Origin of the sequence: Streptomyces sp. NPDC005483, from assembly GCF_040606035.1 — a bacterium.
Classification (GTDB): domain Bacteria; phylum Actinomycetota; class Actinomycetes; order Streptomycetales; family Streptomycetaceae; genus Streptomyces.
In genome coordinates this window covers 1-386,580 of record NZ_JBEXEA010000007.1, presented here as the reverse complement: position 1 = coordinate 386,580, position 386,580 = coordinate 1, and the positions used below count along the sequence as shown (strand labels likewise).

Sequence of the window (386,580 nt, the reverse complement as noted above, 5' to 3'; positions counted from 1 at the left end):
GGCACGGGTCGCGCACCAGATCGTCTCGCGGGCCGTGGTGATCGCCACCGGCATCACCGAGGACGGCGGCCGCGAGGTGCTGGGTGTGATGGTCGGCGACAGCGAGACCGAGGTGTTCTGGACCCGGTTCCTGCGCTCCTTGCGCGAACGCGGCCTGGGCGGTGTCCGGCTCGTGCTCGGCGACCATCACTCGGGCCTGGTCAAGGCGATCCGCAAGGTCATGATCGGCGCGGCCTACCAGCGCTGCCGGGTTCATTTCCTGCGCAATGTCTTCGGCGTGATCCCCAAGGACGCCGCGGAAATGGTCGCCGCGACCATCCGCACCATCTTCGCCCAGCCCGGCCAAGACGCCGTCCGCAACCAGCTCGACACGGTCGCCGACATGCTCGGCGCACAGTTTCCCCAGGTCAAACAGATGCTCCTGGACGCCAAGGACGACCTCACCGCCTTCGCAGCCTTCCCGGAACGGCACTGGAAGAAGATCCAGTCCACAAACCCGCTGGAGCGGATCAACCGCGAGATCAAACGCCGCGTCGACGTCGTCCAGGTCTTCCCCAACGACGACGCCCTCCTGCGACTGGTCACCGCCGTGCTCTTTGAGATGCACGACGAGTGGATCGCCTTCCCCCGCCGCTACCTACCCGAAGGCAGCATGGACCAGATCTACCCCACCGAGCCCGGCGAAAGCGCCCCCGCACTCCCCAACACCACCAACACGACCGACGATTGATCGCCTACACCACGTCAAGGGACACGACCCTCGGCAGCATTCTGTCGACTGATCGAAAGGGTCATGGCGAACCTTCCCCGTGCTTCTCCGCGATGTCCTGTGTCCTGTCGGTGCTCGCCCCTCCTCCCCGTGTGCTTACCGCGTTCCCCGCATCCGGCGACCCACGGGCTGGACAGCCGTCGTGTCGGGATGCCCGATGACGAAGCGCGGTCCCCATGGCGGTTTCGTCCGCGCCGTAAAGGTCACTGGTGTCCCAGCAGGGGTGTTTCCGGCACCTGTGGTGCTGGAAAACGGCGGCCGGGAGAGGTGACGAGCATGGACACACCGGAGCGGATCCTGAAGGCGCTGACCGGGATGCTCGGCGAGTCCCACCTGACGGACTTCGGCCACCTGCCGGAGCTGGTCACCCGCCATGCCGAGGCGGCGGGCATGGCCGATGCACAGTTCTTCCTGGCCGACCTGCGTCAGCAGGTTCTCATTGAGGTCACCGGGCGAGGGCTGGACGCTGCTCAGGGCGGTGAGGTCGTCTCGGTGGAGGGCACGCTGCCCGGCCGCGTCTTCACCGGCAGTCGTCCTCAGCGCGGTGGGGGCGCCGAGCGCGGCCGCTGGTGGGTGCCGGTGCTCGACGGGACCGAGCGCCTCGGAGTCCTGCGGGCCGACCTGCCCGACGGTGTGGGACCTGAGCGGCTTGAGATGCTGGCCTCGCTGGTCGGCATGCTGGTGGTCAGCAAGCGCCCTCCGAGCGATGCCGCCGCTCGTCTCGAGCGCACGGAGACGATGAACGTGGCCGCGGAGATGCAGTGGAATCTGATGCCACCGCGCTCGTTCGCCAACCGCGACGTCGTGATCGCGGCCGCGCTGGAGCCGGCCTACGAGATCGGCGGTGACGCCTTCGACTACGCGATCGCCGGCGACCAGGTACACCTCGCCGTCTTCGACGCGATGGGACACAGCAGCAACGCCGGGCTCGCCGCCAACCTCGCCGTGTCGGCCTGCCGCAACCAGCGCCGGCAGGGCACGGATCTGGTGACCACCGGCGAGCGCGTCGAGCAGATCCTGGTCGACCACTTCGGCCACGACACCTACGTCACCGCCATTCTGGCCGACCTCGACGCGACCACCGGACTGCTCAGCTGGATCAACCGCGGGCACCACCCGCCGGTGCTGATCCGAGGCGGACGATGGACCACCGCACTGTCATGCCCGCCGGCACACCCGTTCGGCACCGAGCTGGGGATCACCGCCACACTCTGCCGCGAACAGTTGGAACCCGGCGACCGCGTCCTGCTGTACACCGACGGCATCACGGAAGCCCGCGACGCACGCGGCCGGGAATTCGGCCTGCACCAGTTCACCGACTTCATCATCCGCCACCATGCCGACGGCCTGCCGGTACCCGAGACCCTGCGCCGCCTCATGGGTGCCGTCCTGGACCATCACGCGGGCCGGCTGGGTGATGACGCCACCGTCGTCTGCCTGGAATGGCACGGCCCCAGCCGCAACACCCAACTCAGTCCCGCCCACGGCTCGACCACGGACACCGACAACGCCGACTCGGACGCCGACGCCGGGTGACAACGCAAGAAGCAGCGTTGAAGAGGTGATGACGGCCAACGTGAAGGCCGGCCCGTCAGGTGGAGATGGCGCTCTCGCAGACGTCGGAGAGTTCGAGGTCGCGGTCGACCAAGGTCTGGGCGGTGGCGGCGAGACTGACCTGATGGCGGTCGGCGTAGCCGGCCAGGAGGCGCCCTGCCTCGTTCACGGGCAGCCCCTGGTAGGCGGCGATCATTCCCTTGGCGATCTCGAGGACGTTCTTGGCGGCGATGGCGCTCTGGACACGGGTCACGACGTCGTCACTGCGGGGTTCGGCGGACCAGTGCATCAGTGCCAGGGCGGCGGAGTCCGCCAGGGCCTGTGCCAGGTGCGGGTCGCCGCCGGGGAGCTCGCCGGTACCGGCGTTGAGCAGGGTGAGCGCCCCCAGGGTGCGGTCGTGGAGGCGTACCGGAACGGTGTGCAGGGACCGGTATCCGGCTTCGACCATGGCCGCGACCAGTTCGGGCCAGTGTTCCTCTTCGGCAGCGATGTCGGGGACGCTGCGGCCCTCGCCGCTGCGACAGCAGTCCATGCAGGGGCCGCGCCCGGTCTGCATCTGCATCAGCTCGATGAACGCGGCCTCGTCCTCGGTGGCGGCCATCGTCTTCAACGTGCCCCGGGCATCGGCAATCATCACCGCCACCGCGTCCACGTCCAGCAGTCGGCGGCAGGTGTGCACCAGCCGGTCGAACAGGCGCAGGGGGTCGAAGTCCGGTGCGTAGGTGTCCGCCAGGCCGACGAACGCCGTCGCCAGCTCCCGCTCGCGGTTCATGCCCGCCTCCCCGGCGCTGTCGTCGTGCCTGCTCAGGTCTTCACTCATGGCCGATGTCCGTGCTGCCGTCGATGATGGCCCGTGCGATGGCGAGTGAGGTGCTGCCCTGCGCGAAGGCCCGGGCTCGGAGCCTCAGCAGGGCTTCCTGGGCACTCACTCCGAGATGCACCATGATCATGCCGGTGGCCTGGTGGACTTCCACCCGGTCCGATTCTGCTCCTTGCAGCCACGCTACGACTCCATCGGAGTCGGATGAAGTCTCGTCGAGGGCCGTGACGGCCAGGCTGAGAGCATCGGCGACCAGCAGCGCGGTGCGCACCTGACCGTCGTCGAGCGTCCCTGCCCTCTCCTGGTACAGGTCCAGGGTTCCCAACGCACCCGCCGCGGCCGTCAACGGCAGCGAGAAGACGGCCTCCGCTCCCGTCTTGGCCGCCTGAAGGGCGAACAGCGGCCAGCGCCGGGCATCCGGCGCCCAGGTCAGATCCGGTGCGAACACCGGGGCCAGCAGGCGGGTGGCCTCCGTGCACGGTCCCTCACCGAGGGTGTACTGAATCTCCGCGAGCTGACCGGCCACATCGTCACTGGCGAACAGCACGACACCGGTGCCCGGCTCCCGTCCGAGGACCGACAGCGACAACCCCGAAACACCCGGCAGGAGAGACACACACGCCCGGCACAGTGCCTTCGGCACCGAGAGGGGAGGAACTCCGCGGACCGCGTCGATCAGCACGCCTGCGACCCGCCTCCGCAAAATACGCGACGCGCGCTCCGCGTCCTCGCCATCCGGTTCCGGCCCGGACATCATCCTCACCTCCCCGCGCAGCAACGCATCGGCCTATCCGATCTTGCTCATCCGCGGGATCCGAAGCACCGGTTCACCGGCGCCCTGGTCACGGGCATACGTGCGTGTCCGATCACCACCAGTTCTGCGACCCGGGCGTGTCGACGGCGACCTCACTCCTCCGTCCTGCCCACCGTGACCAAGTCCCCTTGGACCACCGGGAGAAACACGGAAGTGGACCATCCCAAGAAGCGACTCGCTGCGCGCGTCCCCGATCGCCATCCCGTGTCGACGACGAGGTGGCGCTGCTCAGTGGTGGCGACGGTCGGTCCGATGGCCCGATCTGCCATCATGGCCGAAACGGAACCTCGTTCCAGGAACAGTACGGAGCCGGATCCACTTCGCGATCCGACGAGAGGAGCCTCACGGTGAGCGACAGCCGCCAGGGCACGGAGAAGGCCACCGCGACCCAGCGCAAGGACGTCCGGCGCAACAAGCAGATCCTGCTGGACGCGGCCGCCGCCGCCTTCGTCACCTCGGGCGTGGAAGCGCCGGTACGCGACATCGCGGCCAGGGCGGGCGTCGGAATCGGCACGATCTACCGCCACTTCCCCACCCGGGCGGACCTGATCGTCGCGGTCTTCCGCCATCAGGTCGAGACCTGCGCCGAGGCCGGCCCCGCCCTGCTGGCGAGCTGCCCCACCGCATACGACGCGCTGGAACAGTGGATCGACCTGTTCGTCGACTTCCTGGTGACCAAACACGGACTCGCCGCCGCCCTGCAGCACGACAACGTCGGCTTCGAGACCCTGCACGCCTACTTCATCGACCACCTCGTTCCGGTGTGCACGCAGCTCCTCGACGCCGCCGCGGCCGCCGGCAAGATCCACTCCGACATCGGGGGGTTCGAGCTGATGCGCGGCGTGGGGAACCTGTGCGTCGGTGCGGAGAGCGATCCCCGCTACGACCCGCGCACCTTGGTCGCGCTCCTCGTCGCGGGGCTGCGTCAACCACGGCGGCCCGAGTCCGGGGCGGGTCGCGGCGAGTCCTGAGCGGCCCACCCGCCCGGCCGCGCGCGCACGAACCGGCCCTCGCCCCACCCCTCTCGGTACCCCTGAGCGCCGGACCCGACCGCCTCACACGTCGACGCCGCCGTCAGCCCTCGGCCGCATCCGCGCGCGGTTGCCGGTAGGGCCGTACCGCGCGCCGCGCTATGGCGAAACGGTGGGTCTCCGAGGGTCCGTCGTATATCCGGAACGGCCGTACTTCCCGGAAGAGACGGGCCAGCGGCGCGTCGGCGGCCGAGATGCCGAGGGCTCCGCAGATCTGCACCGCCCGGTCGACCACCCGGTTCACCGCCTCCGCGACGAAGGTCTTGGACACCGACGTCAGCTGGGAGGCGGCCGCGGAACCGGTGTCCAACTCCCAGGCGGTACGCAGGATCAGGGCGCGGCTCGCCTCGATGTCGATCTCCGAGTCCGCCAGCATCTGCTGGACCATGCCGAGGTCTCCGAGCACCGAGCCGAAGGCCATACGGCTCCCCGCCCGCTCCAGCGCCACGTCCTGGGCGCGGCGGGCCGCACCGAGCCAGCGCATGCAGTGGGTCATCCGGGCGGGACCGAGCCGGACCTGGGCGCCTTCGAAGCCGTGGTCCACCTCGCCGAGCACCTGCCCCTCCCCCACCACGCACTCCTCGAAGACGATCTCCGCGTGCCCGGCGAAGAGGGACTCGTCCAGGGTCTCGATGCTGCGGACCAGGCGCATGCCGGGAGTGTCGGCGTCCACCAGGAACATGGTGGCGCCACCCGGGTTGCCCGGGCCGCCCGAGGTGCGGGCCATGACGATGGCGAAGCCGGCTCCGTGGGCGCCGGTGATGAACCACTTGTGCCCGTCGAGGCGCCAGCCACCTGGAACCCGAGTGGCGGTGGTCCGCAGGGAGCGGGGGTCGGCGCCGGCGCCCGGAGCCGGTTCGGTCATGGCGAAGCAGGACCGGGTCTCGCCCGCGGCGAGCGGACGCAGATACCTCTGCTTCTGTTCTTCGGTGGCCACCTTCTCCAGCAGGTGCATGTTGCCTTCGTCGGGGGCCGCGCAGTTCAGCGCCAGGGGCCCGAGCAGCGAGTAGCCCGCCGCTTCGAACACCGCCGCCTGGCCGCGCAGGTCGAGCCCGTGCCCGCCCCACCGCTCGGGCACGTGGGGAGCGAAGACGCCCGCGTCGCGGGCGGCCTTCTGCAGGGTTTCGCGCAGGGCCTCGGGGGCGTCGTGCACGGACCCGCCGCACTCGCGCTCGGCCGGGATGACCACCTCGCGCACGAACTCCGTGGTCGAGGCGACGAGTTGAGCGACTGCCGGATCGACATCGAACTGGATGGGCACGGGACCTCCCGCCGACGGGCGTACGGGCGTCCGACCCGTCGCGTTCTAGAAACTGTATAGCGTCTTCAGTATCTTGCCGGGAAGCAGCCGTCGACGGGAAGCACCTGACGACGGAAAGACGCGAGGAGCACCGCCCATGAGCCTGACTGCCAGCACCGAGCCGGTCCGGATCGTCCGCCATCCCGATCGGGTCGTCGAACTGCGACTGGACGATCCAGCCCGCGGCAACGCCCTGGACCTGAGGACGGCCGAGGCACTGCGGGACACGGCCCGCGAAGTGGCCGCCGACCCGGGAGGCGCGGTGCTGCTGCGGGCGACCGGCGGCAGCTTCTGCGTGGGGGGTGACCTGCGCGCATTCGCCGGTCGGGGCGCGGAGACCGGCGCTTATGTACGCGCCGTGGCGAGCGCCGCGCACGCCGCGATACAGGCCTTGTACGACCTTCCGGTGCCGTTGGTGACCGCGGTGCGCGGCGCGGCCGCGGGTGGCGGGATCGGCCTCGCCCTGGTGGGCGACATCGTCCTGGCGACCCGGTCCGCTCGGTTCCGGCTGGCGTACACGGCGATCGGACTCACGCCCGACTGCGGGGCCTCCTGGTTCCTGCCCCGCCTGGTGGGCCCCCGCAGGGCGGCGGAACTGATCCTGACCGATCGGGTCCTGACCGGCGACGACGCCGAACAGTGGGGCCTGGTCTCGCGGTCCGTGGACGACGAGCGACTGGACGACGCGGCGCACTCGGCCGCGGCCGCTCTGGCCGTCGGCTCCGGTGACGCACTGCGGGCCTCGAAGGCCCTGCTGCGCGCCGGTGACGGTGACGGGCTGCGTCACCACCTCGCCGAGGAAGCGCGGTCGATCGCAGCCCTGGCGGACAGCCGGCGCGCGCAGGAGCTCATGGCGGGGTTCCTCGCCGCGCGGGGCCGTCCGAAGGCGGACGGGGGCCGCGCACCCGCCCGCGCGTCGGAAAGTGTTTCTTGAGTCACTCTTCACTAACCCGCCCGTCAAGGCGTAACCTCCGGGCAACACAGAACCGAGGAACCGGTCACCAGAGAACCGGGGAAATGGTGTGGCGATGCAATCTGCAGCCGTGGACCTTCCGGACGCGTCCGACGAGCCCCTCACCGAGGCTGTCGTCGATCTCGTTCTGCGCGGTATGTGGCGCGGCCGGCTGGAGTCCGAGCACCGTCCACTGGTCGACGCCGGACTGGCGATGGTCAAGGGGCCGGTGGTGCTGCCGACCGAGCAGGCCAAGGCGATCGCGGCGCGGGTCCTGCGGGTCCCCGCCGGTTCCGAGCGGGAACAGCGCATCACCGCGGCGTACGAAGCGTTCCTGCCGGTCAACCGGAAGATCCGCGATGTGTGCACCGCGTGGCAGTGCCGCCCCGACGGCACCGCCAACGACCACTCGGACGACGTCTACGACGCCGGGGTGCGCGAGTCGCTGGAGGACGTGCACGAGGCCATCCAGCCCGTGCTGCGCAGGCTGAACCAGGTGCTCGCGGGCAGCGGACGGTATCTGACGGACCTGGAGGCCGCCCTCGACCGCTTCGACGACGGCGCATCCCAGTGGCTGGCCTCCCCGCTGTGCGACTCGTACCACACCGTGTGGATGCGGTTGCACCAGGAGCTGCTGCTCGTCCTGGGGATCAGCCGGGCCGAGGACGAGGCCCGTGAAGAGGAACTGGTCACCAGGAGCCGGGGGTGAGCGTCACCGACCGCGAGACGGGTCCGCTCACACCGTCCGAGGCGGCCCCCGGCAGTCCCGGCCGGAGCCTGGTCCCCTACGGCCAGGGACGGATCCGGGGCCTCGGCGCCGACGAGCTGGGCGCGCACGGAGCCGCGATGGACCGGCTGCTGGCCCTCGGTCTGCCGGTCGTACCCGGACTCACCGTGCCCGCCGGCGCCGCCGCCTCGCTGTGCGAACCCGACACCGCCCGAGCCGCCGTGGAACTGGTCGAGCAGCTCTCGGGGCGGCGCATCGGCGATCCGGCCCGGCCGCTGCTGCTGCGCCTGTCGGCGAGCGCGCCGACCGAGGTCGCCGGACTGCCACCCGACCTGGCCTGTCTCGGCGTCTCCCCCGCCGGTGCCGACGACCTGTGCGCCGTCATCGGAAACGCGGAAGCCCTGTACGAGGTGTGGGCCGGCACCATACGCATGATCGCGGAGTACGCCCTCGACGTGTCCGCCGCGGTGCTCGACGACGCCCTGCTGGACACGTCCGGGCCGCGGGCACGGGTGGAGGTGCTGCTGTCCCTGGCGGCAAAGCACGGCTCCGGTCCCTTCCCCGACGACCCGGCACAGCAGCTCGCGCTGGCCGCCCGCGCCCTTCTCGGCCGGTGGGACTCACCCCGTGCGCGACGGTCCCGGCGTGCCCAGAAGCTCCCCGCCGACCTGGCCGTCGCCCTGCACGTGCAGGCCCTGCGCATCGGCCCTGCGGATCACTCGGGCTACGGCACGGCGGTCAGCCGCGATCCCGGCACCGGGAGCTTCTCTCCCCAGGGCTCCTTCTTCCGCGGAGTCCGCCGCAGCGCCCCACCGCCGCACACCGGTGAACCGCTGGACCGGCTCGCGGGCGGCACCGCGCTGCTCGAACACTCGCTGCTCACCCTGGAACGCCATCTGCGCACGCCGGTGTCGGTCGACTTCGAGGTGCGCGACGACGAGATCTCCCTGCTCGCCGCCGCACCGCAACCTCGCCCACCGCTGCGGGCCTCGGTCTGCCTGGCCGCGGACCTGGCCCGCGACGGGGCACTCGGCCGCGAGGACGCCGTCCGACGGATCAGCCCCGCTCAGGTGCAGGAACTGCTGCACCCCCAGCTCCGGCTGACCGGCGAGGAAGAGCTGCTGGCGAAAGGACTGCCCGCCTCCCCAGGGGCAGCGACCGGAGCGATCGTGCTGTCCAGTGAACGCGCCCTCGAACTGGCCGCGGACGGCACACGGGTCGTGCTCGTGGCCGCCGAGACCAACCCGGCGGACGTCCCCGGGATGCTGGCCTCCGCCGCAGTACTGACCGGCAGCGGGGGCATCGCCTCCCACGCCGCCGTGGTGGCGCGGGGCGCCGGAAAGCCCGCGGTGTGCGGCGCGGAGGGGCTGCGCGTGGACCGGGCCGCCGGAACGGTGCGTTTCGGCGAACGTGTGCTGCGCGAGGGCGACCCGGTCTCGCTGGACGGCCGTACCGGCGCCGTCTACGCGGGGACGCTGAGCGTCAGTGTCGCCGGACCGCCGCCCGAACTGTCCACCCTGCTGGCATGGGCGGACGACGTGCGCCGGCTGGGGGTGCGGGTCAACGCCGACACGGCGGCCGAGGTGGAGACCTCCCTCGCCCTGGGCGCGGAGGGGGTAGGGCTGTGCCGTACGGAGCACCAGTTCCTCGGCGAGCGGCTGCCGCTCATCCGCCGGGTACTCCTGGCCGCCGACCCGGCCGCCCGCGACGAGGCGCTGGTGGCTCTGGAGCACGCCCAGCACGAGGACTTCCGCGCGCTCCTGACCGCCGTAGGGAACCGCCCGGTGACCGTGCGGCTGCTGGACGCCCCGCTGCACGAGTTCCTGCCCGCCCACGGACAGTCCCTGGACGCGGCAGAGGAGCAGCGGGCCGCCGCGCTGCGGGAGGCGAACCCGATGCTCGGGCTGCGCGGAGTGCGGCTGGCGCTGCGGCACGAGCGGCTCTACCCGGCGCAGGCCGAGGCTCTTTTCACCGCCTGGGCCGATGTCGCCGCCACCGGGATCCGGCCGCAGCTGGAGGTGATGATCCCGCTCGTCAGCCTGCCCGAGGAGCTGGCCGCCGCGGCCGCCTACGTACGCGGTGCCGCCGACGCGGTCGCCGCCCGCACCGGGGTGGAGGTCCCGTACCGGCTCGGCACGATGATCGAGACCCCGCGGGCCGCGCTGCTGGCCGGCGAACTCGCCGAGCACGCCGAGTTCTTCTCCTTCGGCACCAACGACCTCACCCAGCTCACCTACGGCTTCTCCCGGGACGACGTCGAACGCCAGGTGCTGGCCTCCTACCAGGAGCGCGGGTTCCTGACCGCCAGCCCGTTCGCCCGGCTCGACCCGCACGGGGTGGGCGCCCTGGTCCGCCTCGCGGCCGAACGGGCACGGGAGGTGCGGCCCGGCATCAAGCTCGGCGTGTGCGGTGAACACGGCGGCGACCCCGAGTCGATCGCGTTCTGCGACGACCTCGGTCTCGACTACGTGTCCTGTTCCGCGCACCGCGTCCCGGTGGCCCGGATGGCGGCCGCCCACAGTGCCCTGCGGGAACCGGGCGAACAGAGCGGGAGTGCACGATGACGACCACCGTGACCGACGGCACGGCCCTGTCGGACACCGAGCTGGAGGACCTGCGCGAGACCGTGCGGTCGGTGTGCGCGGACGCTGGCGGCACCGCCGCGGTACGCCGGCTCTCCGAGGAGGCCCCCGGCATCGACGCCGGGCTGTGGGATGTCCTGGGCCGGCAGGTCGGCCTCGCGGCCCTCGGGCTGCCCGAGTCGGCGGGAGGCATCGGCGGCCTCGCCGGGATCGCCGCCGTCTGCGAGGAACTAGGCAGGTCCCTGGCGCCGGTCCCGTTGCTGTCCTCCACCGTGCTGGCCGGTCAGGTGCTGGCCGGCTGCGGTACGGCCGACAAGGCTCTGGCGGAGCTGGCCGAGGGCGCCGTACACGCCTTGGCGGTGGCGGCGCCCGACGGAACATGGCGGGCGGACGCCGTGCCGGTGGCCGTCTCCTGGCAGGGCAGCGTCCCGCTGCTGGACGGCACCGCCCCGTTCGTCCTGGACGGCGCCGACGCCCAAGCGCTGGTCGTGGCCGCGGCCGGCACGGACGGCGTGGACCTCTTCCTGGTCGACCCGAGCGAGCCGGGGGTCACGGTGCGCCGGGTGCCCACCCTGGATCTCAGCCGGGGTCAGGCCGTCGTCGCCTTCTCCTCTTGCCGGGCACGGGCACTGACCGCCGGCGGCGAAGGGTCGGACGTCGTCTCCCGCGCCCTGGACGTGGCCCTGGTGGCGCTGGCCGCCGAGCAACTCGGCGGAGCGCAGGCCGCGTTGGACATGACGGTGGCCCATGTGCGCGACCGCACCCAGTTCGGGCGCGCGATCGGCGGCTTCCAGGCGGTCAAGCACGCCTGCGCCGACATGCTGCTCCAGGTCGAGGCCGCACGGTCGGCGGTGGTGCGTGCCGTTCTGTCGGACGGCTCACCCGAGGCGCTGGCCGAGGCGGCGGCGGTGGCACAGGCCTGGTGCGGCGAGGCGTTCGTCGCGGTCACCGCGCAGTGCGTGCAACTGCACGGCGGGATGGGCTTCACCTGGGAGCACGACGCACACCTGTACTTCCGGCGCGCCCAGTCCGACGCGGTCCTGCTCGGCGGCGCCGCACACCATCGGGAACGGCTGGCCGGTCTGCTGGGCTGGTGACGTGGAAGGCGGAACGGCATGACCACCAGACTCATCGACGAGTCGCTGTTCGAGAACCCGGAGAACCGGGACAAGCGCGAGAAACCGGAGTACGACTCCGGGGATGCACCGCGGCTCGTGGGCGCCCGCTGCTCCGGGTGCAGCACCGTCGTCTTCCCCCGGCAGGACTCGTGCCCCCGGTGTGCGCACGGGACGATGTCCGCGCACGTGCTGCCGGTGAGCGGGCGGGTGTGGTCGTGGACGCTCCAGGCGTTCCCGCCCAAACCGCCGTACCGGCCGCCGGCCGGCGGTCATCGGCCGTACCACCTGGGCTATGTGGACCTCGGTGAGGTGCTGGTCGAGGCGCGCCTGGCGGTGCCCCGCGAGGAGATCCGGATCGGTCTGCCGGTCCGGCTCACCACGGTGACCGCGTACGAGGACGAGGACGGGACCGAGGTCATCACCTTCGCGTTCCGTCCGGAACGGGACGACGAGCGATGAGCCGGCGCGACGACGTGTACGTGGTCGGATGCGGGATGACTCCCTTCGGGCGCGACGAGAGCGTCAGCGGGATGGACATGGCCGAGCGCGCGGTACGCGAGGCGCTCGCCGATGCCGGTGTCGCCTGGGAGGACGTCGGTTTCGCGGCCGGCGGCTCCGACGTGTCCGGCAAGCCCGACACGCTGGTGGGCCGGCTGGGCCTGACCGGAGTGCCGTTCGTCAACGTGCAGAACGGCTGCGCGACCGGCGCATCCACGGTACTCACGGCGGCCAACGCGCTGCGCGCCGGCGAGGCCTCGCTCGCACTGGCGGTGGGTTTCGACAAGCACGAGCGCGGCGCGTTCCACGTCTCCGCCGCCCGCTACGGCCTGGGCGACTGGTACGCCGAGACCGGCATGATGCTCACCACCCAGTTCTTCGCACTCAAGACCCAGCGGTACCTGCACGAGCACGGAATCCCGGAGCAGGCGCTGGCGATGGTCGCCGCGCGGGCCTTCCGCAACGGCTCGCACCATCCCCTGGCCTGGCGGCGCAAACCGCTCACGGAACAGGAGATCCTCGACTCCGCCGAGGTCAGCCCCCCGCTCACCCAGTACATGTTCTGCTCGCCCGGACAGGGCGCGGCGGCGCTGGTGCTGGCGCTCGGCGACCGCGCGTTCGACCTGTGCGAACAACCGGTCAGGCTGGCGTCGCTGGCCTTCCGGACCCGGCGCTTCGGCTCGTTCGAGGTGTTCTCACCGTGGCTGCCGCCGGGACCGCACCGCAGCCCCAGCGTCGACGCCGCGGAGGCGGCCTTCCGCACGGCGGGGGTGCGGCCCGCGGACGTGCAGGTCGCTCAGTTGCAGGACACCGACAGCGGCTCGGAGCTGATCCACCTGGCGGAAACCGGTCTGTGCGGCCATGGCGAGCAGGAGGAGCTGCTGGCCGGCGGCGCCACCGATCCCACCGGCCGGATACCGGTCAACACCGACGGCGGCTGCCTGGCCGGCGGGGAGCCCGTCGGCGCCTCGGGGCTCCGCCAGTTCCACGAGGTCGTACGGCAGTTGCAGGGCCGCGCGCCCGGTGTTCAGGTGCCGGGGGCTCCCCGGGTGGGCTTCACCCATGTGTACGGGGCGCCCGGGATCAGCGCGTGCGCGGTTCTGACGGTCTGAGGGGCGGGGCACATCCTGGGGCGCGGCTGCGTCAGCGCACAGGTGGGCGGTCGCCCGCGGCACGCCGGTCAGCAGCGTGACGCCGCGCCGGCCCGGTGTGGTCGGCGGCAGCCGACCGGGCGGCGGCTCTGGACCGGCGGCTGCGGGGTATGCGGGGCCCGGCGACCGGAGCCCTGGGGTAGACGGCTGTTCGGCGAGAGCCCACCACGGGCCTGGTGCCTCAGGTCCCTGACGTCGCCGACTTCGTCGTGGTCTGTTCGGCGGCGACGATGCGCAGGGCCAGTGACCTGACCGGCGTCCGCCTGGCGCCGGTCAGCAGCCTGCCGCCGCGGCGGCCCGGCGACCGGAGCCACCGGGAAGACGGCTGTTCGGCGTGAACAGACCACGCGCCCGGCGTACCGCCTCAGGTCTCTGACGTCGCCGGCTTCGCCGGTGTCTGTTCGGCGGCGACGATGCGCAGGGCCAGTGACCTGACCGCCTCCAGCACGGACCGGGACGGCAGCTGGGACAGTGGTCCGCCCTCCGCACGCAGCGCGGTGACGAGCATGGTCGTACTGATCAGTGTGCGGACCGCGAGGGCCTGTGCCGCGTGCCGGGCCTTCGCCGCGCGCGGGCTGCGTGTGGTGCCCTCGGGCAGATAGTCGTAACCACGCTGGATGTGCCGCTGTTCGAACTCGTCGCGCAGCACCTTGACGCTGCCGTTGGCGGAGGCCACCTGGACCTGGTAGAGGCGGGCCTCGGCCGGGTTCTTCTCCACCCACTCCCACACGGCGTCGATGACCCGGACCAGGCCCTCCGCGTCACCCGGCTCGGACTCCGGCCGGGCCGCCTCCACGACCGCGTTCAGCTGGTCGAAGACCCGGCGCATGGAGAGTTCGAGCAGCTCCTCCTTGCCGTCGAAGTGGTAGTAGACGGCGGTGGGGACGACCTGGGCCTCGTCGGCGATGTCCTGGACGCTGGTCTCCGCGAACCCGTTGCGGCCGAACACCCGCACGGCGGCGGTGATGATGTGCTGTCGCCGCGAGGGCCGGTGGGCGGGTTGCTTGCCGTTCTTCGTGGTGGCCATCGTTGCTCCCCGCCTCGCCGCTGTGAACCCACGTCCGTGGTTCCTCGCACTGACCAGTGTATCCAGTAACTGTGATCGCTCGTCGGTACGATTCCTGCTGCACACTGGCCTCCGGGATGCCGACGTCCCGGCATACTTGACACCATGACGACATCCGGAACCCGCGCCGCTCACCGTCCCTCGCGCAAACAGTGGGTGATCGAGGCGGCCACGGAGTTGTTCGCCACCCAGCCGCCGGACGAGGTGACGGTGGCCGACATCGCCGCTCGTGCCGAGATGACCTCGGCGGCGGTGTACTACCACTTCTCCTCCAAGGACCAGGTCCTGGCGGAGACCATGCGGGCGTTCGCCGCCGCGCTGCGCGAGCAGTTGCAGGCGATCGCCGATGCCCATGAGCCCGGCTCGGACATCGGCGCGTCGGTCACCGCACTGCTGGCCTGGATGGGCGAACACCGGTCCGCGGCCACCGTCTTCTTCGTGTCGTCGGCCGGTATGAGCCAGGACGCGGAGGCGCTGCGCCAGGAGAGCCGTACCGAGGTGCTGGACGAGCTGGTTCGGTTGATCCGCAAGGCCCGCGTGTCCGCGTCCGACGCCGAGGCGGCGGTGATCGGCCTGGGCCTGCTGGCGCTGCTGGAGACCGCGGCGATCTCGCAGGTCCGGGGTGACGACGTCTACCGGTCGCTGGGTCACCGCTCGTTCGTCCGCGAGGTCGGCGAACTCGCTGAGCGGATCGCCGACCCGGCCCTCTAGACCGCGACTCACACCAGCAGACGAAGGGGTTTGCTCAGCAGCTCCCCGAGCGTGCGCAGGTATTCGGCGGCCGGAGCCCCGTCGACGGCACGGTGGTCGAAGGTGAGGCTCAGGGTCAGCACCCGCGTCCTCAGCGGCTTGTCTCCCGCCCACTCGACGCCGTCCCTGAGCCTGCCCACCCCGAGGATCGCGACATTGCCGGGGTTGATCACGGGGGTGAAGAAGTCGACCCCGTACCCGCCGAGCGAGGTCACCGTGAATGTGGCCCCCTCCAGCTGTGCCGGGGAGATCCGCCCTTCACGCGCGGCTTGCGCCAGGGCCCTCGACCGGTCGGCGATCCCGGTCAGCGGCAGCGCCACCGCGTCCTCGATGACGGGGACCATGAGGCCGCCCGGGACGGCCACCGCGAAGCCGAGGTGGATGTCGTCGAGCAGATGGATGCCGTCCTCGCGGACCGTCGCGTTGAGCAGCGGGTGCTCGCGCAGGGCCAGGGCCGCGGCCTTCAGGAGGAAGTCGTTGATGCTGGGCACCGGCAGGTCGCTGTCGGCCCACTCCTCCTTCAGCCGCTCCCGCAGGGAGACCACGGCGTCCATCCGCACCTCGTAGCCGTGCGTCAGCTGGGCCATCTCCTGGAGGCTGGCGTGCATCCGGCGGGCGATGGTGCCGCGCATCCCGGTGAGCGGGATGACCTCGCCGGAGCGGGCGGGGACGGGTTCGGCCGCCGGGGTGACTCCGTCCAGATCGGACCTGCGGATCCGGCCGCCCGGTCCGGTGCCGTTCACCTCGGAGAGGTCGATGCCCCGTTCCTTCGCCAGCTTGCGGACCAGCGGCGAGAAGGAGGCGCCGGCCGGTGGGAGGGGCACGGCGAGGGTCGCGACGTGCTCTTCCACGTCCTCGGAGACGATCCGGCCGCCCGGCCCCGTGCCGCGTACGACCGTGAGGTCGACGTCGGCGGCCGCGGCGACCCGGCGGGCGTTCGGGGAGGAGAGCAGGCGGTCGGCAACGCCCTCCGACGCGGCGGCCTCGATGCCCATGAGGTCAGGGGCACCCGGCGGTTGCTCCCCCTCGTCCAGCAGCCAGCCGATGAGGGCACCCGCGGGCACGGTGGTTCCCGCCGGGACCACCGGATGGAACAGTCCCCCGGCCTCCGCCTCGACGTCCACGTCGACCTTGTCGGTGGCCAGCCGCAGCAGCGCGTCGCCCTCCGCGACGGTGCCGCCGGTGGGCACCAGCCATTCGTCGATCGTGCCTTCCTGCATGGTCAGGCCGATCTTCGGCAGCAGAACCTCGACCGCCACGTCGGTCACGACCTTTCGAGCAGGCGCCGGCAGCCCTGGGCGATGCGGGCGCGATCGGGCACGTACGCCTTCTCCAGTACGGGCGAGAAGGGAACCGGGGAGAAGGGGGCACCGATCCGCAGGACCGGCGCGTCGAGGTAGTCGAAGACCACGTCCTGGATCTGGGCGGCGATCTCCGCCCCGAGTCCGCCGAAGGTGACGGCCTCGTGCACCACGAGCACCCGGTTGGTACGGCGGACGGAGGCGAACATCGTCTCGGTGTCCAGCGGCTGCACGGTCCGCGGGTCGATCACCTCGATCTCCACGCCCTCGGCGGCGAGTTCGTCGGCCGCCGCGAGCGCCTCCCCCACCATGCGGCCGAGCGCGATCACGGTGACGTCGGAGCCCTGGCGGGCGGTGTGCGCCTGGCCCAGCGGGATGCCGTAGATCTCCTCGGGCACCTCGCCGGTGCTGCCGAGGAGGACCTTGTTGAGCATGACGACGACCGGGTTGTCGTCCCGGATGGCCGAGACGGTCAGGCCCTTGGCGGTGTACGCGTCGCACGGCATGACGACCTTGAGGCCGGGCACGTGCGCCAGCCAGGCCTCCAGGCTCTGGCTGTGCTGGGCCGCGGCGCCGAGGCCCGCGCCGGACGCGGTGGTGATGGTGAGCGGCACGGACAGCGCGCCGCCGAACATGTACTTCATCTTCGCCGCCTGGTTGACGATCTGGTCGAGGCAGACGCCGATGAAGTCCATGAACATCAGGTCGACGACGGGGCGCAGGCCCCGGGCGGCGGCTCCCACGCCGAGGCCGACGAGGGCGGCCTCGGAGATCGGGGTGTCGATCATGCGGCGGGGGCCGAACTCGTCGAGCAGGTTGTCGAACATGCGGAACACGCCGCCGTATCCGGCCACGTCCTCGCCGGCGACGAAGACGTTCTCGTCCTCGCGCATGGCCTGGGCGAGCCCTTCGTTGAAGGCCTTGACGTAGCTCAGCTTGCGGGCCCCCGCGTTCGGGGCGACGGCCGGGGCTTCGGTGATCGTGGTCATGGCGGTCATCCCGAGTAGACGTTGAGCAGCAGGTCGGCGGGGTCGGGCAGCGGGCTCGACTCGGCGTACGCGATGGCGTCGGCGATCTCCTCGCGGGTGCGCTGCCATACGTCGTCCAGTTCGGCGCGGGTCGCGGTGCCGTCGGCGACCGCGCGGGCCTCGATCAGGTCGATGGGGTCGCGGGTCTTCCACTCGGCGACCTCCTCGTCCGAGCGGTAGGGGTGCCGCAGGCCCTTGACGCCCTGGTGGTCGAAGAAGCGGTAGGTCTTGGCCTCGATCATCATCGGGCCCGCGCCGGCCCGGGCCCGTGCGACGGCGTCGGCGGCGGCTCGGTGGACGGCGACCGCGTCCATACCGTCGACGATCACGCTGGGCATGCCGTAGGCGGCGGCCCGGTCGGCGACGTCGGTGAGCAGCATGTGTCCGGACTGCGGGGTGAACTCGGCGTAGCCGTTGTTCTCGCAGACGAAGACGACGGGCAGGCCGAGGATGGCGGCCATGTTGGCGCCCTCGTGGAAGGCGCCGATGTTGGTGGCGCCGTCGCCGAAGAAGGTCACGGCGACACTGTCCTCACCCTTGTAGCGGGCGGCGAAGGCGGCGCCCACGGCGATCGGGACGCCGGCCCCGACGATGCCGTTGGCGCCGAGCATGCCGCGGGTGAGGTCGTTGATGTGCATGCTGCCGCCGCGGCCGAGGCAGGCGCCGGTGACCCGGCCGTACAGCTCGGCGTACATCTCGCGGAAGCCGACCCCTTTGGCGACGGCGTGGCCGTGGCCGCGGTGGGTGGAGGTGATCTGGTCGTCGTCGCGCAGGGCCGCCATGACGCCGGCGGCGACGGCTTCCTGGCCGACGTACAGGTGGAGGAAGCCGGGCAGCTTGCCCGCCTCCATGAGCTTTCCCGCCTCGGTCTCGAACAGCCGAATGCGCACCATGCGTTCGTGCAGGTCCCTGATGACCTGCGTGCTGACCTGTGCGGTTTTCTTCGACGCCGTCGACGCTCGTTGAGCCATCGTCCGCCCCTTCGTCCGAGGGAGGTTGCCAAGCAATCGGACTTACTTGTGCTGGTCTACAGTAACCAGCTGGGGGCACCTTACTGAACAGCGTCTCTAATTACTATGCCCTGGTCCCAGGTGGCCGCCCCGCCCGTCGACCAACTCGACGACGTTGCCCTCCGGATCCACCCAGAAGCTGATCCGCCGACCGTGCGCCCGGACCACGAGCGGGTCCGACAGGGGCCGGGCACCCGCGGCCGGCAGCTCGGCCACCACCGCGTCCAAGTCGTCGACGTGGAAGGTGAGATACGACAGCCCCGGGCGCCCGGCCGACCAGGGCGCCGCAGGGGCCGACACCGGGGCCGACCGGGGAAGGATCAACTTCACGCACCCTCCGGACGGCACCCGCAGCCAGACCACCACCAGCTCGCCGCCGAGCCCGGCCGGACCCCCGACGGACCCCGGAACACGTGAGCGGCGCTCGACTCGACAACCGATCACGTCGCAGTAGAAGCGCTCCATCAGCGCCAGGTCGCGCACCACCACACCCACCTCGAACGGCAGGGTCATGACCATCGCACCCACCCCCACGGGACGCCGAGCGGCAACTTCGACACTTTCTATTGACAGAGCACACTAAGTCCTGTTGCAGTTTCGGACACAACCCAGCTGTCGCGTTACGAAGCCGGTCACCGGCTCGCGGCTGGGAGGATTGTGAGGACATCGTGGTCCAGACCAGTTCCCCGGAGATTCGGGAAGCAGCCGGCGGGCGTGGGTCACCGGCCCCGGCCCCGTCAGCTCCCTCGACCCCCGACTACTCGTCGTGGATCAGCCAGGACCGGTCCACCGACGCAGCGGCCGTGACCATGCGCCGGGAGGCGGCCGAACTCGTGGAGCGCGTGATGGCGCACCACCGCGCCAACACCACGCACGAGGCGGACGGCCAGTGGACGGAACCCGTCGCCAACTACCTCGACGCCGACCGCTGGCAGCGCGAGACGGACGCCGTCCACCGCAGCGTCCCGCTGCCGCTCGCCATGTCCAGCGAGCTTCCCGGCCCGAACACCTACAAGGCGATCGACGTGCTCGGCATCCCGGTGCTGATCACCCGCGACCGGCAGGGCGCCGTCCACGCGATGATCAACGCGTGCCGACACCGGGGCGCCAGGCTCCTCGAGGCCGGCTGCGGGGTGTCGAAGCGGCTCACCTGCCCGTACCACTCCTGGTCGTACGACCTGGCCGGGGAGTTGCGGGGCGTGTACGCGGAGAAGACCTTCGGCGACGTTCCACGCGAGGGCCGCAGCCTCGTCAGGCTCCCCGCCGGGGAGCGCGCGGGGATCGTCTTCGTGTCCCTCGACCCGGCGGCCGAACCCGACCTGGACGCCTGGCTCGGGGATCTGCAGCCGCTGCTGGAGGGCCTGCGCCTCGCGGACTGCCACCACTACTCCACCAGCGAGCTGACCAGCCCCAACTGGAAGGTCACCCTCGACGGGTACCTGGAGACGTACCACTTCGCCTCGCTGCACCCCAAAACGGTGTTCGAGACGAATCTGTCGAACATGATGGCCCACGACACCTGGGGCCCCCACCAGCGCATCGCACCGGCCCTGCGCCCCATCGCGCGGGCGGCCGCACTGCCGCCGGAGCAGCGCGACCCCGGGGACTGCGTCGGGCCCATCTACTGGCTCTTCCCGGGCCTCGCGATCGCCGGCGGCTGGCGCCAGAAGATCGCGGTCTCCCTGGTACTGCCCCGCACGGCGACCGAGTCGGTGACCCAGCAGATCATCCTGCTGCGCGAACCGGCGGTCACCGACGAGGAGCGCCAGGCCGCCGACCGGTTCGGCGAATGGTTCCACGAGGTGGTCCGCGACGAGGACTACGCGACCACCTACGGAGTCCAGCAGGGCCTCAAGGCCCTCGACGGGACCGACTTCGTCTTCGGACGCAACGAGCCCGGACTCCAGCACTTCCACCGCACCATTCACCAGCACCTGGACAAAGGCGCCTCAGCAGCCGCCAGAGCCACCAGGTGACCTACCAACAAGACTCGCGGGAGAACACCATGGTGGCTACGGGCAGCCTCGACGGACGTGTCGCGGTGATCACGGGCAGCACACGCAGCATCGGCCGCGCCATCGCCGAGGCCTTCCTCGCCGACGGCGCCACGGTCGTCGTCAGCGGCCGCAGCGAGGTCAAGGGCAAGCAGGCCCTGGAGGAGATGGACGCCGGGGACCGGGCCGTCTTCCACCCCTGCGACGCGGGCCGCCAGGAGGACATCGAGGCCCTCGCCGACTTCGCCGCCGAGCGCTTCGGCAGGCTCGACATCTGGGTCAACAACGCCGGCGGCAGCTCCGGCTTCGCCCCCATCCACCAGCTCAGCGACGAGGCCTGGCACGCGGCCCTCGACCTGAACATCAACAACTACTTCTACGGCACCCGCCGGGCGCTGCCGAAGATGCTCGAAGGCGGCTGGGGCCGCATCATCAACATCTCGTCGGTGGAGGGCAAGCAGGCCAACAAGCCCGCGATCAGCCACTACATCACCAACAAGCACGCCATCCACGGCCTGACCAAGGCGACCGCCTTCGAGTACGGCACCCAGGGCATCACCTGCAACGCCATCTGCCCCGGCGCCGTCGACACCGACCTGATGCGGGCCGCGGGTCCCGCCGCGGCGGAGGCCGAGGGCATCAGTTACGAGGAGTGGCTGGGCCGGTTCGCCGAGCATGCCGCCACCAAGGAGATCACCACCGTGGAGCAGATCGCGGCCGTGGCCTCGCTGCTCGCGAGCGACGCCGGGGCGGGTATCACCGGCACGCTGATCAGCGTCGACGGCGGAACAGCGCAGTGGTAGGCGCGGTACGGGCAGGGGCAGGCGCGGATACGGACAGCGGGAGATCTCGGTCATGAAGAGCTGGATCACGGACTGGCAGCGCAGTGAGCGGCTGCCGCACTACACCCGGGCCAACGCGGGCGAGACCCTGCCGGACCCCGCGAGCCCCCTGGGCTGGACCCTGGTCTGGGGGCGGGGCCTGCAGGGCTGGCGCAACGGCTTCGTCGGGTTCGGCATCTACCGCGAGGAGGAAGTGGCCGGTTCCCGGCCGCCGTTCGTCGGCATGTTCGGCGGACACTTCTATCTCAACCTGTCCCACATGCGGCTCTTCGGCATCCGCATGGGCCAGACCGCGGACCAGATCGACGCGGCGTTCGTCGGTCAGCGCTCCGACACACCGGTGTACGTGGCGCACCCGGACGACCAGGACGAGGAGCTGACCGCCAAGGCGGGCGCGACACTCCAGCGGATGCTCGGCCAGGCCGGCTTCCCGGAGGCCGACGCCGACCGCGGCCGGCTGCGCGCCCTGCGCCGCTCGCGCCCGGACCTCGGTGAGCTGTCCGCCGCCGAACTGGTGGCGCACGCACGGTCGTTGCTGGACGAGGTGGAGACGACCTTCCAACGGCACGTCGAGTCGTCACTGCCCGCGTCGGTCGGACCGGCGATCCTCGGCCCGCTGTGCGCGAGCGTGGACCGGCCGGGCGCCATGCTCGACCTGATCGGCGGTCTGGGCGACGTCGACTCCGCCTCCCCGTCGACCGGGCTGTGGACGCTGTCCCGGCAGGTGGCGGCCTCGGCCGAGCTGACCGCGCTGTTCGACCGGGGCCCGGCCGCGGTGGAGCAGGCGCTCGACGCCGCGACCGGGGACGTGAAGGCGTTCCGGGACTCCTTCGAGGAGTTCCTCGCGGAGTCCGGCGACCGCGGCCCCAACGAGTGGGACATCCACGCGCTGTCCTGGGAGGCGGCGCCCGTCCAGGCGCTGGCCCTGGTGGACCGGATCCGCCACAGCCCCGACGACGACTCCCCCGCCGCCCGCCGCGAGCGCCTGACCGAGGGGCGCGAGCGGACGGCCCGGGAGGTCCGGGCCCTGCTGCCCGAGGAGACGCAGCCCCTGTTCGACGCCGGCATGCACGCCTCCCAGGTGTGGATCCCGGCCCGCGAGCGCACCAAGGCGAACTGCGTCACCGTCGTCAACGAGATCCGCATGGCGGTACGGGAACTCGGCCGGCGCGGCGTCGAGGCGGGGCTGTTCGCCCGGCCCGAGGACGTGATGATGCTGCTGGACACCGAACTCGACGACTATGTCGCCGCCCCGGAGTCCTTCGGCCCCGTGATCGCGCAACGGCTCGAGGAGTATGCGGGCCTGTTCGAGCTGGAGCCGCCGTTCTTCGTCGCCGCCGACGCGCAGACCGAGATCGACGGCTGGCCGCGACGCGCCGAGGAGCGCACTCCGGCCGCCGTCGAGGGTGATGTGCTCGGCGGGGTGGGCGGCAGTCACGGCACGTACACCGGCAAGGTGCGGGTGGTCACCGACCCGGCCTCCTGCGAGGCGCTGGAGCCGGGCGAGGTGCTGGTCGCGCCGATCACCGACGCGGCCTGGACCCCGCTGTTCCTGGTCGCCGGGGCGGCCGTCGTGGACGTGGGCGCGCTCAACAGCCACGCCGTGGTGGTCTGCCGCGAGCTGGGCATCCCGGCGGTGATCTCCGTCGAGGGCGGGACACGACGGCTGCGGGACGGCATGGTCATCACCGTCGACGGTGAGCGTGGCACGGTCACCGTGGACAGCGTCCCGGTGCCGCTCGGCAGTTGAGTACGCCGCGGGCCCGCCACTGAATCCCCATCAGTGGCGGGCCCGCGGTCATGACCGTGAAAGGAACGGGTGACTGGCATGGCTGAGGCAATCATCGTCGCCGGCTGGATGGACTACGAGCCCGGTGACCGCGACACGATGCTGGGGCATCTCGTCGCACTGGGACACCGGACCCGCGAGGAGGAGCCGGGCTGTCTCGACTACGCCATGACGGCGGACCCCGGCGACGAGCGGCGCATCCGGGTCTACGAGCGGTGGGTCTCGCAACCGGCCCTCGACGAGCACTTCAGGACCGCGCACATGAAGGACTTCAGGTCGGCGTCGGCCGGGCTGACCCGGGTGGGCGTCTCGCTGGACGTCCACACGGTCGCGGAGTCCCGGCCCATGCGCTGAAGACGGCGCCCCCGGTGGGGGCGCCGTCTTCGTTTCAGTCACCCAGCCGCACCAGCATCTTGCCGACATTGCCGCCCCCGAGCAGCGACAGCAGTGCCCCCGCTGCGTTCTCCAGGCCGTCCACGACCGTCTCGCGTGCGGTGATCCGGCCCTCGGCGAGCCAGGTCGCGACCCGTTGCTCGAACTCCGGCCGCAGGTCGTCGTGGTCGCGGACGATGAAACCGCACAGGGTCAGCCGCTTGAGGACCGCCTGGATCAGATGGTTGATGTCCACGGTCCGCCGGTCGCCGCCGAACTGCGACATCATGCCGCACAGGGCGATCCGGCCACCGGTGCGCAGCGCGTGCAGCGCGGCGGCCAGCTGCTCGCCGCCGACGTTGTCGAAGTAGACGTCGATGCCGTCGGGCGCGAGCCGGGCCAGCGCGTCACGGACCGGCTCGGCGCGGTAGTCGGCGGCGGCGTCGTAGCCGAACTCCTTGACCAGCAGGGCGCACTTGTCCGGGCCTCCGGCGGTCCCGACGACGCGCTCCGCGCCCAGCAGACGCGCGAACTGGCCGGCGGCGGTGCCGACTGCCCCGGCCGCCGCCGAGACGAACACGGTGTCGCCGGGACGCAGCGCCGCGATGCGGGTCAGGCCCACGTAGGCGGTGAACCCGGTCTGGCCGAGCAGGCCCAGCCAGGTGGGCAGCGGGGCGAGCCGCGGGTCGATGCGGCCGGCGCCGTCGGTGTCCGCCGCGTCCAGCACGGCCCGCTCCCGCCAGCCGAGCTGATGGCGCACGTACGTCCCCGGCGGCACCGAGACGCAGCGGCTCTCCTCCACGACGCCGAGGGCGCGGCCGTCGAGCGGCGAGCCCGGCGTGAAGTTGTGCGTGTAGTGCTTCTCGGTGCTCTCCAGGCGCCCGCGCATGGCCGGGTCGACGCTCATGTAGAGGTTGCGGACGAGTAGTTGCCCGTCCGCCAGGGGCGGCAGCGGGCGTTCCTCGACGGCGAAGTCACCGGGGTGCGGTTCTCCGTCGGGCCGGCGCACCAGACAGACCACGCGGGTGGTGCGGGGCGTCACGGGATCACTGCTCCGGCTGCGGGGGCGTACGGCGCTGGGCGAGGCGGCCGACCCAGCCGGCCATCTGCAGGTCGGCGTGGCGCAGTCGGCCCGACTGCCACCGCGCCTGGAAGTCGAAGAGGCCCTGGGCCCCGGTCGCGGGGTCGGTCACCTCGACGAGTCCGTCCTCGGTGAGCCGGTACACATGCCCGGTCAGGGGGTGGATCACTTGCTTGGACATGGGGCCTCACTCCTGCACTCGGCGGCGTACGCCGCGCTTGGTCACGGTCACCGGGCCCTGGACCCGGAGCCGGCAGGCGAGCCGGGTCAGGCCGTCCACCGGTCTGCGCAGGGCCTCGATGCCCTCGCGTTCCAGCGGGCCCACGGGGAGACAGTTCTCGGCGCCCTCCTCGACCTGGACGAAGCAGGTGCGGCAGGTGCCCTTGCCGCCGCAGAGGGTGGGCCAGCGGTAGCCGAGGCGCTGAGCGGCGGTGAACACGTCCTCGTCGTCGAGGACGTCGAGCTCGACTCCCGAGGGCCTGACCGCCACCCGGTGGCTCACTTCTCCATCCACTGGTCGAGGGTCTGGTTGAAGTGGCGGATGCGGCTCTCCTGGTAGTTGGCCAGGGTGATGCCGGGCTTGCGCATCGCCTTCAGTCCCTGCTGGACGTAGGGCAGGTTCTCGCAGTCCTGGTCGAAGACGGGTCCGAGCACGCCCAGTTCGGGGATGTCGGCGAAGAGCATGTCCTCGGGCACCCAGCGGATCTTCGCGGGGGGCGGCACCTCGCCGGGCTGCTTCGGGGAGGACATGAAGATGATCTCGGCGGTGCAGGAGTCCGGGTCGAGGCCGTTGGGCCGGAACCGGTAGATGATGTTCGACTTGGCGCCGCCCCAGGGGTTGAAGTTGGGGAACAGCAGGTAGTTGATGGCGTCCAGCAGCTCGGTGTCGGGCGTCTTCGAGAAGTCCTGCTGCGAGGTGGTCGCCAGCTGGGCGCGCATCCGCTCGGCGAGGACCTGGCGGGCGGTGCCGCCGGGCGGGATCGCCGGCAGTTCGTCCCCCTCCTGCATCACCAGGTCGCGGCCCTGGGCCGCGGCGTAGAAGGCGCGCGAGTCGTAGAACGTCTCGAGAACGTCCTCCTCGGTGACGGAATCCGCCACGTGCGGGCTGGGCGCACCCTGGATGTTGATCATCCGGTTCCAGTTCGGCTGGTCCGCCATGACGTCGTACTGGGAGTTGGCATCCGCGAGCCACGGCAGCATCTGCGGGTGGGTCGCGATCACATGGAAGGACTCGATGAACGCGTCCTGGGCGACCTTCCAGTTGCAGGGCAGCACCTTGGCGATGTGCAGCGACTTGTAGCGGTTCTCCAGCGGCCAGATGTAGTACTCGTCGAAGGTGCCGCGATAGCTGTCGAAGGATTCGGCGTACGGGTCCATGTTGATGAAGACGAAGCCGCGCCAGGTGGCCACCCGGGCCTCGGGAAGGGCGAACTTCTCCGGGGTGACGTGCGGGAAGTCCCAGGCGCAGGGCGGGGTCTGCATGGTGCCGTCGAGGTTCCAGGCGAAGCCGTGGAAGGAGCAGCGGAACTCGCTGACGTTGCCGCCGCCGGTGCGCAGCTTGCGTCCGCGGTGCAGGCAGACGTTGACGTAGGCGCGGATCTCGTCCGGGGTGGTGCGCACGACGATGAGGGAGTCGTCACCGATCTCGTAGACCTCGTGGTCGCCGACCTCGGGAATCTCGCTCTCCAGGCAGGCGAACTGCCACACGCGCCGCCAGACCTGCCGCATCTCGCGTTCGGCCCACTCGCGGGAGGTGAAGCGGGCGGTGTCGATGTCCTCGCTGCCGAGGTGGTCGTTGTGCTCGTACCTCAGGGCGGGGGGCACGGGGCGGCTGTCCTGGTCGAGGTAGTCCTGGACGCTGGGCCCCGGGCATCGAGCAGTAGCCGGCTCCGATGTTTCGTCCATCATCTCTCCTCCGGCAGAAACTTTAGAAGGAGTGTAGTTACCACTTACGGCCGGGAGCAACAGTCGAGCCGGTGAACGAGCTGCACACCTGCCGAGGTCACGCCCTTCTCGCGCCGTGAGACCGCAACTTTTTGCGACGACCCTCTCCCCAAGGCTGCTGCCGCATGTCACACTCCGACCCACTTGAGGCTGTAGTGCCTCAAAAGTTTCTCCATCCCGGGACGATCTCTGCCGCGTCCCGGGACCGGTGCCGCGGCGTTCCCGCCCGGCACGACACACAGTCCGTCCGCCTGACCGGAGCCGACCGCAGCGCAACGCGCGGGCGCCCCGGGCCGCGACAGCACAGGCGACACACCACGGGAGTACTCAACGATGAGTTCCAGACCCCGTCGCGCGGCCCGCCGCGCGCTGACCGCGATCCTCCCCGTCACCGCCCTGCTCGCCCTGGCGGGATGCGGCAACGGGACGACGCCGGCCGCCGACTCCGCCAAGGCGGTGGCCTCGGACTCCCCCGGCCTGATCGCCGCCCGCAAGGCCCTCGCGAAGTACTCCGAGCAGCCGGACAAGATCCCGGTCACCCAGCCGGTGGGCAAGCCGATCCCCGCGGGCAAGAACATCGACTTCATCCTGTGCGGCGTGCAGTCCTGCCAGGACCTGGCCAACTTCTTCACCGCCGCCGCCAACGAACTCGGCTGGCACGTCCGCCAGATCGCCACCCAGGGCACGCCGGAATCCGTCCAGTCCGCCTACGAACAGGTGCTGCGCGACAAGCCCGACGCCGTCGTCTCCTCCGGATTCCCCCGCGCGGTCTACGCGAAGCAGCTCGCCCAGCTGAAGGCGGCGGACATCCCCGTCATCCAGTCGAACGCCGACGACGTCGTGGGCGACGGAGTCTCCCTGCTCAAGAACGGGCCCGACGACGTCGCCGTCCAGGGCGAGATGCTCGCCTCCTGGGTGGTGTCCGACAGCAACGCGCAGGCCGACACCGTCTACTTCGACCTGCCCGCCTACACCATCCTCAAGCCGGTCAAGGACACCTTCGCGGCCAAGTACAAGGAGTGGTGCGCGGGTTGTGGACTGGACACCGTGGACGTGCCCATCACCGCGATCGGCAAGGACATGCCGGACCGGGTGGTGTCGTATCTGCGCTCGCACCCCAAGGTGAACCACGTCGTGTTCTCACTGGGCCTGCTCAACGTGGGCGTCCCGGCCGCGTTGAAGACCGCCGGCATCACCGGCAAGCACCTCGCCGTGAACGTCGGGGACGGACAGAACTACCAGTACATCCAGAGCGGCCTCAGTGACGCCGCGATGGCCCTGAACTCGCACGAGGCCTCCTGGCTGCAGGTCGACGCGCTGGCCCGGCACTTCACCGGCCAGTCCATGGACGTGGACCAGAAGGCGGTGCTGCCCAACATGCTGATCACCAAGGACAACCTCCCCAAGACCCTCGGCGACTTCCCGATCGTCGAGAACTACCAGGCCCAGTTCAAGGCGCTGTGGGGCGTGAGTTGAGCGGGCCGGTGTTGCGGGTGGCCGCCCTGTCGAAGAGATTCGGCGGCACCCGGGCCCTGACGGACGTCGATCTCGAGGTGGCGCCCGGTGAGATCCACGCCCTGATCGGGCCCAACGGCTCGGGCAAGTCCACCCTCATCAAGATCCTCGCCGGGTACCACCACGCGGAGCCGGGTGCGGTGGCCGAACTCGACGGCGAGCCCTTCGACCTGAGCCAGGTCACGGCCTCCCGCCACGACCGGCTCCGTTTCGTCCACCAGGAGTTGGGTCTGGTGGACGAGTTGAGCGCCGTCGACAACCTCGCCCTCAGCCACGGCTTCGCCCGCACGGCCTTCGGCAACATCCGCTGGCCGGAGATGGAGCGGCGCACTCGCGCCCTGGTCGAACGGTTCGGCCTCGGCATCGACGTACGCCGGCCGCTGTCGACGGCGACCCCGGTCCAGCGCACGGTGGTGGCCATCGCCGCCGCGCTGCAGGGCTGGGAGGGCCGCCGCGGGGTCCTGGTGCTCGACGAGCCCACCGCGGTGCTGCCGCCCGGCGAGGTGGCCCGCCTGTTCGACATCGTGCGCGAGGTCCGTGACGCCGGTGCCGGCGTGCTGTACGTCTCGCACCGCATGGACGAGATCTTCGCGCTCGCCGACCGGGTCACCGTGATCCGCGGCGGGCGCCGGATCGCCACCCGAGCGGTCGCCGACCTCACCCCGCGTTCGCTGGCGGAGTTGATGGCGGGCGAGGAGATGGAGACCACCCACCGTCCCCCGCCCCCGCCGGTTGCCGGCCGACCCGTGCTGGAGGTGCGCGACCTGTGGGCCGGGCCGCTGCGCGGGGTGGGCTTCGACCTGGCCAGGGGCGAGCGCCTGGGCGTCACCGGTCTGGTCGGCTCCGGCCACGAGCTCGTGCCGTATGCGGTGTGCGGCGCCCATGGCGGACGGGTGAGCGGCAGGCTACGGCTGCCGGAACGCTCCGTGCGGTGGACCGAGGTGCGTGACGCCCGCGCCCTGGGTCTTCCCCTGGTCCCGGCGGACCGGGCGCGCGAGGGGGTGATCGGCGACTTCTCGGTCGGCGAGAACCTCACCCTGCCGCTCCTGCACCGGCTGCGCACCCGTTCCGGACGGCTGCGCCGACGCCGGGAGGCCACCCTGACGGAGGACTGGATCAGGCGGGTCGACGTCCGTACGGCCGGCCGCGCGGCCAGGATCACCACGCTGAGCGGCGGCAACCAGCAGAAGGTCGTCATGGCCCGCTGCCTGGCCCAGCGCCCGCCCGTGCTGACGCTGTGCGAACCCACGGCGGGCGTGGACATCGCCACCCGCCTTCAGCTGTACGACCTGATAGAGCGGCAGGCCGACGAGGGCATGGGCGTCATCGTGTCCTCCACCGACACCCAGGACCTGCTCGCGCTGTGCACCCGCGTCCTGGTGGTACGGGATGGCCGGATCGCACGGGAGATCAGCGGGCGGGACATCACCGAGTCCGCGCTCGTGCACGCCATGGAAGGAACAGAGTGACATGACATCCGTCCCGACCCGGGTGGCAGCCACCCTGTCGTTCCGCAACATCGGCGCCGTGTATGTGTGGCTGGCCATCGTCGTGCTCTTCTCCGTGTGGGCACCGGACACGTTCCCGACCGTCATCACGGTCAAGCAGGTGCTCAACGGCAACGCGGTCGCCGGCCTGGTGGCGCTCAGCGTCGTACCGCCGCTGGCCGCCCGCGTCTTCGACCTGTCGGTCGCCTACACCATGTCCCTGACCAGCGTGCTCACCGCCCACTTCCTGGTCTCCACCGGCCTCGGTCCCTTCGGCGCCATCACCCTGGCGATGGCCGCGGCCCTGCTGGTCGGGGTGGTCAACGCCCTCGTGGTGGTGGTCCTGCGGGTCGACTCGTTCATCGCCACGCTCGCCACCGGCGCGCTCATACAGTCCTTGATCACCATGGTCACCAACGACAGCTCGATCACCGGGGTGCAGCTGCTCGCCAAGCCGTTCGCGAACCTCGCCCAGCTGGACGCGGGCGGCATCACCCTGCCGGTGCTGTATCTGCTGCTGGCCGCCCTCGCCATCTGGTTCGTGCTGGAACACACCGCCAGTGGGCGGCGGTTGTACGCGACCGGGTTCAACGCCGACGCGGCCCGGTTGCAAGGGGTGCGCACCGACCGGCTGCGTGCTCTGACCCTGGTGGCCTCCGCCCTGCTCTCCGGTTTCGCCGGCGTCGTCTTCGCGTCGTCGGTCGGCTCCGGGTCACCGACCGCGGGCACCCCGTACCTGCTGTCGGCGTACGCGGCCGCGTTCGTCGGGGCGACCCAGCTGCGCGCGGGACGCTTCAACGCCTGGGGCACGGTCCTCGCGGTGCTGCTGCTCGGCACCGGCATCACCGGGCTCGGGCTCGCCACCAGCGCGCAGTGGGCCGCGAGCCTGTTCACCGGCTCGGTCCTCATCGTGGCACTGGTCCTCACGGGCGGGCGGATCGCCCTGCCCACGGTGCTGCGCCGCCGGACCGCGACGCCGCCCGGCCCTGAACACCCCACAAGGAGAGCCGATGATGAAAGCCGTTCAGTACCTGCGGGTGGGACACGCACCTGAGCTGGTGGAGGTGCCGGTACCCGAACCCGGCCCGGGCCAGGTGCTGTTGAAGGTGACGGCCGCGGGCCTGTGCCACTCCGATCTGGCGGTGATGGGCTGGCCCGAGGAGGTGTTCCCCTACGCCCTCCCGATGACCCTCGGCCACGAGGGGGTCGGGACGGTGGCGGCGGTGGGCGCCGGTGTGACCGCCGTGACGGAGGGCGAGGCGGTGGCGGTGTACGGCCCGTGGGGCTGCGGACGCTGCCACCAGTGCGCCGAGGGCAAGGAGAACTGCTGTCCGCACGCCGCGGGACTCGGCATCCTGCCGCCCGGACTCGGGTGGCCCGGAGCCCTCGCGGAGTACATGCTGGTGGACTCGCCGCGCCACCTGGTCCCGCTGCACGACGTCGACCCCGTGCAGGGTGCGCCCCTCACCGACGCCGGGCTGACCCCGTACCACGCGATCCGCAGGTCACTGCCGAAGCTGCGGCCCGGCAGCACGGCCGTGGTGATCGGCGTCGGCGGCCTGGGCCATCTCGCCGTGCAGTTGCTGCGCGCGCTCACCCCCGCCCGCGTCGTCGCCCTCGACATGAGCGAGGACAAGCTTCAGCTGGCAGGCAAGGTCGGCGCCCACGAGACACTGCTCTCGGACGGCGAGGCGGCCGCACGGATCCGGGAGCTCACCGGCGGTACGGGGGCGGAGGTGGTCCTGGACTTCGTCGGGGTCGAGGCGACCCTGGCGGTCGCGGCCGCGTCGGTCGCGGTGGAGGGCGATGTCACCGTCGTCGGCCTCGGCGGGGGCACGGTCGCCGTCGGCTTCGGCGGCGGGCTGCCGTTCGAGGTGTCGGCCGCGTTCCCCTACTGGGGCAGCCGGACCGAGCTCATGGAGGTCCTCGAACTCGCGCGGCAGGGGCTCGTGTCCGCCCATGTCGAGACGTTCACGCTGGAGCAGGCGCCCGAGGCGTACGAGCGTCTGCACGCAGGGGACATCAACGGCCGCGCGGTGGTGCTGCCGCACGGCTGAGCTCCGGCAGAACGAGGGCCGGCGCCTTCCCGGCGCCGGCCCTCTACGGCGTGTCCACCATCCGCCGCACACACCGCCGCAGCACGGTCAGGAACTCCGGTGTCCGCCACGGGCCCACGTCCACCCGCCCGGTGTCGTCCACCCCGAGGTCCTGTATGTCGTAGCGGCCCCGGCAATGGCCGAGGGTGAAGTAGCAGACCTCGCCGGAACCGTGCCGCTTGAGGTACAGCACCGGTCGGGGCGCACTGTCGAGGGCCGCCGTGCCGCCCTCGGCGAAGCCGCGGCACGGCCCCGTGTACTCGGCGTGCAGCAGCACCTCCAGCTCGCCGTGCAGTTCGCACACGTACAGCTCGTCGGTGACCGTGAACGGATCGATCCCGGCGACCAACGGATGGCCGGGTTGGGTCACCCGCACCTCGTACGGCTCGATCGGCGGGTGGGCCAGGAACTGGCTGCCGAGCACCTTCGCCAGGTCCCCCAGAAGCCGTGGGGTCGTGAACTCCCGCGGTCCGTCACCCTTCGACGGCTCGATCACCGCATTGGTGCCGTGCAGGGCCAGCCAGCGCCCGCCCCGCTCGACGAACCGGGTCAGCGCGGCCCGCTGCGCCGGGCGGGGCCGGACGTCGCAGGTGTAGGTGACCAGCAGATCCGCCTGCTCCAGAGCGGGGAGGCAGTCGTAGTCCTCGTAGACCCTGGTGCGGACCCGGGGATGGTCTCCCAGCATCTCCAGCAGCCCGAGTCGCGCGTGGTCGAAGTCGTGCCAGCGGCCGCCGCAGACCAGTACGGCGTCCAGGCGGCCGGCCGGGCCCGCCACGGCTCAGTACTGGACGCGGGTCAGCAGCCCGCCGTCCACCACGAGGTTGACCCCGACGCAGAAGGAGCCGGTCCGCCCGAGCAGGAACGCCACCGCCGCGGCCACGTCCTCGGCGGTGCCGTAGCGGCCGATCGGCAGCTTGCCGAGGACCTCCTCGTACACCTCGGGGCGGCTGGTGCGGATGGTCTCCCAGGCGCCGCCGGGGAAGTCGATCGGGCCGGGCGAGACGGTGTTGACGCGGATGCCCTTGGGGGCGAGGGAGTGGGCGAGGGCCGAGGCGTGCTGGACCACGGCCGCCTTGAGCGCGGAGTACGAGTTCGCTCCGGCCGGACGCGCGGTGTCGGAGGCGTTGGTGGTGCCGATGGCGACGACGGCGGCCCGGTCGGAGGCCTCCAGGTGGGGAAGGGCCGCCTCGACGAGGCCCGCGAAGGGGATCAGGTCGCCGCGCAGGCTGGCCTCCCAGGACTCCGGGCCCTTCACGTTGCCGGCCGACACGTTGGACACCAGCAGGTCGAGGCCGCCGAGTTCACCGGCCGCCCGCTCGACGAAGCCCGCGAGGGCGGCCGGGTCGGTGACGTCGACCGGTTCCGCGAACACGGTGGCGCCTTCGGCCCGCAGTTCGGCGGCCGCCTTGGCCAGCCCTTCCTCGCCCCGGGCGCACAGGGCCAGTGCGCAGCCCTCGGCGGCCAGGGTCTCGGCGATCGCCCGGCCGATGCCCCGGCTCGCACCGGTCACCAGTGCCTTCGCGCCTGTCAGTCCCAGATCCATCGATGTCACTCCTTTGTGAGAAAGCCCCGTGGAAACCAGTCAGTTGCCGGGAAGCTGTGAGAACGGCGCCCGGTCCGTCCGCGGCTCCGGCGGCAGTTTCAGGACGCGTTCGCCGATCAGGTTGCGCTGGATCTGGTCGGTGCCACCGGCCAGCCGGTAGCCGGGGGCGCCGAGCAGATGCTGGGTCCAGGCGAAAGTGCCCGGCTCCCCGGTGTCGGCGCTGATCCGCGCCCCCATCAGTTCGGCGGCCACCTGACCGGTGCGGGTGAGCAGCTCGGAGGCCATGAGTTTGGTCAGCGAGGCCTCCGGGCCCGGCCGGCCGCCGGCGGCGCTCGTCCGGGCGACGCGGTCGACGGTGGCGGCGCGCAGTGCGGCGCGGACGTACAGGTCGGCGAGGAGCTGGCGGACCAGGGGGTCACCGGTCCGGCCGAGGGAGCGGGCGAGCGCGAGGACGTCCGGGAAGGTGCCGCCCTTGCGGCGGTTGCCGCTGCCGGAGGCGGTCCGCTCGAAGGCGAGGGTGGTGGTGGCGACCTCCCAGCCCTGGCCCGGCCGTCCGATGCGCAGCCCGTCGGCGACGCGTACGCCGCTGAGGAAGACCTCGTTGAAGGAGGTGCCGCCGCTCATCTGGCGGATGGGGCGCACCTCCACTCCAGGGGCGTCCATGGGGACCAGGAAGGCGGTGATGCCGGCCTGTTTGACGACGTCCCGGTCGGTGCGGGCGAGCAGCAGACCGTAGTCGGCGAACTGGGCGCCCGAGGTCCACACCTTCTGCCCGTCGATCACCCACGTGTCGCCGTCCTGCCGGGCGCGGGTGCGCAGGGCCGCGAGGTCGGATCCGGCACCGGGTTCGCTGAAGAGCTGGCAGGCGAGACGGTCGGTGCGCAGGAACGCGCGGGCGTGGTCGCCGCGTTGCTCGTCCGTCCCGAACAGGGAGACGGCCATCGCGACCAGGCGCACGGTGACGCTGATCAGCTCCGTGGACGGCGGCACCTCGAACGCGGCCTCCTCCTCGGCGAAGACCGCCACGTGTGCGGCGGTCAGACCCGCGCCGCCCTTGTCGGCGGGGAGCGTCAGCGCCTGGTAGCCGGCGTCGAAGCGGGCCCGCTGGTAGGCACGGCAGCGCTCCAGCAGCAGGCGTTCCTCGTCCTGCGGGAGGTTGTGGAACACGGCGAGGTCGGCCTCTGCGGCGGACTCCGGCGACCGCGCCGGTTCCAGCACGGTGGCCAGCCACTGCCGGACCTGCCGGCGCCATGTGTCCGGATCGGGCTGGGACATGGCTCCTCCTTGAGTACTTACCAGACGACAGATTGAGTAAGGGCGAGAGAGCCGCATGCCTCTTTCACGGCTGAAACGTGCGGGAACTGCTTCGTCCGGGGTCAGAGTGTTCCGTACTTTCTTGATAAACGCTACAGTCTCCGCATTCCCTCTCTCCCGCCGGCATCGGGAGAGGACCGAGGAGCCGCCGGAGGAGCCATGTCGCTGCTGCCACTCGACCGCCGTGCCCAGGAGACACCCGACGAGCCCGCCCTGGCGGACGACTTGGGCGTGCTGTCCTGGTCCGGCCTAGCCGACCAGGTGGCGCGGGCGGCGGCCCGGCTGCTGGAGTTCGCGCCCGGGCCCGACGACCGGATCGCCGTCCTCGGAGACAACGCGATCCCGACGCTGGTGACCCATCTGGCGGGACTGCGAGCCGGAGTGGGGACCGTGGCCACCTCCCGGAACCTCACCTCGGGCGAGCTCGTCGACCAGATCATCGACGCGGGCGTGACCGGCATCGTCGCCGGACCGGCCGGAGCGGGCGCCGCCCTCGACGCGGCCAGGGAACTGGGACTGCCGATCGTGGTCCACGGCACCCCGGCGGCCGGGCACGCCTTCGACTGGGACCTGTGGCTGGCCGCCGCGCCCGGCGACCGCACCCTCCCGACCGACCGGCCCGCCCGGCCCCCACTCGTCTACACCTCGGGGACCACCGGACGGGCCCGTGGCACCGAGGTGCGCTGGGTCAGCGGCCCGGTCGCCGACAGCACCGCCTACCTCGCCGCGATGTCCGCCCGCCCCGGATTCCCGCCGGGACCCCACCTGGTGTGCGGGCCCCTGCAGCACAACGCGCCGCTGACCTCCCTGCGCCACCTGGCGGCCGGTCAGCCGGTGGTCGTCCTCGGCCGATACGACGCGGAGTCGTTCCTCAGCCGGGTCCAGAAGTGGCGGGTCTCCTCGACGGTGATGGTCCCCACCCACTTCCAACGGCTGCTCGCCCTGCCGGACGACGTCCGCTCCCGCTACGACGTCTCCAGCCTGCGGCAGGTCTCCCACACCGGCTCCGCGTGCCCGCCGGACGTCAAGCGAGCCATGATCGACTGGTTCGGCCCGGTGCTGACCGAGTCGTACGGCGCCAGCGAAGCGGGAACCGTGGCCCGCATCAGCAGCACCGAGTGGCTGGCCCACCCGGGCTCGGTCGGGCGCGTGCGGCCCCCGTTCGAGGTGCTGGTCACCGACGACGACGGCCGGTGCCTGCCGCCCGGCGAACGCGGGCTGCTGGCCTTCCGGGCGCCCGAGGACCAGGGCGTCCGCTACCACGCCGACCCGGACAAGACCAGGTCCGCCTACCTCTCCCCCGGCGTCTTCACCCTCGGCGACATCGGGTACGTCGACGCCGACGGCTACATCTTCATCACCGACCGGGCCGCGGACGTCGTGGTCTCCGGCGGCGTGAACCTGTACCCGGCCGAGAGCGAGGCGGTCCTGCGCCGGCACCCGTCGGTCGCCGAACTCGCGGTGATCGGCGTGCCCGACCCGGACTTCGGCGAGTCGCTGCGGGCACTGGTCGTGGTCACCGGGGACGAGCCGCCGGCCGAGGAACTGGACCGCTTCTGCCGAGAGCACCTGGCCGCCTACAAGTGCCCCAAGTCGTACGAGATCGTGCCCGAGCTGCTGCGCAACGCCATGGGCAAGCTCGACAAGCGCGCGATGCGCCGCCCCTACTGGAGCTCGGAACGGACCATCGCCGGCTGAGCCGCTCCCCTCTGTACCTGTCTTCACCTAAGGATCACCATGACCGAACTCCTCCTCGTCCGGCACGGCCTCCCCCTGGCGGGCGTGTTCGACCCGGGGCTGTCGCCGGAGGGCACCGCGCAGGCCGAACGCCTCGCCGCGTGGCTCGGACACGAGGACCTCGACGCCCTGTACGTCAGCCCGTTCCGACGGGCTCGCGAAACCGTGGCACCTCTGGAACGGCTCACCGGCATGACCGCGACCGTCCTCGACGACCTGCGCGAATGGGACACCGACGTGTCCCAGCCCTACACCCCTCCCGAGCAGATCGGCACAGGTGACCCCCGGGCCGCTGCACTCGCCGAGGGGCGCTTCGAGGACTTCGTACCCGACCTCGACTGGGACGCCTTCCGCGGCCGGGCCGTGCGCGCCATGGACACCATCCTCGACGCCCACCCCGGCGGGCGGGTCGCGGCCGTGTGCCACGGCGGCATCACCAACACCTACCTGGCGACGGTGCTCCGCCTGCCGACGATGTTCTGGTTCCACCCCGGCTACACCTCCGTCAGCAGGGTGCGGCGCATGCCCGGCGGGCGGGTCGTCCTGCACTCGGTGAACGAGACGGCCCACATGATCGCCGAACGCGCCGTCGACCCGGTCGCCTGATCCCGCTCCCACCCCAGGAGGTCCCGGCCATGCCCGGATCCGTCATCGTCGCCGGAGCAAGGACGCCCATCGGCAAGCTGATGGGCGCCCTGAGCACCCTGTCCGCGGTCGAGCTCGGCGCCCACGCCATCCGCGCGGCACTGTCCGCCGCCCACCTGGACCCGCAGGCCGTGCAGGCCGTCGTCATGGGCCATGTGGTGCAGGCGGGAGCCGGCCCCAACTCGGCCCGGCAGGCCGCGGTCGGCGCCGGCATTCCCTTCTCCGTCCCGGCGAGCACCGTCAACAAGCTGTGCCTGTCCGGTCTGCACGCCATCGCCCTGGCCGACCTCATGATCGCCTCCGGCCGTCACGAGGTGGTCGTCGCGGGCGGCATGGAGTCCATGTCCGGCGCCCCGCACCTGCTGCGCGGATCACGCGCCGGCTGGAAGTACGGCGCGGCCGCGATGGAGGACGCCCTGGACCGCGACGCCCTCGTGTGCGCCTTCGACGGCGTCTCCATGGGAGCGGCCACCGAGCGCTACCAGCAGCCGTTCGCCCTGACCCGCCAGGAACAGGACGACTACAGCGCGCTCTCCCACCGAAGGGCGGCCCACGCCCAGCAGTCGGGCGCGTTCTCCGAGGAGATCGCCCCCGTCACGGTGACCGGACGTCGCGGCGAGACGGTGGTGGACACCGACGAGGGCGTACGGCCGGACAGCACCGCCGAGACCCTCGGGCGCCTCCGGCCGGCCTTCTCCGGCGCGGGCACCATCACCGCCGGCAACTCCTCGCAGCTCTCCGACGGCGCGGCGGCCGTCGTCGTGATGAGCGCGGAGCGCGCCCGGCGCGAGGGCCTGACACCGCTCGCGGAGATCGGCGCCTACGGCACGGTCGCGGGCCCCGACCCCTCACTGCTCGTCCAGCCGGCCGGCGCGATCCGCGACGCACTCGACCGTGACGGCCGGCTGAAGGCCGCCGACCTGGACCTGTTCGAGATCAACGAGGCGTTCGCCGGAGTCGCCCTGGCTTCCGTACGCGAGTTGGACATCCCTGTGGACAGGGTGAACGTCAACGGCGGGGCCATCGCGCTCGGACACCCGGTCGGCATGACCGGAGCCCGGCTGGTGCTGGCCCTCGCGACGGAACTGCGGCGGCGCGGAGGCGGCAGCGGAGCGGCGGCCCTGTGCGGGGGCGGCGGCCAGGGTGACGCGCTGTTGCTGCATGTACCGACGCAGGCTTGAACCCCGGAGCTGAATCACCATGAACGACCAACTCCCCCCGACCACCCTCACGGTGGCCGCCCGCACCGTCGCCGCCGACGGCGTGGTCTCCCTCACCCTTCGCCGCCCTGACGGCGGGAGCCTGCCCGCCTGGACGCCGGGCGCCCATATCGACGTACTCCTGGACTCGGACGCCGGCGATCTGGTCCGTCAGTACTCCCTGTGCGGAGACCCGGCCGAACGCGGGGCCTGGCAGATCGCGGTGCTGCGCGAGCCACAGGGCCGCGGCGGGTCCGCGTACGTCCACGAGCGTCTGCACGAAGGCGTCACGGTGCGTGTCCGGGGCCCTCGGAACAACTTCCCCCTACGCCCCGCCGCCCGCCATCTGTTCATCGCCGGCGGTGTCGGGATCACGCCCATCCTTCCCATGGTCGAGGCGGCCGAGGCCGCGGGGGCCGACTGGAGTCTGCTGTACGGCGGCCGCACCCGGAGCTCCATGGCCTTCCTGGACCGCCTCGCCCCGCACGGGGACCGGGTCCTGATCCGTCCGCAGGACGAGTACGGCCTGCTTGACCTCGCCGCCCACCTCGGTGTGCCCAAGGAGGGCACGCTGGTGCACGCCTGCGGTCCCGAACCGCTGCTGCGGGCGGTGCAGGAGCAGTGCGCGAGCTGGCCGACCGGAACGCTGGGCGTCGAACGGTTCGCCCCGGTGCCGGCGGCCGACACCGGCGCGGCCGTGGCCTTCGAGGTGGAGCTCGCCCGATCCGGGCTCACCCTCACCGTGCCACCGGACCGTTCGGTGCTCGAGACCGTGGAGGAGGCCGGCGTCGAGGTCGACTTCTCCTGCCGGGAAGGCACGTGCGGTACCTGCGAGACCGACGTCCTGGACGGCACACCCGACCATCGCGACTCGCTGCTGACCGAGGACGAACGGGCCGCCGGCGACACCATGTTCATCTGTGTCTCCCGCTCGCGCGGACCGCGCCTCGTCCTCGATCTCTGACGCCGCCCCCTCCCGCTCACCTCCCGCTCACGTCCGGCTCACGTCCGGCTCATCAGAAAGGACGGACCCTGATGGATCCCGTCACCCGTCTCGGCGTCGTCGGCTGCGGCCTCATGGGCTCCGGCATCGCCGAAGTCGCCGCCCGCCGCGGCATACACGTACGTGTCGCCGAGTCCACGCCGGAGGCGGCCGAGGCAGGCCGTCTCCGCATCACCGCCTCCCTCGACCGAGGCGTACGACACGGCAAGCTCAGCGAGGAGCAACGCGACCAGGCCCTCGCCGCGCTGTCCTTCACCACTGACCTCGGCGACATGGCCGACCGTCAGTTCGTCATCGAGGCGGTCGCCGAGAACCGCGACATCAAGACCGGTGTCCTGGGCCTCCTGGACAAGGCGGTCGAAGACCCCGCGGCAGTCCTGGCCACCAACACCTCCTCGATTCCCGTCGTCGATCTCGCCGTCGTCACCGAGCGACCCGAACGGGTCATCGGCCTGCACTTCTTCAACCCCGTCCCCGTGCAGCGGTTGGTCGAGGTCATCCCCGCCCTCGTCACCGGCGCCGACACGCTGCGGCGCACCCGCGACTTCGCCGAGCAGTTGGGCAAGCAGGCGATCCAGGCACCCGACCGCTCCGGCTTCGTCGTCAACGCCCTCCTCGTGCCCTACCTGCTCAGCGCGGTACGGATGGTGGAGTCGGGCTCCGCGCGGCCGGACGACATCGACAAAGGCATGGAACTCGGCTGCGCGCACCCCATGGGGCCGCTGCGCCTGCTCGACCTCATCGGCCTCGACACCGCCCAGGCCGTGGCCGAGTCGATGTACGAGGAGTACAAGGAGCCGCTGTACGCCCCGCCCGCGCTGCTGCGCCGGATGGTTGCCGCGGGTCACCTCGGCCGAAAGAGCGGCCGCGGGTTCCACACCTACGAGGGCTGAAGCACACCCGGCCGTTCCGGGCAGTCCTACAGCTGAGGCCAGTTGCGCAGGGCGGCGTCCGCCAGCTCCTGGAGTTCGTCGCGGCCGACGCCGCTCGCGGCCTGTACGGCGAGGCCGTAGGCGAAGGTGGTGACGTAGCGGGCCAGGAGTCCCGGATCGGTCCGCGCAGGCAGATCCCCGTCGTCGACGGCCCGCTGGAACCGCTCCCGGACGCGGGAGTAGCCATCGGTGCGCCAGGCGACGAGCAGGTCGCGGACCTCCTGCCCGGAGTCGCTGGTACACAGGGCACCCTGGACGCCCAGGCACCCGTGGGGCTGGGCCGGGCGGGTGGTGGTACGGACGGTTCCGGCCAGGATCGCGGTGGCGACCCCGAGGGCGGTCGGCTCTTCCAGGGCGCGGGCCAGGTATGCGCTGGGGCCTTCGGAGTAGCGCTTCAGCGCCTTGCGGAAGAGCTCCTCCTTGTTGCCGAAGGCCGCGTACATGCTGGTGGTGGAGATGCCCATCGCCTTGGTCAGGCTCGCGGTGCTGGCCCCCTCGTAGCCGTGCTGCCAGAAGACCAGCATGGCGCGCTCGAGAGCTTCGTCGGTGTCGAATCCTCGGGGTCGGCCGATGGGGCCGCTCTGTTTCGTCTCCACTGCCGCAGTCTACTTCTTCTGCAATGACCGCTGCAGAAGTGTTACGGTCGACTTCCGCATCGATCATTGCGGAAGTCGAAGGGGCTTTGGCATGGGATTACTTGAAGGCAGGACCGCTCTCGTCACCGGGGGCGGCACCGGCATCGGACTGGCCAGTGCCGTCCGGCTGGCGGCCGAAGGTGCGCGCGTGTTCATCACCGGCCGGCGCAAGTCCGAACTCGACGCGGCCGTCGAAGCAATCGGTTCAGCTGCCACCGCGGTGCCCGGCGACATCTCGAACCTGGCCGACCTGGACCGGCGCTGCCCGTGCTGAGCGACGGCGCTTCGGTCATTCTCAACGGCTCCACCAACGTGGATGTCGGCGATGCGGGACTCGGCGTGTACGCGGCGACCAAGGCGGCCACCCGATCGTTCTCCCGGACCTGGGCCAACGAACTCAAGGGACACGGCATCCGCGTCAACACCGTCCGCCCGGACCGACCGACACCCCTGCCCTGAGAGGCCTCACCCCCGGCCCGGCACGGTTCCAGGAGCAACTGTCGACGCGCCTATTCGACGGCGGCCTGAACCAGATCTGAGAGCTCGCGCACCTCATCACCCGGAACTGACCCGAAGGGTTCCCCATGTCCGACAGCGATCTGCGCGCCTTCTACCTTCGTTATCTCGAGGCCCTCAACGCCCACGAGTTCGACGGTATGGACGAGTTCATCAACGACCTGACCACGCTGAACGGTGAGCCCGCCACCCGGGACGACCTCATGGCCGTCCAAAAGCATGACGTGGATGCCGTTCCCGACCTCCACTGGGAGCTCAAGGAACTCCTCTTCGACGGCGACCGTCTCGCCGCGCGCCTCGTCAACACCGGTACCCCCGTGAAGGAGTGGCTCGCCGTGCCTCCCACCGGCGCCTCGTTCGAGATCGCCGAATACGCCATCTACCAGGTCCGCAACGGTCGGTTCGTCCACATGACCGCCTTGCACGACGCCGGCGAACTACTGCGGCAACTGACCGGCTGACCCCCTGAAATCACCGGCAGCACCTCGGACGGCAGTCCGCACCTCACCGACGGCCCACTCGGGCCACCATGACTCGCGAGGACACACATGCCCATCACACTGATCACCGGGGCCAACAAGGGCATCGGCTACGAGACAGCCAGACAACTGCTGGCGCTGGGACACGTCGTCTACATCGGCGCACGGCACGCCGAGCGGGGCGAGAAGGCCGCAGCCGCACTCGGCGCACGGTTCGTACAACTCGACGTGACCGACGACGCGTCGGTGAGCAGCGCGCTGGCGACGATCGACTCGGCCGAGGGCCGGCTCGACGTCCTGGTGAACAACGCGGGCATCCTGGGGCACGGAGTCACCGACGGCCCCACTGCTCTGCGGGCCTTCGACACGAACGCGGTGGGAGTCGTGCGCGTCACCGAGGCGGCCCTTCCCCTGCTGCGCAGGTCCGCGAACCCCACCGTCGTCACCGTTTCCAGCAGCGCAGGGTCCTTCTGGGCGGTGACCAACCCGGACCGGCCGGAGTTCAACCTGCCGTTGACGCTTTACTCGGCGTCCAAGGCCGCGGCCACCATGCTCACGGTCCAGTACGCCAAATCCCATCCGGGCGTGAAGTTCAACGCGGTCGAGCCCGGCACCACCGCGACCGACCTGACCGCAGCATTCGGAGTGGGACGGTCGCCGGAGGAGAGCGCCAAGGTCGTGGTACGGCTGGCAACCCTCGACCCGGACGGTCCGACAGGAACCTTCCAGGACGAGAACGGGGTGGTGCCCTGGTAGCCATTGAGCCTACGGAGATGAGGAGGAGTGACGGCTACCTTCAACCACGGCAGTGATCAGGGCCAATCCCTGACGGACGAGTTGGCTGCGAGTGGGCGGCAGCCATCGCACGTACGACGGCATCCGGCTGGTCGAAGACAGCCTGGACATCGAGACCTGCGAGGGCGCGGCGACCATCGGCCTGGAACTGGTGGAACCGTACCGTCGTTCGACACCGTCCTGATTGCTCTCGGCGGTGGGGCGCTGGCCACCAGCGTGGGTCATGTGGAGAAGCCATTGGCACCCGAAGTCGAGGTGATCTGCGTCCAACCGCTGGGCGCTCCGGCGCTGACGCTCTCGTGGCGCCAGCGACGTGTCGTCACCACCGATTCGACCGACACCATCGCTGACGGCGTCGCCGGCCGGCGTCCCATCCCCGCTGTCCTGGACGACCTCCTCCTGGTCGCTGATAACGCCGTCCTCGTCCAGGAGGCGTCGATCATCGCCAGTGTGCGAATGCTCCTTGACCACGCCGGCCTCGTCGTCGAACCTTCGGCCGCGCTCGGCATCGCGGCGATCCTCGAAGACCGTGACCGCTTCGCCGACCGACACGTCGTCACCATCGTGTGCGGCAGCAACGTCGACGTGGACGCCTACCACCGCTGGGTCGGCGCGGCTCCCATTCACACATCTTGACAGTCAATGGTAGCCCCGCTGCCTGGCAGGACCACCTGGCAGTTCAGCCGTCACCCGCTGTCTGCCGAGGTCCTAGCCATGTGAGGCCTCGGCCACGTCGGCCACCTCGTGGCCTTCGCGACGCGTCCGCTCAGCTCCCCAGGCGCCGAGCGGCTTGAGCGCTTGATTGAGCGTGCGCCCGTGCTCGGTGAGGGAGTACTCCACACGCGGCGGAACCTCGGCGTACACCTCCCGGTGCACGAGACCGTCCTCCTCCATCTCCCGCAGGTGCTGCGTCAGCATCTTCTCGCTCACTCCCGGCAGGCCGCGACGAAGCTCAGCGAATCGGCGTATGCGATGGGCGTCGAGTTCCCAGAGGATCAGTCCCTTCCACTTGCCGCTCACCACGTCGAGCGCGGCGTCGATGCCACAGATATAAGGTCCGCGTCTCGGCGCCTTGGCCATCACTGATCCCCTTACTGAAAGGTAAGTACCGCAGAAAATAGTGGGTACTTCCGACAGTAGTGGCGCTCTCGGAGCATGGAGCGGTGAACGAACAACAAAACGCCACCAGCAGCCGAAGCAGCGCCGTCACCGTGATCGGACTCGGTCCGATGGGACAGGCGATGACCCGTACCCTCCTCGCCGCCGGCCATCCGGTCACCGTCTGGAACCGCACCGCCAGTCGGGCCGCGGACGTCATCGCCGACGGAGCCACCCTCGCGGCAACACCCGGCGAGGCGGTCGAGGCGAGTGACCTCGTGATCCTCAGCCTCACCGACTACCAGGCGATGTACGACATCCTCGACAGCGCCACGGCGTCGCTCGCCGGGCGCACACTGGTCAACCTGAGTTCTGACACTCCCGACCGCACACGCGAGGCAGCAACCTGGGCGGTGGGCCATGGCGCCCACTTCCTCACCGGAGGTGTGATGGTTCCCGCGCCGATGGTCGGCACAGAGGCGGCCCATGTCTACTACAGCGGCCGTGACCAGGTGCTGGAGAACCATCGGGCGGCATTGACGCCGCTGGGAACACCCAGGTATCTGGGCAGTGACCCGGGCCTCGCCCAGATGATGTACCAGGCCCAACTCACGGTGTTCCTGACCACCTTGTCGGCCTTGATGCACGCCACGGCGATGCTGGGGACCGCGGGACTGAATGCGTCGGAAGCGCTGCCGGAGTTGCTTTCCGCCGCGGACTCGATCGGCGGCATCCTGAGGGCTGGTGAGGACAGGCCCGGCACCGCGCTTGACGCGGGAAAGCACCCCGGTGACCTCAGCACCGTCACCATGATGGGTGCGACCTCCGACCACATCGTCGAGACCAGTACGTCACTCGGTCTCGACCTCGCGCTCCCCTTGGCCGTGCAGGCCCACTACCGGCGCGCGATCGAGAACGGACACGGCAGCGACAACTGGACCCGCATCATCGACAGCATCCGACGACCGCGCTGACCGACCGCGCGAGCGATGAACACACACCCGGCCGCCACCACTCCGCGGCACTCCCCTCCGCGGTGACCCGCACCTCCGGCCCGACATGCTCAGGCCTGCGGTGCCCCTCCGCCGAGCGAGGTACGTTGCCAGCGGGGAGCGCGGTCCTTGTCGACCAGGGCGGCACGGACGCCCTCCAGGAAGTCCGGCGTGCGGATGGTCGTACGGGCGAGGGCGAGTTCGGCGTCGAGGCACTCGCGCAACGTGCGCTGTCTGCCCCGGGCCAGCAGTGCGTGGGTGATCTCCAGGCTCTGCGGTGAGGCGGACTCCTGGGCGGCCGACGCGGCTGCCGCCCAGGGGGTGTCGAAGTGGCGCAGGCGTTTCTCGATCTCGCCGAGGGTCGGCGCCCCGAACGCCCGGTCCACGTCACCGCGTACCTCCGCCAGCCCGCTCTCCGCCACCGGGGAGCGGCCGGCGAGCCGGTTCAGGACGACGTCCACCGGGTCGTCGGGATGGTCGGCCAGGGCGTCCGCGACCGCACCGAGCCCGTCCGCGGGGACGAAGTGCGTGGCCAGCCCCGTGTACAAAGCGTCGGCCGCATCGAGGCGGTGCCCGGTCAGTCCCACGTACATGCCGATCGCGCCGGGCAGCCTCGGCAGGAAGTAGCTGGCCCCGATGTCCGGGAAGAACCCGATCCCGGTCTCGGGCATCGCCAGCACCGCGCGCTCCGTGACGACGCGGAAGCCGCCGTGGACGGACAGGCCGAGACCGCCGCCCATGCACAGACCGTCGATGAGCGACACGACTGGCACGGGATACTCGGCGATCCGGGCGTTGAGCCGGTACTCGGTGGCGAAGAACCGCTCACTGGCCTCGGCATCCCCCGCGAGGCTGTACTCGCGGATCGTACGGATGTCCCCACCGGCGCAGAACGCCTTCGTGCTGGTACTGGCGAGCACGACGGCGGACAGCGGTGTGCCCTCCCATGAGGCGAGCACACGGTCGATGGCGGCGACCATGTCTGTGGTCAGGGCGTTGAGGGCCTTGGGCCGGTTCAACTGGATCCGGCCGACGCCCCGGTGGACTTCGGCGAGAATCTCGACCGTGGTGCTGTCAGGCATGGCTCGTCATTTCGTCGTTCCCGCGGACCTGGCTGTCGTGGCCATCACATTCCTCGAAGATCCTCGCACAGGGCGCTGAGCGCCTTGACGAGCCCGTCGGCGGCCGCGGAGAGAGCGGTCATAGCCAGCGCCGTCTTCATGAGCACACCAACACAGCCCCGCGGCACAAGAGTGACGAGACTCCGGGGCGGCCGATCGCGCGCCGGGGCACATGCACGCGGCGCGATACTCGGCGGGCATATGCCAGCAGTACCACCCCCTTCATGGACGGCACGCCTCTGCAGCATTCGACGTACCGCCCATCGCCCTGCCGACCGGTCCCCGTCCGTCAGAGCAGCCATTGGCAGTGGGGACTGACGTACGACGTACAGACGACCGAATCGAAAGGAAGGGGACCACAGGAAACGCCTGTGCACCTCCCGCCACAGCCGCACCACAGGCACCCACCCAGGCCGGCTCACGTTCGGCGCTTCCGCCGGAAAGTTCAACGGAACACCCATCCACCGCCCGGACACCCGCATAGCGTGCGGTGACCCGAACCGCCTCCGCCTCCCCCACCTTCTTGCGGTCCGTGACTTCCGGGCCCACCGCGCTAGGAGTTTTGGGATGTCCTACGACCGCTCGGAATTATCCCTGCCGCACCGGCACGACGGACGGGTCCCCTCCCCCACCGCTCTCCGGCCACCGTCCCCCGCGGCGGTCGCAGGGCGCACGGGCAGCGGGACCCGTCAGCGTTCGTGGTCCAGCTACCACCGCGCCCTGCGGGTCCTGCGCCGTGCCTGCCGGTGGCAGCGCCGCGTGGCCACACTCGTCGCCCTCGGCTACTTCGCCGTCTTCCTCACCCTCACCGTCAGAGCCCCCGCCCTCATGGCCCGCCCGTCCCTCGGCGGGCTTCCGACCGGCCTGTTGCTCGCCGTCGTACAGATCCCCGTCACCTGGCTGGCCGTCCTGCTGTTCGAGTACTCGGCACGGCGGTTCGTCGACCCCCTGGCCCGCAGGGTCAGCCGGTACGCACGCCCGGCCGACGGTGACGGGCGGACCCAGGCATGACCGACCTCGGCGGCTCCGCGCAGTCCTGGTCCCTCGTCGCCTTCTGCAGCGTCGTCACCCTCACGCTCCTGCTGTGCGTGCTGACCGGCCCCGACCGCGACGACCTGGAGGAGTTCTACACCGGGTATCGCACACTGTCCCCCCTGCGCAACGGCCTGGCGGTCGCCGGCGACTACATCTCCGCCGCGACCGTCCTCACCATCGGCGGGGTCATCGCGCTGTGTGGGTACGACGGTGTCGTCCTGGCCCTGAGCACGCTGCTGTCGCTGCTCCTGCTGATGTTCCTGCTCGCCGAACCCCTGCACAACACCGGCCGGTTCACCATGGGTGACGCGCTGAGCCGGCGTGTCCCCGGGCGGGCCGTGCGCATCACGGCGTGCGTGGTGACCCTGCTGTCGCTGATCCCGATGATGATCGTGCAACTGGCGGGCGTGGGGCAGCTGTTGGCGTTCATCCTGGGCTTCTCCGACCGTGCCATGCAGACCGGCTGCGTCCTTGGCGCCGGCATCCTGATGATCAGTTACGCCGCCCTGGGCGGGATGAAGGGCACCGCGCTGATCCAGATCATCAAGACGGTGATGCTCCTCGGGTCCGGCCTCGTGGTCGCCGTGCTCATCCTCGCCTCCTTCGGCTGGCACCCGGGGACGATGGTCGACACCGCCGCGCGGCGCAGCGGGACCGGCGAGGCCTTCCTCCAGTACGGCCTGCAGTTCGCGGACGGGCCGCACCCCGGACTGGACATGATCAGCACACAGGTCGCCATCGTGCTCGGCGGCGCCTGCCTGCCGCACGTCACCATGCGGATGTACACCGCGGGCAACGCCCGCCAGGTACGGCGCACGATGTCCTGGGCGGTGTCCTCGGTCGCCCTGTTCATGCTGGTGATCACCGTCATCGGCCTCGGCGCCACGGCACTGGTCGGCCGCGAGAAGATCACCGCTGCGGATCCGCACGGCAGCACCGCCTACCTGCTGGGCGCTCGCGCGGTGTTCGGCCCCGACGTCTCCCGCACCGAGGGCCTGTTGTTCAGCACCGTCACCACCGCGATCTTCCTGACCCTCCTGGCTTCCGTCGCCGGGATGACGCTCGCCTGCGCCAACTCCCTGGCGCACGACGTCATCGCCTCCCGGAACAGCCGCATGCCCCCGCTGCGGGAGATGACCCTCGCACGGGCCTGCGCGCTGATCGTCGGCATTCCGGTGGTGCTGCTGGCCGCGCTCGCCCAGCACCGCAGCCTCCAGCCCCTGGCCACCCTGTCCTTCTGCATGGGCGCCTCCGCCATCGCGCCCGCGCTGGTCTACTCGCTGTTCTGGCGGCGCTACGGCAAGGCCGGGCTGCTCGGCACGCTCATCGGCGGCTCGGTCGCCGTCCTGGTCCTGATGTCGGGCACCCGGCTGGTCTCCGGGTCCCCGACAGCGGCCTTCCCTGAGGCCGACCTGAACTGGTTCCCCTTCACCACGACCGCCCTGGTCTCCGTACCCGTGGGCTTCGCCTGCGGCTGGCTGGGGACCTTCCTCAGCGGACGCCGCAGCGCCCGTCGCGCACGTGAGCGGTACGCCGGCATCGAGCAACTGATCCTCGCCGGACCTCCCCGACGACGCCCGAGCTGGAGCCCGGACGGACCATGAAGGGTGTCGAGAAAGCGGCACCGGCTCCGTCCCGAGTACAGCAGTCGCCACCACGGGAGGAACGACCATGCGGACGAACGAGATCACCGACATCCTGAACCAGCCGATCAGCCAGGAACTGCTGGCTCGCGACCTGACCCGCCTGGCCTACGTCGCCAAGGACGGCACACCCCGCAACGTCCCGATCGCGTTCGCCTGGAACGGCTCGGAGATCGTCATGTGCACTTCGAAGAACGCCCCGAAGCTCGCGGCCTTGCGCGAGAACCCGGCGGTCGCCCTGACGATCGACACCGAGGTGCACCCGCCCCACATCCTGCTCATCCGGGGCCGGGCCGAGCTGGACTTCGTCGACGGCATCCCGGACGAGTACCTCCAGCCGACCAGCAGCTACCAGATGAGCCCCGAGCAACGGGTCGAATGGGAGGCGGAGGTGCGTTCGCTGTATCACGACGGCATGGTCCGGATCGTCGTGACGCCTACCTGGGCGAAGCTCATCGACTTCGAGACGACGCTGCCGAGCGCGGTCGAGGAACTGGTCCGGCAGCGGGAGGAACGGCAGCGGGCCTGAGCGCCAGGCTTCTGGTCCCCTTGCCTTTCGGGGCATGGGGACCAGAAGCCGGAACCCACTGTCCTGCTACGGCCGTCAGCCGCAGGTCAGGGTCGGCACCGCCCAGTCACCGTGGTCGTTGCCGTTGCCGTCGCCCGCGTCGCCGACCTTGAGGTCGACCACCTGGGCGCCGCTGACGTCGACGTCGACGGGCACGGCGGCCTGTTTGCCGCCGATCGTCGGCGTGGTCACCAGGGTCCTGCCGTCGGCGATCACGGAGAACGTCACCGTGCCCGCACCCTTCGTCTCGTCGTCGACGCCCACCTGTGCCGTCAACCGCGAACAGTTCCCGCCCAGGTAGAGCTGGACGTCGCTGAGCGCGTTGGTGCCGAGGCCCTTGGCGTAGCCCACGCCGGCGATGGTGATCGTACGGCCGTCCCCGGCGGCCTGCTCGCCGACGCTGCTGTCACGCTCCACCGGGCCCCATCCGTTGGTGGAGGACAGGAACGGCAGGTCGCTGACAGCGCTCTTCCCGGCGGGCGGAGTCGGCGGTATCCCGCCGATGACGCGCTCGTCGGTACCGGTGGCCTGCCGTCCGTTCTGTAGGTAGTGGACCGTGGTGGTGAGTGCCGAGGCGGACGGCAGGTCCCCGGTCGGCGGCTGGACCTTCCAGGTGAAGGCGGCCGATCCGCCCGGCCTGAGGCTCTTGAGCGACAGCGGGCTCGTGGCGCTCACGCTCCAGCCGTCGGGGGCGGAGAGCGCGGCCGTCAGCCGGGACGCGGACGCCCCGTTCTTGGGCACTCGTACGGTCGTCCGGGCCGTGAAGGCCTCCCCCGGCTGAGCGGTGTCCGGTACGTCCAGGGTGACTTCGGCTCCCGGACGCTTGGGCATCGCGTACTTGCGGGAGTCGTAGCGGGGGCTGTCGTTCTGCGCGACACGCAGGGACGAGGCGTAGCTGCCGTAGTCGGTCAGCGAGACCTTGCCGAGGCCGCCGGTGCTGCCGTCCAGGTTCCACACGGCGATGGCGATGCTGTTGCGGCCGTTCGGGTCGAGGATGCCGTTGGGGACGGGGAAGGTGTGCTGCGGGCCGAGGTAGTTGACGTAGTTGCCGACCTGCCAGCCGTTCACGAAGATCGTGGCCCGGTACTTGCGGGACGGGTCGTCGGTGAACGTCAGGCCGAGTGAGGTGTCCTGGCCGTGCGGCAGGTCCAGGGCGACATCGGTCCGGTACCAGGAGACCCCGGGGCGGGTGTCGGTCGTCGGCAGGGACACCCGGCTCCACTTGGCGTCCGGGTAGCCCGGCAGGGACCAGCCCGCGCGCTCGCCGTACAGGCCGCCCGTCGACAGCGGGCCGCGCACGGTGTCCTGGAGGTCCTCGCCACCGCGTACGCCCTGCACGCGCCAAGTGACGGAGGTCAGCGGGGCTCCGACGAGGGAGGCGCCGGTCAGGCCGCGCGCGGTCTTGTTGCCGTTGGTGGAGTTGTAGTCCTCCTCGTGTCCCATGTTCACGGTGAGCACGGAGAGGACGTTGTCGCCCTGGGACTTGACCGAACCCGCTGGGAAGGTGAAGTCGGCGCCGCCGGTGGTGGAGCTGCCCAGGAAGGTGCCGTTGAGCCAGGCGGAGAAGGCCTGTGCGCCTCCGCCGGAGTCAGAGACCAGGTGGATGCCGGTCTCCTTGCCGGTGGCGCGGAAGCGGCCTCGGTACCAGGTGTTGCCGGTGTGGAAGCCGTAGTCGTCCGCGTAGAGGACCGGCAGCTTGTTGATGCCGGAGACGCTGTTGGTCGTGGTCTTGTCGGCCACCTGCCAGCTGGTGTCGTCGAAACCGGTGGCGGCTTCGGGGGATTCCTCGGCATGCTTCCAGTTCGTCAGGGCCGGCAGGTGTACCGCGGCGGCCACCGCGATCTTCCCGGTGACGCTTCCCGGGTCGGTGGCCCGGGTCTTCAGTGCCTTCCCGTTCCAGGTGACGTGGTCGGCGGAGGTGAACACCTCGATGTTCTTGTCGTCGGCGTTGTCGCCGGTGAGCGCCACGGTACGGCCGCCGTTCAGGCTGGTCGCGGTCCGCAGCAGGTGGGTGCCGCGTACCAGGACCGGGCCGGTCGCGGTGTCCTGGCGCCAGAAGGTCTTCGCCGTGGCCTTGTCGCCCACGAGGAGCAGCAGCGGGCGCTGTCCGCCGCCGCTGACGCTGATCCGGATCAGGCCCTTGTGGGTGTAGTTCAGCCGCAGGTCGCCGGTGGCCGGGTCCCAGGTGGTCGTGACCGTACCGCCGGTGGCGGCCACCGTCGGCTTCGAGGAGTAGCGCAAGACGGTTTCGCCGTCGCTGTCCGGGTCGCCGTAGAGGACGGCGACGTCCCGGTCGCCGATGGTCGCGGCGGTCATGAGCTCGGAGGTCGAGTACTGCAACTGCGCGTCGCCGAGAGGGTAGTTCGCCACGATCACGTGGGAGTCGCGGCCGTCGAGCGTGATCGCGGTGCCCGGCTGCTGGGGCACGACGGGGTAGGTCGGCTGGGCAGCGGCGTCACCCGTGGGCACGTCGATGGCGTCGATGGCCACGTAGTTGTCGGTGGATCCCGAGCTGTGGTTCCCCGCGACGACGACCTTCAGGGTGTGTGACCCGGGTGTCAGGCCGGTCTTCTGGAAGACGACCGCCTGGTTCTCGGCGCCGGAGTCGTCGACCGTGGCCACCTTGGTGCCGTCGAGGTAGACGTCGGCGTTGCCGTGGTTGTTCGTCTTCGAGCCGATCCAGCGGATCGCGGTGCCGTCGAAGGGGACGGTGAGCGAGTCACCGGCCTTGTTGGAGAACGACTCGGTGTGCTTGTAGTCGCCGCCGGTGTAGCTCTGGTTGGCCACGTGCGACCACGAACCGGCGTACTGGAGCGCGGAGTCGGGGTCGTCCCACGTGTAGGTGGTGTCGGCGGCCGGCTGGGCGTTGAAGTCCAGTGAGATGTGGGTCTTGTCGACCGCCGTGGACGTGGAGTTCCCGTGCCGCAGCACGTGGAACTGCGTCTTGGTGTCGGGGTTCATCCGGGCGGTGTCGACGACCGCGGAGTCGTCCGGTGGGGTGGTCCTGATCGCGTCGGTCTTGGTGAGCGGGGCCACCGCCTGGGTGAAGTACCCGATCAGCTTGTCCTCGTCGTACTTCGGATCGAGCTGTCGGGTCTCGCGGATCGCGGCTCCGTAGTCGTACGACGTGTAGTTCTGCGGCATGCTCAGCCAGCCCCAGTTGGTGCCGCCGTACGTCATGTAGAAGCTCTGGGCCGTCGCGCCGACCGCGATGTTCTGCTTGTAGAACACGTTGGCGAACTGGTCGTTGATCAGCTCGGCGCACTTGTCGTAGCCCGGGCCGCCCCACGGGTCGAAGGCGCCGCCCTGGAACTCCGGGGAGTACAGCGGCTTGCCGGCCGGGTGGTCGTAGCTGATGTCGGGGACGCCGTTCCACTTCGAGGGGTTCGAGCAGTCGAAGCCCTGCGGGTAGGAGTCCGGGCCGTCCACGTCCAGGGCGCCTGCACCGGAGTTGAAGGTGCCGTTGTTGTTGCCGGTCAGCGGCACGGTGATGCCGTCGGCGCGGGCCTTGTCCTCCAGGTGCTGCATGTACGAGCGGGCGGCCGCGGAGCCGTTGTAGTACTCGTTCTCGACCTGGTAGGCGATCACCGAGCCGGTGCCGTCGGTGAGTTGGTGCCGGGCGATGATCCGGTCGATCTGCGTCAGCCACTCGTCGGCGTACTTCAGGAAGCGCGGGTCGTCGCTGCGGTTGTTCTCCGCCTTGGTCGTGAGCCAGCCGGGCAGACCGCCGCTGTCGACCTCCGCGTTGATGTAGGGCGCGGGCCGTGCGATGACGTAGAGGCCGGCTTCCTCGGCCATGTCGAGAACCTTGTCGGCGTCGCGCACCCCGGTGAAGTCGTACACACCCGGCTTGGGCGAGTGGTATCCCCAGTCGAAGTACAGCGAGGTCGAGTTGAAGCCGGCCGCCTTCATCTTCTGGAAGATGTCCCGCCACAGGTCCGGGCTGGGGAGCCGGAAGTAGTGGAACTCGCCGGACCAGAGGTAGGTCCGCTTTCCGTCGACAAGAAACGAGTAGCCGTCGAGACTCACGGTGTGCGCCTGTGTGGTGGCCGCCGGCGCGGCGGCGGATGTCTGCCCGCCCGCCTCTCGCGCCGTGGCGGGCGCGATCATGCCCACGGCCAGGGCGACGGTCGCGGCTGTCGCGAGGACCGCCCTCCACCACCCACGGCGACCGGGTCTCGCGGTCTCTGAATCGGTCCGGTTTCCTCGCACTGCGGCCTCCCTCTCGCCTGAACGATCAGCATCAAACAGACTCAGGCAAAGTCGAACAGTAGGGGGGCAGTTGACTCAACACAATGGGGCTGCAGAAGGCAGATGTGGCGGTGGGGGCAGCTGAACGCCGGGCGGCTGTCCGGGCGCGAGCCGCCTGCGGGTCCTTCGAGATCTTTGCGGCTGTGTCATGAGGAAGCGCAGGAACCGCTTGGTCATGTCCGGAAAGGCCCGCGGCATGCTCGAAGCGCTTCGACAGCGCCCCGCACTAGTCCATGTCAGGCAATCGCCTCTCAGGGAAAGCTTTTCAGCGGATAGCCCTCTTGTTCCCAGGGAAATCAGTCCGTTACCTTTGCGCGCAAGTGAAGCGCTTCGACACGGTACCCACAGGAAGTCAGGGGTCGCTTCAGCACTGCTTACCAGGACTCCACGAGAGGACCCACCGGTGTCCCACCAGCATCAGGCGGACGGCACCCCCGCCAACCCCGTGATCCCCGGCTTCCACCCCGACCCCAGCATCTGCCGCGTAGGCGACGACTACTATCTCGCCTGCTCCAGCTTCGAGTACTTCCCCGGCATCCCCCTCTTCCACAGCCGCGACCTGGTGCACTGGACGCAGATCGGCAACGCCCTGGACCGGCCGGGCCAGTTGCGACTTCCGGCCGACATGCCGTCCTCCGGCGGGATCTACGCCCCGACGCTGCGCCACCACGACGGGCGCTTCTGGCTGATCGTCACCAACTGCAGCGAGGGCGGCGGGAACCTGATCGTCACGGCCACCGACCCGGCCGGACCGTGGTCGGATCCCGTCTGGGCGCCAGGTGTACCCGGCATCGATCCCGACCTCGCCTGGGACGAGGACGGCACCTGCTGGTGCACGGTCGCCGGGGTCGCTCAGGTCCGTATCGACCCGTCCACCGGGCAGACGTACGGGACTCCGCACAGCCTCTGGTCGGGCGGTCCCGGCGCCAAGGCGCCGGAGGCACCGCACCTGTACCGGATCGGCGAGTACTGGTACCTGCTCATCGCCGAGGGCGGCACCGAGCGCTGCCATGGTGTGTCGATCGCCCGCAGCCGCAAGCCGACCGGGCCGTTCGAACCGTGCCCGGCCAACCCGGTCCTCACCCATCGCGGCACCGACCACCCGGTGCAGAACACCGGGCACGCGGACCTGGTCCAGGGCCCCGACGGCTCCTGGTGGATGGTGCTGCTCGGCGTACGACCGCGCGGCGGCACGCCAGGCTGGCACGTGCTCGGCAGGGAGACCTACCTGGCGCCCGTGACCTGGGTGGACGGCTGGCCGGTCGTCGGTGAAGTCGCTCTGGAACTACCAGAGTTGCCATGGCCCCTCTCCCCCACCCCCCTCGAGGAGCAGCGGGACGACTTCGACCTCGCGGAGCTGCGCCCGTCCTGGATCTCCCTGCGCGACCGGCCCGCCGAGCACTGCACCACCAAGGAGCGGCCCGGATGGCTGACGCTCCGCGCACGGGGCGACTCCCTCGACGAGCCCGACGTGGTCTTCACCGGCCGGCGCCAGCAGCATCTGTCGTGCCGGGCACGCACGTTGGTCGATGCGGCGGAGGGAAGCGGTGGCCTCGCCGTCCGGCTCGACGAACGGCATCACTACGCGATCGAGGTGTCGGGCACGCGGGTGGAGGTGATCGCGCGCGTCGGCTCCCTGCGCACGGTCGTGGCTGAGCGATCGGTGCCCGCCGGTCCGGTGGTCCTCGCGGTCACCATGACGGAACCGCCCTCGCCGCACGGGCCGTGCACCGGACCCGATGTCGTCTCCCTCGGCGTCGAGCAGCCCGACGGCACGTTCACCGAGCTCGCGACCCTCGACGGCCGCTACCTGTCGACCGAGGTGGCCGGCGGCTTCACCGGCCGGGTCATCGGCATGTACGCCACGGCGGCCACCGTCCACTTCGACTGGTTCGACTACGAGCCCCTCGACGGCTGAACCCCCGGTACGGCATCCCGAACCACCGTTGCCCCGGTCGCCCCTCCCGGCGACCGGGGCAACGCGCTTCTCGCGCGGCGTTCCGCGGCAGACACCGGATGACGATCGCACAGGGCGGGTCCACGGCTCGCGCAATGACCCTGACCGACAGTTCGAAATTTCGATCTACTTTTCGGATCGCGGACCGTACGGATGCTAGAGAGAGTCCCGGAGATGTCAACACCTGATGGCGTCCGACCGTTCCATTCGGACACCTCGGGAGCGCTCGATTTCAGCGAAACATTCGACGGCAACAGCGAATCGTGCGAGAGGCATTGACGGGATGCGTCAGCCTCCTATGATCCTGGATGCTCGACACGTCAGTCGGCGTTCGCACTCTCGAACGAGCAGGATCACCCCGCCCCCACCGCGCTCCCTCGCAGAGAGAACGACACATGGATATGTCATGTTCGCGTCAACGCCCGGACCGTCGTCGGGTGCTGACCGCCGCCGGCGGCCTGGTCACCGGTGCCTTCGTGCCGCTGACGGGGCCCTCCCCGACCGCTGCTTCCGCCCCTTCAAGCAGGACGCCGGAGTGACACGGGCGGTGATGGTCAACGGGCTGTCGGTGAACGGCAGTTGGTACGCCACCGGTACGGGCGCCGAGGTCGTGAGCGTGCCCCTCTCGGGAGACGGCCTCAGGTTGCGCGCGGCCGCGGACATCCGGCCCGGCGCGGCCCGCCCCGGGACCTTCTCCTACAGCACCCTCTTCCATTAGGCCACCCGTCCGCTCGGCGGCGCGGTCCGCGTCCTGCGGTTCGCGTTGTCGACGCCCTGATCCCATCCCGTCGATCGCACAGCGCAACCCCCCACCCCGACCGGACGAGGAGAACCATGAACCCGCTGAAACGGCTCGGCCGTCGCCGAGCCTCGGTGTTGCCACTGCTGGCCGTGGCCGCCCTGGTCACGCCCGGCGCCGCGAACGCCGCACCCGACGCCATCCGCGCTTCCACACTGGGCGCCCAAGCGGCCCAGTCCGGACGGTACTTCGGCACCGCCGTGGCCGCCGGACGGCTCGGCGACGGCACGTACACCGGGATTCTGGACCGCGAGTTCAACGCGGTCACGCCCGAGAACGAGATGAAGTGGGACACCATCGAGCGCTCTCGCGGCTCGTTCAACTTCGGCCCCGGCGATCAGATCGCGAACCGGGCGCAGGCGCGCGGGCAGCGCCTGCGCGGACACACCCTGGTCTGGCACCAGCAACTGCCCAGCTGGGTCAGCTCCCTCAGGGACGCCACCACCCTGCGCAGCGTGATGAACAACCACATCACCCAGGTGATGAACCACTACAAGGGCCGCGTCTACGCCTGGGACGTCGTCAACGAGGCCTTCGCCGACGGAGGCAGCGGCCAGATGCGCAGCTCGGTCTTCCGGGACGTGCTGGGCACCGGCTTCATCGAGGAGGCGTTCCGCACCGCGCGGGCGGCCGACCCGTCGGCCAAGCTCTGCTACAACGACTACAACATCGAGAACTGGAGCGACGCCAAGACCCAGGGCGTCTACCGCATGGTGCGCGACTTCAAGGCGCGCGGCGTGCCCATCGACTGCGTCGGCCTCCAGTCCCACTTCGGGGCGGGCGGACCGCCGGCCGGCTTCCAGACGACCCTGTCGAACTTCGCCGCACTGGGCGTGGACGTACAGATCACCGAGCTGGACATCGCGCAGGCGCCGACAGCCGCGTACGCCAACACGGTTCGGGCCTGCATGAACGTGGCGCGCTGTACCGGCATCACCGTCTGGGGCATCCGGGACAGCGACTCCTGGCGCAGCGGTGAGAACCCACTGCTGTTCGACCGCAACGGCACCAAGAAGCCCGCCTACCAGTCGACGCTCACCGCTCTGGGAGGCAGTGCCGCGGCACAGCGGACAGGCGCCCTCTCGACCCGGTCCGCCGCAGCGCTCCCCACTTCCTTCCGCTGGAGTTCGAGCGGCGCCCTGATCGCGCCGAAGCCGGACGCGACGCACAACATCGCGGGGATCAAGGACCCGTCGGTCGTCTACTACAACGGCAAGTACCACGTGTTCGCCAGCACCGCGAGCTCCGCCGGGTACAACCTGGTGTACCTGAGCTTCTCCGACTGGTCGCAGGCGGGTTCGGCCACTCACCACTATCTGGACCGCACCGCCATCGGCTCCGGGTACAGGGCCGCGCCCCAGGTCTTCTACAACACCCAGCAACGCCTGTGGTACCTCGTCTACCAGACCGGCAACGCCTCGTACTCGACGAACCCCGACATCAGCAACCCCAACGGGTGGAGCGCCCCGAAGAACTTCTACGCCTCGATGCCGGACGTCATCAAACAGAACATCGGCAACGGCTACTGGGTCGACATGTGGGTGATCTGCGACAGCGCCAACTGCTACCTGTTCTCCTCTGACGACAACGGCCATCTCTACCGCTCCCAGACGACTGTCGGCCAGTTCCCCAACGGTTTCACCAACACCGTCATCGCGGCCCAGGACTCCAAGTACGCCCTGTTCGAAGCGAGCAACGTCTACAAGGTGCAGGGCAGCAATCAGTACCTGCTACTCGTCGAGGCCATCGGCTCGGACGGCCGGCGCTACTTCCGCTCCTGGACGTCGAGCAGCCTCGCCGGCTCGTGGTCGCCCCTGGCCGCGTCCGAGAGCAACCCGTTCGCCAAGTCGAGCAACGTGACGTTCCCGGCCGGGACATGGAGCCGGGACATCAGTCACGGCGAGATGATCCGCGCGGGATACGACCAGACACTCACGATCCCGGCGTGCAAGCTGCAGTACCTGTACCAGGGCAAGGATCCCAACGCCGGCGGTGACTACAACAGCCTGCCCTGGCGGCTGGGCCTGCTCACCCAGACCAACTCGCCCTGCTGACCGCCGTATGGGCCCCGCGCCGGGGGCGGGGCCCATACCGCGCCGGTGGAACAAGCGAGCCTCATTCCAGCCGCGATCGCGCCCCCGGCGTCATGGCCCAGCGGATGGTCTGCGTCAGCAGCAGACCCGCGGGCCTGACCGTGAGCCCCTCCACGACGGGAAGCCGGGGCAGCCGGAGCACGGTGCGCGCCCACGAGGGCAGCAGCGCGACCGCGTTCGCCGCCAGGACGCCGTAGAACGGCCGCACGGCAAGCGGTACGGGTGGGTGCAGCAGCAGGAACCGGGCGGCGGCCCGTGCTTCGGGAGTGGCCCGCAGTTCCGGCTGGTACAGGGCCAGCAGTCCGGCCAGGGCCCGGCGATCTCGGGGTGGATCGATCACACCCAGTGCTTCGGCCACCCGCGCGGTGTCGGCCACGTAGGCGTCATAGCCCGCCGCGTCGAGCGGCCGGGCCCCGTAGCGTTCGTGCGCGCGCAGGAAGCTGTCGGTCTCGGCGGCGTGCACCCAGCCGAGCAGATGCGGGTCCGCGGCGTGGTAGGCAAGTCCCTCAGGAGTCGTTCCACGCACCCTGAGGTGGATGCCCCGCACCCGCGCGACGGCGTCCTCGGCGTCGGAAGCGGTGCCGTAGGTCGTGACGGCCAGGAAGGTGCTGGTGCGCTGCAACCGTCCCCAGGGATCACCGCGGAACCCGGAGTGCGCGGACACGGCGGCCATGGCCAGCGGATGCAGGGACTGCAGGAGCAGAGCGCTCAGTCCGCCGATGAACATAGACGCGTCGCCGTGGACGGTGCGGATGGGACGCTCCGGACCGAACCACCGGGGTCCGGGTGTGTCGTGGATGCGGGCACGGTTGGCCGGCCCGTCCGGGCCGGCGACTCGCAGGAACACGGCCCTGCCCAGCCGATCACGAAGGTCGGTCATCACCGCCGCACCTCCTTCCCGCCCAGGACGAGCACACCCGCTCATGCTTCTTCCCCGGCGGCCGTACGTCCGGATGCGGGTGGCGCCTCGCTTCTGGTGTCCCCTACGGCCCGCACAGAGGTCGCACGGGCCGTAGGGGACGTGGAGGCGTATTCAGTGGCCCCGTCCCCGGAGCTTGCCGAGCAGTTGCCGAGCCTGGGCGCGGCGACGCGGATCGGCCGAGGCACGACGCACCTGCTCGGCGGCACGCCGCCCCTGCGGACTCTTGCTGAACTGCTTGATCTTCTCCAACATGCCAGGCACGACTGTCCTCCTGAGTAGGTCGACGACGACTCCTGTACGACAAAGCCTTCGTACAGACGCGGCTACCCCGGGCCCGCCGTCCCACCCCTGCGCGTAAGAGACCTCGGTGCTGACAGCGGCGGTACCGGGCAGCACTACCGTATGAAGCCCTCACCGCGTTTCATGCTGGCCGCGACCACTCTTGACGCACCGGACGCCCGTGAGCTCGCGCAGTTCTACCAGGGCCTGCTGGGGTGGCGGCTACGGAAGGAAGAACCGGGCTGGGTCGAGATCGCGTCGCCCGACGGCACTGCCGGGCTGTCCTTCCAGACAGAGCCGCTCTTCGAACGCCCGCAGTGGCCTTCTCGCCGGTCCGAGCAGCAGATGATGATGCATCTGGACATCGAGGTGAGCGACCTGTCCTCGGCCGTCGATCACGCCCTTGCGCTGGGCGCGGCCTTGGCGGACGTCCAGCCTCAGGCCGATGTATGTGTCCTGTACGACCCGGCGGCCCACCCGTTCTGCCTCTTCGCGCGCACTGACCCGACGGCCTGACACTTCAGGCGCCCGAGCACGAACATCGTGCTCGGGCCGGCCGAGGCGGTCGGCGAGCCCGTCACGGTCACGTTCGTACGGGAGGGGCGTGACGAGGCGGAGCGTGCCGTGCTCGTGCCCGCGGTCACGCCGGCGCTCTGGGAGCACTGGGCTCCCGCCGCCTACCCGGCGCGTCGCCGGGGACGCGAACCGGGCGGAAGGAGAAGGGAAAGGGGCGGATCTGGCTGGCCCTGCGGAGTTCGGCCCGTTCACGCTCTTCCGTCGTCGCGGAGAAGGCCCGCGATGTCCGTCAAGGTTTCATGGATCCGAAGCAGAAGGCGGCGTTCGAGGTCGCTCGGCAGGAATCCCTTGATGAGCAGTGACACGCGCGCCCCTCTCCTCGGCCGACTCCGGCGGAGACCAAGATTGCTCAGGGCTGACCGACAGGGCTGCTCGTCCGGCGCAGGTGCTCGTCGATGAGAGCGAAGGTGGCCTCCGGCTGTTCGATCTGCGGAAGGTGGCCGGCCTTGGGGATGACCTCGAGTCGGCCGTCGCCGAACGCGTCGGCGTACGCGGCGCCGTAGGCCGGGGTGACGATGCGGTCGCTCTCCCCCCAGAGCAGGAGGGTGGGCACCTGGATCTGTCCGAGCCGGGACAGCAGCGTGGGGTCATGCATGTAGGGGTCGCCGGCGAGGATGCGCATCGTGGCCATGTTGGCCTGCCTGCGCGCGAGTTCTTCGGCCGGGACGTCGGCCGGATCGAGGTGGTAGCGGTCGGGATCGTGCCAGGAGTGCTCCGCGACGCCGCGGGCGTCCAGGGCGAACAGGTCAGTGATCGGTTCCGTCTCGACCTGTACGCCTACGGCATCGATCAGGACCAGGCCGGTGATGATTCCCGCGGTGTCGCGCAGGGCCATCTCCGCGGCTGTCCAGCCGCCGAGGGAGGAGCCGACGACGAGAACGTCACGCAGTCGGCGTTCACGCAGGACATGCAGGTAGGTGAGGGCGAGGTCGTCGATGCCGGTGAGCCGCGCGGGGCGGCTGGTGCCGTCCCAGCCGGGGTGCACGGGCGTGATCGTGTGGGCGGTGCGGGAGAGGTGCAGGGCCAGGCCGGCGACGGTGGCGGGGCCTCCGCCACCGTGCAGGACGAGGACCGGCCTGCCCGCTCCGGCTTCGGACAGGGTGAGGGACAGGTCGGGATACACGGCTGATGCGTCGGTGGACATGCGCACCACTCTAACTAAACATCTTTATATAAGCTAGCTTGGTCATGACGTAGACTCGATCCATGCACGGTGAGCTGCAAGAACTCGGCAGAGCGGTCAAGCAGGCCCAGTACCGACAGCACAGGGCCCTCGACAGCGCCCTCCAGGCCGTCGGCACGACACTGGCCCAATGGGACGCGCTGCGTGCGATCAGCCGCTGCCCGGGAGCATCCGCGCGCGAGTTGGCGGCGGCGACCTTTCAGACCGAGCAAGCCTTCGGAACACTCGCCGGCCGCCTCACGGCCCAGGACCTGGTGGAACGCCGGCCAGGGCACGGCCGGCGCATCGAACACCACCTCACCGGCGCCGGCGAACGCGTCCTGGCGGCCGGCCACAAGGTGGCCGACGAGGTGCTCGCCGACTGCTTCTCCGCCCTGCCCGACACGGACCGCGCCACCCTGCTCGAGCTGCTCCGGCGCCTCACTACCCAATGAGACATCCGCCCTCCCTCCCCACGCTTGCTAAACCTATCGATATTCGATAGATTTCCATCGCAACTCGATGGAAGGGTGGGTCTGGGTCATGGGAAAGCTGGCTGTCGGTGCGCTGCGGGCCGTGCTCGTGATGGTGCTGGTCGGCACCGTGTTCGTGCAGGCGCTGATGGTGTGGGCGCTGGTCAGTGGGAAAGACCCGGAGGACGGATCGCTCCCGCTGACCGCGCTGCGCGTGATCACGATCCTGGGCATGGTGTCCGTGCAGGTCGCCGTGGTGTGCGTGGGGCGGCTGGTGACGATGGTGCGACGCGGAACCGTGTTCTCCCACGCCGCCTTCCGGTACGTGGACGGAGTGATCGGCGCGATCGTGGCGGCCGCACTCGTGTGGTTCGCGGTCACCGCCGTCAATGCGCCGGGCCAACGGGACGACCCTGGTGTCACCGTCATCATGGGCGGGATCGGCGTGGCCATCCTGGGGGTCGCGCTCATCGTGCTCGTGCTGCGGATGCTGCTCGCCCAGGCCGTCGCGCGCGACGCCGAGGCGTCGCAGCTGCAGGCCGAGTTGGCCGAGGTGATCTGATGCCGATCACCGTCGACATCGACGTGATGCTGGCCAAGCGGAAGATGTCCGTGGGAGAGCTCGCGGACCGTGTCGGAATCACCCCCGCCAACCTGGCGGTCCTCAAGAACGGCCGCGCCAAGGCGGTCCGCTTCGCGACGCTCGCCGCGCTCTGCGAGGTACTCGAATGCCAGCCGGGCGACCTGCTGCGCTGGGAGGTCGAGGGCGCCGCGGACGGATGACGCGCCCCGGGCCGGCGGGAGACGCCCGGTACCGCTGCACCGATCGTTGATGTGGGACAGCGCGAGGGCGCCCGCGCCCATCGCCGGCGTGACCACACCGCCCCCCCACCGCCACCGGCGGACGGGGAGGGACCGGAGGAGGGGGCGCCTCCAGTCGGGGGTGTTCCGGTTCCCGTGACGCCGCCGATCCCGGTGCCTCCGAGCGAGTCCCGCAGATGTCTGGCTGACTCCAGCAACCTGGGCAGCGGGCCTGTCGCACCACTGTGAGTTCCATTAGTTGTTGACAATATTGTTGATTAACTCTTCCTGGGCGGCCTAGGGTCCCTGACGCCAGTCGTCCTCCGAAGGGATCAAGACCTGTGAAGCGCCGGAGCCTCCTCACCGGGATCGTCGCCACAGCCGGCCGCCCCAGCCGTTGCCGGGCGCGGCGCCGGGGCGGCACGCACCAGCCTGTCCGGGACCCAACTCGCCGCGAGCACAGGGCACATCGTCGCGGCCACGGCCATCACCGAGGTGTTCGGGGACGGGCAGAAGCTCATCGCCGCAGCGGCGGCACGACCGCGACGCGCCCGGCGTATGCCTTCCCGTACGTCGCCGAGAACACCACCGGCGGACCGGCCGATCAGGCGAGCAGCTACACCCCTGTCCTGTCCAAGGCGGAGGCGAACCTGACGCTGAACCGGCTCGGCTCCTTCCGCTCCGGATACGAGACGGTCCGCCTGCGGGTCGGCACAGCCACCCGTCGGCGGCCGGGCCCCGTAGGATGACGCAGCATGCGCGACCTGGCCCGGCTGCCGAAGGCCCATCTGCATCTCCACCTCGAAGGCGCGATGCGCCCCACCACGTTCAGGGAACTCGCGGGTGAGGACGGCCGACAGCTGCAGGTCCCGGGCAACTTGTCGTCGTTCGAGGACTTCACGCCCATGTACAGCCTCGCCGCCCGGCTGGTGCGCGAAGGCCCGCGGGAGAACCTTCTGCGGCTGGTGCGCGAGGTGGTCGAGGACGCCGCCGCGGACGGGGCGGTCTGGGTGGAGCCGCACGTCAACCCCCTGACGTACGTGGCCGATCCGGCCGGTGCGCTCGAACTGCTGGACGTGGTGATCGACGAGGGCCGCCGCACCGCGGCCCGGCTGGGGATCGGCTTCGGCGTCCTGATGTTCGCCCGGCGCAACGCGGATCCCGCGCAGGCTGTCGAGACGGCCCGCCTCGCAGCCCGTCGGGCAGGCAACGGCGTGGTCTCCTTCGGTCTGGCCGGCAACGAGGCCGACCATCCCGCCGGCCCGTTCGCCGAGGCGTTCGCCATCGCCCGTGACGCCGGGCTGATATCCGCCCCGCACGCTGGTGAACTCGCCGGTCCGGCGAGTGTGCGGGCCGCACTCGATGTGCTCGGCGCGCGGCGAATAGCCCACGGCGTACGAGCGGTTGAGGACCCGGCTCTCGTCGCCCGCCTGGCCGCGGAAGGCGTCGTCCTGGACGTCTGCCCCACCTCCAACATCGCCCTCGGCGTGGTGAAGTCCCTAGCTGTCCACCCGCTGCCGGTTCTGCTGCGGGCCGGTGTGCGGTGCACGCTCAACGCCGACGACCCGCTGCTGTTCGGCGCCGGCCTTTTGGAGGAGTACGAGACGGCCCGCACAGCCTTGGCGCTCACCGACCGCCAACTCGCCGCGATCGCCCGCGTCTCGGTCCAGTCCTCCGGTGCCCCGCGCGTACTGGTGGAGGATGCGGTCACACGCATCGGCAACTGGCTGGCCACCCCTGACCGAGCAACGGGGCCCCGGATCCCCTGTGACTCGCAACTGCCGCATCTGTGATCAGTTTCCGGGAGGGCGGTCCGAGATTGCGACCCGGCCCTGGATGATCGGCCGGTGCTGTCCCGTTGAGGTGAGACCAGGGGTGCAGACAGGCGTACCCCCATGGGGTCATGGCGATCACCGGGGTGCGCCGGGCGGGGGAGCAATACGTCAGCTCGGCGGGCGATGTGAGGCTCCGTCAGCTCGCGGGACTCTGGGGAGGCGCCCGCAGAGCACGGGCGTCATCCACGAGAAAGGACCAGCGATGAGCCGCAATGCGTCAGCCTCCACCCGCATTCGTGTCGCCGCGGGCGCCGTCGTCCTGATCACCGTCGCGTGTACCGCCTCCGCCGCGGCCTTCGGCGGTTCGCCCGGGGCCGATTCCTCCGGCGGCCGAAGGGAAGCCGCAGCCCTTACCGGGTCCGCCAAGCTGTCCCGGACACTCGGGGACGACATCACCTTCACCTTCGACGCGCATCTCGCCGCCAAGCACCGGATGGACCCGGGGAAGGCCACCGGGACGTTCCGCTTCAGCCACTACCTCGACGGCGAGGGCGCCTGGGCCAGGGGGAGGATCGACTGCCTGGTGACGGGCGGGAAGGTCGCGGTCGCCACCGGTGTCATGACCAGCAGCGACCTGCCGGGAGCGAAGGGCAAGCGGGTCGGCTTCACCGTGCACGACGTGGGCCGGCACGACCGGCTGGGCTACAGCTGGGCGTCCGTGGGCAACCCGGTGGAGACCAAAAACCTCCCGAAGTGCGTGAGTTCAGCGCCGTTCGAGCGCGTGAAGAGCGGCACGGGTGACTTCCGGGTCCTGCCCTGGCAGCCGGACTTCGTCGGGTAGGGAGCGTGCCGTGTCCCATGTGGCCGGGCCGACGACTGAAGACGGACACCGTGTCCGCCGCCCGGCTACGTCCGGCGTCGTGGTGGACGCTTCAGGGCTTCGGCGTGGCGCGGCGCGGCGGTCAGCAGCGCAGCAGGCTGCGGCCGCCGGGCTCAGCGCACCGGAAAGCCGTAGGAGTACCCCTGTTCCTTGAGCCGGGGCAGGATCTGGCGCAGGGCCTCGACAGTCTGGGAACGGTCGCCGCCGGCGTCGTGGAAGAGGACAGTCGGACCACCCGGCAGTTCCTGTTCGACGGTGGCGACGATGGCGTCCGTGCCCGGTCGCTCGAAGTCCTTGGAGTCCACGTTCCAGCCCAGCGGACGCATGCCCCGGGACGCGGCGAGCTTACGGCTGTAGGGGGTGAAGGCGCCGCCGGGGGCCCGGTAGTACATCGGCCGTACGCCGCCGGACGCCTCGGTGATCATGCGTTCGGCGTCGAGTATCTGCTGCGACTGGTAGGCCTCGGACTTCTTGTCCATGGTGGTGTCGTGGGACACCGAGTGGTCGCACAGCCGGTGCCCGGCGGCGACCACCTGCTTCACCAGGTCCGGGTGGGCCTGGGCCTGCGTCCCGACCATGCAGAACGTGGCCTTGACGCCGTACTCCCGCAGCACGTCCAGCACTTGGGGGGTCCATACGGGGTCGGGGCCGTCGTCGATCGTGATGTTGACGCCACGCGCCCCCTTGTCCGAGGCATGCACGATGGTCACCGCGACCGGCTTCACCGCACTGCCCGGCGTGGCCGACGTGCTCGCCTTGGGCGACCTGCCTCCTACTGCGTCGGCCTGCGCGGTCCACACCGATGCACCGGCGGCGAGCAACGTCACCCCGAGCGCCGCCCCGAGCACCTTGCCGTTCCAGCCCCGCCCGCCGTGCCGTGCCATGTCCGCCCCGCTTTCACGCAGTTCCTCGTCGAATCCCTGGTCACTCCATGACCACCTGACAAGACGAGGGACTGGGGCTGCGGGATGCGTCCGTTACCGATCAAGGACAATTCCGGGGGAGTTCGCGGACAACCCCTGACCTTGCCGGGGGGTGCGGCCATGCGCCCCTGCCATCAACCGGTTGTAGAACACCTCCAGGTGATCCGTGCCGACGCCTGGCGTGCCCGCGGGAAAGAGCGGTGTCACACCCACGTGGGACCGTGAGGTATGGACAACGGCGTGCGGTCGCCGCCCGCTTCCGGGCGCATGGCAGTGCCGCCCGGCCGCGGGGCGGCAAGAGCCAGCCGCGACCGCCACCGCGCGCCCCGAGCCGAGAAAGGCCGCGTCATGACGGACATCGACACGCAGTTCCTGCGCAGCCTGTTCGACGAGGAAGGCAGCCTGCACACCGCCGGGCGCACCGCCCTGTACCGGCTCTACGGCCTCGAAGGCCTGCTGTACGTCGGCATCTCCACCTGCCCGCTCACCCGCATCCGCACCCACCTGCAACAACAGTCCTGGGGCCCCCGCGTCATCGGCATACAGATCGACTACCCCGACGACGCACACGCGGCCGAACGCGAAGCCGTCCACGCCGAACGGCCCCTGCACAACGTCATCTTCAACGGCGAGGCCGCTCCCCCACCACCCGACCGCGCCGCCCGCCTCAGGGCCGAACTCGCCGCGCAGCAACGGCGACTGGAAGAACTCCGGGCCGCCGTACCCGAGTCCACCACCCACCTACGCCTCATCCTCCGCGGCATCACCGCAGCACAGACGAAAATCGCGAAACTCGCCAGAGACGCAGAGGGGGCCGAGGCCGCACAGCTCCCGCCGGGACGGCGGCCCAAACGGACCAAGCCGTGATCGCCGTCATGAGCGTCCTTGACGACTCCCCCACACCGGAGGTCATCGTGATCGAGTCGAACCGGCGCCGGCGTGCGACGCCTCCTCCGACCCACCGCCTGAGCAGTGTCCACGCCGTCGGCGATCCACCACTCCGACGCCGGCGGCCTTGATTCGCGCCACCGTTGCACCCCGCTCCGGTCGGGGATGCCTCAGTCGAGACAGAACTCGTTGCCCTCGATGTCCCGCATCACGATGCACGACTCGTTGTCGTCATCGGCGGGCAGGAGTCGCTCGCGTACCGCCCCGAGCGCGACCAGCCGAGCGCATTCGGCCTCCAGGGTGGCCAGGCGCTCCTCACCCACGAGCCCGGTCGCGACCCGCACATCGAGATGCAGCCGGTTCTTGACGACCTTGCCCTCGGGAACGCGCTGAAAGAACAGTCGCGGGCCGACACCCGAGGGATCGACGCACGCGAACCACGCCCCCTGATCTTCGGGAGCCAGGGAGCGGTCGAAATCTTCCCAAGTGGTGAACCCTGCCGGGGGCGGCGGCACGACGTACCCCAGCACCTCGCACCAGAAGCGAGCGACGCGCTCGGGTTCCGCGCAGTCGAAGGTGACCTGGAACTGCTTGATCGTTGACATCGGCGCACCTTAACAGGGCGCCCCTGTCGGGCCACCGGTGTGGCGAGGTCTTGCTCTACGGCGACACGAAGCAGGGTTGCGCACTCACTTGACGCGAACTCGTCTGACGGGGTGGTGCTGCGTGCGGGTGGTGGACCGAAGTGGTGCCTGCGGTACCCGCAGGTGGGCAGCGCACGGGTTGGTGACGTGCCCCGTGCGCACGGAAATCTGTAGCCATGACGCGACACAAGGCAGTAGCCATCTCCTCGGTCCTCCTTTCCCTCAGCGCGGTGGCGGTGGCCACTCCGGCCATCGGCGACACTGGGCCGAAGCCGCCCGCCGCGGTCTCGGTGGCGAAGGCATCTGCCTCCGCGCAGCACACGGAGCGAGTGGTCACCGCCATCGAGCGCAGTGCCCACACGCTGAAGAGCACCGACCCCGAGGGCGGTCTGCGGGACCTGGAGGCGCTGGGCCGTATGGTCGGGAGCGCCAAGGTGGTGGGGCTGGGCGAGGCCACCCATGGTTCGCGGGACTTCTTCCGCATGAAGCACCGGGTCTTCCGCTATCTGGTCGAGGAGAAGGGCTTTCGGTCCTTCTCCCTGGAGCTTCCGTGGAGCAGCGGGGTGCGGCTCAACGAGTACGTACTGGACGGGAAGGGTGACCTCGACGACATCGCGCGCGAGGAGTTCCAGGGCTCCTACCGGATCTGGAACAACCGGGACTACCTCGACCTCATCGCGTGGATGCGCGACTACAACCTTCGCCATCCCGACGACCCGGTGCAGTTCATCGGCGACGACATGGGCTATGCGGGACCGGAGCTGTACGAGCGAGTGACCGACTATGTGTCGCGCAGGTACCCGCAGTTGCTGGAACGCGTCACCGACCTGTACCGCGGTCTGGCACCGGTCACCGACGCCGGCACCTACGGCGAGGAGTACTTCAAGCTGCCGCTCGCCGAGCGCCGGGAGCGGGCGGAGCGGACCAGGCAGGTGTACGAGCTCCTGCGGCAGCAGCGCGCTGTCACCGGTGCCGACCAGCAGGAGCACGTGTGGATGGTGCAGCATGCCAGGGCCATTCATCAGATGGCCAGGGGCATGGCCTTCGACTTCGACGACGAGGAGCAGGTGGCGGAGATGATGAGACTCCGTGACCAGGTCATGGCCGAGAACGTGGCATGGTGGCGCAAGCACACCGGCGACCGGATCCTGCTGTCGGCCCACAACACCCACGTGTCCTACGACTCGTTCGACGCGCGGTATCCCAAGACGCAGGGTGCCTTCCTGCGCGATGCCCTGGGCAATGACTACGTCAGCATCGGCTTCAGCTTCTACAGGGGTGCCTTCAAGGCATTCGGCACCGCCGACAACGTGATGCGCACCTACCGGGTGGGGGCGGCCGAGCCTGGCTCCAACGAAGACACCCTGGACAAGGCCCGCCAGGACGACTACATCCTCGACCTGCGCACGGCCCCCGAACCCGCGCGTGCCTGGCTGGACAAGGAGCGCGTCACCTGGAACATCGGCGCCGGATGGCCCGACCCCGTCAAGTACACGACCGCCCTCGGCCGGGCCCACGACATCCTCATTCACCTGCACGACGTCGAGGCGACCACGTATCTCGGCGCCCCCTGATCCGCGGACTACCCGCACACCGCCGCCCGGGCCCTGTGACTCGACGCCGATCCCGGGCCGGCGCGCACCATCGACTACAGGGTGTCGTCGACCGCGGTGCGGATCACGCCCCGCGTACGGCACCGGCCTGACGGGGGCGGAGTTCACAGCGGTGGAGGTCGTCGACTTACGCGAGCCCGTCCACTGCGGTCCGGACGCCGAGCGCGCTTGCCGCGGTGCCCCAGCTGCGCATGACCAAGGATGGGGTCACCGATCGAGATGCCGTGTCCGTCGAGCGCCGCGCCCTCGATCGGTTGCGCGTGACTCTCGACGCGCACGACACCGGCGACGGTGCGTGGTTCCACTCCCGTGTGGCCGCTCTCGGTGAGAACGGCGGTCACCTCGGCGGGTGTGGTGGCCCGGTAGATGCGGGCGCATCGTCGTACGGGTGGGTGTCGTCGCCGCGGCAGACACCACCGTTGTTCATGATCACGGGGACGAAGGGCAGCCACTCCCTGCCTCTGAGAGTGGTCAGGCCTTGCCGGCGCGGTCGGTGCGGACCCGCTGGGCGACGTCGCGCAGCTTGATGTTGTGTTGCTGTGAGATGCGGCGCAGCACGCTGAACGCGTCGTCCTCGCTCAGTTTGTGGCGTTCCATCAGGATGCCCATGGCCTCACCGATGGCATGCCGGGTCTTCATGGCGTCCTCGAGCTGGTCGATGGTGCGGGCGTCGGCCAGGGCGACGGCGGCGTGCGAGGCCAGCATCCAGCCGGCGGTCTCGATGTCCTTGCCGAAGGCGCCGGGCCGGCGGGCGTAGAGGTTCAGCGCGCCGAAGTCGTCGTCGTGGGTGTAGAGCAGTACCCCGGTCATGCTGCCGATACCCAGATCGCGGGCCGCCGCGGCGAACCGCGGCCAGTCCGGCTGCGGCTCGGTGATGTCCGCGATCCGGAACACGCGCTCTCCGTTCCCGCTGTCGGCGCGGGCGGCGAGATCGAAACAGGGGCCCTCGGCCAGCTCACCCTGGAGCCGGTCGGACGCCTCCACCACGTCGCCGCACGAGGACAACGTGACCGCCCGGCCCTTGCGGACCGCCAGGATCCCGGCCGCGTCGCAGCCCTCCACCAGGCGCACCGCCGACGCCGAGATCTCGTCCAGCGTGCCCTGCACCGACTCCTGCGCCAGCAAATTCCGCGCGAGCTGGGCCATCGCCTCGGCGAATTCCCGCCACTCCACCGCCACCACCCACCTCCACCGGTGCGGCCACCCTACCGCCGACCCGTTCACCGCCGTCGCGCCGTACCGCCTCAGCACGGGCCCGCCCCTCGCGCCGTACGGCCCCCTCGGCACCCCACCAGGTCACCCGGCGCGGCAACGACGTCGGGTTCGCGGCCTCGCCGTGAGGTTCGGGGAAGGCGGGGTAGGACTGTCCGGTAGAAGCTAGTGGAGGGTGTGACGTGGACTGGAGTCGTTTCGCCCAGCAGATGGCTGCCATGGCCCGGGATCTGCTGGCACAGGATTCGGTGAGGAGCACGCTCGACCGGATCACCGCTTCGGCCACCGAGCTGGTGGAAGGCTGTACGGCCGCCGGGATCCTCGTGCTGCACGACCGGAAGGTGGAGACGCTCGCCGCCACGGACGAGCTGGTGATCGAGAGCGACCGGCTTCAGGAGCAGCTGGCGGAAGGCCCCTGCTTCGATGCCGCCCGCAGCTCGGTGGGCGAGCGGGTGTTCCGTATCGCCGATCTCACCGTTGAGCAGCAGCGGTGGCCCGTCTTCGCCCCGCAGGCCCGCGCGCTCGGCGTGGGCAGCATGATGGGCTTCCTCCTGTTCACGGAGGACGACGACCTCGGAGCGCTGAATCTCTACTCGCGCGAGCCGGGTGCGTTCACCGAGGCCGGCGAGCTGGCCGGCTGGCTGCTCGCCTCCCACGCGGCGGTCGCCCTCTCCGCCGCTCGTACCCACTCCCACATGGAGCAGGCCGTCGCCACCCGCCATGTGATCGGCGAGGCGATGGGCATCATCATGGGCAGCCACGACCTCGGCGAGGACCAGGCATTCGACGTGCTGCGCCGCTACTCGCAGGAGAACAACGTCAAGCTCCGTGAGGTCGCCCGCCAGGTCTGCGAAAAGGGCGGCCTCACCTGAAACACGGCCTCCCCGGCTCGTTGGCTGAACCGGAGAAGCCTGGCCGGTGCGGCCCCCATGGGTACGCCGCCACGCCCGGCCTGCCCTTCAAGTCCCCACGTCGGCGCTTGCTACTCCTGCGCAGCCAGTGCCGGCAGAGTCGAACCCAGGGAACTTTCAGACCCTTCGCAACTTTCACACTTTTCAACGGTCCTCGTGCCGGACGCGGACGACGAGCTTGCCGGTGGCCCGGTCGTGTTCCATGTCGTCGTGGGCCTGCGGCACCTGGTCCAGGCCGTCGTAGACACGGTCCACGGGGAAGGCGAGCCGGCCGGCGGCCACGGCGTCCAGAATCTCCTGGAATGCCTCCCGGGGCAGGTCGGCCGCGTCACCGAAGTAGCCGGCGAGGCGCACGCCCTTCGGCAGGTACTCGTTCGGGGAGAACTCCCGGACCGTCCACTGGTTGGAGAGGCTGCCGCCGAAGCAGGCCGTGCCGTGTACGCGGACCGCGCGCAGGGTGTCGGGCAGGGTCGGCGTGCCGACGAGGTCGAGGGCCGCGTCGACGCCGTGCGGGTACAGCTCGCGTACGGCGGGCGCGATCTCGCCGGTGTCGAGCAGGGGGTGGTCGACGCCGCGCTCCTTCAGCAGGGCGAGGCGGTCGGGCCGCCGGGTGGTGGCCAGCACCGTGGCACCGCGCCAGGCCGCCAGCGCGGCGGCTGCCAGGCCGACCGAGGAGGTGCCGCCGCGGATCAGCAGGGACTGGCCGGGCCTGAGGTCCAGGCCGACGGTGAGGGAGCCGTAGGCGGTCTGCACCATCTCCGGCAGGGCGCCCAGCACCTCCCAGGGCAGGTCCGTGTCGACGGGGATGACCTGGGACAGCGGCACCGAGGTGTACTCGGCGTAGCCGCCGTCGTAGGTGCGCCCCATGTCGCCCATCATCGCGACGACCTTCTGCCCGGGAAGCAGCCCGCTGCCGGCCGGAGCCGCGTCGACGGTGCCGGCGGCCTCGATGCCGGGTACCCGGGGAAAGCTGACGCCCACGCTCAGGCCGAGCCGAAGCTTCAGCTCCGAGCGGTTGAGGCCGAACGCCTCGACACGGATGCGCACCCAACCGTCCCTCTCGGGTGGGAGCGGGAGTGTGGTCACCCGCAGGTTGTCCACGGGGCCGGGGGCGGAGAGCCGGACGGCGCGCATCGTGCTCGGGGAGGACGTCATGAGCCTGCTTTCTACCCGGGGGCAGGAGAGTCGGTCGGCGGTGGACAACGTGCGGCCGCGGCGGGTTCATTCCCGACTCGGCCCGGATTTCCGCCTGTTGGGTCGCGCTGCACCTGGCCATGAGGTCGTCGTGCCGGGGTGGTCAGCGCGGCACGTCCGGCGTCCGGTCGGTGCCCGGTTGCCGGGTGGTCCAGGAGGTGAGGATGCGCAGGGCGTCGTGGGAGGGAGTGCCGGGTTCGGCGGTCAGGATCATCAGGCGTTGTCCGGAGCCGTCGGAGCCGGCCCAGGTGTCGCAGTCGAGGGTGAGGTCGCCCACCAGGTGGTGGCGGTAGTGCTTGGTGCCGTAGGTGGCGCTGTTGACGCGGTGTTCCGCCCACCATGTGCGGAAGTCGGGGTCCTGGAGGGACAGTTCGCCGACGAGCTGGGCCAGGTCGGGGTCGTCGGGGTCGGCCGCGGCCTCCATGCGCAGCGCGGCGACGGCCTCCCTGGCGTCGTGCCTCCAGTCCTGGTGCAGCTGCCGGACCACCGGGTGAGTGAAGAGCAGCCGCAGATAGTTGCGCCGGTGGGCCGGGAGGGCGGCGAAGTCGGTGTAGAGGGCTGCGGCGGCGGGGTTCCAGGCCAGGATGTCCAGGCGCTTGCCGAGGACGAGCGCGGGGGTCTCGGTGAGCTGGTCGAGCAGACGCCGCATGGCGGGACGCAGCCGTTGGACGGGTCTGCGGCGGCGTGGGCGGGCGTCGCTCCGGCCGGCGAGTTCGTAGAGGTACCGCTGCTGGTCGTCGTCCAGGCGCAGAGCGCGGGCCAGGGTGGTCAGCACGGGTACGGACGCCCGGACGCGGCCCTGTTCCAGTCGGGTGTAGTAGTCCACGCTGATGGCCGCGAGCTGGGCGGCCTCCTCGCGGCGCAGTCCCTTGACCTTGCGGGCGGAGTCCGCCTCCGGAAGGCCGCACTCCCCCGGAGTCAGCTGGGCCCGGCGAGCCTTGAGGAAGGCGCCCAGCGCCCGGGAGTCGGAATCGGAGTCGGAAGTCATGCTCACCAGTGTCGGTGGGCCGCTCCGATCACGGCACACGGGTGAGGGGGCACGTTCTTTCCCAGGCAGAAACCTGGCTCTCCCGCTGGTGCCCCGGCTGACCGAACGTGGACGTGTGCCCGGCGGGGTGCGGGCCCCGGGTCCGCCGCGCGGGGTGCGTCACGACACGTCATCACCGAATCCCGGAGAGTGCCCCATGGCCCGGACCACCGTCAGTTTCGACAGCGCCGGCATCCCCCTCGCCGCCCACCTCTACACCCCCGAGACACCGGCGGCGGCACCGCGTCCGGCGCTCGTGGTCGGTCACCCCGGTACCGGGGTGAAGGAACAGACCTCTGGCACCTACGCGCGGCTGATGGCCGAGCGCGGATTCGTGACCCTCGCCTTCGACGCCGCCCACCAGGGCGAGTCGGGCGGGCTGCCCCGGGGGCTGGAGGACCCCGCCCAGCGGGTGGAGGACTTCAAGGCCGCCGTCTCCTACCTCACGAGCCGTGACGATGTCGACGCCGACCGCATCGGTCTGCTGGGCATCTGCGCCTCCGGCGGCTACTCGCTTGCGGCCACCGGCGGTGACCGTCGGGTCAGGGCCGTGGCCACCGTGTCCACCGCCGAGCCCGCCCGCCAGTTCCGCCTCGGGGCCGACGGCACCCAGGATCCGGCCGTCTTCCGGTCCCTGCTGGACGCCGCCGCGGCCGCCCGCAGCGCCGCGGCACGCGGTGCGGACCCCGGCACGATGACCATGTTCCCGCAGACGGTGGAGCAGGCCCGCGCGCTCGGCGGCGAGCACGGCGTCGAAGGCTTCGAGTACTACTGCACCGCGCGCGGGCACCACGAGCGCTCGGCGAAGACCCTCGCCTGGGAGAGCATCGACAGGATGGCCTTCCACGACGCCTTCACCGCGGTACCGCTGATCGGCCCCCGCCCCATCCTGCAGATCATCGGCGAACGCGCGGTCACCGCGTGGATGGCCGTCGAGGCCCACCAGCGGGCCACCGGCCCCAGGGAGATCCACTGGATCGAGGGCGCCAGTCACGTCGACCTCTACGACAAGAAGCAGTACATCGATCCCGCCGTCGACAAGCTCACGGAGTTCTTCACCACCCACCTCACCGGCTGATCCGCCGCGCGGGGTCTGACAGCGCGCCAACTGGGTCCTGCCTGTGCTGGTCTGACGCCTGAACACCTCAGGTCGGTGACAAGCATGCCCACTCTGTCCTGGGCTGCCACCCCGTCGTACTGCCTGTAAGACTCGCTGAGCTTCTGCGGCAACTTGCCAGACAGCCCCAACTGCGGCCGCAGTAAGTTGATCTCGACACACGGCACGGCCCAGAAAACGCAACCGGCACGGCGTCCTGCCACGTAAGGCTCCCGCTCCTCAGCGGGCGCCGAGCTCATCGCCGCAGTGGCCCTTGCTTTCCCCCTCGCCCTTGCGGGGAGCTCCAGCCATGGCGGCATCGGTCGGTACTTCCGCGACCGCCGCGGTGACCAGCTCCCAGGACGCAAACCCGTTGAATCGTCCAGCGACCCTCGTGGCCGAGGGACCGGACGACGTGTGCAACTACACCGATCGTCGACCGAGCCTTCACCTGGGGTCGTCCGGGTCAGCGGTCCAACAGGCCCAGTGCTACCTGAATCAGGCCATAGGTGCCGACCTCGACGAGGACGGGGACTTCGGGCGGCTCACGCAATCGGCAACGGAAGACTTCCAGCAATGTGCCGACATCATCGTCGACGGCCGCATCGGAGCCCAGACGTGGTCGTTCCTCTCCTTCTGGGCCAACGCACCGGACACTCCCTTCTGTTGACGAGTGGAGTACGTGAAAGACGCTCGCTCGGCGGCTGCTCCTGGCACCCGGAATCCGCCAACCCCAGGGGCTCGGCGTGACGGAGGTGACCGATTCCCTGAACACCTGCGCGAGCTGAGTTACGCTCTTCTCCCACTGGGGGTGAACTGGCGTGCATCGAACGTGACTTCGGGGGCTTTCTTTGTCGGGACAGCGGCCGGCGTCGGCGGACGACGCGGCTGCCGCACTGCGGCAGACCGGTGCCTCACCCCTGCGGCTCGGCGACCCGAGGCGCGTCGGCCCGTATGCGCCGGTGGCACTGCTCGGCAGTGGCGGCATGGGACGGGTCTATCTGGCGCGCCCCGCGGACGACAGCCCGGGTCTGGTCGCGGTGAAGGTGATCAGGCCGGAGTACGCGGAGGATCCCAGGTTCCGGCGCCGTTTCGAGCGCGAGGCGTCCGTGCACGCCCGCCTTCGGACACCGCACGCCCCCCGACTGTGCGGCACGGGCTTCGAGGACGAGTTGCTGTGGATGGCCACGGAGTATCTCCCGGGCTTCGACCTGGCGGAAGCCGTGAAGGAGTACGGCGCCCTGGAGACAGCCGCGGTGTGGCGGCTGGTGGCGGAGCTGGGGCAGGCACTCGCGGGGCTCGCCGTCGAGGAGATCGTGCACCGGGACCTGAAGCCGTCCAACGTGCTGTTGTCCGTCCGCGGCGCGCATGTGATCGACTTCGGTATTTCCAAGGCCGCGGACGCGAGTGCGATCACGGGCACGGGCAACCGGGTGGGGACTCCGGCCTACATGTCGCCCGAGCATCTGCGAGAGGGCCGGTCCGACACCGCGTCGGACGTGTTCTCGCTGGCCGGGACGCTCGTCTACGCGGCTACGGGACGCGCGCCGTTCGGTGACGGAACCGGGGTCGACGTGATGCACCGCGTGGCGTACGAGGACCCCAACCCCGAGGTCGTCGGTGAGATCTCGGCGGCGGACGAGGAGCTCGGTGCGCTGCTGGCCGCCTGTCTGGACAAGGAGCCCGCGCGGCGGCCCACCCCGCAGGAGCTGATCGACGCCGCCCGGGTACGCCCCGTGGTCTCCGCCTGGCCGGAGCCGCTGGGCAGCGAGGTGCTCGCCCGGCAGCAGGCGTACGAGGCGCTGCACCGTCTGCCCGTCGCGGACATGAGCCGGCTGCGGACTCCGGGCGACCTGCCGCCGTCCCTGTCCGCGCGTCCGCCGCAGCCAGCTGCCCGGCCGGCTCCCCTGCCCGCCTCCCCGGTTGAGCAGCTGCCGTCGGTGAAGGCCGACAGCGCTCCGCCCGTGCCCTCGCCGGGCCCGTCGGGAGCACCCCCCCGGAGCCGGAGGAAGGCGTTACTGGTCGCCGTCGCGGGCATCATGATCGGTGTCGTGGCCGCGGTGGCGTTGCTGCTCATCCGTCAGGATCCCCCCGCCGCCGCCTCCCCGAAAGCCGGTGCCACCAGGGCGGACGGCACCGGCCCCCGTGACGCTTCCAACGGTTCGGTATCCCCGAGTACGAGGGGGCTGAGCCGCCCGGACGTCGACGGCGCCGTGGTGGAGAACCGCGACGCGAAGGCGGGGACCACCTCGGCGGAGCCCCATGCCTCGGGCTCCGCCGGTGACCACGACGACCACGCCTCGCCTCCCGGCGACGCTCCGTCCACCACGCCGCCCGCCACTCCGTCCGCGGACAGCCCGTCCGCCGGGACCGACACCGGTTCCGGCACGGCACCCTGGCTTTCGGAGTGCACGTACTACGACGGCAACGGACGAACCCGCCTCGGCGACAGCGGCAAACGCGTGCAGCAGGTGCAGTGCATGCTGACCGAGCGCGGCTACAGCGTGGGAAGCACCGGTGTGGACGGCGAGTTCGGGTCCGGGACGGAGACCGCGGTCCGTGCCTTCCAGAACCAGCGGGGCCTGAGCGCCGACGGTGTAGTGGCGCACGACACCTGGGTGGCACTGCGCAGCGCCGAGTGACCGCCCCCGGCCCGCGCCGGATGCGCCAGGCTCACTCGTCGATGACCGCGCCGAAGTGGGCGCCGTGGGCGCTGCCTCCGAGAGCGGCGGCGCCGTAGGAACGGGAACCGCCGGAAAGCAGACCGTCGCCGCCCGCGGGCAGCAGCCACACCGCGCCGTCACCGGCGTTCTCCTCGGGCGCGGCGGCCACCAGCTCGGCCCGGCCGTCGCCGTCGGTGTCGATCAGCCGCACCTGAGCGCCCCATCCGTCACCGGCCTCGGCGGCACCGGGGATGCCCGGGGTGTTCTGGTCGAAGTGCTGGAAACCGGTGGCGGTCAGCCCTTCTCGCGAGCCCCGCAGCAGCGACACCGCGCCCGCGCCCTGTTCGCCGTCCGCGTCCTCGCCGGGGCCGCCGACGGCCAGGTCGGCGTATCCGTCACCGTCGACGTCGGCCACGGAGACGTCGTTGCCCCACGAGTCGTCCACGCCCGGCGAGCCCAGCAGGCCCGGGGACTTCTGCGACCACCACTGCGGGGCGGTGCCGGGGCCCTCCGTACCGGCGGGCCCGTCCTCGCCGCCGTAGTAGACGCCGACCAGGCCGCCGGGCGCCTCCGCGTCACCGGCCGCCTCGTCCACGCCGCTGAGCTGACCGACGACGAGGTCGTCGTAGCCGTCGCCGTTGATGTCGCCGGAGGCGGTGCCCAGGCCGCCGTGCAGGTCGTGCCGGTAGCTCAGGCCCTCGGCTCCGCCCGTGTAGTAGGAGGACCAGCCCTTGGTGTAGTCGTCGTCGGGGCTGTAGCCGGAGACGACGAGGTCGGCGAAGCCGTCGTCGTCGTAGTCGCCGGTGGTCAGGTAGGCGGCCTGGAGGGTGTGGCCGGTGGCGTGCGGGGTGCCGACCTGGCGCAGGACGCCGGCGTGGTAGGTGAAGACGTGCAGGCCGACCTTCTGGTCGAGGACGACGAGCTGGTCGCCGTCGATGTCGCCGGTGAACCGGGCGGCGGCCACCGCGTGGCCGAACCGGGCGCCCTCGGCGGGCTGGGCGGCGGTGACGGTCGCGGTGCGCCCGGTGTCGAGGCCGTGCGCGGATCCGTAGACGACGGTCACCCGGCCCGCGTCCTCGACGGTGCCCTCGTCCTCGCCGGGCGTGCCGATGACCGCGTCGTCGTAGCCGTCGCCGTCCAGGTCGCCGGTCGCGACGCCTTGTCCGAAGTGGTCACCCATCTCGGAGGTGCCGGGCACGCCCTTGGTCGACTGACTGACGAGCTGGACCTCGCCCTTGGGCACGGTGTTGTTGGTGCCGATGCCGTTGGGAGCGCCGTACTGCACGGTGACGTATCCGGCGCCCTCCTTGCCGTCGACGGTGCCCTCGGGGACGCCGGTGAGGAGGTCGCTGTAGCCGTCGCCGTCGAAGTCGCTGTTGCGGTCGGCGGCGGAGGTGCCGCCGGGGACGCCCGCGAAAGCGGTCGGTGCGGCCAGGATGCCCGCTCCCGCCAGCAACAGGAAGGAGGCCGCCGCTACGGCGGCCGAGCCTGCGGTACGCCGGGTGGTGCGCGTGGTGATGCTCATGTCTGTTCCCCCCGTGGGATGTTGATGCTCCGTCAGTCGGCTGGTCCGGCCGACCGGTCTCGGTCGCAACGCGATCTCAAGGCCGTCGCAACGCAGGGTTCGACACGACGAGAACGGAACAAGTTGTGGGGGCCACGCGTGCTGTGACACGCCAGTGACATCCGTTGCCGCACCACGACAGCTGGTACGCGTCCGGGCTCGGACGACTCAGCGCACCGGCTCGCCGATACCCAGCAGGTTGCCCTCGCTGTCGCGGAACCAGGCCGCGCGCTCTCCTCGGGCGTTCTTGCTCGGGTAATTGCCGTCGATGTCGGCGATGCCGTTCTTCGTGCGGAGGCCGGGAAGGTCGACCTCCTCGAAGACCACGCCACGCTGCCGGAGCAGGGAGACGACGGTCTCGATGTCGTCGACCTCCCATCCCATCTGGGTGAAAGTACCGGGCGAGGAACCCGTCGACTGGAAGAGGGCGAAGTCCGTGCCCCCGCAGCGGTACAGCAGTCCGCCGGGACGTTCGTCGACGGGTTCGAGACCCAGCTTCTCGGCGTAGAAACGCCGGGCCCGGTCCAGGTCCTGTGCGGGCAGCCTGGTCGCCACGCGTCCGCGGGCCAGAATGTTCCTGTCGTTGTCGGTCATGCCTCCACTGTGCGCCCTGGCATGCCGCCGAGTCCGGATGCCGGCTCCGGCCCGGCGTGGTTCAGGACGGGCGTGCGGGGTCAGTGCCGGGCGAACTGGACCCGGGTCGACTGCACGACGTTCGGCTGCACGCTGATGCCGTCGATTTCCAGTCGCTCGCCGTAGATGTCGGTGATCCTGATCGCGCCACCGCATCCCTTGCCCTGCTCGGAGAGGAAGTAGTTGTAGTCGGTGCGGGGCAACTCGCTCCACCCGGCGGAGGTTTCCACTTCCAGCCGGGCCAGCGGGTTGCGGTGGCCGATCGCCTGGATGCCGCACCAGTAGCGGCTCGATCCGGTCTTGTACCGGATCGAGATCGTGTCGGAGGTGCTGGGGCTCTGCAGGCTCCAGGTGATCGGGATCCGGCCCTGCACGGGTGCGGCGAGTTTCGCGAACGCCTGGGGGCTGAGGTCGAGTTGGCCGGGTGCACAGGGCAGGGGGCACTCGTTGGTGATGCGGACCGTGACGGAGGCACCGCTCGCGGCGCGGACGAGGATGTACGCCCCGCACGCTTTGGAGGTCTCGTAGTCGGTGTGGTTCATCGCCGCGGTCATGACGTCGGCGGTGGGGCCGTACAGGCAGGCGCCGTCGCCGTCACCCGTGTCGTAGAAGGTGGCCACGCCCTCGTAGGAGACGCCCGGCTTGATCCGTCCGGCCGCAGAGGCCGACCCGGGCACCTTCGCCGCCGGACGCGCGGCCGGGGTCTTCGACGGCCGGGGCGGGGTGGTGCTCGCGGTGGCCTTCGGACTGCTGGTACGGGGCGACGGCGAAGGGGACGCCGTGGAGGGCTTCGACTCCTCCGTCGTCGGGGTGGGCGCGCCACTTGTGCCGACGGCGGGCGTGGCCGCGGCCGGGCGGGCGTCGGTCTCGTGGTCGGGACCGAACGCGAGGACCAGCGCTGCCACGAGCGCTACGGCGGCGACGACGGCCGCGGAGACGACGGCCGTGCGCCCCCTGCCCGACGTAGGGGAACGATGCGAACGAGATGCCACTGGTGCGTCCTTGGGTGATCCGTGCGGGCCTCCGGCGGAGGGCGCTTGCACATCGTCAGTCGCCGCCGACGCCGGAAAGGTTGCCGGGGACTTCTTGAGACGCGTCCCCGGTCGGGTCCAGGCCCGTCATCATTTCGGCGAAGGCTTCGGACGCGGCCCGGGAGGTGAAGAGGCGGTCGAGGCGGGCGCGGGCCAGGTTGCGCAGGAAGGGCTCGGCGTCGCCCGCGTCGTGCAAGGTGCGGGTGAGCCAGTGGGAGAACTCCTGGTCGTTCCAGACGCGGCGCAGACAGCGCGCCGAGTAGGCGCTCAGGGCGGAGTCGTCGCCTCGGCCGAAGGCGCGCACCGCCCGGGCGAAGACATCGGCGTCGTACAGGGCGAGGTTCATGCCCTTGCCGCCCATGGGGGACACGATGTGCGCCGCGTCGCCGACCAGGAAGAGCCGGCCGTACTGCATCGGCTCGTGCACGAGGCTGCGGAGCCGGAAGACCTCGCGGTCGGTGATCGGGCCGGAGACGAGTCCGGGGTCACCGAGCCGGGTGCGCAGGGCGTCCCAGACGCGGTCCTCGGACCAGGCGCCGGGGTCGTCGTCGGGCGGGCACTGGAGGTAGTAACGGCTGGAGTGCGGGCCGCGCGGGAAGTGTGCGGCGAAGCCCTGCCGGCTGACGGCCAGCAGGGGGTGGGCCGGGGGCGGGGCGTCGGCCAGGACGGTGAGCCAGCCGATGCCGTGGTCGAAGGCGTACGCGGTCAGCTCGCCTTCCGGGACGGCCGTACGGCTGACGCCGTGATCGCCGTCGCAGCCGGCGACGAAGTCGCAGGTGATCGCGCGGGGCGTGCCGTCGGCGGTGCGGTAGCGGACGGTCGGGCGGTCGCCGCTCAGGTCGTGCAGGGAGACGTCGGCGGCCTCGAAGCGCAGGTCGCCGACGTCCTCGAGATAGGTTCCGGTGAGTTTCTGCACGAGGACCTGCTGCGGGCACAGGCGGGCCGCAGGGCCCTCGGAGCCGTCGCTGTCGGACACCAGCCGGCTGCGGCCGTCCACCCGGAACTCCAGGATGCCGTCGTACGGGACACCGCCGAGGACCCGGTCCGACAGCCCCCAGGAGTCGAACATGCGGACCGCGCGCGTCTCGACGATGCCGGCCCGCTGGCGCTGCGCCACATGGTCGCGCGAGCGGCTTTCCAGCACGACGCAGTCGATGCCGCTGCGCCGCAGCAGCGTCGCGACGGTCAACCCGGCCGGGCCCGCGCCGATCACCACGACGGTCGTGGATTCAGCGGAATCCGGCAACTGGCTTGCCTTTTCGACCACTTGGCACCTCCGGCCGCCAGCCTAGCGAGGCCGTGCCCCCACCGAGCCGGATTCGATCAGCTGTGGCCGCGCTGATCGAATCCGGCCCCGGAACGAGGGTGCGCTCAGCGGTAGCAGGTGGTGATGCCCGGCCGCCAGGGGCAGGCGAGCCCGGCGAAACCGCCGTTCGCCACGACGTCGACGGTGAGCGTGTCGCCGCCTCGCAGCATTTGCCGGTCCTGGACGAGACCGTCGGCCCCGTCCCGGATCGTCTCCACCAGCCACCGGCCCGGAGGGAGGTTCAGCGGCACGGCGGCCGTGCGGGCGGCTCCGGCGTAGACGCCGCCCAGGAACCAGCGCTCCCCGCTGCGGCGGGCCAGCACGGCCTCTTGACCGGGTTCGCCGGCGAGGAGGCGGGTGTCGTCCCAGGCCGCGGGGACCTGGTCGAAGTAGGCCCGGGCGAGCGGCCGGGTTTCGTACGACTCCGGGGTGCCGGCGAACATCTGCAGCCCCGACTCGTAGACGACGGTGAGACCGACCTCGGCCGCGTCGGAGTTGGGCCGCAGGCCCACCCGCTGGAAGGCGCCGGGTGTGAAGTCCATGGAGCCGATGACGTTGCGGGTGAACGGCAGGGTGGTGAGGTGGGCGGCGGTGTTGGTCCGCTTCTCCTCGCCCGCGACGCCCTCCAGGGTCATCACCTGCGGCCAGGTGCGCTGGATGCCCTTGGGGATCGTGGAGCCGTGGAAGTCGACCATGAGGTGGTGGGCGGCCGTCTCCGCGAGGATGGTGTCGTACCACTGGAGCATGGGCTGCGCCTCGGAGTTCATGAAGTCGATCTTGACGCCCTTCACGCCCCACTTCTCCAGGGTCGGCAGCCACTGGGCGCGTTCCTCGGGGGTGTCGAGGTCGCGCTGGTGGATCCAGACGATGATGCCGACGCCCTTGGCGCGGGCGTAGCGGGCGAGTTCCGGCATCCAGCTGTCGGTCTGCCAGTCCGGATCGGTGATGTCCCACTCCCCCGGCCGGTAGTACCAGCCCGCGTCAACTGCCTCGTAGGGCCAGTGGCGTTCGGCCGCGTAGTCGACGTACGCCTTCTGCGCGGCGAGGCTCTGCCCCGCCTCCCTGCCGCCGGCGAGCCAGGTCCACAGGACCGTGCCGGGACGCACCCAGGAGGTGTCGCGGACCTTGGAGGCGGGGGCGAGGTCGTCGGTGAACGTGGAGCGGGTGACGGTGGTGAGGTCGCCGGTGACCATGGCCCGCCAGGAGGTGGCGAGGGGGCCGTCGCGCTTCACCCGCTCGTCGGCGAGCTTGATGCGGTAGGTGCCGGTGCCCTGGGTGTGGGCGAGGCGTGCACCGGAGTAGGCGCCGGTGAGGTCGGACTCGGCGAGCAGGGTGTAGCCGCCGTCGGTCGAGAAGAGCGCCTGGTCGGAGTAGTCCGCCGTGGGCGCGGTCGCCGCCGTGTACTGGGCGAACTGGCCCTCGTTGTCCACCCGGTAGGTGCCGAGCCATGCCTTCGCGTCCGCCGGGAGGTTGAAGGCGGACGCCTCGCCGAGGACGTCACCGGTTCCGGCGGGCAGGACGTAGCGGTAGGCGACGCCGTCGGCCGAGGCGCGGACGACGAGGTCGAGACGGGCGCCCGCGGCGGTGGCGAAGGACAGCCGGGTCTCGTTCATACGGACCCGGCGGTCCAGCCGCTTTCCGGACTTGGTCCGGTAACGCTCCTCCACCGTACGGCTCTTGCGGTGCAGGAAGCGCAAGTCCTTGGACAGGTCCGCCTGTTCGGTGACGATGCCGACGGGTGACGGTTCGATGACCGTACGGCCGCCCCGGGACACGGCGAGGCTCAGCGTGCCCGTGGTCTCGTCGAGGGAGATCTGTGCGCGCGGTGCGTGTACTCCTGCAGACAGGGACCATGACTGGTCGCGCTGTTCGGCTTGTGCGGGTGCTGTGGCGAGGAGAGCGGCCGCCAGCGAGGCGCAGAGTGCGGTGACCGCGGTTCTGATCGGAACTGCCATCGAGATCCTCCGAGTTGTGTGGCCTCTGCCGGCCTTTACGGCAGTCCCCACGCCGGGCCCGGCTCGCTGACGGCGACGGGCGCGATGCTCAGGTCGGGACGGGAGCCGGTGTGGACGAGCACTTCGCGGCCGCGGGGCAGGTCGATGGCGAGGGTGCCGTCGCCGAGGTCGTGGGTGCGGGCCGGGGTGCCGTCGTCCAGTACGGCGGTGAGGTGCCCGGTGAGGCCGTGCCGCAGCTTGAGGGGTTCGCCCGCCAGGCTCTTGACGCGGATGAAGCGGGTGGTCCCCGCTGTGCGGACGGCGCTGACCAGAAAGGCGCCCTGGGTACGGAAGTTGTGCAGGGTGAGGTCCGCCCAGGCGGTCGGGACGGCCGGGAAGACGCGGATCACCCCGCCCCAGCTCTGGCAGAACATGTCGTGCAGGGACTGCGAGGCGGACAGCGGCGTCTCGATGACCGGGCCGGCCTCGGTGTAGTGGGTGTTGGCGCGGCAGGGGTAACGGGTGGCCGGGTCGAAGAACTTGCGGAGGTAGGTGATCGCGGTGTCGCCGTCACCGGTCATGGCGTACATCGACGCGGCACCGGTGTAGCTGTAGCCGCGGTGGGCGCCGGTGAGCGCGTGCCAGTGGACGATCGACTTGGTGATGAGGTCACGGTTCCCCGGCTGGTCCCAGTTGACGAGGTAGAGCGGGTAGACCATCAGCAGGTGGGAGTAGTGGCGGTGGGACTGGGCGTAGGGCGTGTCGCCGCCGATCATGAAGCCGTTGTCGTCGACCGGGTACGGCGTGAGCTTGGCCAGCACCTCCTGCCAGCGCGGCTTCAACTCGTCGTCGACGCCGAGGAGTTCCGCGGAGTCCAGGAGGGTCTGGCAGCCCCAGCGGATCAGGGCGAGGTCGTAGTTGGTGTCCTGCGGCGGTACGACGGGGTATTCGGGCGAAAGGGTGCTGGGCAGGTGGAGCTTGCCGTCGCTGCCCGGGGTGAGGAAGTGCAGGTAGTAGTTGATGGCGCGGCGCAGCACCGGGTAGACGGTGTCGCGCAGCAGGGACTTGTCCATGGAGTGCCGGTAGGACAGCCATACGTTGTGCAGGGCCCAGGTGAGGTCGCCGGTCTCGGCGCCGGTGCCGGGCCGGCCGACGGTGCGGTTGGCGAACATGTCGGAGCTGCGGCCGACGCCCGAGCTGTCGGCGCGGTACGCGGCCGGCACGTTGGCGATGAGCTGTTCCTGGTTCTGGCGCAGCGTGGTGGCCAGGGAGTCGAGCTCCGGGTGGTTGAAGCCGTGGATGAGCCAGTACTCCAGTTGGACGTTGAGGTTCCACCAGACCGCGGGCCAGGGGGTGGGTTCCAGCCAGGGGCCCGAGGTGGCCATGACGGGACCGCCGGCGCGACTGGCGGAGGCGACCTTGTAGAGCTGGATCCAGTGGAAGCTCTGGAGTCGCTGGTCGGGGAACGACACGAAGCTCTTGCGGTAGAACTCGTGCCACCAGCCGGTGTGCCGTTGCCTGAGCGCGCTGTACGACTTCGCGCGACCGAGGTTGCGCAGCGAGTCGGCTTCGGCGGCGGTGTCGGACGGGTGGCTGTGGCCGACACTGAGGAGCAGGTCATTGCCGGTGCGGCGGTAGGCGGTCGCGGTCTGGCCGCCGCCGGTGAGGGGCTGCAGAACCTGTTCGGTGCCGTCGATGGCGGTGCGGGTGGTCCAGGGCGGGTTGGCGGTGTAGTCGGCGGGCGGGGCCTCGCTGATCTTGCGGGGGCTGATGGCTTCCTCGGGGTGGAAGGTCCAGCCGGCCCGTTCGCCGCCGGCGGCTGTGACGCGGACGGCCAGAACCTCGTCGTGGATGAGGGCGGCGAGGGTGAGGGTGCCGGCCGTGGTGGTGACGGTGCCGGTGAGTTCGGCGTTCCACAGGCTCAGCCGCCAGTCGAGGGCGGTGATGGTGCCGGCCGGTTCGAGGGTGAGGTGGCCGACGGGGAGGCGGCAGGTGCCCCAGCCGCTGCCGAACTCGGGGCGGTGGTCCTGGACCCGGCCGTGCTGGACGGTGAAGCGGATCTGGTTGGCGCCGGGTTCCTGGTAGATCATGCTGCCGAGTTGGCCGTCGCCGAGGAACGGGCCCTCGTACCAGAGCGTGGGCAGCCTGGTCCACAGCAGGTCCTGCCCGCGCAGGAACCGGGACCAGGCGCCGTCGGTGTTCATGGTGTCGCGTAGCTTCCAGGGCTTCTGGGCGGGGCCCTGGGCTGACATCGGTGCTTCGGCCTGGGCCTCGGCGTGGGCCGTACCGGGTAACGCGGCCGCCGCGGCTCCGCCCAGCGCGGTGCCGAGTACGGCTCTGCGGGGCAGCTGCGGGCGTCTCTGCGGCTGTGAGGTCATCATCGTCCTCTCTACCTGACGGGTCTTGATACATCGGGTGTATCGGGGAACCTAAGAGGCGCATGTGTACCTGTCAATGACTTCAACGTTCCGCGGACTGCATGACAGTTGGCAGTTTTTGGGAACGCTCGCCTCAGACACCCAGATCAGCTGGTTTGGACCATCCCCTTGACTCCTCCGATGTATTTCCGCAGAGTCGCACTGTGGGTGCCGGCGTTCCCGCGCGCGGCCGTCAGGATGGCTGGACCTCGTCGAAGAGGGCGAGGGCTTCGGCGGGGTCCGGGCTCACGAGGCGTTCCAGACCGGCCGTCGTGATCTTCGCCCACCTGCCGGCCCGTGCCCACATCCGTTCCTCGAAGGCGCGGACGGCCTCGTCCAGGTCTCCGGGGCCGTTGGCGAGCGACTCGGCGAGTTCGGCGCCTTCCAGCATCGCGAGGTTCGCGCCCGCCCCCAAGGGGGGCATCAGATGGGCGGCGTCGCCCAGGAGCGTCACCCCGGGGACGTGGGTCCAGGTGTGGGACACGGGCAGGACGTAGAGGGGGCGATGGATGAACGAGGTGCCGTGGCGGAGGAGGTCGAGGACGGGAGCGGCCCAGCCGTCGAACAGGGCCGCCACGCTCGACCGCACTGCCTCGACGTCCGCCATGTCCAGGTTCGCGTTCCAGTCCAGCGGTGCGCGGAACTTGGCGTACACCTTGACGTGACCACCGCTGTTGCGCTGGGCGGTGAGGGAGCGGTTCACGCCGTAGACAGCCACGGAGCCGTCGCCGATCAACCGGGCGAGGTCGGGGTGGCGGGTGTCGACGTCGTCGAGGGAGGTCTCGAAGGAGGTGACACCGGTGTAGTGCGGTATCACGGGTGAGACCGCGGGGCGGGTCCGGGACCAGGCGCCGTCCGCGCCGATCACGAGGTCGAAGGTCTCCTGCCGCCCGTCCGCGAAACGGACCAGGGCGCCCTCCCGGTCCTTCCCCGGCACCACCTGCGTCACCTCCCGGCCCCACTGGACGTCGAGTGGACCGAGCATCAGGTCGCGCAGGTGCCCGCGGTCGATCTCGGGATTGGCCCGGTCGTCCGGGCGCGGTGACCAGTCGCGCAGAACCGTCCCGTCCGTGTCGAGGATGCGCATGGCCTGCCCCTCGGGCCGGGACAGCGCCTGGAACTCCGTCAGCAGCCCCGCCTTGTCCAGCGCGAGCTGGCCCAGCCCTTCGTGGAGGTCCAGCGTGCCGCCCGGGGGGCGGGCGTCGGGGGCCGGATCGCGCTCGAGGACGGCGACGGGGTATCCGTGGCGGTGCAGCACACGGGCGAAGGTGAGGCCGGCAGGTCCGCCACCGATGACGGCGATATGGTGTCTCATATCGATACACTGTATTGCTCCAATGCGATGCATCGCAGCAGAAACGGTGATGACCAATGACTGTGTGGGACCGGCCGGAGCCGCCGGCTCGCCCCGTGCCGCTCGACCGGGAGCGGATTGTCGCCGCCGCCGTCGCGCTGGCCGACGAGGGCGGCCTGGAGGCGGTGTCGCTGCGCAAGGTCGCCGCCCGACTGGACGCGGGCCCGATGCGGCTGTACGGATACATCTCCACCAAGGAGGAGCTGTTCGACCTCATGGTGGACGAGGTCCAGGCCGAGATCCTCCCCGAGGAGCAGGCCGGTGACTGGCGGGCGGCGCTGTACGTCCTCGCCTGCCGCACCAGGCAGGCCGCGCTCCGTCACGAATGGCTGGGCGACCTGCTCGGCGGCCGTCCGACCCTGGGCCCGAACGGCCTCGCCGTGACCGAGGCCAAGCTGGCCGCCCTCGACGGCCTCGCCGACGTCGACACCGCCATGCGCGCCGTGGAGACCGTCAGCGCCTACGTCATCGGCTCGATCAGGCGCGAGATCGCGAACCTGCGGGCCGAGCGCAGCACGGGCCTGTCCAAGCGCGACTGGCAGCGCGCCTCCGGCCCGCATGTGACGAGGATGCTGGCCACGGGCCGCTTCCCGGCGCTGACCAAGGCCGTGTACGACGGCACGCACGTGGACGCCGAGACATCCTTCGCGACCGGCCTGGACTGGGTCCTCGACGCCGTGGCCGCCAAGCTCACCCGGCCGTCGACGTGACGCTCAGCCAGTCTCCCCCGCTACGGCGCCACAGCAACACCACGGCCTGAAGGGGACGTTGACACCCGGCAGGTTCGGCGTCACGGTGAGGGTTCTCCCGCGCAATCGGGCCCGGAGGTCTCGCCTTGGCCGGTTCATCCGCACCGAACTCGGACGCCGAACTCGTCGAACGTGTACGGAAACTGCAGCCTCTCATCCGTTCGCACGCCCTGCGCACGGAGCAGGAACGCCGGGTGCCGGGCGAGGTCGTCGCGGCCCTGACGGAGGCCGGGGTCCATCGCATGAACGTGCCCCGCCGGTACGGCGGTTACCAGTCCTCGGTGCGCACGCAGGTCGACGTGCTGAGCGAGGTCTCCGCCGCGTGCGGGTCGACCGGGTTCACGGCGCTGATCCAGGCCGGGTGCGCGTTCATCGCGGCGCTCTTCCCGGACGAGGCGCAGGACGAGATCTTCGCCGGCCCCGGTGTACGGGTCAGCGGCACCCTCGTCCCCAAGGCGAAGGCCCGTCCGGTGGACGGCGGTTACGTGGTCGACGGGACCTCTCCGTTCGCCACCGGCTGCCAGGATTCCGACTGGCATCTGCTGACCGCCGTCTCGCACTCCGGGGACGGCCGCCCACCGGATCTGCTGTGGACGGCCATTCCGATGTCAGACCTCGACGTGCTCGAGGACTGGCAGGTCTCCGGTCTGGCCGGGAGCGGCAGCAACAGTGTCGTCGCCCATGACGTCCATGTCCCGGCCCACCGTGTGCTGCCGCTGGGGCCGCTGCTGGGCGGCTCCTTCCCCTCTCGGCGCAACAGCGCCGACCCTTTCTACGGCATGCCCGTCCTCCTGCTGTTCTGCGCCTGGACGGCCGCCGGCGCCCTCGGGCCGGCCCGGGCCGCGCTGGCGGAGTTCGGTGAGCGCATCCATCAGCGAGGCATCACCTACACGTTCTACGAGCGGCAGCACGAGGCCCCGGTGACACATCTGCAGTTCGCCGAGGCCGCGATGAAGATCTCCTGCGCCGAACTGCTGGCCGACGACTTCATCTCGCTGATCGACGCCCGGGTCGCCGACGGCAACCTCTACACGCCCGGGGAACGGGCTCGGATGCGCGCCCAGAGCGGCTACGTGGCGCGGCTGTGCAAGGAGGCCGTGGACCTGATCGGTTCCGCCTCGGGCGCGTCGTCGCTGCACCTGGAAGTGCCGGTCCAACGTGCCGTGCGGGACCTCAACGCCCTGAACCTGCACTCCTTCGTCAACCCTGCCGCCAATCTGGAGCTGTACGGCAGGGTGTTGTCCGGGCTGGATCCCGGTACGCCGTTCCTGTGAACGCCGGTCAGCCGTTGGCCAGGAGTTCCAGCGTGTCGATCACGCGGTTCGAGAAGCCCCACTCGTTGTCGTACCAGGCGACGACCTTCACATGGCGGCCCTCCACGCGGGTCAGGGCCGAGTCGAAGATCGACGAGGCGGGGTTGCCCGTGATGTCCGAGGAGACCAGCGGGTCCTCGGAGTATTCGAGGACGCCGGCGAGGGGCCCCTCGGCCGCGGAGCGGTACGCCGCGAGCACGTCCTCGCGGGTCACGTCGCGGGCGACGGTGGTGTTGAGCTCGACGATGGAACCGACCGGAACCGGGACCCGGATCGAGTCGCCCGACAGCTTCCCGTCCAGGTTCGGCAGCACGAGCCCGATCGCCTTGGCGGCACCGGTCGTCGTGGGCACGATGTTGATGCCGGCGGCGCGGGCGCGGCGGGCGTCGCGGTGCGGGCCGTCCTGGAGGTTCTGCTCCTGGGTGTAGGCGTGCACCGTGGTCATGAAACCGTGCTCGATCCCGGCGAGTTCGTCGAGCACCGAGGCCAGGGGCGCGAGCGCGTTGGTCGTGCAGGAGGCGTTGGAGACGACCGTGTGCACGTCCGGGTCGTAGGCGTCGGTGTTGACCCCGTACGCCAGCGTGACGTCGGCGCCGTCCGAGGGTGCGCTGACCAGGACCTTCTTCGCGCCGGCGTCGAGGTGGGCGCGGGCGGCCTTGGCCGACGTGAACCGCCCGGTGGCCTCCAGCACGATGTCGACGCCGAGCTCGGCCCAGGGCAGCTGCGCCGGTTCGCGCTCGGCGAGCACGGTGATGCGGCGGCCGTCGACGACCAGGGTGTTCCCGTCGACGGTCACCGGGCGGCCGAGGCGGCCGGCCGTGCTGTCGTAGGCGAGCAGCCTCGCGAGGGTGGCGGGCTCGGTGAGGTCGTTGACGGCGACGATCTCCAGGGCGCTGTCGCGCTCGAGGAGCGCGCGCAGCACATTGCGTCCGATGCGGCCGAATCCGTTGATGGCGATGCGAGTCATGAATGGTGTCCCTTCCCTATGCCCACCAGGCTCGCGCGCGGCGTCCGCCGCTGACAGTGGCGCGATCGCCATGGTTCAAAAGGATCGCGCCAAGCGCCTTGCCCGGGGCGGAACTACTCGCCCCGGGTGAACGTGCGCCGGTACTCGCTCGGCGTCGTCCCCAGGATCCGCTGGAAGTGCGTCCGCAGATTCGCGCCCGTGCCGAGCCCCACGTCGGTGGCGATCTGCTCGACACCGCGCTCCGAGAGCTCCAGCAGCTCGCGGGCCATGTCGATGCGGGCGCGCATGACCCACTGCATCGGCGTGTATCCGGTCTCCTCCACGAAGCGGCGCGAGAACGTGCGCGCCGAGACCGCGGCCTGCCGCGCCAGGAGGTCGAGGGTGAGGGGTTCGTCGAGTCGGTGCAGGGCCCACTCCCGGGTGGCGGCGAAGCGCTCACCGAGCGGCTCGGGCACGCTGCGCGGCACGTACTGCGCCTGACCGCCGCTGCGGTAAGGGGCGGCGACCAGGCGCCGGGCCGCGTGATTCGACGCGGCGACCCCGAGGTCACCGCGCAGGATGTGCAGACACAGGTCGATACCGGAGGCGGCGCCGGCCGACGTCAGCACCTTGCCCTCGTCGACGAAGAGCACGTTCTCGTCGACCCGGACGTGCGGATGCCTCGCCGCGAGAGCCCGCGTGTAGTGCCAGTGGGTCGTGGCGCGCCGGCCGTCGAGCAGGCCGGTCGCGGCCAGAGCGAAGGCGCCGGTCGAGATGGCGGCGAGCCGCGCGCCCCTGCTGTGGGCGGCGACCAGCGCCTGGACGACGGCCGGCGGCGGATCCTCGCGGTCCGGGAACCGGTAGCCAGGGATGAAGACGAGCTCCGCCCACGCGAGCGCCTCCAGACCATGGGCCACGTGGTACGACAGTCCGTCCCCGCCGCTCACGAGCCCCGGCGCCGCGCCGCACAGCCGTACCTCGTACGGCATGCTCGCGCGCGTGGTGAACACCTGCGCGGGGATCCCGACGTCCAGGGGCTTCGCGCCTTCGAGGACGAGAACGGCGACGCGGCGAAGGCGGGAGGCGGACACGGGGACAGGCTACGCAGAGGTCAGGCGTCCTCGACGGTCGCGGTGACGGGCGTGCCGATCTCGACCGTGCGGCTGACCGTGCACAGGCGGTCGTGGGAGGTCTTCACCGCCCGGGGCAGGATCGTACGGGCCCGGTCCGCGCCCTCGCCGTCCGCGAAGGTGACGTCGAAGGTGACCGCGAGGTCGGTCAGCCGGTTGCCGAGCTCGTCGTTGATCTTGTTGCCGCTCACCACGACGGAGAAGGCAGCGGGCTCGGCGTGGCGGCTGGTGGCGAGGTCGACGTCGACCGCCGTGCAGCCGCCGAGGGCGGCGAGGAGGAGTTCTACCGGGGTGAACTCACTGTCCGATCCGGTGCCGAAGCTGATCGTGCCGCCTCGGATGTTGGTGGCGACGAAGTGTCCGGTGCTGGTGCGCTCGACGGTGACGGACCGCGCGGAATTTTCGCTCATGCCGAGGACATTAGTGCCAGGTGCTGTCCTTGATGACCGCACCGAAGTCCTCGCGTCACCACTCGCCCTCGAGCGCCTCCGTCAGCCGCGAGACGGCGGCGACGTCAGGCAGGCCGCGCAGCTTGGCCACGGCCTCACGGCCGCCGAACGCGCGCTGCTCGGCGGTCACCGTCGGATCGACCGCGCAATCGGCCTGTGCGTAGACGTAGTTGAGGTCCGTCGCGAAGAGCATCGAGAAGGCGTCCAGACCCTTGATCGCCGCGCGACCTCCGGCGTCCCGGTAGGCACGCGCCAGGCGCCGTGCCGCGTCGGCGTCGAAGCGGTTGCCGCCCGACCACACGTAGACGGCACGGGCCAGTTCACGCTCCGCCGAGACGGGCCCTGCGTTGTCCCAGTCGAGCAGGACCGGTCCGCCTGGTCCGACCAGGACGTTCTGCGGCCGCATGTCGAGATGGGAGGTCACTACGTCACCGGGGCGCGACGGCGAGACGTGCCGGGCCAGCTCGACGGCCGTCGTGGCGACGAACCGGCCCAGCTCCGCCGCCCAGGACAGGCCGGCCCGCTCGACCTTCCCGAGCAGTTCCGCCCAGTCGGAGGCCGGGTTGCAGCGTTCGTACCAGTCGCTCGGAGTCCCGCTCGCGTCCTCTCCCGCCTTGTGCAGGAGGGCGAGCGTACGGCCGCACCAGCTCAGCGTCTCCGGGTCCGAGGGGTCGGCCGCGGTGCCCTCGACCCAGTCGTACAGCTTCACCCAGGAACCTTCCGGGAGCCGTACGACATGGGCGCCGGTGCGGTCGGGCAGGAGACGGGGCGCGGAGATGCCCAGCGCCTCGGCAGCGCCGCGCAGTGCGGACTCGGCGCCGACGTCCGGGACGTCCTTCTCCAAGAGCAGCTCCTTCACCGCCCACGCGGTGCCGTTCCCGGAGAGCTTCCAGATCTGTCCCAGGGCGCCGCGGGTGACGGGCGTCATCGACCAGGTCCCTGCGCCGAGTCCATAGGCATCCGCGATGAACTCGCCCGTACTCCGCATGCAACTCCCCGTCCTTCTCGCCCGGTTGGCGAAGCGTACAAGGCGTACGTCGTGAACGAACACCGGTGCCGGAGAGGGGACCTGTGAAGCCGTCAGTCCTCTCTCCGGCACCGGCCGGGCGGTGCTAAGCCGTCACACACGGAAGATCTCGAGGAAGCTGCTCCAGAAGCCCTTCTTGGCCGGCTTCTGCGCCGCGGGTGCGGGGGCGGGGACGCGCGCCGCCTGCTGGGGCTGCTGGACGACGGTCGGGCGAGGAGCGGTGGGCACGCCGTACGCCGACGCCATCCTGGTCGCCGGGGTGGGGCTGAACTGGACGGGCAGGGTGGCCAGGGCGCGGTGGAACGGGCCCGGGCGCCACTCCAGTTCCTGGGCCGGGACGCTCAGGACCAGGTCGGGAAGCGCGTTGAGGATCAACTCGATGGCGGTGACCGCGATGACCTGGGCCGGGCTCTTGGCCGGGCAGGCGTGCGGGCCCGCACCCCAGGCCAGGTGGGCGCCGCGGCTGTGCGCCTGGCCCGACGAGGCGAGCGCGGGGTCGCTGTTGGCTCCCGCGAAGCTGATGACCAGGGGGGAGTTCGCCTGAACCACCACTCCACCGAGGTCGACGTCCTGGAGCGGGAAGTGCGTCGCGTAGTTGGCGATGGGCGGGTTGTTGAGCAGGACGTGGTCGAGGGCGTCCTCGATCTGCATGCTCGGCCCGTCCTCGCCGTCCCGGTCCAGGAGCAGCAGCAGGGAGTTGGCGATGAGGTTGCGCTCGGGCTCCACGCCGGCGCCGATCAGCATCACCAACTGGTCCTTGAGCTCCTCGTCGCTGAGGCCCGCGGGGTGCTGTACCAGCCAGGAGGTGATGTCGTCACCGGGCTCGCGGCGCTTGAGGGAGACCAGCTCCATGAAACAGGCGGTGAGTTCGTCGCTCGCCTTCAGCGCGTCCTTGCCGTCGAACATGTCCGCCATCGCGCTGGTGACCCGGTCGCCGATGGCGGCGGGGCAGCCGAAGAGCTTGTTCATCATCAGCAGCGGCAGCAGCTTGGCGTAGTCGTTGATCAGATCCGCGCGGCCCCGCTCGCTGAACTGGTCGATGAGGTAGGCGGCGATCGGCTCGACGTCCCGGCGGATGCGGGTGACGTTGAGGCGGTCGAGGCTCTCGGTGACCGCCTTGCGCAGCCTGAGGTGCTGGGCGCCGTCGGTGAACAGGCAGTTGGGCCGGTAGGCCATCATCGGCAGGACGGGGCTGTCGAGGGGGACCCGGCCGTCGTTGAGGGCGGTCCAGCGGCGGCCGTCGCGCGCGAACAGGTTGGGGTTCTGGAGCACGCGCAGGGCCGTCTCATGGCCGACGACGAGCGTCGCGTCCACGCCGGGGGCCAGTTCTACCGGGCCGGCGGGGCCGTGCGCGCGGAGGTAGTCGTAGACCTTCTGCGGGTCGGCGGCGAAGGAGCCGTCGTACATGGGGCATCTGGCCGCACCGGTGGCGGCCGTGTCGTGAACGTCCATGTCTGTGTCCTTTGGTGGCCCGGACCGTTCGGTCCGGGCGGGGGGTGGTGGTTCAGGCGGCGCGGTCGAGCAGGTGACGCACGAGGGCGATCAGGGCGCGGGCGGAGGAGCGCTGGTCGCGGGCGTCGCAGTAGATGACGGGAGTGTCCGGAAGCAGGTCGAGGGCTTCGCGGATCTCGTCCTCCTCGAAGTGGCTGGTCTGCGAGAAGGTGTTGACGGCGATCGCGTACTCGAGGCCGTACTCGTCGATCAGGTCGATGACCGGGAACGTCTCCTCCAGCCGGGAGGGGTCGACGAGGAGCAGGGCGCCGAGCGCGCCGCGGGCCATGTCCTCCCACAGCTGCATGAAGCGCTGCTGTCCGGGGGTGCCGAACAGGTACAGCACCAGCTCGTCGCTCAGGGTCAGCCGGCCGAAGTCCAGCGCCACGGTGGTGGTCGCCTTCTCCGGTGCCCCGCGCAGGTCGTCGACGTGCATCGACGCCTGCGTCATCTTCTCCTCGGTGCGCAGCGGAGTGATCTCCGACAAGGACCCGATGAAGGTCGTCTTGCCCACGGCGAAGTGTCCGACCACCAGGATCTTCGCGGCGGTGGTCACGTCGGCGGAGACGTAGATGGAGCCGTTCGCCCCGGGGTCAGCCGATGTTGAGGGTTTCGAGTCCATGCAGAACCTTCTCGAGTATCGCTCGGGGAACGTGCTGGGCGGGGGCCGGTTCAGCGCGGCGCAGGAGGTGCCCCTGTTCGAATAAATCGGACAGCAGCAGTCGGGCCACGCCGACGGGCAGTCCCAGATGCCCGGCGACCTCGGCGACCGACAGGTAGCCGCCCGAACAGAGCTCCCAGATGGCCCGTACCTCGGGTCCGGCCCCGAGCGGCAGGGTCCGGTCGGGGGCCAGGCACACCAGCGTGTGCAGGGCCAGGTCGTCGTCGGAGGGGAGACGGCGGCCGCCCGTGATGACGTAGGAGCGGACGAAGTCGCTGGTTACCGGAGCGTCCTCGCCTGGCCAGGTCATGCGTCTACGCCGGTGTGCTGGCGGGGCGTGGCGCTCATCGCCTTGGTCAGCGCGCCCACCGTCTTCTGCATCCGGATCGACATGGCCTCCATGTCGACGTCCAGGGCGGTCGAGACGGCGAGGTAGGAGCCGCTGCCCCCGGCGATGAGGAAGATCCATCCGCCGTCGAACTCGATCAGTGTCTGCTTCCAGAGACCCTTGCCGCCGCCCACGAACGGGGCGACGCTGCGGCACAGGGACTGCAGGGAGCTCATCGCGGCGGCGTTCCGCTCGGCGTCGTCACGGACGATGCCGTCGGACCGCTGCATCAGCAGGCCGTCCGCCGAGACGAGGATGGCGTGCCGGGCTCCGCGTACCTCGAGCACGTCGTTCAGCACCCACGACAGGTCGGGATTCACTGGTTCTGAGTTCCTTCCGTGTTGTCCGAGTCCCGCCCGAGCAGGGTTCCGCGAGCGAATGCCTTGAGCCGTGAGGCAGTCTCTTCGCCGGCCGCGTCCAGGTCGGGTGCGTCCGCGCTGGGCGTGGCGACCACGGAGACGGCGCCGTTGCGGCGGCGACGGCGCTTGGGCAGGCCTCCGGCCGTCTGTCCGACGACGAGGGAGGCGACCGGGGTCGGCTTGGCCGCCGCCGGCTCCCCCTCGTGCTCGTCGAGTTCGATGGGTGCGGGTGCGGGCACGTCCGCCGTCAGGAGGTTCTCGGGCACCCGGATCACGGCACGCACACCGCCGTAGGGGGAGACCGCGTCGACGGAGACGTGGAACCCGTAGTGGGCGGCGAGCTTCCCGGACAGGGCGAAGCCGAACTTGGGCGGGTCGCCGAGGCTCGTGATGTCCACGGAACCGCCGCTGGTCAGCAGGGACGCGGCGCGGGCCTTGGTCTCCTGGTCCATGCCGAGACCGGCGTCGTCGACGATCAGGCAGATCCCGGTGGGGACGGCCTGGATGTTGATCTCGACGGGGGTGCCGGGGGCGCTGTACTTGGTGGCGTTGTCCAGCAGTTCGGCCAGGACCATGGCGACCGGTTCTACAGCGCGGCTGGTGATCGCGACGCTGGCCTGGGAGTGGACCTTGACCCGCTCGAAGTCACGGATCCGCCCCTGGGCGCTGCGGGCGACGTCGTACACCGAGGCGTCCCGGTCACGGCGGCCGAGCCAGCCGCCGCAGAGCACCGAGATGCCCTTGGTACGGCGGCTGAACTGGCTTCCGGTGTGGTCGACCAGCATCAGGTCGGCGAGGACCGCGTGGTCGTCGCCGTACTTCTGCTGGAGTCCGTCGAGCAGGGACAGCTGCTCCTCGGCGAGGGTCGCCAGGGTGCCGACGGCCGACTTCAGGGTCGCCTTGGTCGCCGACTCGGCGTCCTTGCGCACCTCTTCCAGGTCCGCGGCGTGCCGTGCGCTCACCGAGGAGTAGGTCGTCTGGAGCTCGGCGAGCTGACCTCGCACACTCGCCATGTCGCCGTGCAGTTTGTTGTTGTTCGCGCGGAGCTGGATGTTGGTTCTCCGTGCGCGCATCACTGCGAAAACCGCAGCGATGAGTATCACGAGCAGGACCCACAGGAGTGGATCTTCGAACAATGACGTCATGAGACTCTCTTCAAGTCGCCTCGCGTCGGGAGACTGACCGTGCATGGGACCCCCGGAGACGCCCGCCGCCGTGCGGCGCGGACCTACCGGCGGACCAACCGTCACTCCTTCACGATGGGGCCGTTTTGGCTGTCCCCCGTACGCGCGTATGACGCGTCATCAGCCTACTGAAAAGTGTAATGATCTTATCAGGAGCCACAGTGTCAACAGGCGTACCAGGGGCCACACTTGACGACTCTCCACAAAGAACCCGCAAAGGACTCATCGGCCCGACGGGGCGATGACGGGTGGCGGACATGTCAGGGCGCTGGTCGCCACGGCGGCGTTCCACGGGCAAGCCCCTGTTCCGGCCACCCTTTCATGATCGTCGCGCAGCCTACCAAGGCCGTGAGAACGCTTTCCCCCCGCTCGGGGAAAACTCGTTTGCGGTCACCGGGCCCGCCCCGGACCCTTGCCCCATGCCCTATCTCCTGCGCGCCGCCGCGCCCACCGACGCGCCGGCCGTCACCGAGTTGCTCAACGCGATCGACCGGATCGAGATCGGGCGGTCCGAGACCGATCTGCACACGGTGGAGTCCGACCTCGGGCACCCCGGGGTCGACCTCGACCGTGACTCCTGGCTCGCCTTCGACGGATCGCGCCTGGTGGCGTACGCCCTGGTGTGGGACGACTCGAAGGGCGAGCGCATCGACGCCGACCACTACGTGCTGCCCGACCACCAGCAGGCCGGCGAACTCCTCCTGGAGGCGGTCGAGACCAGGGCACTGGAGAAGGCCCGGGCGAACGGCGCCCCGAAGGCCGTACTCCATCTGCACCTCAACTCGGCGCCCACGACCGACCTCGCGCTGATACGGGCGCGCGGCTGGTCGGTCGTACGCCGCTATCACGTGCTGGAGCGTGCGCTGCGGGCCGCCGAGGACCTGCCCCCCGAGCCGCCCGCGGGCGTACGGGTGCGGCCCTGCGCCCAGGAGGCGGACCGGAAGCAGGCGTACGCCCTCTACCAGGCCTCCTTCGCCGAGCACTTCGACTTCCAGCCGCGCCCGTACGAGCAGTGGCTGCACGACGTCCACGCCGACCGGCTCGACTGGTCCCTGGTGTGGCTCGTCTCCACCGAGGACCTCGGGGACGTCGGTTTCCTGATCGCCCGCGACGACCGCGAGGCCATGGGATGGATCCGCAGTGTCGGAGTCGTCCGCGAGGCCCGCGGCCGGGGCCTCGGAGGGCTGCTGCTGCGGCATGCCTTCGCGGCGTTCGCGGCCCGGGGCCGGGACACCGTGGGGCTCGGCGTGGACACCGAGAACGCCACCGGGGCCCCCGTGTTGTACGCGCGCCACGGAATGTCGGTGCATTACGCCGTGGACACCTGGGAAATCATCGTGAGTTGAATGCGTATGACCGTCAGAAACCGCCGTCAATTCGTTCCGCGCAGCAATGCGCAGACGAAGTTCTCCTGAACGGCGCGCATTTCCTGAAGCCCTTCCGCATCGGCGGATCGGGTGATCTGGGCGGTAACCGAGAAGGTCAGTGAACGGCGGCCGTCGGGGGTGGCCGCGATCAACTGGGTATAACCGAGCGTGTTGCCCGTATGGCCGAGGACGACGCCGCATCGCGTCTCGTACCGGAAGACGGCAAGGCCCGCGGAGTTGCGGCCCGGTCCGGCGGGCTCGGACGCGCCCTCGACCCACTGCCGCTGCTGCTCGACGGCCGTCCTGCCGTACAACCGCCCGCCGGCGTAGCCCCGGATGAAGCGGGTCATGTCGGCCGGCGTGGACACGATGCCTCCGGAGGCCCAGACACCCGACATGCCGATGACCTCGCTGACGTCCTCCGGACGCGCCGGCGAGCTCACGTCGTAACCGTGCAGGTACGGCTTCGGCATCCGGCTCCCCTGCGGCAGGCTGGTGGAGTGCAGCCGGAGCGGCGCGTAGACGAGTTCACGCAGGAGGTTTTCGTACGGCGTGTGGGTCGCCGCCTCCGCCATGAGCGCTACGGCGATGTTGTCCGAGTTCGAGTAGCGGTACTGCGTGCCCGGCTTGAAGAGCAGGGGTTCGCCGGCGACGTAGTCGAGCAGGCGCCGGGAGTCGAAGTGGTGGTGGGGGTCGGCCCGCAGCTCGTTGATGAACCCCTCGCTCCGAGAGTAGTCCGGCAGACCGCTGGTGTGGTTGAGGAGTTGACGGAGCGTCACTGACCGCCATGCGGCGGGGAGTCGGGGAAGCCGTTTGCCCAGGGTGTCGTCCAGGCGCAGAGCGTGGTGGTCGACCAGGGTGAGGGCCACCGCCCCGCTGAAGGCCTTGGCCGTGCTCGCGATGCGCATGTGGTCGTCGGGGCGGGGCGGCCGGCCCGTACGGATGTCGGCGGCACCGGCGCGCACCACGCGGGTCCCCTTCTCGGTCTGCAGGACGGCGATGGCTCCGGGCGGGCCGCCCGGCCGGTGCACGAAGTCGTCGAGCTGGCGTTGCAGCGTCTGGTCGCCCGACGGGTCGGCGGCGGCACCGGCCGTCGCCGGGGGCAGTGCGGTGAGACCGGCGGTGAGGCAGACCGCGAGGACGGATGCCGCTCGCAGGCGGGATCGGCGGAGGGACATGCGGGCTCCCGAAGGTGGGGACATCGTGGCCCGTCGAGCCTCACCGGGAGCCACGGTCGCCTGCTTCCCGTGCTGCTGCATACGGACCCGTGGCAGGGCCACGCGGTGGTGCCGCGAATTCACCCCCCCTGGATCAGCAGTCGCCGTTGTTCAGCTCGGTTTCCAGGTACAACAGCATCACCCGAGGCGGCCGCCGGGGGTACGGTCCGAATTCGGTTTCCCGGATCCAGAATAACCACGTCGATTTCGAGATGCCATGTCGGCCGGAGTCCCCCACCCGCTCTGCCCCCGCGGGCTGAGCAGGGGTGGCTGTCCGCCGGTGGAGCCGCGCGGCGGACCGTCACCCCTGCTTCTCGCTCGTGCCGGTCGATGTCACATCGAACGGCGGCTGGTGCGTCGTAGCAGAACGAAGCCGGAGATCAGGAGGAGCGCACCGAGTGCCGCCGGCCACAACTGGGTGCCGGTCTCGGCGAGACTGCTCTGGTTGCCCTGAGGTTCGGGCTGTGCGGCGACCGGGGGCTGGGCGACGGCACCGGGGGCGTCGGTGGTGGTGTCGTCCTGGGGAGCGGGCTGGGTCGCCTGGTCGTTGCTGTTGCTGTTCGCGTTCCCGTTCACGGGCGATGGGGCGGTCGTGCTGTGGGCGGTGGGTGAGCTGAAGGTCTTCGGCTCGTTGTCGGCGGGGGCGGTGGTCTGGTCGCCCGCGGGAGCTTCGGCGGTCTGCGTGGGCTGTTGCTGCGGCTCGTCGCCGTTGCCATTGCCGTTGCCGTTCCCGGGGGTTTCCTCGGAGCCGTTCCCGTCGTCGTTCCCGTTAGCCGGGTCCTGACTGGCGCCGGGGTCCGGGGCGGAGCCGTTGCCGTTGTCACCGCCGGCGTTGCCGTTGCCGCCGTTGTTGTCTCCGTTGCCTCCGTTGTTGTTGCCGTTGCCGCCGCCGTTGCCCGGATCGTCCTGGCCCGTGCCCGCGCCGCACTTACGGCCGTCGTTGATGCAGCCGACCATCTCGTTCATCAGGTTCTCGTCGAAGACGTTGATGAAGTCGCCGTGGTCGGTCACGGGCTTGTGGAGCTGCTCCGGGAAGGAGTCGACCGCGAACAGCGGAGTCGTGCGGCCGCCGTCGTTCAGGCTCGGCGCGTCGACGCCGTAGACGATCCGCTGGACCAGCTGCGGGATGGCCTGGAAGCCCTCGGGGCAGGTGCCGTCGTTCTGGGCGAACGCCACGTGGGTGCGGTGGTTGGCGCTGTCGATGTTGCGCCCGTCCCAGCAGCTCTGGAACTTGAAGGTGCGCACCACGTCACTGCCCTGCGGGCACAGCGGGTACTTGTCCTTCAGCTGCCGGTCCTCGAACCCGGTGCAGCTCCAGGACGCGTTGGCGTTGGCGGTGCCGTTGACGAAGGCCTTGGCGTCGCCGGTGATGATGCGCAGCAGCCGCGGCATCGCGGTGACCTTGCTGCGGGGGTTGCCCACGAACGTCAGCGTCACCTCCTTCGGCGTGACGATCTGGCCGGCGTTGCCCTCGATGCCGCCACCGGGCTTGGCGGCATCCTTTTCCTGCGTCCCGTTCTGGAGCCGGATCACGGGCCAGTAGTACGTGGACTTGTCGCCCTGGTCGGCACAGCTCGTCTGGGCGTTCGCCAGGTCCTGGTCGCTCGCGAAGGCGGTGTTGGACTGGTTGCCGACGTAGTCGTGGAAGTGGTGGGCACCGTTGGAGACACCCGGGGCCACGATGACGTTGTCCGAGTTGAACAGCCCGTTCGCGTTCACACCGCAGCTGGTGACGAAGGTACCGCGGGAGGCGTCGCCCTGAGCCGGCGGCGCCTGTGCGGCGGGCGGAGCGCTGTTGATGTCGGCGTAGTCCGCGGCGACGGGGCCGTTGCCGGCCTGGCCGCCGTTGCCCTGCTGACCGCCCTGGTCCTGACCGTTCCCCTGCTGGTCGCCCTGGCCCTGACCGCCCTGGTTCTGACCGTCCTGGTTCTGACCGTCGCCCTGCTGATCGCCCTGGTCCTGGCCATCGCCGTTCTCGTTCTCGGTCTGGCGCAGGGTGCAGTCGGCCATGTCGCCGAGACCGTCCTGCTGTGCCCCGGCACGTTCGAGGGCGGCGGTGATGCGGTCGATCGTGGCGGCGCGGTTCTCCTGGAGCGGGTCGACGATACGGCTCTGCGCGGACTCGCGGTCCGTGACCGACGGGTCCTGGAGCTGCTGGTATGCCTCGGCTATCTGCTGGTCCAGCAGGGCGAGTTCCTTGTCGACGTCCGCCCTCGACGCGTCGGGCACGCTGGTGAGCGTGTCGCCGACGTCCGGGCAGTCGATCGTGACCGCCCCCCACGACGTCTGCTGCGGCGTGCCGCTCTCCGTGGCGGAGGCGTACACGTTCGCCGCGACCAGGCCACCACCCCCCAGCATCAGGGCCACTGCGGCGAAGGTCGCACGTCGTGCGCCTGTCGGTCGTCTGCGATTGCTGCGTCCCACGGAATACTCCTGCGCGTGTCGGCTCTCCGGGCATGCAAATCCCTCGCCCCATACGGACGGCGGGCCCCCCGTGTTCAAGCGACTCGGAAATTCACAGCACTCTCATACGGAACACCGGGTTCCACCACCACCTCCCGAACCTCTGTGCAGGGAAACGAGGTGACTCGCACACATCTGCGCCCCTACGGTTCTCGTCATGAACAGCGCGGGCACCGGGCGCCTCCTGAACGTCGTGGACGTCGAAGCCACTTGCCGGCCCGGCTCCCCTCCGCCGGGCGCGGTCGGCGAGATCATCGAGATCGGGCTGACGGTCGTGAACCTGTCGAGCGCCGAGCGGGTCGCGCGGCACCGGATCCTGGTGCGGCCGGCCCGGTCCGAAATCAGTGACTTCTGCACGGAGTTGACCGGCCTCACCCAGGACGAGGTCGACGGGGGGCTGCCGTTCGGGGAGGCCTGCCGTCTGCTCGCCGCCGAGCACGCCTCCGGTGCGCGCCCGTGGGCGAGTTGGGGCGACTACGACCGTCATCAGTTCGCCCGGCAGTGCGGGGCCACGAGGACGCCGTATCCCTTCGGCCGTCGCCACACCAACGCCAAGGCGGTCTTCACCGAGGCGCACGGCCTGCGCAAGCGCCCCGGTATGGCGCAGGCCCTCGGGAGGGCCGGGCTGCCGCTCGAAGGACGGCATCACCGCGGTGAGGACGACGCGTGGAACATCGCGGCGCTCGTGCTGCATCTGGCGGGGCGGGGCGCGTGGCCCGGGGAGTGAGCGAGCACGTCGCTCCTGCGCGAGCTGCGGGAGGAACCCGATCTCGTCCCCGTGGCCTGGAGCCTTCTTCAGGAGGTCCGTCCGCTCGCGGCGCTGGGAGCGGAACTCAGCCCGATGACGATGACGGTCTGCGACACGACGATCACCGGCCTCCCCCGATCCGCCGCCCACCCCTCCCCCCGACCGAAGGCCGGCCTCCCCCGCCCGCCCCGATCCCGATGTGCCGCCGTGTCGAAGGCGTCCCGCCGGGTACTCGGGGCTCCCGTCACGGCCCCTTGGGTGCGGGCCGGCCAGGAAGGGGGCACTGATGACGCAGCACGCCGACGACGACGTCGACCGCCACGGGGGCGTCGCCGGACTGCGACTGGCGACCGGAGCGACAGGGGGCGCGGCCGACGCGTTCGCCTCGAGTCTGCCCGTCGACCGCAACCAGGCGATCCTGGAGGCGGCCAAGCAGGTCGGCGCGATCCTGAAACGGGAAGGGCATCCGTTCGCGCTCGCGGGCAGTGTCGCCGTGTACGCCCATGGTGGCGCCCAGAATCTGCAGCACGACGTCGACTTCGCCATCCTCCCCGAGGACGCGCAGTCCGTGGCCGAGACGCTCCGCGAGGCGGGTCTGGAGGTGCGGACACCCCCGGAGGACTGGCTGCTGAAGGCAGACTGCATGGGCCAGCAGGTCGACCTGATCTTCGAGCTGGCACACCAGCCGGTCACCACGGAACTGCTGGCGCGGGCCGACGAACTCTCGGTGGACTCGGTCTTCATGCCCGTGCTCTCCCCGACCGACCTGCTGCACAGCCTGCTGTCCGCGTTCTCCGAGCACCACTGCGACTTCGGGGCCGTCCTGCCGATCGCCCGCACGCTGCGGGAGAAGGTGGACTGGGACGCCGTACGCCGCGGCTGCGGGGACGCGCCGATGCCGGACGCGTTCTTCTACTTCCTGGAACGGCTGGAGGTCATCGCGCCGAGGACGAAGGAGGAACGGCCATGAACGGGCCCCTGGAAGAACACGCGGAGCACCCGGAGGAGAACGTCGAGTACCGCGTCGCCCACCTGCGTGACCGGCTCGCCGCGGAGGAGCTCGGCGAGCTGGGAGTCCGCGCCGAGGTGCGGGCCGGAGGGGTGGTCGTCACCGGCACGGTGCCGTCCGCGCAGTGCCGGGAGACCGTACTGCGGACCGTCCGCGAGGAGCTGGCCGGGCTGTCCCTGCACACCGATGTGGTGGTGGCGGAGACCGCCACACCCGATCATGCGGAGGAACTGCCGTGATCCGCGTCGCCGCCGTGGGGGACATCCACATGGGCCCCGAGAGCCAGGGCCTGCTGCGCCCCGCCTTCGACACGCTGCCCGACTGCGCCGACCTGCTCCTGCTGGCCGGGGATCTCACCCGGCACGGCACCCCGGAGGAGGCCCGGGTGGTGGCCCAGGAGGTACGGGACCTCCCGGTGCCGGTCGTGGCGGTCCTCGGCAACCACGACCACCACGACGAGCAGCCCGAGAAGGTCGCCGCCCTGCTGGAGGACGCCGGTGTGCGGGTTCTGGAGGGCGAGGGGACGATCGTCGAGTGCGGTGGCACGCGCGTGGGTGTCGCCGGCACCAAGGGGTTCGGCGGCGGGTTCGTGGGCCGCAGCGCCGGGGAGTTCGGCGAGCCGCTGATGAAGGAGTTCGTACGGTACTCACGGCGCTGTGCGGACGGACTGCGCACCGCGCTGGAGGAACTGGAGCGGCAGGGCTGCGGGACACGCGTCGCGCTCACCCACTTCTCCCCCGTCGCGGACACGCTGGCCGGTGAGCCGCCGGAGATCTATCCGTTCCTCGGCAGCTATCTGCTGGCCGAGGCGATCGACACCGCGGGTGCCGACCTGAGCGTGCACGGGCACGCCCACGCCGGCACCGAGCACGGGATGACGGCCGGCGGCGTGCGGGTGCGGAACGTGGCCCAGCCCGTGATCCGGCGGGCGTTCAACGTGTACCACCTGCACGCCGACTGACGGTTCCTCAGCTGCGGACCGAGGCCCGGTCGTGGTCCTCCCACGCCTCGTCCCGCAGCTCCGGGCGCAGCAGGACCTCCACCGCGGTGCAGGCCAGCGCCTCCGCCGCCGCGAGCATCACCTGCCGTCCGCGCTCGGAGCCGGCCGCGACGGCGAACTCCGGGGTGTGGTCCGAGCCGTCCTCCTCCATGATCGCCACGAAGGGGTGGATGGCGGGCACCCGTCCGCTGACGTTGCCGACGTCGGAGGAGCCCAGGTAGACGCCCGGCGCGGGCGGGGTCATCTCGATGCCCGTTGCCGCCAGGTGCCGGGCGAACCGGGCCGACAGCGCCGTGCTGTCCCGGAAGTGCTCGTAGCGCGGCGTGGCCCGTTCCACCGTGACCGTCGTGCCCGTCGCCCGCGCCACCCCCTGGGCGCAGGTCAGCAGCTCCCCGGCCAGGTCCTCCAGGGCGACCGTGGTCAGCGCGCGCAGCCCGAACAGGCCCTCCGCGTACTCGGGGACGATGTTGGTCGCCCTGCCGCCGTCCGTGACGATGCCCTGCACGTGCGAGCCCTCGGGCAGCCTGCGCCCGACCACGGCCAGCGTGTTGAACAGCTGGATGAGCGCGGCGAGCGCGTCGATGCCCTCGGTGGGGTTCCCGGTCGGGTGGGCGGCGCGCCCGCGGAACCCGACACGGTACTGGGCCTGCGCGGTCAGCGGCGCCCACTGCCAGCTGTGCACCCCGGGGTGAAACATCAGCGCCGCGTCGACGTCGTCGAACACCCCGGCGTCGGTCTCGGCGACCTTGCCGCCACCACCCTCCTCCGCGGGCGTGCCGATGGCCCACACGGTGCCCGCGTCCCGGTCGAGCACCGCTCGGGCGGCCAACGCCGCGCCCAGGCCCGCCGCGGCGATCAGGTTGTGGCCGCAGGCGTGGCCGAGGCCGGGCAGGGCGTCGTACTCCAGCATCAAGGCCACCGCGGGGCGGGTCCTGGTGCCGGAGCGTGCGGTGAAAGCGGTGGGGAGTCCGGCGACGTCCCGACGCACCTCGAACCCCGCCCATTCGAGTTCGCCGCACAGCAGCGCGGCCGCCCGGTGTTCCTCGAAGGCGTACTCCGGGTCGGAGTGCAGCATCCGCGCCATGTCCCACAGCCGATCCGCCCGTGCGGCCACCTCTCCGCGCACTCGCGCGAGCACCTCGTCCACGGCGTCGGTCACATCGGCCTCCCTGGAGCGTCGTACGCCTGTGTTCTGGTGCGGGTTCCTTCGAGCGGCCCGGCTTACACCCGGGCACCGTTACCGGCTCCGTGACACGGGTACTCAGGAGCGACCGGCGGGAGTTGTCAGGGAGGCCTCCATGAAGGCGGACCGGATCGCGGATCCATGGGGCGCCCGAACGCCGTACCGGCGCCACGACCCCTGGCCCTCCAGGGTGGACTCCTATCTCGCGGAGGGGGTGGAGCCCGGCGCGGTGCACCGGTGGGTGCGGGCGGCGTCGCTGCTGCACTCCGGTGGTGACGCCATGGACATCGCCGTGGTCGACGGCCGTATGGCGGGCGTACGGGGGCGGGCGACGGAGCGCGTCAGCCGGGGCAGGCTCGGGCCGAAGGACCTGTTCGGCTGGCAGGCGAACGTCTCCTCGGACCGGCTGACCAGGCCGCTCGTACGGCGTGGCGGGCATCTCGTGGAGACGGACTGGGACACCGCGATGGAGCTGGTGGCCGGCCGTACCCGGGAACTGCTGGCGGAGCGCGGGCCCGGTTCGATCGGCTTCTACACCAGCGGGCAGCTGTTCCTGGAGGAGTACTACACGCTCGCAGTGCTGGCCCGGGCGGGGATCGGCACCAACCATCTCGACGGCAACACCAGGCTGTGCACCGCGACGGCCGCCGAGGCGCTGAAGGAGTCCTTCGGCTGCGACGGCCAGCCGGGCAGCTTCGACGACCTCGACCACGCAGACGTGATCGCGCTGTTCGGCCACAACATGGCCGAGACGCAGAGCGTGCAGTGGGCGCGTGTCCTGGACCGGCTGGCGGGCGGCGATCCACCGCGGCTGCTGTGCGTGGACCCGCGCCCGACCCAGGTGGCCCGGCACGCGACCGTGCACCTGGCACCGCGTGTCGGCACCAACGTGGCGCTGCTGGACGCCCTGCTGCACGAGACGATCCGGCACGACCGGGTCGACCGCGACTTCGTCGAGGCGCACACGGTCGGCTTCGAGGAACTGTCCGAGCGGGTCGCGTCCTGCACGCCCGAGTGGGCCGCGGGCATCTGTGACGTCCCGGCCTCGCGGATCACCGAGGCGGCCGAACTCGTCGGCACCGCGGACGCCCTGCTGTCCACCGTCCTCCAGGGCGTCTACCAGGCCCACCAGGCCACCGCCGCGGCCGTGCAGGTCAACAACCTGCACCTGATCCGCGGGATGCTGGGCCGTCCGGGCGCCGGCGTGCTCCAGATGAACGGGCAGCCCAGCGCGGAGAACACCCGCGAGTGCGGTGCCGACGGCGATCTGCCGGGCTTCCGCAACTGGCAGAACGACAGCCATGTGGCCGACCTGGCGAAGGTGTGGAACGTCGAGCCGGACAGGATCCCGCACTTCGCGCCGCCCACGCACGCGATGCAGATGTTCCGCTACGCCGAGCAGGGCTCGATCGGGATGCTCTGGATCAGCGGCACCAACCCGGCCGTGTCACTGCCGGAACTGGCCCGCATCCGCGCCCTGTTGGCCCAGGAACGGCTCTTCACCGTCGTACAGGACCTGTTCCTGACGGAGACGGCCCGGCTCGCCGACGTCGTGCTGCCGGCCGCCACCTGGGGCGAGAAGACCGGCACGATCACCAACGCCGACCGGACCGTCCACCTGTGCGAGAAGGCGGTCGAGCCGCCCGGCGAGGCCAGGCCCGACCTGGACATCTTCCTCGACTTCGCGCGGCGCATGGACTTCCGCGACAAGGACGGCGGACCGCTGATCGGCTGGCGGGAGGCCGAGGAGGCGTTCGAGGCCTGGGAGCGGTGCAGCGCGGGCCGCCCCTGCGACTACACGGGCCTGTCCTACGACCGGCTGCGCGAGGAGGGCGGCGTCCAGTGGCCGTGCACCGAGGCGAACCCGCGGGGCACCGAACGGCTCTACGCGGACGGCATCACCTGGGCCCACCCCGACGACTGCGAGAGCTACGGCAAGGACCTGGAGACCGGGGCCGCCATGGATCCGGCGGAGTACCGCTCGCTCAATCCGGACGGCAAGGCCGTGCTCAAGGCCGCCGCGTACATCGAGCCGCACGAGATGCCGGACGAGCGGTATCCGTTCCAGCTCTCGACGGGCCGTACGCTCTACCACTTCCACACCCGGACCAAGACCGGCCGCGTGCCGCAGCTCGACGAGGCCGCGCCCGAGGTGTGGGTGGAGGCCTGCGCGGCGGACGCGGTGCGGCTGGGGCTGGGCGAGGGCGATCTCGTCCGGGTGGCCACCCCGCGCGGCGCCCTGGAGGCGCGGCTGCGGGTGACGGACATCCGGCCGGGGCTGCTGTTCGTGCCCTTCCACTACGGCTACTGGGACACCGAGGAGGGCGACGGCCCGGACGGCGGCGGCCCGGGGCGCGCCGCGAACGAGACGACGATCACCGACTGGGACCCCGCCTCCAAGCAGCCCCTGTTCAAGACCGCGGCCGCCGCGCTCTCCCTCGTCACCCCCGCGGACGGACGGCACGCCCCGGCGCCGACCACCACCGCGTCGGCTCCGTCGGACCCCGGCTCCGTGCCGGCCACCACCGGCGGGCGGCAGGCGTACGCGACACAGAGCAGTGAGCCGGGAGGCACGCCATGAAGGACGGCATCGCCCACACCCTGCGCGCCCTGCACCACGGGGAGCAGCGGCTGGCGTGCGACCTGGTGGCCGTGTCGGAACGGCACGCCGAGGAGCACGAGGTCCACCATGTCGCCACCGACCTCGCCGCCTGGTCGCGCGACCATGCCGGACGGCTCGCCGAGTTCGCCGCGGCCGAAGGGCTGCGCCTCGACGACGACACGCCGGAGCCCACCACCGGCGAGGGATCACAGGGACTGCTGCTCCTGCACGACCTGCGCGCCCTGCACCTGGCCGCCACGGAGAACTCGCTGCACTGGGAGATGCTCGCGCAGGCCGCCCGGGCGACCCGGGACGAACGGCTGCTGGAGCTGGTGTCGGCGTGCCACCCGCAGACGCTGCGCCAGCTGCGCTGGACCGACACGTTGATCAAACAACTGTCCCCACAGGTCCTGACAAGCCTGTGACCAGGCATAGGGAGTGCGGCTGAGGGCACCCGAGGGGCGGAGGTGGAAGAACATGGGACACGGAGGAAACGTCGTCGACGAGCTGGTGACCGATCACCACGAGGTCGAGGAGCTGTTCGGGAAGATCGAGGCGCTGGCGCCCGGTGACAAGAACCGGAAGGTCTACGCCGACCAGGCCACCATGGAGCTGATCCGGCACTCGGTCGCGGAGGAGGAGTACCTCTACCCGGCGGTCCGGGAGCACCTGGTCAACGGGAACACCATGGCGGACCGGGAGATCGAGGACCACTCCAAGGCCGAGCAGCTCATGAAGGACCTGGAGAGCTGCGAGGCGGACGATCCCGAGTTCGACCGGCTCATTGGTGAGCTGATGACCGAGGTCCGCTCGCACATCGCCGAGGAGGAGGAGACCCTCTTCCCGCAGCTGCGTGTCGCGTGCTCGGAGAAGGAGCTGAACGAGCTGGGCGACAAGGTGCGCCGTGCCAAGAAGATGGCGCCGACCCGCCCGCACCCGTCGGCCCCGGACACTCCTCCGGCGAACAAGCTGCTCGCCCCGGGGGCCGGCCTGGTCGACCGGCTGCGGGACGCGCTCTCGGGCCGGGGCAAGCACGACTGAGGCCCGGGGACGCGGTCCCCAGCGAGCGTGGGCGCACGACCGACGTCGCTGCGCTCGATCAGAGGGGCGGGGGAAACGCCCGTGCGTTTCCCCCGCCCCTCTGGCATGCCCGTCAGGCGGCGAGCGCCTCGTCCGACCCCAGCCGGTCCAGGAGCTCGCCCCGGTGCAGCCCGGCCACCGGGGCGAGCAGGTCCGGGTGGCGGAGCAGGGCTGCGGCATCGCGGTCGGTGGCGTCCGGGGCGAGCAGCCGGCGGAACGCGGCCGGCGAACCCGTCGTGTGCTCGCTCTCCGCGATGTCCGCCACCGCCCGTTCGGCCAGCCCGGGGTCGCTGAGCAGACAGGCCGCCCAGCTGGCCACGACCTCGTCCACCCAGGTGCGCCAGGCATGCTCCTCGGCGTCCCGGTCGGCAGCGGTGTCCGCGCCGGAGACCCAGTCGAGACGGGCGGAGCCGCCCGGGCCCGCCATGCCGACGAGCGCGGCGTCCATCGCCGTCGGATAGCGCAGCCACGCGGCGACCGTCACGGCCTGGCGTGCCTGCACCTCGCACAGCGCGGCGGCCAGCGCGCCGCCCGTCGGCGGATAGGCGCGGGTCAGCCAGTGGGCGGTCGCCGCGATGACCGGGGAGAGATCTGCTTGCACTGCCGGGCCGCCCGAGGTGCTGGTGGGAGAGGGGACTGCGCGAACCGTAGCCCGCGGGCCCGCCAGGACGACATGGCTCCGGTCGCACCCGGCACGTGGCTTCGGCCACACCGGCCCCCTCCCGCGCCTACGCCTCCAGCCAGAACCGGGTGCGCTTCAGCCACAGATCCAGCAGCTCCGAGTCCCCTCGCGTCTCGACCCCGGGCGCCGGGCGGGCGTAGAGGAACAGGAGCAGGTCCGTCACCGGCCCGCGCACGCTCGCGGAGGCCGGGCCGGCCCCGCGTCGCCACCCCGGCCGCTCGCCGCCGAGGTCCAGCAGCCACTCCCCCGCCGCCCCCGCGTCGAAGCCCAGGGTCCGCCCGGGCCCGAGCAGCTCCGGCACGCCCGGCAGGGGCTCGTAGGCCTCGGGCACGGTGGAGAACTCCAGCCACTCCTCCACGGCGTCCACCGCGAGCGACTCCTCGACCACGAACTCCGCCCCGGTCACCAAGGCCGCGTCGGCCCGGTGCAGCAGGGTCTCGTACGTCATGCGCCGGGCCCAGAACATCGTGGACTGCTGGACCAGTTGCTCGTCGGCGGGGGTCCACACCGGTACGTCGGGTCCGGTTGCGCGCAGTGTGCCGGCCAGCCGCGCGGCGCCTTCCACGAGCCAGTCGCCGAGCGCCCGGTCGTCGAGGCCGGCGTAGGCGGCGGGGTCGTCGACCGGGTCGTCGTCGATCGGCTCGGTGGCCCGGGTCCGTACGATCTCCTCCGCCCACCGGTGGTCGCCGCCCACGTGCCGCAGCAGCCGCCCGAGGTGCCAGCCGGGGCAGGTGGGTACCGGCGCGCTCGAATCGGCGCCCCGGACATGCTGGGCGAGCAGGCCGGTCTGGGCGACGATCGCGTCGCAGTACTCGTCGAAGGCCAACAACGCTTCCCCCATCGCTGCACGATTCGTTGTTCCTGCCACCTAACCTGACTGCTTCGGGTAGCACCAGCGAACAGAGGGAGACACGGCCATGCAGGTCGGGGCGGGGAACAGGTGGCTGCGGATGGCCCATGTGGCGTTGCTGGCAGGGGTGCTGACGGGCTGTTCGGAGGCCGCTGAAGGTGACGACTCCAAAGAGTCCGCGCGCCCGTCGGCGACGGCGGAGGCTTCCGGCCCACAGGACACCGCCGCGAGCAGCGGCGGCACGATCGGCGCGGCCGGCTCGGCGTGCGAACTGCCCGTCACCTTCGACACGGCGAAGAGCTGGAAAGCGGAGGCGGTGAAGGCGCCGCTGAGCCAGGGGCCCGTCACCTTGGCCTGCGAGATCGACGCGAAGCCCGCGGGCAACATCGGGTTCCTCCGCGTGTGGGCCGGGACATCCGGTGCCGCCGACGCCCGGAGCGTGTTGGAGGCCTTCGTCGCGGCCGAGGACGGGGTGAGCAAGGCGAAGTACAGCGCCTTCACGTCCGGCGGCCTCTCGGGGGTGCAGGTCGAGTATTTGTACGCCAGTGAGCTCCTGGAGGAGACGAAGAAGGAGAGCGCCTTCGCCGTCACCACCCCGGACGGGCCGGTGGTGGTGCACCTCGGCGGACTCGACACCGAGGAGCACGAGGGGATGCTCCCGGCGTACGAACTCGCGCGGCGCACCCTGCACACCGTTTGAGACCGGGCGAGCGGATCAGGCGTCGGTTCCCGTGTAGAACGCGATCGTCGCGGCCGCCGTCCTCGTCGCCGTCTCCTGGTCCGCGCCGGAGGCGGCGTACGCCTCGCCCCACCCCTCGCCCGAGCCGGTGATGAACGCGCTGCCGTCGGGCGTGGTGTGCCAGGTCGCGGCCTCGTCCTTGCTGAGGCCGCCGCCGGCGAGGTGCAGGGCGAGTCCGTAGAGCCCCAGGTCCCAGCCGACTCCGACGGCACCGGGCCCGAACTGGTCCCAGAAGTCGTCCGGTACGACGGCCACGTGCTCGAGTTCGAGGACCGTGCGCTCCCCGTCCTCCGGTGTGAGGCGCACCTCGACCTCGCTGAAGCCCGGGTCTGGGCCGTACAGCCAGCTCACCCGCAGCCGCTCGGGTTCCACGCAGTCGAGGATCTCGCCGCCCGCGTTGCCCTCCAGCTGGTAGCGGCCGCCGACCTTGAGCTCGCCGCTGACCGGCAGGAACCAGCGCGCGATCCGCTCGGGGGAGGTCACCGCGTCCCACACGTCGGCGATCTCGGCGTCGTACGTACGGCGCAGCAGGACCGTCCGGGCCTTTCCAGCCTCGACCTGCCGGGTGCCGACCCGGCGGTGCATACGGTTGATCGCGTCGGCGATCTCACTCATGCTCGCTCACCTCTCCTCGCAGCCTGCGCCCGCGCTGTCCTCGCGCGAGCTCCGTTCCGAGCGCGTCGAGCCGCTGGTCCCAGAAACCCCGGAAGCGCTCCAGCCAGGCGTCCACCTCCCTGAGCGGGGCGGCCTCGACGGCGTACAGCCGCCGGTTGCCGTCGGCGCGCACAGCGGCGAAGCCGCTCTCCCGCAGCACTTTCAGATGCTGCGAGACGGCCGGCTGGGAGATCCCGAACTCGTCCCGGATCACGGCACTGACCTCGCCCGACGCCTGCTCCCCTGAGGCGAGCAGTTCCAATATCCGGCGTCTGACCGGATCCCCGAGTACGTCGAACGCGTGCACGCGACCCACTATGCCACCCCTCACTTATATAAGCCAAGGCTTAAGAAGAGGCCGGGGTCGCGGAGCGCTCCGCGACCCCGGCCGTTGCCGGTGACTCAGAACCTGGTGAACACGGTCACGCCGGTACCACCTCGGATCCCAGCATGGGATGGCGCGCGGCGACCTCGTCCGGCACGGCGAAGGCGTCGGTGAGCGTCAGGGCGTGCGGCACCAGCGCGGCGACGGTGGCCTCCAGGACCTCCGGCAGATAACGGACCTGCTCGGGGGTCAACCGCTCATGGGCGAGCAGTTCACCGCTGTGCGCGGCCACGTAACGCAGGGCGAACAGCCGGTGCAGGTGGTCCAGCAGAAGGGCCACCTGCGGCTCGGCGGCCCGCCCTGCCGCCGCGAGGAGTTCCTCCGCGGCCAGCCGGTGGACGTGGGCGTCGACCAGGGACAGCGCCGCGCCAGAGGCGCCGTTCCAGCGGTCGAGGGGGGAGCCGGCCCGTTTCGCGCGCAGTCGCACCCGGGCCCGCTCGTGACGTATTCGCTCCAGATCCCCCATCAGGTCGTGCAGATGGGCCGGATCGTGCAGGCTCCGGGTGGCCGGGGGCACATCGCTGGGCGGCCTCGGGATGAAGCCGCCCAACAGCAGCTCCCCGGCCGCCTTGACCCAGATGACGGTGTTGTCGCCCTCCGCGGTGATCGTGCCCTCGTTGGCCGCGAGCTGTCCCGCGATCCCGTTGGAGAGCAACAGGCCCTGTGCGCCGCAGCGTTCCCGGCACTCGGTCATCACGGCACGGGCCTGCCAGGTGATCCAGCCCTTGGCGACGGCCACCAGCCGCTCGGCGTCCTCGCGCTCGTCCTCCGCGGCCTCCGCCCATCGCCGCACGACCTCACGCTGCAGCAAGGTGGCGGCGTAGGTCGTGGCGAGTGCCTCCACGAGCGGAGCGTGGTGGGTGCGATGGGCGAACAACGGCACCCGCTGCCCGCTGGTCATCCCCGAGGTGACCCGCTGGTGGGCGTGGCGCACGGCGACGGCCAGGGCGTGCCGCGTCACCCCGAGGCTGTAGGCGCTCATGCACAGCTTGCCCATGGTCACGCGGCCGATGGAGCGCAAAAACCGTTTGCGCGGACTCCCCAGGCAGGAGACGAGTTCACCCTCGTCCGTGAGCCGACCGTGGTCTCCCTGGAGCATGGCCGTGCGCGGCAGCCGGACCCCGTGGAAGGAGGTGGCGCAGTGGTCGACCGGGCTGCTGGCCGTCTGGGGCAGCAACTCCACCTCCACGCCCGGCAGATGACGGCCGTTCGTGTCGGTCAGCGAGGTCAGGAAGAGGAAGACGCCCTGGTCCTTGCCGTCGATCACCAGACGGGCCGCGACCAGGGCGTCCTTCGGGCCGCCGGCCACAGAGGTGTTGGGCATCCATTTGCGTGCCCCCCGCGTCGGGGTGGTGAGCACGAAGCCGCCCGTCTCCCGGTCCAGGGTGGCGGTGGTCTCCAGTTGGGGGGCGTCGTTGCCGTGCGCCTGCTCGGTGCACAGGAAGGTGCCGATGCGTTCCATCCGCAGATAGGGGCCCAAGTCCCGCCCCTCGTGGTCGTGTTCGAGCAGGCTGCCGAGGAACAGGTTGTAGTGGATGCTGGCGAGGGTCGTCATGCCGGCGTCCGCCACCCCGGCCCACTCGTGCAGGGCGCTCAGGGCGACGGGGTCCCGCGCCAGGGCCTGGGGGTCGGGCACCGCCGCGTTCACCGTGCGGAGGCGTTGATAGGACAGTTCCGTGCGCTCCTGGTGGGTCAGCCCCTCGTGGTAGGCGAACACGTCGGAGCTGAACAGGCGGCGCCAGGGTTCGTGCATCTCGGCCTGCGCACCGAAGAGGAGGTGCCGGATCGCGGCCGTCTCGGTCAGCGGGGGTGTCGTTACGGGGAGTTGAGAGGTGATCACATCGGCAACGTAGTCCGAGGCACCCCCTGATCACATCATGATCATCACCACGATTGAACCTCCGCGCGTGGTGGTAGTTACCCCTTAAACAGCCTCTCCAATACCACAAGCCACGATCTGCACAAGGGTGATTCCCCACCCACGCGGCACTTTACGCCCGCTCGTCGGAGCGACGTCGTTCACCCTCTCGGCGTGTCGCCATGGCGGGTCGGCCGCCGCGGCCCGCGCCCCCTCACCACCCGCTGACACGGCTCCAGAACGCCTGGACGACCGTCGCGCCCGCCGTCGGCCGCGTGCCGTCGACCACGTGGTAGCCGTGGTGTTGGGCGGCGGTGGCGCAGGCGTGGTTGGGCAGGACGCGCAGGCGGGTGCCGATGGGCAGGTCGGGCAGACGGGTGCCGTCGCGGGCGGTGAGGGTGCCGTGTTCCTGACTGGCGGCCGTCATCACCAGGCCCGGGACCGGGTTGCCGTCGAGGTCGGTGACCAGGCCGTACCCCTGGTCCTGTGCCTGGGCCGCGGTGCCGCGGTCGCGGGACATCGCCATCCAGCCGCCGTCGGTGAGGATCCAGCCGCGCTCGGAGCGGTGGCCGATGACGGTGACGACGACCGACAGGGCGAGGTCCTCCACCCGGCAGACACCGAGGCCGGCCATCACCAGGTCGAAGAACACGTAGGTGCCCGCGCGCAGTTCGGTGACTCCGGTGAGGTCCTCGGCCGCATGGGCGGTGGGGGTGGACCCGACGCTGACGGTGGCCACGGGCAGGCCCGCCGCACGCAGCCGCTCGGCCGCGGCGACGGCACTGTCGCGTTCGTTCCTCGCCGCCAGGCGCTGCTCCTCGGCCGTCCAGGCGAAGTAGGACTCGCCCGCATGGGTCAACACGCCGTCCAGGCAGGCCGCTTCGTGCAGGATGCGGCCGATCTCGGGGAGAGCGGGCGCTTCGGGCCTGAGGCCACCGCGGTGACCGTCGCAGTCGATCTCGATCTGGGCGGGGACGGGAAGTCCGGCCCGGCGGGAGGCCTCGGTGACGAACTGCGCCTGCTCCGCGCTGTCCAGCAGGACGCGCAGGGTGACACCACGCCGCAACAGGGCTACGACACGCGGGAGTTTGTGGGGGTCGACACCTACGGCGTAGGTGATGTCGGTGTAACCGCCCTCGGCGAACGCCTCCGCCTCGGCCAGGGTGGACACCGTGACCGGGCAGGGCGGGCCACCCTCGTGCAGAAGGGCGGCGACATCGAGGCTCTTGGCCGTCTTCACATGGGGCCTCAGGGTGACACCGAGCCGGTCGGCCCTGGCCGCCAACCGCTCGGCGTTGCGCCTGACCTTGTGGACGTCGACGACGGCGAACGGGGTGTCCGGATCGGCCAGGGTCCGCGCGGCGGCGCCGGCCGAACTCTGATCAGCGCCGGCAGGGGGCTCAGGTCTCACAGGGGGATGTCCCTCTTCTCGAGTAGGGCCAGGACCAGCTTCACTTGCTGTAGTTGTAGACGGTCGCCCGGGACACGCCGAGCAGATCCGCGATGGTCTGCGCCGCGTCCCGCGAGTCGAAGTACCCGTCCCGGTGCAGCCGTCGTACGAGGGCCTTCTTGTCCTGTCTGCTCAGCGACCGGGGCGTGGCGGCCCGCTCCGCGGCCAACTCCTCCACCGTCCGGCGCAGTTCGCGCGTCGTGCGGTCCCGCAGGGTCTCCAGGGGCTGCTCGCGGTGCTCGGCGTCCGTGGCCACGAGGTTCGACAGGGCGAGCGTCACGGGTGACAGCACCGACACGTCGAGGTTGAGACACAGGGCCGCGACGTACTCACCGGCTTCGTTCTTGATCCCTATGGACGTGCTCTTGGCCGGGCGGCCGTCCGGGAACCGGTTGGGATAGTTCTGGATGACGCTCGGGTACCCGGGATCGGCGATACGCGCCAGCCCCAGCTCGGTCGCGGAGTCCCCGACCCGGCGCCCGGAGAGGTTGTTCTCGATCGCCCGGATCGCGTGCCGAGGATCCCGCAGGTCGTGCAGCACCACCTCGCACAGACCCGGAAACATCCGGCCGAGCGCGGCAGCGATCTTCTCCGCCTCGCCGATGAGGTGCTCGTCCGCACCGTCGACCACTTCTTTCCCCACCGGCGCTCCGCCCCCGGACTCGAATGGACTGATTGTCCAGATCTGGATATTCAGCCTAAGAGTGTGACCAGCGGTTGTCCAGCAGGGTGAGCGAGGTATACATATGGCCGCCCGGGTGCGGGCCGGTGGACTTGTGACGCATTCTTGCTGTGTCGCCCGCGGGACGGTGCACGGACTAGGTAGGGCCGATGACTGGGAGCGTCGAGGACGCACACCCGACGGCCGGGCGGTTGACGGCGCTGCTGATCGACGCTTCGACGGAGGCGGTCAGTGCGGCCGACGGCCACGCCGGAGGGGTCTATCTGCGCTCCCGCACGCCCGGACTGCTCCGGCTCGCCGTCCTGTCGGGGCTGCCCGGACCGCTGTTCCGCCCCTGGTGGCGGCTGCACGCCGACCGGCCCTTCCCCGTCGCCGACGCCTACCGGCTCGGCGTCCAGGTGGCCCTGCCGAACGCCACCGAGACGATGCGCCGCTACCCGCAGTTCGCCGCCGGACTGCCGTTCCAGTTCGGCTCGCTCTACGTGCCCGTCATCGGCGGGTCCACGACTTTCGGCGTGCTGACCGTGCTGCACCCTGCCGTCACCGACGCCGCCGAGGTGCTGTCCGGCCGCGACCGTGTGGTGCGCCTCGCCCAGGAGCTGGGCGAGGCCCTGCGGGACCTGGAGGACGGTGACCCGGACCAGGTCGCCTGGGAGGGCGAGCCCGTCTGTCTGCGGCCCCCGACCGCCTCCACGTCCGTGGGGCGCGTCGGGCGCTTCTCCTGGGACCCCGAGGCGTCCGACATCACCCTGGACGAGGACCTGCACACCCTCCTGGGCGTACCGCCCAGCGAGTTCGCCGGCACTGTCGAGGCGTTCGCCGAGGCCGTGGCACCCAGCGACGCGCACCGCATCCTGGCCACCCTGCGCGACACCGCCACCGGCCGCCCTCCCGCCCTGCCCCTCTACCTGCGGGACCAGGACGGCGAACTGCGCCTGCTGGACCTGTGGAACGCCTACGACCCGCCCGACGCACCCGCGGTCCGCGGCGTCGTCGTGGCCCCGGGCCCCGCGCCCACTGCGGACTCGGCGGCCGACCTGCTGCCCGACGGCGTGTTCTGCGTGGACCGGCTGGGCCTGGTCGTCTACGCGAATCCGCGCGCCGCCCAGCTCCTGGGCCGCCCTCGCGCCGAACTCGTCGGCCGGGACCTGTGGCAGGCCGTCCCCTGGCTCGCCCGCCCCGAGTTCGAGGACCACCTCCGGGCAGCCCTCCTCACACCGGACCCGGTCCACTTCCATCTCGCCCGGCCGACCACGCAGGAGCCCGAGACCCGGCCGACCGCGCGGGACGCCGGAGCACCGCGGTCCGCGCAGGAGACCGGGTCACCCCCGGCGACTCAGGACGCCGGGCCACTGCAGCCCGCTCGGGACGCCGAGTCACCGCGGTCCGCTCGGGACGCCGAGCCACCACGGTCCGCGCAGGACGCCGGGCCACCACCGCCGACTCAGGACACCGGGCCACCGCGGTCCGCTCAGGACGCCGAGCCACCGCGGTCCGCTCAGGACGCCGAGCCACCACGGTCCGCGCAGGACGCCGGGCCACCACCGCCGACTCAGGACACCGGGCCACCACGGTCCGCGCAGGACGCCGGGCCACCACGGTCCGCGCAGGACGCCGGGCCACCACCGCCGAATCGGGACACCGAGTCACCGCCCTCGGCTCGGCACACCGGGTCACCGCAGCAAGCTCAGGACGTCCCGCCCACCCCGCAGCCCTACGAAGGCGACTGGCTCGCCCTGTCCGTGCATTCCGGGCCGGACCGGCTGACCTGTACGATCCGGCCCGCGAGCCGGGTGACGGCCGGCCCCGCGGGGCAGGCGGCCGCAGAGGCGTCCGAGGCGGACGTGAGCCCGCTGGCACACCTGTACCGGCCGATCGCGCTGGCCATCGCCCTGACCGAGGCGGTCACCGCCCGGCAGGTGTCCGCGGTCGTGGTGCGGGAGCTGCTGCCCGCGTTCGGCGGCCGTCGGCTCGCGATCTACCTGCTCCAGGAACGGCATCTGTACCTGGAGTGGGAGACCGGCTTCCCCAAGGGCTTCCTCGCGCCCTTCGACGGCGTGGACATGGGCACGCGCCTGCCCGGCGTGGAGACCCTCACCACCGGCCGACCGCTCTTCTTCGACTCGATGGAACAGCTGAGCGCCGCCTACCCCGGTATCGCCCTGGACGCCACCGAGGGCGCGCGGGCCTTCCTGCCGCTGATCGCCTCCGGGCGGCCGGTCGGCTCCTGCATCCTCGGCTTCGACCGCCCGCGCAGCTTCAGCACCGAGGAGCGCACGGTGCTCACCGCACTGGCCGGACTCATCGCCCACGCCATGGAGAAGGCACAGCGCTACGAGTCGGAGACCGTGCTCGCCCGAGGCCTCCAGCAGGCACTCCTCCCCCGCCGGCTCTCGGCGCACCCGCAGCTGGAGACCGCCGGGCGCTATCTGCCGGGCACCGCGGGCATGGACGTCGGCGGTGACTGGTACGACGTCGTCGAGTCCGGTGACGGGCTGGCCCTGGTCATCGGGGACGTCCAGGGGCACGGCGTGCAGGCGGCGGCCACCATGGGCCAGCTGCGCAGCGCGGTCAGGGCGTTCGCGCTCGGCGACCGGCCGCCGGACGAGGTCCTGAGCAGCACCAACCATCTCCTCATCGACCTCGATCCCGGCCTGTTCGCCAGCTGCTGCTACATCCGGCTCGACCCCGCCACCGGACGTGCCAGAGCGGCCCGCGCCGGCCATCCACCGCCCCTGTTGCGCAGCCCCGACGGCCGCACCCGGGTCCTGGACCTGCCCGGCGGGGTCGTCCTCGGGGTGGCCCCGCGGGCCGGATATCCCGTGACCGAGCTCCAGATGGAGCCCGGCGCGATCCTGGCGCTCTACACCGACGGGCTGGTGGAACGGCCCGGCAGCGACATCGACGAGGGCATCACCGCACTTCGGGTGGCCCTCGCGAAGGCCGGCGCCCCGGCCTCCCGGCCGGGCGGCCGGTCCCTGGCGGGCGTGGCGGACCGGCTCACGGCGAGCGCCCGGCACGCCCAGGACCGCCCCGACGACATCGCCCTGCTGCTCGCCACCCGGCGCTCGACGCCCTCGGCATCACCGTGAGGAGGATCTGGAGGGTTTGTCACAGCGTGTGACGCCCCTCGCCTCCTGGGGCGCGGCAGTGTAGACATGGGCACATGGTCCGACTCCCGGGCCGCTTCGGGGGCGGGTCGGCCCGTCGCCCCGGCGGTCCCCGCCCACCGCAGACACCCGACCGCGCTCACGACCGGCACGAGGGCCCACTGAAGGCCAGTTCGCCCACGCGGGCGGAGCGCGACGGAGCCCGGAAGCGGCAGCCGGGAGCGCTGCGCGCGGCGGTCGGCGGACGCAGCGTGGCCGGACAGGTGTTCGTACTCCAGGTCGTGATCGTCCTGCTGCTGGTCGTGGCCGCGGTGGTGGCCCTGGTGCTCCAGGTGCGGCACGACAGCAATATCGAGGCCCGCAACCGTTCGGTGGCCGTGGCCCAGGCGTTCGCCAACGCCCCGGGCACCGTCGAGGCCCTCAGCGGTCCCGACCCCTCGGCGGTGCTCCAGCCTCGTGCCGAGGCCGCCCGCCGGGCGACCGACGTGGACTTCATCGTCGTCATGAACACCGACGGCATCCGGTACACGCACCCCAAGCCGAACCGCATCGGCAAGAAGTTCGTCGGGAACATCGCCCCCGCGCTGGCCGGGCACGTGGTGACCGAGGACATCACGGGCACCATCGGACCGCTGGTGCAGGCCGTCGTCCCGGTCAAGGACGACAACGGCAAGGTCGTGGGCCTGGTGTCGGCCGGAATCACCACCGCCAAGGTGGGCGGCACCGCCGACCAGCAGCTGCCGCTGCTCCTGATGGCCGCCGCCGTGGGACTCGCCCTCGCCATGGGGGGCACGGCACTGGTCAGCGGACGGCTGCTGCGCCAGACACACGGCCTGGGCCCGCACGAGATGACCCGCATGTACGAGCATCACGACGCGGTCCTGCACGCCGTGCGCGAGGGCGTGCTGATCGTCAGCGGCGAGGGCCGGCTGCTGCTCGCCAACGACGAGGCCCACCGGCTGCTCGACCTGCCCGCCGACGCCGAGGGCCGGCACGTCCTCGACCTCGCGCTGCCCGCCGACACCGCCGGGCTGCTGGCCTCCGGACGCGTCGCCACCGACGAGGTGCACCGGGTCAAGGACCGCCTCCTGGCGGTCAACCAGCGGCCCACCGACATCCAGGGCGGCCCGCCGGGCAGCGTCGCCACCCTGCGCGACTCGACCGAACTGCGCGCCCTGTCCGGGCGTGCCGAGGTGGCCCGTGAGCGCCTCGACATGCTGTACGACGCCACGGTGGGCATCGGCACGAGCCTGGACGTGACACGTACGGCGGAGGAGCTGGCCGAGCTCGCCGTTCCGAGGTTCGCGGACTTCGCCACCGTCGACCTCTTCGACGCGGTGCTCAGCGGGGGCCAGCCGGAGGCGGCGACCACGCTGCGCCGCACCGCGCTCAGCGGTATCCGTGAGGACGCCCCGCTGTACAAGGTAGGCGAGCGCATCCCGCTGGTCGACTCCGCACCCCAGGCCCGCGGCATCAGCAGCGGCCGGGCCGTCCTGGAGCCGCGGCTCGCCGAGGCCACCGGATGGCACGCGCAGGACAAACAGCGCTCCGCCCATGTCATGGAGTACGGCATCCACTCGCTGATCGCAGTCCCCCTGCGGGCGGGCAACCTCGTCCTCGGCACCGTCAGCTTCTGGCGCTCGGACAAGCCCCAGCCCTTCGACACGGAAGAGGTCGCCCTCGCGGAGGAACTCGTCACCCGGGCCGCGGTCTCCATCGACAACGCCCGCCGCTACACCCGCGAGCACACTATGGCGGTGACGCTCCAGCGCAGTCTGCTGCCGCGCCGGCTGCCCGAGCAGGACCCACTGGACGTCGCCTACAAGTACCTGCCCGCGCAGGCCGGGGTGGGCGGCGACTGGTTCGACGTGCTTCCGCTGTCCGGTGCGCGGGTCGCGCTCGTGGTCGGCGACGTCGTGGGCCACGGGCTGCACGCCGCGGCCACGATGGGCAGGCTGCGCACGGCGGTGCACAACTTCTCCGCCCTGGATCTGCCGCCCGACGAACTGCTCGGCCTGCTCGACGAGTTGGTCGCCCGGATCGACCAGGACGAGGCGGAGGAGAGCGCCAACTCCCCCGTCACGGGCGCGACCTGCCTGTACGCCGTATACGACCCGGTCTCCCGGCTGTGCACCATCGCCCGCGCCGGCCACCCGCCGCCCGCCCTCATCCACCCCGACGGCAGCGTCGAGTACCCCGACGTGCCCGCAGGGCCTCCGCTCGGCCTCGGCGGCCTGCCGTTCGAGACGGCCGACCTGGAACTCCCCGAAGGCAGCCGCCTGGTGCTCTACACGGACGGGCTCGTGGAGGACCGCGAGCGCGACATCGACGTGGGCCTGGAGCTGCTCCGCACCGCCCTGGAGCAGGCGGGGCCCTCGCCCGAGGACACGTGCCGTGCCGTGCTCGACGCGCGGCCGCCGTCCCGGGCCACCGACGACATCGCCCTGATCGTGGCCCGCACCCGGGCGCTGGCCGCCGACCGGATCGCCGAGTGGCAGGTCCCGGCCGACCCGGCGGCCGTCTCCGACGTACGGGCGGCGGTCTCCCGGCAGCTCGCCCGCTGGGACCTGGACGAGCTCGCGTTCACCACGGAGCTGATCCTGAGCGAGCTCGTCACCAACGCGATCCGCTACGGCGGCGACCCCATCCATGTCCGCATGCTCCACGACCGCACCCTGATCTGCGAGGTCTTCGACAGCAGCAGCACCTCACCGCATCTGCGGTACGCGACGATGAACGACGAGGGGGGCCGCGGGCTGTTCCTCGTCGCCCAGCTCAGCGACCGCTGGGGCACCCGGTACACCCCGGCGGGCAAGGTCATCTGGGCGGAACAGCCGCTACCGTGACCCGATTTGGGGGATTTGAGGGGTTTTGCCACCCATAAGGTGATCTTATGAGCTCATAGAGCGGACCCGTGTACCGACTTAGGCTTGCCTTAGCTTAGGCTTCCCCCGAGTTGATCTGTCACCGCTCGAAGGGAACCTGATCATGCCCCGCCCCCTGCGGGTAGCCATCGTCGGAGCCGGCCCCGCCGGGATCTACGCCGCCGACGCGCTGCTCAAGTCAGATGTGGCCGCCGAGCCCGGTGTCTCCATCGACCTCTTCGAGCGGATGCCGGCCCCGTTCGGACTGATCCGTTACGGCGTGGCTCCGGACCACCCCCGGATCAAGGGCATCATCACGGCCCTGCACCAGGTGCTCGACAAGCCGCAGATCAGGCTGTTCGGCAACGTCGACTACCCGACCGACATCAGCCTGGACGACCTGCGCGCGTTCTACGACGCCGTGATCTTCTCCACGGGCGCGACGGCCGACCGCGAGCTGCGCATACCGGGCATCGAGCTCGACGGCTCGTACGGCGCCGCCGACTTCGTCTCCTGGTACGACGGCCACCCGGACGTGCCGCGCACCTGGCCGTTGGAGGCCGAGAAGGTCGCCGTGCTCGGCGTCGGCAACGTCGCCCTCGACGTGGCCCGCGTCCTGGCCAAGACGGCCGACGAACTCCTGCCGACGGAGATCCCGCCGAACGTCTACGAGGGCCTGAAGGCCAACAAGGCGCTGGAGGTCCACGTCTTCGGCCGCCGTGGCCCGGCGCAGGCGAAGTTCTCCCCGATGGAGCTGCGCGAGCTGGACCACTCGCCCAACATCGAGGTCATCGTCGACCCCGAGGACATCGACTACGACGAGGGCTCGATCGAGACCCGGCGCGGCAACAAGCAGGCCGACATGGTCGCCAAGACCCTGGAGAACTGGGCGATCCGCGACGTCGGCGACCGCCCGCACAAGCTGTTCCTGCACTTCTTCGAGTCACCGACCGAGATCCTCGGCGAGGACGGCAAGGTCGTCGGCCTGCGCACCGAGCGCACCGCCCTGGACGGCACCGGCAACGTCAAGGGCACCGGCGAGTTCAAGGACTGGGACGTCACCGCGGTCTACCGCGCGGTCGGCTACCTCTCCGACAAGCTGCCCAAGCTGCCCTGGGACATCGACTCCGGCACGGTCCCCGACCAGGGCGGCCGCGTCATGCAGGAGAGCGGCGAGCACCTCCGGTCGACGTACGTCACCGGCTGGATCCGGCGCGGTCCGGTGGGCCTCATCGGCCACACCAAGGGCGACGCCAACGAGACGGTCTCGAACCTCCTGGACGACTTCGCGAACGACCGCCTCCAGACCCCGGGTTCACCCGAGCCGGAGGCCGTGGACGCTTTCCTCGCCGAGCGCAACGTCCGGTTCACCACCTGGGAGGGCTGGTACAAGCTGGACGCCGCCGAGAAGGCGCTGGGCGAGCCCCAGGGCCGCGAGCGCGTGAAGCTCGTCGAGCGCGAGGACATGCTGCGCGAGAGCGGCGCCTGATCCGCACGTGACGCCGGTCGTGCCGAGACCCCACCGGGGCGGCACGGTCGGCGTCGCGCTGTGCACGGAACCCTCGCAGCCGTCCCGTCGTTCCCTTCGTGTCCGTACCACCGTGCGGGCGGGCGCGGGACGAACGGGGTGGGTGTGGCACGCGTACTGGTCATCGGCGGCGGTGTCGCCGGCACGGCGGCGGCTCTGGCGCTGCACAAGGCGGGCTACGAGGCCGTCGTGCACGAGGCGCACCCCGACTCGGCCGAGGACATCGGCGCGTTCCTCACCCTGGCGAGCAACGGTATGCGTGCCCTGGCCCAGTTGGACGCCTCCGCGGCGGTCACGGCGATCGGCTTCCCGCTGACCTCGCTCCGGGTCCTCGACGACACGGGCAAGGAGATGGCGCACGCCCCCATGGGCGAGGTCACCGACCCGCTCCTGCACTACCGGTGCCTGCGCCGCGGCGACCTCAACACCGCGCTCCAGTGGGAGGCCCGGCGCCGGGGCATCCCCGTCCGGCACGGGGCACGGCTCGCCTCCGTCGAGGACGGCCCCGACGGCGTCACCGCGCACTTCACCGACGGCTCCACCGCGACCGGCGACCTGATGATCGGCGCCGACGGCCTGAACTCCGCCGTACGACGATCGATCGCCCCCGGGACCCGGCCGTTCTACGCCGGCCAGTACGTCTTCTACGGCTACACGCGCGCCGCGGCTCCTCCCGGCACGCCGGCGTGCATCACCATGGTCCGCGACAGCAGGGCCGCCTTCGGCTACGCGGTGTCGCCCGACGGGGAGGCGTACTGGTTCGCCCGGGTGAGCGGCGACCCGCTGCCCGCCGAGCAGTTGGCACAGAGCACGCCGGACCACTGGCGCGACCTGTTGCTGCCACTGCTGCGCGAGGACGCCACCCCGGCCGCGGGCCTCGTCGCGGCCACCGGCGACGACCTCATGGTCACCAACGCCACCGAGATCCCCACCGGCACCCCATGGCGCTCCGGACGGACCCTGCTCATCGGCGACGCCGCCCACGCCGCGTCCCCCGCGACCGGCCAGGGCGCCTCGATGGCACTGGAGGACGCCGTCGTCCTCGCCAAGTCCCTGCGGGACGCTCCCGACACGGAGTCCGCGCTCGCCCTCTACGAGACGCTCCGCCGCCCCCGCGTGGAACACAACATCACCGTCAGCGGCAACATCTCCCGGGGCACCCACGCCCCCTCGGCCACCGCCCGCCCCTCCGAGGAGGACCTCGCCCGGCTCCTGGAGTGGGACGGGGACCTCTGGGCCGAGCGCAACGCGTCCAGGATCTGAGCCCGCCGGACACCGCCCCAAGGCCCGAACCCAACCCCCCTCAGGAGAACAGCGCCTGGACGTCCGGCTTCTTGCCGCCGAAGATGCCGTCCTGCTCTCCCAGCCCGGCGAGTTTCTCCAGTGAGGCCATGTCGACCTGGGCCGGCCAGCCGGGAAGGATGAGCCGGGACAGCACATCGCCGCTGATCTTGGTGTAGGCGGTGAGGATCTGCCGGGCCTCGTCCGGGTGTCCGGTCGCGTACGCCAGCGACTCCGTCATGGCGTCGGTGAAGTTCTTCACCAGCGCCGGATTCTGCTGCGCGATCTTCGTCGAGGTGAACCAGGTCGCGACGGTGAGCTTCGGGTCGGTCTCGGCGAAGGGCGAGGCGATGACCCGGGCGCCCTGCGCCTTGGCGACCGTCTGGGCCGGCTCGCCCATCCACGCGGCGTCCACGCGACCGCCGTCGAGCGCGGCCGGCATCTGGTCGAAGGGGATCTCGACGAACTTCACCTTCGCCGGGTCTCCGCCGTCCTCGCGCACCGACTCACGGACCGTGGTGTCCCCGATGTTCTGAAGGGTGTTCACGGCGACCGAGCGTCCGGCGAGGTCCTTCGCGGACTTCACCGGGCTGTCCTTCTTCACCAGGACACCGGTGACGTCGGCCCCCACCTTGCCGTTGGAAGCAGCCCCGTTGACCACGGACTTCACGGGAACGCCCTTGGTCTGCGCGAGCATCAGCGACGTGGTGTTGCTGAAGCCGAACTGGAACTGGCCGCTCACCACCCCGGGGATGATCGCCGCGCCACCCTGCGCGGTCACCATCTTCAGTTCGATCCCCCGGTCGGCGAAGAACCCCTTCTTCTGCCCGAGGTAGAGCGGCGCCACGTCGACGATGGGGATGACACCGACCGTGACCTGCGTCTTCTTGGCTCCGCCCGCGGACGACGTGCCACCGCTCCCGGAGCTGGACGATCCGCATCCGGCGGCACCCGCGAGGGTCACCACCGCAACGGCAAGTCCGAGCAAGCGCCTTTGCATGGGGCCCTCCTGACGAGGCGGCAGTACGCCTCACGACCCGTCCACTGATGTTGTGCACATCATTGACGCCCGCAATGTACACGCCTACTTTCGCCGGTGTCAGTCCCCCCGACCACAGGAAAAACGGACTGCGCCCTCAAGGAGGTCGAGGAGCTGTACGCGAGAGCCGGCCTCTCCCTGAAGGCCGACCTCAACGCCCTCGACAAGGCCCCACGCACCCGCGCCGACCCGGACGCCGTCCACTGGGTGAGCCCGCACCACCGGCGACGCGCTGATCCCGGTGCAGTCCGAGAGCCCCTACCGCCGCGCCGCCACGGCCGCGGGCTCGGCTCCGCTGCTGCGGCAGCGGTATGTCGACAACGCGGGCCACTGCACCTTCAGCCCCGGCGAGCAGATCGCCGCCCTGCACACGCTGGAGGACCGGATCACGACCGGCCCCTGGTCGGGCAGCGATCCCGCGGCACTCAACTCCCGTGCCACCGAGGCCGATCCGGCATCACCGGCCCGCCATCTCCCCTACTCCCCGACCGGTTACCCCCGCCCCTTACGACCGGGCGCACCCTTCCGACCGGTACCGGCGACAGCCCCGCGCTGTCACGGCTCCGAGGTCTCGGACTCGAGCGAGGCGCGCGTCATCTTGCCGTACACGCCCGACTGGTCCTGAAGGACGAAGCGGGTGACCTGGTAGGTGCGCACGGCACTCTGGACCTGTTCGTCGAAGTCGCCGTCGGCTCCCCCGTCGTACATGCCGACCTGCCGGAGCCGGAGCTGGAGTTCGACGACCTCGGGCCCCCGGTCGCCGAGGCTGAGGACAGGGGGCTGACCGTTCGACACGGTGGGCCCCGGGGCCACCGTGGCGGTGGCGGCGGCGCTCGACGGGGCCGCGCTCGGCGTGGTGGTGCCCGTCGGGGACGCGTCAGCGCTGGACTCCGCGCTCGGCGAGGAGGAGGGCGATGCGGACGACCGCGTCGAGGTCGCCGTAGGAGAAGAAGCCGTGGCGGACGGGCCGCTCGACGACGGGGGCGCCTCCGGCACGCCCGCACGCACGCCGCCGGCCACGGAACCGTCCCGCGCGGGGGCGTCGTAGCTGAAGAGCCCGCCGGCGAATCCGCCCGCGACCAGGACGACGACAGCCGCTCCCGCCCCGGCGACAACCACGGTCCTGCGCCTGCGACCGGCCGGTTCATTGTCGGCCGGGGGCTTGCCGGTCGGCTCGTCGAGGGGTGTCTGTCCGGCGTCCGCCCCGGCTGCGGGGACGTCACTCAAGTCCCCGGTGGGGACCGGCCGTTCGGGCTCCGCGACGGGATCCTCCAGTTCCTCGCCGACCTCCACGAAGGGCCGTATGCGCACGGGGTCGAAGTCCTCCGCGGCGGCCGCCTCGGCCGTGCGGGACTCCAGGTGTGCCTCGGAGGCGCGATGTGCGCAGGTGCAGGAGGGAGTGCCGTCCGCCGCCCTGGGCGCCCCGCACTCCGGGCAGACGAGGACTGGTGGTTCGCTCACGCGCGTTCCCTCTCCGTACGATCTTCATATCGTAGACAGATATGCCGCGCAGAAATTCCACACGTCTTATCGATCTGGAGCCGTGCCGTCCGCAGGGCCGAGATTCAGCCACCGCGCGTGAAGGCGAGATGAACGGTGGCGGGCGCGGGGCCCCAAACCCGGTCGCACACAGGAGACTTGACCATCGCGGGGTGCTCGAGACCGCGACAACATGGGGTAACCGGCGGTAACTTCTGTCCCGCTCGCTCCACTCACCCGCGCACTCCCCCAGGAGACACTCCCCATGCGCAGACTCTTCGCCGCTCTGGCGGCGACCACCGCCGTCCTCGGCGGACTCACCGCGGCCGCTCCGACCGCCACGGCCGCCGACTCGGGCAGCTTCAGCGTCCTCACGTACAACGTGGCCGGCCTGCCCTCGGCGATCAACAGCTCGTCCACACCGCGTGAGTCGAGCACCACGGCGATCGGCCAGCGGATCGCGCCATACGACATCGTCCACGTGGAGGAGGACTTCAACTACCACTCCTACCTCTACACAGGCGACACGAACCACGCCTACCGCACCCCCACCAGCGGCGGCGCCGGCATCGGCAGTGGCCTGAACACACTGTCGAAGATTCCGTACGACGAGGACGACTTCGAGCGGGTGCACTGGAACTCGTGCCAGGTGGACTCGGGCGACTGCCTGACCCCCAAGGGCTTCACCTTCATGCGCGAGCGGCTCGCCGAGGGCGTCTACGTCGACTTCTACAACCTGCACACCAACGCGGGCACCAACGACGGGGACCTCGCCTCCCGTGCGGACAACCTCAACCAGCTCACGGCCTTCATCAAGACCCACTCCGCGGGAAACGCGGTCGTGGTGATGGGGGACACCAACACCCGCTACACCCGATCCGGTGACACCATCGCCGAGTTCGCCGCGGCCAACGGCCTGGCCGACCCCTGGGTCCAGCTGGTCCGCGGCGGTACCCCGCCCGCCAAGGGCAGCGACGCCCTGGTCTGCGACCAGACCGGCACCACCGTCCCCAACACCTGCGAGGTCGTCGACAAGGTCCTCTACCGCAGCAGCAGGCTGGTGTCGCTGAGCGCCACGTCGTACAACAACGAGCACGCCAAGTTCCTCACCAGCGACAACCTGATGCTCTCCGACCACGATCCGATCACCGTCGGCTTCACCTGGTCGCGCAACTCGGCCTACCAGCTCAGCGACCAGTTCGGCGGCCCGCACGGCGACTACTACAACGACATCGCCGGCGTCCCCGCCGGCGCCCGCGCCACCACCGTCGGGCTGCGCAGCGGCTCCCGTGTCGACCAGCTGAGCCTCACCCTGGCGAACGGCACCACGCTCACCCATGGCGGCACCGGAGGCACCGCGTCCTCTCTGACGCTCGGCAGTGGGGAGTACGTGACCACGGCCCAGCTCTGCCAGGGCGAGTACAGCGGCCACACGCGGATCTTCTACGCCAAGTTCACGACCAACCTCGGCCGCACGCTGGCCGGCGGCACCACCACCTCCGACTGCGTGACCCGTACCGCCCCCTCGGGCGGGCAGATCGCCGGATTCCACGGCCGCTCCGGTGACGCGGTCGACAAGGTCGGCTTCATCTACACCCAGCGCTGACCCACCCGCCCCGGGGCGCTCCCGAGCGCCCCGGGTGCACAGGAATCACAAAAGAGTGACAGGACGATTGACGCGCTCATGGCCAGGCCCTACTTTCTGATCGATTTCCCGAACTCGGTTCGAAATACCGGCCAGTTGAGGTGCCCCCACAGCGCCCCGCACGCCACCTTGGAGAACAAGATGAGCGCAAACCCCCACCTGTCCCGTCGTGGCCTCCTGGGCATGACGGCCGCCGTGCCGCTCGCCCTGACGCTCGGCACGGGCACCGCGCAGGCCGCCGACTCGGCGTACGCGATGGTCTACTTCACCGAGTCGACGAACCTCGGCGACGGCACCGACTACGGCCTCCACCTGGCCGTGAGCCCGGACGGCCTCAACTGGACGCCGCTCAACCAGAACAACCCCCTGGTCACCCCCACCGCCGGCGCCCTCGGTCTGCGCGACCCGTTCCTCATGCGCAAGCAGGACGGCACGTTCGTCGTCCTCGCGACCGACCTCAAGGGCACCGACTGGAGCTACAACAGCCAGTACATCCACGTCTGGGACTCCACCGACCTGCGCACCTTCACCGGCTACCGGCGCCTGAAGCTGCACGACATGACGACCCACAGCTGGGCACCCGAGGCGTTCTGGGACGCGGGCCGGGGCCAGTACGCGGTCATCTACTCCTCGGTCAACTCCAGCGGCCACAACGTGATCATGGTCAACTACACCACGGACTTCGTCACCGCCTCGGCCCCACAGGTCTTCTTCGACCCCGGCTACGACGTCATCGACGGCGACATGGCCGTGGGGGTGAGCGGCTACAACTACCTCTTCTTCAAGAAGAACCAGACCCTGGTGAGCGCCAGATCCACCACCCTGAACCCGGGCAGCTTCACCGAGTACAGCGCGGGCGTGGCCCACGGCGGCACCGAAGCCCCCACCGTGGTCAAGTCCCTGACCTCCGGCACCTGGTGGCTGTGGGGGGACACCTACACCCCCAACGGCGTCTTCTACGCCTGGCAGGCCGGCAGCCTCGCCTCCGGCACCTGGACCGCCCTGGACCAGAAGACCTACACCCAGCCGGTCAACTCCAAGCACTGCGGCATCGCCACGATCACCACGGCCGAGTACGACAACCTGCTCGCGAAGTGGGGCGCGCCGGCCTGGAACCGGCTCAAGTCCTACAACTACCCGGCTCGTTACGTGCGCCACTCCAACTACGTGGGCCGCATCGACGAGTACCCCGTCGAGCCGTACAAGGACTCCCTGTGGACCCTCGTGCCGGGTCTCGCCGACAGCTCCGGGGTCTCCTTCCGGTCGGTCAACTACCCCGACCGCTATCTGCGGCACTACAACTACCAGCTCCGACTCGACGTCAACGACGGCACGTCGACCTTCGCGGGTGACGCGACCTTCTACCGCACGGCGGGCCTCGCGGACGCGAGCTGGGCCTCCTTCCGCTCGTACAACAACCCGACCCGCTACATCCGCCACTCCGACTACGTCCTGCGCATCGACCCGGTCTCCACGACCACGGAGAAGCAGGACGCCACGTTCCGAGTCGGTTACTGATTCAACCGAAAAGCCCCCCTGGCGCTCGGCGTTTGTATACGCTCCAGGTCTTCTTCACCAGACCTTCACAGGGGGGCTTTTCCATGCGCAGAGGACACATAGCCGTCGTGGCGGCCGCGGGCGCGCTGACCGTGCTGACCGCCGTTCCGGCCCACGCCACCGAGTACTCGTCCGCACTGAAGATCAAGGGCGTGCAGTACAACGCCCCGGGCCCGGACTCCAACAGCTGCTCCACCGGCAACACCGACGAGGAGTACCTGACGATCAAGAACTACTCGCGGACCGCGACGGTGAACCTCAAGGGGTACGTCGTCAGGGACTCCACCAGCACCAACAAGTTCACGTTCACGAAGAACCACACGCTCCAGCCCGGCGACTACGTCAAGCTCCGGGGCGGCCACGGCACCGACTCCGACGCGAACAACGTCGTCTACCGCAACAACTGCAACTTCATCTGGAACAACGACAAGGACACGATCCGCCTCTACAAGCCCTCGGGCGCGCACGCCGACACCCACGCGTACACCGCGAGCAGCGACGACCGGGACGGCAACGGGTACATCACGTACCACGGCTGAGCAGGTCACGTCCGCTCACGACGACCAACACGGCGGTCAGTGCGACCAGGGCCGCCGCCTGGGTCAGGACACCCACGCGCAGCACCCCGGGCAGGACGGCCAGCCACGGGTAGACCGCGGTGATCCGGACCACCAGGAGCAGCAGACCCAGTGCCGCGAGGGCGGCGGCCTCTCCGGCGGGCACGCGGCCCTCGCCCCGCGCCCGGTACAGCAGCCAGGCGAGGGCCGCCACCAGGTAGCACGTGACGAGCGCCCAGACGGTGTCCACCCCGCCGGGCAGGGCCACGACGGAGCCGCCCATCAGCACACAGCAGGCGGCGAAGACCAGGCCGGGCGCGCCCCCGGGGAGAGCCGCCGGGGGCGCGTCGCGGTGGTGGGCAGCGCACAGTGCCAGCGCCGACGCCCAGGCCAGCACGGCGGCCGCGACGACGTAGGCGGAGTCCGAGGGGGCGAAGTCGCGGGCCCACAGATCGACCAGCGGCCAGAGGGTCGGCAGGGCCGCGACGAGCGCGGAGCCCTGGGCGAGCCGGCGGCGGTCGCGCAGGAGGGCGAAGTAGGCGACCGTCCACAGCAGTGGCAGGAACCACTGGGCGACCGCGCCGACAGCGGCCCACACCCCGTGGCCGGTGAAACCGTCCGTGAACATGTCCCACTGGCTTCCGCCGCGGGTCGACGCCCAGGTCAGCCCCAGGACCCGGTCGACCACGGCGGACGCCGCCTGGAGCAGGACGGCGAAGAGCGCGAAGAGGCGGACGGCCGAGCCGAGCACGACGTACCGGCGAGGCGCGCCGCCCGCGCCGAGCCTGCTGCGCACGGCCAGGGCGACGATGCTCGCCACCTCGCCGAGGGTGGGCCGGCTCTGCTCCTGGGTCTCCTGGTCGACGTCCCAGAGGTAGGTCTCGACCATCTCCTCCTCGCGCTCGCGCCGGTAGTACGCGGGCAGCAGCCGCAGGACAGCGCGATAGCGGGTCTCCAGCAGGGTCGTCATGCCAGACCTCCGGCGAGTCCACGGCCGGTGGCGGGCAGGTCGGTCGCTCCGGGAACAGATCCGCCACCAGGGGTACGCCGCCCCTCGGCGATCCGCTTCTTCGCCGCGCTCGCTCCGGCGGCCAGCCGCTCCGCCTCGGCGTCCAGGGCCGCGGTCCCCGCCTCGGTGAGGCGGTAGTAGCGCCGGAGCCGGCCCTGCTGCACCTCCTCGCGGTCCAGCACGATCAGGGCGTCGGCGGTGAGCCGGTCCAGTACGCCGTAGAGGGTGCCGACGCGCATCTGCACGGCCCCCTCGGACAGTTCCTCGACCTCGCGCAGGATGCCGTAGCCGTGCCGCGGCTGGTCGGCGAGTGCGGTCAGTACGAAGAACGCCGCCTGTGTCATGTTCCTCGGTGCCATGAACACGAATATATCGGCTCCCGATATATTCAGCGAGCCGAAACGCGGGATCGATACGGACGGCGAGCAGGGCCCGCCCCAATGCGGATGGTGGGCGGGCCCTGTTCGAGAGGTCATTTTGGCGCGCCGGGTCGCGAACCGGGCACGAGTGAATGGCGGTTGCTCTGTGCGGTGCGTGTGCGCCCCGTGTGCGCGGGGCAGATCATGGGGAACGTCCCGCACCGGCGGGCGCCGCTCACCGGGCGAGTCCGCCTGCCGGACCCCGCCTGGTCCGCACGGGCCGGCGGCGACGATACTTGGCCCTCGCACGCACCACTCCTTCTCACAGATGGACCCATGTCAAGCACTCCCACGGCAGACCCCACCGCACCTTCCACCGTCTGGCTGGCCCGCGGCCGCCATCTCGGATCCGACGCGGCCGACGTCCTGCGCCGAAACCTGGAGCGACTGAAGGAGAGCGCGGCCCTCGACGACTTCCAGGAGCCCTCCGGCACCGAGGACGCCCCGGAGCGGATCTTCGAGGCCCGCTGGCGCGTCGCCGACGAGGTGACCGTCCGGGCCCGGCTCTCGCTCGCCCCGGTGTCCAGCGGCGGACAGGAGTGGGTGCTGGCGGCCGAGGCGGAGCAGCCGTGGGATCTGCGCTGGCCGTCTCCCGCGACCATGTTCTGGCCCGACAGCGACGACGTCTTCTGGGACCGTGACGCCGCCACGGGGCTGCGGCTCAGGGACCTGAGCGTGCTGCCCGAGGAGGACAAGGACGTACGGCGGGTGCTGCGGCAGGCCGTGCGCGGCAGCTGGGCCGTGCACGTCGTCGTCCACGAGGCGATGACCACCGACCAGCGCGGCCGCCGCCCGCTGGCGGACATGGTGCCGCCCAGCCTGCGCCACCGGATCGTGGAGCACCGGGCGCAGCCGCACCAGCTGCGGGTCCTGAACTGGGCCGTGAAGGAGTTCGGCGTGGAGGTGCCGCGCGGCGGTGCCGTGGTGCTGCCGGGGACGCCGGTGCCGCCCGGATACGACGGCCAGGACTTCTCCGTGCGCAGCGTCTTCCTCGACGGCTCGGAGCCCACCGAGCTGCTCGCGGCCGTGACGCGCTACGCCGCGATGCCCAAGCCACTGCCGGAGGGCGGCGAGGCGGCCGTGACCGCCCTGCGGGAGCAGTGGCAGCTGCTGACGCTGCGGGAGGAGCTCGAGCGCGAGCGCGCTCTCGTGACGATGTACGCCGACGCGCTGGAGGCCATGACCAAGTCCCGGGACCTGTACCGGGAGGCCGCCGAGCGGGCGAACGAGGCGCTGGCGATCTACCGCGAGAACGCCCCGGCACCGGAGCCCCGGACCGATCCGGAGGCCGCCTCGCCGTTGCAGCAGCTGTCGAAGACGTTCGGTCGCTGGAAGGGCACCCTGCGGCCCGCGGGCCGCGACGAGGACCCGGACCGGCAGATCAGCTGAAGAGCGGGAAACGGTCCGCGTCCGCGCCGAGCACGAGGCGTTCGGCGTCGGTGAGCGGCGTGCGTCCGGTGGCGGCGCGGGCGTAGTGCTCGTCGCTCCAGTCCAGCGGCACGGGCCGGCCGAGAAGACCGTCCAGGGTGGCCCGCACCACGACCAGGCCCGCCGGAGACGGCCCTGCGGCCTCCGGCAGGTCGATGACGAGGTCGAGGTGGTGGACGGTGGCCTCGACGGCGAGCGTGAGCATGAGGTCCCCGGCCGTCAGCACATGGCCCTGGGTGGAGACCCGCAGCTCCGGCCGGACGTCCGCGGCGGCGTTCACGGTGGCCGTGGCGGTCTCGAGGTACAGGTCGCGCAGCTGGCGGAAGTCGAGGAACATGCTGGCGCTCACCCGGTTCCAGCGCCGGCCGTTCGCCGCGCCGACGGGGTCCGGCGCCCAGTCCCGCCAGTAGGTCACCGCGTCCCGGTCGGCAGGTCCGGCCGCGGGCGTGTGCAGGGCGACCAGGGCCCGCTGGGCGTCCCCGGCACAGTGGAAGACGAGGTCGCGCACCGCCCAGCCCGCGCAGCCGGTGGGCCGCCAGGACTCCTCGTCCCCCAGCGGGCGGACGACGGCCGCGAAGGCCTCGTAAGCGTCGCGCAGTACATCGGCGTTCATGGCGCCAGCCTAGGCAGGGCTCTTTTCCGGCGTGACGGGAGGTGTCACGGGGCCCGCTGTGGATACGCGGTGGGGACAGCACCTCGGTCCGTCCGGAAGGTCACCGTCACCATGAGCGGCGAGAACAGCGACAGCGCCACCTGCTCGGAGACGAAGCTCACCGTCAACGGCGAACCCCACACCCTCCTCGTCGACCACCGGCGCGTCCTGCTCGACGTGCTGCGTGAGGACCTGGACCTGTGGGGCGCCAGGAAGGGCTGCGACCACGGGCAGTGCGGGGCCTGCACGGTCCTGGTGGACGGGCGCCGGGTCAACAGCTGTCTACTGCTCGCGGTCGCCCTGGACGGCAGCGAGGTCCGCACCGTGGAGGGCCTCGGCGACGGGGAGGAACTGCACCCCCTGCAACAGGCCTTCCTGGACCGCGACGCCTTCCAGTGCGGCTACTGCACCCCCGGCCAGCTCTGCTCTGCGCTCGGCATGATCGACGAGGCGGCGGCGGGCCACCCCTCGCGGGTCACCCGCGACGTCACCGACGACATGTCCGCCGACCCGCCCGTACCCGGCCGTCCCGTGCCGCTGGACCGGGACGAGATCCGCGAGCGGCTCAGCGGCAACCTGTGCCGCTGCGGCGCCTATCCACGCATTGTCGACGCGGTCGAGGACGTGATCCGGTGAAGACCTTCGACTACGTACGGGCCACCAGCCCCGAAGAGGCGGCGGAGCTCTTCGCCGCCCGGCCCGGCGCCCGCTACCTCGGCGGCGGCACCAACCTGGTCGACCTGATGAAGCTCGGCGTCGAACGGCCGGACGTGCTCGTCGACGTCAGCCGGCTGCCCCTCGACGAGGTCCAGGAGCTGCCGGACGGTTCACTGCGCGTCGGCGCCACGGTCCGCAACAGCGACCTGGCGGCCCACCCGGCCGTCCGCGCCCGCTACCCCGCCCTCTCCCAGGCCCTGCTCGCGGGCGCCTCGGGCCAGCTGCGCAACGCGGCCACCACGGGCGGCAACCTGCTCCAGCGCACCCGCTGCCCCTACTTCCAGGACGTCTCCAAACCCTGCAACAAGCGTGCGCCGGGCAGCGGTTGCGGCGCGCGGGAGGGCGTACACCGGGACCACGCGGTGCTCGGGCACTCCCCGCACTGCATCGCCACCCACCCCTCGGACATGGCGGTCGCGCTCGCCGCGCTGGACGCCCGCGTCGAGTTGTACGGCACCGAGGGCGCCCGGAGTGTTCCCGTGGCCGACTTCCACCGGCTGCCGGGGGCCCATCCGGAGCGGGACACCGAGATCCTGCCCGGCGAGCTCGTCATCGGGGTGCTGCTGCCGGCGGCCCCGGCCGGATTGCCCTCCGCCTATCGCAAGGCCAGGGACCGGGCGTCGTACGCCTTCGCCCTCGCCTCGGTGGCCGCCGTGGTGCGGGTGACGGACGGGGTGGTCGACCATGCCGGTATCGCCTTCGGCGCGCTGGCGCACCGGCCGTGGCGGGCCCGGCGGGCCGAGCAGGCGCTGCTGGGTGCCGCGCCCACGGCGGCCGCGTTCGAGCACGCGGTCGACCTGGAGCTCTCGGCCGCCGAGCCCTTGCGGGACAACGCCTACAAAGTGCCCTTGGCGCGCTCGCTCGCCATGGACGTCCTGACCCGGCTCACCACGGCCGCCAGGACCTGAGGAGGACGCATGGACACCCCCGCGCAAGCCGCCGCCCTGGGTGCTCCGGTCGAGCGCCGCGAAGGCCGGGAGAAGGTCACCGGCACCGCCCGCTACGCCGCCGAACAGCCCCGTCCCGGCCGCGCCCACGCATGGCCCGTCCCCGCCTCGATCGCCCGGGGCCGCGTCACCGGCATCGACACCGCGACCGCTCTGGACGTGCCCGGGGTCCTGGCCGTGCTCACCCACGAGAACGCGCCGAGGCTGTCCGAACCGGACGACCCCACGCTCGCCGTGCTGCGCGACTCCCGTGTCCCGCACCGCGGTTGGTTCGTCGCCCTGGTGGTGGGCGAGACCCTGGAGAGCGCCCGCGCCGGTGCCGCCGCCGTCCGCGTCGACTACGCCGTGGAGGACCACGACGTCACCCTCACGGCCACGCACCCGGACGCGTACGCCCCCGACCAGGCCAACGGCGGATACCCCGGGACCCGTGAACACGGCGACCCCGAGGGTGCGTTCGCGTCCGCCCCGGTCCAGGTCGACACCGACTACCGGGTGCCCCCGCTGCACAACCACCCGATGGAACCGCACGCCACGACGGCCGAGTGGGACGACGGCCGGCTCACGGTGCACACCTCCACGCAGGGCTCCACCGTCGTACGCGCCGTCCTGGCAGGTCTGTTCGGCCTCCCGGAGGACCGCGTCACCGTTCACGCCCAGCACGTGGGCGGCGGCTTCGGGTCCAAGGGCACGCCGCGTCCGGACGTGGTGCTCGCCGCGATGGCGGCCCGGTACACCGGGCGGCCGGTCACCCTGGCCCTGCCCCGCCGCTACATGCCCTCCGTCGTCGGACACCGCGCCCCCACCCTGCACCGGCTGCGTCTCGGGGCCCACCCCGACGGACGGCTCGCCTCCCTGATCCACGAGGTGACCACCCACACCTCGCGCGTCAAGGAGTTCGTGGAGCAGGCCGCGGTGCCCGCACGTGTGATGTACGCCGCCCCCGACTCCCGTACGGCACACCGCGTGGCGCCCCTCGACGTGCCCAGCCCGTCCTGGATGCGGGCCCCGGGCGAGGCGCCCGGCATGTACGCGCTGGAGTCGGCCATGGACGAGCTGGCCACCGAACTCGGCATGGATCCGGTGGAGTTGCGGATCGTCAACGAGCCGGAGACCGAGCCCGACAGCGGCAAGCCCTTCAGCAGCAGGCACCTGGTCGAGTGTCTGCGCGAGGGCGCCCGGCGCTTCGGCTGGGCCGGGCGGGACCCGCGACCGCGCTCCCGCGCCGAGGGCCCGCTGCTGGTGGGCTCGGGGGTGGCGGCCGCCATGTATCCCGTGCTGGTTCAGCCGTCCACGGCGGCGGCACGGGCGCTGCCCGACGGGACCTTCCTGGTACGGATCAACGCCACCGACATCGGCACGGGCGCCCGGACCGTCCTCGCGCAGATCGCCGCGGACGCGCTCGGTGTGCCCGTGGACCGGGTGCGGACCGAGGTGGGCAGCAGCGACCTGCCCGCCGCGTCGCTGGCCGGCGGCTCGTCGGGCACCGCGTCCTGGGGCTGGGCGGTGCACGAGGCGTGCGTCCGGCTCGCGCAGCGCCTGGCCGAGGGTCCGCTGCCTGCGGAGGGGATCGAGGTCCGTGCCGACACGGCCGGCCGGGCGGACGCCGACAGCGCCTTCGCCCGGCACGCCTTCGGCGCCCACTTCGCGGAGGTCGTCGTCGACACCGTCACCGGTGAGACCCGGGTCCGGCGGCTGCTGGGGGTGTATGCCGCCGGGCACATCCTCAACTCCCGTACCGCGCGCTCCCAGTTCGTCGGCGGCATGACCATGGGGCTCGGTATGGCACTGACCGAGGGCAGCACGATGGACGCCGCGTTCGGCGACTTCACCGAGTCGGATCTGGCCGCGTACCACGTGCCCACGCACGCCGACGTGCCCGACATCGAGGCGCACTGGATCGACGAGGACGACACCCGCCTCAACCCCATGGGCAGCAAGGGCATCGGCGAGATCGGCATCGTGGGGACGGCTGCCGCGATCGGCAACGCCGTCTTCCACGCCACCGGCGTGCGCCTGCGCGAACTGCCCCTCACCCCGGACCGCGTGCTGAGCGGCCTGCGGGGCAGGGGCGGTTCCTAGGCTCCTGGAGGCTGTCAGGCCCCCGGGGAGTGCGTCGGCTGGGCGGGCATCGGCCGCCGCACGGATGGCCTCCGCCGTCCGCCGTTCCGCCAGGACGCGTTCCAGCGGCGGTGGCGACGCGAGACGCACCACGAGGGCGGTCAGCGCGGCCAGCGACGCGCACACGGCCGCCGTCCCCGCGAGCCAGGCCGGCGCCGGCGGAAGTTCCAGGGCCCGGGCGAGCCCGGCCGAGTTGAACCGTCCGTCGAGCAACTGGCCCGCTGCCACCCCGGCCGGCACGACGACCGCGAGGGCCAGGACCGGCAGGACCGGCCGGATCAACAGCAGAGCGAGCAGGACACACAGGACCGACACCCCGAGCGCGAACCCGTACACCTGCGCGGATGCCCCATCGCGGTGCGCGGGGAAGCACAGGACACCGCAGACCAGCAGGGCCAGGGCGGCGACAATGCTCGGCCAGGCCGGTGCTCTTCGGGTCCGACCCGACGCCGGTGGATGCGGTGGCGGGGCCGGGAAGGCGGCCGGCCCCGGCAGCTCCGGTCCGGGCCGCCACTCCTCGTCGTACGACTGGTGCGCCTCGTACCACGGCTGCGGGGGCGGTTCCGTCGCCAGCCGGCCGATGAGCTCGACCAGTTCCTCCACGGGTCTGCCGGTCGCTGCCGCGCGCACCGCCTTCTGCCCGCAGTGGGGCTGCAGTTCGGACCGGTTCAGCAGGGCCACCAGACGGGTCACGTCCTCTGTCGGACGGGATTCGGCGGCGGCCCGGATCGCCTCGTCGGCGCTGTCCGCGTCCCGCGGCGGCCGGGTCAGCAGGGACACGAGACGGGTGACGTCCTCCACGGAACGGCACGCAGGGCCGCGACGGTGGCCTGCGCGTACTCGGGCGACTGCTCCAGCAGGGTGATGAGGTGGACGACGTCCTCCAGGGGACGATCGGTTACGGCGGCACGCACCAGGTCGCCGACGGGATCGCCGTACGACCGGTCCATCGGTATGGCGGGGTCGTTCAGACAAAGAGTGCGGTCGCTGCTACGCGCCCCCGTCGTGCGACCGCGAGATCGAGATGACCCCATTCGTATGCGGGTGTACGACGGCGTGCCGCTCGGATGAGCCACGGGTGTGAGTGCGGCCCTTCGGCGAGCCATAGCGGAGCCGGATGCGGGAATCCGTCAGACAGCGCGCCGTTCGGCGCCCGGAGGAGGAGGTCGGCCCGTGGATTCGACCACAGCACTGATCGTCGTCGCCGTGGTACTCGCGGCGCTGGCGCTGGCGGTGGCCGTCGCACTGCTGGTACGGCTCGTGAGAACCCGTCGCGGACTGCGGCGGGCGGGACTTCCCACCGGGCCCCGCTGGGTCTTCTGGGGTGCCCTGCTGTACTTCGTGCTGCCGACCGATCTGGTGCCCGACCCGGTGTACCTCGACGACATCGGTGTCCTGCTGCTCGCCCTGCGCACCCTGCGCGGCTCCGCCGCCGACCGGGCTGCGCTGCGCCTCGGCGGACGGGACCGGGAGGCGTCCCCCCGACCGTGATTACGCAGTGTAAGGAAACCAATCACTCGTTCGATTCGTATAAGTCTCTGGAAGCCGAAGGAAGTCGGCTGACCTGACGGCGTCGTGGGGTGACGGCCGTCTGCGAGAGGCAGTACCGGCGAGGGAGAGACGATGCAACCGTTCGCGCTCAACTACGCACGTCCGGCAGCGACGTCGGAGGCGACCACTCCGTATGTCTACGACTCCGGGCTGCAGTTGAACGTGCTCATGGACGGCCGGGTCGCGGCCCGCGACCACGCGCTGATGAGGGAACTGGGGACCACCACTAGCACGGCGGGCTCCAAGACTCACTTCGACGACTGAACGCGGCCGACGACTGATGACCGTGTTGATTCTTACCTGCGAAGAGGACGTGACGGCCGACATGGTCGTCGTGCACCTCAACGCCACGGGGGTTCCGGTGGTCCGGCTCGATCCGGCCGACCTGACCGACGGTGTCGCGCTGTCCGGGGAGTACGTGCACGGCAACTTCCGCGGCCACCTGTCGGTCGGCGGCCGGCTGGTGGGCATCTCCGGGCTGCGCTCGATCTGGGTCCGCCGCCCCGGCACCCCCGCGGCGCGGGCGGCCGCGCCCTCCGAGTGGCTGACCGAGGAGTCCGACCAGGCGCTGTACGGCATGCTCCGGGGCAGCGACGCCCGCTGGATGAACCACCCCGACGCGGCCCGCCGGGCCCGTCACAAGCCCTGGCAGCTGCGGCTCGCCCAGCGCTGCGGCCTGCCCGTCCCGGCGACCATCGTGACAACGTTTCCGCAGGCCGCTCGCGAGTTCGCCGAGCGGTACCCGGACCTGGTGGTCAAACCGGTCTCCGGGGCGCATCCGCAGGATCCGCCCCGGGCGGTGCCGACCAGCCGGGTCGCACCGGACACCGATTTCGCGGCCGTGGCGTTCGGCCCCACCCTGCTGCAACGGCGGGTCGCCAAACGGGCCGACATACGCCTGACCGTCGTCGGCGAGACGATGCTGGCCGCCCGGAAGGTCACCGGGGCGGACGACGAGGTGGACGTCCGTTTCGCCCCGCCCACCTCCTCCTGGCAGCCCACCGATGTCCCGCCGCGGGTGGCCGCGGCCGTCCGGGACTATCTCGGGGCGGCCGAACTGGCCTACGGGGCCTTCGACTTCGCCGAGGACGGGGACGGGACCTGGTGGTTCCTGGAGTGCAACCAGTCAGGGCAGTTCGGCTTCGTGGAGGTGGAGACGGGCCAGCCGATCGCGCGCGGTATCGCCGCATGGCTGGCCCGGCCCGGTCCGGACCCGCGCTCGCGCACCGACGGCGCGAACAGCGCGGTGAACTGAGGCCGGATTCAGTAGGGCCGCGGGGCGGCGGGCGGCAGGGCGGGCACCCATCCCTGGCCCGGCGAGGCCGGGCGCTCGGGGACGGGCGGGGGCATGAGGGACTGCAGCGGCCGCATGACGTACTCCAGTTCCCTGCGTACGCGCTCGGCCTCCCTGCGGGTCAGAGCGGGGACGTCGCCGCGCTCGGCGACGAGTCGGTCGTAGATGGGGGAATCCTGGAACACCCGTCAACGCGCCTTTCGTTTTCTCGGGCCCACGCGCATGGGCACGGCTGACGAGTCTAGGCGCCTCCACGCACCGACGTGCGAATTCCGGCGTCGGGCTTGACTGCTCGCGGGCCCTCATGCACCGGCGGTGGACCCCGGGCGGACGATCATCAGGACGGTCACGGTCGCCCACAGAAGGTTGAAGATGCCCGTGGACATGGCCAGTTGGGCGGTTGCGCGGCGTTCGACGCTCCCCTGTCCGGTCAACTCCTCGAGCAGTTCGCCCTGCCGGGGCAGGACGAAGGCGACCAGGACTCCGGCGGCCGCGGCCGTCAGGGCCATGGACGTGGTCAGCCACCCGTCGCCCAGGACGCCCATCGCGGCTCCGGTGGCGACGCCGAGGACCGGGACCGCGATGCCGATGCCCGCGTAGACCCGGCAGATGCGGTGCAGCAGCCGTAGGGCGCCGACGCCGGCCTCCTCCGCGTGGGCCCGGCGGGCCGCGGGCGGGAACATGCTGGCCGCGACGGTCACCGGCCCCACGGCGACGATGGCGACGAGGACGTGCAGGGCCAGTAGGAACTTGGTCATGGGATGGCGTGTCCTTCTCCGGTGCGGTCGGTGGTGCCCGGCCACCCTAGAAACCCGCCGGATGATCACACAGGGGCTGAAACGACAGCTTCCGACGGATTCCCGCCAACGCCTCCGGCTGGGAGTTCTGCCCGGCCCCGGGGTCATGGCAGTGGCGGGAATCCGCTTATCGTGGCGGTCATGCACTCCGTGGCGATCCTGGTTCTCGACGATGTGGTGCCGTTCGACATGGCGGCACCCATGCAGGTGTTCGACTGGACCCGGCTGCCCGACGGCCGCCCGGGCTACCGGGTCCGGCTGTGCGCCGAGTCACCGGAGGTCCGCGCGGACGGCGGTTTCACCCTGCGGGTCGAGCACGGCCTCGAAGCGCTCACCGAGGCGGACACGATCATCGTGCCGGGGTGCTCCCCCGTGGCCGGACCGCCCTCCCCGACCGTGCTCGCCGCGCTGCGGGAGGCCGCGGCGGCCGGCACCCGGATCGCGTCCGTGTGCGTGGGCGCGTTCGTGCTGGCGGAGGCCGGGCTCCTGGACGGGCTGCGCGCCACCACGCACTGGGTGGTCGCGGACGACCTGGCGCGGCGCTTCCCCGCCGTCGAGGTCCAGCCGGACGTGCTGTACGTGGACAACGGTCAGATCCTGACCTCCGCGGGCGCGGCCGCGGCGCTCGACATGTGTCTGCACATGATCCGCCGGGACCTGGGTTCGGCGGTCGCCGCGCATGCCGCCCGGATGTCGGTGATGCCGCTCGAACGGGAGGGCGGGCAGGCCCAGTTCATCGTGTACGACCACCCGCCCGTACCCCGTGGTTCGACGCTGGAGCCGGTCCTGGAGTGGGTCGAGGACAACCTGGCCCACGAGATCACCCTCGGGACGATGGCGGCCCGTTCAGGGATGAGCGAGCGCACCTTCAGCCGCCGTTTCCGGGAGCAGACGGGCAGCACGCCGCTGCAGTGGCTGCTGCGGGCCCGGGTGCGGCGCGCCCAGTACCTGCTGGAGAACACCGGTCATCCGGTCGAACGGATCGCGCGGCAGGCGGGGTTCGGCTCCCCCACGGCGTTTCGCGAACGCTTCCGCCGGGTCGTCGGCACCACCCCGCAGGGGTACCGCGCGGCCTTCCACGCGAAGGACGCCGTCCCGGCGGCGGCGAGTTCCTGACCGCCCGCCGGGTCCGGCGTGGTGTTCACCCGGCCAGCGGGAGGCTGCTCTCCCCGTCCGGGTCCGCGCATTCGGCGGCCGGCAGCAGGGCGTCGGCCCTGGCGACCGCCTCACGGACATCGGTGGTGCCCATCATCACGCACAGTGTGTAACTGACGTCCGCCAGCTCACGAGCCGTCGCCGGCCTCTCCCTCTCCGCCTGGGCGATCCTCAGTGACGCGTAGCGGGTCAGCAGAGTTCTGACGGCCTTAGGGTCCGGAACGAGCACGAAGCGCCCCTCTCTAGAATTTTTCGCTGCGTATGCCCCCTGTGCGCCGGTCCAATCCCATCCGCCGCTCCCCGGCACGCGATTGGCGCAATACCGTGCGGACGGACCCGCTTCCCGAAGGCCCGCAAACCGTTGAACAAGGGGCATCCCTCGCACCATGAACGGTATACGCCCATGAACCGCTCCGCAGGTCTCCTCAGCGCCCTCCATCTCGCGACGAGCACCGGACTCGCCTGGACAGCGGTCCACGCACTGCGCCACGACCCGCCGTGGGCCGCGTGTCTGTTGGCCGCCGCGAGCCTGGTCCCAGTCATCGCGGTCGTGCGCGAGAGCGTGCTCCGCGACCAGCGGCGCGCCCTGGCCGAAATGCGCGGGCGGGCCGACGGACCCGGTGCGGGGGCCGCCGACGACATCGTCCGCGCCGAACTCGACACCGCGTGCTGTGAACGCTGGTGGACGAGCTGCGGCACCGACCACGACTCGGCGTGCCCCCGCCGGGTACCGCGGAGCAGCGCGGCGTGACGCCCGGCAGGGGCCGGGGCCACCCCTTCGACCGGCCGTACGACCACTCCGGCGAGGTCCATCCCGATCAGTGCAGAACGCGGCAACGCTGACGGACTCGTCGGGTGATGGACGAGATCCGGGGACGCCTGCCCGCGGACGGTTCGGGAGCAGGTGCGCCCGAGCGCGATCGGGCGCGGACGTCGACGCGGTCCTCCGGTCCGCTCCGTCCGCACCCACCGCCTTCAGGCTCGCGCACGGCGGCGCGCCGTACGCGCCGCCGCGACCGGGGCGACGGGAGGCGAGGAGGCGTAGCCGCGCGGCCCGTGCCTCACCCCCCGCCGGACGGACCGGGGCCGGGCTCAGGCGACCTGTCCGGCGTGCAGCGCGGTGTAGGCCCCGCCGCGGCGCAGCAGTTCCTCGTGGGTGCCGGTCTCCAGGATCCGGCCCTCCCCCAGCACCACGATGCGGTCGGCGCCCCGCACGGTCGACAGCCGGTGCGCGACCACGAAGGTCGTCCGTCCGTGCAGCAGCCGGGCGAGCGCCTGTTGGACGAGCGCCTCGGAGCGGGTGTCCAGGGCCGAGGTCGCCTCGTCGAGGACCAGCACGCGCGGGTCGCGGATCAGGGCCCGGGCGATGGCCAGGCGCTGGCGCTGCCCGCCCGACAGCCGGGCACCCCGCTCGCCGACCAGGGTGTCCAGGCCCTGCGGCAGCCGGTCGACGAACTCCAGTGCGTTCGCGTCGCGCAGTGCCGCGCGGACCGTCTGTTCGTCGGCGTCGTCCATGCCGTAGGCGACGTTGTCGCGGATCGTGCCGTCGAACAGGATGGATTCCTGGGGTACGACGGACAGGAAGCGCCGGTAGGTGCGCAGGTCCAGGGCGTTCATGTCGGTGCCGTCGAGCAGCAGCCGCCCCGAGGTGGGACGGATGAAGCCGATCACGAGGTTGAGGACGGTGGACTTGCCCGCGCCGGACGCGCCGACGAGGGCGATGGTCTCGCCGGGGGTCACGGAGAGGGTGAAGTCCCGTACGGCGGGCCGTCCGTTGTCGTACGCGTGGCCCACGCCCTGGAACTCGACGGCTCCGCGCACCGAGTCGACCTCGGTCTTGCCCTCGTTGTCCTCCAGTTCGGGCGCCTGGAGCACCTCGCCGACGGAACGGACGGACTCCAGACCCTTGGTGATGACCGGGGCGAGCCCTGCCAACGTGGTCGTGGAGTTCGTGAGCGTGGTCAGGAACGCGCTGAGCATCACGACGTCGCCGGGGGTGACGCCCCAGACGCCGTAGTACGACACCAGCGCGGCCCCGGCGAGGACCAGCACGCCGACCACGTTGAGCACGACCCAGGCCAGCGAGCCGAAGCGGCCGTTGACGAGGTCGAGGCGCATCCCGGAGGTCAGCAGCCGGCGCAGGGTGCCGTCCATGCGGCGCAGCGCCTTGCCCTCCAGGCCGTGGGCGCGGGTCACCGGGATGAGGCGGGTCATCTCCGTGACCCGGGACGAGAGCGTCTCGACCTCGTGCCGGAAGTGCTCGTTGTGGGTGCGCAGCCGGGCCCGGAGCCGGGCCACGACGAGGGCCGCGGCGGGCACGACGACGAGGAAGACGGGCACGAACTCCGGTGTCCGTACGGCGATGATGACCAGTCCGCCGATCAGCACCGTGGTGGCACCGAGGCCGGTCTCGGCGGTCTGCTGCACCATCTGCTCGACCGTCTCGACGTCCCGCACGACCTTGGCCTGGAGGACACCGGCGCTGACCCGGGAGTGGTAGCCGATGGACAGCTGCTGCATGCGGGTGCACAGGGCGGAGCGCAGGGTGGTGCCCATGCGGCGGACGCTGCCGTACAGGAGGCGGACGTAGAGGAGGTGCAGGGGGTAGTTGATGAGCAGGATGAACAGGATGACGCCGGTGCTCGTCCAGAGCCGGGTGATCGGCAGGTGCTGCACGACGGTGTCGATGATGGACGCGGTGATCAGGGGCAGCAGCCAGATCGGGCTGTGCTTGACGGTGAACACCGCCACGGCCACGGCCAGATTGCGGCGGTCGGCGCGGAACAGGTAGGCGAGTGTGCGGATCGGGTGTTCGCCCCGGTAGCGATGGTCGAGTGGTCTTTCCAGCGACGATGCCATCGTCGCTGGTCCTTCCGGTTGCCGTGTGGAGGGCAAGCGCTTTCTCCCCCTCGTCGGCAAGGAGTACACCAGGTGGCGGTGAGCACTCCTACTCGTCCAGAGTGCGGGCGAGCTCCGTGGTGGCGTGGGCGATCTCGCTGTCGTCGTCGGCCATCAGCCGCCCGAGGACACCGCTCTTGTCCCGGACGGCCTGACGGGCCCGGCGCTCCCACACCACGGGGTTCTCGCGGTGGTTGAGCAGCTTGGGGTAGACGGCCGCGGTGCTCTCCCACTGGCGGGCGCCGGCGATGCTCCTGAGCAGCTGGATGATCTCCGCCCGACAGGTCACCCGGGGCAGTTGGGCGAGCTCCCAGAGGAAGGGGACCGTGGCGGCGGTGGCCTGCTCCACGACGAAGCCGTACTGGCAGATGCGCCTGCGCAGGTCACGGAGGGCCGCGCCGGCGGTCTCGGGGTCCCCCCAGGCCACGCTGTTGAGGAGCAGGGGGATGGCCGCGGCGCAGCCGGTGGAGTCCTGGATGTCGTCCCAGGGCACGCGGCTCAGCGCCGCGAGGGGCGTGGTCCGTGCCACCCCGGTGGTGGGCACGGGGCAGCTGGTGCGCTCGTTGCTCGGCTGGTCCGGAGCGGTGCGCATGGCGTGAAACCTTTCCGCGGCGGTCATGTCAGGGGGGAGGGGTGGTCGACAGCTTGGCCCAGACGGTCTTGCCGGCCGGGGGCCGCGAGGTCCAGCCCCACTCCTCCGCCAAGGCGTCGACGATGTACAGGCCCCGGCCGTGCTCCCGCAGGGCGGTGACGTCGCGGGGCGTGTAGGCGGGTGGCTCGTCGCCGGGGTCGGAGACGGTCACCAGCAGATGCGCGGGGTCGAAGGACAACCCCAGCCACACCTCGGCGGCACCCTTCGCCGCAGGCCGGAGCACCGCGTGGGCCACGGCGTTGGCCGCGAGTTCGGTGATCACGAGGGTGGCGTCGTCGCTGCGGTGATCCAGGGACCAGCAGCTCAGCGTCTCGCGGGTGAAGGCGCGGGCCCGGGCGAACCCCTCCGCGCTGCATCTGACGAGCAGCGCGGCGGAGACGAGGGGGCCGACCTCCGGCGGTCGCCGCTGTCCGCAGGCGGAACCCGGACGCCGCACGGTCGCACCGGCCGGGCCCGCATCACCCACCTCCGGCACAGCCTGGCTGGGCGGCCGGAGCACATGGTTTGCAGGTGACGACACGGCATCTCCTTGATGCGACGTCAAGACGGGGCGCAACCGCGGGGGTTGACGCTGGAGCTATTATCCACGCTGAAGGCGCCCGCGTGCAATTGCACGAGAAATTGCGCGAACGACGGGTGGGGTCACAGAGGTTGCCGTTGCGCACCCCAGTCCCGCCCCGCACGGCCGGGCACGGCGCCCGGCACAGAACGGAACAGCAAGGAGACTGCAGTGCCAGCAGTGCAGAACGGAGTGCGGGCGAGTTCGCTCGACGCCCGCTGGGTCAAGAGCCGTCACAGCAACGCCGAGGGCAACTGCGTCGAAGTGGCCTCACTGGTCGACGGCGGCGTCGCGCTGCGCAACTCCCGTGACCCCGACGGCCCCGCACTGGTCTACACCCCGGCCGAGGTCGCGGCCTTCCTCGCCGGCGCGAAGGACGGTGAGTTCGACCACCTGCTGTGAGGAGCCGGGATCCGAGGCGACACCGCCCCCAACTCCCGTGCCGACACCGGCACCTACGGAATGGTGCGGTACGGCCACGCTGCGTGCGATAGTGTGAGTCGTCTCTGTGCCGGTTTACTGGGAGTCAGGATGTCTGCCGCGTCCCACCGCATCTCCCGCCTGGAACCGTACCTGGACCGGTCCGAACCGGCTCCCACCCTGCTGAAGATGCTGGTAGGCGTCCAGTTGGCGGGATTCCGCGAGGATGCCGGGCTCGCCCAGGACCAGGCGGCGCGGGCCCTTGGATTCAGCCCCGCCAAGCTGTCCCGCATCGAGTCGGGCAAGGGCCGCAAGCCCCCGTCGGAAAGCGACGTGCGCGCTCTCCTGGAGCTGTACGGCACCGAGGACTACGAGTCCTCGGTGCTCCTCAAGCTGCTCCAGCGCGCCGGTGACCCGGGCTGGTGGCAGCGGTACGACAAGCGGCTGATGCCCGAGTGGTTCGACCGGCTGGTCGGCCTTCAGGAGGCGGCCGCGGCCATCCGTACCTTCGAGATCCAGTACGTCCCCGGACTGCTGCAGACCCCGGACTACACACGGGCGGTGGTGGAGCGCGGTCTGCCGGCCGCGGCGGCGAGCGAGGTGGACCGGCGCGTCGAACTGCGCATGCAGCGCGCGAAGTTGCTGCTGCGTGCGGATGCCCCACAGCTGTGGGCGGTGATCGACGAGTCGGTGCTGCTGCGGGTGCTGGGCAGCCGGGACATCATGCGGGCGCAGCTCAAGCACCTCGTCGCGATGGCCCAGCGCTCCAACGTGACGTTGCAGATCATCCCGCTCGACGTGACGAACGCCTCCGCTCCGGCCATCCCGATCACCTACCTGCGCTTCGGCGGGCTCGACCTGCCGGACGTCGTGTATCTGGAGCACATCAAGAGCGCGAACTTCCTGGAGGACCGGGACGAGACGGAGGAGTACCGGCTCGCCCTGGACCGGCTGGCCGACGACGCGCTCGAACCCCGGGACTCGCTGCGGCTGTTGGAGCAGACGATCGAGCAGCGCTACGGCGGCTGAGAGCCCCTGTCAGCCGTCGCGGCCGAACAGGGCCGCCCACAGGAAGGGTTCGCCGAAGCAGGGGGACCCGGGCGGTTCGTCGCGCATGCGCCGTAGCTCGATCTCGGTCAGGTCGCAGAAGATCCGGCGCAGGGACTCGGCCGTGTAGGCGAGACCGCCCGCGAGTCCGCCCTGCCGGTAGAACTCCGCGTCCGGCAGGTCCGATCCCACTCCTCCGTCCGCGAAACAGGCGAGGCCGAAGCGGCCACCGGGTGCCAAGTGGCGTTCGAGGAGCGCCAGATAGCTGACACGGCGGTGCGGCGGCAGATGGTGGAAGCAGCCGGAGTCGTAGATCAGGTCGTAGGTGCCGCTGAGTTCGGTGCCCGACAGGGTGAAGGCATCGCCGCACACGAAGCGGACGTCGGCCGCCGTCTCGTGCGCGCGCTCCCTGGCCCAGGCGATGGCGGCCGGTGAGAGATCGACGGCGTCGACGTCGAAGCCGAGGGAGGCGAGGTACAGCGCGTTGCGGCCCGGCCCGCAGCCCAGATCCAGGGCACGGCCGACGGTGACGAGGCCGCGGTCGAGGTACGACACCAGGTTCTCGTCCGGCTTCGCCACGAAGAAGGGGACCGGCTTGGAGCGGTCCCCGTAGAAGCCGTCCCACCAGGAACCGGCGTCCGCGGTCCAGCGATCGGCCTGGGAATCGAAGAGGGTGTCGAGGAGCTGGAGTACGTCCTCCATCGTGCGTATCGTGCGGTTCATTCGCGCCTTCTCGATGGGGTGAATCGTAGGGCCGACCGGGGCGAGGCCTGCCGACATGCGGCGCCCCCGGAGCGGGAGGGCGCCGGCGCCGCGGGGGACGGTGCCCGCCGAAGCCGCAGCTGTCCCCGCCGCGCCCGTCGACCCGGAACCTGCACGGCCCAACGACGGCTGGGGCTGCGGTGCCTGCGCCGGTACGGCCTGCTCGGCCGCGCCAGGGGCGTTCGTGACGGGGTCAGACGAGTCGGGCGACTCCGCCGAACTCGATCCACTCGTGGGTGAGCTGGCGGGGGGCCACCTCGGTGTCGGGACGCCAGGTGGAGACCTCCACGAGGCCAGGGGGGAGGATTTCCAGGCCCTCGAACCACTCGGCGACGTCCTTCTCCTGGCGGACCCGGCCCCAGTGGCCCTGGGTCGCCTGGTCCATGAAGTTCGTGACGAAGTCGCGGACCTCGGGGTCCTCGCTGACGAGCTGGCACATCACCATGAAGCTGCCGGGCGCGAGACGCTCGCGCACCCGGCGGGCCAGGGCGGCAGGCCCGTCCGTCTCGCTGTCCGGGATGCAGTGCATGACCGAGTTGAACAGCACGGCGACGGGCTGCGAGAAGTCGATCAGCCGCTGGGTGTCCTCGTGGGCGAAGATCGCGTCGGTCTCCCGCATGTCCGCGTGGATGACGGCGGTCCGCTCGTCCTGCTCCAGCAGCGCCCGGCCGTGCACCAGGACCATCGGGTCGTTGTCGACGTAGACGACGTGCGTGGTGGGGTCGATGCGCTGGGCGACCTGATGGACGTTGTCCTGGGTGGGCAGGCCCGAGCCGTGGTCCAGGTACTGCCGGATGCCGTGCTCCGCCGAGAGGGTGCGCACCACCCGCTGGAGGAAGTGCCGGTTGTTCACGGCGAGCCTGCGGGTGCTCGGGACGACCTTGTCGAGCTGTTCGCAGGCGGCCCGGTCGGCCGCGTAGTTGTCCTTGCCGCCGAGGTAGTGGTCGTACATGCGCGCGGCCGTGGGGACCGAGGCGTCGATCGACGTGGACAGGTTCTTACCGGTGCTCATCTTTCCCCCAGCTTGTTCCGCCAACTGGCCTGGCAGGACAGGGAGTCCATCCTAGAGACACCACGAACGCCGGTGCCAGTACGACAACCAGTACGAGGGCTACGGCCGTCACCCGGCCGAGGCCTCCCGTCCGCGCGGCGGCGAACAGCGCCCCGAGCTCGGTGCCTGGCCGCCGGCCGGCGCAGGACGAGTACAGCCTTCGGCAGCAGCGGCTCGGTTTCCCACGGCAGGCCGCAAAGGAGCGGCGCAGCCAGCGCGACAGGCGGCCGAAGAAGGCCCGGATGGCCGTGCGGCACACGGACCGGGTCATCGCCGGCAACGCACCGGGGAAGGTTCAGGCGGCGTCCAGCTCCGTGAGTTCGGTCGCGTCGAGGACGAGATCGGCCGCGGCCAGCGAGTCGCGGATCGTCTCGGGGCGGCTCGCGCCCGGGATCGGCACGACCACCGGCGACTTGGCGAGCATCCAGGCCAGGCAGACCTGCTGCGGGCTCACCCCGTACTTCTCGGCGATCCGCGCGAACGGCCCGTGGGCCGAACCCAGTTCACCCGCCCGGGAGATGCCGCCGAGGGGGCTCCAGGGCAGGAAGGCGATGCCGAGTTCGTCGCACAGGCGCAGTTCCGGCTCGCTGGAGCGGAAGGCCGGGGAGAACTGGTTCTGCACCGAGACCAGTCGGCCGCCGAGGATCTCGTTGGCCAGTCGGATCTGGTCGGGATTCGCGTTGGAGATGCCCGCCTGGAGGATCTTGCCCTCGTCGAGGAGGTCACGCACGGCGCCGACCGACTCCTCGTAGGGGATCCGGGGATCGGGACGGTGGAACTGGTAGAGCCCGATCGCCTCCACCCCCAGTCGCCTCAGCGAGGCCTCGCATGCCTCCCTGAGGTGCCGGGGGCTGCCGTCGAGCGTCCAGCTTCCATCCCCCGGACGCAGATGCCCGCCCTTGGTGGCGACGAGGACGTCACCGCCCCGGTCGTGGGAGGCGAGGGCCTTCGCGATCAGGGACTCGTTGTGACCGACCTCGTCGGCGTCCCGGTGGTAGGCGTCGGCGGTGTCGATCAGGGTCACGCCCGCGTCGAGGGCGGCGTGGATGGTGGCGAGGGAGCGTTCCTCGTCCGGCCGCCCCTCGATGGACATGGGCATGCCGCCCAGACCGATCGAGCTCACTTCGACATCACCGATACGGCGAGTGTGCATGACCTTGGACCTCTTTCGCCTGTCCCGCGGATCTGGGCTCTCCTCAGCCTGGCCGCCGCGCACACCGAGGTCCAATAGAGGAATGAGAACGCATTCAGCGACGGGAGTGCTGAATCGCGGCCGCGCCGCCCCCCGGGTCGACCGGGGGGCGAGACGGGGTTGCGTGTGCGCTGTGTCCGTGTGACACCCTCGCCTCGACCGGCGGATGATCCAGTCCGGTCGTCGTGAGGTTCGGCAGTACGGCCAGAGAGGCAGCGGCATGCGTATCGGACTGCTCGGCACCGGTCCCTGGGCCCGGATGGCCCACGCCCCCGCGCTCGGCGCGCATCCGGAGCTGGACTTCGCCGGGGTGTGGGGCCGTCGTACGGAGGCCGCCGAGGAGCTGGCCGCGGAGCACGGCACGCGCGCGTACGCCGATGTCGACGCGCTCCTCGCCGACGTGGACGCCGTCGCCATCGCCCTGCCGCCGAGCGTGCAGGCCGGCCTCGCGGCGCGGGCCGCGCGGGCGGGGTGCCATCTGCTGCTGGACAAGCCTCTTGCGACGACGGTCGAGCAGGGGCGGGCCGTGGTCGAGGCCGTCCGGGAGACCAAGGTCGCCTCGGTGGTGTTCTTCACCTCGCGCTTCCTCGCCGAGACCGAGGCGTGGATCGCCGAACAGGCGGCCGTGGAGGGCTGGTTCACGGGGCGGGCCGAGTGGCTGGGGTCGGTGTTCACCAGCGAGAGCCCGTTCGCCGAGTCACCGTGGCGGCAGGAGAAGGGCGCCCTGTGGGACGTGGGCCCGCATGCCCTGTCGGTGCTGCTGCCGGTGCTGGGTGAAGTCCGTGAGGTGGCGGCGGCCGCGCACGGTCCCGGGGACACCGTCCATCTGGTGCTGCGGCACACCGGCGGCGCGTCGAGCACCCTGACCCTGAGTCTCACGGCTCCGCCCGCGGCCGCGGGAGCCGGTGTCGAGCTGCGGGGCGCGGGCGGAGTCGCCGTGCTCCCGGAGTCGTCGGAGGCTGTCGTACCCGCCGTGATCCGGGCCGCCGACGGGCTGCTCGCCGCCGCGCGCACCGGGCAGGCCCATCCGTGCGACGCCGTGTTCGCACTGCGGGTCACCGAGATCCTCGTCGAGGCGGAGGCCCTGCTGGACGGCGGAACGGCGACGGCGCAGGCAGGTCCCAGTAGTGCCCGCACCTAGCTGACGATCACCTCGACCACCAGCAGGGCGCCCGGCACCGACAGCTGGAGCGGACCGGCTGTCGGTGCCGGGCGAGGGCTCAGGCGGTGTGCGGCAGCCGGTAGTTCAGCCGTTCCCGTACGACGGGATAGCCCGCCTTGGCGAAGTTCGCGGCCATGGGGAAGTTCCCCCGGTCCGTCGCACCGGAGACGAACTCGGCGCCCTGCTCGACCAGATAGTGGGTGCACTCGGCGAGCAGGTCGTAGGCGTAGCCCTGTCCGCGCTGTTCCGGCACCACCCCGATGAACCCGACGCAGGGCCCCGACGGGTTGTGGGCCGGAATGTGGATCCCGGCGACGTCTCCCTGCGGGGTGTGGGCGATCTGCCACCACTCACGCGGCGAGGGGCACCAGTGGAAGAAGTCGAGTTCCTCCTGGGCGGCCCGGTCGAGTCCGCCCTCCTCGACGGCTGTGAGGGCGTGCGCGTCCAGGGTGGCGGAGTGGATGCGGCGCAGCAGGTCGAAGAAGACCGCGTCGTCCGGTTCGGGCCGGAACTCCAGGCGTCCGGGCCGCTCGGGCAGCCCGTGCTCCGGTGTCCACCGGTACAGGAACCGCTCGACCAGGAGCTCGTATCCGGCCTTCTGTACGGCGGTGAAGCGGGTCTCGGCGGCGGACCGCAGATCGGGGTCCTCGCGCCAGCCCGCGGGCAGGTTCATCTCGAGCTCGACCTGCCAGGGGGCGGTGCGCAGGAGTTCCGCGCCGGCCTCCTCCTCCCCCTCGGCCACGTCGAACCAGTTGACGTTGAGGGGTGCCGTGTCGTCGGGGCCGCCCCACCAGGCGCCGCGTGCCACGACCTTGCCGTCGCGCAGGGCGACGCGCTTCCAGTCGGGGCGGTGGCGGGTGGACCGGTGGGACTCGCGGGCGCCGAGAGGGTCGGGAAGGGCGTCGAAGAGATGGGTTGTGCGCTCGTCGAGCGCACGGATGACCAGTTCGGTCATGGGTGGATTCCTCCGGGATGCGTACTGCGGGGAGCGCTCCCGGTCAGACGAGACACGCCGGGATGACGGAGAGGGAGCGCTGAAGGGCGGTGAACTGCACGGCACTCGCCTCCTTCCGTCGGCCTCGGGCGTGGTGACTGACGTTACGGGATCTTCCGGGGCCGCGTCCATCGCTTTTCGGCACACGCGCGCGTGCCCGCTGCCGACGCTCACGCCGTTCCGGAGACGGCCGGGCGGCGAGCGGTTCGGCGTGCGGGGCCGAGCGGGTCGTAGCAGCGTGGTGGTGTGAGCGGACTGCGCGACCGGGACCGGCGGAGCTGGCTGCGCGGCGCGCCGCCGCCCGGCTGGGTGCGGGTGCTGCCCGCCGTACTGCTGGCGGGGGTGTGCGTGGCGACCCTCGCGAGCCCGGGTCACCTCGACATCGGGTTCCTGCTGGGCGCCATCCCGCCGCTGGCCGTGCTGTCGTACGGGCCGCTGGCGACGGCCGTGCTCGGTGCGCTCGTCCTGGTCGTGCTGAACGTGCCGGTCTTCCGGCTGAACGATCCGGGCAGCACGGATCTGCTGACCGTCGGCTTCGTCGCCGCGCTCAGTGTGTTCGTGTCGTTCGTACGGAGCAGGCGGGACGCCCAGCTGGTGACCGAGCGCGCGGTCGCGGAGGCCGCGCAGCGGGCCGTCGTGCCGCCGCTGCCGAAGCGGGTGGCAGGTGTGCGGTGTGCGGGGCTGTACCGGGCCGCGCAGCACGGGACGCTGGTCGGGGGTGACTTCTTCGACGTGCGGGAGGGGCCCTGCGGGGTGCGGGCGGTGATGGGCGACGTGCAGGGGCACGGACTGTCGGCCGTCGCCACCGTCGCCTCCCTGCTGGGGGCCTTCCGGGAGGCGGTGCTGGACCAGCCCGGTCCCGAGTCGGTGGCCGCGCGGCTGGACCGCAGGCTGGTGGTGGACTCGGCGGCCGTACGGCACTCGGAGCTGTTCGCGACGGCGGTGGTGCTGGAGTTCGGGGCCGGCGCGACGGCCGTACGGATCGTGGCGTGCGGGCAGGCCGGGCCGGTCCTGCTGCGTGAGGGGCGGGCCGTGGAACTCGACGTACCGGTGGGCACCCCGCTCGGTCTGGGCCTGTCCGACGCCTCGCCGCCGACGGGGGTCACCGTTGCGCTGCGGCCCGGCGACCGGCTCTTCCTGGCCTCGGACGGCGTCTGGGAGGCGCGCGACGCCGCCGGGGCCTTCTATCCGCTGCTCGACCGGATCACCGGGTTCGCGGGTGACCTCCCGGATCTCGTAGAGCGGGTCTGGGAGGACCTCGTCCGCTACGCCCCGGCGCTCGACGACGACGTCACGATGCTCGTTCTCGCGCCCGGCGCCCCGGAGTCCCGCTGACCGCCGCGTCCGTCTCCTGCTCCCCCTCGGCGTCGATGTGCGGGAGGATCCGGTCGAGCCAGCGGGGCGTCCACCAGGCGCGCGGTCCCAGCAGGGTCATGACGGCGGGGACCATGAGCAGCCGTACGACGGTCGCGTCGATCAGCACGCTCACCGCGAGGCCCAGTCCCAGCATCTTGACCACGATGTTGTCGCTGACGACGAAGGCGGCGAAGACGCTCACCATGATCAGTGCCGCGCAGGTGATGACCCGGGCGGTGATCTCCAGCGCGTGGGCGACGGAGGCCTTGGCGTCCCCGGTGCGCAGCCAGGCCTCGTGCACCCGGGAGAGCAGGAAGATCTCGTAGTCCATGCTCAGCCCGAAGATGATCGCGAACATCATCATCGGCACATAGCTCTCGATGGGCACCTTGCCGGAGACGCCGAGCGCGGGGCCGCCCCAGCCCCACTGGAAGACGGCGACGACGACGCCGTAGGAGGCGGCGATGGACAGGACGTTGAGGACGGCCGCCTTCACGGCGACGAGCAGCCCGCGGAAGACCGCGAGGATGATCAGGAAGGCCAGGGCGACGACCACGCCGATGATCAGCGGCAGCCTGCTGGCGACGATGTCGCGGAAGTCGACCTGGGCGGCGGTCGTGCCGGTGACGTACCCCTTTGCGTCCGTGCCCTTGACCGCGGTCGGCAGGGTGGTGTCGACCAGGCGGTTGGTGAGATCCGTGGTGGTGGCGCTCTGCGGGGACTGCTTGGAGTAGACCGTGGAGATGAGGACGTCCCCGTCCTTGGTGGGGGTGAGCGAGGTGACCGCCGCTGCGCCGGACACGCCGCTGAGGGTCTTCTGCGCCTGGGAGGACAGGGCAGAGCGCTCGGAGGACGGTACGGACGTCTGGTCGATGACGACGGTGAGGGGGCCGTTGGAGCCGGGGCCGAAGGCGTCGGTCATGAGGTCGTAGGCCCGCCGGTCGGTGAAGGAGGTGGGGTCGGCGCCGTCGCCGATGTGGCCGAGTTGGATGGAGAAGACCGGGATGGCGAGGACGACGACGGCCGTCACGCCCGCGGCCAGGTAGCGCCACGGCCGCCGCTCGACCCGCTGGGCGTACCGGTGCCAGGTCCCGTGCGGCGTCTCGCCCTCGGCGGCGTCGGTCTCGGCGACCGGCCGGCGTACCCGGTAGCGGTCGATCCGGTTGCCGATCAGGCCCAGCAGGGCAGGGACGAGCGTCAGGGCGCCCAGGACGGCGGAGACCACCGTCACGGCGGCGGCGAGCCCGAGCAGCCCGATGAAGGACACCCCGGACGCTGACAGTCCGGCCAGGGCGATGATCACCGTGCAGCCGGAGACCAGGACGGCCCGCCCGCTGGTGGCGGTGGCCCCGCCCGCCGCGCGCACCGGATCCTTCCCGTCCATCAGACTCTGCCGGTGGCGGGTGAGCTGGAAGAGCGCGTAGTCGATGCCGACGCCGAGTCCGATCATCGTGGCCAGGGTGGGTGAAACGGTCGCGAAGGTGAACGCCGAGGCCAGCAGACCCAGGCACGCGAGGCCCCCGATCACACTGATCAATGCGGTGACCAGGGGGATTCCGGCGGCGATCACACTGCCGAAGCCGACGAGCAGGACGACGATCGCCACGCCGAACCCGATCAGTTCGCTCACCCGGTCGTCGGCGGCGGGCCGCGCGAGTTCGCCGAGCGGACCGCCGTACTCGACGTCCGCGCCCGCTGCCCTCAGGGGCTGTACGGCGTGGTCGACCCCGCTGAGGTAGCCGTCGCCGAGGGTCGAGGGCTGGACGTCGAAGCGGACCGTGATGTACGCCGTCTTCCCGTCCGTCGACAGCGGCCCGACCTTCGAGGCGGGCGTGGAGAGCGGGTTCTGCGCCGACAGGACGTGCGGCAGTTTCTGGAGGTCGGTGACCGTCGTGGACATCTGCGAGCCGAGCGAGGAGATCGCCTTGTCACCGTCGTGGAGCACGATCTGGCTGCCGTACCCGCCGGCCGCCGGATCGTGCTTCTTCAGGACGTCCAGGCCCTTCTGCGACTGGACTCCGGGCAGCGAGAAGTTGTCCGAGTAGTCCCCGCCGAAGGAACGGTTCAGGGCCTGGAGGGCGACCAGGGCCACGAGCCAGGCCACCAGGACGATGACGAAGTGCCGGGCGCACCACTCGCCCAGTCTGCGCAGGGCGCCCTTGGGGTGGTTTTGCGTGGTCATGGTGTCGTCTCTCTGCCGGGCCCCCGAGAGATCGATATCCCCATTACACGCCCGTTGGGTCATCGGGGCATCCGGAGGCTCCGGGCGCGCGGGGAACGCTTCCGGATGCAAGGTCGGCCCGGGCGTTGAATGGTGATAGCGGACCCGTTGACAGCACCGGGACCGCACAGCGATCCGGATCCGAGGAGCAGACATCATGCCGACGTCACAGCCCGACGCGTCCCGGTCGTCCGAGGACCGCGCCACCCCGGACGACCTGCTCCACGCCCGTACCGGCACCGAGGTGTCGCCGGAGGACGTTGTCCTCGCCTCGGGCAAGGACATCACCCCGCACAGTCTCGAATGGGCCCGGCGCAAGCTGGCTGCGGAGGGCCCGGCAGCGCTCGACAAGCTGCTGCCCTAGCCGCGAACGGGTGTTCGGCTGTTCCGGGGCAGCCGAACCCGCTCGCTCGGTCCTACGGCGACCAGGTCGTCGTGGAGCTTCCCCTCAGCGCTCCCCCGACTCCTCGTCCAGGCACAGCACTTCGACCCGCTGCACGAGGTTGTTGGCGAAGCCGCCCCGGTTCCAGGGCTGTTCCAGCGGCTGGGTGTGCCCCTCGGCGTCGGTGGCCCGCGCGCTGAGGACGAACTCCCCCGGCTCCACGTGCCAGTTGTAACGCCAGCGCCGCCATGCCCAGCGGTGACCTGTGTCCGGTTCGAGTTCCGCCTCGTGCCAGGAGTGTCCCGCGTCCGTGCTCACCTCGGCCCGGGTCACCGGCGCCCGCCCCGACCAGGCCCGCCCCTCCAGCGTCACCGTGCCGGGCCGGACCACGCGGGCCCGGGACATGAAGTCCGGGAAGCCGGGCGGGACGAGCAGGGCGCGCGGCGCGATCCGGGTGACCGGCTCGCCCTCGTCCCCCGGCTGCTGCCGGAGCCGGTAGGCGACGGTCTGCTGGAACCCGGTGAAGGGGGCGCCGGTGACGGTGATCTCGCGTAGCCACTTCACCTGGGCCATGCCGTACCAGCCGGGCACGACGAGCCGGAGCGGGTAGCCGTGCTGCGGCGGCAGCGGGGCGCCGTTCATCTCGTAGGCGACCAGCACTTCGGGCTCGGTGCCGGTGGCCACGTCGACCGGCAGGGCCCGCTGGTAGTCCTGTTCGACGCCGCGCTCCACCCCGTGGTCGGTGCCGGTGCACACCACGTCGACGGCGTCGGCCTCCACCCCCGCCTCGGCGAGCAGCAGCCGCAGCGGGACGCCGGTCCACTCGGCGGTGCCGACCGCCTCGACCAGCCACGGCTGGCTGACCGGGCGGGGCGTGAGCAGGGCCCGGCCGTTGCCCGCACACTCCAGCGTGACCCGCGTGGTGACCCGGGGAAGCGTCCGCAGCTCGGCCAGGGTCAGGGTGAGCGGACGACGCACCTGGCCTGTGACGCCGAGCCGCCAGGGGGTGTCCTCGGGGACGTACGGGATGTCGTAGTGCGTGAGGACGTAGTGCAGGCCCGGCGGGGTGAGGTCGTGGCGCATCGCTTCGAGCGGCAGGCCGTGGTTGCGGGTGGCGAGCGCCAGTTCGTCCCGGCCGATGCCCTCGTCGGGGGCGGCGAGCCGGGCCGGGGTGCTCGTGTCGGCGAGTCGGCGGCCCATGGCCGTATTGTCGCGCGGTCCGCCGGAACTGTCGCGGTCTGCGGCACATTTCCGGCACCCTCGCGGCAACTTCCCGTAACCTGCGGCGACTCAGGTTCGGCAGGTTCTCACCGCTCACCCTTTCGGAACAGGCCCCGCGGCTGCCAGACTGCCGAGGGTGCCCGACTTCGACATGCTTGTCATCGGTTCAGGTCCGGGTGGCCAGAAGGCCGCCATCGCCGCGGCCAAGCTGGGCCGCCGGGTCGCTGTCGTCGACCGCCCCGACATGGTCGGCGGGGTCTCCATCCACACCGGCACCATCCCGTCCAAGACCCTGCGCGAGGCGGTGCTGTACCTGACCGGCCTCACCCAGCGTGACCTGTACGGCCAGAGCTACCGGCTGAAGGAGGACATCACCGTCGCCGACCTGACCGCGCGCACCCAGCACGTGGTCGGCCGTGAGGTCGATGTGATCCGCAGCCAGCTCTCCCGCAACCACATCTCGCTTTTCGGCGGCACCGGCCGCTTCGTCGACCCGCACACCGTCGCCCTGCGCGAGGTCACCGGCCACGAACGGCTGCTCAGCGCGGAGAACATCATCATCGCCACCGGCACCCGCCCGGCGCGGCCGGACAGTGTCGAGTTCGACGGCCGCACGATCATGGACTCCGACAACGTCCTCGCCCTCGAACGCGTCCCGCGCTCCATGGTCATCGTCGGCGCCGGGGTCATCGGGATGGAGTACGCCTCGATGTTCGCCGCGCTCGGCAGCAAGGTGACGGTCGTCGAGAAGCGGGCCGGGATGCTCGACATCTGCGACGTCGAGGTCATCGAGGCGCTCAAGTACCACCTGCGGGACCTCGCCGTGACGTTCCGGTTCGGTGAGACCGTCGCCGCGGTCGAGCGTCACTCCCGCGGCACGCTGACCATCCTGGAGAGCGGCAAGAAGATCCCTGCCGACGCCGTGATGTACTCGGCGGGCCGACAGGGTCTGACCGACGAACTCGACCTGGACAAGGCCGGGTTGAGCGCCGACCGGCGCGGCCGGATCACGGTCGACGAGCACTACCGCACCGAGGTGCCGCACATCTACGCCGTGGGTGACGTGATCGGCTTCCCGGCGCTGGCGGCGACCTCCATGGAGCAGGGCAGGTCGGCCGCCTACCACGCGTTCGGCGAGCCGGTCGGGCAGATGCACCACCTCCAGCCCATCGGCATCTACACCATCCCGGAGATCAGCTTCGTCGGGCGCACCGAGGACCAACTCACCGAGGACAGCGTGCCCTTCGAGGTCGGCATCTCGCGCTACCGCGAGCTGGCCCGCGGCCAGATCATCGGGGACTCCCACGGCATGCTGAAGCTGCTGGTCTCCCCGCGGGACCGCACCCTGCTGGGCGTGCACTGCTTCGGCACCGGGGCCACCGAACTGATCCACATCGGGCAGACCGTGATGGGCTGCGGCGGCACGGTCGACTACCTGGTCGACGCGGTGTTCAACTACCCGACGCTCGCGGAGTCCTACAAGGTCGCGGCCCTGGACGCCACGAACAAGCTGCGGCAGATCGAGCGGATCGGGGACTGACGCCCGTCAGGGGATGTCGGAGGGGTCCTCGACGATGTGCACGGCGGCCTCCTCGGCGCCGGCCGCGCCCGCGTCGATGCCCACGTCGGTGGCGACCTCGTCCTTCGTGGTGGTGGGGTGGGCGCCCTCGTCGGGGGCGACGAGGCGTCCGGCGCGGTCGGAACCGGCCTGCGGGTCGACCGGTTCGCCCTCGCCGCCGGGCAGGTCGCCGATCTCGTCGCCGAGAGGCGCGGCCGCCTCGGGGACCTCCTGGGCGAGGCGTTCGTCGAGGCTCTCACCGTCGTGCTGTTCGGCTGCCGTGGTGCCGTGCCGGGTGACGCCGAGGGGCTTCTCCGGTGGCGAGTAACCCTCGTCGAGGGTGTCGTCGTAGGTCCGTTCGTCGAGGGCGTCCTGGAGGTCCAGCGGCGCCGCGTCCTCCTGTTCCTCGTTGGTTCCGGTGGGCTGGTAGGCGTCGTCGGCCATCGGCTCGGCAGGTGTCGGTTCGGTGCCCATGGGCTGCCTCCCTCGCGCTCGCGTACGGTTCGATGCGGTGTCCTGATCCGCGTTTCCCCGTATGCGCTCTCCAACCTCGAAAGAGTGCCCGGAGTAAGGCATTCCACAGCCGGAAGGTTACCCCCCAGTTAATCTTGAAGGATCAAGGAATAGGGCTATCATCACTCGCATACACGGAGTGACCGATCATCGACGCAGCGGCCGTACGGTCCTTTGCACCCCCCTTGGTTCCTCCCTTCACCGTCCCTGCCCGAGGCCATCCCTCTCGAGGTCCGGGGCGGGGCCACCCCTCACCCCTTCAGCGCCGTACGGCCCCCTCCGCCGTGCGGCGTGCCCGACGGAAAGCAGCACAACCATGAGCATCAGCAGGGGCAGAGGGCTGCAGGCCAATGCCCTCGGTACCTTCGACACGGTGGTGATGGCCGTCGCGGGCAGCGCGCCGGCGTACTCGATCGCCGCGACCACCGCGGTCCTGGTCGGCTCGGTGGGCCTGGCCAGCCCGGCGGCCCTGCTGTACTGCGCGATACCCATGCTGGGCATCGCGCTCGCGTTCAGCTATCTCAGCCGGATCGACGTGAACGCGGGCGCCAGTTACTCCTGGGTGGGCCGGACGCTCCATCCCTTTCTGGGCTTCGTCAGCGGCTGGGCGCTGGTGATCTCGGCGACCATCTTCATGGTGGCCGGCTCACTGCCCGCCGGCTCGATGACGCTGGCCCTCTTCGACCAGGACCTCGCGGACAACACCGCGCTGTCGACCGTCGTGGGCGCGGCCTGGTTCGTGCTGATGCTGCTCGTGGTGCTCGGCGGCGCCCGGCTCACCGTGCGCGCCCAGCTCGTCATGTCGGGCGTGGAGCTCGCGATACTGGCCCTGTTCTCCGTCCTCGCCCTCTTTCACACGGGCAACGCGCGCACCTTCGAGTGGTCGTGGCTGGGCTTCGGCCACTTCGACGGCATGGCCGGGTTCGCGTCGGGCGCGCTGATCGCCGCGTTCTACTACTGGGGCTGGGACGTCACCAGCAACCTCAGCGAGGAGACCCGCAACAGCCGCCGTACGACGGGACTCGCGGGGCTCATCGGGGTCGGCATCGTCTTCCTGCTCTTCGAGGTGTTCACCATCGCGGTGAACGTCATCCTCACCTCGCAGCAGATCGAGGACAACGACGCCAACGTGCTGGCCGTGCTCGGTGAGGAGATCTGGCCGGGCTGGGGCGGCAAGCTGCTGATCGTCGCGGTGATGCTGTCGACCATCGCCACGCTGGAGACCACGCTGATCCAGGTCACGCGCTCGCTGTTCGCGATGGGCCGGGACCGCACGATGCCGTCGGCGCTGGGCCGGGTGCACCGCCGCTGGAACACCCCATGGGTGGCGATCGTGGTGGTCGGCGCGGTGGCGCTGCTGATGTTCATCGCGTCCAACGCCCTGGGCTCGGTGGGCGACATCCTCTCCGACGCCATCTCGGCGATCGGTCTGCAGATCGCCGTCTACTACGGTCTGAGCGGCCTCGCGGTGGTCGTCGCGTACCGCAAGATGCTGCTGAAGTCCCCGGCCGACTTCCTGCTCGGCGGGCTGTGGCCGCTGCTGGGTGCCCTGTTCATGTTCTGGATCTTCGTGGAGTCGCTGGGCGAGCTGAGCACTGCCGCGCTCACGATCGGTTTGGGCGGGCTGGCCGTGGGGCTGGTACCGATGCTGTGGTACTGGAAGCAGGGCAGCGATTACTACCGGCCCGCGCGGCTTGACGCGAGCCGTACTGTCGAGGCGGACTACGTGCCCGACGGCGGGGAGTCCGGGCCCTCGCTCGTCCACGAAGGTCTCCCCACCGACTTCTGAGGGGTTGTGTGATGGCGAGAGACCGTTTCGCCCCCGAATTCGATCCCGACTGCGGGGACTTCCAGCTCACCAGCGCCCGCCAGGACATCGTCATCGGGCGCTGGCAGGGCCTGCGTGAACTGCTGCGTGACACCGGGCCCGACTGGCTCTCGCGGGGCCACCGGGTGCGGATGCTCGCCCAGGCCTGCGCGGGCAGTTCGACGGTGGAGTCGTGGCTCGCGGCCGAGCCGCACAACGGCGACGCGCTGGTGCTGCGGGCGGCCACGGAGACGGCCAGGGCGTTCAACCTGGCCATCGCCGCGGGCCGGGGGGTGCCGATCGACCAGCGCCGCATCGACGCCGCGGTGATGTCCTGTCTGCAGGCGTCGGAGGCGTTCGTGGACGACCCGACACCGTGGATCTCCCTGATCTCGGTGGCGCGTCTGTACCCGGCCGGGGTGCGGCGGCAGGAACTGGGGCGCTGGTGGGACGAGTTGCACGGCCGGGATCCGTACAGCGTCGAGGGCCACCTCCAGGTGCTGCACTACTACTCGGCCCGCTGGCACGGGTCGAACGGCCTGATGTACGACTTCGCCCGGGACGCGGCCGGTGTGGCGCCGCCGGGTTCCGCGCTGCCGGTGCTGGTGCAGTACGCGCGGGTCGAGGAGTACCGGAACGCGCAGGACGCCGCCGAGGACAGGCGGACGTCCGTCGGGCTCGGGCAGCACTGGAAGAACGACGGGGCGATCAGTGACGTACGGCGCACCTGGCAGCGCTGGATCGTGGGCCGCGCCGACCCCACCGTGGCGCCCGGCGAGCTGCGCGACCTCAACCACCTGGCCCACGCGGCCTGTCACGCGGGCCTCGCGGAGGTCGCCGTCCCGCTCCTGCGCATGCTGGACCGCCAGGGCACCCGCACACCGTGGTCCTACACCGGCGATCCGGACCAGCAGTTCACGAAGTGGCGCAAGGAGTTCCGGGTGCGGGCCTGAACGGGCGCACTGTCCTGGCGGGGCTCAGGGGAGGCCGTCGCGGTTCTCGGAGGTGCTCGGCTGCACGGCCTGCCGGGTGACGCCCGGCGCCGAGCCGATGTCGGCCCCGGGACACTCCGTGCGTCCGGCAGATCGTCAGGGCGTGCTCGCCTCTTCCGTCGGCGCTCCGGCCGCCAGGCCCTGCGTCCACTTCTCCTCGATCCGGCCCACCTTCCACACCACCAGGGCGACGATCCACGTGGCGAAGAACAGACCCACGATGACGAAGCCCAGGAGGTTGAGGTCGAGGCCGCTGATCCAGGTCCAGAAGGGGCCGTGGAGGTGCAGTCGGTCGGCCAGCAGGCCCAGGAGTTCGACCGTGCCGATGAGGAGTGCCACCGCGACCGACAGGCCGGTGATCGTGAGGTTGTAGTAGACCTTGCGGACCGGCTTGGAGAACGCCCAGCCGTAGGCGAAGTTCATGAAGGAGCCGTCGATCGTGTCGAGGAGGGACATGCCGGCGGCGAAGAGGACGGGCAGGGTGAGGATCGCGTACCAGGGCAGTCCGGAGGCCGCGCCCGACCCTGCCAGGACCAGCAGGGCGATCTCCGTCGCCGTGTCGAAGCCCAGGCCGAAGAGGAGCCCGAGCGGGTACATCTGCCAGGGCTTGGTGATCGACGTCATGACCCGGCCGAGCAGGCGGTTCATGAAGCCGCGGTTGTTCAGCTGCTCCTCCAGCGCGGCCTCGTCGTAGCGGCCGGAGCGCATCCGCCGGAACACCTTCCAGATGCCCGCCAGGACGACCAGGTTGACCGCGGCGATCAGATAGAGGAACGCGCCCGAGACGGTCGTACCGATCAACGCCGTCACGTCGTGGAGCCCGGAGTCGTCGTCGCGCACCGGTCCGGCCAGGGCCTTCACACCGAGCGAGAGCAGCAGCGCCAGGACGAAGACGACACTGGAGTGGCCGAGCGAGAACCAGAAGCCCACCGACAGCGGCCGCTGCCCCTCCCCCATCAGCTTGCGGGTGGTGTTGTCGATGGCCGCGATGTGGTCGGCGTCGAAGGCGTGCCGCATCCCGAGGGTGTAGGCGGTCACGCCGATGCCGACACCGAAGGACTTCTCGCCGACGCTGTAGTGGTGCGGGGCGACGATCGCGACGAGGGTGACCCAGCCGATCACGTGCAGCGCCACCACGACCGCGGCCATGCCGCCCGCCCTGACCCACTCCTGCCGCGTCATGGAGCCACGGACGCGGCGCCATACCGAGCCCCTCGCGGGGACGGCGGCGGGGAGGAGGGGCGGAGCGGAGTCAGGGGCGGCCGTCATCGGGCGGAGGATCCTTCTTCAGGGGATACGGCCACGGTCAGCAGCCTTGTGCCATCCTCCGGTACCTGCAAGTCATGTGCAGTAAAGCCCGTGACAGGTCTTTGCCACGACTGGGGAAAGTGCCCTGTCAGGCCGTCGCGTTCGGCCCGTCCGGGCGGTTGCGGCGCTGCTCGACCATCTCGCGGCTGAGGTCCTCGGTCTCCGGCTCGGACAGCCGCTCGAAACCTTCCTCGGTGATCACGGAGACGATGGGGAAGATCCGGCGGTTGAGGTCGGGGCCGCCGGTCGCGGAGTCGTCGTCGGCCGCGTCGTAGAGCGCCTGGAGCGCGGCGAGGGCGGCCTCGCGGCGGTCGAGTCCCTTGCGGAACAGCTTCTTCAGCGCGCCTCTGGCGTACGGCGATCCGGAGCCCTCGGCGTGGAAGCCGGTCTTCTCGTAGAGACCGCCGGCGATGTCGTAGCTGAAGATGCGGCCGCGTTCCCCCTCGGGCGCGGAGAAGTCGTAGCCGGTGAGGAGGGGGACGACGGCGAGGCCCTGCATGGCCTGGCCGAGGTTCTGCCGGATCATGCCGGCTAGCCGTCGCGCCTTGCCGTCGAGGGTCATGGGGACGCCCTCGATCTTCTCGAAGTGCGTCAGTTCCACCTGGTAGAGCTTGACCATGTCGAGGGCGAGTCCGACGGTGCCGGCGAAGGCGACCGCCGTGTGGTCGTCGGCGGGGTGCACCTTCTCCAGGTCGCGCTGGGCGATGAGGTTGCCCATGGTGGCTCTGCGGTCCCCCGCGATGAGCACGCCGTCGCGGTAGGACAGGGCCAGCACGGTGGTGCCGTGCGGCACCTGGTCCGGCGCGGCCCGCACTCCGTCGGGCAGGACGCGGCGCGTGCTGAGCAACTCGGGGCGGTGGGCCGCCAGGAACTCGGTGAAGGACGAGGACCCCGGGGTGAAGAACTCCTCCCCCAACCGCCCGCCGTTCTCGTTCCACGTCATGGCTTTCCCCCTCGTCCTCAGGCCGACATCCGGAGTCCTACCAGCTGCACGGGGGCCGGAAACGCCGCCCGCGCTCCTTCCCGGGCGTCAGGTCGGGCCCTGTCCGCTCACGTTCGGTGCGATGTGGATGTCCATCCCGGCGGCGGGGAAGGTCCGCCAGTCGCGCGCGTAGGCGGGCGGTGCGCCGCCGGACCGGGTGAGGACGGCGAGGGGGAGACGACGGGACGTGCGCACGATCCCGGCCACGCTGCTGTTGGCGTTCGGACCGGCCACCGCCGACGACGAGCACCCGGTGTAGTAGGCGACGGGGATCGCCAGGTGGCCGGTGAGCGCACAGGGCGGGCGCACGCCCAGACGGTGCAGCTCGGCCGCGGTGGTGGCCCAGTCGTGGTGATCGTCCGTCGTGCGGCGCACCGTACGGTCCAGCACCGCGTACTGCACCGCCAGATGTCCCGCCAGACCGAGCGCGATCAGCGTCGCCGCGACCGGGCGCCACCGGCCGGCGCGGGTGGTGGCGAGGTGGAACAGCGCGTCGGCGACCGGGATCGCGAGCAGGGCGTAGAAGGGCAGCAGGAACCGGGGAGCCGCGTATCCGATCAGGAACAGGTAGGGCACGGCCGCGGTCGTGGCGCAGGCCAGGGGGACGAGGGTACGCCGGGTGCGGCCGGCCCGGGCCGCGACGACGAGGCCGGCGCCGGCCAGCAGCGGGAGGACGAACCACCAGGCCATGACCGCGGGGTCCGGCAGGGGGCCGGTACACGGACGGCACAGGCTGCGGCCGCCCAGGCTGCGCAGTTGGTCGTCGACGGCGAACTGCAGGCCCAGTCCGCCCTGGATGCGGGAGCCCTCGTGCAGTCGTTCGGCCAGGCCGCCGTAGCTGGTGTAGGCCTCGATGACCCACTGCACGCCACCGGCCACCAGCCCGGCCACCAGCCCGGCGACGAGCCGCCGATGACGGTCCACGGCGGCCACGACGAGCAGCGGCAGGGCGACGTACACCGCGTCGGTGGGCCGCATCCACGCCATGAGGCAGGCCCCCGCGACGACTCCCCACAGCGCCCTCGGGTTCTCCCGGACCCGCAGGAAGCAGCCGACCGCGCCCAGCGCGCCCACGGCGACCCAGTAGTTGGGCATGGCCTGGGGGCCGTAGAACAGGGTGATCCACAGGGAGGCGAACAGGGCACCGCCGGCGGCGAGGACGCGGGCCGGGAAGAGGCCGCGCCAGGCGCGCAGGGCCAGGTAGAGGCCGAGGCCGGACAGCACGGCGAGGTAGACGCGCAGGAGTTCCGTCGAGGTCGACCAGCTCGCGATCGGCGCGGCCAGCAGGGAGACACCGCGGGCGCGCGGGGCGCTGAAGAAGGCGGCCGGGGCCTGGACAGCGACCTGGCTGACGTAGACCGTCTCGTCCCAGCCGAGGCCCATGCCGGGGCGGACGAGGACGAGTTGGGCCAGGGTGAAGGCGGCGGCCACCGCCGCGAGCTGCCAGGAGCCCCCGGCCCGCCGTAAAGCGTCGAAGGCGACCGACGGTGTATGCCGATCGCCTCCGACGAGCAGGGCTCTGTCGCCGTGCGTCATCGTCCACCCCTCACCCCGTATGCCGCGGGGACTTGGTCACGTCCTCAAAGGCAGGGACAACCTAACCCGAGGCCGGAGGGGTGGAGGGCGCAGTTCGGCCAAGCGGCGCCCGGCCGGATCGCCCGTCCGGGTCAGCGGGCGTGCGGGACGCGGTGCGGGGGCTGGTCCGGGGCCGGGCGGTCCTCCGGCGGCGGGACGGGGCGGACGACCGGGCCGTCGCCGTTGACGGTCAGCGGGGTGCCGTGGTGGCTGATCCTCAGGGGCGCACCCGACATCAGGGTGTACGTCGCCTTGTCCGGGCCGATCTCCACCCGCAGACAGCGGCCCAGGAGCTGGAGGTTGAAGGCGAGGCGGCTGAACCGCTCCGGCAGCCGGGGCGCGAAGCGGAGGGACTCGCCGTCGCGGCGCAGACCGCCGAAACCGGCGACGAGGGCCGTCCAGGTGCCCGCGAGGGAGGCGATGTGGAGTCCGTCGCGGGTGTTGTTCGCCAGGTCGGCGAGGTCCATCAGCGCCGCCTCGGCCGTGTAGGCGTAGGCGAGGGACAGGTGTCCCGCGCGGGCGGCGACGACCGCCTGGACGCAGGCCGACAGAGAGGAGTCCCGTACGGTCAGGGGCTCGTAGTAGGCGAAGTTGCGGGCGATCTGCTCCTCGTCGTGGAACTCCTCGAACCAGCCGCTGCACAGGTACATCGCCAGCACCAGGTCCGCCTGCTTGACGACCTGCTTGCGGTAGATGTCGAAGTAGGGGAAGTGCAGCATCAGCGGGTACTGGTCGGCGCGGGTGCTGTCGAAGTCCCAGCGCTGGTAGCGGGTGAAGCCCGCGTGCTGTTCGTGCACGCCGAGTTCGGCGTTGTAGGGGATGTGCACGGCCTCGGCGGCATCCCGCCAGGCGGCGCTCTCCTCGTCGTCCACGCCGAGCGCGGCGGACTGTTCCGGATGGCGGGCGCAGGCGTCGGCGGCCGCGAGGAGGTTCGCGCGGGCCATGAGGTTGGTGTACGTGTTGTCGTCGGCGACCGCGCTGTACTCGTCGGGGCCCGTGACGCCGTCGATGTGGAAGACGCCGTGGTGGTCGTGGTGGCCGAGCGAGCGCCACAACCGGGCCGTCTCCACCAGCAGTTCGACGCCGGTGTCACGCTCGAAGTCCGTGTCGCCGGTGGCCTCGGTGTAGCGCACCACCGCGTCCGCGACGGCGGCGTTGACGTGGAAGGCGGCGGTGCCGGCGGGCCAGTACGCCGAGCCCTCCGAGCCCTCGATGGTCCGCCAGGGGAACGCGGCGCCGTTCAGGCCGAGTTGCGCGGCCCGCTCGCGGGCGGCGGGCAGCGTGTTCTGCCGCCAGCGCAGCACCTCGGCCACGGCACGTGGCTCGGTGTAGGTGAGCAGGGGCAGCACGAAGGTCTCGGTGTCCCAGAAGGCATGGCCGTCGTAGCCGGAACCGGTCAGTCCCTTGGCCGGGATGGCCCGTTGCTCCGCGCGGGCGCCCGCCTGGAGCACGTGGAAGAGGGCGAAGCGGACGGCCTGCTGGATCTCCTCGTCACCGTCGAGCTCGACGTCGGCGCGGGCCCAGAAGTCGTCCAGGTAGCTTCGCTGTTCGTCCAGGAGTCCGTCCCAGCCGCTGTGGGCCCCGGCCGCCAGGGCCGCGTCGACCTGGTCGCTCATCGCGGGCCGGGACCGGGCGCCGGACCAGCCGTGGGCGACGAGCTTCTCCACCCGCAGCCGCTGCCCGGGCTCCAGGACGGAGGTGACGGTCAACCGGGCCAGGTCCACCGTCTCCTCGCTGCTCGTGGTGGTGCGCTCCGGTCCTTCGATCACGTGGTCGGCGGCCACGGCGACCCGCAGTCCGCTGTGCCGGGTGCGGTGCACCAGCCGCAGCCGGGTGCCGTCGGCGAAGCCCTCTTCGTGCTCCAGCGGCGACTTGAGGACCTTCGACGCGCGCGGGTCGCCGTTCGCCCCGGGCAGGCTCTCGTTGGTGACCAGCTCGGACTGGATCACCACACGGGTGCGGCTGTCGACGGGCTCCACCTCGTAGGCCACCGCGGCGACCGCCCGCTGGGTGAGCGAGACGAGCCGGGTCGAGCGCACCCTTATCCGCGAGCCCGCCGGTGAGATCCACTCGCAGGACCGCTCCAGGACGCCCCGGCGCAGGTCGAGGCAGCGTTCGTGGGCCACGAGACGGCCGTAGCGCAGGTCGAAGGGCTCGTCGTCGACGAGGAGCCGGACGATCTTGCCGTTGGTGACGTTGATGGCGGTCTGACCGGACTCCGGGTAGCCGTAACCGGCCTCGGCGTACGGCAGCGGGTGCAGTTCGTGGACGCCGTTGAGGTAGGAGCCGGGCAGGCCGTGCGGCTCGCCCTCGTCGAGGTTGCCGCGCCAGCCGACATGGCCGTTGGACAGGGCGAACACGGACTCGCTCTGGGCCAGGACGTCGAGCTTGAGGGAGGTCTCGCGGACGGCCCAGGGCTCGACGGTGTAGGAGCGTTGGGTGATCACGCGTGCCCTCCCAGCTCGGCGAGGCCCTTGACGACGATGTCCGCGCCGTGCTCGTACAGGGCGTCGGCCTGCCCGACCCGGTCCAGGCCGACGACGTATCCGAAGCCGCCCGCGCGGCCGGCGTCCATGCCGGCGAGGGCGTCCTCGAACACCGCGGACCGGGGCGCGTCCAGACCCAGGTCGTGGGCGGCGGCGAGGAAGGTGTCGGGGCGCGGCTTGCCGGGCAGTCGGCGCTCGGCCGCGACCACGCCGTCGACGCGTACGTCGAAGAGGTCCTCGGCGTCGATCGCGCGCAGCACGTCACGGCAGTTGGCGCTGGAGGAGACGATCGCGGTGCGCAGACCCTGCGCGCGGGCCGCCCTGATGTAGGTCAGGGTGTCGTCGTAGGCCTCGACGCCGTCGGTGCGGATCTTCTCCAGGACGAGGGCGTTCTTGCGGTTGCCGAGGCCGTGGACCGTCTCCGCGCCCGGTGGGTCGTCGGGATCGCCGTCCGGCAGTTCGATGCCGCGGGAGGCGAGGAAGGTACGCACACCGTCGGCCCGCGGCAGGCCGTCGACGTACTGGTCGTAGTCGTGGTCGTCGAATGGCCGGAAGTGTTCGCCCTCACGTTCACGAAGGAACGCGTCGAACATCTCCTTCCAGGCGGCCGCGTGCACGACTGCCGTCCTGGTGACGACCCCGTCGAGGTCGAACAGGCAGGCCTTGATCTCTGCGGGTAGACCGAGCTCCGTCATACAGGACACGGTTCCCAGCCTTTCGCTTCGTCAACAGGTGGATTCAGTCGTGCGGGAACGAGTGGTGCTCGTGGGCCACCAGCCAGCGGCCGCGTTCCTTGCGCAGGCCGAAGGTGAGTCTGAGCCGGAACCCGGGGTGCGCGGCGAGTTCCTCCGGCGTGGCGCAGCGCACCAGGGCGTGGGCGTACGCGACGTCCGTGCCCGCGGTGACGTGGAGGGACTCGAGGTCGAAGCAGGCGCCCTGGGCCTGCCATGCGAAGAAGGGCGGCCAGGCCGCACGGTAGGCGGCGAGGCCCCGGATGCCGTGGTGGGGCGACGCCACGTCGAACATCACGATGTCCTGGGCGTGGTCGGCGATCACGCCGACGAGGTCACCGCGGTGGACGGCTTCGGCCCACCCGGTGATCAGGGCGCGGATCTGCGCCTCGTCGGAGGCGTTCGCGGCGTAGGAGGCGTTCGAGGCGTCGGACTCGTCGGAGTACTGGGGCACGACTGGGGCTCCTTTCTCCCCCTTCCGCCCTCCAGGGTGCCTGGCCGATCCGAAGTCATCGAATGACACACTCGGCGTGTGCCGCTGACCTTCGACGACCTTGTGACCCGTGCGCGTTCCCTCGCCGAGCCCGGGAGGCGGGCCGTGCTCGGCATCGCCGGGTCCCCCGGCGCGGGCAAGACGACCCTCGCCGAGCATCTGGTGCGGGCGCTGAACGGCTCCGGGGAGCCATGGGTGGCGCACGTCCCCATGGACGGCTTCCACCTCGCCGACGTGGAGCTGGACCGGCTCGGGCTGCGCGACCGCAAGGGGGCGCCCGAGACCTTCGACGCGGCGGGGTACGCGGCGCTGCTGCGGCGGCTGCGCGAGGAGACGGACGGGGACACCGTGTACGCGCCGGGCTTCGAGCGGGTCCTGGAGCAGCCGATCGCCGGGGTGATCCCGGTGCCGCCGACGGCCCGCCTGGTCGTGACCGAGGGGAACTACCTGCTGCTCGGCACCGGCGCGTGGACGCGGGTCCGGCCGGCCCTGGACGAGGTGTGGTTCTGCGCGCTCGACGAGGACGAGCGGGTGCGCCGGCTGGTCGCCCGGCACGAGGAGTTCGGCAAGACCCACGACGAGGCGGTGGCGTGGGTGATGCGCTCGGACCAGCGCAACGCGGAGTTGGTGGCGGCCGGCCGGCAGCGGGCCGACCTCTTGGTGCCGGTCTCGGCACTGCCGCGCGTGGACGTGTGAGGGAAGGGGCCGAGGCCCCCGCGCCTCAGCAGGCGGACAGCGCCAGTTCCGGCTCGCCGTGGGCATCGCCCGCGGGGTCGCCGATCCGTGCCGTGAACGCCTCGGTGCGTACGGTCAGTTCGGCGCCGTCGCGTGCGAAGGCCGCCGTCGGGGCGGCTCCGGGGCCGTAGCGCACGGCGAAGGCGTGCAGGTCGTCCGGGGCGTCCGGGACGGGGTCCGCCTCCAGGGCCGTGGAGCTGATCAGGTGGCGCCAGCCCTCGTCGGGGTTGCCGTAGCCGCGGGGGTCGGCGGCCAGGGCGAAGGCCGCCTGTTCCTGGGTCGCCTCCGAGCGGGCGTCGAAGTGGTCCATGCCCTGGGCCTCGGGGTGTGTCAGCCGCAGGGCGCCCACGGAGGCCACCTCGCCCTCGGCCGTCCGGCGCACGCTGTCGCCGTCGTCCTCGGCGTACGGCAGCCCGGCCAGGAGGTAGGGCGTGCCGGGGAGGCGTTCCACGGTGACCGTGGTCCACAGGCTGGTGCCGTCGGTGACGTACAGGGACTGGATGTGCCGCAGGACGTGGTCGCGGCCGACGACCGGCTTGGTGACCAGCTTGGCCGCGAGGCCGTCGGCGCGCACGTCACGGACCCTGACCTCGCCCATGGGACGGCACAGCAGGAAGCCGTCGACGACCGGGCCGAAGCCGTGCTGGCGGTGGACGGCCGCGGGCAGGTAGTAGGTGCCGCCGACCTCGACGACTGCCGGAGTCATCTTCGTGTCGAAGGCCACCGACACCGTGCCCGCGCGCAGTTGGTGGCGGGCGATCGCCGTGGACGGTTCCCGGTGCCAGCGGGTGGTGTCCTGGATCTGCCAGACCAGCATCCAGGCGAAGTGGCCGTCCACTCCCCCGTCCTCCTTGACCGCGTGCCGGGCCCAGCGGGAGTCGCCCCGGTAGCGGCCCAGGTCGGCGCCGATCCGGGCGCCGAAGTAGCGCAGGCCCAGGACCGACTCGAAGGCGGAGTGCTGCTCGCTGTAGCGCGGGCCGCCGTTGTCGTAGCCGCCGCCCGTCAGGCGGGCGTCGATGTACCGGGCCAGGGTGTCGCCGTCCTCGGCGAAGATCTCCGCGCCGCTGATCCGGTGGGCCTGGGCGAGGAAGGACAGAGAGATCGGCCCGTAGTTGTTGTCGTAGGCGCCGCCGTGCTCGGGCGGCAGCAGCGCGCCCCGGTCGAGGACCCGGTGGGCGCGGATCTCCTCGGTGTACAGCCGGAGCGCCCGCTCGCGGACCGACTCACGTTCCCCGTCCGGCAGATGGTCCGAGAGCATCAGACCGCCGACCACACAGCCGATCGCCTGGTTGCCCGCCTCCTGCGGGTTGAAGAAGGTCGCCTCGGTCAGCCAGCGCCAGTATCCGCGGGCCACGTCGAGGAGTTCGGCGCGCGGTCCGTCCTCGACCAGGCCCTCCGCCGCGTCGAGAAGGTTCACCGCCTGGAGCAGTGCCCACACCGTGCTCGGCCAGTCGCCGATGGGGTGCGCGCCTGCCTCCAGGGTGTAACGGGCGTACGGCAGGCCCGAGTTGCGCACCTTCAGGTTCGGGTAGCCCGGGTTGTCGTCGGTGTAGACCCGCTCGCGCAGATGGAAGGCGAGGCTGCGGCTCACCGCCTCCGGCAGCCTCGGGTCCTTGCCGCGCTGCCAGGCGAACGCGAGCAGGGAGGTGATGCCGAGCGAGGTGTCGCCGATGTCGTCGACGCAGTCGGGGTGTTCGAGGTTGCCCTCGGGCGTCAGCCGGGCGAGGGCCTGCTCGGTGACGTCGGCGAGGACGGCGTCGTAGGCCTGCGGGGTGTCCGGCAGGTCGTGCAGCGGGCCGAGCTGACGAGGGAGGTGCACGGGAATCAGTCCTTCATGCCTGGGACGGTCGTGGCGCGCAGTGTGAGGGTCAGTGTCTGCGGTCCGTGCCCACCGAGGTAGACGCGATGTCCGGTCGTCGCGTCGGTGCCGCCGACCACGGTGTAGTCCTGGCCCGGGTCGTAGCGCAGTACGTCGGTCCGGTCCGGCCCGGCGAGCGGCTCGCCCGTCTCCACGGCGGCCTCGACCCGGATCTCGTCGTCGCCGACGCGGTAGGTCAACGGCTCGGTCGTCAGGCACCAGCTTCCGTCGCCGAGCGGTACGGATCCGTCGACCACGCCACCGGGCCGGAAGGTCAGTTCGAGGCACCAGGGCACCGTCGGGCCGCTGATGTCGATCCGCAGGTCGGCCCCGTCCTCCCGCAGGTCGACCTCGACCCGCGTCGTGTGGGAGACCTCGTCCTGAGGGCGGTCGGGGAAGGCCATCGCCGCGGAGAAGCGGCCCTCGTCCACCAGGCGGTAGGCGCCGTCGTCGCGCCTCCGGTCCTTCGGGAGCGGCTGGTAGTAGGCGGTGGTGAGGGTCTGGGTGAGCCGGTACCGGTTGTCGGCGAGCCGTTCCATGTCGGCGGCACGGAACGGGCCCAGGTCGAAGAACACCCGCGAGAGGCGGACCGCGTCGAGGACGGCGGCACCGGCGAACATGCGCAGGAAAGTGGGATTGCAGGCGAGGCCCGAACGGATGCGCCGGTGCTCGGGCACGTCGGAGCCGCCGTACACCACCGTGTGCGCGGTGGCCGAGACGTGTGCGGCGAGACGTGCGGTGGGGAGGAACCGGTCGCGCGGGAACTTCTCCGCGTCCGGGGCCGACAGGGCGCGGCACAGATCCGGGGTGAGGAGGGTCTGGGCGAGCAGGTCGGGGTCGTCGATGCCGTCGGCGGCCGCCAGCCGGGCCGCGCGGGCGAAGTCGCCCCGGCCGGTGCGGATCGCGAGCAGCCGGTAGTGCGGCAGGTAGGGCCACAGGGCGAACGAGAGTTTCTGGTCCTGGCGGCGCGAGTGGACGGTCTCCACCATGCCGTCCGGCCTGATCAGGTCCAGGGTCGTGGCCAGGTTGCGTTCGACGGCGTCCAGCAGGTCGGTACGGCCGAGCACCTCGGCCAGCAACAGCAGCGCCGGATTGGTCACGATGGACGCGTAGACGGCGCTGCGTTCCGAGTACAGGCCGTCCGTGTCGATGTCGACGCCCTCGGCGAGCCACTCCTCGACGCGGGCGAGCAGCCGGTCGTCGGGGAACGACCGGTGCAGCCGGGCGAGCGCCGCGCTCAGCTCCCAGCGGTGGTTCGGGGTGTGCACGCCACCGGTCAGGAGACTGGCGGTGGCGGCGTCGGCGATCTCGGCGAGCGCGGCCGTCACCTCGCCCAGTTCCGGTCCCGCGCCGGCGGCGAGGACGTAGGCGTCGCACACGTCGTTGACGGTGAACGCGGAGTCGGGCGGTGACTGCACGTTGTCGCCGCCCGCGAAGAGACCGGAGGGTGTCTGCACGGCCCGCAGGGCCCGCAGGTGGGTCATCGCGGCGGCGACCGCCTGTCCGCTGCCGTGCAGTGCCGAGTCCGGGGAACGGTATGCCGCTGTCAGGGTTTTCACCCGCCGCGCCAGACCACGGTGCGGCACGCCGGCGGGTTCCACGTCCGGGTCGGCCGCCAGCGGGACGGCCGACCGGTCGGCGGCACGGGCCACCGACCGGACGAACTCGTGGTCGAGCGGGGTGGGCAAGATCAGTCCTTCAGTCCGGCATTGATGTCGGCGCCCATGACGTAGCGCTGGAAGACCAGGAAGATGACGATCAGCGGGATCATCGAGATGACCGATGCGCCGAGCAGTACCGACCAGTTGATGTTCTGGGCGCCGACGATGCTCTGGATGCCGATCTGCACGGTGAACTTGTTCGGGTCGTTGAGCATCAGGAGCGGCCAGATGTAGTCGTTCCACCGCCACTGGAAGGACAGGATGGCGAGGGTCAGCATGATGGGCCGGGAAAGCGGCACCATGATCCGCAGGAAGATCGACAACTCCTTGGCGCCGTCGATGCGGGCGGCTTCGACCAGTTCGTCGGGAACCGTCAGGAAGAACTGGCGGAACATGAAGCATCCGGTCGCCGTGAGCACGGCCGGGAGGATGATGCCGGCGAAGGAGTTGTAGAGGCCGAGATTGCGGACCACCAGGAACTCGGGGGCGAGCATGACCTCGCCCGGCAGCATCGTGGTGGCCAGGATGCAGAGGAAGAACGCCTTGAGCCATTTGTTGTCGTACTTGGCCAGGGCGTACCCGGTGCAGCAGCTGACACCCACCGTGAGGATCGTCGTGATCACGCACACGAGGGCCGTGTTGATGAAGTACTGGGAGAAGTTGGCGCTGTCCCACGCCGCCCTGAATCCCGACAGCGTGGGGTTGTGCGGGACCAGCGTCAGCGGATAGGAGAACAGGTCGCTGGCCGGCTTGAAGGAGCTGAGGACGAACCACAGCACCGGAAACCCGTACAGGCACGCCATGATCCACAGCAGTGTCGTCGCGGACACCGCCTGCCGGAGCCCTCCGGTGGCCGTCTTGCGGGGCCGCTTCTTGGAGACGCTCCGTCCGGAGCCGACGTCGGCCGGGCGCGGGATGTCTGTGGTTGTCATCGGTTCTCCACCCGCCGGTTGACGATCAGCTGGATGATCGCGACGGCCATCAGGATGAGCATGAGCACGAACGACGCGGCGCTCGCGTAGCCGATCTGGCCGCGTTTGAAGCCGGTCTCGTAGATGTACTGGACGAGCAGGTTGTTCGAGGTGCCGGGTCCGCCGTTGTTGAGGGCGACGAACACCGGGTACTCCTTCATCGAGTTGATCGTGTTGAGCAGGATGACGATGAACGAGGTGGGCGCGATGCTCGGCAGGGTGATGCTGAAGAACTGGCGCCAGGGGCCGGCGCCGTCGAGCGAGGCGGCCTCGTAGTACGACACCGGTACGTTCTTGATCGCCGCGATGAACAGCAGCATGGTGAACCCCGTCCAGGCCCAGGCCGCCGCCATCACCACCACGAGCAGCGAGAGGTCCGCGTTCGACTGCCACGGAACGGCGTCCCCGCCGAACTTCTCGATGACGTAGTTGACCAGGCCGAAGTTCTCACCGAACATCCACCGCCACAGGACGCCCACGACGATGGGCGACAGCAGCCACGGGATGAAGAAGACGACGCGGGCGACCGACCCGCCCTTGGCGTGCTTGCTCACCACCAGGTTGGCGGCGAGCAGCGAGACCACGAAGTTCAGCGGGACGAAGAGGACGGTGTACAGCAGGGTCCGGGTCAGGGCGTCGTAGAACGTGGAGTCCCCGAACAGGTTCTGGTAGTTGTCCAGCCCGACCCACTGGAACACCCCCACGCCCGTGTAGTTCGTGAAGGAGTAGACAAGCCCGATCACCGCCGGCCAGACGAAGAACAGCGCGAAGAGCACGACGTTGGCCGCGATGAGGACGAGCGGCGCAAGGGTGTACTTACTGCGTCTCCTGGGCGAGCTCGGCGGGCTCGCGGTCACGACCGAGGCGCGTTTTGTCATCTTCCTGACTCCGTGCTGGTGGAATGGATTGCGGTGGGCTCACCCCATGAGCCCGGCACCACATGGGCGGCCGGTGCCGGGCGGCGGGGAGGAGACGCCGCCGCCCGGCACCGTGGCCTACGATCAGCCGCCGACCTGCTGGTTGTAGCCGTCCACGATGTTCTGCAGGGCCTTGTCGGCCGACTGCTGGCCGTTGATCGCCTTGCCGAGCTCCGTCTTGGTCGGGTCCTCGGTGAGGCTCTTGCCCTTCAGCACCCAGTTCGTCTGCGCGCCGTTGAAGTAGCCGGAGATCGGGGCGTAGAGCGGGATCTCCTCGTTGTACAGCTTGAACGCCGCCTGCGCCGCCTCGGAGGTGAAGGGGTACTTCGGGCTCAGACCGCTCTCGACCGGCAGGAAGCCGGACGCCTCGCACAGCGCCTGGTAGTGGGCCGGCTCGTACAGCCAGGACAGGAACTTCGTCGCGGCCTTGGCGGCGTCGCCGTTGTTGTTGAAGCCCACCGTCATGCCGCCGCTGTTGACGTCGCTGGCCTGCACCGGCTGGGCGGGGGTCGGGACGCTCGCCCACTCGAACTTCTTGATGCTGTCCGCGAAGGCGGGGACCTGCCACACGCCGGACCAGTAGGCGACCACGTCACCGCTCTGGAACATGGCGGACGGGTCGGCGCCGCTGGTCCACACCGACTTCGGCATGGTCTTGTCGTCGTTCCATCCGACGAAGGTGTTCACGGCCTTCTTGGTCGCCGCGTCCACCGAGAACTTGCCGGAGTCGTCGGCGTGGACGTACTTGCCGCCCATCTCGTACACCATGGCGCGCAGCCGGGACGGCGACTGGTCGAAGGTCAGGGAGTACTTGGCGCCGGTCTTCTCGCGGACCTTGTTGGCCGCGGCGATGAAGTCGGTCCAGGTCCAGGTCTTCGAGGGCGAGGTCGGGAAGGAGACCTTCGCCTTCTCGAACAGCGACTTGTTGATGAACAGACCGGACGCGGTGACGTCCGAGGGGATGGACAGCACCTTCCCGGACGAGTCCTTCGCGAGGAAGTTGGCGTTGATCTTGTTGGTCTTGTTGTTGGCGATGGAGCTGAGGTCGATCAGCTTGCTCGACCAGATCGGGTCCAGCGCCGGGACGGCGGCCACGTCGGGCAGGGAGTTCGCCTGCGCGGCGTTGTGCAGCTTCGTGGTGTAGCCGTCGTAGGGGATGTTGACGAGCTTGACGGCGACGCCGGTTTCCTTCTTGTACTGCGCCACCATCTTCTTCCAGCCCGCGTCCTGCCCCGGAACCGTGGAGATCCAGAACGTCAGGGACTTGGAGGTTCCGCCCGAGTCGCCCCCCGACCCGCAGGCGGAGAGCAGCAGGGCACCCGCCGAGGCGGCGGCAGCGAGGGAAACCAGGCGGCGCATGCCGCCGCGGCCGAGACGGCTAGAGCGCCGCACACCCACAGTGGTCATCTTCGATCCCTTTTTTTCGTCGTAGGGGACGGAGCACGGCGCCGACCTAGGCGGCACGGGTGCAGTTTGCAGGAGGGTTGCTTTCCGAGGGCGCGGCCTCGCCCGGCCGCGTCATCCTGACGGGCAAGGGTCCCCGGCCGCTGTGGCCGTCACCGCACGGGCACGCCCTCGTGCGGTTGCCGTACGTCGAGTACGGGCGGGACGCTCGCCCAAGCCGGCGTCCCGGCCGACTTAGAAAGCGCTTGTCCGGACATTGGCAGACCGAGTCCGAAACCGTCAATCCTTCGTCCGCGCCGCCTGGGTCACGGTTTGGACTCCTCTCGCGACCGCGAGGCGGGCGGCGCCCACGACGGTACCGAGATCACCGACCTGGCTGCTGACCACCTCGGTGGGCCAGCTGAGCCGCTCCAGCTCGGCCCGCACACCGGGCAGGAGCTGCGGATACGCGCCGGTGCTGCCGCCCAGCACGAGCAGTCCCGGGTCCAGTACGGCGGTCACGGCGGCGGCCAGCCGGCCCACGTCCACGGCGTGTCTGGCGACGACCTCGCGGGCCGTGGCACTGCCCTGTCCGGCGAGGGCGAAGAGCCGCTCGGCGGTGCGGGGGCACGTGCCGTCGGACGCGGGCCAGGCCTCGGCGGCCCGGCGCAGCAGGGAGCGGGACCCGATGTACTCCTCCAGGGCCTCGTGGCGGGGCTCCAGGTCGTCGTCCCAGGGGTAGGGCAGCCTGGCGAGCTCTCCGGCGGCGCCGTTGGCCCCGGCCAGCACGTGGCCTCCTACGACGATGCCGAGACCGATACCGACGCCGATGCGCAGGTAGCCGAAGGTGTGCCGGCCGCGGGCCGCGCCCTCGTGCAGTTCGGCGAGGGCGGCGCAGTTGACGTTGTTCTCCAGGTGGACGGGGACTCCGGTCGGCAGCGCGACCGTCACCGCGTCGAAGACGGGTCCGGCCTTGGCCGTGGCGGGGCGCATCTTCTGCGGCGCGGTGACATCACCGACGGCCACGACGATGGTGCGCAGCGGGGCGTCGGCGGGCAGCGCGGACAGGGCGTCGCGCACCACGTCGGCGGCGTCCTCCCGGGGGCCGGTGGCCTCCGCCAGCAGGGTGCCGTCCAGGGCGCAGCCGCGGACCCGGGTGAGGGCGGGACCGAGGTCGACGGCGAGCACGGCGCCCGCGGCCGGGCCGAGCCGGTACACGGCGGCGCTGCGGCCCGTGGCGCCGGAGGAGGTGCCGGAGTGGGCCGCGAGATGGACGCCCTCCAGTTCGGCGACGGCGGAGGAGACCGTCGGTTTGGACAGGCGCGCCAGGCTCGCCAGCTGCGGCCGCGTCGCGGTCCCGGCCTGGGCGAGCACGGCGAATACAGCGCTTGCGCTCTCGGTCAGACGGGGGGCTCTCGCCACGTCGTGTTCCACACTTCCCCCAGGTCACAGGCCGCGCTCCGAGGCCGAGCGGCTCGGCGGGAGGCGGCGATGGGTTGCTCCGGCGTCTCGCCCCCCGTCCCAGGACGGGGGCCCGGGAAGTCGAGTGCGTGACGCCTATTGACACGCACTGTACTTCGTTAGTTAACTTCCTAACGAACGTCACGGTACTCGCCTGCCGTGGTCCGTCAGAGGCCCGTCCCGGGGCTTCCCTAGTTCTCCAACTGCCTTGCCCCACGGCACGGTTCGCCCACCGTCGCAGCACACAGCGCAACGACGAAAGAGGTTCCGTGCAGGACACCGCACCCCTGGTTGTCGGCATCGACGTGGGCGGCACCAAGACACAGCTCCGCGCGTTCGCGGGCGACACCCTTGTCGCTGATCACGTCCGCTCCAGCAGCGGCTGGCGGCCCCACGACCCGGTGGCCGCCGCCGGCTGGCTGGCCGCACTGGCCGCCGACGCGCTTCCCCAGGGCGCCCGCCCCTTTGCCCTCGCCGTCGGCGGGCACGCCTGCGAGACCCCGCGCCAGTGCGCGCAGATCCGCACCGCTCTCCAACTGCACTTCGACGCGCCCGCGCTGGTCGTGGGAGACGCCGAACTCCTCGTCCCCGCGGCGGGGCTGGACAAGGGCGTCGGCCTGGTGGCCGGCACCGGCTCGGTCGCCGTGGGCCGTTTCGCCGACGGCACCCCGGTGCAGGTCGGCGGCTGGGGCGCCCTCCTCGGCGACGAGGGCGGCGCCGCCGGCCTGGTCCGCGAGGCCGTACGTGCCGTCTGGGCGGCGCACGACCGCGGCGAGCAGCCCGACGCGCTGGCGCTCGGTCTGCTGTCCGGGTTCGACGTCCCCGAAGTACCCGCGCTCGGCGCCGCACTGGAACACGCCACCTCGGCCTCCGCCGACTGGGGCCGGCACGCGCCGGCCGTCTTCGCCGCCGCCGAGGCCGGATCCCCGCTCGCCCGCACCGTCATCGCCGAGGCGGGCCGCGCCCTTGCCGCACTCGTCGAACGCCTCGCCGCCCGCGGCGTGGTGGTCGACGACGTCGTGGTCGCGGGCGGCACCGTCCTCGCCCAGCGCTCGCTGTACGACGCCTTCGTGTCGGCACTCGCCGACGGCGTGCCGGCCGCGCGGCCGCAGCCCCTGCGGGCACCGCCGGTGGACGGCGCGGTGGCGATGGCCCGTTCACTTCTGTGACATCCGCCGGACGCCGAGTCTCCTCCGGTCCGACACGACTCGCCCGTAGATCTTCGCTCGTACGACTTCAGAAAGCGCATTCGCCACACAGGCCGTCCAGCGCATCATGAGTCGCATCCGCACCACCTCCCCGGCCGCAGGCCGCAGAACTCCAGAGAGGCAGGCAGACCCATGCCGTCACCCGCCGGGCAGCACTCCCCCGCGCCGCTCACCGAACGCGCCATGAAGCGAAGGGGTTTCCTCAAGACCTCCCTGGGCGCCTCGGCAGGCGTGCTGGCCGCGCCGACCTTCGCCTCCTGGCTGGGCGCCGCGGACGCCAAGGCCGCCACCGCCCCCGTCGCGTTCGTGGACGACTACAAGTCCAACGTCATGGCGAACCTGACGCCCGAGACCAACGCGGTGGTGCGGGCCCTCGGCGGCTTCGCCCGGGTGTGGAAGACCGGCTCCGCCTGGAACACCGGCACCCCGCTGCGGCCCGAGATACTGCGCGCCAACATGCGCTACTGCGCCCGCGTCACCCAGGCGCGCACCGAGGCGCAGGCCAAGGAGGCCTTCCTCTACGACCGCCAGCACCAGAGCTACGCCATGACCGGCGGCCTCGGCCCGCTCGCCGGCCTCTACCGCTCCGGCGCCAAGGCGGTCACCTCGATCACCAGCGCGCCCGACACCACCCCGGCGACGACGATCAGCGACGCCGTCCCGGCCGACGCCCCCGCGGGCTCCGCTCTCGGCGCCGGCTCCTACGACTCCTCGCTCGGCCTGGTGGCCAAGCTGGTCGACACTGTGCGCGGCCCGTACGCCTCCGGCAACCCCGGCAAGTACGCCTTCCAGTACCCGCGCCCGTGGCGCATGAACGAGGACAGCGAGGTCGTCGACACCGGCGCCCAGGACGCGCTCGGCTACCCGGTCTACGACTCCGAGGTGGTCGTAGCCCCCCAGCTGCTGCGCCAGCGCAGCAGCTCCCCGGTCGACGACGGCGGCTTCCCCAGCGGCCACACCAACGCCTTCCACCTGGCGGGCCTGGCCTTCGCGTACGCCGTACCCGAGCGCTTCCAGGAACTGGTGACCCGCGCCTTCGAGCTGAGCCACACCCGGATCATGTCCGGCATGCACTCGACGGTCGACGTCATGGGCGGCCGCATCATGGCCACCGCGCTGGCCGCCGCCACCCTGGCCGACTCCGCGAACGCCGACCTCAAGGCCGCCGCGCGGGCGCAGGCACTGAAGTACTTCACCGAGCAGACCGGCACCACCGCGGACACCCTCTTCGCCTACGCCCACTCGGACGCCGCCGACGTGTACGCGGACCGGGACACCAACGCCCGTTCCGTCAAACCCCGGTTGACCTACGTACTGCACCGGGACGGCGGCAACGAGCCGTTCACCGTGCCCAAGGGCGCGGAGGTGCTGCTGGAGACGCGACTGCCGTACCTCGACGCGGCACAGCGCCGTGAGGTGCTGCGCACCACCGGGCTGCCCTCGGGCTATGTCCTGCTGGACGGCTTCGAGCAGTGGGGGCGGCTCAACCTGTTCGCCGCGGCGGACGGTTACGGCTCCTTCGACTCCGACGTCACCGTCACGCTGGACGCGGCCGCGGGCGGATTCCACGCGGCCGACGCCTGGCGCAACGACATCGACGGCTGTGGCGGTCTGACCAAGCGGGGCAGCGGCACCCTCACCCTGACGGGGCACAACCGGTACACCGGCGGGACCGTGCTCAAGGAGGGCGCCCTGGTCGCGGGTGCGGCGCACGCGCTCGGCCACGGCGACGTGCGGGTGCAGGGCGGGAAGCTGACGCTGGACGGCACCTCGCTCCAGGTCCACGGCACGTACAGCCAGGAGGCCGGCGCGCTGGAGCTGACGCTGCGGTCGGGCCAGGAGCCGGTCCTGGAGGTGACACGGCGCGCGGTGCTCGGCGCGGGCAGCGTCCTGTCGCTCGAGCTCGACGCGCACAAGCCGCCGAAGGCCGGGCAGACGGTCCGTGTCCTCGGCTACCAGGGACTGCGCGGCCAGTTCGACCGCGTCGAACTGAACTCCGGCACCCTGCGGGCCGTACCCGTCTACACGGCGGAAGGTCTGTCGGTACGACTCCTGAAGCGGTGACGCCCGCGGTGCGGGAGCTGATGCGAGAGTGGCCCTCATGAGGTCCCTCCGGATCGCTCCCGCCACCGCCCGGCCGGTCTCACCGCGGGGCGGATGATGGCGAACGAGCAGCAGACGGTCCTGGCCCCGGTCCCCGGGTCCGGGGCCCACGACGACGAGGTGCGGCAGCCGCGACCGGTCCGGCGGTGGCTGGTGCCGCTCCTCGTCGTCGTGCTGCTCGCGCAGATGGCCGCCGTCATGGTGACGACCGCCGTGCAGCAGACGCCCACGATCGACGAGCCGGTCTACGTGGCCACGGCCGCCGAGTACCTGCACGGTCAGGGCATCCGCTACAACCCCGAGCATCCGCCGCTCGGCAAGCTCGTCGTCGCCGTCGGGGTGGCGATCGCCGACCCGCACGTGGACACGGCGTTCGACGGACCCCAGATCGACCTGGGCCCCCATCTGCTGTACGAGTCGGGCAACGACCCCTGGCGGCTGATGTTCTGGGCCCGGCTCCCGGTGATCGTGCTGACGCTGCTGTTCGGGCTGGTCGTGTTCGCCTTCGCCAGGGAGCTCGCCGGAAGGGCGGCGGGCCTCGCGGCACTGGCCCTGTACGCCTTCTCCCCCGACATCGTGGCCCACGGTTCGCTGGCCACGCTCGACGTCCCCATGGCCGGTTTCCTGCTCACCTCGGTGTGGCTGCTGTGGCGGGCCCGAGTACGGCCACGGCTGTACGTCCCGCTCGCCGGTCTGGCGCTGGGCGCGGCCCTGGCTACGAAGATGAGCGCGCTGCCGGCCGTGCCGGTCCTGCTGGGACTGGCCGCCTTCTCGGTGTGGACCGCGCGTCGCGGTGATCAGACGCGGCGGCGACTCCTGCGTGTGCTCGCCGGCGCAGCGGTCCTGACGCTGGCCGCCGTAGCCGTCGTTTGGGCGTCGTACCTGGTGGTCGATCCGCGACTGCGGTGGACGTCCCAGGACCAGGTGCCGGTGGTGCGCGGGCTGCGGGAGACCCTCGTCGATCTGCTGCCGTTCCCCCAGGCATACGCGGACGGGATGCGCCTCCAGTTCCGTTTCGAGAACCACGCCTGGGAGGGCTTCCTGTTCGGGCGGGTGTACACCGGGCACCTCTGGTACTACCTGCCGGTCGCGCTCCTGGTGAAGACCCCGCTGGGGCTGCTCGCGCTGTGGGCCGCCGGTGCCGTCGTGCTCGTGGCGGTACGGCGGTTGCGGCCCGCCGCGCCGTATCTGCTCGTGCCCGCCGGGGTGCTGCTCGCCTCCGCCATGACGGGGTCACGGGACTTCGGGACCCGGTACGCGCTCTTCCTGCCCATGTTCCTGACGGTTGCGGCCGGGTGTGTCCTGGCGTTGCGCCGACGCTGGGCGACGGTCGCGACCGCGGTGCTGGTGCTGTTCGTCGCAGTCAGCTCGGTGCGGACCTTTCCCTACTATCTGCCGTACTCCAACGAGGCGTTCGGCGGACCGGCCCGCACCCATCTGCGGCTGCACGACTCCAACGTCGACTGGGGCCAGGACCTCGGCCGACTCGCCGACCGGCTGCGCGAGCGCTATCCGGACGAACGGATCTGGCTCGTCTACAAGGGCAGCGGGGTGCCGTCCGCCTACGGCATCGAGGCGTCCGATCCGCGCAAGGTGCCCGTGGACGACGTGCGCGGACTGCTCGTCGTGTCGGACTCGTCGGTCGCCAAGGCGAGGGGCCGGCTGGCCGATTTGATCGGCAGCAGCCGCGCGGTGGACGAGGTCGGTCACTCGATCACGATCTATCGCCGATGACCACCGCGGCGGGCGGAACCCGCGTCCGCTCAGCGGACGGCCTGCTGGAACCCCTGGGCGCTCACGTGCTGCATCGCCCCGCTGGTCACGCGGTAACGGCCGTTGGGCACCTGGTCGGACCTGGTGATGTGCACGGTGAGCGGGCCCGCCCATTCGTAGCCCTGCCGCTCGCCGTGCCGCGCCAGGCTGTCGGTGAGCTCCTGGCCCACGTCGCTTCCCCGGCGCACCAGTTCGTCGTAGGCGAAGTCCGCCAGCTCGACGTCGTAGGCGTTCGGGACCACCACCCGGTGCTCACTGCACACGACGACATTGCTGTCGCACTCGCGCCGCAGTGCGTCGAGGAGTTCGACGGGCTCCCGGTCGACGACCCGCGCCCACAGCGCCTCCCACCCGTGCTCCATTGCCTGTTCCAGCGCGCTCAGCGCACCCATGGTGTCTCTCCTGCCGATAGCTCCGGTCTCGCGTGCGGCGTCATTCCTGGGCTAAGTCGTCGGGTTCCATCCCTGCTTCCTCGAACGCCTCGCGCAGGGTGCGCCCGCTGCCGCCGGGGGCCCGGGGTGTGTCCGCCTCGCCGGTCCGCGGCTCGGGCCGGTCCTCGTCGGGGACGGTCATACGGGGCTGCTCCTCGGGTGTCGTCGAAGGGGGGTGCGCAGGAGCGGGTTCCCGTCCGGCGGCCACGTATCCGTCCTTCCGGGTGGTCGCCGGATGCTTTCGTACAAGCCCTGGTCACCGGGGGGTGTGGGCTATGTTGACTCCCCGTGGCAGACAAAGGAGGCGCCCCGGTGTCATCGCCGCAGCAGGCACGCGCACAGGCATCCGCGATCACCTCGGGCAAGACCGCACCGGAGACGGAGGCGGCGCCGGCCTCCCAGCTCAGGACGCTCTTCGACAGGCCCCGGCTCTCCCCCGGGCAGCGGCGCATCGCGCAGTACCTGATCGAGCACATCACCGAGGCGGCGTTCCTCTCCATCACCGATCTCGCCGAGCGCGTGGGGGTGAGCCAGCCCTCGGTGACACGGTTCGCCGCGGCGGTGGGCTTCAGCGGCTACCCCGCCCTGCGGGAGAAGCTCCAGTCCATCGCGCTCGGCACGCTCGCCGGCGGACCGGTCGCCGACGACGAGTCGCGCGGCAACGAACTCCAGGCGGCGGTCGACGCGGAGATCGAGAACCTGGAGAACCTGCGCCGCGACTTCGCCGACCCCGACCAGATGATCGAACTCGGCCGCAAGCTGTCCGAGTCGACCCCGCTGACCGTCCTCGGCCTGCGCATCTCGGCGTCCCTGGCCGAGTACTTCGCCTACGCGGCACGCCGTATCCATCCCGACGTACGGCTGGTCACCCGCGGCGGCAGCGTCGCCTACGACGCCCTCCTGCAGTCACGTGAGGCGGGCGGCACCTGGGTGCTCGCGTTCTCGATGCCGCGGCACGCCCAGGAGACCCTCACCGCGCTTCGGGTCGCCCGCAGCGCCGGCCTGAAGATCGCCCTGGTCACGGACCTGGCGCTGGGGCACGTGGCCGACGAGGCGGACGTCCTCTTCTCCACCGGCACCGGTTCCCGGCTGGTCTTCGACTCCTACGCCGCGCCCGGCGTGATCGCCGCGGCCCTGCTCCAGGCCATGACCGACGCCGACCCGGAGCGGACCCAGGCGCGGCTCGAGGAGTACGAGCAGATCTCCGACCAGCATCAGTTCTTCCTCAGGGACTGACCCCTCCCACCCCCGGTCATACGCCTGCACAACGGGGCCATCCGCAATAAATCGAGCATGAATGTTTTCATACGCCTTGCCAAGTGGACGGCATATATAAATACTGCTCACGGATCACCCCCGGACCACTCCGGGACCGTCCGCACCCCTGTCCCCGTCCCCACCCCCACACCGCCCGAGAGGGCTCCTCTTACGGACATCCCGGGCCGTCGTCACCTACCCGCGTCGGCGCTTCGGGGTGTTCGGTAGGGCCTCGCCTGCACGCGAGCCCGTGGCGGCCCCGGTCATCCCCTAGACCGGGGCCGCCCAACCACGTCGGACCACCCGCACGACGCCGCACACCCGGAAGCGAACACCATGGCCCTGATGACGACCACGCGCACCACCACCCGTCCCGGCCCGGACTGGCCCTGCCAGGTCAAGACGCCCGGCAGCTACGACTGGGAGCGCTCCGCGGCCAAGTGGCTGCGCGAGCTGGTGCCGGCGCGGTACGCGAGCTATCCGGCCCTGATGCGGCACACCGTGCTCCTCGCCCGGCACGCGCAGATCCAGGTCCAGCACGAGATCCGGGTCGCCCGTACCGCGCTGCAGACCGCCCGGGCGGACCTGCCGTCGCTCGGGCTGCCGGAGTCGGTCATCGAGCACACGATCAAGCTGTACGCGGCCGAGGTGCTCCAGCTCCAGCACATCGCCCGCAGCATCCGCGCGGTCACCCAGGCCCTGGTCGACCACCACCACGGACGCTGACCCTTTCCCGAGGGCATGACCCACGCCGTACGTGGGACCCGTGGTGAGCATGAGCACCACAGAAGTACGGCACGGCGATCCGGTCACCACGGTCCTCACGTGGGAGGTGCGTCCCGGCCGGGAGCGGGACTTCGAGCGCTGGACCCACGGGATCACCCGCAGCGCCAGACGCTTCCCCGGCAACGAGGGCGTCTCCTGGCTGCACCCCGAGGAGGGCCACCGCTTCCACGCGGTGCTGCGCTGGTCCGACGCGCACCGGCTCACCGCCTGGCTGGAGTCGGACGAGCGGGCCGCCTGGCACGCGCGGATCGACGACATCGCCACGGAGCTGGGCAGCGAACGGCAGTCGACGACCGGGCTCGAGACCTGGTTCAGTCTGCCCGGCACCACCGTGCGGCCCCCGGTCCGCTGGAAGATGGTGCTGACCACGTTCCTCGGCGCGTTCCCGTGCACGCTGCTGATCCAGTGGCTGGTGACGCCCCGCACGGCCGCCTGGCCCCTGCCACTGCGGGCCGCGGTGTTCCCGGTGATGCTGCTGCCGTTGCTCACGTATCTGGTGATGCCGCTGCTGAGCCGGCTGCTGCGGAGGTGGCTGTACCCGGCGCCCGATCACTGACCCCGCCACGAACCGGGGGCCCGGCCGGTTTCGTCAACCAAAGGGGTCACCGGTGTGTGGGATGCGTGTCGACAAGAGCGCGATCGGCCCATGGCGCATGTGCGATGCTCAACGCGTGACGAGCGAGTCGACCGGCCCTACGCACCCCGGTACCGCGCCCGACATGGCCGCGCTGGCCAAGGTCGTGGCCCGGCAACGTGCCGAGATGGACCGGTTGCGGGACCAGGCCGCCACCTCGGCGGTGCTCGAGCGGGCCAAGGGCGCGATCATGGCGCTGACCGGGTGCACCCCGGACGCGGCCGGCGAGGATCTGCTCCAGCGCGCCAAGGCCGGGAACCGCACGCTGCTGGAGGAGTGCTGGATCGCCCTCGCCTCCCTGCCCCCGCTCGGCGCCGCCACGGAGTCCCCCGTCGGCGACGACGCGTACGGGGCGCCATTGCCCGCGATTCCCAGGCCCACCGGTCCGCGGTCCGTCCGGTCGGGTACCGCCCGAGCCGCCGGGCGGGACACCTGCGACCTGGACGACGGCTTCACGGCGCTCGGCAGCCTCGGCAAGGCCCTCGTCCATGTGGCCACACCCCAGGACCTGGCCGGCTGCCTGCTGGAGGGGCTCACGGCGGACGTCGACGCCGACGCGGTCCTGCTCTTCCGCACCCTGCCGGCCGGAGGGCTCGAACTGATCGGCCACGCCGGCATCGACGCCACCCTGGCCGCCCAGTGGTCGCAGGTTCCCCCGCTGGGCGGCATCGCCGCGCTCGAAGCGCTCCGGACGCGCGAGCCCCGCTGGCTGGAGGATTTCGCGACGGACCGGGAGCGGCACCTGCTCATAGGGGACCCGCCCGAGCGCTGGCTGTCCCGCGCCTGGCTGCCGGTGGCGACCGGCGACGGGGCCGAGGTCTGCATCGGGATCCTGCGCGCGCGGAGCGGGGCGTTCTCGCACAAGGAGAGGCAGCTCCTGCGGGCCGTCGTCCGGCTGTGTGCCGGCTGGCTGCGGTCCGTCCGCGCGCGGACGGAGCACAGCACCGCCGCCTCGGCCGCCGTCCAGCCCGTGTTCGACGCGCTGCCGGGCCCGGCGATGCTGCTCACGCCGCTGCGCGGCCCCTCCGGGGAGATCGAGGACTACCGCATCGACGCCGCCACCGAGCAGGCGGTCGACGTGGCGGGCCGCACCGGCAGGCAGCTGCTCGGCCGGCGGATCCTGGAGTGCTTCCCGAGCATCGCGGGTGACGCGGTGTGGCACGGCTGTCTGCGCGCGCTGACCACCGGCGAGCCGTTCGAGGGCGAGCCGTTCGCCTACCAGGAGGTCGTGGACGGCGCCCCCGTGCTGTGCACGTACGCGGTGCACGCGGCCCGCCTCGGCAACGCCCTGGTCATCACCTGGGTCCGCCACGACTCCTCCGACCGGCAGGAACAGCGCCTGGCGGACGTCCAGCGGCTGGGGAACCTGGGCTGGGCGAACTGGAACCTGGTCACCGGCGAGGGCAGCTGGTCCTCCCAGACCTTCATCGTCATGAACCGGGATCCGGCGCTCGGACCGGTCCGGCTCACCGACCTCGCGCGGCTCGCGCTGCCCGAGGACGCACCGGCGCTGGCTCACGCCGTGCGGGAACTCGTGCGCTCGGGGCTCCAGTTCGACGTCCCGTTCCGGATCCGGGCCGGGGACGAGGTCCGCCATCTGCGGATGGTCGCCGAAGTGGTGACGGACACCGAGGACGAACCCGTCGAGGTGCACGGATTCGTCCAGGACCTCACCGCGCAGCGCAGCGCCGAACTGGCCCTCGTCAAGAGCGAGCAGGCGATCGAGACGCAGCACGGGGTGCTGCACGCCGAGCGCACCCTGGCCGCCCGCCTCCAGCACGCGCTGCTGCCCCTGCCCACCCGGCCGACCCTCCTCGCCGGGCTGCGGGTCGAAGTGGCCTACCTGCCCGCCCAGTCGGGCATCCACGTCGGCGGCGACTGGTTCAGTGCCATCGAACTGCCCGACGGCGACGCCCTGTTCGTGGTCGGTGACGTCGCCGGGCACGGCATCGACGCCGTGGCCACGATGGCCCAACTGCGCTTCACCGCCAAGGGCATGGTCATCACGGGCTCCTCGCTGACCGGGGCGCTGGCCCGCCTCAACACCCTGCTGCTGCACTCGCGCGACTCCCACGGCACCGCGACCATGGTCCTGGCCCGCTACGACCCCGGCGCGCGCTGCCTGGTGTGGGCCCAGGCCGGCCATCCGCCACCGCTGCTGGTGCGCGGCGGGCAGGTGCGCTATCTGGACCGCCCGTTCGGCATGCTGCTGGGGGCGTCCTCCGATCCGGACTTCCAGGAGGCGCACTGCGTTCTGGAGCCGGGTGACCGCGTCCTGCTCTACACCGACGGCCTGGTGGAGAGGCCGCCGGAGGGCATCGACCAGGGTCTGGCCCGGCTCGCCGCGGCCGTCACCGCCCACCACACGGCCGAGCCCGGCTCGCTGGCCCCGCTGCTGGTCTCGCTGCTGGAGGGCGAGCGGCGCGACGACGTCTGCGTCGTGGACATCCGGGTGCCGACCGGGCCCGAGTGAGCCGTGGGGCCATCAGCGGCTCCCCCGCCGGGCTCAGTCCGCCGGGTGGCCGGGCGAGATGGCGGTCGCGTCGGACAGCCGCAGCAGCTTCGCGCCCTCGGTGTCCTCCCGTTCGCCCCACGCCTCCGGTTCCAGGACGAACCCGACGTGGTCACCGCCCTCGGCGCGCAGCACGACCGTGCCGACGAACCAGGCCGCCGCCTCCTCCAGTACGACGGCCCCGCCGGCCTCCTCCCGCCAGCGGACCCGGGCGAACTTGTCCGTCCGGTCCCCCGTCTCCCCGCCGAACAGCTCGGCGAGGCCCTGCTGTTCGCGGGTGAGCAGATGGACGGCGAGCCGGCTCGCGGTGCGGGCCACCCGGTAGGTGCGGTTGGCCTTCGACAGCCACACCACGTACCGCACGGGTTCGATCGAGCACTGGGAGGCGAAACCGACGAGACAGCCCGCGCGGTCGCCGTCCGTGGCGGCGGTCACGACGCACATGTCGGGGTCGAGCCGGTCGATGAAGGCGTCCATGCCCGCCATCCTCCACGATCAGCCGCCGCCCGTGCGGGACTCCAGGTCCCGCCGGGTGTCGTCGCCGTAGACGCCGTCCTCGTCGCCGCGGATGCCGTACCAGAGCTGGAAGCGGGCCACGGCGGCGGTCAGGGTGGGGTCGTAGGTGCCGTCGGTGGAGCCGTTGTCGTAGACGTTCGGGATGCGTCGCAGACGTTCCTGCAGGTCGCTCACCTCGGGGCCGCTGTCTCCCTGGCGGAGGGTGCCGGACCCGTCGGGGTCGGTGGCGCCGGCGGCCGTCGGGGTGGGTGTGGGGGTCGCGGAGGCGGTCGCCGTCGGCTCCGGGGCCGCCACGGCGGTGCTCTCTCCGCGGCCGGCGAGCAGCAGCGCGCAGCCGAAGCCGGTCACCGCGGCCGCGGTCACCACCGCCGCGATCGCCGTGCGGCGCAGTCCCGGCACCCTCCCGCGGGGGATGTCACGGGAACGCCGGGTGCGGTCCTCCGTGACGGGTGGCAGTTCCTCGGTCGCGTCCTCGGTTCCCGACGGCGGGACGGGCAGCGCGAAGGACTCGTACCGGACGGCCGCCCGGGGCGGCATGTCCTTCATCAGCTCCGCGAGCGCGTCGGTGCGGCGCGGACGCAGCACCCGGATGGGTTCGATGGGCGGCCCGCCCCCCGGCATCCCTCGGTCGGACGGTGTCGGCATCCTGGTCTCCTTCCGTCCCGCGCACACGGGTCTGCGCCGTCCCCCGGGGAGTGATACGGCGCCGCGGGCCCGGGAGTTCAGCGCTGCCGCGCCCTTCCCGTCACCGGGCGGGGGAGGCGAGGAACCGGTGCAGTGAGGCCTTCATGGCCGTGACGAAGGCGTCCCTGCCCTCGTCGTCGAGGGCGTCCAGGGAGAGGTACGGGTTGAGGTCCTCCAGCTCGACCAGCAGGAGCTCGCCGCCCGGGGCCCGGCAGGCGTCCACGCGCTGGATGCCGTGGCCGAGGGCGTTCCACTCGATGAAGCGCCGGGCGAACTCCAGGTCGTCGGGGGTGGGCCGGTACGGCTCCAGGGCCCAGCGCCGGTCGGCGTGCGGGGCGTACAGGGCGTACTGGAAGGCGTGGTCGACGAAGTAGAAGGACACCTCGTAGGCGAAGTCCACGCACGGCTGGACGAGGACCTGCCCGTCGATGTGGCCGCGCACCTCGTCGGCGGACACGATCCGCAGGCCTATGGAGTCGGCGCCGAGCCTGGGCTTGACGACGTACCGGTCCGTCGCGGGCAGCCGGCCGAGGTCCTCGGCACGGTCGACGGTCGGGATGACCGGGTACCCCGCGGCCGTGAGGTCGAGCAGGTACTGCTTGCCCGCCATGTCGGCCTTGCCGGACAGGGGGTTGTACACGCGCGTGCCGTTGCCCAGCGCCTGCTCGCGGAACGCGTCGTACGCCTCCTGGTACGCGAGCACCGGCCCGCTGTTGCGGACGACGACGGCGTCGAAGCCGTCCGCCAGCGCGGCGGTGTCCCGTGGGTGGCACAGCGCCAGGTCGAAGTCCTCCCTGAGGCGCGAGGTGAGGAGGATGTCCTCGTCGCAGTAGCGGCGGCCGCGGGCCTGGTAGGCCAGGTCGGTGACGTACAGGAGGGCGGGGCGGCGGGACATGCGGGGCTCCTCGGCGGGCGGGCGTCGAGCGTATGCGGTGGAACACGCACCGGACAACGCACGGCACAGCACTCAGTTCCCTCCGAAAGCTGCACCCAGTGCCACATGAGGGGTTCGGATGCTACGTTCGCGACCATGAGCTCCCCCAAGCCCGCCATGCGGGACGCGCTGGTCGCGGCCGCCTTCCAGCTGTTCCTGGAACGGGGTTACGAGCAGACCACCGTGGACGACATCGTCGCGCTCGCCGGAGTCGGGCGCCGGTCGTTCTTCCGGTACTTCCCGTCCAAGGAGGACGTGGTCTTCCCCGACCACGAGCGGTGCCTGACCGACATGACGGCCTTCCTGGCGGCGAGCGACCCCGGGTGCGACCCGTTGGAACGGGTCTGCGAGGCGGTACGGCTGGTATTGCGCATGTACACCGAGAACCCGACCTTCTCGGTGCAGCGCTACCGGCTCACCAAGCAGGTGCCCGGCCTGCGCGCCTACGAGCTGTCCGTGGTGTGGCGCTACGAGCGCTCCTTCGCGGAGTATCTGCGCGGGCGCCTGAAGGGGCTGCACGACGGGACGCTCCGGGCCGACGTGATCGCGGCCGCCGTGGCCGCGGCGCACAACAACGCCCTGCGCTCCTGGCTGCGCTCGGACGGGCACGGCGACGCCGAGCAGGCGGTGGAGCACGCGCTCAACTATGTGCAGGCCGCCTTCGGGGCGCCCGGCGCGCCGTCCGCCGACGAGCCGCCTGAGGACGTGGTGGTGATCGTCTCCCGCCGCGGGGCCCCGCTGTGGCGGGTGGTCCAGGAGATCGAGTCCACGCTCGAACGGGACTGAGCCGCAGCGGCCGTAGGGCGAGAGCCAGCGGGCGCCCGGCACAAAAAGAGGGTACCCAGTACCTTTACGGCTGACACTCAGTGCCATACGCTGACGGCGTGCACGGCGGCACGAGGAGCCGAGCACGTCCGTGCACGGTTACCCGGGCACGTGGGATTCCGGCCGAGCGCAGGGAGTTGACCAGCGTGTACCACCACTCAGGCATTGCTCGTCAGGCAGTCGGCTCCGGGACGGGCGTACTCGAGCCCGCCGCGCCGGCCACGGACGCGATCCTCTTCCAGCGCTGCAGCTGGTGCGGTACGGCGATGTACCACCGGCTGCTGTGTCCGGTCTGTCAGGGCGGCGACCTGCGCACGGAGCGCAGCCAGGGCGTGGGCACGGTCCGCCACTCCACCGTGGTCCACCGCAACACCCCCGCCGCCCGCAACGTGTCACTGATCGAGCTGGCCGAGGGATTCGTGGTCCGGGGCCGTGTCATGGGCCCGCCCGCCGCGATCCACAGCGGAGACCGGGTGCGGATGTCCACGGCCAAGGACCCGGTGCGCGGCGAGCCGGTCTTCCAGCTGCTCGACGAGCCCTACCGCGCCTGGAGCTGACGCCTCGTCAACCCTGGGAGGTGTCAGGAGCCTTCGGTCTCACCACGCCCCGGGGATCAGATCACGCACCCGCACCGGCCGCCCCGTCTCGAAGCACCGGTTGGCGGCGACGCCCACGCCCAGCGCCAGGGCACCGTCCCGTTCGGTGGCCGTCGGATGCGTCGCGGCACCGGAGTCCTCGTTCACCGGCCCGGCAGCGGGATCCAGGGGCCCGAAGAGGGCGTCGAGCATGCGTGGGTCTCCCCCGCCGTGCGCCTCGTGCGCGGTGACGAGCGGCACGTCGACCGGCGGCTGCCACAGGGGCCGCAGGGTCAGACGCGCACCGCCCGCATGGTCGGCGGCGGTGTCCCCGTGCAGCGCACCGCTCGCCGAGGTGATCCTGGTCCGGGGCGCCTGCCAGCGGCTCTCCTCGACCTCCAGTTCCAGGCGCCCCGCGCTGCCGTTGAACATGACCCGGTAGCCCTCCCACGGGGAGTAGGCGGTGAGGTGGTACGTCATCGTCGCGCCCCGGGAGTACCGGACCAGGAGCGCCATGTCGTCCTCGATGGTGACGGGCCCGTCGAAGACGTTGCGGTCGCGCAGGTATCCGTCGTCCTGCTCGGCGTCCAGATACAGGGCGCGCAGGGTGTCGTCGGCGGCGAGGTCGAGGGCGAAGGGGTCGTCGGCGGCCGGCCCGGCCCCGTGGGCCCGGCTGTAGTCGCGGCGCAGGCCATGGCGTTCGCCCGCCTCACGGCCGTAGAAGCCGAGCCTCCCGTAGCCGAAGACCTCCTGCGGCTCGTCGGCGAGCCACCAGTTGACCAGGTCGAAGTGGTGGCTCGCCTTGTGGACCATCAGACCGCCGCTGTGCCGCTTCTCGCGGTGCCAGCGGCGGAAGTAGTCGGCTCCGTGCCGGGTGTCGAGGAGCCATTCGAAGTGCACGGAGAGGATCTCGCCGATCGCGCCGTCGGCGAGCAGGTCACGGACCTTCTCGTGCACGGGGTTGAAACGGTAGTTGAAGGCGACGGTGAGGGAGTTGCCGGTCTCCCGGACCGTGTCCAGGATGCGGGCGCAGCGGTCCGCGTCGACGGTCATCGGCTTCTCGGTGACCACCCGGCAGCCGGCCTGGAGGGCGGGGACGATGTAGCGGTCGTGTTCGGCGTCGACGGTGGTGACGACGACCTCGTCGATGTCCTCCTTGGCGAGGAGTTCGGGGAACCGTGCGGGCTCCCACTGGGCGGCGGCGGGTTCGCCGGCCGCGGCGAGCAGGCGGTTGTGGAAGGCCATGCGGGTGGGGCTGGGATCGCACAGGGCGGCGACGCGGTGGCCGGGGCGTGCGGCGAGGGCGCGGGTGAACAGGTGGGCGCGGTGGCCGGTTCCGACGACGGCCGCGCGGAGGCGGGGAGTTCGGCTCATGGAAAGCGCTTCCCCCGTGCGGTGATCCGCTAGTCCCCGCGGTCTCTCTGGCTTGATCACGTCGTTCGCCCGCGAACGGGCGCTCCGCACAGACAACCCACAGACGCCTCTCCCCCGTCCTATGTGACGCGAGAGGCGCCCGGGACCGACGGGACGTCTGCGCACGGGGTTTTGAGGAGAGACCATTGAACCCTGCCCGGCGAATATGTGTGACCGCCGTGGCGGTACTGGCGGCCCTGGCGGGATCGCCCGGACTGGCACAGGCTCAACAGCAGTCCCACGCGGGATCGTTGAGCGCGACGAACGACAACGGACTTCCGCCGGGGTGGCGGATCGACGGGGCGCGCGGGTCGCGTGAGCTGGTCTGGCGCGCGCCGAAGACCGTGCCCATGGGGGACGCACGCGTCGAGTTCCGCACCGGGAACCGGCTGCTCGGAGTGCCGAAGCCGGCGAAGGACGGGCGGACCTTCCGACTCGCCCTCGACAAGGCCGCCTCCACCGAACTGACGGACCTTCAGGTGACCGCGGCCGGGCGCCGGTTGGACGCGGCGGCCGACGAGCCGCGCGCATCCGACGCACGAGGAGTGCGGCTCCCCGCGCAGGCACCGGCGAACGGCGTCGACCCCGGCAAGCCCGGCTCGTACCGCACGGTCACGGGCGAGTACGACCTGGACCCCATACGCCTGCCGGGGTTCGCCACCCCGGTCGAGATGCGTGCCCAGGTGGTGGCACCGAAGGGTGCCACCGGCAGCCGGCCGCTCGCGCTGTTCCTGCACGGCCGTCACGCGACCTGCTACAAGCCGGGCAGCGAGGACGACGTGAACATCGACTGGCCCTGCGCGGACGGCTACAAGCCGATCCCCAGTGACAAGGGCTACCTGCGCGACCAGAAACTCCTGGCCTCCCAGGGCTATGTGACGGTGTCGATCTCGGCCAACGGCATCAACGCCCAGGACTGGCAGCCCGAGGACGCCGGCGCGCAGGCGCGTTCCTCGCTGGTGCGGCAGCACCTCGCCCGCTGGGCCGACTGGACCGCCCACCCCTCCACCGCCCCGGCCGTCGTACGTGAGGCGGCCAGGGCCGACCTCTCCCGGGTCCTGCTCGTCGGTCACTCGCGCGGCGGCGAGGGCGTCAACCGGGCCGCCATGGACAGCCTCTACCCGCCGCCCGCCGCCGAGGACGGCTACCGGGGGCCGGTGCGCTGGAAGGTGCGCGGGACCGTGCTCATCGGACCGACGATCTTCGGCCAGAATCCCGTCGCCGACGTGCCGTCCGTGGCCCTGCTGCCGGGCTGCGACGGCGATGTGTCGGACCTGCAGGGCGAGGACTTCGTCGACGGCACCCGCGGTGTCGGCAAGGGCACCGCGCTGCACAGCGCGGTCTACGTGGTCGGCGCCAACCACAACTACTTCAACAGCGAGTGGACCCCGGGCCAGGCCGAGGCACCGGCCGAGGACGACTTCGGGACCGACCCCGAGCAGCGGGACCCGGTGTGCTCGCCGGGTGCCGCCACCCGGCTGACCGCCGCCCAGCAGCACAAGGCGGGCTCCACCTACATCGCCGCGGCGGCCCGGCTCTTCCTCGCCGATGACGACCGGGTGCTTCCGCTGCTGGACGGTTCCGGCAGGCGGGCCCCGTCCGCCGACCCGGCCCGGGTGCTGACCCACGCGGTCGGCGGGCACCGCAGCGGCGGCTTCCTGCCGGACGCCGGGGTGAAGGTGAGCGGCGCCCGGCTGTGCTCGGCGATCGACCCGAACCCGGCCGTGGCCTGTCTGAGTCAGGAGACCTCCGGCTCGTCACCGCACTTCGCGTCGTGGGAGACGGAGAAGGAGACCGGTCGCGGCGCGGTGGCCCTGAAGTGGTCCGCGCCGGGCAGGGCCGCGCGCGTCACTCCGGCCAAGCCGCTCTCGCTCCACAGTTCGCAGAAGCTCGCGCTGCGCGTCTTCGTACCGCCGAACACGACCGGCACGAAGTTCGACGTGGCCGTCACCGACTCCTCGAACCGCCGGGTGACGCTGGGCCAGGTCGCGGTGGCGGGCCTGCCGGGTTCCGAGCGGACCGCGTCCTACTGGGCTCAGGAGCTGCGTGTCCCGCTGACGGCGGCGACCCGGGCCGGGCTCGATCTTCGGCACGTCAAGTCCCTTGATCTGACGCCCCGTTCGCGTTCCGGGCGGGCCTGGCTGATGGACGCCTGGGGCTGGGCGCCGGGCACTCCCGCGGTCAAGGCGGCCGCACTGCCCCGCGTCGACGTGGGCCGCACGATCGTCAAGGAGGGCGACTCCGGCACCCGCACCTACCGCATCCCGGTGAAGATCTCCGGGCACGGCAGCGGTCAGGTCCGCGTGTACGTCCTCGACCCCGCCACCGGGCGGTCCAAGAGCAGTCTGGTGACGGTACGGCCCGGCGGCCACGCGATCGACGTGCCGGTCGTGGTGAAGGGCGACACGAACTACGGCGAGGACGTGGAGCACGACATCGCCGTCAAGGCCGTGCACAACTCCGTCGTCGGCCAGCACCGGGGCGGGGTCACCGTCGAGAACGACGACCCCGAGCCGGTGGTCACCCTGTCGCCGGTCGCGGACCGGGTGACCGAGGGAGAGACGCTGACCTGGCGGCTGTCGATCGACGCGCCCACGGCGGTGGACCTCTGGGAGCCGGTGCGGGTCCTTCCGGTCACCGAGGGCACCGAACTGTCCACCAAGGACGTCGACCCGCAGTGGCTCAAGGACAACTCCGGTGACGTGCCCGACCCCGAGCGGCCGCTGTCCGACGCAAGCCTGTGGGTCTGGATGAACATCCCGCCCGGGAGCACCAGCGTGGACTTCGTCGTGCCGACCGTCCAGGACCAGGTGGCCGAGCCGGCCGAGTCGATGCGCCTCGCGCTGACCGACCGCAACGCCGTGCCGCTGCCCGACCGGCCGGTGCTCACGGGCACGGTGCTCGACCGGCCGTGAGCGTGACGCCGCACGGCGGCGCGTGATCGCCCTTCGAGCGGGGCCCGGAGTGACCGGGCCCCGCTCGTCACAAGGTCACACGGATGCCGACCGTCCCGTCCTGCCCTCTCCGCAGCCTGCTGCCGAGGAGTGTGAGCCGGCCGAGGAGGCCGTACTTGCGGGCCAAAAGCTGCCGGTAGCGGGCGGTGGTCGCCGCGTCGCAGATCTCCGCCGTGGCCGGGATCTGGTCACCGGTCGGGTTGCCCCGCAGGTCGCAGGGACCGACGAGGACGTCCGCGCGGGCCCGGATCCGTTTCACCTTCCAGGCGTCGGCGACCGTCCACACGCCGAGCGTGTCCCCGTCACGGACCACCCACACGGGGGTGGCGACCGGGCTGCCGTTCTTGCGGAAGCTGGTGAGCAGCAGGTACTTGCCCGCGCCCAGCCGCTCCAGCGGCGTGTCATTCATGACCGAAGTCTAGGCGGACACGTGCGACCGGCGCGGGTGCGGTGCGCTTCGGGAGCCGCGGCGACACCGGTCGGTGCCCGTGTGGCTGCGGCGCCCGACGAACCGGCCCGGCCGTCGGACCGGTGACGGCTCTTCGGCCCTCGTGGAGGTGCGGTGTCGTGGGGTCGACATGCTACGGCGCGCGGATGGGCGTACGACCGTGCCGGCGGGCGGCCTGCTGAGGACTGTCAGGCGCCGATCCCGGCCGTGGGCCACCACCGGCGGGCCGGACCCGGTTTTCGTGGCGCTCGGCCGACGGAACATGTGCAGGCCGGACCGCAGGCCATGGGTCGCCGAGTGGGTCCGGCCGGGTGGTGCGGGCCGTGTCCAGGCGTGGCTCGTGGCGGCCAGGTTGGACGTGCCGCTACACGTGGCCCGTGTCCTCGCCGCGGTCGAGGCCCGCATGCGTGGAGATTCGGCCAACGCACCTCCAAGCATGGCTGGTTGAGGTACCTCGGGGAGATCCCGCCGCACTGGATCACCGGCTGTCGTGAACGCGCCCGGCCCGGGCCGCGTATGCAAGGAGGGCACTCAACGACCGGAGGGCCCCGCGGTGCAGACACCGCTTTTTCTGGTTCGGGAGCCATGCATGAGGCACGCACGACGACGGGTCGTCCGGCGAGTGACACGGCTGGCGGCAGTCGGCGGACTCCTCCTGGGAGGTGTGATGGTCACGCGGGCCGTCGCGAGCGAGCCTCCCGCGGCCACCGCCGTGCCGCACACCTACGCCACGAAGGCGGGCCGGACGGGGGCGGAGCTCGTGTCGCGGCTCGGCAGCTCCCGTACGGCCGGCACGTGGATCGGCGCCGACGGCAAGCCGGTCGTCGCGGTCACCGACGAGCAGGCGGCCGCCGAGGTGCAAAAGGCGGGTGCCAAGGCCAAGGTCGTCGGGCACAGCATGGACGAGCTCAAGTCGGCGGCGAAGACGCTGCGTTCCGCGCCCCGGGTCGCCGGGACCGCCTGGTCCATGGACTACCGGACCAACGAGGTGGTGGTGCAGGGCGACAGCACCGTCTCGGCGTCCGACTGGGCCGCGATGACGAAGGTCGCGGACGGCATCGGCGGCTTCGTCCGCATGGAGCGCACCCAGGGCACCTTCACGCCCCGCCTGAACGGGGCGCAGCCGATCCTGTCGACCGGCGGACGCTGTTCGGCCGGGTTCAACGTGACCAACGGCCAGAGCGACTTCATCCTCACGGCCGGGCACTGCGGTCCCACCGGTTCGATCTGGTTCGCGGACACCGGCGGCAACAACCAGCTCGGCAGGACGGTCACCCAGAACTTCCCGGGCAACGACTTCTCGCTGGTGCAGTACGCCGACGGGAAGGCGGGCGACGGCGCCGGGGTCGTGTTCATCGGCAACGGCAAGGGCGTGCAGATCACCGGCGCGGGCGATCCGGCGATCGGGCAGCGGGTGTTCCGCAGCGGCAGCACCAGCGGGCTGCGCGACGGTCAGGTGACGGGGGTCAACTCGACGGTGAACTACCCGGAGGGCACGGTCACCGGGCTGATCGAGACGAACGTGTGCGCCGAACCCGGGGACAGCGGCGGCCCGATGTTCTCCGAGGGGATCGCGCTCGGCATCACCTCGGGCGGCAGCGGTGACTGCACCCAGGGCGGTACGACGTTCTTCCAGCCGGTGACCAAGGCGCTGACCGCGCTCGGCATGCGGTTGATCGTGTCGAACCCGGCCGCCGCCGGCGGGGCCTCTCCCGCACCGTCGGCGACTTCCGCGCAGGGCTCGATCGCACCTGGTGCCGCCTCTCCCGGTTCCTCGGCGGCGGTGGAGGGGGCCCAGGGCACGCCCCTGCTGAGCCGGCTCACCGACACCCGGAACGTCGGGCCCGGACTGCTGGTCGTCGGGGGAAGCCTGATCGCGCTGGTGGCGACGCGGTACATCCGCTCGGAACAGGACCGCAAGGCGTATCAGCGGTACTACTCGGCGACTTGGGGATGAGGCTGGAGGGCTCATCCCCGGCTGAGAAGGACCGTCGCGACTCCGGCCCCCACCAGGCCCACCACCTGTTTCCGGTTCAGCCGTTCATGCAGCAGGGCGAGTCCGAGGATCACGGGGAGGGCCGGGTAGAGGGAGGCCAGGACCACGGCGACGGCCAGCATCTGCCGTTGGGCGGCGAGCAGGTAGAGGATGAGCCCGAGGGCGGCGCCCGCTCCGACCAGCACCGCCTGACCGGCTCGCACGGGCGGCAGGCGCAGGCGCCGAGGGTGTCGCGCCGCCGCGGGCAGCAGGACGAGTACGGCGGCCACCCGCCCCGCGGCCACCGGCCACAGTCCGCTGGAGGCACCGGCCTGGGCGAGGGCGATGTATTGGAGCGCTACACCGGCACTGGCCAGCAGTCCGTCGGGAACGCCTCCGCCGTCGTCCTTGCCGCCGCCGCAGACCATCCAGAGCGCGGGCGCCGAGAGGACGATTCCCAGCCAGGCCACGGCGGTCGGCCGGTCGCCGAGGAGCACTCCGCACACCACGGAGAGGGCGACCCCGGTGACGGCGCTGACGGGCACGACCACGCTCATCGCTCCGTGACTCAGGCCACGGTTGAGGAAGTGCATGGCGGCGCCGCTTCCGAGTCCGGACAGGGCGCCCCACAGGAGGTCGACGGGACGTACGGCGTCGGCGGGGAGGAGAAGCGCGGCGGTGGTCGCGAGGAGCAGACCGCCGATCTGGCCGAGGAAGGTGACGGCGGCGAAGTGGGCGCGGCGGGACAGCAGACCGCCGGAGGTGGGGGCACCTCCCGGTTCGAGCGAAGCCGAGAACTGGGGGACGACGATGCCGTAGCAGACCGCTGAGGCCAGTGCGAGGAGAGGGCCCATCCCGTCAGGGGTGCCCAGGGACGGGGCGGTGATGCCCCGCGGGGTCAGGCCGCCGGGACCGGCTGCGGAGCGGCGGCGGCCCACTCCAGGACGAGGCGCTGGTACTCCTCGCGCTGCTCGCCGCTCAGTGTCCCGCCCGCCCGGCGCCACAGGGCCCGGATCTCCTCGTTGACCTCGTCGGCCGATCGATCGGTCACGGGTTCAACGCTGGTGGACATGGTGTGAAGCATACGGCCCCGAAAGTGAAGGCGCCGTGAGTAATCGCACCAGAAACGGACATATCCGACCGTGTTACTGATCACGTCCATCTGTCAAGGGGGCATCTGTCAAGAGGCGTGACCCGCTTCACACTTCGGCCACACCCAGGACCAGCACCTGGATCGCCAGTGCGGCGGCGCCGCGGGCCCAGTCGTGGAAGTCGGACACCCGGGTCTCCAGGTCGATCGGGGTGGCCAGAGGGTGGCGGTGGGAGCGGATGGTGTCCTCGACGGTCTTGCCGGCCACCTCCATCAGCCCGACCCCCTCTCCGGCGAGCATGATCTTCTGCGGCATGGCGAAGTTGGCAATCTGGGCGACCAGGACACCGAGGGCGCGCCCGGCCTCGTCGACGACGCGGGCGGGCATGGGGTCGCCCGCCGCGGCGAGGGCGAGGATCTCCTCGTAGGTGTGGTCGCGGCCGGTGGCGGCCTGCACCTGGTAGCGGATGCTGGGAATGGTGAGCAGGGAGACGGCGCTGCCGCGGTTGCCGTCGGGGGTGAGGGGCCCGTTGGGGTCGACGATCCAGTGCCGCCCGAAGCCCCGGTCCTCCTCGGCGTAGGGGACGCGCCGGCCGCCGAGGACCAGGCCGTAGCCGATGCCGGCACCGATAGTGAGGACGACGAAGCGGTCGAGGCCGCGTCCGGCGCCGAACCAGGTCTCGGCCTCGACGAGGGCGGCGACGTCGTTCTCGACGACCACCGGCAACCCCGTGCGTTCCTCGACGAGTTCACCGAGGGGGACGTCCCGCCAGTGCAGGAACGGCGATTCGCCGACCACGGCACGCTCCTGGACGAAGCCGCCGACACCGATGCCGATGCCGGCGAGCCGCGGGTACGCGCGGGCCAGTTCGCTCGTCATCTCCGCGAGCAGGTCGGCGACTTCGGCGGGGTCGTGGCTGGTGAGGGGTCGGTCGTGGCGGGCGACGATCGCGCTCCTGAGGGTGGTGACGACGCCGTAGACCATGTCCTCGGTGATCTTGAAGCCGATGAAGGACCGGGACTCGGCGACGACGTCGAGGGGCTGCGAGGGGCGCCCCTGTCGCGCCTCGGCCGGGGTGCCCGCCTCGGGGACCTCGATCAGCAGGCCCGACTCGATGAGGGGTTTGGTCAGCCGGGTGAGGCTGCCCGCGGAGAGGTCGAGGCGGCGGGCGAGTTCGGTGCGCGACAGCGGGCCGTGGACGAGCACCTCGATCGCCACCGAGCGCTCACCGGCGCTCAGCGGTAGCCAGCTGGCGGCAACTGCGGTCATGAAGGCAGACTCCCACATGATTTCTTTCGCAACAAAAGCAATGTGACCACACTAAGGCCGCGGTGGCGGCCCGGAAAAGATGTTCGCAGGCCCCTTGACGCCTGGATTCTTTCGCGACAAAAGTAAGTGGCCGAGGACGAGCCACCGAAGACGAGGGAGTCTCCCGATGACCATCGCCTCCAGCAGCCCTCCGTCGCGTCTGCCGCTCAGCGGCTCCGCGGGGGCACGGACCGAACCAGGCACGGAGCGTGGCTCAGGCGGGTCGAGCGGGGGCGACGGGCGCCTGGCCGCGGTGTTCATCGCCCCGGCCCTGATCGGCTTCGTGGTCTTCCTGCTCTGGCCGACGCTGCGGGGCATCTATCTGAGCTTCACCCGCTTCAACCTGCTGACCCCCGCGGAATGGGTGGGCCTCGCCAACTACGACCGGATGATCCACGACCCCATCTTCTGGGAGTCGCTGAAGGTCACCGTCGAGTACGTGGTCATCAACATCGGCGTCCAGACGGTCTCCGCCCTCGCCATCGCCGTGCTCCTGCAGCGCCTGACGCAGTCCCCGCTGCTGCGCGGGATCGTGCTCACGCCGTATCTGATGTCGAACGTCGTCGCGGGCCTGGTCTGGCTGTGGATCCTCGACAACCAGCTCGGCATCGGCAACGAGATCATCGCCGGGCTCGGCTTCGACCGCGTCCCCTTCCTCGCCGACGAGACCTGGGCGATCCCGACGATCGCCCTGATCAACGTGTGGCGGCACGTCGGCTACACCGCGCTGCTGCTGTTCGCGGGGCTCATGGCCATCCCGAACGACATGTACGAGGCGGCGAAGGTGGACGGCGCGAGCGAGTGGCGGATGTTCTGGCGGATCACCATGCCGCTGCTGAGGCCAGTTCTGGCGGTCGTTCTGATCATGACGGTGATCGGTTCGTTCCAGGTGTTCGACACCGTCGCCGTGACGACGGCGGGCGGCCCGGCGAACGCCACCAACGTGCTCCAGTTCTACATCTACCAATCGGCCTTCGGCCGCTTCCAGTTCGGCTACGCGTCGGCCATGTCGGTCGCCCTCCTGGTCGTGCTGAGCGCGATCACCGTCCTGCAGTACCGGCTCACCCGGGCCGGCCAGACCGACCTCGGCTGACCCGGAAGGAGTCGACATGGCTGCCGTGACCACCACCACGACGACACGCGTACGACCCACCCGGCGCCGTTCCCTCTCCCCCGGCCGGGTCCTGGCCTGGACGGCGATGGGCGCGATCGTGCTCGTGACCCTGCTGCCGTTCTACTGGATCCTGCGCACCGCGCTGTCCACCAACTCGGGGCTGGCCGCCCACGCATCCGACCCGTTGCCGGTGGACCTGACCGGCACCGGATTCGCCCGCGCCCTGGGCCTGGAGTCCACGAAGGACGCGATCGCGCAGGGCGGCGCGGGCGGCGGGCTGAAGTTCTGGCGCTATCTGCTCAACTCGGTGATCGTCTCCACCCTGGTGACCGTCTGCCAGATCTTCTTCTCCGCGATGGCCGCCTACGCCTTCGCACGGCTGCGCTGGCGGGGCCGCGACAAGGTGTTCGCGCTGTTCCTCGCCGGGCTGATGGTGCCGACCATCTTCACCCTGCTGCCGAACTTCGTGCTCATCAAGGAACTCGGCTTGATCGACAACCTGTTGGGCATCGCGTTGCCGACGATGTTCATGACGCCGTTCGCGGTGTTCTTCCTGCGGCAGTTCTTCATGAACGTGCCCCGCGAGGTCGAGGAGGCGGCCCTGCTGGACGGCGCCGGGAAGGTGCGGATCTTCTTCCGGGTGCTGCTGCCGATGGCGTCCGCCCCGGTGCTCACCCTGGCCGTGCTGACGTACATCACGTCCTGGAACGACTACTTCTGGCCCCTGATGGTGTCCTACAGCGACAGTTCACGCGTGCTGCCGGTAGCGCTGGCCATCTTCCGCGCCCAGACCCCGCAAACCGGCGTCGACTGGTCGGGCCTCATGGCGGCGACGCTCATCGCCGCGCTGCCGATGCTGCTCCTGTTCGGGTTCTTCGCCCGCCGCATCGTGTCCACCATCAGCTTCACCGGGATCAAGTGAGGGACTCGTGATGCGACTTCGTACGCTGACCGCACTGGCCGGCGCACTGGCCCTCTGTCTGACGGGGTGTGCGCGCGGCGGCTCCGCCGGGTCCTCCTCGAACACCGTCACGTACTGGCTGTGGGACTCCAACCAGCAGCCCGCCTACCAGGCCTGCGCCAAGGACTTCGAGAAGCAGAACCCCGGCCTGCACGTGAAGATCACCCAGTTGGGCTGGGACGACTACTGGACCAAGCTCACCGCGAGCTTCATCGCGGGCACCGAGCCCGACGTGTTCACCGACCACATCCAGAAGTTCGGCCAGTTCGCCGACCTGAAGGTCCTCGAACCGCTCGACGACCTGGGCATCGACGAGTCCGCCTACCAGCCCGGCCTTGCGGCCAACTGGATGGGCCAGGACGGCCACCGGTACGGTGCCCCGAAGGACTGGGACACCGTCGCCCTCTTCTACAACAGGAAGATGACCGACGCGGCCGGGCTCACCGCGGCACAGCTGAACGACCTGGCCTGGAACCCCGAGGACGGTGGCACCTTCGAGAAGGCCATCGCCCACCTCACCGTCGACAAGAACGGCAAGCGCGGCGACGAGCCCGGCTTCGACAAGAACAACGTCAAGGTGTACGGCCTCGCCACCAACGGCGGCGGCGACGGCGACGGCCAGACCCAGTGGAGCAACTTCACCGCCTCCGCCGGATGGAACTACACGGACAAGAAGCGGTGGGGCACGAAGTACCGGTACGACAGCCCCGCCTTCCAGTCGACCATCAAGTGGTACTTCGGACTGGCGAAGAAGGGCTACATGGCGCCCTTCACCGACTACAACTCCCAGTCCAACCAGGCCAACACCCAGGTCGCGGCCGGCAAGGCGGCGACCGCCTTCGACGGGGCCTGGATGATCTCGACGTACGCCGGCTTCAAGGGCCTCGACATGCGCACCGCCGTCACCCCCGAAGGCCCCACCGGCAAGCGCGCCACCATGATGAACGGCCTCGCCGACTCCATCACCAAGAACGCCCGCAACAAGGAAGGCGCCCGCAAGTGGGTGACGTACCTGTCCTCCGCCGAGTGCCAGAAGACGGTGGGCGGTTACGGCATCGTCTTCCCGGCCACCCCTGACGGCACCGCCGCCGCCGTGGCCGCGTACAAGAAGAAGGGCATCGACGTCACGGCGTTCACGAGGCCGGTCGCCGACAAGAAGGACTTCGCGACCTTCTCCTATCCGATCACCAACTACGCGGCGGACGTGTTCGCGTTGATGCACCCCGCCATGCAGGACATCTTCGGCAACGGCAAGTCCGTGACCGGCCTCGACCGGACCAACGACCAGATCAACCTGATCCTCTCGCAGTGATCACGCGACCAGTGAAGGACACACCCCGCATGACGTTCTCCCTCGGCATCGTCGGCGCCGGCCAGTTCTCCGGCCAGTTCGCCACGCTGTTCCAGGCCCACCCCGGTGTCGGCGACGTCTACGTCACCGATCTGCTGCCCGAACGGGCCGAGCAGCTCGCCTCGGCGCAGGGGCTGGCCGGCACCTTCCCCACCTACGAGGCCATGCTGGAGTCGAGGGAGGTCGACGCGGTCGCGATCTTCACCCAGCGCTGGACGCACGGCCCCCTGGTGCTCCAGGGCCTGAACGCCGGCAAGCACGTGTACTCTGCGGTGCCCATGGCGATCACCGCCGAGGAGATTGCGGCGATCATCGACGCGGTCCGGGCCACCGGGCTGACGTACATGATGGGCGAGACCAGCCAGTACAACCCGGCGACCGTGCACGCCCGCAACCAGATCGCCGAGGGCGCCTTCGGGCGGCTCTTCTACGCCGAGGGCGACTACGTCCACGACATGGATCTGGGGTTCTACGAGGCGTACCAGTACAGCGGCGGCGAGAAGTGGAAGGAGACCGCCAGCTATCCCCCGCTGCTCTACCCCACGCACTCGGTGGGCGGGGTTCTGGGCGCCTGGCAGACGCACGCGGTGAGCGTGTCGGCGATCGGTGTGGTGGACGACCGCGCGGACGGTGTGTTCGACAAGGAGGTCAGCCAGTTCGGCAACGACTTCTCCAACGCGACCGCGCTGTTCGAGGTGGCGGGCGGCGGGTCGTTCCGTACGAACGAGTTCCGGCGGGTCGGCTACCCCTCCCACATCCGGGAGTCGCGTTTCCGGTTCTTCGGGACCGAGGCGAGCATGGAACAGCTGGCCACGGTCGCCTTCTGGCAGGACAAGAAGGGCGTGAAGGACATCAGCGAGCTGCTGGAGCCCAAGCCCACCATGTCTCCTGACGACCCGTCACTTCAGCACATCGCGCCGGAGCTCCGGGCCGCGTTCACCTCGGGCTCGGCGCCCGTGCACGACCGGTCGCGGCTGCCGCGCGAGTTCGACAACCTGCACAACGGCCACGAGGGCAGCCACCACTTCCTGGTGGACGACTTCGTGACCGCGGTGAACACCCGCACCCTGCCGACGGTGAACGCCTGGGTGGCGGCCCGCTACACCCTGCCGGGCATCGTCGCGCACGACTCCGCGCGGCGGGGTGGGGCGAGGCTGGAGATCGCGGACTTCGGGGACGCGCCTGACGCGTGAGCCGTGTCGCCGCGCCGGGCGCCTGGTGTCTCAGGTGCCCGGCTTGCGGCCGTACACGAAGACGTCGTCGCCCTTCTTCAGCAGCGACCAGTACTTCTTGGCGTCCTTCGGGGTCATGTTGGTGCAGCCGTGGGAGCCGGGCGGGTTCCACATGCTGAGGTTCACCGAGTGGAAGGCCTGGCCGCCGTCGAAGAACTGGCTGTAGGGCATCGGCACGTTGTAGATCGACGACACGTGGTCGATGTCACGCCAGTAGATCTTCTTCAGGCCGGTGCGGGTCTCGTAGCCGTCACGGCCGGTGCGGACCGGAACCGGGCCGTACACGAGCCGGTCGCCGTCCTGGATCCAGCTCAGCTGGAGGGTGAGGTTCACACAGGCGATGCGGCCCTTGTTCGTCGGGCACTTGCCGTCCCTGTTCGGGTGGCTGCCGACGGCCTTCTGCTTGTTCATCAGGTCCATCACTCCCCAGGTGACGGATCCCGCGTAGCCGATGTTCGGGGTGATGCCGTGCTTGGTCTGGAAGGCCTTGATCGCCTTGCAGTCGGCGGTGGACTGGCTGCCGTCGACCGGGCGGCCGAGGAACTTCTCCACCTGCTTCTGGTACGGCCCCGCCTGCGTGGTGCAGCTCGCCGCCTGAGCGGGCGCGGCGCCCAGCGCGATCGTCAGCGGTGCGACGAGTCCGGTGATCCCGAGTGCGACGGCACCCCGTCTGCGTATGTCCCCCATGGCCCTGTCCCCTTCATAGGTCCTGCGATCTCAACTCTCCAGACGGGTCCGCGCGCCACTTCGTTGTACGGCGGGCCACCCTGGGACGAAACGGTGACACAGCTCAGGTCGCAGCCCCCCGGCCCGGATGGACCGCCGCGTGGAAACCGGTGTTGACCGCGGTGAGACCTCCGTCGACCACCAGGGTCGTGCCGGTGATCCACGCGGCGTCGCGGGAGGCGAGGAAGGCGACGGCGGCGGCGACGTCCTCGGGTTCTCCCACCCGGCCGAGAGGATACAGCCGCCGCATCTCGGTGAGCTCGCCCTCCCTCCCTTCCCAGGCGGAGGTGCGGACCGTGCCCGGGACGACCAGGTTGACGCGGACCCCGCGGGCGGCCGCGTGGCCGGCGAGGGTACGGGTCAGCGAGCCGAGGCCCGCCTTGGCGGCGCTGTAGGCGTGGTTGCCGAAGTCCTGGAGGCCGTTGACGGAACCGATGGTGACGATCGCTCCCCGGCCGGAGGCGACCAGGTGCGGGAGCGCCGCGCGCGAGCAGCGGTACGGACCACTGAGGGTGATGTCCAGGTCACGCGCCCACTCGTCGTCGGAGTCGTCCTCGAAGAGCGGGGTCTCCGGGGTGCACCGGGCGGCGCAGTTGACCAGGACGTCGAGCGCACCGAACGCCGCCACGGCGTGGGCGACGGCCGCCTCGACGGCCGTACGGTCCGCCACGTCGCACTCCAGCGCCTCCGCGGTCAGCCCCTTCTCGCGCAGGCGCGCGGCCGTCTCCTCGACCACCTGCCCGTCGCGGTCGGTCAGCAGCACCCGCGCCCCCTCCTCGGCGAGCCGACGGGCCGCGGCCGCGCCGATACCGCGGGCGGCGCCGGTGACCAGTGCCGTGTATCCCTCGAAGCGCTCGGAGTGAGTCATGGGCCGAAGATAACGGCAGCGCGAGGGGTACTACCGGGCCGTACGGGAAATCTCACACTGCCGCCGGGGCACTCGGCGCGCGCCGGATCCTGCCGTCGAGCGGCACGCCGCCTCAGCGGTAGCCCGTCACGTCCGCCGGCTTCCCCGCGTCCTGGACCTCGACCAGGTAGCGCCAGGCGTCGGGGCGGCTGCCGTCGAGGTCCGTGAAGCCGTACGTCCGCGCGAGCGAGCCGCTGTCGAGTGACTGCCCGTTCCAGCGGGCCACGTCGGGGTCGGTGGCCAGCGCGGCGACCGCGCGGCCCACGTAGTGCGGGGTCTCCGAGACGGCGAAGTGGGGGACGCGGTCGAGGGCGTCGCGCCAGTTGTCCTCGCGCACCCCGAAGGCGTCGAGCATCATCTCCGAGCGCAGCCAGCCAGGGGTCAGCGCGACGGCGGTGGCACCGCGCGGGCCGAGTTCGTGGCCGAGGGCGAACGCCATACGGATCACGGACGTCTTGGCGAGGTCGTAGAAGAAGGAGTTGCGGTAGTTCTCGCGGTTGTAGGCGTCGGTCCCGTCGGTCATCTCGACGACCAGGCCGCCGGCCCGACGCAGCAGCAGGGGCAGGGCGTGGTGGCTGGTGATCGCGTGGGTGTCGATCGCGAGCCTGAGCAGCCGGAGGCCGTTGTCGAGGTCGTGCTCCCACACCGGGCTGTCCCACTCGAAGAGGTGCTCGCCGCCCCAGATGTCGTTGACGAGGACGTCGAGGCGGCCCTGCTCGTCGGCGATCCGCTCGACGAGGACGCGGACCTGCGCGGGGTCCAGGTGGTCGGTGGGTACGGCGATGCCGTGGCCGCCGGCGGCGGTGACCAGGTCGGCGGTGTCCTCGACGGTCTCCGGGCGGTCGTACTCGGAGCGGCGGGCGCGGGTGCTGCGGCCGGTGACGTAGACGGTGGCGCCCGCCGCCCCGAGCTCCACGGCGATCCCGCGCCCGGCTCCGCGGGTCGCCCCGGCGACCAGCGCGACCTTGTCCTCCAGCGGCTGTGACATGTCCGACCTCCCGTGGTGCCCGATGTGGCTTCGAGCATGGCCGTGAAGCCGGACAACCTCTGTCGTGATTTACGGAAGAGTCATCCGGTCGCGCGCAGTTTCCCGTCCAGGGTGTCCAGGTCCGGCAGGAACCAGATGTGGCCGCCCTGGTTCGTCTCGTGGACGAAGTCCCTGAGGGCCGTGCTGTCGTCGAGGTGACGGGTGACGTCACCGACGACCGCCAGACGGACCCGGTAGGTCACGAACTTCTGCATCACCGCGCCCGCGACACCCGACCGCAGCCGGAAGAACTCCTCCGCGACCCGTGCCACGGGTACGGCCACCACCTGGGCGTCACGGCCCATGGCGTCGCCGATCAGGTCGAGGGCCGCCCGTTCGCCGTCCAGCGGCGGGCCGTCGGGGGCGCAGTGCAGGACGTTCACGCCGTTCAGGTGCACGACGTCGTCAGTGGCCACGGGCGATCCACTCCTGGAGGTGTGGGGCCTCCGCGCCGATGGTGGTGGGGTCGCCGTGGCCGGTGAGGACCTTCGTCTCCGGCGGCAGGGCCAGCAGGCGGTCGCGGATCGAGTCGATGATCGTCGGGAAGTGGGACCAGGAGCGGCCGGTGGCGCCCGGGCCGCCCTGGAAGAGGGTGTCGCCGGTGAAGACGGTGCCGAGGCCGGGGTCGTAGAGGCAGACCGCGCCCGGGGCGTGGCCGGGGGTGTGCAGCACCTGGAGGTCGGCGCCCGCGGCCTCGATGACCTGGCCGTCGCGCAGATGGGCGTCGGGGTCGCGGTCGGGGTGGGTCTGCTTCCACAGCGGCAGGTCGTCGGGGTGCAGCCAGATCGTGGCGCCGGTGCGGTCGGCGAGGGCGGGCGCGGCGTCGATGTGGTCGTTGTGGGCGTGGGTGCAGACGATCGCGGTCAGTCTGCGGTCGCCGACGGCCTCGACGATGGCGTCGGCGTCGTGGGCGGCGTCGATGACGATCACCTCGTGGTCGTCGCCGACGATCCAGACGTTGTTGTCGACGTCCCAGGTGCCGCCGTCGAGGCTGAACTGCCCGGAGGTGACGAGGCGTTCGATGCGGGCGGCCATCAGAGCACCACCACCGAACGCAGGACATCACCGTGGTGCATGCGCTCGAACGCCTTCTCCACCTCGTCGAGCTGGATGGTCTCGGTCACGAACGCCTCCAGGTCCAGGCGGCCCTGCAGATGCAGGTCGATCAGCATGGGGAAGTCGCGGGAGGGCAGACAGTCGCCGTACCAGGACGACTTGAGCGAGCCGCCGCGCCCGAAGACGTCGAGGAGCGGCAGCTCCAGCTTCATCTCGGGGGTGGGCACCCCGACGAGGACGACGGTGCCGGCGAGGTCGCGGGCGTAGAAGGCCTGCTGGTACGTCTCGGGGCGGCCGACCGCCTCGATCACGACGTCGGCGCCGAAGCCGCCGGTCAGTTCACGGATCGCCTCGACGGGGTCGTTCTCGCGCGAGTTGACCGTGTGGGTGGCGCCCATCGTGCGGGCCTTCTCCAGCTTCCGGTCGTCGATGTCGACAGCGATGATCTTCGCCGCGCCCGCGAGGTTCGATCCCGCGATCGCCGCGTCACCGACGCCACCGCAGCCGATGACGGCGACGGTGTCGCCCCGGCCGACGTTCCCCGTGTTGATCGCGGCGCCGATACCGGCCATCACACCGCAGCCCAGGAGCCCCGCGACCGCGGCCGAGACCGACGGGTCGACCTTGGTGCACTGTCCGGCGGCGACCAGCGTCTTCTCGGCGAAGGCACCGATGCCCAGGGCGGGCGAGAGCTCGGTGCCGTCGCTGAGGGTCATCTTCTGTGTCGCGTTGTGCGTGTTGAAGCAGTACCAGGGCCGCCCGCGCAGACAGGCCCGGCAATTACCGCACACGGCACGCCAGTTGAGGATCACGAAGTCCCCGGGCGCGACGTCGGTCACTCCCTCGCCGACCGACTCCACGACACCGGCGGCCTCGTGACCGAGCAGGAAGGGGAAGTCGTCGTTGATCCCGCCCTGCTTGTAGTGCAGGTCGGTGTGGCAGACCCCGCAGGCCTGCACCTGGACGACGGCCTCCCCCGGCCCCGGATCCGGCACCAGGATCGTCTCCACCCGCACCGGCTCGTCCTTGCCGGGTGCGATCACTCCGCGTACCTCCTGCGCCATGATCCTGACCCCTTCCGCCGTTCGGTGCACGTCCCTCCGACCCTACGGGTGACTGATCAGTAACGGCACGATTCCGGGTCAGAAGAATACCCCCTGGGGGTAACTGAGTACGGGTTTCGCGAGCAGAGCAGGGCCGGGCCCGGATCACGGGGGCCGCCTGTTCGGTCCAGGCCGGGGCGCGATCGAGCGGTCGCCGGTCGCCGACGGGGGCGTGGTGGAGATCGAGGGCGGGCGGCAGCCGTCTTCACTGGCGGCTCGCTGCTGATCGGCACGGCGGAGCGGGCCGACCTCGTGGAACCGGCCGCGGACCGCCGATACCGACGTGCCCCTGGGCGCGCCCTCGGGCCGCCGAACCCGTTCACCGCGGGACGTCCGCGTCGGCGGGAACCGGCCGACGCCGCGCGAGAGCGCCGACGTAGCCTGAGGGCTCCGCACGCCGTCGGGCCCGAAGGAGCGCCGTGAGCAGCACCGAGACCGAGACCGGGGCACCGACCTGGCGGTTGCTCCTCGGATACGTACGGCCGCACCGGTGGACCCTGCTCGCGGGTGCCGTGCTCTCGCTCCTGACGGGGGCCACCGGTCTGCTGCTGCCGCTGGTGGCACGGGAGTTGATCGACGACCTGTCCCACGACCGCACCATCACCGGCGCGTTGTTCGTCATGTCGGGGCTGGTGATCGCCAACGCCGCTCTGGGCGGCCTGGGTTCGTACGTGCTGCGCCGTACCGCGGAGTCCGTGGTGCTGGGTGCGCGGCGCGCGCTGTCGTCGTATCTGCTGCGCCTGCGCATCACGGCCGTGGACCGCACCGAACCCGGCGACCTGATGGCCCGGATCACCTCGGACACCACTCTGCTGCGCGAGGTCACCACCGACTCGCTCGTGGGCCTCGGGACCGGCGGGCTCACGCTGGTCGCGACCGTGGTGATGATGGGTCTGGTCGATCCGGTGCTGCTGGGCGTGACGCTGGCGGTGATCCTGGCCGCCGGCACGGTCCTCGGGGTGATCGTGCCGCGCATCAACCGGGCGAGCCGGCAGGCGCAGGACGCGGTGGGTGTGATGGGCGCCTCGCTGGAACGCATCCTCGGCGCGCTGCGCACGGTCAAGGCGTCGGGCGCCGAGCACCGCGAGGAGAAGACGCTGCACGCGGCGGCCGAGGAGTCGTGGCGGCAGAGCGTGCGGGCCGCCAAGTGGTCGGCGGCGGCGGGCAACACGGCGGGGCTCGCGATGCAGATCGCGTTCATCACGGTGCTCGCGGTGGGTGGCGCGCGGGTCGCCACCGGTGCCATCGATGTCGGCACGCTGGTCGCGTTCCTGCTGTACGTCTTCTATCTGATGTCGCCGATCCAGCAGGTCGTCGGGGCGATCACGCAGTACCAGACGGGGGCCGCGGCTCTCGCCCGTATCCAGGAGGCGCTGCGGCTGCCCGCCGAACCGGCCGCGGTGCCCGCGCCGTTGCCCGCCGACGGGGCCGCCCCGGCTTCCGTCGCCTTCACGGACGTCCGGTTCCGGTATGCCGACGACCTGCCGTACGTCCATCACGGGGTGACGTTCGAGGTGCCCGCGCGGGGGATGACGGCGTTCGTCGGGCCGTCCGGCGCGGGAAAGACGACGGTGTTCTCGTTGATCGAGCGGTTCTACGATCCCGAGGCCGGGGTCGTGACGCTGGACGGGCGGGATCTCGCGGAGTGGGATCTGCCTCAACTCCGGTCCGCGATCGGGTACGTGGAGCAGGACGCGCCCGTGCTGTCGGGGTCGCTGCGCGAGAACCTGCTGCTCGGGAATCCGGAGGCGGGCGAGGACGCGGTGGCGCGCGTGCTGAAGACGACCCGGCTCGACGGCCTGGTGGCCAAGCTGCCGAGCGGGCTGGAGACCCTGGTCGGGCATCGGGGGACCAAGCTGTCGGGCGGGGAGCGGCAACGGGTGGCGATCGCCCGTGCGTTGCTGCGGCGGCCCCGGCTGTTGCTGCTGGACGAGGCCACGTCCCAGTTGGACGCGGTGAACGAGGCGGCCCTGCGGGACACGGTGGCGGACGTGGCGCGTACGACCACGGTGCTGGTCGTCGCGCATCGCCTGTCCACGGTGACGATGGCCGACCGGATCGTGGTCATGGACGCGGGGCGCGTGCGCGCGGTGGGGACGCATCGGGAACTGGTCGCGGGAGATCCGTTGTACGCGGAGCTGGCCGCCACGCAGTTCCTGGCGACGGCTGATCTCGGCACGTGAGCGGAGACGCGGCGAGGGCCACCCGGTGATCCGGGCGGCCCTCGGTCTGCGTGCGCGAGGCTCAGTGAACGGCCGGCACGAGCCCGGTGACGGGGGCGACGGGGCCGGTGACCTGGCCCAGCTGGTTCAGGTCGTTGACCCGGTTGAGGCCGGCCGGCTGCCGGGAGACCGGCGGGATCTCGGCCTTGTGCTCCGCGGGGATGTCACTCGTCGCGAGCGAGTCGATCACGGCGATCGGGTTGAGCGCCCCGGCGTCCGGAGCGGCCGCGTCGGCCGCGTTCGCGAGGGGGGCGGTGAGGCCGGTGACGCCGACGGCGAGACCGACGGCGGCAACGGTACGTCGAGTTGAGATCATGTTGTCAGCAACGCGGGCGGGCCCCTCGCGGGCACGGCTGGCCGATGCCCCGCACCCGTCAGGGCGGAGCGCCGGCCTGCGCTTGCCGTGGCCGCCGGGGCGGAGGAGTCTCGAAGAAGCAAGCCCTCCGCGGTCCGCTCCTCGTCGGGCCGCGGTCCTCGAAGGAGGTCACCATGGGCACCGCCTCAAGCTCCGGCTTCACCACCGAAACCCTCCGCAGCGGCATCGAAGGAAGCTCTGCGGCGAATCTTCTGTCGCTCTACGCGGACGACGCCGAGATACGCGTCGTGGACCGCAACACCCAGCCCAGCCACCCCATGATCCTGCACGGCAGGGACGCGATCAGCGCGATGCTCGACGACGTCTACAGCCGCGACATGACGCACAAGCTGGAGCAGTGCGTGGTCGACGGCGACCATGTCGCCTTCAGCGAGTCCTGCCGGTACTCCGACGGGGTACGTGTCCTGTCCGAGTCGATGCTGACGCTCCGGGACGGCAAGATCACCGAACAGACCATGATCCAGGCCTGGGACGAGTAGCGGGAAAGGCGCCGAAGGTCCAGCTCGCGAACCGACCGACCTGGACCTTCCCGGCGCGTCGGTTAATGTGATGTCCGGACCGTGACTGGCGCTGAGGTGGAGCACCACCGTGGAGCGGTCCGCACACTCGATGCCGTGCGCCTGGGCGATTTCTTCGATCGGCCCAGGAGTGGATCATGTCTCAGGCACGGCTCATCGAGGGCACCTCGCTCGCCCGGCGCATCGTCGAGGACGCCGCCGAGCGTGCGGCCGGCCTCACCGCGCACCGGACAGGCGCCCTGTCTCGCGACGGTGCTGGTCGGCGAGGACCCCGCCTCCGTCACCTACGTCCGTATGAAGCGCAACCGCTGCCGCACGGCCGGCATCGAGTCGCGGCACGTGGGGCTGCCCGCGGCGACCACCACGGAGGAACTGGTCGGCACGCTGCGCGCCCTGTCGGACGACCCCACCGTGCACGGCATCCTGCTCCAGCACCCGATGGGCCCGCACATCGACGAGCGGGCCGCGTTCGAGGCGATCGCTCCGCAGAAGGACGTCGACGGAGTCACCTTCGCCTCCTTCGCGACGATGAGTTTCGGGCTGCCGGGCTTCGTGTCGTGCACACCCGGCGGGATCATGCGGCTGCTCGACGAGTACGACGTCGACCCGGCCGGGAAGCGGGCCGTGGTCGTGGGCCGCAGCGCGATCCTCGGCAAGCCGGCCGGCATGCTCCTGCTCGCACGGGACGCCACGGTGACGTACTGCCACTCCCGTACGGCCGATCTTTCGGCGGCCGTACGGGAGGCGGACATCGTGGTCGCCGCGGTGGGCCGGCCCCGGCTGATCCTGGGCCGGGACATCAAGCCCGGCGCGGTCGTGATCGACGCCGGCTACAACGCGGGCAACGTCGGTGACGTCGACTTCGACTCCGCGGTGGAGCGGGCCTCGCTGATCACGCCGGTGCCGGGCGGCGTCGGTCCGATGACCATCGCCACGCTGCTGGAGCAGACCGTCCGGGCAGCGGAGGCGGCCGCCAGGCAGAACTGACGCAACTCGGCGTCCACTGCCGGGCACGGCCCGACCGGGGTGCCGTGCGCGGCGCAGCCGGAGTCGCGAGAGGTTGGAGTCAACGGATGTGACAGGGGTGAACTGGCCGATGTGAACGGGTCGTTCGCGCGGGCCGGCGGGCCTGGCGCCATACTGTCGGTCGTGCGGGTAGCGATCATGACAGCGGGTTCCCGGGGCGATGTGGCCCCGTTCACCGGGCTGGGGTACGGCCTGGCGCGGGCCGGGCACGAGGTCACCCTGGTCACCCATGGCCGCTTCGAGCCGCTCGCGGCGCGGGCCGGCATCGGCTTCCACGCCCTGCCGGTCGATCCCCGCGCCGAGCTGGAGTCCTCGCGCGGGCGGGCCCTGCACCGCAGTACGACCGGCGTGGGCAAGCTGGCGCGGGTGGTCGCGATGGCGCGGGCGCTGGCCGTGGAGATGGCCGACGACCTGGTGGCCGCCGCGCGGGTGAGCGACGCGCTGCTCCTGTCCGGATCGGTGGCCCCGCTGGGCCACGCCGTCGCCGCGGGCCTGGGACTGCCCAGCCTGGGCCTCAATCTCCAACCCCTCGCCCCCACCAGGGAGTTCGCACCGCCCATGCTGGGCACCGGCTCCTGGGGCCGACTGGGCAACCGGGTCGCCGGGCAGGGCCTGAACCTGGCCGTGGAACAGGTCTTCGCCGCGGCGCTCCCCTCGGTCCGGGCCCGGCTGGGCCTGCCCCCGACGGGCCCGGCCGCGGCACTGCGCACCCGTGAGCGAGAGGGCTGGCCGATCCTGCACGGCTTCAGCCCACGGGTGGTCGCCCGGCCCCTCGACTGGCGGTCCGGACTCGACGTGGCGGGCTACTGGTGGCCGTACGACGGCGACGCACCGCTCCCCGACGAACTGCGGAGCTTCCTCGACGCCGGACCGCCGCCGGTCTTCGTGGGCCTGGGCAGCGCGACCGTGCCCGATCCCGCGCGGATCAGCGCCGAGGTCGTGCGGGCGCTGCGCCGGGCCGGGCTGCGCGGAGTGATCCAGCGCGGATGGGCGGATCTGACGGCGTCGGGCGACGACATGCTGACCGTCGGCGAGGTGTCGCACGCAGCGCTCTTCCCGCGGATGGCGGCGGTGGTCCACCATGCGGGCGCGGGCACGACGGCGGCGGGCCTGCGCGCGGGGGTTCCGGCGGTACCGGTGCCGATCCAGTTCGACGAGAGCTTCTGGGCGGCAAGACTGGTGGCGCTGGGCGTGGCGCCGCGTGCCGTGCCGCTGAGGCGCCTGACCGCCGACGCCCTGGGGGCGGCCCTGCTCCGGGTCACGCGGGACGCCGGGTACCGGGAACGGGCGCGGGCCCTGGGGGCGCACATCCGCGAGGAGGACGGTGTGACACCCGTGGTGGAGGCGGTGGGCAGGCTGTGAAGCACCACGCCCGCCGATCCGCTCACGCCCGGACGGGCTCCCAGCCGGGCGGCTGAAGGATGCCCAGCAACTGGCGTACCAGCTCCTCCACCACCTCGTCCAAGGTCGCGTCCACCCACCCGGCGTTCCAGTCGTGCAGCAGGCCGTTCACGCTGCCGATGAACCCGGTCGCCGCCAGCCGGTAGTCCCGCCGGGCCGCTTCCCCCCGCGCGACGGCCCGGTCCGCCTCGGCGCAGACCAGATCGACCCAGTGCGCCCGACGGGCCAGCCGTTGCTCCTCGAGGCGCGCGCTGACGCCGATGATCTCCACGAACGTGATCCGCACCCGGCGGGGATCGGAGGTGACGTTCGCCGCGTACGCGCGGAAGATCGCGGCCGCGCGTTCGGCGAGGGGCAGGTGGTCCGCGTCGGCCACCGCTGCCACCACGGCCGCCGTCGCCCAGTCGTTGACCTCCAGGTGAAGTGCGGCCAGGACGTCCTCGAGGGTGCGGAACTCCTCGTAGAACTGGCGGGTGGAAAGCCCCGCGGCCTCGCTGAGGGCCGCGACGGTCGTGGCGCGGTAGCCGGGAGCGTCCCCGATGAGCTGGAGTGCCGCGTCCAGGAAACGGCGGCGCCGCTCGGCCTGCCGCTCCGCGGCTGTCTTGCCGCCGTAGCGACCGGTCGGGGCCCTGAGCCTGCCCGTCACCGCACCTCCCGCTCGGACCGGAGTGTCCGGCCTTCCGTATGAGCGCCAAGTTTGTCGTGTACGCAGTCTTGTGGAGAAGGGCCCCCCTTCCTTACTTTGCAGTAAGTTAACTCTGAAAGCACGCGTCTTCAGTTTGCCGTCTTGGCATGCCCCCGTCATGAGCCGCCCAGAGGGAGACCCGTCATGCCTGTTCTCAAGCCCAGACACCTGTGTGCCATGGCCGCCGCAGTCGTCCTGACCGTCACCGTCCCCGCCACCGCCGCGTCCGCCGCGGACGCCGCCGCCCTGCGCGAGGTGCTGTTCGTGGGCAACAACTGGGACGGCACCGCCGACGTCATCAAGTCCTCCGGCGACCTGGCGAAGATCGGCCGGATCAACGTCATCCCCGACAAGGCCGCGCGGATGGCGGAGATCAACGCCGACCCGATCAAGTGGATCTACTTCATGGCGATCCGCAACAGCGTCGGCGAGGGCCACGACCAGTTCGCCGACGACATGTACTCCACGCCGGACGGCAAGTCGGTGGTGGTCTCACGGCCGAGCTTCGCGGACGTGGTGTCGATCGACCTGGCCACCGGGAAGATCAACTGGCGCTTCAAGGTCTCGGGCTACCGGGCGGACCACATGGCGGTCTCCCCCGACGGCACCCGGGTCGCGGTGTCCGCCTCCACCGCGAACACCGTGCACGTGCTGAACATCAACACCGGTCAGCAGCTCGGCTCGTTCGGCACCGGCGACAAGCCGCACGAGAACATCTTCACCAAGGACGGCAAGTACATCTGGAACATGGCGATCGGTGACGTGAACACCGACTCCGACGCCCCGTGGCAGGACTTCACGAAGGGCGACCGGCACATCACCGTGGTCGATGCCACGACCTACAAGCAGGTCAAGGTCATCGACATGCGGGACAAGCTGAACGCGATCGGTCTCACCGACTACTCGGACGCGGTGCGCCCCGCCGTGTTCTCGCCGGACGAGTCCAAGCTGTACTTCCAGGTGTCGTTCTTCAACGGCTTCTTCGAGTACGACCTCGCCACCGACAAGATCACCCGCACGAAGACCCTGCCGAAGAACCCGGCGACCAGCGACGACCGCACCACCATGGTCAACGACTCGCGCCACCACGGCATTTCGATGAGCCCTGACGGCAGCAAGCTGTGCGTCGCGGGGACGATGGACGACTACGCGACCGTCGTGAACCGCACCACCCTCCAGGAGGGCCCGCTCGTCCCCGCCTCGAAGCCCTACTGGGCGACCGTCAGCGGCGACGGCAAGAGCTGTGTCATCTCCGAGAGCGGTGCCGACCAGGTCACCGCGATCGACTTCGCGACCGGGCAGAAGACGGTGTCCGTGCCGGTCGGCGACCACCCTCAGCGGGTGCGCCTCGGACATGTGGCCGCCGACTGGACGAGTCCGTCCTCGTAGCGGGGACGCCGGACGCCGCGGCAGGGCCGGTGCCTCCTCCTCCTGGAGGCGGCACCGGCCCTGCCGTCCGATGGGGACGGGGTCAGCCGAACTTCTGTGCCGTCCAGGTGGCGAGCTCGGACCTGGCCGCGTTGAGCACCGACGCGGAGGGCGAGGTGGCCCCGTTGGTCACCAGCGCGTAGTGCAGGACGCCGGAGTCCGGGTCGGTGAGCAGCAGTCGGCGGCTGCCCGTGCCGCCCGGTTCGACAGCCGCCCCGACCGGGGTGGACGAGGTGTACGCGGGCGGGCCGTAGACCGTGCCCAGGTCGGAGACGACGGTGGTGGTCGCGGTCGGGAAGGAGGCGGGCAGGTGGAGTTCGGTGGGCGCCGAGCCGCTTCCCGAGCGCCACACCAGCACCGCGTACTGGCCGGATCCGACCAGTGACGACACGTTGGGCAGGCTGCTCGGCACCGGGTTCCAGGTCAGGGTCGTGGAGCCGTCCCGTGAGCGCTCCTCGTAGGTGAAGGCGGCCGTGCTGCCGGAGGTGGCGCTCGGGTAGATCCGGTCCAGGAGCCGGGCGTCCTGGCGGAGCACCGCCGTGCCCGAGTCGTCGAGCTTCACGGCCGACAGGTCCTCGTCGTTCCAGGCGTCGCCCGACGTCATGACCTTGTCCGGGTTGTCGTTCATCAGCTCGTGGTGGCGGCCGTTGTAGATGTCCCACTGCCACTGCGTGCCGGACAGGACCGGTCCCGAACCGGCGGGTGTGGACCACCAGTTGGCGCCCTTCACCCGGGAGTCGAGGGCCTGGTACATGGCCTTGAGGACGGTCGGCGCCTTGCCGGCGGTGGAGCCGTTCAGCGGGTGCCCGAACTCGCTGACGATCGCCGTGGTCCCGGCCGCAGACGCGCGGTCGCGGACCGTGCCGAAGTCCCCGACGTACTGACCGTCGGAGGCGTTGCCCCACATCAGGATGCCCGAGATGGCCTTCTGGTCGTAGAAGTGGGTGTTGAAGACGTACCGGGAGCCGAGCGTGCCCGCGTCGAGGAGGCCGCCCTCCTCCTTGCTGACGTTGCCGTTCCAGAAGAGGTTCGGCTCGACCATCGCGGGCTTGTCCGTCCAGCCGGCCGCGTCCATCCGGGCCCGGAACTTCACGTAGAAGGGCCACAGCACGTCGCGTTCCCAGGTGCGGCTGTTCTGCCCGGAGTCGTAGCTGCCGGCGTAGGGCTCGTTGTAGGGGTCGAAGCCGACCACGCCGGCGAACTCCTCGGTGCTGAGGTTCGCCTTGAGGTACGTCATGGTCTTCTGGGCGGTGGCCAGGAAGGAGTCCTGGAGGCCGTAGTTGTTGTGCCAGAAGTCGTACTGGCCGGCCTTCACCGCGCCGTTCTGGGTGATGTTCTGGCCCCACATCAGGCAGATGCCGCAGGACTCGGCGGAGTAGTTGCCGAGCGCGACCGCCCACGCGGGGGCACCGTCGCCGGTGTACCAGCTGCCCGAGTTGAACAGCCAGCGGGAGTACAGATCCTGGTGGAAGTCGGGGTAGACCCGGATGCCCGCGTCGAGGAAGGCCCGCATCTGAGCGGTGGCGTTCGCCAGGTACGTGGTGTCGACCTGGCCCTTGACCGGTTCCGCGTAGGCCCAGGAGAGCAGGAAGCGGACGGAGTTGCCGCCGCCGAGAGCCCTCAGCGCGGTCGCCGACTTCCTGGCGTCGGTGACGGAGGCGAAGGGCAGGCCCTTGTTCTCGGCGAGCTTGGTCTCGCCGGAGACGTTGTAGCCACGCAGCACGACCTCACGGCCGTTGCCGTCGACGAACCGTCCGTTCTGGACGGTCAGGGGGGTGTCGTCGAAGGAGAGGGAGCCGGTGAGGGCGTCGGCGGGGGCGGGCCGGGCACCCGCGACCGTCAGGAATCCACAGAGGACAACCAGAACAACGAGCAGACGCGCACGCTTATTCGGCATGTACCTTACAGTCCGACTCATCCGGCACACCGTCAACAGTTATGACTGATGAGTAAGTTTCAGCTTTTCCGGGTAGGCGCCGGGCGAAACGGGACATTGCCGTGGGTGACCCGCTCGTAGTGGTCGAAGGCGCTCTCCAGCTCGCCCTCGCCCCGGGTGAGTCCGGGCAGCCGTTGCTCCAGCGCGTGCAGTCGGGCCGCCGGCACCGTGCCCTCCACCGAACCGGTTTCCCCCCGGGTCTCGGTGGTCTCTGGTACGGCCCGCAGCGCGGTCAGCGCCGGCAACAGGGCCCCGAGGGTGTCGGCCGGGGCCTCCACCCGGAACCGGTGCATGGGCTCGTACACTCCGGTGCCCGCCCGGCGCAGCGCCTCGACCAGGACGGGCGGAGTCACGCCACGGAAGTCGGCGCCCGTGCTGGACATGCTCTTGTTGAAGCGCTGATGGGCATGGCTCTGCCGGGGCGAGTAACCGCAGTGGGTCATGGTGACCGTGCAGTCGGTGACCTGCCAGCCGTACAGGCCGTGGCCGAGGGTCTCGTGCACGGTGTCCTCGACGGCCTTGAAGAAGGCGTAGGGCATGGCACCCAGCTCCACCTCCCGCCGGAACCCGACGCCCGACCCGACGGGTGCCGGGTCGACCCGCAGGCCGACGGTGGCGAGGAACGGGTTGCCGTCCTTCTTGTTGAACCGGACGGCCGCACCCGTGCCGACGGGCCGCTCGACGCACAGCGGCGAGCTCTCCCGGAAGGTGACGTCGAAGCCGAACTCCTCGGCGAGCGTGGCCTGGATGACCTCCTTCTGGACCTCCCCGTAGAGGGAGACGGAGGTCTCCCGGCGCTCCTCGTCGTGTCGCAGGCCGATCAGCGGGTCCTGCTCGGCCAGTTGGGTCAGGGCGAGGTGGAGGGCCGTGCTGTCGGTGTCCGGGCCCGGGACGACGACCGTTTCGAGGGAGGGCGGGGCGAAGAAGTGGCCGTGGGCCTTGCGGGGTTCACCGAGGGCGTCACCGACGCGGATGTCGGCCAGGCCCCAGAGCTTGGCGATCCGTCCCGCCGGGACCGCTTCCCGGCGGGTCTCGGTACCGCCGTCGAAAACGCTGATCGCGGTGACCCGGCCCTCTGTGCGCGCCGCACCGCACGGTACCCGGTCGCGGATGCCGAGCGTGCCGGAGAAGACGCGCGCGTACGCGACCTTCTCCCCCGCCGGGCCCCGCTCGACCTTGAACACCGTGCCGGAGACGGGCCCTTCGGGGTCACCGTCGGCGGCGGGCAGCAACTCCTTGATGCCGGTGATCAGTTCGGGAATCCCCGCGCCCGTGACCGCCGACCCGAAGTACACCGGGTGCACCAGGGCCTGCCGGGTCTGCGCGACCAGTGCCCTGCGCAGCAGATCCGTACCGACCCGACCCTCGACGAAGGCGGACAGCAGGTCGTCGTCATGGTCCGCGAGGACGTCGTAGGCACCGATCCCCGGGCGGAAGCGGGCCTCGCGCGTGCCGGGTGCGTCCACCGTCCCCATCGGCACGATCGCCGGGGTGAGCCGGTCGGCGACAGCCCGCAGGACACGGTCGTACCCCGCTCCCCGCCGGTCGATCTTGTTGACGAAGACGAGGGTCGGGATGCGCAGCCGCTCAAGGGTCCGCATCAGGACCCGGGTCTGCGCCTGGACGCCCTCGACGGCCGAGACCACGAGCACGGCGCCGTCGAGCACGCCGAGCACCCGCTCCACCTCGGCGATGAAATCCGGGTGGCCGGGAGTGTCGATGAGGTTGACGGTGACGTCGTCGACCGCGAAGGAGACGACGGCGGACTTGATGGTGATGCCACGCCTGCGTTCCAGCGCAAGGGTGTCGGTCTGTGTGCTGCCCGCGTCGACGCTGCCGATCTCGTCGATGACTCCGACCGAGTGCAGCAGCCGCTCGGTCAGGCTGGTCTTACCGGCGTCGACGTGGGCGAGGATCCCGAGGTTGAGCAGGTGCACGAAGCGTCATGTCCTTTGGAGAGAGGGAGGTTCCTTCCGGGATGGACATGGACGCAGTGCGCATTACGGCTCCTGGATTGTGCGACGGCAAAGACAGGAGAAGTCCAGCAGGTGCGAGCCCTCGACGGCAACGGAATAACTTTCGTCACGCGTGTGGACGTCAGCGGCTCGCCGGCGGGGGTACCCGGCCCGGTGAGCCGCTGGGGCCGCCTGTCGGACGGCGGGAGCGTGGCGGTCCGGAGCGGCGCGCGGCACGGATGCGACGCTTGTACCGGCCGTCGCACCGGGTGATCCGGGCCGAGCCGTGCCGGAGTGTCCGGCGGCGGTGAAAGGAGCCGACGATGCGTGACCTCCTCCCGGTGCTGAACGGCTGGTACACGGCAGGAGTGCCGTTCGGACTGGCCACGGTCGTCTCCACGAGTCGCAGCGCGCCCCGTGATCCGGGTGCCGCCATGGCCGTGGGCCCGGACGACGAGGTCGTCGGGAGTGTGTCCGGCGGCTGCGTCGAGGGCGCCGTCTTCGAACTGGCCCAGGAGGTCGTGGCGAGCGGTGAGGCCCGCCTGGAGACCTTCGGGTACAGCGACGAGGACGCGCTCGCGGTGGGGCTCACCTGCGGCGGCGAGATCACCCTTCTGGTACGTCCCGTGACGGCCGCGCTCGATCCCGCGTTCGGCGAGATCGCGGAGTCCGTCGCCGCGAGCCGCCCGGTGACCTTGGCGACGGTGACCGACGGCCCCGCTCCCCGCGGTGCCACGCTCGCCGTGTGGCCGGACCGCGTCGCGAGCACCCTGGGCGCCACCGGCCTGGACGTGGCCGTCACCGCCGACGCGCGCGGCGAACTCGCCCTGGGCGCGACCGGGTTGAGGCACTACGGCCCGCACGGTGAGCGCCGCGAGGACGCGGTCGGCGTCTTCCTGCACTCCTTCGCCCCGCCGCCCCGCATGCTGATCTTCGGCGCGATCGACTACGCGGCCGCGGTCGCCCGGATCGGCGTCTTCCTCGGGTACCGGGTCACGGTCTGCGACGCCCGCCCGGTCTTCGCCACGCCGAAGCGCTTCCCGGACGACGTGGAGGTCGTCGTGGACTGGCCGCACCGCTACCTGAGCGGCACGGACACCGACGAGCGCACCGTAATCTGCGTCCTGACCCACGACCCGAAGTTCGACGTGCCCTTGCTGGAGGAGGCGCTGCGCCGGCCCGCGGCGTACATCGGGGCGATGGGCAGCCGCCGTACGCATGACGACCGGATGCAGCGGCTCGCCGAAGCGGGGCTGACCGAGGCCGAATCGGCCCGGCTGCGCTCGCCGGTCGGCCTCGACCTCGGGGCCCGTACGCCGGAGGAGGTCGCCGTGTCGGTGGCCGCCGAGATCGTCGCGCTGCGCTGGGGCGGCAGCGGTGCCCCGCTGACGGCGACGGCGGGGGCGATCCATCCGTCCCCGTGAAACCTGCCTCAAGGAGAATCGAAGGGTGTCAGCCGCACGCGAGCGGGTAGGCGGCAGCTATGGGAAAGGGCGTCCGAGCCCTCCCCCACCTCCGATCGGGAAGGAGGTCCGTGAGTACGCACACTCGCAGTGTCCGGGCCGCCTCCGGTACACGGAGCGGCCCGGATCTATGAGTGCCGGTGCGCCGATGTCACCGCGCCCAGCAGCAGGGCGAACCCCACGACCGGCACGTTGACCAGGAAGACGGCGCGCCAGCCGAGGCCGTCGACGAGGACACCGCCCGGCAGGCAGGGCGAGACTGCCGATGCCCGCCCACACGCCGATCGCCCGGGGCCCTGGCCGCCCCGTCCGGGAAGGCCCGGCCGATGATCGCGAGCGTGCCCGGCAGCAGCAGGGCGGCGCCCACGCCCTGGACCACCCGCGCGGCGACGAGCACGCCGACGCTCGGCGCGAGACCGCAGGCCAGGGAACCGGCGCCGAACACACCGAGGCCCGGCAGCACGACCCGCTTGTGGCCGTACCGGTCCCCGGCCGCACCGCTGGTCAGCATGAGGCAGGCGAGCGCGAGCGCGTCTCCGTCGACGACCCTCCCCCTGAGGGGGTACCCCCGAACCCGCCGACGCCGGTGCCGAGGTCCGAGCCGATCGCGCGCAGGGCGACGTTGACGACCGTGACGTCGAGCAGGACCAGGAAGTATCCGGCGCACGCCGTATCAGGCGACACCGAGAGCCCCAGGTGCCCGTGGGCCCTAGCGCGAAACGGAGCGCGGCGGCAGGCGGTGCAGCGTCACGTCCGTGAGGTGGCCGTCGGCCACGGTCGCCGTCATGTAGGTGCAGTGGGGCTGGCGGCGGCGGTCGGTCGGCGAGCCGGGGTTGAGCAGGCGCAGTCCGCCGGGGGCGGTGGTGTCCCAGGGAATGTGGCTGTGGCCGAAGACCAGGATGTCGGCGTCGGGGTAGCGGGCGGCGCAGCGGGCCTCGCGCCCCTGGGCGGCGCCGGTCTCGTGGACGACGGCGAAGCGCAGGCCGCCCAGGTCGGCGTACGCCACCTCGGGCAGCCGCGCGCGCAGCTCGGGTCCGTCGTTGTTGCCGTAGACCCCGACGAGCCGAGCGCTGCGGCTCTCCAGCAGGTCGAGGGTGGCGGTGTCCACCCAGTCGCCGGCGTGGAACACGACGTCGGCATGCGGGAGTTCGGCGAGCAGCGGGGCGGGGAGCTGCTTGGCGCGCTTGGGAAGGTGGGTGTCGGACATCAGCAGCAGGCGCACGGGATCACCCTAGAGGGGCGCGGGGCCGGCCCCGCGCCACACGGGCGGCGCGCCGGGCCGGACTCGTCCTCGGGGCGCCACTCGGGCGGCTGGACGACGCCGGGGTGGGGGGTGCGGTGCCGCGAAGAAGCGGGTGACGCCGGCGTGAGTGCGGGGTGTGGCGCCAGGCTGTGCGGAGGCTCCTTCGCTCGGCGTCCTGCGTGCCCGTCACCTGCTCGCGGCTTCGGCCCCGGTGACCTTCGAGGGGCCGTCGGTGTCCATCCGCCGCGCCGCCCTTCCGCGGACGGCACGGACGGGCTTCCGGGGCCTACACAGACGACTCGCCCCGGCGTTGCCCGGCCGGAGTCCCGGTGGCAGGGGACTCGGTGTCCCCGGGTCAATCCGCCGAGCATCGCCGCCCGCACCGGTTTCGCCTCGACGGCCCGGAGCGTGCAGCCACTCGCCAAGACGGCCTGCTGACACGGCACTTACCCCTCGGCGTTAACATCGGGCCACAAAGCGTCGATCCGTGACGCAAGCCACAAGCCACCCAAGGAGTCCGGACACCGATGCCGGTCAAGGTCAGCGTCGTCATCCCCGTCTACAACCCGGGGAACTACATCGAGGACTGCATCGCCTCGCTGCGCAGGCAGTCCCTGCCCCCGGACGAGTTCGAGGCGATCTTCGTCGACGACGGTTCGACCGACGACACGCCGGCACGGCTGGACGCGGTGGCCGCCGAGACCGCGAACTTCAAGGTCATCCACCAGGAGGCCTCGGGCTGGTCCGGCAAGCCGCGCAACGTCGGGATCGCCGCCTCCGAGGGCGAGTTCGTCATGTTCGTCGACAACGACGACTACCTCGGCGACGAGGCCCTGGAGCGGATGTACGACTACGCGGTCGCCAACGGCGCCGACGTGGTCGTGGGCAAGATGGCGGGCAAGGGGCGGGGCGTCCCGGTGGAGCTGTTCCGCCGCAACCACCCGCGTGCCACCGTCGACAACGCCCCGCTGATCGACAGCCTGACACCGCACAAGATGTTCCGGCGGGCCTTCCTCGACCGGATCGGCCTGCGCTTCCCCGAGGGCAGGCGCCGGCTGGAGGACCACGTCTTCGTCACGGAGGCGTATCTGCGCGCGGACAACGTCTCCGTGCTCAGCGACTACGTCTGCTACTACCACCTCAAGCGCGACGACGCCTCCAACGCGGGCTTCCAGCGCTTCGACCCGGTGGGCTACTTCGCGAACCTGCGCGAGGCCCTCGACGTCGTCGAGAAGTACACCGAGCCGGGGCCGACCCGCGACCGGTTGTTCCGCCGCTGGCTGCGCAACGAGATGGTCGAGCGGATGCGCGGGAAGCGGCTGCTCACCGCGCCCGAGGACTACCGCAAGCAGCTCTTCACCGAGATCCGCGGGGTGGTCGTCGAGCGCTTCGGGCCCGGTGTGACGGCCGGCCTCCAGCCCACCCAGCAGGTCGTCGCCGCGCTGATCGCCGACGACCGCCTCGACGACCTGGTCGCGTTCGCCGAGTGGGAGGCCTCCGTCACCTCCCGGGTCGAGCCGGACGGCGTCGAGTGGGAGGAGGGTGTGCTGCGGGTCGGCCTGTCCGCCGAGCTCGCGTCCCGCGGCAAGCCGATGACGTTCCCCGCCGAGGGCAGCGCCGCCCCGCTCACCGAGCCGCCGGCCTCCGTCGAGGAGGCCGTGGACTGGGTCGGCGCCCACAGCGCGGCCGGCTTCAAGCGCGCCACGGTCGATCTGCTGCTGCGGGAACGCGCCAGCTCCGCCCAGTACTTCCAGCCCGTGGAGTTCACCCGGGAGACCGTCCCGGGCGAGGACGGCCGGGTGCGGCTGGTGCTGCGGGGCACGGCAGCCCTGGATCCGGCCACCGCGGCCGACGGCGGCCCCCTCGACGCCGGGCTGTGGGACGTGTTCGTCCGCGTCAAGCTCGGCGGCTGGACCAAGCAGTCCCGGCTGGGCCCGGTCTCGCTCAAGGGGCGTACGGCCGCGGACGCCGGCGTGGCGGGTGGCCGGGTCGTGCTGCCGTACTGGACCGCGAAGCAGGGCACCCTCGCCCTGGATGTCGACACCGCGGGCGAGCGCCTGGACCTCGGGCGGGTCACGCCCGGGGAGGTCACGGTCACCGGTGACCGCGTCGAGGTGCCGGTGCCGTTCCACGTGCCCGGTGACACGCCGGTGCTGCTCAGGCTCACCCGTGGTTCCGGTGCCGCGCCCGCGAAGGTGCCCGGCACACTGCGTCCCCAAGGCTCCGCGGCCCTTCTGGAGGCGGTGCTGCCGGTCGGCGACCTGACCGGAGGGGACTGGCGGGTCGCGCTGAGCCCGGCGCCCGGCGCCGAGGAGCCGCGCTTCCATCCGCTGCCGTTCGCGCTGCGGGTCAAGGGGGGCCGGGTCGAGGTCGTGGCCGTGCGCGCGCCCCGGCCCGCGGTCGGTCAGCGGCTGGTCCGCAGGGCGAGGCGGCTGGCCGGGAGGCTGGTCGGCCCGCTCAGGGCACGCGCCAGGTAGAAACAGATCCGGGGAGGACGCCGACGCGTCCTCCCCGGCTCACCGCGCGTCACTCAGCCGGCGTCGCTGAGCTGCTTCAGACTGGTGCGCAGGTGCTCCCAGCTGCGGTCCCGCTTGCTGCCGCGGTTGCGGGCGTTCACCAGCGCCTTCCAGAAGGCGGCGTCGATCAGCGTCTCGGGCTTGATCGCCACGGTCCGCTCAAGCACCGTCTCGGGCACCTTCTGCGGGTCGGGGACCACGTACTCCGCGATGATCTCGTCGTACTTGTCCTTGAGCACCGTGTTGGTCGGGTCCGCGCCGAAGACCACGAGCTGCCCGGTGGGCTCGGTGTCGACCAGAACCGTCACCAGGTCGGGCCGGTAGCGGTTCAGGACCTCGATCACCTTGTAGACGTCACCGGTCCAGGCGTTGGTGTGCCGGTCGCGGGCGGCCTCGTCCACGTTGCGCGGGAGCATGTCGTCGAAGACGATCACGCTGGCCCAGTCCGAGTACTTCTCGACGTTGATGAAGTCGCGCAGCGCGTACTCGAACAGGTGCATGCCGTCGATGAACGCCAGGTCGAGCGTGACGTCCTTCCAGTAGCCGAACGGGCTGCGGTTGCGGACGATGTTGCGCAGCGGGTGGCGGCCGCCCTTGAGGTGCTGCAGCGGGTTGTCGCGCGCGAAGAAGTCGTCGCTGGTGGCCTTCGCCAGATGGACGTCGCAGCGGATCTCGGAGACCACCTTGAACGCCGGGTCGATCGCGATGCTGGGTACCCGGGAGAACGTCAGGCTGCGGCCGTCGTTGACGCCGATCTCCAGGTAGTTGCGGTTCGCGCTGGCTTTGTGGAGCCCCCGCAGGAACTCGTGACGTTTCACTGGGAAATCTCCTTGCGGATGTGTGGCAGTGCTTCGTGCAGGGCGGACCGCCGGTCCCGGCGCGAGGCCGGCGCGGCCCCCGCCCACCGGTCGTGCCCGAGGGCACCGGAGGCGGGGCGTGGTGCGGGCCCGTGGAAGGCCCCGCTGCTGGTGGGGTCGGCCCGGCCAGGGTCGACCGAGGTGCCGGAACACTCCCCGCACCGGTCCGTACCGGCTGCCCGTGCCGGAACCGGTTCCGTGGAACATACCTGCTGTGAGCCCCCTATGACAGGACTTCGCGCCGAGGAGCATGATCCCGAGGGAAAGGGCTTGCAAAGTCCGGTACGACGGAAGGTGGCCCTCCGGGTGAGGGGCGCGGTGCCGGGCTCGCCGGAGTGGGCGTGGCCGGCGGCGAGGTGGCTCGTGAACGCACCCGCGCCGTGCTGCGGTCTCCGCGGACGGGGTGACGGGTCCGGGACGCGCACTGGTGCCGGGGGGCGAGAGTGAATCTCCGACTCGGCCCGCCCACACGGATCGACGGCGCCCACGGCGTCCTGGATCGACGGTACGAACAGGTACGCGCCGACGAGGGTGAGGCCGCTCCCGGGCTGTTCCGGCTTCTCCTCCAGGCCGAATGCCTGGGCGCCGGAACGGCCGCCGACAAAGGCAGGGCCGCTGCGGAAGTCTGCGACGAAGGTGCTCCCCGGGCGGCACTCGGATCGGTCGCCGACGGCTTCCCGGATCTCCGCGGCGGTGTCACCGGTGAGGGATTCCGGGCCGTGGAGCAGCACAGCCTTGTCGGCGACGGGCACCGGTGGTCGTTCGGCCGGGGTGTGCGTGCTCGGCCGCGACCGGGTACCGGCCCCGCCGGACAGCACGAGAGCCTTCATCTGCGTCACCATAGCCCGGCCCCGGAGGAACCGGCCATGGCAGGGGGGGTTGCCCGGGGGTGGTGTGGCGTGGAGGCTCAGTCCTCGCCGCGGAAGATGTTGCCCTCCCCCATGCCTGCCGTGGTGGCTACGACGCGGTCATCGACCGCGGGCAGGCAGGTCCGCAGGTCTCCCTTGCCGTGCAGGCGGCGGGCCCTGGACCAGCCCGTCTCGGGCCGGCGTGCGACGGGTTTCTCAACGGTCTGCGGGGTCACGGCGGTTCACCGTCCTTCCATGCTGCCCTCCGGGTCCCCCGGTGGGCGCGGGGCAAACGGACCGGGTGGCCCGTCAGCCCGTCGCCCCCGCACACACTTTCGCCATGGATCCGAGGCACCGGAACTTGACGGCGCGCCGAACCGGCCTGCCCCGCTCAGGTGTTGGGCCGTGCCACGCTGATGTCGCCCAGGGCCGAACCGGGATCGCGTTCCATGGCCGTGTCGCCGAGGGAGACGATGCCGACGGCGTGGCCGTGGTCGACGACCGGGATCCGGCGCACGGCGCGCTCACGCATGAGCTCGATCGCGTGGTCCAGGTCGTCCTCGGGCGTGACGGTCACCAGGTCGTCGCTGCACGCTCCGGCCACGGTGGTCCGTCCGGGGTCGCCGCCCTCGGCAAGGGAGCGCACAACGAGGTCGCGGTCGGTGACCAGACCGCGCAGTTCGTCGCCGTCGGTGACCAGGACGGCGCCGAGGTCCTGGTCGCGCATGAGCCTGGCGACGTCCGTCACGGAGGTCTGCGGTTCCACGCTGACCGGGGCGCTGGTCATGATGTCGCTGACGTGCTGAGTCATGACGTACCTCTCTGCTGCGGGAATGGTCCGCTCCGGGTACCCCTCCTCAGTCGTCCAGAGCGATCTCGCTCCACACCTGTTTGCCGCCGCTGACCGGCACGCTGCCCCAGGCCGCCGACACGGCCTCGACGAGGAGGATGCCGCGTCCTCCGGTGGCCTCCCAGCCGATGTTGGTGGGCTTGGCAGGGGTGCGGGGCGAGGCGTCGGCGACGGAGACCCGCAGCCGCCTGCCGACGAGGGTGAGGTCGAGGCGGACCTGGCCGCCGGTGTGCACGAGGGCGTTGGTGACGAGTTCGGAGACGACGAGCAGGGCGGTGTCCATGGCGTCCGCGGGGACGCCCCAGACCCGCAGGGTGCGCCGGGTGAAGCGGCGGGCGTGCCGGGCGGCCTCGGGGACCCGCCAGACGGTCCAGGTCTCCCGGAGCGGCTGGGTGGTCATGCCGTCGTAGCGCAGCAGGAGCAGGGCGACGTCGTCGCTGCGGCGGGCACCGCCGAGCAGGACGTCCGCGACGAGGCCGAGGTGGGACGGGTCGGAGAGGGACAGTCCGTGGGCGAAGTGGTCCATGCCCTCGTCGATGTCGGCCTCGGTGGACTCGACGAGACCGTCGGTGGTCAGGGCGACGAGGGTGCCGGGCCGCAGCCGGAGCGGGGTCATCGGGAAGTCGGCCTGGGCGACCACGCCGAGCGGGGGGCCGCCGTCGCTCTCGACGATCTCCGTGGCGCCGTCGGGATGGCGCAGCACCGGCGGCAGATGCCCGGCGCGCACACACCAGGCGGTGCCCTCCTCCATGTCGAGGTCCACATAGGTGCAGGTGACGAAGAGGTCGGTCTCCAGGTCCATGAGGAGCCGGTTGGCGTGGGCGACGACGACGTCCGGGGGGTGGCCCTCGACGGCGTAGGCGCGCAGGGCGGTGCGCATCTGGCCCATGAGGGTCGCGGCGGCGGCGCTGTGGCCCTGGACGTCGCCGATGACCAGGGCGACGTGGTTGTCGGGCAGCGGGATCACGTCGTACCAGTCGCCGCCGAGCTCCAGGCCCGCGGTGCTGGGCAGATAGCGGGCCACGGCGATCGCGCCGGGCAGTTTGGGCAGGCGGCGGGGCAGCAGCTGGCGCTGGAGCATGCCGACGAGTTCGTGCTCGGCGTCGAGGGCGTGGGCGCGCATCAGGGCCTGTCCGGCGAGGCCCGCGGAGGCGGTGAGGAGGGCGCGTTCGTCGGGGTCGAAGTGGTGCGGGGCGTCCCAGCCGATGAGACACGCGCCCGCCATACGGCCGGCGGCGGGCAACGGCAGGACGGCGAGGCCTCCCGGGCCGACGTCGGCGAGAGCGGGTTCGAGGACGGTGCCGGCCGGCCAGATCTGGGCGCGGCCCTCGCGCAGGGCGGTGGCCAGGGTGGGCATGGCCCGTACGGGTGCCTCGGGCCACTCGCTGCGCCACTCCAGGCGCCACAGCTCGGGCCATGACTCCGGTTGGGGCGGGTCGAGGACGGTGACGACGAGCCGGTCGTTCTCCAGCTCGGCGAGGGCGATGCGGTCGGCCCTGAGCGGGGCGCGGAGGGCGGAGACGACGGCCTGGCTGACGTCGCGGACCGTGCCCGCCATGGCGAGGGCGGCGGCCAGGCGCTGGACCCGGGCCACGTCGGTGACGTCGGAGCGCAGGGTGGAGGCGTCGGCGACGGTGCCGACGAGCCGGGCGGGAGTGCCCTCGCCGCCCGCCAGCGTGCGGCCCCGCAGCCTGAGCCACTTGGGCGGCCCCGAGGGCTGGAGGATGCGGAACTCCAGTTCACGGTCGCCGATGGACATGTGACCGGCCTCGAACAGGGACATCAGCGAGGGCAGGTCCTCGGGGACGGTCAGGCCGAGCAGGGTCTCGATCTTGCCGTCGAAGGCGGCCCGGGTCATACCGAACAGCTCCAGGATCCCGTCACCGACCTCGACCCTGCCGGTGTCGATGGCGAGGCTGAACGCGTGGGAGCCCAGTTCCGCGCCGTCCGGGGCGACCACGGCGACGGGGCAGACGATCGCGTCGGCGATCAGTTCGAGGCACTTGCGGTCCTCGTCGCCGAATCCGTGCGGGTCCTCGCCGACGGCGACGAGGCAGGCCCGGCCGTCGTCGCCGTGCGCGGGCAGCACGGCCAGATGGAAGTCCCGCCGGGCCACCCTGCGGGACTCGGCCCAGGCGGCGAGTTCCTCCGGGCCGAGGAAGACCGGCCGACCGGAGCGGTGCGCCTCGGCGGGCGGGGAGCCACCGGAACCCGGATAGCTGTCGCGTAGCCCGTAGACCGTCCGGGGGACGCCCACCGACTCGACGAGACACAGCACGTCCCCGTCCTCGCCGGGCGTGTACACGGCCGCGAGTGTCGCCCCTGCGAAGACGAGCGCCTGTTCGAGGACACGGCGCAGTCTTTCCTGCGATGCGGGACCGTCCGTGAGCGAGGTCAGAGCGCTTTCCGCACGCAGCGTTCTCGCTCCGCGTCCCGCAGCGCCCTCACTCACCACGTTCGCCATTAGAGCGCTAATACGGCACGTGCGCAGCCCCTGAGAGCGTGCGTGGAGCAGCCGAGGCGGCTGTGCTCGAAACCTCTCGAACAATTCTTGACGCATGCGTTTCGCACGGTGATCTCGTGACAGCCGTGACTGTCCGTGACCACCGCCCCGCTGGAAGGCTCTGTGGTGGGCCAAGGAGGGGGACGCATGGACAAGCGCTACGAGGTGTACGCGCTCGCCGACAGACACTTCTACGAGACGCCCGACCGGATCTCGGCCGGTGCGGCACCCGTCTACGAGACGGCGCGCCGCGCGGTGCCGGACGGCTGGGACGCGGCACGCATCGGTGACTGGCTGACACTGACGCCGCTCGGCGCGGACGGGAAGCCGGCGCCGGGCCCGTCGCAGGGCTGGAAGATCCACGCCTCGGCCACCCGGGCGAACGCGGAGCGGATCGCCGCGATCGTGTGGGACTACTGCGTGCCCCGGCGCATCTCGTTCAAGTTCGTGCCCGGCCCGCATCTGCTGCACCTGCGCAACACCAAGTACGCGGCCCGCGACACCAGCGGCAAGTTCGTCACGATCTACCCGGCCGACGAGGAGCAGCTGCACGAGGTGCTCCGTGAGCTGGGCAAGCTCCTGGAGGGCCTCGAGGGGCCGTACATCCTCACCGATCTGCGCTGGTACGAGGGTCCGCTCTACGTCCGCTACGGCGCGTTCGCGCGCACCTTCGTCGTGGACGACCGGGGGTCGCTGGTGCCGGCGGTGCGGGACGGCGAGGGCACGCTGGTGCCGGACCGGCGGGCGCCGTCCTTCCAGGTGCCCGACTGGGTGACGCTGCCGGACTTCCTGGAGCCGCATCTTCAGGCGCGCAACACCACGACGGTCGGTGAGCTGCCGTACAAGATCGAGAAGGCGCTGCACTTCTCCAACGGCGGCGGGGTCTACACGGGCACCGACACCCGGAACGGGCGCAAGGTCGTCCTCAAGGAGGGCCGGCCGCACGCCGGGCTGGCCGCCGACGGGGCGGACGCCATCGCGCGTCTGGAGCGGGAGAAGGACGCCCTGGAGCAGGTCGCGGGGACGGGTGTGGTGCCCGAGGTGCGGGACTGGTTCACCCTCGGTGACCACCGGTTCCTCGTCATGGACTTCCTGGAGGGGCGCCCGCTGAACTCGTTCTTCGCCGAGCGGCATCCGCTGCTCGGCCCGGACCCCGATCCGCAGGCGGTCGCCGACTACACGGCATGGGCCGTGCGTATCCACGGGGCCGTCGAGCGGGCAGTGGAGGCGGTGCACGCGCGCGGGATCGTCTTCAACGACCTGCACGTCTTCAACATCATGGTCGGCCCCGACGAGGAGTCGGTCTCCCTGCTCGACTTCGAGGCGGCCGCGCCGGTCGAGGAGAACGGCCGCCAGGTGGTCGCCCACCCCGGCTTCTTCGCGCCGCCGGACCGCAAGGGCATCGACGTCGACCGCTACGCCCTGGCCTGTCTGCGGATCGCCCTGTTCCTGCCGGTGACCACGCTGTTCGTGGTGGACCGGGGGAAGGCGGCCCACCTCGCCGAGGTGATTCGGCGTCAGTTCCCTGACGTGCCGAAGGAGTTCCTCGACGAGGCGGTCGCGGAGATCACCCGGGACACCGCCACGGCCACCGGTGGCGGGCGTACGGCCCCGAAGGCGGCGCCGTCCTTCGTCGAACCCGGCGACTGGCCCTACAGCCGTGACTCCATGGTCAAGGCGCTCCTCGCCTCGGCCACCCCGGAGCGCGAGGACCGGCTCTTCCCCGGTGACATCACTCAGTTCAACGACGGCGGCGGCCTCGGGCTCGCGCACGGTGCGGCCGGGGTGCTGTACGCGCTGGACGCGGTGGGCGCGGAGCGGTACGAGGAGGGCGAGCGCTGGCTCCTGGCCCGCACCGCACCCCCGCCCGCGGGCACACCCCTCGGCCTCTACGACGGTCTCGCGGGCGTCGCGCACGTCCTGGACCGGCTCGGCCACCGGCAGCGCGCCCTCGACCTGGTCGAGCGGGTCCTCGCGGAACGCTGGCAGAACCTCGCCGCCGACCTGCACGGCGGCCTGGCCGGACTCGGCCTGGTCCTCGGCGAACTGGCCCGCACGACCGGCGAGTCGGAGCTGCGTGAGCGTGCCGCCGAGGCCGCCGACGTCCTCGTACGACGACTCGCGCAGCCCCTCGCGGACACTCCGAAGCGGCGCCGGGCCGGGCTGCTGCGAGGCTGGACCGGGCCCGCGCTGTTCCTGCTGCGGCAGTACGAACACACCGGTGAGCCCCTGCTGTTGAGGGCGGCCGAAGTGGCGTTGCGCAGGGACCTGGAGTGCTGCGTGACGCACCCGGGCGGCTCGCTGGAGGTCGACGAGGGCTGGCGGACGCTGCCCTACCTCGGTGAGGGAAGCGCCGGCATCGGGCTGGTGCTGGACGACTACCTCGCCCAAGGCGTCGACACCGAGGGCGAGTTCGAGCGGGCGCGCGCCGGGGTGCTGACCGCCGCCACCAGCCGCTTCTACGTCCAGCCCGGTCTCTTCCAGGGCCGTGCCGGGATGATCCTGCACCTCGCGCGCACCGACACCCCCGGCGCGACCCGTGAGCGGCTCGCCGAACAGATCGACGGGCTCGGCTGGTTCTCCATGGACTACCAGGGCCAACTGGCCTTCCCCGGCCACCAGATGATGCGGCTGTCGATGGACCTGGGCACCGGAACGGCCGGGTGCCTGCTCGCGCTCGGCGCGGCCCACGCGGCCCCCGGCGACCCGACCACCGCGCACCTGCCGTTCCTGCCGCCGCTTCGGCGGCCCCCGATACGCGGTTCCGCGATGTGACGGAGCCGTGACCCAACCCCGTCCCCACGGGTGGACGACACCGAGGAAAGGAAACCGAGATGGCACTTCTCGACCTGCAGACGATGGAGTCCGACGAGCACACCGGCGGCGGCGGCAACAGCACCCTGAGCCTGCTGTCCTGCGTCAGCGCCGCGAGCGTCACGCTCTGTCTCTGACAGGCACCGTGCGCCCATGACTCCGGGCGGTCCACTCCCCGCGAGGGAGGGACCGCCCAGGGTTCTGCACACCTCGGGAAGGCCGCCGTATGACGACTCGCACCTCGCCGCCGGCCACGCACGGTCTCCTGGGTCCGGCTCCCGCCCGCTGTCTGGCCCTGTGCCTGGTGAGCACGGCGTCGACCGGCGCCGGACTGCTGCTTCCCGCGGCCCTCGGCCGCACCCTGGATCTGCTGCTGGCGCAGGCACCCGCGACCCGCTGGGTCCTCTGCTGCGCCGCACTGGTCCTCCTCATCGCCCTGCTCGACGCCGCGGAGACCGTCCTCGGCGCCACCCTCGACGCCCGTACCACCGCCTGGCTGCGCCGCCGCCTCGCCCGGCACGTCCTGGCCGTGGGCCCGCGCGCCACCGCCCGCTTCGGGCCCGGAGACCTCGTCGCCCGCCTCGTCGGCAACGCCGCACAGGCCGGCACCGCGCCGACCGCCCGCGCCGCCCTGCTCGCCGCGCTCGCCGGACCGGTCGGCGCCGTGGTGGCCCTCGGCCTCATCTCCCCCTGGCTGGCGGCCGTGTTCCTGGCCGGAGCGCCGGTGCTCGCCCTGCTGCTGCGCGCCTTCGCCCGGGACACCCGGGAGTGCGTGACGCGCTACCAGGAGGTCCAGGGGCGGATCGCGCAGGCCCTCTCGGAGGCCGTCGGCGGACACCGCACCATCCGGGCCGCGGGCACCGAGGACCGGGAGACGGCCCGCATCCTGCGCCCGCTGCCCGAACTGTCCGAGGCCGGTCACCGCATGTGGCGGGTTCAGGGCCGGGCCTCGGGGCAGTCCGTCGCCGTGGCACCGCTGCTCCAGCTCGGGGTCGTCGCCGTGGCCGGGGTCCTGCTCGCCCGGCACCGGGTCACGGTGGGCGAGGTCCTCGCCGCCTCCCGTTACGCGGTCCTCGCGACCGGCGTCGGCGTGCTGGTGGGCCAGCTCGGCGGCCTGGCCCGGGCTCGGGCGGCGGCCGGACGCCTGGACGAGGTCCACGCGGAACCCGCCGTCGCCCACGGCGAACGCCGGCTGCCGCCCGGTCCGGGGCGGCTCGAACTGCGCGGCGTCATCGCGCGGCGCGGCGCACGTGCCGTCCTCGACGGGGTCGACCTCGTCGTACCGGGCGGGACGACGCTCGCGGTGGTGGGCCGGTCGGGGGCGGGCAAGTCGCTGCTCGCCGCGGTCGCCGGGCGGCTCGCCGAGCCGGACGCCGGGGAGGTCCTGCTCGACGGGGTGCCGTTGCGCGAGCTGACCCACGACGAACTGCGCCGTTCGATCGGCTACGCCTTCGAACGGCCCGCCCTGCTCGGCGGCACCGTCGAGGAGGAGATCGGCCTCGCCCTCCCGTCCCCCTCCCCCGCCCGCGTGCGGGCGGCCGCCCGCACGGCCCACGCGGACGACTTCGTGCGCCGGCTGCCCGACGGTTACGACACCCTCGTCGACGATGCCCCACGCTCCGGCGGCGAGTCCCAACGGCTGGGCCTCGCGCGGGCGTTCGCCCACGGTGGCCGTCTGCTCGTCCTCGACGACGCCCTCTCCAGCCTCGACACGGTCACCGAGGCGCGCATCGCCGAGGCCCTGGTGAGCGGCGGAGCGGGCGGCACCCGCCTGCTCGTCGCCCACCGCGCCGCGACGGCGGCCCGCGCGGACGCGGTGGCCTGGCTGGACGGGGGGCGGGTGCGGGCGGTGGGACCGCACGAGGAGCTGTGGCGGTCGGCGGAGTACCGGGCGGTGTTCGGGGGCCGGGCGGAGGGGGCGGACGCCTCGGACGGGGGGCTGTCATGAGCGACGGCTCGGCGTGGCGGCGCGGGATCCACGGGCGCGGTCTGCGGTTCCTGCGGGCCCGGTGGCGGGTGCTCGTGCGGCTCGGCGGGTGGTCCGTGCTGGAGACCGGGCAGACCTTCCTCACCGGGTACGCGCCCGCCCGCGCCCTGGACGAGGGGTTTCTGGCCGGGCGGCCCGGCGTGGGCCTCGGATGGCTCGGGGTGGCCGGGATCGGGGTGCTCGTCGGCGCGTGGGGGACGGTGCGGGTGTACGCCGCCGTCGCCGCGCTGGTCGAGCCGCTGCGGGACGCCCTGGTCGCGCGGGTGGTGGAGCGCGGGGTGCGGGAGGCGGACACGGGGGCGCTGTCCGGGCTGACCCAGCAGGTCGAGATCGCGCGGGACACGTTCGCCGGACTGGTGATGGTGTCGCGTTCGTTCGTGTTCACGGCCGTCGGCGCCGCTGTCGGACTGGCCTCGCTGGACCCGTTGCTCCTGCTGGTCGTGGGTCCGCCACTGGCCGCCGGACTGGGGCTGTTCGCGGCCACCCTGCGACCGTTGGCCCGCCGCCAGGAGGAGTTCCTGGTCGCCGACGAGTCACTGGCCGACGGTCTCGGCAGGGTCTGCCCGGGGCTGCGGGACATCACGGCGGCCGGTGCGGAGGACCGGGTCGCCGCCGACACGGGCCGACTTGTCGACACCGAGCAGCGGGCCGCGTACTCCCTCGCCCGCTGGTCCGTGCTGCGCGTGGCCTCCCTCGCCCTCGGCGGCCAGTTCCCGATCGTCCTCCTCCTCGCCTGCGCCCCCTGGCTCCTGGCCCGCGGCGTCACCACGGGCGCCCTGGTCGGCGCCCTCGCCTACGTCACCCAGTCCCTGCTCCCCGCCCTGCGCAACCTGGTCCACGGCCTGGGCACGAGCGGCTCCCGGCTGGTGGTGGTCCTACGGCGACTGGTCCGCGAGCCGGGCGCCGAGGGGTCGGCCGTACGGACGGAACACGGCGTCCATCCTCACCCCAGCCGCACCGACGCCACCCGGCCGGGCGACGGGACGGTCCCCGTGGCCCACGCCACCGCCGTAACCACACGCGTCCCCGCAGAACCGCACGCCCCCACCGACGAACACCCCGACGCCACCCGCCCGGACGGCCCCAGGCACCCCCAGACCCACGACCCCGCCGAAGCCACACACGTCCCCGCAGAACCGCACGCCCCCACCGACGAACACCCCGACGCCACCGACCCGGACGGCCCCAGGCACCCCCAGGCCCACGACCCCGCCGAAGCCACACACGTCCCCGCAGAACCGGACGCCCCCACCGACAAACACCCCGACGCCACCGACCCGGACGGCCCCAGGCACCCCCAGGCCCACGACCCCGCCGTAACCGCACACACTCCCGCCCAGCCGGACGCCCCCGCCGACGACCACGCGGGGGCTAGGCCCGCCGATCGGTCTGCCCAGCCGGGACACCGGCCCGGTCCACGCGTCTCGGCAGGGGCCCACGATTGCGGCACCTGCCCCGCCGACGCCGGCGCCCCGGCCGGCAGCGCACACCACACGACGTACCGCGCCTGCCCCCGCCACCCCACCGACGCCCTCTCCCTCACCGACGTCTCCGTCGCCTACGGCCCCGCCGCCACCCCCGTCGTCGACCACCTCGACCTCGCCGTCGCACCCGGCGCCCACCTGGCCGTCGTAGGCCCCAGCGGGATCGGGAAGTCCACGCTCACCGCCCTGATCGCGGGGCTGCTCCACCCCACCGGTGGCAGGATCCGGCTCTGCGGGCGTCCCGTCCCCTCCCCCGCCGCGGCCGCGCTGCGCGTGCTCATTCCGCAGGAGGCGTACGTCCACACCGGCACCCTCGCCGAGAACCTCGGGCACCTGCGGCCCGATCCGGTGCCCGAGCCGGAGCTGCTCGCGGCGGCCGAGGCCGTCGGGCTCACCCCGCTCCTCGAAGCGCTCGGCGGGCCGCGGGCAGCCGTGGACCCGGCCGCCCTCTCCGCCGGTGAGCGGCAGCTCGTCGCGCTGACCCGGGCCTATCTGTCGTACGCCCCCCTGGTCCTGCTCGACGAGGCGACCTGCCATCTGGACCCGGGGGCCGAGGAGCGTGCCGAGCGGGCCTTCGCGAACCGGCCCGGCACCACCCTGGTGGTCGTCGCCCACCGGATCAGCTCGGCCCGCCGTGCCGGCCGCGTGCTGCTGATGGACGGCCCGCGCACGGCGTACGGCACGCATGCCGAGCTGGTCCGCGACTCACCCGCGTACCGCGAACTCGTGGGCGGCTGGACGGCCGTGCCCCCCGACCGGTCAGAGCCAGCCCTGCCCCTGCGAGATCCGGATCGCGTCGATGCGGTTGCGGGCCCCGGTCTTGCGGGTGATCGCGGCCATGTAGTTGCGCACGGTCCCGTGGGACAGGCACAGGCTCCCCGCGATCTCCGCGATGGAGGCACCCTCGGCCGCGAGGGATAACACGCTCAGCTCCCGTCGGGTCAGCGGCATCTCGGCCGCCTGCAGGAAGCCGAAGCCCAGCGAGTCATCGACGAAACGTTTCCCCTCGGCGACACGGCGGATTCCGCGCACGAGCCGCTCCGGCGCCGCGCCGTCCTTGTCGACGTAGCCGAGGGCTCCCGCCTCGACGGCCCGCTTCAGCAGCCCCGGGCGGTTGGGGCTGGCCATCACCAGAAGGCGCGGCGCGCTCCGGTCCGGCTCGGGCAGGGATAACTCCCCCAGCGGCGGGATGCCGTACGCGTCCGAGCACTCGAGGTCGGCCGCGCAGACGTCGGGACGGACGGATCGCAGACGGCTGGGCGCGGTGTGCCACGGGGTGTCGAACACCCCGAGGTCGGGTTCCCGGCGGAGCCACTCCGCCAGGGCCGATCTCACCAGACACGCGTCGTGCACCAGAAGCACCCGGATCACTGCTCGTCCCCCTCGACTCGCCTATTTGTTTCCGTGGCATGAACGCGTGCCCCATTGTTCGGGTCCCGGACCGCCCTCGGGCGCGGAGAATCGGCCATCGGGGTGCGCGGGGGCGCACGAGCGGCGCCCGCGTGCCGTGGCGCGCTTCGACTGTGGGGGCATGGTCCGGGGCCATGGGGGTACGGGAGTGTCCTCGCCGTCGCGTGGGTACCCGTGTGCCCGTACACGGGTACGTTCGCCGTGCGGGACGGGCCGTGAGGGAGGAGATTTGATCCCTGGGGGCCCGGCACGCGACAGCGGGCCGCGCTCCTTCCGGGACGCGCCCGTGCGAGGAGGTGGTTGGCGTGTCCGACGGGCATAGGTCCGCCCCGGCGCCGGCGGGCGCCAGGACCCGGGTGGGGCGGCCGCTCCTCTCCCTCGCGCTGGCGTCGATGATGGACGAGGTGCACGCCCATTCCGGCGCGGTGTACCTCATGGCCGCCGACGAACCCGTGCTGCAGATGGCGGTGATGGCGGGCCTGCCGCGGGCGTTCGCGGCGCCCTGGGAGCGGGTGGGGCTGAGCGCGCCGATCCCGGTGGCGGAGGCGGTGCGGGAGCGGCGGCTGGTGTGGGTGGGCGGCGAGCACGAGATGGCGCGCCGCTTTCCGCGGATCGCCGTGGTGCTGCCGTATCCCTTCGCGCTGGCCGCGGTACCGGTGGCGACGGCGTCCAAGGTGTACGGCGCGGTCTTCGTGACCTGGCCCGGTTCGCATCCGCCGGACCTGTCCGACCGGGAGAGGGACCATCTGAGCGCGTCCTGCGGGCGGCTCGCGGTACGGCTGGAGCGGGCGGTGGAGGACAGCCTGGCCCCGTACGCCGAACCTGATCTGCTGGCCGCGTCCCAGGTCGGCGGCGCGGCCGGGACGCTGGGCACGGTGGAGGCGGCGCGGATGGTGGCGAGGCTGCCGTACGGACTGTGCTCGCTCGATCTGCACGGGCGGATCTCCTTCGCCAACGCCGCGGCGGCCGAGCTGATCGGCATCCCGGTCTCCCGTCTGCTGGGCTCGCAGCTGTGGGCGGCGGTGCCCTGGCTCAACGACCCGGTCTACGAGGACCGTTACCGGGCCGCGCTGCTCAGCCAGCACAGCACGTCGTTCCTGGCGCTGCGGCCACCCGTGGACTGGCTGTCGTTCCGGCTGTACCCGAGCACGACCGGGCTGAGCGTCCGGATCAGCCGGGCCCGGGCGGTCGCGGAGCTGGCCCGGGCCGGTCCGCAGCCCGGCGACTCGCCGTCCCGGCTGGTCACGATCTCGCAGGTGCTCAGTCTGGCCGGGGCGCTGACCGAGGCGGTCGGAGTCCAGGACGTGGTGCAGCTGGTGGCGGACGAGATCGCCCCGGCGGTGGGGAGCCAGGCTTTGGTCGTGCTCGGTTCACAGGCGGGACGGCTGCACGTGCTCGGGCACCGCGGGTATCCGGACGCCCAGGTCGTGGAGCGGTTCGACGGGCTGCCGCTGTCCGAACCGACGCCCGGCGCCCATGCCCTGACCACCGGGGTGCCGGCGTTCTTCGAGTCCCGCGAGCAGTTGGAGCGTCTGTATCCGCGGCGCCAACACACCCCCGACGGGTTCGCGGCCTGGGCCTATCTGCCGCTGGTCGCGTCCGGGCGGCCGGTGGGCACCTGTGTGCTTGCGTACGCCGAGCGGCATCCCTTCCCCGCCGACGAACGGGCGGTGCTGACCAGTCTCGGCGGGCTGATCGCGCAGGCCCTGGAGCGGGCCGTCCTGTACGACGCCAAGCACCAGTTGGCGCACGGTCTGCAGGCGGCCCTGCTGCCGCACAGCCTGCCTTCGCTGCCCGGCATCGACGCGGCGGCTCGCTATCTGCCGGCCACGCAGGGCATGGACATCGGCGGCGACTTCTACGACCTGGTACCGGTCGACGGGCTGGCGGCCGCCGTGATCGGGGACGTGCAGGGCCACAACGTGACGGCGGCCGGGTTGATGGGGCAGATCCGCACGGCGGTTCGGGCCTACACGACCGTCGGCCAGCGGCCGGAGGAGGTCATGCGCTCGACCAACCGGCTGCTGATCGACCTCGGCGCCGACCTGCTCGCCAGCTGCCTGTATCTGCGGCTCGATCCGGAGCGGGGGCGGGCGGTCATGGCCCGGGCGGGGCATCCGCCGCCACTGCTCCGACGGCCCGACGGCCGGGTGCGGGTGCTGGATCTGGCGGGGGGCCCGCTGCTGGGTATCGACGGCTCGGCCGTCTATCCGACCACGGAGGTGGATCTCACGCCCGGCTGCGTCCTGGCCCTGTACACCGACGGCCTGATCGAGTCCCCCGGCGTCGACATCGAGGAGGCGCTCATCGAGCTGGGACGGCGGCTCGCCGAGGCCGGTGACCGTCCGCTCGACGAACTGGCCGACGAACTCGTCCGCCGCAGCGCGTCCGCGAGGGAGCGGATCGACGACGTGGCACTGCTGTTGCTGCGTGCGGGCGGCTGAACCGGTGGAACGCGACGGCCCCGCCCGGTGAAACACGCCGGTCCGGCCCTCCCGCCGGAGGGCCGGACCGTTGCACCTCCCGGGCCGGAACCGCGGTGTGGCCGGGAGGTGGTCGTACGGACCGGCGTCGGCAGCGGAGGGTGTGGGGGGCCGCTGCCGACGCGGCCGGTTCAAGGTGTGCTGTGGAACGTCAGTTGTGTGCCTGGCCCGCGGCGTCGCCCGTGGCATCGCCGGCGCCGTTGCCCGTCTCCTGGCCGTTGTCGGCCTGCTCGCCACCGATCACGTCACCGCCGGCCTGCTCGCCGCCGACTTCCTGACCGGCGCCGGCCTCCTCACCGGGGCTCGCGCTGGCGTCGCCACCGGCACCGGCCTCCTCGCCCGCACCGGCCCCGGCGTCGCCACCGGCACCCGCCTCGTCGCCAGCACCAGCACCGGCGTCGCCACCGGCCTGGTCGTCGCCCGCGCCCGCACCGGCACCCGCGCCGCCGGCCGCGTCACCCGCGCCGAGCGTGGCGCCGACCGCCTGAAGAGCGGTGGTCACCGGCTGGAAGAAGGTCTCGCCGCCCACGGTGCAGTCGCCGCTGCCGCCGGAGGTCAGACCGATCGCCGAACCGTCCTGGGTGAACAGCGAGCCGCCGCTGTCGCCGGGCTCGGCGCAGACGTCGGTCTGGATGAGCCCGGTGACGGTGCCCTCGGGGTAGTTGACGGTGGCGTCGAGTCCGAGGACCTGGCCGTCGGCGAGGCCCGTGGTGGAGCCCATCCGGAAGACCTGGGCACCGACCTCGGCGTCCGCGGCCTGGTTGATCGCGACGGTCTGGCCGCCGCCGACGTTGACCTCGCTGGGCGCCACGGTCGCCGGGTCGTCGTACTTGACCAGGGCGAAGTCACCGTCGCCGGGGAAGGTGGCCTGGTCGACGGTGGCGATCGGCTGACCGTCCTGGGTGTCCGACCACTGCTCGGCCGCGACACCGCAGTGACCGGCCGTCAGGAAGGCGGGGCTGCCGTCGCCCGCGGTGACGTTGAAGCCGAGTGAGCAGCGGGCACCGCCGCCGAAGATGGCGTCACCGCCGGACACGAAGGTCTTGAAGGTGCCCGCCGACTTCTTCACGGTCGCCATGTCCGAGCCGAGGCTCTTCACGGTCGACTCGAGGGTGTTCCACTTGTCGCCGGTGACCGTGCTGTCGGCGGTCACGAGGATCTTGTTGGTGCGGGGGTCGACGGCCCAGGCGGTGCCCGGGATGGTCGCCTCCTCCTTCAGCGTCTTCGCGCCGGCCGCCAGTTCGGTGAGGCTGTTCTCGACCTCGCGCACCTTGGCGCCGGCCTTCTTCGCCTGCACGACGACGTTGTTGTCGCCGGATACGACGTTCACGACGAGCTGTTGGCTGTCGGAGTCGTAGTAGGACCCGGCGAAGGCGTCACCCAGCAACTTCTCGAGCTGCGAGGCGAGGTCCGAGGCGTCCGTCGCCTTCAGAGTCTTCGGCGCAATGGCCGCCGCGTCGTTCGACGAACCGTCCTGGGACGCGTTGGCGTTGGGCAGCAGAATCGCGGCCGCTCCGAGCGCCACCACAGTGCCTGCCGCAAATGCGGCCTTGCGCTTCGGAATTCGCTTGTGACTCAAACTTCTCGACCTCCTGGGGGGACCGGAGTCTTGTGACCGCCGTGCGGCAGTCGGTTGTTCGGGGCGCCTGGATGGCCATGGGTACGCACGGTGTGCGCGGGGCGTTCAATGCCGTTTCTTTACGCGCCGATTGCCAGGCCGATTCGGCCACGGGCCGCGCCGGGCCGACAACGGGCGGGAACAATCCCCCATATGGCGATGACGCCCGCCGAAGCCGACAAGATCCTCGTCGATGACTTCGCCCCTTGGGTCCTCGGCCTCCGTCTGATGGTCGAGACACTCGGCGAGGACCAAGCGGTCCTGCGTCTGCCCTGGTCACAGCGGTTGGCCCGGGAGGGTGGCGCGCTGTCGGGCCAGGCCCTGACGGCCGCCGCCGACTCCGCCACCGTGATCGCCGTCCCGGCGACCCAGGGCGCCTACGAACGGATGACGACGGTGCGGCAGTCCACCGGCTTTCAGCGGGCGGTGACCGGTTCGGATGTCCTGATCAAGGCGGTCGTCACCAAGCCGGGCCGCCGCATGGTGTTCACCGACATCCGCACACCTCCAGGCTGACACGCTCAGCAAGGGGTCGGTAACGGTCGGTCGTGGATGCCGACCCGAATCCTCTCTCCAGCGAATCTGCACATCGAATGCGCAACCAAGTCACCGCACGCGGGAGTTCTGCACAAGCGCGGACCGGCGGCCACGTCATTGGCGAGGTGTGTCGCATTCGCCACGCCGACGGCAAGGGCCCCTTCACGCCGCCGTGACGTCACATGTGAAGAAGTCGGCACCACGGCGTGCGCAAGCCTGCACGGATGGAGGCCTCTGTGCCTCAAGTTCCCTGGTGAGACGGGTGGTTAATTGGAAGGGCGGAGCGGCGGCGTGCTTTGATCCATCGCACCGCAAGGCCGACGGACTTCCCGGAAACGGGATCCGGCGCCCTGCGATTGCGGCCGTCATCTGTCCCCAGAGGGGGCCGCTCCCCCCTTGCGAAATACCCATACGAAGGGAAGTTCCATCATGAACTCCACCCCCCAGGTTGAGACCGTCGAGATCTCGGACGCCGACCTCGACAACGTCTCCGGCGGCCTGCAGCTGAACGCCCTCGGCACCGTCACCGGCCTGGTGGACGGCGTTGCCCCGGTTTCCGGCCTGGTCAACACGGCCGTCGGCACGGTCGAGGGTGTGACCGGCCTGAACACCGCCCCGGTCACCGGCCTGGTCGCCGGTCTCTGATCACATTCTCTGTGGTCTGATCACTTTTTTGTGGTCGCCCCCGTCCCGGAGCCGCACACCGGTGGTTCCGGGACTCTTGGGTGCCGTAATCAGGCCGGCTCACGCGAGCCGGTCCTTTCTCGTCGGCAGCGTTCGCACCGTGCGCGGCGTTCGCAGAGTTCGCAGGTGAGGGAAGACCCGTGCAGTTCCGCCAACAGGCCCTCGCCAAGCTCCAGTCACCGGAGGAGCTCGACCTTCCGGTCCGCTTCGCCCGCCCGCAGGGCTGGCTGGTGATGTCGGTGACGGTGGTGGTGATGGCCGCCGCCTCCGTGTGGGCGGTGAACGGCTCGGTCGCCTCCACGGTGAGCGCGCCCGCCATCCTCACGCACGGACAGGGCAGTTACATCCTGCAGAGCCCGGTCGCGGGCCAGGTGACCCAGGTGATCGCCAAGGAGGGCACCCTGCTGCCCGCGAACTCCCCCGTACTGAAGGTCCGTACCTCCGAGGGCGACACCGTCGTCCGCACGGTCGCCGCGGGCCGCCTCACCGCGCTGGCGGCCACCATCGGGCAGATCATCTCGACCGGCGCGAACGTCGCCGCGGTGGAGAAGGTCGCCCACGCCTCCGATCCGATGTACGCCACGGTGTACGTGCAGGCCGAGAACGCGGCCTCCATTCCCGAGAACGCCGCCGTGGACCTGACCGTCTCCTCGGTGCCGACCCAGGAGTACGGCGTGCTGCGCGGCCATGTGAAGTCGGTGGACCGCTCGGCGCAGTCGGCGCAGCAGATCGCCGCGTTCCTCGGGGACAGCCAGCTCGGTGAGCAGTTCACCAAGGACGGCCGGCCGGTCGCCGTCCTGGTGAAGCTGGACAGGTCGAAGGGCACGAAGAGCGGTTACAAGTGGTCGTCCGCGGACGGACCGCCCTTCGCCCTCACCTCCATGACCGTGGCCTCGGGTTCGATCCGGCTGGCCGATCAGCGCCCCGTCGATTGGCTGCTGCCGTGAGCACCGCACAGGACACCCGGAGCAGACGCCGCTCCGCCCCGCCCAAGCGCCCGGTCCCCACGGGGAGGGCGAAGACGGTCCGTACGCCCACCGTCCTGCAGATGGAGGCCGTGGAGTGCGGCGCCGCCTCCCTCGCGATGGTCCTCGGCCACTACGGCAGGCACGTCCCGCTGGAGGAGCTGCGGATCGCCTGCGGTGTCTCCCGGGACGGCTCGCGCGCCAGCAACCTCCTCAAGGCGGCCCGCAGTTACGGTCTGACGGCCAAGGGCATGCAGATGGACACGGCCGCGCTCGCCGAGGTGAAGACCCCGGCCGTGCTGTTCTGGGAGTTCAACCACTACGTCGTCTACGACGGCATGGGCCGCCGCTTCGGCCGCCGCGGGGTCTACATCAACGACCCCGGCAAGGGCCGCCGTTTCGTCCCCATGGAGGACTTCGACGGCAGCTTCACCGGTGTCGTGCTGGTGATGGAACCGGGCGAGGACTTCACCCGGGGCGGCCGCAAGCCGGGTGTCCTCGGCGCGATGCCGGCCAGGCTGCGCGGCACCGCGGGCACCATGCCGACGGCGGTCCTGGCGAGCCTGCTGCTGGTGCTGGTCGGCGCGGCCACTCCGGCGCTGAGCCGCACCTACATAGACATGTTCCTGATCGGCGGGCAGACCTCGCTGCTCGGCGTGCTGTTCGCGTCTATGGGGGCCTGCGTGGCCCTCACCCTCGCCCTGACCTGGCTCCAGCAGGCGAACCTGCTGCACGGCCGGATCATCTCCTCGACCCTCTCCAGCGCCCGTTTCCTGCGCCATCTGCTGCGCCTGCCGGTGACGTTCTTCTCCCAGCGCAGCCCGGCCGACCTGGTGCAGCGCCTCCAGTCGAACGACCAGGTGGCCGAGACCCTGGCCCGCGACCTGGCGGCGGCGGGCGTCGACGCCGTGGTCGTGATCCTTTACGCGATCCTGCTCTACACGTATGACCCCCAACTCACCTATGTCGGCATCGGGGTGGCCCTGCTGAACGTGGTGGCCATGCGGGTCGTCATCCGGCTGCGGGCGACCCGTACGGCGAAGCTGCGCGCCGACAGCGCCCGGCTCACCAACACCGCCTACACCGGCCTGCAGTTGATCGAGACGATGAAGGCGACCGGCGGCGAGGACGGCTACTTCCGCAAGTGGGCCGGCCAGCACGCCACCACCCTGGAGGAGCAGCAGCGGCTCGGGGTGCCGAGCGCGTGGCTGGGCGTGGTCGCCCCGATGCTGGCCACCTTCAACAGCGCCCTCATTTTGTGGATCGGCGGTATGCGGGCGATCGAGGGCGGTATCTCGGTCGGTCTGCTGGTCGCCTTCCAGGCCCTGGTCACCCGCTTCACCGCGCCCATCACCCGCCTGAACGGCGTCGCCGGGCGCATCCAGGACTTCGCGGCCGACGTGGCCCGCCTGAAGGACGTGGAGAACTTCAAGGCCGACCCGCTCTACGGCCGTCCCGGCGCCGGCGACTCGACCCGCCGCCTGCACGGACACGTCGAGCTGCAGAACATCACCTTCGGCTACAACCCGCTCGACAAGCCGCTGCTCACCGGCTTCGACCTGACCGTGGGCCCAGGCCAGCAGGTGGCGCTGGTCGGCGGCTCCGGCAGCGGCAAGTCGACCGTCTCCCGGCTGATCTCGGGCCTGTACGCGCCCTGGGAAGGCGTGATCCGTATCGACGGGCAGCGCCTGGACGACATCCCGCGCGGCGCGCTCGCCTCCTCGGTGTCCTTCGTCGACCAGGACGTCTTCCTCTTCGAGGGCTCGGTCCGCGACAACGTCGCGCTGTGGGATCCGTCGATCCCGGACGACGCCGTGGTGGAGGCGCTGCGGGACGCGGCGCTGTACGACGTGGTGATGCGACGGCCCGGCGGCATCCACAGCAGGGTCGAGCAGGACGGCCGCAACTTCTCCGGGGGCCAGCGGCAACGCCTGGAGATCGCGCGGGCGTTGGTCCGCCGGCCCAGCATCCTGGTCCTCGACGAGGTGACCAGCGCGCTGGACGCGGAGACCGAGCAGATCGTCATGGACAACCTGCGCAAGCGCGGCTGCGCCTGTGTCGTGATCGCGCACCGGCTCAGCACCGTGCGCGACAGCGACGAGATCGTCGTACTGCAGCACGGCACGATCGTGGAACGCGGGCGGCACGAGGAGCTGGTGGCGCGCGGCGGCGCGTACGCGGCGCTGGTCAAGGAACGGTGAGATGACTACCGCACACGAAGGGGACGTGGTCCTCGGCGCCCTCGGCCAGATGGGGACGCGCATCGACTGCGCCGGATTCAGCCGCATCGACCTCGAAGGCCCGCAGGTGCTGTGGCTGGTCGTGTCGGGCGCGGTGGACCTGTTCGCGGTGGACGCCGAACAGCAGGGCCACTGGCACCACCTGGGCCGCCTGGAGCCGGGCGCCCTGCTGCTCGGCCCGGTGCCCGGCCCTCACCACACCTTGGTGGCACGGCCCTTGCGGGACTGCGTCCTCCACCGCATCGGCCTGCGCGAGCTGTACGAACCCGCGAACACCCAGACGTGGTCGTACGACGAGTACGGCAACCCCCAGTACGTGCCGCCGACGACGAGCCCGCTGGAGTACGCCCTCGCGCTCGGAGTGGGCCGGAGCCTGTCCATCCTCTTCCAGGCGCCGATGGCCGACGAGCGGGCCGCCGCCCCGACCGACGACGACGTGTTCTGGATGCAGGTGCCGCCGGGCAGCGTGCAGTACGGCTCGCTCTACGGCGCCGAGGCGGCCGCCGACCTGCTGATGGACCCCGGGGTCTGGCAGTCCATGGTCGACCAGCAGTACCGGCTGCTGACCACGCTGGACCGCTGGATCGAGCAGTTGGAGCGCACCCACGAGACCCGGACGGCGGCCGGTATCAAGGCCGGTGAGGCGGTGCGCGCGCAGGCCGACCGGACGCTGCTGGCGTCCATCGGCAGGTCGAAGCAGCGCGCTACGGCGGCCGACGCCGACGCCAGTTACGCGGCCTGCAAGCTGGTGGCCGACGCGGCGGGGATACCGCTCGCCGAGAACGCGCAGAGCGGCACCGAGAGCGACCGTCTCGATCCGGTCGAGCGGATCGCTCTCGCCTCCCGCGTCCGTATCAGGTCCGTACGGCTGGACGGTCGTTGGTGGCGGGACAACATCGGTCCGCTGGTGGGTCACCGGGCACTGTCGGGCGCGCCGGTCGCGTTGCTGTGGCGGCGCGGCGGCTATGTGGCCGTGCATCCGGCGACGGGCCGCGAGACGCCGATCGAGAAGGACAACGCGGAGGAGTTCGAGCCGCGCGCGGTGATGTTCTACCGCCCGCTGCCCGACCGGAAGCTCAGCCCGCTGGGGCTGGTCCGGTTCAGCATGCGCGGCACGGGCGGCGATGTGACGAACCTGCTGCTCAGCGGTCTGGTCACGGTGGCGATCGGCGCGCTGGTCCCGATCGCGACCGGCAAGGTGCTCGGCGAGTTCGTGCCGAAGGCGCAGACCGCCCTGATCGTGCAGGTGTGTCTGGCCGTGATGGTCAGCGGTGTGGTGACGGCGGCCTTCATGCTGCTGCAGAACCTCACCATGCTCCGCCTGGAGGGCCGTATCGAGGCGACCCTCCAACCGGCCGTCTGGGACCGGCTGCTGAGGCTGCCGACGAAGTTCTTCACCGAGCGCTCGACCGGTGAACTCGCCAGCCAGGCCATGGGCATCAGCTCGATCCGCCGGATGATGGCGGGCCTCGGCCCGACGGTCGCCCAGTCGGTGACCGTCGGCGCGATGAACCTGGGCCTGCTGTTCTGGTACAGCGTCCCGATGGCCATGGCGGCGATCGGCATGCTCGTCGTCATCGCCGCCGGCTTCCTCGGACTCGGGCTGTGGCAGGTGCGCTGGCAGCGACGGCTCGTCGTGCTCAGCAACAAACTGAACAACCAGGCCTTCCAGACCCTGCGCGGCCTGCCCAAGCTGAGGGTGGCGGCGGCGGAGAACTACGCGTACGCGGCCTGGGCCTCGGAGTTCGCCCGCAGCCGCGAGCTCCAGCAGAAGGTCGGCCGGATCAAGAACCTCACCTCGGTGATGGGCTCGGTCTATCTCCCGCTGTGCACCCTGCTGATGTTCATGCTGCTCGCGGGGCCGGCACGCGGGTCGATGTCGGCGGCGGAGTTCCTCACCTTCAACACCTCGGTGACGATGCTGCTGACCGCGGTCACCTCGCTCACCGGCGCCTTCGTCTCGGCGGTGGCCGCACTCCCCCTCTTCGAGGAGATCAAGCCGGTCCTGGAGGCCCAGCCGGAGGTCCGCACGGCGAGCACCCGGCCGGGACCGCTGACCGGGGCGATGGAGGCCCGCAGGCTCTCCTTCCGCTACTCCGACGACGGCCCCCTGATCCTCGACGACGTGTCCTTCGAGATCCGTCCCGGCGAGTTCGTGGCGATCGTCGGCCCCAGCGGCTGCGGCAAGTCGACCTTGCTCAGGCTGCTGATCGGCTTCGACCGCCCGGCGTCCGGGAGTGTGTTGTACGACGGCCAGGACCTGGCCGCCCTCGACCAGTCGGCGGTGCGCAGGCAGTGCGGTGTCGTGCTCCAGCACGCCCAGCCGTTCACCGGCTCCATCCTGGACGTCATCTGCGGTACCGAGCCCTACACGCCCGAGGAGGCGATGGCGGCGGCCGCGATGGCGGGGCTCGCGGAGGACATCCAGCGGATGCCGATGGGCCTGCACACCATCGTCTCCGGCAGCGGGGCGATCTCCGGCGGCCAGCGCCAACGGCTCATGATCGCCCAGGCGTTGATCCGGCGGCCGCGGATCCTCTTCTTCGACGAGGCGACCAGCGCGCTGGACAACGACACCCAGCGCACGGTCATCGAGTCCACCAAGGCCCTCAACGCCACCCGGATCGTCATCGCCCACCGGCTGTCCACGGTGCTGGACGCCGACCGCGTGATCGTGATGGAGAACGGCAAAGTCGCCCAGCAGGGGCCGCCCGCTCAGCTCCTCGCGGACACGGGCGGGCGACTGCACGAGCTGGTGCGGCGGCAGATGGCGTAAGGGGCAGCGTTGCGGGACTGCCTTCAGTCCATCCCCGGGACCGCTGCCCCGGAGGGGACGCCGGCGTCGACGTACGCCTCGTAGAGCTCCTTCCACTGCGGCCGTTCGAACCCTCCGTCGCGGGCGCGTGCGTCGAGGGCGGCGAGGCACACGTCCCAGCCGGCGCCGTTGCGGGCGGCGGCGTCGGCGGCGCTCAGCACGTTGGTGAGCGTGAAGCGCGTCCGCTTCACGTCGAGCGGCTCCAGGTCGAAGCGCAGTTCGTCACCGCCCCACTCGAAGGAGAGGTGCCGGGGCTCGTCGACGGCGATGACCCGGCCGGTGGAGTCCGCCATGTGGGGGTCGCCGCTGAACCTGATCGTGCCGCCGGGGCGCAGCTCGATCTCGGCGCGGGACGGGAACCAGCGGGCGAGTTCGTCGGCGTCGGTCACGAACTGCCAGACGCGCGCGGCCGGGTGGTCGTAGGTGCGGCTGAAGCGGACGGCCGGGCGGCCGTCGTCCAGGGTCAGATAGGTGCCGGTGAGGTCTGCGGCCATGTGGATCAGTCCTTCGGGGCGGGTTCCTCGGGGGTGGTGGGCGCCGTCTCGTCCAGGCGGTCGCCGAGCGTGTCCAGGCTCGTGTTCCAGAGCGCGCGGTAGGGGGCCAGCCAGGCGTCGAGCTCGGCGATCGGGCCCGGGTCCAGGGCGTACACGCGCCGTTGCGCGTCCTGCCGTACCCGGACCAGGCCGGCTTCCCTGAGCACCTTCAGATGCTTCGAGGTGCTCGGCTGGCTCAGTCCGCACGCCTCCACGATCTCCCCGACGGGCCGGGGCCGCTCCAGGAGCAGCGCGACGATGGCCCGGCGGTGGGGGTCGGCGAGGGCGGTCCAGAGCGCGGTGTCGGACATGGCTTTAATATGCCTCGCCAGTTATATGCCAGTCAAGGAATGCACCCGGGGACACACGACCGATGGGACCCCAGCGAAACGTTGCCGTTTCGCTCGGAGTACTCTAATCTCGACGTGTACGAAACCGTTTCGTTTACGAGGCGGATGAGCCCAGCCGACTTCCCTGGAGTTGTTCCCATGTCCCAGAAGACTCTGACCGAGAGCGGGCGGGAGGGTGCCGTCGAGGCACCGGCCGAAGCTTCGGCCAGGCGATGGTGGATCCTCGCCGTCGTCGCGCTCGCCCAGCTGATGGTGGTCCTCGACGCCACCATCGTGAACATCGCCCTCCCCTCGGCCCAGGCCGACCTCGGCTTCTCCGACGGCAACCGGCAGTGGATCGTCACCGCCTACGCCCTGGCGTTCGCTTCCCTGCTGCTGCTCGGCGGCCGGATCGCCGACCTCTTCGGGCGCAAGACGGCCTTCCTCGTCGGGGTCGTCGGCTTCGCGGCCGTCTCCGCACTCGGCGGCGCCGCCACCAACTTCGAGATGCTGGTCACCGCCCGTGCCCTGCAGGGCGCCTTCGGCGCGCTCCTCGCCCCGGCCGCGCTCTCCCTGCTCAACACGACGTTCACCGACGCCCGCGAGCGGGCCAGGGCGTTCAGCGTGTACGGCGCGATAGCCGGCGCCGGTGGCGCGGTGGGCCTACTGCTCGGCGGCGTCCTGACCGACGCGCTCGACTGGCGCTGGACGCTGTACGTCAACGTCGTCATCGCCGTCGTCGCCTTCGCGGGCGGCTGGCTGCTGCTGCACAACCACCGTGACGCCGCGAACTCCAAGCTGGACGTGCCCGGCACGCTGCTGGTCGCCGCCGGTCTCTTCTCCCTGGTGTACGGCTTCTCCAACGCCGAGACGCACGACTGGGACTCCCCCGCGACCTGGGGCTTCCTGATCGCGGGCGGTGTACTGCTGGCCGCCTTCGCCTGGTGGCAGACCCGCGCCGCGCACCCGCTGCTGCCCCTGCGCATCCTCCTGGACCGCAACCGGGCTGCCTCCTTCCTCGCCGTGCTGATCTCCGGCGGCGGCATGTTCGGTGTCTTCCTCTTCCTCACCTACTACCTCCAGCTGAACCTGGGCTTCAGCCCGACCAAGACCGGTGCGGCGTTCCTGCCGATGGTCGCCGCGCTGATGGTCGCGGCACAGGTCAGCACCACGATGCTGGTCCCCAGGATCGGGCCGAAGGTGGTCATCCCGGCCGGCTTCGCGGTCGCCGCGGCCGGGATGGCCTGGCTGACCGGGATCGGCGTCGGCTCCAGCTACACGTCCCACGTACTGCCACAGCTGATCGTGACCGGCTTCGGCCTCGGTCTGGTCATGCCGCCGGCCATGCAGCTGGCCACCGGCGGGGTCGCGGCCGAGGACGCGGGAGTCGCCTCCGCCACCGTCAACGCCATGCAGCAGGTGGGTGGTTCGATCGGTACGGCGCTGCTGAACACGCTGGCCGCGAGCGCCGCCGCCGACTACCTGGCCGGCAAGGACCCGACGAACAAGCTGGTCCAGGCCCACGCGACGATCGAGAGCTACACCACCGCGTTCTGGTGGTCGGCGGGCCTCTTCGCCGTCGGCGCCCTGATCACCTTCCTGCTCTTCCGACGCGGGGTGGCCGAGCAGGACCCGGACGCCGCACCCGTCGTACACATGTAGCCGCCGCGCAGGAGCCGCAGGTCCCAAGGGCCGCCGTCAGCAGGGAGACGGCGGCCCTTCTCGCGCCCTTCGCCACCGCCGCCGACAGGCGGTGCCCGGACGGTGGCGGAGAGCGACGGCCCGTCGGAACGGCGGACGTGAAAGCGTTCTGCGTGGGTACCCACAGGGCCATGCGAATAAGCGTGGTGGATGTCGGGTCGAACACGGTGCGTCTGGTGGTGGCGGACGCCGAGGACGGGGTGCCACTGCCGGTGCACACGGCGAAGTGGCGGCTGAGACTCGCCGATCATGTGCGGCCGGGCGGGCCGATCCCCGAGGAGGCCGTGGAACGCCTGGTGGAGGCGGTGGAAGGAGCTGCCCGGACCGCCGCCAGGTGGGGGGCGGCAGGGCCGCTGGCCTTCGCCACCGCGGTGGTGCGCTCCGCGCCGAACCGGCAGGAAGTGCTGCGCACCGTCCGCACCCGCACGGGCATCGGGCTGTACACCCTGCCCGGCGAGGTGGAGGCGGAGCTCACGTTCCTCGGGGCGCGGCGCTGGATGGGCTGGCGTGCGGGGCCGCTCGCGCTGTTCGACATCGGCGGCGGGTCCCTGGAAGTCGCCTTCGGACGCGGCCGGTTGCCGGACTACGTGGCCTCGCTGCCGCTGGGGGCGGGCCGGCTGACCCACGAGTTCTTCGACGGGCAGGATCCGCCGCCCGCGGAGCTCGTGCGGGCACTGCGCCGCAAGGTCCGCCACCAGCTGCGGGACGTGGCGTCACGGATCCGCTGGGAGGGACCGCGCACCGCGGTGGCCACCTCACGCACCTTCGAGCAGTTGGGGCGGTTGTGCGGGACCCCGCCCGGGCGGCGCGGACCGTTCGCGGAACGCCGGATGCACCGGGCGGACCTGCGGGAGGCCATCGGGTGCCTGGCCGCCCTCCCGGCCGCGCGGCGGGCCGAACTGCCCGGCATCTCCGCTCCGCGCGCCGCGCAGAGCCTGGCCGGTGCGGTGGTGGGCCACACGGCGATGAAACTCACCGGCATCAGGACCGTCACCATCTGCCCCTGGGCGATCCGCGAGGGAGTCCTGCTGCGGCACATCGAGGACGGCGCCTCCTGGTGGGCCGAGATCGCCCGCCGCAACGAGGAGGACACCGTTCCCCCCGAGCCGGTACCCCTGCGTATCGCGGCCACCACCTGAACGACCGAGAGAAGGAGACGACCGTGCCGGAGACGAACAAGAAGCCCGACAGCGCCCTGGACGAGGTTCTGCACGAGTTCGAGGACGCCGAGAAGCGCGTCGAGGACTCCGACGGGAAGCGGGCGCACCGGGGCGAGGGCGGCGACGCGACCACCCCCAACGAGCGCGCCCAGGAGGAATCCGCAGGCGAGTGACCTGGAGAGGCCCGGGCGGGCAGGGGTGACCCGCCGCCGCCCGGGTACCCGGGGGCCATGCCTCAGGACCCACGAGAACCACAGCTGCCGCCGGCCCGGGGCCCGGTCTCCGCCGCAGTCCAGGAGTATCTGCTCGGCGCCGGACCGCTGCCGCCGCACGAGACCGTCGCGAGCGCGGACGTGTACGGCGACGACCTCCAGCTGGCCCTCTACCTCTGCTACGAACTGCACTACCGCGGCTTCGCGGGCGTCTTCGCCGACCACGAGTGGGACCCCGCCCTGCTGCGTACCAGGGCGGCCCTGGAACACCGCTTCCTGTCCGCCCTGCGCACGGACACCCCGGTCCGCGACAGCGTCGAGGACGCGCTCGCCGGGCTGCTGGTGGAGCCCATCGACGGCACTGGAGTCAGCCATTTCCTGAGCAAGGAGGGCGAACTGTGGCAGGTGCGTGAGTACGCGGCCCAGCGCTCGCTCTACCACCTCAAGGAGGCCGACCCGCACGCCTGGGTGCTGCCGCGGCTGTGGGGCCGTGCCAAGGCGGGCATGGCCGCGGTGGAGTTCGACGAGTTCGGCGGCGGCCGCGCCGACCGCGTCCACGCCCTGCTCTTCGCGAACCTGATGACGGACCTGGGCCTGGACACGACGTACGGGCACTACCTGGACGCGGCCTGCGCGGAGATGCTCGCGACGGTGAACCTCATGTCCCTGCTGGGCCTGCATCGCAGCCTGCGCGGAGCTCTCGTGGGCCACTTCGCGGCGGTCGAGATCACCTCCTCACCCGGCTCCCGGCGACTCGCCGAGGCGATGCGCCGCACCGGCGCCGGACCGGCCGCCGAGCACTTCTACGACGAGCACGTCGAGGCCGACGCCGTCCACGAACAGGTCGTACGCCACGAGGTGATCGGCGGTCTGCTGGCCGAGGAACCGCACCTCGCCGCGGACGTCGCCTTCGGTATCGACGTCACCGGACATGTGGAGGACCGGCTCGCCGACCGCCTGCTGCGCGACTGGGCCGACGGACGCTCGTCCCTGCGCACACCCCGGCTTCCCGAAATCCACCATATTTCCTGAATGCCGGGGTACTGGGGCAAGGTGAGATCACTGATGCCTCCTCTGGTCCTCCCCGGTGTCTACGGCCCGCAGGAGGACACCGCGCTGCTGGCCGGAGCCCTGTCCGAAGAACCGCTGCCGCCCGGCGCGGATGTCCTGGACGTGGGCACCGGAACCGGTGCTCTCGCCCTCCAGGCGGCGCGCCGGGGCAGCCGGGTGACCGCGGTCGACGTGTCGTGGCGGGCGGTGTGCACGGCCCGCGCGAACGCCTGGCTGACCGGCGCGTCGGTCAAGGTCCGGCGCGGAAACCTCTTCAGTCCGGTGCGGGACCGGTCTTTCGACCTCATCCTGACCAATCCGCCCTACGTACCGGCGCCGACGGACGTCCGGCCGCCTCGGGGCCGGGCCCGGGCCTGGGACGCCGGCCACGACGGGCGGTTCGTGCTGGACCGCGTCTGCCGGGAGGCACCCGCCCTGCTGCGCCCAGGAGGAGTACTGCTGATCGTGCACTCCGAACTGAGCGACTCCGGACGCACGGTGGGGCATCTGCGCGACGCCGGCCTCAAGGCCGCCGTGACCCGCCGTCACCGCATCGCGTTCGGACCGGTGCTGCGCAACCGGAAGGACTGGCTGCGTCAGCGCGGTCTGCTCTCCGCCGCCGACGAGAAGGAAGAGCTGGTGGTCGTCCGTGCCGAACTCCCCCTCTGACTCCGGCCGGCCGTGCCGCATCCGGATCCAGCACCGCGGCCCACTGCTCGTGGAGGGCCCGGTGGAAGTGGAACTGGAGGACGGCACCACGGTCGCCTCCGACCGCTTCCGGGTGGCGCTGTGCACCTGCCGGCGCAGTCGTCGCTATCCGTGGTGCGACACCAGCCACCGGGAGCGGACCCGCTCATAGACAGCACGTCGGGTGACCCGAGGGTCCGGCGGACGGCCCCACTCCGTCCGCCGGCCCTCGGTGCGGGATCTCGGGGTGCCGTGAAAGGGGCGCACTCCCCAACTGCGGGCCCCTCGGGCAGGTCACGGACACCACGCGATCCCGGTCTCTCAGAACGCGAAGACGCTCGATCCGTAGGTGCTCTTCGCGCACTCGTTGGCGAAGGTGCGCTCGTAGGAGACGCGCTTGCCGCGCCAGACGCCGTCGACCGTGACCACCACGGGGCGATACTCCTTCGTGCACTGGGCGTCGGATCCGGCCCCCAGCGCGTCGAAGTCCCCTGCGGCGGCACGCAGTTCGGCACAGGCCTGGGCCGCGGCCGGATGGGTGCCCGAGGAGCCCGGGGCACAGGTCAGGGTCACGGCACGTTCCGGGGTGACGGCGGCGGCGCTCTCGCCGTGGCCGAGGGTGAGCACGAGGGCCGACGGGGCGTAGAGGCCCGACGCGGCGGCCGGTTCGGCGAGGGCGGCCCCGGTGAGGGGTCCGCAGACGGCGGTGGCCGTGAGGCCGAGGGTCGCTGCCCAGCGCGCGGTGTTCCGCATTGTGTGCATCCTTCCGCTGGTTCGAGGGTGTGCCCTCCGACTCGGTCGGTGCCGGAGCGGCGAGCGCGAGTCTGCCGAGTCCTGGCCCGAACTTCACATCGACCCCACGGGTTTCAGTAACCTTGCGTGTTGAATCAGTGGCGTGAAGTCACATCATCCGAACGGGCGAGCCCCACAACCGCGCGGTTCTTGATCGCCCGATCCGGCCGGATGGCCTGATCACCCCGCCTCGGCAATAGGCCTGAAACATTCCGCTTCAGCCATGAGCGCACATCGTCCGGGCCCCTTGCGTTCATGAAGCGATGGAGTAATCGTCATTACATGATTACCGACGAACAGCGAGAGAAGCTGCGCGGCTGGTTCACCGGCCGGTTGCCCGACGACCTCTTCGAGGCCCTGGTCGACGTGGTCGTCGACCGCGAGGAGATCACCGTGATCGGCCGCATCCCCGGCCCCCGGCTCACCGAGGACGTCTCGGCCGCCGAGCGGGAGGCGGCCGTACAGGGCCGGATCCAGGAGTTCCGGGAGCGCACCCGGGAGGACCGCGTCGAGGTCGCCCGCGAGGCCGAGCACCAGTTCCGCCGCAAGGTGTCCTGGGGCGTGGAGTGCGACGGCGAGCGCGCCCTGTTCACGCATGTGGCCGCGCCCGTCATGACCCGATTGCGCCAGCCCGAGCGCCAGGTCCTGGACACCCTGATCGCCGGCGGGGTCGCCCGCAGCCGCAGCGACGCGCTCGCCTGGTGCGTCCGGCTGGTCCAGCAGCACACCGACGACTGGCTCGCCGAGCTGCGGGAGTCCCTGGAGCACGTCCAGCGGGTGCGGGAGCGGGGGCCGGACACCGAGGGGGCCGGCGATTCCTCCAGCGGTGCCCCGGAAGCCGGATAGGACGTTCGCCGGCCGGGCTGTCGGTGCCGTCCGCTACGTTGCGGGCATGACTGATTTCGTACTGGTGGCAGGAGCGAGGCTCGGGGCGTCGGCGTGGGACGAGGTCGCCGCCGAGCTGCGCGCGGCCGGGCACCAGCCCCATCCGCTGACGCTGTCGGGCCTCGCCGAGAAGCGCGGTGTCACGGCGGGACAGCAGACCCATGTGCGGGACATCGTCGACGAGGTCGAGCGGCTGGACCTGCGCGAGGTGGTGCTCGTCGGGCACAGCTACGCGGGCGTCCCCGTGGGGCAGGCGGCCGAGCGGATCGGCGACCGGCTCGCGCGGGTGGTGTTCGTGGACTCCAGCGTGCCCGTCGACGGGGAGTCGTTCCTGTCGGGCTGGCCGAGCGACGACGTCCGCAAGCAGATCGCGGAGAACGACGGCTTCTGGCCGCTGGTGGGCCCGGACTACTACGCCGGCCAGGGGCTGACGGACGAGCAGATAGAGCGGATCATCGACCGCTCGTCCCCGCACCCGGGCGCGCCGCTCACCGAACCCGCCGTCCTCACCCGTCCCCTGGACCAGCTCCCGGCGACCTACATCAAGTGCCTCCTCGACGACGAGGAACCGATGCCCGTCGTCGCCGAGCTGCTGAAGAGCGAGCGCTGGGAGCTGGTCGAGATGGACACCGGCCACTGGCCGATGTTCTCCCAGCCGGTCGAACTGGCCCGGATCCTCGCCGAGGTGGGCGCCCCCTCCTGACCGCACCCGCCCACCGATATCGTCGGCGCACCCGACGACGAGAGGCGGCTGCGGCGGATGGCCAAGCACTGGGCGGACTTCCAGTACGAGATCTATCTGAGCGGGATGTCGGGCGCGGTGCCCCGGCTGCCCACCGACCTGACCCGGCTGGAGGATCTCACCGAGCAGCGCCTGGGCCCGGGGCCGGTCGGCTATGTGGCGGGCAGCGCGGGCGACGGCAGTACGGCGCGGGCGAACCGGGCGGCTCTGGAGCGGCGCCGGATCGTCCCGCGCATGCTGCGGGACGTCCACGAACGCGACCTGTCCGTCCGGGTGTGGGGGCGTGCCCTGCCCGCCCCGCTGGCCCTCGCACCGGTCGGCGTCCTGTCGATCATGCACCCCGACGCGGAACCGGCGGCGGCCCGGGCGGCGGCGGCACAGGGCGTGCCGTACATCCTGTCGTCCGCCTCCAGCACGCCGATGGAGCAGGTCGCCGAGGCGATGGGGGACGCCGAGCGCTGGTTCCAGCTGTACTGGCCGAAGGACCCGCAGGTGGCCCTGAGCTTCCTCAGCCGGGCCAAGGCAGCCGGGTTCACGGCCCTGTTCGTCACCCTGGACACCCCGTTGCTGTCCTGGCGGCCCCGCGATCTCGACCAGGCGTATCTGCCGTTCCTGCGCGGCGTGGGCACCGCCAACTACTTCTCCGACCCGGCCTTCCAGGCGGGCCTGGCCAAGCCGGTGCACGAGGACCCGAACGCGGCCGTGCTGCACTTCGTCGGCATGTTCGCGGACCCCGGCAAGACCTGGCCCGACCTCGCTCTCCTGCGGGAGAACTGGGACGGGCCGATCGTCCTCAAGGGCGTCCTGCACCCGGACGACGCCCGCCTGGCCGCCGATGCCGGGATGGACGGGGTCGTGGTCTCCAACCACGGCGGCCGTCAGGTGGCCGGGGCCGTCGCGGCGGCCGACGCGCTGCCGCGGGTGGTGGAGGCGGTCGGGGACCGGCTGACCGTGCTCTTCGACAGCGGTGTCCGCACCGGCGACGACGTCTTCAAGGCCCTCGCGCTCGGCGCCCGCGCGGTGCTCCTCGGACGGCCGTACGTCTACGGCCTCGGCCTCGACGGGCAGGCGGGCGTCGAGCACGTGATCCGCTGTCTGCTCGCGGAGTTGGACCTCACGCTCGCCCTCTCGGGGCATGCGAGCCCGGCCACGGTCGGCCCCGACGACCTTGTGGAGGACCGTACGTGAGGGGAGGCCTCCGCGGAGGAGGCCTCCCGGCCATCGGCGGACCCGCGAGGGGACCGTCGCTAGACCCGGTCCGTGAGATCAGCGGGCCGGGCCTGCGGGGCGGCGCTCCCGGTGACCGACAGCGAGCCGGGACTGGCGCGGGCGGCCGCGTCGGTCAGCCAGCGCTGCTGGTCCGAGCGGTCGCGGACCTTGACGACGACATCGGTGCCCGGCTCCTCGCCGGTGGAGGCGAGGGCGAGCTGTTCGTCCCAGCGTGGCAGTAACTCCCCCTGCACGGTGAAGTCGTAGCGCACGTCGTCGGCCCGCCCCGCCTTCTCGTCGGCGCACCTGCCGAGGATGACCACGCCCGCGTCCCCGTGCGAGTCCAGGCACAGTTCGGGATCCGCCTCGCTGCGCAGCAGGCCGTCCTCCTCGTACGACCACTGCTGGGTCCGCTCGGTCGAGCAGGCCGCGAGTTCGGTGCCGGCGCCCGCCTTCACCGTGCCCCGGATGTCGAGGCAGAGGTCGGCGGCGGCGTTGCGCAGCCGGGTCACCGCCGGGGCGGTGGGCAGTTGGGCGGTGCCCGGCGTCCCGGTGCCGGCGCCCGGGGCCGTGCCGCCGCCGGTGGCGCTGGTGGAGGCGGCCGGGTCGGCGCCGCCGTCGTGGGACCACAGGCCGGCGGCGAGCATGGCCGCGAGGAGGCCGGCGGAGGTGAGGCCGACTCCGGTGAGCAGCGTCCGTGAGGACCGCAGGCCCCCGCCCTCGCCGGGAGCGCGGCGGCCGGGAGCCGGGATGCGCGCGAGGATGCTGCGGCGTCCCGCGCCGTGCCGGCCGGCGCCCCGGCTGCGGGCCGCCGTCTGGGGCGTACGCCCGGCGCGCAGTTCGAGATAGCGGCGGGCACCCCAGCCCAGCACCGCCTCGGCGATCAGCAGGCCCAAGCCGCCCTCGAAATGGCTCAGTTGTTCCGCGGCGGACCGGCAGTAGCGGCACTCGGCGAGATGCTCCTGGACATCCGGCAGCAGTGCTCCGCCGCGGCGAATCGGAACGTCGAGGAGACGGTTGTAGAAGCGGCAATCCTTCGTCGGCGCGAGTTCCCGATGGGCATGTACACATCCTTCGCGGAATTTTTCACGCGCCTGTTCGAGCGCGGCCGACGCGGTGTCGGTGTCCATACCGAGCAGGGCGGCGGGCACGGCTATCGACTCCGCCTCGACCTCGGTGTGCCACAGCAGGCAGCGGGCGAGTCCGGGAAGGGACTGGAATGACCGCTCGGCGAGCTTGCGGTTTTCCGGGGTCATGGACTTCGCGGCCCGCATACCCCGGCCGCCGTTCGGTTTCACCAGGTCCGGCAGAACACCGGTCGTCCGGTCCTCGGCCGTCCACTCCCTGACCGTGTCCCGCACGGCCACGAGGGTTCTGGGGCGCAGCGCGAGGGCCGGCTCGCCGAGCGCGAGCCGGTCCAGGACCTGGTGAAAGGCGGCCGCGGCCACCATGGAGGCGGTATCGGAGTCGGACGCGAGGCAGATGACCGCGTAGTCGTGCGCCGGTTTCCAGTGGCGCGCCATGAGCAGCGCGACGGCCTGGGCGGACTCACCGTCGGGACGGCCCCTGAGCCGGGCGGCGAGATCCTCGTCGGATTCTCGGGAGGCACCGCCGGGCGGCGGGTAAGGAGGGAGCGGTGGGTGGGGGGTTGGCACTGAGCGGGTTTCCTTCCCACGGGCATGGGACTCACAGAAGCTCTCCCGCCGAAAAGGAGTGCCGAAGGGGCATCCCTTTTGGGCGCGGGCGTGGGAAGCACGAATTCGCCGACGCCTCTCCGCCCCGGTTCCCCACGGGACGAATGCGACCCGGTCCTTGCCCCCCACACAGGTGGTTCACCCTTGCACAAGTCACTCACGGCCAACAAGGCACCTGGGCAACATCGGCGCCATTTGAAAGATAGTCAGAGCAGTTCGCAACTGCGTGCTCTCGCACCTGCTTTCGACATTCCGTGCGCCCCGTGTGAACCCCGCGCACGCGCCGGAGCGCCGCGCACGCTCCCCCGAGGCGGTCACCGGTAGTCCACTGGAGTCGGCCCTTCTCGGAGGCCCCGCGCGGGACGGCGGCTCTCCCGCGCGAAACCCCGGCCGCCGACCCCGTTCCTCCCGCCCTCGGTCGGCGGCCCCCGGGGGCGGGGCGGTCGGCGTCCGGCCGGGGCACCCTGATCTCGCTGCGGACCATCTCGCCGCAGGCCGGTTGCCGGTGCGGGCGGGCGCCCTCAGATCTGCCAGGAGCGCAGCCGATCGGCCGCGCCGTACACGTCGGTCTTGCCGGAGATCAGATCGCGGGCGAGGTCGACGAGGGCGCCGTAGGGCGGGTCGATGCCGACGCCGCTGACGAACATGTAGGCCACGGCGGTGGCGCAGGCGAAGCGGGCGTTGGCCGACGGTAACGGCTTGAGCAGGGCCAGGGTGTGCAGCAGGGCGGCGGCACGCCAGGCCGGGTCGGAGTCGACGCCGAGGCGGGGCGGGTCGACCCGGTGCCGGGCCACGGCGGCGACGAGGGCCGAGAAGTCGTTGATCGTGGGCTGGTCGGGCAGAACCTCTTCGTGCCGCTGGAGCAGCCAGGGCACGTCGATGTGGACCACGGAAGCCATCGGTCAGCCGACCCGCCCCGCGCCCCTGGCGGCCGGTTCGTCCTCGGGGAAGGCGGCGGCGAACTCGTCGGCGTGGGCGGAGAAGAACCGCCGGAACGCTTCCGCGCCTTCCTGCAGGGCCCGGTGCCGGGCGATGTCGGCCGCGGCGGCCTCCCGCACGAGGGCCTTCATCGACGTACCGCGCTCCTTGGCGATCTGCCGCAGGTCCTCTAGTTCGCGATCGCTGAACTCCACGTTGAGAGCTGGCATGTCCTCACGGTACCGCGCGGGTACTCGACCGTAAATAAGTGCAGGTCAACATGGCCGTCAAGCGGTACCGAAGAAGCCCGAGCACGGTGTCCGGTTCCCGCCGGACGTGCGGCGGGCCGCATCCCACACTCGAAGGGGAGGAGGAAACGACATGACAGTCACCCCCGACCTGGCCACCGCCCGGGTCGCCGAGACCCGCTGGGCCGCCCTCGCCGCCGAGTTGGACGTACACGGCTGCGCGCCGACGGCACCGCTGCTGACGCCGGCCGAGTGCCGGGACCTGACACGGCTGTGGGAGAAACCGGAGCTGTTCAGGACCACCGTGGACATGGCACGCCACCGCTTCGGCTCGGGCGAGTACCGCTACTTCACCCACGACCTGCCCGCCCCGCTCGCCGCCCTGCGCGCCGCGCTCTACCCCCGCTTGCTGCCCGTCGCCCGCGACTGGGCGGCCCGTCTCGGCCGCCCGGCCCCCTGGCCGGACTCCCTGGAGGAGTGGCTGGAGCGCTGCCACGCGACCGGGCAGGACCGCTCGGCGCAGATCATGCTGCGCTACACCGCGGGCGACTGGAACGCGCTGCACCGGGACGTGTTCGGCGACCTCGTCTTCCCGCTCCAGGTGGTCGTGGGTCTGGACGAGTACGGCACCGACTACACCGGCGGCGAGTTCCTGATGGTCGAGCAGCGGCCCCGCGCCCAGTCCCGGGGCACGGCGACCGTCCTGCCCCGGGGCCGCGGTCTGGTCTTCACCACCCGCGAACGTCCGGTGCGCACGAAGCGTGGCTGGTCGGCCGGGGCGATGCGGCACGGGGTGAGCGTCGTGCGCTCCGGTCGGCGGCACGCGCTGGGGATCGTCTTCCACGACGCGTCCTAGCCGGCTCGGCCGCCCGGTGCCGCTCCACGAGATCGGCCTGGCGGACGCGGATCCCGCGCCGGAGGTGGGCCTCGCCTTCCCCAGGGACGTCGGCCAGGCCGTCAAGACGTCGGTGGCGCGCTGGGTGTCGAAGGGAATGGTGCCGCAGGGCGCGGCGCCGCCTCTCATCTCCGCCGCCATCGGCCAGACCGCCCCGACGGCTCGGGTGAGGCGTGGGTCACATTCCCGCCGTCGGATGTCACATTCCGGCGCCCTCGGGCCTCGCAGTAGTGAGCGCGCTACTGGGAGGTCACACGAGATGTCCGAGATCCCCGTTCCCGACGCCGAGCAGGCGACCGGTGTCTTCGTCGAGCACCGGGAGCTGTTGTTCGGCGTCGTCTACAACATGCTGGGCAGCGTCACCGACACCGAGGACGTGCTCCAGGACACCTGGTTGTCGTGGTCGCGCCGGGGTGTGGGCGGTATCGGCAACCCCCGCGCCTATCTGGTCCGGATCGCCGTCAACCACGCGCTCCAGCGGCGGGCCGTGGTCAACCGCCGCCGCGAGACGTATGTCGGCCCCTGGCTGCCCGAGCCCCTGGTGACCGACGAGGCGAACGCCGACGACCCCGCGCTGCGCACCGAGTCCGTGTCGCTGGCGATGCTGGTGGTCCTGGAGTCGCTGTCCCCGCTGGAACGCGCGGTGTTCGTGCTGCACGAGGTGTTCGGGTACGCCCACACCGAGATCGCGGAGATCCTCGACCGTGCCCCGGCGGCCGTACGGCAGGTGGCGCACCGCGCGCGGGCCCATGTGCACGCCCGCCGTCCGCTGTACGAGGCGCATCCCCGGGTCCGCCGGGAGGCGACGGAACGTTTCGTGCGGGCCGCCCTCGGCGGGGACATCGCGGAGCTGATGGAGATCCTCGCGCCGGACGTGACGGTGTGGACCGACGGCGGCGGGATGCGCAAGCAGGCCCTGCGACCGGTGCACGGCCGGGAGAAGGCGGCACGGCTGCTCACCGGGTACGCGAAGCGCGGCGGAGCGCAGCACCTGGACCTGGACCTGCGCTACCGGCGGGTCAACGGCGACGACGCGGCGGTGCTGTTCGAGCACGGCTCGCCGTACGCGGTGATCGTCCTGGACCTCACCCCGGAGGGCGACCGGGTCTCGAACCTCTTCATCGTCACCAATCCCGACAAGCTCACGCACATGCGGAAGGAGGACGCGTGACCGCCACGGAACGCCCGGCACAGCCGGGGAAGGGCGAGCGGCTGTCCGGCTGGCTCGACGGACGATTCGGCACCCGCACCCTGGGCGCGAAGTACCTGCGCAAGGTCTTCCCGGACCACTGGTCCTTCCTGCTCGGCGAGATCTGTCTGTACAGCTTCGTCGTGCTGATCCTGACCGGGGTGTGGCTCACACTGTTCTTCCACCCCTCGATGAACGAGGTGACGTACCACGGCAGTTACACGCCCCTGAACGGTGTGCGCATGTCCGAGGCGTACGCCTCGACGCTGGACATCAGCTTCGACGTGCGCGGCGGCCTGCTGATCCGGCAACTGCACCACTGGTCGGCGCTGATCTTCGTTGCCGCGATGCTCACGCACATGATGCGGCACTTCTTCACCGGCTCGTTCCGCAAGCCGCGCGAGGTCAACTGGCTGTTCGGCTGGGCGCTGCTGTTCCTGGGCCTGTTCGAGGGCCTCTTCGGCTACTCGCTGCCGGACGACCTGCTGTCCGGCACGGGCCTCAGGTTCGTCTACGGCGCCACCCTGTCGGTACCGGTCGTCGGGACGTACCTCGCGCTGTTCCTGTTCGGCGGCGAGTTCCCGGGGCACGACATCGTGGCCCGGTTCTACTCGCTGCACATCCTGGTGATCCCCGGCATCATGGCGGCGCTCGTGGTGGCCCATCTGATCCTGGTCGTGTACCACAAGCACACCCAGTTCGCGGGGCCCGGCAAGACGGAACGCAACGTGGTCGGGACGCCGTTCTTCCCGGTGTACCTGGCGAAGGCGGGCGGCTTCTTCTTCCTGGTGTTCGGGGCGCTCACGCTCATCGCGGCGGTGGCGAGCATCAACCCGGTCTGGTCGTACGGCCCCTACCGCGCCGACCAGGTCTCCACGGGCGCCCAGCCGGACTGGTATCTGGGGTTCGCGGAGGGCCTGGTGCGGGTGATGCCGGGCTGGGAGGTCACCCTGTGGGGGCACACGCTGATCCTGGGGGTCCTGATCCCCGTCGTGATCTTCCCGCTCCTCCTGGTCTTCATCGGCGTGTACCCGTTCCTGGAGGCCCGGTTCACCAAGGACAGGAGCGAGCACCACCTCCTGGACCGCCCGCGCAACCGTCCGGTCCGTACGGCGATCGGCGCCTCCTGGATCAGCCTGTACCTGATCCTGCTGGCGGGCGGCGGCAACGACATCGTGGCGACCCGGCTGCACCTGTCGATCAACACGGTCACCTGGGCCGTGCGGATCGGGATGTTCGTCGTCCCGGCGGTCGTCTTCGTCGCCACCCGGCGCGTCTGCCTGGGTCTCCAACTCCGGGACCGGGAGCTGGTGTTGCACGGCCGGGAGACCGGCGTGATCAAGCGGCTGCCGCACGGTGAGTACGTCGAGGTGCACCAGCCGCTCGATCAGGCCCGGCTCCACACGCTCACCGCGCACGAGCGGCCCGGTGAGCTGGTGGAACATGCTCAGGTCAGCCTTGATCCGCCACGAAGGACGCCATCCGGGTCAGGGCCGAGTTCCAGTTGATGGTGTGCTCGTTGGTCGACCAGGACTGGATGTCGTCGATGTAGCAGAACTGGCCGACACAGCCCTGGAGTTTGCTCTGCGCGTAGGGGTCCTGGATGGAGGAGTTCGGTCCGCCGGCCAGGGTCCCCTTCGGCGGGTTGGGCATGTTCGGGTCGAGCTGGTGGGCGTACCAACGGGCGTGCTCGTTGTGGGAGTTGACCTCGCCGTAGCCGGTCACGTACGAGATGTTCAGCGCGTTGCGCCCGAAGATGTAGTCGATGCCCTGGAGCGCGCCGTCCCGGTACTTCGAGGCGCCCGTGATGTCGTAGGCGGTGGCGATGACGATCCCGTTGTGCAGGATCTGGTGGTTGGAGCCCCAGTCGTAGAGGTTGCCCTCCGGGGCGTACGGCATGCCGTACGGGTGGGCGTTCAGCGTGGCCAGGTAGCGGTCGGCGCCCTTGACGACGGACTGCCGCACCTTGTCGCGGCCGGGCAGCTTGCTCGGCACGGTCGCCAGGTCGAGCCGGGCCGCGGCGGCGGTTCGGGCCCAGTCGTAGCCGACGGGGGTGAAGATGTCGGCGGTGTGGACGGGTGAGGCGAGCACCTGGTCCTGGAACGCCCTCTCCCCCGTGGTGAGGTACAGCTCGGCCGCCGCCCAGTAGAACTCGTCGCTGACGTTGCTGTCGGCGTAGGTGCCGCCTCCGGTGCCGTCGCTCTCCGAGGCGTACAGGTCGGGATGGGCGAGCGCCGCGGTCCACGCCTTGCGGGCGGCCGCCAGGGCCTTCGCCGCGAACGCCTTGTCGTACGGCCGGTACAGGCGGGCGGCCTGTGCGGCGGTCGCGGCCAGGTTCAGGGTCGCCGCGGTGGACGGCGGGTGCAGTTCACGCTTCTGCGGGTCCTCGCTCGGCAGCAGCGGCAGACCGGTCCACTGCTCGTCGTGGACCTTGTGGTGGACCATCCCGGCCAGCGGCTGTCCGTCCGGCACCTGCATCTTCAGCAGGAACTCCAGCTCCCAGCGGGCCTCGTCGAGGATGTCGGGCACCTTGTTGCCGCTCTCGGGGATGGCGAGGGTGCCGTCGCCGAGTTTCGCCGGCTGCCCGGTGCGGGCCAGCAGCTCGCGTTCGTAGGTGCTCAGCACCTCCCAGGTGGAGATGCCGCCGTTGACGACGTACTTGCCGTGGTCGCCGGCGTCGTACCAGCCGCCCGTGACGTCGAGGGTGTAGTCGCACACGCCGGGCTGGCAGGGCACGTTCTTGTCACCCTGGTTGGGGGCCACGTTCACGTGCCCGGCGGCCCGGCCGTAGCCCGGGCGCAGGTCGTCGCGGATCGCGATGCCGCTGCGCTGGGTGTAGTAGTACTTCGCCGCGTCGAGGCGGAGCTCCTCGTAGGCGCTCGTGCCGATGTCGAAGGGGCGGCTGGTCTCGCCGTCCGCGACCAGGGTGAGACCCGTGCCGCGCTTCTTGTAGGCGCCGAAGTCGATGGAATGGACGTTCTGCCCGGAGGAGGCGTCGGTGCCGCGCGGCACCGTCCAGCCGTGGGCGACGACGGTGCCGGAGGCGTTCTTCAGCTGCCAGGGCAGTTTCGTGACGGCGTCGGTGACCAGGGTGGCGTTCTTCGGCCCGGCGGGCAGATAGGCGACCTGATTGACCCGCACGCGCGGTCCGGTGTCGGGCTCGTACACCTCGGGCGGGACCCCGCCCAGCAGGGAGGCGTTGTCCATACAGAAGCGGAACGGGTCGGCGCTGCCGCCGAGTTGGAAGCCGACCTGGCCCTGTGCGGTGTCGACGGGCGAGGTGAAGGTGTAGGAGTAGGAGTTCCCGGAGACGCTCAGCTGCGGGCTCACCTCGAACCAGGTGTCGTAGGGCGCCACTTGCAGCCCCACGATCGCCCGCACCACGTGTCCTTCGGGCGAACCCTTCGCGGTGAAGGAGAACTTGTACGACTCCCCCTTCACCAGGGTGACGTCGTTCTGGCCGACGGCGGCGTCCCAGCGGTTGGCGGTGCCGCCCGGCACGTCCGCGCAGAGCTGTCCGTCGGAGACACCCGCGGGGACGTTGCTGGTCGTCCACCAGGGCTCGGTGGTGGTGTCGAAGGTGCCGTTCTTGAGCTGCTCGACCTCGTCGGCGACGGCCGGGGACTCCGGCGAGGCCACAAGTACCGCTCCCAGCAGGGCGGTCAGGGACAACAGGGCGGTTCTGCGTCGGTTCACGTCCGGGCTCCTCGGGGGAGGTACAGGCGGCGCTCATCATGGGAGCGCTCCCAGCTGACGGTCGCAGGCCATGTTTGTTGCAGGCATGACACCCAGTCAACGGTCCGGACGGCACGGGTTCCCGTCCGGACCGCCGCCGAGGAGGTCAGCTCCCCGGCACCTCCAGCTTCGTGATGCGCACCGCGCCCCGGGTCTCACCCGGATACGCGCTGGTCAGCGTGAGCCGGAGCCGGGAGCCGCGGACGGCACCGAAGGTGATCACCGTCGGCTCGCCGGAGGCGGTGGCCCAGGCGACCGAAGCGCCCTCGACCGGCGCGAACCGCTTCCCGTCCCACACCGCGGCCTCGACCGAGGCGGGCAGGCTGTGGGTGGCGCTCAGGGTGAAGGAGACCTCCGCCCGGTCGAAGGTCCTGGCCCGTCCGAAGTCGACGGAGACCCAGTCCTCGGCCCGCGCGCCGCTGAAGGCGGGCAGCAGGGCGGTGGCGGCCTTGCTGAAGGCGTTGGACCAGCCCGTGGCGGGGTCGCCGTCGAGCATGGCGGCCGGGAGGGTGTCCGGCCGGCCGGAGTAACTGGCGTCCGCGAAGGGCTGGTTCGCAGGAGCCGGGTGCTCTGGAGCGAAGGCGGCCGGCTCAGTGAGGGCGGCCGACCGGGCCGGGGTGGAGCGCACCTTCGCGATGCCCGTCCGCAGGCCTTCCACGCTCGCCGTCACCTTCAGGACTCCCGGCTCGGTACCGGCCCGCACGATCGCGAGGGCCTTGCCGTGGAAGGCGGTGCGGGTACTGGCCTGGTAGCGCTCGGCGCTCTCCTGGCGGCCGTTGTCGAGCCCGGCGAGCGAGCCGCCGGTGACCGCGAAGGAGATCAGGTGCTCGGCGTCGGGCACGACCACCCCATGGGCGTCGACGACGTCCGCGGTGACGAAGACCAGTGAACGCCCGTCCGCGGCGAGCGACGTGCGGTCGGCGGTGAGGCGCACGGCGGCGGGCCGGCCGGCCGTGCGGAGTACGTCGGTGGCGACGGCCTTGCCGTTCCTGCGCGCCACGGCCTTCAACTCACCCGGCGCGTACGGCACCTTCCACGTCAGATGAAGCTTGCCCGCGCTGCCGTTCGGGCTGGTGTAGCTGCCGGGGTAGGGGCCGTCGGTGAAGGTCTTGTCGTCGCCGGTGGCTTCCGTGGTCTCCAGGTACGCCCGGCCGTCGGTGGTCTTCTTGGTGTCGAAGCGCCGGGTGCCGAGGGACGTGCCGTCGAGGAACAGTTCGACCTCGGGGACGTTGGCGTACGCCCACACCTCGACCGTGTCGCCCTCCTCGTGGTTCCAGGTCATGGGAACGAGATGGACCATCGGTTCGTCGGTCCACTGGCTGCGGAAGAGGTGGTACATGTCCTTCGGGAAGCCGGCCGTGTCGACGGCGCCGAAGAAGGACGCCTTCACCGGGAAGACGTCGTACGGCGTGGGCTCGCCGATGTAGTCGATGCCGGACCACAGGAACTGCCCGGCGAACCACTTGCGGTCCCGGTCCTTCTTGTGGCCGTACTCGCCGCTCATCGTCCAGGAGGCGAGGTTGTTGTCGTACGACGAGGTCTCCCGCCTGCCGGGGGTGTGGTTCTCGCCGGTGTTGAGGTGCTCGGGTTCCTGGTAGGCGCCCCGCGTCGAGGTCTCGGAGGACGACTCGGACTCGAAGAGGAAGAGGTGCGGGTAGGCGGCGTGCAACTGGTCCACCGACTTGGCCGTGTTGTAGTTCAGGCCGAGGCCGTCCAGCTTGGCCAGCATCAGGTCGGCCGCGGACCCCTTGGCGGGCAGGCGGCGGTACTTGTCGGAACCGATGATCAGCGGGCGGGTGTCGTCCACGGCCTTGATCGCGGTGATGATCCGGTCGGCCATGGCGAGCCCGGCGGTGGACGTGGAGTCGGGTATCTCGTTGCCGATCGACCACAGCAGCACCGCGGGTGAGTTGCGGGCCGCGAGGACCATCTCGGTCGCGTCCTTCTCGCACCATTCGTCGAAGAACCGGCCGTAGTCGTAGCGGGTCTTGGGGCTCTTCCAGCAGTCGAAGGCCTCCACCAGCATCACGATGCCGAGCTCCTCGCAGACCTGGACCATCTCCGGGGAGGGCGGGTTGTGGGAGGTGCGGAAGGCGTTGACGCCCATCGACTTCATGATGGTCATCTGCCGGCGGATCGCGTCGAGGCTGACGGCCGCGCCGAGGGCGCCGAGGTCGTGGTGGAGGTCGACGCCCTTGATCTTGTGGTGAGTGCCGTTGAGGTGGAAGCCCTCGTCCGGGTCGAAGCGGAAGGTGCGGAAGCCGAAGGGGGTGCTGTACGTGTCCGTCGTGGTGCGGCCGACCCGCAGGTCGGTCCGTACGGTGTAGCGGTGGTGCGGTGTCCCGAAGTCCCACAACCGCGGCTCGCGGACCGTCAGTTCATGGGTCTCGGTGGCCCTGCCGGTGACGGTGACCGTGGAGGACGTACGGGCGACGGTACGGCCGCGGGGGTCGACGATCCGGGTGACGACCTCGACGTCGGCGCCGGTGCCGGACGCGTTCACCACGGACGTCGCCACCCGGACCAGGCCCCGTTCCCCGGTGATCTCCGGGGTCGTGACGCGGGTGCCCCAGCGTTCCACGTGCACCGGGTCGGTGACGACCAGGCGCGCCTCGCGGTAGATGCCGCTGCCCGAGTACCAGCGGCTGCTGGGGAGCCGGTTCTGCACCTTGACCGCGATCACGTTCTCGGTGGTGCCGTCGGTGTGGAGCAGGTCGGTGAGATCGAGGGCGAAGCCGGTGTAGCCGTAGGGGTGGCGGCCCACCTCGGTGCCGTTGCAGTAGACGTAGGCGTCCATGTAGACGCCGTCGAACTCCACCGAGATCCGCCGGCCGGCGAGAGCGGCCGGCAGGGTGAAGGCGAGGCGGTACCAGCCCAGTCCGCCGGGGAAGAAGCCGGTGCCGCTGGTGGTGCCGTTCTCGGTGGTCGGCGCGAGTTCGATGCTCCAGTCGTGCGGGACAGCGATCTCACGCCAGCTCGAGTCGTCGTAGCCGGGGGCGGCGGCGTCCGCGTACTCCCCGGTCGGGTCGGTGATCCCGCCCGGGTTGACCAGCGCGAAGCGCCAGCCGCCGCGCAGCGCGACGGTGCGGCGGCCGGACGCGCTCCCGGCGGACCCGGCCGCACCGGCCGCGGGGGTGGCCGACAGCACGCCCGCGGCCGGTGCGGCCGTGGAAGCGAGCAAAACCGATCTGCGTGTGACCGTCATGGCGGCTCTCCCTCATCCGGGCCCAGAAGTACTCACAACTGATCGTGAACAAACACAATCTGACGGTGAGCCAGTTGCGGCCGTCAAGGGCCCGGTGAGCTGCTTGTGACCCAGCTGTCACCTCGGCCGGAATTGCCTCTTGACGGCGGTCCGACCGCGGGGCCGGGCGTGCACTGGGGTTCGTCGTTCGCCTGCGAGCACGACGCACTAGGCTTGGAACCCAAGTGACGTGTTCGTTCACTGAGAGTGCGCGCAATGGAGTGGCGACGATGACCCTCGTGTACCCGTTCGATGACGCGCCGACGGCCCGGGCTGTCGTCGGTGAGGACGGCACGCTGGTCGCGTGGAACGCCGGCGCGCAGCGGCTGCTGGGCTGGGCACCCGCCGAGGTGGTGGGCAGACCAGCGGTGAACCTCCTGGTCAACGGGGGCGAAAAGGTGCCCGCCGGGCCCGTGGGCGCCCGCTGGGACGGCACACTCACCCTGTGCCACCGCGACGGCACGGCCGTCTCGGCCTGGCTGCTCGCCCACCACCAGCACTCGCCGGACGGCGGCCCGGGACACTGGCTCGTGGTCACCCCGCTGGACCCCGACGGCCTCCACTCCCCCGACGACCCGCTGAGCACGGCCGCCCTGACGCAGTCGCCGTGCGCCGTCGCCGTATACGACGAGCAGCTGCGGCTACGCCGGATCAACGACGCCATGGCCGACGTGATCGGACTGCCCGAGAAGCGCATCCAGGGCCTCAGGCTGTCCGAGATCGGCGGCAAGCAGCAGAGCGAGGAGCTGGAGGAGCACCTGCTGCACGTGCTCACCACCGGGCGGCCCAAGGACGTGCAGACGTACATGCGGACCGGCGGCGAAGACCGCGCACACCCCTGGCTGGCCCGGATGGCGCCGGTCACCGACCCGGCGGGCCGGGTGCGGGGCGTGTGCCTGGCCGCCCATGACTTCAGCGGCAACTTCCTCGCCCGGGAGCGGCTTCAACTGGTCAACGAGGCGAGTGTGCGCATCGGCACCACCCTCGACGTCACCCGCACGGCCCAGGAGCTGGCGGACGTGTGCATTCCGGCGCTCGCCGACTTCGTCAGCGTCGACCTGCTGGACTCGCAGGAGAACGGCGAGGGCCCGACGGCGATCTCCGCACCGGTCGAGCTGCGTCGCGCCGCGCACCAGTCGGTGGAACCCGGCAACCCGCTTGCGGTGATCAAGCCCGGGCACAGCGAGCTGTATCCGGCCACCTCTCCACAGGCCGACTCGCTGACGGCGGGCCGCACCATCGTCGCCACGGTCGCCTCCGGGCGCCTGGACCAGTGGCTGAACTGGAACACCACACGCGCCGAGCGGGTGAAGCAGTACGGCGTCCACTCCACGATGTCCGTGCCCATCCAGGCCCGCGGCCAGACCCTCGGCGTCGCGGTCCTCACCCGGTACCACCGGTCCGACCCCTTCACCCCGGACGACGTGCTGCTGGCCGAGGAGATCACCGCGCGCGCCGGGATCTGCATCGACAATGCCCGCCGCTTCTCCCGCGAGCGTGAGACCGCCCTCGCCCTCCAGCGCAGTCTGCTGCCCCGCTCCCTGCCGCGCACCGCCGCCGTGGAGGCGGCCTCCCGCTATCTCCCGGCCGCGCGGGCCGGGGTGGGCGGCGACTGGTTCGACGTGATCCCGCTGTCGGGGATGCGGGTCGCGATGGTCGTCGGGGACGTGGTCGGGCACGGCATCCAGGCCTCGGCGACGATGGGCCGGCTGCGCACCGCAGTCCGCACCCTCGCCGACATCGACCTGGCCCCGGACGAACTGCTCACCCACCTCGACGACCTCGTCGTACGGCTGTCCGCGGAGGCAGGCGGTGAGGGCAGTCCGGGTGAGGTCGGGGCCACCTGTCTGTACGCGGTGTACGACCCGGTGTCGCGGCGCTGCACCCTGGCCCGGGCCGGGCATCCGGCGCCCGTGATGCTGACGCCGGGCGGGCCGGCCCGCCCGGTGGACCTGCCCGCGGGGCCGCCGCTGGGCGTGGGCGGGCTGCCGTTCGAGTCCGCCGAGCTGGCCCTGCCCGAGGGGAGCGTGCTGTCCCTGTTCACGGACGGGCTCGTCGAGTCCCGGGAACGGGACATGGACGCCAGTCACGCGCTGCTGTGCGAGGCCCTGGCCGTGCCCTCCGACTCCCTGGAGGAGAGCTGCGACCGGGTGCTGCACGCGCTGCTGCCGTCCGGCGGCTCCACGGACGACGTGGCCCTGCTGATGGCCCGCACCCAGGGCCTTCCCGCCTCCCAGGTGGCGACCTGGGACATCCCCGCCGACCCGGCGCTGGTGGCGCCCGTGCGCAAGCAGGTCGTCCAGCAGCTCGGCCGCTGGGAGCTGACCGAGGCGTCGTTCACCGCCGAACTGGTGACGAGCGAGCTGGTGACGAACGCGATCCGGTACGGCGCCCACCCCATCCGGCTGCGGCTCATCCATGACGCGACCACGCTGATCTGCGAGGTCTCCGACACCAACCACACCGCCCCGCACCTGCGGCGCGCCAAGACCTGGGACGAGGGGGGCCGGGGGCTGCTCCTGGTCGCGCAGCTCACCCAGCGGTGGGGCAGTCGGCACACGGCCGACGGCAAGACGATCTGGGCGGAGATCGGGCTCCTCGACCTGGAGTGATCCGGCCCCTGAAGATTCGGCGGACTTTGTACGCGCGCGTGCGTGGAATCTCCGGGAGTGTGGAGACATGACGAACAGGTCCCTGGTTGTGCGGCGGGCGTCGGTGCTCGCGAGTTCGGTCGCGCTGCTCGGCCTGCTGGCGGGCTGCGGCAGCGGTGACGGCACGCCGAGCGCCCCGCGCACGGAGTCGGGCACGGCGGCGCCCGCGACCGGCACCTCGACAGCGTCCAACAGTGCGCCGAGCGGTGTGCCGACCGACGCGGTGAGCAACTCCCTCACCCCGTCCGCACCGCCGTCCCCGGCGGCGGGCACCCGCTGCCACACCTCCGAACTGAGCGCCTCCGTCGGCCGCAACGACCCGGGCGCCGGGCAGGAGAACTTCCCGGTCGTGCTGACGAACACGTCGAGCCGCACCTGCACGCTGTACGGCTATCCGGGCACCGCCTTCGTCGACGCGTCCGGCAAGCAGCTGGGCCCGGACCCCGAGCGCTCCTCCACCGGACCGGAGACCGTGAAGCTGGCACCGGGCCAGAGCGCGTGGGCCGGACTGTCCTTCGCGAACCCCGAGGTCAGCGGGGCTGCCACGGCCACCCCTGCCGCCCTTGTGGTGACCCCGCCGGACGAGGAGGACCCGCTGAAGGTGACCTGGAAGGGCGGCGAGGTCCCGGTGTCCGGCAACGAGTCGTCGGTGCGGCTCATCCCCTTCAGCGCGGGCACCGGGGCCTGAACGGGCGGGGTCGGGGGTATCGGGAGGGTTCTTACCCTGGCCTGGTTTCATGACCCGGCACGATCTGCCCGCCCTCCGAAGGAACCGCCCTGAACACCCCGCTCGCCGAAGCCCTGTCCGTCGCCCTGCTCGTCGCCGTACTCGTGTGGGCGGTCGTCCGCCCCTTCGGCTGGCCGGAGGCCGTGGTCGCGGTCCCGGCGGCCGCGCTCGCGGTCGTGACCGGGGCGATCTCCCCCGACCACGCGTGGGCGGAGGCCGAGCGGCTGGGGCCGGTGGTCGGATTCCTGGCCGCGGTGCTGGTGCTCGCCCACTTCTGTGACGTCGAGGGGCTGTTCCACGCCTGCGGGGCCTGGCTGGCGCGCCGGGCGGCGGGCTCGCCCGGGCGGCTGCTGACCGGGGTGTTCGGGCTGGCGTCCGCGATCACGGCGGTGCTCAGCCTGGACGCCACCGTGGTGCTGCTGACGCCGGTGGTCCTGGTCACCGCCTCCCGGATGGGCGCGCGGGCGAAGCCGCACGTCTACGCGTGCGCCCACCTGTCGAACACGGCCTCGCTGCTGCTGCCGGTGTCGAACCTCACCAACCTGCTGGCCTTCGAGGCGAGCGGGGTGAGCTTCACCCGGTTCGCGCTGCTGATGACGCTGCCCTGGCTGGCGGCGATCGCCGTCGAGTACGCGGTGTTCCGGCGCTTCTTCGAAACCGACCTCACCGTCGTCGACCACTCCCCCGAGCCGTCCGAGGAGCCCGCGCTGCCGCTGTTCGCCCTGGTCACCGTCGGCTGCACACTGGCCGGGTTCGTGGTGGCCTCCGCGTTCGGCGTCGACCCGGCCTGGGTGGCGTGCGCGGGGGCGCTGGTGCTGGCGGGCCGCGCGCTCGTCCGTAGGAAGGCCACCCCGGTTGCGGTGGTGCGGGCGGCGGCGCCGGCCTTCCTGGCGTTCGTGCTCGCCCTCGGCATCGTGGTGCGCGCGGTCGTCGACAACGGGCTCGCCGACGCCCTGCGGCACGTCCTGCCCGGCGGGACGGGGATCGTGGCGCTGCTGGGGATCGCCGCGCTGGCCGCCGTGCTGGCGAACCTGATCAACAACCTGCCCGCGGTCCTGGTCCTGTTGCCGCTCACCGCCGCGGCCGGGCCCGGCGCGGTCCTCGCGGTGCTGCTCGGGGTGAACATCGGCCCGAACCTCACCTACGCCGGGTCGCTGGCCACGCTGTTGTGGCGGCGCATCCTGCACCGGCACGACCATGAGGTCGGGCTCGGGGAGTTCACCCGGCTCGGCCTGCTGACCGTGCCGACCGCGCTCGCCGCCGCGGTGGTGGCGCTGTGGGGCTCGCTTCAGCTCGTCGGAGCCTGAGCGGGGTCAGCGCGCGCCCCCGTAGCCGCCGCCTCCGTACCCGCCGCCGTACCCGTAGCCACCGCCGTAGCCGTACCCGGGGCCGGGGCCGGGAGCGCCGGGGTTCTGGCCGCCCCAGGAGCAGTAGTACGGGTTGGTGGCGCAGGGGTCGCTGGGGGACGGGATGCTCGGCGGTGTGGGGACGGGCGTCGGGGAGACGGTCGTCCTCGGGGTGGGGGTCGGCGTTTCGGAGGGCGCGGGAGCGGACTTCGTGGTCGGCGTGGGGCTGGTGTCCGCGTCCCAGTTGACCGCCTCCATCTGGGGGTCGGTCTTCGAGGTGTCGAAGACCCAGCGCTGGGCGGGGCCCTCGTCGCGGTTCTTCAGGACCAGCGCGCCGGATCCGTCGGTGGCGGCCGGGGTCAGGGCCAGGTCCTGGTTCCAGCGCGGTACGAGGGTGCCCTGGAGGGTGAAGTCGTAGCGGATGTCCTTGGCGTCCGGGGCGGTGGCGCCCGTGCAGGTCGCGAGCCGCACCGAGAAGCCGAGGCGGGAGTCCAGGCACAGATCGGGGTCGGTGGCGCTGCGCAGGAGTCCGTCGGTCTCGTACGTCCACTGCTGGCCCTCGGCCGCGGAGCACTTGGCGAGTGCGGTCTCGGCTCCCTGGGCGATCTTCTCGCCGACGACGCCGACGCACAGCCCGGACTCGACGTTGTGCAGGCGGCCGCGCAGGTCGCCCTGGCGCTCTTCACTCGCCCCGGCGTACGACGGGTCGCCGGTCGAGGAGGCGGTGTCGGAGCCGGGCGCCTCGGTGGGGGCGGCGTCGGCGGGGCCGTTGCCGTCCGAGTGGAACGAGGACCACATGACCAGAGGAAGGACGACGAGCCCGCTGACCGTCAGGACGGCCGCGGTGAGGTTGCGGCGGGAGGTGCGGCGGGCGGCCTTGTGACTCGAGCGGCGGGAGGCGGAGCGCGCCCGGACGCGGGGGCCGGGGACGGCCGGCGGCGGGTCGGCGGGAGCGGGCCCGCCGGAAGCGGCGGCGTCCTGGCCCGGGGCGTTGAAGGGCATCGGAACGCCGAAGGCCTCCGCGACGAACGGCCTGGCCGGCGCGTGCTGTTGGGCCTCGCGCGCCGCTCCCGCGTCGTCGGCGCTCAGCCGAGACTGCACATAGGCGGCGGCACCCCAGCCGAGCACCGCCTCGGCGAGCGCGAGACCGAGCTGCCCGTTGAACTGGTGCAACTGGTCGGCGGTGTGCAGGCAGTGCCTGCACCGCTCCAGGTGCTCGCGCAGATCGGGGTCGAGCTCGACACCGCCACGCCGGTAGGTCACGTCGAGCAGCCGCAGATAGTGCCGGCACTCCTGCTCGGGGGCGAGTTCGCGGTGGACCTGGAGGCACTCCTCGCGCAGCCGCTCGCGGGCCCGGCGGAGTTCGACGCCGGCATCTTCCTCGTCGAGGCCGAGCAGGGCCGCGGGGACGCCGAGCGGCTCAGCCTCGACCTCGGTGTGCCACAGCAGACAGCGGGCGGACTGCTGCAGGCGCTGGAAGGCACCGGACAGCAGACGCCGCTCGGCGGGGGGCAGCAGGCGGGCAGCGGCTCGGTCGCCGCCCGCCTCGGTTCTCAGCGCGGGGTGGAGCATCTCCCGGCGGCCGTCGGCGTCCCACTCGGCCGCGATCCGGCGGACGGTGACGAGCAGATGGGGCCGCCACGCGGCGGTGGGCCCGGTGTGGCGCAGGGATTCGCCGAAGAGGCGGGTGAAAGCGGCCGTGGTGAGCATGCCCGCGGGGCGGGGGCCGTCGGTGCACAACCGCGCGTAGGCGAAGGCGGCTTCCCAGTGCCGGTCGAGGAGTTCACCGACGGGCTGCAGGGCCGGCGTCGTGCCGCTCCACTTCTTGAGCTCGGCGCTCAGCTGCTCGTCCGTGACGTCGTACGGGCGAACCGGAGACGGGGAATTCGACAGGCCTGCGTCATTCACGGCGGCATTTCCTCCCGAGGGCATGCTGCATTGCATAAGTCCATACCAATGGGTGCGTCCGCCTGGGACAGCTCTTTTGAAGCGTGAAGGGCGTACGGAGGGGGTCAAGAGCACACAGGGGAAATATCCATTGTCTGTGTGCTGACAAGGCACACCTTTACACAGGTCAGGGACGCCCAACAAGTGATCTCGCGGTTTTGCGCTTCCCGTACGCCCGCCATAGATAGACAATTCGTCAACACCAACGCCTCGCGGATTGTGGTTCTCCTGATTTCGTCATTTGGAAACAGGATTCAGTTAACTCCGCGAAGAGATCCAGGCAACCATTGAACCTCCACTCCACAGCGCATCCGGGTCACCCCATGATGTCATGCCCCAACCATTGGACCGACCGCCCGGTACGCCCCGGGTGGTGTGCCGTAGCGCTGGCGGAAGACGCGGTTGAAGTGGAAGGGGCTGGCGAAGCCGGAGGCGGCGGCGACGCGTTCCACGGAGAGGTCGGTGCTCTCCAGCAGCCGGGCGGCGTGCTGCAACCGCGCCTCGCGCAGCGCCCGCATGGGTGAGCGGCCCAGCTGCCGGGTGAAGAGGTGGGCGAACCGGGACGGTGACAGCGAGACCTCGCCGGCGAGCGACCGCACCGTGTGCGGAGCGCCGGGGTCGGCCGCGATCAGCTCCTGGGCGCGTCGCACCCGGGGGTCCACCTCCGTACCGGTCCGGGCCCGGCGTGCGGTACCGGCGGTGAGCAGGACGACCTCCTCCAGTGCGCACAGGGCGAGTTCACGGGCGGTGGTGCCGTGGGCCACGGCGACGGCGACCCGGTCGTCCGGCGGGTCGGTCCCGGGCGGGGTGCCGGTGCGGGGCCGGCGGGCGTCGGCGAGCATCCGGCGAAAGGCTGCCTCGACGCGGGCGTGCGGACCGTCCCCGGCGGGATCCGCGGGGACGACGTACATGCCGTCTCCCCTGCCGTGTGGTCCCAGCCAAGCGCTCCAGGCCGGTCTGGCTCCGCAGTGCGCCCACCAGAACTCCCAGTGCGCGGCGCCCCGTCCGACGCCGTAGCGGTGCGGGGCGCCGGGGGCGAGCACCACCAGGTCCCCGGCGCCCGCGTGGGTCTCGGTCCGTCCCTGGCTCAGACTGCCCCGGCCGCCCACGGTCCAGGTGAACAGCCAGCTGTCGGCGCCGCGCGGCCGATGGACGGCGTAGCCCGGGAGTTCGTCGTAGCGGCCGACGACCACGAGGCCCGGCGGTGGTCCGGGGTCGCCGGGCGCAGCGGTCCCGGGCAATCCGTCGGCGGTCACGGGCATCCTCCTCGCACGGGCTGCGGCCTAGCGTGACGAGTGGAACACAACCGACCGAGGAGTGGACGCATGACAGTCACGGGCATCGAGCCAGGGGTCCGGCAGTTCCAGGAGGACGGCTTCATGGTCGTCCGCGGGCTGTTCGCACGCGACGAGATCGACCGGCTGTGCGGGGAGTTCACGGCACTGCACGCGGGCGGTCCGGTGCCGGGACACTTCGAGCCGAGCGCGCCGAGCGAGTCGGCGGATCCGCTGCGGCGGTATCCGCGCGTGATGCAGCCGCACGAGATCAACGACCTCGCCCTGCGGTTCCTGCTGGACGCCCGGCTGCGGGAGGTGCTGGAGACGCTGCTCGGGGAGGAGGTGCTGGCCGCGCAGAGCATGTTCTACTTCAAGCCGCCGGGGGCGCGGGGGCAGGCGCTGCACCAGGACAACTTCTATCTGCGGGTGGAGCCGGGCACGTGTGTCGCGGCCTGGGTGGCCTGCGATGTGATCGACCGGGACAACGGAGGGCTGGAAGTCGTCCCGGGCACGCACCGGATGGACCTGTTCTGCCCCGAACTCGCCGACTCCGAGGTGTCGTTCGCGCGGGAGTACGTGGCACCGCCGCCCGGGCTCGCCGCGGCGCCCGTGGACATGGCGCCGGGGGACGTCCTGTTCTTCAACGGCAGCCTGGTGCACGGGTCGCAGCCGAACCGTACGGCCGACCGGTTCCGGCGGTCGTTCATCGGGCACTACGTGGGAGCCTCCACCGAGCGCATCGGGCACTACTACCGGACGCTGTCGATGAGCGGTGCGCGGGTGCCGTTGCCGGAGAGCGAGGGGGCGGGCCCGTGCGGCACGGAGTTCTCACCGCACGGACCGCACTAGCCGCCGTGACAGAGCCCGGCCGTGACCCGACTCAGCCGAGACCGGACTCAGCCGTGACCGACGATGGGGCGGGCCGTGTACGGCCCCTCCAGCTCCTCGATCTCCTTGTCGCTGAGCTCCAGTTCGACCGCCGCCACCGCGTCCTCGATGTGGTGCGGCCTGCCCGCGCCCACGATCGGGGCCGCCACCGTGTCCCGGGCCAGCAGCCAGGCCAGCGCCACCTGGGCGCGGGAGACGCCCCGGTCGCCGGCGATGCGGGTGACGGTCTCGACGATGGTGCGGTCGCCCTCCTGGTAGAGGCGGCTGCCGAAGTCGTCGGTGGAGCTGCGGTCGGTGACCGTGCCCCAGTCCCGGGTCAGGCGACCGCGGGCCAGCGGGCTCCACGGCAGCGCGCTGACGCCCTGGTCGGCGCAGAGCGGCAGCATCTCGCGCTCCTCCTCGCGGTACAGGAGGTTGTAGTGGTTCTGCATGGACACGAACTTGGTCCAGCCGTGCCGCTCGGCCGTGTACTGCATCTTCGAGAACTGCCAGGCGTACATCGAACTGGCCCCGATGTAGCGCACCTTGCCCGCCTTCACCAGGTCGTGCAGCGCCTCCATCGTCTCCTCGACCGGGGTGTGGGGGTCGAAGCGGTGGATCTGGTAGAGGTCGACGTAGTCGGTGCCGAGGCGCTTGAGGCTGTGGTCGATCTCCGTCATGATCGCCTTGCGGGACAGCCCGGCGGCGTTCTGGCCGGACCGCATCCGGCCGTGCACCTTGGTCGCGAGGACGATCTCGTCGCGGTTCGCGAAGTCCGCGAGGGCCTTGCCGACGATCTCCTCGCTGGTGCCGTCGGAGTAGACGTTCGCGGTGTCGAAGAAGGTGATCCCGGCGTCCAGTGCCTGCCGTATCAGGGGCCGCGACGCCTCCTCGTCGAGGGTCCACTCGTGCACGCCGCGGTCCGGCAGGCCGTAGGACATGCAGCCCAGACAGATCCGCGAGACGTCCAGGCCCGTCGAACCGAGCTTCACGTACTGCATCGTTGCTGCTCCTGCCTTCGAGAGGGGTCCGAAAGGGAGCGTACGACTTCGCGCGCGATCAAGGTCCCCGCTCGTCCCTACTCGACCAGGTCCAGCGCCCGCTCCCACCCGAACTCCTCGCCCTCGGCGCCCTCATAGGGGTCTCCGATCCGCACTCCCATCCCCCGCAGCCGGATCAGGCTGTCCTGGTAGGCGGGGTGAGCGGCGAGGTCGTCGGAGACACAGGGCAGCACGCCGACCGGCACGCCCCGGCCGGCCACCTCGCACAGCGTGCCCACGGCGAGGGTGTCGGCGATACCGGCCGCCCACTTGTTGACCGTGTTGAAGGTGGCCGGGGCGACCACGACCGCGTCCGGGTCGGGGAAGGGCCGCGGGTCCCCCGGGCGGCGCCACGCCGAGCGGATCGGACAGCCGGTCTGCGCCTCGACGGCGGCCGTGTCGAAGAAGCCGTTCATGGCGGTGGGGGTGGCGATGACGCCCACGCGCCACTCCCTCTCCTGCGCCGCGGTGATCAGTTTGCCGACGTCCGCCGCGACCCCCGCGGCGCAGACGACGACGTACAAGAAGGGGGGTATCTCGTCCTGTTCCATCACGCCGGAACCCTACTGAAGCGGGAAGGACAGCCCCCGCTCGCTCTCGGGCCGCGGTCCGCGGATCCGGCGCTCCTTCTCCTCGATGGGCACGTCGTTGATGCTCGCCTCGCGCCGGGTCATCAGACCGTGCTCGTCGAACTCCCACAGCTCGTTGCCGTACGACCGCCACCACTGGCCTTCGGTGTCCTGGCACTCGTACTGGAAACGCACCGCGATGCGGTTGCCGTCGAACGCCCACAGGCCCTTGCGCAGGGCGTACTCCCGCTCGCGCGCCCACTTCGCGGTGAGGAACTCGACGATCTCGGCGCGGCCGGTGACGAAGGTGCCGCGGTTGCGCCACACGGAGTCCTCCGAGTAGGCGAGCGCCACCCGCTGCGGGTCGCGGGTGTTCCAGGCGTCCTCGGCGGCCTGCACCTTCTGGGCGGCGCTCTCGCGGGTGAAGGGCGGCAGGGGCGGGCGGTCGGTCACGGCGTCCCCCAGGGCGGCTATCGGAGAACGTGCGTTCTCCATGGCACTGCTAACGTAGGAGAACGCACGTTCTCGCGTCAAGGAGGGTCGTCCATGGACAGCGCAGTGGCCCGTGAGCGGGTGCTGGACGCCGCCGAGGAGCTGTTCTACGGGCGGGGCATCCAGTCCGTCGGCATGGACGACATACGTGGCGCGTCCGGGGTCTCGCTCAAGCGGCTCTACCAGCTGTTCCCGGCCAAGGAGCAGCTGGTGGAGGCCTATCTGGAGCGGCGGGACGGACGGTGGCGGGGTCGGCTCGCCGAGTTCGTGGAACTCCGGCCGGCCCCCGAGGAACGGATCCTCGCGGTCTTCGACTGGCTGGAGGAATGGTTCGGCGAGGAGGGCTTCCGCGGGTGCGCGTGGATCAACTCGTACGGCGAACTGGGCGCGACCTCGGACCGGGTGGCGGACCAGGTCCGGGCGCACAAGACGGCGTTCGGGGCCTACCTCGCCTCCCTCGTGGCCGCAGCGGGGCGGCCCGCGGCGCTGGCCGGACCGCTCTTCCTGCTCGCCGAGGGCGCCATGGTGACGGCGGGCATCACGCGAAGCACCCGCCCTGCCGCCGAGGCGCGCGAAGCGGCCCGGCTGCTGCTGGACGCCCACTGAGGTCAGGCGACGGGGAGCGCCCCGACTCGGTCGCGGGCTCTCCCGCGGGAGTCCGTCGCGAGCTCCTCCAGACCCCAGGTGCGGCAACAGACCGGCCAGGGTGAGGGTGGGGCTTTCCTGGCCGCCGCGCGAGGCGATGATGTGGGCGGGCGGCTCGACGTGCCGACACCGGCGACGGCTGCGGCAGGCCGACCCCCGGTGAAGCTGCGGGGCACCCGGTCGGCTGCCGGAGAGACCGTGGCGCTGCCCGGGGTGCCGAACGTGACGGCACCGGGGGAGTCGCGGGTAATCCGTTCAACACAACGACCTGGACGAAGAGTTCAGCGACCTTCACTATCCCGGACGGCACGACGAGGTTCAAGATCGGCCTCGCTGCCGCTGACCGAGTGGCGGCCGACTGGATAGGGTTCGACCGGGTCTCCCTGGCGTGCTGCGGCAGGCCCCGCTGCCACCCGAGGCGCCGGCGAAGCTGCGGGGCCCCGACGGTCGCCGAGGAGACGTGGCACTCCGGGACACTGAACGTGACGACACCGGAAATGCTGCGGCAGGCCGACTCGGCCCCTCTGCACCCGAGGCGCCCGTGAAGCAGCGGGGTCGCCCGGACGGTCAACGCAGAGACCGTGGCGCCGCCCGAGCGACCCGGTTCGCGGCCGTCGCCCTGGTCCACGGGGGCGTCCGCCTTGTCGTCGACTCGGTCGGCGGCTGCTGTTCGCGTTCACTGTCAGGGCCAGAGGGCGGGCGTCGTGGACTCGGGGGCTCGACCCGCCTCGCCGGTTCAGCTCACCGTCTCCGACACGGTGATCGCGGCGACGGGACAGGCACGGGCGGCCTCCCGGACCATGGGGTCGCCGCCGCCGTCCTCCCGGCCGGGCAGGAGGGCGCTGAAGCCGTCGTCGTCCTGGGTGAAGACGCCCGGGGCGGCCAGGGCGCACTGGCCCGCCCCGATGCAGACGTCCTTGTCGATGTCGATGTCCATGTGCATCGTCGGAGCCTCTTACCAGGTCACGGGGAGTTCCAGCATCCCCTGGATCGTGTCGCCGGGTTTGAAGGGGATCTCCTCGGCGGGGGCGGCCAGGCGCAGGGTGGGGAGCCGGTCGAAGAGGGTGCGCAGGGCGATCTCCAGTTCGGCGCGGGCGAGGTTCTGTCCGAGGCACTGGTGGATGCCGAAGCCGAATGCGATGTGGTGGCGGGCGGGCCGGTGCCAGTCGAGGGTGTCCGGGGCGGCGTAGACGCCCTCGTCGCGGTTGACGACCGAGGTCGAGAAGACGACCCCCTCGCCCGCGCGGATCGTCGTCCCTGCCACCTCGATGTCCTCCACGGCCACCCGCAGGAGTCCGTCGGCGATCGACAGCATCCGCATGAGTTCCTCGACCGCGTTCGGGATCAGCGCCGGGTCGGCGCGCAACTCGGCCAGCCGGTCAGGGTGTCGGAGGAGGGTGTAGGTGCCGAGCGAGATCATGTTGGCGGTGGTCTCGTGACCGGCGACCAGCAGGATGATCGCCAGGGCGATCAGTTCCGCACGGCTCAGCTCGCCGTTCCGCAGCTGAAGGTGGACGAGTTCGTCGAGCACACCGTCGCCGGGCTCCGGCTGTTTCTGTTTGCGGTCGACGAGTTCGTCGAAGTACTTCTCGAGTTGGTCGCGGGCGTCCGTCACGTCGTCGGCCGTGGGGCCGCGCAGCAGCCGCCGGGACTGTCCTTCGAAGAAGTCGTGGTCGCTGTAGGGCACGCCGAGCAGGGCACAGATCACGGTCGAGGGGACGGGCAGCGCGAAGGCGGTCACCAGCTCGGCGGGCGGGCCCTGGGCGATCATCGCGTCGATGCGTTCGTCCACGATCTCCTGGATCCGGGGGCGGAGTTCGGTGGCCCGGCGGAGTGTGAAACTGGGGACCATCATGCGCCGCTGGACGCGGTGTTCGGGGTCGTCGACGCCCAGCAGCGCGGTCCGCCGGTTCTTGATCGCCGCGAAGCGTGCCGTGGGCGCGGGGAAGCCGTCGCGGGTGCGGTCGGTGGACAGCCGGGAGTCGGCGAGCAGGGCGCGGGCGGTGCCGTGTCCGGTGACCAGCCAGGCCGGGCGGCCGTCGAAGAGGGTGATCCGGGACAGCGGGCGGGTGGCACGCAGGGATTCGTAGCCGGTGGGCGGGTGGTAGGGGCAGGTCCGGTCCTGGGGGAAGGCGACGGGTTCCGTTTCCGTCATGGAAGACCTCGCAGACGAAGGGTGCGTCGTGCAGATCTTCATTAGATGCTCGGGGCATCTATAGGGCGACGAGAAGTTCGGCCAGATCGGGGACGGGAGCAATCTGGCCGGAGACCGTCGCCGAGGGGAGGAGAGCGGAGGACGACCTTCCTGCCGGGGCGGCCGTAGCCCGGAATCCGGGCTGCCGTGGTTTGGCCGCCCACCTCGGTATCCGGCCATGCCGCGCGCGGACGGTGTACGCCCCGGTGGCCATGATCGGGCGGTTCGGCAGCCTCCGTGCTGCTGCGGCCGAGCGACGTCACGGCCGGTCATGCTCAGCGGGCCCCTGGGAACCCGGAGGGGATGATTCCCGTTCAGGACGGTGTTGAAGAACCGTGCGGGAACCCCGTAGCAGACGACGAGGAGACGGTGACCATGCCTCTTGAGGGCAAGTACGAGCCCAGCCCGGCCCAATGGGTGCGTGACCAGGTGGAGTTGTACGAGAGCTCCGGTGGCACCGAGGGGAACACGCTCATGGACACGGGGATGCCGGTCATCGTGCTGACGACCCGTGGCGCGAAGAGCGGCAACATCCGCAAGACACCGTTGATGCGCGTCGAGCACGACGGGAGTTACGCGGTGGTCGCCTCGCAGGGCGGCGCCCCCAAGCACCCGGTCTGGTACCACAACGTCAAGGCCGACCCGCAGGTCGAGCTCCAGGACGGCCCGGTCAAGCGGGACTTCACCGCCCGCGAGGTCACCGGCGCGGAGAGGGACAAGTGGTGGGAGCGTGCCGTCGCGGCGTACCCGCCGTACGCCGACTACCAGACGAAGACCGACCGGGTGATTCCGGTCTTCGTCCTGGAGCCCGTCGACGGCAACTGACCGCCCTCGGAAAAATCTCCGGCCGAAGCCGCATGAAGCGACTTCGGCCGGGCACCCGAGCGTCAGGCCCCGCCGCGTTCCCCCGTCGCGGCGGGGCTTTCCCGTGCCTCCTCGGCCGGCCGGTCGGTCACGTCGAGGAAGATCTGGTCTGCCTCGGCCACGGTCCGCGAGACGGACCGCTTGATACGTACGGCGACCTCCTCGACCCGCTCGCTGTCCAGGCCCGGCACCAGGTCCACCCGGGCGGCCACCAGGACCGAGTCCAGCCCCATCTTCATGGTGAACAGGGCCTCCACGCTGTCGATCTCGGGCTGTGCTTCCAGCAGCTCCCGGATCCGCGAGCTGGCCTCCGGGTCGGCCGCCTCACCGATCAGCTGCCCCTTGGCCTCGCGCCCCAGGCGGTAGGCCACGTAGACGAGCAGCGCGCCGATGGCCAGTGAGGCGGACGCCTCCCACACGACCTGCCCGGTGACCATGTGCAGCGCCATGCCGATCATAGCCAGCGTCACGCCGAGCACCGCCGTGCCGTCCTCGGCGACGACCGTGCGCAGGGCCGGGTCGCGCATGCCCTGTGCGACCCCGCCCTGCTTGCGCACCTGGTGCAGCGCCCGCAGCAGCGAGATCCCCTCGGCGACGAAGGACACGCCCAGCACGATCAGGCCGGCCACATAGCCGCTGAACTTCTCCTCGGCGCCGTTGCGGAGCGCCTCGACGCCCTGGAAGACCGAGAAGCAGCCGCCCATCACGAAGATCCCGACGGCCGCGATCAGCGACCAGAAGAACCGCTCCTTGCCATAGCCGAAGGGGTGGCGGCGGTCGGCGGGCCGCCTGCTGCGGCGCAGCGCGGCCAGCAGGAAGACCTCGTTGAGGCTGTCCGCGACGGAGTGCGCCGCCTCCGACAGCAGCGCGGGCGAGCCCGCCAGGAGGCCGCCGACGGCCTTGGCGACCGCGATCACGAGGTTCGCCGCGAGTGCCACCAGTACGGTGACGCGTGTTTTCCGGTCTGCTGTGTCGTTCGTCGATGTCCCGCTCACCCACGCCGACTGCCCGCCTCCGGGTCACTCACACCGTGCCGATTCCCGAAAACGGGGAACGCGTCCACCAGGACAGGCGTCCGGCACAGACAGGAGGAAGCATGGGCAGCGCCGACGACGGCAACAGCGCGTTGGGCCACAAGGCGTTCAAGCGGTCCAAGAGCCACTTCGCGGACCGCGTGACCGCCGACGGCCGGGACGGCTGGCCGGTGGAGGCCGGCCGCTACCGCCTGGTGGTCAGCCGCGCGTGTCCCTGGGCGAGCCGGGCGGTCATCTCGCGACGGCTGCTCGGGCTCGAGGACGCCCTCTCCATGGCGATCACCGACCCGATCCAGGACGACCGCAGCTGGCGTTTCACCCTGGACCCGGACGGCCGCGACCCGGTGCTCGGTATCCGCTACCTCAGCGAGGCCTACGACAAACGGGAGAGCGACTATCCGGGCGGGGTGAGCGTGCCCGCGCTCGTGGACGTTCCCAGCGGGAAGCTCGTCACCAACGACTACCAGCAGCTCACCCTGGACCTCGCCACCGAGTGGACGGCCCTGCACCGGGACGGGGCGCCCGATCTGTATCCGCGGGCGCTGCGCGACGAGATCGACACGGTGATGGCGGAGGTCTACGAGGACGTCAACAACGGCGTGTACCGGGCGGGATTCGCCACGAGCCAGCAGGAGTACGAGGAGGCGTGCGCGGGCGTCTTCCGCCGACTCGACCTGCTGACCCCGCGGCAGGCCCGGCAGCGGTATCTCGTCGGGGACACCATCACCGAGGCGGACATCCGGCTGTTCACCACACTGGTGCGTTTCGACGCCGTCTATCACGGTCACTTCAAGTGCAACCGCTGGAAGCTGACGGAGAACGAGGTGCTGTGGGCATACGTCCGCGATCTCTACCAGACGCCGGGCTTCGGTGACACCGTCGACTTCGACCACATCAAGCGGCACTACCACCAGGTGCACACAGGTATCAACCCGACCGGCATCGTGCCGCTCGGGCCGGACCTGGCGGGCTGGCTGACGCCGCATCACCGTGCGGAGCTCGGCGGCCGTCCGTTCGGCGACGGGACCCCGCCGGGTCCGGTCCCGACGGCCGAAGCGGTCCCGGCGCACCACCGACCCACCACTGAGCAAGGAGATTGACGTGGCAAAGAAGAAGAAGCTGCCCCTCGCCTACAAGCCCCTCGGCTTCGTACTGGGCTGGACGAGCGGAACGCTGGCGGGACTGGCCTTCCAGAAGACCTGGAAGGCCATCCGGCACGAGGACAACGCCCCCGACGCCCTGGACCGTGACCGCGGCTGGGGAGAGATCCTGCTGGCTGCGGCGGTCCAGGGCGCCATCTTCGCCGTGGTGCGCAGCGCCGTGGACCGCGCGGGCGCCACAGCCATCGAACGCTCCACCGGAGTCTGGCCGACCGACGAGAAGGGCGGCCGCGACTGACTCAGCCCTGCTTGGGCGCGGTCGGGGTGACCGTGCGCACGGTGAAGGAGTGTCCGGCGGGGTCGGCGTACCCGCGTTCCTCGAACGGCCCCGCCACGTCCTTCGTGTCCAGCGGGCGCCCGCCGAGCTCCACCACCTTGCGTTCGACCGCGTCCAGGTCCTCCACCACGAAGTCGATGTGGGCCTGGAGGGAGTTCTCGGGGCGGGGCCAGCTGGGCGGTGTGGCGTTCACGTCGCGGCGGAACGCGAGCCGGAAGCCGTCCGCTCCCCTGATCTCCACGCGGTTGGCGGTCGCCTCCGTCTCCTCGGCCGCCAGCAGCTCCTTGTAGAACACGGCGAGTTTCTCGGGCTCGGCACAGTCGAGCACGACGACCCCCGCTTTCACCAGTGCCATGTCTCCTCCGAAGGGTTCGGCCACGGGGCGTCGGCGCCCTGCGGCCCTGTACCTTGCGGATATCCCGGCACGGCGGATTCAGTCGGCGACCAGCCACTGTCCGTCCCGCATCAGCTCACGCCCGGTGAGCTCGTTGGCCTCCCGCCAGGCCTGCACGCGCTGCGGACGGACACGGAAGTACAGGTAGGGCGTGGTGAGCCGACGGGGATCGAAGCCGGTCACGGAGGCGAACCGGTCACCCTCCTCCTCGCTCAACTCAGCCTGGGTGACGGTCTCCACCGCCCCCTCGATCACCACGACGTCCCGGGTGGGCCCGAGGCCGAGCCGGACTCTGCCGGTCGCCTTGAGGTTCCGGCCGGTGGGGCTGGCGACCGGGGTGGCGAGGAGGACGGTGGAGCCGTCCCAGAGGAACGAGAGCGGGACGAGATACGGCACTCCCGAGTCGTCGGCCGGGGCCGTGGCGACCCAGACGTCCTCGTCGTGCTCCAGTCGGCGCAGGGTGTCCTGCTTGCGCTGCGCGGCGGGGCGTGGCGGCTGTGGGGCCATCGGCGTGCGTCCTCCTGCTGGATCAACAACTGAGGGATCAGTCTGGCCGTTCGGTCCCGTTTCCACCTCCGGGTTTCCCGGTCGATCCTCACAGTGGACTTCCTGGACGGATGTCCAGCTATAGTGGACACACGTCCAAGAAGTAGGGGAAGCTGATGGAGATCCTGGCGAACGTGCTGGTCGGCCTGGTGGCGGCGCTGCATGTGTACATCCTGGTGATGGAGATGTTCCTGTGGCAGAAGAAGCCGGGGATGTCCTTCCACGGGTTCGACCGGGAGATGGCCCGGGCCACCGCGGCGATGGCCGCCAATCAGGGGCTGTACAACGGGTTCCTCGCCGCGGGGCTGGTGTGGGGGCTCGTCGCCGGGGACCCGACCGGGTTCCGGGCGCAGGTGTTCTTCCTGGTCTGCGTGATCGTCGCCGGTGTGTACGGCGCCGTCACCGCCAACGTCCGGATCCTCGCCGCGCAGGCGTTGCCCGGCGCGCTCGCCCTGGCCGCTGTACTCGTGGCGCAGTGACCCGCCCCGCACCCGAGGACCCGCGGGCGGCCCGCACCCGGGCGCGGCTGCGGGAGGCACTGCTCGCGGAGTGCGCCGAGCGGCCGCTGGAGGAGGTCGGTGTGGCCGCGCTGGTGCGGCGGGCCGGGGTCGGCAGGGCCACCTTCTACGTGCACTACGACGGCCTGGAGGCGCTCGCCGTCGACGCCTGCGCGGACGTCGTACGGGACGCGGTGGAGGCCCTGCACGCCTGGCGCGGGCGGCCCGACCCGGTGCACGCGCCTCCCGCGCTCGCGGAGTTCTTCGCCTCGCTCACCCCGCACGCTGCCCTGTATCGGTCCCTGCTCGCGCCGGGCGGCGGCGGACCGTTGGGCAGGGTGCTGCACCGGGATCTGCGGGCCTACAGTCTGCGGGAGCGCGAGCTCGCGGGCGCCGCCGACGCCCCCCTGGTGGCCTCCGCGGTCGCCGCCACCTTCGCCGGTGTCCTCGCCGACTGGCTGCACGGCCTGCTCGACGCCTCCGCAGCCGGCATCGCCGACCAGGTCTGGCAGTTGCTGGTCGCCCTGCACGCCAGCCGGTGAACCGCCCTCATTCGCAGGCCACGTGTTCCTTGAGCAGGGGCCATGCCTCCACTCCGTCGCGGGTGCGGACGTACGCCGTCCGTCGGTCGCCGGTCAGCCACAACTCCCGGTCCTGATACCGGTATCCGGTGTCGTGCGCGTTCGCCGGCAGGGCGACCGAGCCGTCGTAGGCCGCGGTGAGCATGCCGGGTTCGAGCAGACCCTCCGGGTCACGGGCGTACGCGCGCCCGCCGAGGTCGAGGAAGCGCACCTGCCCCCAGCCGCAGTGGTCGTCCCCCGTGCCGCTGCTCACCTCGGTGGTCGGCACCCGCTCACCCGCACGGTCGGTCCAGATCTCGTAGCCGTGCGAGGCGGTCCACTCGGCCGGGAGTTCGGACGGGTCGCAGGACGCGCTGGTCTCCGGGCCCCAACCGGGCCTGCCCTTCTGGTCCTTGGCGACCACGACCGCCACCTTGGTCCGGCCGCCGACGTCGTAGGAGTACAGCACGCGGTCCGTCTCCCGGCGCTCCACGCGGTAGCCGGAGCGGGGGTCGCCCGGGTCGAACAGGTCGAAGTACAGCTTCAGTCCCTCCTCGGGGCTGTCTCCGCCGTCGTCCCTGCTCCAGCCGTCGGGGCCGTTGCCGTTGTAGATCTCTCCCACACACTCCAGGGCCCGGCCGGCGGCACCCGAGGCGAGCCGCAGCGCCTGCGGTGTGTGCCCGTCCAGTTCCTTCCTGGGGACCTTCATCGGCCCGTCGTAGACGGTGGCCGGTGCGGCGCCCTCGACCACCACGCCCTCCCCGGACTCGCATCCCACGACCGTCATGGCCGTGACGGCCAGCACCACCCACCGCACTCCGCGCATTCCCGCCCCCTGAAGACCGTCCGCCTGCATGATCCTTCGACGCCAAGGGGCCCCGGAACGTTCAGCGCGCCGCCGTCTGGAACGTGCGCCGGTACACCTGCGGTGACACCCCGATGGCCGCGTGCAGGTGCTGGCGCAGGGACGCGCCCGTGGCGAAGCCGACGCGGCCCGCGATCCGGTCGACCGACAGATCGCTGGACTCCAGGAGGTGCCGGGCCCGGACCACGCGCTGCTGGATCAGCCAACGGCCGGGGCTCATGCCGACCTCGTCGTTGAAGCGGCGCGCGAAGGTGCGCAGACTCATCCGGGCGTGGGCTGCCAGGTCGCCCAGGGTCAGCGGCTCGTCGAGGCGTTCCAGCGCCCAGGCCCGGGTCCCGGCCGTGCTCGCGGCACCCTCCTCCGGGACCGGCTGCTCGATGTACTGGGCCTGGCCGCCGTCCCGGAAGGGCGGGACCACACAGCGGCGGGCGACGGTGTTGGCGAGTTCGGCGCCGTGGTCCTTGCGGACCAGGTGCAGGCAGACGTCCACACCGGAGGCGGCTCCGGCCGAGGTGAGGATGCGGCCGTCGTCGACGAAGAGCACGTCGGGGTCGAGGTCGATGTGCGGGAAAAGGCGCCGGAAGTGGTCGGCGAGCTGCCAGTGGGTGGTGGCGCGGCGGCCGTCCAGGAGGCCGGCCATGGCGAGGACGAAGGCGCCGGTGCAGATGGAGACGATCCGGGCGTCGGGGCGGATGCGGGCGAGCGCCCGGCGCACCTCCTCCGAGAGCTCGGCGGGCATCCGGTCCGCCGAGACGGGGGTGATCACCACGGTGTCGGCCGTGGCGAGGATCTCCGGTCCGTGCTCGACGCCGATGGTGAAGTCGGCGTTGCTGCGCACCGGTCGGCCGTCGGCCGAGCAGGTCAGCACCTCGTACCGGCCGTCGGCCGCGCCGAGGATCCGGCTGGGGATGCCCAGCTCGAAGGGGTACACGCCGTCCAGGGCCAGCACCACGACCCGCTCGGTCCGCTGGGCCTCATCCACATGTCGCATGGCACGATCCTATCGAAGCTTGGCAATCGTGCCATTTCCCGAGCGGGCGGGGCCGGGCAGGCTGGACGACCATGAGCACTGTGAACACCATGCGAGCCATCAGCCAGGACACCCTCGGCGGTCCCGAGGTCCTCAAGGAGACCGAGGTCGAACGCCCCGCGCCGCGCGCGAACCAGGTACTGGTCCGGGTGCGGGCGGCCGGCCTGAACCCCACCGACTGGAAGCACCGCGCCACCGGCGGCTTCCTCGGCCAGCCGCCGTTCGTCCTCGGCTGGGACGTCTCCGGCGTGGTCGAGGCGGTCGGCATCGGGGTCGCCACCTTCAAGCCCGGCGACGAGGTGTTCGGCATGCTGCCGTACCCATGGGGCCACGGTTCGCACGCCGAGTACGTCGTCGCGCCGGTGCGGGCCCTCACGCACAAGCCGGCGTCGATCGACCACACCCAGGCGGGTGCGCTGCCCCTCGTCTCGCTGACCGCCTGGCAGGCGCTGGTCGAGAACGCCGAACTGCAGCCGGGACAGCGGGTGTTGATCCACGCGGCGGCCGGCGGGGTGGGTCATGTGGCCGTGCAGCTCGCCAAGGCGCGGGGCGCGTACGTGATCGGCACCGCGAGCGCGGGCAAGCACGACTTCCTGCGCGAGCTGGGCGCGGACGAGGTGATCGACTACCGGGAGACCGACTTCACCGAGGCGGTGAAGGACGTCGACGTGGTGCTGGACACGCTGGGCGGCGACACGTCGGTGCAGTCGCTGCGGGTGCTGCGGCCGGGCGGGATCGTGGTGTCGATCCTGCCGGTCGGCTCGGACGAGTTCGACAAGGAAGCCGAGCGGCTCGGCGTCAGGGCCCTGCGGATGCTCGTGGACGCGGACCGCGCCGGGATGAACGCGATCGCGGACCTGGTGGAGAAGGGTGAGCTGCGGCCCACGATCGCGGGGACGTTCCCGCTGGCCGATGCCGCCGAGGCTCACGAGCTCGGCGACACCGGCCGTACGACCGGGAAGCTGGTCCTGGTGGTCGACTGACCGCTCAGAACGTCAGCACGGGCTTGATCGCCTTGCCCGCGCCCATGTCCCGTACCGCCTGGTCGATGTCCGCGAACGGATAGGTGCTGATCAGGCGGTGCAGCGGCAGCCGCCCCTCCTTCACCAGTCGGACCAGGGCGGGGATGAAGCTCTGCGTCTCAGCGTCACCGAGGGTGAGGCCGACGATCCGCTTGCCGCCGAGGAGGCCGTTGACGTCGAGGGAGACCTCGGTGCCGAACGGCGGGGCGCCGACGACGACCAGGGTGCCGCGCGCGCCGAGCGCGTCGACGCCCTGGCGCAGGACGCCCACGTTGCCCGTGGTCTCCACGATCCCGTCCGCGCCCTGCCCGCCGGTGATCGCGGCGAGCGCCTCACCGAGGTCCTCCTCGCCGGCGTCGACGGTGTGGGTGGCGCCCAACTCCTTCGCCAGAGCGAGGCGTTCGCCGACCCGGTCGACGGCGACGATCGCCGTGGCCGGGGTGAGGCCGGCGGCCATGACCGCGGACAGGCCGACCGCTCCGGCGCCGAGCACGACGATCGTGGACCCGGTGACCGGCTTCAGTACGTTCCACACGGCGCCGACGCCGGTCTGCACACCGCAGCCGAGCGGGGCGATGGACTCCAGCGGCACCTCCGGGTCGACCTTGACGAGGCTGCGCTCGTCGACGAGGGCGCGCTCGGCGAAGGAGGACTGGCCGAAGAAGTGACCGCCGAGCGGTTCACCGTCGCGGCTGATGGTGCTGGTGCCGTCGGCCCGGCGGCCGCCGATGAGGTTCAGCGGCAGCCAGGTGGCGCAGTAGGCCGGGTGACCGCCGTCGCAGTTGCGGCAGTCACCGCAGGAGGTGAAGGACAGGACGACGTGGTCGCCGGGGACCACGCCGGTGACGGCGGAGCCGACGGCCTCGACGACTCCCGCGCCCTCGTGCCCGAGGACTCCGGGCAGCGGGAAGGGCAGTCCGCCGCTCGCCACGCCGAGGTCGGTGTGGCACAGGCCGGTCGCGACCATGCGGACGACCGCCTCGCGGGGGCCGGGCTCGTCGAGGGTGACGTCGGAGAGGGTGAAGGGCGCGCCGCCGGACTCGACGACCGCGGCACGGGTGGTGAGGGACATCGCGGGTACTCCTTGGAAAGCGCTCAGTCGAGCGAGACGACGACGGACTTGACCTTGGTGTAGGCGTCGAGCGCCTCGGGACCGTACTCGCGGCCGTAGCCGGAGTCCTTGACCCCGCCGAAGGGAACCGCGGGGTCGAGCATCGCCCAGTCGTTGACCCAGACGATGCCCGCCTGGAGGCGGTCGGCGACCCGGTGCGCGCGGGCGAGGTTGGTCGTCTGGACGCCCGAAGCCAGGCCGTAGGGCGTGGAGTTGGCGAGGGCGACGGCCTCGTCCTCGGTGTCGAAGGGCTGCACGGTCAGGACCGGACCGAAGACCTCCTCCTGCACCACCCGGGAGTCGTTGGAGAGGTCGGCGATCACGGTGGGCTTGTAGTAGAAGCCGCCGTCGAGGTCGAGGCGCTCACCGCCGCAGACGATCCGGCCGCCCTCCTTGCGCGCCAGGTCGACGTACTCCTCGACCTTCTTCAGGTGCTTCTCCCCCGCCATCGGACCGACGACGGTGCCGGGGTCGCGGGGGTCGCCGACCGGCACGCCGGGCACGGCGTCGGCGAGGATGCCGAGCAGGGTGCTGTGGACCGAGCGGGCCACGAGCAGGCGCGGGCCGCCCATGCAGAACTGGCCGGTGTTGAAGACGAACGCCTTGACGATCGCGCCGACCGCCTTCTCCAGGTCGGCGTCCTCGAAGACGATGTTGGCCGCGTTGCCGCCCAGCTCCATGGTGACGGGCTTGAGGGCCTCGCCCGCGGTGGCGGCCACGTGCCGGCCGATCGCGGTGGAGCCGGTGAAGGCGACCTTGTCGATGCCTCGGTGGCGCAGCAGGGCCTCGCCGGCCACCGGCCCGGTGCCGGTGACGACGTTGACGACGCCGTCCGGGACGCCCGCCTTCTGGAACAGTGCGGCCATGTAGAGGGCGCTGAGCGGGGTCTCGTCGGCCGGCTTGTGCACGACCGTGTTCCCGGCGGCGAGGGCGGGGCCGATCTTGGAACCGGCCAGGATCAGGGGGAAGTTGAAGGGGGTGATCGCGGCGACCACGCCGAGCGGCTCGCGCTTGGTGTACGCGAGGGCGTTCATGGGCGTGTTGCGGACCGAGCCGTCCAGGGAGTGGGCGAGGGCCGCGAAGTGCTCGTAGTCGTTGGCCGCGTTGGTCACGTCCACGGCGTGGCACAGCGAGATCGGCTTGCCGACGTCCAGGCTCTCCAGCTGGGCCAGTTCGTCGGCGTTCTCGCGGATCAGCTCGGCGACCCGGTGCAGGATCCGGCCCCGCTCGCGACCGCTGAGGCCGGACCAGGCGCCGTCGTCGAAGGCCTCCCGGGCGGCGCGGACGGCCGCGTCCACGTCGCCGGCGCCGGCCTCCGCGACGGTGGTGACGACCGCGCCCCGGGACGGGTCGACGACTTCGGTGCGCGCGCCGTCGGCGGCCTCGCGCCACTGGCCGCCCACGAACAGCCGTCCGGGTTCGATCTCGATGGAGGACATCGCCGCTCCTCAGCTTCGTTGCCAAGATTTCAACCAACAGGATTCCTGTTGGTTCGCAGTCTCTTTACAGACAGGTTTCCTGTCAATGCTCTAGCCTGAACCCATGCTCGACACACAGGTGACCAAGGCGCCCCCGTCGCTCCTCTACATGGTGAAACAGGTGGAGCTCGTCGTCCGTTCCCATCTGGACGAGCTGGTCAGGCCGTCCGGGATCACCGCTCTGCAGTACACGGCCCTCACCGTCCTCGAGCGGCACGACGGGCTGTCGGCGGCGCAACTGGCCCGGGACTCCTTCGTCACCGCCCAGTCGATCGCCGATCTCGTGCGCTCCCTGGAGACCCGTGGACTGGTGCGCCGGGAGCGCAATCCGAAGAACCGGCGCGAGCTGCTGATCCTGCTCACCGAAGAGGGGCGCGCACTGCTCGCACGGCACGAGAAGCCGGTGCGGGAACTGGAGGAGCGGATGGTGCGGGACCTCACCGCGCACCAGACCGAGCAGTTCCGTCAAGCGCTGACCAGTGCCTGGCACGCCCTGTCGTGAGCCGGGCGCGAGCCCCGCGTGAATCCGGCGCGAACTGAGGGTCGCAATTCGGAGACATATGTCAATCGAACATGCTCAAATTCACTCCATCGAGGGTAACTTGCAGGGCGGGGACAGGATTTGCACGCACCCCATGCCCCCCAGGAGCCGGTTGGAGGCGACGTCGTCGTGCAGCAGGAACCCGCGCCGCTGTCCCGGCATCTGCGCGTCCACGAGGAGCGCGGTCACACCGTGCTGGAGTTCCGCGGCGAGATCGACATCGCCGCGACCGTCGAACTCCTGCCCCAACTGGACCGGGTCACCGGGCAGCCCGGCGCGCGGCTGGTGATCGACCTCAGTGGCGTGGAGTTCTTCGACTGCTCCGGGCTGCGGCTGCTGTACCGGGCCCGCTCGCGGGTGCTCGACAACAACGGCAGGCTGCTCCTGGTCTGCACCCACCCGCTCACCCTGCGGATCTTCCGGGTGACCGGCCTGGCCCGGCTGCTGCCCCCGCTGCCGTCGCTGGACGCGGCCCTGAGCCGGCCCGAGACCACGTCCGAGACGTTATGACCCCTCGCCATGAGGCGCGTCGAACAGGGCGCTGACCGACTCACCGTTGTGAATGCGCCGTACGGCCTCGGCGAGCGCGGGGGCGATGGACAGGATCCGCAGCTTGTCCGTGCGCTCCTCGGCGGGGACCGGCACCGTGTTGGTGCACACGATCTCCAGTACGTCGGGCTGCTCGCCGATCCTCTTGAGGGCACCGTCGGCGAACAGCCCGTGCGTGCACGCCACCCGGATCGAGCGCGGGCCCAACTCCCTCAGTCTGTCGAGCAGTTCAAGGACCGTGCTGCCCTTGGCGATCTCGTCGTCCAGCACGATGACGTCCCGTCCGGCGATCTCGCCGATCACGTCGCTGATGCTGACCCGGTCGTCGGCGAACCGCTGCTTGGCGCCCGCCGCCACCTGGGCGCCGATCATCCGGGCGAAGGCGGCCGCCTCCTTGGCGTTGCCGAGGTCCGGGGAGACCACGGTGGTGCGGGTCAGGTCGTACTGCCGGAAGTGCGCGGCCAGCTCGCGCAGCGCGTGCAGATGGTCGACGGGCACCGAGAAGAAGCCGTGCACCTGCGGGGAGTGCAGGGTCATGGCGAGGACCCGGCTCGCGCCGGCCGACACCATCAGGTCGGCGACGAGGCGTCCGCCGAGGGAGATCCGGGGCGCGTCCTTCTTGTCGGAGCGGGCGTAGGAGTAGTGCGGCATGACGACGGTGATCCGGCGCGCGGAGGCACCCCGGGCCGCGTCGCACATCAGCAGCAGCTCCACCAGGTGCTCCTGGACCGGCCTGACCAGCGGCTGGACGAGGAAGACGTCCCGCTCCCGGCAGTTGGCCTGAAGCTGCACCTCCAGGCAGTCGTTGGCGAACCGGCTGACCCGGGTCGGGCTGAGCGGCACCCCCAGATGCGCGCAGACCTCCGCCGCCAGCTCGGGGTGGGCGCTACCGCTGAACACGGCGATGTCTCGCACGGACCTGCTCCTCGGATGATCATCTCGGTTGCCGGGCTCATGCTACTGGCCCGCTCCCCGTCCACCCGGCCCCCGAATATTCGGTTGCGGTGCCCCGGTGGGCGGACGCCATCATGGCCACGTCCCGGTTCCCTCACGTCAGGATCCCCCGCATGCGCCGACTCCTCGAATCGACCCAGCGCCCCCTTCGGCCCACGGTTCTCGAGGACTCGACCCCGTATGCACACCCTGAACATCGGAATTCTGGCCCACGTCGACGCCGGTAAGACCAGCCTCACCGAGCGGCTGCTGTTCGACCACGGTGCGATCGACCGGCTCGGCAGCGTCGACACCGGCGACACCCGCACCGACGACGGCGCGATCGAACGGCAGCGTGGCATCACCATCCGCTCCGCGGTCGCCTCGTTCACCGTGGGCGACACCCGGATCAACCTCATCGACACCCCTGGGCACTCTGACTTCATCGCCGAGGTCGAGCGCGCCCTGGCGGTCCTCGACGGGGCCGTACTGCTGCTCTCGGCCGTGGAGGGCGTACAGGCACAGACCCGTGTGCTGATGCGGACCCTGCGCGGGCTACGGCTGCCCACGCTGATCTTCGTCAACAAGATCGACCGGGCGGGCGCCCGCGACGAGGGCCTGCTCGCCGACATCCGGCGCCGGCTCACGCCGTACGTCGCCCCGCTCACCGAGGTGAGGGGCATCGGCACGCCCGGTGCCGGGGTGACCGCCCTGCCCGAGGACAGCCGACTGGCCGAGGCTCTCGCCGAGGTCGATCCGGACCTGCTGGCGGCGGTCGTGGACGGTCCCGAGCCCACCCCGGACGACCTGCGCGAGTCCCTGGCCGCCCGCACGGCCGACGGCTCTTTCCACCCGCTGTTCCACGGCTCGGCCCTCGGCGGCCAGGGCGTCGCCGGCCTCGTCGAGGGCATGACCCGGCTGATCCCGCCCGCACCCGCGACACGCGAAGGCGAGCCACGCGGCACGGTGTTCGCCGTACGCCCCGGGACCGCCGGCGAGCGCGTCGCGTATCTGCGGCTGTACGACGGTGAGGTGACGGAGCGTCATCGCCTCACCTTCCTCAGGCGCGAGGCCGACGGCGTGACCAGCCGGATCTCCGGGCGGGTGACCCACCTCAGTGGTCCTCTCACCGCCGGGAACATCGCGTCGCTGACCTTCTCCCCCGGCCTCCGGGTGGGCGACCGCCTCGGCGAACCCACGGACCGGGCAGCGCGGTTCGCTCCCCCGACCCTGGAGACCCTGGTCACCGCCCGCCACCCCGAGCAGGCGTCCCGGCTGCGCTCGGCCCTGCTGGCCCTCGCCGACCAGGACCCCCTGATCCACGCCCGCCCCACGACCGGAGGCGCCACCACACTGCTTCTCTACGGCGAGGTCCAGATGGAGGTGCTCGCGGCGACGCTCGCCCAGGACTTCGGTGTCGAGGCGGACTTCGAGCCGGCCCGGGTCCGGTACCTGGAGCGGCCGCGCGGCACGGGGGAGGCGGGCGAAGAGAATCCCTGGCATCTCGGGACCCGCTACTGGGCGACGATCGGGCTGCGCGTCGAACCCGGCGAGCGTGGCTCCGGCGGGGTGTTCGCGTACGAGACCGAACTCGGCGCACTCCCCCGGGCGTTCCATCAGGCCATCGAGGAGACGGTCCACGCGAGCATGCGCACCGGTCTGCACGGAGCGACCGTGACCGACTACCGGGTCACTCTCGTCCGCTCCGGATTCGTCGCACCGCTCAGCACCGCCGCCGACTTCCGCGGACTCACGCCGATGGTGCTGCGGCGAGCCCTGGAGGGGGCGGGGACGCGACTGTTCGAGCCCTGCCACGCGTTCGAGGCGGAGGTGCCGCTGGACGCGCTGGCTCCCGTCACCGGGCACCTGGCCGCCGCCGGAGCCGAGTTCACGGGGACGACGGGCGGGCTCACGGCATGGGTGATCAGCGGTGGTCTCCCGGCCCGACGGGTGCGGGAGATCGAGCTGCGGCTGCCCGGGCTCACTCACGGTGAAGGGATGTGGTGGTCCAGGCCCTCGGGCGACCGTGAACTCAAGCCTCACTAGGAGTGCTCACCACGACACCGGCAACCGCCGCGGCCCCCGTGTCATCTGCCCCTCCCGCCACTCGATCGTCCCCGGTGTGAACTCGGCCCGCAGCCCCGGGAACCGGACCGCCAGCCGGTGCAGGGCCAGCCCCAGCTCCAGGCGGGCCAGCCATGCGCCCAGGCAGTGGTGGGGGCCGGCACCGAAGACCACGCTCGGGGTCGTCAGGGGCGCGAACAGGTCGGTCTCCTCGGGCTGCGGAAAGACCTCTTGATCCCGGTTCGCCGCGTTGGTCTGCACCGCCACCACCGCCCCCGCCGGAATCGTCACCCCGCCGACCTCGACGTCCTCGACGGCCCGGCGGATCAGCCCGGGCAGCACCCTGCCCTCGCTCAGCGGGATCGTGCGCAGGAGCTGTTCGACGGCGGTCTCGGCCGTCTCCTGGCTCTCGGCGAGGCCCGGCCAGGCCTGCCGACCGTCGGTGAGGAGGTGGACGACGATGTTGCCGAGGGCCGTCATCGTCGTCTCGTGTCCGGCGACGACCAGGCCCAGGACCAGGACGACCAGGCGCGGCTCCTCGATCCCGAGGTCGTCGCCGGCGCCGACCAGGGCGCTCACCAGGTCATCGCCCGGCTCCTTGCGCCGCTCGGCGACCAGTTCCGCGCAGAAGTGGCCGAACTCCCGCATGGCCGCGCCGACCTCCTCGGCGGTGTGCGCGCCGCCGGACAGGGCGTGGTCGGCCCAGTCGCGGATGTGCTCCCAGTCGGCGTGTTCCAGCCCCATCAGCCGGGAGATCACCGAGACCGGGAGGCGGCGGGTGAACCCCTCGACGATGTCGGCGGGCTGCGGCTGCCGGGCCAGGTCGTCGAGCAGGGACTCCACGACGGAGGCGGTCCAGGGCCGCCAGCGGGCGATCGCGCGCGGGGTGAAGGCCCGCTGGACGGTGCCCCTCAGCAGTTGGTGGGACGGGCCGTCCTGGTTGATGAGGCCGTCCGGGGAGTCCAGCAGGTTGGGTACGAGGAGCAGCGGCGGGGCATCCGCTTCCTGGAGGGACTTCCTGTTGAAGTGGGGGTCCATGAGTACCTGGCGCACGTCGGCGTAGCGGGTGACGAGCCACACCGGGGTGCCGGTGGCCAGGGTGGTGAGCCGGGGCGGGCCGTTCTCGGGCAGGGGGATGCGGTGCATGGGACGAAGGGCCCGGGACGTGCTGTCTGTGCTCATCCTGGTCTCCAGACACGCGGTACGCGGAGTTCTCCACGCTAGTGCGCGCCGCTGTGTCCCGGCAGTGTCCCAATCAGCCAACAAGACGGTCCCGCAGGGCTTTTGGGTGTCATCCGTGGGCATCCGTGCACTAGGAAGGAGGGCCGTCGCATGACGACTCCCATCAGGCGCGTGTCCGGGCGCATGCCCGGCTGGGCGAAGATACTGACCGCCGTCGTGGTGGTGCTCGTGGTGTTCTTCGCCGGTATCCGGCTCAGTGTGATCCCCGGCCTCAAGGACCTGTTCGGCACGGAGACCCACGACCGTACGGGCCCCGCACTTCTGGAGTCCATCCAGGACATCAGCCGCTACGACGCCGCCTCCGGCAATTTCCAGGTCGTCGTGGACCTGGAGAAGGACACAAAGTTCCTGCCCGACGCGATCCGCGGCTCCCGCACCCTGTACGTGGGGGCGGGCGCCGTCGACGCCTACGTCGACCTCGGCAAGGTCGCCAAGAACGACGTGACGGTCAACGAGGACCGCACGGCCGCCACCCTCCGTCTGCCGCACGCCCAGCTCGGCAAGGCCACGCTGGACGCCGACCGCTCCTACGCGGTCTCCAAGCAGCGCGGTCTGCTCGACCGGCTCGGCGACTTCTTCTCCGACAACCCCAACAGCGAACAGGCCGTGCAGAAGCTGGCGGTGAAGCACATCACCGAGGCGGCGAAGGAGAGCGAGCTGACCAAGCGGGCCGAGACCAACACCACCAACATGCTCAAGGGCCTGCTGAACTCCCTCGGCTTCAAGAAGGTCGAGGTCACCTACGGCACCTGATCAGCCGCCGGGCATGCCCGGCAGGGTGAGGGCGCCGAGCACGGTGGTGCCGACCAGCACCCAGGCCACGTAGTCGCCGACGTGCCCGGACTGCAGGCGCCGCAGGGGAAGCGCCCGGTCCGGTGCGGCGAACGGCTTCGGGCGGGTGACGGCGAGGAGGGCGAGGACCCCGGCCAGCAGGGTCGAGACCAGGCCCAGCAGGGCTCCGGCCGGGGTCCAGTGCACGGAGGCGGACACACCGGCGGATCCGGTCTCGTTCACGGAGTGCGCGACCGCCTCCGCGAAACCGGGGGCCACGCCGACGGCGAGGGCCCCGGCGAGCAACACGGCGGGCACCGCGGTCATGGTGTCCGGGATCCGGCTGAGCCGGTGCCGGGTCTCCGGCCGCTCGCCGGAGCCGGTCGTCTCGTACCCGGAACCGGCCTCGGGCCGGGGGCCGAGGCCCCAGAACACCCGGGCGGCGACCCGCAGGACGGCCGCGGCGGTCACCGCGCTCGCCGCCACGTAGAGCACGGTGAGCGGCCCGCCCACGGCCTCCTCGGTGACGGACTTGCCGAGGGCCGTGCCGAAGGGCGGCAGACCGGCGAGGCCGAGCGCGCCGAGGACGAAGAGCACGGCGACACCCTTGAGCTCGCGGGCCCTGCCGTGCAGGGCGTGTTCGTCGACGCTGCCGTAGCGGTCGAGGAGGATGCCGGTGCACGCGAACAGGGCCGCCTTCACTCCGGCGTGGCCGAGGACGTACAGGGCGATCCCGTCGTCGGCCTCGGGCTTCAGGAATCCGATGCCGATGAGGAAGAGCCCGGTGTGGGCGACCGTCGAGTAGGCCAGCAGCCGTTTGATGTGCCGCTGGTACCAGCACATCACCGCGCCGATCACGGCCGTCAGCGCGCCCAGCACCACGAGGGCCCGCTCGAACTCAGGGGCCGGGACGCCGCCGGGTCCGGAGAAGACCGTGCCGTACACGCGCCAGACGCCGAAGGTGCCGAGTTCGACCATGACACCCGAGAGCAGCATGCACACGGGGGTGGGGGCGACGGCGTGCGCGTCGGGCAGCCAGAAGTGGAAGGGCACGGCGGCCCCCTTGACCAGCAGCGCGGTCATGACCAGGACGAACGCGGCGAGGACCAGGGCGTCGGGGCGGCCGTGCGCGTCCAGTCCCCGGCCGATCTGGTGCATGCCCAGCTCGCCGGTACGCGCGTACAGCAGCCCGATGCCCATGAGCATGGCGTACGCGCCGAGCGAGGTGACGACGCCGAAGGTCAGCGCGCCCTGCACGGCTCTGGCCTCCTCGACCCGGTGGCCGGTGAGGGCGTACGCCACGACGCTCATGAGCTCGAACCACACGAACGCGTTGAACAGGTCGCCCGCGATCGCGAACCCGCACATGCCGCCCTGGAACAGCAGCAGGAGCGCGGGGAAGGACCCGGCGTGGCCACTGGGCGGTTCGTCGAAGTAGTGCCAGGAGTACGCCAGGGCCGCCAGGGTGAGCAGGGAGGCGAGCGCGGCCATGCCGAGGCCGGGCCCGTCGCCGAGCAGGACGATGCCGACGCTGTGTCCGTCCGCGGGGGTCCAGCCGCCGGACCACTCCAGGAAGGGCGGCGAGGAGTTCAGCAGGAGGACGAGGGCGAGGGCGGCCGTCCCCGCGGAGACCGCGCAGCCGACGGTCTCGGCGACCGGCCGGGGCACCAGCCGGCCGCCGGCGACCAGCAGGGCGGCTCCGAGCAGCGGTACGGCCACCAGCAGGGGCAGCAGGTCGTCCATCAGCCGCGCAGCTCGGAGAGTTCGTCGGGGTCGACGGTGCCGTGCCGTTTGGAGATCTGCACGACGAGGGCGAGCAGCAGGGCGGTGACGGTGGCGCCGACGACGACGTCGGTCAGGGTCAGGGCCTGCACGACCGGGTCGACGACCGGGCGCGAGCCGGGTTTCAGGTCCGAGAAGACGGGGGCGGTGGCGCCGTCGCGGTAGCCCACGGCCAGCAGCAGGACGTAGGTGCCGGCCTGGCACACGGACAGGCAGCCGACGGCGTGGATCAGGTCGCGGCTGGTGGCGAGCCCGTAGCAGCCGGTCAGGAAGACCCACCCGGCGACCAGATAGGGAAAGACGTCCATCACTTCCCGTTCCCCTCCTCGATCTCGACGGTCTGGTCCAGGAAGCGGGCGAGCAGGACGACGACCGCACAGGCCACCTCCATGCCGACGGCCGCGTTCAGCAGGGGGACGGTGCCGCCGGAGGACAGCGTGTTGAAGGTGCCGTACGGCAGCACCGTGTTGGCGAGGAAGGCCGTACCGCCGATCAGCCCGGCGAGGCCGGTGACGACGTAGGCGGAGGTCGCGATCGCGTCGCCGGTCTCGTACAGGGCGACCGGCCGGACGCGTTCCAGGGCGCGGTAGTCGGCGCCCAGGTAGAGCAGGTGCAGGGAGGTCGCGGCGACCACCCCGCCCTGGAAGCCGCCGCCGGGGCTGAGCTGCCCGTGGGCGATCACGTAGAGGCCGGTGAGCAGGGCGACCGGGAGCACGAGGAGGGCGTAGCAGCGGACCGGGCGGGCGACCGTCCCCGCGGCCGGGCGGTCGCGGTGTTCGTCGTGGGTCTGGCGCAGCAGGATCACGCAGCCGATGACGGCCGCGAAGAGGATGGTCATCTCGCCGAGGGTGTCGAAGGCGCGCTGGTCGAAGTTGACGGAGGCGATGACGTTGGCGGTGCGCCGGGCCAGCGAGGCGTGGACGGCGCGGTCGCCGTAGGGGTGGCGGTCGCCGCCGAAGGCGGGCAGGTCGAGAGCGGCGGCCACGAAGAGCGCGGCCAGACCCGCGCCGCCCACCGCGAGGAGCCACAACCGGGCGCGCCCGCTCACCGGCGGTGCCCTTCCTTCTTCCCGCGCCGCCTGACCTTGTGGACGGCGAGCAGCAGCAACAGCGGGGTGAGGGCGGAGCCCACGGCCAGCTGGGACAGAGCCACGTCGGGTGCCTGGAGCACGGTGAACAGGACCGCGAGGACCACGCCGAGCACGGACAGGACCAGGGCCTGGCGTACGGGGTCACGGCTGGCCACCGCCGCGGTCGCGGAGAGGGCGACCAGGAGCAGTGCGACGACGATCACCGCGTCAGCCACGGCGGACCTCCGGATACCCGCCGGACAGGGCGCGTGAGGCGACGACGTTCCCGCCGATCAGCAGGGCTCCGACGACCAGCAGCTTGGCCATCGCCCGGCTCGGTCCAGCGGCGATGCACAGCGCGGGTACGACCACTGCGCCGACCGCGGCGGCCGCGTAGGTCAGGCCCCAGGCGCTCGGCGGGTCGTCGGCCAGTTCGTCGGCGAGCAGCCGGGCGAAGACGAGGGTGCCGACCGGGCCCAGCAGGGCGAGGACGAGGGCGAGATCGACGTAGGAGGGACGGTCGTAGCCCTGGGAGAGCAGCAGGAGGGCGGGACACGCGAAGGCGGTGCACAGGTTCTGTGCCACGACCCGGCGCCTGAGCGGGCCGGTCGCGACGCCCCACACGGTGGCTCCCACTCCCCCGCCGAGGGTGACGGCCGCCGCGAGGATCCAGCCGTTCACGGTCCGGTCACCGCCCGGCGGGCGGCTCGGGCAGCGAGTGCGCCGAGGCAGGCGGCGCCCGCGCCGACCGCGAGTTCCAGGGTGTCCACGGTGCTGATGAACACGAGCCAGAGGACGGCGAGCGCGGCCCACCAGCCGAGGAGTTCCGCCGCGGCGAGGAGTGTCGTACGCCCGTTCATGCGCCACCTCCTCGTGACCGCGGCCTGAGAACGCTGCTCGCGCGCCATCCAAACATCGGCCTGGGGCGTGCGAGGGCGACGCGCGCGGTACTCAGCCCGGAGTGCCCCGACCGTACGAAGGGAAACCGGGAGCAGGTTGGCGCACAGCGGCATTCTCGGATCGTTCGGGGGTAATCGCCTTGCGACACAGGGAAGTTGCAGACTGGAGGACTCAATGGCCTGGGCGCTCTCACGTTCGCGAGCGGGGTCGGACGCCGGCACCGCCAAGACCGAGCGCGCGGCGAAACCCGCCCGCCCCCGGCGCGATCCGCTCTCTCTCGTCGTCCGTTTCGTGGCGATGGTGTTCGCGTTCGCGTTCATGGTGGCGTTCGCGGTCGTGCTGGCCCGGCTGACCCTCGAACCCTCCCCCGCGTCGGTGGATCTGACGCACACCAATCTCCACCCCGGCGCCTCCCTCAAGGCCTACCTGGACCAGCCCGAGATGCGCGACGCCTTCAAGCAGATCGGCGGGAACATCCTGCTGGGCGTCCCGTTCGGTGTCCTGGTTCCGATCATCGCCCCGAAGACCCGTGGACTGCTGCGGATCCTGCTGCTGACGGCCGTGGTGATGCTGCTGGTCGAGTTCGCGCAGGGTGCGCTGGTGGAGGGGCGGGCCTTCGACATCGACGACGTCATCCTCAACACGACCGGCGCCCTCATCGGCTATCTGCTCCTGGGGCGGCGGCTGAGCCGGGCGGTGCACAAGCCGAAGAAGAAGGCGTAGGGAGTCCGGGCTTCCGTCAACTTCTGGTCCGTACCAAAGTATTGACGACCCCTTAACTCACTCCTTAAATCAAGAGGCGACACCTTCACCCCCCACTCGAAGGATGAGCCGTGGCCGCCTCACGCCTGCTGCGCGGATGTCTCCTCGCCGCGCTGTCGTCCGTCCTCCTCGCCTCCGGCACCGCGCACGCGGATCCGCCCGCCGTCACCGCCGTCACCGCCGCCGCGGTGACGTTCTCCGACACCTTCGACGGGCCCGCCGGAGCCGCGGTCGACTCCTCGAAGTGGCAGACCGAGACCGGCGACAACGTCAACAACCACGAGCGGCAGTACTACACCTCGGGCAACAAGAATGCCGCCCTCGACGGCCAGGGCCACCTCGTGATCACGGCCCGGCGCGAGAACCCGGCCAACTACCAGTGCTGGTACGGCACCTGCCAGTACACCTCGGCCCGGCTGAACACCTCCGGGAGGTTCACGGCACAGTACGGACACGTCGAGGCGCGGATGAAGATTCCGCGCGGGCAGGGCATGTGGCCCGCGTTCTGGATGCTCGGCACGCCCGTCAACTGGCCGGACTCGGGCGAGATCGACGTCATGGAGAACGTCGGCTTCGAGCCCTCGACCGTGCACGGCACCCTCCACGGCCCCGGCTACTCCGGCTCGGGCGGCATCGGCGCCGGCTACTCCCTGCCGAACGGCCAGGCCTTCGCGGACGCCTTCCACACCTTCGCCGTCGACTGGGCGCCCGACTCGATCACCTGGTCCGTGGACGGGACCGTCTACCAGCGGCGCACCCCCGCCGACCTGGGCGGCCGCACCTGGGTCTTCAACAAGCCGTTCTTCCTGATCCTCAACCTCGCGGTCGGCGGCTACTGGCCCGGCGACCCGGACGGCTCCACGGCCTTCCCGCAGCAGCTCGTGGTGGACCACGTGTCGGTGACCACCGGCGACACGGCCACCGGGGCGGCGATCCGGGGCCTGGCGGGCAAGTGCGTGGACGTGGCCGGGGCGAACCCCGCTAACGGGACCGCCGTACAGCTCTACGACTGCAACGGCACCGCCGCCCAGCAGTGGACCGTCGGCTCGGACGGCACGATCCGCGCGCTCGGCAAGTGCCTGGACGCGACGGGCGGCGGCACCGCGGACGGGACGGCGGTCCAGCTCTACGACTGCAACGGTTCCGGGGCCCAGCGCTGGACCGTCACGGGCGCACGCGACATCGTCAACCCGCAGGCCGACAAGTGCCTCGACGTGACCGGCAACAGCTCGGCCAACGGCACCCGGCTGCAGCTGTGGACCTGCACGGGCGGCGCGAACCAGAAGTGGACCGTCGGCTGAGCCTGCGGGTCAGTGCCGGGTCCAGGTGAACTTGTCGCCGCCCACCCAGCGGACCACGTCCGGGTCGTCCAGGTCGTGGACCGTGATGCCGAAGGCGGCGGCCGCCTCCAGGACGTCGGTGACGGCCCTGGCCTCGCCGACCACCTCGCCGTCGATCTCCACGATCCGGAACGGCGGTGTGGTCGGCTGGACCCCGAGCACGATGATCCGCGGCTGGGCGATGTGCGGGCTCGCGATTTCGGTCATGGAACGAGCGTAGAACGCATCCCGCGGGAGGGAGAGGCGGGCGTGATCCGCCGAGCAGGGTGGGGACGGCCGCCTCGACCGTGGAGCCGGGGCGCGACCCACGGTCGGCCGTCCACATGTACGTCCGCGCCCGGCCGGTGACGCCCGTCCGGTCGGCCCTTGCTCAAGGCCGCCGCCACGCGTCGTCCCCGAGGTGCGAGCCGGCCTGTGGGCCCATGCGGAGCATCCCGCCGTCGACGCTCCAGGACGCTCCGGTGACGTAGGTGGCCTCGGGTCCGGCCAGGAAGGCGATCACGGCGGCGACCTCGCGGGCGTCACCCGGCCGACCCAGCGGGACGCCGGGGCGCTCCACGGTGTGGACGTCGGTGTCCTCCTGGCCCGTCATCGGGGTGGCGATCTCGCCGGGCGCGACCGCGTTGACGGTGATGCCGTGCTCGGCGAGTTCCAGGGCCATGACCTGGGTGAGCAGTCCCAGGCCGCCCTTGGCCGCGCAGTAGGGGGCCGCGCCGACCCGGGGCTGGTGCTCGTGGACCGAGGTCACGTTGACGATCCGGCCGCCGGAGCCCTGCCGGATCATGTGGCGGGCGGCCCGCTGTCCGCACAGGAAGGGACCGACCAGGTCGACGTCGAGGACCTCGCGGACGGTCTCCAGCTCCAGGTCGAGGAGGGGCGTCATGGTGCCGGTGCCCGAGTTGTTGACCAGGACGTCGAGACGGCCGAGCCGGTCGCACAGCTCGTCGACGGTGTCGGCGGCGGCGGGCAGTTGGGTGAGGTCCATCTGAGCCACGGCCGCGCGCTGTCCGAGGGCACGGACCTCCTCGGCGGTCCCCTCGGCGCCCTTCAGGTCGCTGTGCCACGTGATGCCGATGTCCATCCCCTCCCGGGCCAGCCGTACGGCGGTGGCCCGGCCGATGCCGGAGTCGGCGCCGGTGATCACGGCCACCTTGCTGCGGGGTGAGGTGGGGGCGGACATCTCGGCCTCCTCGGGGGCGGGGTGTCGTCGGGACTACCAGCCGGACCTCCGGCGTTCGAGGGACCTCCGACGAGGCATCGCAGTACCCGGCGGCGAACCCGGCAAACCGCTCGCCCGTCGTGCGGCCCCCGGGCGCCTGGGGAACTCTGGAGGAGGAGGTGGCCATGGATCCCGTCGAGGCCCTGGAACGGATCGCCTTCCTGCTGGAGCGGTCCCTGGCACCGACGTACCGCGTCCGTGCCTTCCGTACGGCGGCCCGGGTGCTGGCCGAGCTGCCCGCGGACGAGGTGCGCGAACGGGCGGAGGCCGGGTCGCTGGAGTCGCTGAAGGGGATCGGCCCGAAGACGGCCCAGGTGGTGCGCGAGGCGCTGGGCGGGGGTGTGCCGGGCTACCTGGAGAAGCTGGAGGCGGAGTCCACCGCGCCCCGGGACCGGGCCGGCGAGAAGCTGCGAGCGCTTCTTCGCGGCGACTGCCATCTGCACTCCGACTGGTCGGACGGCGGCAGCCCGATCGAGGAGATGGGCCGGACCGCGGCGGAGCTCGGCCACCAGTGGGCGGTGCTGACCGACCACTCGCCGCGGCTGACCGTGGCCCGGGGGCTGTCCCCGGAGCGGCTGCGGCAGCAGCTGGACGTGGTGGCGGCGCTGAACGAGACCTGGGCGCCGTTCCGGCTGCTCACCGGCATCGAGTGCGACATCCTCGACGACGGCTCCCTGGACCAGGAACCCGCCCTCCTGGACCGCCTGGACGTCGTCGTCGTGTCCGTCCACTCCAAGCTGCGCATGGACGCCCGCTCGATGACCCGGCGCATGGTGGCCGCCGTACGGAATCCGCACGCGGACGTCCTCGGGCACTGCACGGGACGGCTGGTGACCGGGCGCGGGCGGCCCGAGTCGGAGTTCGACGCGGACGAGGTGTTCGCCGCCTGCGCCGAGTCGGGCACGGCGGTGGAGATCAACAGCCGCCCTGAGCGTCTCGACCCGCCGCGCCGGCTGCTGCGCCAGGCGGTCGAGGCGGGCGTGCTGTTCTCCGTCGACACGGACGCGCACGCGCCCGGCCAGCTCGACTGGCAGATCCTCGGCTGCGCACGGGCGGAGGAGTGCGGGGTGCCGGCCGGGCGGATCGTGACGACATGGGCTCTGGAGGAGCTGCTGGCCTGGTCCCGGGAAGGGCGGGTGCCGGCCCGAGTGGCGGGCGCCTGAGGTGGTACCCGTGCGATCCGACAGGAAAGGAGCGGTCCATGGAACGGGCGGCAGTGTTCGACGTCGACGGCACCCTCGTCGACACCAACCACCTGCATGTGACGACCTGGTGGGAGGCGCTGCGGCAGGTGGGCCACCGGGTGCCCATGCACGCCGTCCACCGGGCCATCGGGCTCGGCTCCGAAGACCTCGTCGCGCATCTCCTCGGCGACGACCGCGACAAGGACCGGGACGCCGAGCTCAGCGCCGCCCACAAGGCCCTGTACGGGCAGTACTTCGACCGGCTCCCCGCTCTCCGGGACGCGGGCCGGCTGCTGCGGCATCTCGACCACGAGGGCTGGCGGGTCGTGCTCGCCACCTCCGCGGGCAGCGCGGAGCTGTCGGCGCTGCGCCGGGCGATCGACGCGGACGACGCGATCATGGCCACCGCGAGCGCCGACGACGTCGAGGAGGGCAAGCCCGCCCCCGAGCCCGTCGAGCACGCGCTGGAGCTGGCCGGGGTGCCCGCCGAGCGCGCGGTCCTCGTCGGCGACACCGTCTGGGACATGCAGGCCGGCAGCCGGGCGGGCGTGCGCTGCGTCGGCGTCCTGTGCGGCGGCATCCCGCGCGCCGACCTGGAGAAGGCGGGCGCGCAGGCGATCTACGACGATCCGGCCCACCTGCTGGCATCCCTTGCGGACAGTCCCCTGGCATGACCTGCTCCACCTCGCGGAACCCACAGCGGATGACTGGTGTGACACAAGCCCTGCTCCGACAGCCCCGTCCGACGCAAGCCCTGCGGCACGAAGCCACCGCCGTGGGCCGGGCCGTCCGCGCCGCCTGGCGCGGGCCGGGGCGGGAGCGCGACCTGGTCGTGCAGTCGATCAAGGCCTCGGTGGCCGCGATCCTGGCCTGGCTCGTGGCGGGCGTGTGGATGGGCGATCCGATGGCCCTGATGGCGCCCTGGGTGGCGGTGGTGCTGATGCAGGCCACCGTGTACAGCTCGCTGATGCAGGCCGTGCGGCAGCTGGCGGCGATCTGCTGCGGGGCCGTGCTGGCGTCGGTGGCGCTGGCCGTCACCGGGAGCACGCTGGGCGCCGTGGCCCTGTCCGTGCCGCTGCTGGTGCTCCTCGCGAACTGGCCGCGCTTCGGCGACCAGGGGATCTACGGCGCGACGACCGCGCTGTTCACCCTCGCCACCAGCTCCGCCGGGGCGTCCGCCGTCGGCCACCGGGTGGGACAGGCCGCGCTCGGCGCGGTCATCGGTCTCGCCCTCAACGCGTTCGTGTTTCCGCCGATCCATCTGCGGGACGTACGGGAGAACCTCGGGGCGCTGGCCCGGGAGGCGGGCGACACCCTGCACAAGGTGGCCGGTGACCTGCGGGACGGCGAGTGGGACACCCAGGGCTGGTCGCATGCCTCGGCCCGGCTGGAACGCCGCCTCGAGGCGCTACGGTCCGCCCGCGGCTGGAGCCGGGAGAGCCTGCGGCTGACCGCCGCCCCGCTGCGTGCCGTACGGCGGCCTCCCGCGTCGCTGCCTCCGGAGCAGGACGACGAGCGCTGGAGCCGTGTCACCGGGCACATCCGCTCGCTGACCCGTACCCTGGCCGTGGCCGCCGACGACGACCGGGCGCCCGCCCCGCCGCCCGGGCCGGTACTGGACACGTACGCCGACCTCCTCCAGCTGATCGGCGACGCCTGCCACGCGGAGAGCGCGCGGCTGCTGGCGGCCGGCGGCGAGGGCCGCCCGGACGACCACGCCCGGTCGGCGATGCGGGAACTGCGCGGGCAGCTCCAGGACGGCCTGCGGGAGCACGCCGGGCAGGGGGCCGAGGGCACGACCGTGCTGGGGACCTTGCTGCTGCAGGCCGAGAACCTGTGGAGCGAGACCGTTCCGACCGGTCGGCACGGGTGACGCAGCTCACCCCGAAACGCCCCGAACGGTGGAACACCACAGGGTCGTTGCCCGTTGAACAGACCGTGGGTATGGATGGGACAGTGTCCCCGGGCCTCACCTTTTGCCCACAGGGACGATCGTTCGGCTGAAGCCCTGTGGAGCCTTTCGCCGAGAGGCGACCGCCATCCATACCCACCACTTGACCGCCCCGACCGTGATTCCCCCGTCCGGTCGGGGCTTCCTTCTGTCCGCGCCCGGCGACGCTGGGCGTTCCCGCTTGACTTCGAGCGCACTCCAATTCGTAGCGTTCCCGTCATGAGCACTGCACAGCACAAGATCGGTTCGGGGTTCGGCGCCCACAGCACGGCCGACGACGTCCTCGCGGGCGCCGACCTGTCCGGAAAGCTCGCGATCGTCACCGGCGGATACTCGGGGCTCGGTCTGGAGACCACCCGGGCGCTCACGAAGGCGGGCGCCCGGGTCGTCGTCCCGGCCCGGCGTCCCGACACCGCCTGGAAGGCCCTGGCCGGCCTGGAGGGCGTGGAACTGGACGAGCTCGACCTCGGTGACCTGGACAGCGTGCGCGCCTTCGCCGAGCGCTTCCTCGACTCGGGCCGCACGGTCGACTACGTCATCGACAGCGCCGGGATCATGGCCTGCCCGGAGACCCGGGTCGGGCCGGGCTGGGAGGCGCAGTTCGCGACCAACCACCTCGGTCACTTCGCGCTGGTCAACCGGCTGTGGCCGGCCATCGAGCCGGGCGGCGCCCGCGTGGTCTCGGTGTCCTCGCGCGCCCACCACTTCTCCGGCATGCGCTGGGACGACGTCCACTGGCGCACCGGCTACGACAAGTGGCAGGCCTACGGCCAGGCCAAGACGGCGAACGTCCTGTTCGCCGTCCACCTCGACAAGCTCGGCGCCGACCGCGGGGTGCGGGCCTTCTCGCTCCACCCGGGCGGCATCATCACCCCGTTGCAGCGCCACCTGCCCAAGGCGGAGATGGTGGAGCGCGGCTGGATCGACGAGCAGGGCAACGTGCTCAACCCCTCGGGCTTCAAGAGCCCTGAGGAGGGCGCGGCCACACAGGTGTGGGCGGCGACCTCGCCCCAGCTGGCCGGGATGGGCGGCGTCTACCTGGAGGACTGCGACATCGCCGAGCCCGCCGTCGAGGGCGACGCGAGCGGCGGTGTCCAGGCCTGGGCGACCGACCCGGAGCAGGCGGAGCGCCTGTGGACGCTGTCGGCGGAGCTCACGGGCGTGAACGCGTTCGCGTGAACCGGCGGCTCCGAGGCCGCCGGTGGCTGGAGCTGCGTGAGCGACTGCAGGCGGCTCGAGAAGCCGGGGCTGGTGGTAGCGACCGCAGTCGCCGCCGGTGGGCATCACGGCCGCAGCGTCTACAGGCCACTCCGGAGGCTGCCGGTGGTCGTGGCAGCCTCAGCAGCCGTCTTCGTCACCGCGCCCTCTCGAGTTCCTGCGGCCCGTACAGCGCGGCGGGCGCCCCCGTCTGCAGGGCCCAGTAGCGGTCGCCGTAGGACCAGTGCCACCACTCGGTCGGGTAGTTGACCAGGCCCGCCGCGCTCAGTGCCGCGCCCAGCACGGCGCGGTTGGTCTTCGCCTCCTCGGTGATGTTGCCGGCGCCCGTGCAGCAGGCGCCGTCGCTCTCCTCGGGGCTGGCGTTCATGGCGGTGCCCAGGTCGAGTTCGCGGCCGTCGGCGTCGGTGAGGGTGAGGTCGACGGCCGCGCCGGCGCTGTGCGGGGCTATCTCGGGCGGGGAGACATAGCGGCTGGCCGCGGTGCGGATCCGGTCGGCGGACCAGTCGGGGTGGGCGGCACGCAGTTCGTCGGCGTACCGCTCGAAGTAGTGCCGCTGGAGCGCGGGCGGCCGGTATCCCTCCACGAAGAGCAGGCGCAGGCCGTCGGGCAGCAGGGCCTGCGCCTGGAGCAGCCGGTCGAGGACACCCTGGCGCAGATGGACCTCGGCGCCCAGGGAGTCCTCGTGCTTGCGGTCGTCGACGCGGAGACGCGCGCGGACGTCGACGAGGGGTTCGCCGTTCTCCTCGACGGGGACGGCGGCGACACGGGCGTCGGACATCAGGATGATCTCGCTCATGCGGCGATCATCTCGTGGCCGCGGACCGTGCCGTGCACCGCGTGCATCGCCGGGGGCCGGGTACTCGGGCGGTTCCCCGCCCCAGCGGCCCGAAGGAGCCGAAGGTGAGCACTTCAACCGGCAGCAGGATCGTGGTCACGGGCGCCACCGGCAACGTGGGAACCAGCGTGGTGCGCCTTCTCTCCGAGGATCCGGAGGTCGGCTCCGTGCGGGGCCTGGCCCGGCGGATCCCGGACTGGTCGCCCGCGCGGACGGAGTGGTCCGCGGTCGACCTGTCATCGGAACGGACCGATCTGACCGAGGAGTTCGCCGGCGCCGACGCGGTGGTCCATCTGGCGTGGGCGTTCCAGCCGACGCACGACCCGGCGGTGACCTGGCGCACCAACGTGCTCGGCTCGATCCGGGTGTTCGAGGCGGTGGCGGCGGCCAAGGTGCCGGCGCTGGTGCACGCGTCCTCCGTGGGCGCCTACTCCCCCGGTCCCAAGGATTACGCGGTGGACGAGTCGTGGCCGACGCACGGCTGGCCGGACGCCGCGTACTGCCGGGAGAAGGCGTATCTGGAGCGCGCCCTGGACACCTTCGAGCGCGACCACCCGGCCGTCCGGGTCGTACGGATGCGTCCGGCGTTCCTCTTCAAGCGGGAGTCGGCGAGCGAGCAGCGCCGCATCTTCGGCGGCCGGTTCCTGCCGGGCCAGCTGGCCCGGCCCGACCTGCTGCCCTTCCTCCCCGACATTCCCGGTCTGCGCGTGCAGGCGCTGCACACCGACGACGCCGCCCGGGCCTATCGGCTCGCGGTGCACTCGGACGTGCGGGGCGCCTTCAACCTGGCGGGCGAGCCGCCGGTGGACGCCGAGCTGCTGGCCGGGCTGCTCGGCGCCCGTCCCGTACGGCTGCCCCGCACCGCGGCCCGCTCGGCGATCGCGGCCGCGTGGGGCCTGCATCTGCTGCCCGCGTCCCCGCACCTGTTCGACGCGGTCCTGCGACTGCCGCTGATGGACTGCACGCGTGCGCGTACGGAACTCGGCTGGCATCCGGAGCACACCGCGACCGAGGTCCTGGAGGAGTTCCTGCACGGGATGCAGCAGGGTGCGGGGGCGCGGACCGAGCCGATGAAGGGCCGCAAGGTCGGCTGACCGGCTCTGGTGATCCGGGCGTCAGCCGGAGGACTCCTCGGCTCCCGGGTGCTCGGGGTGCACGGTGTCCGACCGCGGCGCTCCCTGCCGGGCGGTCCCCGCCTCGTCGGTGTCCGGGACGTCCTCGGGCTCGTCGTCGCCGGGCTCCCGGTCCGGGACGGTGGCGACCTCCCAGGGGTCCTCGCCGTCGCCCGCCTGCTGGTCCGGCAGATCCCGCGGGACGGGATGGCCGTTCTCGCCCGGTCCTTCGTTGCGGTGGTCCACGGCGTCCTCCGTTCGTGTTGATGGCGGGAGCGCGAGTACCTCCGCGCAGGTCGGCGAAACGTCAGTGCGGGGCGCGCTCCTCCAGGGCGGTCCGCCAGGCAGGGGCCGGTCCCTCGGGCGCGGGTTCGGGGCGCCGGCCGCCGCGGGCGAAGAAGTCGGCGAGCGGGAGGATGGCCGCGCCTACGGTGACCGCGTCGGGCCCGAGGCGGCCGAGGTCGACGGTGACCTTCTCGGCCGGGTACCTGAGCGCGTACGCCGTCGCGTGGCGCCGTACGGCGGGCAGGAACCGTTCGCCGAGCTGGAGCCCGGCCCAGCCTCCGACGATGATCCGCTCGGGTTGGAAGAGGTTGATCAGGTCGGACAGGCCGGCGCCGAGGTACTCGGCGGTCTCCTCCAGGACGGCGAGCGCCACGGGGTCCGCCGGGGTGCCGTCGGCCGGGTGGGCGGCGGCGAGCATGGCGGTCAGCGCGCTCTCCTCGTCGACGCCCTCGGGGGGCCGGCCGCCCTCCTCACGCCAGCGTTCCAGCAGGGACTCGGCGCCCGCGTAGGCCTCCAGGCAGCCGAGGGCACCGCAGCGGCAGCGGCGCCCCCTGACCCGTACGGTCAGATGCCCCCACTCGACCGCCCGGCCGTGCTCCACCTCGGGCGTCACCAGACAGGCGCCGACGCCGGAGCCGAACAGGACCACTACGGCGCTGCGGGCACCGCGGCCGCCGCCGAACCACATCTCGGCCTGGCCGAGGGTCTTGGCGCCGTTGTCGATGAAGTACCGGACGCTGCCGGGCAGCGGGGAGCCGGTGCGCAGCAGTGCCTCCAGCGGGACGGCGTCCCAGCCGATGGTCTGCCCGTGCACGACCGCCCCGCTCTCGGGCGTGTACGCGACGATGCCGGGCACGCCGATGCCGACGCCGAGCAGCGCCTCGGGCTCGATCCCGGTACCGGTGAGCACCTCGGCGATGCCGTCGCGGATGTGCCCGACGATGGCCTCGACGTCGTAGCTCCGCTGGGTCAACGGCCGTTCCGCGCGGGCGAGTTCGGTGAGGGTCAGGTCGAACAGCTCGACCCGCACCCGGGTCTCGCCGACGTCGACGCCGATCATGTGGCCGCTGCCGGGCGCCACCCGCAGCAGGGTGCGGGGGCGTCCGCCGTCGGAGTCGACGCTGCCCGCCTCCTCCAGCAGGCCGTCGGCCACCAGGTCGGCGACGACGTTGCTGACCGAGCCGGAGCTCAGTCCGGTGACCGGACCGAGCTCGAAGCGGCTGAGGGGTCCGTCGAAGTAGAGGTGCTGCAGTACGGCCGTGCGGTTGGCGCGTCTGAGGTCACGTACGGTGCGTCCGCTCAAGGGTGTTCAGGCTCCCGTGACCCGGGCAAGGGCCTCGATCTCGTCCAGGGCGGCGACGAGTTCCGGTGCCACCGCCGACTGGACCCAGCGTTCTTTCTCGTCGTCGACCGCCCGTGGGACCGTCTCGGTGAGCATGATCAGGTAGAGGTAGGCGCGGTAGAGGGCCAGGCGTACCCGGGCCGGTGCGTCGAACTCGGCCCCGCCGCCCGCCTCCCGGTAGCCCGCGAGGAACGGTTCGTCCTTCTTGATGTCGCCGAGCAGCGCCAGGGAGACGAAGTCGGCGAGGGGGTCGCCCCACAACATGCGCTCCCCGTCGATGAGCCCGCCGATGCGGAGCTCGCCGTCCGCCGGACGGTCCAGCAGGATGTTCCCGTCCCACAGGTCGAAGTGGACCAGGGCGGGTACGGTGACCTCGTCGAGGGCCGGGAAACCGGCCGCCAGTGCGCTCGCCACCTGGTCGACGGACCGGGGCAGCCGTGCTCCGTAGTCCCGGGCGTCGTCCAGGACGGCCTCGGTCATGGCCGTGAACGCGGTCCGCCAGTCGGGGGCGAGCGGACCGAGGGCGCCGGAGGGGTAGCCGAAGCCCGGCCCGGTCACCGTGTGCAACCGGGCCACCTGGCGGCCCAACTCCCTTCGCAGCGGCGGCCGTTCGTCTTCCTTCACCGATCCGTCCCAGGGCTCGCCGGGGCACGCCGTCATCAGCAGATGGGGTACGTCGGTGTCCTCGCCGAGGGACACGACGTGCGGCGCCGCGACCTCGGCCACGGCGGCCGCACGGTAGAACTCCGCCTCGGAGGCGAGGAGTTCACGTTCGTAGCGCAGGCCGGGGACGGTGGACGCGGGCGGGACCTTGAGGACGTACCGGGTGCCGTCGGCGAGAAGGAGCTCCTCGACGGTGTTGTAGGTGCCGCCGCTCAGCGGCCGCAGTCCGGCGAGGAGGCCGGGGTCGAGGCCCGCGCCCTCCAGTACCCGCCGGGCCCATTCCCAGGAGTCCACCAACGTCCCGCCTCTTCTCTCACCCCGCGGCGTACACGTCCTCGACGTAGCGCCCGTCCCGCACCAGGAACAGGGTACGGAATGCGTCCCGCACACGGGGCGCCACCCTGCTCGCCGATACGACGATGGCTCGCGCGGGCCTACGCGCTCGGGGTGCCGGCCACCTGCGTCCGGCCACCCATGGCCTTTTCTGAACTGTCCGTCGACCTGCCCGTTCCCTCCGGCGCCCCGAAGCGGGCGAGCGTGTGCCAGACCATCTTCAGGTGCTGGATCTCGTAGCGGCCCGTCCTGGCCGCGTCGCCGATGACGCGCGGGTCGACCAGGCCGTCCTCGGCGATGCTCGCGCCCAGGTCGGCGTACGTCTGCCCACGGTAGTGGGCGTGGCGTTGCAGGTCGGCGACGGTGATCCGGTAGCCGGGGTGCCACTCGACGGGCACGGGCAGCAGGCGTGCCGCCGCCTCGACCGGCGTGTTCCGGTAGCCGGCGTCCAGGACCAGGGCCTCCACATCGCGGGACAGGTCGACACCGCCGTGCACCTGGGCCTCGATGTAGTCGTCGAGGGCGTCCCGCGCGTCCGCCTCCGCGAGGGCGATCAGGGACATGCCGGCGGCGACCCCGAAGTGGACCGGCTCGGCGGCGCTGTCGGGATAGCAGAAGGTGGTGCGGGCGAGCGGTTCGCCGGTCAGCCGGAAGTGCGAGGAGCCGAACCGCGGGGCGGCGCCCACCACTTGACGGCGGAAGTTCAACGCGCCGTACACCGGTCGCTCATGTGCGTCCGCGTCGTCGTAGGCACCGCCGAAGATCCGGCTCTCCCAGCGCCATCGGTCGCCGCCGGGATGCGCGGTCAGCCCGCCGTTGCTCGTGCCGGTGACGAACTGCGAGTGGTAGACGCCGTCCTGGGCGAGCGCCTCGAGGAGGGGCAGACCGCGTGCCAGGCGGTCGGGGTGGAAGTTCAGCGTGACGCGCACGTCCGGGGCGACGGCCGGCCCCTCGGACCCGGCCGCCACATGGTGCAGCGCCGCCCGCGCTCGTGCCGACGCGACCGGACCCACCGGCGCCTCCTCATCCACGACTCAGCAAGGACTCACCGGATGATCACCTGGCGAGGAGGCCGCCCGCACCTCATTTGACGATGTCCGGACCGACGGCGAGCACGATCTTGCCGCGGTTGTCCCGCCGTTCCAGCCGCTCGTGGGCGGCCCGCGCCTCCTCCAGGGGTACGACGGTCTCGATCGGCACGCGGTAGTTGCCGGCGGCGACCCGCTCGGCCAGTTCGCGCAGGTCGGGCCGCGGGTCGTAGCCGTGGATCTGGAGGTTGGTGAGCTGGAAGCCGAGGATCGAGGCGTTCTTGGGATAGAAGTCGCGGGTGTCGACGGTGCTCGGTTCCAGGGCGACGTTGGCCAGGGCCACGACCCGGCCGCCGTGGCCCACTTCACGCAGGCTGCGCCCGAAGGCCCGGCCGCCGACGGTGTCCAGGACCACGTCGGCGCCGCGGCCGTCGGTGAGCCGCAGCACCTCCTCGACCTCGGCGTCGTCGGGGTGGGCGGACGTGTCGACGGTGGCGTCGGCGCCGAACTCCCCCGCCCAGGCCGCCTTCTCCGCCGAACTGGCGAGGGCGATGACCCGGGCCCCGGCCTCGGCGGCGATCTGCACGGCGGCGGTGCCGACCCCGCTCGCCGCGGCCTTCACCACCACGGTGTCGTCCTTGGTCACGCGGGCGAGGTGCCGCACGCAGTACCAGGCGCTGAGCCAGGCGATCGGCAGGGCGGCCGCCCGGGTCAGGTCCACGCCGTCGGGAAGCACGACCAGGTGAGTGGCGGGTACCGCCGCCAACTCGGCGTAGAAGCCGGACGACTTGGCGCCGTCCAGGGCCATGACCCGCTGCCCGGGCGCGAAGTCGGTCACCCCTTCCCCCACCTCGACTACGACACCCGCCGCCTCGGCTCCCGGGATCAGCGGCGGGCGCCCGGCCCGGTGGTAGACGCCCGCGCGGAGCAGGGCGTCCGCCCGGTTCACCCCGGCCGCGACGATCCGCATCAGCACCTCGCCGGGGCCCGGTACCGGGTCGGGGACGTCGACCGGCACCAGTACCTCCGGTCCACCGAACCTGTCGATCCGCACCGCACGCATACCGCACCTGCTCTCTGGCCGGCCACCCGAGCATCTGACACCGGTTGAAGTGGTGTCACCTTCTGACACCGCCTCAACCGGTGTCAAGAGGGTTCGCGAGAAGAAGCCGACACCGCATGAACCGGTGTACTCTCGACGGATGACCGGCAGCTCCACCCCCGCCGACCCGGCCCTGGCCTTCCCGTTCATCGGCGGCCGCCCCTGTCTGGACTTCGCGGCCACTCTCGGCAAACGGCACGCCACCCCGCTGGAGCGGCTGCCCGACACCGCCGCGCTCGCGCGCTGGTTCACGGAGGCCGGGCTGACCACGGACGAGGGTCCGGCGCGGGTCACCGCGCGCGATCTGACACAGGCCCGTCTCCTGCGCGAGGCCGTGTACTCCCTGGTCCGCGCCGCGATGGCCGGGCGGGAACCGGACCAGGTCGACGTGGACCGGGTCAACGCGGCCGCCGCCCAGCCCGACCTCGCTCCCCAGCTGGGCCCGGCCCGCTGGACGGCGCAGAGTCCGGCCCGCGCGGCGCTGGCGACGGTGGCGCGGGACGCCGTACTCCTGGTCCGCGGTCCGCTCCTGGCGCGGGTCAAGGAGTGCGAGAACCCGGACTGCTCACTGCTGTTCCTGGACGACTCGCAGGCCCGGCGGCGCCGTTGGTGCTCGATGGACCGCTGCGGCAACCTCGCGAAGATCGCCGGTTACCGGTCCCGCAGCCGGGCGGCCGCCACTCGGTGAAGCGGCTCAGGACGCCGCGCGCCGTGGGTCACTGCCCCGGTCTCTTGCCGTCAACCGGACGCACCCCACAAGGTGGGCACGCTCGCGGACCGTTACGGTCCGCAAGGAGTGGACCGAACACTTTCGTGGAAGGGGAACACACTGAGGATGCGAGATGTACGTGAGTGGACGGCGTCCCTGGTGCGGTTTGTGAAGCGGCGCCGGGACCCTGTGGTCGTGCAGACGCTGCGATCGGCGGCCGCGGCGACGATCGCGTACGTCATCGCACTGCGGCTCAGCCCCGAGGCCGCCCCGCTCACCGCACCGCTGACCGCGCTGCTCGTCGTCCAGGTCACCCTCTACTCCACCCTCTTCACCGGCATCCGCCGCGTGAACGCGGTGGTGACCGGCGTCCTCGTCGCCATCGCCTTCAGTCTGCTGGTGGGCCTGACCTGGTGGAGCCTCGCCCTGCTGATCGTGGCCTCGCTGGTGGTCGGGCGGCTGGTGCGGGTCGAGGAGTTCGTGCCCGAGGTGGCGATCAGCGCGATGCTGGTGCTCGGGGTGACGACCGTCGGGGACACCGCCTGGGCACGGGTCCTGGAGACGCTGATCGGCGCGGGCGTCGGCCTCGCCTGCAATCTGCTGCTCGCTCCCCCGGTGTGGGTGGACGAGGCGGGCGAGTCCATCGAGGGGCTGGCCCGCCGGGTACGCAAGCTGATGCTGCGGATGGGCGAGGAGGCCGTGGGCCGCACGCCCGTGGAGCTGGCGACCGCACGGCTGTACGAGGCGCGCGAGCTCGACCACGACATCGTCGAGGTGGACGCGGCCCTCCGGCAGGCCGAGGACAGTCTCAAGCTGAACCCCAGGGTGAAGGAGGGCCTGCTGCACCGGGTGGTGCTGCGTACCGGCCTGGACACCCTGGAGATCTGCACGGTCGTGCTGCGGGTCCTCGCGCGCACGCTCACCGACCTCGCGAAGGAGCGCGATCCCTTCGCCGAGGAATCCGACCTGTTCGACGAGGAGCAGGACCCCGAGCCGCTGTTCGGGCCGGAGACCGGGCGGACCGTGGAGCAGCTGCTGTCCGAGATCGGCGACGCCGTGGTCAGCTTCGCGGTGCTGGTCACCACCCATGTCAGTGTGAGCGCCGAGTCCGCGGAGTCCCGGCTCACCGCCGAGCTGCGCCAGGCCTCGGCGACCCGGGACAAGCTGGCCCAGCTGCTGCTGGAGGAGATCCAGCGCGACTCCCGCCAGTGGCAGCTGCACGGGGCCGTGCTCACCGAGGTCAACCGCATCCTCGACGAGCTGGACACCGAGCACCGCTCGCGCCGTCTGCTGGAGGAGCTGGACCGCGCCTCCCGGGAGCAGCGGGAGCGGATGCCGCACCTGACCCGGCTGCAGGAACGCTGGCGCAGGAACCGTCCGGCATTCTCCCGTCGTTCCAGGTGACACAGGCACACCGAACACACCGGACCATCACAGGGGGCGACCTATGACCGACACGAGCGTGCGGATCGACGGGAACACACTGCGGCTGCCGGGCGGTGCGGCGGTGCGGTTCGTCCGCACCCTGCGGCTGCCCGAGACGGGAACGCATCCGCTGCCGCCGGGGCTCGGCGAGTTCCCGGTGCGCCGCGTCGGCGACTACCCGGACACCGTCCCGGAGCAGTGGCGGGCCCGCGGCGGGGTGATGCTGCCGGTGTATCTGCGGGAGGCCATGTGGCTGAGCTTCGGGAGCACCACCGAGCCCGCCGCCCTCCAGGTCGGGGTGGGCAAGGTGTGCGCGGTCTCGGGGAAGCCGTGGAGCGACCGCCTCACCCGTGACCCGCAGAACTACGTGGTGCTGCCCCGGCAGCCGTGGCTGGACGGCATCAACTCCGGCAGGGGGACGGTCCGCCAGTTCGTCGCGGTGCCGCTCGGGCTGGGCGCGACCGTCGAGGGCCAGGTCACCGGCGAGGAGGTCTGGGGCGGCGTACAGCTGCAGTCCTTCCCGCTGGCCGAGGAGCGGCTGGCCGAGTGGCGGGAGGCGCAGCGGCGGATGCGCGCGAGCGGCGGACCCGGCATGGGCTACGGGGCGGCCGCGCCCATGGCGATGTCCGCGCCGGCCGCTCCGGCGGGGGCGCCGCCCCGCAGCGCGCCGTCGATGGGACTGGGCGTCGGCGGTTCCATGCGCCAAGAGGTCTACCGGGACGAGCGGCCGCTGTCGGACTGGGCGGACACTCCGGCCGGGCGGGTCTTCGTGCACCTGGTGACGCCGCCCGAGTGGCGCCGCATCACCGGCGAGGCTCCCCCGCCGTCCCCCGTGGACCGCGCGGCCTACACCAGGGCGGGGCTGCCCTGGTTCGACTACTACGACCAGGACGCGGAGGATCTCGCCCCCACGGACACACTGGACGGCGTGAAACCGGTCGGCGACTGGCTCGGGGACGATCACGAACCCTGGCAGCAGCCCACATCCCACCAGGTCGAGCCGCTGGGGGACGCGCCGGGCAAGCCCGTGGAGGACGGCGACTGGTAGGGGGCGGCGGGGGCTCGGGTTGCACCGGCCGGTCGATCCGGGTGAAGGTGGCTGTCCAGGTCCGAGACGATCGATCACCGGGGTGCGCAGCGATGAGCAGTGCGAACGGCGGCTGGAACAGGCGCCGGTTCGTCGGCGTTCTCGCGGGAGCGGGCTCGGGGCTCATCGGCTGCTCCACGTCATCGGGACCGTCGTCGGCGTCGGCGCCCTCTGAGGCCGCAGGCTCCCCCGGGACCACCGCACCGAGCCCGACGAAGACCCCGTCCGCTCCGGCCCCGACCGGCCCCCGCCCCCTCTACCTCGGCACCTACACCTCCGTCGAGGGTGGCGGCACCGGCATCGGCATCGCCGCCTATGACACCGGAAGCGGGCAGATCACCGGCGCCGGCACGATCACCGGCGTCGCCAACCCCTCGTACCTCGCGATGCACCCCGACGGCCGCACGCTCTACGCGGTCGCCGAGCAGGACGCCGGTGCCGTGACCGCCGTACGCCTGTCCGACCGCAAGGTCCTGGGGAGCCGGAGTACCGGCGGGGCCGGGCCGTGCCATCTGTCGGTGCATCCGGGCGGGCGCTGGCTGCTCAGCGCGAACTACGGCTCCGGCAGTGTGGCCGTGCATCCGATCGGCTCCTCGGGAGCGCTCGGCACGCTCAGGGACTCGGTCACGCACTCCAGTCCGGCACCGGGGCCCGGCCAGGAGGGTCCGCACGCCCACCAGTTCGTCACCAGTCCCGACGGTGGCCATGTGCTCGCCGTGGACCTGGGCACCGACACCGTCTACAGCTACCGCCTGGACGAACGGACCGGCGCCCTCACCGAGGTCTCGCGGGCCCGCACCCGGGCGGGGGCCGGACCGCGCCACCTCACCTTCCATCCCGGCGGCCGGTACGCCTACCTGGCCAACGAGGTCGACAACACGGTGGCGGTCTGCGCCTACGACCGCAAGACCGGCCACCTCTCCGTCGGCCCGCCGCAGTCCACGGGGACGGGTTCGGGCACGAACTACCCGGCGCAGTTCCTGGTCACCGCGAACGGCTCGTACGCCTATCTCGCCAACCGGGGCGACAACAGCCTCACGCGGTACGCGGTGGAGGCGGGCGGCGCCCGGCTGAGGCTGCTCGACACCGTGCCGGTGGGCGGTGACTTCCCGCGGCAGATCGCCTTCTCGCCGGACGGCAGGCTGCTCTTCGCGGCGAATCAGAGGTCCGGCACCGTCAGCGTGTTCCACGTGAACACGAAGAGCGGCGCCCTGCGGCTCGCGGGCAGGCCGTTCGCCTCACCCGTCGCCGTCTGTGCGCTGCCGCTGTAGGGCACGCGGGCAGGACGCGGCGCTCGCCTGGCTCAACAGCGCGTGCATGCGCTCCGTCAGCCGCGCCACGTCGTCGGCGGGCGCGTGGAAGGGCAGGCGTACGTCGCCGTGGGCGCGGGCGCGCTCGATGCGCAGGGTCAGTCCGTGCCGGTCCACGGCGAGGGGCTGGACGCGGACCGCGCCGTGCAGGCTGTCCGGGTCGACCAGCCGGGTGAGTCGCTCGACCGCGTCGGGGTGGCAGTCGGCGAGGTGGGTGAGCAGCCGGGCCTCGGCCGTGGCGAGCGGGTCGGGCCGGGCGGCGGCGAACTCGTCGAGGTCGACGACCACCGAGCCGGACAGCCGCCGCAGCACCACGCGTGTGGCCTTGAACTCCAGCCGCCCCTCCCTCTCCCCGGGGACGAACCAGCCGGCGATCCACAAGCGGGCGCGGATACGGCTGCGCACGGGGACGGGTGCCACGTCGGCGAACTCCAGGACGGCGGACGGCTCGCCGAGGGGCGCGCAGATCGCGGCCGCGACCAGGGTGCTGTCCTCGGGCACGTCCAGCGTCACCCGCCCGTCCTCGGCGACGGTGTGCGCGCCGACGAGCTCCTCACGGCCGCCCTCTGCGGTCACCGCGCAGGACCACGAGGCGGCGAGCACCGACCGGGCGTGTTCCGCCGCGGACGGCGCGGCCGTCCACGTCTGGCTGTCACCCATCACTTCCTCCTAAGGTAAGGCTTGCCTAACCTAGCGAAGATCGGTGACGAAGCCAACCGCGGGACGGGTGACGGGCGGACGAATCGCGGTCAGGGCTTGAGAACGCCGAGCAGCGCCCGCGCACACAGGTCGCGCACCTGCTCCCGGGAGAGGTCCGCGCCTCTCAGCCACTCCAGGCAGACCGCCGTGGTGAAAGCCAGCCAGCCGCGGACGGCCAGCTGGAGGTCGGGGCGCTCCTGCGCCCGCGCACCGAACTCCGGATCCGCGGCCAGCGCCGCCAGGATCTGCCGCTCCTGTGCGGCCAGCGCCCGGTGGTAGACCCGCCGCACGGTCTGGTCCCCTGCGGCCTCGGCGCGGTGGAAGGCGCGGAAGCCGTGGGCGTGGGCACGGACGTACTGCAGGTAGGTGTCCAGCCCCGCCGCCAGCTGCTCGCGCACCGGGATGCCGGGCACGGCCGCCGTCATGGCCAGCATCCGCTCACTCTCGCGCTCGACGACCGCCGCGAAGAAGTCCCGCTTCGTCGGGAAGTAGTGGTAGAGGAGCCCGCGCGAGACGCCTGCGATCTCGGCGACCTGCTCGATCCACACGTCGTCGTACGGGCTCTCCGAGAACAGCCCCGCCCCCACCGACAGGAGCTGCTCCCGGCGCTCCTCGGTGCTGAGCCTGCGGCGCGTGCGCCCGCCCTGCTTCCCGGCCATGCCCGCACTTTACTTGACGCCGGTTCAACAACGGGATCAGACTGAGGCGCGTTATTGAACCCACGTACAACTCGCTCAACTGCCGCTGGATCAAGGGAGATCGCGTCATGGCGGAGACGACGACGGCCACGCGGCCGACGGGATTTCGCAGCGCCGAGCTCGGCTGGCCCGAGCTGCACCGCATTCCGCACCCGCCGCGCCGGCTCCCCCTGCTCGGCGACGTGCGGGGCGTCAACCGCGCCACCCCCCTCCAGGACTCCCTGCGCTTCGCCCGCCAACTGGGACCGATCTACCGGCGCAAGGCGTTCAACCGGGAGTTCGTGTTCACCTGGGGCGCCGAGCTGGTGGCGGACCTGGCGGACGAGTCGCGGTTCGCCAAGCACGTGGGCCTCGGGGTGGCCAATCTGCGGCCGGTCGCCGGCGACGGGCTGTTCACGGCCTACAACCACGAGCCGAACTGGCAGCTGGCGCACGACGTGCTGGCACCGGGCTTCAGCCGGGAGGCGATGGAGGCCTACCACCCGATGATGCTGGCCGTGGCGGGGAGGCTGACGGACCACTGGGACCGCGAGCAGGTGGCGGGCCGTTCGGTGGACGTGCCCGGGGACATGACCAAGCTGACCCTGGAGACCATCGCGCGGACCGGGTTCGGGCACGACTTCGGCTCCTTCGAGCGGGACCGGCCGCACCCCTTCGTGACGGCGATGGTGGGCACCCTGACCTACGCGCAACGCCTCAACTCCGTCCCCTTTCCCGCTCTGCTACGGCGGGCCGCGCGGCGCAACGCGGACGACATCGCCTACCTCAACCGCATGGTCGACGACCTGGTCAGGGCCCGGCGCGCGGCGGGCGGGGACGGCGACCTTCTCGACCGGATGCTGGAGACCGCCCACCCGGAGACCGGTGAGCGGCTGTCCCCGGAAAACGTCCGCCGCCAGGTCATCACCTTCCTGGTGGCGGGGCACGAGACCACCTCGGGTGCGCTCTCCTTCGCCCTGCACTACCTCTCCCGCCACCCCGAGGTCGCGGCACGCGCGCGTGCCGAGGTGGACCGCGTCTGGGGCGCCACCGACGTGCCGGGGTACGACCAGGTGGCGAAGCTGCGCTACGTACGCCGGGTGCTGGACGAGTCGCTGCGGCTGTGGCCGACGGCGCCCGCGTTCGCCCGGGAGGCCGTCGAGGACACCCTGCTGGCCGGGCGGTATCCGATGCGCCGGGGCGCGTGGACGCTGGTGCTCACGCCGATGCTGCAACGCGATCCCGAGGTGTGGGGCGCCGACGCCGAGCGGTTCGACCCGGACCGCTTCGACCCCAAGGCCGTACGGTCGCGCCCTCCGCATGTCTTCAAGCCGTTCGGCACCGGGGCACGGGCCTGCATCGGGCGCCAGTTCGCGCTGCATGAGGCCACGCTGGTGCTCGGCCTGCTGCTGCGCCGCTACGAGCTGCGGGCCGACCCCGACTACCGGCTCAGCGTGACCGAGCGGCTGACGCTGATGCCGGAGGGGCTGCGGCTGCACCTGGAGCGGCGGGCGGTCGCGGGCGCTACGGCCGCCCCCGTGGCGGATCTCGACGAGGCTTCGTCCTCGTTGTCACGCTGTCCAGTGCACAGGGCGGGTGACTGAGCCCGGCAGCCGGGTGCCGGCGCTGCCCCGGGCCGCGTTCAGCTGGGGCTGAGTGAGGAAGAACGCGCCGGTGAGGTCCGCGTCCGTCAGATCGGCGTCGCGCAGGTCGGCGCCGATCAGGTCCGCGCCGCGCAGGTCGGCGCCCGTGAGGTCGGCCGCTATGAGGTAGGCACCACGGAGACTGGCCCCGCGCAGATCGGCGCCCTTGAGACGGGCGCCCATCAGGTCGGCGCCCCGGCGGTTCTTCTTCCTGCCGCCGATCCCCGCCCGCACCAGGTCGCTGGTCCGCAGCAGCAGGACGTTGACCTCCTGCCGGTGCGCGGGGACGTCCAGCGCGGTCAGTTCCTCGGCGGTGCCCCGGGTCAGCGCCTCGGTGCGCTCCAGCATGCGGCGCAGATCGGCGTGGACCGGTCGGGCGGCGGGCAGGGTGAGCGCCTCGGTGAGATACCAGAGCAGTTCGTGGAGCTGGCGCACGACGGGGAAGACGTCGAACATCCGGCGGGCGTCCTCGCGGGGACCGGTGCGCCAGTCCCGGCCGCCGAAGGTGATCTGCGAGACCTTCTGCCCCGCGCCGAAGCAGTCGTAGACCGTGCAGCCGGTGTAACCCTCGTCCCGCAGCTTGGCGTGGATGCCGCACCGGTGGTCGTCGCGCAGATTGGGGCAGGGTGTGCCGGCCGGCTTGTCGCGGGCGAAGTCCGCGGAGGCGGCGAAGGGCAGGGCGACACAGCACAGGCCGAAGCACCGCGCGCAGTCGCCACTGAGGTCGATCATCTGTTCTGGCATCACGGCCAGCCTAACGGCCCCGCGGACGGCCGGACGGCCGGGAACTCACCGATGAGTTCCTGTCGATGTGGGGCTCTCCTCATCCAACGGAAAACAAGCTCGGCTACCACAGAGACAGCGGCCGAACGAGGCAGGAGCCGAACGCATCGAGGAGACGTCATGTGCATCCACCAGCCCCCGTGCCCCACTGTCGACAGCCCTGAGCACCACACCGCGGTGATCGTCTCGGCCCATCCCGAACAGGGCTGGAGCCTGTTGTGCGACGGCACCATCGTCTTCGACGACACCGGTGAACTCCTGCCGGACGGACGGGTCGTGGGCCCGCGCCGCACACCCGGCGTGCCGGCCGTGGCCGCCTGAGTCGGCGGGCGGTCGGGCGACCTGCTCGGGGGCGGCCAGGTTGTGCGGGGCACGGGTCAATAACGTTGCGCCTTGGCCAGCTTGGGCGTCAGCACCGGCTGGGCCGGCTTGCGGCTGACGGCGACGGGCTGCGCCTTCTCCCCCGGCTTCAGGTCCTCGGCGCCGACGTACCGGGTCTCCACCACCTTGCCCGACGAGTCGAGGAAGTCGACCTGGACGGCGTACGAGGCCGTTTTGCCGGTCTTGTTGGTGATGGTGACGACGACGGCGAGCAGGCCGCCGGTCTCTGAGCGCGGCTTGCCGGTCATGGTGACCTCGGACATGGCGTTGCCCTGTCCGTCGACCTTGGCGAGTTCTGTCCGGGCCGCCTTGTTGGCACGTTCCGTCTCGGCGGAGACGGATGCCTCGAAGGAGGAGGCGGCCGCCGAGGCGGACGCGGCCCGTTCGGAGACCTGGGCCCGCACGGAGGCCTTGGCGGACGCGAGCGCGGAGGCCGCGTTGCCGGAGAAGGACGCCGTGTCCGGGGCGGTGGGCGTCACCGAGGAGGTCGACGAGCCCCCGGAGCTGTCGTCGCACGCGACCAGCGTGAGCGTGCCGGCTGCGGCCAGGGCCACGGCGAGGGCGGCGATCCGGGACCGTCCGTGGGGTGACGGTGTGCTCATCGACTGACGTCCTCTCAGCTCCGGCGTCGACACTCGACCGAAATGAACCCTATGTCGGATTCCGAGGCCCGGCATGTCGTCGGTCGCCGGGCCTCCCGGGGCGCCGTCGTCAGACCCCGTCGCGACTGAGGGCGAGCAGCCGGTCCAGGACGCGGGGGCCGCCCGCGCGGACGCCGTCGTGCTCGAACTCGTCCGTCACCCAGGTGCGCAGACCGCGGATCGCGCGGGCGGTCTCAAGGGAATGAGCGGTGTCGACGTACATGTCGTCGTGGTAGACGGCGGCGGCGACCGGGACCTCGTTGGCGGCGAGGCGGGCCGGGTCGTACAGGGGCTGCCAGTCGGTGCGGGCGGCGAGGAGGTCGGCGGTCTCGCGCAGCGGCCGCAGGGAGGGGTCGCAGTCGAACATCCACGGGTGGATGGACTCCCCCGTGAACAGCAGCGGCTCGTCGCCGGCGAGGGACTTGGCCGCGTCGAACTGCGGGAACTCGGCGCGCACCCGTTCGGCCGACCAGGCGGTGGGGCGCTCGTCCTGGGCGTAGACGGCCTCGTGGACGAGGGCGTACAGCGGGTGGGACGCGTACGAGAGGAGTCCCTGGACCTCTTCCTGGAACGCGTCGGAGAGTTCCGGGCCCCGCGGAGTGCGGACGAAGGCGTGCTCCAGGAGGAAGTGCAGGCGGTGGCTGCCCTCGCTGCCGCCGAGGAGGATGCCGAGCGACTGGAAGGCCTCGACGGTCAGCCGGTAGCCGTTCGGCAGGGTCACCTCGTGCGTGAGGAGGTGGTCGGCGATACGGCGGGCCCGCTCGACGTCCTGCGGGTAGCGGGCGTAGTGCGCGGCGACCTTGCGCTCCACCCGCGGGTAGGCGGCCCGGTAGACGTCGTCGGCGTGGGCGTCGAGGGAGGGCAGGCCGCCGGTGAGGACGGCGGCGGCGAGGCCCTCGGGGGCGAGGGACAGATAGGTCGTCGCGCAGAAGCCGCCGAAGCTCTGGCCGAGGACGGTCCAGGGGGCGCCGCCGGTGACCTCGGCGCGGATCGCCTCGCAGTCGCGGACGATGGAGTCGGCGCGGAAGCGGGCCAGGTAGTCGGCCTGTTCGGCGGGGCCGCCGCGCAGCGGGAGGGTCTGGCGGTTGGCGGGGCTGGAGTGGCCGGTGCCGCGCTGGTCGAGCAGGAGGACGCGGTACTCCTTCAGGGCCCGGCCGAACCAGGCTCCCTTGCCGACGAAACGGTTCGCCCCGAAGCCGGGGCCGCCCTGGAGGTAGACCAGCCACGGCAGGTTCTGGCCCACCTTGTCGCTCGCGACGGCCTCGCGGGAGTAGAGCTCGATCGTCTCCCCGGCCGGGTCGTCGTGGTCGAGGGGGACGGTGAAGCGGCGGTCGGTGAGGACGAGGCCGGGCTGGCGGTAGGTCGCGGTCAACAGGGCTCCCGGGACGGACGGATTCTTCAGGGCGCGTCCCAGTTCAGCACATGTTCGTCCGCCGTCCGACCCCTTCGATCATGAAATCTTACTGACTCTCCGGTCAGCGGGCGGCCAGGCTGGAGCGCCGCACGACCAGCTCGGGCTGGAGCACCACCCGGCGGTGCTCGTGCCGCTTGCCGGTGGTCTCCGCCTCCGTCTCCTCCAGGAGCAGTTCGGCGGCCAGGGCGCCCATCGTGACGGCGGGCTGACGGACCGAGGTGAGCGGGACGGCCGCCGCGGCGGCGAACTCGATGTCGTCGTAGCCGACGATGGCGAGGTCGTCGGGGACCGTGACCCCGGCCGCATACATGGCCTGCAGGACGCCGAGGGCGAGCAGGTCGTTGGCGCAGAACACGGCGGTCGGGCGGTCGGCGAGGCCGAGGAGACGGGCGCCGGCGTCCCGGCCCGCGGCCACGTCGAGCCGTTCGGTGGGCAGCTCGCGCAGGTTGCCGGGGCCCAGACCCGCCTCGGCGAGGGCGCTGAGGGCGCCGGTGCGGCGGTCGCGGACCTGGTTGAGTCCGGGCGGGCCGCTGACGTAGGCGATGGAGCGGTGCCCGGCGTCCACGAGGTGGCGTACGGCGAGCGCGCCGCCCGCGACGTCGTCGACGGAGACCGAGCACTCCGTGGTGCCCTCGGCGACCCGGTCGACGAGCACGAAGGGGATGCCGTGACGGCGGAAGGACTCGATGCTGCGGCCTGAGGCGTCGGTCGGGGTGAGCAGGACGCCGCGCACCCGCTGCTCGGCGAAGAGGGACAGGTACTCCGCCTCCTCGCTCGCGCTCTGAGCGCTGTTGCAGACCATCACGCCGAGGCCGTCCTCGCGGGCGGCCCGCTCGGCGCCGCGCGCGACGTCGACGAAGAAGGGGTTGCCCATGTCGAGCACGAGCAGACCCATGATCCGGCTCCGGCCCGCGCGCAGCTGACGCGCGGACTCGCTGCGGACGTAGCCGAGCCGGTCTATCGCGGACAGGACGCGCGCCCGGGTCTCGGTGGCGACGGAGTCCGGACGATTGATGACGTTCGAGACCGTGCCGACGGAGACTCCGGCGGCGCGGGCGACGTCCTTGATACCCACCGACTGGGCCATCGGGCAAGGACCTCCAGGAAGAGGGGGGCGGCAGGACGACCTTCACATTATCGTCGAGCCGCCCCCACACCGGTCACGATCAGGCGGGCAACGCGAAGTCGACCACGTGGAGCGCCGAGGGGGTCGTACCGCTCGACTTCTCCTGGTACATGAACGACAGCACGTTGTCCTGCGCGATCCGCATCTCGTCGATCACGACCTCGCCGAAGGCGTTGAGGCCGCTGCCGTCGAAGAGGATCTTCCAGTCGGTGTAACCGGACGCCTTGGAGGCGGCGGCGATCCGGCCGAAAGGGAAGACCGCGTAGGCGTTGTCGTACTTGTCCAGGATCAGCTTGGTGCGCTGGCTGGAGCCGAGCACGACCGGGATCTCGGTCTTCTGCCAGGTGCCCGAGGAGTTCTTGCGGACGTGGAAGGCGCGGCCGTTGGCGGTGCGGTCGGCGACGTAGTTCGTGGTGCACTGGCCGAAGCGGCCGGGGACGTAACTGATGATCGCGTGCGGCAGGCCGGTGGAGTCGGTGAACTGGCTCTCCTGGTTCATCAGGGAGTGGTCCGGGTTCAGCGCGTCGACGACCAGGCCGGAGTCGGTGACGGCGACCGTGTCGGAGCCGCCGGTGGTGCCGACCACGGCGCCCGCGTTGTTGCGCCAGGTGCGGCCGCGGTCGTCGGAGTAGACGTAGCCGGTGTCGTGGTTGGTGATGCCGCCGCTGTTGCACATCACGGCGCCGTTCTGCTCGCGCCAGGTGAAGAAGGAGTGCAGCCGGCCGTTCCGGTCGTAGTCGATGCCGTGCAGGTACATGTTGCGGGCCGTCGAGGAGCCGTGCTCGCTGGTGTAGGTGCCCGTGGAGGCGGACCACTCGCCGAGGTTGGTCCAGGCCGAACCGTCGTACTCCGCCAGCGCGTTGCGGCCGTTGCCCGATATCCCGGCCCGGTAGCTGAGCTGGAGCTTGCCGTCGGGGGTCGAGACGAACTGGGGGTAGGTGAACTGACTCGTCAGCGCCAGGCCGTCCAGGGTGGACTGGGGTGCGCCGAAGCGGGCCGCGGTCCAGCTCAGCCCTGCCGGGTTGTCCATGAGGCCCGCGACCGACTTGACGTAGGTGAAGCCGTCGCTGTGCGAGTCCATGTTGAGGTGGAGGCGGCCGTCCACCTTGGAGACGCCCATGGAGATGACGTTGTGGGAGTCGCTGGTCTTGAGGGTGTGGCCGACCTGGACGGTGGACCAGGTGCTCCCGCCGAGGACGCGGCGGCCGACGACGGCGTTCTTGTCGGCGGTGTACCAGACGGCGTACTGGTAGCCCTTGTAGGTCAGCAGGCCGTTCTTCTGGAACGAGTTGTTGTTGACGAGGCCGTCGTAGGAGACGAAGAAGACGGCCTGGCTGTCGAGCGTGGTGGTGCCGGTCCGGGTGACGGAGGGACCGGGGTCGGCGGCGCGGGCGGTACCGCCGGTGAGCGCGGAGGTGGACATGGCGGACACGATGGCACCTGCGAGCAGCGTGCGTCTTCTCATGGAGCGGCTCCTGCGGTCCTGATGAGGCCTTACGGGGAGGGGTCAGGCGAGGTGGAACACCTCGGTGAGCGGTTTCATCGCCTCGTCGGGGCGGGCTCCGTCGAGGGACTCGAAGAACTCGCCCATCTCGGCCTGCCAGCGGGCGTTGACCTCGGTGGCTTCCATACCGGCCTTGGCGGCCTCGAAGTCCTCGGTCTCCAGGTAGCCGACGAGCAGGCCGTCCTCGCGCACGAAGAGCGAGTAGTTGTGCCAGCCGGTGGCCGAGAGCGCTTCGAGCATCTCGGGCCACACGGCGGCGTGGCGTTCGCGGTACTCGGCGAGCCGGTCCTCACGGACCTTGAGGAGGAAACAGACGCGCTGCATGAAGTACCGCTCCTTCGACGGGAGATCAGAAGTTGAACTGGTCGATGTTCTTGGCGTCGAACACGGTCGGCTTGCCGAGGCTGATCACGCCGTCCTTGCCGATGGCGTACGTGGTGCCGCCGGCCTTGAAGGTCTCGCCCTCCTTGCCGGTGATCTGACCGGAGGACAGGGCGACGGCGGTCTGCGCGGCCAGGGCGCCGAGCTTCGCCGGGTCCCACAGCTCGAACGCCTCGACGGTGCCGTTCTTGACGTACTTGCGCATGTCGTTGGGGGTGCCGAGGCCGGTCAGCTTGACCTTGCCCTTGTACTTGGAGCCGGAGAGGTACTGGGCGGCGGCCTTGATGCCGACGGTGGTCGGGGAGATGATCCCCTTCAGGTTCGGGTACTGCTGGAGCAGGCCCTGGGTCTGCTGGAAGGACTGCTGGGCGTCGTCGTTGCCGTACGCGACCTTGACGAGCTTGATGTTCTTGTACTTGTCGCCCTTCAGCTCGTCCTTCATGAAGTCGATCCAGGTGTTCTGGTTCGTCGCCGTCTGGGCGGCGGACAGGATCGCGATCTCGCCCTTGTAGCCGATCTGCTCGGCGAGCAGCTGCACCTCGGTACGGCCCAGGTCCTCGGCGGAGGCCTGCGAGACGAAGGCGTTGCGGCACTCCGGCTTGGTGTCGGAGTCGTAGGTGACGACCTTGATGTCGTTCGACATGGCCTGCTTGAGGGCGGTGCACAGGGCTCCCGGGTCCTGCGCGGACACGGCCATCGCGTTGACCTGCTGCTGGGTGAGCGTGTTGACGTAGGAGACCTGCCCGGCGGTGTCGGTGGCGCTGGACGGGCCGACCTCCTTGTACTTGCTGCCCAGTTCGGTCAGCGCCTTCTCGCCGCCCTTGTCCGCGGAGGTGAAGTACGGGTTGTTGACCTGCTTGGGCAGGAAGCCGACGGTCAGGCCCTTCTTCGTGGCCGCGTTCGGGTCGGCCTTGGCCGTGGAGGCCGCCGAGGCGCCCTCGTCCTGCACGTCCTTCTTGGTGGTGCCGCCGCACGCGGTGAGCGCGAGGGCGAGGGAGGTGCCGGCGGCGAGGGCCGCGCAGGCACGGCGGAGCGATGACTTACGCATGACGGTTTCCTTTGAACGAGGGTGAGCTGAGACGCGCCCAAGGGGCGCGGGGAACTGCGCGACCAGCCACGACGGACCGGCAGCTGACATACGGCCTATCCAGCGGAGCGTGCCGCCCTCGCAACCGAGATCTGCCGTGCGACCCGCGGGCCGAGCACGGAGAGGACGAGCAGAACGCCGGTGACGACGATCTGGGACTGGGCGGAGACGTCCTGGAGGCTCATCACGTTCTGCAGGGCGCCGAGGAGGAAGACTCCCGCGATCGCGCCGCCGAGCGTGCCCTTGCCGCCGTCGAAGTCGATGCCGCCCAGCAACACGGCCGCCACGACGGAGAGTTCGAGTCCCGTGGCGTTGTCGTAGCGGGCGCTGGCGTAGTGCAGCGCCCAGAAGATGCCGGTGAGCGAGGCCATCAGGCCCGTCACCGTGAACAGGATGAGCTTCTGGCGCTTGACCCGGATGCCGGCGAACCGCGCGGCCTCCTCGCTCGCGCCGGTCGCGAACACCGACCGCCCGAACGGCGTGGCGTGCAGGACGACCACGGCGATCGCGAGCAGGACGAGGAAGGGCAGGAAGGCCTGCGGGATGAACGTGTCGCCGACCCGGCCCGCCGCGAAGTCCAGGTACTGCGTGGGGAAGTCGGTCACCGCGTCGGAGCCGAGCACGATCTGTGCGATGCCCCGGTAGGCGGCGAGGGTGCCGATGGTGACGGCGAGCGAAGGCAGGCCGAGCCGGGTGACGAGCAGGCCGTTGACCAGCCCGCAGACCACCCCGAGCAGCAGGCAGATCGGGATGATCACCTCGATCGTGAGGCCCTGGTTCCACAGGGCGCCCATCACGGCGCCGGACAGGCCGGCGGTGGAGGCGACCGAGAGGTCGATCTCACCGGAGACCACGAGCATGGTCATCGGCAGGGCGATCAGTGCGATCGGCAGGGTGTTGCCGATCAGGAAGGACAGGTTCAGCGCGTTGCCGAAGCCGTCGACGGTGCCGAAGGACAGCAGCAGGACCACGATCAGGAGCGTGCCGACCACCGTGTCCCAGCGGATCGCACGGCTGAGGGACTCAGGCATGGCGGGCGTTCCTCTTCTTCAGGGCGGAGGCCACGCGCAGCGCGACGACGCGGTCGACCGCGATGGCGAGGATGAGCAGGATGCCGTTGATGGCGAGCACCCAGACCGAGCTGACGCCGAGGGCGGGCAGCACGCTGTTGATGGAGGTCAGCAGCAGGGCGCCGAGCGCCGCGCCGTAGACGCTGCCGGAGCCGCCGGTGAAGACGACACCGCCGACCACGACCGCGCTGACGACGGTCAGTTCGTAGCCGGTGCCGGTGCCGGAGTCGACGTTGCCGAACCGGGCCAGGTACATCGCCCCGGCGAGTCCTGCGAGGCCGCCGCAGAAGGTGTACGCGGCCAGGATCCGCTTGCGCACCGGGATGCCGGCGAGCCGTGCGGCCTCGGGGTTGGAGCCGAGCGCGTACAGCTCGCGTCCGCTGCCGAAGTGCTTGAGGTAGTAGGCGGTGGCGATGAGCACCGCCAGCGCGATCAGCGCCAGCCAGGGCACCGCGGAGATGCCGCCGGAGCCGAAGTTCACGAAGCCGTCCGGGAGATCGGCCGCCGTGATCTGGCGGGAGCCGACCCAGATGGAGTCGATGCCCCGGATGATGTAGAGCGTGCCGAGGGTGACCACCAGCGCGGGTACCTGGCCGAGGCTGACGAGAAGGCCGTTGAGCAGGCCGAAGCCGATGCCGAGCAGGACCGCGAGCACGATCGCCACGACGGGGTTCCCGCCGCCGTGCAGATACGTGCCGGCGGCGAAGGCGCTGATCCCGAGGATGGAGCCGACCGAGAGGTCGACGTTCCTCGTGATGACGACCAGCGACTGGCCGGTGGCGACCAGCACCAGGATCGTGGCGTTCAGCAGCAGGTCCTTGATGCCCTGCTCGGTGAGGAAGTCGCTGTTCCCGATCTGGGTGACGACGATCATCACCAGGAAGACGAGCAGGATGGCGAGCTCGCGCATCTTGAAAACGCGGTCGACGAGCCGGGTGGCACCGGCCTTGGGCACCTCCGCGGGAGGGGCCTGCTGAGGGGTGGTGACCGTCATGCGGCGGCCCTCCCGGTGGCTGCGGCCATCACGGTTTCCTCGGTGGCGTCGGAGCGGGGGATCTCGGCGGTGAGGCGGCCCTCGTGCATCACGAGCACGCGGTCGGCCATGCCGAGGATCTCGGGCAGGTCGGAGGAGATCATCAGGATGGCCACCCCGTCGGCGGCCAGCTCGCTCAGCAGCCGGTGCACCTCGGCCTTGGTGCCGACGTCGATGCCACGGGTCGGCTCGTCGACGATGAGCACCTTGGGGCCGGTGGCCAGCCACTTGGCGAGTACGACCTTCTGCTGGTTGCCGCCCGACAGCGTGTTGACGGTGTCGGCGATCCGGGCGTACTTCACCTGGAGCTTGACGGCCCAGTCGAGGGAGCGGCTGCGTTCGGCGCCGCGGTCCATCAGGCCCGCCTTGACGGTCGTGCGCAGTCCCGTGAGGCCGATGTTGCGCTCGATGGACATGTCCATCACGAGGCCCTGGGCGCGCCGGTCCTCGGGGACCAGGGCGAGGCCGGCGGCCATCGCGGTGGACGGGGCGCCGTTGACCAGCGCCCTGCCGTCCACGGCGACCTCGCCGGCGTCCCAGCGGTCGATGCCGAACACGGCTCGGGCGACCTCGGTACGGCCGGCGCCGACGAGCCCCGCCAGGCCGACGATCTCGCCTCGCCTGACCTCGAACGAGACGTCGGTGAAGACGCCCTCCCGGGTCAGCCGGCTCACCGTGAGCGCGACCTCGCCGGGGCGTACGTCCTGCTTGGGGTAGAGCTCGTCGAGGTCGCGCCCGACCATGCGGCGGACCAGGTCGTCCTCGGTCATGCCCTCGATCGGCTCGCTGGAGATCCAGGCGCCGTCGCGCAGGGTGGTGACCGTCTGGCAGATCTGGAAGATCTCCTCGAGGCGGTGCGAGATGAACAGCACCGCGGCGCCCTGCTCGCGGAGCGCCTTGACGACGCCGAAGAGGCGGGCCACCTCGCTGCCGGTGAGGGCCGCAGTGGGCTCGTCCATGATCAGGACGCGGGCCTCGAAGGACAGCGCCTTGGCGATCTCGACGATCTGCTGGTCGGCGATGGACAGGCCGCGCGCCGGGCGGTCGGGGTCGAGCTCGACCCCGAGGCGCTGCATCAGGGCCAGGGTCGCGGTGTGCGTGGCCTTGTGGTCGATCCGGCCGAGGGCGCGCCGGGGCTGGCGGCCCATGAAGATGTTCTCGGCGATCGACAGGTCGGGGAAGAGTGTGGGCTCCTGGTAGATCACGGCGATGCCGGCGTCGCGGGCGTCACCGGGACCATGGAAGACGACCGGCTCACCGTCGAGCAGCACCTGGCCGGTGTCCGGCCGGTGCACTCCCGCGAGGGTCTTGATGAGGGTCGACTTGCCCGCGCCGTTCTCGCCGGCGAGGGCGTGTACCTCCCCGGGAAACAGCTCCAGGGAGACGTCCCGCAGGGCGCGAACCGCGCCGAAGGACTTCGAGATGTCCCTGAGCGCGAGAACCGGGGCCGGACCCGTGGTGGACGGGTGGGTCATTGGGGGCTCCTCGACGACGCCGGCGGGACGGCCCTCACGGCGTCGTGAAAGGTTTCAACTTGGTTGCCGGGACGTTAGGCATGGAGCGCATGTCACGTCAATGGGTTCGTGTCGAAAAAGTTTCGATGGACTCAGGTCACAGGGGGGTCACGGGCAACAGCCTTGGTCGCAGGGGTTGACACCCCCGCGAGGTCCCCATACTTTCCCGTCTTGAATCGTTTCACAGAGAACCAGTTCGGACAGCCCTCAAGACCCGACGTCACAGGAGCCCTCAAGTGACCGAGCTCGCCGCGGTGAAGGCCGCTCTCAAGACCCAGGCCGTCGAGACGCCGTCGTGGGCGTACGGGAACTCGGGAACCCGCTTCAAGGTGTTCGCCCAGCAGGGCGTACCGCGTACACCGCAGGAGAAGCTGGAGGACGCGGCGCAGGTGCACGCGTTCACCGGGGTGGCCCCGACCGTCGCCCTGCACATCCCGTGGGACAAGGTCGAGGACTACGCGGCGCTCGCGAAGTTCGCCGAGGAGCGGGGCGTGCAGCTGGGCGCCATCAACTCCAACACCTTCCAGGACGACGACTACAAGCTGGGCAGCATCTGCCACCCGGACGCCACCGTGCGGCGGAAGGCGCTGGATCACCTGCTGGAGTGCGTCGACATCATGGACGCCACGGGGTCCACGGACCTGAAGCTGTGGTTCGCCGACGGTACGAACTACCCCGGCCAGGACGATCTGCGGGCCCGGCAGGACCGGCTCGCCGAAGGTCTCTCCGAGGTGTACGACCGGCTGGGCGACGGGCAGCGGATGCTGCTCGAGTACAAGTTCTTCGAGCCGGCGTTCTACTCCACGGACGTGCCGGACTGGGGGACGGCGTACGCGCACTGCCTGAAGCTCGGGGAGAAGGCGCAGGTCGTCGTCGACACCGGGCACCACGCTCCCGGCACCAACATCGAGTTCATCGTGACCACGTTGCTGCGGGAGGGGAAGCTCGGCGGGTTCGACTTCAACTCGCGGTTCTACGCCGACGACGACCTCATGGTGGGGGCGGCTGATCCGTTCCAGCTGTTCCGGATCATGTACGAGGTCATCCGTGGCGGTGGCTTCACGCCCGACGTGGCGTTCATGCTCGACCAGTGCCACAACATCGAGGCGAAGATTCCGGCGATCATCCGGTCGGTGATGAACGTGCAGGAGGCGACGGCGAAGGCGCTGCTGGTCGACCGGGAAGCGCTGTCCGCTGCGCAGGCTTCCGGCGACGTTCTTGAGGCGAACGCGGTGTTGATGGACGCGTACAACACGGATGTGCGGCCGTTGCTTGCGGAGGTGCGTGAGGAGATGGGGCTGGACGCGAATCCGATCGCTGCGTATAAGCGGTCCGGGTGGGCCGAGAAGATCGTGGCTGAGCGGGTTGGCGGGGAGCAGGCCGGGTGGGGGGCGTAAGCGTCTGCCGGGATCTGTCGTATGCGGGGTGCGGGCCGGTTGTGGCTGGTCGCGCAGTTCCCCGCGCCCCTAGGGAAGAACAATCACCCTCTTTGCAGTAAGGACTGGAAGTTCATGGCAACCCATCCCGAAGCCGCCGCCCTGCTCGCCCGTTCCCGTCGGCTTGGCTCCGATCCCCGTAACACCAACTACGCCGGAGGCAACGCGTCCGCCAAGGGCTCCGACACCGATCCCGTCACCGGGGGTGACGTCGAGCTGATGTGGGTCAAGGGGTCCGGGGGTGACCTCGGGACGCTCACCGAGGCGGGACTGGCCGTGTTGCGGCTCGACCGGATGCGGGCGCTAGTCGACGTGTACCCGGGTGTGGAGCGCGAGGACGAGATGGTCGCCGCGTTCGACTACTGCCTGCACGGGAAGGGGGGCGCGGCTCCCTCCATCGACACCGCCATGCACGGGCTCGTCGAGGCCGCGCACGTCGATCATCTGCATCCCGACTCCGGTATCGCGCTCGCCTGTGCCGCCGACGGGGAGAAGCTGACCGCCGAGTGTTTCGGGGACACCGTCGCCTGGGTGCCGTGGCGGCGGCCCGGGTTCCAGCTGGGACTGGACATCGCGGCCATCAAGGCCGCCAACCCGCAGGCGATCGGGGTCGTCCTCGGCGGGCACGGGATCACCGCGTGGGGTGACGCCGCCGAGGAGTGCGAGAAGAACTCGCTGCACATCATCCGGACCGCCGAGAAGTTCCTGGAGGAGCGCGGCAAGGCCGAGCCCTTCGGGCCCGTCGTCGAGGGATACGGCGCCCTGTCCGAGGGCGAGCGCAGGGAGCGGGCAGCCGCCCTCGCGCCGTACGTCCGCGCCCTCGCCTCCCAGGACAAGCCGCAGGTCGGGCACTTCAACGACTCCGAGCCCGTTCTGGAGTTCCTGTCCCGCGCCGAGCACCCGCGGCTCGCCGCGCTCGGCACCTCCTGCCCCGACCACTTCCTGCGGACCAAGGTGCGGCCGCTCGTTCTCGACCTGCCGCCCACCGCTCCGCTGGAGGAGGCCGTCGCGCGGCTCGACGCACTGCACGCCGAGTACCGCGAGGAGTACGCCGCCTACTACCGGCGGCACGCCCTGCCCGACTCCCCCGCCATGCGCGGCGCCGACCCGGCGATCGTGCTGATCCCGGGAGTCGGCATGTTCTCCTTCGGCAAGGACAAGCAGACCGCCCGGGTCGCGGGTGAGTTCTACGTCAACGCGATCAACGTGATGCGGGGCGCCGAGGCGGTCTCGTCGTATGCGCCCATCGAGGAGTCGGAGAAGTTCCGCATCGAGTACTGGGCCCTTGAGGAGGCCAAGCTCCAGCGGATGCCGAAGCCCAAGCCGCTCGCGACCCGGGTCGCACTCGTGACGGGTGCCGGCAGTGGCATCGGGAAGGCCATCGCGCAGCGCCTGGTCGCCGAGGGCGCGTGTGTCGTCGTCGCCGATCTCAACGCCGAGAACGCCGCCGCGGTCGCCGAGGAGCTCGGCGGGCCCGACAAGGCCGTGGCCGTGACCGTCGACGTCACCTCCGAGGAGCAGATCGCCGAGTCGTTCAGGGCCGCGGTGCTGGCCTTCGGCGGGGTGGACCTCGTCGTGAACAACGCCGGTATCTCCATCTCCAAGCCGCTCCTGGAGACCTCCGCCAAGGACTGGGACCTCCAGCACGACATCATGGCGCGCGGTTCCTTCCTGGTGTCGCGGGAGGCGGCCCGGGTGATGATCGCGCAGAAGCTGGGCGGCGACATCGTCTACATCGCCTCCAAGAACGCCGTCTTCGCCGGCCCCAACAACATCGCCTACTCCGCCACCAAGGCCGACCAGGCGCACCAGGTGCGGCTGCTGGCCGCCGAGCTGGGCGAGCACGGTATCCGCGTCAACGGCATCAACCCGGACGGCGTGGTGCGCGGCTCCGGTATCTTCGCCGGCGGCTGGGGCGCCAAGCGGGCCGCGGTGTACGGCGTGGAGGAGGAGAAGCTCGGCGAGTTCTACGCCCAGCGGACCATCCTCAAGCGCGAGGTGCTCCCCGAGCACGTCGCCAACGCCGTCTTCGCGCTGACCGGTGGGGAGTTGACCCACACCACCGGTCTGCACGTCCCCGTCGACGCCGGCGTCGCGGCCGCCTTCCTGCGATGAGCGCGTCCGTGAAGTCGTACGCCGCGGTCGACCTCGGCGCGTCCAGCGGACGGGTCATGGTCGGCCGCGTCGGCCCCGACAGCCTGGAGCTGTCCGAGGCCCACCGGTTCGCGAACCGGCCGGTCCGGGTCCCGGAGGGCCTGCGCTGGGACATCCTCTCGCTGTACGGCGGTGTCCTGGACGGGCTGAAGGCGGCGGGGCAGGTCGACTCGGTCGGCATCGACAGCTGGGCCGTGGACTACGGACTGCTGGACGCCGACGGGGCGTTGCTCGGGAACCCGGTGCACTACCGGGACTCCCGCACCGAGGGGGTCGCGGAGAAGGTGTGGGCGACCGTGCCCGCGCCCGATCTCTATGCGGCGACGGGCTTGCAGTACGCGCCCTTCAACACCCTGTACCAGCTCGTGGCCGATCAACTCGCCGGAGCCCGGCGCCTGTTGCTCATTCCCGATCTGCTGACGTACTGGCTGACCGGCGTGCAGGGCACCGAGCTGACCAACGCCTCGACCACCCAGCTGATCGATCCCCGCACGCGCGGATGGTCGTACGACATCGCCGAGCGGGTCGGGATCGACCTGGAGCTGTTCGCGCCGCTGCGGCAGCCCGGTGATCCGGCGGGGCTGCTGCGGCCCGAGGTGCTGGAGGAGACCGGACTGCGCGGACCCGTGCCGGTGACGGCCGTCGGGTCGCACGACACCGCCTCCGCGGTGGCCGCCGTGCCCGCGTCCGGCGAGCGGTTCGCCTACATCTGCACCGGCACCTGGTCCCTCGCGGGGCTGGAGCTCGACAGGCCCGTGCTGACCGAGGAGAGCCGGGCCGCCAACTTCACCAACGAGCTGGGGCTCGACGGTACGGTCCGCTACCTGCGGAACATCATGGGGCTGTGGCTGCTCCAGGAGTGCGTACGAGCCTGGGGCGACCCTGACCTGGGCGAGCTGCTCCGGGAGGCGGCCAAGGTGCCGGCGCTGCGGTCGGTGGTGGACGCGGGGGACGCCGTGTTCCTCGCGCCGGGCCGGATGCCGGAGCGGATCGCCGAGGCGTGCCGTGCCTCGGGGCAGCCGGTGCCCGCCTCCCCCGCCGAGGTCACGCGCTGCATCCTCGACTCGCTGGCCCTGGCCCACCGCAAGGCGGTCGAGGAGGCGCAGCGGCTGGCCGACCACCCCGTGGACGTGGTGTACGTCGTCGGGGGCGGGACGCGCAACGCCCTGCTGTGCCAGCTGACCGCCGACGCCTGCGGGCTGCCGGTGGTGGCGGGGCCGACCGAAGCGGCGGCGCTGGGGAACGTGCTGGTCCAGGCGCGGGCCCACGGGCTGGTGGGGGACCTCGCGGGCGGGCGTGAGCTGCTCACCCGGACCCAGCCGCTCACCCGGTACGAGCCGCAGGGCGACACCGCGCGCTGGCGCGAGGCCCAGACCCGGCTCGCTGGGGCCTGACCAGGGTCTCCCCCCGGAGCTCGCCCCCCGGCTACGCTGCACTCATCCGATGATCGACCACAAGGAGCCGCGATGCGTGTCGCCCTGTTCCTGACCTGTGTCAACGACACGCTCTATCCGGACACCGGGCGCGCTGTGGTGAAACTGCTGACCAGGCTGGGCGTGGACGTCGACTTCCCGATGTCCCAGACCTGCTGCGGGCAGGCGCACTACAACACCGGCTACCGGCACGAGGCGGAACCGCTGGCCCGGCATTTCTCCGATGTCTTCCGGGACTACGAGGCGATCGTGACGCCGTCCGGATCGTGCGGGGCGATGGTGCGGGAGCTGTATCCGCGGATGGGCGAGCGGGCCCGGGCGGAGGGGCGCGGGGAGAGTCTCGCGGCCACGCTGGCGCCCGTGGTGCCGAAGACGTACGAGCTCACGGAGTTCCTGGTGGACGTGCTGGGGGTGACGGATGTCGGGGCGTACTACCCGCACACCGTGACGTACCACCCGACCTGTCACGGACTGCGTGGCCTCGGGCTCGGTGACCGGCCCCGGCGGCTGCTCCAGGCGGTCAAGGGGCTCGAACTCAAGGAGCTGCCGGGCGCCGACGAGTGCTGCGGCTTCGGCGGCACGTTCGCGCTGAAGAACTCCGATGTCTCGGCGGCGATGGGCACGGACAAGGTGCGCAACGCCGAGTCGACGGGCGCGGAGGTGCTGTGCGCGGCCGACAACTCGTGCCTCATGCACATCGGGGGCACGATGGGCCGGCTGGAGTCGGGCATGCGGCCGGTGCACATCGCGGAGATCCTGGCGAGCACGGACGAGGAGCCGGCCGCATGAGTGGAACGTTCGTAGGCATGCCGGCCTTCCCCGTGGCCGCGCACGAGGCCGTCAACAACAAGACGCTGCGCGGCAATCTGCGCCACGCCACGCACACGATCCGCGCCAAGCGGGCGAAGGCCGTCGCCGAGGTCTCCGACTGGGCGGAGCTGCGCGAGGCGGGCAAGCGGATCAAGGACCACACGCTGCGTCATCTCGACCGCTATCTCGTGCAGTTGGAGGAGTCGGTCGTGGCGGCGGGCGGCACCGTCCACTGGGCCGCCGACGCCGACGAGGCCAACGAGATCGTGACGCGACTCGTCAAGATGACCGGTGAGTCGGAGGTCGTCAAGGTCAAGTCGATGGCCACGCAGGAGATCGGGCTCAACGAGGCCCTCGAGGCAGCGGGCATCCGCGCCTACGAGACCGATCTCGCCGAGCTGATCGTGCAGTTGGGCAAGGACCGGCCCTCGCACATCCTCGTCCCGGCCATCCACCGCAACCGGGGCGAGATCCGGGACATCTTCGTGCGCGAGATGAGCGAGTGGGGCCGCCCGGCCCCCGAGGGCCTCACCGACACGCCCGCCGAACTGGCGGAGGCGGCACGGCTGCACCTGCGGGAGAAGTTCCTGCGCGCCAAGGTCGGCATCTCCGGCGCCAACTTCATGGTCGCCGACACCGGCACCCTGGTGGTCGTGGAGTCCGAGGGCAACGGACGGATGTGCCTGACCCTGCCCGAGACGCTGATCTCGGTCGTCGGCATCGAGAAGATCGTGCCGAGCTGGCGGGACCTGGAGGTCTTCCTGCAGACGCTGCCCCGCTCCTCGACCGCCGAGCGCATGAACCCGTACACGTCCACGTGGACCGGGACGACGGACGAGGACGGCCCGCAGAACTTCCATCTGGTGCTGCTCGACAACGGCCGCAGCGACACCCTGGCCGACGAGGTCGGGCGCCAGGCCCTGCGCTGCATCCGCTGCTCGGCGTGCCTGAACGTGTGCCCGGTGTACGAGCGGGCCGGCGGGCACGCCTACGGCTCGGTCTACCCGGGCCCGATCGGCGCGATCCTCAGCCCCCAACTCCGGGGCACGGCGAGCGAGATCGACGCCTCGCTGCCGTACGCCTCCTCGCTCTGCGGGGCCTGCTACGAGGTCTGCCCGGTCGCCATCGACATCCCCGAGGTGCTGGTGCATCTGCGGGAGCGGGTGGTGGAGGGCGGGCCGGTCGTCCGCGAGGGCAACAAGGTGGTGCTCAAGCCCGCCAAGGGGCACGCCGCCGAGCGGGCGGCGATGCGGGCGGCCCGCTGGGCGTTCGCCCACCCCGGCGTCCTGCGCACCGGTCAGCGGGCGGCCTCGCGCACCCGGCGTCTGCATCCACGCACCCTGCCCGGTCCCGGCAAGGCGTGGAGCGGCACCCGGGATCTGCCCGCCGTGCCGGCGGAGCCCTTCCGCGACTGGTGGCAGCGCACGAACGGCGGCAAGGAGGGCGGCAAGTGAGCAGCAGGGAACGGATCCTGGGCCGGGTGCGGCGCGCGCTGGCCGATACGCGGGGCGAGGCCGAGGACGCCCCGATCGAGCGCGCGTATCTGCGCGAGCACGGCGACCGGAGCGTCGAGGAGACGGTGGAGCTGCTGGCCGAGAACCTCGCGGACTACCGGGCGATCGTGCACCGCTGCACGGCCGCTGATCTGCCGGCGACGCTCGCCGGGATGCTCGCGGCCCGGGGGGCGAAGACGGTCCTGGTGCCGACCGGCCTTGAGCCGGCGTGGCTGGCGGAGGCCGACGCCGAGCAGGTCCCGGACCGGGTCGAGAGCACTTCGCACGAACTGGACCGGCTCGACAGCGTGGTGACGGCGTGCGCGGTGGCCGTCGCCGAGACCGGCACCATCGTGCTGGACGGCGGCCCGGACCAGGGCCGTCGCCGCATCACCCTGGTCCCGGACCACCACATCTGTGTCGTACGGGTCCCGGACCAGGTCGTCTCCTCCGTGCCGCAGGCCCTCGAACGCCTGGACCCGGTACGCCCGTTGACCTGGATCTCCGGGCCTTCCGCGACGAGCGACATCGAGCTGGACCGGGTCGAGGGGGTGCACGGTCCGCGCACCCTGGAGGTGGTACTGGTGGACTCTCAGGCGAGCGAGGACGTCAACTCGTAGCGCCCGGAGGGGAGTTCGTACGAGGCGACACCGTCCCCGAAGCCCAGGTACGTCACTCCCCCGACGTGCGACAGAGGTGTGCGCCCATCGCGCACGGTGTCCGGGTCGGTCGTGGGGATGCGCAGGGTCGCGGTGCTGTTGGCGGGGACCGCGACCCGGTGCGTGAACTCGCTCTCCCGCACCGCCCACGCGCTGACGATCTCACCGTACGGCGACCGGTGCGAACCGGTGACCTGGGTGATCCTGCCGGTCGGGTCCAGGTGGGGCCGCAGGAAGAAGTGCTTGAAGCCCGGGTGGGCCGGGTCCTTGGCGATGCCGGCCACGCTCTCGTACATCCACTCCATGATCGCGCCGTAGGCGTAGTGGTTGAACGAGTTCATCTCGACCGGTCCGAAGCCCTCCTCCCTGGAGTAGGAGTTCCAGCGCTCCCAGACCGTCGTCGCTCCGTTCCTCACCGAGTACAGCCAGGAGGGCATCGCGTCCTGGTGCAACACCTCGTACGCCAGCTCCACCTGGCCCTCCTCGGTGAGGACGGGCGCCAGGACGTTCACTCCGAGGAAGCCGACGGAGAGGGTGTTCTCTGCGTACCCGACACGGGTGCTGTCGGGGTGGGCGGCCTTGTACTCGGCGGAGTTGCCGATGTTCTGCACGAGGAGCTCGACGATCGCGCGCCGCTGGACCTCGGTGTCGTACAGGCCGAGTTTGAGGACCCAGAGCAGAGCGGTCTGGCTGTCGTCCTCGGTTTGGGTGGGGCTGCCTCCCGGGGTCCAGGGCGGCGGGGAGCCGAGGCTGGAACGCACGGTGAGGCGGCCGTCCTGGGTGCCGAGGTACTTGGTGATGAACGCCCGCTTGATGTGGGAGAACAGCTCCTCGTAGGCGTGGGCCTCGGTGCCGCGGCCGGTGGCGCGGGCCATGTCCGCCATGAGGCGGGCGCTGTAGGCGTAGTAGGCGTCGCTGACGAGCTGGGTGCTGGTGACCTGGAAGGCCAGCCAGTCGCCGAAGATCGCGCCCTGTCCAGCGTAGGTGTCTCCGGTGCGGGCGCGGATCCAGTCCATGTAGGCCGTCATCGCGTCCCAGCTGCGGTCCACGAGGGTGGTGTCACCGCTCATCTGCCACACCGTCCAGGGCACGACGACCCCGCAGTCCGCCCAACCGCTCGCCGGGACCGGCTCGTTGTAGCGGGCTCCGGGCGCGATCCAGGTGAACTGGGCGCCGTCCGCGCCGTAGGTGCGCTGGGAGTCGATCAGGATGTCCTGGAAGTGGCTCAGGAAGGCGACCGTATCGGAGGTGTAGAGGCCCGTCTGGGAGAAGAGCTGGGTGTCGCCGGTCCAGCCGCAGCGTTCGTCGCGTTGCGGGCAGTCGGTGGGCACCCAGAGGTAGTTGCCGCGCTGGCCCCAACGGACGTTGCTGATCAGCTGGTTGACGTCGGGGGCGTCGGTCTCGACGGTGCCGATGTCGTGGAGGGCGGAGGTGGCGACCCTGCCGGTCAGTTCGGTGAGGGTGACGGTGGCGGTCGTGGTGACGGAGACATAGCGGAAGCCGTAGAAGGTCAGGGAGTCCTGGTGGGTCTCGCCCTTGGGGTCACCCTTGAGGATGTACGTGCTGGTGGCCCTGGCGGTGCGGAGGTTGGCCCGGTAGACGGAGCCCGCGGGGCCGTCCGCGCCCGCGCTGGTGTCGTTGAGCATCTCCCCCGGTTCGAAGGTGACTTCGGCTCCGGCGGGGCCGCGGAGGGTGTAGCGGGGGACGCCGACGAGGTTCTGGCCGAGGTCGATCACGGCGGTGTCGCCGGGGTGCAGGGTGAGGTGGGTGGTGGCGGCCCGGTGGGGATCGGCGACCGTGCGGGCGGGGTCGGGAACGAGATCGCCGCCGCCGGTGTAAACGGTGATCGACTGTGCGCTGCGGTCCCATGCGGGCATCAACCGGGCCGACTCGCCCGGGTAGGCAACCAGTCGGGAGGCGGGGAAGCGGGTGGTGAAGTCGTGCTCCTCGGTGGCGGACCAGGCGGAGGCGTCGAACCCGTTCGCGGTCCAGCCGGGCAGTTCACGGCGGGCGTCGTAGGTCTGGCCGTCGTAGAGGTCGTCGGCACGGTGGGGGCCGCTGTCCGTGGCCCTCCAGTCGTCGCCGGGAGCGGTCACGACGGTCTGCGTCGAGCCGTCCTCGTAGCGGATCAGGAGCTTGGCCTTCAGGGCGAGAGGGTTGCCGGTCTCGGAGTGGTAGACGCTGTTCTCGGAGACGCGTCCGTTGTACCAGCCGTTGCCCAGGACCGCCGCGAGGGTGACCTGCGGTTGCTCCGCCAGCAGGCCGGTGACGTCGTAGGTGAAGTAGCTGACGGTGGTGTCGTAGTTGGTCCAGCCCGGGGTGAGGAGTTCGTACGTGGTCCCGCCGTCCTGGGGCACGGCGACCCGGCGGCCGTTGACGTAGGCGTCGTACACGCCTAGCGCGGAGATGTAGAGCCGCGCTTCACGCACGCGGCCCGCCTTCAGGTCCGTCTGCCTTCTCAGGAGCGGCGCGCCCGCGCTGTTCGGTGCCTTGCCCGCCATGCTGATCCACTTCGCGCCGTCCCAGCCGGTCACGCCGTCGGTACTGAGCAGGCCGGTCTCGAAGCAGGCGACCGGGGCGTCGGGGAGCCTGCGGCCGGTCTCGTCCCAGACCTGGACCGTCCAGTGGTAGCGGGTCGAGGCGTGCAGGCCGGGGCCCGCGTAGCGCACGGCCACCGAATCCGCCGAATCGGTCCGGCCGCTGTCCCAGACGTCCGCGCGGCCGTGGGCCAGGCGGTCGGGACTGGACGCGACCAGGATGCGGTACGCCGTCTGACGCCGTCCGCGGACCCGGGACGCGGTGCGCCAGCCGAAGCGCGGGCGCGCCGCGTCCACCCCGAGCGGATCGGTGCGGTGCTCCACGGTGAGGCCCTCGACGGCGGTGCCGTCGGCGGCCGGTGCCGTCCCCAGGCCCGTCGTGCGGCGCCCTGCCTTGCCGTTCGTGCTGTCGGCTCCGTCGGTCATGGCGGGGTCCCTTCGGCTGCTCGGAGTTGTATCGATTCAGCTGGGTCGGCGGCTGAAGCTAGTGGCGAACGCGCCGGGTGTCCACCGTCCGCGCCGCGCGTTGAAACCGTTCAGGGGGGGTGCCCATCTCTCCGAGAGGTCCGTGCAGCCCCGGGTGATGCTCGCCGGACGCAGTGCCGACGGTCACGCCAGGAGCACGACGACCAACAGCAGCAGGCCTCACCACCGGCCCGCGCGCCCGGCCGTGGCACACCGTCACCGACGTCAAGGCCGTACCGTCAGCTGTAGACGATCGGGCAGCCGCGCCGCAGGGAGTGCTGGGCAGCGCGCAGGTACAACGCCACGTAGAACGCGGCGTCCAGGTCCTCGGTCCAGGGCCCGGTCCGGGTGGCCGCGACCCGCTCTGCCTCGCCGTCCAGGAACCACATGGTGAGGTCGAGGTTGTCGCAGGCCTCGGGTATCGCGTCGAGGGGGAGTCGCACGGCCTCGGCCAGCCGTTGCGCGAGCTCGAGGATCTGTGGGGCTCCGGCGATCACCGTGGTGTCCGAGTAGGAGGACTCGACGGGCAGCTCGATCTCCACGTCGAGCGGCACCGGCACCAGCACCGACCAGTCGAGAAGGGCCTCCGGCTCGGAGGGCGCCAGCCATTCACGCGTCAGCCGCACGAAGCCGTCCATGGACGGCACCAGCTTCTCCTCGAACCGCATCCCCGACCCGCGGACGAACTCCGTGTCCTCGGGCACGGACTCGTACGGCGGCAGCCCACGACGGCGCAGTTCCTCGTTCAGCCCCGCGGCGACGGCCCCCCGGCCCTCCTCCTCGTCCGCGTCGAACCATTCCTGCGCGCCCACGCTCACCAGATAGATCCCCATGCGCCGAAAAGTACAGCGGCCCACTGACAACGCTCCCGCGTCCTTTCAACGGCCCCTACGATCAGGGACCGGTCAGCAGCAGCGTGGGCAGGGTGTCCTCCAGGATCCGCTCGCGGGGCAGAGTGAGGCCGAAGTGTTGCTGGAGGACCTCCAGGCAGGCCCGGTGCACGACAGGGTGGTCCAGGTCGTCGTCGGGCAGTCCGGCGGCCGTGAGCCGCTCCTGGACCGCTGCCACCACCTCGGGGTCGCCCTCCGGGCTGCCGTACCCCCAGCTGCCGTCCAGGTGCAGGTTGAACGCGCACATCAGGTTCTCGTCGTGGCGGTAGGCGAAGTTCGGGGGCACCGGCTTGCCGTTCTCCTCCTCGTATTCCAGGTGGTAGACGTGCAGCCCGCCCCGGTCGACCGGTCGGCTGCCGGTTCCGAACTCGCCCTGCCAGCCGCCGTACTTGATGACGTACGACCACTCGTCGAGCTCACCGTGGCGCAGGGCGATGCCGTCCAGGACCTCTCCGTACAGGCCCTCCAGCAGGTCCTGCACCTGGCGGCCGGTGAGTTCTCCGATGGAGCGGGGCCGGTAGGGCCGGTGAGCGGTCTCGGCGATCCGCCTCGCCAGCGATTCCGATTCGAGGTCGGGGGCGATCACCACGCTGTAGCCGCCCCAGGCGATGGACTGCGGTTCAGCGAGCCAAGCTATTCCGTCGGTCATGGCGATCAACCCTGCCGTACCCGCCGGTGAGTGTCACTGAGCACACCCCCGAAGACGGGTTCTACGGCCAATGTCCCCCGGCCCGCGGCTCCGTAGTTTCTTCAGCGAGGCACACGGCGTGCCGGACGAAGGGGGACGAGGATGTTTCGCACAGGTTCACGACGCACGCACGACGCGGGACCCGCCGCCGAGGCCTTGCGGTTGGTGAAGGTCACCAGGACCTACGGCTCGGACGACAGTGCCGTGACCGCCCTGGACGGGGTCACGCTGAGTCTCGGCCGGGGCACCTTCACCGCGGTGATGGGGCCGTCGGGGTCCGGCAAATCCACGCTGCTGCAGTGCGCGGCCGGTCTCGACCGGCCGGACAGCGGGATCGTGCGGGTGGACGGCACGGAGCTGACGGGCGGTGGCGAGGCGGATCTGACGCGGTTCCGGCGCGGACGGGTCGGGTTCGTGTTCCAGCAGTACAACCTGCTGGAGACGCTGACGGTCGCGCAGAACACGGTCCTGCCGCTGAAGCTCGCCGGCCGGAAGATCGACCGCGGGCGGGTCACGGAGGTTCTGACGGCCGTCGGTCTCGGCGACCGGCTCGGACACCGGCCCGACCAGCTCTCCGGCGGTCAGCGGCAGCGGGTGGCGATCGCCCGCGCGCTGGTCACGGACCCCCGGGTGATCTTCGCGGACGAGCCGACGGGCGCTCTGGACACCCGTAGCGCTCGGGACGTGCTGCGGCTGCTCCAGGAGGCGGTGCGGGTGCAGGGCCGGACCGTGGTGATGGTGACCCACGACCCGGTGGCCGCCTCCTACGCCGACTCCGTGCTGTTCCTCGCGGACGGACGCCTCGCGGGCCGCATGGACACCCCGACACCGGACGCGGTGGCCGAGCGCCTCGTGCACCTGGGCCACGACGAGACGGCAGTCCACGACGTGACGACGGGGGTGTGAGCGATGTTCATGCTGGCGATGCGGTCGGTACGGCAACGACCCGGACGGTTCCTTGCGACCCTGCTGGCCGCCTTCCTGGGCGCGGGCATCATCATGACGTTCAACTCGCTGTACGACACGGCGGGTCAGCCGGGTGTCGACCCGGTGAGCTCGGACACCCTCACCACCTCTGCGAGTGTCGTCGGCGGCTACGGCACGCTCCTGGTGTTCTTCGCCGTGGCCTCGACACTGACGGTCAACGTCCGTCAGCGCGCGGGTGAGTTGGAGCTGCTGCGCTGCTCGGGGGCGACGCCGGGGCAGATCAGGCGGATGGTCGTGGGCGAGTCCGTGGCGGTCGCCTTGATCGGTGCCGTGTCGGCGATCGGTCCGGCGATGCTCGGCGGGCAGGCACTGCTGGACGTCTTCAAGGACAGCGGGCAGGTCACTCGGAACGTCGCCCCCTCCTTCGGTCCCGTCGCGCTGGTGTCGGGCGTCGGCATCACGCTGGTCGCGGCGGCGGGCGCCGCCTTCCTCGCCGTACGACGGGCCACGCGCGGGCGTCGGCAGCGGGGCCGGGCGCGGACGTTCTTCGCGTACGCGGCACTCGGCACCGGGGCCGTGTCGGTGACCTCCACCTTCGCCTTCTCGGCGACGGACGAGGCGCTCATGGCGACGCCGGCGTACGGGGCGATCCTGCTGTCCGTGGGATGCGCGCTGCTCGCGCCACGGCTGCTGAGGGGTGTGCTGGAGCGGTTGCCGCTGACCGGTGCGAGCGGCTGGCTGGCCGTGCGGAACCTGCGTCGGCGGGTGGACGACCTCTCCGGGATTTTGATGTCGCTGATCCTCTTCACGGCGGTGTCCGTGGCCACGCTGTACATGCAGGGTGGGGAGAGCGATGCCATGAAGGCCTCGGGCGCGGTCAGGACGGTCGAGGCGAAGAACCTTCAGACGCTTAACCTCACGGTCGTCGGCATCATCGTGGTGTTCGTGTGCCTGATGCTGGTCAACTCGCTGTACGCGGCGACGACTTACCGCGGCCGGGAGTTCGGGCAGCAGCGGCTGGCCGGGGCGGGCCCGGGGCAGGTGCTGGGGATGGTGGCCACGGAGGGGCTGATCCTCACGGCGATCGGGCTGTTCTTCGGCACGGGGGCGGCGCTGGCGGGGATCATTCCGTTCACGGTCGTCCGCACCGACGCGGTGCTGCCCCACCAGGGGCTCGGCATCTGGCTGGCGGTGGTGGCGATCGCGGCGGCCGCGACGACCGGGACGAGCCTGGCCACGGCCCACAGGGTGCTGCGTACCCCGGCGGTGGAGGCGGTGGGGCCGGCAGCGTGAGGACCACCGGTCGGCGGGGGCGTCACCTCGGTGCCGCCCCCACTGACCCTTCTCGCATCACGTGACAGAACGGGTGAACAAGCGCTTAGATAGTTGATGGAACGAGTCCGCGCCGCCCTGGAGGCCCCGTTGCTGTTCACATCCGTCGACGACGTCTCCGCACGCCTCGCCGAGACCGGCTACCTCGCCTCCCCCGCGGTCGCCACGACCGTCTTCCTCGCCGACCGGCTCGGCAAGCCGCTCCTCGTCGAGGGCCCGGCCGGGGTCGGCAAGACGGAGCTGGCCAAGGCGGTGGCCGAGGTCGCCGGGGCGCGGCTGGTCCGGCTCCAGTGCTACGAGGGCGTGGACGAGTCCCGGGCCCTGTACGAGTGGAACCACGCCAAGCAGCTGCTGCGCATCAGCGCCGGCCGGGACGAGACCTGGGACGAGGCGCGCACGGACATCTTCAGCGAGGAGTTCCTGCTCTCCCGGCCCCTGCTGACGGCGATCCGCGGCGACGAGCCCAAGGTGCTGCTGATCGACGAGACCGACAAGGCGGACGTCGAGGTCGAGGGCCTGCTCCTGGAGGTACTCAGCGACTTCCAGGTCACGGTCCCCGAGCTGGGCACGATCACCGCGGCCCGCCGCCCCTTCGTCGTCCTCACCTCCAACGCCAGCCGCGAGCTGTCGGAGGCCCTGCGCCGCCGTTGCCTGTTCCTGCACATCGGGTTCCCGCAGGAGGAACTGGAGCGGCGGATCGTACGGCTGAAGGTGCCGGGTCTCGACGAGACGCTGGCGAAGTCCGTGGTGCGGGTCGTGGGGGCGCTCAGGGCCATGGACCTGCGCAAGGTTCCCTCGGTCGCGGAGACCATCGACTGGGCCCGCACGCTTCTCGCGCTGGGCGCGGACCACCTCGACGAGACGGTCGTACGGGACAGTCTGGGCGTGCTCCTCAAGCACCAGGACGACATCCTCAAGGCCGGGGCCAAGCTCGACCTGGACGCGGTGTGAGCACCGCCGAGCGGCTCACCTCCCTGGTCGGCGCCCTGCGCGCGCACGGTGTGCGCATCGGGACGGGCGAGACGGTGGACGCGGCCCAGGCCGTCGAGGCGCTCGGGTTCGCCGACCGCGAGCGACTGCGGGAGGGCCTGGCGGCGACCCTGCTGCACAGCACGGCCCAACGGCCGGTGTTCGACCCGGTCTTCGACCTGTACTTCCCGCGAGGCGTCGGCGCGCCCGACACCGGCCCCGCGGACCGCGATGCGCTGCGCGAACGTCTCGCACAGGCACTCGCCGCGAACGACGAGGCCCTGATGGCCCGCCTCGCCGCAGAGGCCGTCGACGGGTTCGGCGGATACGGCAACTCCCCCTCCTCGGACGGCTGGTCGTCGTACCAGACGCTCGACCGGCTGCGCCCGCAGACCCTGCTCGCGCGTGTCCGTGACGAAGTGCGGGGGCGGCAGGGCGTGTCCGGGTTCACGGACCGGCTCCTCGAGGACGAGATCCGGCGGCGTATCGAGGCGTTCCGCGCGCTGGTGGCGGCGGAGGCCCGGCGGCGGGTGGCCGAGCGGCGGGACAGGGACGAGATCGCGCGTCGGGCGGTGGCTCCGACGACCGACAGGGTCGACTTCCTGTTCGCCGGGAAGGACCGGCTGGCCGAACTGCGGCGCACGGTCCAGCCGTTGGCCCGCAAGCTCGCCACCCGGCTCGCGGCCCGCCGCCGTCGCGCCACGCGGGGCAGTATCGATCTACGGCGGACTCTGCGCGGTTCGTTGTCGACGGGCGGGGTGCCGATGAAGCTGGTGCTGCGCAGGCGCCGGCCGGCCCGGCCCGAACTGGTGCTGCTGTGCGATGTGTCGGGCTCGGTGTCGGGGTTCTCTGACTTCACGATGCTGCTGGTGCAGGCGCTGCACGACCAGTTCAGCAAGGTGCGGGTGTTCGCCTTCGTCAACCGCCTCGACGAGGTCACCCGGCTCCTCGAGCACGGGGCGGCCGACGCGGAGGGGCTCAGCGCCCGCATCCGGGCCGAGGCCACGCTCACGGGGTGGCACGGCAGCAGCGACTACGGCGTGGCGCTGGGCGAGTTCGCGTCGCTGTACGGGGATGCGCTGAGCCCGCGCACGACGGTGTTCGTCCTCGGCGACGCCCGCACCAACATGAGCGACCCGAACCTCCCCGCCGTACGGGAGATCACCGAGCGGTCGCGCCGCGTCTACTGGTTGAACCCGGAAGCGCGTGCGCAGTGGGGCACGGGCGACTCGGCCGCGTACGAGTACGCCGAGCTGGTGGAGATGCACGAGTGCCGCAATGTCCGGCAGCTCAGCGCGTTGGTGGGGCGGCTGCTGCCGATCTGACGAGCCGCGTGCGACGTCAGGACGCGGGGCGACGATGCCGGCGCTGGAATCGCTGCGTGTCGTGCCCTGGCCTGCGACCGGTGCGAGAGCGACCCCTGTGCGCCGGGTGCGGAGCAGGCCCTGGGACCTGCTCTGCGGCACCCGGCCGGGCGATCCCGGTCCGCGGGTGGGTGCCGGGGCCGGCCTTACTGGGGACCGTGTGCCGATATGCGCCCGTTGGCAGCCGCCCGCGGACCACGCCACGCGTGTCCAGGTGGCTCAGGCCGCCAACTGCGGGTACAGCGCCGAGAGATCCGCGGAGAGTCCGGCCTTCACCTGCCGGGTCAGGTCGTCGGCGAGCACCTCGAAGGCGCCGGACTCGATGCCGTCGAGGGCCTGCGCGGCCACGCTCTCGGGAGTGACCTCGACAGTGACGTCGCGGTGTGAGGACGACGGTCCGGGACCGGCGTGCCTCACTTGCCCTTCGCGTAGTCCGTCGCCATGCCGCCCGCGAAGTCGTAGACCACGCACTGCTCGTCGCCGACGACCCAGGCGTCGTGCCCGGGTGCCGCCACGAAGATGTCCCCGGGGCCCACTTCGCCCTCGCCGCCCTCGTCCATGCGGATGTGCATACGGCCCTGGACCACATAGCCGTTGTGGTGGATCTCGCAGCTCTTGGTGCCCGCGATGGGTGCCACGGACTCCGACCAGCGCCAGCCCGGTTCGAAGGTCCCCACGGCGAAGTCCAGCCCGCTCATGTGGACCGCTTCGAGGTGGCCACGCGGGAAATCACGGCGCTCGTCCGGCTTGTCGAGCGTCTTCACCTCAAACATGACGGCTCTCCCTTCCGGCCGTGTTGCGGTACGGCCGGGGCCGGTCTCCGTCTCCCACCCGTCCCGGGCGGCACCGGCGGGGGCCGCGCCCCATCACTCCATCGTCCGCCTGTCCAGCCGGGCCTGCCATTCGAGGGAAGCGCTCGGTCAGTCCTCGTCCCCCTCCCCGCCCGCGCAGAGCCGCGCGAAACGGTCCGCGTCGACATTGCCACCGGAGACGATCAGCCCGACCCGGTCCGGGAGGCCGCTCACCCGACCGCTCAGCAGGGCGGCCAGCGGAGTCGCGCCGCTCGGCTCGACGACGATCTTCAGTCGCTCGAAGGCGAACCGCATGGCCGCACGGATCTCGTCGTCGGAGATCAGCACGATCTCGTCGACCAGCCGCCGGTTCACCGAGAAGGTCAGCTCGCCGGGCGTATGCAGAGCCTGCCCGTCGGCGATGGTCTTCGGCACCGGGATGCTGACGCGCCGCCCCGCCTCCAGGGACCGCTTGGTGTCGTCGCCGGCCTCCGGTTCCACGCCGATCATGCGGATGCCCGGGTGCAGGCCCTTGGCGGCGGTCGCACTCCCCGCCATCAGTCCGCCACCTCCGACCGGCGCGAGCAGCGCTCCCAACTCCCCCGTCTCCTCCAGGAGTTCGAGGGCCACGGTGCCCTGTCCCGCCATCACGTGGGGGTGTTCATACGGCGGGATGAGCGCCAGCCCGCGCTCGGCGGCCAGGGCCCCGGCGATGGCCTCGCGGTCGCCGGTGTAGCGGTCGTACGTGACGATCTCGGCGCCGTAGCCCTCGGTGGCCGCGCGCTTGGAGCGTGGGGCGTCCTCGGGCATGACGATCACCGCGGTGGTGCCGAGCTCGCGTGCGGCCAGGGCGACGGCCTGGGCGTGGTTCCCGGAGGAGTAGGCGGCGATGCCCCGGGCCAGCTGCTCCGGCGTCAGCCGGGAGGCGGCGTTGTAGGCGCCGCGGAACTTGAAGGCGCCGACCCGCTGGAAGTTCTCGCACTTGAGGAAGACCTCGGCGCCTGCCAGCGCGTCGAGGGTCCGTGAGCGCAGCACCGGTGTCCGGTGGGCGACGCCCTTGAGCCGGGCGGCCGCGTCCCGGACGTCGTCCAGGGTGACCGGCGGGGTGGTGGTCGTCACGGGTGCCCTCCAGTGTTCGCCTTTTTTCGGGACTGGGACAGATAGCTGTAGGCGGAGGCACGGGAGATACCCAGCCGTCCGGCCACCTGCTCGATCGCCCGCCGGACCGCGAACACACCCCGTTCGTCCAGGCTGCGGAACAGGTCCAGGCGCCCGGCCCGGTCGAGCAGCGCCCATGACTGGTGCCGGTGCGCGTCGAGCATGACGTCGACGACGGAGTCGATGTCGTCACCGAAGGTGGTGACCGGCGGTTCCTCGGGGGCTGCGTCGATCCCGGCCAGGGCTCCCAGCAGGGCGTGGACCTCGCTCGCCGCGGTGACGTCGACATTGACGCACAAGGCGCCGAAGACCGCGCCCGAGGAGTCCCGCAGCAGCATCGTCGACGACTTGACCAGCTTGCCGGTGCCGGTCCGGGTGACGTAGTTCAGCTCGTCGGCCGCCTCGTCGCCACGGGCGACCATCCGCATGCCGATCTGGCTCATCGCCCCGCCCGCGGTACGCCCGGTCACCGAGCCGGCGATGGCCACCACCGACTTCTCCGGTCTCCGGTAGTCGTGCAGCACGACCTCGCACACCGGCCCGAAGGTCGCCGCGACCCCGTCGACGACCGATGTGAGCGCGGCGATGATCGCGTCCCGCTCCGCCTCCATCACGGCCTCCCCTCCACCAGTCCCTTTAGACTAGCAATCCAGCCTCTGGATCACCAGTCCAATCCCCATATCCTTTCCCTGTTTGACCGCGGATCTTGACGACCTGAATGTTACCGGTAACATGACCATTCATGTCCTCGACGCTGGCGCCCGCGCGCACTCCGGTCTTCAGCCCGGCCGCAGTGGTCGCCTCCTGCGTGGGCTTCGTCCTCATCGGCGCGCTCCAGGCGCTGTACGGCCCGGCGATCCCCGCGTTCCGCGAGGAGTTCGGCCTGTCTCCGTCCGGGGCCGGGCTCGGGCTGAGCGCCCACTTCGTGGGCGGGGTGGCCGGGGTCCTGCTGTTCGACCGGCTCTTCGGCCGGATCGGCAACCGGCGCATCCTGGGCACCTCCTACCTGCTGATGGCGCTCGGCGCGGCGGGTTTCGCGCTCGCGCCGAACTGGCCCACCGCCCTGACCGCCGCGCTGATCGCCGGTCTCGGCTTCGGCGGCATCGACTACGGACTGAACCAGCTGTTCGCGGTCGGCTTCGGCCACCGTTCCACCGCGATGCTGAACATCCTCAACGCGCACTTCGGCGTCGGCGCGATCCTCGGTCCGGCAGTGATCGGCGTGGTCGGTGCCGGGCACTATCCGGCGGTCTTCCTAGGATTCGCGCTCGCCGACCTGCCGTTGCTGCTGTGCCTGAAGGGCGTACGGGACTGGGCGCCGCAACCGTCCGGCGCGGCTCCCGACTCGCCTGGCGCTCTCGGCCGCAGCCTGGCCTCGGTGCTCTCCGTGTTCGTCGCGCTCTACGTCCTGCACGTGGGCGTCGAGGCGGGCGTCGGAGGCTGGGAGCCGACCCATCTGGAGACCGTGGGATACGGCGCCGGGGTGGCCGCGACCGCCACCTCCGTCTACTGGCTGATGATGACGGTGGGCCGCTTCCTGGTCGCGCCGATCGCGCTGCGGTTCTCGGCGCAGACCATCATCACCGTGTCCTGCGCGGGTATGACCATCTGTCTTGTGCTGGCGTCCGTACGGGACCTGGCGCCCTACGCGTACGCCGGTGTCGGTCTGTTCATCGCGCCGATCTTCCCCACAGGACTGCCCTGGCTGCACCGGGCCGCCCCCGGCGCCCGACGGGCCGGCGCGCTGGTCATCGCAGCCTCGATGATCGGCGGTGTGGCGGCGGGACCGGCGCTGGGCAAGGCCATCGAGTGGTCCGGAATCCGGGCCGTACCCCTTCTGCTGAGCGCTGTCTCGGCACTGTGCCTCGCCGCCACGCTCTGGCTCGTCCGCAGCACCCGAACCCACTGAACGCCCACCGAACTCCCGCTGACTCGAAGGGATGCCCCGCATGCCCGCTCTGACGACGACCTCCGACGGTTTCCTCCTGCACGGCGAGCCGTTCCGGATCATCTCCGGGGCCATGCACTACTTCCGGATCCACCCCGACCAGTGGAGCGACCGGCTGCGCAAGGCCCGCCTGATGGGCCTCAACACCATCGAGACGTACCTGCCGTGGAACCTGCACGAGCCCGAACCCGGCACCCTGGTCCTGGACGGCTTCCTCGATCTGTCCCGCTGGCTGCGCCTCGCCCAGGACGAGGGCCTGCACGTCCTGTTGCGCCCGGGGCCGTTCATCTGCGCCGAGTGGGACGACGGGGGTCTGCCCGCCTGGCTGCTCGCGGACCCCGACATCCGGCTGCGCAGCAGCGACCCCCGCTTCACGGCGGCGTTCGACGGCTATCTCGACCGACTCCTGCCCGCACTGCGGCCGTTCATGGCCGCGCACGGCGGCCCGGTGATCGCCGTGCAGGTGGAGAACGAGTACGGGGCGTACGGCGACGACACCGCGTATCTCAAGCACGTCCACCAGGCGCTGCGCGACCGTGGTGTCGAGGAGCTGCTGTACACCTGCGACCAGGCCAACGCCGAGCACCTGGCGGCCGGCACCCTCCCGGGCACGCTCGCCACGGTCACCTTCGGCAGCCGTGTCGAGGAGAACCTGGCCGCCCTGCGCGCACATCAGCCCCAGGGCCCGCTGATGTGCTCGGAGTTCTGGGTCGGCTGGTTCGACCACTGGGGCGGCCCGCACCACGTACGGCCCGCGGCCGACGCCGCCGCCGACCTGGACCGCCTGCTGTCGGCCGGCGCCTCGGTCAACATCTACATGTTCCACGGCGGCACCAACTTCGGCTTCACCAACGGCGCCAACCACAAGCACGCCTACGAGCCCACCGTCACGTCCTACGACTACGACGCCCCGCTCACCGAGAGCGGCGATCCCGGCCCCAAGTACCACGCGTTCCGTGAGGTGATCGCCCGGCACACGGCCACGCCCGACGTGCCGGCGCCCTCGCCCGTGCCCAAACTCCCGCTCACCGACGTCGACCTGAGTCACCGGGCGCCGTTGCTGCCGTACGTCCGCGGGCTGTCGTCGACGCACACCGAGACCCCGGTGACGATGAACGCCCTGGGCGTGCACACGGGTCACGTGCTCTACAGCACCACGCTTCCCGGCTCGGGTGACGGTCTGCTGCACTTCCCGGGCGGGGTCGGCGACCGCGCGCAGGTGTTCGTGGACGGCGCCTCCGTCGGCGTCCTGGAGCGGGAACGGCACGACGAGACACTGTCCGTGCGGGTGCCGCACGCCGGTGCCGTCCTCGAAGTCCTCGTGGAGAACATGGGCGGGGTCAACTACGGCCCGCGCATCGGAGCGCCCAAGGGGCTGCTCGGCCCGGTGTCCTTCCAGGGCACCGAACTGCGCGGCTGGGAGTGCCGGGCCGTGCCCCTGGACGACCTGGCCGCCGTGCCGTTCGGCCCGTCCGAGGCGACCACGGACGCGGTACCCGCCTTCCACCGGGGCACCTTCGAGGTGGACAGCCCGGCGGACACCTTCCTGTCCCTGCCCGGCTGGACCAAGGGCCAGGCCTGGGTCAACGGCTTCCATCTCGGCCGTTACTGGAACCGGGGCCCGCAGCACACGCTGTACGTCCCCGCGCCCGTCCTGCGCTCCGGCGCCAACGAGCTGGTGCTGCTCGAGCTGCACGCCACCACCGGCACGCGCGCCCAGCTCACCGACACGCCCGACCTCGGACCGGAGAGCGACTGATGCCGCAGCCGCACCACCTGAGGGTTCCCTCCCCCGCGGGGCCTCCGCTGACCGGGCACCTGCCCTTCACGGACGCCCCCGGGGTGCCCGACCCGATCGAGGTCACCAGCCGCTGGCTGACCAGGGGCGGCCGCCCCTGGTTCCCGGTGTCCGGAGAGTTCCACTACTCCCGCTACCCCGCCGGGGAGTGGGAGGAGGAACTGCTGAAGATGAAGGCGGGCGGCATCACGGCCGTCGCCAGCTACATCATCTGGATCCACCACGAGGAGATCGAGGGGCGCGTCCGCTTCGACGGCGACCGTGACCTGCGCCGCTTCGCCGAGCTGTGCGCCCGGCACGGCCTGGACTTCGTCCCCCGCGTCGGCCCCTGGTCGCACGCGGAGGTCCGGAACGGCGGTCTGCCCGACTGGGTCCTGGCCCGCGACTGCGTGCCCCGCACCGACGACCCGGTGTACCTGGCCGCCGTGCGCCCCTGGTTCGCGGCGATCGCCGAGCAGTTGAGGGGCCTCGACCGGGCCCACGGCGGCCCGATCGTGGCGATCCAGATCGAGAACGAGCTCTACGACCAGCCCGGCCATCTGCTGACCCTGAAGCGGATGGCCCAGGAGGCCGGCCTCAGCGCACCCCTGTGGACGTCGACCGCCTGGGGTGGTGTCCAGCTCCCGCCCGATGAGCTCCTTCCGCTGTACGGCGGCTACACCGAGGCGTTCTGGACCGAGGCCGACGGCGGCTGGCCCGACACCTGCCGCAAGCACTTCTTCTTCACCCACCAGCGCGACGACGAGGGCATCGGATCCGACCTGCGCCCGGTCAGCGTGCGCGGCAGCGAGCCCGACGCCTTCGCCGACCGATTCCCCTGGGCCACCTGCGAGTTGGGCGGCGGCATGGCGGTGTCGTACCACCGCCGGCCGTACGTCGATCCCGACGACATCGGCGCGCTCGGCCTCACCAAGATCGGCTGCGGCTCGGTCTGGCAGGGCTACTACATGTTCCACGGCGGCACCAACCCGGCGGGCGAGCTCAGCACCCTCCAGGAGTCGCACGCCACCGGCTATCCGAACGACCTGCCCGTCCTGACATACGACTTCCAGGCGCCGCTCGGCGAGTACGGCCAGTACCGGCGGACCTATCACGAACTCCGGCTCCAGCACCTGCTGTTGGCGGAATTCGGACATCTGATCGCCCCCATGGAGTCCGCGCTGCCCGAGCGTCGGCCGGACGGGCAGCTCGACCGGGACACCCTGCGCTGGGCGGTGCGCAGTGACGGCACCTCGGGCTTCCTGTTCGTCAACAACCACCAGCCGCACGAACAGCTCCCGGAGCACCCGGAGACGTCGTTCACGGTTGAATTCCCTTCTGGTGGTGGCGGGTTGACGCTTCCCAGCACTCCCGTCACAGTCCCGCGCGGCGCGTACTTCTGCTGGCCGCTGCGTCTCGACGTAGCTGGTCTGCGGCTGGAGTGGGCCACCGCCCAGCCCGTGTGCACGGTCGACGTAGACCGCCGTACGGTCCTGGTACTGGCCGCGACGGACGGCATCGCGCCCGAACTCGCCCTGGACGCGGCCACGGTGGCGGCTCTGCACACGCCCACCGGCGTCGTCACTCCGGTCGGCGACCGGCTGCTGGTGACCGGGCTGCGTCCCGGCACCGACGCCCTGGTGGAGGTGGACACGGCCGACGGCGGGCGGGTCGGCCTGCTGGTGCTGGACGCGGCGACGGCCCGTACCGCCTACCGGGGCGAGGCATGGGGTGCCGAACGGCTGGTGCTGAGCGGTGACGGCGTGGTCTTCGACCGGGACGAGGTACGGCTGCACGGTTCGGGGACCGCGACGTCGTTCGCCGTGCTGCCCGCACCCGAGCGGGCGCCCGTGGTGGACGGGGTGGCGGTGGAGGCCGTCGCGGACGGGGTGTTCACCCGTTACGCGGTCCCCGCGGCGCCGGTCCCCGAGGGCTCGGCAGCCGAAGTCGGTCTCCTCCGGGCCGCCGGCCCCGCTCCCGAGACCGTCACCGGGGTACAGGGCCGGGCGAGCGCGCCGGCGGACAAGTTCTTCGACACCGTGGCCGCCGAGTACCACGTCGAGGTGCCGGAAACCCTGCCGCCCGGGACGCTGCTGCGGCTGCACTGGAGCGGGGACGTGGGGCGGGCGTACGTGGGAGACACGCTGGTCGCCGACCAGTTCTGCGCGGGCCGGGTCTGGGACATCGGCCTCGACCGGCTGAACGCCGACGCGCTGCGCGCCGAGGGCCTGCGACTGCGGGTGCTGCCGCTGCACGCGCGGGCTCCGGTGCATCTGCCGGAGCAGGCGGCTGGTGACCGGGAGCCGGCCACCGTCACCCACGCCGAATGGATCATCAGGCACACCTGGTCGGTCCAGGCGGACTGACCCGCCACGGCGCCCGACGCCACCGCCGGACCCTCGTGAGAGGCCCGCCTATGCTGTGCTCCCCGGGCGGGCCGGGCCCGTCGCACCACCCGCCCCCACCACGTCGAGGAACCGCCACCATGACCCCAAGCGCCGCCGAGGGAGCCGTCCCGAAGGGGCGCAGCCGACGCAACTTCGCCGGCTCGCGCCCGGTGATGGACGACGTGGCCCGGCTGGCCGGTGTCTCCAAGCAGACCGTCTCCCGGGTGCTCAACGAGCATCCGTCCGTCCGCCCCGAGACCCGCGAGGCGGTACTGACGGCCATGCGGACCCTCGGCTACCGGCCGAGCCGCAGCGCCCGGTCGCTGGCCAGCGGGCGGACCCGAATGGTCGGGGTCATCACCTTCGACGCCGCCCGCTACGGACCGGCCGCGATCCTGACCGCGGTCAACACCGCGGCCCAGGAGGCCGGTTATCTGCTGAGCTCCATCTCCCTGGACACGGCGGAGCACGACACGGTCGTCGAGGCCGTCGACCGGCTCTCGGCGGAGGGCGCGGACGGGGTGATCGCCATCGCCCCGCAGCTGTGGGTGGGCCGCGCCCTGGCGGACACCCGGCTCGACACCCCGCTGGTGGTGCTGGAGAACGGCTTCGACGCGGAGACCGAGCGGGTCACCGGTGACTCCCGGGAGGGCGCCCGCAAGGCCACCGAGCATCTTCTGGGGCTCGGCCACCCGACCGTCTGGCACATCGCGGGCCCGAGCGGCTGGACCTCCGCCGACCAGCGTCTGGCGAGCTGGCGCTCCACACTGGAGGCGGCCGGTGCGCCGGTCCCCGAGCCGCTGATCGGCGACTGGAGCGCCGACTCCGGCTACCACCTGGGGCGCCGGCTGGCCCGGCGGACGGACGTCACCGCGGTGTTCGTGTCCAACGACCAGATGGCTCTCGGCGTCCTGCACGCCTTCCACGAGGCGGGCCGCTCGGTGCCGGGCGAGATCAGCGTGGTGGGCTACGACGACATCCCCGAGGCCGCGCATCTGCTGCCGCCGCTGACCACCGTGCGGACGGACTTCGCGGAGATCGGCACCCGCGCCCTGCGACTCCTGCTGAGCCGCATCGACGACACGGCGCAGCCCCCGCGCCCCGAATCACTCGTCCCCGTCGACCTCGTACTCCGCGCGAGCAGCGGGGCTGCGCCCAGGCGGTGAGAGCGGTGCCGCCCCGGTCCTGACATGTCACGCATGCGTGGACGCCCGAACGATCATGTCGATGGGCAGGGTCCGGGCGGTGCCGGGCGGAGCTTCCCCGGCGAGTGTCTCGCAGAGCAACCGCACGCATTCCGCGCCCATATGACGGGGCCTCAGGTCGATCGCCGTGATCGGCGGTTCCGCGGTCCGCATCGCCAGGCTGTCGACGCAGGACGCCAGCAGCAGGTCCTCCCCCACGACCCGGCCCGCCGACCTGATCTCGGGCAGGACGGCCGCCGCGGCCCCGTCGGCCGCGCACACGATCGCGTCGGTCTCCGGCCTCGCGGCGAGCAACTCCCCGACCGCGCCCCGGAGTACCTCCGGTGAGGCGCCGAACGGCGCTTTGCGCAGAAGTGGCCGGGTGTCGTGCTCGGCGCACCAGCGCGTATAGGTGCGCTGGAGGGTGAGGGTCCAGTCGGCGGAGGTGTCGGAGGCGATGAACGCGGGGCGGCGGGCGCCCCTGGCGCGCAGGTGGTCGAGGAGTTCCGTCAGAGAAGTCTCGTGGTCGGACCAGACCACGCCGGTGGGCTCTTGGCCGCCCCCGTAGCGCTCGGCCGTGACGACCGGGAGCCCCGCGTTCATGAGCTGGTCCACGACCGGGTTGTCCGGCATCGGGTCGCACACGATCAGCCCGTCGACCTGCGGGAGGCGGCCCGAGGACACCAGGGTCACGTTCAGCCCGGCGCGCGCGGCCTGTTCGGCGACACCGAACACGAACGACATGTAGTACTCGGCGCTGGTGAGGAACTCCGGAATGTGCAGCGCGATGGTGTCCGTCACGGAGGTGCGCAGGCTGCGGGCGCTGCGGTTGGGCACGTATCCGAGGCGTCGGGCGGTGTGGAGGACGGCCTGGCGGGTCGCGTCGGACACGCGGCCGTGGCCCCGCAGCGCGTCCGACGCGGTGGTCTTGGAGACCCCCGCGCCGCGGGCCACGTCGGCGATGGTGGCGGGCGTGCCCGGCCCGCCCGGCGTGCGGGGGCTCCCCGTCGGCACCCTGCCTCACCAGCCGTGGGTCAGCACGTCGTCCAGCGCGGCGGCGAACACGTCGGCGCTCCGCCGGGTCAGGCACAGCGGCGGCTTGATCTTCAGCACGCACTGCCGGTCCGATGTCGGCTGGACGATCACGCCGAGCTCGCGCAACCGGTCACAGATCGCCGCGGTCTCCTCGGTCGCCGGCTCCAGGGTCTCGCGGTCCCGGACGAACTCGACGCCCAGATAGAGCCCCGAGCCGTGCACCGCGCCGATCAGCGGGTGCCGGGTGGCGAGTTCCTCCAGCCGCCGCTTCAAGTACCCGCCCGTCTCCCGGGCGTTGTCCTGGAGACGTTCGTCCCGCAGTACGTCCAGCACGGTCAGCCCGACCACGCTGCTGACCGGGCTGCCCCCGGCCGAGGAGAAGAAGTAGCCCTGGGTGCGGTAGGCGTCGGCGATCTCCCGACGGGTGATCACCGCGCCCAGCGGATGACCGTTCCCCATCCCCTTGGCGACGGTGACGATGTCCGGTACGACACCCTGCTGCTCGAAGCCCCAGAAGTGGGTGCCGAGTCGGCCGTAGCCGACCTGCACCTCGTCCGCGACGCACAGACCGCCGGCGGCGCGGGTGGCGTCGTAGACCTGCCTGAGGTAGCCGTCCGGGAGGGGGAGGCCGCCCGCGTTGCCGTAGAACGGTTCGCAGATGAACGCGGCGGGCGGGTGGCCCTGTTCGGCGAGTTCGGTGATCCGCGCGGCGGCCTCGGGACCGTACCGCCGCGCCTCGGCGCCCCGGTGGCGGCCGCGGTAGGAATGGGGGGCGGCCACGGTGTGGATCCAACTCGGGCGTGAGGACAGGGCGTTCGGGTTGTCCGCGATCGAGGTGGAGACCGCGTCGCTCGCGTACGTCCAGCCGTGGTACGCCTCCTCGACCGCGACCGTGTCCTGCCGTCCGGTCGCCGCCCAGGCCAGCCGTAGCGCGAGATCGACGGCCTCGGAGCCGCTGTTGACGAGGAAGACGGTGTCCAGGTCGGCGGGCAGGAGCGCGGTGAGCCGCTCGGAGAGTTCGACCACCGAGCCGTAGTGGAAGCGGGAGTTGGTGTTGAGCCGCCGCCACTGCCGGTGCACGGCGTCGCTCAGTGCGGGGTGGCCGTGGCCGAGGATGGTCACGTTGTTGAGCATGTCGAGGTAGCCGCGGCCCTGGGTGTCGACGAGATGGTGACGCCAGCCGCGCTCGATGCGGGGCGGCTCCTCGTAGTAGTGCTCCTGGACCGTGGCGAAGGCGCGGTCGCGGCGGTCGAGGAGATCCTGGTCCGCGGACGGCTCCTCCCGGACCTGCCCGGTGATCAGTGCCGTCGGATCCGGGCTCACGGCCAGCCAGCCGGCGGCCAGGTCCGGGCCGGCGAAACGGGGTGGGCGCCGGTCGGCCAGAGTCGACAGCTGGGCGCCGAGGGTGTGCCTGCCGTCCCGCTCGGCGACGGTGCCGAGGAGCTGTCCGGCCGCGATCGGGCCGGATACTGCCGGGTCGGCGACGCCGTACAGCCACAGGACCGGTCCCTCGCCGCGCAGGTCGAGCGTGCCGTCGGCGTGCCGGGTGAGCGTGCCCGCCCAGGGCGCGCGCACCTCCAACGGGCCGGCGAGATGCAGGTCGACTCCGAGGGCGCAGGTCGCGGGGGCGTCCAGGGTGTCGATCGTGGTCCGGGTCAGGCGGAACTCGCCGTGCCGGGTGCGGACCGCGGGCCGGCCGGAGGCCAGGGCGACCTCGGCGTCCGCCTCCAGCCATCGGCCCGTGTGCAGGTCGTCGCTCTGCGCCGAGAGGTCGAGCGCCGGTATGTCGAGGGGCAGGTCCGGCAGCATGCGGTGGGCGGGCGCGACGGCGACCCGCGGCAGGGGGCGGCCGAGTGCCTCCCACAGCCGGGCCGTCATCACCTCCGCGGGGACGGAGACGGCCGACTCGAACATGGTCCACTCCCGGTCCAGGGCGGCAGACGCGTAGCCGTTGTCCGGGTCCTGGAGGACGTCGTACTGCCCACTGACCACCATGACGGCCGCCCGCAGCACGACGAGCGGCCACAGCACGGCCGACTCCGGGTCGGAGAGCGGGCGTACGGCGTCAAAGGCGCGGACGGCGGGCAGGACGGAGGCGGGGCCGGCGCCGTGGTGATGCAGGACGGAGGTGCAGGTGACCGCCAGTTCCGCCACGGTCCAGCCGGTGCCCAGGTCCCCGAAGTCGATCACGCCGACGGGCATCCGCCGGCCGTCCTCGGCCGTCTCGCAGACGACGTTGTTGTCGGTGAGGTCGCCGTGGACGAACTGGACCGGCAGGTCCTTCGCGTGAGGCTCCAGAAGGGCGAACGCGGTGCGGGCGGCGCTCAGCACCTGGTCGGCGCGGGTCCGGTCGGGCCAGTGCGGGGCAAGGGCCTCGATCACTTCGAGGGCGTTGCGCAGATCCCACGGCCGGAAGCGGTCGGGGTCGGCGGCGGTGAAGCCGGCGAGGCCCGCGGCGATCTGTCCGGCTAGTTCGCCGAGGCGGGCGACGACGGCCGGGGCGAGGTAGCGGCTGTCCATGATCGGCTCACCCGGCACGAAGTCCAGCAGCCGACAGGAGAGTTCGGTGCCGTCCACGCGGAAGGGCTGCACCACGTCACCGTCGACGCCGGGGACCGCCCGGGGCAGGCGGAGGCCGGGCAGCGCACGCGTCAGATGCTCCACCGCATCGCACTGGGCCCTCAACTCGGCCTTCTGCGCGGCCGGGTTGGCGACCTTGAGGACGTACTCCCCCGCCTCGCCGCGCACCCGGTAGTTGCGGTCCTGCTGGCTGCCCAGGTCCCGCACGGTGCCCCGCACCCCGAACCGGGTGGTCAGCACGGCCGACGCGGTGGCCTCGTCGATCGGTGCGACGGGTCGCACCAGCCAGTCCGTGGACGCCAGGCCCATGGGTCACTCCGCTTCCGCGGCCACGCGCCGCTCGTTTGCCGGAACGTTCCGGCACGTCGTGCGACGACGGTAGGACGAACCGAGTTCCCCGGTCAACGCCCCCGGTCGCACTGCGGGCGGTGTGCGGGTGGCGCCGGATCGCGGAGCGCGTTTCTCCCGGCTCCTCCCCTCGGCTGTGTAGGCGAGCCGGGCCTGGCGCGGTACCGGGCCGAAGGCGCCGGGAATGCGGGACCGACCGGCGCGGCTCCGCCTTCCGCCTCACCCCGGCCGGCCGGCCGAGCTGCCACGACGACGCCGAGCACCCTCGCCTCACGAGTCACGGATCACCAGGATTACCCCGTGGGATACGGGTAACCCGCACGATGGGTCCCTGGGGAGCCGCGGCGGCGGTTCACGGTGGCTTGTCCCGTGTGTGCCCGCGGTGTGGGGCTGCCGGCACACACAGCGGCGTCGGCCCGCTCAGCAGATTCGAGCGGGCCGACGCGCACCCGTGCGCCTGCCCTGTCGCCGTCGGCGCGGGTCGTCGCCCTCCGCGCCGGTGTCCTTCCTGTGGGGCCGGTGTCCTCCTTGTGGGACCGATCCGTTCGTCCCCTCACTCGGCGGGCCGTCCCGTCTCGCGCGGCTATGTCCAGCGGCGCAGGACCAGAGCCGGAGCACGACGCGCGAGCCAGGCGCCGGCCAGCCCGACAGCGGCACCGGCGGCTACATCGCTGGGATAGTGGGCGCCCGACTGCACCCGTTCGACGGCCACCATGACGGCGGGCACCGCGCACAGTGCGCCCACGGCCGGCCAGGTGGGGGCGACGGCGGCGGTGAAGGCGACCGCGGCCGCCGTGTGTCCGGAGGGGAACGAGGGCGAGTCGGGGCGGTCGGCGACCTCGTCGTGCGGGATCCACTCCGCCGGCGGCCTGGGCCGGTCGGCCAGTTGTTTGCACAGGCCGTTCGCCACCAGCTGGGCCACCACGAGAGCCCCCACACCGGCGGCCGCCGCCTTGCGGCCCCGCCCCCCACCCTTCCACGCCATCACGGCGGCGGCGCCGCACCACAGCTTGGTGCTCTCCGCGGATTCCTCCACCGCCGACAACACCTTGGCCACGCCCGGCGGGATCCGGGAGGCCGCCCGCCGCGTCAGAGCCCCATCGACCTCGTGCAAGTCCGTCAGCAACCTCATGACCTGCGAATATCCCAAGTTTCCCGAGATAATCAGCCGGATCCGGATCAGTCCGTCATTCGTTGTGCGCCGGTCCCGAGTCGTCCAGCCGACGGAGGTCCTGCTCGTCCCACGTCCTGGTGTCGCGCGGCTCCGTGTAGGGCTCCTTGTCGGGCGGCAGCCCTCCGGCGATCGCCCGCTGCCGGACGGTCTCGGCGTCGAATTCCAGGCCCAGGAGAATCGCCAGGTTGCTGATCCACAGCCAGATCAGGAACACGATGACGCCGGCCATGGTGCCGTAGGTCTTGTTGTACGAGGCGAAGTTGGCGACGTAGAACGCGAATCCGGCGGACGCGACCAGCCAGATGACGAGGGCGAGGAAGCTGCCGGGTGTGATCCACCTGAACCCCTTCACCCGGGCGTTCGGGGTGGCCCAGTACAGGAGCGCGATCATGAACGTGACCAGGACCACCAGGACCGGCCACTTGGCGATCGACCACGCCGTCAGGGCGGTGTCGCCGATCCCGAGCGCCGTACCCGCCTTTCGGGCCAGAGTGCCGGTGAAGACGACGATCAGGGCGCTGATGACGGCGAGCACCATCAGGACGACCGTCAGGCCGACCCGCACCGGAAGGATCTTCCAGATCGGGCGGCCCTCCGGCATGTCGTAGACCCGGTTGGCCGAGCGGATGAACGCGGCCACGTACCCGGACGCCGACCACACCGCGAGGACGATGCCCACGATCGCCATGAGCGAGCCGACGCCGGCGTTGTTCTGCAGCTGCTCGACGGCCCCGGTGATGATGTCGCGGGCGGACCCCGGAGTGAACTGCTTGAGATTCTTCAGCACCGTGTCCGTGGCGGACTTGCCGGTCAGGCCGAGCAGCGACACCAGAACCAGCAAGGCGGGGAAGAGCGACAGCAGGCCGTAGTACGTCAGCGCCGCGGCCCGGTCGGTCAGTTCGTCGTCCTTGAACTCCCGCAGGCTGCCCCGCAGCACCGCTCCCCACGCCGTCTTCGGCAGTTCCGACGGCGTATCCGGCGCGCGTTCCTCCACGGCGGGCCCGGGGCCCACCTCCTCGGACGCCGGGACCTCGCGCTCCGGCGCCTCGTCACTGCCGTGGTGGTCTTTTCCTCGAGGAAGATGCAGCTTCATGGGCGCCGAGTACCCCCGGGCATCCGCCCAATCAGGGCATCGGTGGGGAGTCGCATGCGCGTTGTTGATGGTGCGGGTCTACTCCGGAGCTGTTTGATGGCCCTGTCTCGGCCGGCCAGGCGCGCGGCGCCTTGACGACACATCGGACGGCGGAAGGCCCAGGAGGGTCTCGGCGAAGGCGCGCGGGAACTGGAACGTGACGGGGCCGGCCTTCTGCCACGGCGCCGGGGATGGATGCCGGGCGCTGATCGCGAACGGCCAGGGGCCAGGGGACGGGCCAGGGGGCGCGGGCAATAGGACGAGGTGCACGAGCCGGGGGCACGGGCCATAGGACAAGGTGCACGAGCCGGGGGCACGGGGCACGAGCCGGGGGGACGAGGCAAGGGCCGGGGCCATGGGCCGAGGACTGGGGGCCCGGGCCGGGGGCACGGGGCACGGGCACGGGGCACGGCGCGCGGGCCATTGAACAAGGTGCAAGAGCCGGGGGCACGGGGCACGAGCCGGAGGGCACGAGGCAAGGGCCGGGGCCATAGACCGAGGACCGGGGGCCGGGGGCCGGGGGCACGGGGCACGGGCACGGGGCACGGCGCGCGGGCCATTGAACAAGGTGCAAGAGCCGGGGGCACGGGGCACGAACCGGGAGGCACGAGCAAGGGCCGGGGCCATGGACCGAGGACCGGGGGCCGGGTCCTGGGGCCGGGGGCCGGGGGCCGGGGCGCGGGCCATTGAACAAGGTGCAAGAGCCGGGGGCACGGGGCACGAGCCGGAGGGCACGAGGCAAGGGCCGGGGCCATGGACCGAGGACCGGGGGCCGGGTCCTGGGGCCGGGGGCCGGGGGCCGGGGGCCGGGGGCACGAGACACGGTGCGCGGGCCATGGGACAACGAGCCAAGGCCGGGGTCGGGGGCCAAGGGCCGGGGCCGGGGCCGGGGGCGGGGGCACGGGACACGGTGCACGGGCCATGGGACCCTGCACGCGGGACTCGGGGCACGATCCCTGGGGCACGGGCCATGAGACTCGGAACTCGGAACTCGGAACTCGGAACTCGGAACTCGGCCAGTGTCACGCCGCATCGACACCTCCCGTGAACCGTTCGGCGGGACCGCGCCCGGTGCGGGACGGTCCGGCCCGCCCGGCAGGGGACGGAGCGTCGCGCCCGCCACGCGACCCGTCAGCGCGCGCAGCTGGAGACGGTCCGCCGCGCCCGGTGCGAGACGGGGCGGCGCGCCCGGTACGGGACGGAGCCGCGCGCCCGGTACGGGACGGAGCCGCGCCACGGATCAGCCGCAGGTTGCGTCCCCTGGCGTGCCGGGGCGCCGACGACCTGGCTGACAGCCGGTCCTCGATGCGGTCCATGGTGTACAGCAGCACCCCCAAGGCGGGCAGCAGCGACACAGCGACGGCGATCACAGCGCAGGTTTCCTCCCGGCCGGCAACGGCCGACCGGGTTCCCTTTAGCGGCAGCCCAAGCCTTCCGAACCGGGAACTCCCCGCCCCTCGCACCTCAACCCCCTTCCCTCAAACCTTACTTCACCTCTTGACGTAAGTGGTCCATACCTTTAGGTTCACGGGTCAGCCAGGCACCTCGCGACACCCCACCCCCCACGAAGGGCTCTGCGCATGCACACCCTCACGCGCCTCCGCAGATCCGGCGCCGCCACGCTCGTCACGGTGGCCGCCGCGTCTGCCCTGACTGCCGTACCCACCCCCGCCGACGCCGCCACCGCGCTTCCCACCGGCTTTTCTACTGTCATGAACGCGGCAAGCGGGCGGTGTCTGGACGCAAGGTCGGCCGGCACCGCCAACGGCACCGTCGTCCAGCAGTACGCGTGCAACGGCACCACGGCCCAGCAGTGGAGTTTCACCGCCACCAGCGACGGCTACGTCCGCCTCGGCAACCGCAACAACACCGACCATGTCGTGGACGTGGCCGACGTCTCCACCGCCGACAATGCCCCCGTGCACCTCTGGGCCTACGGCGGCGGCGCCAACCAGCAGTGGCTGCCGGTCCACGAGGGCGGCGGCGCCTACCACTTCGTCAACCGCAACAGCGGCAAGTGCCTGGACGACCCTGGCGCCTCGACCGCCGACAGCGTGCAGTTCGTGCAGTACGCCTGCAACGGCAGCGCGGCCCAGCGCTTCCAGGTGATCCCCGTGACCCAGTCCGCCACGAACCCCGACCTCGGCCCCAACGTGGTCGTCTTCGACCCGTCGATGTCGTCCTCGACGATCCAGTCGAGGCTGAACTCGATCTTCCAGCAGCAGGAGACCAACCAGTTCGGCTCCCAGCGCTACGCCGTCCTGTTCAAGCCCGGCTCCTACACCGCGGACGCCAACGTCGGTTTCTACACCCAGGTCGCCGGACTGGGCCTGACCCCCGACGCGGTCACCGTCAACGGCGCGGTGCACGCCGAGGCCGACTGGTTCCAGGGCAACGCGACACAGAACTTCTGGCGCGGGGCCGAGAACCTGTCCGTGAACCCCACTGGCGGCAACGACCGTTGGGCGGTCTCCCAGGCGGCGGCGTACCGCCGGATGCATCTGCGCGGCAACCTCGCCCTGGACGACAACGGCTGGTCCAGCGGAGGTCTGCTCGCCGACACGAAGGTCGACGGGAAGGTCGACTCCGGTAGTCAGCAACAGTGGCTGACCCGCAACTCCCAGCTCGGCAGCTGGACCGGCTCCAACTGGAACATGGTCTTCGTCGGCAGCCAGGGCGTCCCCGGCACCAGCTTCCCCAACCCGCCCCACACCACGGTCGCGCAGTCCCCGGTCAGCCGGGAGAAGCCGTTCCTGTACGTCGACACCGACGGCGCCTACAAGGTGTTCGTGCCGTCGGTGCGGTCCAACTCCACGGGCACCAGCTGGGCGAACGGCTCCCCGTCAGGCAGCTCCCTCTCCCTGGACACCTTCTACGTCGTGAAGCCGGGCGCGCGTGCCGCCGACATCAACGCGGCGCTGGCGGCGGGCAAGAACCTCCTGGTCACCCCGGGTGTGTACCACCTCGACCAGACGCTGCAGGTGAACCGTCCCGACACCGTCGTCCTCGGCCTGGGTCTCGCCACGTTCGTCCCGGACCACGGCGTCACCGCGATGAAGGTGGCCGACGTCGACGGAGTGAAGGTCGCGGGCGTCCTCTTCGACGCGGGCACCACCAACTCGCCCACCCTGATGGAGATCGGGCCTTCGAACGCGTCCGCCTCCCACGCCGCGGACCCGACGTCCCTGCACGACGTGTACTTCCGCGTCGGCGGCGCGGGCGTCGGCAAGGCGACCACCAGCCTCGTGATCAACAGCGACAACGTCATCGGTGACCACATGTGGATCTGGCGCGCCGACCACGGCAGCGGCGTCGGCTGGACCACCAACACCGCGGACACCGGACTGATCGTCAACGGCGACGACGTCACGGCGTACGGCCTGTTCGTCGAGCACTACCAGAAGTACCAGACCGTCTGGAACGGCAACGGCGGCCGCACGTACTTCTACCAGAACGAGATGCCCTACGATCCGCCCAACCAGGCGGCCTGGATGAACGGTTCCACGCAGGGCTACGCCGCCTACAAGGTCGCCGACTCCGTCACCAGCCACCAGGCCTACGGTCTCGGCAGCTACTGCTACTTCAACGTGAACCCCGGTGTGACCGCGGAACGGGCCATCGAGGCGCCGAACACCGCCGGGGTGCGCTTCCAGAGCATGGTGACCGTCTCCCTCGGCGGCACCGGCACCATCCGGCACGTCGTCAACGGCACCGGTGGTCCGTCCAACTCCTCGACCAACGTGGCGAATCTGACCAGTTACCCGTAGAGCTCCATCCTTCGGCCGCCCCTCCTCGCCCGGGGGGGGGCCTCCCCCACCGTACGGCCGCTACTCCGAGGGCAACGGCACCCACCACACCAACGCCGTGCCGCCCTCGGGCGACTTGCCCAACTCCAGCTCACCGCCGAGCTGTTCGGCCCGCTCCGCCATGTTGCGCAGCCCGCTGCGGCGGCCGTCGGACGGGATGCCGACGCCGTTGTCGGTGACGGTGAGGCGGACCTGGCGGGAGTCCGCCTTGAGGGAGATGTCGGCGCGCTCGGCGCGGGCGTGCCGGGCGATGTTGGTGAGGGCCTCGGAGAGTACGGCCACCACGTGGTCGGCGATCTCGCTCGGTACGACGGTGTCGACCAGCCCCTCCATCCGCATGCTCGGCGCGAAGCCCAGCACCGGTGCCGCCTCGCCCACGACGCGCACCGCACGCGCCCGAAGGCCGGCCCCGCCCGCGCCCTCGCGGGAGCGCAGGCCGAAGATCGTGGACCTGATGATCTTGATGGTCTCGTCCAGGTCGTCCACCGCGCGCACCACGCGCTCGGAGGCCTCGGGGTGATCGATGAAGCGGCCCGCGCTCTGGAGGGTCATGCCCGTGGCGAACAGCCGTTGAATCGCCAGATCGTGCAGGTCACGGGCGATGCGGTCACGGTCCTCGAGCACCGCGATCTGCTCGGCGTCCTGGCGTCGTTCCGCGAGTTCCATCGCGACGGCGGCCTGCGCGGCGAAGGCCTGGAGGGTCTCGGTCTCCGTCGCCGAGAACGACGGGCGCCCGGCTTCCCGTGCCAGCAGGAGCACGCCTCGGACACCGCCCTCGCCCGTGCCGATGGGCACCGCCACGGCGGGGCCCAGGCCCTGGAAGCGGGGAGGGTCGAGGGAGATCCGGTCGTCGCGGAGGACATCGGCGCTGACGGCCGGGGCGACGGTGGAGAAGGCCAGCCCCATCAAGGTCGTCTCCCGGGGCAGCACCAGCCCGCGGTGCGCCTCGGAATCCAGCCCCACGGCGATCTCCACGGTGAGCGAACCGGTGTCCTCCATGGACAGCGCGACCGCGGCGAGCGCCGATCCGGTGATCTCACCGGCCCGCTCGGCGATCAGACCCAGCACGTCGGTGCGCCCGCCGCCGGACATCAGGTCGTAAGTGATCTCCGCGTTCGCCTGGAGCCAGCGTTCCCGCAGCCGGGACTCCTCGTACAGGCGGGCGTTGTCGATGGCGACGCCCGCGGCCACGGCCAGCGTCGAGGTCACCGAGACGTCCTCCTCGTCGAACTGCGCCCCGCCGCGTTTCTCGGTCAGGTACAGGTTGCCGAAGACCTGGTCGCGCACGCGGATGGGGACGCCGAGGAAGGTGTTCATCGGCGGGTGGTTCGGCGGGAAGCCGTACGAGGCAGGGTGCTCGGAGAGCTTCGCCAGGCGCAGCGGCTCGGGATGGCGGATCAGCTCGCCGAGGATGCCGTGTCCCTCGGGGAAGGGGCCGATCCTCGCGATCTGCTCCTCGGTGACGCCGACCGTGTGGAAGGCCGACAGGCGCCGGCCGTCCGGCCCGATCACACCGAGGGCCGCGTACTCGGAGTCGACCAGCACCGCCGCGGCCTCGACGATGCTGCGCAGTGCCTGTTCCAGGTCCAGTTCCCGGCCGACCGAGAGCACCGCCTCCAGCAGGCTGTGCACCCGATCCCGGGTGCCACGGGCCGCGTCCAGGCGCGCCTGGAGCTCCTCCAACAGCTCGTCGAGCCTCAGCTGCGGCAGCCGTACGCGAGCCTCATGGGGCTCCTGGGGGCTTCCCACCTGCGTCTCCTCGGGTACCTCGGGCGGGCTGACGCCGGGCCGCTCCAGCCAGGGTTCACGCTACCGGCCCGCAGCTGGTGACGGTACGGAGTCGGATCCTTCTGGTATGTCGGCCCGGTGGCCGAGGGCGCCGGGCCGTTCGGCCCTGCCCAGGGGACGGACAGCACCTGTCCGGCGCGGGTCCACCCGTTCGACGCTGGAACCGGTCCGAGCGCGTCGACCCGAGGAGCGCAGCGTCATGGTCCGTTACGTGTACGACTTCCGCGAGGGCCGCCGGGACATGGCGGACCTGCTGGGCGGCAAGGGCGCGAACCTGGCGGAGATGACCCGGCTGGGCCTGCCGGTCCCACCGGGTTTCACCGTGTCCACCGACGCCTGCCGGGCCTTCCTCACGACCGGGGCGGAACCGGAGGGCATGGCGGCCGAGGTCTCCCGGCATCTTTCCGAGCTGGAGGAGTCCGCCGGACGCCGACTGGGGCAGCCGGACGACCCACTGCTGGTGTCCGTCCGGTCCGGGGCGCGATTCTCCATGCCCGGCATGATGGAGACCGTCCTGGACATCGGCCTGAACGACGACTCCGTGCTGGGCCTCGCCAAGACCTCGGGCAGTGACCGCTTCGCCTGGGACTCCTACCGCCGACTCGTCCAGATGTTCGGCAGTACGGTCATGGGCGTCGACTCCGGTCTGTTCGACGAGGCCATGACCCTCCTCAAGAAGGCCCGCGAAGCCCCCGACGACCTGCATCTGACCGCCGGCGACCTGGCCGGTCTCGTGGAGACGTACCAACGGCTGATCCTCGACGAGACGGGCCGCCCGTTCCCCCAGTCCCCCGCCGAGCAGCTACGCCTGGCGATCCTCGCGGTGTTCCGGTCCTGGAACGGCGATCGCGCCCGGCTGTACCGGCGCCGCGAGCGCATCCCCGACGACCTCGGCACGGCGGTCACCGTGCAGCGCATGGTGTTCGGCAACCTGGGCCCCGACTCCGGCGGCGGCGTCGCCTTCACCCGGGATCCGGCCACCGGCCGGCCCGGCCTGTACGGCGACTACCTGGCTGACGCCCAGGGCGAGGACGTCGTCGCCGGCATCCGCAACACCGTGCCGCTGACCGAGCTGGAGCGGCTTGACCCGGACTCGTACCGACGGCTGCGCGCTCACATGGACACCCTGGAGCGGCACTACCGCGACCTGTGCGACATCGAGTTCACCATCGAACGCGGCACGCTGTGGATGCTGCAGACCCGGGTCGGCAAGCGCACCGCCGAGGCCGCGTTCGCCATCGCGGCCGAGCTGGTGGAGGAAGGGCAGATCAGCCAGGAGGAGGCGCTGGCCCGGGTCAGCGGGGACGGGCTGGCACGGTTGATGTTTCCTCGCTTCGACTCCGCCGCCACCGGTGAGGCGCTCGCCCACGGGCTTCCGGCCTCCCCGGGCGCGGCGGTCGGCGCGGCGGTGTTCGACTCCGCCGAGGCCGTACGGCGTGCCGCGGCGGGCGAGAGGGTGGTGCTGGTCCGTCAGGAGACCACCCCCGACGACCTGCCCGGCATGGTCGCCGCCGAGGCCGTGCTGACCAGCCGGGGCGGCAAGACCAGCCACGCGGCCGTGGTGGCCCGGGGCATGGGCAAGGTCTGCGTGTGCGGTGCGGAGGAACTCACCGTGGACACCCGGGCCCGGCGCTTCACCGCCCCCGGCGGGATCGTCGTCGAGGAGGGCACGGTCCTCTCGGTGGACGGCTCCGCCGGAGCCGTGTACGCGGGCGCGGTGGCGCTGGTGCCCTCCGAGGCCATGCGGTTCCTGGAGACCGGTGAGCGGTCCGGCGGCGTCGTGGCCGCGGTCGCCGGAGCCCTCGAACGGGCGGATTCCATCAGGCGGCTGGAGGTGCGTGCCAACGCCGACACGCCCGAGGACGCGCGGCGGGCCCGCCGGTTCGGCGCGCAGGGCATCGGGCTGTGCCGTACCGAGCACATGTTCCTCGGCGAGCGCCGCAAGCTGGTCGAGGAGATGATCCTGGCCCGCGGCGAGGCCGAACGTGAGAGGGCGCTGGCGGCGCTGCTGCCGCTCCAGCGACGGGACTTCACCGACATCCTGGAGGCGATGGACGGTCTGCCGGTCACCATCCGCCTGCTGGACCCGCCGCTGCACGAGTTCCTGCCCGATCGCACGGAGCTCGCCGTACGCGTCGCATCCGTCGCCCAACCGGATCCCCACGACGTCGAGTTGCTCGACGCGGTGAACCGCATGCACGAGGAGAACCCGATGCTCGGCCTGCGCGGCGTGCGGCTGGGGCTGCTGATTCCGGGCCTGGTGGCCATGCAGGTACGGGCCGTCGCCGAGGCGGTCGTGGCCCGCAGCCGGGCCGGAGGCTCTCCGCAGGCCGAGATCATGGTGCCGCTGGTCGGCGCCGTCGAGGAACTGCGGATCGAACGCGCGGAAGTGGAACGAGTGCTGGCCGAGGTGTCACGGGAGTCCGGCATCCCGGTACGGTGTCCGGTCGGCACGATGATCGAACTGCCCCGCGCCGCACTCACCGCCGGCCGGATCGCCGAGGAGGCGGAGTTCTTCTCCTTCGGCACGAACGACCTGACCCAGACCACCTGGGGCTTCTCCCGTGACGACGTCGAGGCCGCGTTCTTCTCGGCCTACCTGGACAAGGGAGTCTTCCCGGCCTCGCCGTTCGAGACGATCGACGCAGACGGCGTGGGCCGGCTGGTCCGTATCGCCGTCGAGGAAGGCCGCTCCACCCGCCCCGAGCTGAAGATCGGCGTCTGCGGCGAACACGGCGGCGACCCCGAGTCCGTCCACTTCTTCCACGCCGCGGGCCTGGACTACGTCTCCTGCTCGCCGTTCCGGGTCCCAGTGGCCCGGCTGGAGGCGGGACGGGCGGCGCTGGCCGAAGCGAAAGGCAGCGACAGCCGGTGAGAGGGCCGCACGGGCCCCTGCCGGGGACCATCGGCCCTAGGACCGGGCCGTCGCCCGGGAGACAGTGGGTGCAGGAGCGGCACCGATCCCCCGCGGTGTCGCTCCGTTCGTACATCGAGCGGCAGCCGGCAGCACACCCCGACACATCCCGACCCACACCAACGGAACCCGTCATGGTCCACGACAACAACCGGTACCTCACCGCAGAACCGCGCCGCAGCGTCGAGCTCGACGCCACCGAGGCGCTGCGCCTGCTGGGCAGTGTGTCCCTGGGGAGGATCGTCTTCACCCGGCACGCCCTGCCGACCGTACGCCCCGTCAACCATGTCCTGGACGGCGGCGACATCGTCATCCGCACCCACGAGGCCGCCACCCTGACCTCCTACGCCCGGGAGACCGGCGGCCCCGGTGTGGTGGTCGCGTACGAGGCCGACGCCATCGACCCGGACACACACCTGGGCTGGAGCGTGGTGGTGACGGGGTACGCGCGACTGGTGACCGACCCCGGTGACCTGGCCCGTTTCTCGACGATGTTGAGTCCCTGGGCGGAACAGACGATGGACGAGGCGATCCGTATCCACCCCGACCTGGTCACCGGCGTCCGGCTCACCGTGGACGGCCGCCCGGGCGGGATGTGAACGCGCCCGGGCGGCCGAGGGGATCGGGACGTGCCGGCCGAGGTCATCCCGTGGGGACGATGAGCACCGGGCAGTGCGAGTGGTGCAGGAGCGCGTGAGCGACCGGTCCGAGGCGCGTGCCGTGACGGCTGCCCGGTCGATGCGCTCCGATGACCACGACGGCGGCTTCCCGGCTGGCCTCGACCAACGCGTGCGCGGGGGCGGTCCGAACCGTCCGGCTCTCGATCTCCACACCGGGATGCTGTTCGCGCACTCCGGCCAGGACGAAGCGGGAGACGGCCTCCTCGGTCCGCCCCCGCACAGCCGGCCGCCGCTGTCCGGGGCCGGCCGCCGGTAGCGGCGAGGGCAGCTCGGAGGACGGGTGCCGACGCGTCCCTGACTGCAGGACCAGCAGGCGCGCACCACGCCGTTGCGCCTCCTCCAGGGCGTGGACGGCCGTCTCCGTGCCGGTGCCGCTCTCCAGGCCGAGCAGCACGTCACGGTGTTCGTCATACGGGCGGTTCCCGCGTACGACGAGCAGCGGGCCGTGCGTGTGCGCGGCCAGTCGCGGGCTCACCGCACCGGTCACCAGGCCGGCGAAGCCGCCGAGTCCCCTGGTGCCCACGACGGTGAGGGCCGCGTCCTCGCTCTCGCGCGTCAGCGCGTGTACGGCATCCCCTTCCGCGACCGTGGTCACCACGGGAACCCCGGGGTGCCGCTCGTGGACTCGCCGGACGGCCGAGGCGAGAACCGGGCCCGCCTCGTCGCGATCCGGCACGGCGTACAGCACGCGCAGTGCGGTCGCGCGCCGGGCGGCCTCGTCCGCGGCGAGGTCCAGCGCCCGTGTGGACACCAGTGAGCCGTCCACTCCGACGACCACGTGTCGGTGGAGAGTCATCGTCCCGCATCCCTTCCGCTCCGCGCACCCTGTCGGTGCACTTCCACCAGCGATGCTCGTCGTCCGCCACGCGGCAGGGCAGGGGTCGAGAGCACCCGCGGAAACGCCGAACGGCCCCTGGGTGAGGGGCCGTTCGGCGTGGCGAAATCCCGGACGCATCCGGTCGAAGACCGTGGTGACTGCTCAACCTCCGATCCCTCGGAGGGAGTTCCAGCGGCGTCGCTCGGCTTCCCCCCACCGGAAG

At 71.4% G+C, this 386,580-nt stretch carries 342 protein-coding genes, 7 pseudogenes and 1 riboswitch; of the genes and pseudogenes, 174 read left to right on the top strand and 175 right to left on the bottom strand.

Annotated elements, in window-relative coordinates; translation table 11 throughout:
- Both ABZT06_RS16815 and ABZT06_RS16810 read left to right on the top strand, forming a co-directional pair.
- Positions 1 to 730, top strand: a 730-nt coding sequence (locus tag ABZT06_RS16815) for an IS256 family transposase (protein ID WP_355740840.1), incomplete at its 5' end; no start/stop codon positions are given.
- 315 nt (positions 731 to 1,045) lie between these two features.
- Positions 1,046 to 2,305, top strand: coding sequence for a PP2C family protein-serine/threonine phosphatase (locus ABZT06_RS16810; protein ID WP_355740838.1), 1,260 nt, complete (start codon positions 1,046 to 1,048; stop codon positions 2,303 to 2,305).
- A gap of 55 nt (positions 2,306 to 2,360) precedes the next feature.
- Here ABZT06_RS16810 and ABZT06_RS16805 read toward each other — a convergent pair whose 3' ends face one another.
- Positions 2,361 to 3,143 carry a GAF and ANTAR domain-containing protein gene (locus ABZT06_RS16805; RefSeq protein WP_355740836.1) on the bottom strand — a complete coding sequence of 261 codons (783 nt, stop codon included), beginning with the start codon at positions 3,141 to 3,143 and terminating at the stop codon, positions 2,361 to 2,363.
- Positions 3,136 to 3,825, bottom strand: coding sequence for a GAF and ANTAR domain-containing protein (locus ABZT06_RS16800; RefSeq protein WP_355740834.1), 690 nt, complete (start codon positions 3,823 to 3,825; stop codon positions 3,136 to 3,138). The genes ABZT06_RS16805 and ABZT06_RS16800 overlap by 8 nt, the downstream gene beginning before the upstream one ends.
- A gap of 479 nt (positions 3,826 to 4,304) precedes the next feature.
- Here ABZT06_RS16800 and ABZT06_RS16795 point away from each other — a divergent pair, with 479 nt between their 5' ends.
- On the top strand, positions 4,305 to 4,928 hold the full coding sequence (locus ABZT06_RS16795; RefSeq protein ID WP_355740832.1) for a TetR/AcrR family transcriptional regulator: 624 nt from the start codon (positions 4,305 to 4,307) through the stop codon (positions 4,926 to 4,928).
- Between the two features lie 103 nt (positions 4,929 to 5,031).
- Here the strand turns inward: ABZT06_RS16795 and ABZT06_RS16790 are convergent, their stop codons facing one another.
- Positions 5,032 to 6,249: an acyl-CoA dehydrogenase family protein gene (locus ABZT06_RS16790; protein ID WP_355740830.1), complete on the bottom strand. Its 1,218-nt coding sequence runs from the start codon at positions 6,247 to 6,249 to the stop codon at positions 5,032 to 5,034.
- A gap of 136 nt (positions 6,250 to 6,385) precedes the next feature.
- Here ABZT06_RS16790 and ABZT06_RS16785 point away from each other — a divergent pair, with 136 nt between their 5' ends.
- The 7 genes from ABZT06_RS16785 (at position 6,386) to ABZT06_RS16755 (ending at position 13,654) form a co-directional block, all read left to right on the top strand.
- Complete coding sequence (locus tag ABZT06_RS16785) at positions 6,386 to 7,222, top strand: enoyl-CoA hydratase/isomerase family protein (RefSeq protein ID WP_355740828.1); 837 nt, start codon at positions 6,386 to 6,388, stop codon at positions 7,220 to 7,222.
- 94 nt (positions 7,223 to 7,316) lie between these two features.
- Positions 7,317 to 7,949, top strand: a complete 633-nt coding sequence (locus ABZT06_RS16780; protein ID WP_355740826.1) for a hypothetical protein — start codon at positions 7,317 to 7,319, stop codon at positions 7,947 to 7,949.
- Positions 7,946 to 10,531: a putative PEP-binding protein gene (locus ABZT06_RS16775; RefSeq protein WP_355740824.1), complete on the top strand. Its 2,586-nt coding sequence runs from the start codon at positions 7,946 to 7,948 to the stop codon at positions 10,529 to 10,531. Before ABZT06_RS16780 ends, ABZT06_RS16775 begins: the two co-directional genes overlap by 4 nt.
- On the top strand, positions 10,528 to 11,646 hold the full coding sequence (locus ABZT06_RS16770; protein WP_355740822.1) for an acyl-CoA dehydrogenase: 1,119 nt from the start codon (positions 10,528 to 10,530) through the stop codon (positions 11,644 to 11,646). Before ABZT06_RS16775 ends, ABZT06_RS16770 begins: the two co-directional genes overlap by 4 nt.
- 18 nt (positions 11,647 to 11,664) lie before the next feature.
- Positions 11,665 to 12,126, top strand: a complete 462-nt coding sequence (locus tag ABZT06_RS16765; RefSeq protein ID WP_355740820.1) for an OB-fold domain-containing protein — start codon at positions 11,665 to 11,667, stop codon at positions 12,124 to 12,126.
- Positions 12,123 to 13,277 carry a thiolase family protein gene (locus ABZT06_RS16760; RefSeq protein ID WP_355740818.1) on the top strand — a complete coding sequence of 385 codons (1,155 nt, stop codon included), beginning with the start codon at positions 12,123 to 12,125 and terminating at the stop codon, positions 13,275 to 13,277. The genes ABZT06_RS16765 and ABZT06_RS16760 overlap by 4 nt, the downstream gene beginning before the upstream one ends.
- Before the next feature lie 215 nt (positions 13,278 to 13,492).
- Positions 13,493 to 13,654: a hypothetical protein gene (locus ABZT06_RS16755; protein WP_355740816.1), complete on the top strand. Its 162-nt coding sequence runs from the start codon at positions 13,493 to 13,495 to the stop codon at positions 13,652 to 13,654.
- 26 nt (positions 13,655 to 13,680) lie between these two features.
- Here ABZT06_RS16755 and ABZT06_RS16750 read toward each other — a convergent pair whose 3' ends face one another.
- Positions 13,681 to 14,343, bottom strand: a complete 663-nt coding sequence (locus ABZT06_RS16750; protein WP_355740814.1) for a TetR/AcrR family transcriptional regulator — start codon at positions 14,341 to 14,343, stop codon at positions 13,681 to 13,683.
- A gap of 144 nt (positions 14,344 to 14,487) precedes the next feature.
- Here ABZT06_RS16750 and ABZT06_RS16745 point away from each other — a divergent pair, with 144 nt between their 5' ends.
- The gene (locus ABZT06_RS16745; RefSeq protein ID WP_355740812.1) at positions 14,488 to 15,093 is read left to right on the top strand and encodes a helix-turn-helix domain-containing protein; all 606 of its coding nucleotides are present in this window, start codon (positions 14,488 to 14,490) and stop codon (positions 15,091 to 15,093) included.
- Positions 15,094 to 15,101: 8 nt separating this feature from the next.
- On the opposite strand, the gene ABZT06_RS16740 is transcribed toward ABZT06_RS16745, so the two are convergent.
- The 4 genes from ABZT06_RS16740 to ABZT06_RS16725 form a co-directional block, all read right to left on the bottom strand.
- The gene (locus ABZT06_RS16740) at positions 15,102 to 16,400 is read right to left on the bottom strand and encodes a dihydrolipoamide acetyltransferase family protein (protein ID WP_355740810.1); all 1,299 of its coding nucleotides are present in this window, start codon (positions 16,398 to 16,400) and stop codon (positions 15,102 to 15,104) included.
- Entirely contained in the window at positions 16,397 to 17,422 is a 1,026-nt protein-coding gene (locus tag ABZT06_RS16735; protein ID WP_355740808.1) for an alpha-ketoacid dehydrogenase subunit beta, read from the bottom strand. The genes ABZT06_RS16740 and ABZT06_RS16735 overlap by 4 nt, the downstream gene beginning before the upstream one ends.
- A 5-nt stretch (positions 17,423 to 17,427) precedes the next feature.
- A complete protein-coding gene (locus tag ABZT06_RS16730; protein ID WP_355740806.1) occupies positions 17,428 to 18,432 on the bottom strand; it encodes a thiamine pyrophosphate-dependent dehydrogenase E1 component subunit alpha in 1,005 nt (334 codons plus the stop codon).
- A gap of 96 nt (positions 18,433 to 18,528) precedes the next feature.
- Entirely contained in the window at positions 18,529 to 18,984 is a 456-nt protein-coding gene (locus ABZT06_RS16725; protein WP_355740804.1) for a VOC family protein, read from the bottom strand.
- A 296-nt stretch (positions 18,985 to 19,280) separates the two neighbouring features.
- Between ABZT06_RS16725 and ABZT06_RS16720 the strand changes: the two genes are divergently transcribed.
- The 4 genes from ABZT06_RS16720 (at position 19,281) to ABZT06_RS16705 (ending at position 23,450) form a co-directional block, all read left to right on the top strand.
- On the top strand, positions 19,281 to 20,447 hold the full coding sequence (locus tag ABZT06_RS16720) for an aromatic ring-hydroxylating dioxygenase subunit alpha (RefSeq protein WP_355740871.1): 1,167 nt from the start codon (positions 19,281 to 19,283) through the stop codon (positions 20,445 to 20,447).
- Positions 20,444 to 21,268 (top strand): SDR family NAD(P)-dependent oxidoreductase, encoded by an 825-nt coding sequence (locus ABZT06_RS16715; RefSeq protein ID WP_355740802.1) that lies wholly within the window; start codon positions 20,444 to 20,446, stop codon positions 21,266 to 21,268. The genes ABZT06_RS16720 and ABZT06_RS16715 overlap by 4 nt, the downstream gene beginning before the upstream one ends.
- A 52-nt stretch (positions 21,269 to 21,320) precedes the next feature.
- Entirely contained in the window at positions 21,321 to 23,057 is a 1,737-nt protein-coding gene (locus tag ABZT06_RS16710; protein ID WP_355740800.1) for a PEP-utilizing enzyme, read from the top strand.
- Between the two features lie 78 nt (positions 23,058 to 23,135).
- Positions 23,136 to 23,450 carry a putative quinol monooxygenase gene (locus ABZT06_RS16705; protein ID WP_355740798.1) on the top strand — a complete coding sequence of 105 codons (315 nt, stop codon included), beginning with the start codon at positions 23,136 to 23,138 and terminating at the stop codon, positions 23,448 to 23,450.
- A 34-nt stretch (positions 23,451 to 23,484) separates the two neighbouring features.
- Here the strand turns inward: ABZT06_RS16705 and ABZT06_RS16700 are convergent, their stop codons facing one another.
- The 4 genes from ABZT06_RS16700 to ABZT06_RS16685 are packed head-to-tail and all read right to left on the bottom strand — an operon-like array spanning position 23,485 to position 26,454.
- Complete coding sequence (locus ABZT06_RS16700) at positions 23,485 to 24,510, bottom strand: NADP-dependent oxidoreductase (protein WP_355740796.1); 1,026 nt, start codon at positions 24,508 to 24,510, stop codon at positions 23,485 to 23,487.
- A 4-nt stretch (positions 24,511 to 24,514) separates the two neighbouring features.
- Complete coding sequence (locus ABZT06_RS16695) at positions 24,515 to 24,730, bottom strand: transposase (RefSeq protein ID WP_355740794.1); 216 nt, start codon at positions 24,728 to 24,730, stop codon at positions 24,515 to 24,517.
- 6 nt (positions 24,731 to 24,736) lie between these two features.
- Complete coding sequence (locus tag ABZT06_RS16690; protein WP_355740792.1) at positions 24,737 to 25,063, bottom strand: 2Fe-2S iron-sulfur cluster binding domain-containing protein; 327 nt, start codon at positions 25,061 to 25,063, stop codon at positions 24,737 to 24,739.
- Positions 25,048 to 26,454 carry an aromatic ring-hydroxylating dioxygenase subunit alpha gene (locus tag ABZT06_RS16685; RefSeq protein WP_355740790.1) on the bottom strand — a complete coding sequence of 469 codons (1,407 nt, stop codon included), beginning with the start codon at positions 26,452 to 26,454 and terminating at the stop codon, positions 25,048 to 25,050. Before ABZT06_RS16685 ends, ABZT06_RS16690 begins: the two co-directional genes overlap by 16 nt.
- Before the next feature lie 372 nt (positions 26,455 to 26,826).
- On the opposite strand from ABZT06_RS16685, the gene ABZT06_RS16680 reads away from it, so the two are divergent.
- From ABZT06_RS16680 to ABZT06_RS16665, 4 genes are read left to right on the top strand one after another with little or no spacing between them, the layout of a single operon-like run.
- A complete protein-coding gene (locus ABZT06_RS16680; RefSeq protein WP_355740788.1) occupies positions 26,827 to 27,969 on the top strand; it encodes a substrate-binding domain-containing protein in 1,143 nt (380 codons plus the stop codon).
- Positions 27,966 to 29,477 (top strand): sugar ABC transporter ATP-binding protein, encoded by a 1,512-nt coding sequence (locus ABZT06_RS16675; RefSeq protein ID WP_355740786.1) that lies wholly within the window; start codon positions 27,966 to 27,968, stop codon positions 29,475 to 29,477. Before ABZT06_RS16680 ends, ABZT06_RS16675 begins: the two co-directional genes overlap by 4 nt.
- A 1-nt stretch (position 29,478) precedes the next feature.
- Positions 29,479 to 30,549: an ABC transporter permease gene (locus ABZT06_RS16670; protein ID WP_355740784.1), complete on the top strand. Its 1,071-nt coding sequence runs from the start codon at positions 29,479 to 29,481 to the stop codon at positions 30,547 to 30,549.
- Entirely contained in the window at positions 30,509 to 31,552 is a 1,044-nt protein-coding gene (locus ABZT06_RS16665; RefSeq protein ID WP_355740869.1) for an NAD(P)-dependent alcohol dehydrogenase, read from the top strand. The genes ABZT06_RS16670 and ABZT06_RS16665 overlap by 41 nt, the downstream gene beginning before the upstream one ends.
- A gap of 43 nt (positions 31,553 to 31,595) precedes the next feature.
- On the opposite strand, the gene ABZT06_RS16660 is transcribed toward ABZT06_RS16665, so the two are convergent.
- The 3 genes from ABZT06_RS16660 to ABZT06_RS16650 are packed head-to-tail and all read right to left on the bottom strand — an operon-like array spanning position 31,596 to position 34,409.
- Entirely contained in the window at positions 31,596 to 32,366 is a 771-nt protein-coding gene (locus ABZT06_RS16660; RefSeq protein WP_355740782.1) for a ThuA domain-containing protein, read from the bottom strand.
- A gap of 3 nt (positions 32,367 to 32,369) precedes the next feature.
- Positions 32,370 to 33,134 carry an SDR family oxidoreductase gene (locus tag ABZT06_RS16655; protein WP_355740780.1) on the bottom strand — a complete coding sequence of 255 codons (765 nt, stop codon included), beginning with the start codon at positions 33,132 to 33,134 and terminating at the stop codon, positions 32,370 to 32,372.
- Between the two features lie 39 nt (positions 33,135 to 33,173).
- Positions 33,174 to 34,409, bottom strand: a complete 1,236-nt coding sequence (locus tag ABZT06_RS16650) for an acyl-CoA dehydrogenase family protein (protein WP_355740778.1) — start codon at positions 34,407 to 34,409, stop codon at positions 33,174 to 33,176.
- A 198-nt stretch (positions 34,410 to 34,607) separates the two neighbouring features.
- Between ABZT06_RS16650 and ABZT06_RS16645 the strand changes: the two genes are divergently transcribed.
- The 5 genes from ABZT06_RS16645 to ABZT06_RS16625 all read left to right on the top strand — a co-directional run bounded on the left by ABZT06_RS16645 (position 34,608) and on the right by ABZT06_RS16625 (position 39,925).
- Positions 34,608 to 36,146 carry an AMP-binding protein gene (locus ABZT06_RS16645; protein WP_355740776.1) on the top strand — a complete coding sequence of 513 codons (1,539 nt, stop codon included), beginning with the start codon at positions 34,608 to 34,610 and terminating at the stop codon, positions 36,144 to 36,146.
- A gap of 39 nt (positions 36,147 to 36,185) precedes the next feature.
- Complete coding sequence (locus ABZT06_RS16640; protein WP_355740774.1) at positions 36,186 to 36,791, top strand: histidine phosphatase family protein; 606 nt, start codon at positions 36,186 to 36,188, stop codon at positions 36,789 to 36,791.
- A gap of 29 nt (positions 36,792 to 36,820) precedes the next feature.
- Complete coding sequence (locus tag ABZT06_RS16635; protein WP_355740772.1) at positions 36,821 to 38,011, top strand: acetyl-CoA C-acyltransferase; 1,191 nt, start codon at positions 36,821 to 36,823, stop codon at positions 38,009 to 38,011.
- A gap of 19 nt (positions 38,012 to 38,030) precedes the next feature.
- Positions 38,031 to 38,993 (top strand): PDR/VanB family oxidoreductase, encoded by a 963-nt coding sequence (locus tag ABZT06_RS16630; RefSeq protein ID WP_355740770.1) that lies wholly within the window; start codon positions 38,031 to 38,033, stop codon positions 38,991 to 38,993.
- Between the two features lie 71 nt (positions 38,994 to 39,064).
- The gene (locus tag ABZT06_RS16625; RefSeq protein ID WP_355740768.1) at positions 39,065 to 39,925 is read left to right on the top strand and encodes a 3-hydroxybutyryl-CoA dehydrogenase; all 861 of its coding nucleotides are present in this window, start codon (positions 39,065 to 39,067) and stop codon (positions 39,923 to 39,925) included.
- Positions 39,926 to 39,951: 26 nt separating this feature from the next.
- Here ABZT06_RS16625 and ABZT06_RS16620 read toward each other — a convergent pair whose 3' ends face one another.
- Complete coding sequence (locus ABZT06_RS16620; RefSeq protein WP_355740766.1) at positions 39,952 to 40,560, bottom strand: TetR/AcrR family transcriptional regulator; 609 nt, start codon at positions 40,558 to 40,560, stop codon at positions 39,952 to 39,954.
- A 91-nt stretch (positions 40,561 to 40,651) separates the two neighbouring features.
- On the opposite strand from ABZT06_RS16620, the pseudogene ABZT06_RS16615 reads away from it, so the two are divergent.
- From ABZT06_RS16615 to ABZT06_RS16600, 4 genes and pseudogenes are all read left to right on the top strand, one after another.
- A pseudogene (locus ABZT06_RS16615) lies at positions 40,652 to 41,057 on the top strand (SDR family NAD(P)-dependent oxidoreductase); the annotation flags it as partial.
- Positions 41,058 to 41,183: 126 nt separating this feature from the next.
- Positions 41,184 to 41,576, top strand: coding sequence for an ester cyclase (locus tag ABZT06_RS16610; protein ID WP_355740764.1), 393 nt, complete (start codon positions 41,184 to 41,186; stop codon positions 41,574 to 41,576).
- An 87-nt stretch (positions 41,577 to 41,663) separates the two neighbouring features.
- Positions 41,664 to 42,350 carry an SDR family NAD(P)-dependent oxidoreductase gene (locus tag ABZT06_RS16605; RefSeq protein WP_355740762.1) on the top strand — a complete coding sequence of 229 codons (687 nt, stop codon included), beginning with the start codon at positions 41,664 to 41,666 and terminating at the stop codon, positions 42,348 to 42,350.
- A 112-nt stretch (positions 42,351 to 42,462) separates the two neighbouring features.
- A pseudogene (locus ABZT06_RS16600) lies at positions 42,463 to 43,025 on the top strand (pyridoxal-phosphate dependent enzyme); the annotation flags it as partial.
- Between the two features lie 72 nt (positions 43,026 to 43,097).
- Here the strand turns inward: ABZT06_RS16600 and ABZT06_RS16595 are convergent.
- Entirely contained in the window at positions 43,098 to 43,469 is a 372-nt protein-coding gene (locus ABZT06_RS16595) for a helix-turn-helix domain-containing protein (RefSeq protein WP_355740760.1), read from the bottom strand.
- Between the two features lie 83 nt (positions 43,470 to 43,552).
- Between ABZT06_RS16595 and ABZT06_RS16590 the strand changes: the two genes are divergently transcribed.
- Positions 43,553 to 44,461: an NAD(P)-binding domain-containing protein gene (locus tag ABZT06_RS16590; protein ID WP_355740758.1), complete on the top strand. Its 909-nt coding sequence runs from the start codon at positions 43,553 to 43,555 to the stop codon at positions 44,459 to 44,461.
- A gap of 89 nt (positions 44,462 to 44,550) precedes the next feature.
- Here the strand turns inward: ABZT06_RS16590 and ABZT06_RS16585 are convergent, their stop codons facing one another.
- Positions 44,551 to 45,561, bottom strand: coding sequence for an enoyl-CoA hydratase/isomerase family protein (locus ABZT06_RS16585; protein WP_355740756.1), 1,011 nt, complete (start codon positions 45,559 to 45,561; stop codon positions 44,551 to 44,553).
- Positions 45,562 to 46,167: 606 nt separating this feature from the next.
- On the opposite strand from ABZT06_RS16585, the gene ABZT06_RS16580 reads away from it, so the two are divergent.
- The 3 genes from ABZT06_RS16580 to ABZT06_RS16570 all read left to right on the top strand — a co-directional run bounded on the left by ABZT06_RS16580 (position 46,168) and on the right by ABZT06_RS16570 (position 48,807).
- On the top strand, positions 46,168 to 46,611 hold the full coding sequence (locus ABZT06_RS16580; protein ID WP_355740754.1) for a DUF485 domain-containing protein: 444 nt from the start codon (positions 46,168 to 46,170) through the stop codon (positions 46,609 to 46,611).
- Positions 46,608 to 48,239 (top strand): cation acetate symporter, encoded by a 1,632-nt coding sequence (locus tag ABZT06_RS16575; RefSeq protein ID WP_355740752.1) that lies wholly within the window; start codon positions 46,608 to 46,610, stop codon positions 48,237 to 48,239. Before ABZT06_RS16580 ends, ABZT06_RS16575 begins: the two co-directional genes overlap by 4 nt.
- Before the next feature lie 67 nt (positions 48,240 to 48,306).
- Complete coding sequence (locus ABZT06_RS16570) at positions 48,307 to 48,807, top strand: pyridoxamine 5'-phosphate oxidase family protein (RefSeq protein ID WP_355740750.1); 501 nt, start codon at positions 48,307 to 48,309, stop codon at positions 48,805 to 48,807.
- A 75-nt stretch (positions 48,808 to 48,882) separates the two neighbouring features.
- Here ABZT06_RS16570 and ABZT06_RS16565 read toward each other — a convergent pair whose 3' ends face one another.
- Positions 48,883 to 52,956, bottom strand: a complete 4,074-nt coding sequence (locus ABZT06_RS16565) for a beta-galactosidase (RefSeq protein ID WP_355740867.1) — start codon at positions 52,954 to 52,956, stop codon at positions 48,883 to 48,885.
- A gap of 544 nt (positions 52,957 to 53,500) precedes the next feature.
- Here ABZT06_RS16565 and ABZT06_RS16560 point away from each other — a divergent pair.
- The 3 genes from ABZT06_RS16560 (at position 53,501) to ABZT06_RS16550 (ending at position 57,907) form a co-directional block, all read left to right on the top strand.
- A complete protein-coding gene (locus ABZT06_RS16560) occupies positions 53,501 to 55,015 on the top strand; it encodes a glycoside hydrolase family 43 protein (RefSeq protein WP_355740748.1) in 1,515 nt (504 codons plus the stop codon).
- A 574-nt stretch (positions 55,016 to 55,589) separates the two neighbouring features.
- Positions 55,590 to 55,772: a hypothetical protein gene (locus ABZT06_RS16555; protein ID WP_355740746.1), complete on the top strand. Its 183-nt coding sequence runs from the start codon at positions 55,590 to 55,592 to the stop codon at positions 55,770 to 55,772.
- Between the two features lie 116 nt (positions 55,773 to 55,888).
- Entirely contained in the window at positions 55,889 to 57,907 is a 2,019-nt protein-coding gene (locus tag ABZT06_RS16550; RefSeq protein ID WP_355740744.1) for a non-reducing end alpha-L-arabinofuranosidase family hydrolase, read from the top strand.
- A 61-nt stretch (positions 57,908 to 57,968) separates the two neighbouring features.
- Here the strand turns inward: ABZT06_RS16550 and ABZT06_RS16545 are convergent, their stop codons facing one another.
- Positions 57,969 to 58,826, bottom strand: a complete 858-nt coding sequence (locus ABZT06_RS16545; RefSeq protein ID WP_355740742.1) for an oxygenase MpaB family protein — start codon at positions 58,824 to 58,826, stop codon at positions 57,969 to 57,971.
- 153 nt (positions 58,827 to 58,979) lie between these two features.
- On the bottom strand, positions 58,980 to 59,129 hold the full coding sequence (locus ABZT06_RS16540; RefSeq protein ID WP_355740740.1) for a hypothetical protein: 150 nt from the start codon (positions 59,127 to 59,129) through the stop codon (positions 58,980 to 58,982).
- A gap of 141 nt (positions 59,130 to 59,270) precedes the next feature.
- On the opposite strand from ABZT06_RS16540, the gene ABZT06_RS16535 reads away from it, so the two are divergent.
- Positions 59,271 to 59,663, top strand: coding sequence for a VOC family protein (locus tag ABZT06_RS16535; protein ID WP_355740738.1), 393 nt, complete (start codon positions 59,271 to 59,273; stop codon positions 59,661 to 59,663).
- 409 nt (positions 59,664 to 60,072) lie between these two features.
- Here the strand turns inward: ABZT06_RS16535 and ABZT06_RS16530 are convergent, their stop codons facing one another.
- The gene (locus ABZT06_RS16530) at positions 60,073 to 60,867 is read right to left on the bottom strand and encodes an alpha/beta hydrolase (protein WP_355740736.1); all 795 of its coding nucleotides are present in this window, start codon (positions 60,865 to 60,867) and stop codon (positions 60,073 to 60,075) included.
- A gap of 62 nt (positions 60,868 to 60,929) precedes the next feature.
- On the opposite strand from ABZT06_RS16530, the gene ABZT06_RS16525 reads away from it, so the two are divergent.
- The 5 genes from ABZT06_RS16525 (at position 60,930) to ABZT06_RS16505 (ending at position 64,775) form a co-directional block, all read left to right on the top strand.
- Positions 60,930 to 61,340 carry a MarR family winged helix-turn-helix transcriptional regulator gene (locus ABZT06_RS16525; protein WP_355740734.1) on the top strand — a complete coding sequence of 137 codons (411 nt, stop codon included), beginning with the start codon at positions 60,930 to 60,932 and terminating at the stop codon, positions 61,338 to 61,340.
- An 88-nt stretch (positions 61,341 to 61,428) separates the two neighbouring features.
- Complete coding sequence (locus ABZT06_RS16520) at positions 61,429 to 61,920, top strand: DUF2975 domain-containing protein (RefSeq protein ID WP_355740732.1); 492 nt, start codon at positions 61,429 to 61,431, stop codon at positions 61,918 to 61,920.
- Positions 61,920 to 62,141, top strand: a complete 222-nt coding sequence (locus ABZT06_RS16515; protein ID WP_355740730.1) for a helix-turn-helix transcriptional regulator — start codon at positions 61,920 to 61,922, stop codon at positions 62,139 to 62,141. The genes ABZT06_RS16520 and ABZT06_RS16515 overlap by 1 nt, the downstream gene beginning before the upstream one ends.
- A gap of 773 nt (positions 62,142 to 62,914) precedes the next feature.
- On the top strand, positions 62,915 to 63,952 hold the full coding sequence (gene add, locus ABZT06_RS16510) for an adenosine deaminase (RefSeq protein WP_355740728.1): 1,038 nt from the start codon (positions 62,915 to 62,917) through the stop codon (positions 63,950 to 63,952).
- 244 nt (positions 63,953 to 64,196) lie between these two features.
- Positions 64,197 to 64,775 (top strand): hypothetical protein, encoded by a 579-nt coding sequence (locus ABZT06_RS16505; RefSeq protein WP_355740726.1) that lies wholly within the window; start codon positions 64,197 to 64,199, stop codon positions 64,773 to 64,775.
- Between the two features lie 152 nt (positions 64,776 to 64,927).
- On the opposite strand, the gene ABZT06_RS16500 is transcribed toward ABZT06_RS16505, so the two are convergent.
- On the bottom strand, positions 64,928 to 65,698 hold the full coding sequence (locus ABZT06_RS16500) for a polysaccharide deacetylase family protein (RefSeq protein ID WP_355740724.1): 771 nt from the start codon (positions 65,696 to 65,698) through the stop codon (positions 64,928 to 64,930).
- Positions 65,699 to 66,085: 387 nt separating this feature from the next.
- On the opposite strand from ABZT06_RS16500, the gene ABZT06_RS16495 reads away from it, so the two are divergent.
- Positions 66,086 to 66,604, top strand: a complete 519-nt coding sequence (locus tag ABZT06_RS16495; RefSeq protein ID WP_355740722.1) for a GIY-YIG nuclease family protein — start codon at positions 66,086 to 66,088, stop codon at positions 66,602 to 66,604.
- 191 nt (positions 66,605 to 66,795) lie between these two features.
- On the opposite strand, the gene ABZT06_RS16490 is transcribed toward ABZT06_RS16495, so the two are convergent.
- Positions 66,796 to 67,230 (bottom strand): VOC family protein, encoded by a 435-nt coding sequence (locus tag ABZT06_RS16490; protein WP_355740720.1) that lies wholly within the window; start codon positions 67,228 to 67,230, stop codon positions 66,796 to 66,798.
- A gap of 215 nt (positions 67,231 to 67,445) precedes the next feature.
- Between ABZT06_RS16490 and ABZT06_RS16485 the strand changes: the two genes are divergently transcribed.
- Positions 67,446 to 68,843, top strand: a complete 1,398-nt coding sequence (locus ABZT06_RS16485; protein ID WP_355740718.1) for an erythromycin esterase family protein — start codon at positions 67,446 to 67,448, stop codon at positions 68,841 to 68,843.
- Positions 68,844 to 69,353: 510 nt separating this feature from the next.
- Here the strand turns inward: ABZT06_RS16485 and ABZT06_RS16480 are convergent.
- On the bottom strand, positions 69,354 to 70,055 hold the full coding sequence (locus ABZT06_RS16480; RefSeq protein ID WP_355740716.1) for a GAF and ANTAR domain-containing protein: 702 nt from the start codon (positions 70,053 to 70,055) through the stop codon (positions 69,354 to 69,356).
- Between the two features lie 221 nt (positions 70,056 to 70,276).
- Here ABZT06_RS16480 and ABZT06_RS16475 point away from each other — a divergent pair, with 221 nt between their 5' ends.
- Positions 70,277 to 70,966 carry a GAF and ANTAR domain-containing protein gene (locus tag ABZT06_RS16475; RefSeq protein ID WP_355740714.1) on the top strand — a complete coding sequence of 230 codons (690 nt, stop codon included), beginning with the start codon at positions 70,277 to 70,279 and terminating at the stop codon, positions 70,964 to 70,966.
- A 183-nt stretch (positions 70,967 to 71,149) separates the two neighbouring features.
- On the opposite strand, the gene ABZT06_RS16470 is transcribed toward ABZT06_RS16475, so the two are convergent.
- Together ABZT06_RS16470 and ABZT06_RS16465 are read right to left on the bottom strand one after the other, a co-directional pair.
- Complete coding sequence (locus ABZT06_RS16470; RefSeq protein WP_355740712.1) at positions 71,150 to 72,160, bottom strand: zinc-binding dehydrogenase; 1,011 nt, start codon at positions 72,158 to 72,160, stop codon at positions 71,150 to 71,152.
- 142 nt (positions 72,161 to 72,302) lie between these two features.
- Positions 72,303 to 73,187: a helix-turn-helix domain-containing protein gene (locus ABZT06_RS16465; protein ID WP_355740710.1), complete on the bottom strand. Its 885-nt coding sequence runs from the start codon at positions 73,185 to 73,187 to the stop codon at positions 72,303 to 72,305.
- A gap of 196 nt (positions 73,188 to 73,383) precedes the next feature.
- Between ABZT06_RS16465 and ABZT06_RS16460 the strand changes: the two genes are divergently transcribed.
- From ABZT06_RS16460 to ABZT06_RS16450, 3 genes are all read left to right on the top strand, one after another.
- A complete protein-coding gene (locus tag ABZT06_RS16460) occupies positions 73,384 to 74,304 on the top strand; it encodes an alpha/beta hydrolase (RefSeq protein ID WP_355740708.1) in 921 nt (306 codons plus the stop codon).
- Between the two features lie 328 nt (positions 74,305 to 74,632).
- The gene (locus tag ABZT06_RS16455; protein ID WP_355740706.1) at positions 74,633 to 74,992 is read left to right on the top strand and encodes a peptidoglycan-binding domain-containing protein; all 360 of its coding nucleotides are present in this window, start codon (positions 74,633 to 74,635) and stop codon (positions 74,990 to 74,992) included.
- Positions 74,993 to 75,173: 181 nt separating this feature from the next.
- On the top strand, positions 75,174 to 76,964 hold the full coding sequence (locus ABZT06_RS16450) for a serine/threonine-protein kinase (protein ID WP_355740704.1): 1,791 nt from the start codon (positions 75,174 to 75,176) through the stop codon (positions 76,962 to 76,964).
- 31 nt (positions 76,965 to 76,995) lie between these two features.
- Here ABZT06_RS16450 and ABZT06_RS16445 read toward each other — a convergent pair whose 3' ends face one another.
- The 7 genes from ABZT06_RS16445 to ABZT06_RS16415 form a co-directional block, all read right to left on the bottom strand.
- Positions 76,996 to 78,510 (bottom strand): FG-GAP repeat protein, encoded by a 1,515-nt coding sequence (locus ABZT06_RS16445; RefSeq protein ID WP_355740702.1) that lies wholly within the window; start codon positions 78,508 to 78,510, stop codon positions 76,996 to 76,998.
- 207 nt (positions 78,511 to 78,717) lie between these two features.
- Complete coding sequence (locus ABZT06_RS16440) at positions 78,718 to 79,143, bottom strand: VOC family protein (protein ID WP_355740700.1); 426 nt, start codon at positions 79,141 to 79,143, stop codon at positions 78,718 to 78,720.
- Between the two features lie 80 nt (positions 79,144 to 79,223).
- Complete coding sequence (locus tag ABZT06_RS16435; protein ID WP_355740698.1) at positions 79,224 to 80,174, bottom strand: expansin EXLX1 family cellulose-binding protein; 951 nt, start codon at positions 80,172 to 80,174, stop codon at positions 79,224 to 79,226.
- A gap of 55 nt (positions 80,175 to 80,229) precedes the next feature.
- Entirely contained in the window at positions 80,230 to 81,480 is a 1,251-nt protein-coding gene (locus tag ABZT06_RS16430; RefSeq protein WP_355740696.1) for a 4-hydroxybenzoate 3-monooxygenase, read from the bottom strand.
- Positions 81,481 to 81,584: 104 nt separating this feature from the next.
- Positions 81,585 to 83,474 carry a glycoside hydrolase family 97 catalytic domain-containing protein gene (locus ABZT06_RS16425; RefSeq protein WP_355740694.1) on the bottom strand — a complete coding sequence of 630 codons (1,890 nt, stop codon included), beginning with the start codon at positions 83,472 to 83,474 and terminating at the stop codon, positions 81,585 to 81,587.
- Between the two features lie 35 nt (positions 83,475 to 83,509).
- Positions 83,510 to 85,831, bottom strand: a complete 2,322-nt coding sequence (locus ABZT06_RS16420; RefSeq protein ID WP_355740865.1) for a Tat pathway signal sequence domain protein — start codon at positions 85,829 to 85,831, stop codon at positions 83,510 to 83,512.
- A gap of 232 nt (positions 85,832 to 86,063) precedes the next feature.
- Entirely contained in the window at positions 86,064 to 87,185 is a 1,122-nt protein-coding gene (locus tag ABZT06_RS16415) for an NAD(P)/FAD-dependent oxidoreductase (RefSeq protein ID WP_355740692.1), read from the bottom strand.
- Positions 87,186 to 87,241: 56 nt separating this feature from the next.
- On the opposite strand from ABZT06_RS16415, the gene ABZT06_RS16410 reads away from it, so the two are divergent.
- Positions 87,242 to 87,934: a TetR/AcrR family transcriptional regulator gene (locus tag ABZT06_RS16410; RefSeq protein ID WP_355740690.1), complete on the top strand. Its 693-nt coding sequence runs from the start codon at positions 87,242 to 87,244 to the stop codon at positions 87,932 to 87,934.
- Positions 87,935 to 88,059: 125 nt separating this feature from the next.
- Positions 88,060 to 89,247 (top strand): acyl-CoA dehydrogenase family protein, encoded by a 1,188-nt coding sequence (locus ABZT06_RS16405; protein WP_355740688.1) that lies wholly within the window; start codon positions 88,060 to 88,062, stop codon positions 89,245 to 89,247.
- Between the two features lie 7 nt (positions 89,248 to 89,254).
- Here the strand turns inward: ABZT06_RS16405 and gap are convergent, their stop codons facing one another.
- The 9 genes from gap to ABZT06_RS16360 all read right to left on the bottom strand — a co-directional run bounded on the left by gap (position 89,255) and on the right by ABZT06_RS16360 (position 96,882).
- Positions 89,255 to 90,253 carry a type I glyceraldehyde-3-phosphate dehydrogenase gene (gene gap / locus ABZT06_RS16400; RefSeq protein WP_355740687.1) on the bottom strand — a complete coding sequence of 333 codons (999 nt, stop codon included), beginning with the start codon at positions 90,251 to 90,253 and terminating at the stop codon, positions 89,255 to 89,257.
- Positions 90,254 to 90,366: 113 nt separating this feature from the next.
- Positions 90,367 to 91,323, bottom strand: coding sequence for a helix-turn-helix domain-containing protein (locus tag ABZT06_RS16395; protein ID WP_355740686.1), 957 nt, complete (start codon positions 91,321 to 91,323; stop codon positions 90,367 to 90,369).
- Positions 91,324 to 91,343: 20 nt separating this feature from the next.
- Positions 91,344 to 91,772, bottom strand: a complete 429-nt coding sequence (locus ABZT06_RS16390; RefSeq protein WP_355740684.1) for an OsmC family protein — start codon at positions 91,770 to 91,772, stop codon at positions 91,344 to 91,346.
- A gap of 55 nt (positions 91,773 to 91,827) precedes the next feature.
- Positions 91,828 to 92,799 (bottom strand): aminoglycoside phosphotransferase family protein, encoded by a 972-nt coding sequence (locus ABZT06_RS16385; RefSeq protein ID WP_355740682.1) that lies wholly within the window; start codon positions 92,797 to 92,799, stop codon positions 91,828 to 91,830.
- A 132-nt stretch (positions 92,800 to 92,931) separates the two neighbouring features.
- Positions 92,932 to 94,290 (bottom strand): cytochrome P450, encoded by a 1,359-nt coding sequence (locus ABZT06_RS16380; RefSeq protein WP_355740680.1) that lies wholly within the window; start codon positions 94,288 to 94,290, stop codon positions 92,932 to 92,934.
- Between the two features lie 52 nt (positions 94,291 to 94,342).
- The gene (locus ABZT06_RS16375) at positions 94,343 to 94,951 is read right to left on the bottom strand and encodes an ATP/GTP-binding protein (RefSeq protein WP_007386763.1); all 609 of its coding nucleotides are present in this window, start codon (positions 94,949 to 94,951) and stop codon (positions 94,343 to 94,345) included.
- Complete coding sequence (locus ABZT06_RS16370; protein ID WP_007386762.1) at positions 94,923 to 95,300, bottom strand: DUF742 domain-containing protein; 378 nt, start codon at positions 95,298 to 95,300, stop codon at positions 94,923 to 94,925. Before ABZT06_RS16370 ends, ABZT06_RS16375 begins: the two co-directional genes overlap by 29 nt.
- On the bottom strand, positions 95,297 to 95,698 hold the full coding sequence (locus ABZT06_RS16365) for a roadblock/LC7 domain-containing protein (RefSeq protein WP_053853026.1): 402 nt from the start codon (positions 95,696 to 95,698) through the stop codon (positions 95,297 to 95,299). Before ABZT06_RS16365 ends, ABZT06_RS16370 begins: the two co-directional genes overlap by 4 nt.
- Complete coding sequence (locus tag ABZT06_RS16360) at positions 95,695 to 96,882, bottom strand: ATP-binding protein (RefSeq protein WP_355740676.1); 1,188 nt, start codon at positions 96,880 to 96,882, stop codon at positions 95,695 to 95,697. The genes ABZT06_RS16365 and ABZT06_RS16360 overlap by 4 nt, the downstream gene beginning before the upstream one ends.
- Before the next feature lie 458 nt (positions 96,883 to 97,340).
- On the opposite strand from ABZT06_RS16360, the gene ABZT06_RS16355 reads away from it, so the two are divergent.
- Positions 97,341 to 98,267: a GNAT family N-acetyltransferase gene (locus ABZT06_RS16355; RefSeq protein ID WP_355740674.1), complete on the top strand. Its 927-nt coding sequence runs from the start codon at positions 97,341 to 97,343 to the stop codon at positions 98,265 to 98,267.
- Positions 98,268 to 98,293: 26 nt separating this feature from the next.
- Here the strand turns inward: ABZT06_RS16355 and ABZT06_RS16350 are convergent, their stop codons facing one another.
- Both ABZT06_RS16350 and ABZT06_RS16345 read right to left on the bottom strand, forming a co-directional pair.
- Positions 98,294 to 99,466, bottom strand: coding sequence for a serine hydrolase domain-containing protein (locus tag ABZT06_RS16350; RefSeq protein WP_355740672.1), 1,173 nt, complete (start codon positions 99,464 to 99,466; stop codon positions 98,294 to 98,296).
- Positions 99,467 to 99,838: 372 nt separating this feature from the next.
- The gene (locus tag ABZT06_RS16345) at positions 99,839 to 101,863 is read right to left on the bottom strand and encodes a DUF1996 domain-containing protein (RefSeq protein ID WP_355740863.1); all 2,025 of its coding nucleotides are present in this window, start codon (positions 101,861 to 101,863) and stop codon (positions 99,839 to 99,841) included.
- A gap of 262 nt (positions 101,864 to 102,125) precedes the next feature.
- On the opposite strand from ABZT06_RS16345, the gene ABZT06_RS16340 reads away from it, so the two are divergent.
- The 4 genes from ABZT06_RS16340 to ABZT06_RS16325 all read left to right on the top strand — a co-directional run bounded on the left by ABZT06_RS16340 (position 102,126) and on the right by ABZT06_RS16325 (position 104,686).
- Positions 102,126 to 102,695, top strand: coding sequence for a 3'-5' exonuclease (locus tag ABZT06_RS16340; protein WP_355740670.1), 570 nt, complete (start codon positions 102,126 to 102,128; stop codon positions 102,693 to 102,695).
- 307 nt (positions 102,696 to 103,002) lie between these two features.
- Positions 103,003 to 103,686 (top strand): hypothetical protein, encoded by a 684-nt coding sequence (locus ABZT06_RS16335; protein ID WP_355740668.1) that lies wholly within the window; start codon positions 103,003 to 103,005, stop codon positions 103,684 to 103,686.
- Positions 103,683 to 103,964, top strand: coding sequence for a BON domain-containing protein (locus ABZT06_RS16330; RefSeq protein WP_355740666.1), 282 nt, complete (start codon positions 103,683 to 103,685; stop codon positions 103,962 to 103,964). The genes ABZT06_RS16335 and ABZT06_RS16330 overlap by 4 nt, the downstream gene beginning before the upstream one ends.
- Positions 103,961 to 104,686 carry a metallophosphoesterase gene (locus ABZT06_RS16325; RefSeq protein ID WP_355740664.1) on the top strand — a complete coding sequence of 242 codons (726 nt, stop codon included), beginning with the start codon at positions 103,961 to 103,963 and terminating at the stop codon, positions 104,684 to 104,686. Before ABZT06_RS16330 ends, ABZT06_RS16325 begins: the two co-directional genes overlap by 4 nt.
- Positions 104,687 to 104,693: 7 nt before the next feature.
- Here the strand turns inward: ABZT06_RS16325 and ABZT06_RS16320 are convergent, their stop codons facing one another.
- Positions 104,694 to 105,884 carry an amidohydrolase gene (locus ABZT06_RS16320; protein ID WP_355740662.1) on the bottom strand — a complete coding sequence of 397 codons (1,191 nt, stop codon included), beginning with the start codon at positions 105,882 to 105,884 and terminating at the stop codon, positions 104,694 to 104,696.
- Between the two features lie 139 nt (positions 105,885 to 106,023).
- Between ABZT06_RS16320 and ABZT06_RS16315 the strand changes: the two genes are divergently transcribed.
- The 3 genes from ABZT06_RS16315 to ABZT06_RS16305 are packed head-to-tail and all read left to right on the top strand — an operon-like array spanning position 106,024 to position 109,551.
- On the top strand, positions 106,024 to 108,489 hold the full coding sequence (locus ABZT06_RS16315) for a nitrate reductase (protein WP_355740660.1): 2,466 nt from the start codon (positions 106,024 to 106,026) through the stop codon (positions 108,487 to 108,489).
- On the top strand, positions 108,486 to 108,935 hold the full coding sequence (locus ABZT06_RS16310) for a hypothetical protein (RefSeq protein ID WP_355740658.1): 450 nt from the start codon (positions 108,486 to 108,488) through the stop codon (positions 108,933 to 108,935). The genes ABZT06_RS16315 and ABZT06_RS16310 overlap by 4 nt, the downstream gene beginning before the upstream one ends.
- A gap of 52 nt (positions 108,936 to 108,987) precedes the next feature.
- Positions 108,988 to 109,551, top strand: coding sequence for a hemerythrin domain-containing protein (locus tag ABZT06_RS16305; RefSeq protein ID WP_355740656.1), 564 nt, complete (start codon positions 108,988 to 108,990; stop codon positions 109,549 to 109,551).
- A gap of 112 nt (positions 109,552 to 109,663) precedes the next feature.
- Here ABZT06_RS16305 and ABZT06_RS16300 read toward each other — a convergent pair whose 3' ends face one another.
- Positions 109,664 to 110,191 carry a hypothetical protein gene (locus tag ABZT06_RS16300; protein ID WP_355740654.1) on the bottom strand — a complete coding sequence of 176 codons (528 nt, stop codon included), beginning with the start codon at positions 110,189 to 110,191 and terminating at the stop codon, positions 109,664 to 109,666.
- 127 nt (positions 110,192 to 110,318) lie between these two features.
- Positions 110,319 to 111,113 carry a maleylpyruvate isomerase family mycothiol-dependent enzyme gene (locus ABZT06_RS16295; RefSeq protein WP_355740652.1) on the bottom strand — a complete coding sequence of 265 codons (795 nt, stop codon included), beginning with the start codon at positions 111,111 to 111,113 and terminating at the stop codon, positions 110,319 to 110,321.
- A gap of 76 nt (positions 111,114 to 111,189) precedes the next feature.
- On the opposite strand from ABZT06_RS16295, the gene ABZT06_RS16290 reads away from it, so the two are divergent.
- Positions 111,190 to 111,822 (top strand): lipoprotein, encoded by a 633-nt coding sequence (locus tag ABZT06_RS16290; RefSeq protein ID WP_355740650.1) that lies wholly within the window; start codon positions 111,190 to 111,192, stop codon positions 111,820 to 111,822.
- 15 nt (positions 111,823 to 111,837) lie between these two features.
- On the opposite strand, the gene ABZT06_RS16285 is transcribed toward ABZT06_RS16290, so the two are convergent.
- From ABZT06_RS16285 to ABZT06_RS16265, 5 genes are all read right to left on the bottom strand, one after another.
- Positions 111,838 to 112,476, bottom strand: a complete 639-nt coding sequence (locus ABZT06_RS16285) for an SRPBCC family protein (RefSeq protein ID WP_355740648.1) — start codon at positions 112,474 to 112,476, stop codon at positions 111,838 to 111,840.
- The gene (locus ABZT06_RS16280) at positions 112,469 to 112,831 is read right to left on the bottom strand and encodes a metalloregulator ArsR/SmtB family transcription factor (RefSeq protein WP_355740646.1); all 363 of its coding nucleotides are present in this window, start codon (positions 112,829 to 112,831) and stop codon (positions 112,469 to 112,471) included. The genes ABZT06_RS16285 and ABZT06_RS16280 overlap by 8 nt, the downstream gene beginning before the upstream one ends.
- Before the next feature lie 106 nt (positions 112,832 to 112,937).
- Entirely contained in the window at positions 112,938 to 114,740 is a 1,803-nt protein-coding gene (locus ABZT06_RS16275) for an acyl-CoA dehydrogenase (RefSeq protein ID WP_355740644.1), read from the bottom strand.
- A gap of 232 nt (positions 114,741 to 114,972) precedes the next feature.
- Positions 114,973 to 116,169, bottom strand: a complete 1,197-nt coding sequence (locus tag ABZT06_RS16270) for a DSD1 family PLP-dependent enzyme (protein ID WP_355740642.1) — start codon at positions 116,167 to 116,169, stop codon at positions 114,973 to 114,975.
- A 40-nt stretch (positions 116,170 to 116,209) separates the two neighbouring features.
- On the bottom strand, positions 116,210 to 116,851 hold the full coding sequence (locus ABZT06_RS16265) for a PAS domain-containing protein (protein WP_355740640.1): 642 nt from the start codon (positions 116,849 to 116,851) through the stop codon (positions 116,210 to 116,212).
- 188 nt (positions 116,852 to 117,039) lie between these two features.
- Here ABZT06_RS16265 and ABZT06_RS16260 point away from each other — a divergent pair, with 188 nt between their 5' ends.
- From ABZT06_RS16260 to ABZT06_RS16245, 4 genes are all read left to right on the top strand, one after another.
- Entirely contained in the window at positions 117,040 to 119,982 is a 2,943-nt protein-coding gene (locus tag ABZT06_RS16260; protein WP_355740638.1) for a SpoIIE family protein phosphatase, read from the top strand.
- Between the two features lie 74 nt (positions 119,983 to 120,056).
- The gene (locus ABZT06_RS16255; RefSeq protein ID WP_355740636.1) at positions 120,057 to 122,846 is read left to right on the top strand and encodes a SpoIIE family protein phosphatase; all 2,790 of its coding nucleotides are present in this window, start codon (positions 120,057 to 120,059) and stop codon (positions 122,844 to 122,846) included.
- A gap of 142 nt (positions 122,847 to 122,988) precedes the next feature.
- Positions 122,989 to 124,353: an FAD-dependent oxidoreductase gene (locus tag ABZT06_RS16250; protein ID WP_355740634.1), complete on the top strand. Its 1,365-nt coding sequence runs from the start codon at positions 122,989 to 122,991 to the stop codon at positions 124,351 to 124,353.
- A 144-nt stretch (positions 124,354 to 124,497) separates the two neighbouring features.
- Positions 124,498 to 125,655, top strand: coding sequence for an FAD-dependent monooxygenase (locus ABZT06_RS16245; protein WP_355740632.1), 1,158 nt, complete (start codon positions 124,498 to 124,500; stop codon positions 125,653 to 125,655).
- A gap of 40 nt (positions 125,656 to 125,695) precedes the next feature.
- Here ABZT06_RS16245 and ABZT06_RS16240 read toward each other — a convergent pair whose 3' ends face one another.
- Positions 125,696 to 126,673, bottom strand: a complete 978-nt coding sequence (locus ABZT06_RS16240; RefSeq protein ID WP_355740630.1) for an ABC transporter substrate-binding protein — start codon at positions 126,671 to 126,673, stop codon at positions 125,696 to 125,698.
- 138 nt (positions 126,674 to 126,811) lie between these two features.
- Here ABZT06_RS16240 and ABZT06_RS16235 point away from each other — a divergent pair.
- A pseudogene (locus tag ABZT06_RS16235) lies at positions 126,812 to 127,245 on the top strand (hypothetical protein); the annotation flags it as partial.
- 22 nt (positions 127,246 to 127,267) lie between these two features.
- Here ABZT06_RS16235 and ABZT06_RS16230 read toward each other — a convergent pair.
- On the bottom strand, positions 127,268 to 128,173 hold the full coding sequence (locus ABZT06_RS16230) for a peptidoglycan-binding domain-containing protein (RefSeq protein ID WP_355740628.1): 906 nt from the start codon (positions 128,171 to 128,173) through the stop codon (positions 127,268 to 127,270).
- A gap of 283 nt (positions 128,174 to 128,456) precedes the next feature.
- On the opposite strand from ABZT06_RS16230, the gene ABZT06_RS16225 reads away from it, so the two are divergent.
- From ABZT06_RS16225 to ABZT06_RS16215, 3 genes are all read left to right on the top strand, one after another.
- A complete protein-coding gene (locus tag ABZT06_RS16225; protein ID WP_355740626.1) occupies positions 128,457 to 129,797 on the top strand; it encodes a jacalin-like lectin in 1,341 nt (446 codons plus the stop codon).
- A 180-nt stretch (positions 129,798 to 129,977) separates the two neighbouring features.
- Positions 129,978 to 131,354 (top strand): glycoside hydrolase family 43 protein, encoded by a 1,377-nt coding sequence (locus ABZT06_RS16220; RefSeq protein ID WP_355740624.1) that lies wholly within the window; start codon positions 129,978 to 129,980, stop codon positions 131,352 to 131,354.
- An 83-nt stretch (positions 131,355 to 131,437) separates the two neighbouring features.
- The gene (locus ABZT06_RS16215) at positions 131,438 to 131,932 is read left to right on the top strand and encodes a lamin tail domain-containing protein (RefSeq protein WP_355740622.1); all 495 of its coding nucleotides are present in this window, start codon (positions 131,438 to 131,440) and stop codon (positions 131,930 to 131,932) included.
- Here the strand turns inward: ABZT06_RS16215 and ABZT06_RS16210 are convergent.
- Both ABZT06_RS16210 and ABZT06_RS16205 read right to left on the bottom strand, forming a co-directional pair.
- On the bottom strand, positions 131,916 to 132,920 hold the full coding sequence (locus tag ABZT06_RS16210) for a hypothetical protein (RefSeq protein WP_355740620.1): 1,005 nt from the start codon (positions 132,918 to 132,920) through the stop codon (positions 131,916 to 131,918). The genes ABZT06_RS16215 and ABZT06_RS16210 overlap by 17 nt on opposite strands.
- Positions 132,917 to 133,303: a PadR family transcriptional regulator gene (locus tag ABZT06_RS16205; protein WP_355740861.1), complete on the bottom strand. Its 387-nt coding sequence runs from the start codon at positions 133,301 to 133,303 to the stop codon at positions 132,917 to 132,919. Before ABZT06_RS16205 ends, ABZT06_RS16210 begins: the two co-directional genes overlap by 4 nt.
- Before the next feature lie 351 nt (positions 133,304 to 133,654).
- Between ABZT06_RS16205 and ABZT06_RS16200 the strand changes: the two genes are divergently transcribed.
- The gene (locus ABZT06_RS16200) at positions 133,655 to 134,767 is read left to right on the top strand and encodes a hypothetical protein (protein ID WP_355740618.1); all 1,113 of its coding nucleotides are present in this window, start codon (positions 133,655 to 133,657) and stop codon (positions 134,765 to 134,767) included.
- Here ABZT06_RS16200 and ABZT06_RS16195 read toward each other — a convergent pair.
- Positions 134,760 to 135,419 (bottom strand): maleylpyruvate isomerase N-terminal domain-containing protein, encoded by a 660-nt coding sequence (locus ABZT06_RS16195; protein ID WP_355740616.1) that lies wholly within the window; start codon positions 135,417 to 135,419, stop codon positions 134,760 to 134,762. The two genes, ABZT06_RS16200 and ABZT06_RS16195, sit on opposite strands and share 8 nt — an antisense overlap.
- 111 nt (positions 135,420 to 135,530) lie before the next feature.
- Here ABZT06_RS16195 and ABZT06_RS16190 point away from each other — a divergent pair, with 111 nt between their 5' ends.
- From ABZT06_RS16190 to ABZT06_RS16180, 3 genes are read left to right on the top strand one after another with little or no spacing between them, the layout of a single operon-like run.
- The gene (locus ABZT06_RS16190; RefSeq protein ID WP_355740614.1) at positions 135,531 to 136,094 is read left to right on the top strand and encodes a 2Fe-2S iron-sulfur cluster-binding protein; all 564 of its coding nucleotides are present in this window, start codon (positions 135,531 to 135,533) and stop codon (positions 136,092 to 136,094) included.
- Positions 136,091 to 137,083, top strand: coding sequence for a xanthine dehydrogenase family protein subunit M (locus ABZT06_RS16185; protein ID WP_355740612.1), 993 nt, complete (start codon positions 136,091 to 136,093; stop codon positions 137,081 to 137,083). Before ABZT06_RS16190 ends, ABZT06_RS16185 begins: the two co-directional genes overlap by 4 nt.
- 9 nt (positions 137,084 to 137,092) lie before the next feature.
- Positions 137,093 to 139,204 (top strand): xanthine dehydrogenase family protein molybdopterin-binding subunit, encoded by a 2,112-nt coding sequence (locus tag ABZT06_RS16180; RefSeq protein WP_355740610.1) that lies wholly within the window; start codon positions 137,093 to 137,095, stop codon positions 139,202 to 139,204.
- 806 nt (positions 139,205 to 140,010) lie between these two features.
- On the opposite strand, the gene ABZT06_RS16175 is transcribed toward ABZT06_RS16180, so the two are convergent.
- Positions 140,011 to 140,193, bottom strand: coding sequence for a hypothetical protein (locus tag ABZT06_RS16175; protein WP_355740608.1), 183 nt, complete (start codon positions 140,191 to 140,193; stop codon positions 140,011 to 140,013).
- A gap of 223 nt (positions 140,194 to 140,416) precedes the next feature.
- Between ABZT06_RS16175 and ABZT06_RS16170 the strand changes: the two genes are divergently transcribed.
- The 3 genes from ABZT06_RS16170 to tgmB all read left to right on the top strand — a co-directional run bounded on the left by ABZT06_RS16170 (position 140,417) and on the right by tgmB (position 142,049).
- Positions 140,417 to 140,734, top strand: a complete 318-nt coding sequence (locus ABZT06_RS16170) for a YkvA family protein (protein ID WP_355740606.1) — start codon at positions 140,417 to 140,419, stop codon at positions 140,732 to 140,734.
- Between the two features lie 132 nt (positions 140,735 to 140,866).
- Positions 140,867 to 141,058, top strand: a complete 192-nt coding sequence (gene tgmA / locus ABZT06_RS16165; RefSeq protein WP_355740604.1) for a putative ATP-grasp-modified RiPP — start codon at positions 140,867 to 140,869, stop codon at positions 141,056 to 141,058.
- Between the two features lie 16 nt (positions 141,059 to 141,074).
- Positions 141,075 to 142,049 carry an ATP-grasp ribosomal peptide maturase gene (gene tgmB, locus ABZT06_RS16160; protein WP_355740602.1) on the top strand — a complete coding sequence of 325 codons (975 nt, stop codon included), beginning with the start codon at positions 141,075 to 141,077 and terminating at the stop codon, positions 142,047 to 142,049.
- An 8-nt stretch (positions 142,050 to 142,057) separates the two neighbouring features.
- On the opposite strand, the gene ABZT06_RS16155 is transcribed toward tgmB, so the two are convergent.
- Both ABZT06_RS16155 and ABZT06_RS16150 read right to left on the bottom strand, forming a co-directional pair.
- Positions 142,058 to 142,273: a hypothetical protein gene (locus ABZT06_RS16155; RefSeq protein WP_037713967.1), complete on the bottom strand. Its 216-nt coding sequence runs from the start codon at positions 142,271 to 142,273 to the stop codon at positions 142,058 to 142,060.
- A 117-nt stretch (positions 142,274 to 142,390) separates the two neighbouring features.
- On the bottom strand, positions 142,391 to 142,846 hold the full coding sequence (locus ABZT06_RS16150; protein WP_355740599.1) for a hypothetical protein: 456 nt from the start codon (positions 142,844 to 142,846) through the stop codon (positions 142,391 to 142,393).
- A 180-nt stretch (positions 142,847 to 143,026) separates the two neighbouring features.
- On the opposite strand from ABZT06_RS16150, the gene ABZT06_RS16145 reads away from it, so the two are divergent.
- Positions 143,027 to 144,001 (top strand): helix-turn-helix domain-containing protein, encoded by a 975-nt coding sequence (locus ABZT06_RS16145; protein WP_355740597.1) that lies wholly within the window; start codon positions 143,027 to 143,029, stop codon positions 143,999 to 144,001.
- Between the two features lie 25 nt (positions 144,002 to 144,026).
- On the opposite strand, the gene ABZT06_RS16140 is transcribed toward ABZT06_RS16145, so the two are convergent.
- Positions 144,027 to 144,269 carry a DUF5133 domain-containing protein gene (locus ABZT06_RS16140; protein ID WP_355740595.1) on the bottom strand — a complete coding sequence of 81 codons (243 nt, stop codon included), beginning with the start codon at positions 144,267 to 144,269 and terminating at the stop codon, positions 144,027 to 144,029.
- A gap of 174 nt (positions 144,270 to 144,443) precedes the next feature.
- Here ABZT06_RS16140 and ABZT06_RS16135 point away from each other — a divergent pair, with 174 nt between their 5' ends.
- Positions 144,444 to 144,791: a hypothetical protein gene (locus ABZT06_RS16135; RefSeq protein WP_355740593.1), complete on the top strand. Its 348-nt coding sequence runs from the start codon at positions 144,444 to 144,446 to the stop codon at positions 144,789 to 144,791.
- A 341-nt stretch (positions 144,792 to 145,132) separates the two neighbouring features.
- Here the strand turns inward: ABZT06_RS16135 and ABZT06_RS16130 are convergent, their stop codons facing one another.
- The 3 genes from ABZT06_RS16130 to ABZT06_RS16120 form a co-directional block, all read right to left on the bottom strand.
- On the bottom strand, positions 145,133 to 146,899 hold the full coding sequence (locus ABZT06_RS16130; RefSeq protein WP_355740591.1) for an ABC transporter ATP-binding protein: 1,767 nt from the start codon (positions 146,897 to 146,899) through the stop codon (positions 145,133 to 145,135).
- 88 nt (positions 146,900 to 146,987) lie between these two features.
- The gene (locus ABZT06_RS16125) at positions 146,988 to 147,530 is read right to left on the bottom strand and encodes a hypothetical protein (RefSeq protein WP_355740589.1); all 543 of its coding nucleotides are present in this window, start codon (positions 147,528 to 147,530) and stop codon (positions 146,988 to 146,990) included.
- Positions 147,531 to 147,558: 28 nt separating this feature from the next.
- A complete protein-coding gene (locus tag ABZT06_RS16120; protein WP_355740587.1) occupies positions 147,559 to 148,110 on the bottom strand; it encodes an ATP-binding protein in 552 nt (183 codons plus the stop codon).
- Positions 148,111 to 148,320: 210 nt separating this feature from the next.
- On the opposite strand from ABZT06_RS16120, the gene ABZT06_RS16115 reads away from it, so the two are divergent.
- Both ABZT06_RS16115 and ABZT06_RS16110 read left to right on the top strand, forming a co-directional pair.
- Complete coding sequence (locus tag ABZT06_RS16115) at positions 148,321 to 148,551, top strand: DUF397 domain-containing protein (protein WP_355740585.1); 231 nt, start codon at positions 148,321 to 148,323, stop codon at positions 148,549 to 148,551.
- 129 nt (positions 148,552 to 148,680) lie between these two features.
- Positions 148,681 to 149,598, top strand: coding sequence for a helix-turn-helix transcriptional regulator (locus tag ABZT06_RS16110; protein ID WP_355740583.1), 918 nt, complete (start codon positions 148,681 to 148,683; stop codon positions 149,596 to 149,598).
- 9 nt (positions 149,599 to 149,607) lie between these two features.
- On the opposite strand, the gene ABZT06_RS16105 is transcribed toward ABZT06_RS16110, so the two are convergent.
- The 3 genes from ABZT06_RS16105 to ABZT06_RS16095 form a co-directional block, all read right to left on the bottom strand.
- Positions 149,608 to 150,339 (bottom strand): methyltransferase domain-containing protein, encoded by a 732-nt coding sequence (locus ABZT06_RS16105; RefSeq protein WP_355740581.1) that lies wholly within the window; start codon positions 150,337 to 150,339, stop codon positions 149,608 to 149,610.
- 232 nt (positions 150,340 to 150,571) lie between these two features.
- Positions 150,572 to 151,390, bottom strand: a complete 819-nt coding sequence (locus tag ABZT06_RS16100; RefSeq protein WP_355740579.1) for an SAM-dependent methyltransferase — start codon at positions 151,388 to 151,390, stop codon at positions 150,572 to 150,574.
- Between the two features lie 334 nt (positions 151,391 to 151,724).
- Positions 151,725 to 152,582, bottom strand: coding sequence for an aldo/keto reductase (locus ABZT06_RS16095; protein ID WP_355740577.1), 858 nt, complete (start codon positions 152,580 to 152,582; stop codon positions 151,725 to 151,727).
- 259 nt (positions 152,583 to 152,841) lie between these two features.
- Here ABZT06_RS16095 and ABZT06_RS16090 point away from each other — a divergent pair, with 259 nt between their 5' ends.
- Positions 152,842 to 153,762, top strand: a complete 921-nt coding sequence (locus tag ABZT06_RS16090) for a Gfo/Idh/MocA family oxidoreductase (RefSeq protein WP_355740575.1) — start codon at positions 152,842 to 152,844, stop codon at positions 153,760 to 153,762.
- Positions 153,763 to 153,841: 79 nt separating this feature from the next.
- Here the strand turns inward: ABZT06_RS16090 and ABZT06_RS16085 are convergent, their stop codons facing one another.
- Entirely contained in the window at positions 153,842 to 154,738 is an 897-nt protein-coding gene (locus tag ABZT06_RS16085) for a GNAT family N-acetyltransferase (protein ID WP_355740573.1), read from the bottom strand.
- 294 nt (positions 154,739 to 155,032) lie between these two features.
- Between ABZT06_RS16085 and ABZT06_RS16080 the strand changes: the two genes are divergently transcribed.
- Positions 155,033 to 156,112, top strand: coding sequence for a PP2C family protein-serine/threonine phosphatase (locus ABZT06_RS16080; protein WP_355740859.1), 1,080 nt, complete (start codon positions 155,033 to 155,035; stop codon positions 156,110 to 156,112).
- On the opposite strand, the gene ABZT06_RS16075 is transcribed toward ABZT06_RS16080, so the two are convergent.
- Positions 156,069 to 158,315 (bottom strand): MMPL family transporter, encoded by a 2,247-nt coding sequence (locus ABZT06_RS16075; protein WP_355740571.1) that lies wholly within the window; start codon positions 158,313 to 158,315, stop codon positions 156,069 to 156,071. The genes ABZT06_RS16080 and ABZT06_RS16075 overlap by 44 nt on opposite strands.
- 196 nt (positions 158,316 to 158,511) lie before the next feature.
- Between ABZT06_RS16075 and ABZT06_RS16070 the strand changes: the two genes are divergently transcribed.
- Positions 158,512 to 158,718, top strand: a complete 207-nt coding sequence (locus tag ABZT06_RS16070) for a hypothetical protein (RefSeq protein WP_355740569.1) — start codon at positions 158,512 to 158,514, stop codon at positions 158,716 to 158,718.
- 84 nt (positions 158,719 to 158,802) lie between these two features.
- Here ABZT06_RS16070 and ABZT06_RS16065 read toward each other — a convergent pair whose 3' ends face one another.
- Positions 158,803 to 159,936: a sulfite oxidase gene (locus ABZT06_RS16065; RefSeq protein WP_355740567.1), complete on the bottom strand. Its 1,134-nt coding sequence runs from the start codon at positions 159,934 to 159,936 to the stop codon at positions 158,803 to 158,805.
- A gap of 157 nt (positions 159,937 to 160,093) precedes the next feature.
- On the opposite strand from ABZT06_RS16065, the gene sthA reads away from it, so the two are divergent.
- Positions 160,094 to 161,497 carry a Si-specific NAD(P)(+) transhydrogenase gene (gene sthA, locus ABZT06_RS16060; protein ID WP_355740565.1) on the top strand — a complete coding sequence of 468 codons (1,404 nt, stop codon included), beginning with the start codon at positions 160,094 to 160,096 and terminating at the stop codon, positions 161,495 to 161,497.
- 6 nt (positions 161,498 to 161,503) lie between these two features.
- Here the strand turns inward: sthA and ABZT06_RS16055 are convergent, their stop codons facing one another.
- Positions 161,504 to 161,989, bottom strand: coding sequence for a DUF5709 domain-containing protein (locus ABZT06_RS16055; protein WP_355740563.1), 486 nt, complete (start codon positions 161,987 to 161,989; stop codon positions 161,504 to 161,506).
- Positions 161,990 to 162,344: 355 nt separating this feature from the next.
- Here ABZT06_RS16055 and ABZT06_RS16050 point away from each other — a divergent pair, with 355 nt between their 5' ends.
- On the top strand, positions 162,345 to 163,817 hold the full coding sequence (locus ABZT06_RS16050; protein ID WP_355740561.1) for an APC family permease: 1,473 nt from the start codon (positions 162,345 to 162,347) through the stop codon (positions 163,815 to 163,817).
- A gap of 11 nt (positions 163,818 to 163,828) precedes the next feature.
- Positions 163,829 to 164,788: a hypothetical protein gene (locus ABZT06_RS16045; protein WP_355740559.1), complete on the top strand. Its 960-nt coding sequence runs from the start codon at positions 163,829 to 163,831 to the stop codon at positions 164,786 to 164,788.
- A gap of 135 nt (positions 164,789 to 164,923) precedes the next feature.
- On the opposite strand, the gene ABZT06_RS16040 is transcribed toward ABZT06_RS16045, so the two are convergent.
- The 6 genes from ABZT06_RS16040 to ABZT06_RS16015 form a co-directional block, all read right to left on the bottom strand.
- Entirely contained in the window at positions 164,924 to 166,096 is a 1,173-nt protein-coding gene (locus tag ABZT06_RS16040) for a HoxN/HupN/NixA family nickel/cobalt transporter (protein WP_355740557.1), read from the bottom strand.
- A gap of 127 nt (positions 166,097 to 166,223) precedes the next feature.
- Positions 166,224 to 167,078, bottom strand: a complete 855-nt coding sequence (gene prcB, locus ABZT06_RS16035; protein ID WP_355740555.1) for a proteasome subunit beta — start codon at positions 167,076 to 167,078, stop codon at positions 166,224 to 166,226.
- A gap of 87 nt (positions 167,079 to 167,165) precedes the next feature.
- Positions 167,166 to 168,653 carry a hypothetical protein gene (locus ABZT06_RS16030; RefSeq protein WP_355740553.1) on the bottom strand — a complete coding sequence of 496 codons (1,488 nt, stop codon included), beginning with the start codon at positions 168,651 to 168,653 and terminating at the stop codon, positions 167,166 to 167,168.
- A gap of 131 nt (positions 168,654 to 168,784) precedes the next feature.
- A complete protein-coding gene (locus tag ABZT06_RS16025) occupies positions 168,785 to 171,139 on the bottom strand; it encodes a glycosyl hydrolase family 65 protein (RefSeq protein WP_355740551.1) in 2,355 nt (784 codons plus the stop codon).
- Positions 171,136 to 171,873, bottom strand: a complete 738-nt coding sequence (locus ABZT06_RS16020) for a beta-phosphoglucomutase family hydrolase (RefSeq protein WP_355740549.1) — start codon at positions 171,871 to 171,873, stop codon at positions 171,136 to 171,138. The genes ABZT06_RS16025 and ABZT06_RS16020 overlap by 4 nt, the downstream gene beginning before the upstream one ends.
- Before the next feature lie 43 nt (positions 171,874 to 171,916).
- Entirely contained in the window at positions 171,917 to 172,363 is a 447-nt protein-coding gene (locus tag ABZT06_RS16015) for an SgcJ/EcaC family oxidoreductase (RefSeq protein WP_355740547.1), read from the bottom strand.
- 78 nt (positions 172,364 to 172,441) lie between these two features.
- Here ABZT06_RS16015 and ABZT06_RS16010 point away from each other — a divergent pair, with 78 nt between their 5' ends.
- A complete protein-coding gene (locus ABZT06_RS16010; RefSeq protein WP_355740545.1) occupies positions 172,442 to 173,098 on the top strand; it encodes a nucleoside/nucleotide kinase family protein in 657 nt (218 codons plus the stop codon).
- Positions 173,099 to 173,123: 25 nt separating this feature from the next.
- Here ABZT06_RS16010 and ABZT06_RS16005 read toward each other — a convergent pair whose 3' ends face one another.
- The 6 genes from ABZT06_RS16005 to ABZT06_RS15980 all read right to left on the bottom strand — a co-directional run bounded on the left by ABZT06_RS16005 (position 173,124) and on the right by ABZT06_RS15980 (position 181,349).
- A complete protein-coding gene (locus ABZT06_RS16005; RefSeq protein WP_355740543.1) occupies positions 173,124 to 174,956 on the bottom strand; it encodes a hypothetical protein in 1,833 nt (610 codons plus the stop codon).
- A 5-nt stretch (positions 174,957 to 174,961) separates the two neighbouring features.
- Positions 174,962 to 176,683: a hypothetical protein gene (locus ABZT06_RS16000; protein ID WP_355740541.1), complete on the bottom strand. Its 1,722-nt coding sequence runs from the start codon at positions 176,681 to 176,683 to the stop codon at positions 174,962 to 174,964.
- Positions 176,684 to 176,685: 2 nt separating this feature from the next.
- Positions 176,686 to 177,588 carry a carbohydrate ABC transporter permease gene (locus ABZT06_RS15995; RefSeq protein WP_355740539.1) on the bottom strand — a complete coding sequence of 301 codons (903 nt, stop codon included), beginning with the start codon at positions 177,586 to 177,588 and terminating at the stop codon, positions 176,686 to 176,688.
- Positions 177,585 to 178,505 carry a sugar ABC transporter permease gene (locus tag ABZT06_RS15990; RefSeq protein ID WP_355740537.1) on the bottom strand — a complete coding sequence of 307 codons (921 nt, stop codon included), beginning with the start codon at positions 178,503 to 178,505 and terminating at the stop codon, positions 177,585 to 177,587. Before ABZT06_RS15990 ends, ABZT06_RS15995 begins: the two co-directional genes overlap by 4 nt.
- 123 nt (positions 178,506 to 178,628) lie before the next feature.
- Positions 178,629 to 179,951 carry an extracellular solute-binding protein gene (locus ABZT06_RS15985; protein WP_355740535.1) on the bottom strand — a complete coding sequence of 441 codons (1,323 nt, stop codon included), beginning with the start codon at positions 179,949 to 179,951 and terminating at the stop codon, positions 178,629 to 178,631.
- A gap of 276 nt (positions 179,952 to 180,227) precedes the next feature.
- Positions 180,228 to 181,349 (bottom strand): ROK family protein, encoded by a 1,122-nt coding sequence (locus ABZT06_RS15980; protein WP_355740533.1) that lies wholly within the window; start codon positions 181,347 to 181,349, stop codon positions 180,228 to 180,230.
- Positions 181,350 to 181,657: 308 nt separating this feature from the next.
- On the opposite strand from ABZT06_RS15980, the gene ABZT06_RS15975 reads away from it, so the two are divergent.
- From ABZT06_RS15975 to ABZT06_RS15965, 3 genes are all read left to right on the top strand, one after another.
- Positions 181,658 to 182,557, top strand: a complete 900-nt coding sequence (locus ABZT06_RS15975; protein WP_355740531.1) for a BadF/BadG/BcrA/BcrD ATPase family protein — start codon at positions 181,658 to 181,660, stop codon at positions 182,555 to 182,557.
- A 171-nt stretch (positions 182,558 to 182,728) separates the two neighbouring features.
- Positions 182,729 to 184,660, top strand: a complete 1,932-nt coding sequence (locus ABZT06_RS15970) for a phosphatase PAP2 family protein (RefSeq protein ID WP_355740529.1) — start codon at positions 182,729 to 182,731, stop codon at positions 184,658 to 184,660.
- A gap of 93 nt (positions 184,661 to 184,753) precedes the next feature.
- Complete coding sequence (locus ABZT06_RS15965; protein WP_355740527.1) at positions 184,754 to 186,433, top strand: phospholipid carrier-dependent glycosyltransferase; 1,680 nt, start codon at positions 184,754 to 184,756, stop codon at positions 186,431 to 186,433.
- 29 nt (positions 186,434 to 186,462) lie between these two features.
- Here ABZT06_RS15965 and ABZT06_RS15960 read toward each other — a convergent pair whose 3' ends face one another.
- Entirely contained in the window at positions 186,463 to 186,864 is a 402-nt protein-coding gene (locus ABZT06_RS15960) for a DUF3662 domain-containing protein (RefSeq protein WP_355740525.1), read from the bottom strand.
- Between the two features lie 40 nt (positions 186,865 to 186,904).
- A complete protein-coding gene (locus ABZT06_RS15955) occupies positions 186,905 to 187,045 on the bottom strand; it encodes a hypothetical protein (protein ID WP_355740523.1) in 141 nt (46 codons plus the stop codon).
- Between the two features lie 170 nt (positions 187,046 to 187,215).
- On the opposite strand from ABZT06_RS15955, the gene ABZT06_RS15950 reads away from it, so the two are divergent.
- From ABZT06_RS15950 to ABZT06_RS15935, 4 genes are all read left to right on the top strand, one after another.
- A complete protein-coding gene (locus ABZT06_RS15950; protein WP_355740521.1) occupies positions 187,216 to 188,139 on the top strand; it encodes a MurR/RpiR family transcriptional regulator in 924 nt (307 codons plus the stop codon).
- A 366-nt stretch (positions 188,140 to 188,505) separates the two neighbouring features.
- A complete protein-coding gene (locus tag ABZT06_RS15945; protein WP_355740519.1) occupies positions 188,506 to 188,886 on the top strand; it encodes a hypothetical protein in 381 nt (126 codons plus the stop codon).
- A gap of 49 nt (positions 188,887 to 188,935) precedes the next feature.
- Positions 188,936 to 189,502 carry an antibiotic biosynthesis monooxygenase gene (locus ABZT06_RS15940; protein WP_355740517.1) on the top strand — a complete coding sequence of 189 codons (567 nt, stop codon included), beginning with the start codon at positions 188,936 to 188,938 and terminating at the stop codon, positions 189,500 to 189,502.
- A 163-nt stretch (positions 189,503 to 189,665) separates the two neighbouring features.
- Positions 189,666 to 192,053 (top strand): SpoIIE family protein phosphatase, encoded by a 2,388-nt coding sequence (locus ABZT06_RS15935; protein ID WP_355740857.1) that lies wholly within the window; start codon positions 189,666 to 189,668, stop codon positions 192,051 to 192,053.
- 33 nt (positions 192,054 to 192,086) lie between these two features.
- Here the strand turns inward: ABZT06_RS15935 and ABZT06_RS15930 are convergent, their stop codons facing one another.
- From ABZT06_RS15930 to ABZT06_RS15920, 3 genes are all read right to left on the bottom strand, one after another.
- Entirely contained in the window at positions 192,087 to 192,578 is a 492-nt protein-coding gene (locus ABZT06_RS15930; protein ID WP_355740515.1) for a flavin reductase family protein, read from the bottom strand.
- A 9-nt stretch (positions 192,579 to 192,587) separates the two neighbouring features.
- Positions 192,588 to 193,253 (bottom strand): peptidoglycan-binding domain-containing protein, encoded by a 666-nt coding sequence (locus tag ABZT06_RS15925; RefSeq protein ID WP_355740513.1) that lies wholly within the window; start codon positions 193,251 to 193,253, stop codon positions 192,588 to 192,590.
- Positions 193,254 to 193,353: 100 nt separating this feature from the next.
- Positions 193,354 to 194,187, bottom strand: coding sequence for a hypothetical protein (locus ABZT06_RS15920; protein ID WP_355740511.1), 834 nt, complete (start codon positions 194,185 to 194,187; stop codon positions 193,354 to 193,356).
- A 135-nt stretch (positions 194,188 to 194,322) separates the two neighbouring features.
- Between ABZT06_RS15920 and ABZT06_RS15915 the strand changes: the two genes are divergently transcribed.
- Entirely contained in the window at positions 194,323 to 195,012 is a 690-nt protein-coding gene (locus ABZT06_RS15915; RefSeq protein ID WP_355740509.1) for a TetR family transcriptional regulator, read from the top strand.
- Positions 195,013 to 195,197: 185 nt separating this feature from the next.
- Positions 195,198 to 195,608, top strand: a complete 411-nt coding sequence (locus ABZT06_RS15910; protein WP_355740507.1) for an OB-fold domain-containing protein — start codon at positions 195,198 to 195,200, stop codon at positions 195,606 to 195,608.
- Positions 195,609 to 195,647: 39 nt separating this feature from the next.
- On the opposite strand, the gene ABZT06_RS15905 is transcribed toward ABZT06_RS15910, so the two are convergent.
- Positions 195,648 to 197,000, bottom strand: coding sequence for a Gfo/Idh/MocA family oxidoreductase (locus ABZT06_RS15905; RefSeq protein WP_355740505.1), 1,353 nt, complete (start codon positions 196,998 to 197,000; stop codon positions 195,648 to 195,650).
- A 209-nt stretch (positions 197,001 to 197,209) separates the two neighbouring features.
- On the opposite strand from ABZT06_RS15905, the gene ABZT06_RS15900 reads away from it, so the two are divergent.
- Positions 197,210 to 199,954 carry a hypothetical protein gene (locus tag ABZT06_RS15900; RefSeq protein ID WP_355740503.1) on the top strand — a complete coding sequence of 915 codons (2,745 nt, stop codon included), beginning with the start codon at positions 197,210 to 197,212 and terminating at the stop codon, positions 199,952 to 199,954.
- A gap of 67 nt (positions 199,955 to 200,021) precedes the next feature.
- Here the strand turns inward: ABZT06_RS15900 and ABZT06_RS15895 are convergent, their stop codons facing one another.
- The gene (locus tag ABZT06_RS15895) at positions 200,022 to 200,402 is read right to left on the bottom strand and encodes a PPOX class F420-dependent oxidoreductase (protein ID WP_355740501.1); all 381 of its coding nucleotides are present in this window, start codon (positions 200,400 to 200,402) and stop codon (positions 200,022 to 200,024) included.
- Between the two features lie 628 nt (positions 200,403 to 201,030).
- Between ABZT06_RS15895 and ABZT06_RS15890 the strand changes: the two genes are divergently transcribed.
- Positions 201,031 to 202,398 carry a S1 family peptidase gene (locus ABZT06_RS15890; RefSeq protein WP_355740499.1) on the top strand — a complete coding sequence of 456 codons (1,368 nt, stop codon included), beginning with the start codon at positions 201,031 to 201,033 and terminating at the stop codon, positions 202,396 to 202,398.
- Between the two features lie 11 nt (positions 202,399 to 202,409).
- On the opposite strand, the gene ABZT06_RS15885 is transcribed toward ABZT06_RS15890, so the two are convergent.
- The 3 genes from ABZT06_RS15885 to ABZT06_RS15875 form a co-directional block, all read right to left on the bottom strand.
- A complete protein-coding gene (locus tag ABZT06_RS15885; RefSeq protein WP_355740497.1) occupies positions 202,410 to 203,270 on the bottom strand; it encodes a DMT family transporter in 861 nt (286 codons plus the stop codon).
- A gap of 44 nt (positions 203,271 to 203,314) precedes the next feature.
- The gene (locus ABZT06_RS15880) at positions 203,315 to 203,500 is read right to left on the bottom strand and encodes a hypothetical protein (protein WP_355740495.1); all 186 of its coding nucleotides are present in this window, start codon (positions 203,498 to 203,500) and stop codon (positions 203,315 to 203,317) included.
- Positions 203,501 to 203,615: 115 nt separating this feature from the next.
- Positions 203,616 to 204,776 (bottom strand): ROK family transcriptional regulator, encoded by a 1,161-nt coding sequence (locus ABZT06_RS15875; RefSeq protein WP_355740493.1) that lies wholly within the window; start codon positions 204,774 to 204,776, stop codon positions 203,616 to 203,618.
- Positions 204,777 to 204,942: 166 nt separating this feature from the next.
- Here ABZT06_RS15875 and ABZT06_RS15870 point away from each other — a divergent pair, with 166 nt between their 5' ends.
- The 4 genes from ABZT06_RS15870 to ABZT06_RS15855 are packed head-to-tail and all read left to right on the top strand — an operon-like array spanning position 204,943 to position 209,434.
- Positions 204,943 to 205,908 (top strand): sugar ABC transporter permease, encoded by a 966-nt coding sequence (locus ABZT06_RS15870; protein ID WP_355740491.1) that lies wholly within the window; start codon positions 204,943 to 204,945, stop codon positions 205,906 to 205,908.
- Between the two features lie 16 nt (positions 205,909 to 205,924).
- Complete coding sequence (locus ABZT06_RS15865) at positions 205,925 to 206,851, top strand: carbohydrate ABC transporter permease (RefSeq protein WP_355740489.1); 927 nt, start codon at positions 205,925 to 205,927, stop codon at positions 206,849 to 206,851.
- A gap of 10 nt (positions 206,852 to 206,861) precedes the next feature.
- Positions 206,862 to 208,202 carry a sugar ABC transporter substrate-binding protein gene (locus ABZT06_RS15860; protein WP_355740487.1) on the top strand — a complete coding sequence of 447 codons (1,341 nt, stop codon included), beginning with the start codon at positions 206,862 to 206,864 and terminating at the stop codon, positions 208,200 to 208,202.
- Positions 208,203 to 208,231: 29 nt separating this feature from the next.
- Positions 208,232 to 209,434: a Gfo/Idh/MocA family oxidoreductase gene (locus tag ABZT06_RS15855; RefSeq protein WP_355740485.1), complete on the top strand. Its 1,203-nt coding sequence runs from the start codon at positions 208,232 to 208,234 to the stop codon at positions 209,432 to 209,434.
- A gap of 30 nt (positions 209,435 to 209,464) precedes the next feature.
- Here ABZT06_RS15855 and ABZT06_RS15850 read toward each other — a convergent pair whose 3' ends face one another.
- The 6 genes from ABZT06_RS15850 to ABZT06_RS15825 form a co-directional block, all read right to left on the bottom strand.
- A complete protein-coding gene (locus ABZT06_RS15850) occupies positions 209,465 to 210,160 on the bottom strand; it encodes a L,D-transpeptidase family protein (RefSeq protein WP_355740483.1) in 696 nt (231 codons plus the stop codon).
- A 103-nt stretch (positions 210,161 to 210,263) separates the two neighbouring features.
- Complete coding sequence (locus tag ABZT06_RS15845) at positions 210,264 to 211,067, bottom strand: SDR family NAD(P)-dependent oxidoreductase (RefSeq protein WP_355740481.1); 804 nt, start codon at positions 211,065 to 211,067, stop codon at positions 210,264 to 210,266.
- A gap of 112 nt (positions 211,068 to 211,179) precedes the next feature.
- Positions 211,180 to 212,094 (bottom strand): SDR family oxidoreductase, encoded by a 915-nt coding sequence (locus ABZT06_RS15840; protein WP_355740479.1) that lies wholly within the window; start codon positions 212,092 to 212,094, stop codon positions 211,180 to 211,182.
- Positions 212,095 to 212,174: 80 nt separating this feature from the next.
- Positions 212,175 to 212,549, bottom strand: coding sequence for a DUF4180 domain-containing protein (locus tag ABZT06_RS15835; RefSeq protein ID WP_355740477.1), 375 nt, complete (start codon positions 212,547 to 212,549; stop codon positions 212,175 to 212,177).
- Positions 212,539 to 213,168 carry an MBL fold metallo-hydrolase gene (locus ABZT06_RS15830; protein ID WP_355740475.1) on the bottom strand — a complete coding sequence of 210 codons (630 nt, stop codon included), beginning with the start codon at positions 213,166 to 213,168 and terminating at the stop codon, positions 212,539 to 212,541. The genes ABZT06_RS15835 and ABZT06_RS15830 overlap by 11 nt, the downstream gene beginning before the upstream one ends.
- A complete protein-coding gene (locus tag ABZT06_RS15825; RefSeq protein WP_355740473.1) occupies positions 213,168 to 214,253 on the bottom strand; it encodes an S-(hydroxymethyl)mycothiol dehydrogenase in 1,086 nt (361 codons plus the stop codon). The genes ABZT06_RS15830 and ABZT06_RS15825 overlap by 1 nt, the downstream gene beginning before the upstream one ends.
- Before the next feature lie 137 nt (positions 214,254 to 214,390).
- Here ABZT06_RS15825 and ABZT06_RS15820 point away from each other — a divergent pair.
- Together ABZT06_RS15820 and ABZT06_RS15815 are read left to right on the top strand one after the other, a co-directional pair.
- Positions 214,391 to 214,553, top strand: a pseudogene (locus ABZT06_RS15820) (MBL fold metallo-hydrolase); the annotation flags it as partial.
- A gap of 158 nt (positions 214,554 to 214,711) precedes the next feature.
- Positions 214,712 to 216,475, top strand: a complete 1,764-nt coding sequence (locus ABZT06_RS15815) for an ABC transporter ATP-binding protein (RefSeq protein WP_355740471.1) — start codon at positions 214,712 to 214,714, stop codon at positions 216,473 to 216,475.
- Positions 216,476 to 216,536: 61 nt separating this feature from the next.
- Here the strand turns inward: ABZT06_RS15815 and ABZT06_RS15810 are convergent, their stop codons facing one another.
- A complete protein-coding gene (locus ABZT06_RS15810) occupies positions 216,537 to 216,830 on the bottom strand; it encodes a hypothetical protein (protein WP_355740469.1) in 294 nt (97 codons plus the stop codon).
- A 173-nt stretch (positions 216,831 to 217,003) separates the two neighbouring features.
- Between ABZT06_RS15810 and ABZT06_RS15805 the strand changes: the two genes are divergently transcribed.
- The 3 genes and pseudogenes from ABZT06_RS15805 to ABZT06_RS15795 all read left to right on the top strand — a co-directional run bounded on the left by ABZT06_RS15805 (position 217,004) and on the right by ABZT06_RS15795 (position 219,796).
- The gene (locus ABZT06_RS15805) at positions 217,004 to 217,369 is read left to right on the top strand and encodes a nuclear transport factor 2 family protein (RefSeq protein ID WP_355740467.1); all 366 of its coding nucleotides are present in this window, start codon (positions 217,004 to 217,006) and stop codon (positions 217,367 to 217,369) included.
- A 71-nt stretch (positions 217,370 to 217,440) separates the two neighbouring features.
- Positions 217,441 to 217,523: riboswitch (ZMP/ZTP riboswitch) on the top strand.
- Between the two features lie 22 nt (positions 217,524 to 217,545).
- A pseudogene (locus ABZT06_RS15800) lies at positions 217,546 to 218,395 on the top strand (bifunctional 5,10-methylenetetrahydrofolate dehydrogenase/5,10-methenyltetrahydrofolate cyclohydrolase).
- Between the two features lie 177 nt (positions 218,396 to 218,572).
- Positions 218,573 to 219,796 carry a glycosyltransferase gene (locus ABZT06_RS15795; RefSeq protein WP_355740465.1) on the top strand — a complete coding sequence of 408 codons (1,224 nt, stop codon included), beginning with the start codon at positions 218,573 to 218,575 and terminating at the stop codon, positions 219,794 to 219,796.
- A 22-nt stretch (positions 219,797 to 219,818) separates the two neighbouring features.
- On the opposite strand, the gene ABZT06_RS15790 is transcribed toward ABZT06_RS15795, so the two are convergent.
- Positions 219,819 to 220,481 carry a helix-turn-helix domain-containing protein gene (locus tag ABZT06_RS15790; protein WP_355740463.1) on the bottom strand — a complete coding sequence of 221 codons (663 nt, stop codon included), beginning with the start codon at positions 220,479 to 220,481 and terminating at the stop codon, positions 219,819 to 219,821.
- 183 nt (positions 220,482 to 220,664) lie between these two features.
- On the opposite strand from ABZT06_RS15790, the gene ABZT06_RS15785 reads away from it, so the two are divergent.
- Entirely contained in the window at positions 220,665 to 221,909 is a 1,245-nt protein-coding gene (locus ABZT06_RS15785) for a YncE family protein (RefSeq protein WP_355740461.1), read from the top strand.
- 82 nt (positions 221,910 to 221,991) lie between these two features.
- Here ABZT06_RS15785 and ABZT06_RS15780 read toward each other — a convergent pair whose 3' ends face one another.
- Entirely contained in the window at positions 221,992 to 223,845 is a 1,854-nt protein-coding gene (locus ABZT06_RS15780; RefSeq protein ID WP_355740459.1) for an endoglycosylceramidase, read from the bottom strand.
- 59 nt (positions 223,846 to 223,904) lie between these two features.
- Complete coding sequence (locus tag ABZT06_RS15775; protein WP_355740457.1) at positions 223,905 to 225,821, bottom strand: translation factor GTPase family protein; 1,917 nt, start codon at positions 225,819 to 225,821, stop codon at positions 223,905 to 223,907.
- 341 nt (positions 225,822 to 226,162) lie between these two features.
- On the opposite strand from ABZT06_RS15775, the gene ABZT06_RS15770 reads away from it, so the two are divergent.
- Positions 226,163 to 227,263 (top strand): XdhC/CoxI family protein, encoded by a 1,101-nt coding sequence (locus ABZT06_RS15770; protein ID WP_355740455.1) that lies wholly within the window; start codon positions 226,163 to 226,165, stop codon positions 227,261 to 227,263.
- Positions 227,264 to 227,453: 190 nt separating this feature from the next.
- Here ABZT06_RS15770 and ABZT06_RS15765 read toward each other — a convergent pair whose 3' ends face one another.
- Complete coding sequence (locus tag ABZT06_RS15765; protein ID WP_355740453.1) at positions 227,454 to 227,813, bottom strand: MFS transporter; 360 nt, start codon at positions 227,811 to 227,813, stop codon at positions 227,454 to 227,456.
- Between the two features lie 198 nt (positions 227,814 to 228,011).
- Positions 228,012 to 228,524 (bottom strand): metallophosphoesterase, encoded by a 513-nt coding sequence (locus ABZT06_RS15760; protein ID WP_355740451.1) that lies wholly within the window; start codon positions 228,522 to 228,524, stop codon positions 228,012 to 228,014.
- Positions 228,525 to 229,072: 548 nt separating this feature from the next.
- Between ABZT06_RS15760 and ABZT06_RS15755 the strand changes: the two genes are divergently transcribed.
- Complete coding sequence (locus ABZT06_RS15755; protein WP_355740448.1) at positions 229,073 to 231,022, top strand: glycosyltransferase family A protein; 1,950 nt, start codon at positions 229,073 to 229,075, stop codon at positions 231,020 to 231,022.
- 53 nt (positions 231,023 to 231,075) lie between these two features.
- Here ABZT06_RS15755 and ABZT06_RS15750 read toward each other — a convergent pair whose 3' ends face one another.
- The 4 genes from ABZT06_RS15750 to ABZT06_RS15735 all read right to left on the bottom strand — a co-directional run bounded on the left by ABZT06_RS15750 (position 231,076) and on the right by ABZT06_RS15735 (position 236,071).
- Positions 231,076 to 231,879 carry a class I SAM-dependent methyltransferase gene (locus tag ABZT06_RS15750; RefSeq protein ID WP_355740446.1) on the bottom strand — a complete coding sequence of 268 codons (804 nt, stop codon included), beginning with the start codon at positions 231,877 to 231,879 and terminating at the stop codon, positions 231,076 to 231,078.
- A 946-nt stretch (positions 231,880 to 232,825) separates the two neighbouring features.
- Positions 232,826 to 233,002: a hypothetical protein gene (locus ABZT06_RS15745; protein WP_355740444.1), complete on the bottom strand. Its 177-nt coding sequence runs from the start codon at positions 233,000 to 233,002 to the stop codon at positions 232,826 to 232,828.
- Between the two features lie 155 nt (positions 233,003 to 233,157).
- Positions 233,158 to 233,577 (bottom strand): CBS domain-containing protein, encoded by a 420-nt coding sequence (locus ABZT06_RS15740; RefSeq protein ID WP_355740442.1) that lies wholly within the window; start codon positions 233,575 to 233,577, stop codon positions 233,158 to 233,160.
- A gap of 46 nt (positions 233,578 to 233,623) precedes the next feature.
- A complete protein-coding gene (locus ABZT06_RS15735; protein ID WP_355740440.1) occupies positions 233,624 to 236,071 on the bottom strand; it encodes a SpoIIE family protein phosphatase in 2,448 nt (815 codons plus the stop codon).
- A gap of 195 nt (positions 236,072 to 236,266) precedes the next feature.
- Here ABZT06_RS15735 and lanKC point away from each other — a divergent pair, with 195 nt between their 5' ends.
- The 4 genes from lanKC to ABZT06_RS15715 all read left to right on the top strand — a co-directional run bounded on the left by lanKC (position 236,267) and on the right by ABZT06_RS15715 (position 243,325).
- On the top strand, positions 236,267 to 238,894 hold the full coding sequence (gene lanKC / locus ABZT06_RS15730; RefSeq protein ID WP_355740438.1) for a class III lanthionine synthetase LanKC: 2,628 nt from the start codon (positions 236,267 to 236,269) through the stop codon (positions 238,892 to 238,894).
- 59 nt (positions 238,895 to 238,953) lie between these two features.
- The gene (locus ABZT06_RS15725) at positions 238,954 to 239,070 is read left to right on the top strand and encodes a SapB/AmfS family lanthipeptide (protein WP_020117173.1); all 117 of its coding nucleotides are present in this window, start codon (positions 238,954 to 238,956) and stop codon (positions 239,068 to 239,070) included.
- Positions 239,071 to 239,159: 89 nt separating this feature from the next.
- Positions 239,160 to 240,881: an ABC transporter ATP-binding protein gene (locus ABZT06_RS15720; RefSeq protein WP_355740435.1), complete on the top strand. Its 1,722-nt coding sequence runs from the start codon at positions 239,160 to 239,162 to the stop codon at positions 240,879 to 240,881.
- On the top strand, positions 240,878 to 243,325 hold the full coding sequence (locus tag ABZT06_RS15715) for an ATP-binding cassette domain-containing protein (protein ID WP_355740433.1): 2,448 nt from the start codon (positions 240,878 to 240,880) through the stop codon (positions 243,323 to 243,325). Before ABZT06_RS15720 ends, ABZT06_RS15715 begins: the two co-directional genes overlap by 4 nt.
- Here the strand turns inward: ABZT06_RS15715 and ABZT06_RS15710 are convergent.
- Positions 243,248 to 243,532, bottom strand: a pseudogene (locus ABZT06_RS15710) (LuxR C-terminal-related transcriptional regulator); the annotation flags it as partial. The gene ABZT06_RS15715 and the pseudogene ABZT06_RS15710 sit on opposite strands and share 78 nt — an antisense overlap.
- A 578-nt stretch (positions 243,533 to 244,110) precedes the next feature.
- Here ABZT06_RS15710 and ABZT06_RS15705 point away from each other — a divergent pair.
- Positions 244,111 to 246,258, top strand: a complete 2,148-nt coding sequence (locus ABZT06_RS15705) for a SpoIIE family protein phosphatase (protein ID WP_355740431.1) — start codon at positions 244,111 to 244,113, stop codon at positions 246,256 to 246,258.
- A gap of 190 nt (positions 246,259 to 246,448) precedes the next feature.
- On the opposite strand, the gene ABZT06_RS15700 is transcribed toward ABZT06_RS15705, so the two are convergent.
- Positions 246,449 to 247,876: a S1 family peptidase gene (locus ABZT06_RS15700; RefSeq protein WP_355740429.1), complete on the bottom strand. Its 1,428-nt coding sequence runs from the start codon at positions 247,874 to 247,876 to the stop codon at positions 246,449 to 246,451.
- A 192-nt stretch (positions 247,877 to 248,068) separates the two neighbouring features.
- Between ABZT06_RS15700 and ABZT06_RS15695 the strand changes: the two genes are divergently transcribed.
- The 5 genes from ABZT06_RS15695 to ABZT06_RS15675 all read left to right on the top strand — a co-directional run bounded on the left by ABZT06_RS15695 (position 248,069) and on the right by ABZT06_RS15675 (position 255,117).
- Complete coding sequence (locus ABZT06_RS15695; protein ID WP_355740427.1) at positions 248,069 to 248,431, top strand: PaaI family thioesterase; 363 nt, start codon at positions 248,069 to 248,071, stop codon at positions 248,429 to 248,431.
- A 450-nt stretch (positions 248,432 to 248,881) separates the two neighbouring features.
- Positions 248,882 to 249,097: a hypothetical protein gene (locus ABZT06_RS15690; protein ID WP_007386623.1), complete on the top strand. Its 216-nt coding sequence runs from the start codon at positions 248,882 to 248,884 to the stop codon at positions 249,095 to 249,097.
- A gap of 179 nt (positions 249,098 to 249,276) precedes the next feature.
- Complete coding sequence (locus tag ABZT06_RS15685) at positions 249,277 to 250,083, top strand: HlyD family efflux transporter periplasmic adaptor subunit (RefSeq protein ID WP_355740425.1); 807 nt, start codon at positions 249,277 to 249,279, stop codon at positions 250,081 to 250,083.
- Positions 250,080 to 252,302 (top strand): NHLP family bacteriocin export ABC transporter peptidase/permease/ATPase subunit, encoded by a 2,223-nt coding sequence (locus tag ABZT06_RS15680; protein WP_355740423.1) that lies wholly within the window; start codon positions 250,080 to 250,082, stop codon positions 252,300 to 252,302. The genes ABZT06_RS15685 and ABZT06_RS15680 overlap by 4 nt, the downstream gene beginning before the upstream one ends.
- Position 252,303: 1 nt before the next feature.
- Positions 252,304 to 255,117 (top strand): NHLP bacteriocin export ABC transporter permease/ATPase subunit, encoded by a 2,814-nt coding sequence (locus tag ABZT06_RS15675; protein WP_355740421.1) that lies wholly within the window; start codon positions 252,304 to 252,306, stop codon positions 255,115 to 255,117.
- Positions 255,118 to 255,140: 23 nt separating this feature from the next.
- On the opposite strand, the gene ABZT06_RS15670 is transcribed toward ABZT06_RS15675, so the two are convergent.
- On the bottom strand, positions 255,141 to 255,650 hold the full coding sequence (locus ABZT06_RS15670; protein WP_355740419.1) for an SRPBCC family protein: 510 nt from the start codon (positions 255,648 to 255,650) through the stop codon (positions 255,141 to 255,143).
- 5 nt (positions 255,651 to 255,655) lie between these two features.
- Entirely contained in the window at positions 255,656 to 256,000 is a 345-nt protein-coding gene (locus ABZT06_RS15665; protein ID WP_355740417.1) for a metalloregulator ArsR/SmtB family transcription factor, read from the bottom strand.
- A 177-nt stretch (positions 256,001 to 256,177) separates the two neighbouring features.
- Here ABZT06_RS15665 and ABZT06_RS15660 point away from each other — a divergent pair, with 177 nt between their 5' ends.
- From ABZT06_RS15660 to ABZT06_RS15635, 6 genes are all read left to right on the top strand, one after another.
- Positions 256,178 to 257,680 carry an MFS transporter gene (locus ABZT06_RS15660; RefSeq protein ID WP_355740415.1) on the top strand — a complete coding sequence of 501 codons (1,503 nt, stop codon included), beginning with the start codon at positions 256,178 to 256,180 and terminating at the stop codon, positions 257,678 to 257,680.
- Positions 257,681 to 257,850: 170 nt separating this feature from the next.
- Complete coding sequence (locus tag ABZT06_RS15655) at positions 257,851 to 258,858, top strand: Ppx/GppA family phosphatase (RefSeq protein WP_355740413.1); 1,008 nt, start codon at positions 257,851 to 257,853, stop codon at positions 258,856 to 258,858.
- A gap of 23 nt (positions 258,859 to 258,881) precedes the next feature.
- Complete coding sequence (locus tag ABZT06_RS15650; protein ID WP_355740411.1) at positions 258,882 to 259,052, top strand: hypothetical protein; 171 nt, start codon at positions 258,882 to 258,884, stop codon at positions 259,050 to 259,052.
- 57 nt (positions 259,053 to 259,109) lie between these two features.
- The gene (locus ABZT06_RS15645; RefSeq protein ID WP_355740409.1) at positions 259,110 to 260,123 is read left to right on the top strand and encodes an iron-containing redox enzyme family protein; all 1,014 of its coding nucleotides are present in this window, start codon (positions 259,110 to 259,112) and stop codon (positions 260,121 to 260,123) included.
- Entirely contained in the window at positions 260,124 to 260,810 is a 687-nt protein-coding gene (locus ABZT06_RS15640; protein WP_355740407.1) for a HemK2/MTQ2 family protein methyltransferase, read from the top strand.
- On the top strand, positions 260,791 to 261,000 hold the full coding sequence (locus ABZT06_RS15635; RefSeq protein ID WP_355740405.1) for a CDGSH iron-sulfur domain-containing protein: 210 nt from the start codon (positions 260,791 to 260,793) through the stop codon (positions 260,998 to 261,000). The genes ABZT06_RS15640 and ABZT06_RS15635 overlap by 20 nt, the downstream gene beginning before the upstream one ends.
- A 149-nt stretch (positions 261,001 to 261,149) precedes the next feature.
- Here ABZT06_RS15635 and ABZT06_RS15630 read toward each other — a convergent pair whose 3' ends face one another.
- On the bottom strand, positions 261,150 to 261,581 hold the full coding sequence (locus ABZT06_RS15630; protein ID WP_355740403.1) for a protease inhibitor: 432 nt from the start codon (positions 261,579 to 261,581) through the stop codon (positions 261,150 to 261,152).
- A gap of 321 nt (positions 261,582 to 261,902) precedes the next feature.
- On the opposite strand from ABZT06_RS15630, the gene ABZT06_RS15625 reads away from it, so the two are divergent.
- From ABZT06_RS15625 to ABZT06_RS15615, 3 genes are read left to right on the top strand one after another with little or no spacing between them, the layout of a single operon-like run.
- Positions 261,903 to 262,466, top strand: coding sequence for a hypothetical protein (locus ABZT06_RS15625; RefSeq protein ID WP_355740401.1), 564 nt, complete (start codon positions 261,903 to 261,905; stop codon positions 262,464 to 262,466).
- Between the two features lie 46 nt (positions 262,467 to 262,512).
- Positions 262,513 to 263,208 (top strand): alpha/beta fold hydrolase, encoded by a 696-nt coding sequence (locus ABZT06_RS15620; RefSeq protein WP_355740399.1) that lies wholly within the window; start codon positions 262,513 to 262,515, stop codon positions 263,206 to 263,208.
- A gap of 57 nt (positions 263,209 to 263,265) precedes the next feature.
- A complete protein-coding gene (locus ABZT06_RS15615) occupies positions 263,266 to 264,435 on the top strand; it encodes a lactate 2-monooxygenase (RefSeq protein ID WP_355740398.1) in 1,170 nt (389 codons plus the stop codon).
- 59 nt (positions 264,436 to 264,494) lie between these two features.
- Here the strand turns inward: ABZT06_RS15615 and ABZT06_RS15610 are convergent, their stop codons facing one another.
- The 3 genes from ABZT06_RS15610 to ABZT06_RS15600 form a co-directional block, all read right to left on the bottom strand.
- The gene (locus ABZT06_RS15610; RefSeq protein WP_355740397.1) at positions 264,495 to 266,111 is read right to left on the bottom strand and encodes an RICIN domain-containing protein; all 1,617 of its coding nucleotides are present in this window, start codon (positions 266,109 to 266,111) and stop codon (positions 264,495 to 264,497) included.
- 560 nt (positions 266,112 to 266,671) lie between these two features.
- A complete protein-coding gene (locus ABZT06_RS15605; protein ID WP_007386606.1) occupies positions 266,672 to 267,049 on the bottom strand; it encodes a hypothetical protein in 378 nt (125 codons plus the stop codon).
- 3 nt (positions 267,050 to 267,052) lie between these two features.
- Positions 267,053 to 267,298, bottom strand: a complete 246-nt coding sequence (locus ABZT06_RS15600; RefSeq protein ID WP_020117150.1) for a hypothetical protein — start codon at positions 267,296 to 267,298, stop codon at positions 267,053 to 267,055.
- A gap of 151 nt (positions 267,299 to 267,449) precedes the next feature.
- Here ABZT06_RS15600 and ABZT06_RS15595 point away from each other — a divergent pair, with 151 nt between their 5' ends.
- The 3 genes from ABZT06_RS15595 to ABZT06_RS15585 all read left to right on the top strand — a co-directional run bounded on the left by ABZT06_RS15595 (position 267,450) and on the right by ABZT06_RS15585 (position 270,908).
- The gene (locus tag ABZT06_RS15595) at positions 267,450 to 268,172 is read left to right on the top strand and encodes a 2OG-Fe(II) oxygenase (protein ID WP_355740394.1); all 723 of its coding nucleotides are present in this window, start codon (positions 267,450 to 267,452) and stop codon (positions 268,170 to 268,172) included.
- A 298-nt stretch (positions 268,173 to 268,470) separates the two neighbouring features.
- A complete protein-coding gene (gene sigJ / locus ABZT06_RS15590; RefSeq protein ID WP_355740392.1) occupies positions 268,471 to 269,382 on the top strand; it encodes an RNA polymerase sigma factor SigJ in 912 nt (303 codons plus the stop codon).
- Positions 269,379 to 270,908: a cytochrome bc complex cytochrome b subunit gene (locus ABZT06_RS15585; protein ID WP_355740390.1), complete on the top strand. Its 1,530-nt coding sequence runs from the start codon at positions 269,379 to 269,381 to the stop codon at positions 270,906 to 270,908. The genes sigJ and ABZT06_RS15585 overlap by 4 nt, the downstream gene beginning before the upstream one ends.
- Here ABZT06_RS15585 and ABZT06_RS15580 read toward each other — a convergent pair.
- Together ABZT06_RS15580 and ABZT06_RS15575 are read right to left on the bottom strand one after the other, a co-directional pair.
- On the bottom strand, positions 270,853 to 273,096 hold the full coding sequence (locus ABZT06_RS15580; protein WP_355740388.1) for a glycoside hydrolase family 9 protein: 2,244 nt from the start codon (positions 273,094 to 273,096) through the stop codon (positions 270,853 to 270,855). The genes ABZT06_RS15585 and ABZT06_RS15580 overlap by 56 nt on opposite strands.
- A 145-nt stretch (positions 273,097 to 273,241) precedes the next feature.
- On the bottom strand, positions 273,242 to 276,340 hold the full coding sequence (locus tag ABZT06_RS15575) for a glycoside hydrolase family 2 TIM barrel-domain containing protein (protein ID WP_355740386.1): 3,099 nt from the start codon (positions 276,338 to 276,340) through the stop codon (positions 273,242 to 273,244).
- A 269-nt stretch (positions 276,341 to 276,609) separates the two neighbouring features.
- Here ABZT06_RS15575 and ABZT06_RS15570 point away from each other — a divergent pair, with 269 nt between their 5' ends.
- The 3 genes from ABZT06_RS15570 (at position 276,610) to ABZT06_RS15560 (ending at position 281,064) form a co-directional block, all read left to right on the top strand.
- Positions 276,610 to 278,991 carry a SpoIIE family protein phosphatase gene (locus ABZT06_RS15570; protein WP_355740384.1) on the top strand — a complete coding sequence of 794 codons (2,382 nt, stop codon included), beginning with the start codon at positions 276,610 to 276,612 and terminating at the stop codon, positions 278,989 to 278,991.
- Between the two features lie 67 nt (positions 278,992 to 279,058).
- Complete coding sequence (locus ABZT06_RS15565) at positions 279,059 to 279,718, top strand: DUF4232 domain-containing protein (protein WP_355740382.1); 660 nt, start codon at positions 279,059 to 279,061, stop codon at positions 279,716 to 279,718.
- An 89-nt stretch (positions 279,719 to 279,807) separates the two neighbouring features.
- Complete coding sequence (locus ABZT06_RS15560) at positions 279,808 to 281,064, top strand: SLC13 family permease (RefSeq protein WP_355740855.1); 1,257 nt, start codon at positions 279,808 to 279,810, stop codon at positions 281,062 to 281,064.
- Positions 281,065 to 281,070: 6 nt separating this feature from the next.
- Here ABZT06_RS15560 and ABZT06_RS15555 read toward each other — a convergent pair whose 3' ends face one another.
- Positions 281,071 to 283,011: an RICIN domain-containing protein gene (locus ABZT06_RS15555; protein ID WP_355740380.1), complete on the bottom strand. Its 1,941-nt coding sequence runs from the start codon at positions 283,009 to 283,011 to the stop codon at positions 281,071 to 281,073.
- Between the two features lie 368 nt (positions 283,012 to 283,379).
- Positions 283,380 to 284,306 carry a helix-turn-helix domain-containing protein gene (locus ABZT06_RS15550; protein WP_355740378.1) on the bottom strand — a complete coding sequence of 309 codons (927 nt, stop codon included), beginning with the start codon at positions 284,304 to 284,306 and terminating at the stop codon, positions 283,380 to 283,382.
- A 69-nt stretch (positions 284,307 to 284,375) separates the two neighbouring features.
- Between ABZT06_RS15550 and ABZT06_RS15545 the strand changes: the two genes are divergently transcribed.
- A complete protein-coding gene (locus ABZT06_RS15545) occupies positions 284,376 to 285,176 on the top strand; it encodes a phytanoyl-CoA dioxygenase family protein (protein WP_355740376.1) in 801 nt (266 codons plus the stop codon).
- A 47-nt stretch (positions 285,177 to 285,223) separates the two neighbouring features.
- On the opposite strand, the gene ABZT06_RS15540 is transcribed toward ABZT06_RS15545, so the two are convergent.
- The 3 genes from ABZT06_RS15540 to ABZT06_RS15530 form a co-directional block, all read right to left on the bottom strand.
- Positions 285,224 to 286,195, bottom strand: a complete 972-nt coding sequence (locus ABZT06_RS15540; RefSeq protein ID WP_355740374.1) for an aldo/keto reductase — start codon at positions 286,193 to 286,195, stop codon at positions 285,224 to 285,226.
- A gap of 77 nt (positions 286,196 to 286,272) precedes the next feature.
- A complete protein-coding gene (locus ABZT06_RS15535; RefSeq protein ID WP_355740853.1) occupies positions 286,273 to 286,785 on the bottom strand; it encodes a flavoprotein in 513 nt (170 codons plus the stop codon).
- A gap of 12 nt (positions 286,786 to 286,797) precedes the next feature.
- Entirely contained in the window at positions 286,798 to 287,256 is a 459-nt protein-coding gene (locus ABZT06_RS15530; RefSeq protein ID WP_355740851.1) for a nuclear transport factor 2 family protein, read from the bottom strand.
- A gap of 93 nt (positions 287,257 to 287,349) precedes the next feature.
- On the opposite strand from ABZT06_RS15530, the gene ABZT06_RS15525 reads away from it, so the two are divergent.
- The gene (locus tag ABZT06_RS15525; RefSeq protein WP_355740372.1) at positions 287,350 to 287,901 is read left to right on the top strand and encodes a TetR/AcrR family transcriptional regulator; all 552 of its coding nucleotides are present in this window, start codon (positions 287,350 to 287,352) and stop codon (positions 287,899 to 287,901) included.
- A 775-nt stretch (positions 287,902 to 288,676) separates the two neighbouring features.
- Here the strand turns inward: ABZT06_RS15525 and ABZT06_RS15520 are convergent.
- Both ABZT06_RS15520 and ABZT06_RS15515 read right to left on the bottom strand, forming a co-directional pair.
- Positions 288,677 to 288,877: a ferredoxin gene (locus tag ABZT06_RS15520; RefSeq protein ID WP_053852060.1), complete on the bottom strand. Its 201-nt coding sequence runs from the start codon at positions 288,875 to 288,877 to the stop codon at positions 288,677 to 288,679.
- 18 nt (positions 288,878 to 288,895) lie between these two features.
- Positions 288,896 to 290,095, bottom strand: a complete 1,200-nt coding sequence (locus ABZT06_RS15515; protein ID WP_355740370.1) for a cytochrome P450 — start codon at positions 290,093 to 290,095, stop codon at positions 288,896 to 288,898.
- 414 nt (positions 290,096 to 290,509) lie between these two features.
- Here ABZT06_RS15515 and ABZT06_RS15510 point away from each other — a divergent pair, with 414 nt between their 5' ends.
- Complete coding sequence (locus ABZT06_RS15510) at positions 290,510 to 290,959, top strand: nitroreductase family deazaflavin-dependent oxidoreductase (RefSeq protein WP_355740848.1); 450 nt, start codon at positions 290,510 to 290,512, stop codon at positions 290,957 to 290,959.
- A gap of 62 nt (positions 290,960 to 291,021) precedes the next feature.
- On the opposite strand, the gene ABZT06_RS15505 is transcribed toward ABZT06_RS15510, so the two are convergent.
- A complete protein-coding gene (locus ABZT06_RS15505) occupies positions 291,022 to 291,993 on the bottom strand; it encodes a cation diffusion facilitator family transporter (RefSeq protein WP_355740368.1) in 972 nt (323 codons plus the stop codon).
- Positions 291,994 to 292,094: 101 nt separating this feature from the next.
- Between ABZT06_RS15505 and ABZT06_RS15500 the strand changes: the two genes are divergently transcribed.
- Both ABZT06_RS15500 and ABZT06_RS15495 read left to right on the top strand, forming a co-directional pair.
- Positions 292,095 to 293,132 (top strand): glutathione S-transferase C-terminal domain-containing protein, encoded by a 1,038-nt coding sequence (locus ABZT06_RS15500; protein WP_355740366.1) that lies wholly within the window; start codon positions 292,095 to 292,097, stop codon positions 293,130 to 293,132.
- Between the two features lies 1 nt (position 293,133).
- Complete coding sequence (locus ABZT06_RS15495) at positions 293,134 to 293,430, top strand: DUF4235 domain-containing protein (RefSeq protein ID WP_355740364.1); 297 nt, start codon at positions 293,134 to 293,136, stop codon at positions 293,428 to 293,430.
- Position 293,431: 1 nt separating this feature from the next.
- On the opposite strand, the gene ABZT06_RS15490 is transcribed toward ABZT06_RS15495, so the two are convergent.
- Positions 293,432 to 293,824 carry a VOC family protein gene (locus ABZT06_RS15490; protein WP_355740362.1) on the bottom strand — a complete coding sequence of 131 codons (393 nt, stop codon included), beginning with the start codon at positions 293,822 to 293,824 and terminating at the stop codon, positions 293,432 to 293,434.
- Between the two features lie 78 nt (positions 293,825 to 293,902).
- Positions 293,903 to 294,370 carry a pyridoxamine 5'-phosphate oxidase family protein gene (locus ABZT06_RS15485; protein ID WP_355740360.1) on the bottom strand — a complete coding sequence of 156 codons (468 nt, stop codon included), beginning with the start codon at positions 294,368 to 294,370 and terminating at the stop codon, positions 293,903 to 293,905.
- A gap of 155 nt (positions 294,371 to 294,525) precedes the next feature.
- On the opposite strand from ABZT06_RS15485, the gene ABZT06_RS15480 reads away from it, so the two are divergent.
- A complete protein-coding gene (locus tag ABZT06_RS15480; protein ID WP_355740358.1) occupies positions 294,526 to 294,888 on the top strand; it encodes a DUF1304 domain-containing protein in 363 nt (120 codons plus the stop codon).
- On the top strand, positions 294,885 to 295,448 hold the full coding sequence (locus ABZT06_RS15475; RefSeq protein WP_355740356.1) for a TetR/AcrR family transcriptional regulator: 564 nt from the start codon (positions 294,885 to 294,887) through the stop codon (positions 295,446 to 295,448). The genes ABZT06_RS15480 and ABZT06_RS15475 overlap by 4 nt, the downstream gene beginning before the upstream one ends.
- Positions 295,449 to 295,455: 7 nt before the next feature.
- Here the strand turns inward: ABZT06_RS15475 and ABZT06_RS15470 are convergent, their stop codons facing one another.
- Together ABZT06_RS15470 and ABZT06_RS15465 are read right to left on the bottom strand one after the other, a co-directional pair.
- Entirely contained in the window at positions 295,456 to 296,292 is an 837-nt protein-coding gene (locus tag ABZT06_RS15470) for a hypothetical protein (RefSeq protein WP_355740354.1), read from the bottom strand.
- A gap of 61 nt (positions 296,293 to 296,353) precedes the next feature.
- Positions 296,354 to 297,322: a helix-turn-helix domain-containing protein gene (locus tag ABZT06_RS15465; RefSeq protein WP_355740352.1), complete on the bottom strand. Its 969-nt coding sequence runs from the start codon at positions 297,320 to 297,322 to the stop codon at positions 296,354 to 296,356.
- Positions 297,323 to 297,393: 71 nt separating this feature from the next.
- Here ABZT06_RS15465 and ABZT06_RS15460 point away from each other — a divergent pair, with 71 nt between their 5' ends.
- Positions 297,394 to 298,344 (top strand): NADP-dependent oxidoreductase, encoded by a 951-nt coding sequence (locus ABZT06_RS15460; RefSeq protein ID WP_355740350.1) that lies wholly within the window; start codon positions 297,394 to 297,396, stop codon positions 298,342 to 298,344.
- A gap of 4 nt (positions 298,345 to 298,348) precedes the next feature.
- Here ABZT06_RS15460 and ABZT06_RS15455 read toward each other — a convergent pair whose 3' ends face one another.
- Complete coding sequence (locus tag ABZT06_RS15455; protein WP_355740348.1) at positions 298,349 to 299,455, bottom strand: NAD(P)-dependent alcohol dehydrogenase; 1,107 nt, start codon at positions 299,453 to 299,455, stop codon at positions 298,349 to 298,351.
- Between the two features lie 23 nt (positions 299,456 to 299,478).
- Positions 299,479 to 300,933, bottom strand: coding sequence for an aldehyde dehydrogenase family protein (locus tag ABZT06_RS15450; protein ID WP_355740346.1), 1,455 nt, complete (start codon positions 300,931 to 300,933; stop codon positions 299,479 to 299,481).
- 103 nt (positions 300,934 to 301,036) lie between these two features.
- On the opposite strand from ABZT06_RS15450, the gene ABZT06_RS15445 reads away from it, so the two are divergent.
- Together ABZT06_RS15445 and ABZT06_RS15440 are read left to right on the top strand one after the other, a co-directional pair.
- A complete protein-coding gene (locus ABZT06_RS15445; RefSeq protein ID WP_355740344.1) occupies positions 301,037 to 301,474 on the top strand; it encodes a MarR family transcriptional regulator in 438 nt (145 codons plus the stop codon).
- 168 nt (positions 301,475 to 301,642) lie between these two features.
- Positions 301,643 to 302,023: an anti-sigma factor antagonist gene (locus ABZT06_RS15440; RefSeq protein WP_355740342.1), complete on the top strand. Its 381-nt coding sequence runs from the start codon at positions 301,643 to 301,645 to the stop codon at positions 302,021 to 302,023.
- On the opposite strand, the gene ABZT06_RS15435 is transcribed toward ABZT06_RS15440, so the two are convergent.
- On the bottom strand, positions 302,018 to 302,977 hold the full coding sequence (locus ABZT06_RS15435) for a ribose-phosphate pyrophosphokinase (protein WP_355740340.1): 960 nt from the start codon (positions 302,975 to 302,977) through the stop codon (positions 302,018 to 302,020). The genes ABZT06_RS15440 and ABZT06_RS15435 overlap by 6 nt on opposite strands.
- 219 nt (positions 302,978 to 303,196) lie before the next feature.
- Here ABZT06_RS15435 and otr(A) point away from each other — a divergent pair, with 219 nt between their 5' ends.
- Positions 303,197 to 305,041: a tetracycline resistance ribosomal protection protein Otr(A) gene (gene otr(A) / locus ABZT06_RS15430; protein WP_355740338.1), complete on the top strand. Its 1,845-nt coding sequence runs from the start codon at positions 303,197 to 303,199 to the stop codon at positions 305,039 to 305,041.
- Positions 305,042 to 305,047: 6 nt separating this feature from the next.
- Here otr(A) and ABZT06_RS15425 read toward each other — a convergent pair whose 3' ends face one another.
- Entirely contained in the window at positions 305,048 to 306,241 is a 1,194-nt protein-coding gene (locus ABZT06_RS15425; RefSeq protein WP_355740336.1) for a cytochrome P450, read from the bottom strand.
- A 150-nt stretch (positions 306,242 to 306,391) separates the two neighbouring features.
- Here ABZT06_RS15425 and ABZT06_RS15420 point away from each other — a divergent pair, with 150 nt between their 5' ends.
- Complete coding sequence (locus ABZT06_RS15420) at positions 306,392 to 307,054, top strand: DUF4230 domain-containing protein (protein ID WP_355740334.1); 663 nt, start codon at positions 306,392 to 306,394, stop codon at positions 307,052 to 307,054.
- Here ABZT06_RS15420 and ABZT06_RS15415 read toward each other — a convergent pair whose 3' ends face one another.
- The 6 genes from ABZT06_RS15415 to ABZT06_RS15390 are packed head-to-tail and all read right to left on the bottom strand — an operon-like array spanning position 307,055 to position 310,783.
- Positions 307,055 to 308,815 carry a complex I subunit 5 family protein gene (locus ABZT06_RS15415; RefSeq protein ID WP_355740332.1) on the bottom strand — a complete coding sequence of 587 codons (1,761 nt, stop codon included), beginning with the start codon at positions 308,813 to 308,815 and terminating at the stop codon, positions 307,055 to 307,057. It abuts the gene before it with no gap.
- A complete protein-coding gene (locus ABZT06_RS15410; RefSeq protein WP_355740846.1) occupies positions 308,815 to 309,162 on the bottom strand; it encodes a sodium:proton antiporter in 348 nt (115 codons plus the stop codon). The genes ABZT06_RS15415 and ABZT06_RS15410 overlap by 1 nt, the downstream gene beginning before the upstream one ends.
- Positions 309,162 to 309,902 carry an MnhB domain-containing protein gene (locus tag ABZT06_RS15405; protein WP_355740330.1) on the bottom strand — a complete coding sequence of 247 codons (741 nt, stop codon included), beginning with the start codon at positions 309,900 to 309,902 and terminating at the stop codon, positions 309,162 to 309,164. The genes ABZT06_RS15410 and ABZT06_RS15405 overlap by 1 nt, the downstream gene beginning before the upstream one ends.
- Positions 309,899 to 310,159, bottom strand: coding sequence for a hydrogenase subunit MbhD domain-containing protein (locus ABZT06_RS15400; protein ID WP_355740328.1), 261 nt, complete (start codon positions 310,157 to 310,159; stop codon positions 309,899 to 309,901). The genes ABZT06_RS15405 and ABZT06_RS15400 overlap by 4 nt, the downstream gene beginning before the upstream one ends.
- Entirely contained in the window at positions 310,152 to 310,604 is a 453-nt protein-coding gene (locus ABZT06_RS15395; protein ID WP_355740326.1) for a monovalent cation/H+ antiporter complex subunit F, read from the bottom strand. The genes ABZT06_RS15400 and ABZT06_RS15395 overlap by 8 nt, the downstream gene beginning before the upstream one ends.
- Positions 310,601 to 310,783, bottom strand: a complete 183-nt coding sequence (locus ABZT06_RS15390) for a hypothetical protein (protein ID WP_355740324.1) — start codon at positions 310,781 to 310,783, stop codon at positions 310,601 to 310,603. The genes ABZT06_RS15395 and ABZT06_RS15390 overlap by 4 nt, the downstream gene beginning before the upstream one ends.
- 214 nt (positions 310,784 to 310,997) lie before the next feature.
- Between ABZT06_RS15390 and ABZT06_RS15385 the strand changes: the two genes are divergently transcribed.
- A complete protein-coding gene (locus ABZT06_RS15385; RefSeq protein WP_355740322.1) occupies positions 310,998 to 311,546 on the top strand; it encodes a VanZ family protein in 549 nt (182 codons plus the stop codon).
- Positions 311,547 to 311,656: 110 nt separating this feature from the next.
- A complete protein-coding gene (locus ABZT06_RS15380) occupies positions 311,657 to 312,886 on the top strand; it encodes a family 16 glycosylhydrolase (protein ID WP_355740320.1) in 1,230 nt (409 codons plus the stop codon).
- 9 nt (positions 312,887 to 312,895) lie between these two features.
- Here ABZT06_RS15380 and ABZT06_RS15375 read toward each other — a convergent pair whose 3' ends face one another.
- Both ABZT06_RS15375 and ABZT06_RS15370 read right to left on the bottom strand, forming a co-directional pair.
- Positions 312,896 to 313,132: a hypothetical protein gene (locus tag ABZT06_RS15375; protein ID WP_355740318.1), complete on the bottom strand. Its 237-nt coding sequence runs from the start codon at positions 313,130 to 313,132 to the stop codon at positions 312,896 to 312,898.
- Positions 313,133 to 313,295: 163 nt separating this feature from the next.
- Complete coding sequence (locus ABZT06_RS15370) at positions 313,296 to 314,105, bottom strand: SDR family oxidoreductase (protein WP_355740316.1); 810 nt, start codon at positions 314,103 to 314,105, stop codon at positions 313,296 to 313,298.
- 164 nt (positions 314,106 to 314,269) lie between these two features.
- Here ABZT06_RS15370 and ABZT06_RS15365 point away from each other — a divergent pair, with 164 nt between their 5' ends.
- From ABZT06_RS15365 to ABZT06_RS15350, 4 genes are all read left to right on the top strand, one after another.
- Entirely contained in the window at positions 314,270 to 315,307 is a 1,038-nt protein-coding gene (locus ABZT06_RS15365) for a PHP domain-containing protein (protein ID WP_355740314.1), read from the top strand.
- 38 nt (positions 315,308 to 315,345) lie between these two features.
- A complete protein-coding gene (locus tag ABZT06_RS15360; protein ID WP_355740312.1) occupies positions 315,346 to 316,002 on the top strand; it encodes an HAD family hydrolase in 657 nt (218 codons plus the stop codon).
- Between the two features lie 29 nt (positions 316,003 to 316,031).
- Positions 316,032 to 317,201: an aromatic acid exporter family protein gene (locus tag ABZT06_RS15355; protein ID WP_355740310.1), complete on the top strand. Its 1,170-nt coding sequence runs from the start codon at positions 316,032 to 316,034 to the stop codon at positions 317,199 to 317,201.
- Between the two features lie 297 nt (positions 317,202 to 317,498).
- Positions 317,499 to 318,458, top strand: coding sequence for an SDR family NAD(P)-dependent oxidoreductase (locus tag ABZT06_RS15350; RefSeq protein WP_355740308.1), 960 nt, complete (start codon positions 317,499 to 317,501; stop codon positions 318,456 to 318,458).
- Between the two features lie 175 nt (positions 318,459 to 318,633).
- On the opposite strand, the gene ABZT06_RS15345 is transcribed toward ABZT06_RS15350, so the two are convergent.
- Positions 318,634 to 319,293, bottom strand: coding sequence for a M15 family metallopeptidase (locus ABZT06_RS15345; protein ID WP_355740306.1), 660 nt, complete (start codon positions 319,291 to 319,293; stop codon positions 318,634 to 318,636).
- Positions 319,294 to 319,397: 104 nt separating this feature from the next.
- Here ABZT06_RS15345 and ABZT06_RS15340 point away from each other — a divergent pair, with 104 nt between their 5' ends.
- Positions 319,398 to 320,426, top strand: coding sequence for an SDR family oxidoreductase (locus tag ABZT06_RS15340; protein WP_355740304.1), 1,029 nt, complete (start codon positions 319,398 to 319,400; stop codon positions 320,424 to 320,426).
- Positions 320,427 to 320,447: 21 nt separating this feature from the next.
- Here ABZT06_RS15340 and ABZT06_RS15335 read toward each other — a convergent pair whose 3' ends face one another.
- The 5 genes from ABZT06_RS15335 to ABZT06_RS15315 form a co-directional block, all read right to left on the bottom strand.
- A complete protein-coding gene (locus ABZT06_RS15335) occupies positions 320,448 to 320,690 on the bottom strand; it encodes a hypothetical protein (protein WP_355740302.1) in 243 nt (80 codons plus the stop codon).
- 61 nt (positions 320,691 to 320,751) lie between these two features.
- Positions 320,752 to 322,032 carry an ROK family transcriptional regulator gene (locus ABZT06_RS15330; protein ID WP_355740300.1) on the bottom strand — a complete coding sequence of 427 codons (1,281 nt, stop codon included), beginning with the start codon at positions 322,030 to 322,032 and terminating at the stop codon, positions 320,752 to 320,754.
- Between the two features lie 6 nt (positions 322,033 to 322,038).
- Positions 322,039 to 323,031: an aminoglycoside phosphotransferase family protein gene (locus ABZT06_RS15325; protein WP_355740298.1), complete on the bottom strand. Its 993-nt coding sequence runs from the start codon at positions 323,029 to 323,031 to the stop codon at positions 322,039 to 322,041.
- A gap of 137 nt (positions 323,032 to 323,168) precedes the next feature.
- A complete protein-coding gene (locus ABZT06_RS15320) occupies positions 323,169 to 324,080 on the bottom strand; it encodes a DUF3626 domain-containing protein (protein WP_355740296.1) in 912 nt (303 codons plus the stop codon).
- Positions 324,081 to 324,150: 70 nt separating this feature from the next.
- Complete coding sequence (locus ABZT06_RS15315) at positions 324,151 to 325,158, bottom strand: zinc-binding dehydrogenase (protein ID WP_355740294.1); 1,008 nt, start codon at positions 325,156 to 325,158, stop codon at positions 324,151 to 324,153.
- A 139-nt stretch (positions 325,159 to 325,297) separates the two neighbouring features.
- Between ABZT06_RS15315 and ABZT06_RS15310 the strand changes: the two genes are divergently transcribed.
- The 4 genes from ABZT06_RS15310 (at position 325,298) to ABZT06_RS15295 (ending at position 329,689) form a co-directional block, all read left to right on the top strand.
- Positions 325,298 to 325,885, top strand: coding sequence for an ABATE domain-containing protein (locus ABZT06_RS15310; RefSeq protein WP_355740292.1), 588 nt, complete (start codon positions 325,298 to 325,300; stop codon positions 325,883 to 325,885).
- 147 nt (positions 325,886 to 326,032) lie between these two features.
- Positions 326,033 to 327,310 (top strand): aromatic acid exporter family protein, encoded by a 1,278-nt coding sequence (locus ABZT06_RS15305; protein WP_355740290.1) that lies wholly within the window; start codon positions 326,033 to 326,035, stop codon positions 327,308 to 327,310.
- A 43-nt stretch (positions 327,311 to 327,353) separates the two neighbouring features.
- On the top strand, positions 327,354 to 328,379 hold the full coding sequence (locus ABZT06_RS15300; RefSeq protein WP_355740288.1) for a hypothetical protein: 1,026 nt from the start codon (positions 327,354 to 327,356) through the stop codon (positions 328,377 to 328,379).
- Between the two features lie 92 nt (positions 328,380 to 328,471).
- Positions 328,472 to 329,689, top strand: a complete 1,218-nt coding sequence (locus ABZT06_RS15295; RefSeq protein ID WP_355740286.1) for a lactonase family protein — start codon at positions 328,472 to 328,474, stop codon at positions 329,687 to 329,689.
- Here the strand turns inward: ABZT06_RS15295 and ABZT06_RS15290 are convergent.
- Positions 329,657 to 330,388, bottom strand: a complete 732-nt coding sequence (locus ABZT06_RS15290) for a DUF2470 domain-containing protein (protein ID WP_355740284.1) — start codon at positions 330,386 to 330,388, stop codon at positions 329,657 to 329,659. The genes ABZT06_RS15295 and ABZT06_RS15290 overlap by 33 nt on opposite strands.
- Before the next feature lie 89 nt (positions 330,389 to 330,477).
- Positions 330,478 to 331,086: a TetR/AcrR family transcriptional regulator gene (locus tag ABZT06_RS15285; protein WP_355740282.1), complete on the bottom strand. Its 609-nt coding sequence runs from the start codon at positions 331,084 to 331,086 to the stop codon at positions 330,478 to 330,480.
- 107 nt (positions 331,087 to 331,193) lie between these two features.
- Between ABZT06_RS15285 and ABZT06_RS15280 the strand changes: the two genes are divergently transcribed.
- Positions 331,194 to 332,708: a cytochrome P450 gene (locus ABZT06_RS15280; protein ID WP_355740280.1), complete on the top strand. Its 1,515-nt coding sequence runs from the start codon at positions 331,194 to 331,196 to the stop codon at positions 332,706 to 332,708.
- On the opposite strand, the gene ABZT06_RS15275 is transcribed toward ABZT06_RS15280, so the two are convergent.
- Positions 332,676 to 333,491 (bottom strand): pentapeptide repeat-containing protein, encoded by an 816-nt coding sequence (locus tag ABZT06_RS15275; RefSeq protein ID WP_355740278.1) that lies wholly within the window; start codon positions 333,489 to 333,491, stop codon positions 332,676 to 332,678. The two genes, ABZT06_RS15280 and ABZT06_RS15275, sit on opposite strands and share 33 nt — an antisense overlap.
- Positions 333,492 to 333,650: 159 nt before the next feature.
- Here ABZT06_RS15275 and ABZT06_RS15270 point away from each other — a divergent pair, with 159 nt between their 5' ends.
- Positions 333,651 to 333,851 (top strand): DUF5999 family protein, encoded by a 201-nt coding sequence (locus tag ABZT06_RS15270; RefSeq protein ID WP_355740276.1) that lies wholly within the window; start codon positions 333,651 to 333,653, stop codon positions 333,849 to 333,851.
- Positions 333,852 to 333,907: 56 nt separating this feature from the next.
- Here the strand turns inward: ABZT06_RS15270 and ABZT06_RS15265 are convergent, their stop codons facing one another.
- The 9 genes from ABZT06_RS15265 to ABZT06_RS15225 all read right to left on the bottom strand — a co-directional run bounded on the left by ABZT06_RS15265 (position 333,908) and on the right by ABZT06_RS15225 (position 343,642).
- Positions 333,908 to 334,513 (bottom strand): FxLYD domain-containing protein, encoded by a 606-nt coding sequence (locus ABZT06_RS15265; protein ID WP_355740274.1) that lies wholly within the window; start codon positions 334,511 to 334,513, stop codon positions 333,908 to 333,910.
- A 109-nt stretch (positions 334,514 to 334,622) separates the two neighbouring features.
- On the bottom strand, positions 334,623 to 335,924 hold the full coding sequence (locus ABZT06_RS15260; protein WP_355740272.1) for an alpha/beta fold hydrolase: 1,302 nt from the start codon (positions 335,922 to 335,924) through the stop codon (positions 334,623 to 334,625).
- Positions 335,925 to 336,027: 103 nt separating this feature from the next.
- On the bottom strand, positions 336,028 to 337,053 hold the full coding sequence (locus ABZT06_RS15255) for a LacI family DNA-binding transcriptional regulator (RefSeq protein ID WP_355740270.1): 1,026 nt from the start codon (positions 337,051 to 337,053) through the stop codon (positions 336,028 to 336,030).
- 79 nt (positions 337,054 to 337,132) lie between these two features.
- Entirely contained in the window at positions 337,133 to 338,557 is a 1,425-nt protein-coding gene (locus ABZT06_RS15250) for a BNR repeat-containing protein (protein WP_355740268.1), read from the bottom strand.
- A 42-nt stretch (positions 338,558 to 338,599) separates the two neighbouring features.
- The gene (locus tag ABZT06_RS15245; RefSeq protein ID WP_355740266.1) at positions 338,600 to 338,920 is read right to left on the bottom strand and encodes an L-rhamnose mutarotase; all 321 of its coding nucleotides are present in this window, start codon (positions 338,918 to 338,920) and stop codon (positions 338,600 to 338,602) included.
- A gap of 25 nt (positions 338,921 to 338,945) precedes the next feature.
- Positions 338,946 to 340,025 carry a rhamnose ABC transporter substrate-binding protein gene (rhaS, locus tag ABZT06_RS15240; RefSeq protein ID WP_355740264.1) on the bottom strand — a complete coding sequence of 360 codons (1,080 nt, stop codon included), beginning with the start codon at positions 340,023 to 340,025 and terminating at the stop codon, positions 338,946 to 338,948.
- Positions 340,026 to 340,120: 95 nt separating this feature from the next.
- A complete protein-coding gene (locus ABZT06_RS15235; RefSeq protein ID WP_355740262.1) occupies positions 340,121 to 341,095 on the bottom strand; it encodes an ABC transporter permease in 975 nt (324 codons plus the stop codon).
- Positions 341,088 to 342,128 carry an ABC transporter permease gene (locus ABZT06_RS15230; RefSeq protein WP_355740260.1) on the bottom strand — a complete coding sequence of 347 codons (1,041 nt, stop codon included), beginning with the start codon at positions 342,126 to 342,128 and terminating at the stop codon, positions 341,088 to 341,090. Before ABZT06_RS15230 ends, ABZT06_RS15235 begins: the two co-directional genes overlap by 8 nt.
- On the bottom strand, positions 342,125 to 343,642 hold the full coding sequence (locus ABZT06_RS15225) for a sugar ABC transporter ATP-binding protein (protein ID WP_355740258.1): 1,518 nt from the start codon (positions 343,640 to 343,642) through the stop codon (positions 342,125 to 342,127). Before ABZT06_RS15225 ends, ABZT06_RS15230 begins: the two co-directional genes overlap by 4 nt.
- Before the next feature lie 275 nt (positions 343,643 to 343,917).
- Here ABZT06_RS15225 and rhaI point away from each other — a divergent pair, with 275 nt between their 5' ends.
- The 6 genes from rhaI (at position 343,918) to ABZT06_RS15195 (ending at position 351,627) form a co-directional block, all read left to right on the top strand.
- Entirely contained in the window at positions 343,918 to 345,078 is a 1,161-nt protein-coding gene (gene rhaI / locus ABZT06_RS15220; protein ID WP_355740256.1) for an L-rhamnose isomerase, read from the top strand.
- A gap of 114 nt (positions 345,079 to 345,192) precedes the next feature.
- A complete protein-coding gene (locus ABZT06_RS15215) occupies positions 345,193 to 347,232 on the top strand; it encodes a bifunctional aldolase/short-chain dehydrogenase (RefSeq protein ID WP_355740254.1) in 2,040 nt (679 codons plus the stop codon).
- Positions 347,229 to 348,665 carry a rhamnulokinase family protein gene (locus tag ABZT06_RS15210; protein WP_355740252.1) on the top strand — a complete coding sequence of 479 codons (1,437 nt, stop codon included), beginning with the start codon at positions 347,229 to 347,231 and terminating at the stop codon, positions 348,663 to 348,665. Before ABZT06_RS15215 ends, ABZT06_RS15210 begins: the two co-directional genes overlap by 4 nt.
- A 72-nt stretch (positions 348,666 to 348,737) precedes the next feature.
- Positions 348,738 to 349,493, top strand: a complete 756-nt coding sequence (locus ABZT06_RS15205) for a (Fe-S)-binding protein (protein WP_355740250.1) — start codon at positions 348,738 to 348,740, stop codon at positions 349,491 to 349,493.
- On the top strand, positions 349,490 to 350,968 hold the full coding sequence (locus ABZT06_RS15200; protein ID WP_355740248.1) for a LutB/LldF family L-lactate oxidation iron-sulfur protein: 1,479 nt from the start codon (positions 349,490 to 349,492) through the stop codon (positions 350,966 to 350,968). Before ABZT06_RS15205 ends, ABZT06_RS15200 begins: the two co-directional genes overlap by 4 nt.
- Complete coding sequence (locus ABZT06_RS15195) at positions 350,965 to 351,627, top strand: LUD domain-containing protein (RefSeq protein ID WP_355740246.1); 663 nt, start codon at positions 350,965 to 350,967, stop codon at positions 351,625 to 351,627. Before ABZT06_RS15200 ends, ABZT06_RS15195 begins: the two co-directional genes overlap by 4 nt.
- Here the strand turns inward: ABZT06_RS15195 and ABZT06_RS15190 are convergent.
- From ABZT06_RS15190 to ABZT06_RS15180, 3 genes are all read right to left on the bottom strand, one after another.
- A complete protein-coding gene (locus ABZT06_RS15190) occupies positions 351,600 to 354,629 on the bottom strand; it encodes a family 78 glycoside hydrolase catalytic domain (protein ID WP_355740244.1) in 3,030 nt (1,009 codons plus the stop codon). The two genes, ABZT06_RS15195 and ABZT06_RS15190, sit on opposite strands and share 28 nt — an antisense overlap.
- Before the next feature lie 278 nt (positions 354,630 to 354,907).
- Positions 354,908 to 355,501, bottom strand: coding sequence for a hypothetical protein (locus tag ABZT06_RS15185; RefSeq protein ID WP_355740242.1), 594 nt, complete (start codon positions 355,499 to 355,501; stop codon positions 354,908 to 354,910).
- A 61-nt stretch (positions 355,502 to 355,562) separates the two neighbouring features.
- Positions 355,563 to 356,207 (bottom strand): hypothetical protein, encoded by a 645-nt coding sequence (locus tag ABZT06_RS15180; RefSeq protein WP_355740240.1) that lies wholly within the window; start codon positions 356,205 to 356,207, stop codon positions 355,563 to 355,565.
- A gap of 141 nt (positions 356,208 to 356,348) precedes the next feature.
- Here ABZT06_RS15180 and ABZT06_RS15175 point away from each other — a divergent pair, with 141 nt between their 5' ends.
- From ABZT06_RS15175 to ABZT06_RS15160, 4 genes are all read left to right on the top strand, one after another.
- Positions 356,349 to 357,152, top strand: a complete 804-nt coding sequence (locus ABZT06_RS15175) for an ABC transporter ATP-binding protein (protein ID WP_355740238.1) — start codon at positions 356,349 to 356,351, stop codon at positions 357,150 to 357,152.
- Between the two features lie 3 nt (positions 357,153 to 357,155).
- Positions 357,156 to 358,466: an FtsX-like permease family protein gene (locus ABZT06_RS15170; protein ID WP_355740236.1), complete on the top strand. Its 1,311-nt coding sequence runs from the start codon at positions 357,156 to 357,158 to the stop codon at positions 358,464 to 358,466.
- Between the two features lie 132 nt (positions 358,467 to 358,598).
- Positions 358,599 to 359,456 (top strand): MoxR family ATPase, encoded by an 858-nt coding sequence (locus ABZT06_RS15165; protein ID WP_355740844.1) that lies wholly within the window; start codon positions 358,599 to 358,601, stop codon positions 359,454 to 359,456.
- Positions 359,453 to 360,799, top strand: a complete 1,347-nt coding sequence (locus tag ABZT06_RS15160) for a VWA domain-containing protein (protein WP_355740234.1) — start codon at positions 359,453 to 359,455, stop codon at positions 360,797 to 360,799. The genes ABZT06_RS15165 and ABZT06_RS15160 overlap by 4 nt, the downstream gene beginning before the upstream one ends.
- Positions 360,800 to 361,057: 258 nt before the next feature.
- On the opposite strand, the pseudogene ABZT06_RS15155 reads toward ABZT06_RS15160, so the two are convergent.
- From ABZT06_RS15155 to ABZT06_RS15140, 4 genes and pseudogenes are all read right to left on the bottom strand, one after another.
- Positions 361,058 to 361,186, bottom strand: a pseudogene (locus tag ABZT06_RS15155) (short-chain dehydrogenase); the annotation flags it as partial.
- A 65-nt stretch (positions 361,187 to 361,251) separates the two neighbouring features.
- Positions 361,252 to 361,611 (bottom strand): cupin domain-containing protein, encoded by a 360-nt coding sequence (locus ABZT06_RS15150; RefSeq protein WP_355740232.1) that lies wholly within the window; start codon positions 361,609 to 361,611, stop codon positions 361,252 to 361,254.
- 147 nt (positions 361,612 to 361,758) lie between these two features.
- Positions 361,759 to 362,748 carry a threo-3-hydroxy-L-aspartate ammonia-lyase gene (locus tag ABZT06_RS15145; protein WP_355740230.1) on the bottom strand — a complete coding sequence of 330 codons (990 nt, stop codon included), beginning with the start codon at positions 362,746 to 362,748 and terminating at the stop codon, positions 361,759 to 361,761.
- On the bottom strand, positions 362,745 to 363,398 hold the full coding sequence (locus tag ABZT06_RS15140; RefSeq protein ID WP_355740842.1) for a PAS domain-containing protein: 654 nt from the start codon (positions 363,396 to 363,398) through the stop codon (positions 362,745 to 362,747). Before ABZT06_RS15140 ends, ABZT06_RS15145 begins: the two co-directional genes overlap by 4 nt.
- 131 nt (positions 363,399 to 363,529) lie before the next feature.
- On the opposite strand from ABZT06_RS15140, the gene ABZT06_RS15135 reads away from it, so the two are divergent.
- From ABZT06_RS15135 to ABZT06_RS15120, 4 genes are all read left to right on the top strand, one after another.
- Positions 363,530 to 364,696 carry an MFS transporter gene (locus ABZT06_RS15135; RefSeq protein ID WP_355740228.1) on the top strand — a complete coding sequence of 389 codons (1,167 nt, stop codon included), beginning with the start codon at positions 363,530 to 363,532 and terminating at the stop codon, positions 364,694 to 364,696.
- 40 nt (positions 364,697 to 364,736) lie between these two features.
- On the top strand, positions 364,737 to 366,494 hold the full coding sequence (locus ABZT06_RS15130; protein ID WP_355740226.1) for a beta-galactosidase: 1,758 nt from the start codon (positions 364,737 to 364,739) through the stop codon (positions 366,492 to 366,494).
- A complete protein-coding gene (locus tag ABZT06_RS15125) occupies positions 366,494 to 368,878 on the top strand; it encodes a beta-galactosidase (protein ID WP_355740224.1) in 2,385 nt (794 codons plus the stop codon). Before ABZT06_RS15130 ends, ABZT06_RS15125 begins: the two co-directional genes overlap by 1 nt.
- Before the next feature lie 119 nt (positions 368,879 to 368,997).
- Positions 368,998 to 370,065: a LacI family DNA-binding transcriptional regulator gene (locus tag ABZT06_RS15120; RefSeq protein ID WP_355740222.1), complete on the top strand. Its 1,068-nt coding sequence runs from the start codon at positions 368,998 to 369,000 to the stop codon at positions 370,063 to 370,065.
- A 27-nt stretch (positions 370,066 to 370,092) separates the two neighbouring features.
- On the opposite strand, the gene ABZT06_RS15115 is transcribed toward ABZT06_RS15120, so the two are convergent.
- From ABZT06_RS15115 to ABZT06_RS15100, 4 genes are all read right to left on the bottom strand, one after another.
- Entirely contained in the window at positions 370,093 to 371,097 is a 1,005-nt protein-coding gene (locus tag ABZT06_RS15115; protein WP_355740220.1) for a LacI family DNA-binding transcriptional regulator, read from the bottom strand.
- Between the two features lie 6 nt (positions 371,098 to 371,103).
- Positions 371,104 to 374,007, bottom strand: coding sequence for an aminotransferase (locus ABZT06_RS15110; protein ID WP_355740218.1), 2,904 nt, complete (start codon positions 374,005 to 374,007; stop codon positions 371,104 to 371,106).
- 622 nt (positions 374,008 to 374,629) lie between these two features.
- Positions 374,630 to 375,178, bottom strand: a complete 549-nt coding sequence (locus ABZT06_RS15105) for a phosphatase PAP2 family protein (protein WP_355740216.1) — start codon at positions 375,176 to 375,178, stop codon at positions 374,630 to 374,632.
- A gap of 55 nt (positions 375,179 to 375,233) precedes the next feature.
- Positions 375,234 to 376,313 (bottom strand): YihY/virulence factor BrkB family protein, encoded by a 1,080-nt coding sequence (locus ABZT06_RS15100; protein ID WP_355740214.1) that lies wholly within the window; start codon positions 376,311 to 376,313, stop codon positions 375,234 to 375,236.
- 1,619 nt (positions 376,314 to 377,932) lie between these two features.
- On the opposite strand from ABZT06_RS15100, the gene ABZT06_RS15095 reads away from it, so the two are divergent.
- Positions 377,933 to 380,119 (top strand): RICIN domain-containing protein, encoded by a 2,187-nt coding sequence (locus ABZT06_RS15095; RefSeq protein WP_355740212.1) that lies wholly within the window; start codon positions 377,933 to 377,935, stop codon positions 380,117 to 380,119.
- A 60-nt stretch (positions 380,120 to 380,179) separates the two neighbouring features.
- Here the strand turns inward: ABZT06_RS15095 and ABZT06_RS15090 are convergent, their stop codons facing one another.
- Entirely contained in the window at positions 380,180 to 381,907 is a 1,728-nt protein-coding gene (locus tag ABZT06_RS15090; protein WP_355740210.1) for a GAF domain-containing sensor histidine kinase, read from the bottom strand.
- 238 nt (positions 381,908 to 382,145) lie between these two features.
- Here ABZT06_RS15090 and ppdK point away from each other — a divergent pair, with 238 nt between their 5' ends.
- The gene (gene ppdK / locus ABZT06_RS15085) at positions 382,146 to 384,821 is read left to right on the top strand and encodes a pyruvate, phosphate dikinase (RefSeq protein WP_355740208.1); all 2,676 of its coding nucleotides are present in this window, start codon (positions 382,146 to 382,148) and stop codon (positions 384,819 to 384,821) included.
- Between the two features lie 173 nt (positions 384,822 to 384,994).
- A complete protein-coding gene (locus ABZT06_RS15080; RefSeq protein ID WP_355740206.1) occupies positions 384,995 to 385,459 on the top strand; it encodes a pyridoxamine 5'-phosphate oxidase family protein in 465 nt (154 codons plus the stop codon).
- Between the two features lie 43 nt (positions 385,460 to 385,502).
- On the opposite strand, the gene ABZT06_RS15075 is transcribed toward ABZT06_RS15080, so the two are convergent.
- On the bottom strand, positions 385,503 to 386,336 hold the full coding sequence (locus ABZT06_RS15075) for a universal stress protein (RefSeq protein WP_355740204.1): 834 nt from the start codon (positions 386,334 to 386,336) through the stop codon (positions 385,503 to 385,505).
- Positions 386,337 to 386,580: the final 244 nt, after the last annotated feature.

Excerpts from the sequence above, each read along its gene's own strand:
- ABZT06_RS16730 (WP_355740806.1), bottom strand. The coding sequence starts at position 18,432 with ATGGCTCAACGAGCGTCGACGGCGTCGAAGAAAACCGCACAGGTCAGC.
- ABZT06_RS16030 (WP_355740553.1), bottom strand. The coding sequence starts at position 168,653 with ATGACGCACGGCGACAGAGCCCTGCTCGTCGGAGGCGATCGGCATACA.
- ABZT06_RS16100 (WP_355740579.1), bottom strand. The coding sequence starts at position 151,390 with ATGAGCACCGGTAAGAACCTGTCCACGTCGATCGACGCCTCGGTCCCC.
- ABZT06_RS15860 (WP_355740487.1), top strand. The coding sequence starts at position 206,862 with ATGCGACTTCGTACGCTGACCGCACTGGCCGGCGCACTGGCCCTCTGT.
- ABZT06_RS15945 (WP_355740519.1), top strand. The coding sequence starts at position 188,506 with ATGACGACCACGCGCACCACCACCCGTCCCGGCCCGGACTGGCCCTGC.
- ABZT06_RS15715 (WP_355740433.1), top strand. The coding sequence starts at position 240,878 with ATGAGCGACGGCTCGGCGTGGCGGCGCGGGATCCACGGGCGCGGTCTG.
- ABZT06_RS15420 (WP_355740334.1), top strand. The coding sequence starts at position 306,392 with ATGACGACTCCCATCAGGCGCGTGTCCGGGCGCATGCCCGGCTGGGCG.
- ABZT06_RS16565 (WP_355740867.1), bottom strand. The coding sequence starts at position 52,956 with ATGATCGCGCCCGCCACGGCGCGAGAGGCGGGCGGGCAGACATCCGCC.
- ABZT06_RS16295 (WP_355740652.1), bottom strand. The coding sequence starts at position 111,113 with ATGGGGGAAGCGTTGTTGGCCTTCGACGAGTACTGCGACGCGATCGTC.
- ABZT06_RS15865 (WP_355740489.1), top strand. The coding sequence starts at position 205,925 with ATGGCTGCCGTGACCACCACCACGACGACACGCGTACGACCCACCCGG.
- ABZT06_RS15540 (WP_355740374.1), bottom strand. The coding sequence starts at position 286,195 with ATGCAGTACGTGAAGCTCGGTTCGACGGGCCTGGACGTCTCGCGGATC.
- ABZT06_RS15930 (WP_355740515.1), bottom strand. The coding sequence starts at position 192,578 with ATGGCGGGCATGGACGCCTTCATCGACCGGCTCGACCCCGACATGTGC.
- ABZT06_RS16055 (WP_355740563.1), bottom strand. The coding sequence starts at position 161,989 with ATGGGCACCGAACCGACACCTGCCGAGCCGATGGCCGACGACGCCTAC.
- ABZT06_RS16255 (WP_355740636.1), top strand. The coding sequence starts at position 120,057 with ATGGTCCGACTCCCGGGCCGCTTCGGGGGCGGGTCGGCCCGTCGCCCC.
- ABZT06_RS16630 (WP_355740770.1), top strand. The coding sequence starts at position 38,031 with ATGAACGACCAACTCCCCCCGACCACCCTCACGGTGGCCGCCCGCACC.
- ABZT06_RS16810 (WP_355740838.1), top strand. The coding sequence starts at position 1,046 with ATGGACACACCGGAGCGGATCCTGAAGGCGCTGACCGGGATGCTCGGC.
- ABZT06_RS15235 (WP_355740262.1), bottom strand. The coding sequence starts at position 341,095 with ATGCCTGAGTCCCTCAGCCGTGCGATCCGCTGGGACACGGTGGTCGGC.
- ABZT06_RS16410 (WP_355740690.1), top strand. The coding sequence starts at position 87,242 with ATGACTGTGTGGGACCGGCCGGAGCCGCCGGCTCGCCCCGTGCCGCTC.
- ABZT06_RS16145 (WP_355740597.1), top strand. The coding sequence starts at position 143,027 with ATGCACTCCGTGGCGATCCTGGTTCTCGACGATGTGGTGCCGTTCGAC.
- sigJ (WP_355740392.1), top strand. The coding sequence starts at position 268,471 with ATGTCCGAGATCCCCGTTCCCGACGCCGAGCAGGCGACCGGTGTCTTC.
- ABZT06_RS15370 (WP_355740316.1), bottom strand. The coding sequence starts at position 314,105 with ATGTCCGCCCCCACCTCACCCCGCAGCAAGGTGGCCGTGATCACCGGC.
- ABZT06_RS15525 (WP_355740372.1), top strand. The coding sequence starts at position 287,350 with ATGGACAGCGCAGTGGCCCGTGAGCGGGTGCTGGACGCCGCCGAGGAG.
- ABZT06_RS15615 (WP_355740398.1), top strand. The coding sequence starts at position 263,266 with ATGGCCAAGCACTGGGCGGACTTCCAGTACGAGATCTATCTGAGCGGG.
- ABZT06_RS15200 (WP_355740248.1), top strand. The coding sequence starts at position 349,490 with ATGAGTGGAACGTTCGTAGGCATGCCGGCCTTCCCCGTGGCCGCGCAC.
- ABZT06_RS16530 (WP_355740736.1), bottom strand. The coding sequence starts at position 60,867 with ATGTCCACCGACGCATCAGCCGTGTATCCCGACCTGTCCCTCACCCTG.
- tgmA (WP_355740604.1), top strand. The coding sequence starts at position 140,867 with ATGCAACCGTTCGCGCTCAACTACGCACGTCCGGCAGCGACGTCGGAG.
- ABZT06_RS16470 (WP_355740712.1), bottom strand. The coding sequence starts at position 72,160 with ATGACGTCCTCCCCGAGCACGATGCGCGCCGTCCGGCTCTCCGCCCCC.
- ABZT06_RS16515 (WP_355740730.1), top strand. The coding sequence starts at position 61,920 with ATGCCGATCACCGTCGACATCGACGTGATGCTGGCCAAGCGGAAGATG.
- ABZT06_RS16215 (WP_355740622.1), top strand. The coding sequence starts at position 131,438 with ATGCGCAGAGGACACATAGCCGTCGTGGCGGCCGCGGGCGCGCTGACC.
- ABZT06_RS15605 (WP_007386606.1), bottom strand. The coding sequence starts at position 267,049 with ATGGCTTCCGTGGTCCACATCGACGTGCCCTGGCTGCTCCAGCGGCAC.
- ABZT06_RS16465 (WP_355740710.1), bottom strand. The coding sequence starts at position 73,187 with ATGACTTCCGACTCCGATTCCGACTCCCGGGCGCTGGGCGCCTTCCTC.
- ABZT06_RS16305 (WP_355740656.1), top strand. The coding sequence starts at position 108,988 with ATGGGACACGGAGGAAACGTCGTCGACGAGCTGGTGACCGATCACCAC.
- ABZT06_RS15300 (WP_355740288.1), top strand. The coding sequence starts at position 327,354 with ATGACCGACACGAGCGTGCGGATCGACGGGAACACACTGCGGCTGCCG.
- ABZT06_RS15955 (WP_355740523.1), bottom strand. The coding sequence starts at position 187,045 with ATGACCGTCCCCGACGAGGACCGGCCCGAGCCGCGGACCGGCGAGGCG.
- ABZT06_RS15415 (WP_355740332.1), bottom strand. The coding sequence starts at position 308,815 with ATGGACGACCTGCTGCCCCTGCTGGTGGCCGTACCGCTGCTCGGAGCC.
- ABZT06_RS15935 (WP_355740857.1), top strand. The coding sequence starts at position 189,666 with ATGGCCGCGCTGGCCAAGGTCGTGGCCCGGCAACGTGCCGAGATGGAC.
- ABZT06_RS16075 (WP_355740571.1), bottom strand. The coding sequence starts at position 158,315 with ATGACCACGCAAAACCACCCCAAGGGCGCCCTGCGCAGACTGGGCGAG.
- ABZT06_RS16360 (WP_355740676.1), bottom strand. The coding sequence starts at position 96,882 with ATGACGTCATTGTTCGAAGATCCACTCCTGTGGGTCCTGCTCGTGATA.
- ABZT06_RS16580 (WP_355740754.1), top strand. The coding sequence starts at position 46,168 with ATGTCCTACGACCGCTCGGAATTATCCCTGCCGCACCGGCACGACGGA.
- ABZT06_RS15905 (WP_355740505.1), bottom strand. The coding sequence starts at position 197,000 with ATGAGCCGAACTCCCCGCCTCCGCGCGGCCGTCGTCGGAACCGGCCAC.
- ABZT06_RS15795 (WP_355740465.1), top strand. The coding sequence starts at position 218,573 with ATGACAGCGGGTTCCCGGGGCGATGTGGCCCCGTTCACCGGGCTGGGG.
- ABZT06_RS16550 (WP_355740744.1), top strand. The coding sequence starts at position 55,889 with ATGAACCCGCTGAAACGGCTCGGCCGTCGCCGAGCCTCGGTGTTGCCA.
- tgmB (WP_355740602.1), top strand. The coding sequence starts at position 141,075 with ATGACCGTGTTGATTCTTACCTGCGAAGAGGACGTGACGGCCGACATG.
- ABZT06_RS16595 (WP_355740760.1), bottom strand. The coding sequence starts at position 43,469 with ATGGCCAAGGCGCCGAGACGCGGACCTTATATCTGTGGCATCGACGCC.
- ABZT06_RS15515 (WP_355740370.1), bottom strand. The coding sequence starts at position 290,095 with ATGACGGAAACGGAACCCGTCGCCTTCCCCCAGGACCGGACCTGCCCC.
- ABZT06_RS15140 (WP_355740842.1), bottom strand. The coding sequence starts at position 363,398 with ATGGAGGCGGAGCGGGACGCGATCATCGCCGCGCTCACATCGGTCGTC.
- ABZT06_RS15365 (WP_355740314.1), top strand. The coding sequence starts at position 314,270 with ATGGATCCCGTCGAGGCCCTGGAACGGATCGCCTTCCTGCTGGAGCGG.
- ABZT06_RS16525 (WP_355740734.1), top strand. The coding sequence starts at position 60,930 with ATGCACGGTGAGCTGCAAGAACTCGGCAGAGCGGTCAAGCAGGCCCAG.
- ABZT06_RS16330 (WP_355740666.1), top strand. The coding sequence starts at position 103,683 with ATGAACGGGCCCCTGGAAGAACACGCGGAGCACCCGGAGGAGAACGTC.
- ABZT06_RS16765 (WP_355740820.1), top strand. The coding sequence starts at position 11,665 with ATGACCACCAGACTCATCGACGAGTCGCTGTTCGAGAACCCGGAGAAC.
- ABZT06_RS16455 (WP_355740706.1), top strand. The coding sequence starts at position 74,633 with ATGGCGGCATCGGTCGGTACTTCCGCGACCGCCGCGGTGACCAGCTCC.
- ABZT06_RS16045 (WP_355740559.1), top strand. The coding sequence starts at position 163,829 with ATGGCGAGAGACCGTTTCGCCCCCGAATTCGATCCCGACTGCGGGGAC.
- ABZT06_RS16220 (WP_355740624.1), top strand. The coding sequence starts at position 129,978 with ATGAGCGCAAACCCCCACCTGTCCCGTCGTGGCCTCCTGGGCATGACG.
- ABZT06_RS16760 (WP_355740818.1), top strand. The coding sequence starts at position 12,123 with ATGAGCCGGCGCGACGACGTGTACGTGGTCGGATGCGGGATGACTCCC.
- ABZT06_RS15485 (WP_355740360.1), bottom strand. The coding sequence starts at position 294,370 with ATGGCCCCACAGCCGCCACGCCCCGCCGCGCAGCGCAAGCAGGACACC.
- ABZT06_RS15855 (WP_355740485.1), top strand. The coding sequence starts at position 208,232 with ATGACGTTCTCCCTCGGCATCGTCGGCGCCGGCCAGTTCTCCGGCCAG.
- ABZT06_RS15285 (WP_355740282.1), bottom strand. The coding sequence starts at position 331,086 with ATGGCCGGGAAGCAGGGCGGGCGCACGCGCCGCAGGCTCAGCACCGAG.
- ABZT06_RS16645 (WP_355740776.1), top strand. The coding sequence starts at position 34,608 with ATGTCGCTGCTGCCACTCGACCGCCGTGCCCAGGAGACACCCGACGAG.
- ABZT06_RS16355 (WP_355740674.1), top strand. The coding sequence starts at position 97,341 with ATGCCCTATCTCCTGCGCGCCGCCGCGCCCACCGACGCGCCGGCCGTC.
- ABZT06_RS15500 (WP_355740366.1), top strand. The coding sequence starts at position 292,095 with ATGGGCAGCGCCGACGACGGCAACAGCGCGTTGGGCCACAAGGCGTTC.
- ABZT06_RS15940 (WP_355740517.1), top strand. The coding sequence starts at position 188,936 with ATGAGCACCACAGAAGTACGGCACGGCGATCCGGTCACCACGGTCCTC.
- ABZT06_RS15915 (WP_355740509.1), top strand. The coding sequence starts at position 194,323 with ATGAGCTCCCCCAAGCCCGCCATGCGGGACGCGCTGGTCGCGGCCGCC.
- ABZT06_RS15385 (WP_355740322.1), top strand. The coding sequence starts at position 310,998 with ATGGCCTGGGCGCTCTCACGTTCGCGAGCGGGGTCGGACGCCGGCACC.
- ABZT06_RS16310 (WP_355740658.1), top strand. The coding sequence starts at position 108,486 with ATGAAGGACGGCATCGCCCACACCCTGCGCGCCCTGCACCACGGGGAG.
- ABZT06_RS15520 (WP_053852060.1), bottom strand. The coding sequence starts at position 288,877 with ATGGACATCGACATCGACAAGGACGTCTGCATCGGGGCGGGCCAGTGC.
- ABZT06_RS15355 (WP_355740310.1), top strand. The coding sequence starts at position 316,032 with ATGACTGGTGTGACACAAGCCCTGCTCCGACAGCCCCGTCCGACGCAA.
- ABZT06_RS15245 (WP_355740266.1), bottom strand. The coding sequence starts at position 338,920 with ATGCAGCGCGTCTGTTTCCTCCTCAAGGTCCGTGAGGACCGGCTCGCC.
- ABZT06_RS16285 (WP_355740648.1), bottom strand. The coding sequence starts at position 112,476 with ATGAGTGAGATCGCCGACGCGATCAACCGTATGCACCGCCGGGTCGGC.
- ABZT06_RS16385 (WP_355740682.1), bottom strand. The coding sequence starts at position 92,799 with ATGCGGAGTACGGGCGAGTTCATCGCGGATGCCTATGGACTCGGCGCA.
- ABZT06_RS16420 (WP_355740865.1), bottom strand. The coding sequence starts at position 85,831 with ATGACCTCACAGCCGCAGAGACGCCCGCAGCTGCCCCGCAGAGCCGTA.
- ABZT06_RS15360 (WP_355740312.1), top strand. The coding sequence starts at position 315,346 with ATGGAACGGGCGGCAGTGTTCGACGTCGACGGCACCCTCGTCGACACC.
- ABZT06_RS16770 (WP_355740822.1), top strand. The coding sequence starts at position 10,528 with ATGACGACCACCGTGACCGACGGCACGGCCCTGTCGGACACCGAGCTG.
- ABZT06_RS15985 (WP_355740535.1), bottom strand. The coding sequence starts at position 179,951 with ATGACCACTGTGGGTGTGCGGCGCTCTAGCCGTCTCGGCCGCGGCGGC.
- ABZT06_RS15275 (WP_355740278.1), bottom strand. The coding sequence starts at position 333,491 with ATGCCAGAACAGATGATCGACCTCAGTGGCGACTGCGCGCGGTGCTTC.
- ABZT06_RS16440 (WP_355740700.1), bottom strand. The coding sequence starts at position 79,143 with ATGACCGACAACGACAGGAACATTCTGGCCCGCGGACGCGTGGCGACC.
- ABZT06_RS15875 (WP_355740493.1), bottom strand. The coding sequence starts at position 204,776 with ATGACCGCAGTTGCCGCCAGCTGGCTACCGCTGAGCGCCGGTGAGCGC.
- ABZT06_RS15110 (WP_355740218.1), bottom strand. The coding sequence starts at position 374,007 with ATGGGCCTGGCGTCCACGGACTGGCTGGTGCGACCCGTCGCACCGATC.
- ABZT06_RS15100 (WP_355740214.1), bottom strand. The coding sequence starts at position 376,313 with ATGAAGCTGCATCTTCCTCGAGGAAAAGACCACCACGGCAGTGACGAG.
- ABZT06_RS16200 (WP_355740618.1), top strand. The coding sequence starts at position 133,655 with ATGTCAAGCACTCCCACGGCAGACCCCACCGCACCTTCCACCGTCTGG.
- ABZT06_RS15445 (WP_355740344.1), top strand. The coding sequence starts at position 301,037 with ATGCTCGACACACAGGTGACCAAGGCGCCCCCGTCGCTCCTCTACATG.
- ABZT06_RS15665 (WP_355740417.1), bottom strand. The coding sequence starts at position 256,000 with ATGTCCGACACCGCGCTCTGGACCGCCCTCGCCGACCCCCACCGCCGG.
- ABZT06_RS15675 (WP_355740421.1), top strand. The coding sequence starts at position 252,304 with ATGACTACCGCACACGAAGGGGACGTGGTCCTCGGCGCCCTCGGCCAG.
- ABZT06_RS16605 (WP_355740762.1), top strand. The coding sequence starts at position 41,664 with ATGCCCATCACACTGATCACCGGGGCCAACAAGGGCATCGGCTACGAG.
- ABZT06_RS16780 (WP_355740826.1), top strand. The coding sequence starts at position 7,317 with ATGCAATCTGCAGCCGTGGACCTTCCGGACGCGTCCGACGAGCCCCTC.
- ABZT06_RS16150 (WP_355740599.1), bottom strand. The coding sequence starts at position 142,846 with ATGACCAAGTTCCTACTGGCCCTGCACGTCCTCGTCGCCATCGTCGCC.
- ABZT06_RS15185 (WP_355740242.1), bottom strand. The coding sequence starts at position 355,501 with ATGGGGATCTATCTGGTGAGCGTGGGCGCGCAGGAATGGTTCGACGCG.
- ABZT06_RS15810 (WP_355740469.1), bottom strand. The coding sequence starts at position 216,830 with ATGATCTCAACTCGACGTACCGTTGCCGCCGTCGGTCTCGCCGTCGGC.
- ABZT06_RS15720 (WP_355740435.1), top strand. The coding sequence starts at position 239,160 with ATGACGACTCGCACCTCGCCGCCGGCCACGCACGGTCTCCTGGGTCCG.
- ABZT06_RS16205 (WP_355740861.1), bottom strand. The coding sequence starts at position 133,303 with ATGACACAGGCGGCGTTCTTCGTACTGACCGCACTCGCCGACCAGCCG.
- ABZT06_RS15345 (WP_355740306.1), bottom strand. The coding sequence starts at position 319,293 with ATGAGCGAGATCATCCTGATGTCCGACGCCCGTGTCGCCGCCGTCCCC.
- ABZT06_RS16460 (WP_355740708.1), top strand. The coding sequence starts at position 73,384 with ATGGCCCGGACCACCGTCAGTTTCGACAGCGCCGGCATCCCCCTCGCC.
- ABZT06_RS16625 (WP_355740768.1), top strand. The coding sequence starts at position 39,065 with ATGGATCCCGTCACCCGTCTCGGCGTCGTCGGCTGCGGCCTCATGGGC.
- ABZT06_RS16380 (WP_355740680.1), bottom strand. The coding sequence starts at position 94,290 with ATGGACGTTCACGACACGGCCGCCACCGGTGCGGCCAGATGCCCCATG.
- ABZT06_RS16065 (WP_355740567.1), bottom strand. The coding sequence starts at position 159,936 with ATGGGCCGCCGACTCGCCGACACGAGCACCCCGGCCCGGCTCGCCGCC.
- ppdK (WP_355740208.1), top strand. The coding sequence starts at position 382,146 with ATGGTCCGTTACGTGTACGACTTCCGCGAGGGCCGCCGGGACATGGCG.
- ABZT06_RS16375 (WP_007386763.1), bottom strand. The coding sequence starts at position 94,951 with ATGGACTCGAAACCCTCAACATCGGCTGACCCCGGGGCGAACGGCTCC.
- ABZT06_RS15150 (WP_355740232.1), bottom strand. The coding sequence starts at position 361,611 with ATGTTTGAGGTGAAGACGCTCGACAAGCCGGACGAGCGCCGTGATTTC.
- ABZT06_RS15805 (WP_355740467.1), top strand. The coding sequence starts at position 217,004 with ATGGGCACCGCCTCAAGCTCCGGCTTCACCACCGAAACCCTCCGCAGC.
- ABZT06_RS16650 (WP_355740778.1), bottom strand. The coding sequence starts at position 34,409 with ATGTCCCAGCCCGATCCGGACACATGGCGCCGGCAGGTCCGGCAGTGG.
- ABZT06_RS16735 (WP_355740808.1), bottom strand. The coding sequence starts at position 17,422 with ATGACCACGATCACCGAAGCCCCGGCCGTCGCCCCGAACGCGGGGGCC.
- ABZT06_RS15565 (WP_355740382.1), top strand. The coding sequence starts at position 279,059 with ATGACGAACAGGTCCCTGGTTGTGCGGCGGGCGTCGGTGCTCGCGAGT.
- ABZT06_RS15470 (WP_355740354.1), bottom strand. The coding sequence starts at position 296,292 with ATGCGCGGAGTGCGGTGGGTGGTGCTGGCCGTCACGGCCATGACGGTC.
- ABZT06_RS15970 (WP_355740529.1), top strand. The coding sequence starts at position 182,729 with ATGCCGTCACCCGCCGGGCAGCACTCCCCCGCGCCGCTCACCGAACGC.
- ABZT06_RS15850 (WP_355740483.1), bottom strand. The coding sequence starts at position 210,160 with ATGGGGGACATACGCAGACGGGGTGCCGTCGCACTCGGGATCACCGGA.
- ABZT06_RS15570 (WP_355740384.1), top strand. The coding sequence starts at position 276,610 with ATGACCCTCGTGTACCCGTTCGATGACGCGCCGACGGCCCGGGCTGTC.
- ABZT06_RS16490 (WP_355740720.1), bottom strand. The coding sequence starts at position 67,230 with ATGTCAACGATCAAGCAGTTCCAGGTCACCTTCGACTGCGCGGAACCC.
- ABZT06_RS15640 (WP_355740407.1), top strand. The coding sequence starts at position 260,124 with ATGCCGGGGTACTGGGGCAAGGTGAGATCACTGATGCCTCCTCTGGTC.
- ABZT06_RS15135 (WP_355740228.1), top strand. The coding sequence starts at position 363,530 with ATGTCCTCGACGCTGGCGCCCGCGCGCACTCCGGTCTTCAGCCCGGCC.
- ABZT06_RS16670 (WP_355740784.1), top strand. The coding sequence starts at position 29,479 with ATGACATCCGTCCCGACCCGGGTGGCAGCCACCCTGTCGTTCCGCAAC.
- ABZT06_RS15280 (WP_355740280.1), top strand. The coding sequence starts at position 331,194 with ATGGCGGAGACGACGACGGCCACGCGGCCGACGGGATTTCGCAGCGCC.
- ABZT06_RS16495 (WP_355740722.1), top strand. The coding sequence starts at position 66,086 with ATGACGGACATCGACACGCAGTTCCTGCGCAGCCTGTTCGACGAGGAA.
- ABZT06_RS15270 (WP_355740276.1), top strand. The coding sequence starts at position 333,651 with ATGTGCATCCACCAGCCCCCGTGCCCCACTGTCGACAGCCCTGAGCAC.
- ABZT06_RS16210 (WP_355740620.1), bottom strand. The coding sequence starts at position 132,920 with ATGACGACCCTGCTGGAGACCCGCTATCGCGCTGTCCTGCGGCTGCTG.
- ABZT06_RS15310 (WP_355740292.1), top strand. The coding sequence starts at position 325,298 with ATGACCGGCAGCTCCACCCCCGCCGACCCGGCCCTGGCCTTCCCGTTC.
- ABZT06_RS16745 (WP_355740812.1), top strand. The coding sequence starts at position 14,488 with ATGACGACATCCGGAACCCGCGCCGCTCACCGTCCCTCGCGCAAACAG.
- ABZT06_RS16315 (WP_355740660.1), top strand. The coding sequence starts at position 106,024 with ATGAAGGCGGACCGGATCGCGGATCCATGGGGCGCCCGAACGCCGTAC.
- ABZT06_RS16520 (WP_355740732.1), top strand. The coding sequence starts at position 61,429 with ATGGGAAAGCTGGCTGTCGGTGCGCTGCGGGCCGTGCTCGTGATGGTG.
- ABZT06_RS16705 (WP_355740798.1), top strand. The coding sequence starts at position 23,136 with ATGGCTGAGGCAATCATCGTCGCCGGCTGGATGGACTACGAGCCCGGT.
- ABZT06_RS16250 (WP_355740634.1), top strand. The coding sequence starts at position 122,989 with ATGCCCCGCCCCCTGCGGGTAGCCATCGTCGGAGCCGGCCCCGCCGGG.
- ABZT06_RS15840 (WP_355740479.1), bottom strand. The coding sequence starts at position 212,094 with ATGTCACAGCCGCTGGAGGACAAGGTCGCGCTGGTCGCCGGGGCGACC.
- ABZT06_RS15105 (WP_355740216.1), bottom strand. The coding sequence starts at position 375,178 with ATGAGGTTGCTGACGGACTTGCACGAGGTCGATGGGGCTCTGACGCGG.
- ABZT06_RS16505 (WP_355740726.1), top strand. The coding sequence starts at position 64,197 with ATGAGCCGCAATGCGTCAGCCTCCACCCGCATTCGTGTCGCCGCGGGC.
- ABZT06_RS16240 (WP_355740630.1), bottom strand. The coding sequence starts at position 126,673 with ATGCAAAGGCGCTTGCTCGGACTTGCCGTTGCGGTGGTGACCCTCGCG.
- ABZT06_RS16415 (WP_355740692.1), bottom strand. The coding sequence starts at position 87,185 with ATGAGACACCATATCGCCGTCATCGGTGGCGGACCTGCCGGCCTCACC.
- ABZT06_RS16340 (WP_355740670.1), top strand. The coding sequence starts at position 102,126 with ATGAACAGCGCGGGCACCGGGCGCCTCCTGAACGTCGTGGACGTCGAA.
- ABZT06_RS15290 (WP_355740284.1), bottom strand. The coding sequence starts at position 330,388 with ATGGGTGACAGCCAGACGTGGACGGCCGCGCCGTCCGCGGCGGAACAC.
- ABZT06_RS15510 (WP_355740848.1), top strand. The coding sequence starts at position 290,510 with ATGCCTCTTGAGGGCAAGTACGAGCCCAGCCCGGCCCAATGGGTGCGT.
- add (WP_355740728.1), top strand. The coding sequence starts at position 62,915 with ATGCGCGACCTGGCCCGGCTGCCGAAGGCCCATCTGCATCTCCACCTC.
- ABZT06_RS15180 (WP_355740240.1), bottom strand. The coding sequence starts at position 356,207 with ATGACCGACGGAATAGCTTGGCTCGCTGAACCGCAGTCCATCGCCTGG.
- ABZT06_RS16640 (WP_355740774.1), top strand. The coding sequence starts at position 36,186 with ATGACCGAACTCCTCCTCGTCCGGCACGGCCTCCCCCTGGCGGGCGTG.
- ABZT06_RS16610 (WP_355740764.1), top strand. The coding sequence starts at position 41,184 with ATGTCCGACAGCGATCTGCGCGCCTTCTACCTTCGTTATCTCGAGGCC.
- ABZT06_RS16105 (WP_355740581.1), bottom strand. The coding sequence starts at position 150,339 with ATGAACCGCACGATACGCACGATGGAGGACGTACTCCAGCTCCTCGAC.
- ABZT06_RS16050 (WP_355740561.1), top strand. The coding sequence starts at position 162,345 with ATGAGCATCAGCAGGGGCAGAGGGCTGCAGGCCAATGCCCTCGGTACC.
- ABZT06_RS15460 (WP_355740350.1), top strand. The coding sequence starts at position 297,394 with ATGAGCACTGTGAACACCATGCGAGCCATCAGCCAGGACACCCTCGGC.
- ABZT06_RS15845 (WP_355740481.1), bottom strand. The coding sequence starts at position 211,067 with ATGACTCACTCCGAGCGCTTCGAGGGATACACGGCACTGGTCACCGGC.
- ABZT06_RS16260 (WP_355740638.1), top strand. The coding sequence starts at position 117,040 with ATGACTGGGAGCGTCGAGGACGCACACCCGACGGCCGGGCGGTTGACG.
- lanKC (WP_355740438.1), top strand. The coding sequence starts at position 236,267 with ATGGACAAGCGCTACGAGGTGTACGCGCTCGCCGACAGACACTTCTAC.
- ABZT06_RS16290 (WP_355740650.1), top strand. The coding sequence starts at position 111,190 with ATGCAGGTCGGGGCGGGGAACAGGTGGCTGCGGATGGCCCATGTGGCG.
- ABZT06_RS16095 (WP_355740577.1), bottom strand. The coding sequence starts at position 152,582 with ATGCACACTCGCCGTATCGGTGATGTCGAAGTGAGCTCGATCGGTCTG.
- ABZT06_RS15450 (WP_355740346.1), bottom strand. The coding sequence starts at position 300,933 with ATGTCCTCCATCGAGATCGAACCCGGACGGCTGTTCGTGGGCGGCCAG.
- ABZT06_RS16135 (WP_355740593.1), top strand. The coding sequence starts at position 144,444 with ATGAACCGCTCCGCAGGTCTCCTCAGCGCCCTCCATCTCGCGACGAGC.
- ABZT06_RS16350 (WP_355740672.1), bottom strand. The coding sequence starts at position 99,466 with ATGTCCCTCCGCCGATCCCGCCTGCGAGCGGCATCCGTCCTCGCGGTC.
- ABZT06_RS16750 (WP_355740814.1), bottom strand. The coding sequence starts at position 14,343 with ATGGCCACCACGAAGAACGGCAAGCAACCCGCCCACCGGCCCTCGCGG.
- ABZT06_RS15670 (WP_355740419.1), bottom strand. The coding sequence starts at position 255,650 with ATGGCCGCAGACCTCACCGGCACCTATCTGACCCTGGACGACGGCCGC.
- ABZT06_RS15725 (WP_020117173.1), top strand. The coding sequence starts at position 238,954 with ATGGCACTTCTCGACCTGCAGACGATGGAGTCCGACGAGCACACCGGC.
- ABZT06_RS15250 (WP_355740268.1), bottom strand. The coding sequence starts at position 338,557 with ATGAGAAGACGCACGCTGCTCGCAGGTGCCATCGTGTCCGCCATGTCC.
- ABZT06_RS16710 (WP_355740800.1), top strand. The coding sequence starts at position 21,321 with ATGAAGAGCTGGATCACGGACTGGCAGCGCAGTGAGCGGCTGCCGCAC.
- ABZT06_RS16680 (WP_355740788.1), top strand. The coding sequence starts at position 26,827 with ATGAGTTCCAGACCCCGTCGCGCGGCCCGCCGCGCGCTGACCGCGATC.
- ABZT06_RS16180 (WP_355740610.1), top strand. The coding sequence starts at position 137,093 with ATGGACACCCCCGCGCAAGCCGCCGCCCTGGGTGCTCCGGTCGAGCGC.
- ABZT06_RS16685 (WP_355740790.1), bottom strand. The coding sequence starts at position 26,454 with ATGGACGAAACATCGGAGCCGGCTACTGCTCGATGCCCGGGGCCCAGC.
- ABZT06_RS15965 (WP_355740527.1), top strand. The coding sequence starts at position 184,754 with ATGATGGCGAACGAGCAGCAGACGGTCCTGGCCCCGGTCCCCGGGTCC.
- ABZT06_RS15990 (WP_355740537.1), bottom strand. The coding sequence starts at position 178,505 with ATGACAAAACGCGCCTCGGTCGTGACCGCGAGCCCGCCGAGCTCGCCC.
- ABZT06_RS15655 (WP_355740413.1), top strand. The coding sequence starts at position 257,851 with ATGCGAATAAGCGTGGTGGATGTCGGGTCGAACACGGTGCGTCTGGTG.
- ABZT06_RS16110 (WP_355740583.1), top strand. The coding sequence starts at position 148,681 with ATGTCTGCCGCGTCCCACCGCATCTCCCGCCTGGAACCGTACCTGGAC.
- ABZT06_RS16535 (WP_355740738.1), top strand. The coding sequence starts at position 59,271 with ATGAAGCCCTCACCGCGTTTCATGCTGGCCGCGACCACTCTTGACGCA.
- ABZT06_RS15075 (WP_355740204.1), bottom strand. The coding sequence starts at position 386,336 with ATGACTCTCCACCGACACGTGGTCGTCGGAGTGGACGGCTCACTGGTG.
- ABZT06_RS15490 (WP_355740362.1), bottom strand. The coding sequence starts at position 293,824 with ATGGCACTGGTGAAAGCGGGGGTCGTCGTGCTCGACTGTGCCGAGCCC.
- ABZT06_RS15390 (WP_355740324.1), bottom strand. The coding sequence starts at position 310,783 with ATGAACGGGCGTACGACACTCCTCGCCGCGGCGGAACTCCTCGGCTGG.
- ABZT06_RS15660 (WP_355740415.1), top strand. The coding sequence starts at position 256,178 with ATGTCCCAGAAGACTCTGACCGAGAGCGGGCGGGAGGGTGCCGTCGAG.
- ABZT06_RS15630 (WP_355740403.1), bottom strand. The coding sequence starts at position 261,581 with ATGCGGAACACCGCGCGCTGGGCAGCGACCCTCGGCCTCACGGCCACC.
- ABZT06_RS15740 (WP_355740442.1), bottom strand. The coding sequence starts at position 233,577 with ATGACTCAGCACGTCAGCGACATCATGACCAGCGCCCCGGTCAGCGTG.
- ABZT06_RS16085 (WP_355740573.1), bottom strand. The coding sequence starts at position 154,738 with ATGACCGAACTGGTCATCCGTGCGCTCGACGAGCGCACAACCCATCTC.
- ABZT06_RS15225 (WP_355740258.1), bottom strand. The coding sequence starts at position 343,642 with ATGACCCACCCGTCCACCACGGGTCCGGCCCCGGTTCTCGCGCTCAGG.
- ABZT06_RS16585 (WP_355740756.1), bottom strand. The coding sequence starts at position 45,561 with ATGCCTGACAGCACCACGGTCGAGATTCTCGCCGAAGTCCACCGGGGC.
- ABZT06_RS15190 (WP_355740244.1), bottom strand. The coding sequence starts at position 354,629 with ATGACCGACGGAGCCGACAGCACGAACGGCAAGGCAGGGCGCCGCACG.
- ABZT06_RS16020 (WP_355740549.1), bottom strand. The coding sequence starts at position 171,873 with ATGACGGAGCTCGGTCTACCCGCAGAGATCAAGGCCTGCCTGTTCGAC.
- ABZT06_RS15130 (WP_355740226.1), top strand. The coding sequence starts at position 364,737 with ATGCCCGCTCTGACGACGACCTCCGACGGTTTCCTCCTGCACGGCGAG.
- ABZT06_RS15410 (WP_355740846.1), bottom strand. The coding sequence starts at position 309,162 with ATGGACGTCTTTCCCTATCTGGTCGCCGGGTGGGTCTTCCTGACCGGC.
- ABZT06_RS15925 (WP_355740513.1), bottom strand. The coding sequence starts at position 193,253 with ATGCCGACACCGTCCGACCGAGGGATGCCGGGGGGCGGGCCGCCCATC.
- ABZT06_RS16570 (WP_355740750.1), top strand. The coding sequence starts at position 48,307 with ATGCGGACGAACGAGATCACCGACATCCTGAACCAGCCGATCAGCCAG.
- ABZT06_RS15425 (WP_355740336.1), bottom strand. The coding sequence starts at position 306,241 with ATGAGCACAGACAGCACGTCCCGGGCCCTTCGTCCCATGCACCGCATC.
- ABZT06_RS16335 (WP_355740668.1), top strand. The coding sequence starts at position 103,003 with ATGACGCAGCACGCCGACGACGACGTCGACCGCCACGGGGGCGTCGCC.
- rhaS (WP_355740264.1), bottom strand. The coding sequence starts at position 340,025 with ATGCGTAAGTCATCGCTCCGCCGTGCCTGCGCGGCCCTCGCCGCCGGC.
- ABZT06_RS15645 (WP_355740409.1), top strand. The coding sequence starts at position 259,110 with ATGCCTCAGGACCCACGAGAACCACAGCTGCCGCCGGCCCGGGGCCCG.
- ABZT06_RS15780 (WP_355740459.1), bottom strand. The coding sequence starts at position 223,845 with ATGCCGAATAAGCGTGCGCGTCTGCTCGTTGTTCTGGTTGTCCTCTGT.
- ABZT06_RS15265 (WP_355740274.1), bottom strand. The coding sequence starts at position 334,513 with ATGAGCACACCGTCACCCCACGGACGGTCCCGGATCGCCGCCCTCGCC.
- ABZT06_RS16125 (WP_355740589.1), bottom strand. The coding sequence starts at position 147,530 with ATGCGCACCGCTCCGGACCAGCCGAGCAACGAGCGCACCAGCTGCCCC.
- ABZT06_RS15920 (WP_355740511.1), bottom strand. The coding sequence starts at position 194,187 with ATGTCCCGCCGCCCCGCCCTCCTGTACGTCACCGACCTGGCCTACCAG.
- ABZT06_RS16500 (WP_355740724.1), bottom strand. The coding sequence starts at position 65,698 with ATGGCACGGCACGGCGGGCGGGGCTGGAACGGCAAGGTGCTCGGGGCG.
- ABZT06_RS15315 (WP_355740294.1), bottom strand. The coding sequence starts at position 325,158 with ATGCGTGCGGTGCGGATCGACAGGTTCGGTGGACCGGAGGTACTGGTG.
- ABZT06_RS15755 (WP_355740448.1), top strand. The coding sequence starts at position 229,073 with ATGCCGGTCAAGGTCAGCGTCGTCATCCCCGTCTACAACCCGGGGAAC.
- ABZT06_RS16545 (WP_355740742.1), bottom strand. The coding sequence starts at position 58,826 with ATGACCGACCTTCGTGATCGGCTGGGCAGGGCCGTGTTCCTGCGAGTC.
- ABZT06_RS15375 (WP_355740318.1), bottom strand. The coding sequence starts at position 313,132 with ATGACCGAAATCGCGAGCCCGCACATCGCCCAGCCGCGGATCATCGTG.
- ABZT06_RS16130 (WP_355740591.1), bottom strand. The coding sequence starts at position 146,899 with ATGGCATCGTCGCTGGAAAGACCACTCGACCATCGCTACCGGGGCGAA.
- ABZT06_RS16225 (WP_355740626.1), top strand. The coding sequence starts at position 128,457 with ATGCGCAGACTCTTCGCCGCTCTGGCGGCGACCACCGCCGTCCTCGGC.
- ABZT06_RS15535 (WP_355740853.1), bottom strand. The coding sequence starts at position 286,785 with ATGGAACAGGACGAGATACCCCCCTTCTTGTACGTCGTCGTCTGCGCC.
- ABZT06_RS16655 (WP_355740780.1), bottom strand. The coding sequence starts at position 33,134 with ATGGATCTGGGACTGACAGGCGCGAAGGCACTGGTGACCGGTGCGAGC.
- ABZT06_RS15830 (WP_355740475.1), bottom strand. The coding sequence starts at position 213,168 with ATGGCCGCCCGCATCGAACGCCTCGTCACCTCCGGGCAGTTCAGCCTC.
- ABZT06_RS15690 (WP_007386623.1), top strand. The coding sequence starts at position 248,882 with ATGAACTCCACCCCCCAGGTTGAGACCGTCGAGATCTCGGACGCCGAC.
- ABZT06_RS16575 (WP_355740752.1), top strand. The coding sequence starts at position 46,608 with ATGACCGACCTCGGCGGCTCCGCGCAGTCCTGGTCCCTCGTCGCCTTC.
- ABZT06_RS16635 (WP_355740772.1), top strand. The coding sequence starts at position 36,821 with ATGCCCGGATCCGTCATCGTCGCCGGAGCAAGGACGCCCATCGGCAAG.
- ABZT06_RS16175 (WP_355740608.1), bottom strand. The coding sequence starts at position 140,193 with ATGGACCGGTCGTACGGCGATCCCGTCGGCGACCTGGTGCGTGCCGCC.
- ABZT06_RS15625 (WP_355740401.1), top strand. The coding sequence starts at position 261,903 with ATGATTACCGACGAACAGCGAGAGAAGCTGCGCGGCTGGTTCACCGGC.
- ABZT06_RS15175 (WP_355740238.1), top strand. The coding sequence starts at position 356,349 with ATGTTTCGCACAGGTTCACGACGCACGCACGACGCGGGACCCGCCGCC.
- ABZT06_RS15170 (WP_355740236.1), top strand. The coding sequence starts at position 357,156 with ATGTTCATGCTGGCGATGCGGTCGGTACGGCAACGACCCGGACGGTTC.
- ABZT06_RS15825 (WP_355740473.1), bottom strand. The coding sequence starts at position 214,253 with ATGGCGCAGGAGGTACGCGGAGTGATCGCACCCGGCAAGGACGAGCCG.
- ABZT06_RS16785 (WP_355740828.1), top strand. The coding sequence starts at position 6,386 with ATGAGCCTGACTGCCAGCACCGAGCCGGTCCGGATCGTCCGCCATCCC.
- ABZT06_RS15620 (WP_355740399.1), top strand. The coding sequence starts at position 262,513 with ATGACTGATTTCGTACTGGTGGCAGGAGCGAGGCTCGGGGCGTCGGCG.
- ABZT06_RS16695 (WP_355740794.1), bottom strand. The coding sequence starts at position 24,730 with ATGTCCAAGCAAGTGATCCACCCCCTGACCGGGCATGTGTACCGGCTC.
- ABZT06_RS16425 (WP_355740694.1), bottom strand. The coding sequence starts at position 83,474 with ATGGCAGTTCCGATCAGAACCGCGGTCACCGCACTCTGCGCCTCGCTG.
- ABZT06_RS15295 (WP_355740286.1), top strand. The coding sequence starts at position 328,472 with ATGAGCAGTGCGAACGGCGGCTGGAACAGGCGCCGGTTCGTCGGCGTT.
- ABZT06_RS16390 (WP_355740684.1), bottom strand. The coding sequence starts at position 91,772 with ATGAGCGAAAATTCCGCGCGGTCCGTCACCGTCGAGCGCACCAGCACC.
- ABZT06_RS15255 (WP_355740270.1), bottom strand. The coding sequence starts at position 337,053 with ATGGCCCAGTCGGTGGGTATCAAGGACGTCGCCCGCGCCGCCGGAGTC.
- ABZT06_RS15895 (WP_355740501.1), bottom strand. The coding sequence starts at position 200,402 with ATGAATGACACGCCGCTGGAGCGGCTGGGCGCGGGCAAGTACCTGCTG.
- ABZT06_RS15480 (WP_355740358.1), top strand. The coding sequence starts at position 294,526 with ATGGAGATCCTGGCGAACGTGCTGGTCGGCCTGGTGGCGGCGCTGCAT.
- ABZT06_RS15600 (WP_020117150.1), bottom strand. The coding sequence starts at position 267,298 with ATGCCAGCTCTCAACGTGGAGTTCAGCGATCGCGAACTAGAGGACCTG.
- ABZT06_RS15695 (WP_355740427.1), top strand. The coding sequence starts at position 248,069 with ATGGCGATGACGCCCGCCGAAGCCGACAAGATCCTCGTCGATGACTTC.
- ABZT06_RS15120 (WP_355740222.1), top strand. The coding sequence starts at position 368,998 with ATGACCCCAAGCGCCGCCGAGGGAGCCGTCCCGAAGGGGCGCAGCCGA.
- ABZT06_RS15305 (WP_355740290.1), top strand. The coding sequence starts at position 326,033 with ATGCGAGATGTACGTGAGTGGACGGCGTCCCTGGTGCGGTTTGTGAAG.
- prcB (WP_355740555.1), bottom strand. The coding sequence starts at position 167,078 with ATGACGTGGAACGAGAACGGCGGGCGGTTGGGGGAGGAGTTCTTCACC.
- ABZT06_RS16665 (WP_355740869.1), top strand. The coding sequence starts at position 30,509 with ATGAAAGCCGTTCAGTACCTGCGGGTGGGACACGCACCTGAGCTGGTG.
- ABZT06_RS16805 (WP_355740836.1), bottom strand. The coding sequence starts at position 3,143 with ATGAGTGAAGACCTGAGCAGGCACGACGACAGCGCCGGGGAGGCGGGC.
- ABZT06_RS15230 (WP_355740260.1), bottom strand. The coding sequence starts at position 342,128 with ATGACGGTCACCACCCCTCAGCAGGCCCCTCCCGCGGAGGTGCCCAAG.
- ABZT06_RS15765 (WP_355740453.1), bottom strand. The coding sequence starts at position 227,813 with ATGCTGACCAGCGGTGCGGCCGGGGACCGGTACGGCCACAAGCGGGTC.
- ABZT06_RS16040 (WP_355740557.1), bottom strand. The coding sequence starts at position 166,096 with ATGACGGCCGCCCCTGACTCCGCTCCGCCCCTCCTCCCCGCCGCCGTC.
- ABZT06_RS15995 (WP_355740539.1), bottom strand. The coding sequence starts at position 177,588 with ATGACAACCACAGACATCCCGCGCCCGGCCGACGTCGGCTCCGGACGG.
- ABZT06_RS16485 (WP_355740718.1), top strand. The coding sequence starts at position 67,446 with ATGACGCGACACAAGGCAGTAGCCATCTCCTCGGTCCTCCTTTCCCTC.
- ABZT06_RS15205 (WP_355740250.1), top strand. The coding sequence starts at position 348,738 with ATGCGTGTCGCCCTGTTCCTGACCTGTGTCAACGACACGCTCTATCCG.
- ABZT06_RS15465 (WP_355740352.1), bottom strand. The coding sequence starts at position 297,322 with ATGCGACATGTGGATGAGGCCCAGCGGACCGAGCGGGTCGTGGTGCTG.
- ABZT06_RS15545 (WP_355740376.1), top strand. The coding sequence starts at position 284,376 with ATGACAGTCACGGGCATCGAGCCAGGGGTCCGGCAGTTCCAGGAGGAC.
- ABZT06_RS16370 (WP_007386762.1), bottom strand. The coding sequence starts at position 95,300 with ATGACCTGGCCAGGCGAGGACGCTCCGGTAACCAGCGACTTCGTCCGC.
- ABZT06_RS15885 (WP_355740497.1), bottom strand. The coding sequence starts at position 203,270 with ATGGGCCCTCTCCTCGCACTGGCCTCAGCGGTCTGCTACGGCATCGTC.
- gap (WP_355740687.1), bottom strand. The coding sequence starts at position 90,253 with ATGACTCGCATCGCCATCAACGGATTCGGCCGCATCGGACGCAATGTG.
- ABZT06_RS15080 (WP_355740206.1), top strand. The coding sequence starts at position 384,995 with ATGGTCCACGACAACAACCGGTACCTCACCGCAGAACCGCGCCGCAGC.
- ABZT06_RS15960 (WP_355740525.1), bottom strand. The coding sequence starts at position 186,864 with ATGGGTGCGCTGAGCGCGCTGGAACAGGCAATGGAGCACGGGTGGGAG.
- ABZT06_RS16195 (WP_355740616.1), bottom strand. The coding sequence starts at position 135,419 with ATGAACGCCGATGTACTGCGCGACGCTTACGAGGCCTTCGCGGCCGTC.
- ABZT06_RS15575 (WP_355740386.1), bottom strand. The coding sequence starts at position 276,340 with ATGACGGTCACACGCAGATCGGTTTTGCTCGCTTCCACGGCCGCACCG.
- ABZT06_RS15595 (WP_355740394.1), top strand. The coding sequence starts at position 267,450 with ATGACAGTCACCCCCGACCTGGCCACCGCCCGGGTCGCCGAGACCCGC.
- ABZT06_RS15125 (WP_355740224.1), top strand. The coding sequence starts at position 366,494 with ATGCCGCAGCCGCACCACCTGAGGGTTCCCTCCCCCGCGGGGCCTCCG.
- ABZT06_RS15455 (WP_355740348.1), bottom strand. The coding sequence starts at position 299,455 with ATGTCCCTCACCACCCGTGCCGCGGTCGTCGAGTCCGGCGGCGCGCCC.
- ABZT06_RS15770 (WP_355740455.1), top strand. The coding sequence starts at position 226,163 with ATGCGTGACCTCCTCCCGGTGCTGAACGGCTGGTACACGGCAGGAGTG.
- ABZT06_RS15350 (WP_355740308.1), top strand. The coding sequence starts at position 317,499 with ATGAGCACTGCACAGCACAAGATCGGTTCGGGGTTCGGCGCCCACAGC.
- ABZT06_RS16720 (WP_355740871.1), top strand. The coding sequence starts at position 19,281 with ATGCGCCGGGAGGCGGCCGAACTCGTGGAGCGCGTGATGGCGCACCAC.
- ABZT06_RS15215 (WP_355740254.1), top strand. The coding sequence starts at position 345,193 with ATGGCAACCCATCCCGAAGCCGCCGCCCTGCTCGCCCGTTCCCGTCGG.
- ABZT06_RS15890 (WP_355740499.1), top strand. The coding sequence starts at position 201,031 with ATGAGGCACGCACGACGACGGGTCGTCCGGCGAGTGACACGGCTGGCG.
- ABZT06_RS15870 (WP_355740491.1), top strand. The coding sequence starts at position 204,943 with ATGACCATCGCCTCCAGCAGCCCTCCGTCGCGTCTGCCGCTCAGCGGC.
- ABZT06_RS16090 (WP_355740575.1), top strand. The coding sequence starts at position 152,842 with ATGCGTATCGGACTGCTCGGCACCGGTCCCTGGGCCCGGATGGCCCAC.
- ABZT06_RS16445 (WP_355740702.1), bottom strand. The coding sequence starts at position 78,510 with ATGAGCATCACCACGCGCACCACCCGGCGTACCGCAGGCTCGGCCGCC.
- ABZT06_RS15785 (WP_355740461.1), top strand. The coding sequence starts at position 220,665 with ATGCCTGTTCTCAAGCCCAGACACCTGTGTGCCATGGCCGCCGCAGTC.
- ABZT06_RS15095 (WP_355740212.1), top strand. The coding sequence starts at position 377,933 with ATGCACACCCTCACGCGCCTCCGCAGATCCGGCGCCGCCACGCTCGTC.
- ABZT06_RS16190 (WP_355740614.1), top strand. The coding sequence starts at position 135,531 with ATGAGCGGCGAGAACAGCGACAGCGCCACCTGCTCGGAGACGAAGCTC.
- ABZT06_RS16070 (WP_355740569.1), top strand. The coding sequence starts at position 158,512 with ATGCCGACGTCACAGCCCGACGCGTCCCGGTCGTCCGAGGACCGCGCC.
- ABZT06_RS15210 (WP_355740252.1), top strand. The coding sequence starts at position 347,229 with ATGAGCGCGTCCGTGAAGTCGTACGCCGCGGTCGACCTCGGCGCGTCC.
- ABZT06_RS16725 (WP_355740804.1), bottom strand. The coding sequence starts at position 18,984 with ATGACCCTGCCGTTCGAGGTGGGTGTGGTGGTGCGCGACCTGGCGCTG.
- ABZT06_RS16345 (WP_355740863.1), bottom strand. The coding sequence starts at position 101,863 with ATGCTGGGGGGTGGTGGCCTGGTCGCGGCGAACGTGTACGCCTCCGCC.
- ABZT06_RS15880 (WP_355740495.1), bottom strand. The coding sequence starts at position 203,500 with ATGCTTCACACCATGTCCACCAGCGTTGAACCCGTGACCGATCGATCG.